372 protein-coding genes, 8 tRNA genes, 2 other RNA genes and 2 pseudogenes (1 of these 384 only partly in view) are annotated in these 461,373 nt (G+C 69.0%); 207 read left to right on the top strand and 177 right to left on the bottom strand.

The features are described from left to right. Window positions 1-222: hypothetical protein (locus tag QHF89_RS00005; RefSeq protein WP_284719860.1), on the bottom strand; the 222-nt coding region annotated here is incomplete at its 3' end. 170 nt (window positions 223-392) lie between these two features. Between QHF89_RS00005 and QHF89_RS00010 the strand changes: the two genes are divergently transcribed. Together QHF89_RS00010 and QHF89_RS00015 are read left to right on the top strand one after the other, a co-directional pair. Beyond that, window positions 393-1,154, top strand: coding sequence for a Bax inhibitor-1/YccA family protein (locus QHF89_RS00010; RefSeq protein ID WP_136933463.1), 762 nt, complete (start codon window positions 393-395; stop codon window positions 1,152-1,154). A 64-nt stretch (window positions 1,155-1,218) separates the two neighbouring features. Next, on the top strand, window positions 1,219-1,809 hold the full coding sequence (locus QHF89_RS00015) for a hypothetical protein (protein WP_136965064.1): 591 nt from the start codon (window positions 1,219-1,221) through the stop codon (window positions 1,807-1,809). Window positions 1,810-1,932: 123 nt separating this feature from the next. Here the strand turns inward: QHF89_RS00015 and QHF89_RS00020 are convergent, their stop codons facing one another. Both QHF89_RS00020 and QHF89_RS00025 read right to left on the bottom strand, forming a co-directional pair. Beyond that, window positions 1,933-3,960: an HD domain-containing phosphohydrolase gene (locus QHF89_RS00020; RefSeq protein WP_136965065.1), complete on the bottom strand. Its 2,028-nt coding sequence runs from the start codon at window positions 3,958-3,960 to the stop codon at window positions 1,933-1,935. After that, window positions 3,957-5,054, bottom strand: a complete 1,098-nt coding sequence (locus QHF89_RS00025) for a PhoH family protein (protein WP_136965066.1) — start codon at window positions 5,052-5,054, stop codon at window positions 3,957-3,959. Before QHF89_RS00025 ends, QHF89_RS00020 begins: the two co-directional genes overlap by 4 nt. Window positions 5,055-5,168: 114 nt before the next feature. On the opposite strand from QHF89_RS00025, the gene QHF89_RS00030 reads away from it, so the two are divergent. Together QHF89_RS00030 and QHF89_RS00035 are read left to right on the top strand one after the other, a co-directional pair. Next, window positions 5,169-7,037: a porin gene (locus QHF89_RS00030; protein WP_136965067.1), complete on the top strand. Its 1,869-nt coding sequence runs from the start codon at window positions 5,169-5,171 to the stop codon at window positions 7,035-7,037. A 64-nt stretch (window positions 7,038-7,101) separates the two neighbouring features. Next, a complete protein-coding gene (locus tag QHF89_RS00035; RefSeq protein ID WP_136965068.1) occupies window positions 7,102-8,382 on the top strand; it encodes a penicillin-binding transpeptidase domain-containing protein in 1,281 nt (426 codons plus the stop codon). On the opposite strand, the gene QHF89_RS00040 is transcribed toward QHF89_RS00035, so the two are convergent. Next, complete coding sequence (locus QHF89_RS00040; protein WP_373372393.1) at window positions 8,379-8,906, bottom strand: thymidine kinase; 528 nt, start codon at window positions 8,904-8,906, stop codon at window positions 8,379-8,381. The two genes, QHF89_RS00035 and QHF89_RS00040, sit on opposite strands and share 4 nt — an antisense overlap. A 341-nt stretch (window positions 8,907-9,247) precedes the next feature. On the opposite strand from QHF89_RS00040, the gene QHF89_RS00045 reads away from it, so the two are divergent. Continuing rightward, window positions 9,248-9,502, top strand: a complete 255-nt coding sequence (locus QHF89_RS00045; protein WP_136933470.1) for a hypothetical protein — start codon at window positions 9,248-9,250, stop codon at window positions 9,500-9,502. A 144-nt stretch (window positions 9,503-9,646) separates the two neighbouring features. Next, window positions 9,647-9,808 (top strand): hypothetical protein, encoded by a 162-nt coding sequence (locus QHF89_RS00050; RefSeq protein ID WP_170229603.1) that lies wholly within the window; start codon window positions 9,647-9,649, stop codon window positions 9,806-9,808. Between the two features lie 94 nt (window positions 9,809-9,902). Here QHF89_RS00050 and QHF89_RS00055 read toward each other — a convergent pair whose 3' ends face one another. The 4 genes from QHF89_RS00055 to QHF89_RS00070 are packed head-to-tail and all read right to left on the bottom strand — an operon-like array spanning window position 9,903 to window position 15,611. Then, window positions 9,903-10,364, bottom strand: coding sequence for a hypothetical protein (locus QHF89_RS00055; RefSeq protein WP_136965070.1), 462 nt, complete (start codon window positions 10,362-10,364; stop codon window positions 9,903-9,905). 53 nt (window positions 10,365-10,417) lie between these two features. Then, window positions 10,418-13,432 carry a BamA/TamA family outer membrane protein gene (locus tag QHF89_RS00060; RefSeq protein ID WP_136965071.1) on the bottom strand — a complete coding sequence of 1,005 codons (3,015 nt, stop codon included), beginning with the start codon at window positions 13,430-13,432 and terminating at the stop codon, window positions 10,418-10,420. Continuing rightward, complete coding sequence (locus QHF89_RS00065) at window positions 13,429-14,676, bottom strand: hypothetical protein (RefSeq protein WP_136965072.1); 1,248 nt, start codon at window positions 14,674-14,676, stop codon at window positions 13,429-13,431. The genes QHF89_RS00060 and QHF89_RS00065 overlap by 4 nt, the downstream gene beginning before the upstream one ends. 41 nt (window positions 14,677-14,717) lie before the next feature. Beyond that, complete coding sequence (locus tag QHF89_RS00070; protein ID WP_136965073.1) at window positions 14,718-15,611, bottom strand: methionyl-tRNA formyltransferase; 894 nt, start codon at window positions 15,609-15,611, stop codon at window positions 14,718-14,720. 62 nt (window positions 15,612-15,673) lie between these two features. Between QHF89_RS00070 and QHF89_RS00075 the strand changes: the two genes are divergently transcribed. From QHF89_RS00075 to QHF89_RS00105, 7 genes are all read left to right on the top strand, one after another. Next, window positions 15,674-16,462 (top strand): cell division ATP-binding protein FtsE, encoded by a 789-nt coding sequence (locus QHF89_RS00075; protein WP_136965074.1) that lies wholly within the window; start codon window positions 15,674-15,676, stop codon window positions 16,460-16,462. 15 nt (window positions 16,463-16,477) lie between these two features. Further along, a complete protein-coding gene (locus QHF89_RS00080) occupies window positions 16,478-17,368 on the top strand; it encodes a cell division protein FtsX (protein ID WP_136965075.1) in 891 nt (296 codons plus the stop codon). Between the two features lie 2 nt (window positions 17,369-17,370). Further along, a complete protein-coding gene (locus QHF89_RS00085; protein WP_136965076.1) occupies window positions 17,371-18,339 on the top strand; it encodes a murein hydrolase activator EnvC family protein in 969 nt (322 codons plus the stop codon). A 535-nt stretch (window positions 18,340-18,874) separates the two neighbouring features. After that, on the top strand, window positions 18,875-19,786 hold the full coding sequence (locus QHF89_RS00090) for an alpha/beta hydrolase (RefSeq protein ID WP_136965077.1): 912 nt from the start codon (window positions 18,875-18,877) through the stop codon (window positions 19,784-19,786). A 35-nt stretch (window positions 19,787-19,821) separates the two neighbouring features. Further along, the gene (locus QHF89_RS00095) at window positions 19,822-22,623 is read left to right on the top strand and encodes a PEP/pyruvate-binding domain-containing protein (RefSeq protein ID WP_136965078.1); all 2,802 of its coding nucleotides are present in this window, start codon (window positions 19,822-19,824) and stop codon (window positions 22,621-22,623) included. Beyond that, window positions 22,620-23,258: a hypothetical protein gene (locus tag QHF89_RS00100; RefSeq protein ID WP_136965079.1), complete on the top strand. Its 639-nt coding sequence runs from the start codon at window positions 22,620-22,622 to the stop codon at window positions 23,256-23,258. Before QHF89_RS00095 ends, QHF89_RS00100 begins: the two co-directional genes overlap by 4 nt. A 57-nt stretch (window positions 23,259-23,315) precedes the next feature. After that, entirely contained in the window at window positions 23,316-23,993 is a 678-nt protein-coding gene (locus QHF89_RS00105; protein WP_136933483.1) for a hypothetical protein, read from the top strand. Window positions 23,994-24,066: 73 nt separating this feature from the next. On the opposite strand, the gene QHF89_RS00110 is transcribed toward QHF89_RS00105, so the two are convergent. The 4 genes from QHF89_RS00110 to QHF89_RS00125 all read right to left on the bottom strand — a co-directional run bounded on the left by QHF89_RS00110 (window position 24,067) and on the right by QHF89_RS00125 (window position 30,643). Then, on the bottom strand, window positions 24,067-24,972 hold the full coding sequence (locus QHF89_RS00110) for a 3-hydroxyacyl-CoA dehydrogenase family protein (RefSeq protein WP_136965080.1): 906 nt from the start codon (window positions 24,970-24,972) through the stop codon (window positions 24,067-24,069). Beyond that, window positions 24,969-25,439, bottom strand: a complete 471-nt coding sequence (locus tag QHF89_RS00115; RefSeq protein WP_136965081.1) for a hypothetical protein — start codon at window positions 25,437-25,439, stop codon at window positions 24,969-24,971. Before QHF89_RS00115 ends, QHF89_RS00110 begins: the two co-directional genes overlap by 4 nt. Before the next feature lie 82 nt (window positions 25,440-25,521). Then, the gene (locus QHF89_RS00120) at window positions 25,522-30,081 is read right to left on the bottom strand and encodes a VIT domain-containing protein (RefSeq protein ID WP_136965082.1); all 4,560 of its coding nucleotides are present in this window, start codon (window positions 30,079-30,081) and stop codon (window positions 25,522-25,524) included. 4 nt (window positions 30,082-30,085) lie between these two features. Further along, window positions 30,086-30,643, bottom strand: coding sequence for an RNA polymerase sigma factor (locus QHF89_RS00125; protein ID WP_232379900.1), 558 nt, complete (start codon window positions 30,641-30,643; stop codon window positions 30,086-30,088). A gap of 283 nt (window positions 30,644-30,926) precedes the next feature. On the opposite strand from QHF89_RS00125, the gene QHF89_RS00130 reads away from it, so the two are divergent. Beyond that, on the top strand, window positions 30,927-32,231 hold the full coding sequence (locus QHF89_RS00130) for a S1C family serine protease (RefSeq protein ID WP_136965083.1): 1,305 nt from the start codon (window positions 30,927-30,929) through the stop codon (window positions 32,229-32,231). Window positions 32,232-32,397: 166 nt separating this feature from the next. Then, window positions 32,398-33,171, top strand: a complete 774-nt coding sequence (locus QHF89_RS00135) for a Stp1/IreP family PP2C-type Ser/Thr phosphatase (RefSeq protein WP_136933489.1) — start codon at window positions 32,398-32,400, stop codon at window positions 33,169-33,171. A gap of 80 nt (window positions 33,172-33,251) precedes the next feature. On the opposite strand, the gene QHF89_RS00140 is transcribed toward QHF89_RS00135, so the two are convergent. The 6 genes from QHF89_RS00140 to grxC form a co-directional block, all read right to left on the bottom strand. Continuing rightward, window positions 33,252-34,769 carry a serine/threonine-protein kinase gene (locus tag QHF89_RS00140; protein ID WP_136965084.1) on the bottom strand — a complete coding sequence of 506 codons (1,518 nt, stop codon included), beginning with the start codon at window positions 34,767-34,769 and terminating at the stop codon, window positions 33,252-33,254. 22 nt (window positions 34,770-34,791) lie between these two features. Further along, window positions 34,792-35,829 carry a hypothetical protein gene (locus QHF89_RS00145; protein WP_136965085.1) on the bottom strand — a complete coding sequence of 346 codons (1,038 nt, stop codon included), beginning with the start codon at window positions 35,827-35,829 and terminating at the stop codon, window positions 34,792-34,794. A gap of 168 nt (window positions 35,830-35,997) precedes the next feature. Continuing rightward, the gene (gene acs / locus QHF89_RS00150) at window positions 35,998-37,965 is read right to left on the bottom strand and encodes an acetate--CoA ligase (RefSeq protein WP_136965086.1); all 1,968 of its coding nucleotides are present in this window, start codon (window positions 37,963-37,965) and stop codon (window positions 35,998-36,000) included. A gap of 116 nt (window positions 37,966-38,081) precedes the next feature. Next, a complete protein-coding gene (locus QHF89_RS00155) occupies window positions 38,082-39,446 on the bottom strand; it encodes a hypothetical protein (protein ID WP_136933493.1) in 1,365 nt (454 codons plus the stop codon). Continuing rightward, the gene (locus tag QHF89_RS00160; RefSeq protein WP_136965087.1) at window positions 39,443-40,948 is read right to left on the bottom strand and encodes a protein kinase domain-containing protein; all 1,506 of its coding nucleotides are present in this window, start codon (window positions 40,946-40,948) and stop codon (window positions 39,443-39,445) included. The genes QHF89_RS00155 and QHF89_RS00160 overlap by 4 nt, the downstream gene beginning before the upstream one ends. 184 nt (window positions 40,949-41,132) lie before the next feature. Then, complete coding sequence (grxC, locus tag QHF89_RS00165) at window positions 41,133-41,435, bottom strand: glutaredoxin 3 (protein WP_232379901.1); 303 nt, start codon at window positions 41,433-41,435, stop codon at window positions 41,133-41,135. 513 nt (window positions 41,436-41,948) lie between these two features. On the opposite strand from grxC, the gene QHF89_RS00170 reads away from it, so the two are divergent. From QHF89_RS00170 to QHF89_RS00220, 11 genes are all read left to right on the top strand, one after another. Further along, window positions 41,949-44,582 (top strand): ATP-dependent Clp protease ATP-binding subunit, encoded by a 2,634-nt coding sequence (locus QHF89_RS00170; RefSeq protein WP_136965088.1) that lies wholly within the window; start codon window positions 41,949-41,951, stop codon window positions 44,580-44,582. A 188-nt stretch (window positions 44,583-44,770) separates the two neighbouring features. Further along, on the top strand, window positions 44,771-45,262 hold the full coding sequence (locus tag QHF89_RS00175; RefSeq protein WP_284719861.1) for a hypothetical protein: 492 nt from the start codon (window positions 44,771-44,773) through the stop codon (window positions 45,260-45,262). Window positions 45,263-45,266: 4 nt separating this feature from the next. Further along, window positions 45,267-46,118 (top strand): radical SAM protein, encoded by an 852-nt coding sequence (locus QHF89_RS00180; protein WP_136965090.1) that lies wholly within the window; start codon window positions 45,267-45,269, stop codon window positions 46,116-46,118. A gap of 6 nt (window positions 46,119-46,124) precedes the next feature. Continuing rightward, window positions 46,125-48,155, top strand: a complete 2,031-nt coding sequence (locus QHF89_RS00185; RefSeq protein WP_136965091.1) for a MopE-related protein — start codon at window positions 46,125-46,127, stop codon at window positions 48,153-48,155. 57 nt (window positions 48,156-48,212) lie between these two features. Further along, window positions 48,213-48,695 carry a His-Xaa-Ser system protein HxsD gene (hxsD, locus tag QHF89_RS00190; protein ID WP_170229606.1) on the top strand — a complete coding sequence of 161 codons (483 nt, stop codon included), beginning with the start codon at window positions 48,213-48,215 and terminating at the stop codon, window positions 48,693-48,695. Next, a complete protein-coding gene (locus QHF89_RS00195) occupies window positions 48,692-48,934 on the top strand; it encodes an HxsD-like protein (RefSeq protein WP_136965092.1) in 243 nt (80 codons plus the stop codon). Before hxsD ends, QHF89_RS00195 begins: the two co-directional genes overlap by 4 nt. Further along, complete coding sequence (hxsB, locus tag QHF89_RS00200; protein ID WP_136933505.1) at window positions 48,931-50,445, top strand: His-Xaa-Ser system radical SAM maturase HxsB; 1,515 nt, start codon at window positions 48,931-48,933, stop codon at window positions 50,443-50,445. Before QHF89_RS00195 ends, hxsB begins: the two co-directional genes overlap by 4 nt. A 51-nt stretch (window positions 50,446-50,496) precedes the next feature. Next, complete coding sequence (gene hxsA4 / locus QHF89_RS00205; RefSeq protein ID WP_136933506.1) at window positions 50,497-50,793, top strand: His-Xaa-Ser repeat protein HxsA4; 297 nt, start codon at window positions 50,497-50,499, stop codon at window positions 50,791-50,793. 258 nt (window positions 50,794-51,051) lie between these two features. Beyond that, window positions 51,052-51,360 (top strand): 50S ribosomal protein L21, encoded by a 309-nt coding sequence (gene rplU / locus QHF89_RS00210; protein WP_136933507.1) that lies wholly within the window; start codon window positions 51,052-51,054, stop codon window positions 51,358-51,360. 11 nt (window positions 51,361-51,371) lie between these two features. Then, on the top strand, window positions 51,372-51,626 hold the full coding sequence (gene rpmA, locus QHF89_RS00215) for a 50S ribosomal protein L27 (protein ID WP_136933508.1): 255 nt from the start codon (window positions 51,372-51,374) through the stop codon (window positions 51,624-51,626). 122 nt (window positions 51,627-51,748) lie between these two features. Further along, window positions 51,749-52,588, top strand: a complete 840-nt coding sequence (locus QHF89_RS00220; protein ID WP_136965093.1) for an HAD-IIB family hydrolase — start codon at window positions 51,749-51,751, stop codon at window positions 52,586-52,588. On the opposite strand, the gene QHF89_RS00225 is transcribed toward QHF89_RS00220, so the two are convergent. From QHF89_RS00225 to recD2, 3 genes are all read right to left on the bottom strand, one after another. After that, the gene (locus tag QHF89_RS00225) at window positions 52,580-53,023 is read right to left on the bottom strand and encodes a response regulator (protein ID WP_136933510.1); all 444 of its coding nucleotides are present in this window, start codon (window positions 53,021-53,023) and stop codon (window positions 52,580-52,582) included. The two genes, QHF89_RS00220 and QHF89_RS00225, sit on opposite strands and share 9 nt — an antisense overlap. A gap of 177 nt (window positions 53,024-53,200) precedes the next feature. After that, window positions 53,201-54,331, bottom strand: coding sequence for a tetratricopeptide repeat protein (locus tag QHF89_RS00230; protein WP_136933511.1), 1,131 nt, complete (start codon window positions 54,329-54,331; stop codon window positions 53,201-53,203). A gap of 188 nt (window positions 54,332-54,519) precedes the next feature. Then, window positions 54,520-56,844, bottom strand: coding sequence for an SF1B family DNA helicase RecD2 (gene recD2 / locus QHF89_RS00235; protein ID WP_136965094.1), 2,325 nt, complete (start codon window positions 56,842-56,844; stop codon window positions 54,520-54,522). 81 nt (window positions 56,845-56,925) lie between these two features. Between recD2 and QHF89_RS00240 the strand changes: the two genes are divergently transcribed. Both QHF89_RS00240 and QHF89_RS00245 read left to right on the top strand, forming a co-directional pair. Further along, window positions 56,926-59,634, top strand: a complete 2,709-nt coding sequence (locus QHF89_RS00240; RefSeq protein ID WP_136965095.1) for a M1 family aminopeptidase — start codon at window positions 56,926-56,928, stop codon at window positions 59,632-59,634. Next, window positions 59,615-60,421, top strand: a complete 807-nt coding sequence (locus QHF89_RS00245; protein WP_136965096.1) for an SDR family NAD(P)-dependent oxidoreductase — start codon at window positions 59,615-59,617, stop codon at window positions 60,419-60,421. Before QHF89_RS00240 ends, QHF89_RS00245 begins: the two co-directional genes overlap by 20 nt. A gap of 9 nt (window positions 60,422-60,430) precedes the next feature. On the opposite strand, the gene QHF89_RS00250 is transcribed toward QHF89_RS00245, so the two are convergent. The 3 genes from QHF89_RS00250 to QHF89_RS00260 all read right to left on the bottom strand — a co-directional run bounded on the left by QHF89_RS00250 (window position 60,431) and on the right by QHF89_RS00260 (window position 65,482). Then, window positions 60,431-62,143, bottom strand: coding sequence for a hypothetical protein (locus QHF89_RS00250; RefSeq protein WP_136965097.1), 1,713 nt, complete (start codon window positions 62,141-62,143; stop codon window positions 60,431-60,433). A gap of 13 nt (window positions 62,144-62,156) precedes the next feature. Then, the gene (locus QHF89_RS00255; RefSeq protein ID WP_136965098.1) at window positions 62,157-63,809 is read right to left on the bottom strand and encodes a hypothetical protein; all 1,653 of its coding nucleotides are present in this window, start codon (window positions 63,807-63,809) and stop codon (window positions 62,157-62,159) included. An 80-nt stretch (window positions 63,810-63,889) separates the two neighbouring features. After that, the gene (locus QHF89_RS00260) at window positions 63,890-65,482 is read right to left on the bottom strand and encodes a WD40 repeat domain-containing protein (RefSeq protein WP_136965099.1); all 1,593 of its coding nucleotides are present in this window, start codon (window positions 65,480-65,482) and stop codon (window positions 63,890-63,892) included. Between the two features lie 6 nt (window positions 65,483-65,488). Here QHF89_RS00260 and QHF89_RS00265 point away from each other — a divergent pair, with 6 nt between their 5' ends. Further along, the gene (locus QHF89_RS00265) at window positions 65,489-66,280 is read left to right on the top strand and encodes an enoyl-CoA hydratase-related protein (RefSeq protein WP_136933518.1); all 792 of its coding nucleotides are present in this window, start codon (window positions 65,489-65,491) and stop codon (window positions 66,278-66,280) included. Window positions 66,281-66,283: 3 nt separating this feature from the next. On the opposite strand, the gene QHF89_RS00270 is transcribed toward QHF89_RS00265, so the two are convergent. Beyond that, complete coding sequence (locus QHF89_RS00270) at window positions 66,284-67,381, bottom strand: FAD:protein FMN transferase (protein WP_136965100.1); 1,098 nt, start codon at window positions 67,379-67,381, stop codon at window positions 66,284-66,286. Further along, a complete protein-coding gene (locus QHF89_RS00275; RefSeq protein ID WP_136965101.1) occupies window positions 67,381-68,427 on the bottom strand; it encodes a methyltransferase domain-containing protein in 1,047 nt (348 codons plus the stop codon). The genes QHF89_RS00270 and QHF89_RS00275 overlap by 1 nt, the downstream gene beginning before the upstream one ends. 80 nt (window positions 68,428-68,507) lie before the next feature. Between QHF89_RS00275 and QHF89_RS00280 the strand changes: the two genes are divergently transcribed. Beyond that, on the top strand, window positions 68,508-69,701 hold the full coding sequence (locus tag QHF89_RS00280) for a M20 family metallopeptidase (protein WP_284719862.1): 1,194 nt from the start codon (window positions 68,508-68,510) through the stop codon (window positions 69,699-69,701). Window positions 69,702-69,703: 2 nt separating this feature from the next. Here the strand turns inward: QHF89_RS00280 and QHF89_RS00285 are convergent, their stop codons facing one another. After that, window positions 69,704-70,321, bottom strand: a complete 618-nt coding sequence (locus tag QHF89_RS00285; RefSeq protein WP_136965102.1) for a hypothetical protein — start codon at window positions 70,319-70,321, stop codon at window positions 69,704-69,706. 50 nt (window positions 70,322-70,371) lie between these two features. Then, on the bottom strand, window positions 70,372-70,719 hold the full coding sequence (locus tag QHF89_RS00290; RefSeq protein ID WP_136965103.1) for a hypothetical protein: 348 nt from the start codon (window positions 70,717-70,719) through the stop codon (window positions 70,372-70,374). Window positions 70,720-70,821: 102 nt separating this feature from the next. Between QHF89_RS00290 and QHF89_RS00295 the strand changes: the two genes are divergently transcribed. Both QHF89_RS00295 and QHF89_RS00300 read left to right on the top strand, forming a co-directional pair. Continuing rightward, window positions 70,822-72,291, top strand: a complete 1,470-nt coding sequence (locus QHF89_RS00295; protein WP_136965104.1) for a UDP-N-acetylmuramate--L-alanine ligase — start codon at window positions 70,822-70,824, stop codon at window positions 72,289-72,291. Next, window positions 72,288-73,130 carry an inositol monophosphatase family protein gene (locus tag QHF89_RS00300; RefSeq protein ID WP_136965105.1) on the top strand — a complete coding sequence of 281 codons (843 nt, stop codon included), beginning with the start codon at window positions 72,288-72,290 and terminating at the stop codon, window positions 73,128-73,130. Before QHF89_RS00295 ends, QHF89_RS00300 begins: the two co-directional genes overlap by 4 nt. A 21-nt stretch (window positions 73,131-73,151) precedes the next feature. Here QHF89_RS00300 and QHF89_RS00305 read toward each other — a convergent pair whose 3' ends face one another. Then, the gene (locus QHF89_RS00305; protein ID WP_284719863.1) at window positions 73,152-76,079 is read right to left on the bottom strand and encodes a Kelch repeat-containing protein; all 2,928 of its coding nucleotides are present in this window, start codon (window positions 76,077-76,079) and stop codon (window positions 73,152-73,154) included. Window positions 76,080-76,255: 176 nt separating this feature from the next. Between QHF89_RS00305 and ssrS the strand changes: the two genes are divergently transcribed. Beyond that, window positions 76,256-76,439: non-coding RNA, 6S RNA (ssrS, locus tag QHF89_RS00310), on the top strand. 290 nt (window positions 76,440-76,729) lie between these two features. On the opposite strand, the gene QHF89_RS00315 is transcribed toward ssrS, so the two are convergent. Then, entirely contained in the window at window positions 76,730-77,614 is an 885-nt protein-coding gene (locus QHF89_RS00315; protein ID WP_136965106.1) for a hypothetical protein, read from the bottom strand. A 161-nt stretch (window positions 77,615-77,775) separates the two neighbouring features. Between QHF89_RS00315 and QHF89_RS00320 the strand changes: the two genes are divergently transcribed. From QHF89_RS00320 to QHF89_RS00335, 4 genes are all read left to right on the top strand, one after another. Further along, window positions 77,776-79,020 (top strand): hypothetical protein, encoded by a 1,245-nt coding sequence (locus tag QHF89_RS00320; RefSeq protein ID WP_136965107.1) that lies wholly within the window; start codon window positions 77,776-77,778, stop codon window positions 79,018-79,020. 19 nt (window positions 79,021-79,039) lie between these two features. Continuing rightward, on the top strand, window positions 79,040-79,669 hold the full coding sequence (locus QHF89_RS00325) for a DUF4304 domain-containing protein (RefSeq protein WP_284719864.1): 630 nt from the start codon (window positions 79,040-79,042) through the stop codon (window positions 79,667-79,669). A 457-nt stretch (window positions 79,670-80,126) separates the two neighbouring features. Beyond that, entirely contained in the window at window positions 80,127-80,609 is a 483-nt protein-coding gene (locus QHF89_RS00330) for a hypothetical protein (protein WP_136965109.1), read from the top strand. Between the two features lie 55 nt (window positions 80,610-80,664). Beyond that, window positions 80,665-81,699: a hypothetical protein gene (locus QHF89_RS00335; protein WP_136965110.1), complete on the top strand. Its 1,035-nt coding sequence runs from the start codon at window positions 80,665-80,667 to the stop codon at window positions 81,697-81,699. A gap of 15 nt (window positions 81,700-81,714) precedes the next feature. On the opposite strand, the gene QHF89_RS00340 is transcribed toward QHF89_RS00335, so the two are convergent. Continuing rightward, the gene (locus QHF89_RS00340) at window positions 81,715-82,815 is read right to left on the bottom strand and encodes a hypothetical protein (RefSeq protein ID WP_136965111.1); all 1,101 of its coding nucleotides are present in this window, start codon (window positions 82,813-82,815) and stop codon (window positions 81,715-81,717) included. Window positions 82,816-82,940: 125 nt separating this feature from the next. Here QHF89_RS00340 and QHF89_RS00345 point away from each other — a divergent pair, with 125 nt between their 5' ends. The 8 genes from QHF89_RS00345 to QHF89_RS00380 all read left to right on the top strand — a co-directional run bounded on the left by QHF89_RS00345 (window position 82,941) and on the right by QHF89_RS00380 (window position 90,955). Continuing rightward, entirely contained in the window at window positions 82,941-83,390 is a 450-nt protein-coding gene (locus QHF89_RS00345; protein ID WP_136965112.1) for an STAS/SEC14 domain-containing protein, read from the top strand. Window positions 83,391-83,565: 175 nt separating this feature from the next. Then, window positions 83,566-84,333, top strand: a complete 768-nt coding sequence (locus QHF89_RS00350; RefSeq protein WP_136934055.1) for a cupredoxin domain-containing protein — start codon at window positions 83,566-83,568, stop codon at window positions 84,331-84,333. A gap of 16 nt (window positions 84,334-84,349) precedes the next feature. Beyond that, window positions 84,350-86,017 carry an MXAN_5187 family protein gene (locus QHF89_RS00355; protein ID WP_136965113.1) on the top strand — a complete coding sequence of 556 codons (1,668 nt, stop codon included), beginning with the start codon at window positions 84,350-84,352 and terminating at the stop codon, window positions 86,015-86,017. A 34-nt stretch (window positions 86,018-86,051) separates the two neighbouring features. Then, window positions 86,052-87,599 carry an OmpP1/FadL family transporter gene (locus tag QHF89_RS00360; RefSeq protein ID WP_136965114.1) on the top strand — a complete coding sequence of 516 codons (1,548 nt, stop codon included), beginning with the start codon at window positions 86,052-86,054 and terminating at the stop codon, window positions 87,597-87,599. A 97-nt stretch (window positions 87,600-87,696) separates the two neighbouring features. Further along, window positions 87,697-88,497, top strand: a complete 801-nt coding sequence (locus tag QHF89_RS00365) for a hypothetical protein (RefSeq protein ID WP_136965115.1) — start codon at window positions 87,697-87,699, stop codon at window positions 88,495-88,497. A gap of 98 nt (window positions 88,498-88,595) precedes the next feature. Then, the gene (gene trxB, locus QHF89_RS00370) at window positions 88,596-89,558 is read left to right on the top strand and encodes a thioredoxin-disulfide reductase (RefSeq protein ID WP_136934059.1); all 963 of its coding nucleotides are present in this window, start codon (window positions 88,596-88,598) and stop codon (window positions 89,556-89,558) included. Between the two features lie 12 nt (window positions 89,559-89,570). After that, complete coding sequence (locus tag QHF89_RS00375) at window positions 89,571-90,503, top strand: uracil-DNA glycosylase (RefSeq protein WP_136965116.1); 933 nt, start codon at window positions 89,571-89,573, stop codon at window positions 90,501-90,503. Further along, the gene (locus QHF89_RS00380) at window positions 90,443-90,955 is read left to right on the top strand and encodes a DUF2085 domain-containing protein (protein ID WP_136965117.1); all 513 of its coding nucleotides are present in this window, start codon (window positions 90,443-90,445) and stop codon (window positions 90,953-90,955) included. The genes QHF89_RS00375 and QHF89_RS00380 overlap by 61 nt, the downstream gene beginning before the upstream one ends. Here QHF89_RS00380 and QHF89_RS00385 read toward each other — a convergent pair. Next, window positions 90,939-91,715 (bottom strand): biopolymer transporter ExbD, encoded by a 777-nt coding sequence (locus QHF89_RS00385; RefSeq protein WP_136965118.1) that lies wholly within the window; start codon window positions 91,713-91,715, stop codon window positions 90,939-90,941. The genes QHF89_RS00380 and QHF89_RS00385 overlap by 17 nt on opposite strands. Window positions 91,716-91,839: 124 nt before the next feature. Between QHF89_RS00385 and QHF89_RS00390 the strand changes: the two genes are divergently transcribed. After that, window positions 91,840-93,381 carry an AMP-binding protein gene (locus tag QHF89_RS00390; protein ID WP_136965119.1) on the top strand — a complete coding sequence of 514 codons (1,542 nt, stop codon included), beginning with the start codon at window positions 91,840-91,842 and terminating at the stop codon, window positions 93,379-93,381. 102 nt (window positions 93,382-93,483) lie between these two features. Then, window positions 93,484-94,077: a hypothetical protein gene (locus QHF89_RS00395; RefSeq protein ID WP_284719865.1), complete on the top strand. Its 594-nt coding sequence runs from the start codon at window positions 93,484-93,486 to the stop codon at window positions 94,075-94,077. 25 nt (window positions 94,078-94,102) lie between these two features. Here the strand turns inward: QHF89_RS00395 and QHF89_RS00400 are convergent, their stop codons facing one another. Together QHF89_RS00400 and QHF89_RS00405 are read right to left on the bottom strand one after the other, a co-directional pair. Further along, window positions 94,103-95,182: an alpha/beta hydrolase family protein gene (locus tag QHF89_RS00400; RefSeq protein WP_136965120.1), complete on the bottom strand. Its 1,080-nt coding sequence runs from the start codon at window positions 95,180-95,182 to the stop codon at window positions 94,103-94,105. Window positions 95,183-95,202: 20 nt separating this feature from the next. Next, window positions 95,203-98,070, bottom strand: a complete 2,868-nt coding sequence (locus QHF89_RS00405; protein ID WP_136965121.1) for a penicillin acylase family protein — start codon at window positions 98,068-98,070, stop codon at window positions 95,203-95,205. Window positions 98,071-98,210: 140 nt separating this feature from the next. On the opposite strand from QHF89_RS00405, the gene QHF89_RS00410 reads away from it, so the two are divergent. Beyond that, entirely contained in the window at window positions 98,211-100,064 is a 1,854-nt protein-coding gene (locus QHF89_RS00410) for a hypothetical protein (RefSeq protein WP_284719866.1), read from the top strand. A gap of 253 nt (window positions 100,065-100,317) precedes the next feature. Here the strand turns inward: QHF89_RS00410 and QHF89_RS00415 are convergent, their stop codons facing one another. After that, on the bottom strand, window positions 100,318-101,055 hold the full coding sequence (locus tag QHF89_RS00415) for a hypothetical protein (protein WP_136965122.1): 738 nt from the start codon (window positions 101,053-101,055) through the stop codon (window positions 100,318-100,320). A gap of 131 nt (window positions 101,056-101,186) precedes the next feature. On the opposite strand from QHF89_RS00415, the gene QHF89_RS00420 reads away from it, so the two are divergent. Further along, the gene (locus QHF89_RS00420) at window positions 101,187-101,660 is read left to right on the top strand and encodes a hypothetical protein (RefSeq protein ID WP_136965123.1); all 474 of its coding nucleotides are present in this window, start codon (window positions 101,187-101,189) and stop codon (window positions 101,658-101,660) included. A 324-nt stretch (window positions 101,661-101,984) separates the two neighbouring features. On the opposite strand, the gene QHF89_RS00425 is transcribed toward QHF89_RS00420, so the two are convergent. Next, complete coding sequence (locus QHF89_RS00425) at window positions 101,985-103,094, bottom strand: sterol desaturase family protein (RefSeq protein ID WP_284719867.1); 1,110 nt, start codon at window positions 103,092-103,094, stop codon at window positions 101,985-101,987. Window positions 103,095-103,347: 253 nt separating this feature from the next. Between QHF89_RS00425 and QHF89_RS00430 the strand changes: the two genes are divergently transcribed. Continuing rightward, the gene (locus QHF89_RS00430; RefSeq protein WP_136965125.1) at window positions 103,348-103,701 is read left to right on the top strand and encodes a hypothetical protein; all 354 of its coding nucleotides are present in this window, start codon (window positions 103,348-103,350) and stop codon (window positions 103,699-103,701) included. Here the strand turns inward: QHF89_RS00430 and QHF89_RS00435 are convergent. Next, window positions 103,674-104,396 (bottom strand): 2OG-Fe(II) oxygenase, encoded by a 723-nt coding sequence (locus tag QHF89_RS00435; protein WP_136965126.1) that lies wholly within the window; start codon window positions 104,394-104,396, stop codon window positions 103,674-103,676. The two genes, QHF89_RS00430 and QHF89_RS00435, sit on opposite strands and share 28 nt — an antisense overlap. A 164-nt stretch (window positions 104,397-104,560) precedes the next feature. Here QHF89_RS00435 and QHF89_RS00440 point away from each other — a divergent pair. From QHF89_RS00440 to QHF89_RS00450, 3 genes and pseudogenes are all read left to right on the top strand, one after another. Continuing rightward, window positions 104,561-105,103: pseudogene (locus QHF89_RS00440) on the top strand (PCRF domain-containing protein); the annotation flags it as partial. Window positions 105,104-105,154: 51 nt separating this feature from the next. Further along, the gene (locus tag QHF89_RS00445) at window positions 105,155-105,550 is read left to right on the top strand and encodes a peptide chain release factor family protein (RefSeq protein WP_284719927.1); all 396 of its coding nucleotides are present in this window, start codon (window positions 105,155-105,157) and stop codon (window positions 105,548-105,550) included. 53 nt (window positions 105,551-105,603) lie between these two features. Then, complete coding sequence (locus QHF89_RS00450) at window positions 105,604-107,142, top strand: amino acid permease (protein ID WP_136965128.1); 1,539 nt, start codon at window positions 105,604-105,606, stop codon at window positions 107,140-107,142. Here the strand turns inward: QHF89_RS00450 and QHF89_RS00455 are convergent. Beyond that, the gene (locus QHF89_RS00455; protein ID WP_136965129.1) at window positions 107,122-108,132 is read right to left on the bottom strand and encodes a hypothetical protein; all 1,011 of its coding nucleotides are present in this window, start codon (window positions 108,130-108,132) and stop codon (window positions 107,122-107,124) included. The two genes, QHF89_RS00450 and QHF89_RS00455, sit on opposite strands and share 21 nt — an antisense overlap. Window positions 108,133-108,459: 327 nt before the next feature. On the opposite strand from QHF89_RS00455, the gene QHF89_RS00460 reads away from it, so the two are divergent. After that, window positions 108,460-108,843 carry a hypothetical protein gene (locus QHF89_RS00460; RefSeq protein WP_136965130.1) on the top strand — a complete coding sequence of 128 codons (384 nt, stop codon included), beginning with the start codon at window positions 108,460-108,462 and terminating at the stop codon, window positions 108,841-108,843. Between the two features lie 7 nt (window positions 108,844-108,850). On the opposite strand, the gene QHF89_RS00465 is transcribed toward QHF89_RS00460, so the two are convergent. Both QHF89_RS00465 and QHF89_RS00470 read right to left on the bottom strand, forming a co-directional pair. Next, window positions 108,851-110,275 carry a serine/threonine-protein kinase gene (locus tag QHF89_RS00465; RefSeq protein ID WP_136965131.1) on the bottom strand — a complete coding sequence of 475 codons (1,425 nt, stop codon included), beginning with the start codon at window positions 110,273-110,275 and terminating at the stop codon, window positions 108,851-108,853. A 42-nt stretch (window positions 110,276-110,317) separates the two neighbouring features. Next, entirely contained in the window at window positions 110,318-111,463 is a 1,146-nt protein-coding gene (locus QHF89_RS00470) for a pyridoxal phosphate-dependent aminotransferase (RefSeq protein WP_136965132.1), read from the bottom strand. On the opposite strand from QHF89_RS00470, the gene QHF89_RS00475 reads away from it, so the two are divergent. After that, window positions 111,462-112,976, top strand: a complete 1,515-nt coding sequence (locus QHF89_RS00475; protein ID WP_136965133.1) for an MATE family efflux transporter — start codon at window positions 111,462-111,464, stop codon at window positions 112,974-112,976. The two genes, QHF89_RS00470 and QHF89_RS00475, sit on opposite strands and share 2 nt — an antisense overlap. A gap of 5 nt (window positions 112,977-112,981) precedes the next feature. Here QHF89_RS00475 and QHF89_RS00480 read toward each other — a convergent pair whose 3' ends face one another. From QHF89_RS00480 to QHF89_RS00490, 3 genes are all read right to left on the bottom strand, one after another. After that, window positions 112,982-113,536, bottom strand: coding sequence for a hypothetical protein (locus QHF89_RS00480; RefSeq protein ID WP_136965134.1), 555 nt, complete (start codon window positions 113,534-113,536; stop codon window positions 112,982-112,984). 111 nt (window positions 113,537-113,647) lie between these two features. Next, a complete protein-coding gene (locus QHF89_RS00485; protein WP_136965135.1) occupies window positions 113,648-114,493 on the bottom strand; it encodes a LysR family transcriptional regulator in 846 nt (281 codons plus the stop codon). A 20-nt stretch (window positions 114,494-114,513) separates the two neighbouring features. Continuing rightward, window positions 114,514-115,923, bottom strand: coding sequence for a glycoside hydrolase 64/thaumatin family protein (locus QHF89_RS00490; RefSeq protein ID WP_136965136.1), 1,410 nt, complete (start codon window positions 115,921-115,923; stop codon window positions 114,514-114,516). 47 nt (window positions 115,924-115,970) lie between these two features. On the opposite strand from QHF89_RS00490, the gene QHF89_RS00495 reads away from it, so the two are divergent. Continuing rightward, a complete protein-coding gene (locus tag QHF89_RS00495; RefSeq protein ID WP_136965137.1) occupies window positions 115,971-117,596 on the top strand; it encodes a thiamine pyrophosphate-binding protein in 1,626 nt (541 codons plus the stop codon). A gap of 11 nt (window positions 117,597-117,607) precedes the next feature. After that, window positions 117,608-118,129: a M17 family peptidase N-terminal domain-containing protein gene (locus QHF89_RS00500; RefSeq protein WP_136934077.1), complete on the top strand. Its 522-nt coding sequence runs from the start codon at window positions 117,608-117,610 to the stop codon at window positions 118,127-118,129. Between the two features lie 3 nt (window positions 118,130-118,132). Here QHF89_RS00500 and QHF89_RS00505 read toward each other — a convergent pair whose 3' ends face one another. Beyond that, window positions 118,133-119,836: a bifunctional metallophosphatase/5'-nucleotidase gene (locus QHF89_RS00505; RefSeq protein WP_284719868.1), complete on the bottom strand. Its 1,704-nt coding sequence runs from the start codon at window positions 119,834-119,836 to the stop codon at window positions 118,133-118,135. Window positions 119,837-119,939: 103 nt separating this feature from the next. On the opposite strand from QHF89_RS00505, the gene QHF89_RS00510 reads away from it, so the two are divergent. Beyond that, window positions 119,940-122,195 (top strand): TonB-dependent receptor family protein, encoded by a 2,256-nt coding sequence (locus QHF89_RS00510; RefSeq protein ID WP_136965139.1) that lies wholly within the window; start codon window positions 119,940-119,942, stop codon window positions 122,193-122,195. Between the two features lie 54 nt (window positions 122,196-122,249). Here QHF89_RS00510 and QHF89_RS00515 read toward each other — a convergent pair whose 3' ends face one another. The 5 genes from QHF89_RS00515 to QHF89_RS00535 all read right to left on the bottom strand — a co-directional run bounded on the left by QHF89_RS00515 (window position 122,250) and on the right by QHF89_RS00535 (window position 130,444). Continuing rightward, window positions 122,250-123,566, bottom strand: a complete 1,317-nt coding sequence (locus QHF89_RS00515) for a hypothetical protein (RefSeq protein ID WP_284719869.1) — start codon at window positions 123,564-123,566, stop codon at window positions 122,250-122,252. A gap of 194 nt (window positions 123,567-123,760) precedes the next feature. Beyond that, window positions 123,761-126,076 (bottom strand): ATP-binding protein, encoded by a 2,316-nt coding sequence (locus QHF89_RS00520; protein WP_136934080.1) that lies wholly within the window; start codon window positions 126,074-126,076, stop codon window positions 123,761-123,763. 93 nt (window positions 126,077-126,169) lie between these two features. Next, window positions 126,170-127,078 carry a universal stress protein gene (locus tag QHF89_RS00525; RefSeq protein WP_136965140.1) on the bottom strand — a complete coding sequence of 303 codons (909 nt, stop codon included), beginning with the start codon at window positions 127,076-127,078 and terminating at the stop codon, window positions 126,170-126,172. Continuing rightward, a complete protein-coding gene (locus tag QHF89_RS00530; RefSeq protein WP_136965141.1) occupies window positions 127,075-129,918 on the bottom strand; it encodes a glycoside hydrolase family 65 protein in 2,844 nt (947 codons plus the stop codon). The genes QHF89_RS00525 and QHF89_RS00530 overlap by 4 nt, the downstream gene beginning before the upstream one ends. Window positions 129,919-130,048: 130 nt before the next feature. Beyond that, window positions 130,049-130,444, bottom strand: a complete 396-nt coding sequence (locus QHF89_RS00535) for a response regulator (protein ID WP_232379934.1) — start codon at window positions 130,442-130,444, stop codon at window positions 130,049-130,051. 257 nt (window positions 130,445-130,701) lie between these two features. Between QHF89_RS00535 and QHF89_RS00540 the strand changes: the two genes are divergently transcribed. After that, window positions 130,702-131,361, top strand: a complete 660-nt coding sequence (locus tag QHF89_RS00540) for a response regulator (RefSeq protein WP_136934084.1) — start codon at window positions 130,702-130,704, stop codon at window positions 131,359-131,361. A 70-nt stretch (window positions 131,362-131,431) separates the two neighbouring features. Here the strand turns inward: QHF89_RS00540 and QHF89_RS00545 are convergent, their stop codons facing one another. Then, window positions 131,432-131,920, bottom strand: coding sequence for a pentapeptide repeat-containing protein (locus tag QHF89_RS00545; protein ID WP_136965142.1), 489 nt, complete (start codon window positions 131,918-131,920; stop codon window positions 131,432-131,434). Window positions 131,921-131,982: 62 nt separating this feature from the next. On the opposite strand from QHF89_RS00545, the gene QHF89_RS00550 reads away from it, so the two are divergent. From QHF89_RS00550 to QHF89_RS00560, 3 genes are all read left to right on the top strand, one after another. Beyond that, a complete protein-coding gene (locus tag QHF89_RS00550) occupies window positions 131,983-132,819 on the top strand; it encodes an alpha/beta fold hydrolase (protein ID WP_136965143.1) in 837 nt (278 codons plus the stop codon). 42 nt (window positions 132,820-132,861) lie between these two features. After that, window positions 132,862-133,647: an exodeoxyribonuclease III gene (xth, locus tag QHF89_RS00555; RefSeq protein ID WP_136965144.1), complete on the top strand. Its 786-nt coding sequence runs from the start codon at window positions 132,862-132,864 to the stop codon at window positions 133,645-133,647. 119 nt (window positions 133,648-133,766) lie between these two features. Next, window positions 133,767-134,207: a hypothetical protein gene (locus QHF89_RS00560; protein WP_136934088.1), complete on the top strand. Its 441-nt coding sequence runs from the start codon at window positions 133,767-133,769 to the stop codon at window positions 134,205-134,207. 4 nt (window positions 134,208-134,211) lie between these two features. On the opposite strand, the gene QHF89_RS00565 is transcribed toward QHF89_RS00560, so the two are convergent. Beyond that, window positions 134,212-135,228 carry a penicillin-insensitive murein endopeptidase gene (locus QHF89_RS00565; RefSeq protein ID WP_136965145.1) on the bottom strand — a complete coding sequence of 339 codons (1,017 nt, stop codon included), beginning with the start codon at window positions 135,226-135,228 and terminating at the stop codon, window positions 134,212-134,214. A 199-nt stretch (window positions 135,229-135,427) separates the two neighbouring features. Between QHF89_RS00565 and QHF89_RS00570 the strand changes: the two genes are divergently transcribed. Beyond that, window positions 135,428-135,501: transfer RNA gene (locus tag QHF89_RS00570), tRNA-Arg, on the top strand. A 66-nt stretch (window positions 135,502-135,567) separates the two neighbouring features. Then, window positions 135,568-135,640, top strand: a tRNA-Lys gene (locus QHF89_RS00575). Window positions 135,641-135,726: 86 nt separating this feature from the next. On the opposite strand, the gene QHF89_RS00580 is transcribed toward QHF89_RS00575, so the two are convergent. The 3 genes from QHF89_RS00580 to abc-f form a co-directional block, all read right to left on the bottom strand. Then, complete coding sequence (locus QHF89_RS00580) at window positions 135,727-136,431, bottom strand: hypothetical protein (protein ID WP_284719870.1); 705 nt, start codon at window positions 136,429-136,431, stop codon at window positions 135,727-135,729. A 194-nt stretch (window positions 136,432-136,625) separates the two neighbouring features. Next, window positions 136,626-138,038, bottom strand: a complete 1,413-nt coding sequence (locus QHF89_RS00585) for a hypothetical protein (RefSeq protein ID WP_136965147.1) — start codon at window positions 138,036-138,038, stop codon at window positions 136,626-136,628. Window positions 138,039-138,098: 60 nt separating this feature from the next. Then, window positions 138,099-140,030, bottom strand: a complete 1,932-nt coding sequence (gene abc-f, locus QHF89_RS00590; protein WP_136965148.1) for a ribosomal protection-like ABC-F family protein — start codon at window positions 140,028-140,030, stop codon at window positions 138,099-138,101. A 42-nt stretch (window positions 140,031-140,072) separates the two neighbouring features. Here abc-f and QHF89_RS00595 point away from each other — a divergent pair, with 42 nt between their 5' ends. After that, window positions 140,073-140,681: a hypothetical protein gene (locus QHF89_RS00595; protein WP_136965149.1), complete on the top strand. Its 609-nt coding sequence runs from the start codon at window positions 140,073-140,075 to the stop codon at window positions 140,679-140,681. On the opposite strand, the gene QHF89_RS00600 is transcribed toward QHF89_RS00595, so the two are convergent. From QHF89_RS00600 to QHF89_RS00620, 5 genes are all read right to left on the bottom strand, one after another. Then, complete coding sequence (locus QHF89_RS00600) at window positions 140,678-142,057, bottom strand: amino acid permease (protein WP_136965150.1); 1,380 nt, start codon at window positions 142,055-142,057, stop codon at window positions 140,678-140,680. The two genes, QHF89_RS00595 and QHF89_RS00600, sit on opposite strands and share 4 nt — an antisense overlap. Before the next feature lie 231 nt (window positions 142,058-142,288). After that, on the bottom strand, window positions 142,289-142,894 hold the full coding sequence (locus tag QHF89_RS00605) for a hypothetical protein (RefSeq protein ID WP_136965151.1): 606 nt from the start codon (window positions 142,892-142,894) through the stop codon (window positions 142,289-142,291). Next, window positions 142,891-143,541 carry a hypothetical protein gene (locus tag QHF89_RS00610; protein ID WP_136965152.1) on the bottom strand — a complete coding sequence of 217 codons (651 nt, stop codon included), beginning with the start codon at window positions 143,539-143,541 and terminating at the stop codon, window positions 142,891-142,893. The genes QHF89_RS00605 and QHF89_RS00610 overlap by 4 nt, the downstream gene beginning before the upstream one ends. Window positions 143,542-143,591: 50 nt before the next feature. After that, complete coding sequence (locus tag QHF89_RS00615; protein WP_136965153.1) at window positions 143,592-144,692, bottom strand: hypothetical protein; 1,101 nt, start codon at window positions 144,690-144,692, stop codon at window positions 143,592-143,594. Beyond that, the gene (locus QHF89_RS00620) at window positions 144,689-145,432 is read right to left on the bottom strand and encodes a hypothetical protein (protein ID WP_136965154.1); all 744 of its coding nucleotides are present in this window, start codon (window positions 145,430-145,432) and stop codon (window positions 144,689-144,691) included. Before QHF89_RS00620 ends, QHF89_RS00615 begins: the two co-directional genes overlap by 4 nt. Before the next feature lie 230 nt (window positions 145,433-145,662). On the opposite strand from QHF89_RS00620, the gene QHF89_RS00625 reads away from it, so the two are divergent. The 3 genes from QHF89_RS00625 to QHF89_RS00635 are packed head-to-tail and all read left to right on the top strand — an operon-like array spanning window position 145,663 to window position 150,730. Continuing rightward, a complete protein-coding gene (locus QHF89_RS00625; RefSeq protein ID WP_136965155.1) occupies window positions 145,663-147,771 on the top strand; it encodes a hypothetical protein in 2,109 nt (702 codons plus the stop codon). A gap of 5 nt (window positions 147,772-147,776) precedes the next feature. Continuing rightward, window positions 147,777-149,621, top strand: a complete 1,845-nt coding sequence (locus QHF89_RS00630) for a HEAT repeat domain-containing protein (protein WP_136965156.1) — start codon at window positions 147,777-147,779, stop codon at window positions 149,619-149,621. Further along, complete coding sequence (locus QHF89_RS00635; protein WP_136965157.1) at window positions 149,618-150,730, top strand: hypothetical protein; 1,113 nt, start codon at window positions 149,618-149,620, stop codon at window positions 150,728-150,730. Before QHF89_RS00630 ends, QHF89_RS00635 begins: the two co-directional genes overlap by 4 nt. A gap of 84 nt (window positions 150,731-150,814) precedes the next feature. Here QHF89_RS00635 and QHF89_RS00640 read toward each other — a convergent pair whose 3' ends face one another. Continuing rightward, entirely contained in the window at window positions 150,815-151,447 is a 633-nt protein-coding gene (locus tag QHF89_RS00640; protein ID WP_136965158.1) for a hypothetical protein, read from the bottom strand. A gap of 357 nt (window positions 151,448-151,804) precedes the next feature. Between QHF89_RS00640 and QHF89_RS00645 the strand changes: the two genes are divergently transcribed. Beyond that, window positions 151,805-152,023: a hypothetical protein gene (locus QHF89_RS00645; RefSeq protein ID WP_284719871.1), complete on the top strand. Its 219-nt coding sequence runs from the start codon at window positions 151,805-151,807 to the stop codon at window positions 152,021-152,023. A gap of 470 nt (window positions 152,024-152,493) precedes the next feature. Here QHF89_RS00645 and QHF89_RS00650 read toward each other — a convergent pair whose 3' ends face one another. The 4 genes from QHF89_RS00650 to QHF89_RS00665 all read right to left on the bottom strand — a co-directional run bounded on the left by QHF89_RS00650 (window position 152,494) and on the right by QHF89_RS00665 (window position 158,358). Beyond that, window positions 152,494-153,354, bottom strand: coding sequence for a hypothetical protein (locus QHF89_RS00650; RefSeq protein ID WP_136965159.1), 861 nt, complete (start codon window positions 153,352-153,354; stop codon window positions 152,494-152,496). 62 nt (window positions 153,355-153,416) lie between these two features. Beyond that, on the bottom strand, window positions 153,417-154,787 hold the full coding sequence (locus QHF89_RS00655; RefSeq protein ID WP_136965160.1) for a hypothetical protein: 1,371 nt from the start codon (window positions 154,785-154,787) through the stop codon (window positions 153,417-153,419). Between the two features lie 257 nt (window positions 154,788-155,044). Further along, the gene (locus QHF89_RS00660) at window positions 155,045-157,696 is read right to left on the bottom strand and encodes a tetratricopeptide repeat protein (protein WP_136965161.1); all 2,652 of its coding nucleotides are present in this window, start codon (window positions 157,694-157,696) and stop codon (window positions 155,045-155,047) included. Further along, window positions 157,693-158,358, bottom strand: coding sequence for a hypothetical protein (locus QHF89_RS00665; RefSeq protein WP_136965162.1), 666 nt, complete (start codon window positions 158,356-158,358; stop codon window positions 157,693-157,695). Before QHF89_RS00665 ends, QHF89_RS00660 begins: the two co-directional genes overlap by 4 nt. Window positions 158,359-158,543: 185 nt before the next feature. On the opposite strand from QHF89_RS00665, the gene QHF89_RS00670 reads away from it, so the two are divergent. After that, window positions 158,544-159,116: a Uma2 family endonuclease gene (locus tag QHF89_RS00670; protein WP_136965163.1), complete on the top strand. Its 573-nt coding sequence runs from the start codon at window positions 158,544-158,546 to the stop codon at window positions 159,114-159,116. Window position 159,117: 1 nt separating this feature from the next. Further along, window positions 159,118-159,645: a Uma2 family endonuclease gene (locus tag QHF89_RS00675; protein WP_284719872.1), complete on the top strand. Its 528-nt coding sequence runs from the start codon at window positions 159,118-159,120 to the stop codon at window positions 159,643-159,645. A gap of 2 nt (window positions 159,646-159,647) precedes the next feature. Here the strand turns inward: QHF89_RS00675 and QHF89_RS00680 are convergent, their stop codons facing one another. Beyond that, window positions 159,648-160,421 (bottom strand): hypothetical protein, encoded by a 774-nt coding sequence (locus QHF89_RS00680; protein ID WP_136934108.1) that lies wholly within the window; start codon window positions 160,419-160,421, stop codon window positions 159,648-159,650. A 117-nt stretch (window positions 160,422-160,538) separates the two neighbouring features. Between QHF89_RS00680 and QHF89_RS00685 the strand changes: the two genes are divergently transcribed. The 6 genes from QHF89_RS00685 (at window position 160,539) to QHF89_RS00710 (ending at window position 169,839) form a co-directional block, all read left to right on the top strand. After that, entirely contained in the window at window positions 160,539-163,457 is a 2,919-nt protein-coding gene (locus QHF89_RS00685; RefSeq protein ID WP_136965165.1) for an aldo/keto reductase, read from the top strand. A 648-nt stretch (window positions 163,458-164,105) separates the two neighbouring features. Next, window positions 164,106-164,906, top strand: a complete 801-nt coding sequence (locus QHF89_RS00690) for an Rpn family recombination-promoting nuclease/putative transposase (protein ID WP_136965166.1) — start codon at window positions 164,106-164,108, stop codon at window positions 164,904-164,906. Between the two features lie 74 nt (window positions 164,907-164,980). Further along, a complete protein-coding gene (locus QHF89_RS00695; RefSeq protein ID WP_136965167.1) occupies window positions 164,981-166,405 on the top strand; it encodes a reverse transcriptase family protein in 1,425 nt (474 codons plus the stop codon). 17 nt (window positions 166,406-166,422) lie between these two features. Next, a complete protein-coding gene (locus tag QHF89_RS00700) occupies window positions 166,423-166,923 on the top strand; it encodes a hypothetical protein (protein ID WP_136965168.1) in 501 nt (166 codons plus the stop codon). Window positions 166,924-166,937: 14 nt separating this feature from the next. After that, the gene (locus QHF89_RS00705; protein ID WP_136965169.1) at window positions 166,938-168,152 is read left to right on the top strand and encodes an aminotransferase class V-fold PLP-dependent enzyme; all 1,215 of its coding nucleotides are present in this window, start codon (window positions 166,938-166,940) and stop codon (window positions 168,150-168,152) included. Between the two features lie 28 nt (window positions 168,153-168,180). Then, on the top strand, window positions 168,181-169,839 hold the full coding sequence (locus tag QHF89_RS00710; RefSeq protein ID WP_136965170.1) for an FAD-dependent oxidoreductase: 1,659 nt from the start codon (window positions 168,181-168,183) through the stop codon (window positions 169,837-169,839). Between the two features lie 7 nt (window positions 169,840-169,846). Here the strand turns inward: QHF89_RS00710 and QHF89_RS00715 are convergent, their stop codons facing one another. Further along, window positions 169,847-172,267: a hypothetical protein gene (locus tag QHF89_RS00715; RefSeq protein WP_136965171.1), complete on the bottom strand. Its 2,421-nt coding sequence runs from the start codon at window positions 172,265-172,267 to the stop codon at window positions 169,847-169,849. 213 nt (window positions 172,268-172,480) lie between these two features. On the opposite strand from QHF89_RS00715, the gene QHF89_RS00720 reads away from it, so the two are divergent. Then, window positions 172,481-173,509: an aldo/keto reductase gene (locus QHF89_RS00720; protein ID WP_136965172.1), complete on the top strand. Its 1,029-nt coding sequence runs from the start codon at window positions 172,481-172,483 to the stop codon at window positions 173,507-173,509. A gap of 34 nt (window positions 173,510-173,543) precedes the next feature. Here QHF89_RS00720 and QHF89_RS00725 read toward each other — a convergent pair whose 3' ends face one another. Genes QHF89_RS00725 through QHF89_RS00735 form a run of 3 tightly spaced genes read right to left on the bottom strand, consistent with a single transcriptional unit; the run spans window position 173,544 to window position 177,116 of the window. Then, window positions 173,544-174,470, bottom strand: a complete 927-nt coding sequence (locus tag QHF89_RS00725) for a formylglycine-generating enzyme family protein (RefSeq protein ID WP_136965173.1) — start codon at window positions 174,468-174,470, stop codon at window positions 173,544-173,546. A gap of 34 nt (window positions 174,471-174,504) precedes the next feature. After that, entirely contained in the window at window positions 174,505-175,014 is a 510-nt protein-coding gene (locus QHF89_RS00730) for a hypothetical protein (protein WP_136965174.1), read from the bottom strand. Next, window positions 175,011-177,116, bottom strand: a complete 2,106-nt coding sequence (locus QHF89_RS00735; protein WP_284719873.1) for a hypothetical protein — start codon at window positions 177,114-177,116, stop codon at window positions 175,011-175,013. Before QHF89_RS00735 ends, QHF89_RS00730 begins: the two co-directional genes overlap by 4 nt. A gap of 68 nt (window positions 177,117-177,184) precedes the next feature. Between QHF89_RS00735 and QHF89_RS00740 the strand changes: the two genes are divergently transcribed. From QHF89_RS00740 to QHF89_RS00755, 4 genes are all read left to right on the top strand, one after another. Further along, complete coding sequence (locus tag QHF89_RS00740; RefSeq protein ID WP_284719874.1) at window positions 177,185-178,294, top strand: DUF4215 domain-containing protein; 1,110 nt, start codon at window positions 177,185-177,187, stop codon at window positions 178,292-178,294. A gap of 147 nt (window positions 178,295-178,441) precedes the next feature. Then, on the top strand, window positions 178,442-179,707 hold the full coding sequence (locus QHF89_RS00745) for a plastocyanin/azurin family copper-binding protein (RefSeq protein WP_136965177.1): 1,266 nt from the start codon (window positions 178,442-178,444) through the stop codon (window positions 179,705-179,707). Between the two features lie 103 nt (window positions 179,708-179,810). Continuing rightward, window positions 179,811-181,436, top strand: a complete 1,626-nt coding sequence (locus QHF89_RS00750; protein ID WP_136965178.1) for a PAS domain-containing protein — start codon at window positions 179,811-179,813, stop codon at window positions 181,434-181,436. A gap of 1 nt (window position 181,437) precedes the next feature. Beyond that, entirely contained in the window at window positions 181,438-182,277 is an 840-nt protein-coding gene (locus QHF89_RS00755) for a hypothetical protein (RefSeq protein ID WP_136965179.1), read from the top strand. On the opposite strand, the gene QHF89_RS00760 is transcribed toward QHF89_RS00755, so the two are convergent. Together QHF89_RS00760 and QHF89_RS00765 are read right to left on the bottom strand one after the other, a co-directional pair. Next, window positions 182,278-183,840 (bottom strand): carotenoid oxygenase family protein, encoded by a 1,563-nt coding sequence (locus QHF89_RS00760; protein ID WP_136965180.1) that lies wholly within the window; start codon window positions 183,838-183,840, stop codon window positions 182,278-182,280. 20 nt (window positions 183,841-183,860) lie between these two features. Beyond that, entirely contained in the window at window positions 183,861-185,657 is a 1,797-nt protein-coding gene (locus tag QHF89_RS00765; RefSeq protein ID WP_284719875.1) for an NYN domain-containing protein, read from the bottom strand. Window positions 185,658-185,817: 160 nt separating this feature from the next. Between QHF89_RS00765 and QHF89_RS00770 the strand changes: the two genes are divergently transcribed. Further along, entirely contained in the window at window positions 185,818-188,220 is a 2,403-nt protein-coding gene (locus QHF89_RS00770; protein WP_284719876.1) for an FG-GAP repeat domain-containing protein, read from the top strand. Here QHF89_RS00770 and QHF89_RS00775 read toward each other — a convergent pair whose 3' ends face one another. Further along, complete coding sequence (locus tag QHF89_RS00775) at window positions 188,221-191,556, bottom strand: ATP-binding protein (RefSeq protein ID WP_284719877.1); 3,336 nt, start codon at window positions 191,554-191,556, stop codon at window positions 188,221-188,223. It abuts the gene before it with no gap. 317 nt (window positions 191,557-191,873) lie between these two features. Here QHF89_RS00775 and QHF89_RS00780 point away from each other — a divergent pair, with 317 nt between their 5' ends. After that, entirely contained in the window at window positions 191,874-192,749 is an 876-nt protein-coding gene (locus QHF89_RS00780; protein ID WP_136965184.1) for an SIMPL domain-containing protein, read from the top strand. A 2-nt stretch (window positions 192,750-192,751) separates the two neighbouring features. On the opposite strand, the gene QHF89_RS00785 is transcribed toward QHF89_RS00780, so the two are convergent. From QHF89_RS00785 to QHF89_RS00805, 5 genes are all read right to left on the bottom strand, one after another. After that, on the bottom strand, window positions 192,752-193,138 hold the full coding sequence (locus tag QHF89_RS00785; RefSeq protein WP_136965185.1) for a hypothetical protein: 387 nt from the start codon (window positions 193,136-193,138) through the stop codon (window positions 192,752-192,754). A gap of 4 nt (window positions 193,139-193,142) precedes the next feature. Continuing rightward, entirely contained in the window at window positions 193,143-194,132 is a 990-nt protein-coding gene (floA, locus tag QHF89_RS00790) for a flotillin-like protein FloA (RefSeq protein WP_284719878.1), read from the bottom strand. Then, window positions 194,129-195,469, bottom strand: coding sequence for an NfeD family protein (locus QHF89_RS00795; protein WP_284719879.1), 1,341 nt, complete (start codon window positions 195,467-195,469; stop codon window positions 194,129-194,131). The genes floA and QHF89_RS00795 overlap by 4 nt, the downstream gene beginning before the upstream one ends. A 98-nt stretch (window positions 195,470-195,567) precedes the next feature. Continuing rightward, entirely contained in the window at window positions 195,568-199,056 is a 3,489-nt protein-coding gene (locus tag QHF89_RS00800) for a WD40 repeat domain-containing serine/threonine protein kinase (protein WP_136965187.1), read from the bottom strand. A 97-nt stretch (window positions 199,057-199,153) separates the two neighbouring features. Further along, the gene (locus tag QHF89_RS00805) at window positions 199,154-199,939 is read right to left on the bottom strand and encodes a sterol desaturase family protein (RefSeq protein ID WP_136930491.1); all 786 of its coding nucleotides are present in this window, start codon (window positions 199,937-199,939) and stop codon (window positions 199,154-199,156) included. Window positions 199,940-200,100: 161 nt separating this feature from the next. Here QHF89_RS00805 and QHF89_RS00810 point away from each other — a divergent pair, with 161 nt between their 5' ends. Both QHF89_RS00810 and QHF89_RS00815 read left to right on the top strand, forming a co-directional pair. Further along, window positions 200,101-200,502: a DUF6184 family natural product biosynthesis lipoprotein gene (locus QHF89_RS00810; RefSeq protein ID WP_136930490.1), complete on the top strand. Its 402-nt coding sequence runs from the start codon at window positions 200,101-200,103 to the stop codon at window positions 200,500-200,502. A 172-nt stretch (window positions 200,503-200,674) separates the two neighbouring features. Continuing rightward, the gene (locus QHF89_RS00815) at window positions 200,675-201,430 is read left to right on the top strand and encodes a hypothetical protein (RefSeq protein ID WP_136965188.1); all 756 of its coding nucleotides are present in this window, start codon (window positions 200,675-200,677) and stop codon (window positions 201,428-201,430) included. On the opposite strand, the gene QHF89_RS00820 is transcribed toward QHF89_RS00815, so the two are convergent. After that, the gene (locus QHF89_RS00820) at window positions 201,427-204,159 is read right to left on the bottom strand and encodes a phosphoenolpyruvate carboxylase (protein WP_136965189.1); all 2,733 of its coding nucleotides are present in this window, start codon (window positions 204,157-204,159) and stop codon (window positions 201,427-201,429) included. The genes QHF89_RS00815 and QHF89_RS00820 overlap by 4 nt on opposite strands. A gap of 209 nt (window positions 204,160-204,368) precedes the next feature. On the opposite strand from QHF89_RS00820, the gene QHF89_RS00825 reads away from it, so the two are divergent. After that, window positions 204,369-204,989, top strand: coding sequence for a DUF4360 domain-containing protein (locus QHF89_RS00825; RefSeq protein ID WP_136965190.1), 621 nt, complete (start codon window positions 204,369-204,371; stop codon window positions 204,987-204,989). Between the two features lie 33 nt (window positions 204,990-205,022). On the opposite strand, the gene QHF89_RS00830 is transcribed toward QHF89_RS00825, so the two are convergent. From QHF89_RS00830 to ffs, 4 genes are all read right to left on the bottom strand, one after another. After that, complete coding sequence (locus QHF89_RS00830; RefSeq protein ID WP_136965191.1) at window positions 205,023-205,568, bottom strand: hypothetical protein; 546 nt, start codon at window positions 205,566-205,568, stop codon at window positions 205,023-205,025. Then, window positions 205,565-206,329: a TerC family protein gene (locus tag QHF89_RS00835; RefSeq protein ID WP_136930485.1), complete on the bottom strand. Its 765-nt coding sequence runs from the start codon at window positions 206,327-206,329 to the stop codon at window positions 205,565-205,567. The genes QHF89_RS00830 and QHF89_RS00835 overlap by 4 nt, the downstream gene beginning before the upstream one ends. A 64-nt stretch (window positions 206,330-206,393) precedes the next feature. Continuing rightward, the gene (locus QHF89_RS00840) at window positions 206,394-207,185 is read right to left on the bottom strand and encodes a hypothetical protein (RefSeq protein WP_136930484.1); all 792 of its coding nucleotides are present in this window, start codon (window positions 207,183-207,185) and stop codon (window positions 206,394-206,396) included. 65 nt (window positions 207,186-207,250) lie between these two features. Continuing rightward, an RNA gene (ffs, locus tag QHF89_RS00845) (signal recognition particle sRNA small type) lies at window positions 207,251-207,338 on the bottom strand. A gap of 174 nt (window positions 207,339-207,512) precedes the next feature. On the opposite strand from ffs, the gene purD reads away from it, so the two are divergent. From purD to QHF89_RS00865, 4 genes are read left to right on the top strand one after another with little or no spacing between them, the layout of a single operon-like run. Continuing rightward, the gene (gene purD / locus QHF89_RS00850; RefSeq protein ID WP_284719880.1) at window positions 207,513-208,856 is read left to right on the top strand and encodes a phosphoribosylamine--glycine ligase; all 1,344 of its coding nucleotides are present in this window, start codon (window positions 207,513-207,515) and stop codon (window positions 208,854-208,856) included. A gap of 27 nt (window positions 208,857-208,883) precedes the next feature. Continuing rightward, window positions 208,884-209,435, top strand: a complete 552-nt coding sequence (locus QHF89_RS00855; protein ID WP_211365395.1) for a hypothetical protein — start codon at window positions 208,884-208,886, stop codon at window positions 209,433-209,435. A gap of 31 nt (window positions 209,436-209,466) precedes the next feature. Continuing rightward, a complete protein-coding gene (locus QHF89_RS00860; RefSeq protein WP_136930482.1) occupies window positions 209,467-210,402 on the top strand; it encodes an FHA domain-containing protein in 936 nt (311 codons plus the stop codon). A 9-nt stretch (window positions 210,403-210,411) separates the two neighbouring features. Then, complete coding sequence (locus QHF89_RS00865; protein WP_136930481.1) at window positions 210,412-211,278, top strand: FHA domain-containing protein; 867 nt, start codon at window positions 210,412-210,414, stop codon at window positions 211,276-211,278. On the opposite strand, the gene QHF89_RS00870 is transcribed toward QHF89_RS00865, so the two are convergent. Together QHF89_RS00870 and QHF89_RS00875 are read right to left on the bottom strand one after the other, a co-directional pair. Next, on the bottom strand, window positions 211,163-211,831 hold the full coding sequence (locus QHF89_RS00870) for a DciA family protein (RefSeq protein WP_136930480.1): 669 nt from the start codon (window positions 211,829-211,831) through the stop codon (window positions 211,163-211,165). The two genes, QHF89_RS00865 and QHF89_RS00870, sit on opposite strands and share 116 nt — an antisense overlap. Window positions 211,832-211,878: 47 nt before the next feature. Continuing rightward, window positions 211,879-211,961, bottom strand: a tRNA-Leu gene (locus QHF89_RS00875). Between the two features lie 115 nt (window positions 211,962-212,076). On the opposite strand from QHF89_RS00875, the gene QHF89_RS00880 reads away from it, so the two are divergent. Further along, entirely contained in the window at window positions 212,077-213,378 is a 1,302-nt protein-coding gene (locus QHF89_RS00880; RefSeq protein WP_136965194.1) for a DUF362 domain-containing protein, read from the top strand. Between the two features lies 1 nt (window position 213,379). Here the strand turns inward: QHF89_RS00880 and QHF89_RS00885 are convergent, their stop codons facing one another. Next, window positions 213,380-215,383, bottom strand: a complete 2,004-nt coding sequence (locus QHF89_RS00885) for a protein kinase domain-containing protein (RefSeq protein WP_136965195.1) — start codon at window positions 215,381-215,383, stop codon at window positions 213,380-213,382. A 123-nt stretch (window positions 215,384-215,506) separates the two neighbouring features. Between QHF89_RS00885 and QHF89_RS00890 the strand changes: the two genes are divergently transcribed. Continuing rightward, a complete protein-coding gene (locus QHF89_RS00890; protein ID WP_136965196.1) occupies window positions 215,507-217,438 on the top strand; it encodes an ABC-F family ATP-binding cassette domain-containing protein in 1,932 nt (643 codons plus the stop codon). Between the two features lie 4 nt (window positions 217,439-217,442). Here the strand turns inward: QHF89_RS00890 and QHF89_RS00895 are convergent, their stop codons facing one another. From QHF89_RS00895 to QHF89_RS00905, 3 genes are read right to left on the bottom strand one after another with little or no spacing between them, the layout of a single operon-like run. Further along, window positions 217,443-218,978, bottom strand: a complete 1,536-nt coding sequence (locus tag QHF89_RS00895; RefSeq protein WP_284719881.1) for a hypothetical protein — start codon at window positions 218,976-218,978, stop codon at window positions 217,443-217,445. Window positions 218,979-219,016: 38 nt separating this feature from the next. Continuing rightward, window positions 219,017-220,270 (bottom strand): phospholipase D-like domain-containing protein, encoded by a 1,254-nt coding sequence (locus QHF89_RS00900; protein ID WP_136965198.1) that lies wholly within the window; start codon window positions 220,268-220,270, stop codon window positions 219,017-219,019. 60 nt (window positions 220,271-220,330) lie between these two features. Further along, window positions 220,331-222,109, bottom strand: coding sequence for a vWA domain-containing protein (locus QHF89_RS00905; RefSeq protein WP_136965199.1), 1,779 nt, complete (start codon window positions 222,107-222,109; stop codon window positions 220,331-220,333). A 276-nt stretch (window positions 222,110-222,385) separates the two neighbouring features. On the opposite strand from QHF89_RS00905, the gene QHF89_RS00910 reads away from it, so the two are divergent. Continuing rightward, window positions 222,386-223,699 (top strand): hypothetical protein, encoded by a 1,314-nt coding sequence (locus tag QHF89_RS00910; RefSeq protein ID WP_136965200.1) that lies wholly within the window; start codon window positions 222,386-222,388, stop codon window positions 223,697-223,699. 76 nt (window positions 223,700-223,775) lie between these two features. On the opposite strand, the gene QHF89_RS00915 is transcribed toward QHF89_RS00910, so the two are convergent. The 3 genes from QHF89_RS00915 to QHF89_RS00925 form a co-directional block, all read right to left on the bottom strand. Continuing rightward, window positions 223,776-225,407: a TROVE domain-containing protein gene (locus QHF89_RS00915; RefSeq protein ID WP_136965201.1), complete on the bottom strand. Its 1,632-nt coding sequence runs from the start codon at window positions 225,405-225,407 to the stop codon at window positions 223,776-223,778. A gap of 296 nt (window positions 225,408-225,703) precedes the next feature. Beyond that, window positions 225,704-227,227: a sensor histidine kinase gene (locus QHF89_RS00920; protein ID WP_136965202.1), complete on the bottom strand. Its 1,524-nt coding sequence runs from the start codon at window positions 227,225-227,227 to the stop codon at window positions 225,704-225,706. After that, window positions 227,224-227,895, bottom strand: coding sequence for a response regulator transcription factor (locus QHF89_RS00925; RefSeq protein ID WP_136965203.1), 672 nt, complete (start codon window positions 227,893-227,895; stop codon window positions 227,224-227,226). The genes QHF89_RS00920 and QHF89_RS00925 overlap by 4 nt, the downstream gene beginning before the upstream one ends. A 127-nt stretch (window positions 227,896-228,022) precedes the next feature. On the opposite strand from QHF89_RS00925, the gene QHF89_RS00930 reads away from it, so the two are divergent. The 3 genes from QHF89_RS00930 (at window position 228,023) to QHF89_RS00940 (ending at window position 230,312) form a co-directional block, all read left to right on the top strand. Then, window positions 228,023-228,958 (top strand): dioxygenase family protein, encoded by a 936-nt coding sequence (locus QHF89_RS00930; protein WP_136965204.1) that lies wholly within the window; start codon window positions 228,023-228,025, stop codon window positions 228,956-228,958. A gap of 142 nt (window positions 228,959-229,100) precedes the next feature. Then, the gene (locus QHF89_RS00935; protein ID WP_136930468.1) at window positions 229,101-229,712 is read left to right on the top strand and encodes an HdeD family acid-resistance protein; all 612 of its coding nucleotides are present in this window, start codon (window positions 229,101-229,103) and stop codon (window positions 229,710-229,712) included. An 87-nt stretch (window positions 229,713-229,799) separates the two neighbouring features. Beyond that, complete coding sequence (locus tag QHF89_RS00940; protein WP_136965205.1) at window positions 229,800-230,312, top strand: GNAT family N-acetyltransferase; 513 nt, start codon at window positions 229,800-229,802, stop codon at window positions 230,310-230,312. Between the two features lie 78 nt (window positions 230,313-230,390). Here QHF89_RS00940 and QHF89_RS00945 read toward each other — a convergent pair. The 7 genes from QHF89_RS00945 to QHF89_RS00975 form a co-directional block, all read right to left on the bottom strand. Further along, window positions 230,391-230,514, bottom strand: a tRNA-OTHER gene (locus tag QHF89_RS00945). Window positions 230,515-230,677: 163 nt separating this feature from the next. After that, window positions 230,678-230,802, bottom strand: a tRNA-OTHER gene (locus QHF89_RS00950). Between the two features lie 154 nt (window positions 230,803-230,956). Next, the gene (gene ureG / locus QHF89_RS00955) at window positions 230,957-231,682 is read right to left on the bottom strand and encodes an urease accessory protein UreG (protein WP_136965206.1); all 726 of its coding nucleotides are present in this window, start codon (window positions 231,680-231,682) and stop codon (window positions 230,957-230,959) included. Between the two features lie 15 nt (window positions 231,683-231,697). Continuing rightward, window positions 231,698-232,366 carry an urease accessory UreF family protein gene (locus QHF89_RS00960; RefSeq protein WP_136965207.1) on the bottom strand — a complete coding sequence of 223 codons (669 nt, stop codon included), beginning with the start codon at window positions 232,364-232,366 and terminating at the stop codon, window positions 231,698-231,700. A gap of 10 nt (window positions 232,367-232,376) precedes the next feature. Further along, window positions 232,377-234,092 (bottom strand): urease subunit alpha, encoded by a 1,716-nt coding sequence (gene ureC, locus QHF89_RS00965; protein WP_136965208.1) that lies wholly within the window; start codon window positions 234,090-234,092, stop codon window positions 232,377-232,379. Window positions 234,093-234,115: 23 nt separating this feature from the next. Continuing rightward, window positions 234,116-234,877, bottom strand: coding sequence for an urease subunit beta (locus QHF89_RS00970; protein ID WP_136965209.1), 762 nt, complete (start codon window positions 234,875-234,877; stop codon window positions 234,116-234,118). A gap of 76 nt (window positions 234,878-234,953) precedes the next feature. Beyond that, on the bottom strand, window positions 234,954-235,814 hold the full coding sequence (locus tag QHF89_RS00975) for an urease accessory protein UreD (RefSeq protein WP_136965210.1): 861 nt from the start codon (window positions 235,812-235,814) through the stop codon (window positions 234,954-234,956). Window positions 235,815-235,969: 155 nt separating this feature from the next. On the opposite strand from QHF89_RS00975, the gene QHF89_RS00980 reads away from it, so the two are divergent. Then, the gene (locus QHF89_RS00980) at window positions 235,970-236,518 is read left to right on the top strand and encodes a hypothetical protein (RefSeq protein ID WP_136965211.1); all 549 of its coding nucleotides are present in this window, start codon (window positions 235,970-235,972) and stop codon (window positions 236,516-236,518) included. Between the two features lie 52 nt (window positions 236,519-236,570). On the opposite strand, the gene QHF89_RS00985 is transcribed toward QHF89_RS00980, so the two are convergent. After that, entirely contained in the window at window positions 236,571-237,365 is a 795-nt protein-coding gene (locus tag QHF89_RS00985; RefSeq protein WP_136965212.1) for a sulfite exporter TauE/SafE family protein, read from the bottom strand. 18 nt (window positions 237,366-237,383) lie between these two features. Beyond that, entirely contained in the window at window positions 237,384-239,012 is a 1,629-nt protein-coding gene (gene rtcR, locus QHF89_RS00990; protein ID WP_136965213.1) for an RNA repair transcriptional activator RtcR, read from the bottom strand. A gap of 153 nt (window positions 239,013-239,165) precedes the next feature. On the opposite strand from rtcR, the gene QHF89_RS00995 reads away from it, so the two are divergent. From QHF89_RS00995 to QHF89_RS01025, 7 genes are all read left to right on the top strand, one after another. Then, window positions 239,166-240,395 (top strand): RtcB family protein, encoded by a 1,230-nt coding sequence (locus tag QHF89_RS00995; RefSeq protein ID WP_136965214.1) that lies wholly within the window; start codon window positions 239,166-239,168, stop codon window positions 240,393-240,395. A 4-nt stretch (window positions 240,396-240,399) separates the two neighbouring features. Beyond that, entirely contained in the window at window positions 240,400-241,428 is a 1,029-nt protein-coding gene (rtcA, locus tag QHF89_RS01000) for an RNA 3'-terminal phosphate cyclase (RefSeq protein ID WP_136965215.1), read from the top strand. Between the two features lie 93 nt (window positions 241,429-241,521). Further along, window positions 241,522-244,767 (top strand): PD-(D/E)XK nuclease family protein, encoded by a 3,246-nt coding sequence (locus tag QHF89_RS01005; RefSeq protein ID WP_136965216.1) that lies wholly within the window; start codon window positions 241,522-241,524, stop codon window positions 244,765-244,767. Then, window positions 244,764-248,231: a UvrD-helicase domain-containing protein gene (locus QHF89_RS01010; RefSeq protein ID WP_284719882.1), complete on the top strand. Its 3,468-nt coding sequence runs from the start codon at window positions 244,764-244,766 to the stop codon at window positions 248,229-248,231. The genes QHF89_RS01005 and QHF89_RS01010 overlap by 4 nt, the downstream gene beginning before the upstream one ends. 171 nt (window positions 248,232-248,402) lie before the next feature. After that, complete coding sequence (locus tag QHF89_RS01015) at window positions 248,403-248,678, top strand: hypothetical protein (RefSeq protein WP_136965217.1); 276 nt, start codon at window positions 248,403-248,405, stop codon at window positions 248,676-248,678. A gap of 105 nt (window positions 248,679-248,783) precedes the next feature. After that, on the top strand, window positions 248,784-249,362 hold the full coding sequence (locus QHF89_RS01020; protein ID WP_136965218.1) for an HD domain-containing protein: 579 nt from the start codon (window positions 248,784-248,786) through the stop codon (window positions 249,360-249,362). Window positions 249,363-249,522: 160 nt separating this feature from the next. Next, window positions 249,523-249,981, top strand: coding sequence for a hypothetical protein (locus tag QHF89_RS01025; protein ID WP_136965219.1), 459 nt, complete (start codon window positions 249,523-249,525; stop codon window positions 249,979-249,981). Window positions 249,982-250,046: 65 nt separating this feature from the next. Here the strand turns inward: QHF89_RS01025 and QHF89_RS01030 are convergent, their stop codons facing one another. Next, window positions 250,047-251,564, bottom strand: coding sequence for a D-Ala-D-Ala carboxypeptidase family metallohydrolase (locus tag QHF89_RS01030; protein ID WP_136965220.1), 1,518 nt, complete (start codon window positions 251,562-251,564; stop codon window positions 250,047-250,049). Between the two features lie 492 nt (window positions 251,565-252,056). Here QHF89_RS01030 and QHF89_RS01035 point away from each other — a divergent pair, with 492 nt between their 5' ends. From QHF89_RS01035 to QHF89_RS01050, 4 genes are read left to right on the top strand one after another with little or no spacing between them, the layout of a single operon-like run. Continuing rightward, entirely contained in the window at window positions 252,057-252,668 is a 612-nt protein-coding gene (locus tag QHF89_RS01035; RefSeq protein WP_136930452.1) for a hypothetical protein, read from the top strand. Then, window positions 252,665-253,081: a hypothetical protein gene (locus QHF89_RS01040; protein WP_136930451.1), complete on the top strand. Its 417-nt coding sequence runs from the start codon at window positions 252,665-252,667 to the stop codon at window positions 253,079-253,081. Before QHF89_RS01035 ends, QHF89_RS01040 begins: the two co-directional genes overlap by 4 nt. 7 nt (window positions 253,082-253,088) lie before the next feature. Continuing rightward, the gene (gene dtd / locus QHF89_RS01045; protein ID WP_136965221.1) at window positions 253,089-253,538 is read left to right on the top strand and encodes a D-aminoacyl-tRNA deacylase; all 450 of its coding nucleotides are present in this window, start codon (window positions 253,089-253,091) and stop codon (window positions 253,536-253,538) included. Window positions 253,539-253,582: 44 nt separating this feature from the next. Further along, entirely contained in the window at window positions 253,583-254,557 is a 975-nt protein-coding gene (locus QHF89_RS01050; RefSeq protein WP_136965222.1) for a ketopantoate reductase family protein, read from the top strand. Here the strand turns inward: QHF89_RS01050 and pdxA are convergent. The 3 genes from pdxA to QHF89_RS01065 form a co-directional block, all read right to left on the bottom strand. Continuing rightward, complete coding sequence (gene pdxA, locus QHF89_RS01055) at window positions 254,552-255,604, bottom strand: 4-hydroxythreonine-4-phosphate dehydrogenase PdxA (protein ID WP_284719884.1); 1,053 nt, start codon at window positions 255,602-255,604, stop codon at window positions 254,552-254,554. The two genes, QHF89_RS01050 and pdxA, sit on opposite strands and share 6 nt — an antisense overlap. Beyond that, window positions 255,601-256,341, bottom strand: a complete 741-nt coding sequence (locus QHF89_RS01060; RefSeq protein ID WP_284719885.1) for a winged helix-turn-helix transcriptional regulator — start codon at window positions 256,339-256,341, stop codon at window positions 255,601-255,603. Before QHF89_RS01060 ends, pdxA begins: the two co-directional genes overlap by 4 nt. A 61-nt stretch (window positions 256,342-256,402) precedes the next feature. Next, window positions 256,403-257,851 carry a TldD/PmbA family protein gene (locus QHF89_RS01065; protein WP_136965225.1) on the bottom strand — a complete coding sequence of 483 codons (1,449 nt, stop codon included), beginning with the start codon at window positions 257,849-257,851 and terminating at the stop codon, window positions 256,403-256,405. A gap of 137 nt (window positions 257,852-257,988) precedes the next feature. On the opposite strand from QHF89_RS01065, the gene QHF89_RS01070 reads away from it, so the two are divergent. The 3 genes from QHF89_RS01070 to QHF89_RS01080 all read left to right on the top strand — a co-directional run bounded on the left by QHF89_RS01070 (window position 257,989) and on the right by QHF89_RS01080 (window position 263,019). Beyond that, window positions 257,989-258,411, top strand: coding sequence for a CopD family protein (locus QHF89_RS01070; RefSeq protein WP_136930445.1), 423 nt, complete (start codon window positions 257,989-257,991; stop codon window positions 258,409-258,411). A gap of 176 nt (window positions 258,412-258,587) precedes the next feature. Continuing rightward, entirely contained in the window at window positions 258,588-261,014 is a 2,427-nt protein-coding gene (locus QHF89_RS01075) for a tetratricopeptide repeat protein (protein ID WP_136965226.1), read from the top strand. Window positions 261,015-261,054: 40 nt separating this feature from the next. Beyond that, window positions 261,055-263,019, top strand: coding sequence for an RCC1 domain-containing protein (locus QHF89_RS01080; protein WP_136965227.1), 1,965 nt, complete (start codon window positions 261,055-261,057; stop codon window positions 263,017-263,019). Window positions 263,020-263,076: 57 nt separating this feature from the next. On the opposite strand, the gene QHF89_RS01085 is transcribed toward QHF89_RS01080, so the two are convergent. The 4 genes from QHF89_RS01085 to QHF89_RS01100 are packed head-to-tail and all read right to left on the bottom strand — an operon-like array spanning window position 263,077 to window position 267,679. After that, on the bottom strand, window positions 263,077-264,459 hold the full coding sequence (locus tag QHF89_RS01085; RefSeq protein WP_136930441.1) for a hypothetical protein: 1,383 nt from the start codon (window positions 264,457-264,459) through the stop codon (window positions 263,077-263,079). An 11-nt stretch (window positions 264,460-264,470) separates the two neighbouring features. Beyond that, window positions 264,471-265,217 carry a hypothetical protein gene (locus QHF89_RS01090; protein ID WP_136965228.1) on the bottom strand — a complete coding sequence of 249 codons (747 nt, stop codon included), beginning with the start codon at window positions 265,215-265,217 and terminating at the stop codon, window positions 264,471-264,473. 28 nt (window positions 265,218-265,245) lie between these two features. Next, window positions 265,246-266,454, bottom strand: a complete 1,209-nt coding sequence (locus QHF89_RS01095; protein WP_136965229.1) for a DUF1549 domain-containing protein — start codon at window positions 266,452-266,454, stop codon at window positions 265,246-265,248. Window positions 266,455-266,476: 22 nt separating this feature from the next. Next, window positions 266,477-267,679, bottom strand: a complete 1,203-nt coding sequence (locus QHF89_RS01100; protein ID WP_136965230.1) for a hypothetical protein — start codon at window positions 267,677-267,679, stop codon at window positions 266,477-266,479. Window positions 267,680-267,952: 273 nt separating this feature from the next. On the opposite strand from QHF89_RS01100, the gene QHF89_RS01105 reads away from it, so the two are divergent. Then, window positions 267,953-268,699: a hypothetical protein gene (locus QHF89_RS01105; RefSeq protein WP_136965231.1), complete on the top strand. Its 747-nt coding sequence runs from the start codon at window positions 267,953-267,955 to the stop codon at window positions 268,697-268,699. Between the two features lie 21 nt (window positions 268,700-268,720). On the opposite strand, the gene QHF89_RS01110 is transcribed toward QHF89_RS01105, so the two are convergent. Further along, on the bottom strand, window positions 268,721-269,569 hold the full coding sequence (locus QHF89_RS01110; protein ID WP_284719886.1) for a uroporphyrinogen-III synthase: 849 nt from the start codon (window positions 269,567-269,569) through the stop codon (window positions 268,721-268,723). A gap of 92 nt (window positions 269,570-269,661) precedes the next feature. On the opposite strand from QHF89_RS01110, the gene QHF89_RS01115 reads away from it, so the two are divergent. Beyond that, window positions 269,662-269,937, top strand: a complete 276-nt coding sequence (locus tag QHF89_RS01115) for a hypothetical protein (RefSeq protein WP_136930436.1) — start codon at window positions 269,662-269,664, stop codon at window positions 269,935-269,937. Window positions 269,938-270,000: 63 nt separating this feature from the next. Here QHF89_RS01115 and QHF89_RS01120 read toward each other — a convergent pair whose 3' ends face one another. From QHF89_RS01120 to QHF89_RS01135, 4 genes are all read right to left on the bottom strand, one after another. Beyond that, window positions 270,001-270,489: a tellurite resistance TerB family protein gene (locus QHF89_RS01120; RefSeq protein WP_136930435.1), complete on the bottom strand. Its 489-nt coding sequence runs from the start codon at window positions 270,487-270,489 to the stop codon at window positions 270,001-270,003. 34 nt (window positions 270,490-270,523) lie between these two features. Next, window positions 270,524-273,673 (bottom strand): MXAN_5808 family serine peptidase, encoded by a 3,150-nt coding sequence (locus QHF89_RS01125; RefSeq protein ID WP_136965232.1) that lies wholly within the window; start codon window positions 273,671-273,673, stop codon window positions 270,524-270,526. Window positions 273,674-273,820: 147 nt separating this feature from the next. After that, window positions 273,821-274,024: a twin-arginine translocase TatA/TatE family subunit gene (gene tatA, locus QHF89_RS01130; RefSeq protein WP_136930433.1), complete on the bottom strand. Its 204-nt coding sequence runs from the start codon at window positions 274,022-274,024 to the stop codon at window positions 273,821-273,823. A gap of 144 nt (window positions 274,025-274,168) precedes the next feature. Continuing rightward, the gene (locus QHF89_RS01135; protein WP_136965233.1) at window positions 274,169-275,191 is read right to left on the bottom strand and encodes a hypothetical protein; all 1,023 of its coding nucleotides are present in this window, start codon (window positions 275,189-275,191) and stop codon (window positions 274,169-274,171) included. Window positions 275,192-275,263: 72 nt separating this feature from the next. Here QHF89_RS01135 and QHF89_RS01140 point away from each other — a divergent pair, with 72 nt between their 5' ends. After that, window positions 275,264-276,547, top strand: a complete 1,284-nt coding sequence (locus QHF89_RS01140; RefSeq protein ID WP_136965234.1) for an adenylosuccinate synthase — start codon at window positions 275,264-275,266, stop codon at window positions 276,545-276,547. A 3-nt stretch (window positions 276,548-276,550) separates the two neighbouring features. On the opposite strand, the gene QHF89_RS01145 is transcribed toward QHF89_RS01140, so the two are convergent. Together QHF89_RS01145 and QHF89_RS01150 are read right to left on the bottom strand one after the other, a co-directional pair. Next, window positions 276,551-277,600, bottom strand: a complete 1,050-nt coding sequence (locus tag QHF89_RS01145; RefSeq protein WP_136965235.1) for an NAD(P)-dependent alcohol dehydrogenase — start codon at window positions 277,598-277,600, stop codon at window positions 276,551-276,553. Between the two features lie 51 nt (window positions 277,601-277,651). Continuing rightward, a complete protein-coding gene (locus QHF89_RS01150; RefSeq protein ID WP_284719929.1) occupies window positions 277,652-281,362 on the bottom strand; it encodes a serine/threonine-protein kinase in 3,711 nt (1,236 codons plus the stop codon). A 169-nt stretch (window positions 281,363-281,531) separates the two neighbouring features. Between QHF89_RS01150 and QHF89_RS01155 the strand changes: the two genes are divergently transcribed. The 3 genes from QHF89_RS01155 to QHF89_RS01165 all read left to right on the top strand — a co-directional run bounded on the left by QHF89_RS01155 (window position 281,532) and on the right by QHF89_RS01165 (window position 284,765). Next, on the top strand, window positions 281,532-282,536 hold the full coding sequence (locus tag QHF89_RS01155; RefSeq protein ID WP_136930428.1) for a tetratricopeptide repeat protein: 1,005 nt from the start codon (window positions 281,532-281,534) through the stop codon (window positions 282,534-282,536). Continuing rightward, window positions 282,533-283,564: a tetratricopeptide repeat protein gene (locus QHF89_RS01160; RefSeq protein WP_136965237.1), complete on the top strand. Its 1,032-nt coding sequence runs from the start codon at window positions 282,533-282,535 to the stop codon at window positions 283,562-283,564. Before QHF89_RS01155 ends, QHF89_RS01160 begins: the two co-directional genes overlap by 4 nt. 73 nt (window positions 283,565-283,637) lie before the next feature. Beyond that, the gene (locus tag QHF89_RS01165; RefSeq protein ID WP_136930426.1) at window positions 283,638-284,765 is read left to right on the top strand and encodes a hypothetical protein; all 1,128 of its coding nucleotides are present in this window, start codon (window positions 283,638-283,640) and stop codon (window positions 284,763-284,765) included. Between the two features lie 4 nt (window positions 284,766-284,769). On the opposite strand, the gene QHF89_RS01170 is transcribed toward QHF89_RS01165, so the two are convergent. From QHF89_RS01170 to QHF89_RS01180, 3 genes are all read right to left on the bottom strand, one after another. Next, window positions 284,770-285,294 (bottom strand): OmpA family protein, encoded by a 525-nt coding sequence (locus tag QHF89_RS01170; RefSeq protein WP_136965238.1) that lies wholly within the window; start codon window positions 285,292-285,294, stop codon window positions 284,770-284,772. Window positions 285,295-285,369: 75 nt separating this feature from the next. Further along, entirely contained in the window at window positions 285,370-285,945 is a 576-nt protein-coding gene (locus tag QHF89_RS01175; protein ID WP_136965239.1) for a hypothetical protein, read from the bottom strand. A gap of 81 nt (window positions 285,946-286,026) precedes the next feature. Beyond that, entirely contained in the window at window positions 286,027-286,791 is a 765-nt protein-coding gene (locus QHF89_RS01180) for a hypothetical protein (RefSeq protein WP_136965240.1), read from the bottom strand. A gap of 532 nt (window positions 286,792-287,323) precedes the next feature. On the opposite strand from QHF89_RS01180, the pseudogene QHF89_RS50095 reads away from it, so the two are divergent. The 16 genes and pseudogenes from QHF89_RS50095 to QHF89_RS01255 all read left to right on the top strand — a co-directional run. Then, window positions 287,324-288,208, top strand: a pseudogene (locus tag QHF89_RS50095) (2-isopropylmalate synthase); the annotation flags it as partial. A 168-nt stretch (window positions 288,209-288,376) separates the two neighbouring features. After that, window positions 288,377-288,943, top strand: coding sequence for a (2Fe-2S)-binding protein (locus QHF89_RS50100; protein WP_136965490.1), 567 nt, complete (start codon window positions 288,377-288,379; stop codon window positions 288,941-288,943). A gap of 2 nt (window positions 288,944-288,945) precedes the next feature. Then, window positions 288,946-291,276: a xanthine dehydrogenase family protein molybdopterin-binding subunit gene (locus QHF89_RS01190; RefSeq protein ID WP_136965241.1), complete on the top strand. Its 2,331-nt coding sequence runs from the start codon at window positions 288,946-288,948 to the stop codon at window positions 291,274-291,276. Window positions 291,277-291,283: 7 nt separating this feature from the next. Beyond that, complete coding sequence (locus QHF89_RS01195; protein WP_136965242.1) at window positions 291,284-292,279, top strand: FAD binding domain-containing protein; 996 nt, start codon at window positions 291,284-291,286, stop codon at window positions 292,277-292,279. A gap of 114 nt (window positions 292,280-292,393) precedes the next feature. Next, complete coding sequence (locus QHF89_RS01200) at window positions 292,394-293,377, top strand: hypothetical protein (RefSeq protein WP_136930420.1); 984 nt, start codon at window positions 292,394-292,396, stop codon at window positions 293,375-293,377. Between the two features lie 205 nt (window positions 293,378-293,582). Further along, the gene (locus QHF89_RS01205; protein WP_136965243.1) at window positions 293,583-294,701 is read left to right on the top strand and encodes a tetratricopeptide repeat protein; all 1,119 of its coding nucleotides are present in this window, start codon (window positions 293,583-293,585) and stop codon (window positions 294,699-294,701) included. A 232-nt stretch (window positions 294,702-294,933) separates the two neighbouring features. Then, window positions 294,934-295,293 carry an NADH-quinone oxidoreductase subunit A gene (locus tag QHF89_RS01210; RefSeq protein ID WP_232379645.1) on the top strand — a complete coding sequence of 120 codons (360 nt, stop codon included), beginning with the start codon at window positions 294,934-294,936 and terminating at the stop codon, window positions 295,291-295,293. Further along, on the top strand, window positions 295,290-295,868 hold the full coding sequence (locus tag QHF89_RS01215; protein ID WP_136965491.1) for an NADH-quinone oxidoreductase subunit B: 579 nt from the start codon (window positions 295,290-295,292) through the stop codon (window positions 295,866-295,868). Before QHF89_RS01210 ends, QHF89_RS01215 begins: the two co-directional genes overlap by 4 nt. After that, window positions 295,865-296,446 (top strand): NADH-quinone oxidoreductase subunit C, encoded by a 582-nt coding sequence (locus tag QHF89_RS01220; protein WP_136965244.1) that lies wholly within the window; start codon window positions 295,865-295,867, stop codon window positions 296,444-296,446. The genes QHF89_RS01215 and QHF89_RS01220 overlap by 4 nt, the downstream gene beginning before the upstream one ends. Before the next feature lie 3 nt (window positions 296,447-296,449). Next, window positions 296,450-297,664: an NADH-quinone oxidoreductase subunit D gene (locus QHF89_RS01225; protein ID WP_136965245.1), complete on the top strand. Its 1,215-nt coding sequence runs from the start codon at window positions 296,450-296,452 to the stop codon at window positions 297,662-297,664. Between the two features lies 1 nt (window position 297,665). Next, window positions 297,666-299,291: an NADH-quinone oxidoreductase subunit G gene (locus tag QHF89_RS01230; RefSeq protein WP_136965246.1), complete on the top strand. Its 1,626-nt coding sequence runs from the start codon at window positions 297,666-297,668 to the stop codon at window positions 299,289-299,291. Then, a complete protein-coding gene (locus QHF89_RS01235; RefSeq protein WP_136965247.1) occupies window positions 299,288-301,057 on the top strand; it encodes a complex I subunit 1/NuoH family protein in 1,770 nt (589 codons plus the stop codon). Before QHF89_RS01230 ends, QHF89_RS01235 begins: the two co-directional genes overlap by 4 nt. A 12-nt stretch (window positions 301,058-301,069) precedes the next feature. Next, window positions 301,070-301,744, top strand: coding sequence for a NuoI/complex I 23 kDa subunit family protein (locus QHF89_RS01240; protein WP_136965248.1), 675 nt, complete (start codon window positions 301,070-301,072; stop codon window positions 301,742-301,744). 118 nt (window positions 301,745-301,862) lie between these two features. Further along, window positions 301,863-303,311 (top strand): Asp-tRNA(Asn)/Glu-tRNA(Gln) amidotransferase subunit GatB, encoded by a 1,449-nt coding sequence (gene gatB, locus QHF89_RS01245; RefSeq protein ID WP_136965249.1) that lies wholly within the window; start codon window positions 301,863-301,865, stop codon window positions 303,309-303,311. Then, complete coding sequence (locus QHF89_RS01250; protein ID WP_136930412.1) at window positions 303,308-304,123, top strand: lysophospholipid acyltransferase family protein; 816 nt, start codon at window positions 303,308-303,310, stop codon at window positions 304,121-304,123. The genes gatB and QHF89_RS01250 overlap by 4 nt, the downstream gene beginning before the upstream one ends. A 69-nt stretch (window positions 304,124-304,192) precedes the next feature. After that, window positions 304,193-307,474, top strand: coding sequence for a GAF domain-containing protein (locus QHF89_RS01255; protein ID WP_136965250.1), 3,282 nt, complete (start codon window positions 304,193-304,195; stop codon window positions 307,472-307,474). 118 nt (window positions 307,475-307,592) lie between these two features. Here the strand turns inward: QHF89_RS01255 and QHF89_RS01260 are convergent, their stop codons facing one another. Next, window positions 307,593-307,844, bottom strand: coding sequence for a hypothetical protein (locus tag QHF89_RS01260; RefSeq protein ID WP_136930410.1), 252 nt, complete (start codon window positions 307,842-307,844; stop codon window positions 307,593-307,595). 149 nt (window positions 307,845-307,993) lie between these two features. On the opposite strand from QHF89_RS01260, the gene QHF89_RS01265 reads away from it, so the two are divergent. From QHF89_RS01265 to QHF89_RS01280, 4 genes are all read left to right on the top strand, one after another. Further along, entirely contained in the window at window positions 307,994-308,602 is a 609-nt protein-coding gene (locus QHF89_RS01265) for a 2-hydroxychromene-2-carboxylate isomerase (RefSeq protein ID WP_136965251.1), read from the top strand. 62 nt (window positions 308,603-308,664) lie between these two features. Beyond that, window positions 308,665-309,003, top strand: a complete 339-nt coding sequence (locus tag QHF89_RS01270) for a hypothetical protein (protein WP_136965252.1) — start codon at window positions 308,665-308,667, stop codon at window positions 309,001-309,003. Between the two features lie 99 nt (window positions 309,004-309,102). Beyond that, window positions 309,103-310,221, top strand: coding sequence for a D-alanine--D-alanine ligase family protein (locus tag QHF89_RS01275; protein ID WP_136965253.1), 1,119 nt, complete (start codon window positions 309,103-309,105; stop codon window positions 310,219-310,221). 2 nt (window positions 310,222-310,223) lie between these two features. Further along, the gene (locus tag QHF89_RS01280) at window positions 310,224-311,258 is read left to right on the top strand and encodes a zinc-binding dehydrogenase (RefSeq protein WP_136965254.1); all 1,035 of its coding nucleotides are present in this window, start codon (window positions 310,224-310,226) and stop codon (window positions 311,256-311,258) included. Here the strand turns inward: QHF89_RS01280 and QHF89_RS01285 are convergent. Further along, window positions 311,255-312,211, bottom strand: a complete 957-nt coding sequence (locus QHF89_RS01285; RefSeq protein ID WP_232379643.1) for a GHMP family kinase ATP-binding protein — start codon at window positions 312,209-312,211, stop codon at window positions 311,255-311,257. The genes QHF89_RS01280 and QHF89_RS01285 overlap by 4 nt on opposite strands. Before the next feature lie 216 nt (window positions 312,212-312,427). Next, entirely contained in the window at window positions 312,428-312,829 is a 402-nt protein-coding gene (locus QHF89_RS01290) for a hypothetical protein (RefSeq protein ID WP_136930404.1), read from the bottom strand. A gap of 247 nt (window positions 312,830-313,076) precedes the next feature. Here QHF89_RS01290 and QHF89_RS01295 point away from each other — a divergent pair, with 247 nt between their 5' ends. From QHF89_RS01295 to QHF89_RS01310, 4 genes are all read left to right on the top strand, one after another. Beyond that, complete coding sequence (locus tag QHF89_RS01295) at window positions 313,077-314,705, top strand: SulP family inorganic anion transporter (RefSeq protein ID WP_284719889.1); 1,629 nt, start codon at window positions 313,077-313,079, stop codon at window positions 314,703-314,705. Between the two features lie 257 nt (window positions 314,706-314,962). After that, window positions 314,963-317,218, top strand: a complete 2,256-nt coding sequence (locus tag QHF89_RS01300) for an ATP-binding domain-containing protein (protein ID WP_136965255.1) — start codon at window positions 314,963-314,965, stop codon at window positions 317,216-317,218. Window positions 317,219-317,341: 123 nt separating this feature from the next. Further along, window positions 317,342-317,418: transfer RNA gene (locus QHF89_RS01305), tRNA-Met, on the top strand. 68 nt (window positions 317,419-317,486) lie between these two features. Continuing rightward, a tRNA-Met gene (locus QHF89_RS01310) sits at window positions 317,487-317,563 on the top strand. Window positions 317,564-317,650: 87 nt separating this feature from the next. Here the strand turns inward: QHF89_RS01310 and QHF89_RS01315 are convergent. Beyond that, window positions 317,651-318,523: a S66 peptidase family protein gene (locus QHF89_RS01315; RefSeq protein WP_136965256.1), complete on the bottom strand. Its 873-nt coding sequence runs from the start codon at window positions 318,521-318,523 to the stop codon at window positions 317,651-317,653. Window positions 318,524-318,566: 43 nt separating this feature from the next. Continuing rightward, window positions 318,567-319,016, bottom strand: a complete 450-nt coding sequence (locus QHF89_RS01320; protein WP_136965257.1) for a hypothetical protein — start codon at window positions 319,014-319,016, stop codon at window positions 318,567-318,569. Between the two features lie 60 nt (window positions 319,017-319,076). On the opposite strand from QHF89_RS01320, the gene QHF89_RS01325 reads away from it, so the two are divergent. Next, window positions 319,077-319,547, top strand: coding sequence for a hypothetical protein (locus QHF89_RS01325; RefSeq protein ID WP_136930399.1), 471 nt, complete (start codon window positions 319,077-319,079; stop codon window positions 319,545-319,547). Window positions 319,548-319,566: 19 nt separating this feature from the next. Here the strand turns inward: QHF89_RS01325 and QHF89_RS01330 are convergent, their stop codons facing one another. The 5 genes from QHF89_RS01330 to QHF89_RS01350 are packed head-to-tail and all read right to left on the bottom strand — an operon-like array spanning window position 319,567 to window position 326,828. Then, window positions 319,567-319,968: a DUF4150 domain-containing protein gene (locus tag QHF89_RS01330; protein ID WP_136930398.1), complete on the bottom strand. Its 402-nt coding sequence runs from the start codon at window positions 319,966-319,968 to the stop codon at window positions 319,567-319,569. A 17-nt stretch (window positions 319,969-319,985) separates the two neighbouring features. Further along, window positions 319,986-320,636: a DUF3540 domain-containing protein gene (locus QHF89_RS01335; RefSeq protein WP_136965258.1), complete on the bottom strand. Its 651-nt coding sequence runs from the start codon at window positions 320,634-320,636 to the stop codon at window positions 319,986-319,988. After that, a complete protein-coding gene (locus tag QHF89_RS01340) occupies window positions 320,629-321,711 on the bottom strand; it encodes a pentapeptide repeat-containing protein (protein WP_136965259.1) in 1,083 nt (360 codons plus the stop codon). The genes QHF89_RS01335 and QHF89_RS01340 overlap by 8 nt, the downstream gene beginning before the upstream one ends. Then, entirely contained in the window at window positions 321,692-324,346 is a 2,655-nt protein-coding gene (locus QHF89_RS01345) for a DUF2169 family type VI secretion system accessory protein (protein WP_136965260.1), read from the bottom strand. Before QHF89_RS01345 ends, QHF89_RS01340 begins: the two co-directional genes overlap by 20 nt. Window positions 324,347-324,371: 25 nt before the next feature. Continuing rightward, entirely contained in the window at window positions 324,372-326,828 is a 2,457-nt protein-coding gene (locus tag QHF89_RS01350) for a type VI secretion system Vgr family protein (protein WP_284719890.1), read from the bottom strand. A gap of 161 nt (window positions 326,829-326,989) precedes the next feature. Here QHF89_RS01350 and QHF89_RS01355 point away from each other — a divergent pair, with 161 nt between their 5' ends. The 3 genes from QHF89_RS01355 to QHF89_RS01365 all read left to right on the top strand — a co-directional run bounded on the left by QHF89_RS01355 (window position 326,990) and on the right by QHF89_RS01365 (window position 330,524). Beyond that, complete coding sequence (locus QHF89_RS01355) at window positions 326,990-328,306, top strand: amidohydrolase (RefSeq protein ID WP_136965261.1); 1,317 nt, start codon at window positions 326,990-326,992, stop codon at window positions 328,304-328,306. Window positions 328,307-328,363: 57 nt separating this feature from the next. Then, the gene (locus QHF89_RS01360) at window positions 328,364-328,741 is read left to right on the top strand and encodes a hypothetical protein (protein WP_136965262.1); all 378 of its coding nucleotides are present in this window, start codon (window positions 328,364-328,366) and stop codon (window positions 328,739-328,741) included. A 118-nt stretch (window positions 328,742-328,859) separates the two neighbouring features. Beyond that, complete coding sequence (locus QHF89_RS01365) at window positions 328,860-330,524, top strand: hypothetical protein (RefSeq protein ID WP_136965263.1); 1,665 nt, start codon at window positions 328,860-328,862, stop codon at window positions 330,522-330,524. A 12-nt stretch (window positions 330,525-330,536) separates the two neighbouring features. Here QHF89_RS01365 and QHF89_RS01370 read toward each other — a convergent pair whose 3' ends face one another. Then, window positions 330,537-332,039, bottom strand: a complete 1,503-nt coding sequence (locus QHF89_RS01370) for an anthranilate synthase component I family protein (protein ID WP_211365393.1) — start codon at window positions 332,037-332,039, stop codon at window positions 330,537-330,539. Between the two features lie 102 nt (window positions 332,040-332,141). Here QHF89_RS01370 and QHF89_RS01375 point away from each other — a divergent pair, with 102 nt between their 5' ends. Further along, window positions 332,142-332,828: a thioredoxin family protein gene (locus QHF89_RS01375; RefSeq protein WP_136965265.1), complete on the top strand. Its 687-nt coding sequence runs from the start codon at window positions 332,142-332,144 to the stop codon at window positions 332,826-332,828. Here QHF89_RS01375 and QHF89_RS01380 read toward each other — a convergent pair. Then, entirely contained in the window at window positions 332,825-333,433 is a 609-nt protein-coding gene (locus tag QHF89_RS01380) for a response regulator (RefSeq protein WP_136930390.1), read from the bottom strand. The two genes, QHF89_RS01375 and QHF89_RS01380, sit on opposite strands and share 4 nt — an antisense overlap. A gap of 399 nt (window positions 333,434-333,832) precedes the next feature. On the opposite strand from QHF89_RS01380, the gene QHF89_RS01385 reads away from it, so the two are divergent. Beyond that, window positions 333,833-333,906, top strand: a tRNA-Pro gene (locus tag QHF89_RS01385). Window positions 333,907-334,038: 132 nt separating this feature from the next. Further along, window positions 334,039-335,220 carry a 3-dehydroquinate synthase family protein gene (locus tag QHF89_RS01390; protein WP_136965266.1) on the top strand — a complete coding sequence of 394 codons (1,182 nt, stop codon included), beginning with the start codon at window positions 334,039-334,041 and terminating at the stop codon, window positions 335,218-335,220. Between the two features lie 22 nt (window positions 335,221-335,242). Here the strand turns inward: QHF89_RS01390 and QHF89_RS01395 are convergent, their stop codons facing one another. The 3 genes from QHF89_RS01395 to QHF89_RS01405 all read right to left on the bottom strand — a co-directional run bounded on the left by QHF89_RS01395 (window position 335,243) and on the right by QHF89_RS01405 (window position 338,378). Then, window positions 335,243-336,484 carry a DNA cytosine methyltransferase gene (locus tag QHF89_RS01395; RefSeq protein ID WP_136965267.1) on the bottom strand — a complete coding sequence of 414 codons (1,242 nt, stop codon included), beginning with the start codon at window positions 336,482-336,484 and terminating at the stop codon, window positions 335,243-335,245. Window positions 336,485-336,528: 44 nt separating this feature from the next. Next, entirely contained in the window at window positions 336,529-337,542 is a 1,014-nt protein-coding gene (locus QHF89_RS01400; protein WP_136965268.1) for a hypothetical protein, read from the bottom strand. A gap of 341 nt (window positions 337,543-337,883) precedes the next feature. Continuing rightward, the gene (locus QHF89_RS01405; RefSeq protein WP_136965269.1) at window positions 337,884-338,378 is read right to left on the bottom strand and encodes a hypothetical protein; all 495 of its coding nucleotides are present in this window, start codon (window positions 338,376-338,378) and stop codon (window positions 337,884-337,886) included. 497 nt (window positions 338,379-338,875) lie between these two features. Here QHF89_RS01405 and QHF89_RS01410 point away from each other — a divergent pair, with 497 nt between their 5' ends. After that, window positions 338,876-339,397: a hypothetical protein gene (locus QHF89_RS01410; protein ID WP_136965270.1), complete on the top strand. Its 522-nt coding sequence runs from the start codon at window positions 338,876-338,878 to the stop codon at window positions 339,395-339,397. Window positions 339,398-339,412: 15 nt separating this feature from the next. Here QHF89_RS01410 and QHF89_RS01415 read toward each other — a convergent pair whose 3' ends face one another. Together QHF89_RS01415 and QHF89_RS01420 are read right to left on the bottom strand one after the other, a co-directional pair. Then, entirely contained in the window at window positions 339,413-339,769 is a 357-nt protein-coding gene (locus QHF89_RS01415; protein WP_136965271.1) for a hypothetical protein, read from the bottom strand. A gap of 308 nt (window positions 339,770-340,077) precedes the next feature. Beyond that, window positions 340,078-340,557, bottom strand: coding sequence for a hypothetical protein (locus QHF89_RS01420; RefSeq protein ID WP_136965272.1), 480 nt, complete (start codon window positions 340,555-340,557; stop codon window positions 340,078-340,080). Between the two features lie 362 nt (window positions 340,558-340,919). On the opposite strand from QHF89_RS01420, the gene QHF89_RS01425 reads away from it, so the two are divergent. The 7 genes from QHF89_RS01425 (at window position 340,920) to QHF89_RS01455 (ending at window position 348,449) form a co-directional block, all read left to right on the top strand. Further along, entirely contained in the window at window positions 340,920-342,011 is a 1,092-nt protein-coding gene (locus tag QHF89_RS01425; RefSeq protein WP_136965273.1) for a hypothetical protein, read from the top strand. 12 nt (window positions 342,012-342,023) lie between these two features. After that, the gene (locus tag QHF89_RS01430; RefSeq protein WP_136965274.1) at window positions 342,024-343,148 is read left to right on the top strand and encodes a hypothetical protein; all 1,125 of its coding nucleotides are present in this window, start codon (window positions 342,024-342,026) and stop codon (window positions 343,146-343,148) included. Between the two features lie 11 nt (window positions 343,149-343,159). Then, window positions 343,160-344,194, top strand: a complete 1,035-nt coding sequence (locus QHF89_RS01435) for a sigma-70 family RNA polymerase sigma factor (protein WP_136965275.1) — start codon at window positions 343,160-343,162, stop codon at window positions 344,192-344,194. Between the two features lie 297 nt (window positions 344,195-344,491). Continuing rightward, on the top strand, window positions 344,492-344,818 hold the full coding sequence (locus QHF89_RS01440; RefSeq protein ID WP_136965276.1) for a hypothetical protein: 327 nt from the start codon (window positions 344,492-344,494) through the stop codon (window positions 344,816-344,818). A gap of 45 nt (window positions 344,819-344,863) precedes the next feature. Further along, window positions 344,864-345,172, top strand: coding sequence for a DUF6968 family protein (locus QHF89_RS01445; RefSeq protein WP_136965277.1), 309 nt, complete (start codon window positions 344,864-344,866; stop codon window positions 345,170-345,172). Window positions 345,173-345,303: 131 nt separating this feature from the next. Next, window positions 345,304-346,404: a hypothetical protein gene (locus QHF89_RS01450; protein ID WP_284719891.1), complete on the top strand. Its 1,101-nt coding sequence runs from the start codon at window positions 345,304-345,306 to the stop codon at window positions 346,402-346,404. Continuing rightward, window positions 346,404-348,449: a TonB-dependent receptor plug domain-containing protein gene (locus QHF89_RS01455; protein ID WP_284719892.1), complete on the top strand. Its 2,046-nt coding sequence runs from the start codon at window positions 346,404-346,406 to the stop codon at window positions 348,447-348,449. Before QHF89_RS01450 ends, QHF89_RS01455 begins: the two co-directional genes overlap by 1 nt. On the opposite strand, the gene QHF89_RS01460 is transcribed toward QHF89_RS01455, so the two are convergent. From QHF89_RS01460 to QHF89_RS01475, 4 genes are read right to left on the bottom strand one after another with little or no spacing between them, the layout of a single operon-like run. Continuing rightward, window positions 348,446-348,850 (bottom strand): GFA family protein, encoded by a 405-nt coding sequence (locus tag QHF89_RS01460; protein WP_136965280.1) that lies wholly within the window; start codon window positions 348,848-348,850, stop codon window positions 348,446-348,448. The two genes, QHF89_RS01455 and QHF89_RS01460, sit on opposite strands and share 4 nt — an antisense overlap. Next, the gene (locus QHF89_RS01465) at window positions 348,847-350,652 is read right to left on the bottom strand and encodes a fatty acyl-AMP ligase (RefSeq protein WP_136965281.1); all 1,806 of its coding nucleotides are present in this window, start codon (window positions 350,650-350,652) and stop codon (window positions 348,847-348,849) included. The genes QHF89_RS01460 and QHF89_RS01465 overlap by 4 nt, the downstream gene beginning before the upstream one ends. Then, window positions 350,649-350,915: an acyl carrier protein gene (locus QHF89_RS01470; protein WP_136965282.1), complete on the bottom strand. Its 267-nt coding sequence runs from the start codon at window positions 350,913-350,915 to the stop codon at window positions 350,649-350,651. Before QHF89_RS01470 ends, QHF89_RS01465 begins: the two co-directional genes overlap by 4 nt. Before the next feature lie 10 nt (window positions 350,916-350,925). Next, the gene (locus QHF89_RS01475) at window positions 350,926-351,828 is read right to left on the bottom strand and encodes an ABC transporter substrate-binding protein (RefSeq protein ID WP_136965283.1); all 903 of its coding nucleotides are present in this window, start codon (window positions 351,826-351,828) and stop codon (window positions 350,926-350,928) included. A gap of 100 nt (window positions 351,829-351,928) precedes the next feature. On the opposite strand from QHF89_RS01475, the gene QHF89_RS01480 reads away from it, so the two are divergent. Both QHF89_RS01480 and QHF89_RS01485 read left to right on the top strand, forming a co-directional pair. Next, the gene (locus tag QHF89_RS01480) at window positions 351,929-353,101 is read left to right on the top strand and encodes a peptide-N-glycosidase F-related protein (protein ID WP_136965284.1); all 1,173 of its coding nucleotides are present in this window, start codon (window positions 351,929-351,931) and stop codon (window positions 353,099-353,101) included. A 17-nt stretch (window positions 353,102-353,118) separates the two neighbouring features. Next, window positions 353,119-354,171, top strand: a complete 1,053-nt coding sequence (locus QHF89_RS01485) for a Ca2+-dependent phosphoinositide-specific phospholipase C (RefSeq protein ID WP_136965285.1) — start codon at window positions 353,119-353,121, stop codon at window positions 354,169-354,171. 6 nt (window positions 354,172-354,177) lie between these two features. Here the strand turns inward: QHF89_RS01485 and QHF89_RS01490 are convergent, their stop codons facing one another. Next, window positions 354,178-355,899 (bottom strand): rhomboid family intramembrane serine protease, encoded by a 1,722-nt coding sequence (locus QHF89_RS01490; protein ID WP_284719893.1) that lies wholly within the window; start codon window positions 355,897-355,899, stop codon window positions 354,178-354,180. Between the two features lie 127 nt (window positions 355,900-356,026). Between QHF89_RS01490 and QHF89_RS01495 the strand changes: the two genes are divergently transcribed. The 4 genes from QHF89_RS01495 to QHF89_RS01510 all read left to right on the top strand — a co-directional run bounded on the left by QHF89_RS01495 (window position 356,027) and on the right by QHF89_RS01510 (window position 361,944). After that, the gene (locus QHF89_RS01495) at window positions 356,027-357,475 is read left to right on the top strand and encodes an MFS transporter (protein ID WP_136965287.1); all 1,449 of its coding nucleotides are present in this window, start codon (window positions 356,027-356,029) and stop codon (window positions 357,473-357,475) included. Between the two features lie 155 nt (window positions 357,476-357,630). Beyond that, a complete protein-coding gene (locus QHF89_RS01500) occupies window positions 357,631-358,731 on the top strand; it encodes a hypothetical protein (protein ID WP_136965288.1) in 1,101 nt (366 codons plus the stop codon). 321 nt (window positions 358,732-359,052) lie between these two features. Then, window positions 359,053-360,477 (top strand): hypothetical protein, encoded by a 1,425-nt coding sequence (locus QHF89_RS01505; protein WP_136965289.1) that lies wholly within the window; start codon window positions 359,053-359,055, stop codon window positions 360,475-360,477. Window positions 360,478-360,528: 51 nt separating this feature from the next. After that, window positions 360,529-361,944 carry a serine/threonine-protein kinase gene (locus QHF89_RS01510; protein WP_136965290.1) on the top strand — a complete coding sequence of 472 codons (1,416 nt, stop codon included), beginning with the start codon at window positions 360,529-360,531 and terminating at the stop codon, window positions 361,942-361,944. Window positions 361,945-361,950: 6 nt separating this feature from the next. Here QHF89_RS01510 and QHF89_RS01515 read toward each other — a convergent pair whose 3' ends face one another. Next, entirely contained in the window at window positions 361,951-362,529 is a 579-nt protein-coding gene (locus QHF89_RS01515; RefSeq protein WP_136965291.1) for a hypothetical protein, read from the bottom strand. 90 nt (window positions 362,530-362,619) lie between these two features. Here QHF89_RS01515 and priA point away from each other — a divergent pair, with 90 nt between their 5' ends. Continuing rightward, complete coding sequence (gene priA, locus QHF89_RS01520; RefSeq protein ID WP_136965292.1) at window positions 362,620-364,890, top strand: replication restart helicase PriA; 2,271 nt, start codon at window positions 362,620-362,622, stop codon at window positions 364,888-364,890. On the opposite strand, the gene QHF89_RS01525 is transcribed toward priA, so the two are convergent. Further along, entirely contained in the window at window positions 364,891-367,110 is a 2,220-nt protein-coding gene (locus QHF89_RS01525) for an OmpA family protein (protein WP_284719894.1), read from the bottom strand. It lies immediately after the preceding gene. A gap of 88 nt (window positions 367,111-367,198) precedes the next feature. Between QHF89_RS01525 and QHF89_RS01530 the strand changes: the two genes are divergently transcribed. Beyond that, complete coding sequence (locus QHF89_RS01530; RefSeq protein ID WP_136965294.1) at window positions 367,199-368,416, top strand: PAS domain S-box protein; 1,218 nt, start codon at window positions 367,199-367,201, stop codon at window positions 368,414-368,416. 120 nt (window positions 368,417-368,536) lie between these two features. On the opposite strand, the gene QHF89_RS01535 is transcribed toward QHF89_RS01530, so the two are convergent. Genes QHF89_RS01535 through QHF89_RS01545 form a run of 3 tightly spaced genes read right to left on the bottom strand, consistent with a single transcriptional unit; the run spans window position 368,537 to window position 371,447 of the window. Then, the gene (locus QHF89_RS01535; RefSeq protein ID WP_136965295.1) at window positions 368,537-369,187 is read right to left on the bottom strand and encodes a LolA family protein; all 651 of its coding nucleotides are present in this window, start codon (window positions 369,185-369,187) and stop codon (window positions 368,537-368,539) included. Beyond that, window positions 369,187-370,653 carry a C45 family autoproteolytic acyltransferase/hydrolase gene (locus QHF89_RS01540; RefSeq protein ID WP_136965296.1) on the bottom strand — a complete coding sequence of 489 codons (1,467 nt, stop codon included), beginning with the start codon at window positions 370,651-370,653 and terminating at the stop codon, window positions 369,187-369,189. The genes QHF89_RS01535 and QHF89_RS01540 overlap by 1 nt, the downstream gene beginning before the upstream one ends. An 11-nt stretch (window positions 370,654-370,664) precedes the next feature. Further along, window positions 370,665-371,447, bottom strand: coding sequence for a glycosyltransferase family 2 protein (locus tag QHF89_RS01545; RefSeq protein WP_136965297.1), 783 nt, complete (start codon window positions 371,445-371,447; stop codon window positions 370,665-370,667). Window positions 371,448-371,543: 96 nt separating this feature from the next. Between QHF89_RS01545 and QHF89_RS01550 the strand changes: the two genes are divergently transcribed. Continuing rightward, window positions 371,544-372,149, top strand: a complete 606-nt coding sequence (locus QHF89_RS01550; protein WP_136965298.1) for a 5-formyltetrahydrofolate cyclo-ligase — start codon at window positions 371,544-371,546, stop codon at window positions 372,147-372,149. 155 nt (window positions 372,150-372,304) lie between these two features. Beyond that, entirely contained in the window at window positions 372,305-373,852 is a 1,548-nt protein-coding gene (locus QHF89_RS01555; RefSeq protein WP_284719895.1) for an FG-GAP repeat protein, read from the top strand. Here QHF89_RS01555 and QHF89_RS01560 read toward each other — a convergent pair. Next, window positions 373,797-374,126, bottom strand: coding sequence for a PilZ domain-containing protein (locus tag QHF89_RS01560; RefSeq protein WP_136927513.1), 330 nt, complete (start codon window positions 374,124-374,126; stop codon window positions 373,797-373,799). The two genes, QHF89_RS01555 and QHF89_RS01560, sit on opposite strands and share 56 nt — an antisense overlap. 258 nt (window positions 374,127-374,384) lie before the next feature. On the opposite strand from QHF89_RS01560, the gene QHF89_RS01565 reads away from it, so the two are divergent. After that, entirely contained in the window at window positions 374,385-374,561 is a 177-nt protein-coding gene (locus QHF89_RS01565) for a hypothetical protein (protein ID WP_170228834.1), read from the top strand. A gap of 10 nt (window positions 374,562-374,571) precedes the next feature. Here the strand turns inward: QHF89_RS01565 and QHF89_RS01570 are convergent, their stop codons facing one another. The 5 genes from QHF89_RS01570 to QHF89_RS01590 all read right to left on the bottom strand — a co-directional run bounded on the left by QHF89_RS01570 (window position 374,572) and on the right by QHF89_RS01590 (window position 379,877). Continuing rightward, complete coding sequence (locus tag QHF89_RS01570; protein WP_284719896.1) at window positions 374,572-375,645, bottom strand: hypothetical protein; 1,074 nt, start codon at window positions 375,643-375,645, stop codon at window positions 374,572-374,574. Further along, the gene (gene tyrS / locus QHF89_RS01575) at window positions 375,593-376,819 is read right to left on the bottom strand and encodes a tyrosine--tRNA ligase (protein WP_136965494.1); all 1,227 of its coding nucleotides are present in this window, start codon (window positions 376,817-376,819) and stop codon (window positions 375,593-375,595) included. Before tyrS ends, QHF89_RS01570 begins: the two co-directional genes overlap by 53 nt. A gap of 88 nt (window positions 376,820-376,907) precedes the next feature. Continuing rightward, window positions 376,908-377,258, bottom strand: a complete 351-nt coding sequence (locus QHF89_RS01580; RefSeq protein ID WP_136965301.1) for an HU family DNA-binding protein — start codon at window positions 377,256-377,258, stop codon at window positions 376,908-376,910. 129 nt (window positions 377,259-377,387) lie between these two features. Continuing rightward, window positions 377,388-379,508 (bottom strand): hypothetical protein, encoded by a 2,121-nt coding sequence (locus QHF89_RS01585; protein ID WP_284719898.1) that lies wholly within the window; start codon window positions 379,506-379,508, stop codon window positions 377,388-377,390. Between the two features lie 9 nt (window positions 379,509-379,517). Beyond that, window positions 379,518-379,877, bottom strand: coding sequence for a hypothetical protein (locus QHF89_RS01590; RefSeq protein WP_136965302.1), 360 nt, complete (start codon window positions 379,875-379,877; stop codon window positions 379,518-379,520). Between the two features lie 268 nt (window positions 379,878-380,145). Here QHF89_RS01590 and QHF89_RS01595 point away from each other — a divergent pair, with 268 nt between their 5' ends. Both QHF89_RS01595 and QHF89_RS01600 read left to right on the top strand, forming a co-directional pair. Continuing rightward, window positions 380,146-381,537, top strand: coding sequence for a hypothetical protein (locus QHF89_RS01595; protein ID WP_284719899.1), 1,392 nt, complete (start codon window positions 380,146-380,148; stop codon window positions 381,535-381,537). 1 nt (window position 381,538) lies between these two features. Further along, window positions 381,539-383,152 carry a tetratricopeptide repeat protein gene (locus QHF89_RS01600; RefSeq protein WP_284719900.1) on the top strand — a complete coding sequence of 538 codons (1,614 nt, stop codon included), beginning with the start codon at window positions 381,539-381,541 and terminating at the stop codon, window positions 383,150-383,152. On the opposite strand, the gene QHF89_RS01605 is transcribed toward QHF89_RS01600, so the two are convergent. Continuing rightward, entirely contained in the window at window positions 383,153-384,049 is an 897-nt protein-coding gene (locus QHF89_RS01605) for a formylglycine-generating enzyme family protein (RefSeq protein ID WP_284719901.1), read from the bottom strand. After that, complete coding sequence (locus QHF89_RS01610; protein WP_284719902.1) at window positions 384,049-386,250, bottom strand: hypothetical protein; 2,202 nt, start codon at window positions 386,248-386,250, stop codon at window positions 384,049-384,051. Before QHF89_RS01610 ends, QHF89_RS01605 begins: the two co-directional genes overlap by 1 nt. A 185-nt stretch (window positions 386,251-386,435) precedes the next feature. Here QHF89_RS01610 and QHF89_RS01615 point away from each other — a divergent pair, with 185 nt between their 5' ends. From QHF89_RS01615 to QHF89_RS01635, 5 genes are read left to right on the top strand one after another with little or no spacing between them, the layout of a single operon-like run. Beyond that, window positions 386,436-387,899 carry a GAF domain-containing protein gene (locus QHF89_RS01615; protein ID WP_136965305.1) on the top strand — a complete coding sequence of 488 codons (1,464 nt, stop codon included), beginning with the start codon at window positions 386,436-386,438 and terminating at the stop codon, window positions 387,897-387,899. A gap of 19 nt (window positions 387,900-387,918) precedes the next feature. Then, window positions 387,919-389,529 carry a sensor histidine kinase gene (locus QHF89_RS01620; protein ID WP_136965306.1) on the top strand — a complete coding sequence of 537 codons (1,611 nt, stop codon included), beginning with the start codon at window positions 387,919-387,921 and terminating at the stop codon, window positions 389,527-389,529. 33 nt (window positions 389,530-389,562) lie between these two features. Then, window positions 389,563-390,915, top strand: a complete 1,353-nt coding sequence (locus QHF89_RS01625) for a radical SAM/SPASM domain-containing protein (RefSeq protein WP_284719903.1) — start codon at window positions 389,563-389,565, stop codon at window positions 390,913-390,915. 31 nt (window positions 390,916-390,946) lie between these two features. Continuing rightward, complete coding sequence (locus tag QHF89_RS01630) at window positions 390,947-391,420, top strand: hypothetical protein (RefSeq protein WP_284719904.1); 474 nt, start codon at window positions 390,947-390,949, stop codon at window positions 391,418-391,420. A 4-nt stretch (window positions 391,421-391,424) separates the two neighbouring features. After that, a complete protein-coding gene (locus tag QHF89_RS01635) occupies window positions 391,425-392,918 on the top strand; it encodes an HTTM domain-containing protein (protein ID WP_136965308.1) in 1,494 nt (497 codons plus the stop codon). Between the two features lie 7 nt (window positions 392,919-392,925). Here QHF89_RS01635 and QHF89_RS01640 read toward each other — a convergent pair whose 3' ends face one another. Further along, complete coding sequence (locus QHF89_RS01640; RefSeq protein ID WP_136965309.1) at window positions 392,926-393,831, bottom strand: polyprenyl synthetase family protein; 906 nt, start codon at window positions 393,829-393,831, stop codon at window positions 392,926-392,928. 103 nt (window positions 393,832-393,934) lie between these two features. Between QHF89_RS01640 and crtD the strand changes: the two genes are divergently transcribed. The 4 genes from crtD to QHF89_RS01660 all read left to right on the top strand — a co-directional run bounded on the left by crtD (window position 393,935) and on the right by QHF89_RS01660 (window position 398,600). Next, the gene (gene crtD, locus QHF89_RS01645) at window positions 393,935-395,467 is read left to right on the top strand and encodes a 1-hydroxycarotenoid 3,4-desaturase CrtD (protein ID WP_136965310.1); all 1,533 of its coding nucleotides are present in this window, start codon (window positions 393,935-393,937) and stop codon (window positions 395,465-395,467) included. After that, the gene (locus QHF89_RS01650; protein ID WP_284719905.1) at window positions 395,392-396,345 is read left to right on the top strand and encodes a carotenoid 1,2-hydratase; all 954 of its coding nucleotides are present in this window, start codon (window positions 395,392-395,394) and stop codon (window positions 396,343-396,345) included. The genes crtD and QHF89_RS01650 overlap by 76 nt, the downstream gene beginning before the upstream one ends. Continuing rightward, the gene (locus QHF89_RS01655) at window positions 396,342-397,535 is read left to right on the top strand and encodes a glycosyltransferase (RefSeq protein WP_136965311.1); all 1,194 of its coding nucleotides are present in this window, start codon (window positions 396,342-396,344) and stop codon (window positions 397,533-397,535) included. The genes QHF89_RS01650 and QHF89_RS01655 overlap by 4 nt, the downstream gene beginning before the upstream one ends. A 180-nt stretch (window positions 397,536-397,715) precedes the next feature. Beyond that, the gene (locus QHF89_RS01660; protein WP_136965312.1) at window positions 397,716-398,600 is read left to right on the top strand and encodes an STAS domain-containing protein; all 885 of its coding nucleotides are present in this window, start codon (window positions 397,716-397,718) and stop codon (window positions 398,598-398,600) included. On the opposite strand, the gene QHF89_RS01665 is transcribed toward QHF89_RS01660, so the two are convergent. From QHF89_RS01665 to QHF89_RS01675, 3 genes are read right to left on the bottom strand one after another with little or no spacing between them, the layout of a single operon-like run. After that, window positions 398,554-399,360, bottom strand: a complete 807-nt coding sequence (locus QHF89_RS01665) for a lysophospholipid acyltransferase family protein (protein WP_136965313.1) — start codon at window positions 399,358-399,360, stop codon at window positions 398,554-398,556. The two genes, QHF89_RS01660 and QHF89_RS01665, sit on opposite strands and share 47 nt — an antisense overlap. Beyond that, window positions 399,357-400,349 carry a phytoene/squalene synthase family protein gene (locus tag QHF89_RS01670; protein ID WP_136965314.1) on the bottom strand — a complete coding sequence of 331 codons (993 nt, stop codon included), beginning with the start codon at window positions 400,347-400,349 and terminating at the stop codon, window positions 399,357-399,359. Before QHF89_RS01670 ends, QHF89_RS01665 begins: the two co-directional genes overlap by 4 nt. 7 nt (window positions 400,350-400,356) lie before the next feature. Beyond that, the gene (locus QHF89_RS01675) at window positions 400,357-401,856 is read right to left on the bottom strand and encodes a phytoene desaturase (RefSeq protein ID WP_136965315.1); all 1,500 of its coding nucleotides are present in this window, start codon (window positions 401,854-401,856) and stop codon (window positions 400,357-400,359) included. Between the two features lie 90 nt (window positions 401,857-401,946). Between QHF89_RS01675 and QHF89_RS01680 the strand changes: the two genes are divergently transcribed. Continuing rightward, complete coding sequence (locus QHF89_RS01680) at window positions 401,947-402,894, top strand: MerR family transcriptional regulator (protein WP_136965316.1); 948 nt, start codon at window positions 401,947-401,949, stop codon at window positions 402,892-402,894. 13 nt (window positions 402,895-402,907) lie between these two features. Here QHF89_RS01680 and QHF89_RS01685 read toward each other — a convergent pair whose 3' ends face one another. After that, on the bottom strand, window positions 402,908-403,456 hold the full coding sequence (locus QHF89_RS01685; RefSeq protein ID WP_136927494.1) for a YtfJ family protein: 549 nt from the start codon (window positions 403,454-403,456) through the stop codon (window positions 402,908-402,910). A gap of 374 nt (window positions 403,457-403,830) precedes the next feature. Between QHF89_RS01685 and QHF89_RS01690 the strand changes: the two genes are divergently transcribed. Genes QHF89_RS01690 through QHF89_RS01700 form a run of 3 tightly spaced genes read left to right on the top strand, consistent with a single transcriptional unit; the run spans window position 403,831 to window position 408,060 of the window. Then, the gene (locus tag QHF89_RS01690) at window positions 403,831-404,325 is read left to right on the top strand and encodes an Hsp20/alpha crystallin family protein (RefSeq protein ID WP_136965317.1); all 495 of its coding nucleotides are present in this window, start codon (window positions 403,831-403,833) and stop codon (window positions 404,323-404,325) included. A gap of 33 nt (window positions 404,326-404,358) precedes the next feature. After that, window positions 404,359-404,742 (top strand): Hsp20/alpha crystallin family protein, encoded by a 384-nt coding sequence (locus QHF89_RS01695; protein WP_136965318.1) that lies wholly within the window; start codon window positions 404,359-404,361, stop codon window positions 404,740-404,742. A 42-nt stretch (window positions 404,743-404,784) separates the two neighbouring features. Then, window positions 404,785-408,060, top strand: coding sequence for a VIT domain-containing protein (locus QHF89_RS01700; protein WP_136965319.1), 3,276 nt, complete (start codon window positions 404,785-404,787; stop codon window positions 408,058-408,060). A 24-nt stretch (window positions 408,061-408,084) separates the two neighbouring features. Here the strand turns inward: QHF89_RS01700 and QHF89_RS01705 are convergent, their stop codons facing one another. Beyond that, window positions 408,085-409,260 carry an LBF_2804 family protein gene (locus QHF89_RS01705; protein WP_136965320.1) on the bottom strand — a complete coding sequence of 392 codons (1,176 nt, stop codon included), beginning with the start codon at window positions 409,258-409,260 and terminating at the stop codon, window positions 408,085-408,087. A 108-nt stretch (window positions 409,261-409,368) separates the two neighbouring features. Here QHF89_RS01705 and QHF89_RS01710 point away from each other — a divergent pair, with 108 nt between their 5' ends. Both QHF89_RS01710 and QHF89_RS01715 read left to right on the top strand, forming a co-directional pair. Further along, window positions 409,369-410,196 carry a PPK2 family polyphosphate kinase gene (locus QHF89_RS01710; protein WP_136965321.1) on the top strand — a complete coding sequence of 276 codons (828 nt, stop codon included), beginning with the start codon at window positions 409,369-409,371 and terminating at the stop codon, window positions 410,194-410,196. 24 nt (window positions 410,197-410,220) lie between these two features. Then, entirely contained in the window at window positions 410,221-410,583 is a 363-nt protein-coding gene (locus QHF89_RS01715; protein ID WP_136965322.1) for a hypothetical protein, read from the top strand. Between the two features lie 15 nt (window positions 410,584-410,598). Here the strand turns inward: QHF89_RS01715 and QHF89_RS01720 are convergent, their stop codons facing one another. The 4 genes from QHF89_RS01720 to thrS are packed head-to-tail and all read right to left on the bottom strand — an operon-like array spanning window position 410,599 to window position 415,523. Beyond that, complete coding sequence (locus QHF89_RS01720) at window positions 410,599-410,973, bottom strand: zf-TFIIB domain-containing protein (RefSeq protein WP_136927488.1); 375 nt, start codon at window positions 410,971-410,973, stop codon at window positions 410,599-410,601. Beyond that, complete coding sequence (locus QHF89_RS01725) at window positions 410,970-412,328, bottom strand: WD40/YVTN/BNR-like repeat-containing protein (protein ID WP_136965323.1); 1,359 nt, start codon at window positions 412,326-412,328, stop codon at window positions 410,970-410,972. Before QHF89_RS01725 ends, QHF89_RS01720 begins: the two co-directional genes overlap by 4 nt. Further along, entirely contained in the window at window positions 412,325-413,677 is a 1,353-nt protein-coding gene (locus tag QHF89_RS01730) for a hypothetical protein (protein ID WP_136965324.1), read from the bottom strand. The genes QHF89_RS01725 and QHF89_RS01730 overlap by 4 nt, the downstream gene beginning before the upstream one ends. A 16-nt stretch (window positions 413,678-413,693) precedes the next feature. Beyond that, entirely contained in the window at window positions 413,694-415,523 is a 1,830-nt protein-coding gene (thrS, locus tag QHF89_RS01735) for a threonine--tRNA ligase (RefSeq protein ID WP_136965325.1), read from the bottom strand. Window positions 415,524-415,798: 275 nt separating this feature from the next. Between thrS and QHF89_RS01740 the strand changes: the two genes are divergently transcribed. Both QHF89_RS01740 and QHF89_RS01745 read left to right on the top strand, forming a co-directional pair. Continuing rightward, window positions 415,799-416,548, top strand: coding sequence for a YebC/PmpR family DNA-binding transcriptional regulator (locus tag QHF89_RS01740; protein ID WP_136965326.1), 750 nt, complete (start codon window positions 415,799-415,801; stop codon window positions 416,546-416,548). Window positions 416,549-416,735: 187 nt separating this feature from the next. Beyond that, window positions 416,736-417,578: a hypothetical protein gene (locus QHF89_RS01745; RefSeq protein ID WP_136965327.1), complete on the top strand. Its 843-nt coding sequence runs from the start codon at window positions 416,736-416,738 to the stop codon at window positions 417,576-417,578. Window positions 417,579-417,647: 69 nt separating this feature from the next. Here QHF89_RS01745 and QHF89_RS01750 read toward each other — a convergent pair whose 3' ends face one another. Both QHF89_RS01750 and coaBC read right to left on the bottom strand, forming a co-directional pair. Further along, window positions 417,648-418,415 carry a CPBP family intramembrane glutamic endopeptidase gene (locus QHF89_RS01750; protein ID WP_136965328.1) on the bottom strand — a complete coding sequence of 256 codons (768 nt, stop codon included), beginning with the start codon at window positions 418,413-418,415 and terminating at the stop codon, window positions 417,648-417,650. Further along, complete coding sequence (coaBC, locus tag QHF89_RS01755) at window positions 418,412-419,635, bottom strand: bifunctional phosphopantothenoylcysteine decarboxylase/phosphopantothenate--cysteine ligase CoaBC (protein WP_284719906.1); 1,224 nt, start codon at window positions 419,633-419,635, stop codon at window positions 418,412-418,414. Before coaBC ends, QHF89_RS01750 begins: the two co-directional genes overlap by 4 nt. 65 nt (window positions 419,636-419,700) lie before the next feature. Here coaBC and QHF89_RS01760 point away from each other — a divergent pair, with 65 nt between their 5' ends. The 4 genes from QHF89_RS01760 to QHF89_RS01775 all read left to right on the top strand — a co-directional run bounded on the left by QHF89_RS01760 (window position 419,701) and on the right by QHF89_RS01775 (window position 427,260). Beyond that, window positions 419,701-421,569, top strand: coding sequence for a MutS family DNA mismatch repair protein (locus QHF89_RS01760; RefSeq protein WP_136965329.1), 1,869 nt, complete (start codon window positions 419,701-419,703; stop codon window positions 421,567-421,569). Window positions 421,570-421,671: 102 nt separating this feature from the next. Beyond that, on the top strand, window positions 421,672-423,474 hold the full coding sequence (locus tag QHF89_RS01765; RefSeq protein ID WP_136965330.1) for a WD40 repeat domain-containing protein: 1,803 nt from the start codon (window positions 421,672-421,674) through the stop codon (window positions 423,472-423,474). A 68-nt stretch (window positions 423,475-423,542) separates the two neighbouring features. Beyond that, the gene (locus QHF89_RS01770) at window positions 423,543-425,654 is read left to right on the top strand and encodes a DUF4139 domain-containing protein (RefSeq protein ID WP_136965331.1); all 2,112 of its coding nucleotides are present in this window, start codon (window positions 423,543-423,545) and stop codon (window positions 425,652-425,654) included. Next, window positions 425,647-427,260 carry a DUF4139 domain-containing protein gene (locus QHF89_RS01775; RefSeq protein WP_284719907.1) on the top strand — a complete coding sequence of 538 codons (1,614 nt, stop codon included), beginning with the start codon at window positions 425,647-425,649 and terminating at the stop codon, window positions 427,258-427,260. The genes QHF89_RS01770 and QHF89_RS01775 overlap by 8 nt, the downstream gene beginning before the upstream one ends. A gap of 8 nt (window positions 427,261-427,268) precedes the next feature. Here the strand turns inward: QHF89_RS01775 and QHF89_RS01780 are convergent, their stop codons facing one another. Both QHF89_RS01780 and pfp read right to left on the bottom strand, forming a co-directional pair. Then, entirely contained in the window at window positions 427,269-427,733 is a 465-nt protein-coding gene (locus QHF89_RS01780) for a GNAT family N-acetyltransferase (protein WP_136965333.1), read from the bottom strand. 11 nt (window positions 427,734-427,744) lie between these two features. After that, on the bottom strand, window positions 427,745-429,067 hold the full coding sequence (pfp, locus tag QHF89_RS01785; RefSeq protein WP_136927476.1) for a diphosphate--fructose-6-phosphate 1-phosphotransferase: 1,323 nt from the start codon (window positions 429,065-429,067) through the stop codon (window positions 427,745-427,747). A 47-nt stretch (window positions 429,068-429,114) separates the two neighbouring features. Between pfp and QHF89_RS01790 the strand changes: the two genes are divergently transcribed. From QHF89_RS01790 to nadE, 9 genes are all read left to right on the top strand, one after another. Next, window positions 429,115-430,056, top strand: a complete 942-nt coding sequence (locus QHF89_RS01790; RefSeq protein ID WP_136965334.1) for a hypothetical protein — start codon at window positions 429,115-429,117, stop codon at window positions 430,054-430,056. Window positions 430,057-430,712: 656 nt separating this feature from the next. After that, the gene (locus QHF89_RS01795) at window positions 430,713-431,339 is read left to right on the top strand and encodes a hypothetical protein (RefSeq protein WP_136965335.1); all 627 of its coding nucleotides are present in this window, start codon (window positions 430,713-430,715) and stop codon (window positions 431,337-431,339) included. Between the two features lie 39 nt (window positions 431,340-431,378). Beyond that, complete coding sequence (locus QHF89_RS01800; RefSeq protein ID WP_136965336.1) at window positions 431,379-431,822, top strand: hypothetical protein; 444 nt, start codon at window positions 431,379-431,381, stop codon at window positions 431,820-431,822. 65 nt (window positions 431,823-431,887) lie between these two features. After that, window positions 431,888-432,565, top strand: coding sequence for a hypothetical protein (locus tag QHF89_RS01805; RefSeq protein WP_136965337.1), 678 nt, complete (start codon window positions 431,888-431,890; stop codon window positions 432,563-432,565). 10 nt (window positions 432,566-432,575) lie between these two features. Then, entirely contained in the window at window positions 432,576-432,866 is a 291-nt protein-coding gene (locus QHF89_RS01810) for a hypothetical protein (protein WP_136965338.1), read from the top strand. Window positions 432,867-433,297: 431 nt separating this feature from the next. Then, entirely contained in the window at window positions 433,298-434,380 is a 1,083-nt protein-coding gene (locus QHF89_RS01815; RefSeq protein WP_136965339.1) for a hypothetical protein, read from the top strand. Window positions 434,381-434,391: 11 nt separating this feature from the next. Further along, window positions 434,392-435,540, top strand: coding sequence for a hypothetical protein (locus tag QHF89_RS01820; protein WP_284719909.1), 1,149 nt, complete (start codon window positions 434,392-434,394; stop codon window positions 435,538-435,540). Window positions 435,541-435,584: 44 nt separating this feature from the next. After that, window positions 435,585-436,520, top strand: a complete 936-nt coding sequence (locus tag QHF89_RS01825; protein WP_284719910.1) for an RNA polymerase sigma factor — start codon at window positions 435,585-435,587, stop codon at window positions 436,518-436,520. Between the two features lie 334 nt (window positions 436,521-436,854). Beyond that, window positions 436,855-438,774, top strand: coding sequence for an NAD(+) synthase (gene nadE / locus QHF89_RS01830; RefSeq protein WP_136965341.1), 1,920 nt, complete (start codon window positions 436,855-436,857; stop codon window positions 438,772-438,774). Window positions 438,775-438,796: 22 nt separating this feature from the next. Here nadE and QHF89_RS01835 read toward each other — a convergent pair whose 3' ends face one another. Next, entirely contained in the window at window positions 438,797-439,306 is a 510-nt protein-coding gene (locus tag QHF89_RS01835) for a peptidylprolyl isomerase (protein ID WP_284719911.1), read from the bottom strand. A gap of 8 nt (window positions 439,307-439,314) precedes the next feature. Next, window positions 439,315-440,487, bottom strand: coding sequence for a metallophosphoesterase (locus QHF89_RS01840; RefSeq protein WP_136965343.1), 1,173 nt, complete (start codon window positions 440,485-440,487; stop codon window positions 439,315-439,317). Window positions 440,488-440,550: 63 nt separating this feature from the next. Here QHF89_RS01840 and QHF89_RS01845 point away from each other — a divergent pair, with 63 nt between their 5' ends. Continuing rightward, entirely contained in the window at window positions 440,551-441,822 is a 1,272-nt protein-coding gene (locus QHF89_RS01845; protein ID WP_136965344.1) for a hypothetical protein, read from the top strand. Window positions 441,823-441,827: 5 nt separating this feature from the next. Here the strand turns inward: QHF89_RS01845 and QHF89_RS01850 are convergent, their stop codons facing one another. Then, entirely contained in the window at window positions 441,828-442,295 is a 468-nt protein-coding gene (locus QHF89_RS01850; protein WP_284719912.1) for a hypothetical protein, read from the bottom strand. A 523-nt stretch (window positions 442,296-442,818) separates the two neighbouring features. Between QHF89_RS01850 and QHF89_RS01855 the strand changes: the two genes are divergently transcribed. The 3 genes from QHF89_RS01855 to QHF89_RS01865 all read left to right on the top strand — a co-directional run bounded on the left by QHF89_RS01855 (window position 442,819) and on the right by QHF89_RS01865 (window position 449,303). After that, entirely contained in the window at window positions 442,819-444,066 is a 1,248-nt protein-coding gene (locus tag QHF89_RS01855) for a vWA domain-containing protein (protein WP_136965346.1), read from the top strand. Between the two features lie 64 nt (window positions 444,067-444,130). Next, window positions 444,131-446,698, top strand: a complete 2,568-nt coding sequence (locus QHF89_RS01860; RefSeq protein ID WP_136965347.1) for an RCC1 domain-containing protein — start codon at window positions 444,131-444,133, stop codon at window positions 446,696-446,698. A 25-nt stretch (window positions 446,699-446,723) separates the two neighbouring features. Beyond that, window positions 446,724-449,303 (top strand): RCC1 domain-containing protein, encoded by a 2,580-nt coding sequence (locus QHF89_RS01865; RefSeq protein ID WP_284719913.1) that lies wholly within the window; start codon window positions 446,724-446,726, stop codon window positions 449,301-449,303. A gap of 64 nt (window positions 449,304-449,367) precedes the next feature. On the opposite strand, the gene QHF89_RS01870 is transcribed toward QHF89_RS01865, so the two are convergent. The 3 genes from QHF89_RS01870 to QHF89_RS01880 are packed head-to-tail and all read right to left on the bottom strand — an operon-like array spanning window position 449,368 to window position 453,213. After that, on the bottom strand, window positions 449,368-450,819 hold the full coding sequence (locus tag QHF89_RS01870) for a DUF1501 domain-containing protein (RefSeq protein WP_136965349.1): 1,452 nt from the start codon (window positions 450,817-450,819) through the stop codon (window positions 449,368-449,370). 13 nt (window positions 450,820-450,832) lie between these two features. After that, window positions 450,833-451,558 (bottom strand): hypothetical protein, encoded by a 726-nt coding sequence (locus tag QHF89_RS01875; protein WP_136965350.1) that lies wholly within the window; start codon window positions 451,556-451,558, stop codon window positions 450,833-450,835. Further along, a complete protein-coding gene (locus QHF89_RS01880; protein ID WP_136965351.1) occupies window positions 451,555-453,213 on the bottom strand; it encodes a hypothetical protein in 1,659 nt (552 codons plus the stop codon). The genes QHF89_RS01875 and QHF89_RS01880 overlap by 4 nt, the downstream gene beginning before the upstream one ends. 165 nt (window positions 453,214-453,378) lie before the next feature. Between QHF89_RS01880 and QHF89_RS01885 the strand changes: the two genes are divergently transcribed. Continuing rightward, window positions 453,379-454,683 (top strand): hypothetical protein, encoded by a 1,305-nt coding sequence (locus tag QHF89_RS01885; RefSeq protein ID WP_136965352.1) that lies wholly within the window; start codon window positions 453,379-453,381, stop codon window positions 454,681-454,683. A gap of 87 nt (window positions 454,684-454,770) precedes the next feature. Here QHF89_RS01885 and QHF89_RS01890 read toward each other — a convergent pair whose 3' ends face one another. Then, window positions 454,771-457,041, bottom strand: a complete 2,271-nt coding sequence (locus QHF89_RS01890) for an IPT/TIG domain-containing protein (RefSeq protein WP_284719914.1) — start codon at window positions 457,039-457,041, stop codon at window positions 454,771-454,773. A 64-nt stretch (window positions 457,042-457,105) separates the two neighbouring features. Between QHF89_RS01890 and QHF89_RS01895 the strand changes: the two genes are divergently transcribed. Further along, window positions 457,106-457,972: a hypothetical protein gene (locus QHF89_RS01895; protein WP_284719915.1), complete on the top strand. Its 867-nt coding sequence runs from the start codon at window positions 457,106-457,108 to the stop codon at window positions 457,970-457,972. Between the two features lie 105 nt (window positions 457,973-458,077). Further along, window positions 458,078-458,944, top strand: a complete 867-nt coding sequence (gene tesB / locus QHF89_RS01900; RefSeq protein WP_136965355.1) for an acyl-CoA thioesterase II — start codon at window positions 458,078-458,080, stop codon at window positions 458,942-458,944. 95 nt (window positions 458,945-459,039) lie between these two features. On the opposite strand, the gene QHF89_RS01905 is transcribed toward tesB, so the two are convergent. The 3 genes from QHF89_RS01905 to QHF89_RS01915 form a co-directional block, all read right to left on the bottom strand. Further along, entirely contained in the window at window positions 459,040-459,660 is a 621-nt protein-coding gene (locus QHF89_RS01905) for a hypothetical protein (RefSeq protein WP_136965356.1), read from the bottom strand. Between the two features lie 201 nt (window positions 459,661-459,861). Then, entirely contained in the window at window positions 459,862-461,124 is a 1,263-nt protein-coding gene (locus tag QHF89_RS01910) for an MFS transporter (RefSeq protein WP_136965357.1), read from the bottom strand. Further along, on the bottom strand, window positions 461,121-461,373 hold the final stretch of the coding sequence (locus QHF89_RS01915; protein WP_136965358.1) for a hypothetical protein. The gene runs 1,049 nt beyond the window's last position; the window shows 253 of its 1,302 coding nt (coding positions 1,050-1,302); the start codon falls outside the window, past its right edge; the stop codon is at window positions 461,121-461,123. The genes QHF89_RS01910 and QHF89_RS01915 overlap by 4 nt, the downstream gene beginning before the upstream one ends.

The following is a 461,373-nucleotide window of genomic DNA, read 5'->3' on the forward strand; positions in this document are numbered from 1 at the left end:
GCCGGCGCCGCCCATGCCGCCGTCGCCGCCCGCGCCGCCCGCGCCGCCCATGCCGCCCATTCCGCCGGCTGCGCCCGCGCCCCCGTCACCGCCGGTGCCGCCGGTGCCTCCGCTGCCGCCCTTGCCGTCGTCGCCGCAGCCGACGGCTGTCAGCGCGGTGGTGGCCGCGCCGACGAAGAAGAGAAATGCAAACCTGGTCCCGTTCGACTTCAAGAAATCCATGTCCACAACGTACGCGGATCGACCCGCGACGTCGATCCCTTCGCTGGAAATGGCCGGTGGACGGTCTCCGTGGAAGCGGCCATCGGGACGAAACATTGCGACATCGCGGTGGATGACTACGTTTCGTCGGACCGGTTCTTCACCCGCACATCATCCAGGGAGTGAACAGCATGAACTCGTGGGACTACAGGGAGCAACCGTGGGGCGCGCAAGGCCTCACCCGTGGCGCGAGCCGCGTGGCCTTCCTGAAACGCGTCTACGGCCTCTTCACGGCGAGCGTCGTGTTTTCCGCCGCCGGCGCGCTTTTGGCCCTCCGCGGGGGTCTTTCCGCTTCGCAGGCGTTCGTGAGCGTCGGCGGTTCACGCGTGGCCGTGCCGCCGCTCGTGGCGTTCTTCGGGGAGCACTACATCATCGGCATGCTCGTCATGCTCGGCGCCGTCTTCGGCGCTTCGATGGTGCGACACATGAAGGGCATCAACGTGGTCGCGCTTTTTGGTATGGCGACCGTGATCGGCGTGGTCCTCGCGCCGTCGCTCTTCTACGCGACGCTCGCCGCGGGGATCGGCAAGACGCTCTCTTCGTCCCCCATTCGCGACGCGTTTTTGCTCTCCGTGGGTGGTTTCGGCGGGCTCACGGCGTATGCGCTTACCACGAAGAAGGACTTTTCGTTCCTCGGCGGCGCGCTCACGATGGGCCTCTTTGTGGTCATCGGCGCGGGGCTTCTGAACATCTTCCTCGGCAGCGCGGTCTTTGGCCTCGCCATCGCGAGCGTGTCCGTGCTGCTCTTCGGCGCATACGTCCTCTACGATACGTCGCGCCTGCTCCAGGCCGGGGAAGACGACGCGGTGGGCGCCGCGATCCAGCTCTATTTGGACTTCCTGAACATCTTCCTCGCCCTCCTGCGCATCCTCTCGTCGCGCCGCGGAGATTGACGCGCGGCAGGAGACGCGCGAAGCACCTCGGCGCCCGCACCCCTCCGCGGGCGCCGAATCCCCGATGCGACACTGCGTTTCCACGGCCCTCTCCTTGATCGCCTGCCTTTCCCTCGTCGCTTGTGAAAAAAGCGGGAACGAGGGGGGATCGCCGCCTGCTTCCTCCATCGCCCCCGCGCCGGCCGTTCCGTCCGGAAAAACCGCCGAGGTCGCGCCGAGCGCCGCCGCGCCGAGCCCGAGCGCTTCGGCCGCCGCGCCCGCCGAGCCGCCTGGGCTCGTGGGGACGTGGGAAGGCCGCTACGACGCAAAAAAGGGCGAGGTGGAGATGCCGCCCAAAGTGAAGGACAAGGTCCGCACGAAGGACGACGGCAAGGCGGCGGTGGGTCCGGGGACGCTCTCCATCACCATCGGCCCGGACGGGGAGCTGAAAGGAAAAACCTCGGGCGCGCTCGGCGTCGCGGCGCTGAGCGGCAAAGTCGAGGGCGACGAGGTGCGCGCGACGTTCTTCCCGGACGACGCGGTTTCGAAAGAAGCGATGTTCGGCATCGTCCAGGGCAAGCGCAAAGATGACAAGATCATCGGGCGCATCCGCGTGGCGAGCGGGGACGCGTCGGTCGTGCGCGAGGCCGAAATCGAGCTGAAGAAGAAGGACTAGAGCGCCGAACGGTTCGGCGCTCTGCGAGATCGCAAAGCGAACTCGCCTCGGGGGGTGAATCGTCCGGGCTTTGCCCGGGCGAGAGGGGGACGCGAGGCGTCCCCCTCGGGACGACGGCCCGCGTTATCGCGAAGACGCCGCGAGGGCCGAGTGCGGCGCGCCGGGCTGTTCGAGCACGGTCCACACCTTTGCTTCGATGAAGACGCGCACGAGGTCGGCGTCGACGTGCTGGTCTTTGACCTCGAAGCCGAGGATGTCGAGCGCGCGGTCGACGGGCACGGCCTTCTTGTAGGGCCTGTCGCTCGCGGTGAGCGCGTCGAAGATGTCGCTGACGCTCATCATCTTGGATTGCAGCGGGATTTCCTCGGCGCGCAGCCGGTGCGGATACCCCGTGCCGTTGAGGCGCTCGTGATGCGAGCCGGCGATGACGGCGACGCGGCGGAACTGTTTGCCCCAGGGGATCTGCGAAAGGAACTGGTAGGTGTGGACCACGTGGTTGCGGATTTCTTCGATCTCCGCGGGCGTGAGTGATCCTCGCGCCACCGACAAACACGCGACCTCTTCGGCGCGCAGGAGCGGCACGACGTCGCCCGAGAAGTCGGTGAACGTCTCGCGCGCGATGGCCTCGATGCGCGCGAAATCGCCGCCTTTGAGGACCGAGGGTTCGTTCGCGGCGACGATGGCCGTATACGCGGCTTCGAGCTCGGCCTTGCGCGCCGATAACTCCTGATCGAGTGCGGCGAGCTCGTCGGCGCGCGCGCCGCGTTGCACGAGCCGGAGCTTGCGTTCGAGGATCTCCACCTCGTACGAGCGCGAGGCGATCTCGATGCGATGGCGGATGATGGCGAGCTCGTGGGGATAGAGCTTCTTCGCCTTCACGAGCACCTGCTCGCGGACGCCGATCTTGCCGAAATCGTGTAGCAGCGAGGCGTACTCGAGCTCGCGCAGATCGTCCTTCGTCCATGTGACGCCGCGATAGGGCCCGGCCTTGTCGCGCTCGAGCGCGCGCGCGAGCCCCACCGTGAGGAGCGCGACGCGGCGCGAGTGACCACTCGTCGTGGGATCCCGCTGCTCGATGGCCTCGACGCTGGCGCGCACGAACCCTTCGAGCATGTGGTGGATCTCGGTATAAAGCACCGCGTTTTCCAGCGCGATGCCGGCCTGCGATCCGAGCGTGCCGACGAGCTCTTCGCTGCGCGCGTCGAAGGGGACGACCTGGTCTTCGACGTCCTCCTCGGAAAGCAGCTTGCGGTCGGCCGCTCGTTTCTTGTTGATGAGCTGGATGACGCCGATGACCTCGCCTTTGCGCGAGAGCAGCGGCATGCACAGCATCGACTTCGTGCGATAGCCGATCTTCGCGTCGAACGATCGATCGAAGCCGTACGGCGATACCGCGGGCAGGTCGTAGACGTCGGCGATGTTGATCGGCCGTTTGTGGAGCGCGACGTACCCCGACATCGATCGGGGGCTCACGGGCAGGGTGAACTCGCGCGCGTCGAAGGGGACGGAGTCGTTTTGCGAGAGCTTGAAGCGCAGGGTGCGGCGCAGCGGATCCGGGTCGTCGCCTTCGACGACGTAGATGCTCCCGGCGTCGGCGCCCGTGATGAAGCGGCTCTTCTCCAAGATGAGCGAGAGCAGTTTGTCGAGCTCGCGCTCGGTGGTGATGGCCTTGGCAATCTCGATGAGCTCGCCGAGCTCGTAACGATAGCGGTTCAGCCATTTGCCGCGCGCCTCGGCGCGGGCCTTCGACTCGAGCAGCTCGCAGACGTTGTGGATGGCGACGTAGAGCTCGTCGGCGCTCGGATCGGGGCTACAGAGCGCGCCGAGGCCGCGGTTCAAAGCGCCCGCCACGTCGCTCACGGCGGGGCTGCCGACGAGGACGAGCATGGCCTCGCCCGAGGCGAGCTTGTGCGCGAAGGGGCGGAGCACCTCGCGGCCGCGGTCCCAGAGCGAGCCGGGCGCGAGCACCGCGAAGAGCCTGTCGCTCCGCACCGTGACGAGCAAAGGATGCGGCCGGACGACGGTGCGATCGGAGAGGCGCGCGTCCGACACGAGGCGCGCTTCGATGAGGTTCATCGTGGTCAGCGCGTCGCGGCCGTATCGCGCCGAGCTCCGGGCGGCGTCGTTCGCCCCGTCGAGGAAAAGGCTCACGAGGCCGCCCCTTTTTCGCGAGGTTCGTCCGCGGGATCGGGGTTCGTCGGGGTCGATTGCGCCGCAGTTGGTCCGTCGCGCCGATCCCGCTCGCGTTCTTTTTCTGCGCGCCGTGCCGCGACCTCCTGATCACGTTTCTCGTAGGCGACGATGATGCGCTGCACGAGCGGGTGGCGGACCACGTCGACCTCGGTGAAGTGACATATCGCGATGCCATCGATCCCCGTGAGCAGCTCCCGCGCTTCGGCGAGGCCGCTGCGGGCGCCGTGCGGCAGATCGACCTGCGTGACGTCGCCCGTGACGACCGCGCGCGACGAGTAGCCGAGGCGGGTCAGGAACATGCGCATCTGATCACTCGTCGCGTTCTGCGCTTCGTCGAGGATGACGAAGGAATCGTTCAGCGTGCGGCCACGCATGAACGCGAGCGGCGCGACCTCGATCTGCCCGCGCGAGACGAGTCCGGAGGCTTTGTCGGCATCCATCATGTCGTGCAAAGCATCATAGAGCGGACGGAGGTACGGGTTTACTTTCTCCGCGAGGTCACCCGGCAGAAACCCGAGCCGCTCGCCCGCTTCGACGGCGGGCCGCGTGAGGATGATGCGTTTCACCCGCCGTTCGAGGAGCGCGTGCACCGCCATGGCCATGGCGAGGTACGTCTTGCCCGTACCGGCCGGTCCTATGCCGAACGTCATGTCGTGCGTACGGATCGCCTGGATGTATCGCTTTTGCGCGATCGTCTTGGCGGTGACGGGCCTGCGCCGCGCGGTCACGAGCACGACGTCTTCGAAGAGCTCGCGCAGCGTGAGCGCGGGGTCGTCATGGAGGGCTTGCACGGCGCGCACGTAATCTTGCGCGTCGAGCACGGCGCCGCCGCGCAGGAGCTGGGCTGCCTCGGCGAGGAATCGCTCGGCGAGCGCGACTGCGTCGGCGTCGCCGGCGAGGCGAATGATGTTGCCCCGCATGCTCGCGTCGATGCCGAGGGTTCTCGCCACGGACTTCAAGTGTTCACTCGCAGGACCGGCGAGCGAGACGAGCGTGGCGTTGTCGAGCACCTCGACGTCTGCCGTGATCCGAATGGGCGTGCTGCTGCTCATGGTTGGAACCGTCGCTTCCTCCGTGCGACCCGGACCGCGCGTGGCTTGACCGTCCGCGCGTCGCATGCGAGCGTCGTGCCCGCCTGTCGGGCGCGAAGCCGGAAACATTCGCGAATGCTGCATAGGAAAAGCCGGGACACGAAGCGCCTCGAAGGAGGCCTCCGCGGGAGCATAGCCAAGGCGGTGCTCTCCGGCGCGCTCGCGTGTGTTTTTTCTGTCCCCGCGGCGCGCGCGCAAGTCCCGCCGGCGCCGCCTGGTCCCGGCCCCAAGCCAGCAGGGGAAGGAAAAACCCAGGCCGATCCGGCGGCGCCCAAGCCCACGGGGAGCGTGCCGCGGCCCTTCGTGCGGCCGAACGCGTTGATTCCAGCGCCGCAGCCTGCCGGCCCTCCGCCACCGCCGCCCGCCGGTAAAACACCACCTGCGATCACGCCGCCGCCCGCGCCCGTGCAGCCGTTTCCGATCGAGGTCGACGTGCCGACGCGCACGGAGCCGCGGATGGCGCTGGCCGGTTTTCAAGGCGGAATTTTCCTTCGGGATCCCTCGGACGACATCCGTGTGTATGTCCGGGGCCGCCTGCACCTCGATTTCCATTCCTTCCTCGGGGGTGGCGCAGCCGACTTGCCCGCCGCGGAGGGCGGCGCGCTGCTCGCGCCTCGTTTTTTTGCCCGTCGCGCGCGTATCGAGCTCGCCGCCGACCTCTTCCGTCGATGGTTTGCCCTGGTCGGGGTGGATTTCGGCGGGCAGCCCATAACGAACCCGATGGGCGACGCGCAGCCGCCCACGTTGCCGCCCGGACAAGCGTCGCTCCAGGCGTGGACGCGCTTCGCGCCGCCGCAGTCCGTCGGGCCGTCGGCGCAGCTCGCGAACGTGTACATCGACTACACGCTTCTCCGTCAGTTTCACGTGATGCTCGGGCAACACCAGGCGCCGTTTTCCCTGGAGAACCGCACGGGCAACGATCAGCACCCGTGGATGGAGCGCGTGCTGCCGATTCGAGCGTTCGTCCAGCCGAACGGCAAGGAAATCGGCATGACGATCTGGGGCGACATCAACGAGGCGCAAACCCTGAGCTACGAGCTCGGCCTCTTCGTCGGTGACGGACCGAATCGACCGCAGGTCGACAGCTACCCCGATTTCATCGGCCGCATCGTGGTGCGCCCGTTCGCCCGGGGCACGCCGGTCGGGAAGGAGGAGGCGCCTTCCGGTTTGTCGAAGTCGTTCTCGCGCGCGCACCTCGGCGTGAGCATGCAACGGGGCGCGCGCGACCCGGCGTTCGTCGCGTACGACTATCCGGCGATCACGACGGCGCAGGGGTTCGCATTGTGGGATCCGCGGTACGTCGACGCGCACGGCAGGCTCGTGCGGGTACTGCCGTCGGGCGCGCAAAACCGCATCGGCGGGGAGTTACGCGTGCCGATCGATCGGTACGAGCTGCGCGCCGAAGCGTACTGGGTCGACAACGGGACCCGCGAGGCGATCGACGGGCTCGCGTTCGAACACACCAAGCGGCTCGGAAATGTCGAGGGCGTGGGCTGGTACGTGCATGCCTCGGCGTGGCCGATCGGGGACGCGTTCGTGAACGGCGAGCCGGGTTTTTCCCGGCCACCCAGGCTCGATCTGTCCGGTGCGACGCCCAAAAAGAGCTACGACGATCGGCGCGGCCTCGAAGTGATGGCGATCGCGGCGGGTGTACAGGCGCGATACGACGGTGCTGTGCGCGGGGGCGACTACGATGCGGCGACGCCGGGCGCGCCGGGGCGGACGTCGAAGATCTCGGTCGTGCAGCTCGGCCTCGGCGCGACGTACTGGCACACGCGGTTCGTCCGGGTGTCGGTGAACTGGCTCGCCTACCACACGCCGGGGAGCGGCGCGGGGGAGAACCTCGCGCTCGTCCCGGGGAATTTGCTGCGGGACGCGGAGAATCCCGCGCGATCCGCGGCGTGGATGCACGAGCTCGGCGCGCGCGCGGCCGTGAACTTCTGACGCGGACGGGTCGCACAACAATTTTGGCCCAGCCCCACGCCGCGCGTTAAGGCCCGAGGAGCCAATGCGTCAGTGGATCGCCATCGGTGCCGCCGTGGGCCTCGTCGCCGTCACGCTTCCCATGCTGCGCAAGCATGACGTGGAGCTCGCGGGCCTCCTCGCAAAAAGCAAAATCGAATCGAACGGAGGGCCCGTCGTCACGCGGGAAGTGACGCCACCACCCCTGACGGACATCGACCTGACGCGGATCGACGATCGCGGAAACATCGCGATCGCCCCCGCCCATGGCAATCGCAGGGCCGAGCTCACGGTGGTGCCGAAGTACCAGCGCGCCGCGGTGGCGCTCTTGCGCGGCGGGCACGTGCCCGAGGGCGCCGTCGTGATGACCGACATCAAGACGGGTCGGGTGCTCGCGTGGGCGAGCTACGTGGATCAAGGCGCGATGCACGACGTCGCGGCGGAGGCTTCGGCGCCTTCGGCGAGCGTGTTCAAGATCGTGACCGCGACGGCGCTCGTGGAGCACGCCGGGCTCGGGCCGAACACGAAGCAGTGTTACTCGGGCGGCGAGCACGCGATCACCGCGAAGGACATGGTCGACAACAAGAAGCGCGACAAGTGGTGCGCCACGCTCGCGCAGGCGATGGGCCGCAGCTTGAACACGGTGTTCGCGCGGCTCGCGGCCAAGAACCTCGATCGCAACGAGCTCGAAGGGACGGCGCAAAAGCTCGGCTGGGGGCAGGACATCCCGTTCGACGTGAAGCTCGCGCAGAGCACGATCACGCTGCCCGAGGATGACCTCGGCTTCGCCCGCACGGCCGCGGGCTTCTGGAACACGACGCTCTCGCCGTTCCAGGGCGCGAACCTGGCGACGACGATCGCGAACGGCGGCGAGATGGTGCGCCTGTCGATCGTGGCGAACGTGAAGGACGAGGACGGCGAGATCTACAAGGGTCCCACGGTCCGCATGCCCCTCAAGCGCGTGATGAGCGAGCAGACGGCCCGCGCAATCACATCGATGATGGAAGAGACCGTCGACTCGGGGACGAGCTACAAGTCGTTCCACGATCGCGCCGGCAGGGCCTATCTGCCGGACATTCGCATCGCGGGGAAGACCGGCACGCTGACGAAGCCGACGCCCGAGGGCCCGTTCTACACGTGGTGGGTGGGCTTCGCGCCGAGCGACAAACCCGAGGTCGCGCTCTCGGTGCTCGTGGCGAACGGCGCGAAATGGCGCGTGAAGGCGACGCACGTGGCCTCCGACATGCTGCGCGTGTACTTCGCGGACAAGAATGCGCCGGGCGTGCGGAGCCCCTTCGATTCCGGGTCCGTGGCGCGGCGCGACTAAAACTCGGTGCGGGGGACGTCGCGGGCCTCGAAGCAGCCGCGGCAGCGCGCCTCGTAGCTCTCGGCGCCGCCGACGAGCACCGTCGTGGCCTTGGGGATGAGCCGCTGCGAGCGGCTCGCAGGGCCGCCGCAAACGGCGCAGACGGCGTGCACCTTCGTGACCTCCTCGGCGATGGCCATGAGCTCGGGCATCGGCGGGAAGGGGCGGCCGAGATAGTCCTGGTCGAGGCCGGCCGCGATGACGCGCAGGCCACGATTGGCGAGTTTGTCGCAGACCTCGATGATGCCCCGATCGAAGAACTGCGCCTCGTCGATGGCGACGACGTCGGTCTCGTCGAGGACGCGCTCCTCGATGCTCGCGCTCGTGCCGACGGCGACGGCCTCGACGCTCACGGCCTCGTGGCTGACGATGCGGTGCGCGTCGTAGCGATCGTCGATGCGAGGCTTGAACGCCTGCACGCGCTGGCGAGCGAGGATGGCGCGCTTGATGCGCCGGATGAGTTCCTCGGTTTTTCCACTGAACATCGAGCCCGTGATGACTTCGACGGACCCGGTCGGACGAGCAGGTACCCCGCGCACGGGCGGAGACAGACCGCGGACGGCGGAAAGAGGCAAGGGGAAACGGCAGGCACGGGGGAGACGTGCCGCCGGGCCCCGCGTATGACGCGCCTCGGAATGGCTAGGATCTCGGGGAATTTCGGAGGTTTGTGGGAGCCTGGTCGCTCGATGAAAACCCTCCCGAGGCGAAGCACGCGTCGCGTCGTTGGCGGATTTGCAAAGACGCGCGCTGGACGGACGCGCGGAAATCAGGCGACGCCTTTGTGCAGCTTGTGCCCGGCTCGCGAGTGCATGCTAGGATGGCTGCTGTGCAAGTTGTGCTCCGCAAGCTCGGCCGTGGCTCCCGCGCCGTCGTCGGTCGACTGGTACGTGCTCCGCGGAAAGGCTCCGTCGTCGTGATCGAGTTTTCCGACGGGATGCACGAATACGTGACGACGCCGGTCAAGCGGGTCCTCCGGCTCGCGGGGCGGGAAGTTTTCTACATCGAGACGGTGAACTCCCGGTATCGCCTCGAGGTCCGCGGCCGTGAGGTCGCCCTCGACGGAGCGGTCGGCGGGAGCTGACGAGCCCACCTCGATCGCTACCCAAATCCTTGCGGGCGGGCCCCTTCTTGGGCAGATTTGCCGCCCGTTTTTCAGACCGAACGACGGGGCCTCCGCAGCCGTGGCTGCGCAGAGGCCCAACGATCCCCCGAGGAGTCACACGCGATGGGTTACCGTGATCGCCGCAGCTCAATCAAGATGAGGCGCCGCAAGGCACAGGCGAAGAAGAAGGCGCGCGCCAAGGCCCCGAAGGTCGAGCAGACCACGCAGGAGACCGCAGCGCCGAAGAAGTCGCGCAAGGCCGCGGCGGCGCCTGCGGCGAGCTGAGCGGATCGACTCCCTCACTCTCTGACCGACTCTCTCACCCCCACCCCCTCTCCCCTGCGGGAGAGGGGAGGGTGAGGAGAGGACCTCAAAGGTTTTACAATCCGTCCTTTGCGCTGCCGGTCTCGCCTTCGGGCGTGTCCGTGTCCGCGGGACGATCGAGGAGCGCTGTGTCGCCCGAGGCGCACTCCTCCGTGGCGACGTGCCAGCCGCTCGCGTTGCGCCACCTCTGGACGAGCTCGGTCGTGCGCAGCTCGGCTTCGTCGGGGCGTTGCCACTCGACACGCACGTGCACCTCGGCTTCGTCGCGCGTCTTCATGCGGATATCCGCGAGCTCGAGATCGAGGACGCGCACGCGGTCGCGCCAGGACGCATGGCGCTTCGCCCACGCGTCGCGCGCCGAGGCCGCGACGTGCTCCCGCGCGAGATCCATGCGCCCGAAGCGCAGCGCGGTGTTGTGGTCGTACGCGGCGTCCATGAGTTTGTCCGTCGGCGTATTGGGCATGACGCAGCCGAGCGGGACGAGCGCGAGGAGGAGGAGGGCGAGGGGGCGGCGCACGTGCCGAAGAGACGCCTTGCGCGAGGATCGGGGCAAGTTCTTGGCCTTTCTCGTCAGAACGCGCTCGAAGCGACGAAGTACGCCTGGCCGCCCGGGATCGCCTTCCCGCTGAAGCCATAGGCGTAGCCGAGGCGGAGCTGCGTGTTGAGGTAGTAGCCGAGCGAGAGGCCGAGCCAGAGCTCGGCGCCGACCGAGGTGTGGAGCTTGGGCGCGTCGATGAGCGCGCCGTTCGAGAGGAACGAGACGTCGTCGCGCGTGAGCTTGTCGAACGCGCCGCCGTAGTCGACGAAGACGTTGCCGTCGAGGCGGCGGATGAAGAAGGGGAGCGTGGACAAACCCCAGTCGGGCTTGACGATCGGGAAGCGGTACTCGGCGTTCGAAAGGACGTACGCGCGGCCCGACGCGCTGCCAGGCGCATACCCGCGAAGGACGAAGGAGCCGTCGTAGATGCCCGTCGTGACGGTGTCGACGATGCTCACGTTGTCGAGGTCGTAGCCGCCGACGAAGAAGAAGCCGTCGCGCGGGTAGCTGCCCGCGGCGATGCCACCCGCGACGCGCAAGGCGAGCGTGTGGAGGCCACGCCAGGGCATGGGGATGTAGCCCGCGATGGAGGTCTCGGCGGTCTGCAGGGTGAAGTCGCTGCCCGTCATGGGGCCCGCGTACTCGACGGCGAGGCGCATGGAGTAGCCACGGATCGAGCCCGCGGAGTCGAGCGAGCCTTCGACGTTGGAGAAGGAGTACGCGGCGCGGACGGTGCCGATCGTGCCGCCGATGGGGAGGCGCGTGCGCGTGGCGTAGGGATCGGGCTGGGTTTGTCCTGGGAGATCGCCGCGGAAGCCGGTGAACGAGTAGGAGAAGCTCACGCTCTGATCGGTGAACTCGCCCGGCATCCGGTAGACCATGCTTGACGAGAGGCCGATGCCGCGCTCGTCGTAGGGGATGTCGCGGCCGTTGCTGCGGTAGCCCTGGTAGCGCGGGGAGACGGCGTAGAAGAAGCGGAGGCTGAGATCGACGGGGAGCCTGCGGTAAGAGTAGTCGAGGTTCACGCGCGGCGCGGGCGCGGCGAAGTCGGCGATCATCTCCGCCTGGAACTCGTGAAAGCCCGCGACGTCGGCGCCGAACGTGGAGAGCGTGAGCGCGTTTTGGCTGTAGTTGCCGGGGCCAAAGGCGACGCCGTAGTTGCGCGGCGCGAGCGTGGAGAGCGCCTGGTACGGGACCTTGCGCATGAGGACACGCTCGGGTTCGGGCGGCGGATCGGGGCGATCGGTCGGCGCAGGCGGCGCGTCGAGGAAGCGCGCCGGGTCGAGCGGCATCGCGTAGAGGTCGTAGCCCTTCGAGGTGTAGCCGACGTAGACGAGCGTCTTGCCGTCGGGGCTCACCGCGGGCTGAAGCGCGCCGATGCGCACGTTCGTGACTTGCTTGAGCGCGCGGCTCGCGACGTCGTAGGCGTAGATGTTAGGGACGCCGCTGCGATCCGAGGAGAAGTAGAGGGTCTTGCCGTCGCTCGACCAGGTGGGGTTCGCCTCGATCGCGCGGTCGTGCGTGATGTTCTGGAAGGAGCCGGTGGCGGCGTCGACGACGCGGATGTCGCGGTAGCCGCCCGTGGTCCACGCGCTGTAGGCGATGGAGCGGCCGTCGGGCGAGAAGCGCGGCGTGTAGGCCTGCTCGAAGCGCGCGCTCGGGACGAGGTCGCGGCGGTTCTGGATGCGGCCCTCGGGGTCGAGGTCGGCGATCTGGAGGAAGGTCGTGCCCTTCGTGTTGACGGTGAACGTGATGCGACGGCCGTCGGAGCTGATGTCGGGCGCGCCGGCGCGCAGGCCCGTGGTGAGGCGATGGCGCGCGGCTTCGTCGCCGCGTGGGGCCGTCTTGCCGTTCTCGACGCGGTAGAGGTCGTCGCGGCGGTAGACGATCTTGAAGGGGCTGTTGCTCTGGTGGAAGTGATCGCCGGCGGGCGAGAACGCCGAGGGCGAAGCGCCGCGGGTGCGCGCGACGAGCTTCGCGTCGTCCTCGAACGCGTCGTGGCGGGCGCTCAGCCGCGCGCGGTAGATGCCCTCGCGGACGTTGTAGTCGTCGCGGTAGTAGACGAGCTCGTCGGCGTCCGTGGCGCGGGCGTTTCGCGGGACGAACCGCGGGTAGAGGACATTTCGGCCGTGGCGCGTGAGGCGCACGCCTTCGCGCAGGCCTTTGGCCTCGATGGCGCGCACCTGCGCGGCGTACTTGAGGCGCAGGTGATCCTTGAAGCCTTCGAAAAGCTCCTCGTACGTCCGGCCGGTCGCGCGGCGCATCGAGCGGTTGATGCCCCAGGGGATGACGTTCTGGCCGTAGTCCGCGGCCACGGCCGTCATCGTGTGCCCGCCGTAGACGTCGGTGATCCAGCCGAGGAAACGCGAGCCGTAGAGGTACCAGATGTTGCCCTGCGGCCAGCGCATCGAGGTCGACGACATCTGATCGAGCCGGGCGATGTTGTCGTCGAGCACGTCGGCGCGCAGGAACATGTCGAAGAGCGCGGAGCGCAGGCGGCCCGCGCTCGACTCGCGCGACTCGTACACCGTGGCGAGGCCCTCGATGACCCACCGGGGCTGCACCTGGTTCGGCGCGTAGCTCTTGCCGAGGATCGCGTTGGCGATCGCAGGAATCCCCGAGATGTTGTCGAGGTGCAGGATGTGCGTGTGCTCGTGCGTGATGAGGTCGAGCAGCCAGTCGTCGTAGTCGCCGAGCGGCGAGAGATCCTCGGGCGCGGTCGCGTAGAGGCGGACCGTGTTGAAGGGCAGCGCCGTGGCCGAGCCGTTCGCCGAGTCGACGTCGTCGGTGATCACGACCTCGGTGATGCTGCGCGGGCGGTTGCCGAGCGCGACGGTGAGGCGCTCGTGGATGGCCTCCGAGAGGCGCGCCACGCGCTCGGCGAGCGGCGTGAGCGTGCTCGGGTGATGCACGCGGAAGTGCGCTGTCTCGATGGTTTGCCAGTCGAGATCCGGATCTCCGACGGCCTCCGCGGTGCGCGGCACGGCGAGGGCCAGGGAGAGCGCGGCGCCTACGAGGGCCGCGCGGCGCGAGGAAAAAGGCTTCACAGGTCGTCGTAGAACATGGGCTCGCGGTTCCGCGCGTAGCGGTAGACGAGCTGCCTGCCCTCGTTGCCGATCTGGGTGAATCGAGCGCCGAAGCCGGGCTCGGACGAGCCGCTCGACTCGCGCGTCCACTGCACGACGGCGCGCGCGTAGAACTCGTAGTCGCCGGGGAGCAGGACGCGGAGCTGCACCTCGGCGCCGAGCTTCGGGATGCGGTAGGTCGAGACGAAGATGCCGCCGTGCTCGATGACGTCGTTGCCGGAGAGGCCCTTGTAGAAGTTCGAGGAGCTGTGCGTGCCGAGCTCGACGTCGACGGTGCGCGTGCCGGGCGGAGGCGTGGGCTCCTTGGCCTTCACGGACGCGGGCGCAGGCGTGACCTTGGCGGGCGCGGGCGTGGGCTGCACCTTTGCAGGCGCGGGCGTGGGCGCGGGCTCCTTGGCCTTCACGGGCTGCGGCGCAGGCGTGGGCGCGGGTGCAGGCGCGACGGGCTGCGGCGCGGGCGTGGCCTTCACCTCGACGACGGGCTGCGGCGCGAGGATCGGCGCGGGCTTGATCTCGGCGACGGGCTGCGGCGCGGGCTCGGTGACGATCTGGAGGACCGGCGCGGGCTTGATGATTTCGACCGGCTGCGGCGCAGGCTCGACCGCAACAGGCTGCGGCGCCGGCTGCGGCGTGGGCTTCACTTCCGCGACCGGCTGCGGAGCTGGCTGCGGGGCGGGCTTCACTTCCGCGACCGGCTGCGGAGCCGGCTGCGGGGCGGGCTTCACCTCCGCGACCGGTTGCGGAGCCGGCTGCGGAGCTGGCTTCACCTCCGCGACAGGTTGCGGAGCCGGCTGCGGAGCTGGCTTCACCTCCGCGACAGGTTGCGGAGCCGGCTGCGGTGCGGGTTCAGGCGCCGGCTGCGCAGCGGGCGCGGGCGCGGGCGCGCCGGTTCCTTTGTACTTCGCGAGCGCGTTCACCTTCGCGAGCGACGCGGCGACCGCTTCGAGCACCGTGTCGACGGCGGGGTGATCCACGTCGAGCGCCTGCACGTCCGCGAGGACCTTGCGCACGTTCTTGAGGGCGACGTCGCGGCCGTCGAGCACGGCGCCGTGGCTGCGCTCGATCTTGTGCAAGATGCCCATCGTCTTCGCGATGGGCTCGGCGGCCTCGAGGAGTTCGTCGGGCGCGTCGTCGGCACTCTGCAGGGCACCGAGCGCTTCGGCGAGGGATGCGCGCGCGGTCTTTGCGAGCTGAGCGGGTTCCACGGTCCTCCTCCAAGAAAGCGCGCCTGTCGCGGAGCGCGGCGTCAGCCTAGCAAAGGCTCCGGCGCAAGAAAGAGCCGGGCGAGGGCTTCCGCCTCCACGGGCGCGCCTTCGATCTCACCCCGGACCAGGATCACCGCGCCATCCCCGGTGCGAATCACGGCGTGGCCCCCCTCGGCGTATCCCTCTCCAGGCTCGAGCGCGTCGGGAAACCGAGGCGCCTTGCGGGCCTCGAGCACGGTGACGAGCACGCCCGCGATCTCGGTGAAGGCCCCCGGCGTGGGCGCGAGCGCGCGGATGTGCCGGAGGACGCGGTCGGTGGGCCAGGACCAGCGGATCGCGTGCTCGTCCTCGCCGAGGGCAGGCGCGTGCGTGACGAGGTCTTCGTCTTGCGTGATCTCGGCGATCGTCTCGCCTCGAGAGAACCTCTGGCACGTGCGACGTAGCGCGCGGAGCGAAGGTCGATCGAGGGCGCGCGCGAGATCCCAGCCGGTCCAGCGCGGATCGATCACGAGCTCTTCCTGATCGAGGATCGCGCCCGTGTCGTACTCCTCGGCGATGCGATGCACGGACACACCCGTCACCGCGTCGCCGCTCAAGATCGCCCACGTCGTCGGATCCGGGCCGCGATGGCGAGGCAGGAGCGAGGGGTGGACGCCGATGCCGCCGAGCCGAGCGGCCTCGACGAGGCGCATGGGCAGGCGCGTGGTCCAGAACCAGCTCACGACGAGGTCGGGCGCGAGGCGCTCGACCCGGTCGGCGAGCGCGCGATCGGTCACCTTGGGCCGGACGAGGACGCGCTCGCCGAAGACACGCCGCGCGCGGCGTGCGCCGAGCGCGTCTTTGCGGCAGATGGCGCAGAGCTCGATCGAGTGCCCGTCCTTCGCGAGCAGGAGCGCGGCGAGCGGCAGGCCAAAAAACGCGATGCGGAGCGGCATGTCCTCTCTCCCTTACCCCAAAAATTTTCCCGCTCCGTAGGGCCCTGATAGCAATCGCGCCCATGGCGTCATCCCCGCGCCCTTCGTTTCACCCGGCCTTGCGGACCGGACATCGGTTCGACCCGGCTGCCGCGAGGCGACCGATCCTGGTGTTCGAGGACGTGCACAAGGCCTACCGGTCCGACCAGCCCGTCCTGCGGGGGATGTCGCTCACGATCGAGCGGGGAGAGTTCGTGTTCATCACGGGGCCCTCGGGCTCGGGCAAGAGCACGCTCCTGCGCCTCGTGCACCGCACCGAGCGCGTCGACGACGGGCGGATCCTCTTCCTCGGCCGCGACGTGGGTCGCCTCCGAGACGAGTCGATCCCGGCCTTGCGCCGCAACATCGGGTACGTGTTTCAGGACTTCAAGCTCGTGCCGAGCTGGACCGTGTTCGACAACGTCGCCGTGGCGCTCGAAGTCGTGGGCCTGCCGCCGCGGCTCGTGCGCAGCCGCGTGGGCGAGGCGCTCGAACGCGTGGGCCTCGCGGGGCGCGGCGACGAGGAGGCCAAGCGCCTCTCGGGCGGCGAGCAGCAACGCGTCGCGATCGCGCGGGCGATCGTGGGCGAGCCGGCGCTCATCCTCGCGGACGAGCCGACGGGCAACCTCGACCCGCAGCTCGCGATCGACATCCTCGGCCTCTTCGAGGACATCCACGAGACCGGGGCCACGGTGCTCTTTGCGACGCACGATCGGACGCTGCTCGATGTGCGTCCGCGGCGCGTGGTGGTGCTCGATGCCGGCAAGGCGACGGACGCGCCGAACGGGCTCGACGCGGCGGGGGCAGAAGCCCCGATGAACCTCGTGGCGTAGGGAGGGAGTGACCGCATGGCGAGCGAACGGTACGGCGTGCGAGTGCCCATGAAGGCCTGGAGACCCGGGCGAGGGGACATGCGCGTGCACGTGCAGTCGATCTTCTCCCTCGCGGTCGCGTTCGTGTGCCTGGCGGCCTCGCTGCTCGTGGTGACGAACCTTTCGGCGGTGCGGGATCGCTGGTCGCGGGCCGGGCGCGCGACGGTGTACCTGCGCGACGGCGTGGCTGATCCCGACGTGAACGAGCTCCTCCGCGCGCTCGAACGAACACCCGGGATCAAGCGCGTGCGGCACGTGACGAGCGTGGAGGCGCGGCGCGAGATCGTGGTCGACGAGTCCGACGCGGCGCTCGCGTCGCTGCCGCCGAGCGCGTTCCCGGCCTCGCTCGAGCTCGGCTTCACGGACGACATCGGCGAGACCGATCTCCAGTCGATCGCGCTCAAGCTGCGGGCGTTGCCGGCGGTGGAGTCGGTCGAGACGTACCAGCGCTGGACCGAACGCCTCTCGTCGCTTCTCGGCGGCGGCGTCTCGGCGAGCGCGGCGCTCGCGGTGGTCGTGATGTGCGCGGTCTTCAGCGTCATCAGCTCGACCATGCGCCTCTTGCTCAGCCGCCGGCGGACCGAGGTCGAGGTCTTGAAGCTCGTCGGCGCGACGAACGAGTTCGTGCGCCGTCCCTTCGTGATCGAGGGCGCGATGCAGGGCGCGGCGGGCGCGGCGGCGGCGATCGCGCTGCTCGGCGGGCTGTTCTTCCTGGTGCGCGGGCGCTTCGATCACGAGCTCGCGAACCTGCTCGGTCTCTCGCCCTCGTTCTTGCCCTGGACCGTGTCGCTCGGGCTCGTGCTCCTCGGCGGCGCGCTCGGCGCGACGACGGCGCTCGTGAGCCTGCGCCGGATGGCGGCGATTTGATCATGAAGCGTCGGACGTCGCTCCTGCCGCTCGTGCTGCTCGCGCTCGTCTCGGGCGCGGCGCAGGGCGGCACGCCCGTGGAGCCGCTGCCTGCCCAGGCGCCGAGCGCGCTCTCGTCCGTCGCCGATTTCGAGCGGCTGCTCAAGCACATCGACGACGAGCAACGTGCTGTCGAGACCGAGCTCGCGGGGATCGATCCGCGCCTCGAGACCGTGCGCAAGCGCATGCTGGCGCGCGGCCGGGCCTACTACCGCCACGTGCACGCGGGCCTCTTGCCGGTGGGCGAGGGCTTCGACGCGCTCGTCGATCATGCGGCGCGGGTCGAGCGGGTTCGCCGCGCCCTCGAACGCGACATCGCCGACGAGAAGGCGCTGCTCGAACGTCGGACCGAGCTCGAAGGCCGCATCCTCCGGCTCCGCGGCGAGCGCGCGCCGCTCGAAGTCCAGCGCGAGGCCATGATGCGGGCCAAGCGCGCGCTCGAAGCCGAAGACGAGCGAAGGGCGGCGTTCGCGCGCGCCTTCGAGTCGTCGTCACGCCCCGATTACGTGGCGATCTACGGCGCCGACAGCGGGCCTCGGGACGCGGATGCACGCCTCGGGTTCGAGGCGCAAAAGGGCCGCCTGCTCTTCCCGGTCGCGGGCCGCGCCGAGGTGCGGCGTTCGTCGAAGCACGGTGTGAGCGGCGTCGAACTCTTCACGCAGCCCGGCGCGGCCGTGCGCAGCGTCGCCGCGGGTCGTGTGGTGTTCGCGGATCGGTACGACAGCTACGCGCTCACCGTGATCATCGACCACGGGGATCGTTACTACAGCGTGTACGCGAGCCTCGGCGGGACCGAGCTGCGCGCCGGGGATCCCGTGGCCGCGGGTGCGCGCGTCGGGACGGCGCCGAGCGCGGGGCAGGGCGACACCGTGTACTTCGAGATCCGACGCGGCGCGAGCGCGCTCGATCCCGGCGACTGGCTCGGGCTCTAGGCCAGGGGATCGACGCGGCCGCACAGGTCCTGCGACCTGCTGCGGGGTGGGGCTCGGCGGTGCTCGCCGATGGGTCGACCTGCGCGCATGTGCGTTGCCTGGGTCCGGCGGAGGTGGTCGATCCTGCTTGAAGGGGTGGTGGGAGGGTATTGGAGGGGGATCGGACCTGCTCGAAGGGGGCGTGGGAGGGTGTTCGAGCAGGCTGGGACCTGCTCGAAGGGGTGGTGGGAGGGTGTTGGAGGAGGGTCGAGGCAGCCGGGGAGAGGCTCGGGGTGGGTGTTGGAGGGGGATGGGACCTGCTCGAAGGGGTGGTGGGAGGGTGTTGGAGGGTGATGGGACCAGCCCGAAGGGGTGGTGGGAGGGTGTTCGGGGAGGATGAGACCCTCTCGAAGGAGTCATGGGAGGGTGTTGGAGGGTGATGGGACCAGCCCGAAGGGGTGGTGGGAGGGTGTTCGGGGAGGATGAGACCCTCTCGAAGGAGTCATGGGAGGGTGTTCGCATACCCAGGACCGACACGAGCGCTCACGATGCCACCATGACTGCCGACCCTGGCACCCCCCCGAGCGCCTTCACCCGCCGCCGCGCCCTCCTCGGCCTCGCCGCGTTCTCGCTCGGCGCTTGTCGCAGCAAGCAGACGCCGCCGTCACCGGTGGACGGGCTCCGCTGGAAAGACCTCTCGTTTCCGACCGATGAGCAGCGCGCGCTCGTGCTCACGCCGCCGTCTGCAAGGCCGCTCCCCATCCTCGTCGCGCTGCATGGTCGTGGGGAATCCGGGCGCGGCCTCGAGGTCGGCGCGTTTGCGTGGCGCGACGACTACGGCCTCGATCGGCTCGATCGAAGGCTCTCCGCGCCGCCGCTCACGGGCGTCGATCTCGAAGGGTTCTTCCGATCCGAACGTCTCGCGCAGATGAACGACTCGCTCGCGAAGCACCCGTACGAAGGGCTCGTCGTCGCTTGTCCGTACACGCCCGTCGTCGCGGATCGATCCGAGAAAGGCGCCGCGCCCTTCGGCCGGTTCGTGACGGACGTGCTCCTGCCGCGCGTGCGCGCCGAAGCAAAAGCGTCCACGGATCGCGCGGCGACGGGCATTGATGGTGTGAGCATGGGCGGGCGGCTCGCGCTCTTCGTCGGGTTCGCGTTTCCGGAGATCTTCGGCGCGGTCGGCGCGCTTCAGCCCGCCTTGAAGCCGGACGAGGCTCCGGTCTTCGCCAAGCTCGCCCGCGCCGCGATGGATCGGCAGCCGTTCGCGCTCCGGCTCGTGTCGAGCGACGGGGATCCGTTCCTGCCAGCCGTACGAGCGCTCTCCGTGGCGCTCGCGGACGTCAAGGTCCCGCACCAGCTCGTCGTGACGCCGGGCCCCCATGACTACGCCTGGAATCGCGGGCCCGGCGGGGCCGAGATGCTGCTGTGGCACGAGCGTGTCCTGCGCGGATGGCCCGCCCCCTGAGCGCCGCCGCGCACAAAGCATGGTAAGGCGTCGGCGTGGTCGACCCTTCGGCGCGAGCAGGTAGAACGCCCGGCGGCACGGACACGCCGAACGGCTACGAGAACACCCTCCGTCCGCTCGCGCTCGCCTGGAGCCGCAGGCGCGGCGACGCCCGGCGCTTCGGCGGCAAGGCCACGAGCCTCGGGCGCCTCGTCCGCGAGGGTCTGCCCGTTCCGCGCGGCTGGGTCCTGCCGGCCGATCACTTCGACGCGCTCGCCGAGACCACGCTGCCGCGCGGCCACGACCTGCCCACGCTGATCAAGCTCGCCGGCAGCCGCACCGGGATCGATCGTGCCGCGCGCGCCCGCGATCGCATCCAGGCATCCGCGCTCGCCGCGCCGCTGCAAGCCGCGATCGAGGCGCTCTGGGCAGACGTCGGCGAGAGCGCGCCGTGGGGGCTCGCCGTGCGATCGAGCGCGACGTGCGAGGACGGCGACGAGACGAGTTTCGCCGGGCTCGCGACGACGGTGCTCGGCGTGCGTGGACCCGAGGGGCTCGCCGCGGCGATCAAGCAGGTGTGGGCGAGCGCGTTTTTGCCGCGCGCGATCGAGTACCTCGCGCACCACGGCGTGCGTGACGTGGCCATGGCCGTGCTCGTGCAGGTGATGGCGCGCGCCGAGGCCGCGGGCGTGCTGTTCACCGCGCCGCCGCCGGGGCTCGCGGGGGAGCACTGGGGCGAAGACGAGCGACTCGTCAACGTCACGCTCGGGCTCGGCGCGCCCGTCGTGGAGGGCGCGATGCCGACGGACGCGGTGCGCTTCTCGAAGGCGGGCGGCGTGGTCGCGACGATCGTCGCCGAGAAGCGGCGCGCGCTCGTCGTGGGCCCGCGTGGTATCGAGGAGGTCTCGATCCCCGAGGATCACGCGAGGAAGGCCGCGCTCTCGGCGGATGCGATCGGGCAGCTCGGCGATCTCGCGAGCCGGCTCGAACAAGGCGGCACAGGGCCCTTCGACGTGGAGTTCGCCGTCGAGCGGACGCCCGAGGGCAAGGATCAAGTGCTCCTCTTGCAGGCGCGCCCGATCGGCGGCGGGGGTTTTCCCGAGGGCGGCGATGCGCAGACGGTCTGGTCACGCGCGAACGTCGGCGAGGCCTTGCCCGGCGCGGCCACGCCGCTCACGTGGTCGATCGCGCGGAGCTTCAGCGAGAAGGGGTTTCGCGAGGCGTTCGCCGCGCTCGGTTGCCGCATCCCGCGCGGCGCGCATCTCGTCACCAACGTGCACGGGCGCTTCTACCTGAACCTCACGGCCTTCATGCAGATCGCCGCGCAGGTCCCGCTGCTCTCGCCCCGCGCGCTCCTGCAAGCCTCGGGAGGCGCGGGCGAGGCCGCGATCGCGCTCCTCGAACGACAGACCGAGGACGTCTCGAAGCGAGGTTTTCTCGCGCGCCTGCCGCTCGTGGGGCCGCGTGTGCTCGCGAGCCAGGCGCGGCTCGAGCGCGACGTCGCGAGTTACGAGATCGAAGCCGAGCGCGCGCGCCGCTCCCTCGCCGAGATGGACCTCGGCCTCCTGCCCGACGACGCGCTCGCGACCACGCTGCGCACGGCGAGCGCGCTGCTCGATCGCACCGGCACGTTGATGCTCTCGTGCGCGTCGGCCTCCCTCGCGAGCCACCTCGCGCTCGCGCGCCTCCTCGATCGCGTCGCCGCGCGCCGCTCCTCCGCGCGGGACGATGAAGACGACGCGCTCGCGACGGACCCGCTCATGCCCCGGTCCCTCTCGACCGGCACGTCCCTCGCGCACGCCCTCGTCGGCGGCGTTCGCGAGCTCGAAAGCGCGGGCCCCGGCGTCGCGCTCGCCCGCATCGCCATGCGCGCCCGCGAAGAACCCGAGGCCCGCGAGCGCCTCCTCGCCGGCAAGGTCCGCGCGCTGAACGATCTCCCCGATGGACCCACGCGTCGCGAGCTCGAAGCGTTCCTCGACACGTTCGGCGATCGCGCCGTCCGCGAGGCCGAGCTCGAAACGCCGCGCTGGCGCGAGGATCCCTCCGCGGTCCTCGCCATGCTCGTCGCCGCGCTCCGCGCGCCCGACAGCGACCCCGACCGCGCGCTCGCCCGTGCCCGTGCCCTCGCCGATCGCGAGATGGCGCAGCTCGAAACGCGCATCGGCCCGGCCATGCTCTACGCCGTCCGCGCCCTCGTCACGCGCACGCAGCGCTTCACCCGCCTCCGCGAGCGCATGCGCATGTGGGTCACGCGTGTGCTCGGCATGCTCCGCACCATCGCGCTCGACGTCGATCGACGCCTCCGCCGCATCGACCCCTCCTTGCCCACGGGCGCCGTCTTCTTCTGCACCTACGAAGAGCTCATCCTCGCGCTCCGCAGCGGTCGCGCCGAGATCGGCCACGTCGCGCGCCTGCGCCGCGCCGAGCACCTGCGCGACGCGCAGCGCCCCGATCCTCCGCCGACCTTCATCGGCCGCCCGCCGCCCGTCCAGCTCCCGCCGGCGTCGGGCCGTCGCCTCGTCGGCCTGCCTGCTTCGAGTGGCGTCGTCGAGGGCCGCGCGCGGGTCCTCGCGCCCGGCACCGGCGGCCTCGACGCCGTCAGCGTCGGCGAGATCCTCATCACGCGCACGACGGACGTCGGCCTCTCGCCGCTCTTCCTCGTCGCGGCCGCGGTTGTCACCGAGCTCGGCGGCCCGCTCTCGCATGCCGCGATCGTCGCGCGTGAGTACGGCGTCCCTGCCGTCGTCAACGTCCCGGGCGCGACCGTGGCGATTCGCACCGGCGATCGCGTCCGCGTCGATGGGGACCGCGGGACGATTGAAATCTTCGGCGACGATGTCAGGTCCAAGGACACGTGAAGCACCGCCGCCTCTTCCTCGCGCTCGGCCTCGGCGCTGCCCTCGGCGCTGCCGCTGCGCTCTCGCTCGCCGAGCCTTCCCGGGCGAAGGCGCCCGCCGCGCCCGCGCCTCCCAAGGGTGGTTTTGTCCCGGATCCGCCGGGCAACGCGTCGAAGAAGCAGTGGGTCTTCGATATCTCGATCCAGGGCGGCAAGGCCGCGCTCCCGCGCGTTTCGTCGGTCCTCGTGGACACGCCGACGCCCACGCTGCGCATGATGGGCCGGTTCGCGGTCGAGTTCTGGGTCGGCAAGGAGCTGCTCGATCGGATCCGCTTCGACGTGCCGATGCTCGATCGCGACCCGAACAATCGGCGCCGCGACCCGCTGCGGGGCCCGGATTTCACGAACGTCTCGACGCGCCTCAAGGTGCGCATGGCCGACAGCCCGCGGACGGCGTTCGTCGCGCTCGTCGACCGCGCCACGGGCGATGTGCAGCGCTTCGCGTGGCCGCCCGACGCCGAAGGCCGGCTCGCCCCGCTCGGCGCGCCGGCGGCGCCTGCGCAGGCCAAGGAGGCCCCGTCGGACGCGGGTTCGCCGGGGGATTCCGGCAGTTTTGGGGACGCGGGTCCGGGCGACGCGGCGGCGGACGGCCGGTAGGGTTTCTTTTCGGCAGAAGTTCCATGCCGTCCGGGGCTGAGGTAGGCTGCTCGGGCCATGGCAAGCCGTCTGCTCGTTGCCTCCCTCGTGATCTCTTCGTTCGCGCTCGCCGGAACGGCGCTCGGCCAGGGTGCGGCCCCTGCGAAGGCCGACGCGGCCAAGCCTGCTGCGGGCGCGGCAGCTCCCACGGCCCCCGCGGCGCCTGCGGGACCGCTCAAGGATCCCGAGAACAAGAAGGGCTTGAGCCCGTACATGGAGGCGATCAAGAAGGGCGAGGACGCGTTCGTCGCGCGTGACTTCCCGGCCGCGGTGACGACGTTCCAGGACGCGATCAAGATCGACTCGTCGAAGATGCTCGGCTTCTACCGGCTCGGCGAGGCACAGCTCGCCGCGGGCAAACCCGAGGAGGCCGAGGCCGTGTGGAACGTCGCGCTGAACAAGGATGGCCCGCCGGATCTCAAGTCCAAGGTGCTCTTCGTCCTGGCTGACCTGCGCGAGCGGCAGCGCAAGCTCGACGTGAGCAAGGAGGCGTGGGCGAAGTACGCCCAGTTCCTCAAGGATCAAGCCGACGCGAAGGGGTACGCGGGCACGCCCGAGGAGCGGCAGAAGGTCATCGACCGCCGCGTGAAGGACGAGAAGGACTACGCCGCCGTGAAGGAGCGCATCCAGAAGCGTCAGGCCGAGCGTGAAAAAGAGGCGGAAGAGAACGCCAAGAAGGACAAGCTCAACAAGTAACGAGCCGGCTCCGCCCAAACGAAAAGGCCCGCTGGCGTGACCGCCCGCGGGCCTTCGTGTTTGTCGGGTCGTCTCAGCGCTTGTGCGCGACGGGCACCGGGCCCGACTCGGTCCAGCGGTAAAACCCTTCGCCGCTCTTCTTGCCGAGCCTGCCCGCGCGCACCATCTGCCGCAGGATCGCGGGCGGCCGGAACTGCTCGCCGATCTCGCGGTGCAGGTGTTCGAGGATCATGAGCCGCACGTCGAGGCCCACGAGGTCGGTCAGCTTGAGCGGGCCCATCGGGTGCCGGTAGCCGAGTTCCATCGCCCGATCGATGTCCTCCGCCGAGGCCACGCCGCTCTCCAGCATGCGCATCGCCTCCGCGCCGATCACCACGCCGAGGCGGCTCGTCGCGAAGCCGGGCATGTCGTTCACGACGATCGGCGTCTTGCCGATGCGCTTGGCGATCGCGAGGCTCGTCGCCACGACGTCCTCGTCCGTGCCGAGCCCGCGCACCACCTCCAAGAGCTCCATCACGGGCGGCGGGTTGAAGAAGTGCAGGCCGATCGTGCGCGCCGCGGCGGCCGTGCGCGTGCCGATCTCCGTGATCGATAAGCTCGACGTGTTCGTCCCGAGGATCGCGCGCTCCGGCGCGAGCGCCTTCACCTCGCGGAGCAGCCCGACCTTGAGCTCCATTTGCTCGGGCGCGGACTCGATCACGAGGTCCACGTCGCTGCACGCCTGGGCGAGATCGGACGTGGGCACGAGCGCGCCGATGAGCTCGCTGCGCGCCTCGTTCAGCATCTTGCCCTTCTGCACGAGTCGATCCGTCGCCTGCTTGATCGACTCGATCGCGCGCCCGATCCGCGCCGCATCGACATCGTAGAGGTGCGTCACGTACCCGGCTTGCGCCATCACCTGCGCGATGCCCTGGCCCATCGTGCCCGCGCCGAGGACCACGACGCGACGCACGTCCGAGGCCTGCACGGACTCGCTCATCGCGGCACCGGTTGCGCCGGCTGCGGCTGCGGCGCGCCGCCCTGCTGCTGCTGCTTCGCGCGGAGCGCCTCGATCTGCTGCTGGATCTGCTTCGCCTGATCGGGCGAGAGCTGACGCAGGCCGCCCGAGCCAAGCGGCGCCGGCGCCGGACGCGTCAGCGGCACCGCCGGCGGCACGCGCCCGGGCAGAGCTTGCGGCTGCTGCGGTTGCGGCTGCGGCGCGGCTTGCGGCGCGGCCTGGGCGGGCGCCGTGTCGGCTTTCGGCTGGGCCTCGTCGCCGCTGCCCGCGAGCAGCCACGCGGTGCCCGCGAAGAAGAACAACAAGAGCCCCACGATCGGGATCCATGTGGGCGTGCGCGGCTCGTCCGCCGGCAGCTCCTGCACCGGATCGTTGTCGAAGTGATCGTGATCGTGGGAGGCGTGGTGGCCCGCGGCGTGAGCTCCGTGGGCGTCGTGCGCTGCGCTCATGGTGGGGGAGGGAATGCCCCACTTCCGGCCCGAAGTCCATGGGGAGCCCCCCGGACGATGCGCGCTCCGGGGGCTTTCCGTTTCACGGACCCCAGGGATTGAAGGGCCTGTCCGTGACCGGGACCAGGCGGGAGGTGAAGAACACCCGCATCGTCCCGACCTCCGCGCGCGGACCCGTGAGCACGAAGGGCACCTTCCGCGTCTCGCCCGCGAGCTTGAGCAAGAGCTCGCCCCGCACCGGGATGTTCTGGTCGGCGCCCGATGCGCGGGCGATCTCGACCACGTAGCTGCCCGAAGGCGTGTTCACGAGCCCGAGCGCCTCGGTCCGCGTGCTCGTCACGTCCCGCGCGCTGACGAGCGCCTTGCCGGCCGAGCCGAGCCACGAGGTGCGGCGGCCCTGCCCGTCGATGAGCCCGATGTCGAGGTCCACGCCGCCCGTCCACTCGGCCGTGACCTGGATGTCACCGCGCAGCGAGGACGCGGCCGGGGTCTCGGGCTGCGCGAGCAGCTTGTCGATCGAGTTGCGTACCGACTCGCTCGCGTCGAGCTTGAGCAGGCTTGCGAGCTCCGTCATGCCGAGCGTGTTCGCGCAGCGCACCGCGTCCGCGACGAGCTTCGCCTCGCCGGGCGCCATGTCCGCGAGCGCGATGCGGTGCTCGCAGGCGAGGGCGCGGTTGCCCGAGGCCTCGTGCATCTCGGCGAGCCGCGTCTGCGTGGCGCGATCACCCGGACGAACGTCCGCGAGGCCGCCGAGGATCCGGATCGCACGCTCCCTGTCGCCCTGCCGCGCCGCGAGATCCGCGCGCGCCGTGAGCGCATCCGGATCGAGCGCGTCGCGCCCGCTCCACTTCGCCGTGAGCTCCTGCGCCTCGCCGAGGCGCCCCGCCGTCGCGTAGAGCGCGAAGAGCTCCACGGTCTTGTCGCGGCTGTCGGGCGTGCTCGCGAAGGCGTTCTCGGCGGCGAGCAGCTTCGTGGCGTTCTGCGAGGCAAGCGTGTTCAGCGCCTCGAACGATCCTTTGCGTTCAAAGATCTTCCGCATCGGGACCAGGCGCTGCGAGGGCCGTCGCGTGCCGCTCCATCCGCTGCTGGCGCCGATGTCCTCGTCAGCGCTGCGGCCTCTCCATCCGCCTCCCGCGGTCTTGGACGCGGGCTTCGGCGCCGACGCCACCGTTCCGGTCGGCGCGGGCGGAGGCGAGGGCATGCTCGGCGCCGCAGCGCCCGGGGCGAGGTTGTCGTCGCCAAACGCGTCGAACGGGGCCTCCGCCGCGGGGGCCGACTCGGCTCGTTTGCCCTTCGCAGGGCCACGCGTGTCGAGGTCTGCCGAGGCCTCCGCCTCCGCCTCCTGCTTCGCCTCTTCGGCGGCCTTCTCCTCGCCCTCGGCGTCCGCGTTCGAGCTCTTCGCGAGCTCCTCGCCCGTGAACGTCGGCGCGACGCGCGTTCGTTCGAGGCCGAACGCGTTCATCATCGCCTCGCTCTCCAGCACGAGCAGCGAGGTGAAGCGGCTCGCGACCGCGAAGCGCTTCGACAGCTCGATCGCCGCGAGCTTGCTCGACGCGCCGCCCGTGTTCTCGAGCTCCGCGATCTTCGCGGCGGCGTAGAGCCGCGGCACGAACGCGTTGCCCGCGCTCGACGTCGCGAGGATCTTGATCGGGTACGTCTGCTCGAACCGCTCGCTCGCGACGCGGCCGCGCAGCCGGATCGCCCCTTCGATCGCGTCGCCGCTCGACATGCGCGCCACGACGAACGTCTCGCCGCCGGCGCGGATCGGATCGAGCCGCCCCGGCGTGACCTGCGTGAGCCCAGACGGAAGCTCGATCTCCGGATCCCGCAGCGTCACGCCGTACGCCGCGGAGAGCACCTCGAGCGCTGCGGACGAGACCTTTTGCCCGGGCACGTACGGCACGACGACGCCGCCGCCGCCGCGCGCGAGCGCCGCGAGCGAGGTCAGATCCGCGTCGGCGCCCATCGCCACGGACACGACGGATCCATCGTTGCCCGACAGCGAGCTGCGCACCGCGGCCTCGATGTGCGAAGGCCGCGTCGGGCCCACGGTCGGCGTACCGTCGCCGAGGTAGAGGATCCGAAGCTCCTTGCCGCCGAGTGATCCGGCCGCGCTCCGCGCCGCGCTCACGGCTGCCGCCATGTCGCTGCCGCCGTCCGGCTCGACGCTCCCGAGGAAGCGCTCCACCTCGCCCGCCGCCGCCGCGCCCGGCGCGCTCGGCGTGGGCAAACCGTTGCGGCCGTCCTGCGTCATCGGTCGGCATACGGTGTCGCACGCGAGCAGCACGAACGAGTCGCGCCGATCCATCTCGCGCACCATCGTCGAGGCGAGCCGCGTCGCCCGCGAGAAACGCTCGCCGATCATCGACCGGCTCGCGTCCACGACGATCGCGTGCACGCGCTCCTTCGCCTCCTGCCATCGCGGCAGCTTCGGCCGGAGCGCGATCGCCACGTACGGCGACGAATCAAACGCGATGGCGCGCGCCGCCGCGGCTGCGTCCTTCTCCTCGTTCGTCTTTGCCTTCGTCGCGGCCGGCCCGTCCTTCGGCTCCTCCGGCAGCGGCGCGCTCGTGGGCTCCATGCGGTACGCCCACGCCGTTGCCTCGCGCTCCCGATCGGGGAGCGCGTACTCGACCGTCAGATCCCCCGCCGGGACGAACCCCGTCGCGCTCAGCGTGCGCCGCTCGGCCGCGGCGTCGCCGCCCGAGGGCGAAAGCTCGTAGCCGCGCGTCTGCACGCCGAACTCCTTGTCGTGCCCGAGCACCTGCATGTCGAGGTCGAACGCGTCGATCTTCGTCGTCCCGCTCGGATCGTGCGCGAGCGGGTAGGTGAAGCGTCGGACGCCCGCGGCCTGGTCCACGGTCTGCGTGTACGTGAGCACCACGCGGCGGGATCCGCGCTTCGGGATCGGGAAAATTTTGAGTTCGAAGCGCCCGCCGCGCTGCCACTCGAGCAGCGCCGGATCCCGCCACGGCCCCGGCACCCAGATGATCTCTTCGCGCGGCTTCGGCGTCTTCGGCGCCGCGTTCTGGATGACGCCGCGCCAGATCGCCGCGCCCTTGTCGCGGTCGACGAACGCGCCCTCCATCATCTTGCCGTCCACCTCCAGCGCGAGTTTTTCGATCTGCGCGCCCGGCGGCAGCGGGAAGCGGAAGATGCCTTCGAGCTCCTCGTCCGTGTCGTTCGTGAACGTCTCGTCGACCTCGGTGCGCGCCACGACGTCCACGATGCGCACCTTCACCGAGTGCTTCGCGAGCCGCACCGCGTGGTCCTTCTCCTTGGTTTGTCCGGGCTTGCGTGCGCGAAGCTCGCCGAGCCCACGCAGCACCGGCGCGTCGAGCTCCTCCGGCGATCGATCGCTCCATTCGAGCGAGTCCGCGACGCTCGACGTGCTCGCCACGAGCGGCTCGCGACCCTTCTCGATCGTCGCCTCCTCGCCCGCGCGCACGGCGACCGGCTTGCCCGACGCCGCCGAACGCACGAGCACCACGCCCCGCGCCACCTCGACGCTCGCGCGGCCCTTGCTGGCCGTCATGACGAGCTTCGTGCCGACCACCTCGACCTCGCCGTCATCGACGCTGATCTTCGCCGAAGGCCCGTGCTTCAGGCTCGCCACGTCCGCGACGATGGTCCCTTCCACGAGCTTCGCCTGACGCACCTTGCCGCCCTCGAGCGAGATCGACGAACCTCGATCGATCGCGAGCTGCGAGCCGTCCGCGAGCGACACGTACGCCCGCGTGCGTGCGTCCGTGCGCAGCGTCGTGTCGTTCTTGAACGCCCATCCCGGCTTCACCGGCTTGCACGCGCCGCTCGCGTCGCACGCTTCGAGCCCGCCTTCCTTGTCGGCGGACGCGCGCGAGATCGAGTCGATCTTGCCCGACCACGCGGCCTCGAACTTCGGCTCCTCCGGCCCTTGCTTCTGTCCCTTCAAGTAGAACCCGACGGCGGCTGCCGCGGCCATCGCGCCGAGCAGCCCCGCGACGAACGTCGGGCGGCGAAAGAGCGAGACGACCTTGCCTCCCTCGCCCCCCTTCGTCGTCTGCGGCGGCGCCGTGCGCGCCGCTCCCGTCGTCGCGCTCTTCGCCTCGGGCGCGCGCGAACGGGGCGTCTCACGCTCCGTGATCGACTGCGTCGGCTCGACCGCCTTCACTTCGTCGTTCACCATCGGCGAAGGCTGCGTCGCATCGAGCCCACGCTCCGAACCTTTGGACACCAACGTGTTCGTCCGCGTCCGCGGGGGCTCGCTCTCCGTCGTCGCGCTCGCGACCTCGGTCTTCGCCGTCGCGATGTCCGTGATCTTCGGCTCGGAGACCCGATCCTCGGCGATCACGCTCTTCGCCGTGCGCGGCGCCGACACCGTGGCCTCGGCGCTCTTCGGCGCCACGCCGGCCGGCGGCTTCAAGTTCTCCACGTCGAGCCGCGCGAGCACCTTGTCCGCGAAGCCCGCGTCGACCCGGAAATCGCCGCCCGTGTGCCCCACGAACTCCGCTGCGCGCTCCGCGTCGTGCCGCAGGTCCCGGCACGTGTCGCAGTCGGCGATGTGATCGAAGAGCTCCTTCGGCGCCGAGCCGTCCAGCACCTCGGCGATTCGCTCCTCGACCTCGCGGCAGAGCCCACCCTCGTTCGTCTCGCTCGTGCTCATCGCTTCACTCCTCGCCGATCTCCGCTCGCATCTTCCCGAGCGCGCGGCTCACGCGTTTGCGCGCCGCCGCCTCGTCGATCCCGCACGCCTGGGCCACCTCTCGGAAGCTGAGCCCCGCGTCGTACCGAAGCACCAAGGCCTCCCGCTCACTCGGCTTGAGCTTCGAGAGCGCGTCGCGCGCGCGCGTCGCCCTCTCCTTCTCCAGCGCGAGCTCGCCCGCGTCCGCACGTCCCGACGACGTGTCGTGCACCAGCCGCAGCCGCGCCTTCTGCCGCGCTTGCGTCTCGGAGAACCGACCGCAGATGCGACGCGCGATCCCGAACAGGAACGCCCGCACGCTTCCTTCCGCTCGGTACGTCGGGAACGCGTCGTACGCGGCCAGCAAGGTCTCTTGCACGAGCTCCTCGCTGTCCGCTTGCGAGCCCGTGAAGGCCATGCAAAGCCGACCGATCGGCGTTGCGTAGACCCGGGCGCACCGCGCGAGCGCCTCGCGATGGTTGCCCGCCGCGAGGAGCTCCTCGATGTCGCGCGCCTCCTCGGCGTGCGATCGGCCTTCCTTCATTTCTGCACGTGCCAGACCCGGGGCCATGGTTGCCTCTTCGCCTGCCATGTTGCTCGGAGCTCCTCTTTTGTGACCGCGACCGAAGCGATTCCCGCGGACCCCCGGAAAGCGACGTCGCGCGGACCCGGAGCGCCCCGCCCCGCGCCGTGGTAGGATCGAACGAGATCGCCGGCCCCTCGCCGGCGGCCCGGCCGCCCACGGCGCGACCTTTGCAGCGCCCCCGTCCACGCTACATCATCGCGCGAGCGCCGATCTCGCCGACGAGCTTCGAGGAGCGCCTCCCATGACGAATTTCCCCGCCTCGCCCGCCAAGTCCTCCACGTTCGGTCACACCTCCGGCGTGAAGAATCGTCAACGCTGGTCGATCGCGGGGTGCCTCGCCGTCCTCGCGCTCATGGCCCCGACGGCGGTCTTCGCCCAGTCGGCGCCCGCGGTCGCCCCGGCCGATGTCGATGCCCCGCCGGTCGCTCGGCCTCAGCCGAACGCGCCGCCGCGCCGCGTCGCGCCGCCCCCGCAACTGCCCGCCGCGATCCCGCCCGCGCCCACGCCCGCCGCAGAACCCAACACGCCCGCAGATCCCAACGCCAAGAAGGAGCCCTCCGTCGAGGAGAAGGCGCTCCGCGGCGTCGTGGCGATCGAGCGCGCCGGCCAGCCCCTCTCGCTCGGCGTCGCACTCGCGGGCGATGGTCGGATCCTCGCGGCGCTCTCGCCGCTCGGCTCGGGCAACGATCTCGAAGCGCGCTTCGCCGACGGCGCCGTCGTCCGCGTCAAGCTCGGCCACCACGATCGCACGTGGGACCTCGCGCTGCTCGTCCCGCAGTCGGGGCGCTGGACCGAAGGGCTCGTCGCTTCCACGCGGGACCCGCTCCGCACCGACGCGACCATCCGCGGCTTCGCGATGGGGCCCAAGGGCAAACCCTCGGTCGCGCAGATGGTGATCCGCGGCCGGAAAAACCTCCTCGGCGCCGACGACGCCACGCTCGCGAACGCCTTCGAGCTCGGCTCGCGCATCTCGCCGCTCGACCTCGGCGCGCCGGTCATCGACGAGGACGGCCGCGTCGTCGCCCTCCTCGGCCGCGGCTGTTCCCCGAACGAAGGTCGCCCCTGCACCCCCGTCGCGTTCGGCATCCCGATGAACGCGATCCGCGGCTTCCTGCGCAGCGTCCCGCCGACCGCGGTCGCGCCTGCGGCTTGGCTCGGCATCCAGGGTTCGTCCGAGGTCGGCATGTTCGCCAAGGGCGTCCGTGTGCAGAGCATCCATCCGGACAGCCCCGCGGCCGAGGCCAAGCTCAAGGGCGGCGACGCGTCCGTGAGCGACATGATCGTCGCCGTCGACGGCGTGCCCGTGACGAGCCCCGAGCAGCTCGCGGAGGTCATCCGGACACACGCGGTCGGCGAGAAGGTGCCGCTTACGGTGTTTGGCCAGGGCAAGTATCGTCAGGTCACGGTCGTGCTCCGTCAGGCGCCCGATCCGCGCGCCGCACCGAAGGCGCCGCCGGCGCACCCGGCCGAGCTCCCGACGCTCGGCGATGCAGCGCCCCCCACGCAAGCCCGTCCCAGAGCGGACGGGCTCGACCGGAGGAGGTAAGGTCGATCCCATCTGATCCCCTTGGAAACGACGCCCGCGACGACCCCTCTCGCGGGATCTCGTTGACACCCCGCCGAACGATCCCGACCATGACGAGCGCGGCTCTCGGCTCCCCTCAAAGGAACGAGACAAGGCGAGCCGCTCCGTCCCCCACATTCGGTGAACCGTGGCTCAACAGCTCCGCATCGAGGTAGCCGGCGAGACGAACGTCGGCCGCAAGCGTAATCACAACGAAGACAACTTCGCGATCATGGCGGAGTACGGCCTCTTCATCGTGGCCGACGGCATGGGTGGTCATGCATCGGGCGAGGTCGCCTCGAAGATGGCCGTCGATGCGATGCAAGAGTTCTTCGCGCAGACGCAAGAGGATCCCGAGCGCACGTGGCCCTACAAGATGGACCGCACGAAGGGCTACGAGGAGAACCGCCTCATCACGGGCATCAAGCTCGCGAACCTGCGCATCTACGAGACCGCGCAACGCGAGTCGAAGAAGCGCGGCATGGGGACGACGTTCGTCGGCATCTTCACGGCCAACGACGGCGTGTACATCGCGCACGTCGGTGACAGCCGCGTCTACCGGCATCGCGACGGCAAGCTCGAGTGCCTCACCGAGGACCACTCGCTGCTCAACGACTACATCAAGATGAAGCGCCTCACGCCCGAGGAGATCGCGAACTTCCCGCACAAGAACGTCATCGTTCGCGCGCTCGGGATGAAGGAGACCGTCAAGGTCGACACGCGCTTCGAGGTGCCTGCCGTCAACGACACGTACCTGCTCTGCTCCGACGGCCTCTCCGGCCCCGTGAGTGACCCCGAGATCGCCGACATCCTCTCGCGCCACGGCGACATCAAGACCGCGACGGCGAAGCTCATCGAGCGCGCCAACGAGAACGGCGGACCGGACAACGTCACGTGCGTCCTCGTCCGCTGGACGCTCTGACCCACGTCCCACGCAAACGACGTCTCACGCGCCGCACCCACGGCGCGTGAGGGCGTTTGTGCGCGCGGCGCGCGCGAGGATCACTTGCCCGTTGAGAGCATGATCGCCGCGACGATGCCGAAGCCGATCAGCGCGAACAGCACGCCGCCGAGCAGGAAGGGCCAGACGCGGCGCGGCGCGGGCTGCGAAGCAAGGTCGGTCGCGACCGGCTGCAGCCCGGTCTGCTGCTGCCACGGAGCCTGCTGCACCGGCGCGCTCATCGACCGCTGCGCGTAGGACTGCGAGGCCTCTGGGTACGACGGGTTCGGCATCGGCGTCTGCACGGGCGAGCCGTAGCCCGGCGGCACACTCGGCGACGCGGACACGGGCGGCTGCACCGCGCCGTACGTCCCCGAGTTCGCCGCGCCCATGTAACTGTTGGAGCTCGAACCATACTGCGACGGGCTCGGCCGCGCCGCGCTCGAACCCGCCGGCTGCGGCAGCGGCGGCCACTGCGGGCCCCCTCCGTTCGGGTTCGGCATGAGCCGCGCGATGGGCATCGCGAGCGTCGCGGCCGCGTCGTCGGTCGTGTTCTCTGCCTCGATGGGCGGAGGCTCGGGGCGACGGATGTGCGGCTCGTGGCGCGTCACGTCGTACGGCATCGTCCCGCGGGGCCCGCCGCTCAGCGACGACGGCGTGTGGGAGGGCGCGGGCATCGTGTGCGCGGTCCCGAGCGCGGCGGGCTGCATGTACGAACCCGACGAACGCGGGCTCAGCTCGCGCCACGCGGCGAGCGCCTCCGTCGCGGTCTGGAACCTCTGGTCCGGGTCTCGCGCGAGCCCGCGCGCGACGAACGCCTCGAGCCGCGGATCGATGGGGCCGTCCATCGCGTCGCCGATTCGCCGCGGCGGCGCCTTGGCCTTCATCTCCACCATCACGAGCACGTTCTTCGCGAGGTAGGGGAGCTGCCCCGTCAGCGACTGGTAGATCATCGTCGTGCACGCGTAGATGTCCGCGCGCTCGTCGACCATCTTCGCCTTGCCGATCTGCTCGGGCGGCATGAACGAGAACGTCCCGAGGCTCTGCCCCATCTCCGTCAGCGTCTCGCCCTCCATCTCCTTCGGCAGCTTCGAGATGCCGAAGTCGAGGATCTTCACCCGCGTCGAACCATCGGGGCGGCGCTCCAGGTAGACGTTCGAGGGCTTGAGGTCGCGGTGGATGATCTTCACGCGGTGCGCGTCCGCGAGGCCCATCCAGACCTGCTCGATGATGGTGTAGAGCTCGTCGAAGTGAATCGGCCCGGTGCGCTTCAGCCGGTCGATGAGGCTCTCGCCTTCGAGCAGCTCGAAGACGAGCACGATGCCGAAGTTCGCGTCCTCCTCGACGTCGAGGACCTGCGTGACGTAGTCGCTGTTGATCGAGCCCGCCGCGCGCGCCTCGCGCCGGAAGCGCTCGACGGCCGAGTGCTTCGCCTTCGCGTCGGCGTGCAGCACCTTGATCGCCACCTGGCGCCCGGTGCGCGTGTTCTCCGCGGCGAACACCTCGCCCATGCCGCCGCGCCCGAGCGGGCGGATCACGCGGTAGCGACTCGCGATGAGGGTGCCGGTTTCGATCTCCAAACGCGCGCCTCGTCCCTTCGGACTAGAACGTTCCGACGGCCATCATGCCGCCGCCTTGCGGTGTCGCCCATGGAGCGAAGGCGAACGACTCCTTCGGCGGCTCGGCCGGCTTCTTCTCGGGCCGCAGGACGAAGAGGACCGTCGCCGCCACGGCGCCCGCCGCGGCCAGGCCGAAGCACACGTCCGCGACCGCGTTGAGCGTCACGACCTTCGAGCGCATGTCTTCGAGGACCTGCAGCTCCTCTTTGCTGTTCGCTTTCCCGTTCGACGCGTCGAAGTCGGCCCTCGCGCCCGTCGCGAGCGCGCCGCCGACGATCGCGCCGGCCACGCCCGCGGCGATCGCCGCGCCGCCGACGACGAACACCGTGATGGGCACCGGACGCGAGGGCTGCTCGGCGGGTTTGTCCTCGTTCCCGAGGAAGTCCTTCTCGGTAAAACCCTCGGCCGTCACGGGCTTGCCCTTGTCGAACTCGAACTCGCGATCGTATTTGCCGCCGTTCGTGATCTCGACCTTCCAGACCTGATCCGGCGCGCCTTCGACGCTCGCCTTGAACTCGTGCGTGCCGGGGTGGATGCCGATGCGCGTGCCCGTGAGCCCGATCGTGTAGCGGTTCGTGATCGGAAAGCCGCGCGCCGGCGTGCGCACGTCCGTGATGGTCACGCCCGGCCTGTCCGACTTCAGCGTCACCCACGCGACGACCGAGCGCAGCGCCTTGAGGTCGGTCTCCATCTGCTGTTTGTCCGCGGGGTCGAGCTGATCGCCCTTCGCTTCGAGGAATTTTTCGAGCAGGGAGATCGCCTCGCCGTCGCGCTCGAGCTCCATCGCGCAGAGGCCCATGCCCTTGACCGCGTTCATCGAGCCCGACAGGTCGAAGGCCTTCTTGAACTCGCGATACGCCTCCTCGCACTTGTGCCCGGAGGGATCGTTGTAGAAGGCGGCGCCCGCCTCCATGTGCTTCTTCGCTTCGACGAGGTTCGGATCCTCGGGCGCCGCAGGCTCGGCCGAAGGCTTTTTGCCGCCTTTGCCCTGCGCGAGGGCCGGGCATGCAGTGGCAAGCATGGCGAGAGCCGTGATCGCGGAGAACGTACGCGTCAGCGCGGACCGCATGCCCCAAAGGGTACCGCGGGTCGCGCAGGATCGGAAAGAGAACCGCAGGGATTCGGGGCGTGGCTCCGCTCGCGGAGCGCAGGCCCGCGCGTCGAACGACGCGGCGGGCAGGGGGGCGTCTTACTCCTCGTTGGAGCGGAGCTTGGCGAGAACGCTGAGGTCTTCGAGGGTCGAGGTGTCGCCGGTGGTCTCGCGCCCGCTGGCCACGTCCTTCAGGAGGCGCCGCATGATCTTGCCGCTCCTCGTCTTCGGCAGCGCGTCGGCGAAGCGGACCTGATCCGGCCGGGCGAACTTGCCGATCTCGTGGCCGACATGATTCGCGAGCTTGGTCGCGAGCTCCGGACTCGCGGAAAAGCCGGGGCGAAGCGAGACGAAGACCACGAGCGCCTGGCCCTTGAGGTCGTCCGGCCGGCCGACCGCGGCCGCCTCGGCCACGGCCGGATGCGAGACGAGCGTGCTCTCGATCTCCGCCGTGCCGATGCGATGTCCGGCGACGTTCAGGACATCGTCGATGCGGCCGACGACCCAGTAGTAGCCGTCCTCGTCACGTCGCGCGCCGTCGCCCGTGAAGTAGCAGCCCTCGATGTCGCTGAAGTACTGCTTGCGGAAGCGCTCGTCGTCGCCCCACACGGTGCGCAGCATCGAGGGCCACGGGCGCTTGAGGACGAGCATGCCGCCCGCGTTCGCGCCGACGCTCGTGCCTTCCTTGGTCACGACGTCCGGCACCACGCCGAACATCGGGAGACCCGTCGATCCGGGCTTCGCCGAGGCCGCGCCGGGCAGGGTCGTCATGAGGATCGAGCCCGTCTCGGTTTGCCACCACGTGTCGACGATGGGGCAACGCTCGCCGCCGATGTTCTTGTGGTACCAGATCCACGCCTCGGGGTTGATCGGCTCGCCGACGGAGCCGAGCAGGCGCAGGCTCGATAGATCGCTCTTCTTCGGCCAGTCGTCGCCCTGGCGCATGAAGGCGCGGATCGCGGTCGGCGCGGTGTAGAGGATGGTCACGCCGTGCCGCTCGATGAGGCGCCAGAAGCGGCCCCAGTCGGGGAAGTTCGGCGCGCCTTCGTAGAGCAGACACGTCGCGCCGTTCGAGAGTGGCCCGTAGACGATGTAGCTGTGCCCGGTCACCCAGCCGACGTCGGCCGTGCACCAGTAGACGTCGTCGTCGCGCAGGTCGAAGACGTACTTCGTGGTGACGTGCGTGCCGACGAGATACCCCGCGGTCGTGTGCAGCACGCCCTTCGGTTTGCCCGTCGATCCCGAGGTGTAGAGGATGAAGAGCGGGTGCTCGGCGTCGACGATCGTCGCCTCGCGGCGCGCGTGTCCGTTCGGATCGACGATGTCGTGCCACCACACGTCGCGCCCCTCGACCATCGTCACGGGACACTTCTCGGCGCCGAGGTGACGCAGGACGACGGTCTTCTGCACGCTCGCCGATTGCGGCTGCGCGAGCGCCTTGTCGACGGTCGACTTCAGCTCGAGCACGTTGCCGCGCCGGTAGCCGCCGTCCTGCGTGATGACGACCTTCGCCTGGCAGTCGTGCACGCGGTCGCGGATCGCGTCCGCCGCGAAGCCGCCGAAGATCACGGTGTGCACCGCGCCGAGCCGCGCACACGCGAGCATCGCCACCGCGACCTCGGGCACCATGCCCATGTAGATCGCCACGCGGTCGCCCTTCTCCACGCCGAGCTTCGCGAGCGCGTCGGCGAAGAGCACGGTCTCGCGGTAGAGCTGCGCGTACGTGAGCGTGCGCGTCTCGCCGTACTCGCCTTCCCAGATGATCGCTGCCTTGTTCCGCGTCGGCGTCGACATGTGCCGATCGAGACAGCTCTCCGAGACGTTGAGCGTCGCGCCCTGGAACCACTTCGCGTGCGGGAGGTTCCATTCGACCGTCTGCGTCCACGGCGTGCGGAAGACGAGATCCTTTGCCTCGCGACGCCAGAACGTGTCCGGATCGTCGAGGCTCTCGCGGTAGAGCGCGTCGTAGGCCTCACGCGAGGTGATGCGCGCGCGCGCGGCAAACTCGGCCGGCGGATCGAACCGGCGCGTCTCCTTGAGCAAGCTGGTGATGGCTTCGTTCGACATGGGCCCTCCCAAGGCGGACGCGGAGGATACCGCCGCGCACGCACGAACCAAGACAAGGATCGCGTCCTAGCTTTGCCCGGGTTCGATCGCTCGCGACGCAGCCGCGACGCACGGCGTCACCAACCGCCGAGGCCCACGCGCGCGCCGAGGCCCAGGGTCACGCGCGGGTCGGCGAGCTCGACCTCGGCCGTGTCGGTCCCGCCGAGCAGGAGCGTCTGCTGTGCGGCGAGGCCGACCAGGACGCCGCTCCAGTCGAGCTCGAAGCCCGTGTCGAGGTTGATGAAGGCGACGCCGCCGGGGCTCTCGCCGCTACCGAGCCAGTTGTACGCGAGGCCGCCGCCGATCGTGGCGACGAACCGCGCCTTGCGCCCGGGGCTCATGAGCCGCACGCCGCCGCCGAAGCGCGCCGAGTTCAGGCGGACCGTGCTGTCGCCGCTCTTCGTGGCGATGGGGTTGTTCGCGTAGTCGAAGATGAACTCGAGGCCGATCGGCGTGGAGATCCGGTAGCCGAGCCGCGCGCCGACCATGCCGCCCGCGCCCTCCTCGCCGAGCATCAGGAAGACGCCGCCCGTCGCGTTCGCGTACGCCCCGCGGAGGGGCGGCTCCGGCGGCTTCGCGATCTTGGGCGGCGGCGGAGGCGGGGTCGGGAGCGAGCGCGGCACGGCGATGGGCACGCCGCCGACGTCGGGACGAACCTCCTGCGCTTTGCCGGCCACGACGAGCACCTGGAACGCGTACTCGGGGCCGCCCTGCCGATACATCTGCACGAGGTGCGTCCCCGGCTCGACGAGGCCGGCCCACTGCCCGAGCGCGAGCGGCACTTGATCGATCGCGATGGCCATCTCGGGGTCGTCCGTCTTCACGACGACCCACCCCTTGTTCGGCACGAGCGCGAGCTTGACGACCTTGTCCTGGTCCTTGCTCGTGATCGTGATCGTCTCCTCGGCGTCCTCGTACCCCTCGGCGCGCGCGCCGATGCGGTGCCGACCCGGGCCGAGCGGCAGGGGTTTGTCCGCTGTGCCGGGGGGCTGCGGCTCGTCGTCGACGAGGAGCACGGCGTGGGACGGCGAGAGCTCGACCTTCACGTACCCGATGAGCGCGCGCATCTCGGCGATCGCGCTCTCGGCGGCGGCTTTGTCCTCGGGCTCCATCGTGTCCGCGTGCTTGCGGAGCGCGAGCTCGAGGGCGGCGATGGCCTTCGGGTATGCGAAGAGGCTCTTGTGCGCGAGCGCGATGTTGACGAGCGGGCTCGCGCGCGGGCGTTCGGCGTAAGCGGCCTCGAACTCCACGACGGCGGCGGCGAAGTTGCCGTCGCCGTAGAGCTTCACGCCGTTCGCCATGTGCTGCTTGTACGCGTCGGAGAGCGGCGCGTTTTCGGCCTTGGGCTCGCCGGCCGCGACGGCATCGGGCGCGATCGTGGCGAGCGCGATCGTGATGGCGAGGGCCGCGTGGGACCTGGATCGACCGAGGAGCGAGCTCATTCCACCTTCAGCTTGAGCTGCGGGGCGACGCCCTGGACCTTCGTCGTCGCCGTCTTCGCGCTCGTCAGCGGAGGCGTGGTCGCCGGCTGCTTGGCGTTCGCGGTCTTCGTGGTCTTTTTCGTCGAGGTCGGCGTCGTTCGAGGCGTCTGCGCGGACGCGCCCGCGGGTGTGTTCGTCGCGAGGGGCTCTGGCGTCGGCGCACCTGCGGGGTTCGTCTCGCTCGTCTGCGCGGGCTCGGGAGGCGTCTCCTGCGTGGGCGCGGGCGCCGTTTCGACGCGCGTCTCGATCGTCGCGTTCGTGGGAACGGTCGACGCGGGCGCGGGCGGCACCGGCGTGCTGCGGCTGTAGACGATCCCCGCGCCGATCAAAAGCGCCGCGGCGCCTGCGCCCAAGCCGATCCAGAGCGCGCGGGATCGCTCCTTCCCGCCGCTCGCGCCGCTGCTCGTCGACCAGCCCACGCGGGACGGTCCGCTCGTGCCGACCTCCTCCGCGGGCCGCGTCGAGGCCTCGTTCGTCTGCGCGACGCGCGGCGTGTTCCGCGCGAGGTCCGGCGACGAACGTGAGCTCGTGTCGCCGCCGACGCGAAGCGCGCGCGCCGGGAGCACGCCGCCGGACGCCGCGCCGATCGCTTCGAGCATCTCGCGGGCGTTCGCGAAGCGTTTGTCGCGGTTGCGCTTGAGCGCCTTCACGAGGAAACGCGCCACGCTCTCGGGCACCTCGGGGTTCCACGTGCGCACGTCGGGCGCGGCCTTCGTGCAGATGTTCACGATGACCTGCTCGTACGACTGCCCCTCGTGCGGCGGCCTCCCCGTGAGGCACTCGTAGAGGATCGCGCCCGTGGACCAGAGGTCCGTGCGCTCGTCGACGTCGGGCAACGCCTGCGATTGCTCGGGCGACATGTAGAACGGCGTGCCGAGCACGGTGCCTTGCCGCGTGATCGTTTTTTCGGGCACGCCGCCCGTGCGTCGCACCTTGGAGATGCCGAAGTCGAGGATCTTGACGAAGTCGGTCTCGTCGTCACGCTCGGCCAAGAAGACGTTGTCGGGCTTGAGATCGCGATGGACGATGCCCGCCTCGTGGGCGCGGCAGAGGCCGCGGAGGAGCTGCGCGATCACGCCGAGCGCGGCTTCGAGGTCGAGCCGTCCGAGGCGCTTGATCCGGTGGCCGAGGTCCTCGCCGCGGAGCAGCTCCATCACGATGAAGGGTTGACCGTCGTCGGTGACGCCCGAGTCGAAGATCGTGACGATGTGCGCGCTCTCGACTGCGCTCGCGGCCGCGGCCTCGCGCTGGAAACGCGCCACGGCGTCGGCGTTGCGGGCGAGCTCGGGGTCGACGAACTTCATCGCGACGCGCTTGCCGATGCTCGTGTTCAGCGCTTCGTACACCGCGCCCATGCCGCCCCGCGCGACGAGGCGGACGATCTTGTACTTGCCCACGTCACGACCGACGAGCGAGCCGTCGCTCGTCGGGGCGTCGGGCAGCGGAGCGTCGGCAGCGGGCATGCGGGTCATCGAGGCCGGGTCGACCTCGTCCCCCCATGGACGAGTGAACGAGAGAAAACCTTCGGCCGATCGGGCCGAGCTTATCACCGCTCCCCCGGGGCGTGCACGATCTCGACGAACGCGGGGGTATGGGGGCAGAGCTCGGCTCGTCCGAGCTCTGCCCCCATCGTCGACCGGCGCTTCTTCAACGAGGCAGCGGCGACAGGTCCGGCGGGGGGGTCTCGCCGAGCAACGCGTCGAGCTTTCCGTTTTGATCGAGCGCGGCCACGTCCGTAAATCCGCCCACGGGGCGGCTGTTGATGAACACCTGCGGCACCGTGCGCTGGCCCGTGGCCTCCGAGAGCCAGCGGCGCAGGTCGGGTCGTGTGTCGACGTCGATTTCCTCGAAGCGTACGTTCTTCCGGGAAAGCAAGGCTTTCGCGCGCTGGCAGTAGGGGCACCAAGGGGTCGTGTAGACGGCGACGTCGGCTGGCATGATGCTGGACATTTCGGTCCTCGGAGCGAAAGGCGCAAGGGCGGGGATGTGCGCGGGCTCGGCGGAGCGCCAAGCGAGGGTCGGACGAGGTCAGGTGGCGAAAGGCGAAGCGCCAAGCACGGGGGAGCAGAGCCAAGCGGGTGCTCGGCGAATCGCCACGGACCGTCCCTTCGCGCGAGGGTCGTGCTTGGCGAAGCGCCAAGGAGAGGTCGGGAGGGCCGGTCGCCGGGAGGGCGAAGCGCCAAGGAGAGGTCGGAACAGGTCGAACGGTGCTTGGCGCAGCGCCAAGGAGGCGTCAGAGAACTCCGGGGTGCGCTTGGCGCAGCGCCAAAGATGCGTCCGAGGACGCCCAGGTGCGCTTGGCGCAGCGCCAAGGAGGAGCGAGGGCTCCCGAGGGTTGCTTGGCGATGCGCCGAGCGCATCCGAGGGGCTCGGGGATGTCAGGACCGAGCGACGGCGACGTAACCGAGAAGCACGACGCGCCGTCCCTTGCGCGCGCGGTTCACCTGGTGAGAAAAAGGACCCATGGCCGACACCGAGGGCACAATCCACCTCGAACGCTTCACGAACGACGCGAGGCAGATCGTCGCGGGCGCGCAGGCGCTCGCCGATGACCGGAAGCACGCCGAGGTCTCGCCGCTGCACCTGCTCGTGCGTTTGCTCGAACGGGATCGCGGCGTCCTCGAGGTCTTCCGGCGCGCCGGCGCCGACCCGAACGAGACGATGAACCTCGCGGAGGCGGCCCTCCGGCGTCAGCCGAAATCGACGGGCGGCGTCTCGTACGTGGACGCCCGGCTGCTCGATCTGCTCGGGCGGGCCGAGCGCGAGGCGACGCGGGACAAGTCGCCGAACGTCGGCATCGAGCACCTCCTGCACGCGCTGGCGCAGGAGATCCGCGGGCCGGCGGGGGAGATCCTCTCGTCGTTCGGCATCAGCCCGGGCGCGTTCCGGCCGCACCTCGGCGCGCTCGCGGAGGGCGAAGCGAAGTCGCCGGCCCCGCGGGATTCGAGCGCGGCGGTCGTCACGAGCGCAGCGGGGAGCACCGACGCGAATGGCTACACGCGGGACCTCGTGGCCGACGCGCGCAAAGGCCTCTTCGATCCGGTGATCGGCCGTGACGGGGAGGCGCGGCGGCTGCTGCAGATCCTCGAGCGCCGCTTCAAGAACCATCCGCTCGTCGTGGGGGAGCCCGGCGTCGGCAAGTCGGCGTTGATCCGCGGGCTCGCCGATCGCATCGCGCGCGGCGACGTGCCGAGCAATCTCGCGGGCGCGCGCCTCTACGAGCTCGACACGGGCGCGCTCGTCGCGGGCGCGAAGCTGCGCGGCGAGATCGAGCAGCGCCTCAAGGCCCTCATCGACAAGCTCCGCAGCGTGCAGGACGCCGAGACCATCCTCGTCGTCGAGGACATCGACGCGCTCTTCGGCCAGGGCGTGCAGGGCTCAGGTGTCGGCGATCTCCTGAAGCCGCTGCTCGCGCGGAGCGAGATCCGGATCCTCGCGACCACCACGACCGAGGGCATCCGCAAGCTGAACGAGCGGGATGCTTCGATCCTGCGGCGCTTCGCGGTGGTGAACATGGAGCCGCCCTCGATCGAGCAGGCGACCGAGATCCTGCGCGGCGTCGCCACGAAGTACGAGGCGCACCACCGCGTGCGCATCGGCGAGAGCGCGATCCTCTCGGCCGTGAGCCTCGCCAAGCGTTACCTCTCCGATCGCGCGCTGCCGGACACGGCGGTGGATCTCCTCGACGAGACCAGCGCGCGCAAACGCGTCGAGGTCGACGGCGTGCCCGCGGAGGTCGACGCGCTGAGCCGCCGCGTCGACGCGCTCAAGGCGCAGATCGCGGCGCTCGCGGACGACGAAGATCGGCTGAGCGTGCAGACGCGGCAGCGGCTGGAGAAGGAGCTCGGCGAGGTCGAGCCGCGCGCGAAGGAGATGCGCACGAACATCGCGGCGCGGCGCGGCGTCGTCGCGGCCGTGCAGTCGATCCGCAAGGAGCTCGTGGCGGCGAACGAGGCCCTCGCGACGGCGCAACGCGAGAAGAACTACGCGCGGATCGGCGAGATCGAGCACGTGACCTTGCCCGAGATCCGTCGACGTCTGGAGACGGCCGAGGGGGCCGCGAAGCGCGAGGGCGCCGAGAGCGGCGCGAACATGGTCACGGAGAACGACGTGGCCGGCACGCTCGCCGAGTGGACGGGCATCCCGGTCGCGAAGATGCTCGAGGGCGAGTCGGAGAAGCTGCTCAAGATGGAAGAGCGGCTCGCGCGCCGCGTGGTCGGTCAGGACGAGGCCGTGCGCGCGATCGCCCGCGCCGTGCGCCGCGGCCGCGTGGGCCTGCGCGATCCGGGTAAGCCCATCGGCTCGTTCCTCTTCCTCGGGCCGAGCGGCGTCGGCAAGACCGAGCTCGCCAAGGCCCTCGCCGAGTTCTTGTTCGACGACGAGCAGGCGCTCACGCGGCTCGACATGAGCGAGTTCATGGAGCGGCACATGGCGCAGCGGCTCATCGGCGCGCCGCCCGGGTATGCCGACAGCGAGCAAGGTGGCTTCTTGACCGAGGCGGCGCGGCGCAGGCCCTACAGCGTCCTGCTCTTCGACGAGGTCGAGAAGGCGCACGCGGACGTGTTCAACCTGCTCCTCCAGATCCTCGACGACGGCCGCCTGACCGACGGTCGTGGCAGGACGGCGGATTTTTCGAACACGGTCGTGATCATGACCTCGAACATCGGTTCGAAGCGGATCCTGGAGACCGACGCGAAGCTCTTCGGCACCGAGGACGGGCGTGACGCGATTCGCGACGTGCTCTTCGAGGAGCTGAAGAACTTCTTCCGGCCGGAGTTCTTGAATCGAATCGACGACATCGTCGTGTTCAAGGCCCTGACGAAGCAGGATCTGCGCGGCGTCGTCGACATCCAGCTCCGGCGGCTCGAGCGGCTTCTGGCGGATCGAGAGATCAAGGTGCAGCTCGACGACGCGGCGAAGGACCTGCTCGTCGACATCGGCTACGAGCCCTCGCTCGGCGCGCGCCCGCTCAAGCGCGCCATCCTGAAAGAGCTGCAAAACCCGCTCGCCGAGGCGATCCTCGCGGGTGGCTACGGCCCCGGACAGGTCGTGCACGTCCGCGGCTCCGACGGTTCGTTCTCCTTCACCAAGGCCTGAGCGCGACGCGTCGACTGACGCGTTGCGTTGCGGGGACCCGTCTCGCTCGTTCGAGAGACGGCGGATCGGGACTCCGCGCAAACATTGACGCCGCCGTGACGAGCGGAGATCCTGCGAGTGTAGGAGGCTCCGGCATGCCTGGCAGGAACGTATCGCGGCGGTTGTTCGTGGGAGTGATGGGGGGCGGGGTGCTTGCCGCACCGGTGATCGCCTCCGCGCGCCCGGAGACCACGTCCGCTGCAAAGAATGCGGCGCACAGCGAGAAGCCGCTCGACGCGCCGACGCGCGAGAACGTCGCCAAGCTGCTGCATCCGCTCGCCGCGGGATCTCGCCTCGCGCGATGGACGATCGTCCAGATCGATCCGGTCGTGAACGGGTGTGTGAGCATCAAGGTTCGGACGGACGATGGGCACACGTTTGACCTCGAACTGCTCGCGCGCGACCGCACTGCGCTCGCGCAGCGGCCGCCCGCGGAGACGGAGCGGCACGCGATCTTCGTGGTGAACGGCGGCAACGGCTGGGCGACCACGCAGGAAGAGCTGGGGCTCGCGGCCATGACGCTCGCGCAGATCGTCGCGAAGAACGAGCGTGAGGTGCGCTTGTCCGGGCTGCTCACGCACGCCGAGCGCATCGAGAACCACGGCGACGCGCTCCTGGTTCCGGCGGAGGGACCGGGCTGAACGTATGGCGGCGGTCCTCTCCCTCGGCTCGACCTGCAACAATGCGTGCGTCTTTTGCGCGCAAGGGGAGCGGTCTGCCTCGCACGAACGCGAGGCCGAGGGGATGGATCTCGCAGCGCGCCTGCGCGTCGAGCCGGGCGACGTCGTGTTCGTGCAGGGCGGCGAGCCGACGCTCACGGACGATTTGCCCGCGGTGATTCGCGCCCTCGACGAGCGCGGCGCGCGCCGCATCGTGGTGCAGACGAACGGCCGTCGCCTCGCGTATCGCGCCTTCGCGCGCGCCCTGCGCGAGGCTTCGAGCAAGCTCTCGCTCGACGTCTCGCTCCACGGCTCGACCGAGCCGATGCACGACTACCACACGCAGACGCCGGGCAGCTTCAAGCAGACCGCGCTCGGCGTGCGGCATGCGCGCGCCGAGGGGATCGAGGTCGGGACGACGACGGTGATCACGCGGTCGAACTACCGTCACCTCGCGGAGATCGTGCAGCTCTCGCGCGCGCTCGGGGCCCGCGCGGTGCACCTCGCGAGGGTGTCTCGTTTCGGCCGCGCGGCGCGCGCGGCGGATCGGATCGTCGCGCCGGAGGAGCTCGTGCGTCCGCAGCTCACGCGTGCGCTCGCGGAGGCGTCGCGGCTCGGGATGGGCTGGCTCGCGGGCGAGAGGGCGAGCCATGCGGAGGTGCGCGATCTCTTCGCGGGCCTCGGCGAGGTGGAGATTCCGCCGGCGGAGGGGCTGGGTTCGTCGAGGACTTCGCCCGGCGCCGAGGTCGTGGCCTCGGACAAGAACTTCGTGGACACGTCTCGGCTCGTCCGAGCGAAACCACCGAGCGTCAACCGAAGCATTGCTTGGGAGCGGTGAGTGACAATGGCGAGCAACGTCAAAGCCAGTGACGAGCAGCGGGGCAAGCAGGTGCGACGGGTCGCCATTGCGGCGCTTCTGACGGTGATCGGCGGAGCCGCCGCATCGTCGTGCGCCGAGGGCGGGAGCGTGACCTCGGGCGGCAATCCTACGAGCTCGAGCTCGAGCGGCTCTGGTGGAAGGGGCGGCGAGGGCGGCACGGGCGGCGACGGAGGCACGGGCGGCGTTGGCGGCACGGGCGGCGTCGGCGGCACGGGCGGCGTCGGTGGTGTCGGTGGCGCGGGCGGCGTGGGCGGCGCGGGCGGCGCGGGCGGCCAGATGTGCGTGCCGCAGACCGAGGTCTGCGACGGCGTCGACAACAACTGCGACAACGTCATCGACGAGGGCTGCGACTGCGTGACCGGCGTGAAGGAGGCCTGTTACACGGGCCCCGACGGCACGAAGGGCGTCGGCGCGTGCAAGGAAGGCGAGAGGACGTGTGACGCGTCCGGCAAGTGGGGGCCGTGCGCGGGGGAGGTCGTCCCGGCCGCGGCCGAGGCTTGCAACGGCTTCGACGACGACTGCGACACCCAGGTCGACGAAGGGTGTGACTGCGTCACGGGCGCGACGAAGGGCTGCTACACGGGCCCGCCGGGCACGCAGAACACCGGCCTTTGCAAGCCGGGCTCGCAGACGTGTGATGCGAACGGGCAGTGGGGCCCGTGCCTGGGTGACACCACGCCGGCTCCCGAGCTCTGCAACGGCCTCGACGATAGCTGCGACGGCACGATCGACGAGGGCAACCCGGGCGGCGGCGACGCGTGCGTCGCGCCGGGCCTCGGCGAGTGCAAGAAGGGCACGTTGAACTGCGTCAACGGCGCGGTGAAGTGCTCGCCTGCGCCCGTGCAGCCCGAGACTTGCGACGGCCTCGACAACAACTGCGACGGCAACACCGACGAGGGCAACCCCGGCGGCGGGATGCAGTGCATGACGGGCTTCCTGGGCCTGTGCAGCACGGGTTTGACCAAGTGCGACGGCGCGAACGGCGTGACGTGCATGCCGAACGTCGTCCCCGGCCAGCTCTCCGAGGCGTGCAACAACCTCGACGACGACTGCGACGGCATGGTCGACGACGCCATCCCGCAGGTCGGCATGGCGTGTACGAAGTCGGGTCAGCTCGGCATCTGCCAGTTCGGCACCTTCGAGTGCCCCGCGGGTGCATCGCAGCTCCTCTGCAACGCGCCCTTGCCGGGCACGATCCAGGAGACGTGCAACGGCAAGGATGACGACTGCAACGGCACGATCGACGATCCGGCCCTCGTGAATGGGTTGCCCTGCAACACGTCGTTCCCCGGCGTTTGCGCGACGGGCACCACGGTCTGCGTGGGCGGCAGCGCGTCGTGCAACCCGCAGGTCACGCCTGGGGCGCAGACTGAAATTTGCGACTCCAAGGACAACAACTGCAACGGGCAGACGGACGAGATGCAGCCGAACCCGGCGTGCACCACGCAGAACCCGAACGCGCAGTTCGTCTCGGGCTGGTCGTGCACCGCGGGCCAGTGCCAGATCGTGCAGTGCAACGCCGGCTACGCGAACATCGACGGCGCGCCGGGCAACGGCTGCGAGTGCGCGACGGATCAGTACGCGAACCAGTGCGTGAGCGCAGGTGCGGTCAGCGTGCCGAAGGGCGGCACGGTGAACATGATCGGCAAGGTCGAGACGTCGAATGCCAGCGACTGGCTCACGTTCAACTTCGTCGCGCCGGCGGCGCTGGGCCAGGCGTACACGCCGAAGGTTCAGCTCGTGAACGACTCCGGTGGCCAGTACGGGATGGACGTGCTCCACGACTGCAACACCGTCGCGACCTGCAACGACGGCGGCACGGGGTCGGGGGCCACCGTGTGGGAGCTGAATTTTGGGTACAACATGAACGGCAACCCCACGGGTCCTTGGTCCGACAACAACCCGAAGATCGTGTCTGTCAAGGTTCGCGTGTATCGCAAGAACGGCACGCCGCCGACCTGCGATCAGTATACCGTGACCGCCACGAACCCGTGAGGCGCGGCGGGACGCACCTTACGGTACGTCATGGGGAGCGAAGGGCGAATGAGCGACATGTCGTTTCACTTGGGAGAGGGCTCGGTTCGGATCGAGTTCGACGAGGGCCTGTACCCCAAGGATGCGATTTACGGAGCGGCGTACGTCTTCATCGATCGCTGCTGGGTGCACCTCGATCGTGCGGGAGATCGTCGCATCCAGGTGACGCTCAAGGCGAAGAAGCCTGGCGCTGACACGCAGATCTACGCGGGCGAGTTCCAGAACGAGCTGCTCGGCCAGGCGTGGCGCCTTCGGATCGTCGAGGAGAACAAGAAGCTCGTCGAGTCGATCACGGCGCGCGCGCTCGGCGGCGCTGCGGGCCCGCCCGGGCTCGACGAGCTGCTCGCGATGGACATCGGCGAGGAGACGGCCTTCGAGGATCCGCTCGGCATCGCGATGAGCTGGGAGGAGAAGTACAAGAAGAAGGGCAAGGGCGAGGGCGCGAAGGCCGAGGCGGAAGACGCGTCGGAAGGCGCGTCGGGGGGCGAGAAGGCGTCGTGATCGAGCTCAGGTTTCATGAGGAGCTCTACGACGGCTTCGCGATCGACGAGGCCGTCAAGACGTACGCGGCGTACGCGACGGCGGATCTCTCGCGGGACGGCGGCGCGTACATCGTGAAGGTGACGGCGAAGCCCGAGGCCACGAGCGAAGGCATCGACGAGCGCGTGCTCTCCGCGGAGCTCGCGAACTACGCGCTCGGCCTCACGATCGAACGCGCGCGGGCAGGGGGTGCGGCGTGACGGGCCTCTCGACGCTCTTCACCGAGCTCGGCTCTGCGGCGAAGGCCCCGACGGGCCTCGTGCCGTTCCGGTTCCGCGAGGTGGGCGGAGATATTTTGCTCACCAATTTTCTCGGCGACTGGCTCTTCGTCACGCAGGACGAGTTCCGCGCGCTCACGCGTGGCGAGCTCGATTCCGCTTCGCCGCTCCACGACAAACTCGCGTCGCGGAACTTCCTCCGCGAGGGGCTCGATCAGGCGAAGGCGGCCGAGCGCATCGCGTACAAGAAGCGGTTCCTCAACTGGGGGCCGAACCTGCACATCGCGGTCGTCACGCTCCGCTGCAACGAGACGTGCGTCTACTGCCACGCGAGCCGCGCGAACATGGACGCGGTCCACACCGACATGACGCCGGAGATCGGCGAGAAGGTCGTGGACCTGATGCTCCAGTCGACGTCGCCCTCGGTGACGCTGGAGTTCCAGGGCGGTGAGCCGCTCGCGAACTTCCCGGTGATGAAGCACGTCATCGAGTACGCGCTCGCGCGGAACCGCGCCTACGGCAAGGGGCTCGAGTTCACGATGGTCTCGAACCTGGCCATGATGGACGAGGAGAAGCTCGCCTTCCTCGTCGATCGCAAGGTTCAGATCTGCACGAGCATCGACGGCCCGGAGCACCTGCACACGAAGCAGCGCATCCTCGCGGGCGGCAACGCGCATCGCGAGGCCGTGAAGTGGATCGAGCGCATCAACAAGGCCTACATCGACATCGGCCTCGACCCGACGCTCTACCATGTCGAAGCGCTGCTCACGACGACACGCGAAGCGCTCAAGTACCCGAAGGAGATCGTCGACACGTACGTCGGACTCGGCTGCCGCGCGATCTTCCTCCGCCCCGTCGATCCCTTCGGCTTCGCGGGCAGGACCGCGCAGATCGTCGAGTACGACCGCGCCGCGTACAACGACTTCTACCGCACCGCGGTCGAGCACATCCTCGATCTGAACCGGCGCGGCGAGCAGGTCCTCGAGCGCTACGGCTCGATCTTCCTCACGAAGATCCTCGGCGACGACGACCCGAACTTCCTCGACATCCGCTCGCCGAGCGGCTCGGGGATCGGCGCTCTCGCCTATAACTACGACGGCAAGATCTTCTCCAGCGACGAGGGCCGGATGATGTACGAGACCGGCGATCCTGCGTTCCAGATCGGCGACGTGTTCACCTCGACGTATCGCTCGCTCATGAAACACGAGACGGTGCGCGCGCTGGTGATGGCGTCGATCCGCGACGTGCAGCCCGACTGCGTGAACTGCACGTACACGCCCTACTGCGGGGTGCAGCCCGAGCATAGCTACCGGACGCAGGGCACGATCTTCGGTAGGATGCGCGAGAGCACCTTGTGCGCCGTCCACAAGGGCATCCAAGATTTTCTTTTCGACAAACTGCGCGAGAACGACCCGAAGACGGTCGAGATCCTCCAGCGCTGGACCACGGTCCGGGCGCGAACGCATTTCATCCACGCGTCGTCGGCATCTTGAGGGCAAACGATCGACGCGGGCGCAACGGGACTTGGGATCAGGGAGGCCACGATGGCGAACAACGGAACAGGTGGGCTGCCGAGCTTCTCCCGCAAGCCGGGTGGCATGCTCTCCAAGACGGAGAGCGAGGTCGGCGCGAAGGCGAGCGAAGAGGCGGATCGCGCCGGCGTGATCGGCGACGACGCGGGTGGCGTGATCCCGGCGCAGCATTGCTCGCACGGCAGCCACGGCTCGCACGGCAGCCACGGCTCGCACGGCAGCCACGGCTCGCACGGCAGCCACGGCTCGCACGGCAGCCACGGCTCGCACGGCAGCCACGGCTCGCACGGCAGCCACGGCAGCTGGTAGACCGTCTCCCGGCGCGCCCACAGCCCTAGCTACCCCTCGCCTGGCGGGCGAAACGGCCCTGTTCGTCCGCTCTAACCCCCCGATCTCACGCGGTTCCAGCCTGCTCGGATCGGCCTCTTGCGGAGGCTCTGGATCCAAAGGGACGGAGGCGCATTTGATCAGCTTGCGGAACGGACGCGCGTCCGTATACTTCCGCTCCCTTGTTTCCCGGCGGAGTACGTCGGTGAAGCAAATGTCGAGGGCGTCGAGGGCACGAACATGTACGCGGTCATCAAGACGGGCGGCAAGCAGTACAGGGTCAGCGAAGGCCAGGTGCTGCGCGTCGAGAAGCTGAGCGGCAACGCTGGCGACAAGGTTACGTTCAACGAAGTCCTGCTCGTCGGCGGCGAGGCCACCAAGATCGGCCAGCCGCTCGTTGCGGGTGCAAAGGTCGAGGCGCAGATCAATGCGCAGGATCGCGGCAAGAAGGTCGTGATCTTCAAGTTCCGGCGTCGGAAGAACTACCGCCGCAAGACGGGGCACCGGCAGCCGTACACCGAGCTCAAGATCACCGGCATCAGCGCCTAGGAGAAACCGGCATGGCTCATAAAAAAGGTGGCGGCTCGTCCCGCAACGGGCGCGATTCGAGCGCACAAAAGCGCGGCGTGAAGGTGTACGCGGGGACCGAGGTCTCGGCGGGTAGCATCCTCGTGCGGCAGGTGGGTTCGTCGATCCACGCCGGCAAGAACGTCGGCACGGGCAAGGACTTCACGCTCTTCGCCCTCGTGGAGGGCGTCGTGAAGTACGAGTGGAAGTCGAACACGAAGAAGCAGGTCTCGGTCTATCCGGCCTGATTCTGCGTCGTTCGTGATCGAGACGAATCGGGCGATGCGGCGGGGGAAACCCGTCGATCGCCCGTCGTCCATTTGAGGTCCAACCCATCACGCGCGCTCTGCGTCGAGGACGATCCGCGGCGATGACGTACAAGCTCCTGGCCCTCGATCTCGACGGCACCCTGCTCCGGCACGACGGTTCGCTCCACGAGCGCGATCGCTGGGCGATCGAGCGCCTGCAGAGCGGCGGCGTGGCCGTGACGATCTGCACGGGCCGGCTCTACTCGGGCTCGCGCGAGGCCGCCGTGGCGGCGCGGATCCAGGGGCCGATCGCCTGCGTGGACGGGAGCCACATCGTCGACGCGCGTGACGATCGCGAGCACTACCACGCTTCGCTCACGGGCGATCATGCCGCGCAGCTTCGACGCGTGCTCGAGCGGCATCGGACCGCGAGCTTCGTGTTCGCGCACGACAGCATCGTGCACGACGCTGCAGGCGCGCCGTGGAGCAGCTACGTGCGCACGTGGTCGCCGCGGGTGACGGTCGTCGAGCGCGTCACGTCGCACCCGTACTGGGAACACGAGCGAGGGCTGCTCGCGGTCGTGGCGATCGGCTCGAAGGACAGCGTGCACGCGGCCGCGGAGGAGCTCGAAGGCGAGCTCGGTGGAGCGGCGTTCGTCGTGCGGTTCGCGGTGACGCGCGCGGCCGACACACACGCGATGGTGGTGCGCGCGGCCGGGCCCACGAAGGGCACGGCGATCGCGTGGCTCGCGGACTACCACGGCTGCGCGGTGAACGAGGTCGTCGTGGTGGGCGATTGGCTCAACGACGTGCCGATGTTCCAGGTCGCGGGGCGATCGTTCGCGATGGGCAGCGCGCCGTCGTTCGTGAAAGAACACGCGACCGAAGAGCTCGCCGCGTGGAGCGCGGAGGACGCGGGCGTCGCCGAGGCGATCGAGCGGGCCTGGGGGACGTTAGGATGAGCTCTTCGACGAGGGCGCGCTGGAGGTAGGCGCGCGCGGCGTGCCCACGTGCGAAGGGGGCGCGAAGCCGAGGTAGAAGAGCCGTTCGACCTCGCCGATGAGATCGCGCATGCCGATGGGCTTGGCGAGGAACCCTTCGGCGCCGGCTTGCGCGGCCTCGGCGCGCGCGCCGCGTTTGCCCGAGATCACGAGGAAGCGGCAGTCGTAGCCGCGCGAGCGTGCGGCCTCGATGAAGTCGGTGCCGTTCATCTCGGGCATGCGCTGGTCGACCACGACGACGTCGACGCGGTCGAGCCGCTCGAGCGCCGCCCCGGGGGACATCGTCTCGCGCACCTCACACCCCTCGGCTTCCAGGCACATCCCCAGGAGCCTCAAGATGTCGGGGTCGTCATCGACCACGAGCACGACGGGGGGACGCGGTCGCCACGTGCGCATGATCCGGAGATTACCCGGGTTTCTGCGTGCTTCCAAATGTGAAAGACGGCCGGCACGAAAATGCCGGGAGGACGGATCACGCTCCGTCCGCGGCCGTCGATGCGAGGGTGTGGGGGGGTTTGCCCAGGGGCTCGACGCGTGATGCGGAGCCCCCGGGTGCGGGTGAGTGCCGCGCTCTTACTTGCGCTGCTGCTGAGCAGCGGCGAGCTGCTGCTGCTGCTGCTGGAGGAACTGCGCGACGACGCGCGAGCGCTCGATGGCGAACTGCTTGACTTCCTTGTTGGGCGAACCCGCGAGGGCGTTGAGCAGCTTCGTGACCTTTTCGATCTGGCGCGACTGGAAGAGGGCCTCGAAGTAGTTGTTCGCGATGCGAACGTCGCGGCTCATCTTCGCCTCGTGCGGCTGCAGGAGCCGGATGACGGCTTCGAGGTCGCCCTTCTGGCCGTAGAGCGCCGAGAGGCAGAGGAGCGCGAGCGGATCGTCGGGCGCGATCTCCACGCCCTTCTTGGCGTAGGTGACGGCGCGATCACGGGTCGCATCGTCGTTCGCGAAGAAGCCCTGGAGCGCGATGTACGGCGCGGCGCTCTTCTTGTCGGTGGCCATCTTCTCGATCTCGGCGATGGCCGTGTCCTCGTCGCCGTGCTGCTTGAGGTACTGGTAGAGGTAGGCCCACGCGTCGATGCAGCCGATGCTGATGCCGATCGCCTTGTCGACGAACTCGCGCTCCTTGTCGGCTTCCTTCTTGAGCTGGAAGACCTTGGCGAGGTGCAGCGAGGGGTAGGGGTTGTCCTTGAGGAGGTTTTGCGCACCCTTCAGCGTGCCCTCGGCCTTGTCGAGCTTCTCCTGCTGGAGCTGCGCGATGCCGAGCGCGAGCCAGTCGTCGCCCGTGCCGCCCTTCGCAACGACCTTCGAGAGCACCTGCTCGGCGCGCTGCAGGCGATTGTACTTGAGGAGCTCCTGGGCGTAGATGCGCGCGCGGTTGAGGTCGTCGGGCTGCTCCTGCCAGTGCTTCTCCAGGCCAGCGAGCAGGTCTTCGAGGCCGATCGCGATCGGGCGGCCCTGGTCGTCCTGCACCTGCACCGCGGGGCCGTTGAAGCCGAGCAGCTTCCACATCTGCTCGGGCGTCACGAGCGACGGGCCCTTGTCGAGCATGGCCTTGGTGTCGTCGTCGACCTTCGAGAGGGGAATCACGATGAGAGCGTTGCCAGGCACTCCGTTGGGGAATGCGCTGACGGGCGCCATGATGGCCGCGCCGCCCGTGATCTGAAGTCCCGCCGCCACTCCACCTTGCTGTCCGTTCTGCGCCATGGTCGCTCCACCCGGGAAACGCGAGGCGCGCCTTGCGCCCGCGGTCGCCGCTCGACGGCGCTTTTGTACGCGTCGAACGGGAAAGAAATGTCGTTGGTTACGAGGGGCGGGCAGGCTAGCAGGATGCCCCCATCAGAGCAACGGCCCCCGCGGATCCGAAGCTTTTCGCTCACGTCGATACCAACAAGTCAGCCGCGGCGGAGTCGATGCGCGAGGCCGGTCTGACGCTCCTCGCGCCGCGTCTCCGAGAGCGCGAGGTTGAGCGCTCGCCCGTCCGTGACGAGCACGACGAGCCGCTTTCCGCGCGTGACGGCCGTGTAGAGCAGGTTCCGCGAGAGCATCACGAAATGCTGCGAGAGCAGCGTGATCACGACGGCCGGATACTCGCTGCCCTGGCTCTTGTGGATGCTCGTCGCGTACGCGAGCACGAGCTCGTCGAGGTCGCTCTCTTCGTAGGCGACGTCCCGGCCGTCGAACGTGACCGTGAGTGTCCCGGCCTCGGCGTCGATCGCGCGGACGAGGCCGACGTCGCCGTTGTAGATCTCGCGGTCGTAGTCGTTCTTGAGCTGCATGACCTTGTCGCCGAGGCGGAAGACCTTGCCGCCACGCGTGACCGAGGGGCCGTCGGGGTTGAGCGACCGCTGGAGCGTCTCGTTCAGCGCGATCGTGCCGACGGGGCCCTTGTTCATCGGCGAAAGGACCTGCACGTCGCGGACCGGATGCAGGCCGAAGCCGCGCGGGATGCGCTCGGTGACGAGCTCGTGGATCGTGGCGGCGGCCTCCTCGGGATCCTTTCGCTGGAAGACAAAGAATTCGCCGCGCTTGTCGGTCGCGCCCTCGGGTTTTTCGCCGTCGTGGATGCGGTGCGCGTTCTGCACGATGAGGCTGCCCTCGGCCTGGCGGAAGATCTGCGAGAGGCGCACCGTGGGGATGGCGCCCGAGGCGATGACGTCGCGCAGGACCGCGCCCGGGCCGACGGACGGGAGCTGATCGACGTCGCCGACGAGCACGAGGCGCGCCTCATCGGAGGTGGCCTGCGTGAGCGCGTCGCAGAGCGGCAGATCGATCATCGAGGCCTCGTCCACGATGAGCACGTCGGCCTCGAGCGCGCGGCCCTTCTTGCGGAGGAACCCGCGCTCCTTCGGGTCGAACTCGAGCATGCGGTGGAGCGTGACGGCCTCGCGCCCGGTTGCCTCGCTCATGCGCTTGGCGGCGCGGCCCGTGGGCGCGGCAAGGCGCACGGTGTGGCCTGCGAGATCGAAGAGCGCGAGGATCGCACGGACGATCGTGGTTTTTCCGACGCCGGGTCCGCCCGTGATGACGAGGAGCTTGCTCCGCGCGGCTTGCTCGATCGCGTCGCGTTGCGCGGGCGCGAGGGCGACACGCGTGCGGGCCTCGAAGCTCTCGATCGCGGCCTGGGCGACGACCTCCGGAGGTTCGCCGCGGCGCCCCGCGAGGGGACGGCCAGGCGCGCGGAGGAGCGCGAGCAGGCGTTCGGCGAGGCGCGCCTCCGCTTCGTAGAGCGTTGATTCGTAGACGGCGACCTCGCCCGAGGGGAGGGTCTCGACCCGCGCGCGGCCCGACAACGCGAGCGCGTCGATGGCGCGATTCACGCCTTCCTCTTCGCGTTCGAGCATCAGCGCGGCGGCCGCGACGAGCGCGTTTCGTTCGGCGTACACGTGCCCCTTGCCCGCGAGGTCGCTCAGCATTTGCAGCACGCCGGCCTGCGCGCGCTCGGGCGCGTCCGGCGAAACGCCGACGGCGCGCGCGATCTGATCGGCGGTCTTGAAACCGACGCCCCAGACCTCGAGCGCGAGCCGGTAGGGCGCGCGCTTCACGATGTCGATCGCGGAGGCGCCGAAGCGCTTGTAGATGCGCGTCGCCAGCGCGGCCGAGGCGCCGTGCTGCTGGAGGAAGATCATGATGTCGCGGATGACGCGCTGCGACGCCCAGGCCTTGGCCACGGCCTCGGCGCGTCGTGATCCGAGCCCCGGCACCTCAGCGAGGCGCTCGGGCTCCTCGTCGAGCACGCGCAGCGCGTCTACGCCGAGCGTCTCGACGATCCGCTTGGCGAACACGGGACCGACGCCGGCGACCATGCCCGAGCCGAGGTATTTTTCGAGGCCCTGCAAGGTCGAGGGAGCGATCTCCAGCAGGGTTTCGACGCGGAGCTGGTCGCCGTGGCGGCCGTCGCGTTCGTAGCGGCCGGTCGCTCGGACGCGCGTGCCGGGGGCGACGGGCTGGAAGCGGCCGACCCAGGGCAGAGGGGCCTCGTGGCCGTCGATCGCGACCTTCACGACCCGGAAGCCCGTCTGGTCGTTCTCGTAGGTGACACGCACGACCTCGCCTTCGAGGGTGAGGGTGCCGTCCTTCGCGGGCGCTGCCTTTTGCGCCGTGAAAAGCGTGTGTTGCGCGGGACCCTGGGGCCCGGATCGCGGGCGTGACGCGGCCCCGGCCGGGCCTTTTCGACCCGTCCCCCCGGCAAGCAGAGGCGTGCGTCCGCGGCGGTTCATGGGCGCGGGGCGAGGCTAGCGCGGTTTTCCCGCGGCGAGGGGCTTTGCTCGGCGGGTTTGTTGGGTAAGACTCGCCGCCCGATGAGCCTCGAGCACCGCCTCCACGACCGCTGCGCGTGCGGATCTGCGCTTTCGTCCTACGCCCACTCGTCCGCCTCCGCTGCCTCCGGGCGCCCGTTCACGCTGGCAGGCGTGCAGCGCGTCTACGAGCGGCCTCGGCCGTTTCAGGTCACGCACATCGCGCTCGACCTTCGCCTCGACGTGCCGAAGAAGTCGGTCGCGGGCGAAGCGACGCTCGACGTGTCGCGTATCGACGCGCGCGCGAAGGAGCTTTTGCTCGACGCCGTGGGCTTCGACCTCGAAGCGGTCGAGCTCCGCGTGGGCGACGACGGCAAGTTCGCCGCGGCAGCACACGTGTACGACGGGCAGACGCTGCGCGTGTCGATCCCCGAGGGGGCCGCGCGCGCGGCGGTGCGGGTGTGCTACGCGGCGACGCCGCGGCGTGGGCTCTACTTCCTCGCGCCGGACGAGCACGTGCGGGACCGACCCGCGCAGGTCTGGTCGCAGTGCCAGGACGAGGACGCGCGGCACTTCTTCCCGTGCATCGACAAGCCGCACAACAAGCAGTCGACGTCGCTGCGCGTGACGGTGCCCGAGGGCTGGTTCGCGCTGTCGAACGGCGCGCGCGAGAGCGACGAGGACGAGGAGCAGGGCGGCGTCTACCGCTACCGCATGGACGACCCGCACCCGAGCTACCTGTTCACGCTCGTCGCGGGCGAGTTCGAGCGGATCGACGACGAGGCGGACGGCGTTCGCTTGCATTACTTTGTGCCCAAAGGAAAAACCGACGAGGGCAAGCGGACGTTCCGGCGGACGCCGGACATGGTGCGCCGCTTCGGCAGGCTCACGGGCGTCGCGTATCCCTGGAAGACGTACTCGCAGATCGTGGTGAGCGACTTCATCTTCGGCGGGATGGAGAACACGACGGCGACGACGATGTACGAGCACATCTTGCTCGACGAGCGCGCCTCGATCGACGTGACGGCCGACGACCTCATCGCGCACGAGCTCGCGCATCACTGGTTCGGTGACCTCGTGACGTGCCGCGACTGGTCGCACGCGTGGCTGAACGAGGGGTTCGCCACGTACATGGAGCACGTCGATCGCGAGGGTTACCTCGGCCGCGACGAGTACGAGCACGGCGTGCGCGGCGACGTGGCCGCGTACCTCGGCGAGGCGGGTGGGCGCTACCGCCGGCCGATCGTGTGCCAGGACTACGACGCGCCGATCGACATCTTCGATCGTCACCTCTACGAGAAGGGCGCGTGCGTCCTGCACATGCTGCGGCTCGAGCTCGGCGACGAGGCGTTCTGGCGCGGCATCAAGATCTACCTGGAGCGGCACGCGCGCGGGATCGTAGAGACGCGCGACCTCCTGCGGGCGCTCGAAGAAGCGAGCGGCAGGAGCCTGGAGCGCTTCTTCGAGCAGTGGGTGTTCCGCGCAGGGCACCCGGAGCTCGAGGTGAAGATCGATCACGACGGCGAGGCGCTGACCGTGTCGGTCAAGCAGGCGCAAGCCGCGAAAGAGGGCCGGGAGAAGGACAAGGAGGACGCCGGGACGCACGTCTTCGCGCTCGATCTGGAGCTCGACATCTCCATCGACGGCGAGGTGCGGCGCGAGGTGCGGCGCGTGGAGTCGGCGACCGCGACGTTCACGATCCACGTGCCGAAGCGGCCCGCGTTCATCGTGGTGGATCCGGAGCTCAGGATCGTGGGCGATGTGCGAGTCGAGTGCCCGGGTGACATGCTGCGCGCGCAGCTCGTCGGGGCGCCGACGGCGCGCGGCCGGCTGCTCGCGGCGAGCCTGATGGGCAAGCTCGACGATCCGGCGACGACGCGCGCGCTCGGCGCCTCCCTCGGGAAGGAGGACGAGTTCTGGGGCGTGCGAGCGGAGGCGGCCTCGGCGCTCGGCGACGTGCGCAGCGACGACGCGCTCACGCATCTTCTCGCCCACGCGCGGACGGGGCACGCGAAGGTGCGGCGCGCGGTGGCGGCGGCGCTCGGCAAGTTCCGCAAGACGCAAGCCGCCGACGCGCTGAAGAGCCTCGCGCTGCGGGACGCGAGTTACCTCGTGGAGGCGGAGGCCGCGCGCGCGCTCGGCGGGACCCGGCAGAGCGCGGCGTTCGACACGTTGATCGAGGTGCTCGATCGTCCCTCGTGGGCCGACGTGGTCCGCGCGGGCGCGCTCGACGGGCTCGCGGCCCTGCGTGACGAGCGCGCGCAGGCGCACGTGCTCACGCGCACGCGCTACGGGATCCCCACGCGTGGCCGGCGCGCCGCGATCATGGCGCTGCCGAAGCTCTCGACGGACCGCAAGGTGCGCGAGGCGCTGGAGGACCTGCTCGATCAGTCGGATCCGTACCTCAAGGTGGACGTGGTGCGCGCGCTGCTCGACATCGGCGACACGAAGTCGCGCGGGCCGCTCTCGCGGCAGCTCGAACGCGAGCTCGACGGGCGCGTGCGTCGCCGGATCCGCGAGGCCTTGCGGGACCTCGGCGGCGCGGGCAAGCGCGAAGCCGAGCGGCTGCGCGAGGATCTGGAGGCGCTGCGGAGCGAGCACGCCGAGCTGAAGGCGCGCCTCGGCAAGCTCGAAGCGCGGATCGCGCCGAAGGAAGCCGCGAGCAAGTCGAACGGCGTCCACCCGGGCCGCGACGCGGACAAACACGAGGCCGAGAAGGACGCGGGCGAGAAGGGCAAGAAGAGGAAAAAGGATGAACGAGCTTCGCGGTAAAACGGCGCTCGTCACCGGCGCCTCGGCTGGGATCGGCCGGGAGCTCGCGCGCGTGCTCGGTCGTGAGGTGGGAGCGCTCGTGCTCGTGGCGCGCCGTCGCGAGAGGCTCGACGATCTTGCGCGCGAGCTCGTGGCCGCGCGGCCGGGTCTCCGGGTGCTGGTGCGCGCGGTCGATCTGCTCGACCGGAAGGCGCTCGGCGCGATGCTCGACGACCTCGGGCAGGCGGGCGAGGTCATCGACGTGCTCGTGAACAACGCGGGCTTCGGCGACTACGGCCTGCTCGAGAACCGCGACTGGGAGAAGATCGAGCGGATGCTCGAGCTCAACGTCGTAAGCACGACGATGCTGCTCGCGCGGCTCGTGCCGCCGATGGTGGCGCGGGGGTCGGGCGCGATCCTGAACGTCGGTTCGATCGCGGGGATCCTGCCCTCGCCCGCGATGAGCACGTACGCGGCGAGCAAGGCGTACGTGAACCACCTGAGCGAAGGCCTGCGCGCGGAGCTCGCAGGGACGGGCGTGTCAGTGACGGTGGTTTGTCCGGGCCCGGTGCCTACGGAGTTCCAGGAGGTCGCGGGGAGCGACGCGCGGCCGGAGCTTCCGAAGGCGGTGTACGTGGATGCGGTCACGTGCGCGGAGGAGGCGGTCGCAGGGCTCAAGCGTGGTCAGGCGCGCGTGATCCCGGGCGTCGTGCCGCGGGCGATGGCGATGACGGTGGACGCGCTGCCGAAGGCGCTCGTGCGACCGTTCCTGTCGAAGATGGGGAAGAAGGCGCGCGGGGGCCGGTAGCCGCGTCGATCAGGGCAGGAAGCGCCCGAGGAACGCGTCGCCGTCCTTGCCGTCGAACGAGCCCACGAGCGCTTTGTTGATCAAGAACGGCGCGTGGTTCTGGCCACCGACGATCAGATCCCCCGCAGGCAGGAGCGCGAGCGCGAACACCGTGTTGGCGGCGTCGTTGTCTTTGGCCCCGCCGCTGAGAAGGACGCTCGACGCGACGTGGGCGCCGTCGCTGCTGAGCTTCGCGAAGAACAAATCGCCTGCATCTGCGGCCATGAGGGGGCCGCCGCCGAAGTCCATGCCGCCCTGGAACGTGCCTGCGAGCGCGAGCTGATCGGCGGTGCCCACGGCGAGGCTGGCCTGCGTCACGAACGCCGTAGCGTCGCCGATGGCTTTGGCCCAGACGACGCTGTCTCCGGTGCCCGCGATGCGCGTCACGTAGAGCGCGCGCGAGGCGACAGCGTCCGTCTTGATCGTCTGCCCGAAGAAGTTGAGCGCGCCCTCGAACGCGCCCGTGAGCAAGACGTCGCCGTTCGACGCGATCGCCACGTCGAACGCCTGCTGCGTGGCCGCGTCGCCCCAGGCGTTCGCCCAGATCGGGGCGAACGTCGGCGAGAGCTGCGCGGCGAAGACGTCGAGCCCGCCCTTGCTCGTGAGGGTGTTGCCGGCGATGAGCTCGAGCGTGGAGCTGAAGACGCCGGTGATGACCACCTCATCGTTGGTGTTGACGGCGATCGCGCGGAATTCGTCGGCGCCTTGACCGCCGATGCGCCGCGAGGCCGCATGGAAGCCGGTCTCGTCGAACTTGGCGAGGAAGATGTCGTTGCTGCCGGCCGACGCGAGCTGCGCTCCTCCGAGCGCGATGTTGCCCGCGAAGTTGCCCGCGACGATCACCTGGTTCGCCTTGGTCATCGCGATCGCGCGCACCTCTTGCAAGGCCGTGTCGCCGAAGAGCTTGCTCCACACCGGGCCGCCGTCGGCGTCGAACTTCGCGAGGAACGCGTCGCCCGATCCCGCGCTCGTCAGGACGCCGCTGCCGAAGTTCACCGCGCCGAGCACACGTCCGCCGACGTAGATCGCGCCGTCCTTGTCGATGGCGACGGCGTTCGCTTGTTGCAGGGCCGCGTCGCCGAAGCGCTTGGCCCAGACGACCTCGCCTTTCGGCGTGAGCTTCGCGAGGAGGATGTCGAGGCTGCCCGTGCTCGCGAGAGGGCCGTCGCCGAGATCGATCGTCCCGCCAAACGCGCCCGCGATCACGATGTTGCCGTCGGGGGCGATCGCGATATCCGTGATCATCTGCGCGGAGGCCTGCTCGCCGTACGTTCGCAGCCAGCCGATCCCGAGCGCCGGGCATTCGAGCGGATCGACGCCGTTGCACGCTTCGTCCTCGGGCGTCAGGCAGTCTTCGGGCTGCGGCAAGATCGCGCCGCCGCATTCGCCGAAGCCCGCGCCATTCGGCAGGCACACCTCGATGCCCGGCTTGCACGTGCCCACGTCCTCGGTGCCGGGCGGGCCGCTGTAACAAGAGCGCTGTTCGTCGGGCGTGCAGACCATGCCGCCGCCGCTGCCGCCCGCGCCGCCCGCACCACCTGTGCCGCTCGTGCCCGTCGGTTCGAATTCACGCTCCTCCGGCGAGCACGCCGCGAGCGCCATCACGCCGAGACACGCGACGATGGCGAGCCTCCGCGAAAGAGCCGAGTTTTGCCGGAGCTTGCGATTCATTGCTTCGAACATGAAAGGATTTCCTTCAGGGCAAGAGGCGCGCGAGGAACAGGAGCGGTTGCTGGGCGTCGCCCGACGTGAGCGGACCTCCGCCGAAATCGATCGGCCCGTAGCTCAGGCCTCCGAGGATCGGATCTCCGGTCGGCATCACGCCGAGCGCGAGCACGCCGGCCGGCACGTCGGTCGTGTAGGTGCGCGAGCTCCGGTGCGTTCCGTCGAACGCGAGCTGCGCGATGAAGGGGCTCACCGCCGCTTTCGTCATCAGCGGTCCGCCGCCGAAATCAATCTGCTCGCTGAACCAGCCCGCCGTCGCGATGCGCCCATTCGCGACGCCGAGCCACATGCCCCAGTCGGAGCCGGATGCCGGTCCGCCGAGGATCTTGCTCCACGCGAGCGCGCCGTCTGCCGCGAGCTTCACGAGGTACGCGTTCGTCGCCATGGGCGCGGCTTCGATCTTCGAGCCGTCGTCGAAGCTGATGACACCCGCCATGCGCCCCGAGAGGACGACCTCGTCGTCCGGCGTGACCGCGATGCCGAGCGCTTCCTGATCGGCAGGGTCGCCCCACTGCTTGGCCCAGACGGGGCTGCCGTTTCCCTGAAGCTTGAGCGTGAACACGTCGTCGCTGCCGGCGCTCGTGAACATGCCGGCGACGCCGAAATCGACCGCGCCGTCGAAGTGGCCCGTGACGAGGATGTTGTCCTTCGTGTCGAGCGTGAGCGCGATGATCTCTTCGAAGCCCGCGCCGCCGTACCGGCGTGACATCGAGTGGAAACCCGAGCCGTCGAGCCTGGCGACGAACAGGTCCGTGTCCATCCCCGCCGTGAGCGCCGAGCCGCCGAGGTTGATCGTGCCCTGGAACTCACCGCCGAGGACGACCTGCCCCGCCTGGGTGAGCGCGATGCTCTTCGCGCGTTGCAGGTTTGCGTCGCCGAAGAGCTTCGCCCACACGACGTCGCCGTTCGTGTCGAACTTCGCGACGAGCGCGTCGGAGCTGCCCGCGCTCGTGAGCGCCCCCTCTCCGAGGTCGATCGCGCCGGAGACCGTGGCCGCGAGGTAGATCATCCCCGAGGCGTCGATCACCACGCCGCCGGTCGTTTGCGACGACGCGTCGCCGAAGCGCTTGCTCCACTGGTGCTTGCCATCGGCGCTGAACTTCGCGAGCAGGATGTCGGTGCTGCCCGTGCTCGCGAGCGGACCACCGCCGAGATCGAGCGTGCCGCGAAGCTCGCCCGCGATCACGATGTCGAGCGTCTTCGGGTCGACGGCGATGCTGCGAATGTAGATGTCGTCGAGGATGGGGAAGCCCTTGCTCCACACGTGGTCGAGCGGCGGGCAATCGGCCGGCTCGTCGCCGTTGCACGCCTCGTCCTCGGGCGTGAGGCAGTTCTCGGCTTGGGGCAGGACGTCCCCGGAGCACTCGCCGAAGCCCGTGCCGTTCGGCAGACAGATCTGGACGCCCTTCTTGCAGGCGCCGATGTCCTCGGTGCCGGGCGGCCCGGTGTAGCAGGACCTCTCTTCGTCCGGCGCGCAGCCCATGCTGCCCCCCGCGCCGCCCGATCCACTCGCGCTCGTCGTGTCGCCGAAGTCGCGCGCCTCCGGCGTGCACGCTGCCGCCCCGAGGGCGATCATCGACGCGGCGCCGAGCACGGCGCCGAGGTGCCGACGAGACCAAGCCAAGCCCCTGTGGATCCTGCGCATCATCGATCCGAGCATGCCATGGAATGCAGCCTCTCGGATCAGCCGCGTGGGGCCGGTCTTCAGGGCGAGAGGCGCGCCAGAAAGCCACTCGCGTCGAGCGTGCTCGTGGTCGTGAACGCGCCGCCGCCGAAGTCGATCGAGCCCGCGTACACGCCGCCGACCACGAGATCACCCTGCGGGCCGAGGTCGAGGGCGAGCGCACCGTCGGCGCCCGCACCGCCGAACACGCGCGAGCCGAGGTGCACGCCGTTCATCGTGAACCGCGCGAGGAACACGTCGACGCTGCCCGCCGCGGAGAGAGGCACGCCGCCGAAGTCGACTTCGTCATCGAAAAAGCCCGCGGCGACGATGCTCTCGGTGTTCGGATCCACGCGAACGGAGACGCCCCACGAACCGGAGAACTCGCCGCCGAACATCTGGCTCCAGAAGGCGCTGCCGCTCGACGAGTACCGCGCGAGGAAGAGGCCGCGGTCGCCCTTCGCGTGGGTGACGGGGCCGTCGAGGTACAACGTGCCGGACGCGTCACCGGCGACGATCACGTCTCCGTTCGGCGCCGCCGCGATCGCAAGTCCGCGCTGGCTGCCGGCGTCGCCCGCGCGATGCGCCCAGAGGCCGGTGCCGTTCGCGGAGAGCTTGGCGAAGAAGATGTCGTGGCCGCCGATGCTCGTGAGCGGGTCGCCCGTGACGGGGCCGAAGTCGATCGTCGTGTCGAACGTGCCCGTCACGAGGAGCGAGCCCGTGGGATCGACCGCGAGCCCGCCGAGGTCGTCGAAGCTACTGCCACCGAAGCGACGCGAGAAGACGTGCGCGCCCGCGGTGTCGAGCTCGGCCACGTAGACGTCGTTCAATCCCGCGGAGACGAGGAGCGTGCCGCCAAAGTTGATCGTGCCGGCGAAGGTGCCGCCGAGGACGATCCGCCCGGACGGTGTGATCACGATGCGCGCGACGCGCTGGGCTTTCGCGTCGCCGAAGCGCTTGGCCCAGGCGAGGTTTCCTTCCGCGTCGAGCTTCGCGATGAATGCGTCGTCATCGCCCGCGCTCGTCAGGAGCTGACCGTCGCCGAAGTCCGCGGAGCCTTGGATCGCGCCGCCGACGTAGATCGATCCGGCGGCATCGATCGCGACCGCGGTGGCTTCCTGGTTCGCGGCGTCGCCGACGCGCTTGCTCCACCGGTGTTCGCCGAGCGGGCTGAAGCGCGCGACGAAGAGGTCGTTTTCCCCGGAGCTCACGAGGGGTCCTCCGCCGAGGTCGACGACGCCGCGGAACGAGCCGACGGCCACGACGTCGCCCGTCGCTGGATCGGTCGCGACGCCCTGGATCGATTGCACATCGGTCTCGCCGAAGCTCTTGCTCCACACGTGCTCGAACGCCGGCGTCGGGTCTGGTCCGCCACCTTCGCCGCCCGCGCCTCCCGCGCCGGCCATGCCGCCCGATCCGCCTGCGCCGCCCGCGCCGCCCGTGCCGCTCGTCACGCTGGGCCCAGCGTCGGGCGTGCACGCCGCCGCACACGCCAGCCACAGGCCGAGGAGCCCGATCCGCGCGCCGTTTCGCTTTTCAAGCCGCCCCGCACCCGTTTGCCTTTTCATGTCGTAACGCACGAGCATGGCACAACGACGAGCCTCTTTGCGCGCGCCGCCGCCTTCGCTACGCACGGGCGCATGTCCGATCAATCCTCCCCCGTGAAAGTCGAGCGTCGCGGCGCCGTCGGCGTGCTCGTGATCGACCGCGCCGATCGTCGCAACGCGCTCTCGCGCGAAACCCTTTATGCCCTCGGGCGCCTCGGCAAGGAGCTCGTCGCCGACCCCCAGGTGCGCGCCATCGTGCTCACCGGCGCGGGCGACAAGGCCTTTTGCGCGGGCGCCGATCTGAAGGAGCGCCAGGGCATGAGCTCCGACGACGTGCGCAAGCAGGTCGGCCTCTACCGCAGCGAGCTCGGGGTGCTCGACCGCAGCGAGAAGCCCGTGATCGCGGCGATCAACGGCGTCGCCTTCGGCGGCGGGCTCGAGCTCGCGCTCATCTGCGACCTGCGCGTCGCGGCGCCGCACGCCGAGCTCGCGTTGCCCGAGACCACACTCGGCATCATTCCAGGCGCAGGAGGCACGCAGCGGCTCCCGCGGGTCGTGGGCGAGGCGCGCGCCAAGGAGATGATCCTGCTCGGCCGGAAGCTCGGCGCGGCCGAGGCGCTCGCGTGGGGGCTCGTGAACCGCGTCTCGCCCGAGGGCACGAACGTCCTCGACGACACGCTCGCCTGGATCGAGCCCATCGCGTCCGGCGCGCCGATCGCGCAGAGCGCCGCGCTCCGGGCGATCGACACGTCCTACGAGGTGCCGCTCGATCTCGGCCTCGAGCTCGAACGCGTCTACTACGACGAGACGCTGCGCAGCGAGGATCGGCTCGAAGCGCTGCGCGCGTTCGCCGAGAAGCGCAAGCCCGCCTTCCGCGGCGTGTAGGGCCTACACGCCATCCGTTGGATCTCGAAGGATCTGGATCTTGCTCTCCAGCCGCTTCGAGACCCACACCTTGTTGTGCTCGTCCACGACGACCGCGCCGCAGTCGTCGAGCTCCTCGCAGATCGACAGGCCCTTGTCCGGGCCGAGGATGAAGATCGCGTCGTCGATCCCGTCGGCGGTGAAGGCGTCCTTGGCCCACACGGTCACGCTGCGGCTCTTCCGGGCAGGGTAACCCGTGCGCGGATCGATGATGTGATGCCAGCGCTTGCCGTCCTTCACGAAGGCGCGCTCGTAGTCGCCGGCCGTCGAGAAGGAGTGGTCGGTCACGTCGATCATCGCGAAGTAGTCGTTCGGCCCCTGCCCGCGTGGATCCCGCACGCCGACGCGGTAGGGCGAGCCGTCGGGCTTCTTGCCGCGCACGTACAGATCGCCGCCGGCCTGCACGTAGAACGACGCGAGCCCCTCGGCGGCGAGCACCTTCGCGGCGGCGTCGACGGCGTAGCCCTTGGCGATGCCGCCGAGGCTCACGCGCATGCCGGGCTTGCTCAGCATCACGCTGCGCGCGTCGTGGTCGAGCTTGATCTTGCGGTAATCGATGAGCGCCCGTGCCGCGTCGATGTCGGCCTTCGAGGGCACCTCCTCGACCTTGTTCTCGTCGAAGCGCCAGAGATCGCGCATCGCCTCGAACGAGATATCGAACACGCCCTCCGAGCGATCCGCGACCGAGATGCTCTTCTTGATCACCTCGAACGTCTCGGGCCCGACGGCGACGGCCTGCTTGCCCGCGGCCTGGTTGATGCGCGAGATCTCGCTGTCGTCGCGCCAGGTCGTCATGAGCCGTTCGAGCCTGCGGATCTCGGCGAGCGCCTTGTCGAGCTTCGGCCGGATCGCCGCTTCGTCGAGCTCGCGCGTGGTGAACGTCGTGATCACGACGTGCGTGCCCATCGCCTTGTCGTCGAGCGTGATCTTCTTCGGATCGAAGGGCGGCGGGCGCGGCGTCGTGGCCTCTGCGCGTGGCTCGGGCGTGGGCTCGGGCGGCGAGGACGTGTTGCACGCCGCGAGGGCGAGCGCGCCGAGGAGGAACATTTGGCTCGTTCGCATCACGGCTCCCGCGTGATCCGCACGTAGACGTGCGACGGCGGGGCGATGCCCGTCTCCACGCGCACCTTGGGCATCCCCGGCGCGAGCGCCGCGACGAGCGCGAGCTCTTCCTCGTAGAACATGCGTCGGATCGAGGTCACGGCGTCGTAGTAGAACGTGTACGTCCGACCGTACAGGGCTCCGACGAGCGCCACGAGCCCGAGCGTCGTGAAGCTCCGCTCCCCGTCGATGAAACACGCGCCGACGCGGGCGCGCCGCGCCGCCTCGCTCATCATCCGCGCGATCATCCCCGGCGGGAAATGGTGGATCGCCTGGGTGCAGGTGATCACGTCCACGCCTCGCTCCGAGAGGCCTCCGAGCGCGAGCGCGTCCTCGACCGAGAACCGCACCGAGAGCCCCCGCTCGGCTGCCTGCGCGCGCCCGAGCGCGAGGTACTCCTCCCGCAGATCACTCGCCTCGATCGCGGCCCGATCCCCGAACCGCTCGGCGAGGTGCAACGCGAGCCCGCCGTGCCCCGCCGCGACGTCGTGCACGATCGGCCGCTTCCCCTCACCGCTCGCGGCCTCCACGAGCGGATCGATCGCCGCCATCACCGTCTCGTAGATCCCCGTGCAGTGGTTGAACCGATCGAGCACGTCGAGCGCGTGTGTCCGCTCGTCTTCCGGGAGGCTCGGATCATCCATGAGCTCCGGCCTGTCGCGGTAGAGACGCGCGTCCACCGCGTGGAGCAGCTCCGTGAGCGGGGCGCGACCGCCTTCGTCGAGATCGCTCGGCCGCTCGGCGCGCATCGTCGTGACGGCCTCGGCGACGAGGGCGTCGAAGCGCTCGATCGCCGCGGCCTCGCCGCGGAGCACGGCGCCTTCGAGCGGGGCGATCGCGGGCCCGAATCGATCGATCATGCGGCGCATCGCCCTGCCGCGGTGCGGCGCGAGCGCGGCGCGGAGCGGTCCACGCACATCGTGACGGCTCATCCTGCGCATCACCGCTTCGAGGGCTGGATCGAACCTTCGGCGCAGGACCTCGGAGAGCATCGAGGCTCGGGGCATGGCGCGAGCTTAACGCATCCCGACGCGGCGTCGCGTCACGGGCGCCCCGCGCGAGAGGGCTGTATGATGCGCGATCAACCATGCCGACGATGTCCATCGATCGACCCGTCAGGGAAGCCATCCTCGCGGCTGCGCATGCCGTCACGCCGATCGTCCGCGACGTCGCCGCGCGGATCTTCGCGCACCCGGAGCTACGCTTCGAAGAGACGCGCGCTGCTGGCTGGATCTGCGAGGCCATCGAGGCCGAGGGTGTCCCCGTCGAACGCGGCACCGGCGGCCTCCCCACGGCCTTCCGCGCGCGCCTCGGCGACGGCGCGGGCCCGCGCGTGGCGATCCTCGCCGAGTACGACGCGCTCCCCGAGATGGGCCACGCGTGTGGCCACAACCTCATCGCCGGCGGCGCGCTTGGTGCGTTCCTCGCGATCGCGCGGGCGCGCCCCTCCTTTGCGGGCACGATCGAGATCATCGGCACGCCCGCCGAGGAAGGCGGCGGCGGCAAGATCCGCCTGCTCGAGGCCGGCGTCTTCGAGGGCGTCACGGCCGCGATGATGTTTCACCCGTACGATTGTGACATCCTCGCGCCCTCCTCCCTCGCGAGCCATTGGCTCTCGCTCCGCTTCAAGGGGGTGCCTTCGCATGCGGCGATGGCCCCGTGGGAGGGCAAGAGCGCGCTCGCGGCGGCGCTCGCGACGATGCACCTCGTCGATGCGCAACGCGTGCAACTGCGGGACGGCACGCGCGTGCACGGCGTCGTCGTCGAGGGCGGCCAGGCGGTCAACATCATCCCCGAGCGCGCCGTGGTGGACTTCGCGGTGCGCGCGTCGTCGTTCGCCGAGCTCTCGATCGTGCGCGCGCTCGTCGAGCGATGCGCGCGCGGCGCGGCGATCGCGTGTAGCGTCGAGGTGGAGATCGAGGTCCGCGGCGGTTACAAGGACCTGCGCCCGAACCTCCCGCTCGCGCGTCGCTTCGGCGAGCACCTCGCTGCGCTCGGCCGGCCTGCGCGGGAGGTCGATCCCGTGCGCAGCATGGGCTCGACGGACATGGGCGACATCTCCCACGTGATCCCTTCGATCCACCCGCTGATCGCGATCTGCGACGAGGGCGAGACCATGTGCCACGAGCACCCGTTCGCGCGACATGCGGACAGCGATCGAGGCGCGGAGGCGATGATGTTCGCGGCGCAGGCGATGGCGCTCACGGCGCTCGACGTCCTCGCGGACGCACCCTTGCGGGCGGGGATGACGTCGTATTTCGAGGGGAAAAACGGGCGGTAGAATCAGGCCGCGGGCGCGCGCTTGCTATCGACGCCGGCGGCTTGCAGGTCGTCGAGCATGCCCGTCGTCCCTTCGAGCGGGATCGCGCGGGCGAGGGCCACGCGCTCGAGCATCATCGCGAGTTCCAGCATGTTGCTCACGGGCGGCAGGAGCGCGCTCGTCCCGTCCCAGAGATCGAGCCCGATGTGGCCGCGCAGCACCGGCAGCTCCTGCCCCTTCTGCTCGGTCTTCGGGATGCGCACCTTGTCGATCTGCGACCAGCTCCAGCGCCGCACCCGCGGCACCCCGAACGAGAGCAGCTCGCGCAGCACGATCCCCTCCGGGTTCACCACCACGCCGCGCATCTGGTCGCGCAACACCCCGGCGATCGCGCTGCAAAACAGGATGATCGCGCACACGCTGGCGGGCATGATGCGGTGGCGGTCGTCCTCGACGACGTACTTGAAGAGCCAGGTGTTCGCCGGGGCGTGTTGCCCGTACACGATCGCGCCCGAGATCAGGAGCGCGACCGCGAGGTACACGAGCCAGGGAAGGCGCTCCTTCAGCGGCGGCCCGAACGACACCGTGCTGTCCGGGCGATACGTCATGTCGAAGCCGGGAGGACGAGAAGGTCGCGCCATGTGCAGCAGTCTACACGACCCGTGCGCGAACCTTGGCTCGGCCTAGCAGCTCATTGACACTCGGAGGCCTTCGTCGGATTCGACCGGAAATACTCGAGGCACCAGGGGCTCAGCGTTGCGGTGAAGTCCGCACACGGGATCTGATCCGGCGGCGTGCCCGAGCGATCCGTCGCCAGCGCTTCTTTGCAGGACGCGCAGCACTTCTGCTTCATATCGCCCTCGCCTGCGGGCTTCGCGTCTTCTTCGGGCTTCGGCGCCGTCTCCTCGCCGGCCATGTCCTGGCCGCCCGTGTCCTTGTCGACGTCCGGGACTTCCGCTTGCTTGGGCTTGCTACACGCCGCGACGAGCAGGGAGGACGCGAAGAACAAGCTGACGAGCGCGCTCGAAACCTTCTTCATGAACCCGGCTTTATCGGAAGCACGTCCGGGAATCAAACGTGGTGTTCGTCGCGACGCTTTGAGCGTGGCGCGCTCCTACCCTCCTATAGCAAACTCGCCGCCATGCACGTGCACCTCGTGGGCGTGGCAGGGACGGGGATGGGCGCGCTCGCTGGGCTTTTCAAGGCCAGCGGGCACGACGTCTCCGGCTCTGACGTCGCCTTCTATCCCCCCATGGGCCCCGCCCTCGAACGCTGGGGCATCCGGCTCATGGAGGGCTTCGACCCGAAGCACCTCGAACCCCGCCCTGATCTCGTCGTCATCGGGAACGTTTGCCGTCCAACGAACCCCGAGGCCCGCGCGGCGCTCGACAGCGGCCTTCCGACGAAGAGCATGCCGCACGCGCTCGCCGAGCTCCTGCTCGTGCACCGCTCGCCGCTCGTCGTCGGCGGCACGCATGGCAAGACCACGACGAGCGCGCTCTGCGCGTGGCTCCTCCACGAGGCCGGCCGTGACCCGGGCTTCCTCATCGGCGGCCTCCCGAAAAACTTCGACGCGAGCTTCCGCGTCCCCGGCGACGTCGCGCGCGGCGGCCGTCTGCCGCTCGTCACCGGCGAGGGCATGTCGCGTCGGAAAACGCCGTTCGTCGTCGAGGGCGACGAGTACGACACGGCCTTCTTCGAGAAGACGCCAAAGTTCTGGCACTACCGGCCCGAGGTCGCGATCCTCACGTCGATCGAGCACGACCACGTCGACATCTACCCCGACGAAGCTTCCTACCTCGCGGCCTTCCGCGGCTTCGTCGAGCGTGTCCCCGAGAGCGGCCTCATCGTCGCGGCCGCCGCCGATCGCCACGTCGTCGACGTCGTCCGCGCCTCGGCCCGCGCCGAGGTCGCGTGGTTCGCCCTCGAAGGCGACGACATGCACGGACAGCCGCCCCACTGGCTCGCCGCGCCCGCGGGCGTCGACGAGACCGGCCAGTCCTTCGACCTCTACGCCGGCGGCGTCTACGCAGGCCGCGTCGCGGTCACGATCCCCGGCCGCCACAACATCCGCAACGCGCTCGCCGCCGCCGCCGCCGTCGCGCAGGGCTTCGGCGTCCCGCTCTCCACCGTGATCTCGGCGCTCGCCACGTTTCAGGGCGTTCGCCGCCGGCAGGATCTTCTCTACGAAGTGCGCGGCGTTCGCGTCTACGACGACTTCGCCCACCACCCGACCGCCGTCGACGAGACCCTGCGCGCGCTCCGCGCTCGCCACACGAAAGGCTCGCTCTTCGCGGTCTTCGAGCCGCGCAGCGCGACGGCGTGCCGCGCCCTGCATCAGGCGCAGTACGGCAGCGCCTTCGACGCGGCCGACGTCATCGTCCTCGCCCCGCTCGGCCGAACCGAGATCCCCGAGGCCGAGCGGCTCGACCTGCGCGCGCTCGCGGCGGCGCTCGAAGCGCGGGGCAAGCGCGCGCTGACACCTGCGTCCGTCGACGAGATCGTCACGTTGCTCGCGCGGGATGCGCAGGCGGGCGACACCATCGCGCTGCTCTCGAACGGCGCGTTCGGCGGGATCTACGACAAGCTAAGGGGAGCGCTCGCGCCATGAAGAGCACGACGACGGGCGAGCGTGCGCAGTTTGCCGCCATCGCGCAGCTCGTGGCCGAGGAGGCGGGCGCGCTCGTGAGCGCCGGCTTCCGTTCGCGCCCGCCCGTCGAGTCGAAGGGCCCCTCCGACCTCGTCACCGAGTACGACCGCGCGAGCGAGGACATGATCGCCATGCGCCTCGGCTCGCTCGCCCCCGGCATCCCCGTCGTCGGCGAAGAGCGCGGCGACGGCTTCGCCCCGATGGCCTTGCGCAGCGGCCTCGTCTGGTACGTCGACCCGCTCGACGGCACGACGAACTTCGTACACGGCCACCCGTTCTGGAGCATCTCCGTCGGCCTCTTCGACGGTGACGAGCCGATCGCGGGCGCGGTCGTGGCGCCGGCGCTCGGCCTTCGCTGGAGCGGCTGGGTGGGCGAGCCCGTCAGCGTCTCGGGCCGCTCGGGCCGGCACGGCGAGGCGCGGCGCAACGGTCAACGATGCGGCGTGAGCCCGACGATGCGGCTCGAAGACGCGCTCGTCGCGACGGGCTTTCCGACGGTCCGCAACGTCGCGCCTGCGAACAACTTCCACTCGTTCATGAGCGTGAAGCACGTGGTGCAGGGGGTGCGGCGTTGCGGGAGCGCCGCGATCGACCTGTGCATGGTGGCCGACGGCACCTACGACGGGTACTGGGAGCGCAAGCTCAACATCTGGGACGTCGCGGCGGGATGCGCGGTGGTGCTGGCGGCGCGGGGAAGGATCACGTCGCTGGAGGGCAGGGTGCCGGACTATCACCAGGGGCACATCGCCGTGTCGAATGGCCACCTGCACGACGCGCTGGTCGAGGCGATCAACGCATAGGGAGGGGAGGCGCCGCGCGCTTCAGCGCTTGCGGCGTCGCGCGAAGAGGGCGCCCAGGGCCACGAGGGCTGCGAGCCCGCGTCCGGGGGTCTCGACGGGTCCACTGGCCACGTGGCAATCCGCGCCGCCGCCCAGCTCACCGCCGGAACCGCCCGAGCCCGTCGGTCCACCAGAGCCGCCGATACCGCCAGAGCCGCCGATACCGCCGGAACCGCCGATACCACCGGAACCACCGGAGCCGCCGAGACCACCAGAACCGCCAGCGCCGCCCACTCCACCGGAACCGCCGGCGCCGCCGATACCACCGGAACCGCCCATTCCACCGGAGCCGCCGGCGCCGCCGATACCGCCGGAACCGCCCATTCCACCGGAGCCGCCGGCCCCACCGATACCGCCGGAACCGCCCATTCCACCGGAACCGCCCGAGCCGCCGCTGCCGCCGGAACCGCCCATTCCACCGGAACCGCCGGCGCCGCCCATTCCCCCCGCGCCACCGCTGCCGTCCGGCGTCACGCCGCCTTCGAAAATCTCCGCGCTCTCGCGGGCCTGCGGGTCACCGTCGCTGGACGAGCAGCCTTCCTGCATCCCTCCGAAGACCAGCACACGATTGCCTTCGAGCCGCACGGCATAGGCATAGGTGCGCGTTTGGCTCATGCTGGGCACCGGCGTCCAGTCATTCCTGATCGGGTCATACACGGCGGCGCTGTTCAGGGCGCACTCGTTGCCGCCGGTCCGTTGCTTCCCGCCCGTGAGCAGCACGTTTCCGTTTCCGAGCAACATGGCCGCGTGACGCCCGCGCGACACGCCGAGGTGCCCGGTCACCGTCCAATCGTTCGTCGCCGGATCATACACCTGCGCATGCGGCATGTTCCGCGCGCCGGCGACCAGCACCCGGCCGTCGACGAGCAGCGTCGTCGTGAATTCGAAGGGCGGCGCCAGCAGCGTTTGCGTGGCCGTCCACGTATTCGTCGCCGGATCATATCGGTCCGCGCCTTGCCCGCTCACCACGAGCACGCTGCCGTCCGGCAGCCGCGTCGCCTGGTGCGACGGATGCGCGAACGAGAGCGTACCGGCCGGCGAAAACATCCCCGTCGCCGGATCATAAAGCTCCGCCGTCGCCGGGTTTCCATGGCCCGCCGTCACCAGCACCTTTCCTCCCGAAAGGACCACCGCCGAATGCCCCGAGCGCGACGCGCCGAGCGAGCCCGTCGCGCTCCACGAATGCGTCGCCGGATCATAAAGCTCCGCGGCCGTCGTCCCGCCGCCTACCGCGAGGATTCGCTCGTCGGGCAGCCGGGCCAGGACGAGGCCATTGTCGTGGTGCGCGGCCATGGCGCCGGTCATCGTCCACGTATTGGTCGCCGCATCGTAGACCTCCGCCGACGACGGAGAATCGCCGCCCACCACCAGGATCTCGCCGGTCGCGACCCGGACCGACTTCGCGCGGCGCCGCACATGCAGGAGCGGCGCGGCGTCGCTCCACGCGTTTGCCGCCGGATCGTAGATCTGCACCGAGAGGTTATCGTCCCAGTCGTTGTTGATTCCTCCTGCGATGAGCACGCGGCCATCGGCGAGCTCGGCCCACGTGCCCTCCTGATGCGCCACGGACATGCTCCCGGCCGGCGTCCATGCGGATTGGCAGCCGACCGGCGCATCGCCGACGCAGGCGCCCGCCTCGCATACCCCATTCGCCGTGCAACCGTCGGCGCTCCCGCAGGTGGCCCCGGAGAGCGGCGTGCAAACCCCGTTCGCGGACGCGCCCTGGCTCACCGAGCAAGCGTCACACGACCCGGCGTCGCACGCGGCATTGCAGCAGACGCCGTCGACGCAGAAGCCGCTCGTGCATTCGCCGTCGAAGAGGCAGGCGCCGCCGTTGTTCGTGAAGGGGAGCGATTCGACGTTCGCCGTGCCGCCGCCGGTGACGAGCACCCGCCCGTCGAGGAGCTGCGTGGCGTGGTGCCGGGTGCGGTTCGTGTTGAGGAATTTGCCGAGCGACCATGTCCCGGTCGCCGGATCGTAAAGCTCCGTGAGCGCGCCGCCCGTGATCAGCACCCGACCATCGGCGAGGCGCGTGGCCGCGTGCAGATAGTGGGTCGTGTTCATCGGCGTCGTCGTCGTCCAGCCCTGGGTCACCGGATCGTAGAGCAGCGCGCTGCGGTTCTCGGCGGTGAAGCCCTCGCCGCCGTAATCGGTGTAGCCGCCGGTGATGAGCGCCTTGCCGTTGTCGAGCGCCGTCGCGGTATAACCCTCGCGATTCTGGATCATGCCCGCGTGGAACCAGGAATCCGCGGCGGGGTCATAGACCTGCGTGAGGGCTCCGGACACGACGAGCACCTCGCCATTTTGCAGCAGCGTCGCCGTATGGTCTTCGATGTAGTCGGGCGGCGCCGTCACCTCGATCGTCGTGCTCGTGGCCGGATCGTAAATCTCCGCCTCGAAGGTCACTCCATCGCCGTCCACGACGCCGCCGAGGAAGTAGACCCGCCCGTCGGGGAGCAGCGTCGCGGTATGCCCATAGCGGGGCGTCAGCATCGGCGCGGCGACCGTCCACGTATCGGTGGCCGGATCGAATACCTCGATCACCTCCGACGGGCCGCCGGCCACGAGGACCTTTCCATTCGGCAGCAGCGTCGCGGTATGGGACGTGCGCGCCGTGCTCATGGACGCGACGAGCGTCCAGGTATTCGTGGCGGGATGGTAGACCTCGGCGCTGCTGTTCCCGCCGCCGGTCACGAGGAGCCTCCCGTCGGGCAAAGCTGTCGCGGTGTGCCGATTGCGCGCGGCGTTCATCGGCGGGGCCACGTCCCAGCGCGGCGCCGTGAGCGCCGATGCGGACGCATTCAGGGTGAGCGCCTTCGGGGCCTCCGCGCGGCTGCACGCGAGCGGCAATACGACGGGCGCAACACAGAACGCGAAAAGGAGTCGACCAAAGAGGGACGTAGTACGCATACGTTTCACAGTAGCGGCGCCGTCGCCGCGCGTGTCAACCAACGAGCACGTGGCGCGCGGCGGTTGTGTTGTGTGAGGGCGCACCGTACGTCACCGACGTTCCGGTCATTTCGCTTCGTCCCCACGCGTCTTCGGGCTGGAGCGTTGGCCGCGGGGGTGGTAGGGTATCGTCGTTCCCTCTGCTGTTGTCCGTGAGGTGATTGGCAATTGAATCCCGAGTAAGCATGAACCAGGGGCCCACAACGCTGTCGTGGTGAGCTAGGCCCGAGACGTCATCGGGAAGCCTAAAGCGGCACATCGGGTACCCACCTAGCCGCAAGCTAGGGGTTCAAGTCATCAACCCACGATTACGGCGGTAAGGAACGTTTCTTCGAGCCCGGTGAGAGCCGGGCTCTTTTCTTTTGTCGCGTGTCCGGGCGTCGGGGCGACGTGTCCGGCGTTCCGGGGGCCGTGTCCGCGACCGTCGGAGACGTTGTGGCGGCCGTGCGAGGGGGTTGTGGCGGCCGGCGAGGGGGTTGTGGCGGGGATGCGGGGGAGGGGGCGCCGGGCGGCGCGCGTGTTCGACGCAGGGAGGCGCGTGCCCGGGGTCGCGTGAGCGGTGGTGGCGCGGGGGAGGGGCGTTGTGGCGCGACGGAGACGGGTTGTGGCGGTCAGCCGCCGGCCGGGGCGTCGTCGGCGTCGCTCGTGCTGGCGTCGGCGTCCCCGCGGTTCTTGCGGGACGCGCGGCGGAACCAGCCCCGCAGCCCGATGATCGAGGGCGCGGGGATCGTGGGGTCCACCTCACGGGCCTGTTCGAGGGCGTCGACGAGCTGCTCGAAGAAGGTGATGGCGATGCCGTCCCAGAGGTCCACCTGCGATTGCGAGACGGGCGCGGTCGGCGCGACCGAGGCGGCGTCGCGGAGGGCCTGCGCTGCGGAGAGGGCGAGGTCGCGGAATCGCCCCACGGCATTCATATCCAATCGATTGCGCGCGCGGCGTTTGACGATGCCGGGGGACGGATCCGTCAGCAGGGCGTCCGCGACGTCGCAGAGCGCGACGAGGGCGTCGCTGATCGGGCTCTGGGTCCCCGGGGTCGCGTACGCTGCGTCGATCCGCGTGACCCAGCCGGGGATCCCGCCGGCGAGGTGGAGGAGCGTGCCACGCAGCCGATCACGCGCTTGCTTCGCCTCCGCGCCGAGCTCCTCGGCCTGCGTTTGCCGGATCTGCTTCTCCGCGGCGCCGAGGGACGCGCCTTTCTGATTGGCGTCGTAATGGGTCTCCGATTGCCGCGCGGCCCAGGCGGCGATGCGGAGCCAATCGGCGGAGACGAACCCGAGGAGGTCGAGCTGCTCGGCCCTGGCGGTGAGGAGCCAATCGGCGAGGAGGCCGTAATTCCGCGCGAGTTCCTTCGCCAGGCGAGGCGTGCCGATGCGCCGACCCTTCGCGATGAAGTCGTCATTGCGGAGCCCTTCGAGCTCCAGCCGCGCCTCGGATTCGGTGGCGTCGCCGAGGCGGGAGACGATGTCGGTAAGCGTGTAGATGGGTTCCGGGGGCATGGAGGGAAAGTTACAGTGGAAGCGAGGAAAAGGGAAAGGGGAAAGTGGCGGGGGCCCGCGTTGACGGTGGCTGACGAGCGGCGCACCGTCTGATCCTCACTCGGAGGGCGGCCCTCCAATGGGGGTGAAGGCCGGACCCTTCCGGGAGACAGGAGCGGTCCATGCGACGATCGTGTGTCTTGGTTCGTCATTGGCGAGGGTTCGTCCACGCGCTCGTGGTCCTGTGGTTCGTGTTGCTCTCGTCCGGATGCGCGTCCGCGCGTGATCCCACGATGGCGCGGATCTTCGAGGCGCCGAACGTCATCCACGTCTGCGTGCGTCCGCCGAATGTGCCGAAGGACCAACGAACCTGGGGGGTCACCTCTGATGGCGCCCCCTTCTTCGGGGTCCGGGAGGTGGACCTCGCGAGGCGCGCAGGCAGCCCCGTGTTCGTTTTTGATGATGGTTCGCCTCGCGAGTCCGCGAAGCTCCTGCCGATTCCATACAACAAGCTCGAATGCCCGGCGCGGATGCCGCGGCCGCAGACGCGCGTCGTCGCGGCGAAGGAGAAGGCCAAGGCCAAGGCGGCTGAAGAGAAGAAGGACGCGGCTAAGGAGGCCGAGGGGCGGAGGCCGCTGCCGCGACCGATCGCGAGGCCGCCGGAGCCAGAGCGGTGCACGGCGTATCGGGAGCCGGGTCAGACGAGGAGACGCAGTGGCTCGGGCGCGGGGGGCTGCACGAGGGTCCTCGTCCACCGGGCGCGCGCGGAGCAGGTTGTCGCGGAGAACCAACCCCGTCCGGTCGAGGCGCCCGCGCCCGTACCGAAGGACCCGAGCGAGGTGCAACCGGGTGAGGTATGGCAGTACGAGACCTGGAGCCAAACCTCGGAGGAGACAGCGCGGCTCGATCGAGCCTACGAGTGCGTCCAGGGAGTTTGCCATGCGAGGCACAAGAACTTCCAGCCGAAGGACCAGAAGAAGCCCGCCGGGAAACACAATGGGCAGTCCTTGTCAACAGGGAGTGGCTCGCCGCAGCCGGCGCCGAAGTCGACCGTCAAGACGAGGACCAAGCCGGTCGGGAAGCCGAACGGGGGTGCGGCAGGGCAGGGGGGCAACGGGAGCGCGGCGGACCCGCCAGCGCAGGCCAAACCGAAGCGGGGCGGCGAGACGCCGGCGACCAAGCGCGGGAGAGAGGCGCATGAGGAGTTCAAGAAGAAGGTCAAGGAGAAAGTGGACGAGGGATGGCGTCCCAACCCGAGTATCAAGAAGGATGGCAAGGAACTGAGGCCCGACGCGCTCACGCCCAATGGGAATCCGATCGAGCTCAAGCCGAACACGCCGACGGGAAAAGCAGCGGGCAAACGCCAGATGAAGAAGTACGAAGAGGCGTATGAGAGGAAGGGACGGGTGATCTATTATGAACCCTAAGCGAGTCCTGCGGGATCGAATGAGCCACATCTTCAGGATGTGGGTCACGCCCATGCTTCACGCGGCGGGCTTCAAGAAACGGGGGAGCGTGTACGTGCGGGAGCTGGGGAGCGTCCAGCACCTCTTCCAGCACGAGAGTGACGACCTCAACACGGCCGAGAAGTATGAATTCACCACGAATTGTGGGATTTTTATTCCGGGGGTCAAAACTCTCTACTGGGGTCCGGGCAGCGTCGAACCCAAGGCGCCTCAACCACCGGACGGAGTCCTGAACGTACGGCCCGGAATGCTGACGCCTACGGGTGACAGGTGGTGGGAGCTCAGGTCCTCCGATGGGCCCGAGAAGGACGACGAGGTAGGGCAGGCGCTGCGGGGGCTCGTGGAGACGGCGGCCCTGCCCTTCTTCGATCGGTTCCGGGACGAACGCGCGGTCGCGGAGTTCCTCTCGCAGCCCCGCAGGAAGGAGGACCGGTTCATCGATCCCCGTGAAGATACGTTCGACCTCTTCTATGCCGCGATCCTCTGGAAGCGGCTGGGGTGCAAGGGTAAGTGCCGCGAATGCATCGAGCGGGAGAAGTCGAAGACCAAGAGGCGCTTCGGCACCGGGCCCGAGAAGTTCCTGGCGCGCTTCTCGTGTGACGACGACTGACACGTTTGCTGCGAAGGGCCGGCCCACGGGTGCGCTCGTGGGCCGGCTCCTCTGCAATGGGACGAGCTCCGATACGAGGCGGCGATGAACCCTAAGCGAGTCCTGCGGGACCGAAGGAGCCACATCTTCAAGATGTGGCTCACGTCTACGGACGTGAGGCCCGGAATGCTGACGCCAGCGTGTCCGGCAAGCCGGAGAGCGAGATCCAAAGACACGGTCGGATGACCAGATGAGCAGGCGGTGACGCGGGAAAACCCCCTTGACTCGCGGACAAACCTCCGGCAGCGTCCGCGGAATGAGGCCCCTGCCGCTTGCCGTCGCGCTCTCGGTTCTCCTCGTGACCCGGTTCGTCCGCGGTGAAGAGCCCACGGCCAACCGCCTGATACCGGACGCTCCGACCATGCTCGCGGTCGGGGCCGGGCCGAGTCTTCTGTTCGGGGGGCACCTTCCGAACGTTGTGAGCGCTGGGGGCGGCGCCCGGATCGGAGCTCGCTACGAGGGCGGCGGGTTCTGGTTCTTCGGCTCCTACCATCGCACGGTTTCGCCTGCGACGTTGTACGGCCTGCCCATCGAGGGCGCGCACGTCGCCGTCGGGGGCGATCTGGTGCTCGCGGGATTTCCGCTGGGGGTCGTCGTGGGTTTTTCCCTCAGCGGCGCCGCGTTTTTCAACGATCGACCGGGGGCCCCGTGGAACCATGGCGGGAACAACTGGTTTCACGCGCGCCTCGGGCTCGATAAGGTGTTCCGCCTGGGGGGCCGCTTCTGGATCCGGACGGCCGTGACCGCGCAGATCCCGGACAGCGTGCACACCCTCATCGTGAATCAGCGCGAGGACCAGCGCTGGTCGTCAACGCCCATCTCGGGCGTCCTATCGGTCGAGGTGCTCGCCGATCTGACGACAATCAAAAAGATCGCCGACGACGGTTCCGTGCAGGAGTGACGGGGCCAGGGAGGTATTCGTGACCTATCATCGAACAGCAATCATCTGTGTTTTCATGGGTTTGGCCTGTAACGCGTGCTGGGACGCGGACGACGAGGACAACAAGTCGTACGTCTTCACCTGCGAGGATCCCGACTGGGACCACAAGGACAAGGACGGTAACCCCGATCCGTGCCACGAAAACGACGAGAAGAAGCCCATGGCCTGCGGCGCGGCGTGCGCCGACGTGGCCTTGGGCATCAAAGCCGTCCCGGTGGCGCTCTGGTTCGGCGAAGAGCGCACGGTGCCCGCTTGCCCAAAGGGGTTGCCCAAGGCGGACTTCAACGGCGGCGCGGGCATCGTGGCGCCGCACGCGTGCCCCGAATGCCGGTGCACCGACCCGGTCTGCTCCTTCGGGCCTGTCCATGCGCGGGGGGGCGACGCGTGCACGGGTCCGATCCTCGGCGCGGCGGATCCTCCCCCCGCATGGGACGGCGCTTGTCAAGCGTCTTCGATTCCTATCTCGAACGTCGGCTCCTATTCCTTCGAGCCGACCGAGGTCACCGGATGCGCCGTCGCGGAGGATCCGCTCCCCCCACCGCCGCATTTCGGCTCGTCGTCGATGTGGGAGACGACGGCGCGAGCATGTCGCCATGCGGACGATGCGATGTGTCCGCCTGGCGAGCCCTGCGGCATTCGCGAGGACGAGCTGCCGTCGCGGTTCCGCTCGTGCGTCCGCCTTGAGGGCGCGACGCCGGAGGGGGCGACGTGCCCTGCGGGATTCCCGGAGTCGTTCGTCTTTTATGCGGATGTCGACGAAGGGAGAGGATGCACGCCTTGTGAATGCGCGCCGGCAGGGGATGCGGTGTGTCTTTCGGTCGTGAACCTGCATCAGCAGGCTGACTGCGGGGATGTGACCATGATTGCCGCGCCCGTGGACGAGATGGGCTCGTGTGCGGATCCAGGCATGTCGACAAACATCCAGGGTGTCAGCGCGTCCTGGGCCCAGAACGAGCCCGGGACGTGCATTGCCTCGGGTGGCGCGGTGACCGGGGAGATCAAGGCGATCGATCCGGCGGTGTTTTGCTGCAAGCCGGTGGTGGCTGAGTAAGTCGAACGACCCCGATTACAGGTCGAAGTCGCGAATCGCGGGGCTGCACGTTCCTTTTTCAGCGTTGCAGCTATCGAAGCCCAGGCTCTTGCAGTCGATTTTCTCGACTCGCCCGGCGTTGCATACGACAAGGGAATCCCCCTCGCACGTCGCTACCCTGGGATCTCCGGGTTGACACTCCGACGCCAGTCCGCAATACGCAAATTGTTCCAGCGCGAGGTCCTTGGCCGGCTGACACGTGAAGCCTTCGCCGACCGTCGTGCAATCGCGCGGCAACTGGCTCCGGTCAAAGCACGTCATCACCGTGGCGGAATCGACGCAGCTCAGGCCGCTATGCCAGTCGAGCGCTCTGAATGCGACCTCGGTCGCGACGCTGCCACAGTTCCCCTCGAACGGAATTCCACAGCCCGCCATGTCGTACGGGCCATCCGTGGATGCGTAACACTGGAGCCCGTAGGCGGGACAGTCGAGTCCACGGGTGACTCGCTCGTACCGGCACTCGTAGGGCACGCCATCCTTGCAATTGGCGGCATAGGTCGAATCGCACGGCTCACCAGCGGAGTAGCACCACGGGCTTTCACCACGGCACTCCAGGCCGAGCCATTCGCAATCCAGCAAGTCGTCGAGTCCGGTGCCCTCGGAACAGCGGGTCGCGACGCCGTCGACGCATGCGAAATCGCTGCACGGGTGCCCCATCCTCTTCGCGACGCCGAGGCACTCCTCTACGGCCTTGCACCCGTTGCTCTTGTCCTTGAAGCATGAGACCCGCTCATCGAGCGCGCGCTTCAGAGGATCGTATTGCACGATATCATAGATCTCCATGATCCTCCGGTTGACTTCAGGAGGCGGATAAAGGCTGAGAAAGTAGCAGCTCTCTCTGAAAATCGCGGCCTTGACGACTGCGTCGGGATCCCTGGGACCCGGTGGATCGGGAGGCGCGTACCCTCCAGCTCCCACGATCACCTCGTCGACGCCATCTGTCCCCCCCGCTCCTCCTGCCCCGCTGCCGGACGCAGTCGCAGCGGATGAATCAGGGCCGCCGCACGCAGATGCGGTGATCGACTGGAGGGAAAAGAGAACGAGAATCGGTACCAAAGTCTCGCGCCATCGGGACATGAGATCCGTATCTATCACTTCCGGGGGGCCGACGTTTGGTTGTTCGGCCCATTCCCGCTGCCTGTCTCGGGGAGCCCTGCACGCCTGCGAACCACCTCGCCGTCACTCATGCTACAACCGGTGTAATGGCTAACGCTTACGGCTTATGGGAGCCAGGGCACTCCCTCGACGCCCCCATCGACCTCATTCCGGGTGTCGCTCGGTTCGAGCCACCCGACATCGTCTCGTTTCGCCTCGTCCGTGAGCTGACCGCCGACGAAATCAAGCGTGTCTTCGCGTTCACCCACGAGGCCGCAGCACGGACCGGCGGGCTCTTCTCCATGACGGACGCCTCCGTGCCCTTCACGCGTATCAGCGTCAGCGCCGGCCTCGAGTTCAACCGACAGTTCAACCCGCGCATGGTCCGCGCCGCCGCCGTCGTCGGCGCGAGCTACCGCATGCGCATGCTCTCCGAGACGCTCGTCCGCGCCGCGCGCCTCCTCAAGCTCGAAATCGCGGACGCCCCCGTGCGTTACTTCGACGACGACGTCGCCGCCCGCGCCTGGTTCGACACGCTCCGCCAAGGCGCCGCCTGACGGATCACTCCCCCGCCTCTGTCAAGCAAAACCCGTCGCGCGCCCGCCCACGTCCGCGCCTCCCGCCGTCCTCACGCCACCCTTCTGACGCTCGCGTGACAGGGCAAGCGTGCCGTCCTTTGTGGCGGCTTTTCTTTTCCGTTTGCCCTGCCATTCCGGTAGCTTCCCCCTTCCGATGGACACGTTCGACACGCTCGTTTCCAAGGCGAAGGCGAGCCACTCCGGCCGCCTGCGCGGCCTGCTCCGCCGAGGGGCCGTCGCGCTCGTGCTCTTGACCGTCCCAGGCGTTGCGTTTGCCGCCGTCACGGCCAAGGGCAAGCTGAGCGGAGCCGACAAGCTCCTGAACCCCGTGTGGAACGAGGCGAAGGACCCGAACGCTCGTCGCTACACCTTCCGCGAGCCCTCCCCGACGGTGCGGCCCGACGTGCGTACCCTCACGGGGCATCTGCCGAAAGAGCTCGCGATCGTCGCGCTCGGCGACAAGGGCACACCGCAGAAGGTGCCCGTCTCCGTCAGCATCGCCGGCGGCCGCACGAGCCCCGTCACGATCGTCGTGCCCGAGGGCCAGCAGATCAACTTCGAGAACAAAGACCCCTTCCCGCACAAGCTCTACGACACGGGAAACAAGGGCTTCGGCGCCGTCGAGACCGCGCCGAACAAGAGCCGCTCGTGGACCCCGCCCGGGCCCGGCAAGTACGAGATTCGTGATCAGTTCGCGCCGAGCGTCCGCTCGTGGGTCGTCGTCGAGCCGCGCGCGATCGCCTCGACCTACCCCGATCGCAAGGGCGACTTCGCGATCGATCTCGAGCCCGGCCCGCACAAGCTGCGCGCGTACTTCAACGGCGAGCCCGTGGGCCAGGAGCTCGACGTCGTGATCACGCCCTTCCCGACCGAGCAGCCCCTCAAGGCGCCCCTCGTCGTCGCTGTGACCCCGAGCAAGTGAAGGCGGAGACGAGCCGATGATCCTGTCCCGTTTCTGGTACCTCGCCCTCGCCATCCTGCTCGGCGTGTCGGCGTTCACGCTGATGCTCGCCGCGCAGATGTACAACCGCTCCGGCCTCCGCGCGATGAGCGACTCGCTCGCCGCCGATTCGAGCGCCGTCGGTTGGTACCTCAAAGACGACGCGCGCAACCGTTCGAGCGCGCTCATCCCGATCGCGCTCGCGCCCGAGCTCCGCGGGCAGCTCGCGAAGGCCACGCCCGAGGCCAAGCCGAGCCGCGAGATCCGCGACGAGGCCAAGAAGTCGCTGAAGAAGCTCGACGGCGACGTCCCCGCGGAGCTCAAGTTCGACGCGCTCTGGGCCGTCGACGGGAGCGGCCGCGTCATCGCCTCCGTCGGCATCGAGCACGCCGAGGACTGGGAGCTCGGCGGCTACCCCGTCGTCGCCGACGCGCTGCACGGCTGGATCCGTGACGATGCGTGGGTCTGGAAGGGCCGCATCTATCGCGTCGTCGCGCGCCCCGTCGAGGCCGAGGTCAACGGCGAGCCCGTCGGCGCGGTCATCGGCGTGAAGATCGTCGACGACAAGTTCGCGCAGGGCGTCTCGAAGCGCACGGGCTCCGCGGTCGGCTTCTACGCCGACGGCGCGCGCGTCGCGTCCTGGGCCCCCGAAGGGTTCGACAAGGCGAACCTCGATCAGATCACGCAGGATCTGAAGCAGCTCGAAGACAACAAGGACTACCAGGAGAAGGGCCGCAGCGAGCCGCGTGTCATCGCCTCGCACCTCGGCGTCGTCTACGCGCGTATGCCCGGCGAGGCCTGGGATCTCGGCGCGGGATATGCCGTCGGTCGCCTCGCGGTCGCCGTCGACTCGCCGCTCGACTTCCTCAACAAGGCCGACGACACCGACAAGAAGAACGTCCCGACGATCTTCGTCATCGCGGCGATCCTCGCGCTCGCGGGCGTCGGCGTCTTCTTCTCGGTCCTCGAGCACACGCAGCCGCTCGCGACCTTCGGCAAGGAGGCCATCCGCCTCGCGAAGGGCGAGGTCGACGTGCTCGCGCCGAGCAAGTTCCGCGGCGCGTACAAGAAGATCGCCTCCGACGTCAACGACGGCATCGACAAGATCGCGGCCAAGGGCGGAGCGCCGCGTCGCGCCGCCGATCTCGAACAGGTCCTCGGCCCGATCCCGGCCGCGCCCACGATGAGCGCGTTCGCCGTGCCCGGCCCCGGCGAGACCTCGTCGACCGCGATCCCGGTCCCGAACAGCTCTCCCTCCCCCGCGAAGCCGCTGCCCAAGGCGCTCCCGAAGCCGAAGCCGCGCCCGGGCTCGACGACGCAGGACCCGGTGGAGTCGATCCCCGAGCCGGAGCCCGAGGCCGCGCCCGCGCCGGCCGCGGCGCCGCCTCCGCTGCCGAAGGCGGCCGCAGCCGAGCCTGCGGCGCCTGCGGCGGAGGGGGACGAGGTCGACGAGCTGACCGAGTGGCAGAAGGTCTACGAAGAGTTCGTCGCCATGAAGCAGCAGTGCGGCGAGCAGACGGCGGGCATGACGTTCGAGAAGTTCAAGTCGACGCTGCAGCGCAACAAGGACGCGCTCGTGCAGCGTCACGGCGTGACGCGCGTGAAGTTCACGGTGTACGCGAAGGAAGGCAAGGCTGCGCTGAAGGCCTCGCCGGTCAACAAGTAAAACCAGCATCGAAATCGGCAGGAGCGGCAGAGCGATGGGCGCGAGGAATCTCGTCGTGGGGGCGTTCGTGGGGTCGGTCTTGCTGGGGGGCGCGGGCGTCGCGCGCGCCTCCTCGGGGCTCGATTCTCCGGACAATGGCGTCGTGCAGCTCGGCCGCGGCGCGACCTACGTCGCGCGGGCCGACGATCCGCTCGCTGCGTACTTCAACCCCGCGGGCCTCGCGTTCCAGAAGTCGGGCGTGCACGTCGGCGCGCACCTCATGTTCATGAACACCTGCTTCTCGCGCAGGGACGTGAACGGCCAGCCCGTCTCGCCGGGCGGCGGCATCCCGGGCCCCGGCGCGGCGGGCGGCCCCTCCGACCCGGTCTGCTCCGACACCTCGCCCTTCCCGAACCCGCAGATCGCCGCGAACTTCCGCATCACGCAGAAGCTCGCGATCGGCCTGTCCGTCATGGGCCCGCACGGCGTCGGCAAGATCGTCTGGCCCGAGTCGATCCCGTACACGAACCAGCTCGGCCTCTCGACCACGCAGCCCGCGCCGCAGCGCCACCTGCTCATCGAGAGCGACTCGCTCATCTTCAACCCGACGCTCAGCGTGAGCTACGCGATCAAGGATTGGCTCAGCGTCGGCGCGGGCTTCATCTGGGGCGTCGCCTCGATCGATTTCGTCAACTTCACCGAGGCGACCTCGCAGATCCCGAGGGACGACTTCGCCGGCAACCAGGAGGTGAAGTCGACGCTCTCGGCCTTCGACGGCTTCGTGCCCGGCGTCGTCGTGGGTGTCCTCGCCTCGCCGCACAAGCGCCTCGACCTCGGCGCGTGGTTCAAGTGGCAGGACGCGATCTCCACGCGCACCGGCGTGAAGCTCGAATCGCTCTACTGGCGCGCGGGCGGCCAGAAAAACGACAACCCCTGTCCGGCGGGCCCGGCGAACTGCAACATCACCGAGGACGAGGACGCGGGCACGCTCAAGTTCAGGATCCCGCTCGAAGCGCGCCTCGGCTTCCGCTACCACCACCCGCTGCGCGCGGGCTCGCTCGTGCCCAAGGTCGGCGCCAAGGTGCGCGACCCGCTCGCGGACGACCTCTTCGACATCGAGGTCGACTTCACCTACGCGCACAACAGCGTCGTCGACAACCTGGAGGTCCGCTTCGATCCGGGCATCCGCGTGAACGGCACGCCCGGCGAGATCCCCCAGAACGCCGACATCCCGCACAAGTGGAAGAACGTCTTCGGCGTGCGGTTCGGCGGCGACTTCGTGGTCATCCCGGGCTTCCTCGCGGTCCGGGCCGGCGGGTTTTTGGAAACGAACGGGCAGGACCCTGCCTACCTGAACCCGGATTTCCACCTCGGAGCCCGTGTCGGCGTGGGGGGCGGCGGCAGCGTGCGCCTCGGGCCCGTCGACGTGTCGCTCGCCTACCAGCACACCTTCTTCGAGCCGCTCGACAACGGCGGCCGGGGCGAGGTCTACGGCCTCTCCGGTGACGCGACGACGAATTATCGCAGCCCTCACAACGTCAATGGCGGGCGGCTCGAGTCGAGCCTGAACGAGGTCGCGCTCGGCGCCACGTACCGGTTCTGAACGTTCTGGGTACGGAGAACATTGACATTCGGCGTGCCAGCGCGCTTCATTGCCACGGTTATCGTCGCATGGGGACGAACTTGTCCGGGAGGAAGGGATGAACGCGCGTGCATCGTTGATGGTGGTTGGGCTGGGTTTGGCGGTTGTCGGCTGTGCCATTCCCAAGCCGCCGCCGACGGCCCCGGACGAATACGACTATAAGTTTGAGCACAAAAAGACGGGCGAACCCCTGAAGGTCGAGGGCGAAAGCTTCACGTACACGACCACGGAGCGCGTCGAGCTCGGCGAGCAGGAGGTCCGCGACGCGTCGGGTCGCCTCGTCGGATCGAGCCGCATTTACGGCAACCAGCAGGTCGCGCGCCGTGGCTACGCCTGGGGCGTCTACCAGGGCCGGCAGGAGATCGACGTGCTCAGCGCGCTGCACATCGCGCGCGACAAGGCGTTCGAGGATGCGTTCGAGGAGCGCATCGTGGAGATCCGCGACAACCACGCGGAGTCGATGGCCGTCTACGAGAAGGGCATCAAGGACAACGCCGGCAAGCGCTCCACGGGCATGATCGTGGCGGGTGTCGGCTACGGCATCATGGGTGGCTGGGCCATCGCCGCGGCGGTCACGAAGGATGATCCCATCATCCCGACGGCGGGCTCGACGGCCATCATCATCGGCGGCGTCATCGTCGGCGCGATCGGCACCTGGATCTACCAGAGCGCGCTGAACGGCATGCGCCGCGAGGCGGACAGGGCGACCCGGATGGCCACCGACAAGATCTCGGCCTCCGACTTCCCGAAGCTCACGAGCGAGTCGTACCTCCACGACGTCGCCCGCGAGTACAACGGCAGCCTCGCCCCCGAGCCGCCGCCGCCGCCGAAGGACACGAAGAAGAAGAAAAAGAAGTAGTCCTCGGCCCCGATCGGCCGCTCCTTCCCGCCTCCGTTCGTCCGGGTGGCGCGCGCGTATCGACGCGGCCGCGCGCCTTCGCTATGACCCGGGCCAGCATGACCGACACACCCGTCCGCAACGTCATCATCATCGGCTCGGGCCCTGCGGGCCTGACTGCGTCCATCTACGCCGCGCGCGCGAATCTGAAGCCGCTCTGCATCGAGGGGTTCAACGCGGGCGGGCTCATCCCCGGCGGTCAGCTCATGTTCACGACCGACGTCGAGAACTATCCGGGCTTTCCGCAGAAGGTCACGGGCCAGGAGCTGATGCAGCGCTTCCGCGATCAGGCGGAGCACCAGGGCACCGAGATCGTGACGGCGGACGTGACGAAGGTCGATCTCTCGGCGCGGCCGTTCAAGGTCTGGGTCGAGGAGACGCTCTACCTCGCCAAGACCGTGATCGTCGCGACGGGCGCGCGCGCGAACTACCTCGGCCTGCCGAGCGAAGAGGCGCTCAAGAACAAGGGCGTCAGCGCCTGCGCGGTCTGCGACGGCGCGCTCTACCGCGGCCGTGACGTCGCCGTCGTCGGCGGCGGCGACACTGCGATGGAGGAGGCGAGTTACCTCGCGGGCCTCTGCTCCTCGGTCACGCTCGTGCATCGCCGCGACGAGTTCCGCGCGAGCAAGGCGATGATCGAGCGCGTCGTTTCGAACCCCAAGATCAAGATCCTCTACAGCCACGTCGTCGACGAGGTGCTCGGCGTCGACAAGGACGAGGTCACGGGGATCGTCGCGAAGAACCTCAAGACGGGCGAAACGTCGTCCATTCCGGCCGCGGCGTTTTTCGTGGCGATCGGCCACACGCCGATGACCGAGCTCTTCGTCGGGCAGCTCGAGACGCACCCGAACGGCTACTTGAAGACCGTGCCCGGCTCGACGCGCACGAGCGTGCCCGGCGTGTTCGCCGCGGGCGACGTGCAGGACTGGACGTACCGGCAGGCGGTCACGGCCGCGGGGACCGGCTGCATGGCCGCGCTCGACGCCGAGCGGTTCTTGCAGCAAGAAGGTGGAAGTCACTGACGCAGGCCTTCGATGGACGAGCCCCACGCCGATCCGCGCGACGAGCTCTTCGAGATCGCGACCTCGGTGCGCGCGCTCGTCGAGTGGTACGACAGTACGGGCGCGTGGGGTTTGCCTCTCGCGCCTGCGCGTGACGTAGAACCTGCGTATCCCGCGGCCGAACCGCACGCCGCGCCGCCGCCGCCCAACCCGCGCGCGGCTGCGCCCGTCGCGGATCGTCGCCCCGTCCCCTCGGACTCGACCTTCGCGCAGCCCGCGCAGTTCACGCCGCCGCCCGAGCGCGCGCAGGTGCCGCAGTACGTGCCGCCTTCGCCGCCTGCCGAGAGGCCGCAGCGCCCTGCCGCAGCGCGCCCCGAGGCCCGCACGCCCGAGGCGCGTATCGAGCAGCTCCGCGTCCTCGCCTCCGAGGTCGCCTCCTGCACGCGTTGCCGCCTCGCCGAGCGGCGCACGCAGACCGTGTTCGCCCGCGGCAACCCGCTGTCCGAGCTTTGTTTCGTCGGCGAAGGACCGGGCGTGGAGGAAGACCTCGCGGGGGAGCCGTTCGTCGGTCCTGCGGGGCAGCTCCTCGACAAGATGATCGCCGCGATGGGGTATCGGCCGGGCGAGGTCTACATCTGCAACATCGTCAAGTGCAGGCCTCCGGAGAACCGCAAGCCGCAGCCCGACGAGATGGAGGCGTGCAAGGGCTACCTCGCCTCGCAGCTCGAGCTCGCGCGGCCGAGGTACATCGTCGCGCTCGGCGCGACGGCGATTCAGGGCCTGCTCGGCACGACCGAGGGCATCACGAAGCTGCGCGGCAAGTGGAAGATGTACCGCGGGACTCCCGTCATGCCGACGTTCCATCCGGCCTACCTGCTCCGGCAGCCGTCGGCGAAACGCGAAGTATGGACCGACCTGCAGGAAGTGATGGCGCGCCTCGGCAAGAAGCCGCCCGCGCGGGGCTGACGCTCGAGCGTGTCCTCCGCGGGCTGCTTTGCTTCGTCGGCGTCGCGCCGTTCCTCGCGCCCTTCGCGCGCCGCGTGACGAGCCCCGAGATGGGCGAGCTCCTCTACCTGCTCTTCGCGCCCGTGTGTCACCTCAAGCCCGAGCGCACGCTCGCGCTCGCCGGCGTGCTGATGCCGCTTTGCAGCCGTTGCGCCGGCATCTTCGCGGGGTTCGTGACGGCGGGGTTGTTCCCGCGGCCGCGATGGAGCGTGCGTGCGTGCCTCGGCTACGGGTTCATCGCGAGCGTGATCATGCTGGCCGACGTGATCACGCAGGACCTCCGCCTGCGCCCGCTCTTCCATCCGGCGCGGCTCGCGACGGGCGTCTTGTGGGGGCACGTGTTTGCCCTGGGGATCCTCGCGCTCGCGCGCGAGCACCTCGCGAGGCCTGCGCGCGTCACTTCTTCAGCGTGACGGCCCTGCCTGCGACGGGGGCTTCGCCGAGGAGCACGAGCGTCTCGATCTTCTTCTTGTCGCTCTTCTCATCGACGACCTTCAGCGTGCCCGCGAGGTTATAGGCCATCTCCCACGAGACCGTGTCGTCGGCCGAGAAGAAGGCGAACGACGAGTCGCAGATCGCGAGGTCCTTCTTGATCGCGTCGCCCGTGTTCGAGAGATCGGGCCCCGCGAACCCTTTCCGTTGCTTCTTGCCGAGCCCGCCTTTGAACGGCCACACCGCGGTCGAGAGGTCCTTCAGCACCATCACCGTCACCGAGCAGCCGGGCGGGTTCGACACCTTGTCCGGCGGCGTGACGAGCAGCTCCTTCGGCACGTCGTCGCGGCCGTCGGTCTTGATCAGGATCGTCGGCGCGCCCGCGCGGCCGAGCTCGGCCACGACCGCGGCGACGTCCGGCGTGCGCGCCTTCTTCTCGGCGATCAGCGTGACCTGCTGCCCGTTGATCGGGAGATCCTTCACCGCCGCCGTGAGCTTCTCCGGCCACTTCTCCTGCTTCATGTCGACGCGGATCTGGCCGATGTACGGGCCGAGCGAGTCGACGATCAGCGCGGGCATCGTCTTCGGCTTGGGCGGCGGCGCGGGTTCCGTCGGTGCTGCTGCGGCGGAGGCGGTCGCGCTCGGGGCGGCGCCCGTCTTGGACTTGTCGTCGCCGCAGGCGGTCAGCGTCGTCGCGACGAGGAGCGCGAGCGAGGCGAGGACAGGGACGCGGGAGTGCATGGCGGCGGAGTGTACCGAAGCCGAAGCCCCGGGAGAAAGGAAGCGGCGTCCTCGGGGCGACGGGGCGTGGTAGCTTCCGCGCGGACAAGCCGTTCGGCCCCTCGAATCGAGCCCCGAGTTCACGATGCCCTCTCCCTTCGTCACGCGCCTCGCAAGCTTCCAGCACGAAGAGCGGCTCGCCGTGGAGGACGACGCGCGGAGCCGCACCTTCGCCGAGCTGTGGGATCGCGCCCAGCGCGTCCGGCTCGCGCTCACGGAGGGCGCGCCTTCGCTCGAAGGCCGCGCCGTGGCCATCCTCGTCTCGCCCGGCGCGCTCTGGCTCGAAGCCTTCTTCGGCACGATCCTCGCGGGCGGCGTGGCCTTGCCGCTCTCGCCGCTTTATCCGCCTGCCGAGCTCGCCTGGTTCGGCGAGGACGCGCGCGCGGCCGCGGTGATCGTCTCCGAGGATCAGCACGAGCGTGGCGCCTTGCTCTGCGAAGGCCGCCGCGTCCTCTTCGCGGAGACGCTCGCTGACGGCCCGCGGCCCGAGGGCGACGCGGCCCCGCTCGAACCCGACGACGTCGCGCTCCTGCTCTACACGAGCGGCACCACGGGCAAACCCAAGGGCGCGATGATCACGCACGCGAACGTCGACGTGCAGGCCGCGATTTTGCGCGAGGTGTGGGCGTTCGGCGAGGGCGATCGGCTGCTCCACGCGCTGCCGCTGCATCACCTGCACGGCCTCGGGATCTCGCTGCTCACCACGCTGCTCGCGGGCGCTGCGGCGCGGCTGCTCCCGCGCTTCGAGGCGCGGCGCGTGTGGGAGACGTTTTGCGGGCCAAACCCGCCGACGGTCTGGATGGCCGTGCCCACGATGTACCAGAAGCTCTTCGAGGCGTTCGACGCGGCCGACGAGCCGACGCGGGCGCGGTGGGCGAGCGGCGCGCGTGGTTTGCGCCTTGCGACGAGCGGCTCGGCCGCGCTCCCCGTCACCCTCGCCGAGCGCTGGCGCGCCGTCACGGGCACGATCCCCCTCGAGCGTTTCGGCATGACCGAGATCGGGGTTGGCGCGACGAACCCCCTCGATCCTTCGGGCCGGCGCTCCGGCTCGGTGGGTTTGCCTCCGCGCTCGGTCGAGGCGCGGATCGTCGACGAGGCGGGCAATGACCTCGAACGGGGCCCCGGCGAGCTCTGGATTCGCGGGCCCAGCGTGTTCAAGGGGTACCTTGGCCGCGAGCAGGCCACGCAGGATGCGTTTGCCGAGGGCCGCTGGTTCCGTACCGGCGATGTGGCCGAGCGCGCCGAGGATGGCTACCTACGTTTGCTGGGACGAACCAGCGTCGACATCTTGAAGAGCGGCGGGTACAAGCTTTCGGCCCTGGAGATCGAGGAGGCGCTGCGGGAAAATGCGGCCGTCGCCGAGGTCGCGGTCGTGGGTTTGCCCGACGAGGCGTGGGGCGAGCGTGTCGTCGCGGTCGTCGTCGCCGCGCCGGGTCGTGCCGCGGAATGCGCGCCGGAGGTGCTGCGCGGCTGGGCGAAAGAGCGAATGGCGCTGTACAAGGTTCCGCGCGAGGTCATCGTGGTGATGTCGCTTCCGCGCAATGCACTTGGAAAGGTCGTCAAGCCCGAACTCGTGAAGGCAATTGTGAGGGGGACGGTCGCAAATATGTCGCGGACCGAATCGTAACGACGTTACGCATGGGAAGTTTTGACCTCGACGCCCCCTCGTGTCAGGGAGCGGCGTCGGTAGACATCCGTGGAATGACCACGGATTCAAAGGAGACTTCACATGCGAATGCTTTCGATTCTTGCCGTGGTTTCTATGAGCTTCTTGGGCCTCGCCGCGTGCGGCGACGATACGGGCGGCTCGGGCGGCAGCGGCGGCTCCGGCGCGACCGGCGGCATGGGCGGCGGCGGCATGGGCGGCATGGGCGGCACCGGCGGCATGGGCGGCGGCGGGCCCTCGGCTGGTTATTGCGGCAAGACGTGCGCGATGCCGGCGGATTGCTGTGCAATGGGCGTGCCGAACTGCCCCGGCGCGGACTACCCGAACAACTGGACGTGTGACGAGGGCGTGTGTGGCGCCCCGCAATGCAAGGCCGACGCTGATTGCACGTTCGGCGGCGCGCTGCCGAACAACAAGTGCCTGACCGAGAGCTCGATGAAGATCTGCGCTACGCCCTGCATGGCGGACGCGGATTGCACGATGCCGCTGAAGTGCACCGGCGAGGACGACAGCGGCGGGAAGTACTGCGCCGGCGCGGGCTGCGCGACCGACGCGGACTGCGGCGGCTACGGCAAGTGCAACACCACGAGCGGCGCGTGCGAGTGTACGGCCGACGCCGATTGCACGGGCGTTGGCACCGACAAGTGCGTGCTGTGAGCCCCGGTTGATGGGGAGAGACGCGTCACGCCGCGGCGTGGCGCGTCTCGATGATCCCGATCCGCGCGAGCATCCGCCGCACCGCGCGAAACGCGTCCGCCCGGCCGAACTGCAAGAGGTGCCCGCCGTGGAACGTCTCCAGCGGCGCGTGGAAATGCTCGGCCATGCGCCGCGCGTGATCGAGCGGCGTGATCTGATCGCCCGCCGCTCCCACGACGAGGAATCGCTCCGACGGGATCAACGCGGACCGACCGAGCGGGCTCACCACGCGTAACGTCGCTTCGATCGCCTGGTGCTGCGCCGCCTGCTGCTCCGGCGTGCCGACGAGCAGCCCCACCGCGCGCGCCACGTCGGCGATCGACGCACACGGCACGATCGGCACCGCAAACGCGAGCGTCGGGTCGATCGTGGCCCAGAGCCCCGTCGTGTAGCCGCCGAGGCTCATGCCCATCACGCCGACCGATGACGCGCCCCGGTCGCAGAGGAGCGCCGCGAGCGCGCGGAGATCCATGATCGCCTGGCGAAACCCCTCGATCGTGAAGCGCATGTCCGGCGAGGGAAAGAGCGCCGTCCCTTTCGGCGCGCGGCACGCGTGGAAGGGCAGGACCGCCATCGCCACGTCGAGCCCGAGCTCGAAGATCCAGGGCACGGGCCAGAGCCGCTCCTCGAGCGCGAACGCCCCGCACCGGTAGCCGTGCACGAGGATCACGACCGGGCGGGGCGTAGCGTGCAAAAACAGCCGCGCCGTCGCGGTGCGATTCAGCGTGTGGCAGAGGTAGTCCGTGCGCACGCTCGCTTCGAGCGGCTCGAACTCGCTCGGCCACGTTGCGTCGAGCACCATGCCGGGATCGGGCCCGCCGAGGAGGCGCACCCGGGCGAGCTCGACGTGGGGGATCGTTGGTTCCCCAAAGAACGAGCTCGGCGCCGTGAAGAACTCGGGCTTGTCGTAGATCGCGCGGATCGTGGAGAGCAGGTCGATGCGGGCCTCGGGGCCGAGGCCCGCGGGATCGAAGGAGCGGATCATGTCCCCCCGCACGAGCATCGCCGTGCCGACGGTCTTGTCGAACCCGGACGCAGCGCTCGTGAGGATGCGGCGCAGGACCAACCCGCCCTCCTTTGGGGAGGCTACTTCCGCGTCACGACCATTCGTGACTCGGCCGCAGCCACCACCTCGGGAAGCAAGAAGGGGACCCGCCGCGTCTGGTTCTTCCGCCAGAGCTCGGCTTGGTCGCGGAAATGCGGGCTCTGCGAGTCCCACACCACGCCCCCCGGCAGCGCGTTCCATGCACGCGGACCTTCCGGATCGAGGTCCACGACGAGTCGCTGCGTCGGGCCGAAATCGTAGTCGTAGCGCGGCGTCACGTCGAGCCGGGCGGTGAGGGAGAAGTCGGACGAGTCGACCGAGAAGTTGTCGCCGTGTCGCGGAAAACCGTCCGGAAAAACCGGGTCGCCGAGCGGCGGGATCGAGAGCTGGCCGAGGACCGGGAGGATCGCCTCGAAGCGGACGCGGTGCCGTGCGCCCCAGCGGTAGGCGCCGATGTCGGCGCCGACGTCCTCCACGAGCGTCCCGAGCGCGTCGAGGAGCGCGCGCACGATCCGTTCGTGCTTCGTCTCGATCGCCGGCGTCGCCATGTCGTCCCAGAGCGCGCTTTCCTTCGTGATCGGGTCGTACGTCGGGAGCGTCGCGGGTGTGTCGCGCGTGATCGCGAGGATCGCCTTGGCCTTCTGATCCCGCGGCACGAAGGGCCGGCCGGCATGCTCGAGCTCGTCCCCCAGGACGCGCTCGACGAGCCTGAGAAGCCACGCGTTGAACACGAGCGTCGCCTGCGCCGCGCGCGCCTCCATCGCCGTCTCGCCCTCCTCCGGGAGCGGCTTGTTCGTCTCCGGATCGATCCCGCTCGCGGCCTCGTAGCCGGCTTCCGTGCCCCACGCCGTGAGCAGCGCGTGCACCTTCTGGATCGCCGCCGGGTCGTAGCTGAGATCGGCCACCACGGCCGTGAGATCCGGGTGCGTTCCAGGCGTCTTGCGCTCCGCTTCGGCCCGCTCGATCGCCTCGATCAGCGCGGGCGTCAGGCGCGAGCCGAGCGCCGATTTCGCGTCTCCCTGGATCTTCGCGAGATCCTCGGGCGTCGCCTTGTCGAGCCCCGCGAGCCGCTCCTGGATGCGACCTTCGCGGAAGCCGATGTCCCAGGAGCACCCGAGGTACATCGGCGTCCCGTCGGGGAGCGTGCCGTTCGAGGGATCGCCGTCGAGCGAGTCGCCGATCGGATCGTTGTTCGCCGTCGCGAGGAAGCCCGCGGCGGGGTTTTTCTCCCAGGGAACGAGGTGATCCGGCAAGGCGCCCGTCCACTCGGCCGAGCCATCGCCCGGGAGCACGAGGCACGGGATCGTGCCCGAAAACGTCGCGGGGCTCCACGCGACGGCCGCCGGCGCGCGGGTCGGCAGCTTCGCGTGCGAGGTCCAGAGCACGTTGCCTTGCGTGTCCGCGATCATCCAGTTCTGCGCGCCGACCTGGAAACCGTCGAGCGCGAGCTTCGCCTCGTCGACATTCTTCGACCTCAACAGGTGGAGGATCGCCGCGAGCTCGTTCGTCGGTTCGTCGCCGGTCCAGCGCACGCTGACCGCGCCCTTCGCCGGGTCGAGCGGCGCCACCGTGTGATCCGGCAGGATCTCCGGCAGCATCGCCCCGTGGTGCGGCACGACCGGGACCTTGTAGGTGTACGGTGCGCCGGCCTGGATCTGGATCACCTCGTCGATCGTCTCGATCGCGACATTCTTCCCGCCGAACACGACCGACTTGCCATCCGGCGTGATCGTCTCGGCGTAGAGATCGGTCACGTCGTAGCCGGCGACCGTCGCGCCCCAGGCGATGTGCTCGTTGTGCCCCAGGATGATCCCCGGGATGCCGGGGAACGCGAGCCCCGAGACCTTCACCCGCGCCGCCGGATCCTTCGGCGTCACCTCCATCGCGACGGGCCAGAAGATCGAGGGCGCGGCGAGCGTCAGGTGCGGATCACTCGCGAGCAGCGCGTGCCCCGTGTCGCTCCTCCCCGCCGCGACGGCCCAGTTGTTCGAGCCGAATCCTTCGGGCGCGAACAGATCCTTCACCTTGCGCAGGGCCTCGCGGTACCGCTCCGTCCGCGCGCCGAGGTCGGGCAGGAGAGGGGAGGGCGCGGGGGTTTTCGCGCCGCCCTGGCCCATCGGATACCCCGTGGTCGTCGTCGCCGGCTCGTACGGCGCGAAGCGGTAAAGCTCCTTGAGGATGCCGCTCCGCACCGCGACCAGCGGATCGCCCGCATTGCTCGGGAACGCCTTCCCGAGCGTCTGGATCGAGATCGTGTCCGCGAGCTCGGCGTCGGCCGAGTGCGAGAGCAGGTACGACTGGAGCCGCGCGATCGCGAGCGCGTCCGGGCCCGTGAAGTCGGTGAACGCATCGACCGGGACGAGGAAGGCCGCCGCGGGCAGCGCCGCCTCGCGGTTCCGGAGCGCGCGGAAGTGCTGGGTCACGCCGTCGGCGAACGCGTCGACGAGGGCTTTTTCCTCGGCCCCGAGCGTCTCGTACTGCTTCTTCGCGACGCGGTGCAGGCCGAGGCTGCGGAACACGATGTCGTTGTCGATCACGCTCGCGTCCGCGTCGGCGAGGATCTCGGCGAGCCGGCCCTCGGACACGCGGCGGTAAAACTCGATCTGCAGGTGCCGGTCCTGCGCCACGAGGTAGCCCTGCACGCGCATCGCGTCCTCGAAGCTCGACGCGAAGATGTGCGGCCGCCCGTCCGTGTCACGCACGACGTCCACGGGCGAAGCGAGGTTCTCGATCTGGACGCGCTCGCTCACGGGCAGATCGGCGCGCTCGCCGATCGGCCCGAAGGGATCCCCCGCGGGCGGGGGGGGCGTCTGGGCGGGGTCGTCCGAGCAGCCGGCGGCGAGGGGCGCGAGGGTCAGGGCGACGAAGCTGAAGAACCGGGCGATCGGGAAGCGTCGAGGCTCATGCATGGGAAGGTCTCCTCTTTCCCGGACTAGCCTGCCGGGTCTTTGGCTCGCCGAAAATTCGTCCGTTTCTCGTCCTCTCTGGCAAGGGACCCTTCATGCGCTTGGTGCAGGCCCCCGCGCCTTCGGGCTCCCCCTCTCCGCCCGTGCGACCGTCGTTTGGCGCGTTTTTCGTCGCCGCTCCCCGCAAAGCCGAGCTCCTCTCGGAGCTGCGCGGCCGCGGCTACGTGGTCGCAAGCATCGTGCGCCCCCCGGCTCCCGGGCGGCTACGCCAGGCCGTCGAGGAGGCCGTCGAGAGCGCCCTCGCCATGCGCGGCGCCCCCCCGCCGTCCGTGAGCGCCGACGTCGACGGCGCCGCCTCCCTGCGCGATCAGGTCGTCCGCGCCCGTGGCCTCGGCTCCTTTGGCCTCGCCCTCGCCTTGCCGCCGCTCGCCACGCTCGCCGACACCTCGGGCGACGCCCCCGCGCTCGGGCCCTCCGACAGCGCCGTGCTCGCGGTCTTCAACGAAGCGGCCCAGGCCGGCCCCGTGGCGCTCGTCCTCGACGAGGGCGACCGTGGCCTCCGGATCCTCGCGCCCGTCCGCCTCGACGAGCTCGTCGCCGAAGCCGCCCCCACGCGCCGCGCCCTCCCCGAGCACTCGCGCGTCGTCGCCCGGCCGCCCCTCACGCCGCCTGCGCCCCCGCCCGAGGCCGAGCCGAGCGACGTGCGTCCCATCACGATGCATGACTCCGGCCCGCCCGAGGCCGACGCGGCGCCCGAGCGCGCGCCGATCGGCCGCCTGCGTGGCCTGAAGTCGGGCCCCCGACCGACGCCGACCCCGATGCCCACGGCGGACGGCGCGCCGCGCGCGTTCAAGTCGACCCCGCCGCCGCCCATGGATGCGGCGCCCGCGGAGCCCGCCGCCCCGGCGCCGCGCCGCACGCCCTCCTCGCCTGCGCTCGAGGCCACGCGTGACCGTGAGCCCCTGCGTGACCGTGAGCCCCTGCGCGACCGTGAGCCCACGCGCGACCGTGAGCCCACGCGCGACCGTGAGCCCGAGGCCGCCGCCGCGCCTGCTGCGAGGAACGCCCCTGCGGCCGACACGCTCCCGCCGCCGCCGCCCTTGCCCTCGGACCTTGCGCCGCCCTCGCCGCCGGTCGCTCCCTCGCCGGTCGAGCGTGTCCTCTCGGCGGCCGAGTGGCGCGCCTTCGCGATGGACCTCGACAACGCGCGGGGCCCCAAGCCCGCGGGCGTCATCGATCGGCTCTTCGCGACCCGCTACATGCCCCTCATCGGCGCGCTCTCGCGGGGCCACGCCGACGGCTCCGTCCAGCGCGTCGTCGACGGCTTCCGTACGGCCTTCGAACACAGCTACACGGAAGGGTTCGCCGCGATCCGCGCGACCGGCAAGCGACCGCTGATGGTCCTCGACGCGCCCGACGTGGCGGCGCGGATCGCGCGCCTCAACAACGCCCGCGCCGTGCGCCTGCTCCTCGTCGATTCGCTCCGCTTCGACCTCGGCGAGCGCGTCATGGCGCGCCTCAAGCCGACCTTGCAGGGCCGCGCCGTTTGCGTCGACCGCACCTTGCTCTGGAGCGCGCTCCCCACGACCACGCCGGCGCAGGTCGCGCTCCTCGGCCGTGGCCCCGAGGGCCTACGCGACCCCTTGCCCGAGCCGGGCCCCGAGCCCGACATCGTCCGCGGCCGCGCCCTCTCCACGATTCGCCGCGAGCGATACGGCACCAAAGAAGTCTTCAAGCTCGACCTCGTCGAGGCGCGCTTGCGTGGCGTCGGCCCCGGCTTCGACGAGCGGCTCGGCGGCATTGCGGACGAGGCGGCGCAGGTGATCTGCCGTTTCGTCGAGAGCTCGCCGCCGCGCACGTTGCTCTTCGTCTTCGGCGACCACGGCTTCCGGCTCTCGTGTGACGCGCGCGGCACGGCGCCCGCGACCCAGGGCGGCGCGAGCCCCGAGGAGGTGCTCGTGCCCGGGTATGCGTGGCTCGTGGGTGGGGTGCATTGAGCCGAGCGCGCGCCGCCGGGATGGCCTGACGACGATCGAAGGACCGAGCCCCCGCTCGACGGACCTCCCGCGCCTCGACAGGGGCTTTGGCCGTCAGCCCCTCGACGGGGTCTTCCTTGCTCGGGCCCATGGCCGGCAGCCGCCCGAGCCCTCCGGCGGCTCCAGGGACGCCGGGAACCACCCTTCCCACGTGCCCAAGCAACGCTCGGGGCCTTGGGAGGGCTGGTGACCGGCCCCTCTGTCGACGCTCGGGTTACGCGTCGCCCGCGTCTTCGTCCGTATCCTCGGCCTCGCGCGCCTCCGGCCCCTCGGCCGGGGGTTCGGTGACCTTCGTGCCGGCGGGCACCTGGAGGTCATAGAAATACAGGCGGAGCTTGTCGACGCGGCCGAGGTGGCGGAGGAGGCTCTCGCAGAGCGCCTTCGCGGCGACGTACCCATTGAGCCAGACTTGCCGCGTCGTCTCGACCTCCGGCGTCAGGGATTGCCTGTCGATGCGGGCGTCGTCGGCGAATGCGACGACGGGCGTGAGCGACTTCGTCATGGCATCGAATCGATCGTGCCAGTGCGCCGCGTCGCGCACGGCGCAGCTTGGCGCGGCGAGCTTCGTCGTGATGTGGGCGACGGCGAGGACCACATCGGCGGCGGCCTTTCCGATGCCTCCGGCGGTGCCGTCTTTCGTGAAAAACACCCTTCGGTCGACGGCGCCGTTGTCGTGCGCGCCGAGGTGGTTGCTGAATTTGCCGAGAAGGGCGCGGGCCTGCTTGAGGAGCGGCGCCTTGCTCCGGGCGCCTTGCCTGCGCGAGGCGTCCGTGCCGCGCGCGGCCTCCACGGCCCATTTCACGGCGGCGGTGTGGGCGTCGATCTGGTCGGCGGCGTAATGCAATGCAGGATCGTATTCGGGGATGAGGCCGACGAGCTTCTTGCGGATCTTGTTCGAGGCATAAGGCCCGTAAATCGTGACCTCGTCCTGATCGATGAACCTGTCAGGCATTCTCGACGTCCTTTGAAAGTGTACGGCCGATGCTAGCGGATGCGCCGGGGACGATCCATGCCACGAAGGTGGACTCGCGCCCGTGGGGCGGATCGTGTAGAGTGGCCGGGACGAGCCCGAGGGAGCCGCTGATGACCCGCCGAAAGAAGCTCTTCGCCGCAGCCATCGCTTTGCCGATCGCCGTCGCCGTAGGTGTGGGCTTGAAGGTCCGCCGCGCGTCGTCGGACACGCTGGGGGCGGATGCTTGCGACAAGGACCTCGCGGCGGTGTTCGAGGTATGCGAGGCGGGGGGGGCGATTTGCGAGAAGCCGCCCGCGGGGCAAGAGGAAGCTTGTCAGGCCGGCTGCGTGATGTCCCGGTGTCCGAACCACGTGGCGTGCACGGAGCTGGATCCCATCTGGTGCAAGCCGTGCGAGGATGAGAGAGGCGCGCTTTACTGGCGTACCCTCGACGAGGCGGACAGCCATTGCGGTGGTCCTCCGCCGTTCGGTTCGCTCGCAAGGCTGAAGGAGTACAGCGATTGCTACATTGCGGACGTGGAGCGGAGGTGCCCGGCGCTCAAAGACAAGCCAAAGTGGTACCTGCCCCCCGATCGCAGACAATAACCCGGCCCCGGCCCGCGTCTCGCGCCCCGTCCCCTCAAGCCACGTAACAACAAATCGTCCGCGGTCCGATCTTCGTGACCTCCCGAGGGCCTCGCCGCCCGCCGGCTGGCAGCTCCACGCCTGAATCACGGGCGAAAGCGCCGTCTTCGATGCGATCGCGTGCCCGGCGGCAATGGCTTCGACCTCGGCCAGGGGGACGAGCCCATTCTCGGCGAGGCCGTTGGCGACGGACAGGAGGGTTTCGCGCAGGTCACGCGCGAGCGATAGGGAAGGGGAGATGTGAACCGGTTTTGCCCGAGGAGACTGTGACGGGAAGGAAAAGGCTCAAACCAGGGTCATCACGACGAACGGCGTGGCGACGAGCCGAAGCGCCTCGACGGGTTTCGCCCATGCACGACCCTCGATGATGCCGCCGAGCGCGACGAGAGTGACGGCGACCCACGCGATGAACCCGAGTTGCATCCTCACCGGCCGGGAGTTTAGGTCGTTGTTGAGAAGGTGGCATATCATCAGCAGGATCGTGAGCCCCGTCATGGCCATCAAGTAAAGCGTCGCCTCGCGGCTGAGCTTCACGTCGTACTTGGGCCGATCGAGGCTGATCTGGGTGTCGGCCTTCGCCATGCTCTTCGGCCGCCAGCCGGGAGGCATGATCCAGACACCAAGCTCATGCAGGGAGTCCGATGTGCGCGACGCGCGTTCGATTGCATCGTCCAGCGGGGCCCACATGCAGTAGATGGGGTCGAACGATGCGACCTGCTCGACCGTGCCATACACCGGCTGCTCGTGCTCCTCCACGAACGTGCCGAACATGCGATCCCAGATGATCAGCATGCCCCCGAAGTTCTTGTCGAGGTAGCGGGGGTTGATGCCGTGGTGGACGCGGTGATGCGAAGGCGTGTTCAGCACCCATTCGAGCGGGCCGAGCTTGCCGACGAGCTCGGTGTGGAGGAAGAGCTGGTAGGCAGCGTTGATGGTAACTGCAATGGAGGCCATCCTGGGGGGAAACCCGATGAACGCGAGGGGCAGGTAGAATGCGCGCTCGAAGAACCCCTGCGTCGGGTGCTGACGGATCCCGAGGGCGAGGTTGTAGTCCTCACCCTGGTGGTGCAGCGCGTGCGAGGCCCAGGCGACATGCACGCGGTGCGAGAAACGATGAAACCAGTAGTAGCAAAAGTCGACACCGATGAGCAGCCCGATCCACCCGATCGGCGAGCTCTCCATGATCTCGAAGGCGGCAGAACGCTGGTAGATGAATTCGTAGGTGACCTGCAGGAAGCCAAAGAGGACAACAGCGGGGGCGAGCTGCGCCATGCCGAGCAGCAGGTTCGAAGTCGCGTCCGGCACACGATAAACCTGTCGCTCATGCGTGCGGCCCACGTGCCATTCGAGTCCCATGACGATGACGAAGAACAACAACAGGAGCGCTTGAAGCACGGTGGACGAACCTACCATATGTCGCCCGCAGTGCGCCTTTGTGTCTTCCACCCGATGGCATCATGCTGTAGTCAGGATGGCGCGCGTCGTGGACCCGACTCGGAAGCACCCAAAGAAGCAGCTCCTCGGGCCCATGGTTCGCGGTCTGGCCATCACCTCGGTGTTGCTCGCGCTCTTTGCTGCGTGTTTCGTGCGAGGTGGCAGGTTCGTGCCAGACCTCCCCAACCCCTCGCGGCTCGTGGATGGGAAGGCCGTGAACGAGACGCTCCGCGATGTTTGCGGGGTGTGGGCGCCCAGGAACAATCTCGTCCTTCGTATCTCGACGCTCGCTGGAAGCAGTCAGCCGGGGCCAGCAAGCCGTCCTGAGAACCCCAGGGCAGGCCTTGAGATCGGCCCGCTTTTCGATGATTACGTTTTTCCGGTCCTCAAGGTGCTCGCGGTGGGTCTCCTGGGGAGGGAACGACGTATCGGCTTATGGGGAGCGCTGATTCTTTCCATGTTCCTCACGCCGATCGGAGGACTCCTCGTCACGCTGCTCTCCGGGCCTCCGCCGTCTTCGCCCGACGCCGAAGCGCCGCGTCACCGCGAAGCGCGCGACGGCGCATAGATGAGATCGGAGCGCACCGCATACTTCACGCCGGCCGTGACCTCGGCGCCCTCGTGCAAGAGCAGGTGGTCGAATACGACGACGCTCCCCGGGGCTGGACGCACCGCGAATCGCGCGCGATTGTTGAATTTGCGCCCTCGCCCCTCCCCGCGGCGGCTCTTCTTGTCCTTCTCCTCGAAGAAGCGCGTCGAGCCGCCCTCGAAGCCTTCGTTCAAATAAATCATGAGCGACGCGCGCGTCTCCCCCCGCGGCACGGCCGTGCGTACGTCGACGTGCGGGGAGAAGCGCTGGCCGACCTCGTACCGATAGACCCGAAAGCGATCGTTCAGGCCCACGAGGGGCGAGGCCTCGTGCTCCGTATCCACGTGGCCACGAATGCGCGCCCAGAGCCCTTCGGCGAGCGGCGGCGCGTCGAGCACGACGCGCAGGTTGTTGCGGGCCGCGAGGTTCACCCGGTACGTGTCGTTGCCAATGGCGAGCCCCGCGTGCGTGAAGCCGATCGCCTCCGCCGTGGTGATCAATCGCTTGCATTCCTTCGGCGACATCACGCCGTGCAAGACATAGACCCCCTTCTCGACGTCCTCGCGGCGGACCGCGGCGGCGCGGTCTTCGTCGAGCAAGACCTCGTCGAGGCGATGCGGCACGGCGCGGAAGGTCTCCTCCCTGCGGAAAGAGATGTGGGTTCGGGATTTCATGGACATGTCCTCGGCAGCCTGGTCGCCTTTGACGAAGGGAGCGCCGTCATGTATACGATGATGCATGAATTCTCCCATCCTCGAACGCCTCGCCGAGCTTCGTCGACGCCTGACCCGGCTCCGCGACGGTCTTTGACCTTCCCCGGCAGGCGCGGCGCCTCGCCGAACTCGACTTCCTTCTCAGCGAAACCGACCTCTGGCGCGACCGCGAACGTGCGGAGCAGCTCCTTGCGGAGCGAGCACGTCTCGGCGCCCTGAACGATCGGATCTCCCACGCCGAGCGCGCGCTCGACGAGACGCATCCGTTTGTTCTGCTCGCCCTCCACGAAGGCGACGCGGACGCGCTCGCCGCAGCCGAAACCGATCTCGCGGTCATCGAGGTCGAGCTTCGCGAGGCGGAGCGATCGTGCGCGCCACCCGAACCGGAGGGGTGCATGGGCGCGATCGTGTCCATTCAACCGGGCGCGGGCGGCGTCGACGCCAAAGACTTCGCGGCCATGCTCTTGCGGATGTATCTCCGCTGGGCGGCGCGGCGGGGGCTCGTCGTCGAAGAGCTTCACCGGCAGGAAGGAGACGAAGCCGGGATCGACGGCGCCGCGCTCCGGATCCCGGGCGCCGGCGTATACAGCGCTCTCCGGGGCGAGACCGGCGTCCACCGGCTCGTGCGCGTGAGCCCCTTCGGCAGAGGGGATCGGCGACAAACCTCGTTCGTCGCGGTCGAGGTCCTGCTCGATATCGACGACGCGATTCCTGTCGAGATTCGCGACGATGATCTCGAGGTGACCACGATGTGCGCCGGCGGGCCCGGCGGACAGAACGTCAACAAGGTCGCGTCGGCGGTCCGGATGCGGCACGTTCCGACGGGGATCGTCATCGTCGCTCGGTCGGAGCGCAGCCAGCTTCAAAACCGCGCGAGCGCGCTCCGGCTCCTCCGGAGCAAGCTCGTCGAGCTCGAGCTCGAGCGACGCGAACAGGCTGCGGCCGAAAGGCGCGGCGCTCGGCCGGTCGCTCGATTCGGGCACCAGCGGCGCAGTTATGTCTTCGCGCCGCAGCGGCTCGTGCGGGACGAGATCACCGGGGGCGTGAGCCCCCATGTCGAGCGTGTCCTCGACGGAGACCTCGCCGTCCTTCTCGAATCCTCCCCGAAAAACTGATCCACGTCGCCGCGCGCTCGCCTACCCTGGAGGCTCTCCTCGGCGAGCCTCCCATGGAAGACCCTGCGCGCAGCGACGTTCCCACCGGACCCACCCCGCCTGCCGAATCCGAGGTCATCGCGGACGACGTCCGCCTGCTCCACCGGATGGGGTATGCCCAGGAGCTCCTCCGGCGGATGAGCGGATTCTCGAATTTCGCCGTCTCCTTCTCGATCATCTGCATCCTCGCCGGCGGCCTCACCTCCTATCACCTCGGCCTCTCCGCGGCGGGCGGCGCCTCCATTGGCCTCGGCTGGCCGCTCTCCTGCGCGCTCTCCTTTTGCTTCGCGCTCGCGATGGCGCAGCTCGCCTCGGCGTTTCCCACGGCGGGCGGCCTCTATCACTGGGCGTCCCTCCTCGGCGGAAAGGGCCTCGGCTGGGCGACGGCCTGGTTTAACCTCGTCGGCCTCGTCACGGTCCTCTCCGCGATCAACGTCGGCGCGTATCTCTTCATCGCAAGCTCCCTCGGCCCCGTCGTTGGTATCGACCCCGCGACACTCGGCCCGGGCCATCAGCTCGCCGCCGTCGTCGTCATCACCGCGACGCAGGCCCTCTTCAATCACCGCGGCATTCGTCTCACCACGCGCCTCACTGATTTCAGCGGGTATCTCATCTTCGTGGTCGCGACCGTCCTCACGGTCTCCATGCTCGTTTATGCGCCGCGCCTCGAAGCGTCGCGGCTCGTCACGTTCACGAATTTCAGCGGCGCGAGCGGCGGCGACGTCTGGCCTGCCACGAAGAGCATGGGATGGCTCTTTTTGCTCGGCCTGCTCATGCCGGCGTATACGGTCACCGGGTTCGACGCCTCCGCGCATACCGCGGAGGAGACCGTCGGCGCTGCGACGAACGTCCCCCGGGCCATTCTGCGCGCCGTGCTCCTGTCGGGCATTTTTGGCTACGTGATGGTGGCCTCGATCCTCCTCGCCATGCCGAGCGTGGAGGTCGCCGCCTCGAAAGGCCCGAGCGTGTTTTTCTGGGTGATGGGCGAGATCCTCCCGCGCCCTTTGCAGGTCGCCCTCTACGTCGGAATCGGCATCGCTCAGTATCTTTGCGGCCTCGCCACCGTCACAAGCGCCTCGCGCATGACGTATGCGTTTGCCCGCGACGGCGGCCTGCCCTTCTCCGCGGCCCTCCGCCGCGTGAGCGCGGACCACAGGACGCCGGCCCATGCGATCTGGGTCGTCGCGGCCGTGAGCACGGGGTTCACCGTCTACACGCCCGTGTATTCGACGATCACCGCGGTCTGCACGATTTTTCTCTACATCTCCTACGGCATGCCCATCGCGCTCGGCCTCTTCGCGTATGGCCGGACCTGGACCACGATGGGGCCTTTTTCGCTCGGCCCGTGGTATCGCCTCGTCGCGGGGATCTGCATGCTCTCCTGCGCGCTCGTCCTCGTCATCGGCGTCGCGCCCCCGAATGACAAGGCTTTGCCGATCACGCTCGGCGCGTTGCTCCTCACGATCGTCGTGTGGTTCGGCGGCCTGCGGCGGGTGTTCAAGGGGCCGCCCCCCGCGACCGTCGAACCTGCGTCAGCACCGGATCATCGATAACGCCATGAGCAGCCCGAGCACCAGCATCCCGCTCATGACGATCGGCCCGATGGCCTCCAGAAACGCATCCGCACGTTTGACGAAGCCCGGCAGCCTCGCCTTCTTCCGGGTCCGACGACCCGGGGGCAAAGACTCGAGCCCGAATCCATCGGCGACCTCCTCGGGCGACAAACGCTCGCAGAAGGCATGATAGATCTTGTAGAGCTGCCGGTTCTCGATCCGGACGAGGTTGTCCCGGAAATTGAAATATTCTGCATTCGAGGAGCGCCGCTCCTCCACGCAAGGGTCCGGGACCTGGACCGAATGCTCCAGGATGGCCGTGTAAGCGTAGGCGAGCTCGTACAACGCGCCATTGTACGAGACGTACTCCTTGACGAACTTCGTGCCGATACGCTCGAGCTGAACGTCCTCCGGCCGGAGAGGGGTCACGAGATACCACGCGCCCCCCATTTCGAGCAGCCGCGTGCAGGTGGCGCGTGGGCCCGTTTCGAGCATGTATTCGAAGAGATACTCCTCGCCCTCGCCCGTGTCGGACGCGAAGGTCACGAGGCCGGTCACGCGGACGTCTCGATCGCGGATCCGACCTTCCGCGCCGACCGGGAGGTAGGGATCCGTCGGTGCATTCGGCGTGAACACGGCTCGCGCCGGCGTGACGTGGCGACACTCCGTCACGGCGTCGCAATGACGGCACGTGAAGAAGCCCCGCGGCGAGAGTTCTTCCCAGCGCAAGGAACCGCCGCAGGATCCGCAGGTGAGCGCCGCGACCGGCACCTCGTCCTCGTCCTCCTCGAAACCGGAACGGTTCGCGGGAACCACGACCTCGATCCATCCGAGCTTGTACCGGACGTCGCCCCCTCGCCGGTCGATACGAAGGAGGGCGAGCCGGCAGCTCGTGCAGGTCTCGACATGCGGGCCCGGCGAGCGGAACGTCACCGGCGCGTCGCACGACGGGCATCGCGCGTGCCTCTCCGTGATCGGGCGCGACTCCATCCTGCCAGGATATCGGAAAGCGCCGTGAGAAACCAGACGTGTTATCCTCACGGAATCCCCATGTCCTCCCGTCGCCCCGTTTCGCCCCCAGGCGTGACCTGCCGTTTTTGCCAGGAGCGATTTTCGACCTGGCCCGGGAGCCATTGCACCCGCTGCGGGAGCCCTCTCCCTGGCCCCGATCTTCCCGCAGGATCCCCGCCGGAGGCGCCGCCGCGCCGCCTACCTCTGGGGTATCGCAGGCATGCGCTTTTTCATCATCACCCGGCCGTTCGGAGGGGCGTCCTGTATGCCGGGTTCGGCCTGTTTTTGTGGATTCCGGGGCTCTTCGTGCTCATCGCGCTTTCGCCTTACGTCGCCGGGATCTGGATCCTCGGCGCCGCGTGCCTGCTCGTCGGCGTGATTTGCGGTCTCCTCGGTTATGCGGAGTGCAGCGATGCGCTCACCCGCTGGCGCGAGCACCTCCACCTCCTCACGCACGGCGCCGCGGCCAAGGGGATGATCACGGCGGCGCACGTGGACACGTCGACCTTCGTGCGCGGCGGCCACCCCTATCGAATCGAATACGTCTTCATGGCGGAGGGACGCTCCGTCAAGGGATCGGTCGAGGGGTCGGATGCCACGAAGGAGACGTATGGCGTGGGAATGCCGGTCTGGGTGCTGTACGTGCCGGGCAACCTCGCGATGAGCTCGATATGGCCGCCCGTCCGGTAAACGTTCTTCAGAGCAAAAGGAAGATCACGAAAAACCCGATGAGGAAGACGATCGCCGCCCCCACCGCAGCCGCGAGGTAAAACCCCATCTTGCTGACGTCGTTCACGCGTTGCGCCGGCCGGTGGTGCAGCTCCGTCACCGTCATCTGCTGCTGCCGCGCGCCGACGATCGTTGGCGCCGTGGTGCCGGGCGGCGGCGCGGTCGGCTCGTCCTCGATGTGCGCGCCGGCCATGGGCATCGGCGGCGGCGTGAACACGCCGGACGGCTCGACGTAGACCTGCGTCGGCTCCGAATCGCGCGAGGACCGCGGCGGCGCGACGTACGCCGGTCTGGGCCGCCGCGCCGTCTCCTCGGTCCGAGGCGAAGACGAGGGCGGAGCCATGACCAGCGTGCCGAGCGGACCTCCCGACGACGACGCTGAAAAACTCCCCGACGCAGGCGAGGACCGAGGCGCGGGCGCGGGCGTGGACGGCGCCGATTCGGCCATGACCAGCGTGCCGAGCTGACCCCGCGGCATCGGCGGCTCGTCCAGCATCGGCGCCGCGCGCCCCCCGCCGTTCGTATTTTCGTCGTGAACCTTCGCAGCCGCGGGCGCTGCCGGTTTCCGCCCCTGCGCCGCGAACACTTCGAGCATGTGCGCGACGACCATCGCGCTGCCGATCCGTTTGTCGCGCTCGCGCTCCATGCACCGCGCCACGATCTCTTCGAGCGCCGGATCCACCGCGGGCGCGAGCTGCGAGACCCGCGGCGCCGGGCCGCTCGAGATCCGCGCCGTGATGTCCGCGCGCCCGCCCTCGAAAGGACGCTGCCCCGCGAGCATCTCGAACAGCACCACGCCGAGCGACCAGAGATCGGTCCGCACATCAAACGACTCGGGCGCGGCGAGCTGCTCCGGGCTCCGATACGACGGCGAACCCAGGCCGAGTGTATCCGCGACGACCGCCGGCACCGCGCGCGCGACCCACAGATCCAAGAGCTTCACGCCCGGATCGTCCGTGCCCGGTTCTCCCTGCAAAAACACGTTCGCCGGCCGCAGGTCCCCGTGGACGAGCCGTGCCCCGTGCGCGATCGACAGCGCCGTCGCGATGTCACGCCCGATCTGCGCGGCGAGCGGCGGCGGCAGCACGCGCTCGCGCGCGAGCCGGTCGGCGAGCGTCTCGCCCGCGAGCAGCTCCATCGCGACGAAGGGCTCGCCACTTCCCGTCTCGCCCACGTCGTGGATCGTGACCAGCGTGGGGTGCTTGGTGGCTTGCGCCGCGCGCGCCTCCTCGCCGAGCCGCTGCCCGACTTCCAGGTTCGGAATGCTGAGGAGCTTCAGCGCGACTTGCCGCGACGCTGTGTGGTCCTCCGCTTCCCAGACGGCGCCGAGCGCGCCCGTCCCGATCTGCCGTACGAGGCCGTATCTATCGCCGATGAGTTCGCCGCCGCTCATTGCCCTGTCCGACCCGAGATCATGCCCGCTTGCGGAAGTCTTTCAAAGCGATCGAATGCGCCGCGCCGCCTCTTCCAGCACGTCGTCTTCTTTCGCGAAGCAGAATCGAGAGAGCGTCTCGCCCACCGGATCCCCGTAAAACGAGGTGCCGGGCACGCTCGCGATGCGGATCCGCTCGAGCAGCAGCATCGCCGCGGCCTTCGCGGTGGGCGCGCCGAGCCTGCGGATGTCGGCGAGCACGTAATACGCGCCCCGCGGCACGTACGGCGTGAGCCCCGCGTCCGCGAGCGCGCTGCAGAGGATATCGCGCTTCTTCTGGTAGCTCTGCCCGATCGAGGCGAAGTATTCGTCCGGCATCCCGAGCCCCGCCACCATCGCGTGCTGCAGCGGCGTCGGCGCGCAGACGTAGAGCAGATCGTGCGCCACCGTGATCCGCCGCGCGGCGTCGGCCGGCGCCGTCAGATACCCGCACCGCCAGCCCGTCACCGCGAACGTCTTCGAAAACCCCGAGATCGACACCGTGCGGTCCCGCGCGTGTTTCCGCGTCGCGAGCGGCACGTGCTTCTGCCCGTCGAAGACGATGTGCTCGTAGATCTCGTCGGTGATCGCCACGAGGTCGTGCCCCTCGATCGCGTCCGCGAGCCAGTCGAGCTCCTCCTCGCTCCACACCTTGCCGCTCGGGTTCGACGGCGTGCACACGACCACCGCGCGCGTCCGCGGCCCGATCGCCCGTGCAAAAGCCTCCCGATCGATTTCCCACGACGGCGGCCGCGTCGGCACGAGCACGGGCACGAGCCCGAGCGCGAGGATCGTGTTCAAGTGGTAGCCGTAATAAGGCTCGAACAGGATCACCTCGTCGCCGGGATCGAGCAGCGCGAGGCACGCCGCCGCGAACGCGCCCGTCGCGCCCGACGTCACCACCACTTCACTCGCCGGATCCACGTCGCGCCCGTAACGCTTCTTCAGATCGGCCGCGATCGCTTGCCGCAGCGGCAGGATCCCCTCGGGAGCGGTGTAGATCGCCACGCTCGCGTCGATCGCGGCGTTCGCCGCGCGCGCCACGGGCGGCGGCGTGGGCAGATCGCACACGCCTTGCCCGAGGTTGATCCCGCCCACCGCCTCACACGCGCGGCTCATCGCGCGAATGTCGGAGATGACCAGCGAGCTCAGGCGTTGACCGATCCGCATGGCTGCACCCTACCTCAACACGGACCTGGAAGTCCCCTCCGCTGCACACGGCCGCGACCACGAAGCCCCCGTCCGCCCCTTGCCGGAAAGCCCGAGCCATGGCACCCCCGGCGCCGTGCGTCCGTCAGCTTCTGCAGAGGCTCGCCTCGTTCGTGAGGGTGATCGCGCCCTCCTGAACGAGGTGTGGTCGCTCGCCTGGCCGGCGATCACACACATGCTCTTGATCACGCTCGTCTTTCTGGTCGGGCGTCTCCTGCTCGGGCGGTACTCGCCCACGGCGCTCGCGGCGATCCAGATCGGCGGCGCCACGGTCTGGACGCTCAACTCCGTTTGCACGGCCTTCTCCGCGGGCACCCTCGCCGTCGTGGCCAGGCGCGTCGGCGCCGGTGACCGTCCCGGCGCGGCCCGCGCTGCTCGCGCCGCGCTTCTCTTTGCGGTCGGGCTCGGCGTCGTCGTCGCGTGTGCCCTCTTTTTCGCCGAAGGCCCCTTCATCCGAACCCTTTTTCCTCGCGCCGGAGCGGCCGTGCAGGCGCAGGCGGGCGCGTATCTCCGCATCGCGTGCTGGGCCATGCCGCTCACGTTCGTCGAGGCGATCGCGGCTGCGGCGCTGCAAGCTTCGGGGGACACGCGCACGCCGCTCGTCGTCGCGGGCGTCGGCAACGTCCTGAACCTCGCGCTGAATGCGCTGCTCATCTTCGGCCTCTTGGGCCTGCCCGAGCTCGGCATCCGCGGCGCCGCCGTGGCGAACGGGGCGACGATGGCCCTCGAAGGCGTCCTTCTCACCTTCGCGCTCTTCCGCCACACGAGCCCGCTGCCGCTGCACGAGGTGGCTCCGCGCCTCGGAGCGAAGCCCCCTCTCGTCGACGTCGACGCGCTCATGCGCGTGCTGCGCGTGTCGGGCGCGGCGTTCGGAGAAAAGGCCGCGTATCACCTCGGCTTCATGTTCTATGTCGCGGTCATCGCGCTCCTCGGCGAGGTCGCGCTCGCGGCGCATCAGGCGGCGGTCAGCATCGAGTCGATCTCGTGGCTCTCGGCGGACGGTTTTGGAATCGCGGCGGGCGCGATCGTGGGCCAGAAGCTCGGGGCGAAGCGGCCCGACGACGCCGCGCGCGCGGGCCGTGTCGCGGCGCTGCTCGCCGTCGCGTGCTTGAGCGTCGTGGGATTCTCGTTCCTCACGATGGCGCCCTTGCTCATCTCGGCGTTCACGCCGGATCGAACGATCGTGGAGACGGCCGTGCCGGCGATGCGCGTGGGCGCGTTCGCGCAGCCGTTCATGGGGTTCGCGATGGTCACGGCGATGGCGCTGCGCGGCGCGGGCGACACGCGCACGGTGCTCGGCACGATGATCCTCTGCGGCTTCCTCGTGCGGGCGAGCGTGACCTGGTTTTGCGCGATCAAGCTCGAGCTCGGGCTCGCCGGCGTGTGGATGGGCAGCACGGCGGACTGGATTTGTCGGGCCGTGCTGCTCGGCTGGGCGTATGCGCGGGGGCGGTGGAAGAAGGTCGAGGTCTAGCTGCGCTAGACGCCGCCGACGCAGGCGTTTTCCACGCAGCTCTGGTCGTTCGGGCAGTCGTTCGTCGACACGCATTGCACGCCGAGGCACGACGGCAGGTCCGAGCACGCGACGGTATCGCCGCATTGGGCGATGTCGGACTGCTCGTCCACCGTGAAGCCTTCACAATCGGTGCGGCACTGTGCGGCCTCGTCCGCGGCGAGGCCGCAGTCCAGGTAATAGTCGCAGGCCGCCTTGCACCCGGCGAGGCTGTCGGACATGCCCATGTCGGGCGTAGGCCGATCGATGCATTGCCGCGACGTGGTCGCGTCCGGATCGCACATCTGCGAGCTGGAGCAATTGGCGTCCGTGAGGCAGCCCGCCTTGCATGCGGAGAGCGAGGGATCTGCGCAGTGTTGACCGGGCGAGCAGGTGGCGTCGCCGCATTCGGTGGCGCCGGCGATGGGCATCTCGGCGGGGACGTAATCCTGGCGGATCTTGCACCCGAGGCCCGACGCGCCGAGCGCGAGGGCGAGGAGCAAGGCGGACGAGAGCGGTGCAAGTCGAAGCGATGCAAGCATAAGGACCCTCCTTCGGGGTGGCCCATGTTTGCGACGTGCTCGCTTTCGTGTCTCGTCGCATCGTTGCGAACAGGCTTCGCAGCGTTGCAAGGACCTCCCGGCGCCGCCGGTTCAGAGCGCCGCGCGAAACCGCCGCGCGAGCGCGTCCATGAGCACCCGCACGCGTGGGGTCTTGCGTAGGTCGGGGTGGGTGAGCAGCCACGCGGTCCGTTCGAGCGGCGCGACGCGCTCACGATAGGCGTGCATCTCCACGAGCTCGGGGTGGAGCGCGGCAATGGCGCGCGGAATGAGCCCGACGCCCACGCCGCCTGCGACGAGCGAGACGAGCGCGCTGAACTGGGCGCGCGTGGCGATGTGGGTGGCGTGCTCGCGCTCCCAGGCCGACTCGGGCGAGGAGCGCTCGCTCAGTGCGCGCACGACCCACTGCGGCTCGGGCTCGCGCCGGACGGCCGCCGTCGTCCCGAAGACGCCGTACGGGAGTTTGCCCAGCCGAACCCCCCAGCATCCGGGCGGCGGCCGCCGCATGATGCCGATCGCGACGTCGACCTCGCGGTCCCGCACGCTCGGCCCCGAATCGGCGAGGATGAGGCTCACGCGCAAGGGGTATTGCGCGGTGAGCTCGGCGATCGGCTCGACGAGGAAGGGCAGCAAGGCCTCCACGGTCGTCAGGCTGACCTCGCCGACGATCTCCGTGGCCTGTGCATGCACCTGCCCTGCGACGTCGGCGATGGCCTTGCGCATGCGGTGACCGACCTGCGCGAGCATGGCCCCGGTCTCGGTCAAACCGCCGGTGCCCGGGCCGCGCTCCAGGCACGGCGTGCCCACGGCGGCTTCAAGGATGGCAATGCGCCGGTACACGGTCGACACCGACACGCCGAGCTCGCGGGCGGCGCCGCCCACGCCGCCCGCGCGGGCGACGGCTTCCAGATAACGGACATCTTCCCAGAGAATCGACACGGGAGAACCTGCTCGTTGTCCTAGGGCGTGATCTTTGACGGAAAATCGACCGGATCGGGGCAAGCTTGAATGAGGAGCGACGCGCTCGTCGTGCACAGGAACGTCGACGAGTGGTCCTCGTAGCCGAACGTGTACACGTACGGACACGCGCCCTTCACGGCGGGGCTGTAATCGGTGCCCGCCTGCACCCCGAGCGCGGTGCAGCCCGCGCTGTCGTACCGGTAGGGAAAACCATTGTACGTGTGCACCGAGTCGGGGCAGCAATACTTGAGGCAGGCGTCGTCCCCGGCGCCCACCTTCTGCGTCGCCGTGCAGAGGTCACACCCGCCGAGGCACGTATTCGCCTTGCCCGGCTCCGCGTCCGTGCAGCCCGCGGGTCCACACGTGTACCTTCGATTCGCGTGCATCCCCTCGTCGTGGCCGAACCCGACCGCGAAATCGGGCGCGCCGTTCCACGTCCACTCGGGCCCGCCGATGTTGCCGGCGTTGAACACGGTGCCCGTGGGGATGCGGTTCGCCGAATCGCCGTCCGGACACGTCCCGCACGAGCCGGCGATCACCTTCTTCCCATTGCCATCGATCATCGTGGGGCACTCCTTGCACCCCGCGGGCGCCGGCGCGAACGCGTCCGAGCCGTCCGGGCATTGCGCGTTCACGTCGAACCGGCACCCCGTCCCGCGGCACCAGAAAATGTTGTTCGGATCCGGCGCGCCGCCCCCGCAGCTCTTCATGCCGACCGAGCTCGCCGTCGTCCACGCGTTGACGGCGCTGATGTCGTAGTAGAGCGAACCCTGGCCGGGGTTGTCATACGTGAACTCGAACGTGGCGTTCTTCGCGGCCTCGTTTCCGACCTCGCAGCCATTGCCGTACGGATTGCACCCCGTCGCGAGCCAGCCCGTCCCGCTCGGGAACGCGGCGTCGTTCGGCATCACGATCTCGTGCTGCTCGCCCGGCTCGAGTTCGAAGAACGGGTTGCACGCGCAGGCGCTGCCCTTGCAATACACGAGCCCCGGATCCTCGCCGTCGGCCATGTTCTTCGCGATCTCCGTGCATTGCCCCACGCCCTCGGGATCGCTGCATGCCGCGCCGTTCCACGCGCACGCCGTCGGCCGGGCCCACGTTGGTGTGGTCCGGCCATCCATCTTGAACCAGCGTGTCTCACTGCAATTGTTCACGAGCTTGATCCGGCGCACGCCGTCGTCCGCCGGACAGAATGCCGTCCCGGCCTCGTACGCGGGCCCGCGCGAGCCCGCGCCACCACCCCCGCCCGCGCCTGCGCTGCCGCCCGCGCCCGCGTCGCCGCCTGCGCCCGCGGATCCTCCGGATCCCGTCGCATTTGCGCCTGGATCGTCGCCCGAGCAGCCCCAGCAAACGAGCGCCACGGCTGCCGCGGTGCCCCACCCGATCCTCCACGCGACCCGGTTCGTCATGGCGGGAGCCTATCATCGCCCGGCCCTCCCGTGGTATACGCCCCGCCATGGTACAGGTCCACGGCGGCAGGCTCGTATCGAAGGCGCTCGCGCGGCACGGGGTCACCCACCTCTTCACGCTCTGCGGCGGGCACATCCAGGCCATTTACGATGGGTGTCTCGACGACGGCATCCGCGTCGTCGACGTCCGGCACGAGCAGACCGCGGGGCACGCGGCCGACGCCTGGGCGCGCGTCACGGGCAAGCCCGGCGTTTGCGCGGTCACGGCCGGCCCCGGCGTCACCGACACCGTCACGGCCGTCGCCAATGCCCAGCGCGCCGGCATCCCGATGATCGTGATCGGCGGCGCCGGCCCGCGCTTGCTCGCCGACATGGGCTCGCTCCAGGACATGAACCACGTCGAGCTCATGCGCCCCATCACGAAGTGGAGCGTCTCCGTTCCCTCCACCGACCGCCTCCAGGAGTACATCGACGCCGCCTTCCGCATCGCGCAAGGCAACGTCCCCGGCCCGGTCTTCCTGGAGATGCCGCTCGATCTCCTCATGAACTTCGGCGACGACGCGCCGCCCGCCACGGTTCCTTTCGACGAACCCCCGCGCCCCGCCGGCAATCCGCACGCGATCGCCCGCGCCGCGGCCATGTTGCGCGAGGCCGAGCGGCCCATGTTCATCGTCGGCACGCAGCTCCGCTGGTCGCCGTGCAAGGAGATTTTGCGCGCGTTCGCCGATGCGATCGACGCCCCGTATTTCCTGAACGGCATGGCGCGCGGCGGCCTGCCGCACGCGCACCCGAACTTCTTCGCCCGGTCGCGCCGTGTCGCGCTCGGACAAACCGATCTCTGCGTCGTCCTCGGCACGCCCTTCGATTTCCGCCTCGAATATGGCCGCGCCATCAATCCGGGTGCGCGTGTCATCCAGATTGACCTCGACGGCAACGAGATCGGTAGAAACCGCAAGGTCGACGTCGCCATTCACGGCGACAGCGGCCTCGTCCTGGAGCAGCTCCTCGCCGAGGTGAAGGAGAAGCGCGCGCCCGGCTGGATCGCGGCGATGCGCGCGGCCGAGGACAAGTCGCGGGCCAAGATGCAGCCCGAGATCGACGCCACGACCGACCCGCCGAACCCGCTGCGCGTCTGCGACGAGATCGGAAAACGCCTCGGCAAGGAGGACATCGTCATCGGCGACGGCGGCGATTTCGTGGCCACTGCGGCGAACGTGATCAAGCTCGAATGGCCGCAGCTCTGGATGGATCCGGGCCCGCTCGGCACGCTCGGCGTGGGCCCCGGGTATGCGATGGCCGCGAAGCTCGCCCGCCCCGGCGCGCGTGTCGTGCTCATTTACGGCGACGGCTCGTTCGGCTTCAACGCGGCCGAGTTCGAGGCGCTCGCGCGGCAAGGCATTCCGGTCATCAGCATCATCGGCAACGACGCCGCATGGATGCAGATTCGCCGCGGCCAGGTCGATCTCTACGGCGCGGATCGCTCGCCGGCCACGGCGCTCGAATACACGCGCTACGAAAAGGTCGTCGAGGCGCTCGGCGGCGTGGGGTATTGGGTCGAGCGCACCGAGGACCTCGGCCCGGCGCTCGACGCGGCCTTCGCCGCGGACAAACCGTCCTGCGTGAACGTCAAGATCGCCCGCAGCGAGTTCCGCAAGGGCGCGATCAGCGTGTAACGGGGCCGGAGGTGGAGCTCCGTTTCTGCAATCCCGAGCTCACGAGCCTGGACGATCTCGACACCGAGATCCTCGCGTGCAGCGTGTGGTCGGACGCGCGCCCGGTGCACGGCGCCTTTGGCCTTTGTGATTGGCGCCTCGCCGGGCATCTCTCCGGGCTGCTTCGGAGCGGCTTCTTGACGGGCAAGCTTGGCGAGGTGCTGATGGTCCCGGCGAAGCCGCGCCTCACGTTCGACAAGCTCCTGTTTTTCGGGGCGGGACCCCGCGAGGGGTTTGGCGAGGAGGCCTTCCGCCGCGTCGTGCAGCACATGCTCGACGTGATGGAGGGCCTCGCCGCGCGTGTCGCGGTCGTTGAATTGCCGGGCCGCCCGGATGGCCTGATCCCGGCCGAACGAGCGGCCGACATCCTGCTCGCGAGCGCCGGCCGCAAGCGCGAGCACGACGTCTGGACGCTCGTCGAGGGCGCCGACGGCAAACAACGCATCACGCAACATATGATCGAAGAGCGGCGGCGGGTGCGGCGGGTGCTCTGAACGTCAGAGCGCCCGACAAACCCCTTTCCGCTCCGTATTGCAGATGCGCCCGTCGACCTTCGGCGCGAGCGGTTTGCCCTGCTTTTTCAGCGCGGCGAGTGCATCCAGCACGACCTGCTTCAGATCCGGCCCCTTGGCCACGACCATGGCCGGATTCAGCATCGTGTATCCGTCCTGGTTTCCTTTTACGCTCGGTGTGACCAAATAAGCGGTCGTCACCGCGTAGATCACGTCCTTCGGCCCTATCGTGCGAGGTTTGTCACCGAGCAACGTCAATTTTGAGGCCGTCTTTTTGGCCGGATCGTGCTCGAAGGCGAATCCGGCGATTTGCAGGAAGTGCCCCTGGCCCGTCCAGTCCTCGATGCTGCGGTTCACCACCTTTTGCAAGGTGTCCCCGGTGATCTCCAGGAGCCGGAGCTCCGCGGGATACGCGAAGAGCTCCTCGATGCGCCTCCGCGTGATCGGCTCGCCTTTGGGCAGGTTCAGGCCCAGCCGGAGCGAACCGCTGTTCACGAAGGCGACCTCGGGGCGCTTCTTCGCGTCGGGGAAGGCGCCGAGCGCGAGATCGAGGATCCAGTCGCCGAAGTTCGTCTCGAAGCGACGAATCTCGAGCTCCTCGGCGGCGAGCTCTTCCCCGGCGGTGCCCAGCACCTCGCCGAGGCACCCCGCGCCTGCGGGCGGCGTCTGCTGCGCGCAGTATTCCTCCTCGTGTTTTCGTAACGTGGCATCGACCCACGCCTTCATCTCGGGATCCTCGGGCACGGCCGCGCCTTCGAGCGGGACCCATTCGTGGGAGATCCGAAGGTTGCCACTTGAACGATCGATCGTGAGCACGTTTGCGCTCACCGCGTCCGCGTCGGCCTTGTAGATTCCGCGATTCCCGACCATGGCTTTTTGCTGTTGATGTTCGTGCCCGCCGACGAGCACGTCCGGTCCCTCGGCGCCGAGCCGTTTGAGCAGCGCATGGTCTGTGGTCATCGACAGGTGCGTGAGCCCGACGACCACGTCTGCGCCCTCGTTTCGGAGCGCCGCCGTCTGTGCGCGCGCGGCCTCGATCGGGTCGTGGACGCTCGCGACGTACGGCGCGTTCGCTCCAATCGTCACGCCGAAGATCCCGACTTTCAGCGCTCCGCAGGGCACGATCGTCCGCGGCAGCACCTTGCCTTCAGGCCACGTCACCGCGGGCTTGTTCTGCTCGTTCACCTTGAAATGCACATTGCTCGACAGCCAACGGAACTCCGACTCCCCGAGCCGCGCCGTGAGGACGTTCGGATCCTCCTTGTCGAACTCGTGATTGCCGAGGACCACGAAGAGCCGCTCGTCGCGCCCCTCCCGGCCGTCGAGCCGGTTCATGGCGTCGATCATCTGCCGACCCTTGTACATGTTGCTCAAGAGGGACGGAAACAGGAGGTCGCCCGCGTGCAGCACCACGAGATCCGGGTGCTTTTTTTCGAGCTCCTTTCGGAGCGTGCGGACACGCGCCATGCCGCCTCGGTCGCGCGGTAACGATTCGATCCGGTAGGTATCGTTGATCGAGAGCACGGCGCAGCCGGCCTTGGCCGCCGTCGTCGTCGTCGTCGTCGCGGGTTCGTCGGGGTGCTTCGCGGGCGTCTCGGTCGCGGGCGCGCCGCAGCCCGACACGAGGGCGAGGCCGAGAAGCAGGGCAGGGACGTGTGTCCGGGCACGATCACGAATCCGAGCCTTCATCGTTCGGAGCGTACACGCCTCTCCGAGCCGAAATCCAGCACGACAACGCTGTTGACTTTCAATTTCAACAACAGTACAGGGCATTTTCTTCCACGAGAACCGCATGCGCCCTCGCACCCTGCTCGGCTCGTTTTTGCTGCTCGCCTGCGCGACCCCGGCCTTCGCCGACGAGGCCAAACCCGCGCCCCCCGCCCCCGACGCCCCGCCAAACGAGGCGCCCGCAAAGGCCGAAGCCGCGCCGGACGCGGCCCCCGCGCCGCCGAAAGAAGGCGAAACCGCGGCCGAGGGGCGGGCCAAACCACCGCCGCCCGAGGTGATCGAGGTGAGCGTGCTCGGCCGGAGCGACGACGCGCTCCAGAAGGTCCCGGGCTCGGGCACGTTGATCGGCGCGAAGGAGATCCGCCGCGCGATGCCCGCGGAGACGGGCGAGATCCTGCGGCGCGTGCCGGGGCTCGTCGTGCGCCCCGAGGAGGGCCTTGGGCTGCGCCTCAACGTCGGCATGCGTGGCCTCGATCCGACGCGCAGCCGTCAGGTGCTCATCCTCGAAGACGGCATGCCCGTCGCGATCAACCCGTACGGCGAGCCAGATCTCTACTACTCGACGCCGGTCGAACGCATCCGCGCGGTCGAGGTCGTGAAGGGGTCGGGCAGCATTTTATTCGGACCTCAAACCATTGGCGGGGTCGTCAACTTCCTCACGGCGCTGCCCCCGGACAAACCCGAGTGGTCGCTCGAAGCGCAGGCCGGGCAACGCAACTACTTCAAGCTCTCGGGTCTCTACGGCGGCACGGCCGGCGACGCGCGGTACGTGCTGCAATTGACGCGCAAGCAAGGCGACGGCTTCCGCGGGATCGAGTTCCACGCGACGGATTTCCTCGGCAAGATCGCGTTCCCGACCTCGCCGCGCGGCGAGGCCACGTTCAAGATCGCGGTGTACGACGAGTTCTCGCGCTCGACGTACGTGGGCCTGACGCGTCGGATGTTCGAGCTCGACCCGCGCATGCCGTCGATCGCGCCGCACGACGGGTTCAACGTGCGCCGCTACGACGCCTCGCTCACCCACGAGTACCGCATCAGCGAGGCGACGCGGCTGCGCACGTTCATTTACGGCTACATCACGGATCGCGTCTGGCGCCGGCAGAACTACGACCGCGAGGCCCGGCCGGACGTCACCTACGAGCGGGTCGTCGGTGATGCGTCGGTCTCGGGCGCCGCGATCTATTTCCGCAATACCTCGATGGTCCGGGATCGCGAATACGAGGTCCTCGGCATCGAGCCGCGCGTCGAGCACCGCTTCGAGACGGGCCGGGTGCGCCACACGATCACGGCCGGCATGCGCGGGCACATCGAGACCGCCGACCGAAAACAGTTCCAGGGCGACATCATCGACACGGGGGCCGGGAACGTCCAGGACCGGGAGCACCACCGCACATTCGCGTTCGCCGCGTACGCCCAGGACCGCCTCGCGTTCCGGGACGATCTGTTGGTCACGCCCGGCGTCCGCGTCGAATACGCGGCGAACCTGCGCAACGTGGATCGAACGTCGGAGAGCGGCACGGCGAAGGACGTGAACAACCGCGGCACGAGTGATTCGGTCGCGGTGATGCCCGGCATCGGAATGGTGTACGGCACGCCGAAGCTGAATTTCTTCGGCGGCGTGCACGTCGGGTATGCGCCGCCGCGCGTGTCGGCCGCGATCTCCCCCGGCGGCCAGGACACGCAGCTCGACGCCGAGGAGAGCACGAACTACGAAATCGGCATGCGCCTCGCGCGGCCGAAATGGATTCGCGCCGAGGTCACGGGGTTCGTCATGAGCTTCCGCAACCAGATCGTCACGGGCACGGAGGCGAGCGGGTCCCAGAGCGAGCTCGCGAATGGCGGACGAACGCTGCATCGAGGCGTCGAGGCCCAGGTCACGTTCGGCGTCGGCCAGGCGCTTCATCTGCCGCTGACGGTCGACGTGACGGGGCGATATACGTTTTCCGTGGCCACGTTCCGCGGAGGCCCCTTCGACGGCAATCGATTGCCATATGCGCCGCTCCACACGGCGAGCGCGACGCTCGACGTCGAGCACCGCATCGGGATCGGGGCGCAGGTCGCGTGGAGCTACCTGAGTGATCAATTCGCCGACGAATACAACACGGTGCTCGTGGACCCGACGGGCCGCCTGGGGCTCGTGCCGTCGTACCACCTCGTCGACGTGGCTTTGCGGTATCGCCACGCGAAGACGGGGCTCGGCGCGCTCCTCACGATGAAGAACGCGCTCGATCAGGTGTTCGTGGCGACGAGGTTGCCCGACGGCATTCAAACGGGAGGATTCCGTCAGATCAACGTCGGGCTGCGGTGGGATCACCGATAGCCCGCACCACCGGCCCCTCTCCCTCGCGGGAGAGGGGTGTGTCCGGTCAAACGCTCATTTGGGGACCGGCGGGATCGGCACCGTGCCGACGGTGGTGCCGGCCTCGGCGCTCCACTGCCAGTTGTCGATGACGGCCGTCGAGTCGAGGGAGCCGTCGCCCGAGTCGTAGGCGCCCCAGCGAATGCGAATGGTGCTTCCCGGCGTGACGGGCGCCTGCGTCTTCAGCCAGCTCGTCGCCGCGTGGTCCTCGAAGCCGGTGCCAAGGAGCTCCGCCGTGCCGAGCGGGCACGCGAACGTCTTGCCGCCCGCAGTGCAGGGCGGGCCGCCCGAGCAGCCGCACACGTTCATGAACGCGTTGTTCACGCTGATGGGATTGCCCTGCATGTCGAACGAGATCTGCCCGTCGGTCTGGCCTGCCGGGATCGGCGAGAGGATCGCGACGAAGAAGTCGTTGTACTGGCTGCAAATGAAGACCGGCCACTCGTACGTGTAGAAGTTGAAGTCGAACGAGAAGCCCTTCGCGTTCTGCGGCACGCGAATCTCGAGTTCGACCGCCGTGGCGTCCTTGGGAACACCCGTGACCTTGCCCGGGCACGCCGGCGACTCCTTCGGGAAGCCCTGGGGATGGCCGCTGTTGTAGCCTTTGCTGAATCCACTCGGGCTCTGGTAGCCCGGGTCCGTCGGCTGTCGCGCCGCGCCGCTCGAAACGCTGAAGATCTTGTTGCCCGCGCGCGGCGTGACGTTCGGGCCGAAGCCGCTGAGGATGCCGTGGCCGACGTGGTAGTTCGCGTTGCTCGTGGCCGGCGAGCCGTCGGCCATGACCCATTGCGCGCTGACGACGCCCCAATCGTTGCCGCCCGGCGTGGCGATCTTGCAGAGCTCCACCGCGCGCGCCGCGTCGAATGCATCCATGCTGTCGACCGCGAGGGCCCCGTCGCAGGTCTCGACCGGCTCGTCGGTCAGCATGTTGCAGTTCTCGTCCGACGGCTTGTATTCGGGGTTCATCACGTCGCCGATGACCTCGACCGAGTTCGGGCTGACGTTGGGGTCGCAATCGTTGCAGTCGCCCTGCGCCTCGCTGAACCCGTCGCCGTCGTCGTCCACGTTGACGTCGGTATCGCAGACGGGGGCGCCGCCTCCGCCGCCGCCCGAGCCGACGAACGTGCCGCCGACGCCGTCGGGGTTCGAGCCGGCGGTGCCGCCCTGCCCGATGCCGCCCATGCCGCCGTTCGCGCTTCCGCCCGTCCAGTCCTCGCCCCCGGAACCCCCGTCTCCAAAGACGTTTCGGCCGCCCGTGGCCGTGCACGCGACGCCCAGCACGGTGCTGCCTGCAAGGCCGACGAGCCCGATCCACTTCACCAAGTTCCGCATGGCCACTCCTTGAAAAGCTTATCCGCGTCGAGACCCCGGGCCCCGAGGAACAAGGGGGCCGCGCGGCCGCGAGCAGTCTACAGGCAAGGAGCGTCCGTCGTGCAGCAAGAAATCCGCGAAGAGACGCAAAGATCGAGGCCCGTCGTCCGGACGATCGCTGGACCTCCAACGGTCGGCTGTCTGCCCTCCCGCGGCTAACGTGTCCGCGCGGTCTCCATCATCGCACGCCAAAAGCGCTCGAGCCGGTGTTCGATCGCGCCGAACACCGTGCCCGCAGGGTAATGGCCGGTGTCGTCCGCAATACCGGCAGGCGAGCCTGTGAGCAGCTCGATACCTTCTTCCACCGCAGAAACCACGTGAACGTGGAATTGTTTACGCTCGATAGCTTCGACCACATCGCTGCGCAACATCAGCGCATGCTGATTCGTGGCCGGGATCAGGACGCCCTGGTTGCCCGTGAGGCCTTTGGCCGCACAAAGATCGTAAAATGCCTCGATTTTTTCATTGAGGCCGCCCACGGGCAGGACGCCGCCTTGCTGATCGACGCTGCCCGTCACCGCGAGGTCCTGCCGGAGTGCATACCCGGAGAGCGCCGAGAGCAGCGCGTAAAGTTCGCTCGACGAGGCGCTGTCGCCGTCGATCGCCTCGTACGTCTGCTCGAAGACGAGCGAGGCGCCGAACGAGAGGGGGCGGAGCTGCGCGAACCGGAGCGACAAGAAGCCCGACAAGACGAGCACGCCCTTCGCGTGGATCGGGCCGCTCATTTCGACCTCGCGCGCGATGTTCACGGGCCCCTCGGTGCCCGGATACACGACGGCCGTGACGCGGCACGGCCGGCCAAACGTGACCGGTCCGTCGCTCAAGACCGAGATCGCGTTGACCTGGCCGACGCGCCGGCCCGTCACCTCGATGCGGATCGTGCCGTCGGCGAGCAGCTCGTGGACCTGGTCGCGGAAATGATCGCTGCGCCTGCGCGCCGCCGCGAGCGCGCCGACGATCTCGGCGCCGTCGATGACGCGTTTGTCCTTCCGCGCCGCGCGGTAGCTCGCCTCCGTCGCGACCTCCGCGAGCAGGCCGAGCTGCGCCGTGACCTTGCGCTGGCTTTCGGCGAAGCGGCCGCCGTAGAAGAAGAGCTCGGCGACGGCGTCGGCCGTGAGCGGCAAGAGGCGCCGCTCACGCACGATGTCCGCGAGGAACGAGGGGTACGTCGCGAGCGCCGCCCCGAGCGGCATCGTGCCCTCGAAGCGCGCCTGCACCTTGAAGAGCTGGGAAAACTCGGGGTCGGCCTCGTGCAGGTCCTGGTAGAGGTCGGGGCTCGCGATGAGCACGACCTTCAGGTCGAGGTGCATCGGCGGGAACATGAGCTCCTCGCTCGTGCCGCGGTAATACGTGGGGTTGTGCTCGGGGACGATGAACTTGCTCGCGAGCAAGCACGCCTTGAGCTGCTCGTAGAGCGCCTCGTTCTTGAGCAGCGCGTTCGCCGGCAGGATCAAAAATCCCCCGTTCGCCAGGTGCAGCGCGCCCGCCACGGCGAACCCCGGCTCCGGCGGCGTGCCCGTGTCGGGCGGCGCGTAGCTCCGGCCGAAGAGCGCAGACAAGGTCGGGTAGGGGACCTCCACGACCGGCGCGCCCGACCCAGGCTTGTGCTCGGTGAGCAACGTCGGCACCACGATGCCCCGCACGAGCACCGGCTGTTCGTCGTTGCCGGGTTCGTCCACGAGCAGGCGCGTCTCGCGCGTGACGAGCGTCTCCACCTCGCCGAGGAACGCGAGCAGCTCCTCCCGGCCCTCGAAGCGGGCGCGCACCGGCGAGAAGCACGCCTTCACCGCGTCGCCGAGGAGCTGCTTCGTCGTCGCGCGGAGCTCCGAGTCGGCCTCGTCCTGCACCTCGGCGAGCCGCTCCTCGAAGGCCTCGATCGCCGTCGTGATCAGCCGGATCGACTCGCTCGGCGGGTTCTCGTCGACGAGCGGCGTCACCTGGAACTCGCGCCCCGCGCGCACCACGTCGAGCCCGAGCCCCTTCGCCTGCGTGCGGAGCTCCTCTTCGAGCCGCGACTCCTCCGCCTCCACGCGCCGCTGTCCCCGCGCCCGCGCTTGTTTCCACCGCTCGCCTTCCGTCGCGCCGTGGATCGACTCCAGGAGCTTTGCGTAAAGCTCCTCCATCGCCTCCGTGAACGGCCGACCCTCGCCCGCGGGGAGCGTCAGCACGGTCGGCTCGCTCGGGCGCCGCGGGTTCGGCAGGAGCAACATGTCGTCCGGGGTGGACAGCGTCGCCGCGAGTCGCCGCGCCACCTGACGCGCGCAGAAGGTCCGTCCGCAGCCGGGCGGACCCACGACGACCACATGAAACCGGGACTGTCGGATATCCAGCCCAAACGAAAGCGCCGCGAGCGCGCGCTCCTGCGCCGCGATGCCCGAGACGGGCTCCACCTCATCGGTCGTCTGGAAAGACAACTCCGCGGGATCAATACGTTTCAGGCACTCCGCTGCGGTCAGCTCACGTGCGGGCATATCTCCGGAAGATACCACCCGACCCCGTCCCCCGCCCGGCCCTCCTCGCGATGAGGCACCGACGTCCTCGGCGGCGGGACGCTCGACGTCCCGTCAGCCGCAACGCAGCACGAGCACGGGGCACGTCGCCTTACGCAGGACACGCTCGAAGACCGCCCCGTGCTCCTCGCTGCGGAGCCCATGCCACACGAGCACGGTGAGATCCGCGGCGAGGACGTCGGCGAAGCGGAGGATCTCGTCCGCGGGGTCGCCGGCGCCGAGGAAAAAGCGCGTCGGCACGTCCTCGGGGCAGTGGCCGATGGTCTTCGCGAAGCGGTGCACGAACTCGGCCGAGAACGCGGGCCACTCGTGATGCGGCTGGTCCACGTACTGCGGCGCGCCCATCGCGCCCGGCTCCACGTGGGGGCCGTGTTGCGCCTCGCCCACGAGCACGAGGTCGAGCGACGCGCCCGCCCGCCGCGCGAGGGCTCCCGCCGGCTCGAGCGCGCTCGCCGTGCTCGGCGTCCCGTCGAGGGGCACGAGGATCCGCGCGAGCGAGAGCCTCTCCTCCGGCCGCACCACGATCACCGGCGCGTGCGACCGCTCGATCGTGTGCGCCGCGAGGTCGCCGATCCCGAGCCCACCCTGTCGGCCGCGCTCGGCCCCCACGATCACGAACGCCGTCGGGTGGGCCTCCGTGAAGGCCACGATTCGCTCCACGGGCTCGCCCACCTCCACGTCGAGCACCACGCCGTCGAGCGCGTGCGTGGGCAGCCCGAGGAGCCTCGACAGCTCGCCCGGCGCGACCTTCGCGTCCGCCACGAAGATCCCGTGCAGCGGCTCGTGCAGCGTCCTCGCCACGAGCTGGCCCATCGCGATCGCCGCCGCAGCCGCGGCCGTGTCCGCGCCGTTCAGGGCCACGAGCACCCGTTGCCTCTTCGGCCGCGCCTCGCTGCGCGGCCCTTCCTCGGCGCCTCGATCGACGCCGTGGGACGTCCTCTCCGCGACATCCGCCGGCTTCATGGCTCGATCTCCTCCCACGCCAAATACCTATCGTCCTTGCGCCGCGCCACGTAGGCCCGTCCCGGCTCGGCGCGCGCCGTGTGCCTCGCGCCCGCCTCGCCGCTGACGGCGAGCCCGATCGGCGCGGACCCCTCGACCACGTGCACCTCGACTGCGCCCGGCAGCGCGTGCACCCGCAGCGAGCGGCCGCGGAGCTGCATCGGCAAGGACACGCGCCGCATGCCCGGCAGGAGCGTCGGCTCGACGATCAGCGTCTCCGGGTCCTCGGGCGTGGTCCGCAGGCCCGCCACGCCGAAGGCGACGGCTTGCCACAGGCTCCCGAGCCCCGCTGCGTGCACGCCGCCCGCGGCGTTGCCCATGTTGTTGCCGAGATCGATCGACGCCGTCTGTTCGAGGTACCGCGTGGCCGTCGCGAGCAGCCCGAGCCGCGCCGCCACGAGCGCGTGGATCCCCGGCGAGAGCGAGCTGCCGTGCGCGGTGCGGGGCTCGTAATAGAGAAAGTTCTTCCGCCGCGCATCGGGCGAGAACTCGTCCCACAAGAGCGCGAGGAGCTGCACGACGTCCGCTTGCTTCACGACCTGCGAGCTCCGCGTCCGCTCTCGCCCGAGCAGCACGTCGATCGGCACCGTGCGCGGCGAGTACGCGGCCACGTCCACGTACGCGAGATCGAAAAATCCCTTGTGCTGTTCGAGCAGCCCCGTGCGTGGATCCTCGCCGAGGTACATCCGCGCGGCGATCTCCTCCCAGCGCGAGATCTCCTCCGGCGTGACCCCGAGCGCCGCTGCCTTCGCGCGCCCCACGCCCCGCGCGATCGCCACGGCGTACCGCAGGTTCTGCCGCGCCATCCAGTTCGTGAAGGCGTTGTCGTCTACGCTCTCGTGGTACTCGTCGGGCCCGATCACCCGGTCGATGTGGAACTTGCCGTCGGCTTTGACGGCGCCGCGGCTCACCCAGAAGCGCGCCGTCTCCACGAGGATCTCCGCGCCCTCCTCGCGCAGGATCCGCTCGTCGCCCGTGCTCTGCGCGTAGGCCCAGATCGCGTAGGCCACGTCGGCGCTGATGTGGTGCTCCTCCAGCCCCGACAGGATCGGCACGATCTCGCCGATCGGGCTCCGCACGAACTCCGGCGTCGTCTCGTCCCCCGTGTCCGCCGACTCCCACGCGTACAGCGCGCCCTCGTAGCCGAGCTTCTTCGCCTTGCGCCGTGCTCCATCGAGCGTGAGGTGCCGGTAGAGCAGGAGCGTCCGCGCCGCCTCGGGCCACGTGTGCACGTAGAACGGCACCATGAAGATCTCCGTGTCCCAGAAGACGTGACCGCGGTACGCCTCGCCCGAGAGCGCGCGCGCGCCGATCGAGCAGCGCGGATCGTGCGGCTGCACCGTCGCGATCAGGTGGTAGAGCGCGAACCGGAGCGCCCGCTCGATCCACGGCATGCCGTCGATCTCCACGTCCGACTGCCTCCACCGCGTCTGCCACGCCGCCACGTGCTCCCCGAGCAGCGCGCCGAACGACGTCGCCGCCGCTTCCCGTTCGAGCAGCTCGACCCGCTGCACCGGCGCCGTTCCGTCACGGGACGTGAACAGACCGACGACACGATGGAGCACACTCGGCTCGCCGAGCCGGACGCGCAGCGTGCACCGCTCCATCGCCGACACGGGCCCGATCTCCCGCTCGCAGCGCATCTCCAGCGATCCCGGATCGGCCGCCGTCGTGTGCGATGCGAGCGCGAGCTCGAGCCCCCCGTGGGTCTCGCCCACGAGGATCGGCCCCACGAGCCCCTGACGCGGCACGAACCCGGCCCAGTGCGACGAGCCACTCCCGCTCTTCACGTCGCCCGACAGCACCGCGTCGACGACCACCGTGCCCGAGAAATTCTGCGGCGTGATCTCCACCGCCTCCAGCAGCAGGTGCCGGTTCGCGAGCGACGCGAGGTGCGCCGTCCGGATCCGCGTCGCGTGCCCGCCCGGCCCCGTCCCGAGCCCTTCGCGCAGCAGGAGCCCGCGCCGCAGGTCGAGCGTCCGGTGGTGCCGCTCCATCGCCGTCGTCTCCACCGCGAACGGCTCGCCCTCCACCGTGAACCTGAGCCGCCCCCAGTCCGGCGCGATCACGAGCTCCGGCACCGGCGACACGTCCGACGATGGCTCGAACGCGCCCGCGAGGAACGTCGCCGGCCGCGACACGCTGCTGCCCTCCGCGATCGACCCGCGCACCCCGAGGTAGCCGTTCGCGATCGTCAGCAGCGACTCGATCTCGTGCTCGCGCGCCACGTCGAAGCCGCTCTCCACCACGCCCCACGCGGGGTCTCGTGACGGCGCGAACGGCCCCATCTGCGCTTCCAGCGCGAGCTGCTGCTCCAGGATGTCCGCGAGCCCTGCGGGCCCGAACGCCTCGCCCACGACGAGCACGTCCTCGGGCTCGATCCCGAACGGCCGCGCGAGCTCGCCCATCATGAACGAAAGCACGTCCTCGTGGTCTGCCGTGGGGGCGATCTCGACGGGCCTGCCGCGGTGGTCGAACCCGAACACGCGCGCGCCGCCGTCCGCCGCGACGTATAGCCGTTTCCTTGGCTCTTCCGCGATCGACGCCTCGACCGCTGGCAAGAGCGCGCCGAGGCTCGCCTCCGTCACGATCGCCACCCGCGCGCCTCGTTCGAGCAGCGCTTCTACGAGGCCGAATGCCCGCGTCGACTCGGGCGCTTGTGCGGACGCGCCTCGCGGGTCCCAGGTCAGCACGAACAGCCGAAAGAGGTGATCGAGCTCGGGCAGGGCGGACGTCGTGACGAACCCGGACGAGCGACCGGGCGTAGGCTCTCGGATCTCGGCGGCAGCGGTGGACGTCATGGGCCTCGTCCATCGAGCGAGGACCGTGCCGTCTCCGCGCCCCCGGGCGTATCCCCGAATCCGTGCAGCTCCGTGGCATTTGCATCCCCTGCGCACGGAGCACGAAACGGGCGGGCGTGCGGGACGCCGTTCAGGCGGCCAGCCGCGAAAGCTCGTCGAGCAGTTTTTCGAGATCGAACGGCTTTCGGATCATCGCGCGCACCCGGCGAACGGGCACATCGAGCCGTGACTCGTTCATCGCGGAGAGTACCATCACGGGGACGTCGATTCCTGCGCGATCGAGCGCGGCGAGGAACGCGTCGCCTTTCATCTCGGGCATCAAGTAATCGAGGAGAATCACATCGGGCCGGGCGCCTGCTTCCAACCGCGCGAGCGCTGCGCTCGCCACGGTGTGGGCTTCTACGTCGTAGCCTTCTTCCCGCAGCAGATCGGAAAGCGCTTCGACCAGGGCATCATCGTCATCCACGATGAAAACCGAGGGCCCGGATTTTTTGTCGCAGGGGCTACCGGGCGGCGCGGCCGGCACGTTCGGGCTCGGGCTCATGGGCCCCTTCCATCGAGCAGGTTCCCCGCGTCGTCGAGCCTCCGGACCCCTTGCCGCCGCTGGCCGATCGATTCATACGTTGTGAACGGCTGGCTCGACTTTGTGGGCCCGTTTGTCCAGGTAGAAATCGAGTTGGGGTAGGGACTTTCCGTAGGGCGTGTTCCGCGTGCGCCCGACCACAGCCGCACTTGACGCGCGAGTCAGGCTGAGGCCCAATTCGATGAAGGGCGGTCCTTGTCATGTCGGACACGAATAACAGCATCCGCGTTTACCTCATCGATGATCATCCCGTGTTGCGGGAGGGTTTTGCCAAAGCGTTGGAGGCAGAGCCGGGGATGACCGTCGTCGGGCAAGCGGGCACGGCGGCCGATGCGCTTCGGGAAGTGCAGTCGATCAAGCCCGAGGTCGTGCTGGTCGACTTGAACATTCCCGATCGCGACGGCATCGAGCTCCTCGCGGCCCTTCGCGTCCAGGTGCCCTCTGCGAAGCTGCTCGTGCTGAGCTGCTACGACGACGAATTCCGCGTCGCCGAGGCGCTGCGCGCCGGGGCACAGGGCTACCTCGTCAAGACCAGCGAGCTTGCTGAAGTCATCGACGGCATTCGGCGCATCGCGAGCGGCGGCGCGCCGTTGAGCCAGCGCATCGCGGGCGCTGTCGTCCGCGCGATGCGCAAACCTGCGCCCGAGGGTACGGGCGGCCTGGACGCGCTCACGCCACGCGAGCGCCAGGTCTTGCGCCTCCTCGCGGCGGGCATCTCCACCCGCGAGACGGCCGCGCGGCTCACGATCAGCCCGAAGACCGTCGAGACCCACCGCGTGCGGATCTACGCGAAGCTCGGCTGCAAGAGCGCCGTCGAGCTCACGCGCATCGCAGTCCGCACCGGCCTCATCGAGGCCTGACGCCTCGCTCCGCGGGCCCGATCGCCGGGCCGATCCATCGGAAAAACCGAAGTTCCTTTCGACGCTCCGATCAGGTGTCGCCGTCGCGCAGCGCACCAGATCGTTTGTGCTGCAACAACAAATCGATCCGAACTCCATCGATCGTGAGGCCCTCGATCGCGCAGTTCGTGATCGTCACGCCCGCGAGGTTCACGTCGTCGAGCGATGACCCTTCCAACGAAGCGTTGTGAATCTTCGCCTGCGCGAACGTCACGTCGTCGAACGTCGCGGACTCGAACGACACGTTCTTCATGCTCGCCCGCGCAAAGCTCGCGTCATCGAGCCTCGTGTCCTCGAACGACGCGTTGTGGATCGTCGCCTTGGAAAAACTCACGTCGTCGAACGACGCGCCTTCGAACGTCGTGTCGTGCACCTTCGCGTCGGCCATCGTGACGTCGTCGAGTTCGATTTTTTCGAACGACGCGTGCGAAACCTTCGTCGGCAACGTCGGTGTGTTTCCGGACTTGGCTCCGGTCGTCCTCGCAGGGCCGGTGGGCTTCGATCGCGCCTTCTTCTTCATGCGTACATGCTACCCCTCTTCGCCGACTCGGGCTTCCCCCGTACGGTCACATCCAGGACGCCATGCACGAGCCTGCCACGCTTCCCCATCACGCCATCGTCACCGCGCCCGGAGCCTCGCCTTCGCGCTGCATGCTCGTGCTGCACGGGATCTTCGGCTCCGGCGGCAACTTCCGGACGTTCACGCGCGCGCTCGCGACGGCCTGCCCCGATTGGACCTTCGTGCTCGTCGACCTTCGCGCGCACGGCCTCTCCACCTCGCTCCCACCTCCCCACACGCTCGCGGCCGCGGCGGACGATCTCGTTCGGCTCGGCGCTGCGCTCCCGCTCGACGTGCGCGGCGTGATGGGCCACTCCTTCGGCGGAAAGGTCGCGCTCGCGTACGCCGAGCGCAGGCGCGGCGAGCTCGATCAGCTCTGGGTCCTCGACTCGACGCCGAGTGCGCGTCCTTCGGGCATGGACCGTGTCGGCGCGGCGAAGATCCTCGCCATGCTCGAATCCTTCCCCGCCGAGCTTCCGTCCCGCGAGCGATTCCTCGAGCTCGTCACCTCGCACGGCGTCTCGCGCGCCGAGGCCGACTGGCTCGCGATGAACGTCCGCCGCGAGGGCGACGCCTTCCGCTTCCGCCTCGACCTCGCCGCGATCCGCGACCTGCTCGCCGACTACTTCGCCCAGGACCTCTGGCCGGTCCTCGAGCGGCCCGACGGCCGTCGGCGCACCGGGTTCGTCATCGGCGGCCGTTCCGACACGGTCAGCGCCGACGATCGGACGCGCCTCGCCTCGCTCGCTGCCAAGGATCCGACGCTCAGCGTTCACATCCTCCCGGACGCCGCTCACTGGGTGCACGTCGACGACCCCGAGGGCCTCCTTCGCATCCTTGGCGCGGCCCTCGGCGGCTGAGGACTTTGCGCGAGGGTTTTTCCGGGCTACGGAGGGGAGGCCATGCGAATCGCCTCCTGGAACGTGAACTCGATCCGTGCCCGCCTCGAACATCTCCGCACCTTCCTCGGCAGTGCGAGCCCGGACGTCCTCTGCATGCAGGAGACCAAGGTCGAGGATGACAAATTCCCCGAGGAGGCCCTCGGCGACGCGGGCTATCGCGTCGTCCATTTCGGCCAGAAGACCTACAACGGCGTCGCCATCGCCGCGCGGTACGGCCTCGGCATCGAGGACGTGAAGAAGAACCTCGACGGCGACGAGGACGACGCCCCGCGCAGGTTCCTCGCCGCCACGATCGAGGGCGTCCGTATCGTCAACGTCTACGTGCCCAATGGCCAGGCCGTCGGCACCAAGCCTTTCGCCTACAAGCTCGCCTGGTTCGAGCGGCTCGGGCTCGACCTCGCCACGCACCACAAGCCCGACGAGCCCTTGCTCGTCTGCGGCGACTTCAACGTCGCGCCGACGGACCTCGACGTCTACGAGCCCAAGCGCTGGGAGGGGCAGGTCCTCTGCCACCCGGACGAGCGCGCCGCCCTCGGGCGCCTTCTCTCCTGGGGCCTCGTCGACGCCCTGCGCGAGCGCCGCCCCGAGGAGAAGCTCTACTCCTGGTGGGACTACCGCATGGGCGCTTACCGCAAGAACCATGGCTTGCGCATCGACCTTGCCCTCGTCACGCCGCCGCTCCTCGCGCGCACGAAGGACGTCTGGGTCGACCGCAGCGTCCGTGAGCTCGAGCGACCCAGCGACCACGCCCCCGTCCTGATCGACATCGGCGAAAGTCAAGCCTGACTTCGGACAATCCCCGTCCGATCGGACCAAAAACGACCGCCCTCAGATCGGACATACCCTGTCCGATCTGCCCCCATTTCGCCCCCGATCGAACCGTTCGATTTGCTAGTTTTCTCCGCGTGATGCGGCTCAACCTGGATGGTTATTCGCTCGACCTTCCCCCCGAATGGTCGGGTCTCGAAGACGTGACCTATTCCGATCCGAGCACCCTGCCTCCGGTCGCGCTCGCGGCTGAAGGAGGCACGGGCCGGCTCATGGTGGCCGAGATGCTCTTCGACGACGACGACGAGCAACCCGGCGGCGAGCCCGAAGAGCTCGAAGCCCTCGCGCGCGCCTGGGGCAAACGCCGCAGGCTCGAACCCCTGGAGATGGGCACCCACGAGCGGCCCGACGGCGTCGTCGCCACGGCCACCTACCTCGTGCGCGGCTGCTTCGTGCAGATCTGGTTCCTCTCGAACGGCGACCGCGTCGTGCAGGCGAGCTACGTCTGCCCCTGGGACGAACGTGACAACGAGGAGGCCGATCGCGAGGCGATCGTGCGCTCTCTCCGCTGGTCGTGAAGCGTTAGCGGCCGGGCGCGCCGCCCTCGTCCTTGTCGGCCTTCGTGGCCACGGGCGGGGGCGACGCCGCTTCCTTGGCTTCGTTGCCTTCCTTCGCTTTGCCTGCCTCTTCCTTCGACGCCGCTTCCTTCGACGCCGCTTCCCCCTTCGCGTCCTTGCTCGCCGCGCTCGCCGCGCTCACCGCGCTCGCCGCGTTTCCCCCGCCGCCACGCAGGTGCGACTCCTCCACGCACGTCGGCCGCATCTTCTCGGGACAGGCGATCCGCACGTGGAAGTGATCGTCGTGCACGTCCGCGTCTGCGGGGCTCATCAGCGCCGCTGCCGCCTTCGTGTAGAGATCCTTCGGCACGTTTTTCTTCGCCGCGTACTTGAGCAGCCGCGTGCGCAGGCCTGCTGACACGAACAGGTACCGCACGTCGGTCTTCGTATCGGTGAGCAGCGCCTCGACGAACGCCCAGTTGCGCTCGTCGTCGAAGCGCACGACCTCGCCGCCGCGGGCGCGCCCGTCGCTGCCGAACGCCACGAACCGGTGCGGGTTCACGTGTTTGCCCTTCTCGCTCACCATGTAGAAGCCGACGTCCGCGTCGCGCCCCGACTGATGCGAGTTGTGCCCGAAGAGCGCCCCGCCGCTCTTCGCCGACAGGTCACCCACGTACAGCACCGACCCCTTATGTTTCCCGCTCACCTTGGCGGCAGCGCGCCGGAGCACCCGCACGAGGTCGGGCAGCGCGTACGCGTGCCCGCCGCCGCGCACCTCGACCGACTTGCTCGACGCGAGCTTCTCGCCCCCGTACAGCCTGCCCTTGTTCGGCGCGCCCGCCGACAGCGCGCCTTTGGGCTTCCGTTCCTTCTCCGCGCCCTTCTTCGGCTCGCCCTTGTCCTTCTTGCCCTTGTCCTTGTCCTTCGAGGGCTCGGACTTCGCCGCCTTGGCGCCTGGCGCGGCCTCGGCGGCGCGCGGGCCTGTGGCGACGAGCGCGAGGCCGAGGAGGAGGGGCGCGGCGATCCGGGCGAGCAGGCGCATGATGCCGCGGACGTTAGCGCGCTCGTGGCGCGCGGGGGAGGGGATGCGAGCGACCGATCGTGGGGTTTTGCGCGACCGACCTCAGCCGCGTCGCGACCATGAGCTGGCCCACAAGAAAAAAGAATGCATTCAGGTGCTTGACATGGGCCATGGGGACGGGTAGAAGCCTCGTCGCGTCCCACCCGAGGGCGGCGCGGATGCGCCCGTAGCTCAGCTGGATAGAGCGTCGGACTTCGAATCCGAAAGTCGCCCGTTCGAATCGGGCCGGGCGTACCGGGTTCCGAGTCGACTCTACCCAGGGGAGCTCGGGAGGCCGTTGAAAATCGAAGCAGCAAAACCGGGCCATTAGCTCAATTGGTAGAGCAGTGGACTCTTAATCCATTGGCTGAAGGTTCAAGTCCTTCATGGCCCACCCGGTTCCAGAACGAAAAGGCCGGTACGCTCCCCGCGTGCCGGCCTTTCGGTTTTTGTCCTCCGAGGCCGCGCTTCCCCCCGACCTCACCGGTTCCTTCGTCGTCCCACCTTCTGCGCGCGCCGCCGCGCCTTCTTCTTGTTCCGCTCGACGCGGGCTGGCGCCGTCGGAAGTCGCGGAGCCGCCTCCCGTCGCGCGAACTCTTGGATCGCATGGAGCAGCGCTACCGGATCGAACAACGGCCCCTCGTCGTCGTCCTCCTCCCACGCATCGAACTCTTCACTCGACCGCAGCACGTGCGTGAGCGCGAGCGCCATTCCCTTGTCGAGCACCTCCACAAATTCCTTTGCGTGGGGCAGCCCGAGCTCGCGGTCTGCGAACGCGAAGAACGCCCGTAGGGTCGACACGAACATCGGCGCGAGGTCCGAAGGCAGCACCGACTCCATCGCGGGCACGCCGTCGAGCAGCGCTGCCACGAGGTCCTCCGGCACGAGCCTCGTCAGCACCACGTCCTGTTCGAGGCGCAGGATCCGCAGCACCGCCCTTGCACGGAGCCCCTTCGGATCCTTCACGCGAAGCGCTGCCGCCTCCGGCGACGCACCGAACCGCAAGCAGAGCGCGTCCTCGATCGTCTCCGCCTCCTCGTCGAGGATCCGCCCGTCCGCCGACACCATCCGCTCGTCCAGCGCGCGGCGCTCCGAGCCTTCCGGGAAGTCCTCCGCCCACCTGGCGTCGCGCGTGGCCTCGTACGTCGTGGGGTTCGTCCGGTCCGACCGTTCTGTGTGTTCCACGTAAAACCTCCACGCATGCTTTACGCGAACCCGAGGCAGTTTGTCTACGGAACCGTAGACAAACCGTCCTCGCGGCCGGCAGCGAGCCAGGGGGAGGGCGGTCGGGTGTGGGGGGAGGGAGGATCGGGACCGCGGGAAGGCGGCCCCGGAGCCGGAGGGCGCTCGTCAGGGACTGACGGAGAAGGATCCGTCGCTCAGAACCACTGGCCGACGAGCTTTTTCTTGCGCTCGAGGCTCTTCAGGTGGTGGAGCTCCAGCTCCCAGAGCTCCGTCTCCTTGATCAGCGCCTTCGTGTCCGTGGGCTTCTTCTTCTCGTGCTTCTTCACGAACGCGTAGCCCGTGAGCTTGTCGCCGACCTGGACCGTCACGCCTTCGGGCATCTCCCCGAGCGTGATCCGCATCGTCGACTCGCGGGTGTGCTTGCCGTGCTTGCAGATCTCCCGGTAGACGATCCGCCCATTCTGAATGCTGTGGATCCGGTTCGTCTCCACGCAATCGTAGGGGTACTCGGTCGTGTAGCTGTACACGATTTCGAGCTCGGTCTTGCCGTCCTTCTGTGCGACTTTCGTCACCTCGTACGTCTCAAAATGTCCGAGCTTCGGGTGCCCGGCCATCTCTTTTTCGCCATTCGCGACCTCCGAGATGTGCACCTTGTCGATCGCCTTCGGACGCACCTCGTCGGCGGACTTCTTCGACTCTTTTTCGCTGAGCTGGTCGATCTTCTTCAGCGTCTCCTCGGAGAAAAGCGGCTTCACGTACTTCGCGCCGCGCTCCGTGTACGAGTTGCCGAAGGCGGCGCTGTCGAGCTCCGGCGTCTTCGACGTCCCGTTCGAGGCCGCGAAGGCGCAATACATGTCCCGCTCCGTCGCGGCGTCGAGACGGGCGCGGACGTCGTCCCCCTGCATACGCGAGCTCTCGACCGCGTACAGGTAATCACGCTCCGTGGCGTCGTACGCCTTCTTGATCGCGACGCGCAGGTCCCTTTGAAACCCGACGCGCGTCGTCAAGATGTCGATGTACGAATTGCCGCTCGCCGCCTTCTCGGCCGTGTCCTTCAGGCCAAGCAGCGCGCTGATGCGCCCGTACGGGCTCGGGATCTTCGACGCGTCCGCGATCTCCGTCGCCCACTTCGCGTCGAGCGCCCGCGCCTCCTTGTCGATCGCGAGATAGTCCGCGTAGCACTTCGCGAGCCACGTCCTGCGCATGGCCGCCACGATCAGCGCCTGGTACGTCTCGTCCGCCGTGTTGGACTTCTCGTCCTCCGGCATCTTGTCCCAGCCCGTGAGCCACGTCGGGTCCGGGTTCTTCAGCGTCCGGCGCGGGTTGAACAGGTAGATGTACGTCGCCTTGTCCTGGTACTCCTTCACGCCCGCTTGCTTCTTGAAGTCGGGCACGCACATGTGGCCCTGGCAGGACGTGTAATCCCACGACTTGAACGTCGCGAGCACCGCCTTGCCCGCCTCGTCCTCGTCGTACGGCAGGATGCCGAAAGGCCCCACCGTATTCTCACCTCCGCCGCCGAGGCCCGGGATGTTCGTCTGAAGGTTGACGAGACCACAACCGGACGCGAGCAGCCCGGAGGCAACGATAAACGCGTATTTGCTCATTGTATCGGGTCGCCAGCTACCACGCGACCGCGGCGTTTGGCAACCCCATCGCGTAGCGGCTTACGCGCCCTCGGCGAGTTCCTTCTCGATGGCCTCCCATTCCCCCATCAAGGACTCGACCTTCGCGTCGAGCTCTTTTTGCAGCCGATCCAGCGCCGCCACGTCCTCTTTGCTCGTCCGTTCGAAAAACCCCGGTTCGCAGTAGCGCGACTCCAGTTCCCGTTTCTGCGCCTCGGCCGCCTCGATCGCCGCCACCACCTTGTCCCGCCTCCCCGGCAGCTCCTTCAATCGATTGCGCTTCTTCTTTTGCTCCTCCCACGCCGAGCCCGTCACCTGCGCGGCCGGCTCTTGCGCCTTCGCTGCGGTCTTCGCGGCCTTGTCCTTCTGGACCACGGCCTCCGCGTCGAGATGATCGTCCCCGCAGCGCGCGAGGTATTCCTCGAACGTCCCCTGGAAATCGTTCCGGCCGCTGGGCAGCACCTCCAGGATGCGCGTCGCGATCTTCGAGACGAACCAGCGATCGTGCGACACCAGGATCAGCGTCCCCTCGTAGGCCACGAGCGCCTCGGCGAGCGCCTCGATCGCCTCCACGTCGAGGTGGTTCGTCGGCTCGTCCAGCAAAAGCACGTTCGGCTCCTCCACGAGGATCCGGCAAAACATGAGCCGCGCCGCTTCTCCGCCGGACAGGAGCTCCACCTTCTTGTTCACATCGTCGCCCGAGAACAGCATCCGCCCGAGCCGCCCCCGCACCGCGCTCTCCGGCTCCGTCGGGCACGCCGCTTTCATGATCCCGAGCGGCGTCGCCTCCGGGTCGTCGAGGATCTCCCTGTGATCCTGGGCGAAATACCCCACCCGCGCCTCGTGCCCCCAGCGCACCGTGCCCGCGTCCTTTTCGAGCTGCTCCGCGAGGATCTTGAGCAGCGTCGACTTGCCGATCCCGTTCGGCCCGATCACCGCCACCCGCTCGCCCCGCCGCACGGCCAGCGACACCGCGGTGAGCACCTTCTTCTCCCCGTACGACTTGTGGATCCCCGCGACCTCCAGCACGTCCCGCCCGCTCGGCCGCGCGATCGACAACTTGAACACCGGCGTCCGCCGCGAGCTCTCCTCCAGCTCCGGCACCTCGATCTTCTCGATCTGCTTCAGCCGGCTCTGCGCCTGCTTCGCCTTCGTCGCCTTGTACCGGAACCGGTCCACGTACGACTGCTTGTGCGCGATCACCTCCTCGATCCGCTCGACCTCCGCTTGCTGCCGCTCCCGCTCTGCGCGCTTCTCCTTCACGAACGCCGTGTAATTGCCGTGGTAGAGCGTCACCGTGCCGTAATCGATGTCGAGGATGTGCGTCGCCACGTTGTCGAGGAAGCGCTGGTCGTGGGAGATCACGAGCACCGAGCCCTCGTGCGCTTGGAGGAATTTTTCGAGCCAGCGGATCGTCAGGATGTCGAGGTGGTTCGTCGGCTCGTCGAGCAGGAGCACGTCCGGCCCGCCCACGAGCACCTGCGCGAGCAGCACCCGCAGCTTGAAGCCCCCGGAGAGCGTCGCGAGCGGCCGCTCGTGCGCCTCCATCGGGATCCCGAGCCCCACGAGGATCGACGTCGCCCGCGCCTTCAGCGTGTAGCCGTCGTAGGCCCGGATCACGTCGGCCAGCTCCGCGAGCCGCTGCGCGTCGCCGGCCCCGTCCTCCACGATCCGCGTCTCCTCTTCGAGCGCGTCCCACACGATCCGGTCGCCCATCATCGCGAGGTCGAGGATCCGCGCCTCGTCCTCCAGGAACCGGTCCTGCCGCAGCACGCCCATCCGGGCGCCCTGGGGGATGTTGAAGCTCCCTTCGGTCGGCGCCTCGTCGCCGGCCAGGATCTCGAGCAGCGTCGTCTTACCCGACCCGTTCGCGCCGACGAGCCCGTAGCGGCTCTGGCGGTTGAGCTTCAGCGACACCTCCTCGAAGAGGGTCCGGTCGCCGTACGATTTGCCCAGGTTCGACGTGACGATCATCGCGGGGACGGTGGTATATCCTCCCGCAACTGAGGAGGCCACGTGCGCTTTCGAGAGCTCATCCAAGATTCCAGCGCCACCATCGACGCCATCGCCAGCTACCTCGACGGGCTCTCCGCCGAAGACAGGCTCCACGAGACCCGCACCCTCTCGCGTGACGAGCAACGCAAGCTCTACCAGAGGGCCGAGAAGGCGCCCCCCATCACGCTCGAGCACTTTGTCCCGGCGGACATCGCGAAGCTCGCGCCGGTCCACCACGACGGCCGCAACACGCTCCCCTTGCCGTCGAGCCTCAAGCTCTTCCAGAAGCGGTTTTGCCGACCCGAGGACGGCTCCGAGCGCCTCTTCGGGTACAACCAGTCGCCGTTCCTCGGCACCGTGGGCCCGGGTTTCTTCGTCGCCATCCCGACGAAAGGCCGCCCGGAGTGGGAGGCACGTGGCCAGATCGTGATCGATTACTTCCAGGTCCCCGACGGCCCCGTCGCGGCGGGCTGGCCCAAGGTCATCCCGAACTCCAAGGGCCTCCAGACCCTCGTCTACAACGGCACGCGCGACTACATGCGCAAGGTCTCGACGCACGTCTCGATCGGCGCCGCCTACAAGGGCGAAAAGGCCCTCGACCACTACTTCATTCTCTGCCGCGACCGCTAGTCCCGAGGGGGACGCCTCGCGTCCCCGTCTCGCGTTCGCCCGCTTTTGCCGTTGATGATGCGCTGTACGGCGTAGACGACGAGCGCCGCGAGCCCGAGCACGGCCGCGGCGCGCAACGCGGTCGTGTCTTGTCTCATGAGCAGGCCGGCGCAGGACGCTACGCCGAGAACGGGAATGGCCAGCGGAACGGGAAAGGCGGCGCGCGGGGCGGCGGGATTGCGTTTGATGCGGATCAACGCAATGTGCAGAAGAATGAACACCGCGAGCAGAAACGTAGAGGTGCCGGAAGCCAGGGTCTTGATATCGCGGAAACACAGCAGCAAGACGCAGATGACCGTGGCCGCGACCCCTACGCCGACGACAGGTGTGCGCCATACGGGATGCACGTACGAGAGGAGCGGCGGTAGAACACCCAGGCCTCGACGTGACATGCCATAGAGAAGACGCGACGTCATGAGCAGGTTGAGCAACGCGGTGTTGAACGCGGCGAACACCGGAATCACGGTGTAAATCCACAGCGGAAATCCGGGGGCGGCTTTGCGCACGACGTCGATCAGAGGCGACTGGGATTCGCTGAGGGCTGCCGGGGCCATCACCGACACGGCCACCAGCGCGACGAGGCAGTAGACGAGGATCGTGCCGACGACGGACAAGCAGATGCCGAGGGGGACATTGCGTTCTGGATGGACGACCTCCTCGCTGAGGTTGGCGAGATCCTCGAATCCGATGAAGGCGTAGAACGCCAAGGACGCCCCCGACACGGCGAGCAGCGCGGCGGGCGTGCCCTGGTACGGCTCTGCGGCCGATGCGAAGTCGAGGTAGTTCACGGACCCGATGAAACGTGCACCGAGCGCGATGATGAGGAGAAGCCCGGAGACTTCAATGACGGTGCAGACGGCATTGGCGGCGGATGACAGCACAATCCCGCGCATGGCGATGGCGCCGAGCAGGAACACGAATACAAACGGAACCAGATGGTCCCGTGCGATGGGCGGGGCGTCGGGGAACAAGGCCAACGCATAATTACCAATGATACGGGCGCCCGTCGCGGTTGAAAAGACCCCCGACATCCCCACGAAGAACGTCACGAAAAAAGTCACGAACGCATTGTCGTACACCATGTGGCAGAAGTGGGCGGCGCCGCCGGCCTTGGGATAACGCGATGCGAGCTCGGCATAGGTGAGACCGGTAAGGCTCGCGGTGAGCCCGGCGATGACGCACGACACCCACGCCGCGGTGCCGGTCATCCCGGCGATGCGGCCCATGAGCCCGTACACGCCCGTGCCGAGGATATCGCCGATGCCGAAGATCGTAATGGCGGTGAGCCCGAGCGCGCGCTCGAGTCCCTGCGGTTGCTGGCCGGGGGGCGTCGTCAGGGGCGCTCCTTTCGTGGTCCGGTGTGGACAACGCTGGTTCGGTGTTGCCCGTCCATTCTGAACCTCGCGCCCCCTCGTACGTCACCGCAGTGGCTCGACGAAAACGCGAATCGGTCGAGAAATGAGGATAGCACATCGCACGAGCGTCGGCGCGCGGACGCAGGGGGCGAGCAGGCGCTCGTCGTTGCTCGAAAAGACGTCGGGAGCGGAGCCCCCGCACCGGACCTCGGCCTATCGTTCCTCGACAGCCTGTCGATTCTCGTCAGAGACGGGCAACGCGGAGAGCTCCGTCCCTGACGCCGCCTCCAGCCTCACGAACGCCTCCCCGAGCCAATCGAGGAACGCCGCGTCCCACGCGGGCCCCTCCGGAAACGTCTCTGCGATGCGCGCCGAAAGCGCGGCGTCCCACCGCTCGTACACCGCCCGCAGCGCGCCGTGCGCCTGCCTGGCCAGCACCGCGCTCCGCTCGCCTTTCCGCTCGCCCCCCTCGATGAACGTGTCCTCGCAGAGAAAGTAATTGCAGGTCGCGGGCCGCATCGTCGGGGCGATCGTGCATCCGCCCGCCCCGTGGAACACGCATTTGCGCTCCATCGGCTCCGTGGGGGCCTCGCGCCGCTTCACCCGCCGGAGTTCGAGCCCGCCCTCCCGGGGGAGGAGGTCCTTTTTGGCGATACGCGTGAGCAAAAAATCCCGACCGTCGTGGGCGACGACGCGCCCCACGTCCGACCAATCCATATGGGGCGGCGCCTTGCAGCAGCCTGCCGGACCCTGCGGGCATTTCGCGCAGAGCGTCGAGCAGAGCTGGGTATGGGCGCCTTGGATGTCGAGCCGGATCATCGCGTCGCGGTGAGGCGGGACGAGAGCACCGAGCGGACCGAGCGGCCCACGGCGTCCGCGTCTTTCTTGAGCTCCTCGGGCATCCAGAAATGGAGCACGCGCCCGACGGCCTCCGTGCTCGAACGCAGGAACGCCATTCCGCCCGTCTCCGCGCGCTCGGCGCTCTGCGGGAAACACACCTTGCACAGGCACGGCAAGGGCCCGGCGGGATCGTGTTTCGTCACGTTCACGGCCGGGGCCACGCCCGCGCTCCAGGCGGCGCCGAGCAAGAGCGCGGCCGAGGGCGCGTCGAGCACGCGCGGCGTCTGGAGCGACATGCCGAGCGTGCCGGGGGACGCGGTGATGCCTTTTCCGTTCGCGAACCGGATGCGGGGCACGAGCGACGTCAGATCGCTGATCGGCACGCGGTTGCGCCCGCTGCGCCAGCCCTTGCCGGTGTTCTGCGGGTTTTCCAGCACGGCGACGAGCCAGAGCGTGTCGGCCGGCGGCCGCACGGTCACCATGAACAGCCGCCCGCCGCCGGCGAGCGGGGCGAGGCCCTTGCTCTGGCTGTGGTAGGTATCGACGGGCCACACCTTGCCTGGCTTGCGTCCGGCCGCTTCCTTCTCGAACACGGCCTTGCTGACGATGGCGAGCACGTCCGGCATGCGCGCGACTCTACCAGAACCGCCCCGGGAGGTCAGGGCCTCCGGCGTCCTCAGGTCGACGGTTCGCCGCCCCGTCGCATGGCCGTGAGCTTGTCCCGTATCTCGTGAAGCTCCTTGCGCTGGCGCTCGAGCTCCACGCTCGTTTCCCCCGGGGGCCGCAGGGGTTCCTTGCATGCTTGGAGCTTTCGCTCGATCTCGGCGATCCACGGGTCGACCACGGCGAGCCCCGCCTCGGGCTCGTTGCTCCTCAGGCAGGCCTTCACGTACATCTCTGGATACATCCAGCTCTTGTCTTGGCCGACGCGGACGAACGCGTCCCAGGCGTCTCGGCAGGCCTGGAAGGGCGCGCGGAGCGAGCAGGCTGCCATCAAGATCGACTCGGCGGTCCTTGCCCTCATATCGAGCACGCACGCCTCGAACACCTCGCCTTCGCCTGCACGTGCCTCGAACTCCGCCTCGACCCGTCGGTAGTCGGCCTCGACGTCGGCGAAGCTCCGATCGAATGATTTTCCGTAGGTCTTGAAGACGGCATGGCTCGCTTTCGAGAACGCGTCATAGAGCGCGTCGGCCTGCTCTTCTTCCGGGGTGATCGGGGCGGCTGCCTCGTCCTCGCGGCGGGTTTCTAGCCATGGGACGACCTCGCCGCGTTTTTGGGCAAGGAGCGCGTCCCGGAGGTTCCCCAGGTCCTCGAGCTCGTGTTCGTAAAAGCGCGCCGGGTACTCCGTCCCGCTCCCCTTCGTTCCCTCGAGCAGCCTCTCGAGCTTCGCGATCAGCGGATCGAGCACCGCGAGCCCCTCGTCTGGCCGCTCGTCGTACGCGCAGCAGTCTCCATAAGCCCGTGTCTTCCAGCACTCTGCTTCGATGCCCGAAAAGCCGAGACGAACCAGATCGTTCCACGCCTCGCGGCAGACCTCGAAGGGGGGGTGCTTGTAATAGGCGAGAGACACGATGGTCTCAGCGATGCGCCGCCTCGTCTCGAGCACATCAAGTCCATCGTCGCCGGCGCGCTCCACGAACTCGGCCTCGAGCTTTCGGAAGTCAAGGACGGCCTCAGCGAAGCGCCGGGTTCGTTCGAGCGACTTGACCAAGAGGCGCCCGCTCGCTTGAGCGAACGCAAGCTCGTCCCCCTCCATTTGTCTATCGGGTTTCATTCTTTGTACTCGCGGTACCCCGGAAATTCGCAGGATTCAAATCCCCAGCTCATGTCGACGCTGGGGGGCCACACATGATCCCGGCACTGCTTGAAACAGGCTTCGCACAGTGATGCTCCCTGGTTGCTCCCACGTTTGCCGCCCCAGCCGGTGTGCAGGCACGCAATCAAGTTCTCTTGACAGGTGACCCGCTTTTTCTTCCTCTTCGCAAACGCCTCCGCCGTCCCCGCCGCGACCGTCGCCGTGACCGTCACGCCGACGGCGATCGCAAAGGCCTCGATGATCACCTCGGTGAAGACGACCGTGACGACCACGACGACGGTCACGACCTCCCCGATCGGCCCCCGCTCCGGCATCACCTGCCCGTTCGCCGCCGCGGGCCTCCGCAACAGGCCCCTCGCGAGGACATCCTCGGGGAGCGTCATGCCTCGCAGGGCGATGCGCATGCAACCCCCGACGTCCGGATTGGGCTGGCCCGTCGTCTCCACCTCCACGACACGACCTTCCTGGTCGACCTTCACCGAGGCGTCGAGCGTGTAATATCCGGGCTCAATGGTGCCGCTGAGCTCATCCACGCATGCCCTGAGGCGCTCTGCGGTGGCTTCAGGGACGCGCGGCCGGTCGTCGGGCGCCGGAGGGCGGTAGATCCTCGCCGACGAGCAGCCAAGGGGCACGAGCGAGAACGTCAGGCAACCGAGGAGGCCCAGGGAGAGGACGGGGGGCCAGCGCGGACGTCTCATGTCCTGGAAGGCACCACGGCCACGTACTTCGGTCAAGCCGGGGAGATCAGCCCGTCTTCTGGACCATGCGGGGGGTGACTTCCGGCGCCTCGACGAGCGCGGATAAGGTCCGTCGCGCCGATTAAGGCCGAGTAAGGCGACGACACGCGCGCGCCACCCTAGCTTTCGGGTGTGTCGACGGCGGGCGCGTCGCTCGCCTCCCACCCGAACCCTGGCCCATCCGAGGTCCCATGCACTTTCGTCCTTCTTATCTCCTTGCCTTTTCCTTCCTTGCCGCCGGCTGCCAGGACGCCGCCGCCGTTTGTGAGGAAGGGAGCGCCGATCGCAATGGCCAGTGCGTCGCTGCCGCCGCCGTCCAGCGGGTGCGGCTGACGCACCTCGACGTCGCCTACGACCTGTCGAAGCCGGTGTACGTCAATAACCGGGTCCCCATCACCTTCGGCATCACCGCGAACAGCGACGACCCCGCGAATTCGGGCCCCCGGAACGTCGCCGTCACCTTCTCGTTCGTCGAGGCCAACCCCAGCGACCCGCAAAATCCCCTCGCGTGCAGCTCCAGCGCCATCAACGTCGAGGTCATCGGCGACGGGACCGAGCAAATCGTCGAGGCCTACATCTGGCCCACCACGCAGTGTGCCGCGCTCGCCGCGAAAAACGCCGAGGTGAACCTCCAGGTCGATTTCGATGGCGGCCCGGAGCTCGCGGCCGAGATCGGGTCGGACCTCGACGCCCCGAGCGTCGTGTTCTCCGAGGCGCGCCGAGGCGACGCGCTCAACCAGCATTGCCGCGCTTCGCTGAATGCGGCGGACCCCAAGCCCGGCTGCGTCCACCCGATCCGCCTCCAGCCGACCCCCACCGGCGCCGAAGGAACGCTCACCGACGTCCGCTATGCGCTCAGCTCGAGCTCCTCGGTGGCCGTCCTGTCGAGGCAACCCACCGAGGACATCGGCCCGGACGGCCCCCCCGACGTCGACCCCGCGATCATCGTCCAGTCGCGCTTCGTCATCAACGGCCGGGACCCGTACATCTCCGCCGTCGATCCTTCGCAGATCCCGCCATCGCTCCTCGAGGCCGTTCCCTCCATCGAGGAGGACCTGAAATTCGGGCTCGACGATGCGGCGCTGGCCGCCCTCAGCGCGCCGCCCGGCAAGGCGACCGTGTCCTACACCATCCAGTCGGCGGCCGACGGCATGACGAAACTGCCCCTCACCATCCGGGATCCCGCGAATCCGAAGAACAGGGTCCCCGAGGTCGTCGTCGATCGGATCGTGCCGGGCACGGCCAACGACGCCGTGCACGAGCTCTACCTCGAAGGGGCCGCCCTCGAAGCGGTGTCGCCCGGAGGCGCGTGGGCGAACCAGAGCAATTTCGTCATCCGCGGCTGCTTCACCGGGGAATTCGCCCAAGGGGGCAACGAAGGCGACGGCGACCTCGACGATTGCCGCGAGCTCGAGGTCGTGCTCGTGCGCGAGGCGTCGTCCTCGTCGGCGGCCTCCTCTCGGAGCTTCGACAAGGAGTTCGAGCGCAAGCTCGGCAATGATCGCATCGCGATCGAGAGCAGGATGTCGACCCAGAACCGCCTCGACCTGAGCGGCGCGTTCAGCCGGACCGAGGGGGAGGTCGCGCTGAAGGGCAAAATCGGCAAGAGCTTCGACCTGACGATGGCGCGCGCCTTCGCCGACGCGAACCTCGCCGTCGACCCCACGAAGACCTCGTACGAGGTGGGCGTCGACGCCTTCGGACAGCGCATCTTCGGCGTGTCGGAGCAAGCGGCGAGCATCGTCCAGACCGAGGACTTCAGCGCCGCGAAGTCCTTCACGATCGGCAGCCTCGGCTTCGGCTTCGGGCCCGTGACCGTCGGGTTCAAGATCGGCGTCGGCGGCTCCATCGGCATCGCGCTCGAAGACACGCTCGAAGCGCTCTCGGACTCTGCCGCTTGCCAGGACCTCTTGAAGTCGGCCGAGCCCATCACCGCCTGCGGCCGGATGACGCGCATCACCTCGCCGAACTTCGGGCTGACGGGCACCGTGGAGGGCGGCGTCGACCTGAAGATCGTGAAAGCGGCGGTGGTCGCCGATCTGCGCTTCATCACGACGAGCTTCCCGCTCGACACGACGCTCGGCTTCGGGCTCACCGGCAATGAGAAGCTGCTCGTCCGCGGCGACGTGACCTGGGACATGTCGTTCACGCCGCTCGAAGGCGACGTCTCCATCGTCGGGAAGGTCGGCTTCCGTCGCTTCGCCAAGAGCCTGAAGGTGCACCTCTTCAGCTTCTCCTCCCCCACCTTCGAGACGCGGCTCCTGAGCGCGTCGATGGGCACGCCCGAGGAGCTCCAGTGAGCGCCATGGCGAAGATCGAACGCAAAAAGACGGCGGCCGTCGCGGTGACGCTCGCCGCCGTCTCGATCCTCGGGATCACGTTCGGCCTGCGGCGACAGGCGGCTTCGGGCGCGCCTGCCAAGGAGACGGAGGCCACGCGCGTGGCTTCCGTCGCCCCGCAGTGTCGGTTTTCGCCCGGCGAGACGGCGGCGTTCACGCTCGCGTCCACGGTCCGCGACGTGCGCGGCGACGAAGAGGACCACCTCCGCGCGACGCTGAGCGTGGAGGCGGTCGAGCAGCTCTCGGCGACGCGGTATCGGCTCCGCGCCGCGCTCAGCGACGTCTCGCACTCCCAGGAGCTGACGCTGCCGGAGGAGCACGTGAAGGGATCCCTCACGGACCCCTTCTTCGTCGAGATGGACGCCTCGTGTCGTTTCGTCGGCTTCGGCTTCGCGCGGGACTGGGACGCGCGCCGCCGGCAGTTCGTGCAGTCGCTCCTCCGGACCCACGAGTTCGAGCTGCCCGTGGCGCTCGGGACGCGGCGCTGGAGCGCGTCCCAGTCGGATGGAATGGGCTCCTTCGAGGCGAACTACGAGGACGTGTCCGAGGCGCCGGGCGCGGCGCTGCGCATGAAGCGGCGCAAGGCCACGTACGACGGCAAAGCGCACGCCGACGCCCTGGGCTTGTCGGTCGTGGTGGTCGCCTCGGAGGCCACCGCGAGCTTCGACCTCGACGATCCGCAGTGGCTCGCGTCGACGTCCGGCCTCGAACGCGTCCAGATCCTCGTGCAGGGCCAGGTGCAGGCGGACCTGCTCCAGCGCTTCCGTATGAGGCGCGACGACGCGCGCTTCGTCGCGGTGCGCGCCCTCGCGCCGGGCGACGCCGACTTCCGCGACGCCTTCGCCCTCGATGTCGCACGCGGCCCGCACGTCGATGACCGGAGGGCGAAGCTGTCCTACGAGGAGGCGCTCCAGGCGTTCCTCGCGCACTTCCGCGGGCCCGGGGACCCGAGCTACGCGGCCGCGCGTGAGCTCGCGGCATGGCTCGCGGCGCACCCCGAGGGAGCGCAACGCCTGGTCGCCGCGCTGCGGGCGGGCGACATCCACGACGCGGCCCGGCCCGCGCTGTTCCTCGGGCTCGAACTCTCGGGCACCGAGGCTGCGCGGGGTGCCCTCTCGGACGTGCTCGTGGACAGGCGCCTGCGCGCCGTCGACCGCGCCCGGGCCGCGTCCGCCCTGTCCGGCCTTGGCGCGCCCACGCGGGATACGGCCGAGCTGCTCCTCGCGCAGGCGCAGGACGACCGCGACGACATGGTCGCGAACGTCAGCTTGCTCGGCCTCGGCGGCATGGCCCGGCGGAGCGGCGACGACGACGAGCTCAAGTCGTACGTCCACGCCTCGCTCGACCAGGAGCTCTCGGCCGCCGCGGACGAGGGCAAGGCCCGGCTCGTCCTCGACGCCATGGGCAACAGCGGCGATCCGGCCTTCGCCGACGAGCTCGACGCGCAGCTCGGCGCGGAGAGCGCAACGACGCGGCAGCACGCGGCCGAAGCGCTGGGGCGCCTGGATCCCGTCGAGGCCGGGCCGCGCCTCTTGGATCGTCTCCGCGAGGAGACGGATCCCGCCGTCCGCACCGCGATCGTGGGGGCCTTGCGCGGGTCGCCCACGGCCGACGCGGTCGCGCTGATGGCGGACAAGCTCGCGGCGAGCACGTCGATCCCGGAGCGGGCCGCGATCATCACGTGGCTCGGCGCCGCGTCTCGTACGCGGCCCGAAGCGCGCGGCCACCTGGTGGCGCAGTTCCACCGGGAGACGAGCGCTCGGCTGATGCAGCTCATCGGCACCTTCGTGCCCGCGGCGGCGCTGCGATGAGCCCGCGGGCAGCGTTCGCCGGTGTCGCGCTGGCGGCGCTGCTCGCCGGTTGCTCCTCGCACGCGCCGGAAGCTCCCGACGCCGTCGTGTCGGCCTGGGTCGAGGCCTTCACGACGCCGTTCCAGGGCGATGGCGAGACCGGCGACCTGGTGATCCCCGCGCAGGCGCCCTGCGCGGGGATCGCGCTTCGCGCCACCACGGACCCCGGCGTGTGCTTCCAGCTCAGCTCGGCCGTCGACGGCGAAGGCCGCGTGGGGGTCGACGGGCTCCGCGCGGGCGCATTCTGCCGCGATTGCGAGCTGCGGACGTCGGTCGCCGCCACCGCCGGCGTCTTCCTCCTTCCGGCCGAGGCGGGACGTTTCGAGCCGGAGACCGGCCTCTCGCTCCGCTTCGCGCGGGTCGACTGCGTGACCCTGACCCCGCTCGCGGCGCCGGACGACCGCCCGACGCTGCGGGTCGCGGCGCAGCGCATCGAGGCGATACCGGATCAGGCGACGATCGACCTGCGCTTCCTCGTCACGAAGAGCTCGATCCTGTTCGGCGACGAGGACCGCCAGGAGGCGCTGATCGCACACCTCGGGCAGGAGCTCGCCTCGGGCGGCCTCCTCCCGCGGCTCGTCGAGGTCCACGCGCTCGACGTGCTGCCCGCGGACGTCCGCTTTCACGCCGGGGACCCCGCGGCCCTCTCGGCGTTGATCGCAGACGCCCCGCCGAGGGCGGAGACGACCGTGGATGTCGTCTTCGGCGGGTGCCTTCTCTACGACGACCCGATCTTCGGCCCGCCCAGCGCCGTACACGGATACACGCCGAGGATTCCGGGCGGCGCCGGCCCCGCCGACGCCGTCTTCATGCCCGGCCTCGATTGTTTTGCGGGCGGGCCGGGCCCCCTCGACCTCCCCGCCCGTGCGCAGGCTCATTTCCTCGCGCACGAGCTCGGCCACTATCTCGGCCTCTATCACGCGGTCGAAGAGGACGGCCTCACGGACCAGCTCGAGGACACCGGACCGGACAACCTCATGCATTCCCATCCAGCGCAGGCGACGGCGGTCGGATTCAGCCCATCGCAAGGCCGCTCGATGCGGATGCATCCCGCCGCGCGCCCGCGCTGACGGGACCCGGGGCGCTGCCCCGGACCCCGCCCGGGGGCGGACAGCCCCCTGCTGGGGCCTGGGGCGAAGCCCCTCCGCCGGGCATTACGGCGTCGAGTCGACTGCGGCATCCTCTTTCGCGCTCCCGCGGAGCAGATGAATGCGCCTGTATTGCTTCGAGGTCGCTCCGAGCGCGTCCCGCACGACGCGTTTGTAGGCGAGCAACTTCTCGTACGCGAGGCTGCACGCCTCTTGCCGGTTCGCGCGGGCCTTGGCGAGCGCCATTTCGGCCGCGACCGCCTCGTCGTGCTCCTTCACCATCTCCTGCGTGAGCGCCCCGAAGGGCCCCGCGAGGAGCTCGTCTGCCCACACATTCCCTGCATATTGGCCGAGCGTGTCGAAGAGGCGCGTGGCGGCGTTGACCTTGTCGGTGTCCGTATTCTGGGCCTTCAGCGTATCCGGTAACACGGTGTGCGGCGCGAAGGCGAGGAGCACGGACCTGGCGACCTTGTAATGACCGTCGAGGGCATCGAGCGCCATGCCGGACTCGTCCCGCTTCCTGGCGCGCACGGACTCGGCCGCGAGCAGGTCGACGTGGGCCTTGCGAAATGCCTGCGCGGGCGATTGGAGGACGTTCTCGTACACGGTCACCACGCTGGGGTGCATCGCCGGTTCGGCGGCGATCTCGGCGGCGCGGGTGAGAAGGCGGTACAAGACCTCGTATTCGATGTGTTTCATGGGGATCCTCCGGGATGGGGACTTGGTTCTTTTCACGGCCAGCGCGGAGCGCGACGAGGAGACGCGCCTCCTCGTTCGCTTGCGCGAGCAGCGCCATCATCGGCGCGTGCGTCTTTCGACGAGGACGTCGCCTGGAACTTCTCTTCCCGCGGGATGGAAACGTGCCCGCCGGGTTCGCCGTCGATCCCCCGCGGTTTTCTTGCCGCCCGTGATTCGCCTGACCGTACCGACCGGGCTTGGGGGTCGACGGACCGGGCTTGGGGGTCGACGGACCGGGCTTGGGGGTCGATGGACCGGGCTTGGGGGTCGACGGACCGGCTGCCTGCGTCAGGTCCGGATTCCCAGGAGGCGGTAGGGGTGCGTGGCGAGGAGGACGCCGCCGTTCGGGAGGCGGCGGACGTGGAAGGGGGCGTGGTGCCGACGATTTTCCGCATCGCGCACGCGCTCTGCCTTTCGCCGCTCTACCTGTTGACCTTTCCGGAGGACGATGCGTGGGCACGCGTCGCCGAGCTGGTCCGCAGGATGCCCGCGCGCGAGGTGGCGAAGGTGCGCCGCGAGCTTGCCAAGCGGCGATGACGGCTCTGCCACGTCGACCGCGCTTGAAAGCTCCGACGACGGTATCTGATCATTTTATCTTACGAAATTGTGTGCATTCCGCGCTGCGCATCGCGCGCGCTCTTATCGCGGGAGAGGTTTCCCTTCAGGGCCTTGCCTTTGCCCGTCCCGTCACCCTTCCCGGTGCACCCCTGTTTCGTGTCCTGACAGCGCCCAGCGCTCACCACCGGCGACCCCGACCGAAATGCGTGCTCCGGCAGCGCCCCACCCCGATCCACCAGCGTACAGGATTCATCGACGCACTTCGGCGGATGCACCTCATCACGCGGGGGCAATACGCCCTCCTTGTGGAGGACCCCTTCCTTCGGCAAAACCATGTCCTTCGAGCGCGGGTCCTGGGGCGCCGATTCCTTGTCCGGCGGGCTCTCGCAGATCGATGGAGGGAGGTGGGTCGTAAGGGTGCGGGCGGGACGGGCCCGCAGGGCTCCGGCCTATTCGTCGACGATGTGGATCGGGAGCCAGTGGAAGCCGGTGACGCCTGCGTCGAGGAAGATGCGGCGGACCTTGGGTGTGACGAGGAACCTGGGATATGCGAACAGGGCATCGCCCACGTCGCCTTCGTAGTGAGTATCGCCGAACCATTCCCAGGTCACGTTGATATCGCGGATCTCTGTGAAATCTGCGGCGCGGTAGACGAGGCGGGTGGGGATCTCCGTGGGCGTGTCGAAGCCGCTCCTTCCGCAACAGCAGAGGTCGTCGGGTACGATCCCGGTTGAACGTGGAGACATCGGCGGCATCGTGTGCGTGGCGCAGAGCTGACGCCACGGAAGCTGCATGTGCCCCCGCTTCTCGAACGCCGTGAACACGCCGCGGAACGAGAGCCCCGTCGCGCCGCTCTCCGCGAGCACGGCAGCCAGGTTTTCGTCGACGAGTACGTCGTCATAGGGGGTCGTGGCCGCGCGCCGGCCTTCGAGTTTGTGGAGGTCTTCGACGTCGATGATCATCGCGGACGTCTGCCGCGCCCCGGCGCCGCAACGCTTGCACGCGTCGGACATGTCGTACGTCGTGCCCATTCGCGGCCCGCCGAAGACTCGGGCATTGATGTCGTACGACATGATGAGCAGCGGCGCCGCTTCGAGCTCCTCATCGGTGAAGCGGTCCCTGCGGATATCCCACCCGTCGGCGCCGTGCTCCTCAAGGAGCGCCAGGAGTTTGGGGAGCCGCTCATCCGTTTCGTCGAGCGTTACATAAATGTGCAATACATCCAGGACCGGAGCCTCGGCGATGTTCGCGACGTCCGGCCCGCAGCCGATGGCTTGAAGAATGGTACGTGGATCGCCCAATAGATCCATTCCGTCGAACCATACCGTAACCTCGGTTCTCACTCTGGTGCATCTCCCGCAATGGCAAAGTTTCAGGGGCTGAAGTATGGCCTGATCGCATCCAGCCAGTGCGGGTGCGCCTTGTATACCCTTTTATACACTTTCCAAAGACCCTGCGGTGTCAGATTCCCATTCTGCCTGACCATTTGCTTCCTGGCCTCGTCGAGCGCATCCGTGATCTTCTTGTGATGCTCCTTCGTCAAGATCACGGACGGGATGTTGTCAAGCTCTTTCGTGATTCGCAAGTCCCGCCCCATCGCCTTCTCCAGGATGTGATGCGCCTGGAAGTCCCCCTCCAGGCCCCGCGTGAACTCGCGCATCGTCTTGTAGGGACCTATCGCGCCGTTCTGCTCCAGGGCCTCCGCGATCGCCCTCCCGTATTGCTTCGCCAGGAGTTCGGCCGTCTCCTTCGAGACCTCCTCGGCCCCCTGCAGAAGGATCGACGCCTTCTTCGCGCAAGCCTCCTCCAGCTTCTTCGCGAACTTCTCCGCCTGGCCGATGAGCACACCGGAGGCGATCTGCGTGATCGCCGCCGCGGCCTGCACGACGGCGTTGTCGACCCCGTCCTCGTCATCGCCCCCGATGATACCGAACCGCTTGCCGTCCTTCCGCGCGAGGTCGTGGTTGAACTCGCCATTCAGCATCGCCGACGCTATCGCCAGCTCGCGGACGATTCGTTCGAGCGGGGTCAGGGCTTTGCCTTTGCCGGTCCCGTCCCCCTTTCCCTTGCAACCCTCCTTCGTCTGCTCGCACGGGACCACGCTCACCAGCGGTCGCCCGTGCCTATGCTGAAGCTCCGGCAATGCGCCTCCGCGATCCACGTGCGAGCACTCCGCGTCCACGCACTTCGGCGGATGCACCTCGTCCCGCTTCGGCAAGACGCTCTCCTGCCGTAAAACGCCCTCCCGCGGCAAGATGCTCTCTCGCGATACCTTCGGCGGCTCCTCCTTTCGCTCCGGAGCCCGACGCTCCTCGACACGCTCTTCGACGCTCTCCGCCGCGTCCGCTTTCTTCTCCTCTTTGGGCGTCTCCTTCGGCGGCGGCGCGGGTGGCGCAGCGGGCGCCGGTGCCTTCGCGGCGGGCGCCTCCGGCTTCTTCGGAGGCGGGGGCGTGCATCCCGGCGGACGGGCTTTTGATGGGATTCGCGCGAGGCTCTCCGGCCCGAGGTTCGGATTGTACCGGAGCACGACCCGGCGCTCGGCCTGTTTCCAGAATTCATGCGCATGCAGAATGACCAGCGCTCCGCCCGTCTTCTCCTCGATCACCGCGAACGTATTCACACCCGGCGGCAAGCCCGACGGCTTCCAGCAAACCTCCACAGGCGTCTGCGCGAAGGCCCCCGGCATCCGGCACAAGAGCACCATCACCGCAACCACACACCCGACGAACACACGACGAAGCATCGCCGGCCCCCTCGATGGATGGCGAGCGAGCGTACTTGTCGTCGGAGGGGAAGGTCAACCAGCCCAGCGCACGACGTCCGCCGCGCGGAGACGGGCTTGGGGGGTGAGGGGCGGCCATGGGCTATCGAGCGGCGCGAGCGCCCACGGCATTCAGAAGCTCGGCTTGAAGAGCCGCCCCAAGGACATCGCCTGGCTCCAGGCCGCGGACGCCGATGATCTCGTGGCGTCCGCAGCGTCGCTCTCGATCCGCCGACGCCTCACGGGTCGCTGCCCGGCGTCGCGCCGTCGAAGCGCTGCACTTCGAGGTGGGGATCCAGGGCGTAGCCGTCGTCCTGGCTCCGCAAGAAGTCTCGCAACCCGCGACGCCGCAGCTTGGAGACCGCCACATAGATGCGGTTGGCCGCGGCGTCGACTTGAATGCGCTCGCCCGGCCAGACCGCCCGCTGGATCTCCTCCAGGGAGAGCCCCACGCCGGGCCGCGCGCCGCGCTGCTCGACCAGCGCGAACAGGAGGCGGCGCAGGACGGGATGCTGGTGCAGATCTTCCCACTCTCCGCCGGGGGGCCGATAGCGGCCCGCGCTCGGCGCGATCACCAGCGCGTCGGCGGACAGCTCCTCGGCGGCCTCGGCGGCCTCGGCCGACAGGCGACCCAGCGCGGCGCTCAGGATCCGGAGGCCGATACGCACGTCGTCCGAGAGCTCGGCCGGCGACGGACCTCCCGTCGCCGAGGCGCGGTGCGCGCGCTCCATTCGCTGCCGCACGTGCTGGAGGAGCGCCCTTCCGCCCTGCGGATCTCGCGCCTCCAGCGCCTCGGCGGCGGACAGCTCCGCCGCACCCCAGGCCAGATCCACGAACGCGGCTGCGAGCGCGTCTCCACGGCTCGTGACCGCGAGCTCCGCCTCCGCGAGGAGCCCGCGGGACGCGGCGCTGTCCCCGAGCGCTGCGAGCACCATCGCCAGCCTGCCACGGGCCAGCGCTTCGGAGCGGACATCCCCGGTGGTGCGGAGCGCCAGAAGGGCGCGCTCATGATAACTCCGTGCGGACGCCAGTTGGCTGCGCTCGTGCTGGAGCGTACCCAGGTTGCCGAGGGCGATCGCCTCCAGGCGCCGATCCCCGGCCCGCTCCAGGAGGCGCAGGCCGACCTCGTAATGCGCGAGCGCGGTGCTCAGGTCGCCCTGCTCCTGCTCCAGCACACCCACGTTGACCTGCACGATGCCCTGGAGCCGCACCACGCCCGCGTCGCCGAGCACGCGGAGCGCGTCCTGATAGCGCTCCCTGGCGGCCTCGTACTGGCGGAGGTCATGCAGCAGCGCCCCGAGGTTGGCCAGCAGCCGGCCCTCCGCACGCCGGTCCCTCTGGCCGGCCAAGAGCGACATGGCGAGGTCATAACAGGCGCGCGCCTGGGAGAGCTCGCGCTGCTCGTGGTGGAGCACGCCCAGGTCCGTGACGATCGCAGCCTGGATGGCGGACAGGCCGGAGGCCTTCGCCAGCTTGATTCCTTGATCGAACCGGGCGCGCGCCTCGTCCGTGCGACCTCGCACCTGCGCGGCGCGGCCCCGGGCCGCGAGCAGCGGTGCGGAGAGCCCCGGGGGGATGTCGGGCGCGATGTGCAGCGTCCGTTCCAGCAGCTCGAGCAAGAGGTCCGCCGGCCCCCGGCGGGCCAGCGCCGGTTCGATCGCGAGCAGCGCCCGGCCGGCGCGTTCGGGCGCGAGGCCCGCGGTCGGCCGGCGCTCTCGGCTCGGCACCTGCTCCAGCCGGTCGAGCTCGCGTTTCAGCGCCGCCACCACGTTGTCTCGCAGCTCGGCCTCCAGGGGGTCGTCCGGGCTCTGCTCGTGCCTTTCGCTGGCCAGGCCGAGGAAGTGCTCCGTGTGGCGCGCCTCCGCGCGGAGCCCAGGGTCGACCTCCGCGGCGTGCTCGTCCGCAAGCTCGCGCACGCACTCGAAGAGGCCGAGCTTCCCCGAGCCGAGCACCCGGAGCAGCGATTTCTCCCGCAGAGAATCGATCCGGCCGAGCACGTCTTTGGCGCTCAGCACCGCCTCCGCCGAGGACAGCGAGAAGGCCCCTGGAAAAAGCGCGCACTCGACGAGCGCGCGCTGGTCCTCCTGCGTCAGGAGGTCCCAGGACCACTCCAGCGCCGCGCGCAGCGTGGCCTGGCGCGGCTCGGCGTCTCGAAAGCCGCCGGCGAGGACGTCGAGCCGCTTGCCCAGCCGGGAGATAAGCCCCTCCACGCCGAGCAGGGGCAGCCGCACGGCGGCCAGCTCGATGGCCAGCGGGATGCCTTCGAGCTTCTGGACCAGCTCCGCGATGCGGGGGGCGTTCTCGTCGGTCAGCTCGAAGGAGTCGTCCTCGGCCCGCGCCTTGAGCAGGAAGAGCTTCCCCGCTTCCGACGCGGCGAGCTCGGCGTCCCCGGGGAGGCTGAGCGGGCCGAGCTCCAGGATCCCCTCGCCGCGGAGCCGGAGTCGCTCGCGGGAGCACACGAGGAGCCGAACCTCCGGCGCCTCCACGAGCCAGCGACCTACGGTCTCGACGGCGAGCGGAGCGATCCGCTCGAAGTTGTCGAGCACCAGGAGGAGCGGCCCTCGCGCGGCCAGGGCGCGCCCGAGTCGCACGGAGGCCTGGTCGGATTCGCGCCCGTCGGGCAAGACGACATCGAGCGCCCTTGCGACCGTCTCGCACACCGTCCCCACGCTGCGCGCGCTGGAGAGATCGACGAACAAGGACTCGCCAGCCTCGCGGCACGCGTATTCGACCGCCAGGCGTGTCTTGCCGATGCCGGCCGGCCCCCACAACGTGACCAGGCGCTTCGAGCGAAACAGCGCGTGGACACGCTCGAGGTCGGCCTCACGCCCGACGAACGGGGTGAGCAGCTCCGGCCGGGGAATGTCGAAGCCGCGGACGGCTGTGCTCACGGGGCGGCACGACGATCGCTGATCCGGCGAACCTCGAAGTATTGTTCGCCGGTGGGTGTGTTCGCGACCACCGGCAGGAGCGTGTTGCCGAAGTCGACTGGCTCCACCGGGGTGACCTGCGCGAAGACCTCGGTCGCCTCACCGGGAGGGTCTCCGTACATCGACCCGGTCTGGCTACACCAGGTGCCGAAGATGTCCGGCTCTGCCCCGCCGTCGTCCAGCATCACCACGCCCCAGCGGCAACTGGCGTCGGTGGGCGATTCGAACAGGGCCGAGCGACTCCCGGCCCCGGCCCGCGCGACCAGGGTCGAGTGCACGGCCCCATCGAGCGCGGTGAGGGTGATGTCCGTCGCCTCTCCCTGCACCGTCAGGTCGAGCCGGAGGCCCTCGGCTTCGAGCGACGCGGAGCCCGACGAGAGCGAGCCGACGAACCAGCGGGAATGGGTCGCGAAGGTCGCGGCGCCCCCGCAGACGTAGGCCTCCACGTCGCCCCGATCCGACACGGCCAGGCCCACGACCGCGTCCGCGGTCTCCAGTCGGCCGGTGAATACGGAGAATTGCGCCGCGCCGGCCGCATCGGAATCATCCTCCCCGCTGCAGGCGACGAGGCACAAGGCCAGCGGGAGGAGGACCTTCCGATGAGTTCCCAAGGCAAGGATCACGGCCAAAAGTTATCACCATCGCGTTCGTGCTGCCAGCCAAGCGGCAAGCTGCGGACGGATTCCTGCGGGCTGGGAATGTTGCGGCTGGGCGCTTGGCCGTGGACTGCCCTCGCGGCCGGCGCGAAGGCGTTTTCCAGCGACCTTGACGGCTTGCGGCGCGGCGTGGGCTCGGGCAGGCTCATGGCATGGCCGATGCTGCGCGGAAACGTGCGACGTACGAGGACCTCCTGGCGCTCCCGCCGAACGTGAAGGGGGAGATCCTGGATGGGGTGCTGTACACGCAGCCCCAGCCGCTGCCTCGACACGTCCTCGGGACGGCGAGCATGCAAGAGCAGCTCGGCCCTCCGTTCCGTCGTGGCATCGGCGGCCCCGGTGGCTGGTGGATCCTCCCGGAGCCGCAGATCGACCTGCCCGACTCGCCCGCGGTCATCCCGGATCTGGCGGGCTGGCGCCGCGAACGGATGCCCGAGCTGCCGAGCAACGAGTCCATCAAGATCGTGCCCGACTGGGTCTGCGAGATCTTCTCCCCGAGCACGCGTGGCTATGACCAGCGCGTCAAGCAACCGTTTTACGCGAAACACGGCGTTCGATGGTTGTGGTTCATCGATCCCGAAGCGCGTGTGCTCCTGGCGTATCGCCTGGAAAACGGCCGCTGGGTGTACATCGGCACGTGGGGGAACGACGACCGCGCGCGGATCGAGCCGTTCGACGCGATCGAGCTCGATCTGTCCGATCTCTGGTTGCCCGTGAGTGGCTGACGTGGAAATCCCATCGCCGAACGAGCGACGCGAGGTCCTGGACGGCGTGGTCTATACCCAGCCGCATCCGTGGCCCGCCCACATGCGGACCGCGACGGTCCTCGGCGGGCACCTGAGCAGCCCCTTCGACAGCGGCTGGCGTGGCCCGGGCGGTTGGTGGATTCTCGTCAGCCCGGGCATCACGTTGCCCGATTCCCCGAACGTCGTGCCGGATCTCGCCGGATGGCGCCGCGAGCGATTGCCCCGTCTGCCGGACGACGTCACGATCTCGCCCGACTGGGTCTGCGAGATCCTCGCGCCGAACACCCGCAACTACGATCAGCGCATCAAGAAACCGTTTTACGCGAAACACGGCGTCACATGGCTCTGGCACGTCGACCCCGAGGCCCACGTGCTCACGGCCCATCGCCTTCGAAACGGTCGCTGGCACGAGCTCGGCACGTGGGGCGACGACGATTGCGTCCGCATCGAGCCCTTCGACGCGATCGAGCTCCCGCTCTCCGACCTCTGGCTCCCCGCGGACGCCTGACCTCACCCCTCCTTCGGCGCCGGCTCCGTCCCTTCGAGCTCCGCCCCCTCATCCTCCCCGCGCAGCTTCCGCTGCGTCGGCCGCACCTTCTCCGCGAGATCGCGATACCCGGCCAATCGGTACAGCCCCTCCAGCGTCGACGCCGTCCCCTGATACGCATCCGACCACGCCGCCGCCGCCCGATCCCGCGCTGCGAGCGCCGTCTCCAGCTCGCGCGCCTCGCGGTGGTCGTCCCCCACCGCCGCTTCGAGCTGGCCCGATTGCTTGTTCACCGATTGCAGCGCCACCGCCGTATCGAACGTCGAGCCGAGCGGCGAGACCACGACCGCCGGTTGCTCTCCGAGCAGACGCGCCACCGTCTTCGTGTACTGGAGCAGCTTGGCCGGCACGCGCGGTGATTCGGTCGAAAGGCCATACGTCGCGAGCGCCGCGGCCCCCATGTGGTCCTCGATCGTCCGGCGCAAGAGGCCGAGCAGCATCGCGAGCGCCGCTGCCGCCGCGTCGCGGGAGGCGCGCACGGGGATGTCGTCGGCCCGCTCGGCGGCAAGATCCTCCTCCGCTTTGCCGAGCTCCGCCGCGGCCCGCGAAAGGCCGTCCGCGAGCGCCTCGAAGATCGCAAAGTACGATGCCTTCGTCGCTTTCGTGAGGGGCCCTTGGACCTCCTGCGACCGCGCCGCGAGGATCTCTGCGACCGCGGCTCCGTGCGCGCGGGCCGAGGCGACGACCTTGTCGCTGACGCGGATCTGATTCTGCACCTGTTCGCTGACCTTCGACATGCGCACCTCCCTCCGAGTGGCCGCGAGGGTAATCGGGAGCGAACGAGCCCGGCAAGCCGGGAAGCGCCGCGCCGCTTGACATTCGCGCGGCTTTGCCGTCCCGCTCGGAGCCGACCCGTGGACCGCTCTTCCCTCGCAAACCTCTCCGCGCTCGTCCGCCTCCTCGACGAGGACGCCGAGGTCCGGCGCGACGCCGCCGCGACGATCGACCCCCGCCCGCTCCCCGCCCGCTTCGCCCTCCGCCAGGCCATGCTCGGCGACGAGGACGCCGACGTCCGCGCCGCGGCCGCGCAGAAGCTCGGCGAAGTGCGCAGCCGTCGCTTCGCGTCCGCCTTCGTCGAGGCGCTCGAAGACCCGATGCCCTCCGTGCGCGACCGCGCCTACCGCGCGCTCGCCCGGCTCGAATCCCCCGACGTCTTGCCCCACGCGGCCCGCGCCATCCGCAAGGAGCCCGTGTGGTGGGTGCGTCGATCCGCCGTGCGCGCCGCAGCCGCGGCCGGGGGCAAGGACGCGCTGCCGCTGCTCGTCGCGTCCCTCGCAGACCCCTTTTGGCGCGTCCGGCACGCCGCCGTGCAAGCGCTCGTGGTGCTCGGCGAGGACGATTCCGACGTGCGGGACGCCGTCGCCCACGCCGCCGCGAACGATCCGACCGGGACCGTCTCCTCCGCGGCGCATTACCTGGGCGCTGCGTGGTCCGGCGCCGCCGCGACGCCCGCCGCGACGGCATCGCTGCCCGTGCTCCTCTCCGAAGGCCTCGCCGACGAGGACCCCGCCGTCGTCACCGCGCGCCTGGAGAAAGTCGATCCCGCGGCCGTGCCCGCCGCCGCCCTCGTCGCCTGGCTCGGCGATCCCCACGCGGCCTTGCGCGCCCTCGCACGTCGCCGGCTGCGCGAACGAAACGATCCCGACGCCTTCCTCCTCGCCCTGCGATGGCTCGACGAGCCCCGCGTCCCCCACGCCGCCGCCGAGGTGCGCGCCGTGCTCGATCGGCTCGGCAGCAGGGAGGATCTCCCGCTCGCGCAGCGTGTCCTCGCGGCGGATCCGACGTCCCCCGGCGCGCTCGCCTGGGCCGCGGAGGTGCTCGCGGTGCGGGGCAGCGCCGAGGATCTGGAGCGGGTGCGCGGGCTGGCAAAGAGCGGCCCGCCGGCACTGCGCGCGGCCGCGGTGACGGGGCTCCTTCGGGATCAGCGTTCGCTCCCGATCGTGCTCGGCGCGCTCGACGATCCGGACGAGGACGTCCGCGCGGCCGCGCTCGCCGGCTGGGAACATCGCCCCGGATCGCCGCGGATCCTTGCGGCGTGGGCCGAGGCCCTGCTCGCGTCCGCCCCCCGCGCCGTCGCCGCCCGCGAACGCCGCGCCGTCGCCGAAGCCGCCGCCCTTCTCGGCGACGACCCCCTCCTCGCCCGCGCCGTGGCCGACGCCGACCCCGCGACCCGCGCGATCGCCCTCGCCGCCCGCGCCGCCTCGGGCGACCTCCCGCCGGCCGAAGGCGTCCGCGCCCTCGCCGACGAGGACCCCTGGATTCGCGCCGCCGTCCAGGACCCGGTCGCCGCGCTCTCCGCCGTCGTCAGCGACCCCGACCCCGGGGTCCGCCGCCAGGCGATGATGCTCGTCTTCCGCCACCACGAGGCCCTCGCGCCCGACGACGTCCGGGCCGCGGCCCTCGCCTCTGCCCTCGCGCCCGACCCGTTCCTCCGCGCCCGCGCCGCCGACCTCCTCGCCCCCGCGGACGACCCGCTCCACCCCGAAGCGCTCCGCGCCCTGCTCCGCCTCTCCCAGGACCGCACCCCGATGGTCCGCGCCGCCGCCGCGAGCGCCCTCGAAGGCGTCGTCGACCTGGAAGACCGGCTCCTCGGGCTCCTCGATCCGTCAAAACCCGAGCCCGACGAGGCCGTGCGCACCTCGGCCTATACCTGGCTGCTCCGTGACGGCGACGATCGGGCCCTCGCGCGGCTCGTCGCGGCGCTTTCGCCCGGCGCCGAGGGGGCGCTCGTGAAGGCGCACCTCGAAGCCCTGACGCTCGTGCTCCCGGACGAGGCGTTTGCCAAGCAGCCCTCCCTCGTCCAGCACCGCCCGGCCTCGCCCCCGGCTGCGGAGCCGCCGCGCAAACGCGCTCCGGCGGCCACGCGGCCCGAAGGCGTCCCCTTGCGCCCCCTCGGCACGACCGGGCTTTTTGTATCCCCGCTCGTGGTCTCGGGCGCGCACGGCCTCGTGGCGTCGAGCTTCGCCGATGCGCGTGATGCCGGGGTCAATGCCTTCTTCTGGGAGCCGCGTTATCACGAGCTCACACGTTTCCTGCGGTCGCGCCGGGCCGGACGGGATCGCCTCGTCCTCGTCGCCGGCACCTACCATTCGGGCCCCGACGCCCTCCGCGCCGACGTCGAGCGCACGCTCGCGCGCTTGCGTATCGACTGGATCGACGTCTTCCTCCTTTTTTGGGTCCGCTCCCCGGATCGCCTCGCCGATGACGATTACGACGCCCTCGCGCGCCTGCGCGACGAAGGCAAGCTGCGCGCATTCGGCTTCTCCACGCACGACCGCGCCGTCGCTGTCGGGGCGCTCCAGAAGCGCCCCTGGCCCGTCGTGATGACCCGCCATAGCGCCGCTCACCCCGGCGCCGAAACCCAGCTCCTCCCCGAGGCCCTCGCCCGCGGCACGGGCATCCTCACGTTCACGGCCACGTCCTATGGCCGCCTGCTCCGCCCCGCGGCTGGTGACGGCCCGGAGGCCCAGCTCCCGACCGCCCCCGATTGCTACCGATACTCGCTCACCCAGCCCGGCGTGAGCGCCACGCTCACGGCGCCGCGCAGCCACCGCGAGCTCGTCGAAAACCTCACCGTCCTCGCGCGCCCGACCTTGCCCGAGGACGCGCTCCCCGCGCTCCGCGCCCACGGCGAGCGCATCCGTGCCGAGACGCGACGTTTCGACGCCCTGGTCCGCCGCGCGCCGGGCGGCCCGCGCGACCGGCTGCGCGCTTTGCTCGAAGAAGACACCACGCGCCCTGACGAGGCCCTTCCGCCCGAGCCCAAGATGTGATGTCATCGCCTCGCTCACGGGAGGCGCGAGCAGCCAGCTATCACCCCGCGATGTCACGTCGCGGCTGCGAACGACTCCCCATGGAGAATGAAGCGTCACGGGGACCGCCCCGCAGGGCTTTTCGTCCCCGTACGCCTCTGCCGAGCAGGTGGCGACGCCTCCCGTGAGCATTGCTTTCCGACCTTCCCCGGGCCGGGAAAATGTGCTCCCATGGGGACGGCTCCCGGGGACACGAGCAGCCAGCTATCATCCCGCGATGTCACGTCGCGGCTGCGACCTGTACCCCATGAAAGAATGATGCGTCACGAGACCGCCCTGCGGGGCGATACAGCTTGCAGCTGTAGGTCTTGTCAACGCCTCTGCCGAGCAAGTGGCGTGGTCTCCGGGAGCCTTTTCTGACCCAGGTCAGCCGCCCGCCGTCTCTGCGAGGCTCTCCTTGGTTCGCCGCGCCTCGGCGCGCCGCTTGCCCCTTGTTGGGCGCGCGGGCAGGACAGGGGAGGGGGCGGCCTGCTGTTCTGGAGGCGGGGGTCGGTGTCTTCGAACGACGGTTCACCGAGTTTTCCGCGATACTACGAGTGTCCCATAAAAACGGGTCGCCATTTCCGGCTGGACGCTGGGGTTTTACCCGGTACGCTCGACCTTCGCCGCATGACCGACAACCCGCACGACGCGCTCTTCCAGTACGTCTTCTCGAATCCGGAGCACGCGGGCCCCGCGCTCCGCACGATGCTCCCGCCGGCGCTCGCCCGGAAGGTCGATTTCGCGACGCTCACGCTCTCGCCCGGCCATTTCGTGGACCCAGAGCTCGACGCGCATCGGAGCGATCTGCTGTTTTCTGCCAGGATCGCGAACCGCGATGCCTTCATCTACGTACTTTGGGAGCATCAAAGTTACGTGGACGCGTGGCTGCTCTTGCGGCTGCTCGAGTACATGGTGCAAATCTGGCAGTCGTACCGGGACGAGCACCCGCGCTCGAAGAAGCTGCCGGTGATCGTCCCGGTCGTCTTGCACCACAGCAAGACTGGATGGCGGGCCGCGCGGCGATTCGAGGAGATCGTCGATGTCGACGCGGCGGCTTCGGAGGTGCTCGCATACGTGCCACGGTTCGGGGTGCGAAAAGTTGGGGGCGACAGCGTGTTCGATCAGATCTTCTACGCAGGCGAGCGGCTCGAGCTGAAGGGGTTCGAACGGGGGATCGAGCAGAGCAAGCGCGAGGGTCGCCGCGACGTCCTCGTGCGCCAACTCGCGCTCCGCTTCGGCGAGCTCCCCGCCTCCGCCCTGGAGACCCTCGACGTGGCCTCGATCGAGGCGCTCGACCGCATGACGGACCGGATTCTCACCGCCGCCACGCTCGCCGAGGTCCTCGGCACCGAACCCCCCGCCGCGCCGAAGCCCGCTCGAAAGGCCCCTGCGCGCAGGGCCTCGCAACCTCGAAGCCGCAAACGCTGAGCGCGCTGCTCCTGACGCCGATCCCCCGTTCCCCCCTTAAAAATCTCCCCCCATCCCTGGTAGGATGCGCCGCCATGAGCCTTGTCGGCCTCCTCCTCGAGCTCAAGCCTCTGCTCGCCGATCCCGACGCGAACTTCGAGCGCGTCGCCGAGCTGCTCGAACGACACCAGAACCTCGCGGAATACGAGGTCGCGCGGTTTTACGCGGGTCGCGCCTTCGTCGAGCCCGTGGGCAAGCTCCTGCGCAGCGAGGATCCGCGCGAGCGGCTGCGGGGGGTCCGCATCGTCCCGCTCATCTTCGCCCGGGGAAACGCGGCGCAGCACCTCCGCCGCATGGTCAAGGATGCCGACAACACCGTCGCGGGGGCCGCGCGCGCTGCCGTCAAGACGCTCGGCCTCGCCGATGTCGCGCCGCCTGACCGGCGCGCCTCCGCGCCGCGGTTCGCGAGCCCCACCGCGCGCGGCGGCTGGAATCCCACGGGCTGGATCTTCGGGCTCTTTCGGTCCCAATATGTCTTCCGCCGCGGCGCGACGGCGACCCGGACCCCGCCGAAGTTCGATGTCCCCGAGCTCAAGAGCCGCGCGGACGTGGCCAAGCTCGTCGGCGTCAAGACCGGCGTCCTGCCCGCCCTCATGCGCCCGGGCACCGGCAAGGGGAGCGGATATGTCGAGTTCGAGATTCCCAAGCGCACCGGCGGCCTCCGGAAGATCTCCGCGCCCCGCGTCCGCCTGAAGGGCGTCCAGCGCGCCATCCTGCGCGAGATCCTCGAAAAGCTCCCCGTCCACCCCGCGGCCCACGGCTTCATCGAGGAGCGCTCCACGCTCACGAATGCAACCCCTCACGTCGGCGCCGCCGTCGTCGTGCGTATCGACATCGAGGACTTCTTCCCCACGGTCCATTACCGCCGCGTCCTCGGCTTCTTCTTGCGTCATTACGACGAGAAGGTCGCCACCACGCTCGCCGGCCTCACGACCCACCGCGCCAAGCTGCCGGACGGCACTGTGGTGTGGCCGGGCGCATTGCCGCAGGGCGCGCCCACCTCGCCGGCCCTCGCGAACCTCGTCTGCCGTCGCCTCGACGCGCGCCTCGACGCCCTCGCCCGGAAGACCGGCGCGACGTATACCCGGTACGCGGACGACCTCACGTTCTCCTTCCGCGACCCGCCCGCGCGCCTCGGGCGTTTCCTGTGGTGGGTCAATGCGATCCTCCAGCAGGAGGGCTTCGCCGAGAACGTCAAGAAGCGCCGCATCATGCGCAAGGGCAATCGCCAGCGCGTGACGGGCCTCGTCGTCGACCAGAAGCCGTCCATCCCGCGCGAGGAGCGAAGGCGCTTCAAGGCCATCCTGAGCAACTGCCGCCGGCACGGCGTGGCCTCGCAGGCCCGGGGCAAACCCGACTTTCCGGCGTGGCTGCGCGGATACGCGGCCTACGTGCGCATGGTTCACCCCGAGCTCGGCGCGAAATGGCAGCGCGAGGTCGAGGAGATTCTGTCGAAGTGAAGGGAGGGTAGGGGATCGTGTCGAGCACCGAAGAGCTGAATCCGTACGAGGCGCCCAAGGAGACAAAGACCACGAAGCGCCCCAAGAAAAAGAAATCCGAAGACGACCCGCCGCACGACCCGGCCATCGACGCGATCGTCTTTTCGCTCCAGAAGACGCGGCCCTGGATCACCCTGTTCGGCACGCTGAGCTACCTCGGCGCCGTCGGGCTCGTGGTCTTTGGTCTCTACGCGATGACCTCGTCCCCGATGTCGCGGGCGCTCGGCGAAGTCGGGGCCGTCGCCTTCCTCGTGTACCTCATCCTCGCGATCCTCTACGCCGTCATTGGCACGCGCCTTTTCCGGTATCGCGATAGCATCAATCAGGTCCTCGCGGCCGACGGGCGCCTTGATTTCATCGCGACCGCGATCGAGCGTCAGCGCGAGTTCTGGGCGTTCGTCGGGGTCATGACGGTCGTGCTCCTCGGCCTGTACGCTCTCATCATCCTCGGTGTGATCATGTTTGCGCTCGGTCGCTGATACGGCGCACCCCGATGTCCATCCACGTATACCCTCCCTCCCACGCCGCCCGTGTCCGGCCGCTCTGGGATCTCGACCCCGCGATCACCTTCCTCAACCACGGCTCCTTCGGCGCCTGCCCCTTGCGCGTCCGCGAGGCGCAGGATCGATTGCGCGCGCAGATGGAGCGCGAGCCCGTGCGTTTTTTCGTCCGCGAGCTCGAACCGCTCCTCGATGCGGCCCTTCAGGCCCTCGCGGACTTCGTCGGCGCGGGCGCCGCGGACCTCGCATTCGTCCCCAACGCGACGGCCGGCGTCAATACGGTCCTCCGCTCGCTCGACCTCCGCCCCGGCGACGAACTCGTCACGACGAACCACGAATACAACGCCTGCCGCAATGCCCTCGAACACGCGGCCGCCCGCGCCGGCGCCCGCGTCGTCGTCGCCGCCGTCCCTTTCCCCCTCGACTCCCCCGACGACGTCGTCCAGGCCGTCCTCGATGGCACGGGGCCGCGCACCCGCCTCGCCCTCGTCGATCACGTCACGAGCCAGACCGGCCTCGTCTTCCCCGTGGAGCGTATCGTCCCCGAGCTCGCCCGCCGCGGCGTCGATACGCTCGTCGACGGCGCGCACGCCCCCGGCATGGTCCCGCTCGACCTCCGCGCGCTCGGCGCCGCTTATTACACGGGCAATTGCCACAAATGGATGTGCGCCCCCAAGGGAGCGGCGTTCCTCCACGTGCGCCCCGACAAACAGGCGCACATTCGCCCGCTCTCGATCAGCCACGGCGCGAACAGCCCTCGGACGGACCTCTCGCGTTTCCGGCTCGAATTCGACTGGACCGGCACGCACGATCCCACGCCGTACCTCGCCCTCCCCGAGGCCATTCGTTTCCTCGCTTCGCTCCTGCCGGGCGGCGCGCCTGCGCTCGCCGAGCACAACCGGCGGACGGCCCTGGCCGCGCGGGAGCGCTTGTGCGAGGCCCTCGGCGCGCCGCCGCCCGCGCCCGCATCGATGATCGGCTCGCTCGCCACCGTCCGGCTCCCGGAGGCCGCGGGCGACCCGCCTGCGCCCCCGCTTTTCCTCGACCCTTTGCAGGAGGCGCTCTTTTCGCGCCACGGTATCGAGGTCCCCATCATCCCTTTTCCGCCCCCGCGGGGCCGCGTCCTCAGGATCTCGGCGCAAATCTACAACGACCCCGAAGAGTACGCGCGCCTCGTAGACGCGCTGCGGGCCGAAGGGGTATCTTGAGCGCCTCCCGAATCCTTAGGAGGTGCCCATGAAATTCAAGAACCCGAAGCCTCTCACGACGCTGACCCCTGGCATTCGTCGCCGTGACTTTCTCAATGGCCTGCTCGTCGGCGCCTCCGGGATCCTCCTCGGCGGCCTCGGCGCGGGGTGCAGCGACGAAGGGGGCACGGGCACCCCGCCCCCGAGCCCGCAGTACAAGGGCGACGTCTTCACGATTTGCCACGAGGTCCGCGACGGAAAGGCGTTCGAATTGCCTGCCGCCTCGGGCGATCCTTACGATTGCGTGATCATCGGCGGCGGCATCAGTGGCCTCGTCGCAGCGCGCAAATTGCAGAAGATCGGCGTCACGAACCTCCTGCTCCTCGAAAAAGAGGATCCCGTCGGCGGCGTCGCCAAAAAGGGCGGCGATCCGGAGCGCACCCACGGCCAGGCCGCCGCGTACACCGTCTTTCCCTACAACGACAACCTCAACGAGACGTACGAGGACCTCGGCATCATCACGGGCTACGACATGGACGGGGGGCCCATCGTCGACGAGAAATACATCGTCAAGGGCCCGGCGAACGGCGATTGGTTCAACGGCCAATGGTACGAGGACGCCTGGGAGGAGGGCATGGACGCCCTGCCTTATCCGCCGAACGTGATCGCCGACCTCAAGGCTTTCCGCCAGGACATGATCGACTGGTACGGCTACGAGGGCCAGGACCAGAAGTTCGGATTCGACACGCCGACGGACAACTCCACCACGGATCCCGAGGTCCGCGGCCTCGATAACCTCACGCTCTCCGAATACGTCGCCTCGAAGGGCTGGGCCCCGGAGGTCAGCGCGTTCTTCGATCCGTACGTCCGCTCCGCGCTCGGCACGACCCACGACAAGGTCTCCGCCTGGGCGGCGATCGGCTTTCTCGGCTCCGAATTCGGCCCCGTCCTCTCGCAGCCCGGCGGCAATGCGTACCTCGCGCTGATGCTCGCCGAGAAGATCGGCGCCGATCGCATCAAGACCGGCGCGTTCGTCCTCCGCGTGAAGAACGAGGGCGACGAGGTGCTGGTGTCCTACATGATCGACGGCGCGATCACGACGATCCGCGCCAAGACCGCGATTTACGCGGCGAACCGGTACATCGCCAAGCACGTCGTGCCCGAGCTCGGCGCGGCGGGGCGTGACGAGGCGAAAGAGTATCGGTACACGCCTTACATCGTCGCGGCCGTGTACGTGAACAAGACGCCGCCGAACCTCGGCTTCGACAACTGGGTCCACGGCGATTTTTTCTTCACGGACTTCATCGTGGCCGACTGGACAAGCCTCGCCGATCCCGCGGCGGCGCCGCTCGACCGGCCGAACGTGCTCTCCTGTTATTGCCCCCTCTTCGGGCCGACGGCGCGCGTCGAGCTGCAAACGAAGCCGTTCGAGGAGTACGAGGAGCGCATCCTCGCGGACCTGGAAAAGGTCGTGCCCGGCGTGCGCGCGAGTGTCACCGGCGTCGACCTCTATCGCTGGGGGCACGCCATGCTCGCGGCCGAAAAAGGCTTCGTCTTCGGCGCGGCGCGCCTCTCGTCCAAACAGCCGCTCGGCAAGATCAGCTTCGCCTGCCACGACTCCGACGGCCTCCCCGCGTTCGAGAATGCCGTCGGAGCCGCGTACACGGCGGTGGGCGAGGTGGCGGTCCACCTCGGCGTCATGGCCTGATCGCGGGTCAGGGCAAAAGCTTGGCGACGTAGGCGTCGTTCCCGCCCGCGCTCGTGACGGGGCCGCCGAGGTTCATCGTGCCCTGGAAGCGCCCCGCGACGAGCACATTGCCCGACCCGTCCACGGCCACGGTGCGGCCCCATTGTTCGAGCGTATCCCCCGCGCGGCGGCTCCACACGTGCGCGCCCAGGGCGTCGAGCTTCGTGACGAATGCATCGTTGCCGCCCAGGCTCGCGATCGGCGTGGCGCCGCCGAAGTTCACCGAGCCCGTCATCCGGCCCGCGAGCACGACGTTGGCTTGCGCGTCCGTCGCGACGGCGAAGCCGACCTGGTCGCCGGCGTCCCCGAAGTGCTTGGCCCACTGGTACACACCCGCGCCGGTGTACTTGGCGACGAAAATGTCGTTGCTACCCGCGGTCGCCACGTCTCCGCCGCCGTAATTGACCGTGCCGGCGGTCGCGCCGGTCACGATCACGTTGCCCGCGTTGTCCACGGTGACGCCGTTGCCGATCTGATTGCCGATCCCGCCGATGCCACGGACCCATTGAAGTTGCCCCGCAGCCGTGAGCTTGGCCAGCATCGCGTCCTGATTGCCCGCGCTGATGACGACGAATCCGCCAAAACTGACCATTCCCTCGAAGAAGCCCGTGAAATACACGGCGCCGCTCGCGTCCGTGGCGACGCCGCGCATCCCCTCGCTGTTCGCGTCGCCGTAGCTCCTGCTCCAGACGTGATTCCCCGCCGAATCGAGCTTCAGCACGAAGAGGTCGTCGAGCCCCACCGCCGTCAGCGTGCCGACGCCGAAATTGATCGTGTTGCGAAAATGGCCCGCCACGATCACGTTGCCCGCCGGATCCACGGCCACCGCCGAGCCTTCGTCGCCGCCCGCGGCCCCGTACGCCCGGCTCCACACGAATGCGCCCGCCGGATTGAGCTTCAGCACGAACACGTCGCTCGTTCCATTGACACTCACGTGCGGCCCCCCGCCGAAATCCACCGTCGACTGGAAGACCCCCGTCACGACGATGTTTCCCGCGCCATCGACGGCCACGCTGCGCGCCCCGTCGGTGCCGTTCGCGCCGAACCGACGGCTCCAGACGTGATTGCCCAGTGGGTCGTATTTGGCCACGAGGATGTCGTGCACCCCGTTGGGGGAGCTGAGCGGTCCTCCGCCGAGGTCGATCGTTCCGACGAACTGCCCCACGACGATCACGTTGCCCTGCGCATCCGTGGCGACGTCGAGGATGTCCTGATCGAGCGCATCGCCGAACGCCCGGATCCACTCGGTCGCGCCGCACATGTCGCCCACGGGCCCGGTGCAGCTCTCGTCCTCGGGCGTCATGCAATTCTCGGCCTGGGGCAGCACCTCGCCCATGCAGGGCCCGTACGCCGAGCCCTGCGCATTGCACGTCTGCGTGCCCGCCTTGCAGATCCCGACGCCCAACGTCCCGCCCGGTCCAGTATAACAAACCGTCGTGGAGCCCGGGTTGCAGACGCAGCCCGCGCCGCTCTCGTTGACGAGCCCGTCGCAGTCGTCGTCCTCCGGCGTCGCGCACGTCTCGATTGCGGGCAGGACCTGCCCGACGCAGGCCCCGTACGCCGTCCCGTCGGCATTACACGTCTGCGTGCCCCCTTTGCAGATCCCGACGCCCAGCGTCCCGCCCGGTCCGGTATAACAAACCGTCGTGGAGCCCGGGTTGCAGACGCAGCCGACGCCGCTCTCGTTGATGAGCCCGTCGCAATCCTCGTCCTCCGGAGAAAGGCACGTCTCGGTCGCCGGTAACACCTGCCCGACGCAGGCCCCGTACGCCGTGCCCTCGGCATTGCAGATCTGCGTCCCCGCCTTGCACACCCCCTTGTCGAGCGTGCCCTCCGGCCCGGTGTAACAAGGCGCCGTCGCGCCGGGCGCGCAGGCGCAGCCCTCCTCGTTCGAGAGCCCGTCGCAATCGTCGTCGCCCATCGTCTGGCATGACTCGGGCACGGGCACGACCTCGCCGATACACGGGCCATATCCGCTCCCGTCGCCGAGGCACGTCTTGAGCCCCGCTTTGCACAGGCCCACGATTTGCGTGCCCGGCGGGCCCGAATAACACGCATCGATCTCCCCGGGCGTACACACGCTCCCGCCCCCGGTGCCGCCTGCGCCGCCCATTCCTCCGACGCCACCTGCGCCGCCCATTCCCCCGGCGCCACCTGCGCCGCCCGTTCCGCCGACGCCGCCGGTGCCACCCGTGCCACCCGTGCCCCCCATTCCGGCCGTGCCGCCCGAGCCTCCAGGCCCGCCCCAGCCGCCTTCGCCGCCCTCGCCACCCTGGCCGCCGCTTGCGCTCGACGTTGGATTGCCGCCCACCGAGCAGCCCGAGGCGAGCGCGAGGGGGACGAGGAGAGAGACGAAGGGCAGCCGAGAACGGGAGAATCGACGTTTCATGGGCCCGGCAGGTAAGCCGCACGGAGGCCGCGCGTCAATGGCCGGGAGCTTACGAGCAGGAGGACGGGAACGACGCGCCGCGCGCCGCTTCGAACGCGGCGAGGAGCGGTCGCGTGGAGGTGGTGAGGCAGACGGTACCACGCGGCTCGCGGGGGTCGACAGCGGCACCCGCGCCGCTAGACTCGGACGCCCATAAACCACGCGAGAGGAACCATGGAATACCGCACCCTCGGAAATAGCGGCGTCAAGGTCTCCACCCTCTGCCTCGGCGCCATGACGTTCGGCGAGGCCGACGAGAAATCGTTCATGCACAAGGTGGGCTGTGACGAGCCCACGGCGCACGCGATCCTGAGCCGCGCGCTCGATCGCGGCGTGAACTTCATCGACACGGCCGACGTCTACGGGCAGGACGGCCTCTCCGAGCGTGTCATCGGGAACTGGCTCGTGCAGGGCAAGCACCGTGAGCGCACGGTCCTCGCCACGAAATTCCGCTTTCGTATGGGCGACGGCCCGAACGGCACGGGCGCCTCGCGTTATCGCATCATGCGCTGCGTCGAGGACAGCCTCCGGCGCCTGCGCACCGATCGAATCGACCTGTACCAGATCCACATGCAGGACAACGACACGCCCGAGGAGGAGACGCTCCGCGCGCTCGACGACATCGTGCGTCAAGGCAAAGTCCTCTACATCGGGGCCAGCAATTACGCGGCGTACCGGCTCACCGACAGCCTGTGGACGAGCCGCACCTCGCACGTGAGCTCGTTCGTCTCGCTGCAGATGCAATACAGCCTCGTCTCGCGCGAGCTCGAGCGCGAGCACGTGCCGCTTTGCAAGAAATTCGGCCTCGGCATCTTGCCGTGGTCGCCGCTCGCGGGCGGGTTCCTCACCGGCAAGTACCAGAAAAACCAGCCCTCGCCCGAGGGCACGCGGCTCGACAAGTGGAAGAGCCAGCTCGCCGGGTTCGATACCCCGCGCAATTGGCGGATCCTCGACGCCGTCACCGCCATTGCCAAGGAGCGCAATTCCACGAAGGCCGCCGTCTCGCTCGCGTGGCTCGTTCAAAAGCCCGCGGTCACGAGCGCGATCTTCGGCGCGCGCTCCCTCGAGCAGCTCGACGCGTGCCTCGCGGGCGCGGAGCTCGCCCTTTCGGCCGAGGAGATGAAGCGCCTCGACGAGGCCAGCGCATTCGATCCCGGCTATCCCTACGAGATGATCGGCCGCGTGCAGCAGGGCCGCTGGTAGCTCCGTTGGTCCCCGGCGGGCCCCGCGGCCGTTCCTATTTGCCGGACGTCGCCGTGGGGGCCGTCGCGCAGCGAATGCCCAAAAATCCGCACCGGTAGGTCACCTGGAACCGGCCTGGCCGCTCCGCGCGGAACATGTTCGGAATACCGTCGCGCCAGCTCGCGCCGCGTCCCACGCGGTCTTTCGTCTTCGCGTCTTGCGCGCTCGTCGTCCATTCGAATACATTGCCCGCCATTCCGAGCAGACCGTCCTTGCTCGCGCCGGTGGGGTGCGCCGCGACCGGACACGTGCCTTTCAAGAGGCCCTCTTTCCCGCCGGACCAGCAGAGCTGATCCTTCGGCGCATCGTTGCCCCAGGGATAGACGCGCCCCTCCTCGCCGCCGCGCGCCGCCCACTCCCACTCCTCGTCGGAGGGCAGGCGTTTTCCTTGCGCCGTGCAATAATCGATCGCCTGCTGGAAATCGACGCAGACCATCGGATGGTCTTCCTTGCCCGCCTTCTTGTACGTCGCTTCGGGCGCGCAGGTCGCGAATGCGTCGTTGCATTTCTTCGACGCGACGCACGCCTCGTAGTCCTTCGCCGTGGCCTCCGTCTTGTCGAAGCAGAAATCGGCGATCTTCGCCTCGTTCTTCAAGAAGCCCATCTTGTAGGAGCCGCCCTTGACGAACGCCATGCCCTCGGGACACGGGCTCGGCGGCGGCTTCGGGGGCTCGGGCGGCTTGGCTTCGGCCGTCTTCGGGGGCTCGGGCGTCGCCGCGGCGGTGGGGGCGGGCGCGGGGTCGCTCGTCGGCGGGGGGGCGGCGTTGGCCGTCGTCTCGGCGGGTTTTGCTTCCGTCGTGCCCGCGCCCGGCTCCTTCACGGCGCCGCCCCCCTCCTGCGCGCCGCCCCCGCAGCCGAACCCGGCCGCGAGGCCAAAGCCGAGGAAAGCCGTGCCGAACGTGAGCCAACGAAGAGCCTTCATGGAAACATGCCTCCGACGATGAAAAAAAGGTTTGTCAGCGCAGCACCAGGGTCGGCGCCGGCTCCCCTTCGATCCAGTGCTCTTGCAGGACGAGCCCCGGCGAGACCATGGAGCCGCCGTAGGTCTCGCCGAACGAAAACAGCTCGAAGATCCGTCGATCGCCCGGCTTGATCGGGAACATCACCTGGCCCGACGGGGGCGCGGGCAGGCCCTCCTTGGGCTCGGGCATCCAGAGGGAGACGCCGCGGTTCGTGCCGCCGACGAGCGAGGCCGCCGTGGTCTGTGCGTCGCAATGGACCTTGAGCCAGCCGCGCGCCCGCCACGCCCGGCAATGCTCGGCGCGCGGGCCCTTGCGGGTGATCCGCACGCGCGTCGCGCTCTGCCATTCGGCCGGCGTGGGCGGCTTCGGCGTGCCCTCCTCGATCGGGATCGGCTCGAAATCGATCGGCTTTTCCTCCTCGGCCGCCGGCGCCGGTGGATCGGCCTTGGCGGCCGGCAAGAGCACGAGGAAGGTGAGGGCGGCGAGAATCCGGGCGCGGCTCATAAGGTCTTCAGGAAGGCGATGAGGGCCTCGCGGTCCTCGGCCGGGAGATGGCTCGTGTTCCCCATTCGATCGCCGTTCAGCTCGACGAGCTTTTCGAGCGTCGAGACGCGGCCGTCGTGGAAATAAGGCGCCCTTCCGGCGACGAACCGGAGCGAGGGTGTCTTGAACTCCTGCTTCGTCTCCTCGTCGAATCCGCTCACGGGCGGCAGGCGCTTCAGCGGATACGGTGTGCGATCCGTGTAATGCGAATCCGGCACGTGGCAGTGGGCGCATTTCGTGCCCTTGTTCAGGAAGAGCTCGCGCCCGCGTTTCTCCTTGTCGGTGAGCTCGCGGTTCTCCCGCGGCGGCGGGACGAGGCCCTCGCGCACGAACGCGGCCACGAGCGAGGCACGCCCCACCGCGGCGCCGCCGATGTTCTGCGGCATGCCGCCCCAGCGATGCAAGCCCATGCCGGCCGTGATGCGCGCGCCGAGGTCCGCGCTCTCGCCGTGCCAGCCATAAGGCCCCGCCGCGCTCACGAGGCCCGCGAGCATGGGGGTTCGTCGTGGAAATCCTTTGGCCTTGGCGAGGTCGGGGATGTTTTCGTAGGCGCCCACGAAGTTCGTGTGCAGCCCGTCGATCGTGTCGAACGTGGCCTCGTGCCAGACGTGCCCGTCGTCGCGCCCGTCGGGGTGGCAACCCGCGCAGCCGAGGCCGCCGCTCAGAATGGGATCCGTCGCGTTGTAGAAGAGTCGCCGCCCTTTTTGCGCCTCGGCCGAGAGCGTGTCGTCGGCGAGGTGAACGAGAGTTTGTCGATCCCGCACGATGGGATCCACGGGCGCCCGGGCGGTGAGGTCGAGCGCGACCACGTCGTATGTCGCGCGGCAGAACACGTACGCCGTGTCCTCGTCGGCCGAGAGCGCGATTCCCGCGGGCGCGCCGCATTCCCCGGCCGCGCCGTATCCCGGGTCGTATTTCTGGCCCACCTGGAAGATACGCACGATCGCGAGCGTCGGATCGAGCGCGACCGCGTCGAGCTCGGCGACCACGTCGTCGCCCTCGCCCGCGACGAGCAACGTGTCGGATTTCGCGCGGTAGACCATGGCGCGCGGCTGCGTGAACGGGCCCTTGTCGCGGCCCGGGATCGACACCGGCGTGTCCGCGGTCATCGTCAGGTCCGCGACCCGGCTCTTTTGCGAAGGCAAGCCGCCCACGTGTGTCGCGGCGAGCTGCTCGGGCGCCGTGCGGCCATTCTTTCCGGGCAGGAGCACGACGTCCACCGTCGGCTGCCCGAACCACGAGCGCCGCGCGAGCGCACCGACTGCGTGCCGCGCCACGAAGAGCCGCGCCTCGTCGGGCGAGGTCACGAGCGAATACCCGAGCGACGCGTGGAGCTTTTTGCCCGACGGCGCGCGTACGGGCGAGGGCATCACGCCGATCGTCTTCACGACCGGCGCGCCGGATTCTTCGCCGATGTGCGTCACGTCCGCGCCCACGAGGTGGCTCACGAGGATCTCGCCGCTCCCGAGCACCACGATGCCGCGCGGCTCACGGGCAACGTCCGCCGACCACACGACCTTTCCGGCCGCGAGATCGATTTTTGAAACGATGTGCGTCCACGCGCTCGTCACGAACGCGTGGCGCGCGTCCGCCGTCGCCGCGAGGCCCCACGCATCCGCGGGCAGAGACACGCGGCCCGCCTCGGCGAGCGCGCCGGACGCGTCGGGCTTGAGCACGAGGAGCAAGCCCGGATCACGAATCGTCACGAGCACCGCGCCGTCGAGCGGCAGGACCGCGGCCGGCGCGCCGGGGAGCGGCACCTCCGTCGCGGCCACGCCCGGCGCGAGCGGGAGCGGGATTCGGCGAAGGACCTTGTGATCCTCGTCCGCCACGAAGAGCGCATCGCCTTGGCGGCTCCGCGCGATCACGCTGCCTTGTCGTTCGGCCGGCGAAAGGGGCTTTGACGGCGTAGGCGCGGCGCTCGAAACGGGCGGCGCGACGGCTTGCGAGGCCGAAGGCGCGGGCGCGGAGGCGTCCGGCGTGTCCTTGGGCGACGAACAAGCGAGGGGCGAGGCGATCGCGATCGCGAGGGCGAAACGAAGGCGAGGGTTGGGTCCACCCACGAGGAAAAGCTTTATCGGAGCGCCGCGCGCGCGGCAAGAGGCGGCGCGATCGTGGTAGGGTCGCTCGCATGCACGCACGGGGTTTCGTGGTCGTGACGCTCCTCGGCCTCGCCGCCGCGTGTGGCGCGCGCAGCACGCTTTTCGCCCCGGAGGCCGAGCGGCGTGATCCGTTTTGCGGCGACGGGCTCGTCGATCCCGGGGAAGCCTGCGACGACCACAACGAAGTCGCCATCGACGCCTGTGCTCCCGGCTGCTCCCTCGCGCGCTGCGGCGACGGCATCGTATGGGCCTTCGTCGAGGCCTGCGACGACGGCAACCTCGTCTCCGGCGACGGCTGCACGGCGACGTGCGCGTTGCCGAGCTGTGGCAATGGGTTCGTCGAGGCGGGGGAGGTCTGCGACGATGGCAATGGCATCGACACGGACGATTGCCCGTCGCGGTGTTTGCCGGCGACGTGCGGCGACGGCTTCGTGCAGGCGGGCGTGGAGGCCTGCGACGCGGGCGCGGCGAACGCCGACCGTCCGGCTTTTTTGCTCCTGCAAGGCGCGCTCGTGCGCCCCGTCCTGCCCGTCACGCGGCCCATGCCGCTCGTCTCGTTCTACGACTACGGCTCGGCGAGCGCACACACGGGGTTCGAGGAGCTCGGGGCGAGCAAGCTTTTTTTGTACCGTGACGTCACGCCAAACGGTCTGCTCGGGCTCGTCGCGGTCCACGGGGTGGACAAGAACGCCGGCGGACAGATCCAGCCTCCCGGGCGTGTCGAGATGTCGTTTTTCGGCTTGCCGACGGGCGCGTTCGTCGCGGCCTCGGACGACACGAAGGGCGAATTCTCGTTGCTCGATCCGACGACGGCGCGGGGGGACTGGCAGTTCGACGGCAACACGGACGGCGGCGCGCTCTCGGGCCTGCTCTCGCCGGGCGCGTGGGTGATCGACGTCGTGCCGAGCTTCGTCCAGGGCATCGAGCGCTGGGAATGGGAGGACGGCAGCGGCGACGCGATCGTGCTCGATCGAACGGCCACGGCCCGGATTGTGGCGCTCGACGTGCCCTCGGCGTGCCGGCTCGATTGTACGATTCCAGTGTGCGGCGACGGAATCCTCGACGCGGGGGAGGTGTGCGACGACGGGAATGTCGTGAGCTTCGATGGCTGCGCGGCGGATTGCAGATCGACCGATTGAACGACAATCCACTCCGCCGGTGAACCGTGGGAGCAGCAACGTTCTGTTGGCAAATCCTTGACAGGGTCTGGAAAATTTGTCAATTGCGCTTGCCGTTCGGGCCCGCAGCGTGGCCGTTCGGATGACTTCTACCCTTCGAGGCAACTCATGAAGATGCAGAACGCAAAGATCCTGACCGGCGCCGTGCTTGCCGCCGCGGGGCTCGTTTCTTTCGCTTCGGGCTGCGAGCTCATCGCGAGCGTGGATCGCTCGCAGATCGACTTGACGGGCTCCGGGGGCTCGGGCGGCGGGACCGGCGGCATGGGCGGCGTCGGCGGCGGGACCGGCGGCATGGGCGGCGTCGGCGGCGGGACCGGCGGCATGGGCGGCGTTGGGGGTATGGGCGGCGGCGGCATGGGCGGCGTCGGTGGCATGGGCGGGACCGGCGGCATGGGCGGGACCGGCGGCATGGGCGGCGTCGGTGGCATGGGCGGCGCTGGTGGAATGGGCGGCGCTGGTGGAATGGGCGGCGCTGGTGGAATGGGCGGCGCTGGTGGAATGGGTGGCGCCGGTGGAATGGGCGGCGCTGGTGGAATGGGCGGCGCTGGTGGAATGGGCGGCGCTGGTGGAATGGGCGGCGCTGGTGGAATGGGCGGCGCTGGTGGAATGGGCGGCGCTGGTGGAATGGGCGGCGCTGGGGGTGGCAGCAGTGTTTGCGTCACGCCGGCCGACTGTCCGACCCCGCAGAACGAGTGCGAGCAGGCGACGTGCACGAATGGCATGTGCGGCGTCGAGGCCACGATGGCCGGCACGCCGACCGCGGCGCAAACGGTGGGCGACTGCAAGTCGCAAGTTTGCGACGGCCTCGGCGCCACGACGTTCGAGAACGACGACACGGACCTCCCGGACGACGGGAAGTCCTGCACGACGGACGCCTGCAGCAATGGTTCGCCCGAGTATACTCCCTTGACGGAAGGGACCGCGTGCATGGAGTCCGGCGGCAAGGTCTGCAGCGCCGCGGGCTCGTGCGTCGCGTGCAACGTCGACGGCGATTGCACGAACGGCGATACGTGCGTCGGAAACCAGTGCGTGGCGAGCGTCGTCAATGGCTGCACGCTGGCAGGCGCGGATGACCTCACCGCCGAGACGGCGACAACGGTGACGTTCAGCGGCCTGTCCTACAACCCGAAGTGCATCAAGGTGAAGGCGGGGACGGTCGTGACATTCTCGGGCAACTTCTCCAGCCATCCGCTGCAGGGCGGGTACATGGACGTCGCCAACATGCCCACGCCCGCCGCGAGCGGCCCGTTCGTCCCGGTGACGAACACGGGCACCTCGAAGGACTTCACGCTCTCGACGCCGGGCACGTATCCGTTCTACTGCGTGCCGCACGCGTCGCTCGGCATGAACGGCGCGGTGTTCGTCGTTCCGTGACAGCGAGATGACGGTGAAGTGCGGGCGCCCTCGTCCGAGGCGTGCCCGCCTTCGCGCGCCGTCGCCCAACTAGCCGGGCCGTGTTATCGTCCCCGGCAAAGTCATGGCAACCCCCGACGGAGCGCCAGCCTCGTTCTCGATCCACCCGGATCTCCTGCTTTCGGTCCTCGACGACGCGACCGCGCTGGTTGACGGCCGTGGCCGTGTTCGGCTCACGAACCCGCGTATGGACCGTCTCTTCGCCTCCGAGGAAGGCACGCGTCTCCTGCCGTTTTTCGAGCGCCAAGGCGCGTTCCGGCTCTTGCCGACGAGCGTGCTCGAAGGCGCGGCGCTCGCGGCCGCACGGGGGATCGAGGATGTGCTCGCAGGGGCGCGCGAGCGGCTCGAGCTCGACCTCGGGGCCCCGGGCAGCTCGCTCCTCGCGATTGCATGTGCCGTCGACGGCGGCCGGGGCGCGCTCGTGCGGGTGCGCCTGCGTACGGCCGAAGAGGAGCACCGCGCGCGTTGTGCCGAGGTGGTCGAGGCCATGCAGCTCGGGCTCTACGTCTACCGGCTGGAAGATTCACAAGGCGGCGAGGCGGGGCTGCGCTGCGTGTACGGCAATCCCGCCGCCGAGCAGCTCACGCAGCGGCCCACGGCGAAGTTCGTGGGCAAGCTGCTCGACGAGGTCTCCAGCGTCCCGCGGCAAAGGGGGCTCATCGATCGGTACGTCGAGGTGGTCCACGAGCAAAAAACCGTGGATATCGATTACATGACGACGGACACGAAGACGGGCAAGGACGCCGCTTGGGCGATCAAGGCCTTCCCGCTCTCCGGGCAATGCATTGGCTCGATTTTCGAGAACGTCACGAAACAACAGGAGATCGAGCAATCGCTCCGGAGCACGTCGCAGTTCCTCGATTCGATCCTCGACAACATCCCGATGATGATCTTCATCAAGGACGCGAAGGATCTCCGGTACATCCATATCAACAAGTACATGGAGGAGCAGTTCACGTCGCCGATCGGGAGCTGGCTCGGTCATACCGATTACGATATTTTCCCGACGGAGACCGCCGACGAGTTCGTCGCCGCGGACCGGACTGTCTTCGGGGGCCGAACCATCGTGGACATCCCCGAGGAGAGCGTCCCGACCTATGGCACGGGCGTGCGCATCTGCCATACCCGCAAGATCCCGCTCTACGATGAAGCGGGGGAGCCGCTCTTCCTCATTGGAATGAGCGAGGACATCACGGATCGGAAATCGGCCGAGGACGCGAAGCGGCGCGAGTTCGTGCTCCTGGAGACGCAGACGAAGCTGATGGAGCTCGTCCGGCAGCTCTCGACGCCGCTTTTGCCGCTGGCGAAAGGCGTGCTCGTGGCGCCGCTCGTGGGGCAAATGGACGAGGCGCGGGGGCAGCATTTCATGGAGGCGCTGCTCGCGGGCATTCAGCATCACCAGGCGGAGACGGTGCTCATCGACATCACGGGCGTGCCCTCGATCGACGCGTCCGTGGCCGAGCAGCTCCTCCGGGCCACGCGCGCGGCGGGCCTGCTCGGCACGGAGACCGCGCTCGTGGGGGTGTCGCCGGACGTGGCCCGCACGATCGTGGATCTCGGGGTCGATTTCGGCGCGCTCGTGACGTACGCGGACCTCCGGGCGGGCATGCGGGGGGCGGAGGAGGCGAGGCGCCGCCGGATCGCCGCGAGAGCAGGCAAGGGGCAGGGTCGACCGAGCCCGAGGACGTGACATGCCGAGCCCGACCCCGCTCACAGCGATTCTCGCGTCGACGTTGCCCGGGCCGGGCGTTCCGGACGAGCTCCACGTCGATGCATTTCGCCGCGCGGCGGATGTCTTGCTCCATCACGCGACGCTTTTCATCGCCGGCTCGCCGCATCGGCTCACCGAGATCGAGTTTTATTGGCACGGACCCGGGCATGAGGACCCATTCGCGCATCGGGATCCGAGCCAGGTCGATTCCGGGATCTGGTATTTTCATCGGCAGGGCGGGACGTACAAAGGCGGGACGTACAAAGGCGTCGACATCGCGATGGGGCGACGGCCCGATACCTATGTCGGCATTCTGCTTCGCAGCTTCGTCGACCTGACGAGCGGCACGTGGATCGAAGGGTCGTGCAAGTGTGTCGATCACGTGCTCTCGCGGACCGGCAAGGAGAGCGTCGCGGCGCTCGCGGGCTCGTTTGATGGGTCGATCGATCCGCGCGAAGGCTCGCCCTTGTTTCTCGCCCACGAGGATCCGCCGGGCGGCGCGGCAGAGGTCTTCGATTCGCCGCGGGTGGGTTTGACCTTGAAGAAGGGCGCGACGCCCGAGCGGCGAGCTTTCCTAGGGCGGCCGTATCGATTCACGACCGAGCCTGCGCAGACGGAAAAGGGGCGGCCTCACTTCGTCATTCGGCTGCATCAGAAGGGTTGGTCGAACAAGGCGATTGCCAAGCGCCTTGGCGTTGGGGCCGTCTTCGTCGGGCGGTGCGTGGCGGCGTACGAGGCGGGGAAGGGGAGAGACCCGGAGGAATATCGGGGAGATCTCTCCGTGGGGCAGCTCTGCGAGTTATGGGGCGCGCTTGCCTGATCAGCCCGACGCGGGGACCCACGTGCCGTGAAAGCCGAACGGGACGCGCTGGCGGGCGCGGACCACGGCGACAGGCTCGGCGTCGATGTGCGTCGCGTCGAGGATCAGGAGATCACTCGTGCCCTCGTCGGCGTGGTAGACCGTGGTGATCAGATACCCGTCGCCCTCCGGCGCTCGTTCGTCGCGCGGGAGGAACAAGGCCTCGTTCGTGTAGGTCGAGCGGCCGAGGTTGCGATATCGAACCTCGCCGGTCTCGAAATCGACGCGGCCGATCGCATTCATGATGCCCCGGCCGCACGTCGGGGCGAGGCGCGCCGCGACCCAGCCGTAACGATGGCGGCGCGTCGCGAACCGCGGGTCGACGACGGGGAACTCGCAGGGCGCGTCGTCGAACACCGTCTCGCTGATCCGGCCGGTGTCGAGGTCGAGCCGGAGCCGCACGAGCAGGCCCGGCGGATATTCCTCGATGCGCGGGTTCAAGGTCTCGCCGCCCGGATCGAAGAGCGGCAAGCGCGGATAACGGACGATGTCGAGGACGACCGTATTGCCGTCGTCGAACGCATTCATCGGATGGAAGACGTAACAGGGCGGGATGTCGTACCAGCGCACGGGCGCCGTGGGGTCGTCCCGTAAAACCACGCCGATCCGCGCGCCGCGCGAGGGCTGCCAGCGGACCGTGTTCGGGCTCTTCATGTCGTCGACGCGGAACACGGCCGGCAAGTGATAAAAGACGGCGCGGGTCTCGGTGACGCTGAAATCGTGCATCATCGAGGGGAACGGCGCCTCGATGTCCCGCGAGAGGCGCGGCGAGCCGTCCTTGCCGAACACGTGATACGTGAGCCCGCCGCGGCCGCCCCAGTAGCCGAACGTGTAAATCGTCTCCGTGCCCGGCTCGATTTTGGGGTGCGCGACCATGCCGCCCTTGCCGGGTTGCACGACGCCGCCGAAATCGAAGCGGCCCGTCGTCGCCAGCGTGACCGGGTCGATCTCGTGCGCAGCCGAGCCCTCGACGAGCGTGAGCAGCCGGCCCGCCATGTTCTGGATGCTCGTGTTGCTGCGGTCGACGGCGCGCAAGATGCGTTCGAATTGCTCGTGGCTCGGCCCTTTTCCGAGGAGCGCCTGCGCCTGGAGGGTGATGAGCTCCTGCCCGGAGAAGCCGAGCGCGAGCCAGCCCTCGATCGTCGTGGAGAGGGCGAGGTCGCGGATCCCGCCGTACAGCGCGTGCCCCGCGCGCTCTTCGAGGGCGAGTTTTTCCGTGCGGACCCAGCGATTCTTGTGGGAGACGCGGCCGTCCTCGAGCGCGAAGGCGTCGATCATGCCGTCGCCGTCGAACCAATGGTAAAGATCCGAGTTCGGCGGCTCGAACCGGGGGCCGGGGCTCATGCGATAGAGCGTGCCGCGCAGCGCGCGCGGGACCTCGCCCTTCAGGACCTCGAGCGACGGCGCATCACTCTCCCGGCCCACGGGCGCGAAATTGCCTTCGAGGTAGGGGTTTGGCCGGAACGAACGGGGCCTCGGCCTCTTCTTGTCGAGCGCGAGGAGAAGGTCTTCGACGAGGCCCATGGCGACGATCCTTTCGAGGCTCAGACTTTGGCTTCTTGCGCCGTCCCGTTGACCTCACCCGCCTGCACGGGGGACGCGTCCTCGATGGCGCCGAGGAGCCACCGCTCGATCGCGGCGCGCTCGGTCGAGGAGAGGTTCAGCTCGGCGTCCTCGCACATCGCGAGCACGTTGCGCTGGAACGCCTCGGCGAGCAGGCGCGCGCCCCAGGGCTTCGGCGCCTCGTGCAGCGGCAGCCCACCGTACATGATGCCACGCAGGACGAACGTCACCGCCGATCGCGACACCGAATGGCCCTCCGTGAGGAGCGCGTCCCGAACCGATTTCGAGGTCGACGTGACCTGGAAGGCGTTGCGGCCGAGGATGTCCGCGATCGTCAGGAAGAGCAGGCCGAACTCCGGCGGCCGGAGGACGGGCACGCCCGTGATCTCGTGGACGCGCCGGAGCACGCCGAACTCGTCCCGCGAGGGCGGCGGCCAGTCTTCGCTCTCGGCCTCCGGAGGCTCGTGCCGGGTGGGATCGTAGAGGTGGCCCGGGCTCGCCGTGTGCACGACGAACCCGGGATCACTCGCGTGGAGGAGCAGATCCTTGAAGCTCCCGGTCCCGGCCCAGCGGCTGTCGACGACCACGTTGCCGAGCCGCCGGATGACCTCCTGCGAGGCCGACGCCATGGTGACGGGGCGCGGCGAGCTCGACACGTAATCGCGCAGGACGCGGACGATCTCGGCGCGCAGATCCGAGGGACGCGCGAGGGTGTCGGGCGAGGGTTCGATCGCGGTCGCGAGGTGGATGCTCGGGTTCGGCGCCGAGGGGATCGGCAGGCTCGGCGCCGGGCTCGACATCGGCATCGGTACCGGCGGCGGCGGCGGGACGAGCGCTTGCGTGGACAACGTGGGCGTGGGGAGCGAGAGCGCGGCCGCGGCCGAGGCGTCGCTCGTGACGCGCCAGCTCTCGGCCTCGTCCTCGATGATGCGCAGGCGGCCGTCGCGCCGGCAGAGCTCTTCCGTCAGGGCGCGCAGGCTCTTGAAGCCGAGCCAGTCGTTCGCGGAGGAGAACTCCTGGAAGCGACGATAGACGCGCGGCAGGTTCGCGGCGGGCAAGCTCCCGGCCGCGCGCGCGGCGCCCACGACCGCCGCGGCCATCTGCGCGAGCAGCTCCGCGCCCGCGTCGCCCGCGGGGAGCGAGGCCGGCGGAGGCGCGATGGAGGCCAAGGGGAACATCGAGAACCGCTCGCGCAGCGGCGAGGCCGCCGGCGGTTCGTAGCCCTCGCTCTCGCCCGGGACGCGCAGCGTGTCCTCGATGAAGCGGTCCTCGGTGATGAGCCGATCACACGCGGCCGTGTAGGCCGAGGCCGCGTACCCGACGGCCACGACCACGGTCCGCCGGTCGTGCGCGCGGAGCCGCAGCAAGACGGGCGTGAAGTCGGCGTCGCCCGACATGATCACGAACTTGTCGAAGCGCGTCGGGTGGCCGAGCGTGTCGAGGATGTCCATGACCATGCGGATGTCGGAGCTCGTCTTGCCCAGCGACGTGAGCGGCGGACAATCGACGACCTCGAACGCGGCGCGGGTGAAGTACGGCCGGTACTTGTGGAACGTCTTCGGGTTCAGGTAGCACTTGCGGACGAGGACGGAGAGGGGCGTCGGGCCCGACTCGGTGCTCTGCGCCTTGGCGATGAGGCCTCGCTCCATCCACGCGAGCCAGCGCGTCGGCTCGGTGGCGAAGACCTCTGCGGCTTCCGGATCGACCCGATGGAGCCCGAGGTAAATGTTGTCGAAATCGACGAAAAGCGCGGTCCTGATCCGCTCGGCTTGAGGCATGGAGTTCCCCCCGACGATCCGGGACGACGAGCCTAGGCTGGGGTGGTGAGGTTGGTCAAGCGAACCCCGATGCGGATCTCGGGCATCACCGGAGCCTGGAAGGAGGAGCGCCAGAGATTTGGCCTTCACGCCCGTGCGTCGCAGTGCCATTTCTCCCGGGATGCGACGACGGTTTGCCTTCCTGGTGCTTTCTTCATCGGCCGCGGCGCTGCTCGCGGCGCTGGGCCAAGGGTGCGGTGATGGCGGGTCGTCTTCGGGGGGCGCGGGCGCAGGGGGTTCGGGCAGCACGACCGGCACCGGCGGCATGGGCGGATCGTCGTCGTCGGGGACGGGCGGCGACGACACGCTCTTCGACGCGGGGAGCTGTCCGACCGGCGAGGCGTGTGACGGCGGCGTCTGCGCGGGCGGCGTGTGCTGCGCGGTGGACCTCGCGTGCGGCGAGGCGTGTTGCGGCGGCGGCCAGGTCTGCTCGTTCCAGAAGTGCGTGACGCCGGGGGCGAGCTGCGCCGAGTCGGGCGACTGCGCGGCGGGCGAGTATTGCGAGTTCTCGCTCGGCGATCCGCAGGGCACGGACGGCGGCGTGGACGCGGGGTGCATAGGCGGGGCGCAGGTGCCCTCGGGCAAATGCCTGCCGAAGCCGCCGACGTGCGCGCCCGGCATGCCCGCGCCGAACCCGGGCGATCCGCTCACGTGTCTCGAGTCCTGCCAATACAAGCCCGCGGCGTCCTCGTTTGCGCCCGAGCTCAAGTTCGCCTGGGGTGGGCAGCTCGTGGCGCCGTTCGCGACCGACGTGATGATGTCGCCGATCGTGATCGAGCTCGACGACGACGACTGCGACGGGAAGATCACGGCGAAGGACATCCCGGAGATCGTGTTCGCGACCTTCACGGGCGGCGCCTACCAGAGCTCCGGGATCCTGCACGCGATCAGCGTCGTGGGCGGGCAGGTCGTGGAGAAGTGGGCCGCGCCGGGCATTCACCCGACGAAGCAACTCGCGGCCGGCAACATCGACGGCGCGGCGGGGAACGAGGTCGTCGCGTGCGCCGAGGGCGCGGACGCAGGCGTGCGCGCGCTGAAGGGCGACGGGAGCCTGCTCTGGGCGACGCCGCCGATGCGCTGCTTCATGCCCACGGTCGCGGATCTCGACGGCGACGGGGCGGTGGAGGTCGTGGTCGAGGGCGGCATCCTCGACGGCGTGACGGGCGCGGTGAAGGCCTCGTTCTCGACGGTGCTTTCGAGCTCGTTCGTCGTCAGCGACGTGACCGGCGACGGCGTGCTCGACATCGTGACGGGCAGCCAGGTCTTCGACGCGGCCGGCATGCTCTTGCTCGACACGGCCACGGCGAACCAGAGCAACTTCTACGCGACGCAGGACTGGAAGAGCCCCTGGCCGGCGGTCGGTGATTTCGACGCCGACGGCAAGCCCGAGGTGGTCGTCGTGGACAACCTGAACCACGCGCTCGTCGTGTGGCGGTACGACGCGGCGGCGCCGGGCAAATTCGTGATCGTGCGTCCCGCGCTCGACATCAACGGTCCGCTCAGCCCCTCGCTTTGCCCTGCGGGGAGCTGGGGCAACACGCACGGCGGCGGCCCGCCCACGATCGCCGATTTCAATGGAGATGGGACGCCCGACGTGGCGATGGCCGGCGGCGTGGGGTATGCGGTGCTCGACGGCAAGAAGCTCGTCGACGCGGCCGTGCCGGGGAACGAGGCGTTCTTGTGGATCAAGCAGACGTCGGATTGCTCGAGCGCCTCGACGGGCAGCACCGTCTTCGATTTCGACGGCGACGGCAAGGCGGAGGTCGTGTATTCGGATCAGCAGCGGCTGCGCGTCTACGAGGGGCCGACGGGGAACGTCTTGTGGGAGCGGTGCAACACGACCGCGACCTTGATCGAAAACCCGGTCGTCGCGGACGTGGACAACGACGGGCACGCCGACATCGTGGCCGTGTCGAATGCCTATGGGCAGGCGAGCGCGAGCCTGCAATGCGACGACGGCGTGAGCATCGCGCAGTCGGGCGTGCGGATCTTCGGCGACACCTCGGGCAAGTGGGTGCGCACGCGGCGGGTGTGGAACGAGCACGCCTACCACATCACGAACGTCGAGGAAGACGGGACGATCCCGGCGAAGGAGCTTTCGAACTACCTCCAACCCGGCCTCAACAATTTCCGGCAAAACAAGCAGCCGGGCAGCGAGTTCGCCGCGCCGGACGCCGTCGTCTCGCTCGCGCCCGTTTGCTTTGGTCCTTACGGGCTCGTGGCCGTCGTGCGCAACGTGGGCGAGGCGTCCTTGCCCGCGGGCGTGGTCGTCGGGTTTTACAAGGGAAACCACCCCAATGGGGAGCTCCTCGGGCAGGGGACGACCTCGAAGGTGCTCTATCCGGCGGAGTCCGAGTCGGTCCTGCTCCCGCTCGCCGGGGCGCCCGGCGACGTCGTGAATGGGACCGCGCCGATTTACGCGGTCGTCGACGACACCAGCGTGCCGCACCCGGCCTGGACCGAGTGCCGCACCGACAACAACGTCTCGGCGTCGGCGAGCGGCGCCTGCAATTCACCGAAGTAATCATCCATCGGCGGCGGCCGCGACCGCGTCGAGCAGACCCAGGACCTCGTCGGGGTGGGCCGGCTTCACGAGGTGCCCCGTGAAGCCGGCTGCCGCGGCCAGCCGGCGGTCCGACTCCTGGCCATACCCGGTCAATGCGACGAGCTCGGCCGGGCCATGCCCCGAGGCGCGCAGGCGCCGGGCGACCTCGTATCCATCCATGCCGGGCAATCCGATGTCGAGGAACACGACCTCGGGGTGCTGCTCCTCCGCTTCCGCGAGCGCGCCAAGCCCGTCGTGGACGACCCGCACGTCGTGCCCGTGCTCGCGCACGAGCTCGGCGATCATCGCCGCGGCGTCGACGTTGTCATCCACCACGAGGACACGGAGCCGCCGGCCTGCAGGGGAAAGGTTTGTCGCGTCCGTTCTTGCCGGGGCCGCTCGCTCGGTCGTAATGCACGCCGGCTCTTCCGGCGCGAGGGGCAACCACACGAAGAACGTGCTTCCCTGGCCGAGACCCGGGCTCTGCGCCTCCACCGTCCCGCCGTGCATCTCGACCAGGTGCCGCACGATGGAGAGCCCGATCCCGAGCCCACCCTGGGCCCGATCGAGCGTACGCTCCGCTTGCTCGAAGATGTGCCACACCCGGTCGAGCATGTGCGGCGCGATCCCCACGCCGTCGTCGTGCACATAGAGCTCCACCTGCGCCCCGACCCGCGTGGCGTGCAGGGTGATGTGCCCGCCCGGATCGGTGTATTTCGCCGCGTTCGTGAGCAAATTGACGAGGATCTGCTCCAGGCGAACGGCATCCGCGAAGACGGTCACGGGCGCGGCTGGAAGCTCGACCGTGAGCGTGTGGTGCCGTCCCTCGATGAGCCCGCGCGTCGCGTCGACGGCGCGCGTGACCACGGTGGCGATGTCGAGCCGCTCCTTGCGCAGCTCGATCTTGCCTCGGGTCAGGCGCGAGACGTCGAGCAGGTCGTCGACGAGGCGCGCGAGGTTGTCGGTCTGGCGCTCCAGGATTTGAAGGTGCCGATCCGTCGCCGCGTTCGCCTGCCGCGCCCGGATGATGTGCAGCGCCATCCGCATCGGCGCGAGGGGGTTTCGGAGCTCGTGCGCGAGCATGGCCAGAAATTCGTCTTTGCGGCGGTCCGCCTCGGCTTGCATCTGTTCGGCCAGCTTGCGCTCGGTGATGTCCGTGCACGAGCCGATGTGGCCGAGGTAGCCCCGGTCCTCGCCGCGCCGCGGGACGCCGTAATCGAGGAACCACCGATACGAGCCGTCCACGATTCGCAGGCGATACTCGAAGTTGAAGGGCTCGTGGCGGGCCACGGCAGCCCGGAAGACCTGCCCGATGCGCGGGCGATCTTCGGGGTGAATCGGATCGAGCCAGCCCACGCCATGCGCGTCTTCCGGCGATTGCCCCGTGATCCGCTCCCAGGTCGCGTTGATGTAATGACACGATCCGGTCGCGTCGGTCAGCCAGATGATTACCGGCGCATTGTCGGCGAGCGTGCGGAAGCGTTTCTCGCTCTCGCGCAGGCGCTCGGTCTCCTGCGCCACCTGCCGGCGCAGCCGCGACAGCTCGATCCGCGCGTCGACCCGCGCCAGCAATTCCCGTGGCGAGAAGGGTTTGACCAGGTAATCGTCGGCGCCGAACTCGGCTCCTTCCACCCGCGCCGACTCGCTCGCGCGCGCCGAGAGCATCACCACGGGTACGGTCTGCGTGCGCGGATCGGCGCGTAACGCGCGGACCAGGGCGAAGCCGTCCATGCCCGGCATCATCACGTCCGTGAGGATCAGATCGGGCACACGGGCGCAGGCGCGGGCGAGCGCTTCGATCCCGTCGCCGACCACCTCGACGTCGTGGTGGTGTTCGAGCAGGCGGCTGATGTAGCGCTGCATGTCGGCGTTGTCCTCGGCGAGCAGGATGTGGGCGCGGATGCTCGCGGGCGGCGGGCGCGAGGGCGGCGGGCGCTCGGTCTCGACGCGCGCGGGCGCATCGATCCAGTGCGCCGCTTCCTCCACGAACGCGACGGCGTTCGTCGCCGAGAGCCCGAGCTCGCGCTCGACGCCAATGCGCTCGGCGGGCAGGTGCGCCGCGCCGACCGGAAGGCTGACCGTGAATGTGCTGCCCTGCCCGACCGTGCTCTTGACGGAGACCGTGCCTTTGTGAAACCCCACGAGCTCGCGGACGAGCGCGAGGCCGATGCCGGAGCCTTCGAAGGTGCGTCCGCGCGCGCGCTGCACACGATGAAACCGCTCGAAGAGCCGCGGCAGCTCCTCCTCGGCGATGCCCGTGCCGGTGTCGCGGACCGAGAGCTTCACGCAATCGCCCGCCCAGCGCAGCGAGACCTCGATCGCCCCCTCGAACGTGAATTTGAAGGCGTTCGAGATCAGGTTGAGGACGATCTTCTCCCACATCTCGCGGTCGACGTAGACCGGCTCCGGGAGCGGCGGGCAATCGACGTCGTACACGAGCCCCGCGCGCTCGACGACCGAGCGGAACGTATTCGCGAGCTCCGCGGTGAGGACCGCAAGATCGGTCGGCTCGTAGGCCACCTGCAGGCGCGCCGCCTCGATCCGGGAGAAATCGAGCAATGTATTGACGAGCTTGAGCAGGCGCCGCGCATTGCGCCGAACGACCTCGATTTCGCGTCGCTGCTCGTCGGGCAGCGAGCCGTGCCCGCCGTGGAGGAGCTCCTCTACCGGGCCGAGCATCAGCGTGAGCGGCGTGCGGAACTCGTGGCTCACGTTGGAGAAGAAGCGGGTCTTGAGCTCGTCCAATCGGTTGAGTTTTTCGTTCGCGACACGTAGCTGCTCGTTTGCCTGCTGGATCTCCTGCGCGCGGTGGTAGAGTTCCGACTCCATCCGGTCCGCGCGCGTCCGCTCCTCCTCCACGATCCGGCTCTGCTCGCCGCCGAGCTTCTTCAGGAGCATGAACTCGGTCACGTCCTCACCGCGGTGCACGACGTGCGTCACGTTTCCCTTCTCGTCGAAGACCGGGGTATTCGTCGGGCTGTAATACCGCTCCGTGAAGCCCCCGCCCTCCGACGCTGGCCGGCGTATGTCGTACTTCTGCACGGCCATCGTCTCGGGGACCCCCATCGCGAAGACGCGCTCGAGCGAGGCGCGGAGATTGCGTGAGCCCGTGGCGTTCGGATCGTCCGGGTTATCGGGAAAGACGTCGAACAGGTTGCGGCCGAGGATCGCCTCGCGCGAGACCAGCCTCGTGCGCAGGAAAGCGTCGCTCGCGGCGACGAGGGTGAAGCTCGGGTCGACCACGAGGTAACACTCGGGCGCGGACTCGAAGAGCGCACGAAAATCGGGCTCGCCCGTTCGGGAGCCCGTTTCCACGGAGGCCCTCCCGCCCCTCCCTTCGGCGCCCGCTCGCGGGGGCTGCCGTCGCTCCTGGTGCTTGGATCGCGCGAACATGGTGCAGTTTCGCGACGCTCGTGATTCGTCGCTCGGCGGCCCCGTGCGCGTCGGGTACGAACATTGCGAGCGGGGCGCGCGATTCAGCTCCGTTGCATGAACCCTTCCACTCGGATCGAGCGGTCTGTGGAACCCTGGGAGAACTCGACACCCGCTTGACCATCTGCCAGAGTCCCGGCGGCCGCCTGTAAGTTGGGCGGTCGTTCGACGTTATCTTCTTCGTGAGGAGGATCTTTCGTATGCGCTTCGGTTCCGTGCTCGCGTTCGTCTTGCTCGTCCCCGCCTCGTTCGGGCTCATCGGCTGTGGTGGTTCGCATCACGGCGGCTGGGGCGCGCGCGGCGCCTCTCAAGAGGCGGTCCGTCACATCACGGTCGTCGGTCATGGCGAGGCCATGGGCAAACCCGACATCGCGCGGACGAGCCTCGGCGTCGAAGCCTCGGCGCCGACGGTCGAAGAGGCGATGAACCAGACGAGCGCGCGGATGAAGGCGATCCTCGACGCACTGAAGAAGCTCGGTGTCGAGGACAAGGACGTCCAGACGGCGAATTTCTCGATCCAGGTCGAGCGGCCCTTCATCGACGGTCCGATGCCCGTGCCCATGCCCGAGCCGCTTCCCGCGCCCGCGCCGGTGAAGGGCGGGAAGGCCGCCGCGGCTTCGGCGCCGGCTTCGGCGCCCGTCGCGTTGCCGCCTCCGCCGGCCGTGAAATACCGCGTGAGCAATACCGTGGAAGTGACGATCCGCGACGTGTCGAAGGCGAGCCGCGTCGTGCAGGCGGCGGTCGACGCGGGGGCGAACAACGTGTGGAACGTGAGCTTCGGGATCGACGAGACGAAGGCGCTCGAAGCGACGGCGCGGGAGAAGGCGGTCGCGGACGCGAAGGCGCGGGCCGAGGTGCTGGCGAAGCTCTCGGGGGTCGAGCTCGGGCCGGTGATCAGCGTGAGCGAGGTCGTCGGGCGCGGTCCGATCGGCCCGATGCCGATGATGGCCACGGCCGAGGCGAAATGGGGCGGCGGCGGCCCGCCGCTCGCGATGGGCGAGGTGACGTATTCGACCTCGATCGAGGTCATCTTCGGCATCAAGAAGGCGCCCGAGCCGCCGCCCCCGGCCGAGTGATTTCAATCGGCGCCGCGCGGCGGACCGAGTAGGGCCCCGAGCAGAATCGCGCGACGCACGTCGCCAGGTTTTTCCAGAAGAACCGGTGACGTGCGCCGGCGGCGGGGCGGGGCGGGCGCCGCTTCGAGCGTGCTCGGGATCGCGGGGAGACCCTCTTCGAGGGAGACCGGGCGCGCGGGGATTTCTTCCAGCGATTGATATTCCACCGGCGAGCGACGGTCGGGGCGAGGGGGTGAGGGCGGCGCCCTTCCCAAGAGCGCTCGCCGGTGCGCTGCGAGTTCCCTCGCGGCGCGCTCCTGCGCTTTGCGGCTGACCCGCGCGAAGAGCGCCGGCAGCACCGGCATCATCAGAAACACGAGCACGACGAGCAGCGAGACGAGCCCCTCCACGGCCTCACCTTCGTCCTTGTCCGATCGCCGGCCTCACGTCGGAGGGCACGTCGTTCGCCACTGAATGCCGCATGGCCGTGTCCGCTTCGAGGTTCCGCATTCGATAATAATCGAAGATGCCGAGGTTGCCCGACCGGAACGCCTCGGCCATCGCGCGTGGCACGTCCGCCTCCGACTCCACGACCCGCGCGCGCATCTCCTGCTCCAGCGCCACGGCCATCGCGCGGCGCTCCTCTGCCTTCGCCTGCGCGATCTGTTTGTCCGCGTTCGCCTGGTCGATCTGGAGCTTCGCCCCGATGTTCGCGCCGACGTCGACGTCCGCGATGTCGATCGAGAGGATCTCGAACGCCGTGCCCGCGTCGAGCCCGCGCGCGAGGATGTTTTTCGAGATGTGATCGGGGTTCTCCAGCACCTCCTTGTGCGTCGCGGCCGAGCCGATCGTGCTCACCATTCCTTCGCCGACCCGCGCGATGACCGTCTCCTCGCCGGCGCCGCCGACGAGCCGGTCGAGGTTCGTCCGCACCGTCACGCGCGCGATCGCAATGAGCTGTATGCCGTCCTTCGCCACGGCGGCGATCCGCGGCGTCTCGATCACGCGGGGCAACACGGACATTTTGACCGCGTCGAGCACGTCCCGCCCGGCGAGGTCGATCGCCGCGGCGCGCTTGAGCGGGAGGTGGATGTTCGCCTTGTCGGCCGAGATCAGCGCATTGACCACGCGCGTCACATTGCCCCCCGCGAGGTAATGCGCTTCAAGGTCGTTCGTCGACACGTCGAGCCCGGCCTTCACCGCGCTGATCCGCCCATTCACGATGACGCCGGGCGGCACCCTCCGAAAGCGCATGCCCACGAGCGACGACAGCCCCACGTACGCCCCCGAGGCCCACGCCGCGATCCAGAGCGGCAGGGGGATCAGATACAGGACGACGAAGAGGCCCACGAGGACGAGGCCGACGATCCCGAGGATCCCGAGCTCCACGCCGAACATGGTCATTCACCTGTTTCTTTCTCGCCGGCGCGCCGCACGACCACGTAGCTCCGCTCCACGCGGAGCACTTCGAGCGGCGTGCCGGCCGGAATGTATTCGCCCTCGGAGAGCGCATCGACCCGCGCGCCCGTGATTTCCGCGACGCCTGAAGGCCGCAGCGGCGAGGCCGCCTTGCCGAGGTCGCCGGGCAAAATCGCGTCGAGGGGCGAGGCCGGGAAGGGGAGCGCGCGTTCGGGACGCCCCGTTTCGAGGACGAGCCTGCGGCCGAAAGGCAATCGAGGGAGAAACCGCAAAAGGAGGGCGGCCCCGCCGAGCATGACCGCGAGCGCGAGGGCGACCTCGGTCGCGGCTCGCACGGCGCCCTCCGCGGTCACGCCCGGCCCGACGAAGCTCATCCCGAGCCCCGCGAGGATGGCCGCGACGCCGAGGATGCCTGCCAGGCCAAACCCCGGGATCACGAAAATCTCCAGCAAAAGGAGCGCGATTCCACCGCCCACGAGCGCGAGCTCCTCCCAGCCCACGAGCGCGAGGATCGCGTGCGACCAGAAGAACAGCGCCAGGCAAACGAGCCCGACGATGCCTGGCGCGCCAAACCCGGGCGTGCGGATCTCCACGAAGAGCCCCATCAACCCGAACCCGAGCAGGAGCGAGCTGACCAAGGGCGACGTCGAGAATCGCACGAGGCTCTCCGCCCAGTTCGGCGCGAGCGTGCGAATCTCCGCGCCAGACAAACCTCGTCTCGCCAGGATCTCGTCGAGGGAATCTGCGCGGTACGAGGCGGCGCCGAGCGCGAGCGCCTCCTCGGTCGTCAGCGTGAGCAGCTTGCCTTTCGCCACGACGCCCGGGATCTCCACGTCGGAATCGACCATGGCCTCGAAGAGCGCAGGCGGCCGGCCGCGCGCCTCGGCCGTGGCGCGAAACTCTTTGCGTACGAACGACGTCGCCTTTTCCCCGGCGGGCTCCGTTTGCCCCTGGGGCCCGGCGACGACGGGCGCGGCGGCGCCGATCGTCGCGCCCTTGGCCATCGCGATGTCCTCGGCCGCGAGCGCGATGAGCGCGCCCGCGGAGATCGCACGCGGGTCGACGAACGCGACCGTGGGGACGCGCGCGTCGAGCAGCGCATCCCGAATGACGAGGGCCGCGTCGACGCGCCCGCCGAGGGTATCGATGGGCAAGACGAGCGCGGCAGCGCCGGCCTGATCGGCCTCGCGCACGGCGCGCTGCACGTAAGGCGCGAGGCCATTGTCGATTTCATCCCGAAGGGGCGCGACGTACACGATGGGCCGCGCCGTCGCCTGGCCGCGCGCGGACGCGCCGAACAGGAGGGCCCAAAGAGCGAGCACGAGGACGCCTACACGACGTCGAGACGAGGCGCGATTCGCCACACGAAAACCCCCACGATAAGGTTAGGGCTCCCGGAGCGAGGCGGAAGGGGGATCTCTCAGCGTGTGGGCTCGGGCGATGCCGGGCGATCGTCCAGGTGCACGACGTCCTTCGTGGCCGCGTCGAGCCAGGTCCGCAGGCCCGTCTCGTCCGCGGGGAGGTCGTCGCCCCAGAGCCGCACCGTCCGATCCTGGCCCGTCGAGACGAGCGCCCGGCTGTCGGGCGAAAAAGCGATCGACGCAACGCCGCCCGCGTGCCCGGCGAGCGGTCGATCTTCGTGGCTCTCCAGGTCCCAGATGCGGGCGCTGCCGTCGAGGCTCGCCGAGGCGATACGTTTTCCGTCGGAGGAGACGGAAATGCTCACGACGGTTTTTCCGTGCCCGCGCAGGATCTCGCGGGGTTTGCCCGTGGCCGTCTCCCAAAGCCGCACCGAGGGCTCCGAGCCGAGCGAGGCAAACGTGGCGCCGTCCGGGAAAAACACGATCTGCGTGACGCCATTGCCGCTCGCGTCGATGACCCGCCCCTGGCCGGTCGCGAGGTCCCAAAGCCCGATGGTATGGTCGGCGCTGCCCGAGGCGAGCGTTTTCCCATCCGGCGAAAATGCGACCGCGCGGACCGCGCGCTCGTAGGTGCCCAGCGTCTTTGCTTCTTTCGTCGCGAATCGATAAATGCGCACGGTCTTGTCGGCGCTGCCCGTGGCGAGGACCGCGCCGTCCGGCGAGAACGCGAGCGTCTCGACGGGTTTTTCGTGCTCGAAGAGGACCTCGGCTTGTCCGGACGAGACGTCCCAGAGCCGGATTTTCTTATCGGCGCCGCCGGAGGCGAGGTGTTTGCCGTCGGGCGCAATGGCGATCCGCGCGACGCGCCCCGCATGGCCGCGAAGCACCTTGGGGGGTTCGCCCGAGAGCGAGGCGATACGCACAGCGCCGTCCTCGCCGGACGAGGCGATCGCGGTTCCATTCGGAAATACCCGCAAATCGCTGACCTTGCTGCCATGCCGATCGACGATCTGCGGCGCGCCCGAGGCGAGGTCGAAGAGGCGCACCGTGCCGTCGTCCGCGGCCGAAACGACGCGTTTTCCGTCGGGGAGGAAGGCCGCGGTCGTGGCCGCGCCGTCGTGCTCGCCGACCACCCGATCGATCTGCGTGCCGAGCTCCCATACGCGCATCGTCTGGTCGAAGCCCGCGGCGGCGAGGCGCTTTCCATCCGGCGAGAACGTGACGCCGTGGAGCCCGAGCCAATCCTGGAAGCCGCCGAGCGTGCGGCGCTGGCCATTGCCGACATCCCACAAGACCACGTTGCGGTCCTGCCCCACCGCGGCGACGCGGCTGCCGTCGGGCGAGAGCGCGAGCGTCTTGATCTCGCCGCCGTACTGGCCGAGCAGCCGGGTGGCGCCGTTCGAGAGATCGGCATAACGAACCGCGCGGTCCTTCGAGCCGGAGACGAACGCGGTGCCATTCGGCAAGAACGCGAGCGCCGTGACCTCCTTCGTGTGGCCGGGGAACGTGCGGAGCGCCCCTTTCGAGGTGTTCCACAGCCGGATCGAGCCGTCGACGCCGCCCGTGACCACGAACATGCCGTCGCGCGAGACCGCGATGCTGGAGCAAACCGAGGTCTGGCCGGAGAAACTCTGGCTCTTGTCGGTCGCGACGTCCCAGACGACGAGTTTTCCCTTTTCGACGAGGACGAGCGTGCGGCCGTCCCCCGAAAAGACCGCGCCGCGGCTCAATTCGACGCCGGTGTTTTCGGCGACCCGTTTTCCCGTACCCGCCGCGACGTTCCAGAGGAAGACGCCGTCGCCGAAGCCCTGCGAGGTGAGCCATTGGCCGTTCGCCGAGAAGCGGATGCTCGTCACCCATTGCTCGTGGCCCGCGAGGACACGCGAGGTGCCCGACGCGAGGTCCCAGATCCGCACGGATTTGTCCTTGCCGCCCGTGGCGAGGAGCTTTCCGTCGGGCGAAAACGCCGCGGTCCAGACCTCGTCGCCGTGCCCCGCGAGGACCTTGTGCGTGCCGGTTTCGAGGTCCCACACCCACACGGTTCGATCGTCGCTCGCGGTCGCGACGGTGTTGCCGTCGGGCGCGAACGCGACCGCGTTGATGCCGCCGCCGTGCCCCCGGAAGACCTTTCCGATGCCACGCGCGAGCGCGTCGGCGGCGAGCGTGCGCGCGGCGGGGAAACGCGGGCTGTTCGGCGAGAGCGTCTTCAGCCAAGCGATGGCCTGGCTCGGGTCCCGCTCCATGAGGCCGCGGGCCTGCGAGATCGTGAGCTCGTCGGCGCGCTTCGTGGCCTCGGATTGCTTTTGCTGGGCTTCGAGGCGCTGCGCCTGGGCCTCGGCCTTTTGCCTTTGCGCCTCGACCTCGTTCGCCTGCGCCCGATTGCGCTCCTGGATGATGCGCGTGAGGCTCAAGATGCCGACGACCGAGAGGGCCAGGACGCCGACCAAGCCCACGAGGAGCGGCGTGCGGCGGCGCTTGATGAAGCGGCGGACGATCTCGCCGCGCGAATACGTGTGTGCCGCGACGAACTGGCCCATCTGGAAGCGGCGCAGGTCGTCCGCCAGCTCCTTCGCTGTCGGATATCGCTTCGACGCGTCGCGGGCCATCGCTTTCTCCACGATGGCGAGCAGGTCCTCGGGGATCCCTTTTTGCCGCTCGGCGAGCGGCACGGGCGGCGCTTCGAGGACCTTGAGGGCCACGTCGATCACGTCCCCGCCCGGGACGTCGTACGGGGCCACGCCGGAGAGCGCGCGATAGAGCAGCGCGCCGATCGCATACACGTCCGCGCGCTCGTCCACGGGTTTGGCCATGGCCTGCTCCGGGGGCATGTACGCGGGCGTGCCCATGATCGCGCCGACAGACGTCAAATGCGCGCTCCTGCTGACCGATTTTTCCTCGGACGCCAGCGGCCGGGGTTTGCCGGAGAGCGGCTCGGCGAGTTCGTCGTTCAGGTCCTTCGCGAGGCCCCAATCGATGACCACGGTCTCGCCGAACCGACCGACGAGGACGTTCGCCGGCTTGAGGTCGCGATGGACGATCCGCTGGCTATGCGCATACGCCATCGCGTCGGCGACGGCGAGCAGGTGCGGGAGCAAGGCGAGGCGCTCTTCGAGCGTGTGCGCCTCGTTCATCACGTCGCCGAGGGGTTTGCCCGTGATGAGCTTCATCGCGTAGAACGGCTCGCCTGTCGGCCAGCGGCCGGCCTCGTGCACAGGGACGATCGAGGGGTGCTGGAGGCGCGCCGTGATGATCGCCTCGTACACGAAGCGCTCGGCCTCGGCCGCGTCCGTGGAGAGCAGCTCCTTGATGGCGACCGTGCGGTCGAGCCGCGTATCACGCGCCTTCAGGATGCGGCCGATCCCGCCTTCCGCGAAGACGCCGCTGACGGCGTAGGCCGTGCGCTGGACGAGCGGGAGCGACGCGGGGGTGAGCGCGGGGCGCGCCGCGGGCGGCGGAGGCGGCGGCGCGTCACGGAAGGAGGCGATCTCCGCGTCCGAGATCTCGAGCTCGTCGATGGAGGGCCTGTCGAGGGGAGGGCTTGCCGGCACGCGGGCAGACTATCCGATTTGCGTTTGGCCGGCACAGGGGAGCGGAGCGGCGTGGTCGTGCTTTTTCGTCGCCGCCCGTCGATCCCGGACGTACGGGTCAGGACGGATCGGCGCGCTCCTTGAGGCTCCGGAGCGGTTGGCCGTCCATGACGCGCTGGAGGAGGACCGGCCAGTCCTTCCATTCCGTGCCGCAGAGCCGATCCATGATCGAGGACTGGAAGCTGTAATGGCCTGTCCAGCGGGCGTGATGGAGCGCGTGATAGACGAAGGGGTTCGCGCTGATGGAGCGCCACCGGATGCCCGTCACCGAGCGCGTGAGCTCCACGTTCGCGTGCCCGACGATGTTGCCGCCGATGTTGACCACGAGATAAGCGGCCCAGCCCCAGAAGCCGATCGGCGCGACGTACGACATCACGAGCGGCATCCCCGCATACCCGATCATCCAGGCGCACGACTCGACGAAGCTCATCGATTGCCCCGTGAGCGGCGTCGTCACGTGGGAGCGATGATGCCATCGGTGAAATCGCACGAGCGCGCGGTGGTGCATGGCCCGGTGCAGGAAGTAATAATACACCTGAAAGCCCGCGAGCATCACGAAGAACGTGAGGCCGTCCCGCAGGAGCGAGGTCTCGCCGAAGCGCACGAGGCCCGAGGAGAGCACGGCCGTAAACGTCGTCACGGCGACCGCGAGAAAGACGAGGTTGCCCACGAGCTCGAAGCGATACTGGCCCTGCGCGAGGGGCACGTCGAAAATGCGGCGGCGCGGGAGCAAGCGCTCGAGCGCGAACCCGATCGGGACGTTGAAGAGCGTCAAACCCAGGAAGAAGGCGAGCACGATCAAGGCCAGCTCGGGCAAGGAGGCCTGGATAAGGAGGTCGGGCATGTTCCACCCGTAGCGGCGAAAAGCTGCGCATTCAAGAGATCCCGCGGCTGGGCTCGCTCGATTCGTCCGCGCTCCCCGACGCCTCGCGCCGTCCGTCCGTTACATCCCGTGCCGTCCCGCGCGGTCCGCCCTTGGCGCCTCGATTGCACCGCGGACGCGGCATGAAGAAGCCCCGCACCCGGTACGCTCCCGCTCTTCTGTTCGTCGTCCTCGGCACCGGCGTCGCGCTCGGCGCCTGCAGCCGCGAGAACCGCGCCCTCGGCGAGTCGCCCCGCGGCGACGTCGCCCGCGCCCTGCAATCGCTGGCCGACGCGCGCTGCGACCGCGCCGTGCGCTGCAACCAGATCGGCGCCGGGCAGCGATGGTCGAGCCGCGACGCGTGTATCCAGTCCGTGCGCCAAGCCGAGCGCGAGGACATCAACCTGTACGAATGCACCGGTGGCATCGATCAGAAGGAACTCTCGGAGTGCCTGAACGAGATCAACACGGCCCAATGTGACTCCGCCTTCGACGCCCTCGCCCAGATGGCCGCCTGTCGCTCCAGCGACATGTGCCTCCACTGAGGACGTCGTCGCCGGGGTCCGCGCTCACGAGACCACCCCGGCGAAAAATTTACCGGGCGGGTTCAAAGTTCCATGGGGGATGTGCGTCCAATCTTTGCGCGCGACGTGATGGCCGCCCTCGGCGGTGCCCGTCGATGACGTGATCCTTTGCCCTATCGGGAGGCATTCCCCCATGTCCGCCACGCGAGACAACTCCGTCCTATTTTCGCTGAACCAGCTCCTTTCTCTGCACGAGCAGACCGTGCGCGAGGAAGAAGAGGCCGCGCAGGCGCGGATCGAGGCCGCACGAATCGCCCGAGAAGAGGCGGCCCGGCGCGAGGCCGAGGCTCTGCAGCAAAAGGCGCGGGCCGAGGCTGAGCGGATCGCCCGGGAAGAGGCTGCCCGGCGCGAGGAGGCGGCGCGGCTCGATGCGCTGCGGCTCGCGGAGGTGGAGCGCGCGCGGGCCGAGGTCGAGGCCCAGGCCCGCATGGAGATGATGCGCAAGGCAGACGAGCACGAGCGGGCGCTCGCAGCGCTGCGCGAGGATGAAAAGAAAAAGAAGCTGAAGCGCGCCCTGGTCTCGAGCGTGCTCGGCGCCGCGGCGCTGATCGGTAGCGGAATGGGCCTGTATTTCGGCAAGATCAAGCCGGACCAGGACGCGTCGCTGGCCAATCAGTCGGCCGAGGTCGAGGCGACGCGCGAGGAGGCGGCGCGGCTGCGCGCGAAGCTCGACGCGAATGGAAAGCGGCTCGACGAGACCGCGGCGCGCCTCGAAGAGGAGAAGCGCCGGGCGCGCGAGCTCGAAGAGGCGAAGAGCGCAGCAAACGAGGCCCCGGCGCGACCCGTGCAAAAGGGGCCGTTGCCCAAGCAGCACGAGGGCCCGAAGACGGGCGGCAAGTGCCTGCCCGGCGAGCCCGGCTGCGATCTCGACGGAAACCGCCTGTTCTAGCCGGTATTTCGCATTCCCGCGGCGATCCCGTTGATGGAGAGCAGGATCGCCCGGTCGCAGCACGCATCTCCCGCCCGCTTCCGCCGAAGCAACGCCACCTGCAAGAACGACATCGGGTCCACGTAGGGATTGCGGAGGTCGATCGACCTCTGGAGCGTGGGGTTTCCGTCGAGCAATCGCTTCACCCCGAAGAGGCGTTTGATCCACGCCACCGTGCGCGCGTGTTCGTCCTTGATGGGCGGCCAGACGGCCTTGCGGGTCGCAGGCGAGGCGAGGGCGGCATACCGGGCGGCGATCTCCATGTCGCTTTTCGCGAGCACCATTTGCACGTTGTCGAGCACGGTGCGGAAGAACGGCCACCGGTTCGTCATTTCGACGAGCAGCTCGGCGCCGCCCTCGCGCCGGGCGAACGCGTCGAGCGCGCTGCCGACGCCATACCAGCCGGGAAGGATGGCGCGGTTCTGCGTCCAGCCGAAGACCCAGGGGATCGCGCGGAGCGCTTCGAGGCCGCCGGCCTTGCGTTTGCTCGGGCGTGAGCCGATCGGCAATCGCGCGATTTCGTCGACCGGGGTCGCCGTGGTGAAGAAATCGACGAAGCGAGGGTTTTCCCAGACGAGCGCGCGATAGACGCGCCGCCCCTCCTCGGCGAGCTCCTCGAAGGCCTGCGCATAACGATGCTCGTCCTCCTCGGAGGGCCGCTCCTCGGCGCCGAGGGTATGCAAGAGGGCGCCGCCGACCATGAGCTCGAGCGTGCGCAGGGCGAGCTCGGGGCGCGCATATTTGTGGTCGAGCGCCTCGCCCTGTTCGGTCGCCTTGTACCGCCCGGCCACGCTTCCCGCGGGGAGCGCCAAAATGGCTTGTTGCGCCGGCCCTCCGCCGCGCGCGACGGATTCGCCGCGGCCGTGAAACACCCGGAGCGCGATGCCCGCCTCGCGCGAGACCTTCGTCAGCTCGGATTGCGCTTTGCGGAGCGCGAACGCCGCCGCCAAGAGCCCCACCTCCTTGCCGGAATCGCTGTAGCCGACCATGACCTCCTGCACGCCGCGCGCCATGAGGTGGCGCCGATACTCGGGGTGCGCGAGCAGCGTGCGCAGAATGGTCGGCGCGGAGACGAGCGCGTCGTGCGTCTCGAAGAGCGGGACGATGTCGATCGTGACGGCCTGTTTGTCGACGTCGTACAATCCCGCGGCCCGCGCCAGCGTGAGCGCCGCGAGGAGGTCCTCCGCGCGCTGCGTCATGGAGAGGATCAACGTACGCGCCGAGCGCTCGCCATACTGGCGCTGCGCCTCGGAGAGCTTGCGAAGCGCGGCGAGCAAGCGCGCGGCGCCGGGCGTCTCCTCGCCGCCGCCCGCGAGCCACGCCGCCGCGGCCGTCGCGTCCTCCGCGGGCGCGCGGAGCTCGAGCTCGGCGATCGACAGGCCGAGGACACGCACCCGCTCGGCGAGCGCGCGCGCCCGCATCTCCCCCGCGTTCGAAGCGTTCGCCTTGCGCAGCGTGTCGGCGACGAGCAGGAGGTCGCGATGAAGCTCGTCGCTCGTGCGGTACGCGACGCCGAGCTCGGCGTGACTGCCGATCGCGCTCGCGGGAGCCCGCGCCGGCGGCGGCACGCTGCCGACCCGCGGTGCGCGTTGCCGCGCCACCTGGCGCTCGGTCTCCACGGCTTCGAGCGCCGCCGCGAGCCGCGCCTCGACGAAGCGCAGCTTGCGCCGCCACGGCTCGCCCTCGGTCTGCGCGCTCTCCTGCGCGGCCACGCCCGGCATGGCCACCGCGTCGTCCGCGAGCGATGCGCTCAGTGCCTCGGGCACGCGCACGTGCCGCGCCGACTGCGAGAGCGATCCGCCGAGCTCGCGCACGGCCCCGAGCAAGCGACGCAGGCCGCGCGCGCGATACGCGCGGATCGCGTCCTCGACGACCTCGGGCGTGACGTTCGGGTTGCCGTCCATGTCGCCGCCGGGCCAGGCGTGGATCCGGAGCGGCATCGGCTGCGCGGCGAGCGGCTCGCCGTACGCACGTTCGAACGCGCGCCCGAGCTCCAGCGGCAGCTCGGGCAGGAGGTCCCAGAGGATCTCCTCGACGTACCAGAGGACGTTTTTGACCTCGTCGCCGACGGTCGGTTTTTCTCGACGCACCTCGTCGGTCTGCCAGAGGACGGTGATCTCTTCGCAGATCGCCGCGCGTGCTTCTTCTTCCTCGCGCGGGAGCAGCCGGCATCGGTCGCGCTCTTCGAGGCGCCGCGCGATGCGGTAGAGCTTTTCGAGCACCGTGCGCCGCGCTGCCTCCGTCGGATGCGCGGTGAGCGTGAGCGTGACTTCGAGCCGCGCGAGCGCCTCGCGCATGGCCTCGGCCGAGACGCCTGCCTTCTTCGCGGTGATCATCGCAGCCGCGAGTGAGCCCCGCTGCGGCGGTTCGCCCGGGTTGCTCGCGTGGGCGCGCGCGCGTCGGATGCGGTGGTGCTGCTCGGCAATGTTGACGAGGCGGAAGTACATCGCGAAGGCACGCAGCACGGGCTCAGCCTGTTCGATCGGGAGCGCTTCGAGCTGCCGCACGAGCTCCTTCTGCGCTTCGGCCCTGCCCGTGCGAGGCCCTCGACGTCTGCGGATCGAGAGCTTGCGGATCACCTCTTCCACGGAGAAGAGCGTCTCGCCCTCTTGCTCGACGAGCACTTCGCCGAGCAGGCGACCGAGGAAACGTACGTCGGAGCGGAGCGGAGCGTCGACCTCGCGGCTCATGGCGCGGAGTGTACGCCGAGCCGAAGACGAAGATGACGATGAACGGGCGAATCCGTTTTCCCCCGGGAATCCGTGGCGAACAGAGCGAACGAGTCCGGCGCGGATCGCCTTGCCGTCGAGCTTGATCGGCTCGAAGTGCTGGCGGCCGGCGCGCATGCGCGTGCGCCGCCCACGTCGATACCGGGGCGCGGGCCCCAGGGGAGGATTCCATGAAAAGGACGTTGGCTCGGGTGTTGTTCGGGCTCGGGCTCTCGGCGCTCGTCGCGCCCGCCGTCGCGAAGGCGGAGACGCCGCCCGAGGTCTCTCTCCGATCGGTCACGGCCCTCGGCACCGGATGCCCGTCAGGTTCGGTGCGGGCGATCGTCGCGAGCGACCGTCAGTACATCGCGCTCGTCGACGGCGCGCTCGCGGCCTCCGCGGGGCCCGGCGTGCCGCCCTCGGAGCAACGCGTGTTTTGCCAGGTGATCCTCGATCTCGATCACACACCCGGCTACTCGTACGCCGTGACGAACGCGTACGGATATCGCGGCTCCGCCGAGCTCGACGCGGGGGTCACCGCGACGGTCGGCGTCGAGCGGTACTTCACGGGAGAGCTCGGCGAGAACCCGGTGCACACGACGCTGCGCGGGCCGTTCGCGGAGCGCTTCGTGGTGCGCGAGCCGGCCGACGCCGTGGGTCCGTTCTCGCCGTGCGGGGCTTCGCGGCCGCTCAACATCCGCACCGCCGTGAACGTGAGCGTGCTCGGAAACCCCGCGGGCGCGGGCCGCATCCGGCTCACGCCGGCGTGGGGCATCGAGGTCCTCCGGCTGCACTGGAGACGCTGCGGCTAGCAGGCTGCTGCCGGCGCGCCACGCGCGCAGCGCCTACTTGGCCTTCGACTTGGCCTTGATGGGCAGCCGCGCCGTGGCGAGCGTCGCGCCGCCGTCGTCGAGCACGCGCACTTCGAGCTCGCCGGTGTCGCCGGTTTGCATCGTGTTGTAGCCCCACGTGCGGAACGACCACGAAGGTTCGACGGTGAGGTCGAGCGGCGTGCGGAGCTTGCCGTTCACGAGGAAGTCGACGTGCACCTTGCGCTTGTCCTGCGAGCGGTTGCGCAGCTTGAGGTGCGCGTAGACGCGCGTCCCCGGAGGCGCGACGTCGAGCGTGTCGACGGGGTCTTTTTTCTGCACGTCGGACGTGAGCGTGAGCTGAAGCAACTCGATCGAGGCACGCTCGCTGCTCGGCTCGGCAGGCGGCGACGACGGCGTGGACGACGACGCATGCCAAGGCGTCGTGCTCTGTGCGTCCGAGGCACCTGCGTCGACGGGCGGTCCTGCGTCGGGGTTTTGCGCGACGGCGGAGCCCTCGGGACAACCCGCGAGGGTGAGCATCAGAGCGGCGAGCGTGGGGAGATGAGAAGCGCGGGTCACTGCGCGCGATCCTCGTACGGGTTGTGCAGCTCCACGGGCGCCTGCTTGCGCACGCGCAGCTTCATGTTGATGAGCTCGACGCCGAGCGAGAAGGCCATGGCGAAGTAGACGTAGCCCTTGTTGATGTGCTGGCGCATGCCCTCGGCCACGAGCAGCACGCCGATGAGCAGGAGGAAGCTCAACGCGAGGATGCGCATGCTCGGGTGACGGTTGACGAAGCGGCCGATCGCCCCCGCGAAGAGGAGCATCACGAAGACGGCGATCACCACGGCTGTGGCCATGATGCTCAGGTGCTGCGCCATGCCGACCGCGGTGATGACCGAGTCGAGCGAGAAGACGATGTCGAGAAGGACGATCTGCGCGACCGCGAAGCCGAACGAGATGTGCTTGACGGGCTTGCCGTCCTTGTCGCCCTCGACCTCCAGGCGTTCGAACATCTCGTGCGTGCTCTTCGCGATCAGGAAGAGGCCGCCGCCGAGCAGGATGAGGTCGCGCGTGGAGAACGCGTGGCCGAGGAGCGAGAAGAGATCACTCGTCAAGCTCATCACCCACGTCAGCCCGAAGAGCAGGCCGAGGCGCATGAACAGCGCGAGCGCGAGGCCGAGCGAACGCGCCGCGGGCTGCTGCTTCGCCGGCAGTTTGTTCGTCGTGAGCGTGAGGAAGACGATGTTGTCGATCCCGAGCACGACCTCGAGACCCGTGAGCGTCGCGAGGCTCGCCCAACTGTCGGCATGCTTGAAGACTTCGAGGCCGCTGCTCATGAGGCGCTCGCTCTAGCACGACCGCCGTTCGGCTGCCGAACGACCTCGTGCACAGCTCGTTCGTTCACGAACAAGCCGAAGGCGCGAGCCGCGCGCGCTCCTCGATCTCCAAGTGGAAGGCGCGGAAGATCGATTCCTCCGGCCAGGGCGGCGCACCAGCGAGCAGGCGCGTGGCCTTGTCGTTGTCACCGCGGTCGATGGCGATGACGGCGGCCGCGTACCGCATGGCCCAGAAGACGAGCGGGCTGTTCTCGCTCGCCCGTTCGAGCAGCTCGTCGTCGCCGGGTTCGCTCTGGTGCGCGAAGGCGCGGGCGAGCGCGAACGCCGCGGAGCGCAAAGCGAGGACACGATCCCGCAACACGCTCGCGCCACGCGGCAGAGGCAAACGCACGAGGCGGCGGGCTTTTTCGAGCGCGGCGTCGCGGTCGCCCTCGAACGTGAGGAGGAGCGTGTCGAGGAAGAGGCGATGCTCGATCGCCGCTTCCCACACGGGCCCTCGCTCGGCGGCGGCGAGCGCGGCGCGCGCCTTGTCGATCCAGCCGCACGCGGCGAACGCCGTGGCCGCCATGAGCGGGCCCATCGTGGCCGGATAGGGGATCCGTTCGAGCGCGCCCGCCCAGCTCCGCAGGACCGCGATCACATCGCCCGAGCGCAGCACGCGCCGAAGCCGCCTGCGCGAGAGCCACCGGCCGAGCCACGCCGCCAGGACGATGCCGATCACGGCGCCGGCGACGAGCGGCTCGTGCAGGGCAAACCGCAGGCCCGCTGCGACGAGGGCGGCGGACGCGATGAACGCGACCCACCGGAACACCCGGCCCTCGCGCGGCTCGTCGTTGCCCGGGGACAGAAAATCCACGACGACCGTAGCGTACGGCCAGGCGTCGGGAGAGCAACCCTCGCGGGATGTCCGAGGACAAAAAGGGAAAAGGGCCCGCCACACCCGCTTCCTGCTACCGTTGCTCCCTTCCGGGCCTGGCGGGGTTCACAGTGCGCTGTCGGCGGACCCACAACGGGACGAATCCCGAACGGCCACAGTCGTACTTCATCGAAACGCGCCTGTCGAGCGCCCGGCCGAAAAAAGTTCGGGGTGCGTCTTGGACGCGGGCGCATGTCCCTGATCGCTTTGGCGCGCGGGGTCACTTTTCGTTCGCGCGAGGTCGGGGCGCGTGGTAGCCGGCGCACCGTGAATCAGCGGGCTTCCGGATCGGAGCGGTCGTCGGGGCGGCGGGTGCTCGTGCTCGGCTCGGGCGCACGAGAGCACGCCCTGGCCAGAGCGATTTCGCGGTCGAGCACGACGGCCGAGGTCGTCGTGGCGCCGGGCAATGCGGGCACCATGGACGAAGGCGGGGCGGACGCCGCGCCGATCCGTTCAATCGAGGGCGCGCGGCTCGACCCTGCGGATGTGGTCGCGCTCGCGCAGCGCGAAGCCGTGGACCTCGTGGTCGTGGGCCCCGAAGGGCCGCTCTGCGCGGGCGTCGCGGACGCGCTCGGCGCGGCGGGGATCCGGGTCTTCGGTCCGAGCGCGGAGGCTTCGCGGCTCGAAGGGTCGAAGGCGTTCATGAAGCAGTTCGCCGCGCGGCACCGGATCCCTACGGCGGACTTCGAGATCGTGACGGACATGGTCGCCGCCGAGGCGGAAATCCGGCGGCGCGGCGCGCCGGTGGTGGTGAAGGCCGACGGCCTCTGCGCGGGCAAGGGCGTCGTCGTGGCGCAGACCGAGGCGGAGGCGATCGAGGCGGCGCACGCGATGCTCGTCGAGCGTCGTTTCGGGGACGCGGGGCGCGTGGTCGTGATCGAAGAGGCCCTCGTCGGCGAGGAGGCGAGCGTCCTCGCGGTCACCGATGGCACGTCGCTGCTCGTGCTCCCCGTTGCGCGGGATCACAAGCGTGTCTTCGACGGCGACCGAGGCCCGAACACGGGCGGCATGGGCGTGTTCGCTCCGTCGCCGCACGTCGGCCCCGAGCTGCTCGCGCGGATCGAGCGGGAAATCTTGCGGCCGACGATCGACGGCATGCGTGCCGAGGGCCGGCCCTTCCGGGGCGTGCTCTTCGCGGGGCTCATGATCACCCCAGCGGGGGATCCGCTCTTGCTCGAACACAACGTCCGCTTCGGGGATCCCGAGTGCGAGGCGCTCGTCGCGCTGCTCGACGGCGACCTCGCCGCGATGTGCGCGTCGGTCGCGCACGGCAAGCTCGATCCGACGGCCGTGCGGGTCGCGCCGGGGCGGAGCGCAGTCGTCGTGGTGCTCGCGGCGGCCGGATATCCGGGAACGCCGCGCGCGGGGGACGTGATCCGCGGGCTCGACGAGGCGGCGAAGGTGCCTGGCGTGGTCGTGCATCACGCGGGCACGAAGCGATCGGCTGAGGGGATCGTCACGGCGGGGGGGCGCGTGCTTGCCGTCACGGCTGTGGGGGCTTCGATCCTGGAAGCCCGCGAGCGCGCGTACGAGGCGGCGCGGCGCATCTCCTTTGCGGGCGGGCACTTTCGGACCGACATCGGCGCCTCGGTGATCGCCGCTGCGCGGTAGCGCTCGACCGCGCGACGCGCCTTCGTCATGCTCCTCTCACCGGGCGCATGGTCCGGGACGAGCGGCACCGTGGACCCGATCATCGACCTCGCCGAAGGCACGGAAGAAAACACCCTCGCGATCCTGCTCGCCGACCGGATCCGGCAAAACGTCGCCCATTCCGCTCGAAAAATGCAGGACTTTCGGGCGCTTCGAGGCTCCGTGCTCGTCGTGGCGCAGGACACGACGCAGACGTTGACGATGCGCTTCGATCACGGGCGGCTGACGATCCACGACGGCACCGTGGGCATCCCCTCCGTGACCCTCTGTGGTGACGAAGCCGTCCTCCGGCGCCTCGCAAACGTCGGTCTTTCCCGCTGGTTGCGCTTGCCGAAGGTGTTCACGCGTACGCCGGAGGGCGGTGCGACCTTGTGGGACGTCGCGCGTGCGATGGCTGACGAGAAGCTCACGATGTACGGGCTCCTCTCGCATCCGCGGCTGCTCCTCTTCCTCCTCCGGGTTCTGTCCGAGGAAGGCCCGGGCCGGGCGTGGCCCGGGTTTCGGTGGGTCGGCCGGCCGGACCGAAAAGAGCCGCTTTGACGGCGTTCTACGCCATTGGTATGGCTCGAACATGGCGGTCCGACTGCGGTATCTGTCGCACGAGCTCGAAGTGCCGCTGGGCCAGTTCGTGATCGGCCGCAGCGCCGACTGCCAGCTCGCCCTCGATGATCCGCTGGTGTCACGCAGGCACGCGCTTCTCACGGTGCGCGGCGACAGCGTGACGATCGAGGACCTCGGCAGCCGCAACGGCGTGAGCCTGAACGGCACGAAGATCGAAGGACCGCAGAAGCTCGCGCACGGGGATCACATCACCATCGGCGGTCAGGAGATGGTGCTCGAGAACATCCCCGAGGAGGGCCTCTCGAGCGTGCCCGAGTCGATCGCGTTCGGCCATCCGCGCAGCGCCGCGCGCTCGGCCCGCATGCCCACCGTGGCGGGCCACGAGGGCTTCGAGACGCGCGAGGACTTCTGGAGCGACTACACGACGCCCGGCGTCGCGTCGCAGCAGAACACGTCCCCGACGCCGAGCGTGAACAGCGCGAACATCGTGGCGGCCGCGAACGTGCAGCCCGATCGGCACGTCAACGCGCTCTCGCTCATCGGGAGCGTCGCGGACAAAGCGCTCGCGATGGGCCGCGCCGAGGAGGCGGAGCGCATCCTCCTGCGCTCGCTGAACGACGTGCTGCAGAAGGCGCGCGACGGGAAAGAGCCTCCGCTCGACCTCGCGTCGACGGCCGCCATCTATGCGGCGAAGCTCGCATCGGCGACGGGCAGGGGCCTCTGGATCGACTACATCTTCGAGCTCTACACGCGCATCGATCAGCTCGTACCGGGTACGGTCGTCGACGAGCTCTACTCCGCGGTGCGCAAGGTCAAGACGCTCGACATGGGCAAGATGCGGGCGTACACCGAGTCGTTGCGGAGCCGGTCTTCGAGCTTCGGTCCCAGCGAGCGGTTCGTGCAGCAACGAATCGAGGGCCTCGAGCGCCTCGGTGGGCTCAAGTGAGGTTCGGACATGCCGTTCAGGATCCGTTACCTCGCGCATGACCTCGAGCTCCCGTTCGGGGAGTTCGTCGTCGGGCGCGGGCCCGAGTGCCAGCTCGCGGTCGATGATCCGCTCGTGTCGCGCAAGCACGCCGCGCTCGTCGTGGGCTCGAACGGCGTCGTCGCGAAGGACCTCGGCAGCCGCAACGGCGTGCTCGTCAACGGCGTGCGCATCGAGGGGCCGCGCGAGCTCGTGCCGGGCGACAAGATCCGCATCGGCAACCAGGAGATCATCATCTACAAGACCGACGAGCCGCGCTCGAGCCCGCTCGCGGACGAGGAGCACCGCCGCGCGATGCAGACGATCGGCGGCATGCAGGTCGCCGAGATCCATGCCTCCATCGAGGCTGCGGCGATCGACTCGAAGGGCGACGTCGACATCCGGCTCGGCGGTCGATCGGAGACGTCGCGACGTTTCCAGTCGGTGCGCCTGCTCTGCGGCGTCGCGGACAAGGCGCTCGCGATGGGCCGCGCCGACGAGGCCGAGCGCATCCTCGCCTCGCTCCTGCAGGGCATCTTGAAGCGCGCCAAGACGGGCCAGCGTCCGAAGGGCGGCGTCGCCGAGTACGCCGCGCTCTACGCCGCGCGCCTCGCCGCGGCGACGACGAAGGGCTCGTGGATCGACTACGTCTTCGATCTCTACACGACGATCAGCGCGCCGCTGCCTGGCTCCGTGATCGACGAGCTCTACACGATCGTGCGCAAGGCCAAGGGCTACGACATCAAGATGATCCGCGCGTACGTCGCGGAGCTGCAGAAGATTGCGCCCCAGCTCGGTCCTGCGGAGCGCTTCCTGGTGCAGCGGGTCGAGGGCCTCGAGCGGCTCGCGTCGTCGTAGCCGTCTCCGCTTCGGGCGCGCGCGCGGCACGCTCGTCCTTCTCGACACGCGCTTCGGGCGCTGCGGTCCTCTTGCGGCTCGTGCGCATGCGTTGCCAGCCGAGGTTCTTCGCCGCTGCGCGTCGAATCGCCTCGCGCAACGCTTCATCCGCCACGTGTTCGATCTCCGCGGCGAGCACCTCGGGCAGCTTCACGGCCGGCGGCGCCGTGCGCACGTCGTTCCGCGTCGTCGCGCGTTCGGGTGGGTCCACGGGGCCCACGCGGAAGCGCAGCGACTCGACCGCGACGCCGCGCGCCTTGAGCTGCTCCAGGATCGGCTCGCACAGCATCGAGAGCTCCTGCGCCCACGTCGCGCTCGCCGCGCGCACGTGCAGCACGCCGCGCTCCAGCTTGACCGGCCGCGCGCGCGCCGCGATGCGCGAGCCGACAGCAGCCTCCCAGTCTCGTGCGCGCACCGGAGAACGCGACGCGTCCGACGGCGGCGTGATCCCGCGCTCGCGGGCGAGCACCGCGAAGAGCGGCTCTATCCCCGAACGCCCTCTTCCCCGCTTCAACGTTGCCTCTTCGCGCTGGCCTGCCTGCTACGCAGCGACGAACTCGGTACCGAAGGTGGGACTCGAACCCACAAGCCCGTGAGGACAGTGGATTTTGAATCCACCGCGTTTGCCATTCCGCCACTTCGGCTCGTCTTGGACCCGGACTCTACCCACCCTGGCGGCGATCTGCAACGCCCGAGGCGGCATCGATGGCCACGCGTCCCTCCATGCTATAGGCATCCTCGATCGTTGCCGAGGTCTCGATGAGCAAGTCGAAAGTCGCGATCCTGCGGACATCCCCCGGGACCGTTCTCGAGGACTACCACCGCTTGATGAACCTGGCGGGCTACCAGGACGTCGTCGCCAAGGACGCGGACACGGCCCTCAAGGTCAACATCTCCTGGCATTTCTTCTTTCCGGGCTCGTCCACCGTGCCCTGGCAGCTCGAGGGCGTCATCCGCGCGATGCAGCGGGATGGCTACACGAAGGACCTGATCCACGCCTGCCACAACCGCACCGTCGTGATCGACGCGCACCTCGGCGAGCGTGAGAACAAGCAGATCGACGTCGTCCAGGCCCACGGCCTGCGCAACGTCCACCTCTACGAGGGCGAAGCGTGGATCGACGTGCGCGACGCCGTCGGGGATCTGACGAAGAAGTTCCTCTGCTTGAACGAGGTCTACCCGAAGGGCTTCAGCATCCCGAAGCGCTTCCTCGGGGAGAACATCATCCACCTGCCCACGGTGAAGACGCACATCTTCACGACGACGACGGGCGCGATGAAGAACGCGTTCGGCGGCCTCTTGAACGAGCACCGCCACTGGACGCACCCGGTCATCCACGAGACGCTCGTCGATCTTCTGATGATCCAGAAGAAGATCCACCGTGGCGTCTTCGCCGTGATGGATGGGACTTTCGCCGGCGACGGCCCGGGGCCGCGCTGCATGATCCCGCACGTAAAGAACGTGATCCTCGCGTCGGCCGATCAGGTCGCGATCGACGCGGTCGCGGGCAAGCTCATGGGCTTCGACCCGCTGCGTGACCTCAAGTTCGTCCGCCTCGCGCACGACCTCGGCCTCGGCTGCGGCGACGTGCGCGACATCGAGATCGTCGGCGACGTCGATGCTTTGAACGACAAGTGGGACTTCCAGGGGCCGTTCAAGGAGATGACCTTCGCCTCGCGCAACCAGCACCGGATCTACTGGGGCCCGCTGAAGAAGCCGGTCGAGTGGTCGCTGAAGACGTGGCTCGCGCCGTGGGCGTACGTCGCGTCCGTCGCGTACCACGACGCGTTCTGGTACCCGATGTACGCGCAGAAGAACGTGCAGCGCGTCCTCGCGAGCGAGTGGGGCCGCCTCTTCGCGAACTGGGGCCGCGTGCAGCCCGACGCCGAGGGCCGCGGTTATCCCGACGTCGGCGAGGTCAGCCCCGAGCTCATTCGCATCGGCCTTAAGCACTTCCTCGAAGCTTTCCGCCTCATCGGCATGGCCGTCGCCGAGTCGCCCGAGCTCAAGCACCGCCGCATGCGCCAGGAGCGCGAGGCGGCGCGCATCGCGCATCCCTGAATCAGATCAGCGGCGACCCGCCCCCGGTCGCCGCATTCCCTCCCGGCGGCCCGCCGGTCAGGTCGATCGTCTCGGCCATCGAATTCGGCCCGCCCCTGCCGCCAATCGTATCCCCACCCGCGCGACGCACGAGCTCGAACGCTTCGAGGGGCTCGCTCGTCGCCGGGTGGACGGGCACGCAATCGAACGAATCTTTCGCCACGTCGAACGCGCCTCGATTCATGAGGATCTGGTTCTTCGTGGCCGCGGCCTGGAGCATCGCCGCCGCGCGCGGCACCTCGCCGACGATCGTGTAATCGAGCCGGCCGAACGCCTTCGATCCGATCTCGCCGGACAACATGTCCCCCGTCGCCACGCCGATCGACACCCCGAGCGCGAACGGCGAATCCTGCCCGGCGCGTAATGCCAGCGTGCGGAGCTGCATTCGCACGTCGAGGCTCGCTTCGAGCGCGCGCGTCACGTGATGATCGCCCCGGAACGTCGCCATCACGGCGTCGCCGAGGAACTTGTCGACCACGCCGCCGCGGTTCGTCACGGCTGGCACGATCACCTCGAAATTCGCGTTCAGCGTACGCACGCGCTCATTGGGCTCTTGCGACTTCGAGCTCGCGTGGAAGCCCGCGACGTCGATGAACACCACCGTGCCTTGCCAGGTATCGATCGCGCCGAACGACGATGCCGACCGGAGCCTGTCGACCAGGCTCGGGCTCACGAACATGCGCAGCACGCTGTTTTCTTCGCTCGAACGGGCGTTCGTGCGGAGCTCCGTCACGTGCTTCAGCGTCTTTTCGATCGTGACCTCGAGATCCTTGAAATCGATCGGTTTGACCAGGAAATCGAACGCGCCGCGGTTCATCGCGGTGCGGATGTTGCTCATGTCGCCGTAGGCCGAGACGATGATCGTCCGCACGAGCGGGTTCACGTCGCCCACGCGCGAGAGGAACGTGAGCCCATCCATGCCGGGCATGTTGATGTCGGTCAGGACGACGTCGATATCCCCGTGCTTGCGCAGCTCCTCGAGCGCGCTCTCGCCGTTCGTCGCGAAGACGAAAGTATACACCTCTTTCTTGATCTGCTGGCGAAATCGCTGCTTGATGAGGTGCGGGACGTCGGGCTCGTCGTCGACGACGAGGATCTTCGCCGTCCCTGGCTGGTTGTGCTCGGCGAGCGCCGCGAATGCGCTGGCGAACTCTCGCGCCGAGCGAAAGCGCTTGTCCGGGTCCTTCGCCAGCGCGCGCTCGAAGAAACGATCCACCTCCGGCGTAAGCTCCTTCAAATAGGTCGAAGGCGGCGGGAACGGATCGGTGCAAATGCGCACCATCAGCATCCCCAGCCATTGCCCGGGGAACGGGTGCTGCCCCGTCAGGGCGCGGTAGGCGAGCACCGCGAGTGACCAGAGATCGCTCCGCAGATCCACGGCGCCGCAGCGGATCTGCTCGGGGCTCATGTAGAGCGGCGTCCCGACGATGCTGCCTGCGTGGGTGAGCTGAAGCTCGTCCTCCGTCGCGTCCTCTTCGCTCGTCAGCATCGAGACGACGCCGAAATCGAGGATCTTGACCGTCTCGTTGGCCTCGCCGCGCGACATGAACACGTTCGCCGGCTTGAAATCGCGGTGCACGATGCCCTTCGCGTGCGCGGCCGCGAGCCCGATCGCCGCTTGCGTCACGATTGGCACGAGCGCGCTGAGCGGCAGACGCTCGATCCGTTCGAGCCGGCTCTCGAAGTCCTCGCCCTCCAGGAGCTCCATCACGATGTACGGCGAACCCTCGTCAATGCCGTAATCGTAAATCTGCACCACGTGCTGATTCCGGAGCTGCGCAATCGCCTTCGCTTCCCGGTCGAAGCGGGTCCGCGCGGTGGTCGAGGCCACGTGGTCCGGGGACATGAGCTTGAGGGCCACCCGCCGACGCAGATGGAGATCGAGCCCCTCCCAGATGTAGCCCATGGCCCCACGCCCGATCTGCCGCACGAGCTCGTATTTCCCGGCGATGAGGCGGTGGGACATGAGGATTTTCCCGACTCTAGCCGATGGTCCCTCGCGCCGTCAACGCGCCGTTCGTGGCTCCGTGACGGAAGGTCTGTCGTTCCTCCCGCACCAGAGGTTCGCCGCAGTGCTACGCTCGGCTCCGTGCCCGTCCTCGTCGCGCAGGAGTTAACGAAGTCGTTTGGTGAGAGGCGCATCCTCGATGGCGTCTCGCTTTCCATCCACAGCGGAGAACACGTCGGGCTCGTGGGAGCCAATGGGAGCGGCAAGAGCACGCTCGCGCGTATCCTCGCGGGCCTCGACAAGCCCGACACGGGCACGGTCGCGCAGCGGCGCGGCGCCGACGTCGCGTATCTCGCGCAGGAGCCCGCGCTCGATCCGGTGAAAACAGGCCGTGAGCTGGTCGTCGAGGGCCTCGGCCCGTGGGCCGCGGCGAAGGCGCGATACGACGCGATCTCGGCGCGTCTCGGCCACGGCGACGGGGATCAGGATGCCCTCCTCGCCGAGCAGGCGGAGGTGGCTGCGCAGATCGAGCGGCTCGGCGGCTGGGATCAGCTCCACAAGGTCGACGAGATCCTCGGCCACGTCGGCGTCACGCGCCCCGACGCGCCCACGGCTGAGCTCTCGGGCGGGGACAAACGGCGCGTCGCGCTCGCCTGTCTGCTCATCGCGCCGCCTGCGCTGCTCGTGCTCGACGAACCTTCGAACCACCTCGACACCGAGACGATCGACTGGCTCGAAGGCTGGCTCGTCGAGGAGTACAAGGGCGCGCTGCTCATCGTCACGCACGATCGGTATTTGCTCGACCGCGTCGTCGATCGGACGATCGAGCTCCACCGCGGCAAGGTGTATTCGTACGAGGGCGGCTACGAGGACTACCTCGAAGCGAAGGCGGAGCGGCTCGCGATCGAGGCGCGCACCGAGCAGAACCGGCAGAATCTGCTCCGGACCGAGCTCGAATGGCTCCGGCGCCAGCCGAAGGCGCGCACGACCAAGCAAAAGGCGCGCATCCAGCGGGCCGAGGCCGCGAAGGCGGCCACCCCCGCGCGCGCCGAGCAGACGACGAAGCTCCTGGCGGAGTCGAGTTTTACAGGGAAAACCGTCCTCGAGCTCCGCAAGCTCTCCCTGGAGATGGCGGGACGCACGCTCGTGAAGGACTTCGACTTCGTGCTCGCGGCCGGCGAGCGCGTGGGGATCGTGGGCCGGAACGGCACGGGGAAGACCACGCTCCTCCGGTCGATCCTGGGCGACGTCGCGCCTGCGCGCGGCGAGGTGGTGGTCGGGAAAAACACCCGGGTCGGGTATTTCGATCAGCACCGGAGCGGGCTCGACGAGGACAAATCGATCTACGACAACGTCGCCGCGGCGGGGAACAAGATCGAGCTCGGCGGCCAGCCGATCGAGGTCCGCTCGTTCCTCGAACGGTTCCTCTTCGACGGCCACGCGCAGCGGCAGCCCGTGAAATCGCTCTCCGGCGGCGAACGGGCGCGCGTCGTCCTGGCGAAGATGCTCTCGCAGAGCCATAGCCTGCTCATCCTGGACGAACCCACGAACGACCTCGATTTGCCCACGCTCTCCGCGCTGGAGGAGATGCTCACCGAATACGGCGGCAGCGCGCTCGTCGTGACGCACGACCGGTGGTTCCTCGATCGGGTCGCGACCTCGCTCCTCGTGTTCGAGGGCGACGGCCTCGTCGTGCGGTATGCCGGTGGGCACCAGGACTATCTCGTCCAAAAAGCGGCCGCGGAGGCGGCGAAGGAAGAGGCAACGAAGGCCGCTGCGGCCGCCGCGAAAGTGACCAGCAAGGACAAACCCGCCGCGGCGAAGCCGACCACGCCGAAATCGAAGGGGCTCACGTGGTCCGAGCAGCGCGAGCTCGAAGGGATCATGGGCCGGATCGAGGACGCGGAGGGCGAGGTCGCGTCCCTCGAAAAGGAGCTCGCAGATCCGGCGCTGTATTCGTCACGCGGGGCGGAGGTCCCGGTGCTCGGGCGGCGCCTCGACGAGGCCAAGGCCCGCGCCGCGACGTTGATTGCGCGGTGGGAAGAGCTGGAGCAAAAACAAGCCGGCGCTTAGCGGCTCACTCCTTCACGATATTGCACGTGAGCTCCTCGGAGACGAGCTCGGTGCCGCCCGTGCCCTCGCGCAGCGAGACCACGAGGATCTTGCCGTCGGGCAGCGGGAGCAGGCGCACCTCCGAGGCCAGGCTCTTGTCGTCGAGCACCGAGAAGCGCTTGCCGATCGCCTGGAACTTCTCGTCGACCGGCACGAGCTCGAGGTCGCCGCTGCCGCGCTTGCCCTCAATGAACGCGAGCCAGCGCCGCCCCTGCGTGTCGCGCAGGAAGGTCGGATCCGTCTCGGAATGGTCGTGGTGGTCCGCCTCGTCGTCGTGCCCGTGCGCGTGGTCGTGGCCCGCGTCGCCCATGTGCGTGTCGATCGCGACGAGCTTCTTCGGCAGCTCGTGGCTCTTCGGCACCCGCAGCGCGCGCAGCGCGAATTGCCCCTTTTCCTTGGCCACGGACGTGACGATCACGAGATCCTCGCCGTCCTTCGTGGCGTGCGGGATCGTCGGGAAGCCCGGATAACTCGCGAGCTTGCTCTTCAGGCGCTTGTTTTTCCCGAGGATCCCCACGCGGAGCGTCGAGCTGAATCGTGTCGCGAGCAGGAGCGAGCCGTCGTCGAACGCGTGCGAGATCGGCACCTCGAACGAGGCGAGCGCGGGCGGATCTCCCTTGAGCACGATCTCGTGCAGGTGGACCTCGTTGTCCTTGTTGCCCGTGTCCACCATCAGCGTGCTCTTCCATTCGAGCGCGCCTTCGGCCTTCTCGTCCGCTTCGAGTTCGGAGCCCACGATCCACGCATGGCCGCCGCCGTCCGAGAACGTGCGGCAATCACGCAGCTCGTGATACCCTTTCTCGTCCTCGGCCTCGTCGACCTTGGCCTTCGCGTCGTCCTCGGCGTGGCCCCGCTCGTACTCGTGACCCTTCAGGAGCTTCGCCCGCTCCTCGCCGGTCGGTTTTTCCGGACGATCGAGCCAGGGCGTCCCGTCGAAATGGTTCCAGGCGTCGCTCGTATCGGCCGGGCCGCAGGCGACGCGGCGCTTCTTGTCCTTGTATTCGTCGTGGTAATCGACGAACGCGTAGACCTTCTCGCCGTCGACCTTCGACGGCGTCACGCGCATGACCTTGCGCGTCCCTTCCTCGGCCTTCGGCGGCTTCGCGAGGTGCGAGCCTTTGCCCACGGCGACCTTCACGAGCCGGCCCTCGCCCGACTTCTCGACGACGAGCACGTAGGGATCGTAGCCCATCGCCAGGCCCACGCCGTGCCGGCCTTCGCCGAGCTCCACGACCGAAAGGCCCGTCAGCTTGTTTGCGCCCGAGCCCCACACCTTCTTTTCGCCAGCCTTGCACGCGGGCGGCCCCTCCGGGGGTTTGATCGGTGCGGCCGTGCTGGGCGCGGCAGCGACGGCGGGCGTGATGGATCCAGCCGAGGATGTCCCCGAGGCCGTGACAGCGGCCGAGGGGATGGGCGAGGGCGTGATGTCGCTCGACCCGCGGTCACACGCGGCGACGAGGAGGAGCGGAAGGAGCGGGGCGACGCGGCGGAAGTCGTGCACGCGGCGATGAGAAAACGAAATGCCCCTGCCCGTCAATCTCATTCGATGCGCGGCGGCTCGTACTTGCGGTCGGGATCGAGCACCTCGGCGTACGTGCCGCCGAACCCGTCCTCGAAGATGCGCGCGAGCTGCCCGGCGATCGCCTTGCCGTCGATGAACAGCCCGACGTTTCGGCTCAACGTGAAATAGTCGCCCTCCCAGTTGCTCGTGCCGATCCAGGCGCTCTTGCCGTCGACGACCATGTATTTCGCGTGGGCCACGCGGGCGAACGGGATGAAGCCGGACGAGCTCTGCGGGATCACGAGGAACCGGATGGAGATCCCGGGCACGCGCGAAAGCTCGCGCAGCCCTTCGAGCGACGCCTCGCGTTTGCTCCAATCCGCGACGAGCAAACGCACGCGCACGCCGCGTTTTGCCGCTCTTCGGAGCGCGTCGTCGAGGTCCGGCCACGGCGTGCCGTTTCGCATCTTCGTGCGGTACGTCAGGACTTGCACGTCGAGCGTGCGCTCGGCGCCGTCGATCCGCGCGAGCAGCTCGGGAAGCTCCCACGGCACGCCCGCGGGCAGGAGATCCTTGGGGCTCGCCGTGGGCAGGATTCGCACCTCCTCGGCGCCGAACGTGAGGCGCGCGGGAATCGCGAGCGGCTTCGTCTCCGGCGACTCGGCAGCGACCTGCCCGCCGGCGATCCACCAATCCTGCGCGAACACCCGCGCGTACGCCGCGACGACTTCGGGCACGCGCACGCGCGCGCCGATTTCCTGGATGTGTTCGAGCGAGCGGTAATCCATGTTCTGGCTGCCGACGTATGCGTCCCCGTCGTCGACCACCATGTATTTGGCGTGCTGCACGCCGTCGCGCGCCCGGAGGTCCACCTTGCGGACGAGGACCCCGTGCGAGGCCAGCCGATCGACGGATTCGGGGTATCGCAGGTAAAACTTGATGTCGGCGAGGAGCCGCACGCGCACGCCGCGCGCCGCGGCCTCCTCGATCGCCACGAGCACCGGTTCGAGTTTTCCGCCGGGCGCATTGCTGATGTAAAAATGCTCGATGTCGATCGACCGCTTCGCGCCCTGGATCATCGCGAGCCACACCTCGGCGGCGTTTTGCACGTCGGGATGATCGAGCGTGGTCTCGACCGGCGGCGTTTCGACGATCTCGAGGGGCATCACCGCGGCGGACGGCTCCCCGGGCGTGGGCGCGGGCGCGGGCGCGGGGGTTTGCGGGGCCGGTTCGTGGGAACAGCCGGCGAGGGCGAGGAGCGAGGCGGCGAGGGGGAGGGCGAGGCGCGACATCGGAGAGCCGCGCCAGAATAGGAGGATCGAGGGCGTTCGTCGAGGTCCCGGCGTGCTTTTTCAGCGCGCCACGGCCGGCCCCTGATTGCCCGTCGCGAGCTTCTCCGCGCGGTGCACGAGGCTCACGAACTCCTGCTGATCGGATTGCGTTGTCGCGGCCTGATCGGCGAGCCGGGCGATGTCCTTCATCGACCAATCGCGCGCGTGCGGGCTCTGCCGCAGCACCTCGGCGAACGCAGCGACCGTCGCGGCGAACCGGAAATCGCGCCCCGCCGCATCGAACGAGGCCGCGATCGCCCCCGGATCCATCTTGAACTCGCTCTCCGTCGCCGTATCGCCCGCGAGCGGCTGCTTGTGGCGGAGGCGGAGCACGATCGGCGAGGACTTCGTGTCCTTGAGGACCACGTCGTAGATCGCCGTCACCGCGTGGCCGTTGCCGATCTCGCCCGCGTCGACCTTGTCATTGCGGAAATCCTTGTCCGCGATGTCCCGGTTCTCGTAGCCGATGAGCCGGTATTCCTTCACCACCTTCGGGTCGAACTCCACCTGAATCTTCACGTCGCGCGCGATGACCTCCAGCATGCCGGAGAGCTGGTCCTGGAACACGCGCTTCGCCTGGACCTCGCTGTCGATGTACGCGTAGTTGCCGTCGCCCTTGTCGGCGAGGCGCTCCATCATCGTGTCCTTGTAATTGCCGGTCCCGAAGCCCACCGTGCTCAGCGTGATGCCCTTCTCCTTGTAACGGCCGATCATATCGAGGATCTGCTCGTGCGACGTCGGCCCCACGTTCGCGTCGCCGTCCGAGAGCACGATGACGCGATTGACGTGGCCCTTCACCAGCGTCCGCTCGGCGAGCTTGTACGCGAGCTCGATTCCGCTCGCCATCGCGGTCGATCCCGAGGCCGAGAGGTCGTCGATCGCGCGGAAGATCTTGTCCTTCTCCTCGATTCCGGTCGGCGCGAGCACCTCGCGCACGTTGCCGGCGTAGGTGCAGAGTGCCACGGTGTCACCCTTCTTCAGCGAACTCGTCAGGAGCTTCAGGCTGCGCTTGGCGAGCGGGATCTTGTCGGCCGCTTCCATGGAGCCGCTCGTGTCGACGAGGTACACGAGGTGCACGGGCTTGCGCGCGCTCTCCGGCACGCGCTTGCCTTGCACGGCGACGCGCACGAGGTGATGGCCCTTCGTGAACGGCGACGGCGCAGCGGCGAAATGCACCGCAAACGGCCCGCTCTTCGGCGCCTCGTAGCTGTAATCGAAGTAGTTCAAAAACTCCTCGGCGCGGATGGAGGCGAACGGAGGGAGCGTGCCCTCCATGATCTTCCGGCGCGCGATCGAATACGACGCGGTGTCGACATCAATGGCGAACGTCGAGAGCCGATCCTTCTGCGGATCGACGACCGGGTTCACGCCGTAATCCTTGTAATCCTCGGTGCCTTTCGGCTCGGGCGGCGCGACGGCGATCGGGGCGGGCTGCGGCGCCGGCTTTTGCGTGGCGACGGCGACCTTGCGCTCGGCCTCGGCCTTCTTCATGGGCTGCGTGGGCACGATCGGGGGCGGCGCGGGCGGGGGCGGCGCCATCATCGTGGGCGAAGGATTCACGGGCTGCTGCGCCATCGGTGCGGCCGCCCCGGCTGCCACGGGCGCGGCCTCGTCCGCGGCCGGCGCGTCCGTCTCGGCGGCCGTGTATTGCTGCGGGTAGGAGGACGCATCGCTGACCGCCGTCGCGGTCCTCGGCTCGGCGGCGCCTCCCGACGAGGAGGGTGCGGCGCCGCAACCGGCGAGGGTCTGGGCGAGCGTGACGAGGGCGACGAGGGCGACGACGGGGCGAGAGCGCAACATGGCAGAAGTCCTCCGGGTGGCGTTTCGCCCGAGGAAACGGCGGCGCCCGGCGAACCTTACAGCCGCTCGTCGCGATCGTGCGGGAGGGTGTCCGTGGCGCCGGGGCGGCGGATCCGGGCCCCGCGGGGAGTGTGAACGAAACGACGGTGCCGCCCCTGCGCAAATCGAGCAGCCGTGGCGCAACCGAGGCCTCGATGGCCTGCGCGCGCCGACGAATGCACGTTGGCCTTCCCCTTGCAATGCGGCGGGACGAACCCTTTCGCGGAGTCAAAACGCGTGCGATCCTCGCTTGCTTTCCTTTTTCTTGTCTCGTTCCTTCCTGCCTGCTCGGGCGGCCCTGGGCCCAGCGAGCCTCCTTCGGGGGATGGTCCCGACAAACCCGACGAGGCCGTCGCCCTCGTCTGTGACCTCATGCGCGCCGCGTGCGAGCGGCAGGTCGCGTGCGGGCATCCCTTCATCAACAACACGCCGGGCGACGTGGACGCTTGCCTCGAAGCGCAACGCTGCGAAACGGTCTCCGACGTGCTCACGTCGCCCGACGTCGTGGTCGACCCTGCCGCTGTCGCGAACTGCGTCGCGGCGATCGAGGTTGCGAGCTGCGGGGCGCTCGCCGCGCAGGGCCTCGGTATCGATCCCTCTTGCGCGCATTACGTCGTCGGCACGCGCGCCGAGGGCGAGAGCTGCCGCGGCGGCACCGTCTCCGATTGCGCGGCGGGCCTCTCCTGCGCGTTCGAGGGCGACACGTGCCCTGGCACCTGCACGCGCGCGCCCGAGCGTTGCAGCGAAGGCTCGTGCGGCGCGAACGCGTTCTGCGCCTCCGACGGCACCTGCAAAGACCGCGCGTCCATCGGCGAAGCGTGTGACGAGACGCTCCTCGATTTCGAAAACCTCCGCGACGACCCTTGCGTGGCCGGCGCCCATTGCGAGGCCTTCGTCTGCGTGGCCAACCTCGACGCGGGCGCGGCGTGCGCCGGGGCGAACCTCCACGCCTGCGGCGAAGGCGCGGCCTGCCTCTGCGCAGACCCTGCGAATTGCGCGAGCGATGCCGATTATGCTTGCCGCCCCGCGCGCGCCGAGGGCGAGCCGTGCAACATGGCGCTCGATTGCAACGAGGGCCTTTACTGCAACTTCGGCGACGAAGGCCGCTGCGCGAAGCGCGGCGGACCCGGCGCGGCGTGCGGGGATTCGTACGGCGCTTGCCAGCACCCGCTCACGTGCGTCGATGGAGCATGTGCCGGCGAGGAGCCGCTCATCGCCGACCTCCCACTGCTCGAAGAGGGCCAGAGCTGCGTCGAGAGCGGCGCTTGCCCGCTCGGCATGGCCTGCACCTGCGACAACGAGGGTTGCACCGAAAAACGCTGCCTGCCCGCGCCGGGCCTCGGCGCGAGCTGCCAGGAGCAAATGCTCGCGAACATCACGCCGTTCGCCTGCGCCGAGGGCCTTTGCGACCTCCTCGCCGGGTATACCTGCGTGTTGCCTGCGGCCGCCGGCGAGCCTTGCCCCGTCGACGGCCTGACCCTCGCCTGCGCCTCGCTCGTCTGCATCGGCGGCAAATGCGCCTCCGCGGAGCAGACGCGCTGCGAGGAATGACGCGCGCTGCGATTGTCGCGGAACACGTTCCGGCAAGCCGGGGGGGCGAGGCTTGCGACGCGCCTCGCCCCCTCGATCATGCCGCCTTCCCGGAGGAAGCCTTCTCCATCTCCGCGGCGAAACGGAGCAGGCCCTCGCCCCAGCCGCCGAGGATGTACGTACGGTCGTAGAACTCCGGCACGAGCGTGTCCTTGTAGCCGGCGATCTGCACCAAGAACACCTTCACGTTCGGGTTCACGCGCTTGCGATACGTCGACACGAGCTTCGCCACGTCGATGTATTGCCCGCCCGAACCCCAGCCGTACTCGCGATACTGCGCCTTGTTCGTACCGTACAGGCCGCCGTGGCCCGCCTGCATGTCGCTCATCACGAAGATCGAGTCCCAGTGCTCCTTCATCCGGATCGCCCGGTCGAAGAAGAGCCAGATTCCATTCTCCGTCGACGGACCGATGTGCTTCGCGAGCGCCTCGGCGCGCTTCAATTGATCGAAAATCGACGCACCCTTTCGGATCGCGAACGTCTCCAGTTCGTCCCCGAACACGCCGAGGTGACCCTCGTCCGCGCGCATCCCCGCGAGCACGCCCGTCAGGTTGCCGATCGTCGAGACCTTCATCGTGCCCATCGCGCTCGTCGCCGTCCCCTGCGCCGAGCCACTGTTGTCCGCGAGCACCATCACGCGCCCGCGGAAATACGGCAGCTCGCCGAGCGACGTGACGAGGCACGTCTCGATCGCGTCGAGCAGCGCCCCCGGCGCCTTCTCCTCCACGGCCTTGTAGGCCGAGAAGTAACGGAAGGGCAATTGCTTGCCGTCCTTCGCGCCCGCGAGCAACGACGGGACGATCTCGTCCGCCTTGATACCCGCCTCCAGCATGTTGCGGAGGTTGCGCAGCATCGCCATGTGGCCCATGACCGCCATGGCCTTCTTCCACGACGTCCGGTTCGAGCCGCGCGCGCTCACGATTGCCTCCCACGTGCGCCCCGTGTTCTTCGCCTCGCCCTTCACGAGCTTGTGCACCGCCTCGCTCTTCGGGTGCACGAGGTTCACGACGTCCACGGTCTTCGCCGCGTGATCCTCGAGCCGGTACTTTGCGAGTCCGTACGTATCGAAGCGCGTGATCGCGTCACGCCACGCCTTCTTCAGCGCATTCGGGATCGGCTTGCCATAACGAAACATCTGATACGCCAGGCCCACCGCCGGCTCGTCCGCGCGCTTCACGATTCGCGGCGCATACTTGCGCACGAGGCCCGTCCCCTTCACGGCGCGATGATTCGCCGCGCGCACGAGGATGACCTGCGGCGTCGTGCGGATGTGCTCGTCGTTCCGCAGCCGCGCCGCCTCTTCCAGCGTCGCCTCCGCGTCGTGGTCGAGCGCCTCGTCGATCGCGCTCTCGATGAGCTCCGCGGGCGACATCTTGCGCCACGCCTGCGGATCGACCGCGTCGAGCGTCGCGCGGAGGTAATCGACCTCCTTGTTCGAGAGCCGGCACGGGCTCGCGGCCTTCACGGGCCGCGCGTCCTTCTCGTCACGGTGGTAATACATGGGCTCGCCGAAGAAGCACGTCGACGCCGCGAGGCGGAGGCGCAAAATCGGCGACGAGAGGTCGTACGAGACGCCGCCCATGAAATTCAGGTGTCCCGAGGTCGGGGGCATCTGAGTTGCCGCCTTCGCGCGAGCCTTCTCCTTCTTGATGAAGCTGAAAAACGCCATGACGAACCTACCGGTTCCCCGCGCAGCACGCGCTGCGCGGATCAAAAAACACCCGAGGAGCCCGGGAGAACCATCGGCAGCGGGGTTTTTTCGTTGAGATCGAAGGAACCGCTGCCTTCACTGCCCGGGGCTCGGGGGAGCGGCCCTCGCGAGGAGGGTGCTCGGCGAGGAGGCATTGCAGCGGGCGTGCCAGCGCCCCTGGGGCCTCAAAACGCGGTCGTTTTCGCGGATGGTTCGAGGATCCGGCCGCGCGGGGACGGAACCGACGCGTGTGGCGTAGACGGTTGGATAAAGCCTTATCCCGGGGGAGCGCCGAGCTTTCCTTCGAGCTCGACCTCGAGGCCGCCGTACTCCGACGGCCGGAGCGTCAGGCGGTAGCCGTGCAGCTCGGCGGCGCGGTGCGTGATGTGCAGCCCGAGCCCCTGTCCGTCCGGCGCACGTGAGCGCGCCTCATTGCCGCGAAAGCCGCGCTCCGCGAGCCGCGAAAGCTCGGCCTCCGGGATGCCCGGGCCGTCGTCGACCACGCGGAGACGGAAAACAGCCTCGTTCGCGACGCGCTCCAGGATGACCGCGACGTGACCGCCGGATCGATTGTAACGAACGGCGTTGTACGTGACGTTGCTGATCGCCTGTTCGAGGAGCGTCACGTCGGCCGAGACGGTCACGGGCTCCCCGGGCACGGCCGTCTCGATCGACACCCCGAGCTGCTTCGCGATGGGCTTGTGCCGCCCGACCACCCTCTTCACGAGCGTTTCGAGATCCACCTCGCTCCGCTGGAGGTTTACGTCGGCCGCTTCGAGCCGAGCCGTCGCCGCGAGGTTGTGCACGAGCGACGCCATGTAATGGGCCTCGTCCATCGCCGAGACGAGCGCGCCGACGTCGACGGATTTCCCCGCTGCCGCGTCCTCGCGCAGCGTCGCGAGGTGGCCTTGCAGCACCGTGAGCGGGATCATCACGTCGTGCGTCGTGTTCGCCAGGAAATGGCGGAGCGCCTGCTCGCGCTGGTCCTTTTCTTCGAGCTGCGATCGGATCTCGCGCCCCGCGGCATTGAAGGCGCGCGCGAGCACGCCGATCTCGTCGTCGCCCTCGATCAGGACGGCGTCCGCGTAGGTGGCCGAGGCCGAGCGCTGCACGGCCTCGGTGAGCTTGCGAATACGCCGTACCACGGGGCCCAGGGCGAGGAGCATCGCCGCGAAGACGGCGACCGTGGGCAGCAGCCATATGTTGGATTCGGGCAGCACCGCGCCCCACGTCGGATCCGTCGTCCCGCGGGCGAGCACGTACGCGCACGGGCCCGTGCCCCAGGGCATTCGCGCCAGGATCTCGACCGACGAGGTCGGCAAGACGTGCGACGTAATGGCGACGTCTTGCTCCTCCATGGCGCGGGCGAGCGCCTCGGGGACGGCGGGCGCATCGGGATTTTCCGAATGGAACGTTTCGTCGTACGCGTGCACGACCGCGGGCCTCGCCGCGCGGGGCCGCGGGGGCCTCGGCAGCGGCTCTCCATGCGGTGGCCCTCCGTGCGGCGGCCCTCCGTGCGGCGGCTCCCCGCGCGGCGGCTCCCCGCGCGGCGGCTCTTCAGGCGGAGGACGATGGCTATGTGGAGGCCCCAGCGCTCGGCTCGGCCGCAGCTCGCCGCCGAACGACGAAGGCGCCGCCTCGCACGCCTCCCGCGCCACGGGCATTTGCCCAAAAACGAATTCCGTGAGGTTCTGCTCCGCGGCCCGATGCCTCGCCGACGCGTCGTACCAGAACAGCGCGAATGTCATCGGGAGCATCACCGCAATGGTGGCGACCGCGAGTCGCGCGCGGAGCTTCATTCCTCGCGCCCATCGCCCAGCCGATACCCGATTCCCCACACGGTCTCGACGAACGCGCCGCGCCCGAGCTTTTTGCGCAACCTCGATACGTGCACGTCGAGCGTCCGCTCGGTCCCGTCGCGCTCCGGATCGAGCACGCGCTCGGCGAGCGAGCTCCGCGTCATGGCCTCGCCCGGCCGCTCGGCGAGCGCCGCGAGGAACTCGAACTCGAGCCGCGTGACCTCGACGCGCTCGCCGCGCACGGAGACCTCGCGCCGCCCGCGATCGATCCGCAGCGCGCCGACCTCGACGACGTCCCCGCGCCCGAGCGTGGGCCTGCGGAGGCGCGCGCGTACGCGCTCGACGAGCTCCTCGGGCCAGAAGGGTTTCGTCATGTAGTCGTCGGCGCCGAGCCGCAGCGCGCGGACCTTGTCCGCCGTGTCGTTGCGCGCGCTGAGCACGAGCACCGGCACCTCGGAGAACACGCGCAGATCCTTGAGGATGTCCATTCCGTACGTACCGGGCAGCATCAGATCGAGCACGACGAGCTCGACGTCGGGCAAGGTCTCTCGGGACAAACGCTGCCCTTCCTTCCACCAGGTGGGCTCGTAGCCGGCGTCGCGAAGGCGCTTGACGATCTGCGCGCCGAGCTCCTGATCATCCTCGATGACGAGCACCTTTTTTCCCATGGTCCCTTTTCTGGAGCGGCGACGCGCGCGGCGCGAGCCCCATCGTAGCCGAGGACGGAACGCATGTCCCGGCACGTAAGGAAGTCGTAAGATTTCCGATCTACATACGAGTCCAGGAGGAACGCGCATGCCTCGCCACTCGAAAAAGGACCGCTCCCAGGAAACCATCACGCGCCGATCCGTTCTCCGCGGCATTGGCACGGCCCTTTGCGCCGCGCCGCTCGCGGCATTCATCGGTTGCGGAGGAACCAACGAAAACACTGGGTCCGGCGGCGCAGGCGGCAGCGGCGGTTCGGGCGGAAGCGGCGGCAGCGGCGGCACCGGCGGCGCCGGAAACGGCGAATGGGCCACGGGCGGCACGGCCTCGATGTCCGGCGATTACGCGGACCCGTTCACCGACGACCCGGGCGCGACGTGCGCGCTCGTTTGCGCCATGACGCTCGGCCCGTGTTATGCCAAGACGATCGTCCGGAAAGACATCAGCGAGGGATCATCCGGCCTGCCGATGCGCCTCGCGCTGCGCGTCGTCGACGAGACGTGCAAGCCGATCGAGGGCGCAGAAGTCGACGTCTGGCACACAGCCGCCTCGGGCCTCTATTCGGGCGACGACTCCGTGGAGATGTGCACGGGCAACGACGCCGAGGCGCTCGCGGCCCGGTGGTTCCGCGGCGTGCAGACCACCGACGCGAACGGGCGCGTCGATTTCGATTCGTGTTTCCCGGGCTGGTATTCGAGCCGGACGATCCACATCCACTTCACGGTGCGCGTCGGCGGGGACGAATACGTCACGTCCCAGCTCTTCTTCCCGGACGAGTTGAGCGACGACATCATCGCGACGCAGCCCATTTACAAGGACCGCGGCGAGCGCGACACGACGAACGAAAATGACACGGTGATCTCGGCCGACGCCGCCTCCGATTACACGCTGCAGGCGAAGAAGATGTCGGACGGCGCGCTGCTCGCGTGGAAGACGCTCGTCATTCGCTCCTCGCTCGCGGATACGTTGTGCCAGGCGCCGGGTGGAATGGGCGGCCCGGGCGGCGGACCGCCTCCGATGCCGTGACCGGCGCGCGTTCCTGAACTCGCTCGGTCGACGAGCGGCCTGCCCGCCATTCCCATCGCTCGGGCCGCCTCACGCGCGGCGCCCTGCTTGACACCCACCGAGAGGGGCACCCTGTTCCGTGCAGGAAAAGGAGGGTACCCTCATGATGCAGCCTCCGGAAGCGCCGATCGACACGACCCGCATAACGGTGGTCGGGCAGATCGAGGACGTCGTACGGAAAAACCGCGGCTGGTTTTACGGGCTCGGCGCCGCTTTCATGGTGCTCGGCGTTCTCTTGCTCCTCATGCCCCTGATCGCCTCCCTGGTCACGGCCCTCGTGATCGGTTTCGTCATGGTGATCGCCGGCATCTTCCAGGCGTTTCACGCGGTCAAGGCCCGTGGCTGGAGAGGCGGAGCCTGGTCGCTCGTGGGCGCGGTGCTGCTCGTGATCGCCGGCGCGCTCGTGGCCGCCTTTCCCGTCACGGGCACGCTGACGCTGACGCTGACGCTGTCGGCATTTTTCATCGCGAGCGGCCTGGTGAAGCTCATTCGGGCCGTTCAGAACCGCCACATCGCCGCCTGGGGCTGGCTCTTTTTCGACGGCATCGTCTCTCTGGCGCTCGGCGTGCTCATCTTTGCCGGCTGGCCGAGCACGGCCGCCTGGGCGCTCGGCTTGCTCGTCGGAATCGATTTGCTCCTCGGCGGGACGTCGATGATCCTGATCGGGCTCGGCGCGGGAAGCATGCGCGGACCGATCCTCACGACGCGGCCGTAACGGCGTCGGGGCACAAAGCCTCACTCGACACATCCCCGCGGCTCGCTTGGCTTGCCGAACCCATCCCACGACGTAGTATCGTGCGGCATGGTTCCGCCTGCGGCCGAAGTGACCATTCGCCCCCTACGAATCGAGAACGAGGCCGAGCGCGCGCTCGTGCTCGCGCTCTTCGAGCGCTCGACGAGTGTCGGCTTTCCTGCCTGGTTCACGCTCCAAGAGCTCATCGCCCGCCAGCGCGAGAGCGCGGCGGCGCTGCTCGAACGGCAGGCCTTGCCCGAGCCGCCGTCGAAGACGCCGATGGGCGAGGTCGTGCTGATCGCGGAGGCGGCTGGGGCGTTGATCGGCTTCGTATGGGTGAGGACGGCGGTGGACCATTTCACCCAGCAGCCGGTGGGCCACGTCGAAGACCTCGCGACGGTGCCAGGGCATGAGGGCAAGGGCGTGGGGAGCGCGCTCCTGGCTGCCACGGATGCATGGGCGCGGGACCGCGGGCTGTCGGCGTTGACGCTCCACGTGTGGCCCGCGAACACGCGCGCCCGTGCGCTCTATGCACGGCAGGGCTTCGGTGAGGAGATGATTCGAATGCGGAAGACGCTCTGAGGCGTCCTCCATTCGAAACGGCAAAGCCCGATCCCCATGGCGGGGATCGGGCAGAAAGCTCCTTCCGAGCCTTCCAAGCGCCAGGAGCGGGACTCGAACCCGCGACCTCGCCGTTGACAGCGGAGTAACCCTGATCATCACTGCCGTCGCCGGAGAATAGCGACCAAGGTGATTACGCGCTCTACCACTGAGCTATCCTGGCTTCTATCGTCTCGTATCCGTCCATCTCGCGTTGGAAAACGCTCGCTCCTCGGGAGAAAACTGGCCGCGGGGTCTTTTTCGTACCTAAAACGAAGGAACCGCGTGCCTCACTGCCCGGGAGCTTGCGCGCAAAGGGAACGAGGGGGAACCCGAACCCTTCGCGGTACCAGGAGCGGGATTCGAACCCGCGACCACGTCCTTTAATGGAAGTAACCCTGGCCATCACTGCCGTTGCCGGAGAAAACCGGCCAAGGTTTTTTTACGTGCTCTACCTCTGAGCTATCCTGGCGTCTTCGTGTTCCACCTTGAAGCAGGCGGCGTGCCAAGCCGGCCAGGACCCCGCCACAGCCCGTTTGGGGGCGGATTTGGTGGCCTGTTTCGCAAAGAACGGGGAGGCGCCTGGAAGAGCAACTAGCCCACGGGATAAAGACTATCCCATCGGATCAATGATCGATGCCACGCGCATGCTGGTACGCGTGGACGATGTGGTTCACGATCGCTTCGACCCCGACGTCCTTCGTCGCTTGCGCGAAGACCAGGGGACCGCCGCCACGAATCGCCTTGGCATCCCGCTCCATCACGCCAAGGTCGGCGCCCACCGTGCCCGCGAGGTCCGTCTTGTTGATGACCAGGAGGTCCGATTGGGTGATCCCGGGCCCGCCCTTGCGCGGGACCTTGTCGCCGCCGGCGACGTCGATCACGTAGATGATGTAATCCGCGAGCTCCCGGCTGAAGTTCGCCGCGAGGTTGTCACCGCCGGACTCGATGAGGAGCATCTCCGGCCGGTGCTGCGCCGAGAGCTCTTCGAGCGCGAGCAGGTTCGCGGTGATGTCCTCGCGGATCGCCGCGTGCGGGCAGCCGCCCGTCTCCACGGCGCGAATGCGATCCGAGGGCAGGGCCTTGTTCCGGATGAGAAACTCGCCGTCCTCGCGGGTAAAGATGTCATTCGTGACGACCGCCAGGCTCATGCGTTCCCGCAGGCTCCGGCAGAGCGCGAGCACGAGCGCTGTTTTGCCGCTGCCCACCGGCCCGCCGATGCCGACCGTGAAGGCGCGCTCGTCGAAGGCGCGCGCGAGCGGCCGAGCACGCTCCTCGAAGCGCCCCGGGTGCTCCATCTGCTCGTGCGTGTGCCCGTGATCGTGCCCATGTTCGTGAGAATGGCCGTGCATGCTTCTCTCCGGAATTCAGCTCGAAAACAGACGCGAATAAAGCCGGTCCTGGTGGCCCTGGAAAAGATCGACGAGCGGCGCAGTCGTCGCGAGGTCCTCCTCCCCGCGCATTTCGTGCCGGGCGAGGACCGCGAGGACCGCGCCCGTGAGTTGGTATTGCAGCGCCTGCGCCTCCAGCGGCCCGAGGAGGCTCAAGCGCACGGCGCTGGAGACGAGGCCGCGGAGGTGCAAGAACAGAAAGAGCCGCTGCGCCTCGCCGCGCGCGAGCCCGAGCCGCGCGGCGATGGCGCCGAAGAGCGGCGCGAAATGCCCGCGGAACGATTCGTCCTCGCGCGAGCGCGCGCGAAGCTCGCGCAGGGACGCGATTCCGAACGAATGCGAGGCCGCTGCGAGCCACGCCCGTCCTTGCGCGCGGCTTGCCCGGTTCGCTACGTGGTTCGTCAGGAACGCATCCTGACGTCGATCGAGCGCGGGGAACCTCTCGGGGGCGGTGTGGGCGGCCGTGACCATCGGCAGGGCGCCGGCGCCAGCTTGCTCCAGGTTGTGCAGGAGGAATCGTTCGAGGCTCGAAGGCCCCGTGATTTCCCCGAGCTGCGCCGCCGCTTCGAGCCCGCCGGAATGCGCGAATCCCCCCGTCGGAAAGGCCGAATCGGCGAGCTGGAGCAGGAGGAGCGAGAGGGCCATGGCGGGGCGATCAGAACAAGAAAAACCTTTGCGCGAGGGGTAAGACCTTCGCGGGCTCGCACGTGAGGCGCACGCCGTCCGCCGTCACCGCGTACGTCTCCGGATCCACGGTGATGCGAGGCAAGGTGTCGTTCAGCCGCATGTCCTTTTTCCCGAGCGCGCGGCACCCGCGCACGGCCTCGATCCGTTTGCCGAGGCCATACGAGGCCGCCACGCCGGATGCGATCGACGCGCCGCTCACGAACGCGATCGAGGCTCGTCCCGGCGCGCGGCCGAAGCTCGCGAACATCGGACGCATGCGGACCGGCTGCGGCGTCGGGATCGATGCATTTGGATCGCCCATCTGCGCCCATGCGATGACGCCGCCCTTGATCACGATCTCGGGTTTGGCCCCGAAAAATGCCGGGCGCCACAGGACGAGGTCTGCGAACTTGCCGACCTCGACCGAGCCAATGAGGTGCGAGGCGCCGTGCGCGACGGCCGGGTTGATGGTGTATTTCGCGATGTAACGGCGCACGCGGAGGTTGTCGTGGTCGCCGCGCTCGTCCGCGAGCCGCCCGCGCTGCTTGCGCATCTTGTCGGCCGTTTGCCAGGTGCGTGTGACGGTCTCGCCGACCCGGCCCATCGCCTGCGAATCCGAGGAGACGATCGAGATCGCGCCCATATCGTGCAGGATGTCTTCCGCCGCGATCGTCTCGCCACGAATGCGCGACTCCGCGAATGCGACGTCCTCGGGGATGCTCCGGTCGAGGTGGTGACAGACCATGAGCATGTCGAGGTGCTCGTCGAGCGTGTTCACCGTGAAGGGGCGCGTGGGGTTCGTCGACGAGGGGAGCACGTTGGGTTCGCCGCAAACACGGAGAATGTCGGGCGCGTGGCCGCCGCCCGCGCCCTCGCTGTGGTACGCGTGGATCGAGCGGCCCTTGAACGATGCAATCGAGTGCTCGACGGCCGCGCTCTCGTTCAGGGTGTCGGTGTGAATCGTCACCTGTACGTCGTATTGCTCGGCCACGGAGAGGCAGCAATCGATGGCCGCGGGCGTCGTGCCCCAGTCCTCGTGCAGCTTGAGCCCGATCGCACCGGCCTGGATTTGCTCGTGCAGGCCTTCGGGTTTGGACGAATTGCCTTTCCCGGTGAAGCCAAAGTTGAGCGGCAGCCCGTCGGTCGATTCCAGCATCATGCGGAGGTGGTAGGCGCCCGGGGTGCACGTCGTCGCGTTCGTCCCCGTCGCCGGGCCGGTGCCGCCGCCGATCATCGTGGTGATCCCCGAGGCGATCGCCTCGTCGCATTGCTGCGGGCAGATGAAATGGATGTGCGTGTCGACCCCGCCCGCCGTCACGATCAACCCCTCGCCCGCGATGGCCTCGGTCGTCGGGCCAACCACCATTCCTGGCGTGACGCCGGCCATGACGTCGGGGTTGCCCGCTTTTCCGATCCCCGTGATGAGGCCGTCCTTGATGCCGATGTCGGCCTTGTAGATGCCGGTCCAGTCGACGACGACGACGTTCGTGATCACGCAATCGAGGGCATCCCGCTGGGCCGCGCCCGCGCGCTGGCCCATTCCATCCCGGAGAACCTTGCCCCCGCCGAACTTGCACTCGTCGCCGTACACCGTGAAATCTTTTTCGATCTCGATGATCAGATCGGTGTCGCCGAGCCGGACCCGGTCTCGGGTGGTCGGGCCGAAGATCTCGGCATAGGTGCGTCGGTCGATGATGCGGGACATGGCGTCCTCCGATCGAAATCGAGTCAGGGTTCGGTTTCGTGGGCGAAGCCGAGCGCGCGGACGCGCTCCATCGCGCGGGCGAGGCCCTCGGGGCCGACGGGGCCGTCGGCGAGGGCATTGCCGCCGCGGATGATCCGCTCGCCGGCGATCTCCACGAGCGAGACCGTCTTCGTCTCGCCAGGCTCGAAGCGGACGGCCGTGCCCGCCGGAATGTCGAGCCGCCGGCCATAGGCTTTCTCGCGGTCGAAGCGCAGGTACGGGTTCGCCTCGATGAAATGGTAGTGGCTGCCCACCTGGATCGGGCGGTCGGCCAGGTTCGTGACACGGAGCGAGATCGAGGCGCGTCCCTCGTTCAGCACGAGCGTCCCCTCCGCGGGCAGAATTTCCCCCGGCGTGGGCCCGCTCGGCGCTTCGGCGAAGAACGAACGATCGGGTATGGGGAGGAAGCTCCCGTAAAGGGCGAGGCCGAGATCACCGTGCTCGGCCGCAATGGGGTGGTGGACCGTGACGAGCTTCGTTCCATCGGGGAACGTGCCCTCGACCTGCACTTCGGTCACGAGCTCCGGTACGCCCTCCAGGACCTGATTGCGTCCGAGCAGCTTGCGTCCGAGGTCCATGAGCTCCTCGACGCGCCGCCCATCCCGAATGAATTCGAGGAGCTGCGTGGCGATGAGCGCGACGCTCTCCGGCACGTTGAGCCGCACCCCGCGGGCGAGGCGCTTCTGCGCCAGAAAGCCAGCATTGTGAAGGAGCAGCTTATCCAGCTCGCGAGGAGAGAGATGCATGGCCTCACCGGGAGCCCCCCGCCCAGCTCTCGATTACACCACATCGACGCGCCGCGTCAAGACCGTTTTTCGGGCGCTACCATTTTCTTGCCCAGGGGTCGTCGCCGAGGAGCGGGGCGAGGAAGGCAAGGGAGGTGCGGAGAAAGGCCGCGACGGCTTCCGGCTCCTCGCCCGCCACGCGCAGCACGGCGCCTCCGGGGAGGGGGCTGGCGGTCGCGAGCAGCGGGTTTCGTGCGTGATCCGGCGAGCGGAGGGGCTGGCGCGCGAGGGATTCGACGAGGGCGGCCGCGGCCGTCTCGATCCGAGGGCCGACGAGGACGGCCGTCGCGAACGCATCGAACCGCCCCATACGTTCGGCAATGGTGGATTCGGCGGTATTTTCGAGCGTGAGCGCATCGAGCACGAGGAGGCGGTTCTCCTGGACGACCTCGGTGACGGTCCGGTACGAGGTGAAGGCATACCGCTCCCCGCGCGCCGCGCGGCCCGAGACGAGGCCATCGACGAGGACGAGGGAGGCGCCGGGCGCGAGCTCGACGCGCTGGCGCTGCTGATAGACGGCGCCGGCAAAAGGACAAACTGGATCCGGGAGCAGCGCAAAAAGGGCGCCCTCGCCGACCGTCGCCGACAAGGTTTGGCAGGCCAACTTCCCGTGTTCGCTCTTGTAGACCTTCGTGGACGCCTGCGTGGCGCAGAGCGCCGACGCGCCGTGGCCGACGCGGACCTCGAGATCGATGGAGTCGCCCGCGAGCAAGCCGCCGCCGAAGGTCGCCGCATACACCCACGCGGATGCGCCGCGCGGGCGCGGGACGAGGAGCTTGAGCGGCGCGGACGCGCGCGCGGTGAGGACCGTGGACGCGGAGGCGACACGCTCGACGACGATCGATCCGGCACCGGGCACGGTGGCAGAGGCAGGCAGGATGGATTCGGGCCGGTGCATGGAGAGGACAACGATTGCACAGCGAGAGGGGCCGGGCGTCAAGGCGGATTGCGGGCGCGCAAGGAGCAAGACGATTGCCGCACCTCGTCATCTTCCGGCGACGGGATTGACGTCCTGGGCGTGACCTGTACCATCGGCGCTCGGAGGCGATTCTGATGCAGGCGAGGCGGCTTCTGCTCAAGGACGGAGTACAAACGGAGACGGTCCGGCAGTTCGCCGCGGGAAACTGGTTCCTGTGGAACCGGATCGAGCCGCTCGACCATCAGCCGCTCGTCTACGAGTGGGCCACACCCGCGAGCGACTGCCGCATCCGATACGTGGACGATCATCGGCTCGGGCTCAAGTGGTTCGACGTGGAAGGGCCGCGGAGCGAGCACACGATCGAGGTCATCCGGCGGAGCCTCCCGGTGTACGAGCGCGCCGAGATCCTCACGCTTTGCAGCGAAGCGCGGACCGAGGCCGAGGGAATCTGGGCGGCGTACAAACTCGCGGTGACGGCGGGGCCCACGTTCGACGCGGAGCTCTTCGGCTGCTTCGGGGATCTCGCGAATCACCGCGACGCAGGCGTGCGGCGAGCAGCGATTTACGCGATGGAGCAGGCGCGTTGGCGCGAATTCGCAGGGATCGCCGAGCCGATGGCGGAGGACGATCCGAACGAAGACGTGCGAGTGCGGGCCGCGGCGCTCGTGCGAGCCTTGCAATGAAGTGCAATGCGCCCGGGCAGGTGGTCATCGGAGGCCCGCCGAGGCGCCCTGATCAACGGAAGAAGGCGGCCCGGAAAAACCAGGCCGTCATGGCAAAGCCCAGCACCACGATCGCTCGGCGTAGTTTGTTGGGGTCGATGCGTTGCGAGAGGCGCGCCGAGAAATAGCCACCTACGATGGCGCCGGCCATGACGGAGAATCCGGGGACGAGCCAGAGCAGGCCCTCGCGGAGGAAAAACATCGAGGCGACGAGGTTGATCGCCACGCCGAGCCAGGCCTTCATGGCATTGAGCTCGTGCAGTGTCCCCTCGATGAAGAGGCCAAAGACGGCGAGCATGACGATGCCCATCCCGGCCCCGAAGTATCCGCCGTAGACGCTGACCAGGAATTGCAAGAAGATCCCGAGCGCCACGGGGACGCGCGCCTTTTGGCCGAGGGCGGCCTTGCGGATCCGCGCCTGGAAGGCGAGGAGGAGCGTGGCGAGGAGGACGAGGAGCGGGACGACGAAATCGAAGAGGCGCTCGGGCGTGTGCGTGAGCAGCCACGCGCCGAGGAGCGCGCCGGTGATCGTCGGGAGCGTGAGGTATCGCAAATGGGGCTTCGTGCGCGCGAGCTGGTCGCGAAAGCCATACGCGCTCGCGAGCGAGCCGGGCCAGAGGGCGACCGCGTTCGTGGCATTCGCGGCGAGCGGAGGGACGCCGAATGCGACGAGGAGCGGGAAGGAGAGGAGGGATCCGCCGCCGGCGACAGCGTTGATCGACGAGGCCACGAAGCCCACGGCGAAGAGGGCCACGAGGGCGAGCGGGTTCTGACTGGAAAAACCGAGGTCCTGGGAGACGAGCGGCATGGGGGGCCTCGGTCCGAATCAGGTGGAGCGTCCGCTCGCGGTTTGCCAGTCGAGGCCGAAGCGGGCGAGGTATTTGCGTAATCGATCGGCGTCGTTGACCGTGGTGCGCTCCTTGCGCGATTCGGCGAAGAGCGTGCGGCCGGCCTCGCTGAGGGTGCGCGAGGCGCGGCAGACCCGCAAGACCTCTTCGAGCTGGGCGCGGTCGAATCGATCGAGCTTTGTGGAGGCCTCGGCGCCGAGGACCTCGGCGAGGATTTCGCCGCCGCCGGCGGAACTGCCATGTTGCAGGTGAATGCGTCCGCTCGCCCAGGCGAGTTCCAATCGTTCGATCTCCTCGGCGACATTTTCCTTCGTGATGCGGCCGCCGTGCGCGAGCGTGGCCATGCGGGTGACGCAGGCGTTGAGGTCGCGAAAATTGCCGCTCCAGAGGGCGCGCGGGGAGGCGGCAAAATCGAGGAACGCCTCGCGCGCGGCGCGGTTCATGGTGACGTTGACGCCGAGGAGGCGCGAGGCAAGCTCGAGTTCGTAATCGAGGTTCGGCTCGATGTCCTCGGGGCGCTCGCGCAGGGCCGGGAGGCGGAAGGTCCAGAGGTTGATACGGGCGTATAGGTCCTCGCGAAAATCGCCGCGCGCCGCCCGTGCCCCGAGGTCGCGGTTCGTGCCGGCGATGAGGAGGAAATCACTCTTGACCTCCTGGTCCGCGCCGACCGGATAAAACGCCTTTTGCTCGATCGCGCGGAGGAGCATGGCTTGCTCGTCGAGGCCGAGCTCGCCGATCTCGTCGAGGAAGAGGAGTCCGCCATCGGCCTTGCGCAAGAGGCCCGGGCGATCGGCGACGGCGCCGGTGTACGCGCCCTTTTTATGGCCGAAGAGCGTGGCCATGGCCGCGTCGCCGCGGAGCGTGGCGCAGTTGACCGGGACAAACTCGCCCTGGATCTGGCGTCGCGCTTTCTTGAGTTCGTAAATGCGTGCGGCGAGCTGGCTCTTGCCGGCGCCCGTGGGGCCCATGAGGAGCATCGGGGCGCGCGAGGCTTTGGCGACCTCCTCGACGCGCTCGATCAGGCGATTGAACGAGGCATTCTTGGTGTCGATGCCCGCCTTGAGGAAGCTTTGGCCCTCGTGGCGCTCGCGGGAGAAGCGCGAAGCAATGCGGTCATAGCGGGAGAGGTCGAGGTCGACGATCGTGTACGCGCCCGGTCCGCCGCGGGTCTCCTTGCGGGGCGGCGAGGTCTGGATGACGCGGCCGGGGAAATAGCGGGCCTCGGTCAGGAGGAAGAGGCAGATCTGCGCGACGTGGGTGCCCGTCGTGAGGTGGATAAGATAATCCTCGCGCTCGGGTTTCCACGGATAGGCGCGCGCGATGTCGTGGAGGCCGGCATAAACCTCCTCGAAATCCCAGGCGTCCTTCCAGGTGACCGCGATTCGCTCGACGATCGTGTCGGGCGAGGCGTGGCGGACGTCCTCTTCGATCTGCGTGGCGAGATCGCCGAATCTGGGCTCCGCGAGCAAGACGAGGCGGCTCACGAGCAGGTCCTCGTGCTGGCAAAGCGAGACCGTGGGCCGCCACTTCTCCCAGCGCGCCGGGCCTTTGCCCGCGTCGAGCGAGGTGCCGAGGATGCCGAACACGACGAGGGGTCGAGAGGACATGGTAAGATCGACGACGGAATAGCACGTTCTTCGTCCCCTGTATCGGACTTTATCCAGGTGTCTATGCGCGGACGCGAAAAAGGCCCCGGGAGCCAGGCACGCGGCGTGCTCTTCCGGTCCGCGTCCACCCGTGACGTGAAAGGCTAGGCGACCATGAAGGAGACGACGACCCACCTGACGTTCGAGACCGACGGCGTGCCCATCAAGGCCTGGACGCGCGGCGTGCCGTTCGAGAGCGAGGCGGAGACGCAGGTGCGGCGCCTGGCGAGCCTGCCGTTCCTCCACAAGTGGGTCGCCGTGATGCCCGACGTGCACGCCGGGAAGGGAGCGACGGTCGGGAGCGTGATCGCGACGCGCGGCGCGATCATCCCCGCGGCGGTGGGCGTGGACATCGGCTGCGGGATGATCGCCGTCGAGACGTCGCTGACGGCGTCGCAGTTGCCTGACGATCTGAAGGGGATCCGCAGCGTGATCGAGGCGGCCGTGCCGCACGGTCGGACGAACAACGGCGGGCCCGGCGACCGCGGCGCGTGGGGCGAGGCGCCCGCGCGCGTGCAGAAGGCGTGGGCCGAGCTCGCGCCGGGCTACGAGGCGATCGTGAAGGAGAACCCGTCGATCGGGCGCGGGACGTCGTTCGGGCACCTCGGGACGCTCGGGACGGGGAACCATTTCATCGAGGTCTGCCTCGATGAGCGCGACCACGTGTGGTTCATGCTGCACTCGGGTTCGCGCGGCGTGGGAAACCGCATCGGGAGCCACTTCATCGACCTCGCGAAGAAGGACATGAAGCGGTGGTTCATCAACTTGCCGGACGCGGACCTCGCCTACATCCCGGATGGGAGCGAGACGTTTGGCGCGTACTGGCGCGCGCTCGCCTGGGCGCAGGAGTTCGCGCGGACGAACCGCGCGCTGATGATGGAGGCGACGATCATGGCGGTGCGAACGTCGGGGCTTCTGCCGCCGTTCGAGCTGATGAACGAGGCGGTGAACTGCCACCACAACTACGTGTCGAAGGAGCACCACTACGGCAAGGACGTGTGGGTGACGCGCAAGGGCGCGGTGCGCGCGGGCGAGGGCGAGCTCGGGATCATCCCCGGCAGCATGGGCGCGAAGAGCTTTATCGTGCGCGGGCTTGGGAACCAGGAGTCGTTCTGCTCGTGCAGCCACGGCGCGGGTCGGAAGATGTCGCGCTCGGCGGCGAAGCGGGCGTTCTCGCTCGAGGACCACGCGCGCATGACGGCCGGGATCGAGTGCCGCAAGGACGAGGACGTGATCGACGAGACGCCCGGCGCGTACAAGTCGATCGACGATGTGATGCAAGCGCAGCGCGACCTCGTCGAGGTCGTGCGCACGCTGCGGCAAGTGGTGTGCGTGAAGGGGTGAGGCGATGCTGACGCTGGATGGAGCAACGGGCGAGGGCGGAGGGCAGATCCTGCGCTCCTCCCTGGCCTTGTCGATGGTGACGGGTCAGGCGTTCCGGGTGCACTCGATCCGCGCGAGGCGGTCGAAGCCGGGGCTCATGCGTCAGCACCTCGCGGCCGTGCGCGCGGCCGCGGAGGTGAGCGGCGCGGCGCTCGAAGGCGACGTGATCGGTTCGCGCGAACTCGTGTTCAGGCCGGGCGCCGTGAAGCACGGGTCGTATCGGTTCGCGATCGGGAGCGCGGGGAGCGCGACGCTCGTGCTGCAGACGGTGCTGCCGGCGCTGCTCGCGACGACCGGCAGCTCGTCGCTCGTGTTCGAGGGCGGGACGCACAACCCGATGGCGCCGCCCTACGATTTCGTGGAGCGCGCGTTCTTGCCGATCGTGCGTCGCATGGGCGCGAGCATCTCGGCGCGGATCGTGTCGTACGGGTTTTACCCGGCCGGCGGGGGCCGCGTGGAGGTGACCGTGGAGGGCTGCCCGCGGCTCGCGGCTCTCGCGCTGCTCGATCGAGGCGAGGTGCGAAGGACGCAGCTCCGCGCGCTCGTGTCGCAGATCTCAGGCACGGTCGGGCTGCGCGAGGTCGATACGTTCCTCGCGGAGGTGCCGTGGGATCGCGCGTGCGCGCGGCCCGAGGTCGTGAAGAACAGCCCAGGACCGGGCAACGCGCTCGTGGCCGACGTGGAGAGCGAGCACGTGACGGAGATCTTCACGTCGTTCGGCGAGCGCGGAGTGCGCGCGGAGGCCGTGGCAGAGAAGCTCGCGAAGGAGGTGAAGCGATATCTCGCCGCAGGCGTGCCCGTCGGCGAGCACCTCGCCGATCAACTGCTCTTGCCGATGGCGCTCGGCGAGGGCGGGGCCTTTCGCACGTTCGCGCCGTCGGGGCACACGCGGACGCAAGTCGAGGTGATCCGGACCTTCCTGGGAACGGAGGTGCGGATGGACGAGCGTGGCGCGGAGGAATGCGTGATCGAGGTCAAAGGAATGCGGCGGTAGGAGCGAGCGGGCAGGCGCTCGGGCTCGACATGCAAGGGAACGCTCGACAACGCGGCCGACCCCGGGCATGACGGGCACGTGCTGCGTCTGCTCGTGTCCCCCCGAAGCGAGGAGCGGCTCCGGGCCGCGGAGGTTTTCCTCGGGGAGGGGAACGCCGACGCGGTCGCGCTCCTGGTGGGGCCGTCCCGCGGGGCAGCGCTCGATCTCGCGGCGCGGGTGGGTTCGTCGCGAGGCGCGATCTTCGGGCTGCATCGGCTGACGCTCGGGCAACTCGCGGCGCGCCTCGCAGCGCCGGAGCTTGCGCGGCGGAGGCTCGCGCCGGCCACGCCGCTCGGCGTGGAGGCGGTGGTGGCGCGCGCCGTGGCGAGCGCGCTCGAAGCGGGCGCGCTGGGATATTTCGCGCCGGTCGCGCGGACGCCGAGCTTCGCGAGCACGCTCGCGGCGACGCTCAGCGAGCTGCGGGTGGAGGGCGTCGGGCCCGCAGAGATCCGAGGGGACGATCCGAGGAGCCGGGATCTGCGGGAGCTCGCGCGTCGCTACGACGAGCAGCGAGAGCGAGCGCGGATCGCCGATCGCGCGGAGGTGCTCGCGGCGGCGACGGTGGCCCTGCGCGAGGCGAGCGAGATACGAAGGGCGCGGCTCGTGCTCCTCGACGTGCCGATCGCGTCGCGGCTCGAAGAGCGGTTCGTCGCGGAGCTCGTCGCCGCGGCGGAGGTCACGTTCGCGACGGCGCCGACGGGGGATGATCGCGCGGTGGAGGCGCTCGCAGCGCTCGCTTCGGAGGTCGTGACGGATCGGAGCGAGCGGTCGCATTCGTCGCTCTCGCGGCTGCATCAATACCTGTTCGCCGCCGCGGAGCTGCCGGCCGCGGAGGCGGGCGAGGACGTGTCGTTTTTCTCGGCGCCGGGCGAGGGGCGCGAGTGCGTGGAGATCACGCGTCGGATCCTCGCGGAGGCGCGGCGCGGGGTGCCGTTCGACGACATCGCGGTGTTCCTGCGCGCGCCCGACACGTACGCGGCGCTGCTCGAGAGCGCGCTGCGCCGCGCGAAGATTCCCGCGCATTTTGCGATCGGCGCCGCGCGGCCGGATCCCTCGGGGCGCGCGTTCCTCGCGCTGCTCGCCTGTCGCGCCGAAGATCTCTCACCACGGCGGTTCGCCGAGTACCTGTCGCTCGCGCCGATGCCGAAGGAGAACGTCGCGGCAGAGGCAGCGCCGCGGCCGTTGATGCCGCGGGCCGATCTTTTCGGCGCGCTGCTCGAAGGCGAGCCGACGGCGAAACGGATGCGTCGCGAGCAGGCGAGCGAGGGCGCGCGTGTGCCTGTGCGGTCCGCGCCGATCGGGTGGGAGCGTCTGCTCACGAAGGCCTCGATCGTCGGGCGCAAGGAGCGCTGGGCCGAGCGGCTCGCGGCCCTCGGAAAGGCCTTCGAACGGGAGCTTGCGTTGCTCCGGCGGCGGGATCCGAGCTCGCCGCGGATCGAGACGGTGGAGCGCGAGATCGAGGCGCTCTCCGAGCTCACGCGGTTCGCGCTTCCGCTCGTCGATACGCTCGCATCGTTGCCCGAGCACGGGAGCTGGGGCGTGTGGATCGAGGAGCTCGGCAAGCTCGCGCGGATGGCGCTGGAAGAGCCGGAGGACGTGCTCTCCGCGCTGTTCGAGCTCGCGCCGATGGCGGAGCTGCCGGCGGTGTCGTTCGACGAAGTTCGGCGCGTGCTCGAAGGCCGGCTCGGGTCCCGCGTGACGCCGCCGTCGGGGAGACGATACGGCGCGGTGTTCGTGGGGACGCCGGAGCTCGCGCGAGGTCGATCGTTCGCGGTGGTGTTCGTCCCCGGGCTTGCCGAGCGGCTGTTCCCGGAGGCGCCGCGCGAGGATCCGATCCTGCTCGACGGAGACCGGCGCGCGATCTCGAAGGCGTTGCGGACGCAGGCAGATCGGAGCCGCAATGAGCGGTTGCTTCTGCGTTTGTCCGTGGGGGCTGCGCGAGAGCGGGTGCATCTCTCGTATCCGCGCGTCGAGGTGGCGGCGGGACGGCCGCGGGTGCCTTCGTTTTACGGGCTCGACGTGCGACGCGCGACGACGGGGACGTTGCCCGATCACGACGCGCTGGAGCGAGACGCGGCGAGCGCGTCGGGCGCGCGGCTCGCGTGGCCCGCGCCCGCCGAGCCCGAGGACGCGATCGACGACGCCGAGCATGACCTCGCGATGCTGGGGCGGCTCTTGCACGGAGGCGAGGAGGCCGAGGCGGCAGGGCGCGCGCAGTACTTGCTGGATTTGAATCCGCACCTCGCGCGATCGTTGCGTACACGGTCGGCGCGCTGGGACAAACCCGTGACGCATCATGACGGCATCGTGCGCAAGACCGCGGCGACGGCGGCGGTGCTCGCGGCGAGCCGGCTGCGCGTGCGGCCGTATGCAGTGACGGCGCTCGAGAAGTTCGCGGCGTGCCCGTATCGATTCTTGCTGGCGGCGATCCACCGGCTGCCGGCGCGCGAGCGGCGCGGTTCGCCCGATAGGCTCGATCCGATCTCGCGCGGCGTGCTCTTCCACCGCGTGCAAGCCGAGACGCTCGCAAAGCTGGAGCGAGAAGGGGCGCTGCCGTTCGGCCCGGATGGTTTGTCGCGGGCCGAGGCCGTGCTCGATGAGCGGCTCGACGCGGCGGCGCGCGAGCACGAGGAGCGTACGCTGCCGCCGGTGGAGAGCGTGTTCCGCGACGAGATCGAGCGCGCGCGGGTGGAGCTTCATGCGTGGCTCGCGCGCGTGGCCGAGCAGAGCTGGCTCGTCTGGCCGGTGCGGTACGACCTCGCGTTCGGGCTGCCGCCGCACGAGCACGAGGATCCACGCAGCGTGGTCGAGGCCGCGTTGATCGAGGGGCAGTACCTGCTGCACGGCGCGATCGACGTGGTCGAGCGGCATGCGGCGACAGGGCATGCGCGTGTGACCGACGTGAAGACGGGGGCGAACTTCGCGCGGCCGGGGCTCGTGATCGACGGCGGCGAAGTGCTGCAGCCGGTGCTCTACGGTCTCGCGTACGAGGCGGTGTGGAAGGAGCCGGTGGCGGACGCGAGTTTGTCGTTCTGTACGGCGCGCGGTGGGTATGTCGAGCACGTGATCGAGCTCGACGAGTCGGCGCGCGCGAAGGCCGTCCGCGTGCTCTCCCTCGTCGACGAGGCAATCGACAAGGGGTTTTTCCCGCCCGCACCGAGGCCGGGCGCGTGTGAGACGTGCGGCTACAGGCTCGTATGTGGGCCCCACGAGGAGAGGCGCGCGGCGCGCAAGGACGAGGACTCGCTCGACGGCGGCGCGTTGTTCACGCGACTTCGTCTGCTCCGAGGTGAGCCGTGACCGAAGGCACGCTCGCGTTCGAGGCGCTGCAAGGCGAGGGGCTCGCCGACGCGGAGGCGCGTGCGCTCATCCGCGGCGCGCTCGGGAGCACGATGATCGTCGAGGCCGCGGCCGGCACGGGCAAGACGACCGAGCTCGTGCTCCGCATGGTCGCCGTGCTCGCGGAGGGGCGCGCGGAGATCGAGGAGATCGTCGCGGTCACGTTCACGGAAAAAGCAGCCGGCGAGCTCAAGCTCCGGCTGCGCAGCGGGATCGAGCGCGCGCGGAGGCTCGCCCCGGACGAGGCGCAACGCGCGAACTTGGAGCGATCGCTCGCGCATCTGGAAGAAGCGCGGATCAGCACGATCCACGGGTTTTGCGCGGATCTCCTGCGCGAGCGCCCCGTGGAGGCGGGCGTCGATCCGGCGTTCCGCGTGGTGACCGAGGCCGAGGCGGATCGGCGGTACGGCGAGGCGTTCCATCGGTGGCTCGAACAGATCCTCGGTCGTCCGCCCGAAGGTGTTCGACGGCTCCTGCGGCGGCGCGAGCACGGCCCCGGGCCGATCGAGAGGCTGCGCCGCGCCGGACAAGAGCTCATCGCCTGGCGACATTTCACCGCGCGCTGGCAGCGGCCTCCGTTCGAGCGGGACCACGCCGTCGACGCGATCCTCGCGGAGATGTCGGCCTTCGCCGAGGCGAGCGAGGGCGCGCTCCACGGAAACGATCCGCTGCACCGCGACACCGAGCCGGCACGCGCGCTCGTCATGCGCCTGCGCGCCGAGGGCGAGCACCGCTGGGATCGCGACGAGATCGAGGCCGAGCTTTGCGCCCTCGCGCGGCAACGCGACTTCATGCGACCGCGGCGCGGCGCGGGATCCCGCTACGGAGCGCACACGACGCGGGCCGATTTGCTCGCGGCGCACGCGGCGCTCGTGGCCTCGCTCGAACGGTTCCAGCGCGCGGCCGACGGGGATCTCGCGGCGCTCTTGCAGGAAGAGCTCGGCGCGCTCGTCGCGACGTACCAGGCGCGCAAGGCCGAGGTGGGCGCGCTCGACTTCGAGGATCTGCTCGTCTGCACGCGCGACCTCGTGCGTGATCAGGGCGAGGTGCGCCGCGCGTTCCAGGAGCGGTATCGCTGCATCTTCGTCGACGAGTTCCAGGACACGGACCCGCTCCAGGCCGAGATCCTCATGCTGCTCGCGGCCGACGATCCGAGCGTCCGCGCCTATCGCGACGTGCGGCCCGTGCCCGGAAAGCTCTTCCTCGTCGGGGATCCGAAGCAGGCGATCTACCGGTTTCGTCGGGCCGATCTTTCCGTGTACGAGGAGGTCAAGGAGCTGCTCGTCCGGCGCGGCGCGCTCTTCGTGGAGCTCAGCACGAGCTTCCGATCAGTCCCCGGGATCCAAAAGCTCGTGAACGTCGCCTTCGCGCCCGTGATGGTGGGCGATCGCGAGGCGCTCTCCGCGCGGTACGTGCCGCTCCGGCCCGCGCGCAAGGCGATCGCAGAGCAGCCGTCGATCGTGTGCGTGCCCGTTCCCGAGCCGTACGGCAAGCAGCGGCTCACCTCGGCCGCCGTCGAGGAGAGTGTGCCGGCTGCGGTGGGCGCGTACCTCGATTGGCTCCTGCACGAGAGCAACTGGAAGGTGACCGAGCGCGATCAGCCCGGCGAGTTCGTCCCCGTGGCGCCGAGGCACGTTTGTCTGGTTTTCCGCCGCTTCGAGAGCCACGGCGAGGACGTCACACGCGCCTACGTCGAGGCCCTCGAAGCGCGCGGCATCCCGCACGTGCTCGTCGGCGGAAAGTCGTTTTACGCCCGCGAGGAGGTCGAGACCATGCTCGCGGCGCTGCGCGCGATCGAGCGCCCCGAGGACGAGCTCGCCGTCTTCGCGACGCTGCGCGGTTCGCTCTTCGCCGTCGGCGACGAGGCGCTGCTCGAATACCGGTTCACCTACGGAAAGTTGCACCCCCAACGAATCCCCGAGGCCCCGCTGCCCCCGCACCTCGCGCCGATCGCCGCCGCGCTCTCGCTCCTCGCGCGGCTCTCCGAAGGGCGAAACGCGCGGCCGATCGAGACCACGGTCACCGAGCTCTGCGACGCGACACGCGCCTGCGTGGGGTTTGCCCTGCGTCCCTCGGGCGAACGCGCGCTCGCCAACGTGCTGCACGTCGCCGAGCTCGGGCGCGCTTACGAGGCCTCCGGTGGCACGTCGTTCCGCGCGTTCGTCGAGCAACTCGAAGAGGACGCCGAGCGCGGCCGCGCGCCCGAGGCGCCAATCCTCGAAGAGGGCGGCGACGGCGTGCGGATCATGACGGCACATCGAGCCAAGGGCCTCGAATTCCCCGTCGTGGTGCTCGCCGACGTGACCGCGCGCCTCGGCGCACAAGCGGTGAGCCGCTACGTCGACGCCTCGCGTTCGCTCTGCGCGCTCCGCCTCGGCAGCATCGCGCCCTGGGACCTCGTGGAGCACGAGGCGCTCGAAATGCGGCGCGACGAGGCCGAAGGCACGCGGCTCGTGTATGTGGCCGCGACGCGCGCGCGGGACCTCGTCATCGTGCCGGCCGTGGGCGACGCCCCGCAGTTCCCCGAGCAATCGTGGATCGGCCCGATCCACGCGGCGATCGCGCCTCCCTCCGGCGCGATGCCGTCCGTCGACGCGGCGCCCGGCTGCCCGCCGTTCGGCGACGATACGGTCCTGTCACGGCCGTCGGGGATTTCACGCGGGTCGGCGACGGTTTGTCCGGGCGGATATCGTTTGTCCGGCGGTCATGACGTCGTGTGGTGGGACGTGACGCGCCTCGACCTCGCGCGTGAGCCTGCGTTCGGCGTGCGCCGCGAGGACATGCTGCGCAAGGACGCGCCCGTCGGCCGCGTGGAAGAGGATCTGGAGACGTACCGACGCTGGGTCCGGGAGCGCGCGGCCGATCGCGAGCGCGGCGCGCGTCCGCTGTACAAGGTGCAGACGGTCACGGAGCGGGCCGAGACGTCGAACGAAGCGCCTGCGCTCGACGTGCCGATCTTCGATGTCGGCCGGGAAGCGGGCCGGCCCGGGGGGGCTCGCTTCGGCGAGCTCGTGCATGCGGTGCTCGCGCAGGTCCCGCTCTCAGCCGACCGGGATGTCGTGGAGGAGGCGGCGGCGCTCGCGGCGCGGCTCTTCGGCGCGACGGAGATCGAGGAGGCGGCGGCGGTGCGCGCGGTCGTCCTCGCGCTCGCTCATCCGGTGATCGAGAGGGCGCGCGCGGCCGAGGCGCGCGGCGAATGCCGACGGGAGACGCCGCTCAGCCTGATGGCCGAGGATGGTACGCTGATCGAGGGCATCGTCGACCTCGCGTTTCGCGAGCCGAACGGATGGACCGTGGTGGATTTCAAGACCGACCGCGCGATCGACCGCGCGGGGCCCGTGTATCGGCGGCAGGTTTCGCTTTATGCGACGGCGATCGGGCGGGCGACGGGGGAGCCCTGCGTGGCTTTGCTCTTGCGGGTTTGAACCCTCTTGCGCGCGTGGAAGCCTCGCAGACGGTGATTCAACCAGACAAACCCCACGTGCGTTCGGGCTTTTTGTGACGCGTTTGCAATGGGATGTGATGGAACTTCGTCCGAGGTGTATCTGTGAGCAGGGCTTGACGGCTCACTTACGCGCTGGTGGAGTGGTTCGATCATGCGTGACGATACGCCGAACCCCTACGAGCCCCCGAAAGAGGCGCCTCCGCAGAGATTCGAGAACGCGTGGAGCCAGAACGCAGAACTCAGCGGGGCGGATTGGGCCCTCATCGTCCTTTGCTCATGTCCCGCGGCCATCGTCGGGCTCGTCCGGGTCATCAAAGGCGAGCCCAGTGGCGCGAAAATGCTTGGGTTTTCCATTCTGTCCATGTTCGTGTGGGGGATTCTGCGCGGGTGCGTCACCGCGGCGCAGCAGACCCCGCACATGTACTGAGGTCGAGGCGGTCCGAAGCAGGCGCGCCGGCTTGACTGCGGCGTGAAGTGTCGCGGCGCGCGCTCGGCGCTCGCCGCGGCGCCTCGGGGACACTAGATTCCAGGCATGACGCCCCTCCTCAAGCGCGCGCTCGATCAGGCGGCGGTTTGGCATCGAGGACAGAAACGCAAGTACCCCGGCGTCGACGTGCCGTACGTGAGCCACCTGGCTGGCGTCGCCGTCCTCCTCGCCAAGCATGGCTTCGACGACGAAGTCATCGCAGCAGGCGCGCTGCACGACGCCATCGAGGACACCGGCGCGACAGCCGAGGACATCGCGCGTCTGTTCGGGCGCCGCGTCGCCGAGCTCGTGCTCGCCGTGACCGAGCCCGCGAAGACCTTCGCCTGGGAGGAGCGCAAACAGCGCTACCTCGAGCAATTCATGAACAACCCCTGGGACGCCCAGGCCATCACCATTGCGGACAAGATCGACAACTTCCAATCGATCGTCGTCTGCGCGGCGACCCACGGCGACCCCTGGCCCATGTTCCGCCGCGGCCGAGATACGCAGATCGCCGGCTTCCGCGCGCTGCGCGAGCGCATCGTGCGCTTGCCGCCGCACCCGTTGATCGACGAGTTCGAGCGCGCCTTCGCCGACGTCCTCGCCGCTCCGGCCGGCGCCGCCCTCGAACATCGCTCGGCCTGAACGCCCAGGGTCTGTGATATGTGCGGATCCGCCCGAGCCGCGGATGCGTTGCGGGTGCATCTCACGAGAGGAGGAGAGCGATGAAGAAGACCCTCAGGTTTCCCCTGGCGGTGGGCCCAACTGCGCCGTCGACGGCGAGACACCCTGACCGTCTCCTCGCATGAAACATCGAATGTCGTGGGTGGGGCTCGTGGTGCTTGGGGTTTTGGCGTCCGCCTGCCGCTCGGAACCGCCTCCGCCTGTGATCGAGTATGGAGAGCCGGTCGGGCTTCGGATGGCGACGAAGCGCGGGGTCCCGGACTATGAAATCGCCGTCGCCATCTCCAAAGGGACCGACATCGCGCCGCTCGTCCCGGCGCTCGGCGCGGCCTTGCACGCGGCGGTCGAGCTTTGCCCAGAGATCGTGCAGGCCGGGCAACGCGGCGAGATCGTGAGCGTCTCGTTCCGCGTCGAGCAGGGGGCGATCGGTAAGGTCGCGACGAAGGGCGTGGAGGCGACGTGCGTCGGAGGCGCGCTCGGTGGAAAACCCATCGCCGCGCCGGACAAACTCGCCGTGCTGGCGCAGATTCGGTTCCCGTCCGAGGCGCCCGTTCCGACGGCTCCGACGGGCACACCTTGAAGCGCGGGCGCCGGGGTGGGCGTCGCGCTTGCGCGGTCGCTTCTTGGGACGGCTGCGGCGGGGTGTTATCGCGTCGTCGGTGACGGAGCCGCGGGGGGCGGGGTCGGCTGCGTCTTCTTCGGGGGAGGCACAGGATCCTTCGGGTCGGCTTCCTTCGGCTCCTCGTCCTTTTCCGCCGGCGGCTGCGCCGTCGGATTCGTAGGGGCCTGCGCCGCGGGGGGATCCTTCGGGGCCTGCGCCGCGGGTTGCGGCTCCTTCGCCGCGGGTTGCGGCTCCTTCGCCGCGGGTTGCGGCTCCTTCGCCGCGGGCTGCTCCTTGCCCTGCTGCTCCATCGCCTCGTCCACCGCGGCGACGGGCGACGTTGCCGGCGCATCCGCGGGCTCTGGCGGCGGCGGCCACTGGCTCACGTAGCGCGGCGCTTCTCCCGGCCCCGACGCGTCGATCCAGGTCACCGAGCCCGTCCCCGGCGTGCGCACGTCCACGTGGACGAACGAGCTGTTCGGGTAGTAGCCGCAGCCCGTGTCCGCGATCGTCTTGCAGAACGCGACGACCTCCTCGTTCGATACGCCCGCGACGCGCAGGTCGAGCGCGCGCGCGCTCTGGTGCAAGCTGCCCCGGCTCTTCGGGCGGTAGCCGCTCACGAGCGAGATCCCCTTGCCCGGGAAATGCTTCGCGATCGCCTCGACCCGCGACAGGAGCCCTGGATCGAGCAGCCGCACGTTCGGCGCGATCTCGTGGGACGCGACCGCCGGCTCTGGCGCCTTCTCCTTGCCTCCCTTGCCCTTGGCCGCGGCTGGTTTTTCCTGCTTCGCCGCGCGCGGGTCGGGCTTTTTCGCCTTCGGAAGCTCTGGCCGCGGCGTGCCCCAGGGCCGCGCGAGCACGCTGAGCTTCTCGCGCGCGTCGTCGAGCACCTTGCCCTTGCAGTCGACGAGCGAGAACGTCTCGCCTTCGAGGCCGTTCCGATCGATCGACACCGCCGGCGCGAAGCAGGGTGGGCGGTCCGTCTCGGCTTCGGCTTTTTTCGTGCCTTTGCGCTTCTTGCTCGGCGTCCGCGTCGATGCCTTTTTCGTGCGCGAAACGCCCGCCGCGCCCTCGGACTTCTTCGCGCTCGTGGTCTTCGTGCTGGCCGTCGTGGTCGCGCCCTCGGACTTCTTCGCGCTCGCGGCCTTCGTGCTGGCCGTCGTGGTCGCGCCCTCGGACTTCTTCGCGCTCGCGGCCTTCGTGCCGGCGGTCGTGGTCGCGCCCTTCTCGTGCGTGGCGGGCTTCGTGGCCGCCTCGGGCTTGGCCTTCGTCGACGCCGCCTTGTTCGCGACCTCGGCCGTCTTCGGCTCGGCCTGCACCATGCGCTTCGGCGGGGCCTTGCGTCGGTTCTTGCGTTTCTTCGGCGCAGCGGCGGTTTTTTGGGGCTCCTCGGGCGCCTTCTCCGTCTTCGCGGGCGCCTGCGCCTTCGCGGGCTCCGCCGCCTTCGGCGCCGCCTCTTCCGCGAACGCCTCGCCGAAGGCGAAGGGCGCCGCGAGCGTCAACACCGCCGCGAGCGTGGACGCAACCCTACGCCTGATCCGACCGTAACGACCGCTGACCATGTGTCGTGCTCTCCACCGACGCCCATCCGTCCATGCGCGGGACGCTGGGTACGCCGGTGTCTCGCGTTGTGTCATGGGGTAGGTGCGCGGGCCTAATTTTCTGAGGCTTCCACGGGTGCCTGTGGTAGAGGTGGGGCACCCATCGCGGCGCCACGCGCGCCTCGATGGCGCGGACGTCGCCCTCGTTCATGGCACGTCCCGTCGCTCGGACGGCGGCGGGCAGAGTCCAATCGAGGCGCCCGCGCAGTTGGCCCGCACCGGGGGAAAGGTCGGCTCGAAGCAGACGAGCGTTCTTGGAGAACCAGAGAAGGGCAACGCCGCACGGCGGGCCCGCGCGTGAGCGAGCGACTGCCAGCGAAGCACGAGCACGCCACGAGGCGCGGACGTCGAGCATGAACGTTGCCTCCGGGCTCACGAGTCCCGGGACCAAGAACCGCGAGCCCTGCGAAGCTCTCCCCCTCCGGCGGCAGCAAGGACGAATTTATGCGGCGGATGCGGAAAGACGAGACCAAAGTCTGGCACAACCCCGAGCTCGCGCCGTTTGCGCGGGCGCCGAAGGCCGGCAGCACGAGCCGGAGCGGCACGACCCCCCAGGACAGCCGCGTCGCGAAGGAGCATCGCGCCGCGCTCGAGGCGCTCTTCGCGCCGCGCCGGGAGCCGGAGCCAGAAGGCAGCGGAAAGAACGGCAAGAACGGCCGCGACTCGACGCCGAAGCCGGGCCGCATCGTGCTCGCGCCGCCTCCGCAGAGTGATCCGCGCGCCACGGAGCGCCAGCGGCTCCTGTCGAAGCTCCTCGTCGCCGAGGGGCGCCCGCACATCACGAAGGCCGCGAACGAGTTCCTCGGCGCCGGCTTCACCTTCCCCGACGACCAGGACGTGCACCTGAAGCTCCTCGAGCACAGCGACGAGTCGCGCGTGCGTGAGGCGCTCTCCTCGCTCTCCTCGCTCCTCGTCGGCGAGCTGCCGAAGCGCCGCGCCGTGCTCGAGTCGCGCCTGCGCCGCATCGAGGAGTTCGCCGAGGACGAGTCCACCCGCGATGCCGCCGCCCAGCTCCGCAGGCAAGTGAGCGGCAGGCCCGATACGCAGAACCAGTCCGCCCAATGAACAAAGCCGAGTTCGAGGCCGAGCTGCGCAAGCTCTTCCAGGCCCACGAGTCCCGCACCGAAAACGAGCGCTGCGTGCAGTGCGTGAGCTGCGAGCGCTGCGTCGACTGCACGTTCTGCAAGAGCTCGAAGGCGCTCGCGCGTTGCCACTACTGCGTCGACTCGCAGCGCTGCTCGGACAGCACGCACTGCCGCAGCTCGCGCGACCTCGTGCGCTGCAACCACTGCGTCGCGTGCGAGCGCTGCACGCAGTGCTCGTACGTGGTTCGCTCCGTCGACTGCACCGAGTGCACGTACTGCTTCGGTTGCGTCGGGCTCGTTCGCAAGGACTTCCACATCCTGAACAAGCCCTACGACCGCAGCACGTACTTCGCGATCACGAGCCGCCTTACGCGCGAGCTCGGCCTCGGCTGATCGTTCGATGCGCGCCGTCGTGCAGCGCGCCCTATCCGCCCGCGTCGAAGTGAACGGCGAGGTCACGGGCCGCATCGGCCAGGGCCTCGTCGCGTTCGTCGGCGCCGAGAAGGGCGACGCGCAGGCCGACCTCGACTACGTCGCGAGCAAGGTCCTCGGCCTCCGCGTCTTTCCCGACGAGAACGGCAAGATGACCCGCGCGCTCGCCGACGTCGGCGGGGGCTTGCTCGTCATCAGCCAGTTCACCGTCTTCGGCGACGTGCGCCGCGGCCTGCGCCCGAGCTTCGACGGCGCAATGGAGCCCGTCGGCGCCGAGGCGCTCTACGATCGTTTCGTCGAGGTCGCTCGCAAGAGCGGCGTCCCCGTCGAGACCGGTCGCTTCCGCGCGGACATGCGTGTCTTCGTCGAGAACGACGGACCGGTCACGATCCTCGTCGATTCGCGCCGCTTGTTCTGACCGTCTTCCCACGCGCCACGCGCGGCGGTACGTAACGGCTCACCATGCACGTGATCGTGTTCGGAGCGGGCGCGCTCGGGCGCATTTATGGCGTACGCCTCGCCGCGGCGGGCGTTCAGGTCTCGTTCGTCGTTCGGCCCTCGCGCCTTGCCGAGACGTACTCGTTCGTCGTCGAGCAGGTGAACGGGGAGAAGCGCCGCGACGTCATCGAGCAGCCGCGCCGCATCGAGCAGATCCCCGCCGACGCGACGCTCCTCCTCCTCGCGGTTCGGTTCGACCAGCTCGACCACCTTTGCCAGAACCAGGACGACGTGCTCGCCGAGGCCCTCCGCGCGGGCCCTGCCGTGCCGCTCGTCGTGCTCACGCCCGTCCTGCCGCCGCAGCTCGCCGCGCTGGAGAAGGCGATCGGGCGGCGCGCCGTCAGCGCCATGCCCGGCGTCGCGGGGTATGTGGACGACGTCGATGATCGTGGCGTCGTTCGGTACTGGTCGACCGGCATCGCCTCGACGCTCCTCGACGACGACGCCTCGGGCCCCGCGCACTCGACGTCCCGCGATGCGCTCGAGGTCCTCGCGCGTCGCCTCACGAACGGTGGTTTGCCCACGCGCTTCGAGCGCGACGTCGCCTCGCTCAATGCGGCCAGCACCGTCTCATTTTTCCCGCTCATCGCGTCGATCGACGCGGGCCGCGGCATCGACGGCGTGCTCCAGGACAAGGACCTCTTCGAGACCGCGGTCGCGGCCGCCAAGGAGTGCGAGGGCCTCGCGAAAAAGCTCGGCAAGGTCGCGCCGTGGGCGCACGTGCTCACGCGGTTCGTCGGGCCGTACACCATCAAGCCCGGCGTGGCCCTCGCGCGCCGCCTCGCGCCCGAGACCGTGCGCTTCGTCGAGCGCCACTTCGGCCCGAAGCTCCACGCGCAGCACCTCGCCATGGGCGAGAGCATCCGCGAGCTCGGCCGCGAGCAGGGCCTCGACATGCCCCAGCTCGATCACCTCATGCAGCGGCTCCGCGCGTCATGACGCGCCCGCGATGAGCGACGCGCGCCCGCGCACCTTCGCGAGCGTGAGCGCGAGCGCGAGGGCGCTCTCCATCCCGCGTGGATCGGCCTTGCCCGTGCCCGCGATGTCGTACCCCGTCCCGTGATCGACGCTCGTGCGGATCACGGGCAGGCCGAGCGTCACGTTCACCGCTTCGCCAAACCCCACGAGCTTGCAGGGGATCGTCGCCTGGTCGTGGTACATCGCGACGACCCCGTCGAAGGCCCCTGCCGCTTGCTTGCGGAACGCAGTCTCGGCGCCGAGCGGGCCCGAGAGCTGCGCGAAAAACCCATCCGCGGCGAGCCGCTCGTTCGCGCGCTCGATCCCCGGCTTGATGCTCGTCTCCTCCTCGATCCCGAGCATCCCGCCCTCGCCCGCGTGTGGGTTCAGCGCCGCGACGGCCACGCGCGGCGCCTCCATGCCGAGCGATCGGAGCAGCCGCACGAGCCAGTAACAGCTCGTCGCCACCGCGTCGGGCGTCACGGCCGCCGGGACCTCCGCGAGCGGAAGGTGCGTCGTGACGAGCGCCGTCGTGATGTTTGCCGCGCGAAACGCCATCACCACCTCGCGCGCCCCGAGCCGCGCCGCGAGATGCTCCGTATGTCCCGAAAAACCTTTTGCGCCCGGAGCACCACTCGTCGCGATCGCGAGCTTCGACACCGGACCGGTCACGAGCGCGGCGGCGGTGCCGTCTTGCACGAGCGCGAGCGCCTCGTTTACCCACGCGAGCTGCGCGGCGCCGGCCTTGCGATCCGGGGCGCCGGGCTGCGCGGGCGCGGCGAGCTGCGTGCTCGGCCCCCACACGCCGATTTCGCCGAGCGCGAGGGCCTCGATCTCCTGCGCGCTCGCCACGACGCGTAACCTCGACGCCGCGATCTTCCCGTCGTGCGCCGCGCGCCGCAACGTCTCCGTATCCCCGACGAGCACGCACCGCGCCTCGGCGTCGGCGTTTGCCGCCGCGTGCACCGCGACCTCGGGACCGATTCCGCTCGGACAACCCACGCTTACGGCGATCGTCTGGCGCTTCATGCGAGCATCGCCCTCCGCGGCTCGACCGTGGTCCGGCTCGGCGTGTCCGGCGCTTCGAGCTTGTAGCCCGCGCCTCGCAGCGTCACGAGCGGCAGCGCGCCGCCGAGCTTCGAGCGCAGCCGCCGCACGTGGATGTCCACCGTGCGGGGCCCGCCTTCGTACCGCGGCCCCCATACCTTCACGAGCAGCTCCTCGCGCGACACGACCTTGCCGCGCTTCTCGCAGAGATACGAGAGCAACGCGAACTCTTTCGCCGTGAGCGGCACGCTGCGGCCATCGATGCACGCCTCGTGCGCCGATCGATCGACGACGAGCGCGCCCACCTTCACGCGCTCCTCCGTGGCAAACTCGCTCTTTTGCCACTCCCCCTTGCGGATACGCGCGTAAAGCTCCGCAGGCACGTACGGCGAAAGGACGAAATCGTCGAAGCCGCTCGCGGGATCCATCCGCGCGACCTGCGCCACCGACACGGCCGCGATCGCCGGGACGCCCGTGAGCCGCGCCTCCCGCCGCAACGCGCGGAGCGCCGCCACCGCGAGATCCGGCCGCTCCGGCGTCTCCACGAGGATCGCCCGCGCCTCGTCGTCCTCGCGCTGGAAACACCGCGAGGGCTCGTCCCACAGATCGAGCGTGCGCACCGTGGCGCCGAGGCCTCGCAGCACGCTCGCCGCGCACTCTTCGCGTTCGAGCTCGGGGCCGTGCCCGACGATGACGATGAACGACGAGCGGCGCGACATCGGGCGTCGCTATAAAGCTCATGCTGCGGCGCGGCAAGCGTGCGCCTGCCGCGCTGAAACTTCAGCCGATCTTGGTGCCGCCCACGGTGATCTTGTCGATCTTGATCGTCGGGCATCCGACGCCGACGGGCACGCTCTGGCCGTCCTTGCCGCAGGTCCAGATGCCGTCGGAGATCGCGAGGTCCGTGCCGAGCATCGTGACCTTGCCGAGCACGTCGGGGCCGTTGCCGATGAGGTTCACGCCCTTCAAGGGCCGCGTGATCTTGCCGTCTTCGATCAGGTAGCTCTCGGTCAACGAGAACACGAAGTCGCCGTTCGAGATGTCGACCTGGCCGCCGCCGAACTTCTTCGCGAAGACGCCGCGTTTGACGCTGCGAACGATCTCCTCCGGATCGTGTGGGCCCGCGAGCAGGATGGTGTTCGTCATGCGCGGCAAGGGCGCGGCGCCGAAGCTCTCGCGCCGGCCGTTGCCCGTCGGCGCGAGCTTGTAGTGCTTGGCCGAGAGCCGGTCGTGCATGTACCCGGCGAGCGTGCCGTTCTCGATGAGCACGCTCCTGCCCGGCTCGTTGCCCTCGTCGTCGACGTTGATCGCGCCGCGCGACGAGAGCAGCGTCGCGTCGTCGACGACGGTGCAGAGCGGGCTCGCGACCGGCTCGCCGACCTTGCCGGCGTAGTTCGACGTGCCCTTCCTGTTGAAGTCGGCTTCGAGCCCGTGGCCCACGGCCTCGTGCAGGAGGATGCCGCTGTCGCCGGGGCCGAGCACCACGTTCATCTCGCCCGCCGGCGCTTCCTCGGCGTCGAGCATCGTCGTCGCTTGCCGCGCGGCTTCTCGGGCGTGCATCTCCGGCGAGAGATCGGCGAAGTAAGCTGCGAGCGTGGTTCGTCCGCCGCCGCTGCTCGATCCTTCCTGCCGTTTGCCGTCGCGCTCCGCGATCGCGCGCACGCTGAAGCGGAAGAGCGGCTGCACGTCGTGCGCCATCACGCCGTCGCTCGTCGCCAGCAGGATCTCGCGGATCTCCTCGGAGAAACTCGCCTCGGCCTTCACGATGTGCGGACCTTCGGCGAGGGCCGCGGCGCTCGCTCGTTCGAGCAGCGCGCGTTTTTCCATGCCGGGCACGTCGAGCGAGACGAGCGGCACGTCGTAGCGGTTCGGCAGCGGCCGGAACCTCGGCAGCACGTGCGTCGTGCCGCCGGAGCTCGTGGCGATCTGCGCCGCGGTCTCGGCCGCGCGCTTCATCGACTCCCACGAGAGGTCCTCGGTGTAGGCGTAGCCCGTCGCGTCGCCGCGCTGCACGCGTACGCCGACGCCCATCGACACGCCGCGCGAGGCGGCCTTGAGGATGCCTTCGTCGAAGGAGAAGCCGCCGCCGGCGCGGTATTCGAAGAACAGATCGGCGTACTCGCCGCCTTTGGAGAGGGCGACGGCGAGGAGGCGTCCGCACAGGTCGGCGTCGATCTCGGTGTCTCCGCCCGGCGCGAACGGGGCACGATAGGCAGCGCTTCTGGTCATGGGCCTCCGAATGTAGAGCGCGGCCCTGGATCGGTCGAGCCGAAGCCTCGGAAATCCGGCCTTCGCGTGTGGTTTCTCGCGACCTCGGGCGCAGAAAAGTCGACGTCGCTCGGGCGAAGAGGTAACGCGTTTTTACGATGAACGGACCCCAGATCGCCCTCGTGTGGCTCCACGTGTCGGGCAACCTCGTCTGGATCGGCTCGATCCTCGCGGTCGCGTTCGCTCTCACGGCGGGCGGGACCGACCCGAAGGTTCGTGGCGCGCTGGGAGAGCGGATCTACCGGCTGCTCAGCGTGCCTGCGTTCGTGCTTTCGTTCGTGGCCGGCGTGGCGCGCCTGTTGATGGACACGCGCTACTACCTCGTCGAGCACCACTGGATGCACGGCAAGCTGCTCTTCGCGCTCGTGATCATCGGGATCCACCACGTGATCGGCGGCCGGGCGAAGAAGCTCGCGCGGGGAACTGTGCAGGACGCCGGGCCGACTGCTATGATGGCCATGATCCTCGCGGTGTCGGCGGTCATCGCCGCCTTCTTCGCGATTTTCAAGCTGCCGAACTGAAAAAGCCGGGATCGCGGCTCGCCTGAGATCGCCCGGTTTTCGTTTCGATACTCCGTTCCGACGCGACCGTGCTTGTGCGGGTCGTCGTTCCGTTAGATGATGAATCGTGGATGAGGCGGCGCGAAGCGTCGCGTCGCGTCGTCCCCGGTCGCTCTCTCGAGGAGAATCCCATCGCCGTGGCGGTCGATCGCGACAAGGTGCTCCGAGCAGCGCAGAAGTTCGTCGAAGGAAAGCGCTGGGACAAAGCGATTGCCGAGTTCCAGAGGCTCATCGCCGAAGATCCGAAGGACGTCCGGGTCCTGCTCAAGATCGGCGACTGCCACCTCAAGATCGAGCAGTACGCCGAGGCCATCGAGACGTACGAGGTCGTGGCGCGGCTCTACATCGAGCAGAAGCCGCCCGAGCCGCTCAAGGCGATCCGCGTCTACCGTCAGATCCTGGAGATCATCGACAAGCGCGCGCCGAAGCTCCTCGAACGGTTTGGCTGGGTCTTGCCGCGCCTCGCGGAGCTCTACACGCAGCTCGGCCTGACGAGCGACGCGGCCGCGACGTACGACGACATCGCGAACCGGCTGCACAAGGCGAACAAGGATCGCGAGGCGATCGAGCCGCTGAAGAAGGTCGTCGATCTCGACCCGCAAAACCCCGTGCCGCGCCTGCGCCTCGCCGAGGCGTACAGCCGCATCAAGGACACGCCGGCGGCGATCGGGCAGCTCGGACAAGCGGCGGAGGTCCTCGTCAAGATCGGCCGGCGCGACGACGCGATGAAGGTCCTCGACCGGCTGCTCGCGATCAAGCCCGACGGCAAGTACGCCAAGGTCGCGGCGAGGATGTACCTGGAGCGCGCGCAGCAAACCGACGCGATGACCGCGCTCGCGAAGCTCCAGATCTCCTTCAAGGAGAACCCGAAGGACCTCGAGACGCTCGGCCTCTTGGCGAAGGCGTTCGACAAACTCGGGCAGGGGCCGAAGGCGACCGAGGTCTTGAAGGAGGCCGCGCGCCTCGCGAAGGAAGCCAAGAAAAACGACGAGTTCAACGAGCTCGTCGACGCGCTCCTCGCGCGCGCGCCGAACGACGACGCGGTCCGGCAGCTCGCGGCGCAGCGGCCCGCGCCGCCGCGCAAGCAGGTCGAGGACGACTCGGTCATCGTCGTGGGCGACGACTACGTCGACGTCGACGATCTGCCGCCCGACTCGGAGCCGCCGATCCCGCTCCAGCCCTCGCACCACGACGACGAGGCGCTCCGCGCGCGGCAGTACATGCAGCGGGCGGAGGCGTACCGCAGCCAGTACGACTACCCCTCGGCGATCGCGATCCTGCTCGACGCCGTCGCCATGGTGCCCACCTCGCACGAGCTGCGATCGCGGCTCGTCGACGTGCTCAAGGAGGCGGGCGACGAGGAAGGCGCGATCCGCCAGATGCTGATCTTCGCGCAGCGCCTGAGCGTCGAAGGCGACGTGAAGAGGGCGGCGGAGCTGCTCGACGAGATCCTGCTCATGGATGCGTCGCAGCCCGAGGCGATCCAGATGCTGCGCGCGCTCGGCTACCAGGTCGATGCGCCGCAGCCGCAGCAGGTCTACCCGCAGCAAGCGTATCCGTACGCGCAGCCGCAGGGGCAACTCGGCGCGCTCGATGATCCGTTCGCGGGCGTCCAGGCGCAGCAGCATCAGGCCTACGCGCAGCAGCCGCAGTACCCGGCGCAGCCGTACGCGCCGCCGCAGCATCCGCCTGCGCCGACGCGGAGCCAGACGGGGCACACGCTCGACGAGGACGTCCTCGAGCAGATCGATTTCTACGCCAACCAAGGCATGCTCGACGACGCGCGCGCCATGCTCGACGAGCAGCTCGCGCTCCTGCCGAACCACCCGCTCCTGCTTTACAAGCGCGCCGAGCTCGAGCAGATGGGCCGGCCTTCGTACGTGCCGGATCTGCCGGGCGGCGGCAGCGGGATCATCACGAAGAAGAGCGAGTACCCGGCCGACAACGACTTCAAAGAGATCCAGGACATGATCAATGACCTGGAGTTCGCGCCCGAGGCCGCAGCGGCGCCGCCCGAGTTCCCCGGCGTCAACGTCGAGAAGATTTTCGACGAGTTCAAGCAGGGCGTTCAGGCGCAGATCTCGGACGCGGATTCGGCCACGCATTACGATCTCGGCGTCGCCTATCGCGAGATGGGCATGTACATGGACGCAATCCATGAATTCGAGGTCGCGGCGCGGGACCCGTCCCGCGAATGCGTGTGCCGTTCGGTCATCGGGATGATCCACCTGCAGCTCGGCAACGTCGACGCGGCGATCGACGCGTTCCTGCGCGGGCTCGAGGCGCGGCAGAAGACGCGGGAGCAGGAGCTCGCGCTCGCGTACGAGCTCGCGGACGCGTATGAGGCCCGGAAAAACCCGGAGCAGGCGCTCTATTACTTCAAGCGTGTCGGGCAGATCGACCCGAACTATCGAGAGCCGCGCGGCGGTGTGCAGGATCGTATTCGCCGGCTGGAGCCGAACCCGGTCCCGGCCAAGCAGGCGAAGGCGGCTGGCGCGGAGCTTCTCGGCGACGATTTCGATCTCGCGTTCGACGACCTCGTGAGCAAGGGCAAGCTCTCGTAATTCACAGCCAGCCTCATCTTCCGCGGTGTATCGTCGTCGCATGACGCGATACGGCCCTCCTTTTGCTGCGCTGCTCGTCCTGGCCGCCGCGGGCTGCGGACAACCGAGCCCAAAGCCCGCGCGCGAGGCGGAGAAGGTCGACGCGCCTGCCGCCGCCCCGACGGCGGCCCCGCGCCTGCGCGCGCTCGTGGCCGGCGAGAGGCATTTCTGCGCGCTGCGCGGCGACGGTCGGGTCCTCTGCTGGGGCCATAACGAGGATTTTCAGGCGGGCAACGTCGACGATCAGGCGATCGCCGCGCCGCGGCTGATCGAGGGGATCACGGGCGCGACCCGCATTGCCGCGGGCGGCCGCGCCACGTGCGCCATCGTCGGCGACGGGTCCCTCACTTGCTGGGGCGAAGGGCGCTGGCGGGCGCCGCGCGTGGTGCCGCTGCCTGGCAAAGCGCGTGATGTGGCGCTGGGAGGCGACACGATCGTTGTCGAGGTCGAGGCAGGTCCGGGAAACAGCACGTTGTTCGGCGGCACGCTGCGCCGCATCGAGCAGCTCGTCCCGTTCCGCGATGGCCATCGGCCTCGCGCCATCAAGAGCATTTTCGTTTGTGGGCAAACCCTCCCGGCCCCGGGCGTACCGGTTTGTCGGAGCAGTATCGAGACGATCCCCGCGCCCGCAGGCGCGACCGCGATCGACGAAGACGGCTGCTTCCTCGGCCCGAAAGGGCGCGCGTGCCCCATCGAAGAAAAGCTCTACCTCGACGATTTCAGCGATGCGCCCCCGGCGTGGCGACGGCATTTCGAGGCCCGGCCGCCACTCTTCGCCGTGGCGCATCATATGGGCAGCGAAGTCGGCTGTGGAGGTTTTCCCGACGGCCGGATCGAATGCCATGGAATCGGCGATCGAGGGCAATTCGGCGACGGTCGGTTCGGCGAGCCCAGCGCGGCCGCGCCCGTGGCCGGCCTCGCCGACGTGGCGCAGGTCCGGCTGAGCGCCGACGTGGACAAGGACCATCCCATCGCCTGCGCGCGGACCCGCGGCGGCGCGGTCTCTTGCTGGGTCGTCGGCGAAACGGCGCCCATTGCGTTGCCGATCCAGGACGCCCTCGACATCAGCGTGAACCTCGTGCGCGTGGTCGCGCTCCGGCGCGACGGGAGCGTCGTCGAGATTCCGCTCGACCTCCACGAGGGAAACAGGCTCGTCGCGGGCGCGCCGAATCCGCTCAAGGGCCCGCTCGGGAAACGTCGGTATGCGTCCCTCGTCGATTCCCCGGTCCCCGGCGCGATCACGCCGGAGGGCCAGCTCGTCCAGACCCGCTGCCCGATTCGAGGTGATGCGTGCGTGTCCGCGTACGACGTGAAATCGATCCGGGCGCGCGCGGCAGGCTGGAACATGGACCGCTATTATGCGTGCGTCCTCGACGACAAGGGCGCCGTGCAATGCCGGGTGAATGACAGCGACGTGGGGATCCTCGGCGACGGTCGGGTGGCGGTAAAGGGCGCGTTCGACGCGAAGACGAAGCGGTTCGTGATGGCCGAGGGCACGGCCGTGTTGCCGGGGCCCGCGGCGCAGGTCGCGGCAGCGGTGGCGCACGTCTGCGCGCGCTTGCAGACAGGCGAATTGCGCTGCTGGGGCGAGGATCTGTATGGCGCTCTCGGCAATGGCGGCCCGCGCCTGCCCCAGGGCGCGGCCGAAAACGAGCCCGCGCGCGTGAGCGCGACGCCCGTGGCGCCGGTCGGCCTCGGGAAGGTCCTCGACGTCGCCGCGAGCCCGAGCGCGACCTGCGCGGTGGACGAAGCGAATTCCGTGTGGTGCTGGGGGCAAACGAGCGTGATCCCCGCGTCGGCGACCGGTCAGACGCCCGTGCGCCTTGACCTGCCGAAGGCCACGAGCGTGGCCATGTCCCACGTAGCGATTTGTATCCTCACGCAGAATGGCGAGGTCGTCTGTCAGCGCGGGCGCGCGCCGGGCAGCCCGAAAGATCGAAAATCGTCGTTTCGACTTCCGGAATGAGCTGCGCGATCGAGGCGAGGGGGCTTTCGGGTTGTCCCGAAAACCCCCCACCGGTCTTCAGACCGGGTTCTCGTTCACGATGCCCTTGATGCTCGGACCGGTGTAGAAGTCCTGCACCCGGCGCATGTCGCCCTTGGCCACCGCGAAGGCCACGGCCGCGCCCGCCGCCGCGCTCGTCGCATTGCTCTGCTGGCCCGGCACGTTCTCGCCCGTCGTGGGATCGAAGCCGTCCGTGCTGCCGTCGGCCCGCACGCCGCCGAACCAGCCCGTCTTCGTGAAGCCATTGCCCATGACGTAGAGCCAGTTCGAGTTGTTCGGCGTCCCGTCGGGCCAGCCGCCGCGGTCGCGCGGGTTTTTCGGCGTATCGCCGTGCACCGTCATGACGATGTTGTCGGCGAGGTTGCGCGCCGTGCAGACCGGGTCGGGGATGGCGGCGAGGTCGTTCATGAACTCGTCGAACATCTTGCCGAGCTGCGCGACCGTGTTGCGCAGGTTGTTCATGTCATTGAACGCCCCGTGCGGGTCGTCGCGCATGGCCGGCATCATCACGCTTTGCGTCAGGCCGAGCTTGAAGGCGCGCGCCGTCGTGATGAAGGCGCGGCCAATCTCGGCGAGGCGGTTCGGCGTGCCCTGTCCGATGTTGTAGCGGGTGAGGTCGTCGGCCGACGGCGCGAGCTGCGCGGAGAGGTTTTTCCCGAGGAAGTTCGCGCTCGTCTTGCCCACGCGGAGCTGCCTCGACCACGTCGGGCGGCCGGCGGCCGCATTGAGGCCGACGAACGCCTTGTAATAGGCCTCGAAGAGCGCCGCGTCCTCCTCGACGGCGAGCGTCACGCGCGACGCCGCGCTGTCGAAGAGATCGACCATGCCGCCCGCATTGTTCACCGTGGCGACCTGCGGCGCGCCCGGGGCGGCGCCGAAGTTCAGCGGGTTGATCGCGATGACCGGCAAGAGCGACGGGGTTTGTCGCTGAATGGCGGCGGCCGTGGCGAGCATGCTGACGCCATTGCCGAGCGTCGCGGCGGAGCCGGGCGTCGGCGTGTGCGTCTGGTTCGTCCCGGCCATGAACGCCGAGATGCGCTTGCGCTTGTCGAGGTTCCTCCAGGGGGATTGGGGCGCGTAGACGAACGGTTTGTCCGTGTCCTTCGCGTCTTCCGTCTGGCCGAACGCGTGGAAGGCGAAGTTGTCGTTGTTCGCCTTGGCGATTTGCGTGTGGGGCCAGAGGAGCTGGAACCACGCGAATCCGCCGTCGCCCGCCACGAGGTGGACCGAGCGGTTCGTCGCGGCGCACGCGTCGTCGGCCATGGCCGTGCCGGCCGAGTCCGCGATGACGTCGAGCACCTTCGCGCGATCGAGCGCGAGGACGGCGCCCATTGCGGTGGTCCAGCGCAGGAAGTTGCGCCGGGCATTGCCTTGGAGGCTCTTGAGCTTGTCGTCGACCATGGTCTCCTCCGTCACTCGCACGAATGGGCTGCGGCCATCATCGTACCGACCGCAATTCGCTTGCCTTTTTCCACATCGGAGGCGCTCGTCACGACCTTGTTGCAGATCGCGACGTGCGAGTCGGTCGCGGGGCGACCCGTGATGCAGGCGATGGCGTCCCGATTGCACTGGTTGTTCGCGTCGAACATCTCGGTCCCGACGCCGCCGACCTTGCATTGGTCGACGTTCGGCAGGTTCGCGATGATCTCGGGCGCCGCTTGCACGAAGATGTCGAAGAGCTTCGCCGCGCCGGCCGCGCTCCACACGACCGCCTCGCCGACGCGGGCGTCGTAGGTCGCCGCGCCGAGCGCGCCGCCGCCGCCCTTGAAGAGCTGGCCCGCGGTGGGCACCTGCGCCGTCGCGTCGATGTTCACGCCGAGCGAGACGAGCATATTCTGGAGCGCCGCGTTTTGCAGCTTCTGGCACGAATGAAGGCGCGTGCGCACCTCCGGCGGGCCCTCTTCCTGGCGCTGCGCGAGGACCTCGAACGGATCCTTGAAGACGCCCTCGCCGAGGTCGCCCATGTGGCTGTGCGTGTTGTCCTCGTCGCCCGCGAAGACGCCCGGCTGGTTTTCGAAGTCCGTGGTCGGATCGTCGATGACGGGGGACGGCCGCGAGAGGTTTCCGGACGGCGGCTCCTGCACGCAGGCCGTCGCGAAGAGGCCGGCGGCGAGAGCAATCGGCGCGCCGCGGAGGAACATCGAGATGATGCGATTCATGGTCTCTCTCCTTTCTTTCCGCATGCGCCTAGAACTTGGTGAAGTCCTCGCTGAGCAGGATCGTGCGCAGCGTCTTCTTCAGGTTCATGCCATTCGCGAGGAACTCCTCGACGTAGGGCTTGAGGACCGCGGGCGGCACCGTCGCGAGGTCCGAGACGATGTCTTCCTTCGACATCGCGAAGTTGTACATGCGCGCGACCGCGCAATCGTGGACGTCCGTGTCCGCGGCCATGGCCTGGCCGAGCGCGGGCAGGTCCGCGACAGGTTCGCCGAAGCGCCAGGCCGTGCTCTCGCCATTGCGGAGCCAATGGGAGATGACCGTCTTCTGCGGATCGGGCACGGTCGGGGTCTCGACCTGGCTGTCGTTCATCCATTGCCCGTTCATGTTGAAGTTCGCGAAGAGCGGCGCGACGCGGTTCAGCGTCACGTGGCAGTTCGCGCAGACGACCGACGACGTGTCCTGGAAATTGATCGGGGCCGTCCCCACCGATTCAAAGGGCCAGGGGCCGGTGTAATCGGCGCCGTTGACCTGCCTCGGCTCCGCCGCGTATTCGGCCGGGAACTTCGTGCAAACGAAGACCTCCTGCACCCAGCGCACGCGTCGGAACGCCATGTTGCCGTAGAACTGCATCATGACGCCGGGGTTCGTGAGCACGCCGGCGTGCGTGGGGACGCCGTTGTCGCAATTGCCGTCGTTGAACGTGTTCGTCCCGCCGTCGTACGTCGGGCAGGTGTTCGTGCTGGCCGTGAAGAGGTCGGTGTACGGCTTCTCCTCGATCATCACGCGCGTCGCGAACACGGGCGCGGTGTCGCGGCTCGGTTTGTTGTCCTGGGCGCCGCCGCCCTGGCGCATCGTATCGCGCCACCATTTGATCATGCGCGAGGTGAAACGCTGATCGGCGAGCAGCGCGTCGATCTCGGCCTCGTACGCGGCGCGCTGATCGGTCGCGGTCTCGACGTTCTTGATCTGCTGGAGCGTCGGGAGGTTTCGCACGAGCTTGAGCGACGCCGTGCGCAGGGCCTCCGTGTAGCTCGTGACCCGATCGTCGAGCACGGTCTTGTCCGGGATCGGGGGCGCCTCGGGGTCGCCGCTCGTCGTCGGGTTCCCGCTGGTGGTGTTGTCGGGGTCGCCGGTCGAATTGTCTCCCGACGGCGGCTCGAGGCCACTAGGCCCCGAGCTCGAGCACGCGCCCGCCGTGAGCGCGGCGAGCAAGGTGAGCATTCTGGTCCGCTTCATGGCCGCCTACCTTTCGTCCTCATCATTTCTCCGCTGCGATCCAGATGGATACGTTGTCGCGGAAGGTGTTGAACGCGCCGCCCTGCCCGCCGAATTTGAACGGATGCGCGGCATTCCCGCCGGGATTCGTGGTGATGAAGAGCTGACTCGCGGGCGGGTCGTTCGGGTTGACGCGATTCCTGATCTGCCCGCACGCCTTCGCCGCGTCGCTCTGGAGCGCCGTCATGTCGACCGCCGCGACGGCCTGACCATTGCCACCGCCGTGGCAATTCAGGCAGGTCATGAGCTGCTGCCGTGCATTGGCCTCGAACGAGGGGACGTCCTTGCATCCGCCCGTGGGCCCGCCGTCCCCCGCGTCGGGCGACGCCGGCTCGTATTTCTCGATGAGCTCGAACGCGAGCGAGAGCTTCGCGTCCGTCGACCAGTTCACGAGGATCAGCGTGCCGGGGCCGAGCGGGCCGGATTCGCCGATCTGGTAAATCGTGTCCACGTTCGAGAAGCTGTCGACCGGATCCGGATTCGGGTCCTTGCCGAGCGGGTGCACGACCCAGAGCGGGTGGACGATCTTCAAGCCCGTCTTCGAGGTCGGGTGCAGCTCGATGTTCGTGAGCTCGAGCGTCGTCTCGGCGAGCACGTCGGCCTGGAACGTGACGGCCATGCCCTCGAATTCAGGCCCGAGCGCGCCGAGGTAAATCGCATTGAAGCCCATGATGGGCACGAACGGATCGATGTGCGGGCCGGCCTGCGGCGGCGGCTCCGAGAAGTTCTTCGCCTCCTGCGCGAGCCATGCCTTGACCTTCGGCAAGAGCGTCTCTTTCAGCGCCGGCGAATCGAGGTTGGTCCCGCTATGCCCCTTGCCCGTCAATGCGTACGTGAGCAAGAGGCTATGCGTGGGGTCCGTCGAGACAATCCCGGGCCAGCTCGCGAACGATTGATAACGATCCGGCCCTGCGAGGAAGGGCGTGTCGGCGAGCCCCGCGACGTCGTGGCAAAGGCCACACGCGCTCATCAGGTCGGCCTGCATGGACTCGAAAAGGTCCCGCCCGCTGACGACGGGGAGCCCGCCGCCGTCGCTGGGGCCACCATCCTCTGCGCCGCCGCCCGTCGGTCCAGGCGCGAGGCCCGAGGGCGCCTCGACGCAGCCTGCGGAGACCGCGGAGGCCGCGACCGCGAGCGCCCCAAGTCCGATGGCAATCGCTCGAAAGTATTGCTGTTTTGGTTTCATCGTCGCAAGGATGCCCATGGGTCGAGAATGGCCGAGTCGCCGAGCGGCGAGAAGCCCCAAACGCTCTTGCACGCCCTGCGCCATCCGCTCTGCCTGTGCGTTTGCACCCGAGCCGTACGAACGAGGCCCGGAAGACGCCCTCGCGGTGAGGGGGTGGATGACAGATGCCCCAGGGTGGATCTGCGTTGAACCAGGTTGAGGGGACCAACCGGCGGCGATCTTCGGATCGCACAAAACTGGTCCCGATCGGCCCGGCGGATGTACCCGATGCGCATGAATCGGATCCTGCTCCCCGCCCTCGTATCGCTCCTCGCCATGGGCTGCGGCAAAGCCGCGGTCCGCACGCAAGCGCTCGCCCCGGAAAAGCCCGCGCCCGTCGTCACCGAGCAAAAAGAAACGGTCGCGAAGGCCGAGCCCGAGGCCGCCGAGGAGGAGCAGGCGCCTGTGGAGGGTCGTCGCGAGGTCGGCGATTACGTGGTCTATCGATTCTCGGGCAGCTTCCAGAAGGCGCCCGTGACGCTCACCGAGCGCGTCGTGGGCCGCGACAAGAATTCGCTCCTGATCGACTTCATCCTCGAAGAAGGCAAGGAGAAGAGCGAGCTCCGCGTGCGTCTGAGCGATACGGCCGAGACGCGCGGCGAGGTGCTCTCGGTCCAGCGCATCGAAAAAGGCAAGCTCGTCGCGGCCGGCGTCGACGAATACGAGGCGCTGATGGGCAAGACGATGGTCGTCGCCGACGAGAACGAGGAAGCCCTCGGCTCGGAGCACGTGGTCGCCGTGATGGGCAACGACATGCTGCCCGCGAAGCGCACGAGCTTCCGCGTGAAGATCGGCGAAAAGAAGGCGACGCTCACCACGGTCGTGAGTGACAAATTCCCCTGGGGCGACCTCTCCGGCGAGATCGCGGCCGAGGACGGCTCGGTCATTTATCGCGCCGAGGTCTTGAACGTCGGCCACGTGGTCGAATCCAAGACGGGCAAGGAGCCCCAGGTCGCCCGCAGCGATTACGAAGACGAATGATTCGAGGGGCCGCGCCCGGCGTTACGGGCGGCCCTTTCGCGCGAGGATCTCGTCGGCGCGATTCGCCGCCTCTTTGACGAGGTGGCCCATTTTGGAATGCTCCGGCTCGACGTCAGGGCTGAGCCCCTCCTGCCGGAGCGCCTCCGAGCAGACAGGGCCGATCGATCCAAGAAGGCCGCGCCCGAGCGCCTCCCGAACAGGGCCGTCGATCCCCTCCTCGGCCGCGACGAGCAGCGCATGCTCGACCTGCGCGCGGCTCGTGAAGAGGGCAATCGAGATTTCGCCGGTCGCGAGCCTCCGAAGTGCGCTGCGGAGCGGCGCCGTGTCCTCGGGCAAGGCGTAACGATAGACGGAAACGGGCAGGACCTCGGCGCCACGCGCGGCGAGGCCCTCGTGGAGCGCAGCGTTCGGAACGCCATACTCCTGGACCGCGACGCGCTTCCCCACGAGCAGGCCTCGTGTGTCGAGTGCGGAGAGGACCTCCCGATGGCTGTTCGGCGCGGCGACCGTGACGAAACCGGGGACGCCGAGCTCCCGAAGCGCGACGGCAGGCTTCGGCCCCCGCGCGACGACGGTCACACGGGCGAGCGCAGCGGCGAACGCAACGCGATCGAGCACGGGCGCAACGGCCTCGGCGAGGCCGCGGGTGCCGACGCCGGTCATGAGGACGAGGACGTCGATCGTGCCTGCGGCGAGGGCCTCGGCGAACGCGAGGGCGCCCTCCGGCGCGTCGAGACCGACCTCCCGGAGCGCAGGCGCACGGACGGGCTCACCGCCGTGGCGCTCGACGAGCGAGGCCATCTCGGGCGCACGCCGGCTCTCGAAGGAGACGACCAGACGGCCGCCGAAGGACGCGGGACCAGGAGACACGTGCGCCATCGTGCGCGCACAGGTCCCGCGCCGCCAGCGCTTCGTGGAACGCCGAGTCTGCGCTAGACTGGGATCGAGCAAGGAAGGTGCGCATGGACGAGAGCGCAGACGGGCTGCACGGAGCCGGCGGCGACGAGGAAGGTGCCGGGGAAGCGCTCGACACGAGGAAGGCGGAGGGGCCCGATCCGGTGATCGGCGCAGGCCTCGCGCTGTTCGGCATCTTCGTGATGGGCCTCGGGGGAGCGCGCGACCTGCACTATGTGTTCAACGCAGGGATGTTCCTCGCGGTCGGCGGGGCCGTGACGTTCGTCCTGTTCGTCGCCCTCACGGCGATGAAGCAGCGCGCGGCGCGCAGCGCGAAGAGCTAGCGGAACGACGCCTTCACGCCGAACCCCTCTCCCTCGCGGGAGAGGGGAGACGCGCGCGAAGCATCAGCCGACTTCTTCCTCGACGGCGGCGAGCTCGCTCTCGGGCACGCCGAGATCCGCGGCGACGTGGTGCAGCTCCGCGCGCTCGGCGGGCGAGAGCCTTCCATCCGCCACCGCGACCTTGGCGAGGAGCCGGATCACCTCGACGCGCTCGCGGCCGTCGCAGAGAGTCTTGAGCTCACGCACGCAGAGCGCGAGCTCTTCGTCGCGCAGCGCCGGAAGCTTGCCCTTGAGGGCGTGCGTGACGGCCTCGATCGCCTCGGGGGACAAGCCCTCGATGTGCGCGAGCAGGCCGCGGAGCGTTTGTTCTTCCCCCTCGGTGAGGCGGCCGTCCACGCCCGCGACCTTGCCGAGCAGGACGACCACCGCAGCGATGTAACGAAGAACGACGCTCTCGTCGTCAGGTAGGGCGCGGCGCAGCTCCGCGAGGAGCGCATCCACATTTGGATACGTGTCCCCTCGCTTGAGGCCGAGCCAGGCTAGAAGTCCCACGACAGACCAACGTACTCGGGGTGATTCTCGGGGGTCAATCCTCGGGGAGCGCCGCTTCGCCGAGCCACTCGGCGACCGGATCGTCCGTCTTCGGCGTCTTCAGGATCGTGCCGTCGGTACCATCCTTGCGCACGACGAGCGTGCGGCGCGTCATCGTGTCCGAGTTCTCACGCGCGACGACCGTGATGACGTTCACGCCCGGCCGGAGCGGCGCATCGAACTCGAACGTCGCCTTCTTGGGGTCGGCGCCGTCGCGGTTCGACTTGTAGTAGAGCTTGCGCGAACCAACGAAGACATAGAGGTCGAGCAAGCGCTCGCCGTCGGAGGCGGCGCCCGTGATCTTCACCTTCTCGTCGCGCGTGGCCATGGCCGAGGCGCTCACGTCGAGCGTCGGCGGCGCTTTCGAGTAGACGTCCTCGAAGGACGGCGTGACGGACGCGGAGCCGCTGCCCTGCGCCGTTTCCGCGGCGAGCACGAAGGCGAAGCGGCTCGAACCGAGGTCGACCTTGTAGAAGTCGCTCGCCTTGCCGGTGATCGCCACGGTCTCGCCGGGCCGCAGCTTGCCGAAGACGAGCCCGTTCGCGTCCGCCGTTGCGTACAGCGTCGCGCCCTGCAGGCCGGCCTTCGCCGTGCCCGTGGCCTTCGCGATCGTGATCGGGCTGCCGACGGGGATCTTCACCTTCTCCGTGGCGACCTCGCGCAGGTCGCGATCGCCGACGGACAGGCTCAGCGTGGCCTCGGTGTCTTGCAGCTCGGGCTGCACGTCGAACGTGAAGACCACCTTGCGCACGTCGCCGGGGTTCATGTTCGAGATGTCGAACCGGCCGGCGCGCAGGAGCAGGCCCTCGCCCGAGAGGTTCGCGATGTTCGCCTGCGTCTCGAACGAGCGGCCCTTGCCGACGTTCTTCACGGTCAGGTACATCGACACGCCCTCGCCGCGCTGGATGCGGCCGTCGCCGTTGCCGCTGCGGTCGTCGACGATCTGGTAGGCGTACTGGAAGAGCGGGCGCTCGAGGGCGCGGATCGTCGGGCGGAACTCGGCCGGCGTGGGCTCGAAGCCACCCGCGGCCTCGAACTTCACCTTCACGCCGTCGGCGCGGCTCAGCGCGTCCATCGGGATCTTGCAGATGCGCTTCTGGTTCGCGAGGCGCGGCTTCGTCGTGCCGACCTTGCGGCCTTCGACCTCGCACCAGCCGAGTGGCGCCTTCGAGGTCTTGCTCTGGCCGGGCGCGATCTTGCCGAAGACGAGCTCCTTGCCGTCGAGGTAACCGCTGTCGCTCTCGGTGGAGGCGCGCAGGCGATAGATCGGCTGCTTGCCGTTGTTCTTCACCGTGACCGAGAGGTTCATGGGCTCGCCCGCCGTCACCTCGTTGTTCGCGCGGTCGGTCTCGACCTTCACTTCGAGGTCGCTCTTCGCCGGGCCCTGCGCGCCCTCGGGTGCGTCGGACCAGTCGTAGCCGAGCTTCGACAGCTCCGCGGCGACCTTGTCGAGCTCGTCCTTGCGCGCCTTCTCGATGTAGTCGCGCGAGGCGTCGATCTGCGTGTTGCGCGCGGCGCCGGGGGGCATGCGCTGCGCGAGGTCACGCGCGAAGCGGATCGGGAAGTCCACGCGGAAGTCGTCGTCGGTCTCGCCGCCACGCTCGCGCATATCTTCGCGCTCGGTGCTCGTGAGCTGGTAGCGCACGACCTCGCGCGGCTTCGACCCGGGCTGGGCCTTGCCGTTCGTCAGGTGCGCCGAGAGATCACGCTCGCGCAGGCCGTCCTTCTGGATCGTGAGATCCATCTCGAGCTCGTCGACCGTCATCGGATCGAGCTCGATGTCGGGCGTAACGCCGACGCCCTGGATCGAGACGTCGCCGGGCGTGAGGTACTGCGCGATCGTGAGCTTGAGCGCGGCCTTCTCCGGCGTGACGTCGGGGAAGACGAGCTGCACGCTGCCCTTGCCGAACGTCGTCGAGCCGACGATGACCGCGCGATCGTGGTTCTTCAGCGCGCCCGCGACGATCTCGCTCGCGCTGGCGGAGTTGCCGTTGACGAGGACGACGATCGGGTACGTAGGCTCGGTGCCGGGGCTCTTGGCCTTCTTCTCGTCGCGGCCCTCGGAGGCGCCCACGGTGGAGACGATGACGCCGTCGGCGAGGAACTTGTCGGCGACGCGCGTGGCTTGATCGAGCAGGCCGCCGGGGTTGCCGCGCAGGTCGAGCACGAGGCCCTTCAGCGAGCCCTTGGTTCGCAGATCGTCGAGCGCGAGGTCGAGCTCCGTCGACGTCGTCGCCTGGAAGTTCTTGATGCGCACGTAGCCGATGCCCGAGGCCTCGAGCGGGCGCGACTCGATGGAGCGGACCTTGATGACCTCACGCACGAGATCGTAGGGCTTCGGCGTCTGCCAGCCTTGCTCGCCGTCACGCGTGACCCACACCGTGACCTTCGTCCCGGGGTCGCCGCGCAGGCGGCGCACGGCGTCGTCGAGCGGCATGTTGAGCGTCGACTCGTTGTTGATCTTGACGATCCGATCGTGACGCTTGATGCCCGCGCGCCCCGCCGGCGTGTCCGGCATCGGGTTGATCACGGTGAGGACCTGATCGCGGATCGAGATCACGATGCCGAGGCCGCCGAAATGGCCCGACGTGGAGAGGTTCATCTCCTTGTAGGCCTCGGGGCTCAAAAAGACCGAGTGCGGGTCGAGCGTGTGGAGCATGCCGTTGCACGCCGCGTACTCGACCTCGCGCAGATCGACCTCGGTGCCGCGCAGGTTTTTCTGGAGGAACGCGAAGACCTCGCGGAGGCGCGCCGATACGTCCCAGGGGCCCTGCACGTTGTCGATGCGGAACTTCTTCTCCGCCGTCTCGACGCGGACGGTCACCTCGTTCGGATCGTCGTTCACGACGATCACCTGGGCGACGTCACGCTGGACATAGTTCAAAGCCGAAAGAAGCATCTCTTTCGGCTTGACCCGTCCGGGCTCGACGTACTTGTCGCGGATGAGCTTGAGCGTCTCGTTGACGGCTTCGAGCCGCGTCAAATCGTAGGGCGCTTTCGTCGTGGGGCTGCCGCCCGTCACGGCGAGGGCGGGTTCGAATCCGCGCCACAGACCGCCCGCCCCGAACTGCACCGCGAAAAACGCAGCGATGGCGAACGTGGCAAACGCGATGCCGATCTTCCCGAGACGCTCGAGGATCTTCATACGATTCCCCGAGTATAGGCCTCGGGGCGTCCGCGTCGACCACGCGCTACGCGGCCGCCTCGGCCAACGCTCGGGGGCTCCGCTCGGACCAGCCGAGCGCCGCCCCCGAACCCCCCGCCTGGAAAGAAAGAGCGCGGGCCGACGCGCCTACGACGTCGACTTCTCGCCGCCCTCTTCGTCCTTCTTCGGGAGCTGCTTCGGCGGGGGTTGGTCCTCGTCCTTGAGGCCCTTCTTGAAGTTTCGGATGCCCTCGCCGAGGCCCTTGCCGATGTCGGAGATGCGCCCGGCGCCGAACAAGAGCAGAGCGACGCCCAGGATGAGAAGGAGTTCGGTGATGCTCAGTCGGCCCATGGTCGTGCTCCTGCCCGGGGAAGCGTCGAGCTTCCCGCGTCCACTCCACCCGTACCATCCTCGGGCGCCTCCGGCAATGGACGCCAAGGCCACAGGATCGCGGGTGAAGGGGACGCGGGTCGCTGGATCCGCCGTCTTCTTTCGTCATGCGCCCGGGGCGCGGCGTGATGCGAGAATTCGCGCGAACCGGGCCGCCAGGAGCGGACCGAGCAGGCCGAGCGCAGGGACGAGGCCATAAGCGAGGAGCGAGCTCTTTTCGCGTTCGAGCGCCGAAAGGACGAGGAGCGCGAGCGCCGGGCCGGAGAGGCCGACGAAAAGGGCGAGCGCGCGGCCGCGGATCGAGGAGACGAGCACGGCGAGGCTCGTGAGCAGGGCGCTCGCCGCCGACGTCGCGCCGAGGAGCGCGGCCCGCACGGGGGCGCGGAGGTTCGAGGGGCGGCCGAGGGGCAGGAGGCCGCGGACCGAGGCGCGGGCGACACGGACGGTCATGGGGCCGGTCGTCTCGTTCGAGGGCAAAGCAAGGACGAGGTCGTCGGCCACGAGGGAAGCCGTATCGGCGGAGAGCTCGATCGAGCGCGCCGCGAGCGCGGAGCCGCCGAGGAGGGAAGGGCTCATGACGAGGCGCGGGGGCTCGCCGGGCAAGCAGATCCAGGTGGCCTCGGCCATCGGGACCGTCGCGGCGTGCGGGACTTGGGGATCCCGCGCGGCTCGATCGACGCAGGCGGCGCGGCCGTCCGCGAGGAGGCGCGAGGCGAGCCGGCCGGGCGCTTCGGCTTCGAGGCCCCACGCGAGCGAGGCGAGGGCGGACAGGACGAACACGAGGAGCCAAACGGGAAGGGCCGAAGCGACGAGCGATCGCGGCGAAGCGCCCAGGGCGAAGACGGCGCGCGCCTCGCCGCGATCGACGAGCCGAGCCGCCGCGAGCGCTGCGCCGAGGGGAGGGGCGAGCACGAGGGCGACTTCGAGCGAGATGGCGAGCGCGGCGCGGGCAAACGGCAAGCCGAGCCGCGCGGGCACGCTCGGCGCGAGGAGGAGCGGCATCGAACGGACGAGGCCTGCGGCGACCGAGACCGAGGTGACGAGCGCGGCCACGAGCGCGACGTCCCGGCAGGTGGGGAGCGCGAGGAGGCGGAGCCCGGGCGGGATCGGGACGATCGAGCGGCTCATGGGTGGGACGGCTGCGGGGAGTGTACTAACGTTCCGGCTCGTGACGGACCGAGCAGCACGCAAGGAGGCCGGATGTCCGCGGTCGTGATCGTCGGCGCCCAGTGGGGGGACGAAGGAAAAGGCAAGATCGTCGACCTGTACACGGAGAGCGCGGACGTGGTCGTGCGCTTCGCCGGAGGGCCAAACGCCGGGCACACGCTCGTCGTGGGCGACGACAAGATCGTCGTGCGGCTCGTGCCGAGCGGGATTCTCCGGGCGCAGGCGCGATGCATCATGGCGCAGGGCATGGTGGTCGATCCGGCCGTGCTCGTGTCGGAGCTCGACGTACTCGAAGCGAAGGGCCACGCGACGCGCGGGCGGCTCTTCGTCTCGGACCTCGCGCACCTCATCCTGCCCTACCACCGGCTCGTCGACGGCCTGCGCGAGGCAGCCGCGACGGACGGGCAGAAGATCGGGACGACGAAGCGCGGCATCGGGCCGTGTTACGAGGACAAAGCGGCGCGGCGCGGGATCCGCGTCGGGGATCTCGCGGATCTCGACGGGCTCGCGCAGAAGCTCGCGCGGGCGGCGAGCACGTGGGGCCCGGTGGTGCGCGAGCTTGGCGGCGAGATGCCGGACGTGTCCGCGATGATGACGGAGCTTCGCGCGCTCGCGCCGCGGATCGTCCCGCTCCTCGCGGACACGGCGGTGCTCGCGAACGAGGCGATCCAGAAGGGCGAACGCGTGATGTTCGAGGGCGCGCAGGGGACGCTGCTCGACCTGGATCACGGGACGTACCCGTTCGTGACGTCGTCGTCGGCGGTGGCGGGCGGCGCGTGTGTGGGCGCGGGCGTGGGGCCGACGCGGATCAAGCGGGTCCTCGGGATCACGAAGGGCTACGCGACGCGCGTGGGCGAGGGGCCCTTCCCGACGGAGCTCTCGGACGATGTCGGCGAGCGGCTGCGGGTCGCGGGAGGCGAGTTCGGCTCGGTGACGGGTCGGCCGCGGCGAACGGGTTGGCTCGACCTGCCGGCGCTTCGGTATGCGGCGCGGGTGAACGGGCTCGACGGGCTCGCGGTGACGAAGCTCGACGTGCTCTCGGGGCTCGACTCGATCGAGGTGTGCGTCGCGTACGACACGCCGGAGGGGCGCACGAAGGAGCTGCCGATCCGGCACGTCGGAGCGGCGAAGCCCGTGTACGAAAAGCGGCCGGGCTGGCGCGAGCCGCTCTCCCACGCGCGGACGATGAAAGAGCTGCCCCAGGCCGCGCAGGACTACGTGCGCTACCTCGAAGCCGAGATCGGCGTGCCGGTGTTCTTGGTGTCGGTGGGGCCGCGGCGGGACGAGACGATCGTCCTCAGGGACGCATTTGCTTGAAGGTCAAACGGACAGGCTCTTCATGTCGATGACGAAGCGATAACGAACGTCGCCTTTGACGGTCCGGTCGTACGCTTCGTTGACCTGCTGCATCGGGATCACCTCGACGTCGGAGGTGATCCCCTTCTCGCCGCAATAATCGAGCATCTCCTGCGTCTCCTTGATGCCGCCGATCAAGGAACCCGCGAGCGTCTTGCGCCCCATGACGAGGCCAAACGCCCCGATGGGGAGCGGCTTCTCCGGCGCGCCCACGAGCACGATCGTGCCGTCGCGACGGAGCAGGCCGAGGAGCGCATTGATGTCGTGCGTCGCCGAGACGGTGTCGAGGATGAAGTCGAACGACCCCGCCTGCTTTGCGAGCGCGCTCGGATCGCTGCTCACGAGGAAATGGTTCGCGCCGAGCCGACGCGCATCGGCTTCCTTCCGCGCCGACGTGCTGATCACCGTGACCTCGGCGCCGAACGACGCGGCGAACTTCACGCCCATGTGCCCGAGTCCGCCGAGCCCGACGACGCCGACCCGCTGCCCCGCGCTCACCTTCCAGTGCCGCAGCGGCGAATAGGTCGTGATGCCCGCGCAGAGCAGAGGCGCCGCGGCCGCGGGATCGAGGCCCTCCGGGACGCGGAGCACGTAGTTCTCGTCCGTCACGATGGTGCTCGCGTACCCGCCGAACGTCGGCGTTTTGCCGTCGCGCTCGACGCCGTTGTACGTGAGGACCATCCCGCCCTCGCAGAACTGCTCGACGCCTTCTTTGCAGCTCCCACATTCGCGGCACGAATCGACGAAGCAGCCGACGCCGACCAGATCTCCCTGGCGGAACTTCGTGACGCCCTTGCCGGTCCCGGTCACGCGGCCGACGATCTCGTGGCCCGGCACCATGGGAAACGTCGAATTGCCCCACTCGCCTCGGACCTGATGAATGTCGGAATGGCAGACCCCGCAGTAGAGGATCTGGATGACGACGTCGTGGTCGCTGGGGTCACGCCGATCGAACGTGAACGGCGCGAGGCCAGACTGTGCATTTTGCGCGGCGTAGCCCTGAGCTTTGATCATCCGTCCTGCGTACACGGAAAGCAAAGGCGCGGCAACGTCGGGCCAGGACCGTTACGTCCCCGCTTCCTCCTCGAAAAGCGCCGGGACGAACCCCTCCACCGTCGCCAGCGCTTCGAGGAGCCCCGTGCGCGGCACCGTGCTTTGGAGCCCCACCGATTGCGGCGCCGGCGCGAGCACCGTCCGGCTCGGCATCACCTGCGCCGTCGGCGCCACGGCCGCCGCCGCTGTATTCTGTGGTCCGCGCGTCGTCAGGAGGCGCGACGGCGAGACCGCCTGCGTGGGCAAGCTCCATTGACCCGAGGTCCGGCTGCGGGCCTGTTTGCTCCGCCAGTAGTCGCGCGCGCGCATGCCCGCGGCGCGCGCGTCGAGGTCCGGGATCCGCGGCCAGAAGCCGCCGTTCGCCGTGCCGAGCGAATGCGCGAGCGCCTCGTGCCGGGCTCGTACGCTCGCCGCATCCTCGCCGAGGCGGACCTCGGCGAGCGACTCGGCGAACCGCTCGAGCGCGCCGAGCAGAAGCGCGCGCTGGCCCGACACGATGATGCGCGAGGTGGCCTCCTCCCCGATCCGACGCACCTCGCGCGGATCGCCGCGCCGGAGCGCGGTGACGTGCATGCGGCCGAGGAGACCGAGGCAAACGGCCTGCTCGTCGCCGTTCGGGCCCGAGCCCTGCTCGATGGCGCGTTCGTACGAGAGAAGCGCGTCGGCGAGGTGGCCCTCGACGAGGTGCACGTCGCCGAGGAACGCTTGCCCGAGGGCGCGGCCGAGGCTCGTGCCCACGATCCGCGCGAGGTTCAGCGCGTTCGTGACGAGCATGCGGGCGCGGTGCAGGTGGCCGACGTGGAACTGGTGGCGGCCCGCGTAGAGCGTGCCCGTGCAGAGGTAATGGCCGCCGAGCTTGTGCTCCTCGGCGTACGCGAGGAGCTGCGCCGTGGAGCTCACGCCGAGGTCCCAATCATACCGCGCCTCGGCGAGGAGCGCGCACGCGTGCCACGCGCCGAGCAGCCGCGCGGGATCGGCGAGCTGCTCGGCGAGGTGGGCGGCGGCCTGGATCTCGCGCTCGGCGCCGTCGAGATCCCCGGTCCGGCCGAGCGCCACGCCGTAGAGGCCCTGCGCGTGGCAGAGCTCGACGAGGTCGCCTTCGCGCTCGGCGAGCGAAGAGCCCACGGCGAGGGAGCGCGCGGCCTGCTCGACGAAGCCACGCGCGAGATCCACGCGCCCAAGGACGTTCGTCGCGGCGCACCTGTGCCGTTCGAGCGCGGGCTCCTTCCCCGCCGTCGCGATCGATTGCTCGGCGTGCTTGCGCGCCTCGGCGAGTTCGCCGCGCACCTCGTGCACGCGGGCGAGCGCGGCGCCGAGCATGGCGGAGGCCGCGGGCGTGTCCGCGGTGCACCGCTCCACGAGCTTGTGCAGCTCGTCCGTGCCGCCGAGCAGGCAGCGCTGGCGTACGAGCTCGGCCGTGGCGACGAGCTGGATGCGGCGCTGCTCCGGGGAGGCGGGGAGCGTGGCGACGAGCTCGATCGCGCGGTGGAGCTTCGGGCCGGCGCCGGGATCGTTCGCGGGGCTCTCGAGGGCTGCCGTGAGGTACGCGTCCGCGGCGCTCCGTGTTTCACCGGCGCGTTCGAGGTGGCGCGCGAGCGTGCCGGGATCGGCGCCGCGTCGTTCGAGCTGGCGAGCGATGCGCAGGTGGTGCTGGCGCAGATCCGCGCGCACCGCGCGTCGTTCGAGTTGTTCGAGCACGACGTCGTGCACGAACGAGGTGGACGTCGGTTCGTCGAGCACGAGGCATCGCGTCTCGGCCTCTTCGAGGGCGCGATCGATGCGGTCGAGCGTGAAGATCCCGAGCGCGCGAAGGTCCGAGCGCAGGAAGCTGCGGCCGAGGAGCGCGGCCACGCCGAGCACCTCGCGTGATTCGGGCATGAGGCTGTCGACGCCGCGGCGGAGCGCTTCGGTGATCGAGGCTGGGGCGCGGTAGTCGGCGAGGTTGCGCGAGCCGAGGCACAAGGTGCCGAAGGCGGTTCGACCGACGAACCCCTCGACTTCGAGGTTGCGGATCACCTGGAGTCCGAAGAGCGGGTTTCCTGCGGCGAGCAGCGGCACGTGCCGCTCGAGCTCGCGCAGGATCGACTCGTCTCCGCCGCGGGCGAACTCGGCGAGCAGCCGCGCGTTCTCCTCGCGATCGAGCGGGCCGAGATCCATGAGCTCCACGCCGCGCCACGCCGCGCGTAGGGGAGGCCGCGTCGTGCCCAGCAAAAAGACCTTCGCGCCGCCGAGGGACCCCGAGAGGAATTCCAGCACCGCGAGCGTCGCCTCGTCGCCCCAGTGCAGGTCCTCGATGGCCACGAGCACGGGCAGGTCCGCGGCGATGCGCGTGACGAGCCTGCGTACGAGCTCGGCCACGCGCCGCGCCGACGAGGGCCGGAGCAGCGTTCTTCGTACGTCGGCGTCGCCGAGGCCCCGGCCGAGCTCGGGCACGAGCGCCGTGAGCAGCTCCGCGTCCTCGTCGTTGGTCGCGTCGATCGCGGCCTGCACGAGCGCGCCCGTGATGCTCTTGCGCCGCGTGGCCGCGGCGATCCGGCTCAGCGCCTCGCGCAGCGGCGAGTACGGCATGAGCGCGCTGAGCTCGCGGCAACGCGCGTAAATCACCACCGCCGCACCGTCCTGCTCCACGACGTTGAGCAGCTCCGAGACGAGCCGGCTCTTGCCGATCCCGGCGTCCCCCACGATCACCACGGGCGCTGCGGCGCGCGACGTCGTGCCGAGCACGCGCGAGGCGAGCAGCGACAGCTCGCTCTCGCGGCCCACGAAGGCCGCCTCCTCGGTGTTGTGCCGCGGCGGCATCGACGTGCGCACGCTCTGCGGCGCCCGCGTGCTCTGCGGCCCGCGCTCGGCGTCCGGCTCCTCGCCGCGGAGCGTGTCGTAGTAGATCTCCTTCAGCCGCGCGCAGAGCTGCGCCGCGCTCCCCGGCCGTTGCGCTGGATCCTGGGCGAGCAGCTCGTCGACGAGCGCCGCGATCGCCGGCGGTGCGCCTGGGGACGCCTCCCGCAGCGGCACCATCTCGCCGACGGTCCGGTTCATCATGATCGTCCGCTGCCCGCGCCCCTCGAAGGGCAGCTTCCCCGAGACGAGCTCGTACAGGATCGTCCCGAGCGCGTAGAGATCCATGCGCGGATCGGGCCGCGCGCGGCCGCTGCGCAGGCACTCGGGCGCCATGTAGCCCACGGTCCCCGCGGTCACGCGCGTGTCGTCCGGCTGCCAGCTCGACGTCAGCGTGGCGAGCCCGAAATCGAGCACTTTTACGCGTGGCTCGTGCGGATCGACGATCACGATGTTGCTCGGCTTGAGGTCGAGGTGCAGCACGCCGCGCGCGTGGCAGTGCGCGAGCGCCTCGGCCACCTTGCGCATGAGCCGCACCGCCTCGAGCGTGTCGAGCGCGCCGACGCGCTCGAGGTACGCGTCGAGCGTCTCACCCGCTGCGAGCTCCATCGCGAGGTAAAACCCCACGCCCTCGACGAACCCGTAGCCGTAGAGCTGGATCAACGAGGGATGATCGAGCTTGAGCAGCGCCTCGATCTCGTTCTGCTGGCTGATGAGCCGCTCGGCCGTGAGCTCGGCCGTGGTCGTCTTGAAGACCTTCAGCGCGGCGGGCACGCCCGCGTCGCTCCGCGCCCGGAACACCGCGCCGAACCCACCTTCGCCGAGGAGATCCTCGATGGTGTAGTCCTCGACCCGCGTCCCTCGCTCGAGCCAGCGGTCGCCCTCCATCACGTCGAAACCCTTCGAGGTCGTTCTTTCCGCTTCTACAGACTGCCGGAGGCGAAGCCCGAAAGATACGGCCAACGCGCGACGAATGCGTGCGCTCTCTCCGTCCAAGTTCGCTCTCGCGAGCGACCTCGTGATGCGCGTCACGCGATGGACCGGTATACTGCGGCGCGTGATCCCGAGCGTCTTCCTCGCCTCGATCGTCCTCGCGTCCCCGACGCCTCCATCGAGCGGACAAGGCGCGAGCCTCGTCGCTGCAGCCGCTGCGTCGGGGCGTCCGCGCGAGTGCGCTTCGACCGTCCGGCGTGGATTGTCCCGACGTCCCACGGTGTGGGAGCTCGCGCGCGCGCCGGAGCTCGGACGGTATTGTGATCTCGTCGCGCGCGCCAAGGCGCTGCTCGTCTCGGATCCGGCCGCCGCGAAGAGCGCCGCCGAGGGCGCCGAGAAGGTGCTGCCCGGCCACGCCGCCCCGCGCGTGCTCCTCGCCCGCGCGGCCCTCGCGCTCGGCAAGATCGACGATGCCGCGCGCGAGTTCGAGGCGGCGCGTACCAAGGACCCGCGCAGCGTCGAGGACCCGCCCACGATGCACGACCTCGCCGAGGTCCTCCGCCGCACGGGCAAACTCGACGACGCGCTCGCCGTCTACCGCGCGCTCGTGCCGCGCATCGACCTGCTCGGCTCGTCCGATCGCCGCGTCGCCGTGCTCCTCGAAGCCGCGCACGTCTCCATGGCCGTCGCGGCGGCCCGCGCGCCCGGCGGCGCGGCTGCGCCTGCCGAAGCATCTTCCACCGAGCCGAAGCGCGCGCCGCTCGACGAGGCCGCGGCGTACCTGCGCGAGGCGCGGCAACGTCCGCCGAGCGCGCTCTCGGGCGACGTGCTCCTCTCGCTCGTGCTCGTCCTCGATCGCAACGGGGATCGCGTGCAGGCCGACGCGGCGCTCGCCGACGCGCGTGCCTCCGGCGTGCGCCTGCGCGCGGGCGGACCGAGTTACCTCGCGGCGGTCGAGGACAAGGCTTGCCTCGAAGCGCTCGCGGCCGAGGGCGCGGCGGCCGTGAAGTCCTGGGAGACGTACCTCGCGGGCCCCGGCGGCAAGACCCCGTGGGCGGCCTCCGCGCGGGCGCGGCTCGAAGCCGCGAAGAAGGCGCCGCGCCCTGCGGGCGGGAAGGGGGGACCGTGAAACGAAGGGGGCTTCGCGCCGCGTTTGTCGCGCTCGCGCTCGCCGTCGCGTTCGTGATGCCCGCTCCACGCGAGGCGCTCGCTGCGCCCTCCGTGTGGACGCAGGCGCGTGATCCCGCGGCTGCGTCGCGCGTCACGCTGCTCGAAGAGGCCGATCAGTTCCTCCTCAAGCACGACCTCGCGCAGAGCGAGTCCCTGTTCGACGCGACCGGCGTCGACCTCCTGCGCATGCGGGACGTCTACCTGCTCGAAGCGCTCAAGCGGCTCGAACAAGCGGGCGGCGCGGAGAGCCCCGATCCACGCGTGCGCTTGCGCCTCGGCCACGTGCTGCGCCGGCTCGGACAGGATCGCAAGCCGCCGAACCCGGGCCGCATCGAGGAGGCGATCCGCGTGCTCCTCACCGTCGCGCACGGCAGCGCGCCGCCTGCGATCACGACCTCCGCGTGGAACGAGCTCGCGATCGCCTACGCCGTCCTCGGCAAGCGGGATCAAGAGGTCCACGCGTACGGCGAGGCGCTCGCGCACGAGCCGCTCGGCCATCACCGCGCCGTCCTCTTCGCCAACCGCGCCGAGTCGTACATGGGCATGGGCCGGCTCGACGACGCCATCCAGGGCTACCGCCAGGCGCTCCGCTCGCTCCTGCCGATCGAGATGTTCCAGTACGGCGTCACGGCCCTCTGGGGCCTCGCCGTTGCCACCGATCGCGACGGCGACCTCGACGGCGCGCTCGCCTCGATCGCGCTCGCCCGCGCCTACGATCGTGACGATCGGAAGATCCACGAGCCGAGCTGGTTCTTCTCGCCGCCGCACGACGAGGCCTGGTACGACGCGCTCGGCGCCTGGAGTGCGGCGCGCTCCACCGACCTCGGCGCCGTGCGCGCCGAGGCGTACACGCGTGCCATCGAGGGCTGGGAGGCGTACCTCGAACGTGCGCCGGACGACGACCGCTGGGCGCCGCTCGGCCGCGTGCGCCTCGAGGCTTGCAAGAAGGAGCGGGATCGGGTCCTTTCGGCGGCGCGACGACGCTGAGATCGTACGGTCCCCCTTTACGGTGACCCAAGGACACTCCACGCTCCACTGTCACCACGGCGGAGGGCGTTCGTTGAAGCGGGATTCGCTCTTCGAGGAGTCGGTAGTCTGGTCGGGGCGCCCCAAGGCCGTCACGTGCCCGGTGCTCTACCAGATCGCGGCGGGGATCGCGGGCGTCGTCTCGGCGATCACCACCGCGTCCGCCGTCGTCGTCGCCACGGCGCTCGGATCGAGCCCCGGCGCGCTCCTCGCGTTCGCCGCGTGGATGGCCGTGCTTGCGGTCGCGTTCGCGCTCGGCCCCAAGTGGTGGCGCAGCGAGCTCGAGTTCGTCGTCACCGAGCGCCACATCATCCTGGAGCGCGGCCGGCTCCGGCGCATGATGGATCGATCGGCGATCAGCTTCGCCCGCATCCACTGGGACCCCAAGCGGCCTGGCATCGGCGACCTCGAGCTCGTGCGCGCCGTGCCCACGGGCGCCTTGCGCCGTCGCCTCGCGATCGTCTTCACCGGCCTCATCGCGCCCGACCGCGTCTGGGCCATCGTCCGCGGCGTCACGCCTTCCACGCCGGCGGGCGACGGCCAGCGCCTCCTCGCACAGCGCCTCGACGATGGCGAGCGTGTCCTCTGGTCGGGCCATCCGCCCGACGGCCTTCGCAAGTGGCTCCCGTCGAGCGGACGCGCGGCGCTCGGCCTCGCCCTCGGCATTGGCCTCTTCGTCGCCGCGATCGTCTCATCGACCCACGCCGTGCACGCGACCCGCACCGTCGTGCGTGGCGGCCTCTCGCCCGAATCGCTCTCCTTCTTCGCGCTCGTCACCTCGCTCGCGTTGACGATCCTCCTGCTCGTCTCGGCGGGCGCGCTCGTCGTGTACGCCTCGATCGTCCGGCCTGCTCGGCTCGAAACGCGAACGCGTTACTGGGTGACGAACCGGCGGGTCCTCATCCAGCGTGGCGACGAGGAGCTGCACCTCGAACGCACGCGTATCGTCGACGTCATCGACAGCCCCGCGGCGGGCGGGCTCAACGATCTGTTCCTGGTGCTCGATGGCCCGCGCGCGCGTGCCTTTGCGTCGAGCGGCGCGTTCGGCGAGCGTGAGGCCGAGGGCCTCCAGCCGGTGCTTCGTCGCATCACGGATCCGGAGGCCGTGCGTCGGATCATCCTGCGGGCCCCGAGCGAGCCCGCGCTCCCGTCGGTGGCGTGACGGCTCAGTCCTTCACGACGAGGAACTCGACGCGCCGGTTCTTGTCGTGGCACGCGTCGGAGTCCTCCGAGCAGAGCGGCTTGCTCTGGCCGTAGCCCTTCGAGTCGATCTTCACGTTCGGCAGGCCGTGGCTGTTGAGGTACTGCGCGACGGCCTTGGCGCGCCGCTCGGACAGATCCTGGTTGTGCTCGGCCGAGCCACGCACGTCGGTGTGCCCCTCGATGCGCAGGTGCACGAGCTCCGGGTGCGCTTTGAGCAGGGCCACGAGGTCGCCGAGGACCTTCTGCGACTGCGCCTCGTTGATGTGATCGCTGTCCGTGTCGAACAGGATCTGGTGATCGATCTCCAGGTGATCACCCTTGAGGTGCGCCTCGCCCACGTCGGAGGCGGCAGCGGTTGCTGCGGTATCCGACGGCGGCGGTGTCGCGTCGCCGCCGGTCTTCAGCTCGACCTGGGCGCTGCCTCCGCCACCGCATGCGACGAGAAAGAGAAACGAAGCAACCATCGCGGACGTCATCGTTCGGCTCACGGCATCATCCTCCCTGCGCGTGGATCCTTTGAGGTCCCAAGATGTCGGCACGGGAGCACGAGCCGGGGGAGGGTGTCAATCGCCGCGTTTTCTGGCGGATAACCTGGGCAGGGACGAAGCGAGCCCGAGGAGCGAGTGCGCGCAGTGCACGGCGTCGTCTGTCGCGGGCGCATGGGCGCGCAGCTCCAGCGCGCTGGCGCTCATCAGGACGAGCCAAATTCCTTTGGGGAACGAATCGACCCATTCGGCGAGGGCCTCGTTATCGAACGCGGAGCCCGCTTCGTTCTCGATCACGAGCTCGACGCCGCCGGGCGTGACCAGCGTCGGCGCCTCGCCGGGGAGGCCGTCGCGCCATTCGAAGACGGTCCGCACGGGCGTCCGCACGTTCACGCCTGCGGGCAAGCCTTTGGGGCCTTTGCCTTCGAGCGTCATCCAGTCGATGAGCTTTTCTTTTTCGAACAACCCCGCGACGAGCGCGGGCGAGCCCATACACAAGGTGACGTCGTCGGGCGTGGCGGGGGAATACAGCCGGAACGTGGTGGGGATCTCGGCGTCCTGCTCGGAGACGAACCCGAGGGCGTCCGCGACGGCGTTCGCGCGTTCGGTGCTTCGTTCCAGCGCGCGACGCTCCGCGCGCGGGCGCGGGATCATCCCGCTCGCCGTGACGAGCAGCAGCCCGAGGATCAGGGCGGCGAGGACGCCGAGGAGCAGGGGGAGGACGATAGGGAAGGATTACGCCGAAATCGCGGCGGCGTCATCTCGAAGCGGCGGCGTGCGCGAGGCGGGCGCGTCTTCCGGGGCCTCGTCGTCCGTCACGTCGACGTCTTTTCCGCTCGGCGTCGTGCGCAGGAAGCCGAGCTGCCGGAGCAGGCTGCGCTGGGTGATGGCTCGTCGCGCGATGGCGCTCCATTCGAGGTACCAGGCCCAGAGCGCCGCCTCGGCCTTCTCGAAGCTTTCGTCCTCGGCGGCGATCTTTGCGAGGTCGGGGATCGGCCCGTCGACGTTGCGGAATTTTTCGAGCAGCGCCTTGGCCTCGTCGATCACCTGCTCCGTGAGCCCACGCTGGGCGAGGAGACTCCGCGCATCTTTCCCCGCCTGACCGAATCCGCCGTCCCATTCGGGACGGTCGATGATGTCGAGTCGTTCGACGAAGGTGCCGACGGAGACGATGACGGCCATGCCGTCGGTTTGGGAGAGGTTTCGGAAGACCTGCGCGTGAACCTCCGGCGCGTGCCGCTTCAGGGTGGCATCACCGATGACGAACCATTGATTTTCCCATGCGTCGAGGGCGCGCAGGGCATCGGGGTCCGTATTGGGCGGGGCCTCGACGAAATCGAGCTTCGTGCGCGTCACGTTTTTGAGCAGCGTCCATCCCTCGTCGAGGTCGGCGCCCGTGAAGCCGTGCCGGGCGAGGGCGGCGGCGATCCGCGGGTTGCGAAGGGCGATGAGGAGCTTGAGGACGCGTTCAGCCTTCTGACCAATCGTGAGCCTTGCCATATGGAACCTCCCTGGGGGGTCTGGGTAATGGGTGGTTCCCGATCGGGACGTATGTGACGGTCCCCGAAGCGACGGAATCCTGCTTGCGTCCGCCGAGTCCCCTGCTCTGGGAAGCGGGTCCCCGTGGGGAATCGGTCGGCGGAGGTGGGGATCGAGGAGGCGGGAGCGGGGGAGTGTAGGGACGGATACGGGGATCGAGTGTTCGGAGCAGGGGATCGAGCTGCGGGAGCAGGGGATCGAGTCGTCGGAGCAGGGGAGTGTGAGATTCGATACGGGGATCGGGTGTTCGGAGCGGGGGCGAAAGGACGACCGGCGAATCCACGTGCGGGTCGACTCGGTAGAAAAGGCGTCCTCGAAAAGGAACTTCACGAAGAGGGGATGATTGAATCGGCGTGGCAAAGAAACGACGCGCAGCCAGCGTCCTCCGCCGCACCGCGCCATCATTTTCTCCCCGTACGTCCGCGCGATCCCGCGTCCCGGCCGAACCTCGTTCCGTGGTACTCATCACCTCGGAAGCATCCCGGGGGTTCTCATGTACGACTGGAACGAAAGCGTCCCGTTCGTCGATGCATCGGGCCGCGCGATTTCCCTCTCCGGTGGGCCTGTGCGGCGCGACTTCGCCCGCAGGGTGCGGCCCATCAAGGTCGTCGACGAGACCCTCCGGGATGGATTGCAGAGCGCGGCCGGCCACCAGCCCGACGCCGCGCAGAAGATCGATCTGCTCTACGCCATGGCCGCGATCGGCGTTGATGTCGTCAGCGTCGGCCTCCCCGCCGCCGGCCTCGCCAATGCCGAGGATTGTTTCCTCCTCTGCCGCGAGATCGTCCGTTCCAAGCTCGGCCTCGTCCCCACCGCCGCCGCGCGCACCGTCGTCGCTGACGTCCACGGGATCGCCCGCGCCGCCGATCGCGCCGGGATCCCCATCGAGGTCTACGCCTTCATCGGCAGCTCCCCCATTCGCCTCGCCGTCGAAGGGTGGGACACGGACTTCCTCGTCGGCGCCATCACCGCCGCCGCGCGGGAGGCCAAGGCCGCGGGCTTGCCGTTCTGTCTCGTCACCGAGGACACCACCCGCTCGAACCCCGATGTCCTCCGCAACCTCTACAGCGCCGCCATCGACGCCGGCGCGAGCCGCATCTGCCTGTGCGACACCACCGGCCACGTCACGCCGTACGGCATCGAGGCGCTCGTCGAGTTTGCGCGCCACACCCTTGACGAGCTTGGCGCGCGGCACGTCGAGCTCGACTGGCACGGGCACAACGACCGCGGCATCGGCTTGCCGAACGCGTTATGGGCCGCCGCCCGGGGCGTCGATCGCGTGCACGGCACGGGCCTCGGCGTCGGCGAGCGGGTCGGCAACACGAGCCTCGAATTGCTCGTCGAGAACCTCGGCCTCCTCGGCGCGCGCCCCCGTGTCCCCGAGGCGCGCCTCGTCGAGTACTGCGAGCTCGCTTCCCGCGCGCTCCGATATCCCATCCCCGCGGGGCATCCGATCGCCGGCGCGAACATGCGCGGCGCGCGTTTCGAGGTACGCCCCTACCACGCGACGCCCGAAGATGCGTCTGCATCTGAGCCCTTGGAGCCCATGGAAAAACTCGTACCGATGTGCATGAAGATCGGCGGCAGCGCCGTCGCGCTCGCGGTCCCTGCGCGCAGGACGCTCCTCGAAGCGCTGCGGTACGACCTCGACCTCGTCGGCACGAAGCAGGGCTGCGACAAGGGGGATTGTGGCGCGTGTACGGTCGTCGTGGACGGCGTCGCGACCCTCTCTTGCCTCACGCTCGCGCTCGATGCGGACGGCAAGGAGGTCCGCACGGTCGAGACGCTCGAAGGCGCGCCGCACATCGACGCGCTCCTCGACGGCTTCGACAGGCTCGGCGGCGGGCAGTGCGGGTTCTGCACGCCCGGCATGCTCATGACCGCGACCGCGCTGCTCGACCGGAACGCGCGGCCCACGCGCGACGAGATCAAGTGCGCGATCGCGGGCAACCTCTGCCGCTGTACGGGGTACGGGAAGATCGTCGACGCGATCGAGCTCGCGGCGAAGATCCGCCGCGGCGAGGCGGAGGCGGGCGTGGGACTGCCAGGGATCGAGAACACGCCTCCGCCTTTGCCTTCGAACAAGAGCTCGCGCGAGGGGAGGCAGGGCTAGCCATGACGGACACGCGAAAGCCGAGTGAGCTTCGAGGTCTCGTCGGCAGCCGCACGCGCACGCTGCTCGCGCCGCGCGTGACCGGGCAGGTCCGCTACACCGACGACATCCACCTGCCGCGCATGCTCTGGGGTCGGATCGTCCGCTCGCCACATCCCCATGCGCGCATCGTGCGCATCGACGCGACACGCGCGCTCGCAAAGCCCGGCGTGCTCGCGGTCATCACGGGCAAGGACATGCCCGAGCGCTTCGGCATCATCCCCTGGACGCCGGACGAGTACCCGCTCGCCCTCGACCACGCGCGCTTCGTCGGGGACGCCGTCGCCGCCGTCGCCGCGACCGACGAGCGCATCGCGCACGAGGCGGCGGAGCTCGTGGACGTCGCGTACGAGGTGCTGCCGGCCGCGACGGATCTGCAAACCGCGATCGACAAACCCGAGGTCGGGCTCGGCAAGGGCGGCAAGGACAACGTCTCGAAGGAGGTCGACCTCTCGTTCGGGGACGTCGACGCCGCGCTCGCGGAGAGCGAGGTCGTCATCGCGGGCGACTACTATTACGAGGGTAGCGCGCACGTCCCGATCGAGACCCACTGCGCCATCGCGAACCTCGACAAGAACGGCCTGCTCACGGTCTGGTCCACGACGCAGGTCCCGCACTACCTGCACCGCGAGCTCTCGCGCGTCCTGCGCGTCTCGCCCACGCGCATCCGCGTGATCCAGCCGCCCGTCGGCGGCGCCTTCGGCGGCAAGAGCGAACCCTTCTCGCTCGAGTTCTGCGCCGCCAAGCTCGCGATGGTCACGGGCCGCCCCGTGAAGTTCCTCTACACGCGCGAGGAGGAGTTTTACGCGCATCGCGGGCGGCACCCGATGCAGATCCACATGAAGGTCGGCGCGAGGCGCGACGGCAAGCTCACCGGCGTCGACGCGCGCACGTTCATCGACGGCGGCGCGTACTCCTCGTTTGGCCTCGTCACGACCTACTACTCGGGCCAGCTCCTCACGCTGCCCGCGTTCGCCGACACCTACCGCTTCCGCTCGACGCGCCTCTTCACGAACAAGCCTCCCTGCGGCCCGAAGCGTGGCCACGGCAGCGTGCAGCCGCGCTTCGCCTTCGAGGTCTCGCTCGACAAGATCGCCCGCGCGCTCGCGATCGATCCGATCGAGCTCCGCCGGAAGAACCTCGTCCCGCCGAACACGACCACGCTGAACGGCCTGCGCGTCACCTCGAACGGCATCGAGCAATGCCTCGACGCCGTGGAGAGGGCGAGCGGCTGGAAAGACCGCTTTGGCAAGCTGCCCAAGGGGCGCGGGCTCGGCGTGGCCACGAGCGCGTACATCAGCGGGACGAACTACGCGATCTACCCGAACGCGATGCCGCAGAGCGCCGTGCAGCTCAAGGTCGATCGCTCGGGCGTGGTGACGGTCTTTTCAGGTCAAAGCGAGATCGGCCAGGGCTGCGACCTCATGCTTGCCGTCCTCGTCGCCGACGAGCTCGGCCTGGATCTCGGGTCGGTGCGCGTCATCTCGGGCGATACGGACCTCACGCCCGTCGACCTCGGCGCCTACTCCTCGCGCGGCACGTTCATGAACGGCAACGCGTGCCTGATGGCGGCGCGCGAGATCAAGAGCAAGCTCGTCGCCGCCGTCGCCGAGAAGCTCGACGTCGATCCGCGGAACGTGCTCGTCACGCGCGGCGCGCTCGTCGTCGTGCACGACCCGGCCCGCGGCGTCTCCGTCACCGAGGCCATCCAGCTCGCCGAGGCGAAGTTCGGCACGCTCGGCGCCGTCGGCCACTACAACACGCCGAAGCTCGGCGGCGAGTACCGCGGCGGCACCATCGGCGCCTCGCCCGCGTACTCGTTCACCGCGCACGTCGCCGAGGTCTCGGTCGACGCGCGCTCGGGGTTCGTCCGCGTCGAGAAGATCTGGGTCGCGCACGACTGCGGCAAGGCCCTCTGTCCCACGATCGTCGAGGGGCAAATGGAAGGATCGGCGTACATGGGCGCGGCCGAGGCGCTGCTCGAAGAGCACGTCATCGGACCCGACGGCCTGCACAAGGGGCCGAACCTGCTCGACTACCGCATCCCGACGAGCCTCGACGTCCCCGACCTGCACGCGCTCATCGTCGAGTCCGAGGATCAGGAGGGCCCGCTCGGCGCCAAGGAGTCGGGCGAAGGCCCGCTGCATCCGTCGATCCCGGCCATCGCGAACGCCATCTTCGACGCCGTCGGCGTACGCGTCGACAGGCTCCCTTTCTCGCCCGCGCGAGTCCTTTCGGCCCTTCGAAAGAAGCAAGCCGACGAGCAAGCCACCGCGACTGCTGCGGCGGAGTGAGGTCCTGGTGTTACCGCTGCCCGTCTTCGATCATCACAGGCCACGCACCCTCTCGGCGGCGCTCGATCTGCTCGCGCGCCTCGGCGACAAGGCCGTCGTCCTCGCGGGCGGCACCGACGTGCTGCCCAACATGAAGCACGGGCTCGTCGAGCCCGACCACGTCGTCTCCATCGCCGGCATCGACGAGCTGCGCGGCATCTCGCTCGACCGCGAGGGCGACGACGACAAGCTCGTCCTCGGCGCCGGCGCGCGCCTCGCCGAGATCGAGAGCTCGATCCTCGTGCGCCGCATCGCGCCCGCGCTCGCCGAGGCCGCGGGCCAGGTCGGCGGACCGCACCACCGCGCCATGGGCACGCTCGGCGGCAACATCTGCCTCGACACGCGCTGCCGCTACTACAACCAGACCTACTTCTGGCGCAAATCGCTGGGCTTCTGCCTCAAGAAGGACGGCACCGTCTGCCACGTCGTGCGCGGCGGATCGCGCTGCGTCGCCGCCGCCTCGAACGACACCGCGCCCGCGCTCATCGCGCTCGACGCCGACCTCCACCTCCTCGGCCCGCGCGGCGCGCGCATCGTCGCCGCCCACGATTTCTACGTGGCCGACGGCATCAAGAACACCGTGCTCGAACCCGGCGAGCTCGTCGTGCGTGTCTCGATCACGCGCCGCCCCGGTCGCCGTTCGAGCTTCGAAAAACTCCGGCGCCGGAACGCGATCGACTTCCCGCTGCTCTCGATCGCCGTCCGGCTCGACGTCTCGGGCGTGGAGACCGCGCGAGTCGACGCCGCGGACGTCGTCGTCTCGGCGCTCGGCGCTCGCCCGCGCCGCGTCCGCGCCGCTTCGAACGTCCGTCCTGGGACGCCCTTCGACGTCGCCGCGCGCGAGCTCGCCGAGGGCGCCTATGCCGAGTGCAAACCCCTCCCGAACGTCGACGACGACACCGAGTGGCGCCGCGAGATGGTCCCCGCCCTCGTCGAGCGCGCCGTCACCCGCCTCGAAGGCTGAAGGCCGAGATCCCAGGCTCTTTGCGATCTCCACCGCCTAGCAGGGCGTGATCCCCGCGCGCCCCCCGAATTCCTCCCTTGCGGCGCCGACGCGCGCGGACCAAGGTCCCTGTAGGTGCGCTTTCTCCCGTTCGTCCTCGTCGCCACCGGGCTGCACTTCTTCATCCCGGTCGTCGCTCGGGTCGCGCCGCGGCCGAATGGCCCGCTCCTCGCGATCTCGAGCGGCATGGCGCGGCGCATGGAGATCGACATCGAGGACGTTCCGATCGAGCCGATGCGCCCGGACGAACCTCGTTTCGAGCGTCCGCAGGACCCCGCCGTCGCGATGAACGATACGCGTCCGCGCGTGACGGACGCGGTCGATCCGCGCGTCGTGGAGCCGAACACGCAGCCGAACACCGTCGAGCCGCAGCAGGTCGAGCCCGTGCCCACGGCGATGCCTTCGGCCGCGCCGCCCGACGAGTACGGCGCGCCGCCGCCCGCGGTGCCCGGCGGGGGCCCTGGGATCCCGGGCCTCGGCGGGCCCGTGTGGGCGATGCCCGGCGTCATCCCCGAGACGGGCAAGCCGAAGCCCGCGCCCACCACGGTCGGCCCTCCGCCCGAGGTCGATCGCAAGATCGCGGGCCGCGTGATCTCCGACGTGATGCGCGAGAAGGATCGACAGCTCGGCCTGGATCTGCCGGGCGCGGGCACGATCGCGAGTGTCGTCTCCGACGTCGTGCGCGGCTCGGGCACGCCCGACGTCTCGCGCGCCACGCTCGAAGTGCGCATCGCACCCGGCGGTCGAGTGGCGAGCGTGCGTGTCGTGCGTTCGTCGGCGGGCAACGCGGGCGACTGGAGCGCAGTTGCGGGCGCCGTGAGCGGGCGGCTCGCGAGCCGACAGTTCACGTTGCCGGAGTCGTATGCGGCGGGCGCGATCGTGATGGTCGAGGTCGTCTCGCAGCTCCAGATGCCGGACGGCAGCACAGGCGGCACGAACATCGGCAAGGGCGGTTCGAGCGACAGCCTCGGCGGCAGCGTGAGCTTCGACGTGGCGAACATCGGCGCGCGCCCCAAGCGCCACGTGCGCGCCTCCGCCAGCGCGCGCCCGGCGACCTGAAGACGCAAGCGCGCAAAATTCGCGGGCGACACGCCGATTGGTGGGCTCGCCCCCCGGATTGCGTGCTCGTTGTGGCAAGAGCCACAAAATTCTTCGCAGAAGGGGGCTTTTCGGCGACCCATGGGACGGGCAAGACTGCTCGCGGCGACGACCACGGGCGGTGACATCCCGCGCGGCTCGTGCGACTCTCCCCAATCTCCCGCTCATGGCGAAGGAACGAGTTTTCTCTCTCGATGCGGTCCGCACCGACGGCTGGTTCGAGCGCATCGGCGATGGGATCGGCAGCTTTCAGGCTCTCTGCGACATCGTCGGCGAGACGTTTTTCGCCTTCTCGATGATCACAGGAGCGCGCATCACCGCGCTCACGGTCGACCGCCGCAACCCCGACAACACCCTCGTGGACTTCGTCATCGCGCCTCCGGGCGACGAGGAAGAAGACAGCGAGGTCCAGCGGTTGACGCTGGCCGACTTCCGGCATCGGCTCGTCGGCGCGCTCCTCACCGAGGACGCGACGCCCGGCCCGCCGGAGCGCGACACGGACATCGAGGCGCTGCAGCTCCACATCGGCGTCCGCTACCTCCTGCTCGCGCCGCTCTTCGGCTACAGCCTGCGCAAGCTCTACGTCGACGGTCGCACGTCGAGGTTGCTCGTGCTGCGCGACGGCCTCGAGCAAACGTACGAGCTCAGCGAGTTCCGCGCGCGCATCCGAGCGCACGTGCGCGAGGAGCTCGAGCGCGCCTCGGCGGGCTCACGCTCGGCGATCGATCTGACGCGCGTGGCGGAGGCCGAGGCAGCGAGCCAGCGCAACGATTGGTCGCGCGTGGTGCAGCTCCTCGGCGCGTGGCCGGCGCCGCTCGCGATCTTCCTCCGCACGCCCGAGGGGCAGATGCTCACGACCGACGCGCGCGCGCTCATCGCCAAGGGGCTCGGCCTCCTCGGCACGGCGTGCGTCAAGCTCGGCGAAGAGCATCAAGGCGAGGAGGTCATGCGCCTCGCGGTGCAATACGCGCAGGATGGCGCAGCGGCGGCGGACATCTTCCGCCGGCTCGGGGAGGCGCAGCTCGAGAACGGGCGTGCAGGGGAGGCCATCGGCGGGCTCCGGCGCGCGGCGAGCCTCGGCGCGCCGCCCAAGCTCATCTGGCCGCTCCTGGCGAAGGCGTACGTGAAGCGGCAGCGCTACGTGGCCGCGTTCGCGTGTGTGCGGGAGGCCCGCGCGGCGGGCGTGCCCGACGCCGAGCTCATCGAGGAGATCCGCGAGATCGAGACCCGGCTCGGCACGGCGCTGACGGCGTTCCGTGGGCTCGTGTTGAGCTCCCGGAGTTGACCGGGCTCCTGGAGCCCCTATACACCCTGGCCGCCCAATTGACACCCCAGAACGCCAAAGCTACATAGCCGCGGCGATTGTGCCGAGATCGCACGGATTTCGCGTGATCTCGGAGCCTGCCAGCGCCCGCTCGTGATCGCGAGCGATCGCGAGAGAGGTCCGCACCTTCTCGGTCGGCACCAGAACCGGGTACACCACGTACCCGGAGCACCCGGAGCACCCGGAGCAAACGATGTTGTCCACCTACGTCCCCCTGTTCCTGCTCTTCATCGTGGCGGCGGTCCTAGCGGGCGCCTTGTTCACGATCAGCACCGTGCTCGGACCGAAGAACCCGACGCCGGAGAAGATGATCCCGTACGAGTGCGGGAGCGAAACGACGGGCGGCCGCTTCGTCAAGCCGAGCGTCAAGTTCTACCTCACGGCGATCCTCTTCGTGGTCTTCGACATCGAAGCGGTGCTCATCTACCCGTGGACGGTGGAGTTCAAGAATCTCGGCTGGATCGGCCTCGCGACCATGGGGTCGTTCATCCTCATGCTCGTGGTGGCGCTGCTCTACATCTGGAAGAAGGGAGCCCTCGAATGGGAGAAATGACCACTGGCGGCGCTGGCACGACGATCCAGGTCCTCGAGGGATCGGAGACCGGGTTCGCGACGACGCGCTTCGATGCGCTCTTGAACTGGGCGAGGAAGTACTCGCTGTTCCAGTACCCGTTCATCACGGCGTGCTGCGCGATGGAGTTCATGGCCATGGCGAGCCCGCGCTTCGACATGGCGCGCTTCGGCGCCGAAGCGCCGCGCTTCTCGCCGCGCCAGGCGGACCTGCTCTGGGTCGTGGGCACGATCAGCCAGCGCCAGGCGCCCGCGCTCAAGCGTATCTACGAGCAGATGGCGGACCCGAAGTACGTCTTCGCGTTCGGCACGTGCGCGTCGTGCGGCGGCTTCTACGACAACTACACGACGCTCGCGGGCATCGACAAAGTCGTTCCTGTCGACGTCTACGTCCCCGGCTGCCCTCCGCGCCCGGAGGCCGTGATCGATGGCCTTCTGCTGCTGCAGGACAAGATCGCGCGTGGCGACCGTACGCCCGCGATCGTCAAGCCTCGCCGCGACCCCATCGTGCAAGCGGGCAACCTCGTCAGGCTCGGCAAGAAGAGCACCGCAACATGAGCAAGCGCGTCCTCGAAATCCTGAAGAGCAAGTTCGGCGACGACATCTACGAGACCCACTCGCAGTTCGGCGACGACACGGCCGTGGTGAACCCCGAGAAATGGCGCGAGATCGCGCGGTTTCTCCGGGACGATCCCCAGTGCGCGATGAACATGTTCGTCGACCTCACCGCCGTCGACTACCTCGGCCGGCAGACGCCGCGCTTCGAGGTCGTGCTGCATCTGCGCTCGATGGAGCGAAACCATCGCATCCGGCTGAAGGCGCGCATCGGCGACGAGGACGCGAACGGCGCGGACATCGACTCGCTCGTGCCCGTCTGGAAAGGCGCGAACTGGTTCGAGCGCGAGTGCTTCGACATGTTCGGCGTGAACTTCAAGGGCCACCCCGATCTGCGGCGGATCCTGATGTACCCCGAGTTTGTCGGGTACCCGCTTCGCAAGGATTATCCGGCGGACAAGACCCAGCCGCTCGTCGAGCTGCGCAACGTCCCCGACAAGCTGCCCCCCTTCGGCATCGACGAGGGCATGCCGTTCGGGCGACAGACCCACGACTACCCGCGGGGCGAGGAGACGAACTGAGCCATGGAACCCTTGGATCGTGATCTCGAGGAGGGCCTCCTCGAGCTGCCCAGCGAGCCGATGATGCTCAACATGGGCCCGTCCCACCCGGCGATGCACGGGACGGTGCGCATCGTGCTCGAGCTCTCGGGCGAGATGATCCAGAAGGCCGACGTGCAGATCGGCTACCTGCACCGCGGCTTCGAGAAGATGTGCGAGCGGGGCACCTGGACGCAGATCTTCCCGTACGTCGACCGCTGCAACTACGTCTCGCCGATGCTGAACAACGTGGGCTTCGCGCTCGCGGTGGAGAAGATGCTCGGCGTGACGGTGCCCGAGCGCTGCCAGTACTACCGCGTGGCGCTCGGCGAGCTCGCGCGCATCTGCGACCACATGATCTGCTCGGGCGCGATGTGCATGGAGCTCGGCGCGTTCACGCCGTTCCTCTACTTCGCCCGCGCCCGCGAGATCATCTGGGACATCTTCGAGGAGGAGACGGGCGCGCGCGTCACGCACAGCTTCGGTCGCGTGGGCGGCATGGCGAGCCCGCCGACGAAGCACTTCAAGGACATGATCCGCGCGGGCGTGCCGCGCGTGCTCCAGCTCATCAACGAGGGCGAGAAGATGCTGCTCAAGAACCGCATCTTCCTCGACCGCCTCGAAGGCGTCGGCGTGATGTCGAAGGAGGACGCGCTCGCGCTCGGGTGGACGGGCGTCGTTCTGCGCGCCTCGGGCGTGCCGTACGACGTGCGCCGCGCGCACCCGTACATGGTCTACGACCGGATGGAGTTCGACGTGCCGGTGGGCACGACGGGCGACAACTACGACCGGTTCATGTGTCGCCAGGAGGAGATCCGGCAGACGTGGCGGATCATCGAGCAGGCGCTCGATCAAATGCCGGACGAGGGCCCGATCAACATCGAGGATCCGCGGATCATCCTGCCCCCGAAGCAGGACGTCTACACGACCATCGAGGCCACCATCCAGCACTTCAAGATCGTGATGGAGGGCATCAAGATCCCGGCGGGCGAGTGTTACTCGTACACCGAGGCGGGCAACGGCGAGCTCGGCTTCTACCTGGTCTCCGACGGCAGCGGCACGCCCTACCGCGTGCGGATCCGGCCCCCCTGCTTCGCCACCACGCAGGGCCTCGAGCAGCTCATCACGGGCCTGATGATCCCGGACGTCGTCCCGACGTTCGGTTCCCTCAACATGATCGGCGGGGAGTGCGATCACTGAGATGGCTACGATCAAGATCGACGGGCGCGAGATCCCCTTCGAGCAAGGGGAAACCATCATCAAAGCGGCGCACCGCGCCGGCATCGACATCCCCCACTACTGCTGGCATCCGGGCCTCTCCGTCGCGGCGAACTGCCGCATGTGCCTCGTCGAGGTCGCGCCGCCTCCCGGCCGCCCCGCGATGCAGCTCGACATTCTGCGCTGGGATCCGGAGAAGAAGGACTACGTCCCTGCCCGCAAGCCGAAGCTCGTCCCTGCCTGCCAGCAGGCCTGCGCGCCCGGCATGGAGGTCCTCTCCGAGGGCAGCGATCACGTCGAGGAGGCGCGCGGCGCGGTGCAGGAGCTGTTGCTCCTGAACCACCCGGTCGACTGCCCGATCTGCGATCAGGCAGGCGAGTGCCGGCTCCAGGACTACTGGCTGGAGCACCAGGGCACGGGCAAGCGCATGCAGCAGGAGGTCGTGCACAAGCCGAAGGCCGTCGATTTCGGGCCGACCATCGTCTACGACGCCGAGCGCTGCATCATCTGCACGCGTTGCGTCCGCTTCACGGCCGAGGTCGCGAAGGATCCGGTCCTCAGCGTGCGCGAGCGCGGCAACCTCAACGAGATTGTCGTCTCGCCGGGCCGCGAGCTCGACCACGACTACACGCTCATGACGGAGCACGTCTGCCCCGTCGGTGCGCTGACCTCGAAGGACTTCCGCTTCAAGGCGCGCGTGTGGTTCCTCCGCAGCGCGCGCACAGTCTGCCAGGGCTGCGCGACGGGCTGCAACGCGTACCTCGACTACGATCCGCGGTCGAACGTGCCGCATCGGCACCGCCCGCGCGACAACGAAGAGGTCAACAAGTACTGGATGTGCGACGAGGGCATGCTCTCGTACCGGCGCGCGGTCGAAGGCCGCCTCGGCACGGCGCTCGTCGGCGGCGAGGACGCGAGCCTCGAAGAGGCGCTCGCGGCGGCGAAGGATCAGCTCGCAGGCATCAAGGATGATCCGAGCCGGGTCGCCATCGTGCTCAGCGCGCAGCATTCGAACGAGGACAACTTCGCGCTCCTCAAGCTCGCGCGCACGTTCATCGGCGCGAAGGACCTCTACGTGTCGGGTCGTCCGCTCGGTCGCGGCGACAAGATCCTCATGAGCGAGGACAAGAACCCGAACACGCTCGGCGTCATGCAGCTCGCGGGCGCGCCGGCGCCGAAGCCGATCGCGGCGCTCTTCGACGCGATCAAGGCGGGCAAGTACTCGTTCGTGATCGCGCTCGGCGCCGAGATCGAGGTCGACGCGAAGGACGCCGAGAGCGCGCTGTCGAAGCTCAAGGGCGTGGTGACGATCGCCGCGCACGACGGGCCGCTCGCGCGCGCCGCGCACGTCGCGCTGCCCGCGACCGCGTGGGCCGAGGCGGACGGCACGTACGTCAACCGCCAGGGCCTCGCCCAGAAGAGCGAGCGCGCGCTCAAGCCGCGCGGCGACGCGCGTCCGGGCTGGGAGCTCGTGGCGAAGCTCGGCAAGGAGCTCGGCTACGCGATGACCGAAAAGACGCTCGCGGACGTGCGTCGGGCGATGACGCCCGAGGCGCCTCTCGCGAGCCGTGACGCGGATCGGGCCGCGAAGCCCGAGGTGAGCGCATGAGCCTCGTCGAGATCGTCCTGGCAGTCGTCAAGATCCTCATCCTGGCCCTGTTCTTCTTGAACATGGCGGCGCTCAGCACGTGGGCCGACCGCCGGCAGGGCGCGATGGTGCAGGACCGCGTCGGCCCGAACCGCGCGGTTGTGTACCTGCCGAACATGGTGGCGCGGGTCATCGTGCTCCTGCCGCCCGCGCTCTTCGGCGTGCTCGCGATCTTCTCCTCGCTCGGTCAGCTCGCGGGACGCGCGGCGGCCGAGCGGTTCACGATGAACGTGCAGCTCACGATCCTCGTGGCCTGGTTCAGCCTGCTCGTGCTCTGCGCGAAGGTGCGGAGCGGCGGCGCGATCAACCGCGCCGAGCAGATGTTCGAGGACACGGACCCGCGCTCGATCTTCTTCGCGGGCCTCGGCGTGCACGCGATCGGCCTCGTGGCCGGGCGCCTCGTGCCGCCGGCGGCGATCCCGCTTGCGGCGCAGGTCTCGGGCTTCGTGCTCGGCGGCGTCTTCCTGCTCGTCGGCCTCTACGCCACCTCGCGCGTGCCCGACGGCAAGATCCCGCTGCGCCTCGCGGGCACGCTCCACGCGCTCGCCGACTCGGTCAAGATGATCTGGAAGGAGGACTTCATCCCGAAGAACGCGGATCGCCTCCTCCACGGCCTCGCGCCGGTCCTCGCGGTCTTCTCGGCGCTCGCGGTCATGGCCGTCATTCCCTTCGGCAACGACCTCTGCTTCGCCGACGGCAACAAGAACGGCACGCTCGACTTCTCGGACCTCGGACACCTCCTCGCCACGGTCCCCGCGAGCGGCGCGTGCAACGGCTTCCGCGTGAAGCTGCAGATCATCGATCTGAACGTCGGCATCCTCTACGTCTTCGGCATCGCGGGCACGGGCATCATCGGCGCAGCGATCGCGGGCTGGGCGAGCGACAACAAGTTCGCGCTCCTCGGCGGCCTGCGCGCGTCGAGCCAGATGGTCTCGTACGAGGTCGCGATGGGCCTCTCGCTCGTCGGCCTCTTCCTCATCTACGGCAGCGTCCGGATGAGCGACATGGCCGTGTGGCAGGGCCAGAACGCGTGGGGCGTCTTCGTGCAGCCGCTCGGGTTCGTCCTGTTCCTGACGGCGCTCTGCGCGGAGACGAAGCGCGTGCCCTTCGATCAGCCCGAGGGCGAGAGTGAGATCGTCGCCGGCTACTTCCTCGAGTACTCGGGGTTCAAGTGGGGCATGTTCATGACAGGCGAGTACATCGAGCTCGTCTTCTCGAGCGCGCTGCTCGTCGCGCTCTTCTTCGGCGGCTACTCGCTGCCCTTCCTGCACCCGGACGGCCTCAACATCGCGTTCGGCGACACGGTGCTCTTCCAGTACAAGATGACGCACCTCGCGGTGAGCCTCATCTCGGCGATCGCGTTCTTCGGCAAGACCGTGTTCGTCACCTGGGTGCAGATCTTCTTCCGCTGGACGCTGCCGCGCTTCCGTTACGACCAGCTCATGAAGCTCGGCTGGACCAAGCTCCTGCCGCTCGCCATCGCGAACATGATGGTGACGGGCGTGGTCGTGCTCGCGCTCCGCAACGCGGGTCCGGCGGCGGATTCGTGGCTCAAGCTCCTCGCGGACATCACGCAGGGCGTCGTCGCCGTGGCCACGCTCGCTGGTTTCGTCGCGGTCGTGGTCGGGTTGCTCGAGCCGGTCGAGCGCAAGAAGTTCCTCGCCTCGTCGGCGGCGCGTTTCGCGGCGGCGATGGGCGGGGTCAAGCCGGAGCCTCAGCAGGCCTGAGAGGATCGAACGATGGCGAAGCGCACTCCGTCGAACCCGTGGACCAAGCCTGCCGGCGCGCCCGTGCAGGGCAAGGCTATCCCGCGGCCGCGCCGCACGGCCGAGGTCCAGTCCTACCTGCCCGAGCTCTTCCGGGGCATGGCGATCACGATGCGTCACTTCTTCAAGAACACGAAGGAGATGATGCTCGGCCAGAAGCCCGACCCGGTGCTCGAGGCCCTCAACGAGGGCGTCACGACGATCTGCTACCCCGAGGAGAAGCGCCCCTACCCGGAGCGCTTCCGCGGTCTGCATCGCCTCACGCTCCGTGACGACGGCTCGCCGCGCTGCGTGGCGTGCCTGTGCTGCTCCACCGCTTGCCCCGCGCAGTGCATCCACATCGAGGCGGGCGAGTACACCGAGGGCGACAAGCGGCGCGGTTACGAGCGGTTCCCGAAGACGTTTGTCATCGACGAGCTGCGCTGCATCTTCTGCGGGTTCTGCGTCGAGGCTTGTCCCTGCGACGCGATCCGCATGGACACGGGCATCCACGCGACGCCGTACGACTCGCGTGAGCAGTTCATCTACAGGAAGGACCTGCTCATGGAGTTCACCGGCCGGGACGGTTCGCGCAAGTCGGCGAACCCGCGCCACGAGCCGGGCGATCCGACGCATCCCGGTCTGTCGCGCGAGCAGATGGATCACTGATCCGATTCGCTGACGGACAGAAGCCCCCTCTTCTTCGCGTGGCCCGCGAGGAGAGGGGGTTTTTGCTTCCTGCGGGAAAACAGGGGCGTTCGCGTTTCGGCTTGCCATAATCCGCCCGATGAGCGCCTACGGTGAGTACGAGCCGGTGATCGGGCTCGAGGTGCACGCGCAGTTGCTCACGCGGACGAAGGCGTTCTGCGGCTGTGCCACGAGCTTCGGCGACCCGCCGAACACGCACACCTGCCCCGTCTGCCTCGGCTTGCCCGGCGCGCTGCCTGTGCTCAACGCGGAGGCCGTGGCGCTCGCCGTGCGCGCCTCGCTCGCCCTCGGTTGCTCGTTGCAGACGCGGAGCGTGTTTGCCCGGAAGAACTACTTTTATCCGGACCTGCCGAAGGGCTACCAGATCAGCCAGTACGACCTGCCGCTCGCGCTCTCGGGCGTGCTCGACGTCGAGGTGGAGGGCACGCCGCGCCGCGTGGGGATCCATCGGGTCCACATGGAGGAGGACGCGGGCAAGAACCTGCACGGCGTCGGCGACGAGTCCGTCGTCGACCTGAACCGCGCGGGCACGCCGCTCATCGAGATCGTGAGCGAGCCCGATCTGCGCGCGGGCGCCGAGGCGGCCGAGTATCTCCGGCGGCTCCGCGAGGTCTTGATGTTCACGGGCGTGAACGACGGCAACCTCGAACAGGGCAGCTTCCGGTGCGACGCGAACGTGTCGATCCGCAAGGTGGGCGAGACGCGGCTCGGCACGCGCGTCGAGCTCAAGAACATCAACTCGTTCAAGTTCGTGGCCGACGCGATCGACGTGGAGATCCGCCGGCAGATCAACCTCGTCGAGCGTGGCGAGCGGGTCCGGCAGCAGACACGCGGCTACAGCGCGGAGAAGCGCGAGAGTTACCTCCTGCGCGACAAGGAGAGCGAGTCCGACTACCGCTACTTCCCCGAGCCAGACCTGCCTCCGCTCGTGCTTGCGGAGGCGTACATCGAGTCGATCCGCAGCGCGCTGCCGGAGCTGCCCGTCGCGAAGCGCGCGCGATGGGCCCTCGAGCTCGGGCTCACGGCGTACGCGACGGGCGTGCTCGGCGGGCATCCCGCGATCGCGCGTTTCTTCGACGAGGCGCGCGCGCTTTATCCGGACGCGGTGAAGCTCGCGAACTTCGTGCAGAGCGAGGTCCTGCGCGACGTGACGACGACGGGCCTCTCGGCGAGCTTCCCGGTGACGCCCGCGCAGGTGGCGGAGATCCTGCGGCTCGTCGACGCCGGCACGATCAGCGGCAAGCAGGCGAAGGAGCTGTATGCGGCGGTCGCGGGCACGGACCACGCGCCTGCGGACGTCGTACGGGAGCGAGGCATGGCCGTGCTCGGTGATGCGTCGGCGATCGAGTCCATCGCGCGCGGCGTGATGGAGGCGAACCCGAAGCAGGTCGCCGCGTACCGCGCCGGCAAGACGGCGCTCCTCGGATTTTTCGTCGGACAGATCATGAAGCAGACGAAGGGCAGCGCAGATCCGGCGACGGTGAACGCGGTGCTCGTGCGTCTCCTCGGCGAAGGGAGCGGGGCATGAGCGATCAGTCCCTCGTGGAGAAGGGGCGATTCGTCGGGCGCACGGCGGCGTTCGTGGGCCTCACGTTCAGCATGTACGGGATGCTCGAGCTCGACACGGCGATCTCGCCCGCGTCCGAGCGTGAAGCTGTCCTCCACGCGTGGATCCGTCGGTACGGCGAGGCCCTGCTCAAATTGTATGGGGTCCAAATGATCGCGCGGGGTCCTCACGTGGAGCGCGGCGACGTCTACCCGGGTCGTGGCGCCGGGGAGCGCGGGCGTGTGTTCGTGATGAACCACCGCTCCGGTTTGGACATCCCGATCTGCCTGGCGTACATCGAGGCCACGATCCTGAGCCGCGCCGACCTCTCGGGCTGGCCCGTCATCGGCGTGGCCGCGCGGCGCGTGGGTACGCTCTTCGTCGATCGCACGAACAAGCAGAGCGGCGCGGCCGCGATCAACGCCATGACCGCCTCGATCGAGCGAGGCCGCGCCGTGCTCGTGTACCCCGAGGGCACGACGTACGAGGGCGACGAAGTGCGACCGTTCAAGCCCGGCGCCTTCCTCGCCGCGCAACGCACGGAGGCGGAGATCGTCCCGGTGGGCCTCGCCTACGAAGGCGCGGCGGCGTCGTTCGGCTCCGAGAGCTTCGCCGATCACATGGTCCGCGTGAGCGGTGCGCCGAGGACACGCGCGGCGATCGTCGTGGGGGAGCCGATCGTCGATGTCGGCGGCGACGTTGGCGTCCTTCGCGAGCGAGTGCGCGCCGAGGTTCAATCGCTCGTCTACGCAGCGCGCCGCGCGCTCGACGTGGACGGAGAAGGCTCCTCCTGACAAGAGAGCAAGGGCCCCGCACAGTGGCGAGCGTGCACACCGATCGCTAGGCTGAGCGATCGGGGCACGATGGCGGGGGATGCATCGAAGACGGAGCGCGTCCGGGATCTTGCGCAGACCGGGGTGACGCACATCAACGACGCTCGGACGAGGCGCCGCGCCGCGTTCGTGGAGCGAGCGGCCGACGAGCTTCTGCGCGCGTCGACGCTCGAAGAGGTGCTCACGCGGGTCGTATGGCTCGCGGTGCCAAACCTCGCGGATTACTGCACGCTCGATCTCCTCGAGCGCGGCGAGCTGCGCCGCGTCGCCGTGGCGCACGTGGACATCCGCGACGAACAGCGGCTCTGGGACGTGTGCAGCCCGGATGGCGACGCCGAGGCCCACGAACGCGCCGCGCGCGCGGCCCTCGAAGCCGGCGAGCCGCAGACGCGGCGTGGATCGATGCGCGTCACGAAGCTCGCCCCCCAGGGCGCGGCGACGCCTGCGCGGTCGCAAGCGACGCGTGCTCTGCGCGAGGTCGTCTACCCTTTGCGCGTCGCGAACCGCACGCACGGTGTCCTTTCGGTCGGCGTGGGGCCGTTCCGCGAGGTGATGCCGCGTGAGGAGCGCAGCCTGATCGAGGCGCTCGTTCGCATCGGCGCCTCGGCCATCGACACGGCGCTCGCGCGCTCTTCGCGCGAGCGGGCCTTCGAGGCGGCCGAGCGAGGGCTCTCGCAGATGAAGCGCCTCTCCGAGGTCACGGCGGCGCTCTCGCGCGCAGTCTCACCGAACGAGGTCGCGCGGCGCGTGGTGGAGGACGGAGCGCGTGTGCTCGGGGCTCGCGCGTGCGTGATCGCGCGCCTCTCGCCTTGCGGCGCCGAGCTCGAGATCGTTCATGCGGCGGGTTTTCCCGAGGTGATCCCTGCGCACAGCCCGCGCATCTCCATGGCCACGGAGGCGCCCGTCGCCGAGGCCGTGCGCATCAAGCAGCCGATCTGGCTCCGATCGCGCGCCGATCTCGCGGCACGTTACCCTGGCCTCCCGCTCGGCGATCTCGTGCAGGGCAGCCACGCGTGGGCCGCGGTGCCGCTCTTCGTCGACGGCCAGGTCGTCGGCAGCCTCGCGCTCTCGTTCCAGGAGCCGCGCTCCTTCGACGACGACGAGCGCTGGCTCGTCCTCTCGCTCGCCCAGCATTGCGCCGACGCGCTCGATCGCGCCTCGCTCTCCGCCGGCGCTGCCGAGGAGGCGGTCCACCTCTCGCACGAGATCTTGAAGCAGATGCCCGAGGCGATCCTCGTTACCGACCTCGGCGGCACGATCCTGCGCTGGATGGGCAAGGCCACGCAGATCTTCGGCTTCACCGAGACCGAAGCCATCGGCCGCCCGGTCACGATCCTCGCGCACCCCGACACGGTCGAGCGCCTCGGCCCGCACATCCTGCGCGGCGTCCGCGATCAGGGCGCGTTCCTCGGCGAGCTCATTTGTGTTCGAAAGGATGGAACGACGGTCCCGATCGAGACCACGGCCAAGCCCGTCTTCGACAAGGAGGGCCGCGCGCGGTTCCTCGTCGGCGTTTGTCGCGACATCAGCGAGCGCAAGCGCGCCGAGGAGGAGAGGACGCGCCTCATCCGCGAGCAGATCGCGCGTGCGGAGGCCGAGGACGCGGCCCGGCGCTCGTCGTTCCTCGCCGAGGCGAGCGCGCTGCTCTCCGCGTCGCTCGACTACGAAGCCACGCTCGAAAAGATCGTGCGGCTCGTGGTGCCCACGATGGCGACGTACGCGATGCTCGACATCGCCTCCGAGGATGGCACCACGGTCACCGTCGCCGTCGCCCACGAGGATCCGGCCCTGGAGCGCGACGTCCAGGATCTCCGCGGCGGTGATGCGCCTGATGGCTGGCGCGAAGGCCCTGTCGCGCGTGTGCTTGGCGGCCGCACCTCGGAGATGTACACGGACCTCGGCCTCGTGTCCCTCGAACGCATCGTGGGTTCGTCCGAGCAGGCCGCGCGGTTCGCGAAGCTCCGGGCGCGCTCGGCCATCGTCGTCCCGTTGACCGTGGGCGACACGGCGTCTGCCACGCTCTCGCTCTTCCGCGTCGGGGAGCGGTACTCGACGAAGGATCTTCCGTTCGCCGAGGAGCTCGCGCATCGCGCCGCGATGGCCCTGGAGAACGCGCGCCTCTACCAGAACGCGCAGGAAGCCACGCGCTTGCGTGACGAGTTCCTCGGCACCGTCTCGCACGAGCTGCGCACGCCGCTCAATGCGGTCCTCGGCTGGACGCGCATGCTCCGCACCGCGTCCTTGAACGGCACCTCCCAGGAGCGCGCGCTCGCGACGATCGAGCGCAACGCCATGCTGCAAGCTCGCCTCGTCGAGGACCTGCTCGACGCCTCGCGCATCGTCATGGGCAAGCTACGCCTGGAGCTGCGTACGCTCGACCTCGTCGGCCCGATCAACGCCGCGATCGAGGCCGTTCGTCCCGCGGCGACGGCGAAGTCTGTCCGCCTCGAAAGCAGCCTGGAGCGCGGCGCTTGCCTCGTGGAAGGTGACCCCAGCCGCGTGCAGCAGATCGTCTGGAACCTCCTGACGAACGCGATCAAGTTCACTCCGCACGGCGGCCGTGTCGAGCTTTCGCTTGGTCGAGCGGGCCAGCATGCGCGCATCACGGTCCGCGACACGGGCGAGGGGATCCGGCCGGAGTTCCTCCCGTACGTCTTTGATCGTTTCCGTCAGGGCGACAGCACCACGACGCGCAAGCATGGCGGCCTCGGCCTTGGACTCGCGATCGTCCGGCACCTCGTCGAGCTGCACGGCGGCGCGGTGCGCGCCGACAGCGCGGGCGAGGGCAAGGGCGCGATCTTCTCGGTCCTGCTCCCGCTCAGCCCGAACCCGGATCTGCTCGCGAGCCTCGACCGCTTGACGCCGCAGCCGGCCGGCCTCGAAGAGCTCCCGTCGCTCGAAGGGCTACGCCTCTTGCTCGTCGACGACGAGCAGGACAGCCGCGAGATGCTCGCCGCGATGCTCCAGCAGTGCGGCGCCGTCGTGCGGTGTGTGCCCTCTGCGGCCGCGGCGTTGTCCGCGCTCGACGAGTTCCGCCCCGACGTCCTCGTCTCCGACATCGGCATGCCCGGCGAGGACGGTTATGCGCTCATCCGGCAGATCCGCGCGCTCAAGCCTGCGCGCTGGGGCGCGCTCCCCGCGGTCGCGCTCACGGCGTACGCGAGCGCCGAGGACCGCGTTCGTGTGCTCGCAGCGGGCTTCCAGATGCACGTCCCGAAGCCTGTGGACGCGGCCGAGCTTGCTGCGACGGTGGCGAGTTTGTCCCCGCGCACCACGTCACGCGACTCTGCGCCGCCCTCGATGACGACGTGAGCGATGGGCCTCTGCGCGGGCGGGCGTAGATGGGCCCGCGCGGAGGCGCTTGCGTGACGATGCGAGGGGATGTCGGGGGAGAGGGGCGGGGGTGGGGCGTCGTCCGGAAGGTCGCGGCTCAGAGCGCTTCGACGGACTTCAGCAGCTCGTTCACGAACTGCACGCGCGGGCGGATCAGCTTGTCGCGCATCCCCGTCTGCCGGACCTTGATCAGGCCGTACTGGTTGCCGATGTCGTTGCCGAGCAACGCATCGTCCGTGAACGTGTAGCCGTAGTCCTGGGACTTTTCCTTCTTGGGCTCCGCGTACGCCGCGCTCGTAAAGAGGGTCGCGCCGAGGGTCGCAAGGGTCAGGATCATCATCTTTCGCATCGTCGTGCCTCCGTTCGCTCCTTCCGACACGGCGCCCTCGCGCGGCTTTGGGCCCGGATCGCGGACGGAACAATTTTCGGTTGAGCCCCGCGTGAAGCTCGGTCGAAGCTCGTATCCCTGAGGCCACGCGCCTCGCGCCCCGAGCCCCCATGAAGCGCGTCGAGTTCTTTTTCGATTTTTCGAGCCCCTTCGCGTACCTCGCCTCCACGCAGATCGAGGCCCTCACGGCGCGGAAGGGCGCCTCGCTCGTGTATCGGCCCTTCCTGCTCGGCGCGCTCTTCAAGGCGATCGGTACACCCAACGTCCCGCTCTTCGCGATGCCCGCGCCGAAGCGAAGGCTCGTGACGGCCGACCTTCATCGCTGGGCGGATCACTGGGGCGTGCCGTTCCGGTTCGCCTCGCGGTTCCCCATGAATACGGTCAAGCCCCTGCGGATGGTGCTCGCGACGCCGGAGGATCACGTCGCCGCCTTCGTGAACGCCGTGTACCGCGCATATTGGGTCGAGGATCGCGACATCTCCGCGGACGAGGTCCTCGCCGACATCGCGGCCTCCGTGGGGCTCGACGGCGCGGCCCTCGTCGCAGCGACGACGGACGAGCGGATGAAACAGGGCCTCAAGGACGTTACAGAGCAGGCCGAGCGGATCGGCGTCTGCGGGGCGCCGAGTTTCCTCGTCGGCGACCTCTTGTTTTGGGGTCAGGACCGGCTGCTCTTCGTGGAGAAGGCGCTCGATGGTTGGCGTCCCAAAGACCCGTGAAGGCCGCGGCTGCCCGGTGGAAAGTCGAGTCTCGATCGTGGGAATCCTGTAAGATGGTGGCCATGCGTGCGCGGTTTCTGTCTTCCCTCCTGACCCTCGCTGCCGCGTCGGCGGGCCTCGTGGCCACGTCAAGTGTCGCCCGCGCAGACACGAACGACGCGCCTTCGGCCGGCGAGCCGCGCGAGATCGGCGTGGGGATGTACTTCGTCGCCACGGAAGACGTGAACCTGCGCGACGCCGCGCTCAGCAAAGGCGCGCGCATCCACGTCACGCGTGTCGGCCTGCAGAAGGGCCGCGTGGCCACGGTGGACGTGGAGCTCGCGGATGGCTACGTCCTCAAGCGCGTCGCGGTCGACGCGATCCGCAAGGCGTTCGTCCTCGCCGACGAGTCCCGGGACTAGCGAGCTCGACCGCGGATCGCCCGCTGGATCCTGCGTGGATCGGGGCTCCTCGGCCGGATGTTTCACCGGGCCCGGGCACCCTGCTAGGGTGCGGCCTTCATGAGCGCCCCGCGCAAGCTCCGTGTCGCCGTGCTCTTCGGCGGTCGCTCTGCCGAGCACGAGATCTCCCTCCTTTCGGCCCGCAACGTCGTCGAGGCCCTCGACCGGGATCGCTTCGAGCCCGTCCTCATCGGCATCGACAAGACGGGCCGATGGCTCTTGCAGGAAGAAGCGCTCCTCCTCGGCGCCTCGCGCGATCCGCGCCTCGCGCGCCTCAACCAGTCGGCCCCGGACGTCGCGCTCCTCGCGCACCCGAGCCCGACCGGCGACGCCGCGCTCACGGTCGGCGGCGCGGCGCAGGCGATCGACGTGGTCTTCCCCGTGCTGCACGGCCCCATGGGCGAGGATGGCTCCGTGCAGGGCTTGCTCGAGCTCGCGGGCGTGCCGTACGTCGGCTCCGGCGTGCTCGGCTCGGCCGTGGGCATGGACAAGGACGTGATGAAGCGCCTGCTCGCGCAGGACGAGCTGCCTCTCGTCCCCTACGAGACCGTGCGCCGCCTCGCGTGGGAGCGTGAGCCGAGCGAAGTCCTCGCGCGCTGCGAAAGGCTCGCGCTCCCGCTCTTCGTCAAACCCGCGAACCTCGGCTCGTCGGTCGGCGTGACGAAGGTGAAGACGTATGAAGCGCTCGCCGACGCGATCAGCCTCGCGTTCGAGTACGACACCAAGATCGTCGTGGAGCAAGGCGTCGAAGGCGCGCGCGAGATCGAGTGCGCCGTCCTCGGCGACGAGGAGCCCATCGTGAGCATCCCGGGCGAGATCGTGGTCGATCACCCGGACGGGTTTTACTCGTACGCCGCCAAGTACATCGACGAGCGCGGCGTCACCACGCGCGTCCCGGCCGACCTCACCGACGCCGAGACGCGCGCCGTGCAGCTCCTCGCGCTGCGCACCTTCCGGGTCCTCGAAGCCTCCGGGCTCGCGCGGATCGACCTCTTCATGTCGAAGAGCGGCGAAGTCTACGTGAACGAGATCAACACGCTGCCCGGCTTCACCTCGATCTCGATGTACCCGAAGCTGTGGGAGGCGAGCGGCATCCCGCCGCGTGAGCTCGTCGCGCGCCTCATCGACCTCGCGCTCGGGCGGGCGGAGCGGCGTCGCAAGCTGAAGACGTCGACCTGACCATGCGCGCCGTCGTTCTTCGCGAGGTCGGCGGACCGGACAAACTCGTCCTGTCCCCGAACACCCCGAACCCCGTCCCCGCGGCCGACGAGGTCCTCGTCCGCGTCCGCGCCTCGGCCGTGTGCGGCCGTGATCTCATCGATCGTCGCGGCGGCTTCCCGCTCATGAAGCTGCCGACCATCCTCGGCCACGAGTTCGCCGGCGAGATCGAGGCCGTGGGCGACGAAGCGGCGCGCGCCGGGTTTGCCCCGGGAGATCGTGTGGCCAACCTGCACCGGCCCGCCTGCGGCGAATGCCCGCGTTGCGTGGGCGGTGAGGAGTTGCTCTGCGAGCGCGCCCATCAGAGCTTCGGCCACACCGTCGACGGCGCGTACGCCGAGCTCGTCGTCGCGCACCACCGCGCCCTCGTCAAAATCCCTGCGCCCGTGCCGTTCGAGGACGCCTCGACCCTCATGTGCACCGCGGGTGTCGCCTACCAGGCTCTCGCCTCACGCGCGCGCCTCGTCGCGGGCGAGACCGTCGTCATCACGGGCGCGAGCGGCGGCGTGGGCACCGCGGCGATCCAGGTCGCGCGCCACCTCGGCGCCCGCGTCGTCGCCGTGACCGGCAGCCCCGCCAAGGCCGCCGCCCTGGCCGAGCTTGGCGCGCACGAGGTCCTCGTGAGCCCCGACGGCAGGTTCGAGGACGACGTCAAGACACGCCTCGGCGGCCCCGTCGACGTCGCGCTCGAGCTGACCGGCAGCGCCACGTTCGGCTCCGCCTTGAAGTCGCTCCGCCGCGGAGGCCGCTTGGTCGTCGTCGGCAACATCGACCAGGCCAAGGTCTCCATCAAGCTCGGCGCCTTGATCCTTTGGAGTCATACGATCGCTGGGTCGGCCTCCTGCACGCGGCAGGACCTCGAACGCGTGCTCGACCTCGCAGCCTCGGGCGCGCTCCGCGCCGTGATCGATCGAAAGCTCCCGCTCCGGTACGCCGCCGAGGCGCACGCCCTGCTCGAAGCGCGCGCCGTCTTCGGCCGCGTCGTCCTGATCCCCTAGGCCGGCTCGATCCGCACGCCGGGCGCCGAGAGCGCGGGCTTTCGCACGGTCGCAGGGCCCAGCGCGCGCAGAATCTCCCCGTGACGCGCCTCGGGCGCCCACACGAGCACGTGCCCGCCTCCGCCTGCGCCGCACGCGCGGATCACCTCCACGCCGAGCCCTGCGAGCCGATGGCCGAGCTCCGTCGCCAGCGCGCTCGCCGAGGGCGCGCGCCGCACCTTGGCCATCGCGCTCCGGCGCATCCCCGCGAGCGCTCGTCCGAGGGATCCCTCGCGCAGCGCCGCGGCCACCTGCGTCGCGGACTCCACGAGATCCGCCACGTTCGCGAGCGCCGCCGCCGCGTCGACCTGCTCCAGCACCTCGCCCGAGACGCGACGCACGCGCGTGTCGACGAGCAAAAGCCCCGCTTCGAGCTCCGCCGCGAGCGCCTCCTCCGGCGTGACCCGCTCGATCCGCGTGCACCCCGCCTCGCCGAACGTCAGATCGAGCATCCCTCCGCATGCCGCGAAGGTCGCGTCCTGCGCGCCGCACACGATCGAGAGCCCTTCTCGCTCCATCGTCGTCGCCTCGCGCGCGAGCTCCTCCACGGCCGTCACTTCCCCCACGCTCCACCGCAACGCCGACAGCGCGGCCACCGCCGTCGACGCGCTCCCGCCGAGCCCTGCGCCGGGCGCGACATCGGTGTCGATCCGGAGCTTCACGCCGTCCGTCACGCCCGTCCGCGCGAGCGCCGCTTCCAGCAGGCGAAACGCGAGCTCACTCGACGGCGGCTCGTGGCTGCGTCGTGTCGTCGTCTCCTCCGCCACGGGCACTTCGAGCCGCACCCAACCTCGGTCAAACGGCTCCACGAGCGCGCGCACCCGCAGGCCGATCGCGCTGCCCACGACGCGCCCCGGCAGACCCTCCACGAAGGGCGGCAGGTCGCTGCCGCCTCCGGCGAACGAAACACGCATCGGTGCGCTCGCGACGGCGTGCCTTTGCGGGCTGCGTGCGGAGCGGGCGTAGGGCATGGGGACGGCGCAGGTCGTCATGGGGTGCGCGCGGAGGTGCCGCCCCTCAGCGCCCAGCGCCGGCTCGGACGTCCGCGCCGCGCGGTGCAGCACGGACCGCGCCAGGAGGCTTCGGGGACGCGTGCGCACCGGGGTGACACGGCGAGCCCTCGTGCTCGGCTAGTTCAGGACCAGCGGCGTGGACGGCTCGGCCGCCTTCGCTCGCTCTTTGGCCTCGTCGAGGATCCGATCGATCAGCCGGAGCCCTGCGAGGAGCACCTTGCCCTCCTCCTGCTCACCGCCGTCTTGGGCAGCCGACGCGAACACGCGGAGCGACTGCGCATCCTTGCGGATCGTCGAGAGATCCGCGGCGCGCGCGGCCGACGCGATCTGGTCGGCCAGCTCGATCACCGTGTTCGCGTCTCCGAACTCGAAGCCCGTCTTTGCGGCGCGACTGAGCACGCCCGTGAGCTCCACCCGGTACGTCGCGAGCACGAGGAGGAAGAGCGCCTCCCGTTGCCGGAACGAGCGCAGGATCAAGTGGTGGAGGGGAAGCGCGTCATCCGGAAAGGAGCGTTCCATGCATGAAAACCCATAAGCCCAGTGCGCCCCGGTCTCAAGACCGCCGTGGACCCCGGGCATCCCGCGTACTTTGGAACACGGAACCGCCCGCGATTCGCGCCTGCCCGCGTTCTGTGCGATCCTTCGAATTCGGATCAATTTGAGCGCGTGGGACTTCGGCGTTTGCCGGGGTTTGCCGCGTACGCTACTCCCCTGTCGGCCCTTCGGCGGCGGGGAAAACCAAGCCGGATACGGAGCAGAGCAAGCGATGGCCAACGCGAAGACGAGCGGCGCCGGGATGACCCGGCCAAACCTCAGCCCGCTCGCGAACCTCAAATACGACTTGCCCGCGGGCCTCGTCGTGTTCCTCGTAGCGCTGCCGTTGTGCCTCGGCGTCGCGCTCGCCTCGAACGCCCCGCTCTTCGCGGGTCTCACGGCGGGCGTGATCGGCGGGCTCTTGATCCCGCTCATGAGCCGCTCGTCGCTCAGCGTGTGCGGGCCGGCCGCGGGCCTCACGGCGATCGTCCTCGCCGGTATCGACAAGCTCGGCACCTTCGAGAACTTCCTCGTCGCCGTGGTCCTCGGCGGGGTCTTGCAGATCGTCCTCGGCGTCGCGCGCCTCGGCACGGCCGTCTACCTCATCCCCTCGTCCGTCATCAAAGGGATGCTCGCTGCGATCGGCCTGATCCTGATCCTCAAGCAGTTCCCGCACGCCGTCGGGTACGACCTCGATCAGGAGGGCTCCGAGCAGTTCGTGGTCTCCGCGGAGGAGAACACGTTCACGATGATCCTCCACGCCTTCGGCCGTCTCGAGCGTGGCGCGCTCGTGATCAGCGCGGTCTCGATGGGCATCCTCGTCTTGTGGGAGAAGACCGAGCGGCTGCGCAAGCTCTCGTGGCTCCCGGGCGCGCTCGTCGTCGTCCTCGTCGGCACCGGGCTCAACATCCTGTTCCGCAAGGCTGGCTTGCCCATCGCGCTCGAACAGACGCACCTCGTCACGTTGCCCGCCTATGACGGCGTGAGCGGCGCGCTCGGCCAGCTCCGCACGCCCACCTTCGCCGCGTTCACGAACCCGCAGGTCTACGTCGTCGCGTTGACGATCGGCATCGTCGCGAGCCTCGAAACGCTGCTCAGCATCGAGGCCGTCGACAAGCTCGATCCCTGGAAACGCAACACCCCGCTCGACCGTGAACTCATCGCGCAGGGCATCGGCAACGCGGCGAGCGGCCTGCTCGGCGGTTTGCCCGTGACGAGCGTGATCGTCCGCTCCAGCGCCAACATCAACGCCGGCGGACGGACGCGGGCGGCGACGGCCTTCCACGGGCTCTTCTTGCTGCTCGCCGTCCTCTTCATTGGCCGGTTCCTGAACATGATCCCGCTCGCGTGCCTCGCGTCGATCCTGCTCATGACCGGCTACAAGCTGGCCAAGCCCGAGCTCTTCAAGAAGATGTACAAGCTCGGCTGGGATCAGCTCATCCCGTTCGTCTTCACCATCTCCGCCATCCTCCTCACGGACCTCCTGCGCGGCATCCTCGCGGGCATCGTCGTCGGCGTCGGCTTCGTGCTGCGCAGCCACATGCGCGCGGCCTTCACCGTCGCGAAGGAGGGCAAGAAGCGCGTGATCACGTTCAAGAAGGACGTCTCTTTCCTGAACAAGGCGACGTTCATCGGCGTGCTCAAGCGCATCCCCGACGGCTCGTCCGTCATCATCGACGGCACCCGCGCCGAGTTCATCGATCAGGACATCATCGAGGTGATCGAGGACTTCCAGCTCTCTGCGGCGCTCCGCGGCATCCACGTCGAGGTGCGCGACGTCCGCACGAAAGAGAACGCGCGCCGGGCCACGATGGCCTCGGTCTCCGAGCCGAGCCAGGCGCACGCCGAAGCGCGCACCTGACGCGCGCCGCTCCTTCCGCTGCCCGCCCGGACGGCCGAACCGGTCCACCCGAGCGACGCGCTCTCCCCCCGACAAACTCTTGCGCGGCCCGAAAGGATGGGTCAAAACGCGCGGTCGCCTCGCGGCCGAGGGACGTTTTCCGCGACATCCGCGAGGTCTGCCGTCCGTCCACCGGTCCTCCGGGCCGCGACGGATGGAAATGGAAATCGAGGGGCAAACTCCCTCCCAACCCCGCTCCGCGCGCTACGTAATCCACCGTGACCGCCAAGCAGACGACCGCGCAGCCGCTTCGCCCCGAGCCGAGCTCGGGCAACTCCCACAGCAGCCCGCAGCCGGACGGCGCGGACGAGCTCGCGATCGTTCGCGAAGAGCAAGCGCTCCTCGATCGCGTGCGCGACCACCTCGCGACGGTGAAGCCCTCGCGCCCGCCGCCCACGGAGGACTACGAGTCGCAGATGATCTCGCTGCGTGATCAGATCGCGGCGAGCCGCCTCGAAGATGTCCCTGCGCTCGTGCAGCAGATGGAGCGCATCGCGGGCGTCGCCGCGCGCCGCGCCGAGGTCGTCACCGAGCCCGTCGACCCGCGCTCGCCCTACTTCGGCCACCTTCGCCTCCGCGAGCGCGACAAGCAGGACCGCGACGTCCTCATCGGCCGCACGACGCACGTCGACGCCAAGGCCGGCGTGCGGATCGTCGATTGGCGCCACGCGCCCGTGAGCCAGCTTTATTACCGCTACGAGGAAGGCGCGGAGTACGAGGAGACCTTCGGCGACCGCGAGGTCGAGGGCAAGGTCCTCGCCCGGCGCACCGTCACCATCGAGGACGGCGAGCTCTATCGCATCGCCTCACCGCAAGGCGTCTTCGTGCGTGTCGAGGGCGGGTATCGCCGCCTCGATAGCCGCGCCGTCGTGCTCGCGGGGGGCCAGGGCAAGGCCGTTCGCCCCGAGGACATGCGCGGCGCGCTCGGCACGGGCGCGAGCTTCGCGGCGAAGGAGGATCGGCACCTGCCCGAGATCGCCGCGCTCCTCGACCCGCGCCAGTTCGAGCTGATCTCGCGGCCCGACGCGGGCATCGTGGTCATCCAGGGCGGCGCGGGCAGCGGCAAGACGACCATCGGCGTCCACCGCATGGCCTTCCTCGCCTTCAACAACCGCTCCCGCTTCTCGGCCGACAAGATGCTTGTCATCGTCGGCAGCCCTGCGCTCCGGGCGTACATCAGCGAGGTCTTGCCTGCGCTCGGCATCGGCGAGGTCCAGGTCGAGACCTTCGCCGAGTGGGCGCGCGCTGCGCGCACGCGCGCCTTCCCGTGGCTCGAAGTGCCGGTCGAGGAGAACACGCCGAGCGCGGTCACGCGGTACAAGACGCACCCGGCGCTCCTGCGCCTGCTCGAAGAGCGCGCCGCTGCGTACGGGCAGGACCTCACGACCCGCAAGGACTCGCGCGGCATCCTCTGGTTCTGGGCCGATCTTCTCACCGACAAGGAGAGCATCGAGAAGGCGTTCATCGCGGCGAACGATCCCGAGTTCGGCCTCGACAAGGTCCGCCAGGCGTGGCGCTGGTGCGCCGAGCGTTGCCCCGCGGTCCTCGATCGCGACCCCGGCGATCGCGCCGAGCGCAAGGCTGCGCTCGCCGACGAGCCCATCGCCGACGAGCCCGAGGAAGAGCGCCTCGGCGCCGACGACAGGCCCATCGAAGAGGACGAGCGCGCGCTGCTCGATCCCGAGGACGACGCGCTCCTCTTGCGCGCCTACCAGGTCATCAAGGGCGACCTCAAGAAGGGCAAACAGCCCTACGTCTTCGAGCACCTCTTCGTCGACGAGGCGCAGGACCTCGCGCCCTTGGATCTCGCGGTCCTGCTCGGCGTCGTCTCCAAGCAGAAGTCGGTGACGCTCGCGGGTGACACCGCGCAGCGCCTCTTCATGGACTCGGGCTTCCGCGACTGGAGCCGCGTCCTCGAAGACCTCGGCCTCGACTCGGTCAACATCGAGCCTCTGCGCATCGCGTATCGCTCGACGCGTGAGGTCCTCGCGGTCGCGCGTGACATCCTCGGCCCGCTCGCCGATCCCACGCCGCCCCTCGCGCCGCGCACGGGTGCGCCTGTCGAGCACCACCATTTCCCGAGCCAAGGCGCGGCCGTCGCGTTCCTCGCGGACTCGATTCGCCCGCTCTTCACGCGCGAGCCGCGCGCCACGCTGGCGATCCTCGCGCGCCACCCCGAGCAGGCGGACGCGTACTACGAGGCGCTCAAGATGGCCGAGATCCCGAGCCTTCGCCGTGTGCGCGCGTTCGACTTCCTCTTTCGGCCGGGTGTCGACGTCACCGAGATCCGGCAGGTGAAAGGCCTCGAGTACGACTATGTCGTGCTCGTCGACGTGAACCACTCGACGTACCCGGCGGATGACGAGTCGCGACACCTCCTGCACATCGGGGCGACGCGCGCGGCGCATCAGCTCTGGGTGGTCTCGACGGCCAAGCCGAGCCCGCTCGTGCCGGCGTGGCTGCTCAATGCCTGACGGGGACCCCGGAAAAACGGCCTTCCCGCGCGAAGCGTGATCGAACGGTCACGAGGGGCTTGACTCCTGCACGGACAGGAGTAGGTTCCGACCCGTCGTCGCCGCTTCGTTTGGCGAACATGACGCGCGGTGGAGCAGCCTGGTAGCTCGTCGGGCTCATAACCCGAAGGTCGTAGGTTCAAATCCTACCCGCGCAACCAGCGGAGCGTGGGGACAGCCGTAGTCGCTGTCCTCCACGCTCAGTTGTTTTGTAGAGGAAACACAATGACGCGCGGTGGAGCAGCCTGGTAGCTCGTCGGGCTCATAACCCGAAGGTCGTAGGTTCAAATCCTGCCCGCGCAACCAAGTCCGAAAACCGGAAAGCAAGGGGCCGACTCGAATGGGTCGGCCCTTTTGCTTTTGTGGCTTCGGATCTCACAGTCGGCCCGGGGTTCAGACCGGTCGCGCTTGCGACAGCCCGCCCGGCCCGAGCGTCCCTTCCGCGCCGACGCAAAACGCCAGATTGCGTTTGTCATGGCCGAGCGTCAGCCGGGACCATACGGGCAGCCCCAGCGGCTCCAGCGCCTCGCGCAGCACGTCCGTGAGCTCGTAACGCGCGCCCTCCGGCGGGTCGCATTTCACGAAATCGCCGAGCGCGATCCCCACCGCCCCGTCGAGCGCCCCGCTCAGGCGGAGCTGCATGATCAGCCGATCGATCCGGTAGGGCACCTCCGTCACCTCTTCCAGCACCACGATCGCCCCCCGCGCGCCGAGCGCCCACGGCGTCCCGGCGAGGCTCGCGAGCACGCACAGGTTTCCCCCGACGACCCGCCCGCGCACCTCTTCCTTCGGCCCCGCGAAATGCTGCGCCGCAATGGGCGCGACCTCATTGCCTTCCAGCATGGCCCGGATTCGCTCGCGTGTCGCGTCGTCCACCTTCGTCGCGATCGTCTCCAGCATCGGCCCGTGCACGAGGTGCCCCCCGCGCGACTTCACGAGCGCCGCAAAAAGCGCTGTCGCGTCCGAGCAGCCGATCACCGGCCGCCCGTCGAGCCCCTCGGGCAGGCTCGGCAGGCAATGCACGCACCCGTAGCCGCCTCGCGCGAGCCACACCGCGTCGATTCCCTCGGCCGTCAGCGCCCACAAGAGATCCTGCGTCCGCACCTCGGCCGTGCCCGCGGTGAAATGGTGTTGTTTTTCCAGATTCGGAGCGAGAAGGACCTCGTAGCCCCAGCTCTTCACGAGCGACGCGCCGGCTGCGACGCCGGCGAGCTGCGGGATGCCTGCGGGGGCGACGACGGCGACGGTCGCGTTTCGTTTCAGCACGAGCGCATCATGCGCCGGCTCGATTGTGCGGCCAAGCCAAATGCTAAATCGAGCGGCACGCGAAGATGTGCTCGACCGCGTCGACGAGCATCTGCTCCACGTACTCGTGCGTGATCTCCTTCGGCGCCGCGAAACGCAGCAGATCCATCGGCGGCGGCGCGACCACGAGGTACGCGAGCACCTCCGGGAAGTCGCGCCAGTGGATCACGCAGAAGCCCACGAGATTCGTCCCGCGCGTCTTCGGCACGCCCGAGAGACCGAGGCATAACTCCATGCTCGGCTTTTCGGCGGCCTCGTCGACGGCGATCCACGGTGAATGCCCGGCGCGCTCGAGCTCCCTTTGCACATCCAGCATCGCCGGCCGGATCACGCGCTCGCGCGCCTCGTCGAATTCGCGAAGGAATCGGGCTCCGTCCGCCTCGGACTTTTCTTTCTGCCGCGTCGCATAACGCGCCGCCATGCGCTCGATCCGGAAGCGGTTCTGCTCCTTCATCGCTCGCCGACTATACACGTGGCTAGCGGCGCCGGCCATGGTCCTGATACAGTCTCGCCCGTGGACCTTCCCACTCCGCCGAATCCTGGCAGGACGACGCAGCTCGTCCTCGGCGCTGTTTTCACGGGCCTCGGCGTGCTCCTCCTCCTCGCCGGCCTCGCGCAGCTCCTCTTCTTCTGGAACGGCACGCCGCGGGGCCTCACGATCGAGCCCATCGTCCTGCCCATGGGCCTCATCCTCACGGTCGTCGGCGCGCGTTTCCTCGTCCGCGAGCTCGGCGCCCGCTGGCTCGCCAAGAACGGCCTCGACGCGCAGGCCGAGGTCCTCCGCGTCGATCACACGGGCGAAGTCGTCGATCGCCAGCAGGTCGTCTGCAAGGTCGGCCTGCGCGTGCACCTGCCCGGCCAGCCGCCGTACGACGTCTCCATTCGGTGGCTCATGGGCCCGTACGACGGCCTGCGCCTCATCCCTGGCAAATATGTGAACGTGAAGGTGAGCCCGAAGGATCGGATGCACGTCGCGCCCGCGTGAGCGCAGCACTCCGCGTCTTTCAGGGCCCGAGGCTCAGCACCGTCGGCTGGCTCGGCACGATCCGCATGCCGGGGCAATTCGTGCTGTTTTGGATCGACATGCTCGTCATCTTCGTGACGGGCATTCCGCCGACGAGCACGGTGAACGACCCGGTCACGTGACGCACCGGCCCCATCACCATCCCCGACGCCACGCCCGTCGCGATTCCTGGGTTATCGCCCACGCTCATCGTGATCGGCGTCGCCATGTTGTGCGTCGGTGTGCACATCGTGAGCACGTTCCACACCGGCGGACAGGCCATCGGCCCGAATCCCATGTTCGGATAAGGAATCGGCACCGGGGCCGGCGCGGGCGGCACGGGCGTGAGGCACACGTCCGGGAAGCCCATGTTCATGCCCATCATCTGCGTATTGACGAACATTGGACGAGCCCTCCTTTTCAGCCGAGATGCACCTGATCGGCGTTCACCTTCACGAGGTCCGTCGCCGTCACGAGCGTGTTTTCGCCCCGGAGGTGCGCATTGCCCTGCGCTGCCCAGTCGATGTGCTGCGCGCGCACCTGATCGATCTCCTCGACCGTCCGGTACGAGCGCTTCACCCGCTGGCTGAATCGATCGAGCGTCGCGTCGAACGTCGACGCCAGCATCTTCACCTTGCCGAGCTCCGCCTTCACCGCGGCGCCCACCACGTCGATCCACTCCGCCGACAAACGCGCCCGCAGCGCCTTCACGGTCACCTCGGAGCCCGTCACGTTCACGGGCGCCGCGGCCACCACGTCGACGCCCTCCTGCGCCGCGATTTCCACCTTCCCGCTCGGCGTGCGCAGTTCGAGATCCCCCTCCACGGCGATCGTCGTCTTCTGCGATTCTTTCCGCTCCAGCACTGCCAGCACGAACGAATCGCCCTCCTCCTCGGTCGCCACGAGGACGCGGTCCCCCGGGGCCGGCGCGACGAGACAACTCGCGGCGCGTTTCGCTTTCACCTCGGCGAGCGCCGTGCGCACAGAAAACCCTTCCGGACCCGCTGAAACGACCTCGCCGAACTCCTGCCACACGGTCTTCGCCGCGAGCTTCCGCGCCGCGTTATGCATCGCCGTCTCCTTTCCAGATCCGCTGGTGCTTGTCTCGCCAAACTTCCGCTTCTGCCAGGTCGGCGTCGTCGCCGAGCGCGCCCGCCCGTCCCAGCGGATACCGCGCGCCCCCGTCCTTCACCCGGTGGAGCCTCGTCCTGTACATCTTCGCGCCCGAGAAATCCGCCCCCTCGATCGACGCGTGCGAAAAATCCGCATACGTGAGATCGCAATTCTTGAAGCTCGCGCCCGGGGCCTTTGCCTCGTGCCAGATCGACATCTCCAGGATCGCGTCATCAAAAGGCACGGCCGGCGCGATCACCTTCGGAAAGAGCGCCTCTTTCAGGTTCGCCCCGCGCGCGTCGACCCCTTCGAGCCGCGCCTCGAAAAAGATCGCATTCTTCGCGTCCGCCCGCGTGAGCTTCGCGCCCTTCAGGTTCGCGCCCTTGAAATTGACCTGCGTGATCTTCGCCTTCTCGAAATTGCACCCTTCGAGGTTCGCGTCATTGAGCTGCGTCAGGTGGAGATCCACGCCCGCGAACGAGTGCCCGGCGAGCTTCGCCTCGGTCAGCACCGTCATTTCGAGCTTCGCGCCGGAGAGCGTCACGCCCACGAGGTCCGCGCGGAAGAGGGCCGTGCGCTTGAGATTCGCGCCCGCGAGGCTCGCGCCCTTGAAGCTCGATTCGAGCAGCGACGCGCGCTCCAGGTTCGCCCCCGCGAGCGTCGCCTCGTCGAAGCAGCTCTTCGAGAAATTCGCGAGCAAGAGCGACGCCGACCCGAGCTCGGCCGCCGTGAAATCACACCCGTTCGCCGTCACGTTGACGAACTCGGCCCCGCCAAGTTTTGCCATGACGAACCGCGTGTTCATCACGGTCGCGTGCCTCCACGTCGCCCCTTCGAGCACCGCGTTCGCGAAATCGCATTGCGTGAACGTCGCCTCGCGCAGGTTCGCGCCCGCGAGGTTCGCGCCGCGGAACGACGTATTCGCGAAGACCGCGCCGCGCAGGTCCGCGCCCGCGAGGTCCTTGCCGCCGAGGTCCGCGCCGTCGAAGAGCTCGCCGCTGCGGACGAGGTTCTCAAGCGTTGCCTTGTCCATCGTCCCCTCGGCTTTGCAGATATCGGAAGTACTTCAGATTCGCGCCCTTGAAGCTCGTCTTCGTATCGCCCACCATCCGCGCCCCGTCGGCCCGGAACAGGTTCGCCTCCTCGAAATTCGCGCCCGCCACCGTGGCCCGCGCGAGCATCGCCGAGAGCAGATCGGCCCCGCGCAGATCCGCATTCGTGAGGTTCGCGCGCTCGAAGCGCGATTCGGGCGCCCGCACGCCCATGAGCTTCGCGCCCGTGAGGTCCGTCTCCGAGAAATCTGCCGTATGCAGGGTCGCGGCCACGAACGTGCTCCCGGCGAGACGCGCGCCCCGTAGATTTGCTCGGGTCATGTCCGCGTCACGGAAATCGGCGTTCGTGAACCGCGTGCCCTTCTCGACCCGCACGACCCGGAGGTTCGTGAGGCTCGCGCGCCGGAAGACCGCCCCGTCCCCCTCCACGTCGAGGAACACCGATTGATCGAGCTTCGCCACCGTGAAGTTCGTCTTCGTGCAATCGACTTCGAGGAAGTTGCATTTCTCCAGCACCGAGCCGGAGAGGTCCGCCCCGGCGAGCGAGACCTTCGAGAACATGAGCTCCTCGGCCTTGCAGCCGGCGAGCTTCGTCCCTTCGAGCTTCGCCTCCGTGAAATCGGTCCGGTCGAGCGTCGCCTTTTCGAGGTTCGCCCGCGTGAGGTTCGCCCGAAAAAAGATGACGCGCGTGACGTTCGTGTTCTCCGAGAAATCGGCCTCCGTGAGGTCCGCGCAACCGAGGTTCGCCTCTTCGAGCCGCGCCCCGCAGAAGATCGCGCCCTTCGCCCGCGCATGCGCGAGGACGGCGCGATGGAGATTCGCCTCGTCGAACCTGCACCCTTCAACGTTCGCTGATTCGAAAAACGACTCCGAGAGATCGGCCTTTCGGAAATCGATGCCCGAGAGGTCCACGCCCGAAAAATCCCGTCCCGCGAGGCTCTCGCCATTCCGCAGCGCTTGCTCCACCTCGGCGCGGACCTTCCGCCCGTCCTCCTCGTCGAGCGGCGGCATGGCCTCCGTCCGGTGCACCGATTGCCGGTAGGCTTCCTTCACTTTCTGCTCGGCGAAGACGAGCTTCTCCTCGATGGAAGGATCGTGGAGCTTCTGAAAGACTTCCTCCGGCATGGGCACGCCCGTCGCCTCGCTGAGGGTCGCGAGCCCGCGCAGCGTTTCGAGCTCCTTTTGCGCGCTGAACTTGGGCGGCCCGAGCGAGCGCCGCTTCTGCCGTTCGAGGACCTCGTCCGGATCGAGCTTCGCGTCCTTGCACGATTGCCGGAACTGCTCCATCGCCTGCTTCTTGAGCGCCTCGCCCTCTTTCTTGGCAGCCTCGACCTTCTCGTCGACGGACTCCATGAAGGCGAGCACGTCGCCCTTGGGCATTTCCTCGCGCGGCGGCAGCTTTTCGGGCAACCTCGGCCCCGGATCGAGGCCCGCGGCGCGGATCTGCTCGTGGGCGCGCTGCAATTCGAGCTCCGCGCGCCGCCGCATGTTCTCTTCGAGCGAGCCCTCGCGTTCGAGCAGGACCTTTGTATCGTCGCTCCCGCTCGGCTTGAGCACGCCCACGCCCTCGGGCAAGAGATCGCTGTCCTTGAGCGCGTGGAGCGGCCCGCGCTCCTTGTCGAGCCGCCGCCGCCGCACCTCCTCGTAATGCGACCGCGGCTTCGCCTCGCCCAACCGTTCGAGGCCCACCATGACCTCGTTCACTTCGAGCTCGTCGTCCGTCGCGACCTGGAAAATGCCACGATAGATCAGCGCGACGCGCTCGACGTGCGGGAAGATCCACACCGTATCGCAGTGCATCGGCACCTCGACGGGCGAAGGCGCGCTGCGCGTCCCGAGGAACGCCCGCGGCAAGAAGCCCGGGAGGGCCGCCTCGATCTTCGGTTTGTTGGGGTGCATGTTCTCCACGACGAACGCCTCGTCGCCGCGGAAATACCCGGGCATCCACTGGTCCTCGGGCGCCACGTTGAAGAAGAGCGGATCGAAATCCTCGGGCAGCTCCGGATACCGCGTCTTCAGCCATTTCTGGCCATAACTGCCGACGCGCTTCGAGCGCGGCTCCCACGTCAGGTCGAGCGGGCCGAAGCCCGCGGGGGGCGGCTCGTCGCCCGGCGATTTGACGAGCCGGTTCGGCCATTCCACGTTCGGCAAGGGATGCACCTTCTTGCCGGCCGCCGTGATCGGCTTCTTGCCCTTGCCCACGGAGTTCCTCGGGTCGCCCTCGCCGCCGAGCGCGTTCTCCCACGAGATCCGCATTCTCGTGTACGGCACGGGCTCGGACGGGCCTGTCGCGCCCCAGGTCCGGTCGCCGACGACGTAGAGCTTCTTGTCGATCCGGCCGAGGGCGAGCCGCACCTGCCGCGCAATCGCGGGCTCGGGGCCCGTGGCAAAACCCTCGCAAAGCACCTCGCCGCGCACCTTCGGCAATCCCTGGTCGAAGACGCTCGTGCCCTCGTCGGTGAACGTCGTGACGAGGTTTCCATCGTTGACGAGCAGGCCCGCGCCCTCGCCGCCGAATTGCAGCATGAAGGTCACGGACAGGCAGCCGCGCCCAGGCAATCCGATCGCCTGGACCCGGACGGACGGGATCAATCCTGCGGGTTTGATCGTGCGCACGTGAATCTCGTCTCGGCGAGCGCGCTCAGTTGATGAGCTGGATCGCGGCGCGCGACATGAACGCCGCGCCCGTGAACACGAGTGTCGGCGTCTGGACCATGAAGACGCCGGCCGACATGAACGCGAACCCCGCCGTGGCCTCGGAGACCTTCATCGGCGTCGCGCGAAGATCGATCACGCTGGAGAACTCGGCCTTGATGCCCGTGGCGAACGTGAAATCGGCCGAGCATTTCACGTCGATGAACACGCCGACCTTCAGGTTGAACTCGGCGGCGAGCGTGAAGTTCGCGTTCGCGTTCGCGTTGAACGTGATCCCCGTGCCGTACGTGATCTCCCGCTTGTCGCTGCCGACGATCTTGAAACTCGTGCCGAGGATGTTCGTCGTCTTGTCGCCGCTGACGGAGCCCGTGTATTTGCCCTCGGTCGTGACGTTGATGTTGCCCTTGGCGAAAATGTCGACGTCGCCGTCCGAGCTCTTCAGCGTCGCTTTCCCCGTGCTCACGTACGACTGCGTGCCCGCGGTCGCCTTCATGTCGATGTTCTGGTTCGTCGTCGCCTTGAAATTGCCCCCGGTCACGCCGACGTTGAAATCGCTGTTGCCGGGCGCGGCGAGCCCCGTGCCGGCGCCGACGTTGAACGAGACGCCGCCGTCCACCGCGACGCCCATGCCGCCCCCGATGCCGATCTTCTGCCCGCCGGCCGTGATCGAGAGGTCCTGCCCCTTCGCGACCGTGATGACCTGACGATCGTTGTAGTTCTCGGTGACGAGCTTCGTGACCGTCTCGGTCTTTACGTCCTCGAACGTCTCGGTGACGGAGCCCTTGACCTTTTCGGTCTTGTTGCCGACCGGTCCGCCGTCGTGATAGCCGACCTCGATGTTCCAGTCGCCGCCCGCGTCGAGCAGGGTCGCGGCGTCGGTGTGGATGATCATCGTGTGGCCGTCGTTGGGCGACCCCATGCGCACGTACGAGTTCGTGTGCGGCGTCGACATCGTGATGCGCTGCTGTCCGGACTTGTCCTCGAGCTCGAGCCGGTTCCGCCCGCCCGTTTGAATCACGTTTTTCGTGTGATTGCCGCTCGTGACCGGGCTCGGCGTGTGCGCGTTCGGCACGACGCCCGAGATGACGGGGCGATCCGGGTCGCCGCCGAGGAAGCTGAAGACGACCTCGGTGTTCCTGCGCAGCGGGAAATGGAACCCCTCCACGCCGCCGCCGTGCGGCTGCATCATGCGAACGAACGTGCTCGCCTTGCCGTCCTTCAGGTTCGTCTCGTCGAACTTGAACTTGACCGAATAACGCCCCTGATCGTCGATCTGCGCGTACTCGCTGTCGGCCGGCCCGTCCACCGTGCCATTCTCGTACCCGTAGATCCGCGGCCATTGCGTGCGCGCCTCCGGCCGGAACTGCGTGCCCTCCGGGATCGCCTCGACCTCGACGAAATACACCTCGTCGTGATCCAGATCGAGCAGTTGCTGGAACGCCGACCCGCTCGCCGCCTGGTTGCCGTGGTGGCGCGCCTCGACCGCGAGGTAACGGGCGTTGAGCGCCGCGCGCGGGTGCTCCTCGATCTCGAAGACGTGCCCGGCGCGCAGGTGCGAGCGCGTGCCGCGGGCCTGGTAGACGACCTCGCGCGCGAGCATCTCCTCGGCCCGGAGCTTCGCCAATCGCTCGCCCGCCGCGGCCGAGAAGAAGCGCTCGCCATACAGGCTCACCTCGCCCGCGCCGTTCGACGCGACCGGCGCCGAGCCGGCGATCGTCAGGTTCGGCCGGGCATAATCATAATCCTTGAGCTTGACCAGCGACGGCAGCGTCCGGTGGCGGCTCGTGAACGCGCGGAACGAGGCCCCGGCGCTCCGGTCCTGCCCCGTCTGCGGGAAATACCGCACGGGCTTGCCGATGATGTCGTCCTCGTACGACGCCCCGTCGCTGATGACGAGCTTCTCGCCGTCCTCGTTGTGGATGAAGTAGTAAAAAATGCCCTCGCGCTCCATCCAGCGCGAGATGAAATCGAGGTCGCTCTCCCGGTACTGGCAGATGTGCTCTTCCGTCTCGTACGAGCCGAGCCGCAGCTCGTAATCGTCGCCGGAGAGGCCATTGTCTTCGAGGATCGACTCGATCACCTCGGGCAGCTTCTTCTTCGTATAGATACGGCTGTGCTTGGACAGGCTGAGCAGCCATAACCGCGGGACGAGCACCGCGCGGACGAGCGAGCGGCCCTCGACCGCGTGCAAGAGCTCCACGCTCGCGAGGATCCCTGCGAACACGAAGGGCGGCAGCTTGTCGTCCGCCCGATCGATCACGAGCTGCGCCTTGGCCCCGATCGCGTCGCCGAGATCCAGCCCGTCGCCCTCTTCCCCTTCGAGCGAGAGGAAAATTTCGAACTCGTACGTCCGTGAGATCGCCTCGACGCCGCGGAATGCGACCACGCGCGTCGTGTCTGGCAGCACGCTCGACGAGATGGTGATGAGGTCGGTCAAAGCCATGGCCCGCGCTCTCCCGGGGATCCCCCCAAAGTCCTCGAAGCGGCATCGAGCGTACCATTGTCCGTCCCATCCCGGGAAGCGCGCCGCGGGCTTTGGGACCAAAAAGAGTCGTTGTAGGATGCGCCACGGCGCGAGCGCGCCCGGAGCCCGGAGGACGAGCCGTGAAGACCCTGATCAAGGACGTGGACATCGTGACCCTCGACGAAAAAGGCACGGTGATCCGGGGCGGCGCCATCGCCATCGACGGCGCGTTTCTCGTGGCCGTCGGCAAAACGCCTGAAGATTTCGCGCCCGACACGACGATCGATGGCACGAACCACGTCGCCGTACCCGGATTTTTCAACGCCCACTGCCACGCGTCGATGTCGCTCGTGCGTGGCTACGCAGAGGACCTGCCACTCGATCGATGGTTCAACGAGCGCGTCTGGGTCGCCGAGTCCGCGCTCGGCCCCGACGAAGTGCGCGTCGGAGCGCAGCTCGCCGCGTGCGAGATGATCCGCTCGGGCACGGTCGCCTTCAATGATCACTACTTCTACATGGACCACGTCGCCGAGGTCGTGGAGGCGTCGGGGCTGCGCGCGTCGCTCACGTGGTGCCAGTTCGGGACGGGCAAGGAGGTCGGCGTGGACCTCGAAGGCGCGCTCGCCTTTGCCGAGCGATGGAACGGCAAAGCAGAGGGCCGCATCCGCGCGATGCTCGGGCCCCACTCGCCCTACGTCTGCCCGCCCGCGTTCCTGCGCGAGATCGCGGCGCTCGCGAAGGAAAAAGGCCTCGGCCTGCACATTCACCTCGCCGAGAGCGAGGAGCAGGTGAGCCGCTCGCTCGCCACGCACGGCGTCACGCCCACGCGGCTGCTCGAAGACACGGGCGTGCTCGACGTGCCCACGATCGCGGCGCACGCGCTCTACCTGAGCGACGACGACGTCGCCATCCTCGCGCGGCGCGGCGCCACCGTCGCGTATTGCCCGATCACGTACATGAAACTCGCGATGGGCCCGGGCGACGTGCCGCGCCTGCTCCGCGCGGGCGTCTCCGTCGCGCTCGGGACCGATGGGCCCGCGTCGAACAACGACATGGACATGAAGGAAGCCGTCCGGTTTCTCACGCTGCTCCAGAAGCTCGCGTGCCGCGACGCGGAGGCCCTCGCGGGCGACGCCTCGTTGCGCGTGGCCACGCAGGCCGGCGCCCGCGCGATGGGTTTTCCCGAGGCGGGCGCGCTCGAAGCCGGACGCGCGGCCGATCTCGTGCTCTTCGATTTCGACAAACCACACCTCGTGCCGCGCCACGACCTCGTGGCGAACCTCGTCCACGCGGCGAAAGGCAGCGACGTGAGCCACGTCTTCGTCGCAGGCAAACTCGTTTACGCGGACGGGACGATCCTGACGCTCGATGAAGAGAAGATCCGCGCCGAGGCCGAGCGCGCGGCATTTCGCATGGTTTCCCGTGATTTGACGGTTCTCCGCGCCTACACCTCCTGAGGGAGGAAGGCCGGAGCGGAATTTCGTGTTGCGCGTCTTTTGCATCGACGCGCCATCATGGAAGAAGTCAAGACGAGGCCAGCGGGCGTCATCGCGGTGGCCGTGCTGATGGCGCTCAGCGGTGTGCTCACGGTTCTCTCCAGCATCCCGGCCGTCACGGGGACGGCGCTGCCGCCTTGGGCGATCGCGCTCGATGTCGCGGTCGGGCTCGCCATGTTCGCCGTCGCGTGGGGGCTCTTCATGCTGCGGGCCTGGGCGTGGGTCGTGACGCTCGGCGTCCAGGCGGTCAACGCCCTCTTCGCGATCATCGCCGTCGCGTCGGCGCCGGCCGCCTGGCCGATCTGGCTCGCCATTGCGATTGCAGCGGTGGTGATCTTTTATTTGACGCGCCGGAACGTCCGATGGGCCTTCGGGGTGGGCGCACACCCCGCCTGATCTCCCCTCCGGACTTTCCGAAAATGACTGTCGACCCACCACGACAGGTGTACGCTCGGCTCTTCTGCGAATCGACCATCGACGTGATTGTCGATGGGGCGCCCGCAGGGAGGTCCGAATGCGCGCTTTTCATTCCCCCGCTTCCATTCCTGTTCTCCTGCTCGCCACCGCTTGTGGCTTCGCCGGTTGCGGCGCGGAGCCCGGAGATCCGACCCCGCAGACGAATCCCCTCGTCCCGGGCCCGCCGCCCGCGATCGTCGGCCCGCCCGAGGACGAAGTCTGCGACGGCATGGACAACGACCACGACGGCGAGGTCGATGAGGACGATCCGTCGTACGGCCTCGCTTGTGACACCGGCCAGCCCGGCATTTGCGCCGCCGGCACGCTCACCTGCGGCTACTATGCCGAGCTCGAATGCGTGCCCGATCAGGTGCCGCAGGTCGAGGATTGCAGCACGCCCGAGGACGAGGATTGTGACGGCTTCGGCGGCTGCCCCGGCGGCATGCACGTCTGGAGCCGCGGGCTCCTCGGCGTAGGAGGGCAGACCTACGGGGCCGTCGCGACCGACGGCTCGAACAACATTTTCGTCGGCCTCGGCGCGAACGGCAGCGTCGATTTCGGCAGCGGCCCGATCCCCATCACGGGCGGGATGGCCGTGGTCAAATACGACGCGGCGGGCTCGCACGCCTGGATGAAGCCCCTCTGCCCGAACCTCGCCGGCACCAGCGGCGGGACCGTATACTCCGTCGCGACGGACGCGGCGGGCAACGTGCTCGCCGCCGGCATCTTCAGCGGCACCTGTGATTTCGGCACCGGACCCATGACGGTCACGGGGCTCGGCTCCTTCGTCGTGAAGCTCGACGCCGCGGGCAATACGCTCTGGGCGCGGCCCTTCACAGGGGGCACGCACGGCGGCAGCGTCGCCGTGGATGCGACGGGCAATGTCTACTACGCGAGCTACAGCAACGCGCCCTTCGACTTCGGCGCGGGCGCGCTCACCGGCGCCGATGACGACATTGTCCTCGGGAAATTCGACGCGTCGGGCAACCTCGTCTGGGGCAAGCGGTTCGTCGCGACGAAATCGCAGAGATCCCCGGTGATCGACGTCGACGCCGCGGGCCATGTCATCCTCGGCTTCACCTACAACAGCTCGGCCAATGTGGGCACGGGTGCCTTCCCTGCTTCGGGCGCCGAGATCCTCCTCGCGCAGATCGACCCAACAGGCAATGCGGTATGGGCGAAGAGCCTCGGCGGCCCGTACGACCAGCTCCTGTCCTCGATCCGCGTCGCTCCGAGCGGCGACCTCGTCCTCGGCGGCTACTTCTACTACCGCGCGAACTTCGGCGGGCCGACGCTCACCGGCATCGACAACCTCGACGGGTTCGTCGCCAAATTCAGCCCGACGGGCAACCACGTCTGGACCAAAGGCCTCGTCGGTCCGAACTATCAGGAGCAGGTGCTGCTCGACGTCGACGCCTCCGGCAACATCAGCGTCGCCGGCAACTACCAGGGCAGCGTCGATCTCGGCCTCGGCTACGTCCCCGGCTCCTCCACGACGACGTACGACGTCTTCGCCGCGAAGCTCGATCCTTCGGGCGCGACGCTCTGGGCCGGGCATTTCGGCGACAGCGGCGATCAGCGGCTCGGCGGCCTCGCCGTCGACACCGCCGGGAACACGATCCTCGCGGGCGCGCTCTACGGCGGTTCGATCGACTTCGGCGGCGGGCCGCTGAATGCGTACCTCACGAACGGCGACGGCTTCCTCGCGAAGCTCTCGCCCTGATCGGAGGCGGGCTCAGCTCGCCGCGCCCGGCTCGCCCGATCCCGCCCCACCTTCCTCGTTTGCCTTGGCTGCGGCCTCCGCCTCGGCCTTCTTCCGCTCCGCCTCCTCGCGCCGCTTCTGCATCGCCGCGGCTTCCGCCTCGCGCCGCTCGACCGCGTCCTGCGCGCTCCGGATCGCCGCCAGCGCCGCGCGCGCCTTGATCCGCGTCTCCTCGGCCTCGCGCAGCGGATCGCTGTCGGCCACGATCCCCGCGCCCGCCGTCACCTCGAAATCCGCGCCGCGCGCGATCACCGTGCGGATCGGGATCGCGAAGTCGACCGTTCCATCCGGCAATACGTACCCGATCGCGCCGCCGTACACGCCGCGCGGGCCCGGTTCGAGCTGCCGGATGATCTGCATCGCCCGCACCTTCGGCGCGCCCGAGAGCGTGCCTGCCGGCATCGCCGCGCGCACCGCGTCGATCGGCGATTTGTCCTCCGCGAGCGTCCCTTCCACCTCGCTCACGAGGTGCATCACGTGCGAGAAGCGCTGCACCTTCATCTCGCTCGTCACCGTCACCGACCCCGGCGCGGCCACACGACCCACGTCGTTCCGCGCGAGATCCACGAGCATCACGTGCTCGGCGCGCTCCTTCGGATCGGCCACGAGCTCGCGCTCGAGCGCCTCGTCCTCCTCCTGCGTCGCCCCGCGCTTGCGCGTCCCCGCGATCGGCCGAAGCGTCACCTTTCCGCCCGACACGCGCACCATCGTCTCCGGCGACGCGCCTGCGATCGCCATCCCCTCGGCGAACGGCGTCTCCGCGAAGTCCAGGAAGAACAGGTACGGCGAGGGCGAGAGCACCCGCAGCGCGCGGTACACGTCGAACGCATCCGCGTTCCGCATCGGCGCACGGAACGTACGCGCGAGGACGATCTGCAAGCAATCGCCCGCCTCGATGTACTGCTTCGCCTTCGCGACCTTCGCCGCGTAGGTGTCGTCGTCGATGTTCGGCTCGGCGAACAGCGCTTCCAGCGTCGGGTCCGGCGAGGGCAGCGGATCGAGCTCGGGCCCGTGCGTCATTTCCCACGCGCACCGATCGATCGCGCCCTTCGATCGCCCTGCGATCGTGAGCATCTGCGTGAGGTTGTCGAACACGACCACCGTGCAGTCGCGCATGAGCCGCCCGCTCATGCCCTCGTTTGGCCACGGCTTGATGCCGTTCGCCACGTTCGCCGCGTCGTAGACCAGGTAGCCGACGAGCGCCTGCGAGAAGCGCGCGGCGAGGCCCTCGGCGTTCTCCAGCTCGGACGCGTCGCTGGCGAGCAGCTCGAGCGCGTTCGCGCCGGGCGGATAGGCGTGCTCGGTGCGCGCGCGGTAGCCGAGGATCGAGTAGCGCCCCCAGCGCTCGCCGGGCAGCACGGATTCGAGCAGGAATGACGAACGACCGGCGGATTGCGCCCGGAGCGCGTTGTACGCGCGGACAGGCGTGACGTGATCGGCGGCGAGGGTGCGGGTCAGGATCTGGCTCTGGCTCACGCGCGAGAGCCTACACCGAGCGAGCATGCCTTGCCGCGTGGATTCAGGCCTACGCCGTGGCCTTGCTCGGGTGTGACCGGGGCGGCATCGTGAGATCTTCCGATGCGCACCTCGCTGAAACACCTGTTCACGTCGTCCGTGTTCGTCCTGCTCACGGCGTGCGGCGGCGCGCGCTCCTATCCGAAGGACGCGCGCACCGTCGTCGTCTCGCTCGACAAGATCGACTGCAGCGACTGCGGCGACGGGATCGTCGCGGACTTGCGCGAGCGCCCGGGCGTCTACGACGCTCGGTTCGATCGCCGCAACGCGGAGGTCGTGGTCGTGGCTTCGCCCGGCTTCGACGTCTTCACCGCGGTGCGCAAGCTCGCCGCCGAGGACGGGTTCGAGGCGATCCTCGGGGCGGGCAAGGGCCGCTACCTCGATCATGTCCCGTTCCCCGAGGGCGCGGACGTGCACACGGTCGTGGAGGGCGGAAGGGACGTCCCGGACCTCGCGCCGCACCTCGCGAGCGGCAAGGTCACGGTCGTCGACTTCTCGGCCACGTGGTGCGGCCCGTGCCGCAAGGTGGACGAGCACATGGTGAAGGTGCTCGGCGCGCGCAAAGACGTCGCGTATCGACGGCTCGACGTGGGGGACTGGGACACGCCGCTCGCGAAGCGCTACCTCGCGAACGTGCCCCAGCTTCCGTACGTCGTCGTGTACGACAAGCGCGGCGCTGCGGTCGACCGCATCGCTGGCGTGGACATCGCGCGGATCGACCGCGCGATCGAGAAGGGCTCTTTGCCCTAGTACTGGCCGAAGAGGTCCTGGATGCGGGACTCCAGGGCGACCGCGATCTTGTAGAGCGACGAGATCGACGCGCTCGACTCGGCGCGCTCGATCTGCGAGAGCAGCGACACGCTGAGGCCCGTGCGGCGAGCCATCTGCTTCAGCGTCAGATCCTTCTCCTTGCGGAGGTTGCGGATCGTGTCGCCGATGACGCGGTGCAGTTGCTCTTCGGGGGTGCGCGCCAGGCCCTTCTTGCGCATGACGCGGGCGAGCACCTCGCGGAACTCGTCCACGTTGAAGGGCTTCTTGATGTAGTCGACGGCGTCGAGCTTCATCGATTGCACGGCGCTCTCCAGGTTCGGGAAGCCCGTGAAGATGACGACCGCGATGTCGGTGTCGACCTTGCGGATGCGCTTGAGCACCTCGATGCCGTCGAGCTTGGGCATCATCAGATCGAGGATGATGAGGTGATACCCGCCGGTGCGGACCTCCTCCTCCACGGCCGAGGGATCCACCAGCGTCTTGACTTGGTACCCATCCCGTTCGAGCAGCGTCTGCATGTAGTCGCAGATGGCTCGGTCATCGTCCACGATCAGGATGCGAACTGCCGGAAGCTCGATTGCCACCTTGTCCTCCTATTCGCGGCCACATCGACCGGGGGTTTGGGGGCACAGCCCCCAAACGTTAAAAAAGCTCACGTCGACGCCCGAGGGGTTCCCCCGGACCGCCGGGCTTCTCCCTCGAACCCCCCCCTGGAGTCGCCGCAGGTTCGGCCTGGGGGGAGCTCTGAGCGCCCCCAGGTCTCGTCTCGATTCCAGTAGCACTTTAACACGAGCCCGTCCGCTCTGGGATCGACTTTTTTACTTGCGTTTCAAGATTTTTACAGTCAGGCGACGTCCCCGGCGGACGTGAGGGCGCCCAGGGCGATGGCGCCTCGGATGAAATCTCTGCTCGTCAGGACTTGACAGAAGCGTCCGCTGCGAGCATGGTCCGCCCCCACGTCGGTGGCGAAAGCCCGCGGCGTACGGGGCGTAGCGCAGCCTGGTAGCGCACTCGGTTCGGGACCGAGGAGTCGGAGGTTCAAATCCTCTCGCCCCGACAAGACAGACACGAGACCCGAAAGCAGTCCCCGGTAGGCGCCGCCTCCCGGGGATTGTTCGTTTGTGCTCACGATCGCGTTCGACCGGTCGGTACGCCGCATGCAGGCGTGCTCACCTCTGGAGAGCGCGTTGTGATTGTCCACGTCAGAGCCTCGGCATCGCCGTTCGAGTACCCGGTCTGCTTCACGAGCGACGTGTTCTCGCCGATGAACCGTGACTTGCGTCACCTCATCGTCCAGCGCGAGCCCGACGTCCGTCACCGCATCGCGGCCATCGTCGACCGGGGTGCGCTCGCTGCCCAGCCCGAGCTGAATTTGCACATCGAGCGGTATGCCCGGTGTCACACCGACGCGCTGGATCTCGTGGCTCCGCCGATCGTTCAGGGCGGGGGCGAGCGCGTGAAGGACGACGCGGCGCTTCCGTCGCGCCTGCAGGCGTACTTCCACGCCCTGGAGCTCGACCGACGCTCGATCTTGCTCGTCGTGGGCGGCGCGTCGCTGCTCGACCTCGTGGGCTTCGCCGCGTCGACGATGCAGAGCGCGCCGCGGGTCGTCCGCGTGCCCACGACGACGCTCGCGCAGGCCGGCCCCGCGGTCTTGCCGAAGAGCGCGATCAACGCGTTCGGCACGAAGGACTTCTTGTGCACGTTCCGCGCGCCCTGCGCGGTCGTGTGCGACCGGCGCTTCGTCGAGACGCAGAAGACGCGCGAAAAGGTCTTCGGCCTCGTCCAGGCCGTACGCGCTGCGCTCCTGTGGGACGAGGGGCTCGTCGACTGGATCGTCTCGCACGCGCACCGGCTCGTCTCGGGGGAGCGCGACGCCGTCGCGGAGCTCCTGCAGCAGAGCGCCACCTTGCACGCGAACCTCGCGGCCACGGTGCCGAACGAGGACATCTACGGCCCCGAGGGGCCGCTCGCGTTCGGCGCGTGGGCGGCCGACCGGATCGAGCTCCACACGGAGCGCCGCATCCGCCAGGGCGAAGCGCTCGCGGTGGGCATCGCGCTCGACACGACGCTCGGCGCGCTGCACGGGACGAACACGGAGGCGGAGCGCGAGTCGATCCACCGCCTGCTCGAGCGGCTCGGGCTGCGCCTGTGGCACGACGCGCTCGGCAACGTCGATTCGGAGGGGCGGCTCTTGCTGCTCGACGGGTTGTCGGAGCGATCCTTTGGCCGGCCGCCGCATGTGCCGCTTCTGAACGGCATTGGCCATGGCGTGATTGCGCACGAGCTACGCGAGGACCTCCTGCGCGAGGCCATCACGCGGCTCGCGTATCGGGACGCGCATCGGGCGCACGCGTTTGCATTGGCGTGAGGTGACAAGGAGGGCGGCGGCGCTATTGCGCCTCTTCCGCCCATGCGACGGCTCTGTGGCCTTTTCCCGTGCCCGGATGCGCGTGGTGGACGCCGCGTAGGGAGCGGTACTCCTGCGGGACCGGACGCACGGGTTCGGGCGGTGGGACGGGCGTTCGGATCGGCGGCATCAGGTGGAGCGGCTCGCGACTTCGGGCATCGCCGAGGAGTTGTGTCCGCACAGCGCGACCAAGGATCTCGGCCAGAAGCGACGGGACCGCGTTTCCAACCTGCCGTTGAATGGCGCGGTCGTTCCCCTGGATGTGTACGTCATCCGGGAATGTCTGCAGGCGGCAAAGTTCGCGCATGGAGAGACGTCGGTTTGCCCAGTGGAATGGACCTGTGCCAGGCCCCGGCTGCGCCTGGATCGTCCATGAGGGCCGGTCCTTCGCGAGCTTCAGGAGAAAAGACCAGAAGCGACGGCGCCAACCGAAGAGTGGCATTCCGCCGCCGCGGTCCGTGTGCCAGAGGTAGTTTTCTCCCTCGGGAATCGAAGGAAGCAGGCGCGCCCACTTCCCCCTCATCTCCAGCTCCTCGCTAGGGTCCACCCGCAAATCCCCGAGCGCATCCCATGCAGTCCGATAGGGCGGCAGAGCAAGGAGGGATGTCTGCTGTGCCGTTTCGTTCTTCGGGGCGTGGGTCGGAGATGGGAAAGAGAAAGGTTGTCCTTCGCGCGAGGCTATCAGAAACAGACGGTAGCGGAGCTGCGGGACCCCGAAATCAGCGGCGCACAGAACGCGGAAGGAGGGGATATAGTGGACCTTCTGTCGCCGGTTGATCTGCTCGATCATGTCGAGCACGAGCGTGAGGCCCTCGTTCTTCTCCGTGTACGCAAGGCCCTCGACGTTCTCCAGCACGAACGCGCGGGGAAGGGCCTCCTCGACGACACGCATGTAGGCGCCAAGCGTTCCTGCGCGTGGATCCTCAAGTCGCTTGGTGTCGCCACGCGCCCAGTATCCGGACTTCGAGAACGGTTGACATGGAGGACCCCCGATCACCAGGTCCAGCTTGCCCCGCTTCGTGCGAGCTGCGGCGAGCATGTCGCCGGTGGGCACATCGAAGATGCTCTTCTCGATGACCGGGAAGGTGCGGTTCGCGCGGAGCGTGTCGCAACAGTCGTGATCCATCTCGACGGCAACGCCCGTGCGAAACCCCGCCTCCTCGAACCCGTAGTCGAGTCCGCCAGCACCGGAGTAGAGGCTGATGAGAACCGGTTTGCGGTCCATCGGGCAGGTCGAGTACCACGCGGGTCGTCCGGCGGGTAGTCCTGTTAGCCTGCGAGATGAAGAACCTGGTGTACGTCGGCCGACCAGCGGTCGTCGATCCGTACGTTGCTCGCGAGTTTGCCCACGCAAGTTGCGTGCGGATCGAGCGTCTTGGGGAGCGCGAACTTGAATGTCCACTCCTCCGTCACCGCATGGAGGCATGCCGCGACGATGTCGAAGTCGTGCGGCGAGTAGTATCGCGAGCATGGATCGGCCTTCGCGGCACGGGTGCGCTGAAAGTCAAGGCGAGCCAGCCCGTCCCGAGAGCGCTGTCGTAGAACGTTTTTGCATTGGATGCCGATAGGACGGCCGCCGTCGAGTCGGATGGACACGTCGACCTCACCGTCCCCCGGCACGCGATGTACGTCCGTTGCGCCTGGGAGCCTGGCAAGAACGCGGACCAGGTGCTCCTCCGCAACGGAGCCCCGCACGGCTTTTTTAACGTAGGGCGTGGACGCGATCAGGTCGAGCACCTCGGACTCGGTCATGGCGAACTCGTGAGAGAGCGTGTGTAGGCGTTCAGCCGACGGGACCGCAGACCGCGTGGCCTGACCGCCGCCTCGCGTATTGCGCGGAACGAGCAGGCGGTCACTTCTATCTGCGAGGAGGTGACGATGGCCTTGGTCTTCGCCGAGCGCCTCGCGCTCGAACAGGATGTACCGGAGGAATGCGGTAGGCTGGCCACCGGCGAGTATCTCGACGGGATCGTCTGCTCCCTGTCGTTCACGCTCCCACGCATGCCAACCGAAGCGCTCGATCGCTGTTGCGTGGGCTTCCTTGAACTCTACCGAGATGAAGAACTTGGTGGGGCTGTGCAGCACGGGATCTGCGCCCACGAAGAACCCTCGCTCGGGGTTGATACCTACGAACAGCGTCGTGTAGAGGCCGAAGGGATCCTGCCAGAGCGGATGGAGTTCACCGTCCTTCGAGCCGTACTTTACCTGGAAACGATGCTCGTCGTCGGGCCGATTTTTCGTGAGCCTGGTGTTCGCAAGGAACGCGTAAGCGATGATGCCCATGCGCTCACCCGTTGGAAGCTCGAATGAGATTCGGAAAGGTGCAGACCGCGGCCCGCTCGTGTGGATGATACGACATCCGCACTGAGCGAGCGCATCCACCATCCATCGGAGCAGGGGTTCTCGGTCTTTGGCCCGCACCTGGTACGTGCGCGGCAGATCGGGGGGAGTCTGCATGGGGCAAAGATAAGCTCTTGTCTCGCCGTCTGGGAACCCTCGAGCCTGCGTTCCCTGATCGTTCGTGGCGACCCGGCAGTTACGTTCGCGCTGGCTTGGTAGGGGAGGGTCGGGTGGGGCGGCGGCGCGTGGAGGGGAACGCGCCGCCGCCCCCCTTCTTGCATCGTTCAGCCGGTGGTGGGCGTGGCCTTGGCCGCCTCGGCGTTCTTGCGACGCGTCTTCGCGGCCTTCTCGGCGATCTGCGCGTTGTACTTGATCGTCTTCTCGAATGCGTTGAGCAGCGCTTTGTCTTCGCCGCGGCGCGCCCTCGACTTCACGGTGTCGACGATCGAGGCGATGTCGTTTTCGCGCTCGTGCACCTTCTTCGCCCGTGACTCCCGGACGACCTCGAGGGCCTTGGCGAGCACGACCTCGTGGATGGCGAGCTTGTCGATCGAGCCATTGGAATCGAGCAGGCGCTGATAGACCTTCGGCAGGATGCCGGCTTCGTCACCGAGCGCCGGCACGCTGGCGGCGAGCTCTGCGAAGACCTCGGTGAGGCCATCTTGCTCGCTGCGGAGGTGGCTCATCGCGCCTGGAGGGAGGTCGACGAGGTCGGCCTCGCAATCCTTGAGGGAGAACTCGAACGGACCGGGATACGGCTTTGCAGCTACATGGGACATCGCGATACCTCTTTTGCAAGGGTTGCGGGAGAACGGGGAACGTAACCAGGGGGATTGCGTCGTCGAGGGGCGGGCGTGATTCAGCACGAATTCGACGACGGGATCGTCGGGGGAGGTCGACGAAGTCGTCGGGCTGGGTCGACGATGTCGTCGGGGGAGGTCGACGATCGCGTGGGGGTTGTCGGTGAGGTCGTCGAGGGAGGTCGACGATTGCGTGGGTGGCGTCGACGAGGTCGAGGGGGCGGGCGGCGATTGCGTTGGGGGGGAGGGGACGAGGATGCTGGGCGGGTCGACGATTGCGTCGGGGGAGGGGGAGGAGGGGGTTGGGCAGGGCGATGCGAACGTCGGGGGGAGCGGCGAATGCGCCGCGCGTGGGTGTCGATTGGGCGTGGCGGGTCGAAGAGGTCGTCGGCGCTCAGGGACACGCGACGGGCCGCTCGCGTTCGCGGACCCGGTGGTGTAGGGTCCACTCCGCGCGCGACGGGAGGGAGCATCACATGAAACGTCATGGAGCCGCGCTCATCGTCATCGCCGCCGTCGCCATCTTGAATCTCGGCTTGGGGCCGCGCGCGGACGACAGGCGTCCGCCAAGCGCAGAGTCTTGCAAGACGGAACTCGGGTTCATCTTCGATTGGTGCGAGAGCCGAGCCCACTGGCCGTGCGGCATCTCTGTCGAAGATGAGGACAGGGCCGCCTGCCAGGCAGGCTGTGTGATGTACCTCTGCCCAGAGCAAATCACCTGCACCGAGCTCGATCCGATATGGTGCGGAACCCCCTGCGAGGATCCGAGCGGCGCCACCTTCTGGCGCAACAGCAACATCTCCGCGGATCGCTGCGATCACCTGATGGGTGATCAGGACGGCAACGGCGAATGGGATTCGCACGAGTTCCGGGCCTGGCGCGATTGCAGGGATGCGGTCATGACGGAGCGATGCCCCGCGTACCCTGCATGGCGCGAGCAGCAGATACAAAAAGCATTCGACGACCTTCTTCAGGAGGAGGCCGGCTCGGCCAAGTAACGCGCCGCTGGTCGCTCACTTCGCGCCCAGCGCGCGACGCGTGGGTGATGCAGGCCGCGCGGGGAGGTCATAGGACCGCGGATCGAAGGCAGCGCGGACCCGCTCGTCCCAGTCCGTATCGACGAGCGCGGGGCAGAGGTGCTCCACCTTGGCCCAATCACATGCCGCGAACGCTTCCAGGTCGAAGGGTTCATCAAGGTTGGCGAGCGTTCTGGAATCGCAGCGCATGGTGGCCATGTCGAGCGTGTACCAGAACGCCGCCCCATGCATGTCGTCGCAGGGCGCGCACCCGACCGGACCCTCGTCCACGCATGCGGCCTCGTCCAGGGACGAGAGGCCATCCCCTTCCCAAAGCTCCTCCCTCGGAACCACCGTCTTCCTCCCAGACGCCCCCATCCCCGGCGTGAGCATGAGAGCGACAGCGACAGCGACGGCCAACCTGTGGAGGCGCTTCATGACGTGCTCCCCTCTTCCTCAGGACACCGACCCCTCCACCACCCGTCGGGCGGACGGGACGAACGTTTGTCCTCGCGCTCGAACTCGAACGAAAACGTTTGTCGCGGTGCTTGACAACGGAGTTTGCCCGCGATAGGACCACCCTCGGAAGCTGGCGCGGAGCCGCTGTTGCACCACTCCCACATTCGCGACACGGCTCCGCGTCGGTTCCCTTGAACTGCCGGTCACTCCTTTCGCTCCCGCATCCGCGCGAACCAATCCGTACCCCTGATCTCCGGGCATTGCCGCCCGACCGCCTCTTTCAAGCACGCATCCCAGACCTCCGGGTCGACCTCGGCGTATCCCACGCCGAGCTCCCCATCGCACCAGGCCGCGGTGCTGAAGAGGTTGCTCCAGAAGAGAGCGCCCCGCATATCGGTGCACGACGCACACCACACGGGATCCCCGCCCGTGCACCTCGTCTGCTCCGGGCAGACGCCCGCCACGCAGCCGGCCTGACACGCCTCCTCGAACGCTTTGGACACGTGCTCGCAGGGGCCATTCGTCCGGCCTCGCTCGCACATCTCGAAGACGACGCGGAGGTCGGTCTCGCAGGTGGTTGCTTGGAGCATCTCCGACTCCGCCCGGCGGGTCATCAGCCCCACGGTGACGACGATGGCGATGGCGATGGCGACGAGGGCGGCCAATGCTCGACGGCGCTTCATGACGTGCTCCCCTCTTCTCGTACGCCGAACCCTACACCACCCGCGCGTGGGCAAGACGAAAATGTTTGTCCTCGGGCTTGACCGTCGCGTTTGTCCGCGGTAGGGGGGCGAGGCCGGCGCGGGGTCGTGTTGGCGGGTGGCCAGGTGGCAGGGCCTCGCGCCGGCTCTTTTTTGTGGGACCCGACGGAAACGTTTGTCCCCGGGCTTGACAACCAAGTTTGTCCGCGGTAAGACGCGTCTCGGAAGCTGGCGCGGAGCCGTTGTCGTTCGAGCCCAGACGGGCGGCACGGCTCCGCGTCGGTTCCCGTTGGACGAACCCCCCTTGCGGATCACCCTTCTTTCCGGGTATCTTGGGGTTCGTCATGATCAACCGGGTTGCCGTCGCCGTTGCATGCGCCGCCCTGACGCTCTCGGGCAACGTCGCCGCCGAGGCGCCGCCGCAGATTGCGTTCGGGCTGGAGTACCAGGTCCACCTCCCGGGGCGCGGTTGTCCGAACGCGGACGAGTTTGCCCTGATCCTCGCGGGCGAGTTCGGATATCTGCTCGTTCGAGCGGACGCGGCGGCCACGCTGCGGGTGGAGACCCGGACGAACGGCAAGGGGATCGAGGCCGAGCTTTCCGCGCCAAACCCGACGGGGGAGGGGGAGTGGCGGCGGGTCGTCACGAGCCCGGACTGCCGGGAGCTCCTTTATGATGCGGCGACCCTGATCCGGATCCGGTTTGGCCCGGGCGGTTGGCAGGGGGAGGAGCCGCCGCCGTGGCTCCTTTCGCCGCCCCGGTTCGAGGTGGAGCGCCCCGAGCTGCGGATGGAGATGCCGGCGGCGTTCCTGGATGCGATGGCGGGGGAGCCGTCGGAGGCGCCGCTGACGCCGTGGGAGGGGACGGCGCCGAGGTGGGTGCAGCGGGCGCCGGCCGAGGAAACGGACAAGCTGCCTTTTCAGATCGAGATGGCCCTGGGTGCCACGGTCATGCCCTACGGAATGCCGCAGGTCGCCATCGGAGGTGGGGGCCTGCTGGGCATTCGGTGGAAGAACCTCGCGTTTGGCATGGATCTTCGGGGCGTGATCACCCCGGTCGCCGGGGTCGGGGATCCAGAGCTGAAGGATGCCCGCGCGTCGCTCTTCACCGTGGGCTTCCTCCCCTGCGTCGGCGTCCGATTCCTCGACGTCTGCGGCGCGATCAACGCCTCGATCATCGGTCTCGATGCGCCGCCGCCCATCGTGGTCAGCGCATCGGACGGCTTCTCGATGGGATTTGGCGGGCGGGTTGTGGGTAGGTACCCGCTCTCGTCGCGCTTTACGCTGTTCGGCTACGGGGATGTGAGCGGGCAGCTAAGGGCCATCACGATCCGGGGCCCGCTCGACGGCGGCTCCACGGACATCGTGACCCACTGGCGATCGCCATACATGCGCGTCGCGCTGGGGCTCGGCGTTGCAGTTTCTTTTATCGAATGAGGAGTATCAGAGATGCACAAGGATCGGCATGTGCTGGTCAAGCTGGGTGCGGTTCTCGTGTTTGCCGCCTGCGTGGTGGCGAGCGCTTGTGGGCAAGGGGAAGGTGTCATCGAGGTCATCGTCCCCCCCGACGGCGAGGGGGGTGAAGGGGGTAGCACCCCCGACGCCGGCACCGATGGCGGCGAGAAAGAGGACGCAGGCCCGAGTAGCAGCAACTGCGATTTTACCTGTGACGGCGACTGCGTGCCCTTCCACCCCGGCGACAGCTCCTACCCCGTCCTCGTCTGGATCGGCCCGAACGACGGCACCGCGCCGGATTGCCCCGACAACGCGCCCGTCGAGCAATTCGTCTGGTACACGGACCTCGTCATTCCACCCAAACACTGCGGCCCGTGCTCCTGCGGTCCCTCGGACGGCACCTGTTCCCTCCCCGAGACGATCACCGCCCACGCCGCTCCCTGCACGCCGCCCGAAGGCACCGCCGCGACGCCGAATGATCCCCCCGCGGCGTGGGATGGCACCTGCGCCGCGGACCATGCCATCGCCGCGGACCTCTCTTGCGGCGCGGGAACACCCTGCGTGCAATCCGTGACGATCGGGCCGCTCGGCAAAGAAGACATCGGCTGCGCCGCCCTCGACAAGACGGGCGCGACCACGATGGCCCCGCCCAAACCCTCTTGGAGCCGCATGGCGCGCGTGTGCGAGGGCAGCGCGTATGGCAAATGCGCGCCTGACGAGCATTGCGCCCCCAAGCCATCCGCCGACTTTCGGCAGTGCGTGTATCTGACGGGCCTGCACGCTTGCCCAGCCGAAGGGTACGTGGAGCAGTTCGTCCTTTACGAAGAATTCAAGGACGAACGCACCTGCACGGCCTGCACCTGTGGCGCGCCCGAGGGCAGCTCGTGTTCCTCGGAGATCTCCCTCTTCGCCGATGCGGCCTGCACCACGTCTCCTTGGATTGCCAGCGCAGGGTCGGATGGTCCGACCTGCCACGACGTCGCTTCCAAGGGCCGCGCGCTCGGCGCGAAGACGGCCGCTCCGCCCGTGTATCACGCCGGGTCCTGCGCTCCTGCGGGCGGTGACGTCGAGGGAGATGTCGCGCTCGCAGGGCCCCGCACCCTTTGTTGTCTGGTTTGAGCGAGGTCGCCATGGACGAACGCGAATTCACGAGAGCTCTGGAGTCGCAACGGATCAAGCTGCAAGCTTGGCTCTCACGCCGGTTCCCCGCTGCCGATGTGCCCGACCTCGTGCAGGAGACGCTCCTCTCTTGCTGGAAGAAGCGCGAGGAATATGACCCTGCCAAGGAAATCGGGGGCTGGGTGCATTACCAGATGCGCACGGTGGCCTACGCCTACCAGAAGCGCGCCAGGGTACGCGAGCAGTTCGCGCAGCTCCCCCACGAGGACGATGCCGCCCCGTCGACCCCGGAGCGCGAAGCCTCGATACAAGAGACGGATTCGCTCCTCTACCAGATCCTCGATTCTCTGCCCACGCAGGAGCGGGAGATGGTCGCGGCGCGGTTCTTCGACGAGCTTTCGATTCGCGAAATCGCCACCTCGTTCGGCCGAACGGCGGACGCCGTCGACGCGGCCTTGCGGCGGGTCAACAAGAAGATGCGCGAGGCGCTCCAGCGCGTCGGCGTCGAGGACGCGCGGCGGGGCGTGGTGCTGCCGTTCCTCATGGAGAGGTCTGGTGGCGCGGAGGTCGAGGACGACACGCAAGGCGCGCGGCCGACGCCCGTCTCGACCTCCCTCCCGGTCCCCGTTCCGCCTGCAAGGCCCACCACGGACACATGGGGGCCATGGGCGCGCCGTTTCGCGGTCGCGGCCGGCGTCGTCGCTCTTCTCCTTTTTCTGCTCTCGCGGAGGGACGCGCCCTGGGCGAACCACCTCGCGCTCGTGGTGCCCGACCTCCGGCCCGGTGGCGTGGTGCCGGTCGTGACCGAGCTCATGCAGCCGCGTCCGACGGTCGAGCCGCCGCCCTTCTGCCCCCCGTCCCCGCCGCCGCCGCGCGCGCTCCCGTGCCCGGCGGACGACACGTACAAGAACGCAGGGCCGCGCTCGCTCGGGCGCGCCGCCGCGATCGCCCACGACCGCGGCGACAAGAAGAGCGTTGCCGAGGCGTGCCGCATGGCCGGTCCCGGCAACGTCTTCTGTCGCGAGCTCCAGAGCCTCCACCCGTAGGGCGCGCAGGCGCCGCGGGCCTCGATCCGAAAAAACACCGTGACCCGTCACGACGCGCGACGGATTTGCGCGCCTCGGGTGCAGTACGTAGCGAGCGGCGTGCGCGCGGACCGTTTCGGGCTGCAGCGCGCTTTGCTGTTGTTCGGAGAAACCACGCCTGGACGGCGGCGCCGGGTTGGCTTGCTCTTTTCTGGGCGAGCACGCCGTCCGACGCCGTCGTCCAGGCGTGGTCATTCGTCAGGTCCCATGAAAACGCGACCCCTTCCAGAACCCGACCCGCGCCTCCCGACGGAAATCATGCTCGCGAGCGACGGCGGGCTCTTCATTGCCCTTCCCGAGGAAAAACCAGCCTCGTACGTCGGGCGCGAGATCTTCGTCGGCTACGCGCTTCGTCCGCGTGAATTGGCCGCTCGCGGCAGGGCGGCGCTGCTCCTGTGGGGCACCGAGGTGCTTCTCGGGATTGGCAGCGACGGCCGCATTTACGTGACCGAGGAGGTGATGCCCGGGAAGGGTGGACGCAAGGTGTTTCGAGGATTCCGGGCGACCGACGAGGAGCGAGCGCATATCGTCGCGGAGCTGCATCGAATGGTATTCAATCTGGTCGGCGGCGTCCCGAGGGCGTGATCCGGCGTACGCCAAGTGCATCGTCGACTGCGAGCAGGAAAAACGATGCTAGTCATCGCTGAACGTGAATACGAATTCGTGTTCGACGACGCCCGGCCATCGGAAAAGGTATGGCTCCGCGTCGGGGCGCCCGAAGAAAAGGACGCCTCGAAATGGGTCCTCCCCTTCGAGATCATCGGTCCCGGGCAGCGTCGCATGGAGCACGCTTTTTCCGCCGTGGATGCCGTGCAATCGCTACAATGGGGCCTCCAGATGATCGCCCTGGAGCTCCGGTCCCTGCAAAGCAGCGCGAGGGGCAAGCTCCACTTCCTCGACGAGGAGAGCCTCGGGTTCGACCCTCTGAACATCCCGTGACCGCTCCCGTGGACAGGAGCCTCCGTCCCCGCCGCCCCCCGCCCCCCCGGGGCTCTGCCTTCCGTCCGGGCGTCCAAGATCCTGCGACCGCGTTGCGCGTCGCCCCCTCACGTGATGCAATCCGCCCCGCCATGAGCGACGTCGAAAGTCGGCTGAGCAGCGCCATCTCCGCGGTCCGCTCCTACCTGGAGGCCAAGCTCCTCGGGGAGGCCGTCGTTGCCTCCGAGAAGGCGATGGAGATCGCGCACGAACTCGGCCGAGAGCATCCGCGGTACGTCGAGGCCGCGCGCATCGCCGCCCTCGCCTACGCGCTCGACAACAACGCCGGCATGTCGGCGCGCTACCAGCGCCTCGCCATCGCCAGCGCCGAGCGGCAGCCGACGTATCCGAAGGATCGGCTCGGGTCGCTGCACTTCGATCTCGCACGCGCCGAGCTCGATCGCGGCCGGCAAGAGGAGGCCTCCGCCGAGCTCGAAGCCGCCATCCCCCTGCTCTGCGAGAACCGTACGGATCGCGACGCCGAGGCGCGGCAGGCCATGTTTCTGCGCGTCGCGCTGTGCATGGTCGCGGGGGATCCGAAGGAGGAGATGGACGCGCTCGTGGGGCGCCTCGGCACGTGGCTCGAGCCCGTCTTCGAAGATCCCGAGGCGACGGCCGACACGAAGGCGCTCGCCGAGCACGACATGGTCACGGCGCTCTGCTCCTCGGCGCGACTCAAGATCGCGCAGCGGCGCTGGGACCGGACCGAGGCGGCGTTGCTCGAAGCGTTCGAGCGCGCCGAGCGGCACATGCTCACGGCGGATCGACCGAACCCGCACCTGCTCGGCCTCGTGAGCGAGGTCTACAAGGAGATGCGCCGCGCCTCGAAGGACGAGAGCGCGGCGATCCGCACGCGCGCCGAGTCGCTGCTCGGGCCCGCGGCCGAGCGGGCCGAGCGGCTCTTCTGGGCGCAGCTCCGCGTCGTCGTGGTGGACGCGCAGAAGAGCCTCGGCTGGTCGGAGAAGCAGATCGCGCGGCTGCTCGAACCCGCGCTGCACGAGGGGGACCTCGCGGCGGATCTGAACCGCCATCCGCTGCTGCATGGGCTCACGGAGGTGCTCGGTCGGCATGCGGCGAAGGGCACGCATCTGCGGGAGCAGGGGCCCGACGAGCTGCGCCACGTGATGCGCGGAGACAAGACGCTGGCCGCGGCGATCGACGTGATGGAGGCGGCCGGCCTTTCGGATGTTTGATGGGTGAAGCTCTCCGGCGCGCCGGGCTCGGCCTCGCGCTCGCCACGTCTCTCGCCGCCGCGCCTGCGCGCGCGGAAGCACCCCCGTCCGCGGAGCCTGCGCCGCCGGAAGCGCCCGCGCTCGTGCCCGCGGAGCCCGCGCCTGCGGAGCCTTCGCCCGAGCCGCCCCCGGAGCCGCCTCCGCCGCAGCCGATCGAGGTGACCGTCGAGGGCGACAAGGCGCCGGCTGGGTCGGTCTCGCTCAAGCGCCGGGACATCCGGGAGATGCCGGGCGTGCTCGGCGATCCGTACCGCGCGATCGAGGTGCAGCCGGGCGTGACGCCGACGGCGAGCGGATTGCCCTATTATTACATTCGCGGCGCGCCGCCCGGCAACATCGGGTTTTTCTACGACGGCGTGCGCGTGCCTCTGCTCTTTCACGTGGGCGCGGGGCCGAGCGTGATTCCAGCGCCGCTCGTCTCACGCGTGACGCTGCACATGGGCCCGTATCCGGCCGACATCGGCCGTCTCGCGGGCGCGGCGGTCGAGGCCGAGGCGGCGCCGTTTCCGAATGAATGGAAGGGCGAGGGCGCATTCCGGTTCGTGGACGTGGGCGGCGTGGTCGAGGGGCCGATCGGCGACAAGACCACGGTCCTCGTCGGCGGGCATTATGCGTTTGGCGGGCATATTCTTGCCGCGCTGATCGACAACGTCGAGTTCGGGTACGGCGATTACCAGGCCCGCGTGAGCCGCCGCGTCGGGGAGCGAGGCCGGCTCACGGCGCTCGCGTTCGGGGCGTGGGATTATCTGGCGACGACGACGACGGGCGACGCGAGCGGGGAGAAAGACGTCCTGCTCGACGCGGATTTCCATCGGCTGGATTTCCGGTACGATCATGAATTCGATTCGGGGGCGAAGCTGCGCGCGGCGGTGATGCTCGGCCTCGATCGGTCGAGGCAGGTCGGCGCGGAGAGCGCGACCAACTGGAAGATCGGGGCGCGCCTGCGCGGCTCGAAGCCGATCGGCGGGGGAAAGGCGCTCCTCCGTGGCGGGCTCGATCTGATGGTCGATCGGTACGACATCGTGCACAAGGAGCCGTGCGACATCGCCCTCGAAGAATGCGCCTCGGGGCCGCTCGGCGAGCTCGACGAGGCGTTCCGCGCGCTTTTTCCGAGCCGCTGGGACACGGCCGTCGGCGCGTGGGCGGACGCGCTCGTGGTCCTCTCGGATCGGGCGACGATCACGCCCGGCCTGCGCGTCGACCATTACACGTCGATGGGGAACACGGCGCTCGCGATCGACCCGAAGATCACGGGCCGGTTCGGGGTTTCCGAGCGCGTGCGGATCGTCCTCTCGTTTGGCGTGGCCTCGCAGCTCCCCGGCTTCGCGCCCTTGCCGGCGCTGCAGATCGGGGCCATCACGGGTGGCCTCCAGCGGGCCTTGCAATCGAGCTTCGGCGCCGAGGTCAAGCTCTCGCCCATTCCGGTCGAAATCAGCGGGTCGCTCTTCCGTCAGGTGACGTTCAACCTGACGGACCCGATCGGCTCCGATCGTGGCACGAACCTCGGCACCGCCCGCTTCCTCTCGCGCAGCACGGGCGACGCGTATGGGCTCGAGCTCTCCGCGCGCGGCGCATTACGCAAGGATCTGCTCTTCCTCGCCTCGTACACGCTTTCCCGGTCGACCCGCACGTCGAAGAGTGGCCTCACGACGCCCTCGGCGGTCGATCGGACACACGTCGCGCACGTGGCCTTGATGTACGACCTCGGCAAGGGCTGGAAGGCGGGCGTGCGGCACGTGTTTTACAGCGGGTTTCCCGCGCAGGAGGCGGGCAGCGGGGCCGTCATGGAGAATCCGCCGCGGGTCCGGCCTTTTTATCGGCTCGATGTGCGGGTGTCGCGGCGGTGGAAGGTCGGCGAGACGGGGTTCGTCTCGCTCGTGCTCGACATGCAGAATGCGACGTTGAGCAAAGAGGTCTTCGACGTGACGTGCGCCCGCGGGATCTGTCAGCCGCGGCTGCTCGGGCCGATCACGATTCCGCAGCTCTCGGTGGAGGCGGGGTTCTAAAGGTATTTCGTGACGGCGGGCGGGTTCCACCAGTTGTTGTTTCGCCCGTCGTAATACTGGATCGGGGCCGCGGCGAGCTCCTCCGGGTCGACGTCGTCGAGGCAGGCCACGTTGATCGCGTAGAACGCGCCGCCGAGCTGCTCCATCGATCCGGGCCCGAACGGCGCCACGCCGCACGTCTTGCAGAAGCGGTGGTGCATGCTCTTCGAGCCGAACTGATAATCGGCGAGCGACGATTCGTCCGTGAGCAGCCGGAACGCGTCGGGCTTCGCCATCGTGCCCCACCACCGGATCTTCGCGCAATACGTGCAATTGCACCGACCCGTGCCCGCCGAGAGGTCGATGTCCGCCTCGAAGCGGACCGCGCCGCAGTGGCAGCTCCCCTTGTAGGTCTTCTTCATTCGTCGCTCTTCCCGAAGAGCCGGTGCCGGAAGTATCCGATCTGGCTCTTCGCGATCTCTTTCACGAGGTCGAGTTTGTCCACCTCGCGCGCGCTCGTCCTTCCGAGGAGCTCTCCGGATTCGTACAGCTCGCGGGTCCTCGCGCGCTGGAGCTTGCCGCTCGACGTCTTCGGCAAGACGCCCGGCGCGAGCGGCACGACGTCGTCGACGGTCAGGCCCACGGTCTGCTGCACGGCCTTGCGCACGTCGGCTTCGAGCCGCTTCTTCGTGGCCTCGTCCTTCTCGCCCGTCTCGAACGCGATGACCACGCGCTCGCGATCGGAGGGGCCCTTCATCGTGCCGAACGCAATGACGTTGCCCTTGCGCACGCCCTCGACCTGGCTCGCCTCCCACTCGATGTCCTGCGGGTAGTAGTTGCGGCCGTTGACGATCACGACCTCCTTCGAGCGCCCGCAGATGTAGACCTTCCCCTCCGCGATGTACCCGAGGTCGCCCGTGCGCAAGAAACCACCCGCGAACGAGCGCTTCGTGACCTCCGGATCGTTCCAGTAGCCTTGCATCACGCTCGGCCCGCGGATGCGCAGCTCGCCGACCTCGCGCTCGGGCAAGGGGCGCGCGCTCTCCGTGTCGTCGGGCGCGAACGTCTTGATTTCGTGCTCCTCGAAGGCCGCGCCGCACTCGACGATGCCCGAGGCGCGCGGCGAGCCTTCCGCCGCGGGTTCGGCGTGGCCCTTCGCCCAGAGCGTCTCGCCGTCGACGACGTCGGCCCGCACGCCTGTCCAGATCTTGCTGAACGAGACCGCGAGCGTCGACTCGGCCATGCCGTAGCAGCACACGAACGCGCGCTCGTCGAAGCCGATGCGGGAAAACTTCTCCGCGAAGGCGCGGAGGTTGTCGGCGCGGATGGGCTCGGCGCCGCACCCCGCGATGCGCCAGCTCGACAAATCGAGCCCCTCCATCTCGCTCTCCTTGATGCGCTTCACCGCGAGCGCGTAGGCGAAATTGGGGCCGAACGAGATCGAGCCCTTGTACTTCGAGATCGACTCGAGCCAGCGCGCCGGGCGCTTCAGGAAGAGCAGCGGCGGCAGGAAGGTGATCTGGTTGCGGTGGTAGATCGGCGCGATCACGAAGCCGATGAGCCCCATGTCGTGGTAGAGCGGCAGCCACGAAACGCCGTGATCGACGCCGTCTTTGATGCTCAGGCCCACGGGCATGATCGCGTGCACGTTCGCGGCGAGGTTTCGGTGCGTGAGCGTCACGCCCTTCGGCCGCGCGGTCGAACCGCTCGTGAACTGCAGGAAGCAGACGTCGTCGAGGTCGATCTTCTCGGGCCGTAGTTTGTCGCTCGCCGTGCGCACGCCCTCGACCGCCACGACCTTTTCGAGCCCGGGTGCCTGGGCCTGGATCGTGCCGAGGATCTTCTTGATCTCGCTGCTCGTGAGCAGCACACGCGCGCCGCTCTTCGCCACGATGTGCAGCGTGTTTTCGAGGTAACCCGAGAGCTTGCCGAGGCCCGTGGGCGGGTAGATCGGCACCGGGATGATGCCCGCCCGCACGGCGCCGAGGAACGCGAACACGAAATCAGCGTTGTCGGGGAGGATCAGCGCGATGCGATCGCCTTTGCGCAGGCCCATCGCCTGCATCGCGCCGCCGAAACGAGCGCTCATCCGTTCCACGTCGACGTACGAGTGGAAGGGCGCGACGTCGGGCGACTCTTCGAGGAAACGGTACCCCGTGCTGCTGCCGCTCGCCGCCGCGTCCTCGATGGCCTGCGCGACGGTGCGGGGCGGAGGCGCGCTCATCCTTGGAGCCTTCCGTCGCCCTCGAGGCGCGTGAGGACCGCGGTCGCGACGTCGCCGATCGTGTTGATCTCGCGAAGCGCCTCGTCGGGGATCGTGAGCTTGAAGGTGTCTTCGAGGTCCGCGAGCACCTCCATGACGCCAAGCGAATCGATGCCGAGGTCGGCGACGATGTGGCTCGTCTCGCTCACCTCGACCTCGGTCTGCTTGTGCTGACGGAACACCTTGAGCAGCTCTTCGTGGACGGTTTCCCGATTCCAAGTCATGGGGCGCTTCCTACTCCAATTCGTCGCTGTTCACCAGACGCCTGAGCCGATCGAAGCCCTCGACGCTGCGCGCGCCGTACCACATGAGGTCCTTGCCGTTGCAGAGGAGCACGCGGCCCGTCTTCGCGGCGGGGATGTCGAGCTTGCGGAAGACGTCGGCGTCGGCCTCCGTGAACGCATGCGGCTCGTCGGGCAAGAGGACCACCTCGGGCTGCCGCGCGACGACCTCGTCCAGCGTGACCCGTGGATATCGCGTGTCCCGGCTGCCCACGCGTTCGGGCGGGAGCGGCGCGGCTTTGCCGAGATCCGCCGCGAGCGGGTAGCGGCGCCGCCGGTCCGAGAAGATATTTTGCGCACCAACGAGATCCATCATGTCGGAGATGAACGTCTCCTCGTGCACGGTCATGAGCGGATCCATCCAGATGGGGACGAACGCGCGGACGGGGACGCGCTCGCCGCGGTGCTTCTCGGCTTCGCGGTGCGCGTGGTAGGCCGATGCGAGGAGCGCGCGGGCCGTGTCGTCGCGTTCGAGGCCGAGCGCGAGGGCGAGGCGAGCGAGGTGCGCGATTCCGTCGGCGACGCGCCTCGGGAACGAGACGAAGACGGCGACGCCGGCCGCATCGAGGCGCTCGATCTGCGAGCGGGTGTTCTCTTCCTGGTTCGCGATCACGAGGTCGGGTTCGAGCGCGAGGAGCTTGTCGACGTCGACGTCTTTCGTGCCGCCGACGTCCTCGATCGTCTCGACTTCGCCCTCGGGCGCGATGCAAAAGCGGGTTCTCCCGACCAGGCGGTCTTTGGCGCCGAGCCGGATGACCGAGTAGGTATCGCTCGGGACGAGCGAGACGACGCGCCTCGGCGGTGCTGTGAAAATATGACGGCGTTGTCTGTCGTCCTGGACCTTGATGATTTTCATCGGCCCGGCTCTTTAGCGCCGGCAGCGCAGATGGGGGAGGGGGGATTGTGTCTGGCGGCCGGGTTCGACCTTGCGGTACGCTCGCCCGTGGAGGTGTTTGATGAGGAACGTGCCGTCCGTGCGCGTGGGCTGGGCTGCTTTGCTTGGCGCGCTTTTGCTTGTGGGGTGCGGGGATGGCTCGGGCAGCCAGGGCGGCGCTGGCGGGCAAGGCGCGAGCGGCGGCTCGGGCGGCAGCGGCGGCGGCGGCGGCCAGGGCGGCGGCGGAGGCCCCTCCTACGCGGATCCGTACACGATCGCCGCATTCGACGACACGCGCATCACGAGCGACGGAAACCAGCCGAATTTCCAGACGGTGTTCACGGACATCGATTTCAAGGACGGCCCGTTCGCGAGCGCGAAGCTCGTCGTCGACCTCGCGAGCACCTGTTATCCGTTCGACAAGTGGGTCGACAACCCGCCGCCCGCCGGGCAGAACTGGCCGGCCGATTGCGACGCGTTCGATCGCAATTTCGACATCTCGCTCGATGATCCGATGGATCCGGCGACGGAGCCGCCGGGGCTCGAGCTGATGCACGCGATCACGCCGTTCGGCGGGCCGCTGCACCTCGAAATCGACGTCACGGACGTGGCGAACGGCCTGCCGGGCGCGCACCGGATGCGCGCGCACATCACGACCTATTCGGACGGCGCGGGCATGGTCTCGGGGTCGAACGGCGGCTGGAACGTGACGGCGAAGCTCGAAATGGTGCCGGGCGCGCCGCCGCGGAACGTGCTCGCGGTCAAATCGCTCTATTACGGCTCGCAGACGACGGTGGAGGGGCCGGGCGCGCTCAATTTCGAGGCGCCCGAGGGCGCAGTGGCGGGCAAGATGGAGTTCCGCACGAGCGGGCACGGAGGCGGCAGCGCCGGGTCGGGTTGCATCGGGCCCGCCGAGGAGTTCTGCAATCGCACGCATACGGTCTCGATCGACGGCGCGGTGATCGACACGTGGAAGCCCTGGCGGACGGACTGCAAGGAGCTCTGTACGGAGACAACGCACACCTGGCCGAGCGGAAACAGTTTTACGTATTGCCTTGAAAACCCCTGCGGCGCCATTTCGAGCGTGAAGGCCCCGCGGGCGAACTGGTGCCCGGGGAGCATGACGGCGCCGAAGGTGTGGGAGACACCCGAGCTCGGAAAACCCGGGTCGCATTCGTTCCAGTGGGTGATCAACACGGTCGCGTCGGGCGGGAACTGGGCCGCGAGCGCTACCTATTTCGCCTACGGACCTTGAGCCAAAAGGTGTCTCCGATGTCTCTCCGCTTTCGGGCGGCGCTGGGCCTCGTCCTCGCCGCCGCGCTCGTCGGGTGCGGCGGCGGGGGGGATCCCGCGGAGGTCAAACCCCCGGATCCGCCGCCGAAGTTCGATTATCCGCTCGACGACGTGCTCAGGCTGCATCACCTGCAGACGAAATCGACGCACAACAGCTACCACATCGAGACCGAAGGCAACACCGTCGGCGAGTGGCGCTACACGCACGCGCCGCTCGACGTGCAGCTCGGCGCGCAGGGCGTACGGCACGTCGAGCTGGATCTGCGGTACAACTTCGATCTCGAAGCGTTCGAGGTGTATCACCTGCCGGTCCTCGACGAGCAGACGACGTGCAGGAAGCTCACGGATTGCCTGCGGGTCTTGAAAGACTGGTCCGACGCGCATCGGGCGCACCACCCGATCGTCGTGCAATTCGAGATCAAGGACGCCGTGCCGGCCGACGAGGCCGGGGCGGAGACGTATTTCGCCGCCTTGCACGAGGAGATCCTCCGCGTTTGGCCGGACGATCGGATCCTCGTGCCGGACGAGGTCCAGGGCGACGCGGCCACGCTGCGGGAAGCGGTCCTCTCCAAGGGCTGGCCGACGCTCGGAGAGGTCCGCGGGCACGTGCTCTTCACGCTGGACGACGCAGGTGATGCGCGGCGAGCGTACACGAAAAACCATACGAGCCTCGCGGGCCGGATCCTCTTCGCGAACGCCTCCCCCGCGGATCCGTGGGCGGCGATCGCGATCCTCAACAACCCCCTCGGCGAGGCGTCCGCCATCGCCGAGGCGCTCGCCGCGAACATGCTCGTGCGCACGCGCGCCGACGGGGACCCAGGCGCGGTGATCGAGACGGGCAGCACGGTCGAGCGAGAAGCCGCGATCGCGAGCGGCGCGCAGTTCATCTCGACGGACTTCCCCGCGAAGGTCCCGGCGGCCGAGTACTGGGTCGAGATCCCAGACGGCGCGCCGTCGCGATGCAACCCGGTGACGGCGCCGAGCGAGTGCAGCGCCGAGGCGATCGAGGATCCGAAATTCGTGGGACCCTGAAGCCCCTCAGCGCTCCTCGAACGACGCCACGACCTTCTCCTCGATCGCCTTCCACCCCTCGGGCCGCCGGCCTTTGCGCGCGTACCCGCGCACGATGAGCTCGCGTGAGCCCACGACGACGAAGTACGTGCGCAGCATGAACGACTCGTCGCCGATCGGCATCTCGTGCTCGACGAGCACGGCCTTCCGCGCGCCCACGGTCTCGATCCGCGCCTTGTCGAGGCGCACCGCCTTGTCGGGCGCGGTCTTGTCCGCCGCGACGCGCATCTCCTCGACGAACGCGTCGAGCTGCTCGGCGAGCGGCGCCGGCTCCAGGTCCACCGCGATGATTTCAACGAGCACGGGAGACGCGTCGATGTCGCCGAACGTGAGCACCTGAAGGCCGTCGCGGTCTTCCTTCCCGGCCATCTTCGCGAGCGGCGCGGGCATCTCCACGGACAAACCCAGGCCCGGCAGCGTCGTGCGGGTCATCGCGGGCGGCTTGTTCATCGCCCACGGTCCGCCGAGCGCCACGCCCGCGCCGATCGAGGCGAGCATCGCCGCGCCCACGATCATCGAGGCGAGCGAGAGCAACGGGCGCGGGCGGGGCTCCACGTCGCCTTCGTCGATGCGCTCCTCGACGGGCTTGAGCCCGCGGCCGAGCAGCAGCGCCGTGACCAGAAAGCCCACGATGCCGCCTCCGAAATGCGCGAGGTAATCCACGCCGGGGAAGAAGCTGATGAGGATGTTCGGCACGAGCGGCCGCCACGCGCCTTGCTTGAGCCGCGTGATGAAGAGCGGCGGCAAGACGCCGCGCGGGAAGAGGACGATCGCGAGCACCGCCGTCATGAGGCCCCAGATCGCGCCCGACGCGCCGACGCTCCACTGCCCGCTGCCGAGCAGCGTCGTGGCGAGCGCGCCGCCGAGGCCGGAGAGGCCGTAGAGCACGAGGAAACGCCGCGAACCGAGGATCGGCTCGAGCATCACACCGAGGCTCCAGAGCGCGACCATGTTCATCAAGAAATGCATCGGGCTCGCGTGGAGGAACGCCGAGGCGAAGATGCGCCACACGTCGCCGCTCTTCACCGCGTGCCCGCTCGTCGCGCCGAGCGCCACGAGCGCTTGCGTCGTCCCCATGCTCTGCCGCCAGAGCAACGTGAGCATGCCGAGCACCGCGCAGACCGCGATGATCCCGACCGTCACGGGGGTTCCGGCGCGCAGCCGCGAGACCGCGCGCCGATCGCGTTGCGCCAGGATCCGCCCCTTCACGAGCGCCTCTTCGAGCCGCTCGGGCGTCGGCGGCTCGGTCGCGCGGATCTGTTCGCTCGCGCGTTCGAGCAGCGCGAGCTTGGGTCCGGCCACGTGCGCGTACCGGCTCGCGTCGTCCACGTGGTGAAAGCCGAGCTTCGTCGCCGCCGCCTCGCTCGATGACGCGCGACGCAGCGCGTTCACGATCTCGGGACCCCCGCCGACCGCGGCGACGTGCATCGGCACCGGCGCTTGTTGCGTGGAGGCCACGATCTGCGCGAGCAGCTTCGGCAGCCGGTCCATCGCGTCACGATCCCGCGTGGGCAGGAGGAGGATCTGCGGCGGCGCGCTCGTCGTCACCACGTGGGACACGACGGGGCCGTGCTGGATGAGGCAGCTCTCCGGATCATCCGCGAAGATCGCGCCGAGGAGCCTGTCCCTGCGCACGACGCTCGGGTCTGTCGCGAGCTCCACCTCCTCGATCCTCTCCTCGGGCATCATGCGCCGCTCCTCGCCTCGCGTCGTTTCGTGGTGTCGGGGACGGCGCAGAGTTGCAGGCGTTTCGCGGAGCCGCAACGTGGCTTTACGCGTGCGGTCTTGGGGAAGGCTCGGGTAGGATGCGTGCGTCATGCCCGACTGGCTCAAGAACCTCCTGCCGATCGTGCTCTTGCTCGCGGCGATCGCCGTGGTCGTCAGCCGCTTGCCGAAGATCGACGTCGGCCACTCCGAGGCCTTCAAACGAAGGCGTTTCTTGAACTGGTTCCCCCTCGGGCTCACGTACGCGCTGCTCTACTTCGGTCGCTACAATCTCTCGGCGAACGCGTCGCTCCTGGAGAAGATCGGGCTCCTGACGAAGCAGGAGTACGGCGACATCGACGGCGTAGGCTCCATCCTTTACGGCGTGGCCTTCCTTCTCAACGGCCCGCTCACGGATCGATGGGGCGGCCGCGCGACGATCCTCATCGCGGCTGGCGGCTCAGCGCTCATGAACGCGCTGCTCGGCGTGGTCACGATGCGGGCGCAGGCGGGCCAGATGGAGCATGGGTCCGTCGTCACCGCGATGACCGTGCTCTTCGCGGCGAACATGTATTTCCAGAGCTTCGGCGCTGTCTCGATCGTCAAGGTCAATGCGCCCTGGTTCCACGTCCGCGAGCGCGGCGTGCTCGGCGGCGTCTTCGGCATCCTGATCTCGCTCGGCCTCTACTTCGCCTACGACTGGAGCCGCTTCATCGCGAAGGGCATGGGCATGACCGCGGCGTTCATGATCCCGGCGGGCCTGCTCGTCGGATTCTTGATCCTCGACGCCTTCATGATCCGCGATACGCCCGGACAAGCAGGTTTTGCCGATTTCGATACGGCCGACGCGTCGAGCGGCGACACGGGCGAGCAGGTCGGGCTCGCCGAGGTCGCGCGGAAGATGTTTTCCCAGAAGGTCATCTGGATCATCATCGCGATCGAGTTTTGCAGCGGCTTCCTCCGCAACGCCGTCATGAAATGGTACCTCGTCTTCGCCGACAAGACGGGATTCAAGGACGGGTTCGTCTCGGAGAACTGGGGCGTCTTGCTCTGCGTGGCCGGGATCCTCGGCGGCATCTTCGCGGGCCTCATCTCCGACCACGTCTTCGACTCGCGGCGCGGCCCGGTCGCGTCGGTCCTTTATGCGGGCCTGCTCGGGGGCACGGCCGTCACGCTCGTCGTGCTCGGCAGCCCCATCACGGGCTGGGCCGTGGTTTTCATGTCGCTCTGCGTGATCGGCGTGCACGGCATGCTCTCCGGCACCGCGAGCATGGACTTCGGCGGCAAGAAGAACGCGGGCGTGGCGACGGGCATCATCGACGGATTCGTGTATCTCGGCACGGGCTTCCAGTCGCTCCTTTATGCCCGCATCCTGCCTTCGGGCGACGCCGCGAAGGATCCGGCGAACTGGAAGCCATGGCCGATCGCCATGCTCCCGGTCGCCGTCGTGGGCTTCCTTCTCGCCACGCGCGTGTGGAACGCCAAGCCCAAGGCCGCCGCCGGGGCGCCTGGCGCCGCCTCGAAAAAAGCCGAGTCCAAGCCGGAGACCGCGGCGGCTTGAGCGGATCGTGAGCGGTCGGGCCTCCGTGGGGCCGTCGCTACGGCCGGTGGACGGGTAGACACGGCCCCCGGGGACGGGATCCCGCGAGCACCGCAATTTCGCCGAAAACGAAGCCCGGCACGGATCCTGATAGTACCGTGCGCGGAGGCTTCGTCATGCGTCTCGGTTCCGCTCTCGCTGCTCTTCTGATCGTCGTGTCCGCCGTCGGTTGCTCGAAGCGCGAGGCCCTCGTCAAAATCCCCAGCGTCGAGCCCTCCGCCGTCGTCTCGCCCGCGCCCGCGCCCTCGGCGCCTGGTACCGAAAAAGCGCCCGGAATGCCGGGCGACATCGATCCCAGCCTCTTTGCACACGTTCTCGTCGAGCACGGGAAGACGTATGTCGTCCTCGACGCCAGCCCGGACGTCGATCGCTGGGCTCAGGGCGCGCCGACCCTCGTCTCCGACGAATCCCCCGTCGTCACGCGCCGCGAAATCGTGCCCACCACGCTCCCGGCGTCGCTCGTCCGGCGCATGGGGACACCGGTCCGCCTCTATGGCCCTCCGGGCGCCGTGTGCGAGGGCAAGCTCGGCCCGATCAGCCTGATCAGCCGGGTGGAGCCGGAGTACAACGTGCGTCAGCAATGGAAGGGCGAGGATTACGACGGGACGCCGATCCCGCCCGCGAATGCCGAGCAGATCGCCGAGGAGGCGTGGAGCATGGCCGAGGGCGGCCGTTCGCTCGTCGCGGAGCTCGGCGACGTGCAGGGCGATTGCAAGGACGCGATGTTCGCCCGGGATCGGGATCTCCCCCTGGCGCGCCCGTTCACGGTGAAGGACGCGCCGACCGCGCTCGCGACGCGCGCCGCGGCCGAGATGCGAAACCTCGCGGGGTATGCCGAGATCGACGAGGCGTACCAGGGCTCGGGCATCCAGACGCCCGACGTCCCCTGGGAGCAGCACAACGGCGCGACCCCCACCGTAAGGGTGTTTTCGGGCGAGGGCGCGACGTACGTGTGGCTCGACGCCGACGCCGGCGAGGTTTGCAGCGAGTTCCGCGGGAAACTCACGGCGCTCTGGAAGCTCGAAGGCGGGTCCACCAAGGACGCCCGATTCGTGAAGCTATACGAGGGCGCGGACGACTTCCTCCCGAGCACCCTCGTCCACCTCGATCGCGACGGATCGCCCTCGTTGCTCGGCTACCAATCGGTCCTTCGCAAGGGCCCGAGCGGCTTCGCGGTCCGCAGCGTCTCGGTCCCCTACTTCCTCTGCCCCTGCTGACGTCCGGCGAGCCTGCCCACGCCGCGCCTCCGCCCGTCCTTCTCGCCCCCCGCCCGCCCTCCCCTGGCTCGTCAGCATCGCGACGGCCCCCCTCGTCAAGACCGTAACGATCCCCCGCCCCCGCTCCCGACCCCGGCGCCGTTTTCGCGGCAAAACACGTGGATCGCGGCTCCTTCGAGCTAGGTACGGTTCCTGCCTTGGTTCTGTCGGTCCTCCTCCCCCTGTCATTGACGCCGGGGGCCAGGTGTGAGACGCAACCGAGTCCCTCGGGGCGTCGGCACCGGCGGCGAGGGCGCTCGGTAGATCGTGGAGAAGCACGGCATGAAGCATCGTCTCGGGATCGTCTTTGCCCTCGGCGTGGGGCTCTTCGGGCAGGCCTCGGCGCTGGCGCAGCCGGCACCGGCCGCGGGCGCGGATCAGGCCGACGCGCCCGCGCCGCCTCCCTCCCCGAACCCGGACGCGCCGCCGCCGCCTCCGCCTCCGGGGGAGCCGACCGGGACGCCCGAGCCGCCGCCGCCCGTCGCGCTCCCGCCTTATCTCACTGGCAACACCACGACCCCGCTCAACCCGCCGCCGCCTCCGCCGCCGGCCCCGGGTCAGGCGACGACGCTCACGCCGCCCGGGCCCGGCGCGGATGCGGGCGTGACGCCCAAGACGGCCCCGGCGCGCGTGCGGTGGCGCGGCACGAACTTCAACTTTGGTACGAACGCGACGACGACGGCGCTCGGGCTCGGTCGCGACAACATCGGCAGCGAGGGCGAGCAGGTCTCGATGGGCTTCGGCCTCGTGCTGAACTACTTCGTCCTCGAGCCGAAGCTCGCCGACGGCACGCCGCGCGGGTATTCGTTCCGCGTGCAGACGGCGCCCGGCTTCGACGTCGAGCTGACGAACAGCGATTTCACCTCGACGAAGCGCGAGCCGCTCTTCCGCGACCTGCCTATTCAGGGCATTTTCTCGAAGCCGCTCTGGAAGAGCGCGAACGAGGAATGGGGGCTCAGCATGGCGGCGAACGGCACCGTCCTTTTGCCGACGTCGAAGCTCTCGTACGATCGTGGGGTCTACGTGACGACCTCGCCGCGCGTGTCGCTCTTCGGGCAGATCCCGCTGCGGGGCAAGGACGCGGAGTTCTTGAAGAACTTCCTCGTCGGTGCGAGCGTGCGCTGGGATCACCAGTTCACGCGGGCGACGGTCCCGACGAACCCGGACATCCAGCGGCCGCGGCAGACGCTCCAGGGGACCGTGTCGATGTCGGACCAGCTCACGGGTGGCTCGATCGACACGAACAGCTTGCGCACCGGCGCGTTCCTCTTCTTCGATGAGAAGCTCTTCGACCACACGCTCTGGATTTTCGTGAGCGGCGGTCTCCAGTATTCGTTCCTCAACCAGCCCCAGGTGAGCGAGTGCGTGTCGATCTCGACGGGGTGCGTCGACCCGACCCGCGTCGAGAGCCCCACGACGACGCGGTACACGACGAGCTTCGGCGTTGGCGTGAGCTATTTCCCCGCCGCGGAGTGGGGTTTTTCGATCGATTACGGCAACGCCAGTACGCAGATTGGCCTCAACGGCAAGCGGCGCAATCCCTTGTATGGCCCCGACGCCACGCTCAGCGCGAGCCTCATTCTCTCGCTCGACGCCATTTACGAGCGCTTGACGGGTCCGGCGCGCGACGAGCCGTTCATCGTCTTCGGCAGCAACAAGAACACCCGCGGCGTGCCGCAGTCGGCCCGGCGCGAAGTCCTGTTCTAGTCCAGCGGTTTCTTGGCCCGTCCCCCGGCCCTCTGGCATGGGGGACGTGTCGTGACCGCCGCGCTCGCTGCCCAACCGACCCCTACGCCCCCGCCCTCCGCCGTTCCGTCCTCGCGCCGGAAGCAGCGCGCGAGCCGGCGGCTGCCCTGCAAGCTCGGCCCGTACACGCTCTTCGAGCGGATCGGCTACGGCGGCATGGCGAACGTGTATCTCGCCCGCCAGAAGATCGAGCGCGGCGGGCATCGCCTCTGCGTCATCAAGGAGGTCCTGCCCGAGCTCGCGCACGACGCGCGCATGGCGGAGATGCTCGCCGAGGAGGCCCGGATCACGAGCCTGCTCCGCCACAAAAACGTCGTCGAGGTCCACGAAATCGGGCGTGACGGCGAGAGCGTCTACCTCGCGATGGAGTACGTGGAGGGGTTCGATCTGCGCGAGCTCTTGCGTCGCGCCGCCGCGGCGCAGGTGCCCTTTCCGGTCGCATATTCGCTGATGCTCGTGGGCGACGTCCTGCGCGGCCTTGATTCCGCGCATCGATGGAAGGACGAGGCCGGCGCGCCGCTCGGGATCGTGCATCGCGATGTTTCGCCGGCGAACGTGCTCGTGAGCTTCGAGGGAGAGGTCAAGCTCTGCGATTTCGGGATCGCGCAGGCGGGCACGGTGAGCGGCGTGGACACGGCGTTCCAGGGCAAAGCCGGCTACATGAGCCCGGAGCAGGCGCGGGGCGAGGCGCTCACCGCGACCTCGGATGTCTTCGCGGTCGGCATCATTCTATGGGAGCTGCTCGCGGGGAGGCGTCTTTACAAGGCGCAGCCCGGGGAGACATTGCTTCAAGCTTCGCGCCGGGCGGAGATCCCGGAGCTGCCAAGCCGGGGTTTGCCTGAGGAGGACGAGCTCTTCGGCATCGTGCGGCGCGCGCTCGCGACGGAGACGGACGAGCGATATCCGACGGCCGCGGCGATGCTGCGCGACCTCGAAGCCTACGCCGCGAAGACGCGGATGCTGGCGAGCTCGATCCAGTTCGGCGCGTGGCTCACGCAGCATTTCGGCAAGGAAGTGATCTCCGAGCGGCGGGGGCGGCAGCGCGCGATCGAGGCGATCGAGCGCGGCCCGGTCGCGGTGATCACGCCGATCGGCAAGCGCGCGCGGCCGGCGAACGGCAATGCGGTCGAGAAAAACGCGAACCACACGCCGACGCCGCCCACGCAGCGCGTGGTGCCGCGAAAGGAATCGGTCGTGGAGGCCCCGCCGAGCGGCGTGCGGCAAACGCGGTCGCTCGATCCGGCGGAGCGGGAGAAGCGGCTCGCGAAGAAGCGGCGCAAGGCGCTGAAAGCGCAGGGGCAGAGCAGCGCGCCGGTGAAGGTCGCGCCGCGCGAGGCGTCGGAGGGCGGGTATGCCGGGGCGATTCTGCTGCTCGCGGCGGCGATGGTGGCGGGGCTCGTGATGCTCCAGCTCACGGCGGGCGGCTGACGCGGATCACTCGTCGTCGGGGAACAGGTCGCGGGCCCAGTCGCCGAGGGGATCGGGCCGGCCGAGCACACCGCGCGTGCCCAAGTGGACGTCTTTGTCGCTGAGCTCGCGCGGGACGGCGATGCAATGGCCGGCGCGGGCGTGCACCGCCGCGACCCGGCTGCTATCGCAGGAATAGACGCGCTCCTGGCATTGGCCACAGAAGCGTACCGACGCGTCCTCCGTCGGTTCGAGCGTTTCCCAGCGCGCAGGGCATACGAAGCTGAACCGGACGCGCGGTCGTTCGGCGCGGGCGTCGCCGCAGTTCAAAATCATGTCCCGGCAAAGGAGATTCCGCCAGTCGGGCGTCACCTTGCCCGACAGCTCGGCGAACCGCGCGCGGATGGCCGGATCCTCCGCGGCGCTTTCATGGAGCGCGACTTCGAGCCGCAACCACTCGGCGCGCTCCGGATCGATCTCTTCGAGCCGCGCTGCATACGCGAGGCGCATTCTGTCCGTGAGCGTGCCGTTCAGCGCGAATTTGAGCAGGTGTAGCTCCCTCGGATCGTTGAGATAATCGAAGAGGCTGGGCTTCTCCTGCGTCATGTCCCGAGGTTATCACGATCCGCGCGTGGACGGGCCCGCTCGTCCTCCTGGGTGCACGACCCCCGAAAACCTGATACCTCTCCGGCATCCATGCCCCTCCTCTGCGAGGTCGCCGTCCCCGTCCCGCTCGCTCGGGCCTTCTCCTACGAGGTCCCGCCTGCGCTCGCCGCCTCGGTTCGTCCGGGCGCGCGGGTGCTCGTCGAGTTCGGTCGAAAGAAGGTCCTCGGCGTGGTCCTCGCGACGTCCGAGGGCGCGGCGCCCGAGGGCGTGCGGCTCAAGCCCATCACGGCGGTCGTCGATCCCGAGCCGGTCCTGCCGCCGGAGCTGCTCTCGTTTTTGCGCGAGCTCTCGTCGTATTATTTCGCGCCGATCGGCGAGGTGCTCCGGCTCGCGCTGCCGGCCGTCGAGCGCGAGGACGTGCGCGCGCTCGAAGCGCAGGGCGAGCTGCCGGGCACGCTCTCGCGCGTGAAGCAGGTGGGCGGGCGCAAGATTGCGTATGCGCGGCCGACGGATGTGGTGGAGGAGCCGGGGGGGTTGCGCGGGCAGGCCGCGTCGGTGCTGGCGCTGTTGCGGTCGAACGGGGAGATGCCGATCGCGCGGCTCGAAGAGAAATTCGGCAATGCGCGGGCTGCGGTGAAGAAGCTCGCCTCGCTCGGGCTCGTGGTGACCGAGGAGCGGGAGCCGCCGCGGGATGCGTTTTTCGTGAGGCCCGAGCCACGCGACGAGCCGCCGGAGCTGAACGAGGCGCAAAGCGCAGCCGAGGCGCGCATCGAGGCGGCCCTCGAGGAAGCGAAGTCGTCGGCGTTTTTGCTTTTCGGCGTCACGGGGTCCGGGAAAACCGAGGTCTATCTGCGGGCGATCGCGGGCTGCCTCGCGCGGGGGCGGGGCGCGATCGTGATGGTGCCCGAAATCGCGCTCACCCCGCAGCTCGTGGCGCGGTTCCGGGCGCGGTTCGGCGATGATCTCGCCGTCTTGCACAGCGGTTTGTCGGAGGCGGACCGGCACGCGATGTGGAAACGCGTGCGGACGGGGGCGGTGCGCGTGGCGATCGGGGCGCGCTCCGCGATCTTCGCGCCCGTCGCGAACCTCGGGCTCATCCTCGTGGACGAGGAGCACGACGGCTCGTTCAAGCAGGAGGAGGGCGTGCGGTATCACGCCCGCGACATGGCCTTGCTGCGGGCGCACCGCGCCGCGGCCGTCGCCGTGCTCGGATCGGCGACGCCCTCGCTCGAATCGGTTCACCTCGTGCGCCAGGGCAAGCTCGCCGAATTGCGCCTGCCCGATCGCGCGCACCGGGAGGCGACGTTGCCCGAGGTGACGACCGTCGATCTGCGGCGGATCGGGCCGGGGGCGACGGGGAACAAGCTCATTTCGTTGCCGCTCCACCGCGCCATCGAAAAGACGCTCGCGGCGGGGGAGCAGGTGATCCTGTTCCTCAATCGCCGCGGGTTCGCGCCGAGCGTCGTGTGCGAATCGTGCGGGCACGTGGCGACGTGCCTCGCTTGCTCGGTGGCGCTCACGTTCCACCGGGCGCGGGGCGGGCGCATGCGGTGCCATTATTGCGACTGGGAAGGGCCGATGCCCGCGGCGTGCTCGGAATGCAGGGCGCCCTCGCTCGCGCTCGAAGGGCTCGGGACCGAGCGGCTGGAGGAGACGATCGCGGAGGCGTTCCCCACGGCGCGCGTCGCGCGGCTCGACCGGGACGTGGCCGACGGCGCAAAGGCGGAGGCGATCCTCGCGAAAATGCGGGCCGGCGAGATCGACGTGCTCGTGGGCACGCAAATGGTCACGAAGGGGCACGACCTCGGCAACGTGACGCTCGTCGGCGTGCTCAATGCGGACGCGGCGCTCTCGCTCCCGGATTTTCGGGCATCGGAGCGAGGGTTTCAGCTCCTCGTGCAGGTCGCGGGGCGCGCGGGGAGGCGGGATCGTCCAGGCCGGGTGATCATCCAGACGCGAAACCCCGAGCAGCCTGCGGTGCAATTCGCGAAGCGGCACGACGTGAACGCGTTCCTGGAGCACGAGCTCGCCGATCGGGCGGAGGTCGGGTATCCGCCCTTCTCGCGTTTGTCGCTCTTCCGGGTCGACGCGCTCGACGAGGAGGCGGCGCGGCGCGCGGCGGGCGTGATCGCGGCGCACGCGAAGACCTCACCGGAAGGACAATCGCGCGTGGTCGAGGTCCTCGGCCCCGCGGCGGCGCCGCTCGCGCGCCTGCGAGGCCGGTATCGATTCCGTGTTCTTTTGCGCTCCAAGGATCGCCGCGCGCTCCGGGCCGCGACCGCGGTGGCGGCGGCGGCGATCCCGGAGCTCGATCGGCGCGTCCGGGTCGTGGTGGACGTCGATCCCGTGGCGATGCTCTGATCAGGGGTTTCCGCCGGCCGCCTTCGCGTCCTCCTCGATGACGAGGTCGCGCACGGCGTCGTCGAGCTCGGCGCGGGCGATGGCCGCGTCGTCGCTGCGCTGGGTGATCTTCACGGCGAGCTCGTCGCCGGTCTTCGTCACGCTTTCGAGCCGCTCGAGCAGCATCTTGCGGAGCTTGTCGGCCTGGGGTGTCTTTTCGATCGCCTTCACGTTCTCGCGGAGCTCCACGGCGCGATCGGTCGCCTCCTGCCGCTTTTCGCGCAATCGACCGAGCTCGTCGCTCGCGGCGCCGAGGGCGCGGCGGAGCTCGACGATGCGGGCCATTCGTTTCTGCGTGCCCTCGGGGAGCGCCGAGCCTTTCAGGTAGAGCGCGAGCCGCTCGCCGTCGGCCGTGAGGACGAGCCATTGCCGCTCGACGGGGCGCGCCTCCTCGATGGCGATTTTCGTAGGCTTGTGCGGCGTGAGCGCGACGCGGATGAGGTAAGCGTCGGGTGTCTTTTCGGTGCCCTCGGGCAGGACGACCGGCTCGTAGCCGAATGTCCTCGGGTGCCGGAGCACGAGCGTGTTCGGCACGTTGTGGCCGGGTTCGACGTCGTAGGTGGTCACGAGCCGCTGCCGGTCCGTGACACGCAGGACGCCGCGCGCGAGGGCCACGATGCGCACGGGCTCGTCGAGCGAGATCCGGGCTTGCGAGACGCGCGTCGAATCGTCGATGGCGTAGGGAATGGTTGAGCGTTCGCCCGGGAGCAGGCGCGTGATCACGCCCTCGCCGACGAACGTGCCGCCCGAAAAAATCGAGACCGAGCCGGGTTGCAGGCCGATGTCGCTCTTGTTTTCGATCTCGGCCGCGCGGAAAGGATGCGTCGAGCTTTGCGGCGCCGCGGGGTCGGGGCGATAGAGGAGGACGTCGTCGCCGTTCATCGGACGATTGATGAGCGTGATCAGCGCCGACGACTTTTTCGCGAGGGTGACGGGATTCGCGATCTCGTACCGATAACTCCCGCTCGAAGCGTCGATGCGACCCGCGCCCTCGGGCACCCGCGCGAGCGCCTCCGTCGTGATGGGCGAGGTCGTCCTCGTGGGAGCGTTGTTCTCTTCGCGCCGGACGTGCTGGGTGATGTTGAACGCGACGCGCCGGTTTTTCGCGCGCCCCGGCTCCGTCGTATTGGCGTCGAGGGGCCGGTCCGCGGCGTAGGAGCGTAACGAGAGCCGGACGGAGGGGACGCCTCGCTTGACGAGCGCGGCCCGTACGGCCGAGGCGCGGCGCGTGGAGAGATCGGTCGCGTTCGGCTCGTCGGTCGAGGTGTGCCCCTCGATTTCGATGAGCGTGATCCACGGGTTTTCCAGGAGCACTTTGGCGACCTCGTCGAGGAGGGGCTGCGCCGTGGGCTTCAAGGTGTCCGAGCTCCGGTCGAAATGGAGTTGCTGGAGGATGTAGATTTCGCTGGCGGTGATGCGCACGTGCGAGGGGCAGCCGGCGTGCGCGGGATCGGTCTGCACGGTGCCGCGCTCGTTGGGACAAACGTCCTCGCCATCGGGGACGCCGTCCGCGTCCGTGTCGCGGGCGGCGACGTTCTCGGCGAGGACGGGGCCCACGGCGCCGCTCTGCGGGCCGTAAATGCCCTTGAGCTCGGGACGCTCGATCATCGTGGGCGAGCGGAGATCGGAGCTGTACGAGAGCGGCGCGCCCGTGGCGAGCGTGACGCGCACGTCGTTCCAGTCCTCGTCGCCGACGTTGTCGATGAGCGCCCAGGCTTGCAGGAGCGCGCGGCGGTCCTTTTGCTCCTTCGTCGGGAGAATGATGCGATACGTGGCTTTCCAGGCGGCCGTGGGGACGGCGTACGCAATGGAGACGGGGCGCGACGGGCGCGGGGAGAAGACGAGCTCGAGCTCGGTCGCCTCCTCGGGCGAGGCGCCGCGGCCCGATCGCGGCAAATGCGCGCTGACGGTCGAGGGCGTCTCGTTCGGGCCGAGCCCCTCCTCGACGACGACCACGCTCTTCAGGACGTCGTCGACTTCCCGCTCACGGAACCGGAGCGCGAGTTTGTCCGAGGACATCTCTCCGGTGCGCTCGAAGTAGCCGAGGCCATTCTGGTAGAGGACGACATGGCGTAAGCGCAGGCCCTTCGAGGGGCCGTGGGCGAGCGGCGTGGTGCAGGCCGAGAGAAGGAGAAGAGGGGCGAACAGGAGCGCCCGTAATGACAGCGAGGGAGCGCGCATGGGCAGGAAGCCTACTACGAATTCGAAGTCTTTCGGGATCAAAAGACGGTTTTCAAACGGAGCGGCCCGCCCTATAACCGCCCGGCTCATGCAGGATCCGCTGCCTCCCGCCGTGCTCGTCTCCCTGCGCTCCCGGCGTGAAGCTCTGCTGGAAGAGGCGCGCCGGGACCTCGAAGGCGCTGCTCAGCGAGGAGAGACGAACGCCCCCGGTTCGAGCCTCGTGGTGATCGTGGACGGAATGCTCCGCGCGTTTGAAGGCGGCGACCCGGAGGCCCTCGCCGCGTCGTTACGTGGATCTTTGGAAAGCATGGGGACCCCGCTCGATGGCGCGCTCTCTGCGCTCGGCGTGGTTCGACGCGCTTTCGTTCGTCACGTCGTCGCGTCGAGCGAGCCCGAGATCGCCGGCGCCGCGGCCGATTGCGTGGAGGAGGTCGCGGAGCGCGTGGCCGCGTCCCTCGCGAAGCAATCGGTCGAGGTCCTCGCGGAGACCCGCCGCACGCTCGCGCACGTGGAGTCGCATCACGAATGGCTCTTCAGCCATTTGCCGGCCATCATGCATTCGATCGATGCGCAAGGACGGCTCAGCGCCGTCAACGATCGATGGATCGAGGCGCTTGGGTACACGCGCGACGAGGTGATCGGGAAGCGCTCGACGGAGTTCTTGACGCCGGAGTCGGCTCGGTATGCGCGTGAAGTCGTCCTGCCCGCCTTTTTCAAGACGGGCCGATGCGACAACGTGCTGTATCAGTTCATCCGCAAGGATGGGTCGTTGCTCGACGTGATGCTGTCGGCGATCGTCGATCGGGACGAAGCAGGAAATGTGGTCCGGTCGCAGGCGGTGCTGACGGACGTGACCGAGCGGCTGGCGGCGGAGCGGGCGGCGCAGGCGGCAGTCGCGCAGGAGGAGACGATTCGCGCGCAGCGGGAGATGCTCCGGGAAATCTCCACGCCGCTCGTGCCGCTCGGCAATGGGGTCTTGCTGATGCCGCTCGTGGGGAACGTGGACCACGCGCGGGCCGAGCAAATGATGGCGGCGCTGCTCGACGGCGTGGTGACGCACGCGGCCGAGGTCGCCATTCTCGACGTGACGGGCGTGCCGTCGGTGGACGCGGCCGTCGCGGAGGCGCTCGTGGGCGTGACGAAGGCGGTGGGGCTGCTCGGCGCGCGGGTCGTGCTCACGGGCCTCGGGCCCTCCGCGGCCCGCACGCTGGTGGAGCTCCATTGGGAGCTCGGCAGCATCACGACAAAAGCGACATTGCGGGATGGACTCGCGGCGGCGCGGAAATTCGCGCGAGCAGGGTGCTGATAAACTTGCTGCGCGCCCTGGATCGTCGGTCGTCGTCCTCGGAATACTGGAGTATTCCTGCGTCCTCCTCCCTAGCTCCAGGGCGCTCGCTGCGTTTCTCAGCACCCTGCTGGGGGTTCGTCAGGGCTTCGGCGGCGTCATCTTCGCCGGGTCGACGGTGACGTCGCGCTTCAGCTTGCCGAAGCGAATGACGCTCTGGTCGCCGGTCTGCTCCTCGATCGTGACCTCGCTGATCGTCCACAGCTCGATGCCGAGGCGCATTTCGAGGCGCTTGACGTGTTTTTTCACGTCCTCGGCGCGGGGGACGGCGCGGAGGGTGATTCCGTCTTTTTTGCTGGGGATGCTGAGGTCGTAACGGCCGCGGAGTTTTTCCAGGTCGCCGCCCATCAAAATCAAGAGATCACCGAGCACCGCGCCGAACCTGCCCGCCGCGGCCTTGCCGACGCTCGCCGCGCCGCGCGGGGTCGCAAAGGAAAACCCCTCGGGGCCGACCCAGTACGTGACCGCGTCCGGGGGCAAGAGCTCCCAGCGCAATCGGTCGGGGCGAACCAGGGTCATCTCGCCGGCGCTCTTCACGGCCGTCGCGAGCAGGCCAATCGTGCGTTCTTGCTCGAAGGGACCGACGAGCGTCTTGAGATCCGCGCGCGCCTTCGTGATCCGGCCGAGGGCCTCGGAGACCTCGTCGGCATGGGCCACGGCGGGAAACGACGCGGCGGCGAGGAGCGCGCCCGAAGTGGCGAGGGCATTTCGCAAGAAATCACGTCGATCCATCAGAGCTCTCCATGATGCGGCTTGCCCGCCTTTTCCCAGGCTTCGTAGGCCGGGGACCGATACAGCGGGTCCTCGGGGGCGGTGACGAGCGGCTCGTCGTCCTTTGGTTCGTAGCCCGATTCGAGGAGCCGGGCGACGTCGAACCGCACGAAACGGCCGAGCAGGTGCGGGCCTTCGCTGACCCAGAGGACACGCGCCGTGGTGTCCATGACGACGGCGTGCGTGGCGATGAGCGCGTCGAGGGAGCGGCGATGGCCGATCGGGAGGTCCACCCCGCCGAGGCCTTTTTTGTCGCGCAGAACGCCCATCACGTGTTCGACGGACGCGGCCGGCGGGAGATTCTGAAGGAGCTCGTCGAGGCGCTCGCGGCGCGGGCGCGTGGACGTCGTGGTCTCGACGCGCTTGTTCGCAGGATCGTTCACGAGCGGGCCTTCGAGGTGGTTCGTGAGCGGGACCTTTCCGCGTCCACGACGGACGTGGATCGGCTCGCCCGGGGCACGCTCGACGATCGCGACATCGCCCTTGGCGTCGGTGAGCATGATCAGGTGCGAGACCATGGGCGACCGATCGCGGAGCAGGTCGATGGCCTCGGCGGTGGTGTGGGCGCGGCCGAGGAGGTCGCGCGTGGTGTGGACGACGGGCTCGCCGACGTTGCGAGGCTCGCGGGCGCGGGCGCCGTGGACGACGAGCGCGAGGCCCTCGGCGTTCATGCCGCTGACGGCGCCGATGAGGCCGGGCCAGGCGACGGAGGCGTACGGAATGCGGCCTTGCTCGCGGACGAGGAAGACGGCCTTGCCCGTGTCGAAGATGCTGCCGGCCTCGAAATCGAAATTGCGGGCGAGGACGGTGTGGCCGTCCTCGAAGGCGCCGTCGCCGAGGGCAAAGCTCGTGCAACCGATGAGCGGCGAATGCTCGAAGGAGAGGGCGATGTCGTAGAGGGAATGCAAAAAGACGAAGCGATGGTAGGTCGAGAGGAAGCCGTCGTACGGGTCGGGCGAGAAGCCGCGGGCCTGGGCGGCGATCTCGCGCCGGCGTTCGTCCTGCATTCCCTGGTCGACGTGGCGGAATTCGAGGCGGCTCAGGTCGACGAGCAGCCAGCGCAAGGGCGGGACGGGGACGTAATGGCTGAACTGGTCGTACAGCGTGCCCTCGTTCTCGACCATTTCGCGGTAGAGGAGACGCGAATGCTGGTGGCCGATCTCCTCGGGCGTGCCGGCGAGGCGGACTTCGAGGATCGCGCCGCGCTTTCGGGCATACGCAGGGCCGAGGACCCGCAGGCCGGGGCGCGCCTCCACGGCCTCGCCGGTCGTCTGGGCAAGGGCGGGGGGCTCGATCCGCGTGCCGGCGAGGATGGAGACGTGGGCGAGGCCCGGGACGACGACGAGGAGGACGAACGCCCAGAGGAGGCGCCGTTTCCAGCGCGCGCGCGGCCGCGGGGCGGGGGTCTTCGGGCCTTCTTCCGTCACGGCGCCTCGGATCAGAGCTCCCGGGCGCTCTCGCGCGGGGTGTCCCGCGAGGGCCGCGAAGGTTTGGCCGAGGGCACGGACGGGGTCACCGGGGGAATGGTGGCGGGGGCGAGCCTCGATTCGGCGAGGGTGCTGACGACGCGGAAGACGATACGCGCCGGGTCCCGCACGCTGTGGAAATGGGTGATGCGCTCGTGCTCCGGCGGATACACGACGTCCATGGGGACCTCGACGATCCGCACGCCCGCGGCAATGGCGCGGAGGATGATCTCGGCCTCGAACGCATACCCGTCGTCCAGCGCGCCGAGCGAGAGCGTGGTCTGGAGGGGATACCGGCGCAGGCCACATTGCGTGTCGGCGAGCGGGCGGCCGCTGAAGAGCGAGAGGAAAAAGTTCGAGATGCGGTTCGACATCTGGTTCGCGCGCGGCGCGCCGGCGCGGACGAGGTCACGCACGCCGAGCACGAGGGCGCGCGGGTCGGGGTCGACGAAGGCGATGCGGTGCGCCTCGGCCGGCGGATGCTGGGCGTCGGCGTCGAGCGTGACGGCGACGTCGAAGCCGCGCCGCAAGGCGTGCATCATGCCGGTGCGGAGGGCCGCGCCCTTGCCGCGATTGTTGGGGTGCGCGAGGACGGTGGCGCCGGCCGCGCGGGCGAGGTCGGCGGTGCCGTCGGTGGAGCCGTCGTCGACGACGAAGACCGCGGAGGGCTCGGGCCAGAGGGCGCGCGTGGCGCCGACGACCTCGGCGACGGTGCGGGCGGCCTGATAAGCGGGGATGATCGCGCAAGGACGCATCGGTTCGAGAACCGTTACCACGGCGAGCGCGTGTCGGGGAGCGCCGCGCAGGACACCGGCGTGCGCGCGGCGGACGTTCGGGGTAGGGTGGCGGCGATGGAAGACTTCGATCCCGAGGCGCTGCGGGAGCTGCGTTACCGCGCGAAGGGCGTGCTGCGGCAGCGGATGCGTGCGCTCCGGAACTCGATCCCGCGCGAGTCGTTGGCCGAGCGGTCGAGCAAAATTCGGGCGGGGCTGCTCGGGCGGCCGGAGGTCGCCGCGGCGCGGACCATCGCGCTTTTCTGGCCGATCGTGAAGCGCGGCGAGGTGGACCTCAGGCCGCTCGTCGCGGAGCTCGAGGGGCGGGGCGTGCGCGTGGCATTCCCCTCGATCCACCCGGAGACGCGGGTGATGACGTTCCGGGTCCCGGCCGACCCTGCGGCCATGGAGGAGCACGGGCTCGGCTTTCAGGAGCCGCTGCTCACGGATCCGGAGGCGCTGGAGGTCGACGTGGTGGTGGTGCCGGCGCTCGGGGTGGACGGGGAGGGGAATCGGATCGGGTATGGGGCGGGGTATTACGATCGAACCCTTCCACGGTTCTGCCCGCCGGGGGTCGCGATTGGCGTGGTGTACGATTTTCAGGTGTTATCGGAGGTGCCGGCGACGGAGGGGGACGTGCCGCTGCCGGTCGTGGTGACGGACGAGCGTGTGATCGAGGTCTGAGGCGCGGACGTCTCCGGCGGAAGGGGGGCGCGCGCCACGATCTTCGGTGAATCCGGCGAGTCGGGTGGTCACGCGCGCTGCGTGGTGTAAACCTAGCGCGTTTTGATTTCCAGGAATCACGCGCGGAGCGCCCGCGCGCGATGCGGGGGGAACACATGCGCATCAATTCTTCCGTGCTGTGCGGCGGGATCGTCCCGCTTTTGTGGCTCTGCGCCGGATGCGGGTCCGACGGGGCCGAGCGCACCGGAGTGTCGGTCGATTCGTTGGAATGGAAAGAGGGCGCCAAGCTCGTGGCGCCCGAAGGGACGAAAGAGGCGAACTTCGGCGTGTCGATCGCCATCGACGGAGATATCGCGATCGTCGGGGCGCACGCCGACGATGGGATCGCCGAGAACGCCGGCACCGCGCAGGTCTTCGTGCAAAAAGACGGCGTTTGGGTCCCGGAGCAGAAGCTCGTCGCCTCCGATGCAGAGGCGACGGATGGATTCGGCTACGCCGTGGCGATTTCGGGCGATATCGCGATCGTCGGCGCGCCCAACGAGACCGACCAGGCCGAAAACGCGGGCGCGGCGTACATCTTCGTGCGAGAAGGCGGCGTCTGGAAGGAGCAGCAGAAGCTCGTCTCACCCACCCCGGAGCTCATTGGCTCGTTCGGCACGTCGGTGGCGATTTCGGGCAACCTCGCGCTTGTCGGGGCGAGCCGCGAGGACGGGCTCGGCTTCGATTCCGGCGCGGCGTACATCTTCGTTCGGGACGCGTCCGGGAAGATGTGGGGCCTGCAAAAGAAGCTCTTGCCGGCGGACGGGACGCCGAGCCATTTCGGCTCGTCGGTCGCGCTCTCGGAGAACGCCGCGGTCGTCGGGGCGCCGCGGGACAACGCCGGGATGCCGGTCTCCGTCGGCGCGGCGTACGTGTTCGATCGATCGGAGGGCGCCTGGCCGCTCGAACAGAGGCTCGTGGCGGACGACGCGGCCGAGCAAGACTATTTCGGGCTCTCCGTGGCGATTTCGGGCGATACGGTGCTCGTGGGCGCGGCGGGGGACGACGACGTCGCCGAGGACGGCGGCGCGGCGTATGTCTTTTCGCGGGTGGACAAGGTGTGGGGCGCGCAGCAAAAGCTCGTCCCCTCCGAGGCGGAGAAATTCGGCAGGTTCGGAATGACGACGTCGGTCTCGGGCGACGTGGCGCTCGTGGGGACTTATCTCAGCGGGCCAAACGTCACGGGCGCTGGGTCGGCCTACGTCTTCGTGCGCGAGAGCGATGCATGGGCCCAGGATCGCCGGCTCCTCGCGGCGGACGGGGCCGACGGCGATTTCTTCGGCCTCGCGGTCGCGGTCTCCGAAGGCACGGCGGTCATCGGCGCGCCGGGCGACGATAACGGCAACGGTGAGAATGCCGGCTCGGTGTACACGTTCACAGCGCTGGTCGCCTCCGGGACGAACGGCGCCGGTGGATTCGACGGCGTCGGCGGTGCGGGCGGCGCGGGCGCAGATCCGAACCAGGCGACCATCGGCGACGACGGCGCGATGATGACGGGCGGATGCGGCGCGTGCACCGCCGTGGGCGGGGGCGAGGAGACGCGCGGGCTGATGGCGGCGATGGTGGCGCTCGGAATGGCGTTTTCCGTCGGGCGGCGGCGCTCGCGCCTCAATGCAAGGGGTCGCCGAGGATCTTCTTCCGATCGAGCTGCTCGGCGAGGGTGAGCCGGTCGGCGTCGTTCATCGATACGAACCGAATCGCCTGCAGCCGGTCCTTCGCCCATATCGGGCGGCCGCGCAGGCGAATCGGTCGGCCTGCGCCGACGTCCAGCTCGAACGCGGTGATCATGCTGAGCTCCCGATCTACGAGGGTCCGCGGCGTTTCGAAGACGAGCCCGCTCACCGAGAGGTCGACGGCGCGGCACGTGTGGCGATGCCCATCCACGATGGCAACCAAGGGATAGTCGCAGAGCGCGCGAGGGCCGATCCGTCTTTCCATGAAGGTCCATCTGCCGCGGTACGTGGAAAAGATGGACCGGGCCAACTTTTTGCCGTCGGCCGAGCGCGGGCTAGAGCGCCGACCCGTTCGGCGCTCTGCGAGATCGCGAAGCGAGCTCGCCTCGTGGGGGTGAATCGACCGGGCTTTGCCCGGGCGAGAGGGGGACGCGAGGCGTCCCCCTCGGGACAAAAGAGCTAGAACATCGAGCGGTTGTCAAACCGATCGATGTTCTAGGATCGGCGTCGAGGAGGATCCGGAATGCCCACATGCCGGGAGTGCGAGAACGAGGTCGACGAGCTGAAGACGGTGAAGGTCGGGACCAAGAAGAAGAAGATGTGCGAGGACTGCGCCGATCGCGTTGCCCAGGAAGGCGCGATCGCCGAGGAGAGCGAGGCCGTCGTGCAAGGGATGATGGGCTTCAAGGGGCGGCGGTAAGCGCCGCGCCTCATCGCATGATTTGATCGATCTCGTTCGAGGTCGCGTCCGCGAGCCCCTTCGCGAGCTTCTTCGGATCGAGCTCGACCGCGATCGCGACGGCGTCGGGCGCGTGCGTCGGCAGCGGCGCCGTCACGGGGGCGTCGAGGCCGAGCAGGTGGCCAAACGAGCCCTGCGCGAGGTCCTTCCACGACGCCGCGAGCTCCTCGGAGGCCGCCTCGCCGGTGCGGGAGAAGTCTCCGGCCACGGCGATGGAGAGCAAGATGCCCTCACGTGCGCTCGGCCTCGCCGCCGCGCCGATCGCCGTGGCGGCGGCGAGTAGGCCCCGCGCGCCCCGCGCGAGCTCGCCCTCGAACGGACCGAGCGCGAACGCGCGGGCAGGCGCCGGGCCGAGGCGCTCGGCGAGCGCGCGCAAGGACGGGTCGGCGAAGGCGCGTGTGGCGCGGGAGAGGGCGCCGCGCGCGAAGAGGGCGGCGATGCGGCAAGGGCCGCGCGGGATCGAGCCCGCTTGCTGGAAGCAGACGACGTCGGAGCCGATCGCGGCGAAGGCGTGCGCGCCTCGGCCGATCTTGCCGGAGACGCGGACGAGGTCGTGGCGGTCGACGGCGCGCGTCGTGTCGGTGCTCAGGCGGTCGCGGAAGGCGCGCTCGACGGCGCGCGGGTCGCTCGTGTGGCGGAGGAGCTCGACGGTCGCGTCGCCCTCGTTCGTCGTGTAGGACGCGACGACGGCCTCGGGCGTCCGGCGGAGATCCACGGCGGTGCCTTTCGCGAAGCGGTCGAAGCGCGCCTCGGAGATGACGGCGCCGACGAAGGGGACGAGCCACGGGATCGAGGTGATCTCGTGGGGATGCACGAGCACGACCCAGCGCAGGCCCGCGAGGGGCAAGAGCCCGTCGAGCGAGGGGACGGCGAGCGGCGGCTCGGGCGTGGCGGGCTTCGTGACGGGCGCGGGCGCGCCGCAGCCGGCGGCGGCGGAGGCGAGCGCGGCGAGCGTGGCGGCGAGGAAGGCGCGCCGGCCCGGATCCGTGGCGTCAGCCGACGACGAGGTGCGCGAACTTGCGGTTCTTCGATCCGACGCGGACAAGATACCTCCGGCCCCGCTCGAGCTTCTGTTGCTCGTCGCGCACGACCTCGCCGTCGAGGTGGACGGCGCCGCTCTTCACGAGCCGGAGCCCCTCGTTCGTCGACTTCACGAGGCCAGCCAGCGACAAGGCCTTGGCGATCCAGAGCGACTCGGCCTCGGCGGCCACCTTGATCTCTTCGATGTCGTCGGGCACGCCGCCTGCGGCCACGCTGCGGCGCCGTTCGAGCGCGGCGTCGGCGGCCGCGGCGTCGTGGAAGCGCGTCACGATCTCCTTCGCGAAGATCTCCTTCACCTCGACGATGTTGCGCCCTGCGCGCGTTTCCTCGCGCAGCGCGGCGATCTCCTCGTTCGATTTCGACGAGAGCAGCTCCATGTAGCGCCAGATCACCTGGTCATCGACGAGCATGAGCTTTTGCAGCATCTCGAAGGGCGGCTCGCTCACGCCGACGTAGTTGTTCGCGCTCTTCGACATCTTCAGGCCGACGACCTTGCCGCTCTCGACGCGCGCGTTCGTGCCTTCGAGGATCGGCGTGGTCATCACGATCTGCGCGCGCTTGCCATAACGCGGCATAAGGTCGCGGCCGACGAGCAGGTTGAAGAGCTGGTCGGTGCCGCCGAGCTCGACGTCGTTCTCCAGCACGACGGAGTCGTAGGCCTGGAGCAGCGGGTAGAGGAACTCGTGGATGTGGATCGGCACGTTCCCGTCGAAGCGCTTCGAGAAATCGTCGCGCTCGAGCATACGCGCGACGGTGTACTTCGCGCCGAGCTCGACGATCTCGAAGGGCGAGAGCTTGCCGAGCCACTCGGAGTTGTAGCGGACCTCGGTCTTGTCCTTGTCGAGGATCTTGAAGGCTTGCGCCTGGTAGGTCTCGGCGGCGGCGCGCACTTCTTCGCGCGTCAGGCGTGGGCGGGACTCGCTCTTGCCCGTGGGATCACCGACCATCGCGGTGAAGTCGCCGACGAGGAAGATGACCTGGTGCCCGAGCTCCTGGAACTGCCGCATCTTCTGCATGAGCACGGTGTGCCCGAGGTGCAGGTCGGGACGCGTGGGATCGAAGCCGGCCTTGATGCGCAGGGGCCGGCCTTCCTTCAGGCGCTCTTCGAGTTCGGCGCGGACGTGGAAGTCCACGACGCCCCGGCACAACTCCTCCAGTTGACGCTCGGCGGAAAGCATGGGGCGAACTTTGCCGGACGGCGCGCCGGGCGCAAGCGTCACGCGGCCGAAGAGGCTCTTCGCGAGGCGCTTCACCCGGGCGGGGCGATCATTCGTCCTCGTCGATGTCGTCGTCGTCGTCGTCGTCCTCGTCGTCCTTGCCGCCGGTGATCGCGAAGGCGCGGCTCTGGTTGACGAGTTCCTTCAGCTCTTTGCCGACCTTGAAGAAGGGCAGGCGCTTGGCGGGCACTGGGACGGGCTGGCCCGTGCGCGGGTTTCGGCCGCTGTAGGGTTTGTACGGGCGGACGGTGAAGCTTCCGAAGCCACGGATCTCGATGCCTTCGCCGCGCTGGAGCGCCTCGGTCATCGCATCGAAGATGCAGTTGACCACAAGCTCCGCGCGCGCCTTGGTGAGCTCGCCACGGCCCGCGATCGCGTCGATGAGCTCGCTCTTCGTCATGGAACACCCCTCGGCGGCCGTCACGCCGCCCCCCGTCCCTACGCCCCCCCAACCTCGTGTGACGCCTGGACGGATACGACTTACGATTCCAGGAACTTAGGACACCCCTCGCATTCTGGACGCCCAGCGTCAACGACTTTCGTCCTCCAAGAAATCCAACCTGTCCAGCGCAACCCGCGAACCCGCGGGCTGCGGGCCGAGGCGGACGGTGAGCGCGATGGAGCGAGCGGCGCGCGGGATCGGGAAGGCCGGGAGCGTGACGCAGGGCGAATGCGGGGCCGCGGCGGGGGCGAATTCGTGGGTGTGCAAAGGGTCTCCGTCGACGACGAGCGAGACGGTGACGGAGGCGGCGCCGAGGACGGCGAGGCGCGGCGCGACGCGGCGGCCGGCGAGGAAGGGGGCGGGGAGGGCGAGGGAGACAGCGCCGCTCTTCGCGGGATCGGCGGGCGTGACGGAGAGCCAGCGGCGCGCGGAGGCGCAGGCGTCGGTGGCCCAGGCGGGCAAGGCCCAGGCGTCCTGTTGCGCGAGCGCGGGCCAGAGGTTCTCTCCTTCGAGGGCGAGGGGTGCTTGGAGATCCAACGAGTACGGGACGAGGTGCGGCGGCGCGGGGGGCGCCTCGCCGTCGGGCGGGATCGGGAAGAGGTAGCGATACGCGGGGGGCCGTCCGTGCGCCTCCCAGGCGAAGCGGTCGAGGGCGTCGCCGCGGTACCGGGCGATCGGTCGTCCGTTCGAGGTCCAAGGATCGTAGGCGAGGTTGAAGCCGTGATCGGTGTCGACGAACACGAGCGCACGTGCGGGGAGGCTCGCGAGGCGGGCCGGCTCGAACATCGGGAGGCCGGCTTCACGATCGCGCAGCAAGGCGTGATCGAAGCCGGCGCGGAAGGCGAAGCCGAGCGGGACGAGCGCGACGAGGGCGGCGATGCGGCGTGACGCGCCGCGGAGGTCTTGGGCGCGCGCGGTGAGTTGGGCGGCGGCGAGCGCGGCGAGGATGTGTTCGAGCGGCAGGACGTCGGCGTAGAAGCGCGCGCCGCCGCCGGGGTAATTGCCGTCGAAGTAGAAGGGGACGTACGCGGCGATCTGGAGGGCGACGGCGATCGGGAGCAGGCGCGCGCGGGGGAGGCGCGCGGCGAGGATCCCGCCGAGGAGGACGAGGAGCGTGAAGGGCTCGGCGTTGCCGGCGTCGACGAGGTGTTGCTTGAGGCGGCGGAGCGTGGTCGCGGCGGCGGCGTAAGCGCCGTAGCCGTGCGGGAGGTTGTGCTGGACGAAGTCGCCGTGCTCGCCGAGGCAACCGATCGAGGCGCCGAAGCCGTACCGAAAGCAGCCGGGCGGGCCGTCGTAGAGGGCGTAATAGAGGCGCTGCGACGAGGTGAAGAGCTCGCCGGTGGCCGCATGTTGGTGGGCGAGGAGCAAGCCGAGGCCAGGGAGCGCGCCGAGGGCGAGGAGCGCGAGGGCGGTGAGGCGCGCGCTGCGGGGCGCGCGTGCCGAGGCAAAGCGTGTCGTGACGACGAGGAAGGCGAGCGCGAGGAGGAGGGCGAGCGCGGAGGGAGGGCGCGTTGCGGCGAGCCAGCCTGCGAACAAGCCTGCGCCGAGCGAGGGGAGAAGGGCGCGCTCTCCAGCTTCGAGCGCACGCACGGCCGAGAGCGCGAGGGCGAGCGCGCCCGTGAAGCAGAGCGCGGCGAGGCCGTGCGACATGGTGTCGGCGGTGTGGTAGCGGAGCGCGGCGCAGAGGACGGAGAAGAGGGTCGCGAGGCGCGGGATCGAGACGCGATCGGCGGCGGGCGTGTTTGCGGGGAGGGCCCGCTCGGCGAGGGCGTAGGTGGCGATCGTGAGGGCCGCGGCGAGGAGCGGGCCGATCACGAGGGGCGCGTGGGCGAGGAAGCCGAGCGCGAGGAGCGCGGGGTACCCGGGCGGAAAGAGGACGGCGGCGGTGGGCCCGTCGGGGCCGTCCGTGCGCACGAGGAAGCGGCCGAGCGTGGAGGCGACGGGCTCGTCGAGCGGGAAGGCGAGGTGGCCGGCCGCGAGGGCGCGCGCTTCGAGGAAGTAACTGGTGGCGTCGATGATGCGAGGTCCGCCGCGGAGGTAGAGCGCGACGTACGCGGCGGAGAGGGCGGCGGCGGAGAGGGCGGCGAGGGCGAGGAAGAGGCGGGATTTGGTTGCAGGTCGAACGATGCGCGGGGCGAACGCGAGGGCGATCAGCGCGGCGAGGAGGGCGGCGAGCTGAGCGGGGTCACGGGGGAGGCCGAAGCGCACGGGGGGATGTCAAGGAGGAAGCGTGGGAGGTGTCCGGGAGCGGGTGGAGGGAGAGGGTACATCGGAAGCGGAAAGGGGGCCCTTGCGGAACGCCACGCCGCCCTTGCGGAACAGCACCCCGCCCTTGCGGAACAGCACCCCGTCCTTGCGGAACGCCACGCCGCCCTTGCGGAACGCCACCCCGCCCTTGCGGAACAGCACCCCGTCCTTGCGGAACGCCACGCCGCCCTTGCGGAACGCCACCCCGTCCTTGCGGAACGCCACGCCGCCCTTGCGGAACAGCACCCCGCCCTTGCGGAACAGCACCCCGTCCTTGCGGAACGCCACGCCGCCCTTGTGGAACGCCACGCCGCCCTTGCGGAACAGCATCCCGCCCTTCCGGAAAACGATCCCGCCCTCGCGGGGACGCGCCAAAGGCAGGCTCGGGCGTGTCGGGTAGCGCTTGGCGATGCGCCAAAGGCAGGCGCGGGCGCACCGACGGTTGGGTCGATCGTCGTCGCGGTGGTTATGGCCCGACTGGCTCTGCCGTTGTGGTCGAGCGTGCTCGCGCGGGGCGATCGTGCGGGCGGGGCTTCCGGGTTTCTCTTTGTCCGGCTGGTTGGCCGGGTGCTAGGCTCGCGGCGCGATGGTTGCGGCGTTGACCCGTGAAGAGGACGAGTTCCTTGGGGAGTTTTTTCGTGCCGTTGTGGACGACGAGCCACTTCTGCCGAACGACTCCCGCTATGTCCCCTTGTACGAGGGGGACGGCCTGCAGGAGGACGACCCGGTCGCGCTGCTGGCGACCGCCATTCGATACGCGAAACAGAGCGTCCAGCTCCTCGCCGGTTTTCGAGGCATCGGGAAGAGCACGGAACTCAGGCGGCTTCGGCAGACGCTGGAGACCATCGGGTACAAGATCATTCTCATCGACATCGAGGATTATGTGAATGCCTCGACCCCGGTCGACGTGAGCGATTTCTTGATGGCCGTGGCGGGCGCGTTCGGCGAGGCCGTGGTGGACGAGGCGTTGCTCGGGGAGAACGTCTTGAAGGAGAGCTACTGGGAGCGCGCGGTGGCGTTCATGCAGACGCGCGTGGAGCTCAAGGAGCTGTCCGGCGAATTCGGTGGGAGGGTGGGTGCCGGGACCGACGTCGAGGCGGCGAAGGTGAACGCGGAATTGGCCGCCAAGGTCGGCTTCAAGGCGAACCTGAAGGAAGACCCCACGTTCAAGAGTCGCCTCCAGGAAAAGATGGCCGGTCACCTGGGCGCGCTCACGGCCGACGTGCGCAAGTTCTTCGAGGACTGTCGCAAGGAATTCGTTACGAAGTATGGCCCCGACGTCAAGATTGTCGTGCTCGTGGATTCGGTGGAGCACATCCGCGGGACGTCGGTCAACGCGGGCGATGTGCAGGCCTCCATCGAGACGCTGTTCGCCACGCATCACGACAAGCTGAAGATCCCTGGCTATCACGTCGTGTATACGATCCCGCCGTTCTTGAAGGTGCGATATCCGAACCTCGGGAGTCTTTATGGCGTTGGCGCCGTGCAGATGTTCCCGGCGGTCAAGGTCAAGGACAAGCGCGACGGCGTGGTCACGATGGGGCTGGAGAGGCTGCGGACGGTTATCGAGAAGCGACAGCCGGCGGGGCGTCGCCTGCTCACGCCGGAGGAGGTCACTCGGATCATCGTCGAATCCGGCGGGCACCTGCGGGACTTGTTGCGGATCGTTGCGGAGGTGATCCGCAGGACGAGGACGTTGCCCGCGAGTTCGGCGGTGGTGACCAGCGCGCTCGATCAGCTCCGTACGGAGTCTTTGCCCATCGCGGAGGATGACGCCGTCTGGCTGGCGAAGGTCGCGAGGACGGGCGGAGCTGCGCTGGAGAGCCGAGAGGAGCTCGTGCATCTGGCGCGGTTCTTCGATACCAACATGGTGCTCTGTTATCGCAATGGGCCCGAGTGGTACGACGTGCATCCGCTCATCAAGAAGCACGTGATGGACCTCGCGAAGCAGGTGGAGGAGCGCGACAAGGCGCGGTCCTCGCAGGGTTGAGATGGAGCGCGAGCCCGCGGACGCCGTTCGCCTGAGCCCTCACGACGAGGAGGAGTGGGAGCGGCTCTCGGGGCAGTTCCATTTTGCAGCGGGGCACTGGCTCGGGTTCTTGTTTTCGCCCTCCTCGTACGAGGCGCGGATCGTTCGGCGGCGCGTCGCGCAGGTGGTGGAGGAGCGGGGCGGGGCGCTGGACGTGTTCGTACCGGATTCGCCGGAGGCCCTGCGCGGGGTTCTTCCGTGGTTGCTTTCGCCCGAACGCAAGGAGGCGGCTTGCGTGTGGGTGGAGGGGTTTTTCGTGGATCTCACGGGGAAGGACGCGGCGCCGTGGGTGGCGGCGTGGGACGAGGTGATGCTGCGCGCGAACGAGCGGCGGGAGGCGTTGCGGCGACATTTGAGGGGCGGGCTGGTGTTTGCGGCGCCAGTAGGTATCAAGCCTCGATTTCGGGAGGCGGCGCCCGATGTTTGGTCGAGTCGGGCGATTGTGGTCGAGCTGGCGGGTGGGATGTATTTGCACGATGCGATGGCGGACATAGCGATCGTGCCGCCGATGCCGGAGCCGCCGGTGGAGAGGGACGAAGGGGAGGCTGCGCCCGATCCGGACTTCTGGATCGCGGAGGCCGAGCGTCGTCCCCCGGGAACGGCGGATCGGGCGAGCGCCTTGGTGGAAGCTGCACATGGACTTCAGAACGCGCGGCGCAGCGACGATGCGCTCGTCGCACTGTCCGAGGCGGTCGAGACATACCGACATCTGTCGCAAGCGCGGCCTGATGTGTTCCTCCCCGATCTCGCCAAGAATCTAGCCAGACAGAGCGTGCTGAACGTTTCGCTCGGACAGCGAGATGCGGCACGTCCTTCGCTGCAGGAGGCGGTGGGGATTTTCAGCGCGCTAACGGAGAGCGACCCGAAGACGTTTTCGCCGCTCCTCACGAGAACCCGTTTTGTCCTGGGTCTTTTGGAGTTCGAGCAATACCTCACCAGAGGCGACGTTCATGGGGCGCTAAAGCTGGCAATGTGGTTGCGGGACCTTGCCGCAGATGGCGACAATGCCTTTCTATCGGCGCTGGCTTGGTACACGCTGGGGCGCGCATGGAATAGTATCGAACGCCCGGCGGAAGCACTCGATCCGTTGCGCGAAGCCCGGCAGCGGTCTGCAACGCTAGCGGAGACTGGAGACAGGAATGCGGCGGCCCTGGAGACTGCCGCCATCATTCAGCAAGGGTTCGCGCTGCTGGACCTTCGACAGACCCAAGATGCCGAAAGAGCATACGAGGAGGCGTTTCGACGCAACGAGGAACGCGGCGTCGCCGCCGATATAGCCCTTCAATTCCTGCACGGCATGTTGCGTTTCGTCCAGGAGCGTTTCGAGGACGCGTTTGAGGTTTGGCAAAGCGCATTGCTCGACCCCAGGGTACAGGGCACCCCTCTCCTCCAGGTCATGGTGTGGCGTATGCTCGGTATGGTATACGCTCGCATGCATCGATTCGAAGACGCCGAGCGCGCGATTCAGCGGGCTCTGGAACTGGCGAGGTCCTTGGGCAACAACGTGGAAGTGAATCGCATCCTAGCCCTGCTTGTCCAGATCACCCAGATGCGTAGCAACTCCGCTCCCAGGTGATCACCCCGCCCCCACCACACACCGAAACCCATACCAAGGGTGCCGCTCGCTCGCGACGGGATGGTTGTCCGCCGGGGACTGGTTCCCCATGAGCCCATGGTCGTGCCAGGTGCCTCCCGTCACGCGGAACATCTTCTCCCGCGGACACGGCTGCTCACCCGCCGTCGAAATGCACGTGATCGGCTTCGGGTCGAACACGAACTCGGCCACATTCCCCGCCGTATCGTAAAGCCCGAAGGGACTCCGATCCCCCGTGTAACTCGCCACCGGACAGGTCCCGAGATCCGCGGCGGCCGGCGGCGCGCTGCTCGTGATCGGTCCCACCACGCCGCCCTGCGTCCCGCCCATCGCGCCGCGTTGCCAGCAATGCTCGATCTTCTCCGGCTCGTCGCGGCCCCACGGATAGGTGCGGTGCCGCTCGCCGAGCCGCTCCGCTTCGCTCATGCGCCCATCCCCGAGCGCGGCCCAGTACGCCTCGTAAATCGTCGGCAGGCGCCGGCCGCCGTTCCACTGGCAGTACGCCTCCGCTTCGGCCGGGCTCACGCAGTTGATCGGGTGATCGCCGCGACCAGGCTTGCCCCAGTTGCACATCGGCTCGTTGAACTTTTCGACGCGGCCTTCGCCCACGGGCGCGACACACGCCTTCGCGCCGACACACGCGGCATAGCCGGAGACCGTCACCTCGGTCGCCTCGATCTGGAACGGCTGCACCGTGACGACCGTGCGGTTCACCGCCATCGATTCGCGGAACGAGAAGGTCGCCCCGGGGATCGAGACCAGGCGCGCGCCCCGCGGCGAGACCGCCAGGCGCCTCGCGTTCTCCGCGTCCGTTCGACCGCAGCCGGTCACGGCGACGACGAGCAAGAGGCCAAGCGGGAGCCTCGTCGGGGAGCGCATCAGCGTCCCGCCGACGGCGCTCCGCCGTCCTCCAGGATCCACGCGTGGTACGTGATCCACTCGCCCTCGACGGGCGTGATCGCGAGTTCAAAGCGCGGCGCGAGGTCGGCCGGCAGATCGACGCTCGGCTCGGTCCACGTGGGCCCGGGGCGCGCTTCGAGCTTGCCGAGGAGGCGGCCGTCGGCGCGGACTTCGGCCGCGACCTGCCGGCCCGCGACGGTGCGCACGACGAGACGGCCGCCGCGCCTCGGCGCGTTCATCAGGGCGCGCTCGGGCTCGCCGTGCGGGACGATGCGGCCGGCGTCGAAGAGATCGCGGAGCCTTTGGCCGGGCTCGGGCAGGACGCGGTGCACGACGAAGCCCATGCCCGGGCGCGGGAAGTTGTAGCCGTGGGCCTTTTCGTTGACGAGATCCCCGACGTCGAGCTCGTCGATCACGCGCTCGCCTTCCCGCTGCGTGCGGGGCCAGCCGTTCCTGTCGAGCGCGCTCCAGTCGGCTTTGTAGATGACCTTCTCCGCGCCGCCGCAGATCACGTTGCCGACGACGGGCACGCCCACGAGGCGACGGCCGAAGAGGCCCGGGAGGTCGCCCCACCACGACGGGTAGATGGCCATGTGGTCGGGCCGATCCTCGGGCGGGATACGTTCGAGCAGCTCGATCGTGGCGCCGAGGCCGTTCACGCCGGCACGCGCGAAAGGAAGGTCGTGGTAGCCGCCGAGGCCGATGATGTCGAGGCCGGGCAGGTCCGACGCATACATGAGCGCGCCCGCGTCGCCGACGAGCACGCGCTTCGCCTTGCGCTCGGCGAGCACCTTGCCCGCGACCACGTGCTGGTCGCGGATGTTGCGGCTCGCGCGGCCGAAGAACCAGATCTGATCACGCATGTTCGGCGCCTGGTGGACGCCGTAGAGGACGACCACGCCGCACGCGATCGCGATCCGCAACGCGAAGAGGCCCCGCGCGCGGCGGGTCGCTTCGAACGCGGGCGTGAGGAGCACGCCGAGGCCCATCGCGGCGAGGATGAAGAGCCACGCGACGGCGCTCATCGTGTAGCGCTCGTTTTGCCAGCGGACCTGGCCGTTCAGCGAGACGAGCAGGAGCCAGCCCACGACCTGCGCCCAGAGCATGGCCGCGATCCCGCGGGTCTTTTTCGAGAAGAACGGGATCAGCGCGACGAGCGGGACGACCCAGCCCCAAGGGAGGTTCTGGCCGGGGATCCAGTCGGCGAAGTGGTGCTGCGTGTTGCGCAGGACGACGTACTTCAGGTGCGAGAGGTACTCGTCGAGCTTCTGCTCGCCGTTCATGTAGGGGTGGTTCAGCGCGAGCTTGACGATCGCGCCGGCCGCCGCCCATTCGCCGGTGAAGAGGCGGTTCGCCACGGCCTGCGCCACGGCCACGATCGCGCCGGGGATCGAGGCGCGGAGCAAGGTCGCGAATGCGGCGCGGAGGCCGAGGGGCTTTCGCACGAGGAGCGCGGCGTAGAACGCGAAGATCGCGATGCACACGACGGACTCGGGCCGCGTCGCGTAGAGCAGCGCGCCCGCGAGGCCCGCGAGGAAGCCGTCGCGGCGCACGGCGCGGGGATCGTCGAGCGTCTTGCCGATCGAGAGGATCGGCAGGAGCATGAGCGCCCAGACGCCGAGGTGGAACGCGTTCTCCATGCCGCTGAAGAGCGACCAGTCGAGGGCGCCGAGCGAGAGCACGGCCGGCGGCACGAGGTACTTCGTGGTGCGCCCGAGCGGCTCACACGCGCGTCCGGCGACGACGAGGAAGAACGTGGTCGAGATACACGCGATGAGCGCCGCCCACGCCATGAGGTCGAGGCTGCGGAAGCCGAGGAGGTAGCCGAGCGAGAGCGTGAACGGGTAGAGCAGGCTCGTGTTGCCGCTGGAGAAGCCGTTGCCCTCGGACCACTGGAAGGGAAAGCCGCGGGCCGCGGCGCGCGCGTAGTCGAAGTGGATGAAGACGTCGTCGAGCGGCGCCGACCAGCCGCCCCGCGTCTGCACGTGCATGTACCCGTAGAACACTGTGGCCGCGTAGAGGACGCAGGCCCAGGCGTAGACGGGGTAGAGCACGCGGTCGATCGCGGGCCAGCTCTCGACGACACGCGCGAAAAAGCCCGGGTCGTAGGTGTCGCCGCGTTGCCGGGCCCCGTGGGGGGCCGCCGCTTCCGCTTCGTCTTTGTCCAGTGTGGCGGGCACGGGGGACTCTTATTACACGATCCCCGGTTCGGCCCGCGCGCCGACCTCGTCGTGACGCACGGGGCCCGGCCGAACCCGGGGACCATGAATTCCAAGGGCGCGCGCGTTGACCGGCCCTTGCCGCACCTGTAGAAAAGAACCGCGTTCGAGCGTCGCGGAAGGCGCCGACGCCGAATGGACGACCGATGCGCTGGTTCGTGGAAATCTCGTCGGCCGGGCCCTCCGCCGAACCTCCGGCAAAGCTCACCGTGGAGGCCCCGCAGTGGCAGCCCGCGCTCCAGAAGGCCCGCGCGATGCGCGGGGACGACGGGTCGTTCGGCAACTTCTCGATCGAGCTTCTCGACGACGGCTACAAGGCCGTCGATCCGGTAAAGAAGCTCCGCTACGTGGTGCGCAAAGCGCCCGATACGGCCGAGCTCTCCCCCGGCGGGCAAGCCGCCGCCGAGCCGCCGAAGGGCCGGCCGGCCGTCACCGCCCCCCCGCGCGTCGCAACCCCGCCCCGCGCGACGCCCGCGCCCGCGGCCACGCCGCTGCCGAACCCCCGCGTGCTTTCGAGCCGCGAGGTAGCCGCCACGGAGAGCTCGCCGCTGACGTACCGCGAGCACGTGTACGTCGTGCCCGAGGGGACGGCGGTCGAGGTGGCGCGGCGGGTCGTGCTGGATCGGTTCGAGGCCGTGAAGAAGGCGCTCGACGGCGAGCGCGGCGTGCTCGTGAACCTCGCGGTGTTCGATCACGCCTACGAGGGGAAACCCGCGCGCGCGCCGCTCGTCACGCTGATGTGGAAGGACTGGCGCGGCGAGCCGGAGGTGCGTCCGCCGGCGCCGCAGCCGAGCAAGTCCGTGGCCGCCGCCGCGCCGCGTCCCGCTTCGACGCCGCCGCCCGCGCAACGCGCCGTCTCGACGCCGCCGCCTGCGCAGCGCGCCGTCTCGACGCCGCCTGCGCGTTCGCCTTCGTCGCCGCCGCCTGCGCAGCGGTCCGTCTCGACGCCGCCTGCGCGTTCGCCCTCGGCGCCGCCTCCGCGCGCGGCGGCCGGGTCGAGCCCCGCGATCAAGGCCGCGGCCACGACGACCACGAAGTCCACGCCGCCGAAGGCGCGTGTTCGCTCCGCCGAAGAGCTGATGAAAGAGCTCGAGGGCGCCTCGACGGATCTGCACTTCCTGAGCGACGCGCTCGAAGGCGCCGACTTCGTGATCTCGATCCTCCGGGAGCAGCTCCCGAGCGAGCTCATCCTCGTCTGGTTCCACGACGCCGAGAAACGCGAGCTCGTCCTCGTGCGCCAGCAAGGCGGCAAGCACGACAGGCTCCTCGCCCGCATGCCCGATCGCACGGGCCTCGCGCAGGCGGCCATCGCCAACAAGAAGGCCCTCGTCATCACCGACGCGCAGCGCGATCCACGCGCCGTGGACGCGCGCTGGAAGGCCTTCGGCATCGATCCGAAGAGCATCGCCTGCGCGCCCGCGCTCGGCGGCGGCAAGACGCTCGGCCTCATCGAGATCGTGAACCCCACGGGCGGCGGTCGATACGCCGCGGCCGAGGGCAACGCGCTCACCTACGTCGGCAAGGAGCTCGCGGAGTTCCTCACCATCCAGGGCGTCGTGCTCGATCCGGAGAAGATCCGGGCCACGGCGAACAAGGCGGCGGCGCGCTAGGCGCGCGGCGAGACCGTCCATGCAGCGTCGTCGGCTGCGCGAGCGGCTGCTCTACTTCGCGATCGTCCCCTCGATCGTCTTCGCCGTCCTCGTGCTCGGCGGCATCGCGCTGCGCACCACGCTCCAGATCGAGAAGGCGCGCCAGCAGACCGTCTTCGACGCCACGCTCACGCTCGCCGACGAGCGCGTCGACCGGCTCGACAAGCTCATCATCGCGCAGGACAACGTCGTCGCGGCGCACGTCGACATCGCGAACCTCAACACGATCGCGCGCCGCTGGTTGCCCACGGCCTCCCGCGAGACGCCGACGGTGCGCGCGATCCTGGTGCTCGATCTGAGCCACGAGTCGCGCGACGTGCTCGCGTTCGCCTCGCGCGCGCCGGGCCGCGAGGATGACGCGTTTCGCAGGCTCCTCCTCGGCCGGCTCTTCTCCAGCCTGAACTTCGACGGCGACACGGAGGAGCTGCGCCACCTGCACCAGATCATCGATCAGCAGAGCATCCTGATCAGCTACTGGCAGCGCACCTACGCGGGCCGGCGTTACCTCGTCGTCGCCTGGCACGACGTGCCGCGCCTCGTGCACGACGTCTTCCCGCGGCTCTACCGCGACATCGATCGCGGCAACAGCCGCATGAACGTCATCGACGAGGAGGGCCGCATCGTCTTCGGCCCGCCCATCAAAGGCGGCGAGTTCACCGTCGGTCGCCCCTTCCCGACGACGCTCTACAACTGGCGCCTCCAGATCGCGCTGACCAGCGCCGACGACCTCGGCGACAAGGTCGAGCGGCAGCGCCTGGTGGAGCTCGGTATGGTCGGCTTCGCGGCGATCGTGGTGCTCGTCGGTGTGACGATCATCATCTTTGCGTCGATGAAGGAGCGCAGGCTCGCCGCGCTGAAGAGCGACTTCGTGGCGAACGTCTCGCACGAGCTCAAGACGCCGCTCGCGCTCGTCCGCATGTTCGGCGAGATCCTCCTCGCCGATCGCGTGGCCAGCGAGGACAAGCGCCGGCAGTACCTCCAGATCATCGTGAGCGAGAGCGAGCGGCTCACGGCGCTGATCGAGAACGTCCTCGATTTCGCCAAGGTCGAGCGCGGAAAGGCCGCGTACGAGTTCGCGCCCGGCAAGCTGGAGGACGTCGTCAGCCGCGCCGTCGACGTCTATCGCTACCGCGCCGAGCGGGACGGCATCGTCGTGCACCTCGTGAGCGCCGAGGGCATGCCCGAGGCGATGCTCGACGCCCGCGCCATGGAGCTTGCGATCATCAACCTGCTCGACAACGCCTTCAAGTACGCGAAGGACGGCGGCCGGGTCGACGTCGAGGTCGCCTCGGAGGACGACGCGGTCGTCGTGCGCGTGAGTGATCGGGGCCCCGGGATCGATCCCGACGAGCAGGAGCGCATCTTCGAGCGTTTCGTGCGTGGGCGGCGGGCGGGCGAGCAGCGCATCCGCGGCAGCGGCATCGGGCTCGCGCTCGTCAAGCACATCGCCGAGAGTCACGGCGGCAGCATCGAGGTGAAGAGCCCCATCCTGGAAGACGGCCGCGGCAGCGTGTTCGTGCTGCGAATTCCGGCGTCCCGTGGGCATGCGCCTCGGAAGTTGCCAATCGCGGGGGCTTCCTCCGTGGCGTAGACTCTTCGTGTGTCTTCGGCTTCTGATCCTTCCTTGAACCCTCTCCGGGAAGCCGACGGCTTCGAGCCGCCGGTGCCCACACCTCTCCTCACGCCGCGAACGGTCCTCGTCCGCAATCGCTCGCTCCCCGTGGCGCCGCTGGCCGATCCGCCGCGGCGTCATCTGCCGCTCGCGGGTCCTTCACGTGGCGTCGACCAGGCGTGGCGGCCGATTTACGTGATCTGGGAGATCACGCTGCGCTGCGATCTCGCCTGTCATCATTGCGGATCACGCGCGGGACGAGCGCGACCCGAGGAGCTCTCCACCGAGGAGGCGCTCGACCTCGTGCGGCAGATGCGGGACCTCGAGGTCACCGAAATCACGCTGATCGGCGGCGAGGCATACCTGCGTGACGACTGGGACGTCATCGCGAGGGCGATCGTCGACGCTGGGATGATCTGCACGATCACCACGGGAGGTCGAGGTTTCTCCGCCGAACGCGCGCGGCGCGCGAAGGCCGCGGGCGTGCGTAGCGTCTCGGTGTCGATCGACGGGCTCGCCGCGACCCACGACATGTTGCGCGGCGTGAAGGGCAGCCACGCGAGCGCGATGGAGGCGCTCCGGAACACGAAGGAGGCGGGGCTCGTCGTCAACGCCAACACGCAGATCGGCCGCCTCAACCTCGCCGAGGTTCCTGCGGTGTTCGAGGGGTTGATCGCGGCGGGCGTCGACACGTGGCAGGTGCAGATCACGGTCGCCATGGGGCGCGCCGCCGACCAGCCCGAGGTGTTGCTCGAACCGTGGCAGATGCTGGAGGTGATGCCGATGCTCGCGGCCTTGAAAGAGCGCGGTGATCGGCACGGGCTGCGCATCTGGCCCGCCAACAACATCGGCTACTTCGGCCCGTACGAGCATGTGCTGCGGGGCTCGTTCCCCATGGGATACAACGGCTCGTGTGGCGCGGGCCGCACGTTGCTCGGCGTCGAGGCCAACGGCGATCTCAAGGGTTGCCCGTCTTTGCCGTCGCAAGCGTACGTGGGCGGCAACATCCGGGAGCGATCGTTGCGAGAGGTCTGGGAGCAGACCGATGCGCTGCGCTTCACGCGTGATCGCACCGTGGACGAGTTGTGGGGCCATTGCCGCGATTGCTACTACGCCGACGCCTGCAAGGCCGGGTGTAGCTGGACGGCGCACGTGCTCTTCGGGCGACGCGGCAACAACCCGTTTTGCCATCACCGCTCCCTCGAGCTTTTGCGCGAGGGGCGACGCGAGCGGCTCGTGCCTGCGGAGGCGGCGTCGGGTAAACCCTTCGATCACGGGCGTTTCGAGCTGATCGAGGAGGACTGGCCCGCGCACGAGCTCGACGACGCGCGGCGACGCTACGGCCTCGCCCCGGTTGTGCCTTGACACGAACCACGAGTCCGGAGACCTGTAAGGAATGAAAGCTTCCTTCGCGCCTTGCCCTTCTTGCAACCGTCACATCCGCATATCCGAGGCCACGTGCCCGTTCTGCGGACAAACCGTCCCCGAGGACATGGCGTCGCGCGCGCGCACGCTCCCCACGGGGCGCCTGACCCGCGCGATGATCTTCGCGTTCGGCAGCACGCTCGCCGCGGCCGCGTGTGGCAGCGACGACAAAGACGGCGGCACGAGTGACGTGGGCAGCTACGGTGGCGCGTACGGCGGCGGCCCCGGTTGGGGTGGCGGCGGCATGGGCGGCTCTCCCAGCGTGGGGGGCTCGTACGGCGGCGGCCCGGGTTGGACGACCGGTCCCGGCGTGGGCGGCGGCGGCATGGGCGGCGTGGGCGGCGGCGGCATGGGCGGCGTGGGCGGCGTCGGCGGGGAAGGCGGCACCGGCGGCACCGGCGGCGAAGGTGGATCCGGCGGCGACGGCGGCTCCGGCAGCAAGTGATTCGATGACCGAACCCGGATCCCTCCGGGCGTCGTACCTCTCGATCGATCGGCGCCTGCTGGGTCTGTTTCGGATCTACCTCGGCGTGGTCCTGCTCGGGGATCTCGGCCGCAGGTTGCCCGAGCTCGCGCTTTTCTACAGCGACGAAGGCGTCTTGCCTTCCCACCTGTCGCTGTTCGCGCCGCTCGCATCCCCGAACTTCTCGCTGCTGCACGCCTTCACCTCGCCGGGCGAGGTGTCCTTCGCATTCGTCCTGTTCGCGTGTGTCTACCTCGCGCTCGTCGCGGGCTTTCACACGAAGCTCGCGCAGATCCTCGCGCTCCTCGTCTGGACGAGCCTCGGCGCGCGCAACCTGTTCCTGGAGAACTCGGGCAACGCGGCGATGGCGGCGCTGCTCGTGTGGACGACGTTTCTCCCGCTCGGCGATCGGTACTCCGTCGACGCCTGGCGAAAGGCGCGGCGCGGCGAGCCCGAAGGCGAAACGGCCTTCACCTCGCTCGCCGTGCTCGCCCTCGCGCTCCAGATCGCCGCGATTTACCTGCTCAACGCCGTCCAGAAGAGCGGAGCGACGTGGCGCGCGGGCGAGGCGGTGCACGATGTCCTCTGGCAACACCGGCTCACCACGTCGGCTGCGGGCGTGCTTCGGCTTCACGAACCCGCGTGGCTGTCGCCGGCTCTGTCGTGGTTCACGCTCGTGATCGAGTGGAGCGCGCCGTTGCTCGTGTTATCGCCGCTGCGGACAGGCGCCACGCGGACGCTCCACTTCGTGCTCACGACGGCGCTGCACCTCGGCATCGCGTTGCTCTTTTCGGTGGGCGTCTTTTCCTGGGCGATGATCGGCTTCAACCTGCTGCTCTTGCCGCCGGCGGCCGTCGACGTGCTGCTCCGGCGCGCCCCCTTTTTCGCGAGGCTCGCCCGAACGAGCGTGGCGCCGAGCCTCCCGCCGCCGATTCGTTCGCCCTTTTTCGAGCACGTTCATCGCTGGGGACGCGCGCTTCGCGAGATGGCCGTGCTGCTCGTGCTGGTCACGATCGGCGCGCAGATCACCCAGGACAATGCCGTCGTGCCGACGTGGCTGCGCGTGTCTCCGCCTTTTCCCACGCCGGTCCGTTACCTGCGCCTGATCCAAGGATGGAACCAATTCGCCCCCGAGGCGCCGCGCCACGACGGGACCTTCGTCGTGGATGCGCGCACCGAATCCGGTCGGCACATCGACCCGCTTACCGGCGCGCCCCCCGATTTCGACGTGCTCTTGCGCGGCCCGGGCGCGATGAGCCAGCTCCGGTGCGAATACTTTTATCACGTGCGGCGCGAGCCCTTCGCGCGCTACCGCGACGCGCTCGCGCGGTGGCTCCTCGACTGGCACCGTCGCGAAGGGCTCGCCGCCTCCGAGCGGATCGTCGCGCTCGACGTCTGGTGGGTCTCCGCCGATGCCCCACCTCCCGGCGAAACGACGCCTCGCAATCTACGGAAGACGCAGATTCTCCATCACCCTTGAGGCCGCTTCAAACCTCGGGTTGTTCGGCCTGCGCGCCTTGCGACACGGCCACGTGGGCACGGCGGCGGATGCGCTCGACCACCTGCGTGGCCCAGCGCGCGAGATCCTCGCGGCCGGGGCAGTCCGGGATCGACAGGATCGCGGCGTCGACGAGCTGTTCGAAGAGGTGCGTCGAGGCGCCGAGCCCGAGGTCGGACGCCGCGTTCGGCCGCCCGAGCGCCGCGTCGCGGCCCACGGGTTTGCCTGCGCTCGCCGCGTTGCTGAGCACGTCGAGCATGTCGTCGGCGATCTGGTAGGCCTCGCCGATCCGCTGCCCGAACCCGCGCCACGCCTCCGCCTCCTCCGCATCGGCGCCGGCCGCGACCGCGCCACCCACGGCGGCAGCCTCGAAGAGCGCGCCCGTCTTGGCCCTTCGATAGAGCGTCGCCGGGATGCTCGGCTCGCTCTCCCAGCCCTGGCCCGCGATGATCCCGTACGGCATGCCCACGCCGCGGCCGACCGTGGTCACGAGTTTGCCGAGCCGCAGCGGCGCCGCGACCGACGCGCGGGCCAGGACCTCGAACGCGAGCGTGAGGAGCTGGTCGCCGGCGAGCACGGCGAGCGGCTCTCCGAAGGCACGGTGTGTCGAAGGTTGCCCGCGTCGGGTCAGGGCGGCGTCGAAGCAGGGCAGGTCGTCGTGGACCAGCGACGCGCAATGCATGAGCTCGACGGCCGCGGCGACCCCGTCGGCGAGCCCCGGCACGTCTTCCCCGCAGGCCATGGCGACGCGCAGGCAGAGCTGCGGCCGGATGCGAGCGCCGGCCGGAAACACGGAGTGATAGACGGCGGCCGCGAGGCGGGGCGGGGCGCCCGGGGCGCACATCGGATCGAGGGCTGCGCGCAGAGCGCGCTCGACGCGACTGGAGACGTCCATGCGAGGGGTATCGTCCATGGATGTGGAACCCTTGTCAAGGGTTTGGTGGTCCATGATGAACAAACTCTAGACAGATGTCCAAGGTTGTTGTAGGAACGGGCTCATGGCGAACAGGACGAGCCGTGCGGTGGTGATCGGCGCCGGCGTGGGCGGCCTGGTGTCGGCGCTGGAGCTGGCTCGTCGGGGGATCGAAGTCGTGGTCCTCGAACGTGCGCCCAGGGTCGGCGGCAAGATGCGGCAGGTCGACGTGGGCGGACGGGCGATCGATGCCGGTCCTACGGTCATGACCATGCGCTGGGTCCTCGAAGAGGTGTTTTCTTCGGCGGGAGCCTCGCTCGACGCCGAGCTCACCCTTCGGCGGGCGGAGGTCCTGGCGCGACACGCCTGGGGAGAGGGGCCCACGCTCGATTTGTACGCCGATCTCGACCGCTCCGTCGAGGCCGTATCGACGTTCGCCGGCCGCGCCGAGGGCGAGGGATACCGGCGGTTCTGCGCGTATACCCAGCGCATTTACGAGACCGTGCAGAAGCCGTTTCTGTGTTCGGAGCGCCCGAGCCTCAGCTCGGCGATGGTCGCGGTCGGCTCGCTCGGCCTCCAGGGAATGCTCTCCATCGACGGACACCGGACCCTCTGGAAGGCCCTCGGCGAGTTTTTCCAAGACGCACGTTTGCGCCAGCTCTTCGGCCGATACGCCACGTATTGCGGCTCCTCGCCGTTCCTCGCGCCGGCGACGCTCAACGTGATCGCCCACGTCGAGCGCGACGGCGTCTACCTCGTCGAGGGCGGCATGTACCGCGTCGCCGAGGCGCTCGCGCGGGTGGCCGAGCGCCTCGGGGTCACGATTCGCTGCGGCGAGCACGTCACGGAGCTCGTCGTGGAAGGCAACCGGGCCGCGGGCGTGCGCCTCGCCTCGGGCGAGCGGCTGCAGGCAGACCTCGTCGTCCACAATGGCGACCCCGCGGCGCTCTTCCAGGGAATGCTCGGCGCGTCCGGGAGGCGCGCAATCCCGGCCCCCGCGGAGCGCTCGCTCTCGGCCGTCACCTGGGCGTTCGTGGCCGAGGCGCGGGGCGGTTATCCGCTCACGCGCCACAACGTCTTTTTCTCGAAGGATTATCACGAGGAGTTCCGCGACCTCTTCGATCGTGGCGTCTTGCCCCGAGAGCCCACGGTGTACGTCTGCGCCCAGGATCGCGACGACGGGGATCAAGCGCCTCCGGGCCCCGAGCGGTTCCTCTGCCTCGTCAATGCGCCGGCCCGCGGGGATCAGCGCGCCCTTACCACTTCGGAGATCAAGCCATGCGAAACAGCAGCGTTCTCGCTCCTCGAACGGGCGGGTCTCGTCTTACCGCCGTTTGCCGCGCCGCCCGTCGTGACGACACCGAGCGAGTTCGATCGCATGTTCCCAGCGACGGGGGGGGCCCTGTACGGCCCGGCGTCGCACGGGTGGAAGTCCCCGTTCGTCCGGGCGGCGTCGCGCACGAAGATCCCGGGGCTCTACCTGACGGGTGGAGCCGCGCATCCGGGGGCGGGCGTGCCGATGGCGGCGCTGAGCGGGCGTCTGTGCGCGAAAGCCGTGATCGAGGACCTCGGTTCGACGAGCCGGTCCCGCGAAACGGTTATGCGTGGTGGTATCTAGACGCGCTCAGCGACGACGGCCGCAGCGGCATCACCATCATCGGCCTCGTCGGGAGCGTCTTTTCGCCGTTTTATGCGGCCGCACGCAAGCGCGGCCCTGCCGACCCGCTCGCCCATTGCTCGATGAACGTCGCGCTGTATGGGCCCGCGCGTGATGCGTGGTCGTTCACCGAGCGCGGCGGGACCGACGTGCGCCGGTATGGCACGGCGCTCGTCATCGGCACGAGCTCGATGGAGTGGCAGGACGATACGCTCGTCGTCCGGTTCGAGGAGGAGACCGCGCCGCTGCCGGGCCGCGTCTCGGGCACGGTGCGGATCCATCCGCTCGCGATCGCCCACGAGTCGTTCGTCCTCGACACGCACGGCCGTCACCGCTGGGCGCCGATCGCGCCGATCGCCCGCGCCGAAGTCGACATTCGTCGCCCCGAGGGCACGCGCTGGACGGGCATGGCGTACGTCGACTCGAATTTCGGCAGCGAGCCACTCGAAGACAGCTTCACCGGCTGGAACTGGAGCCGCGCCACCACGCAGCGCCGCACGGTCGTGACGTACGACTCGGTTCGTCGTGATGGAACCCGTGATCTCATCCAGCACAGCTTCGGCGCCGACGGACGGTCCGAGCCGCTCGAACCGCTCGCCCTCGCGCGCGCGCCGCGCACGCTGTGGGGCATGGAGCGCCCCGTGCGGGTCGATCCGGGCACGTCCCCGCGGGTCGTGCGCACGCTCGAAGACACGCCGTTTTACGCGCGCTCGCAGCTCTCCGGCCGTTACCTCGGCGAACACGCGCACGGCGTGCACGAGGCGCTCTCGCTCGATCGGTTCCGCACCCGGGTGGTGCAGTTCATGCTGCCGTATCGGATGCGACGCGTCTCGCCATGACGACGGACGTCCCGAGTCTCCTCGGTTTCCTGCTCTTCGGGTGGTCCTTCGCGGTCGCCTCGACCTCGCTCGAAGCCGTCCGGCGCGCGACCTTCGCCCCGCGCGCCGCCCTCCGGAGAGGCGCGGAGGCGGACGTCCGGAAGGAAAACCCCACGGTCCTCGTCGTGCGCCCTTGCGCGGGCAGCGAACCCTCGCTCGAGCGTACGCTCGCCTCGCTCGCCCGCGCGAAGCGCTCCTTCGACGTCCGGTGCCGCTTCGCCATCGAGGAGGCCTCCGACCTCGCCTTGCCCGCGGCGCGCATGGCGGCCGAGGCGCTCGCGCGCGCTGGGATCGAGGCCGAGATCGTCTTCACCGGTGGCGGCGGACCGAACCGCAAGGCCGCGCAGCTCGCGGCCGTAGCCGAGGGCGCCGACGTTCTGATCGTCACCGACAGCGACGTCGATCTCGATGGGGTCGACCTCGATGCCCTCGTCGCGCCGCTCGTCGGGCCATCGCCTGCGTGGGTCGCGTGGGCGCCGCCGGCCGAGCATGCGCATCCGCGGACGCTCGGTGATCACGCCTCCGCGGCTGTCCTCGGCGCCTCGCTCCACGCCTTCCCGCTCCTCGCGCGCCTCGATCCGCGTGGCCTCGTCGGCAAGCTCTTCGCCATCCGCGCGAGCGCGCTCGCCGCGATCGGCGGCTTTGGCTCGCTCGTCCACTACCTCGGCGAGGACATGGAGATCGCGCGGCGCGTCCGCGCGAAGGGTGGCTCGGTCGTGGCCGTGCCGATCGTGGCGCGCTCGCTCGCCGAGGGACGATCGTGGGAGGCCGTGATCGCCCGCTTCTCTCGGTGGCTCACGGTGATCCGCGTGCAGCGCCCGCTCCTCTTGTGGAGCTACCCCGCGCTCTTCTTCGCCACCTGGCCCATCGTCCTGCTCGCGGTCGCGTTTGCCTTCGTCGTCCCGCAGGTCGCGCTCGGCGCCGCGCTGCTCGCGCTGCTCGCGCGCCTCGTCATCGCGCTCGCCGCCGCGCGCGCTGCGGGGCGCCCGGTGGGCCTCGCCTCTGCGTTGCGGGATGCCGTCCTCGCCGACGTCGTGCTCGCCTTCGCGTTCACGCGTGCCCTACGATCGCGTACGGTCCTGTGGCGGGATCGTGTCCTCGTCGTCGACCGTGCCGGCCTTTTGCGTCAGCCCTCCGCCCTGAAACCGTGAGGTCGGCCCTCCTGGGGATCTTGGTATCGACGACGACCCGAGAGGATCGTCCAAAAGTTGGCGCATTTCCCGCGTAGGTTGCGTCGTCGAGCGCTGCCCCGACGAGGAAGGTTCGTGGTATCGATCGAGCGTCGGTCGGGGGGTTGGTGGTCGTTGCGCCTTCAAATCGTTTGAGGACCCATGAACCAGCCTGCCCAGCACGCGCGCCGCGAGGACTCCATTGGTCGTGACGTCGACCCGAGCACCCTGAGCGACGACACGATCCGGCGCACCGTCATCCTCCTGCAGCAGACGCAGGCGCTCGCGAAGGTCGGCGGCTGGGAGCTCGATTGCCGCTCGAACCAGCTCTTCTGGACCGAGGAGACCTACCGCATCCACGAGACGCCGCCCGGCTTCGCGCCGGAGCTCGAGAGTGCGATCAACTTCTACGCGCCTGAGTGGGTCCCGGCGATCTCGAAGGCGGTCGAGCGGTGCGTGGGGGAGGGCGAGCCATTCGACCTCGAACTCGAGCTGCTCACCTACCACAAGCGCAGGCTCTGGGTGCGCGCGGCCGGCCACGCGCAGGTGGAGGACGGCGAGGTCGTGCGGATCTTCGGCGCCTTCCAGGACATCCACGACAAGAAGCGGCGCGAGCTCGAGCTCCAGGAAAAACTCGCGATCATCGAGCAGCAGCGCTCGACGATCCACTCCATGTCCGCGCCGATCATCCAGGTCTGGGACGGCGTGCTCGCGCTCCCCGTCGTGGGTCAGCTCGACGAGGCGCGCGCCGCGGACATCACCGAGCGCCTCCTCCAGACCGTGGTCTCGCTCGGCGCGGCGCAGGTGATCCTCGACCTCACCGGCGTCGAGACCGTCGACGACGCGACCGCCGATCACCTCCTGCGCATCATCCGCGCGACGTCGCTCCTTGGGGCGCAAAGCATCATCACGGGCGTTCGCCCCGCCGTGGCGCAGACGCTCGTCGCGCTCGGGGCCGACCTCACGAAGACGACCGTGCGGAGCAACCTGCGCGAGGCGATCAAGGCCGCGATGAGGTCGCCTTCCGACGCGCGTCCCCGGCGCTGAGCGGCGGCGCGGCCTTCGGCGCCCGCATCACCCACGGCCGCGTCATCGCGGCGAGCATCACTTCGAGCACGCCGCCCACGCGCGAGGGCGCCGCGCGAAACACCACCTCGAAGCCCGCCGCGCCCTCGCCACGAAGAGCGCGCTCGATCCGGAGAAGCTCCGCCTCCACGGCCTCTTCCTGCGCCGCGCGGCCCTTCGCCGTGTCCCGCTCGGCCGGCAGGGGCTCGCCGAACGAGAGCCACAACGTCGGCCGCTCCGTCCCGCCAAACTCGTACCGGAGCCCCACCGGCAGCGTGCGCGCCTTGCGCGAGACCCGCGCGATCTCCGCCGATCCCGGCCGAAACCCGAGCGGCCGCTCCGTGACCGGCCGCTCCTGCCCTTGCGGATACACCCACACGAGCTTGCCCGGCGTATCGAGCAGACGCGCCGCGTGGCGCATCCCGAGCGCGCCGTCCGCGGGTTTGTCGAGGTCCACGCCAAACGCGCCGACGAGCGAGAAAAAAGGCAGGCGCCGGAGGTTTTTCGCGTCCATCATCGCGTAGCCGTCCGTGCCGAGCAGGTGCGTCGAGACGTGCATCGCGACGAGCGGATCCCACCACGACGTGTGGTTCGAGACGACGAGCAGCGGCGCCTCCTTCGCGAGCGCCCGCGCCCGATCGAGCCCCTGCGCGCGCACCTCGCCGAACGTCGCCTGGATCCGCGAGCGCGCGTGGCCCGAGAACCACGTGTTGAACCAGGACACCTTGCGTGCAGGGATCATCGCCCCCTGCGGTTCGAGCGCGCGCACGCGTCGACGAGGAACTGCACCTCGGGCAGCGCCGGCGGCCCGACCTGCGCATCGCGGGCGACGTGCGGGAGCGGCACCCGCGGCGTGGGCGCGGCGAGCGCGCGCAGGAGCAGCCAGAGCTTGCGGCCGAGCGGCACGTACGCGCGGCTCGTCACGGAGTCGAAGCCCGCGCCAAAGACCACGCGCCCGATGTCGGCGTAGATCAAGCTCGCCGCGCGGATCGAGGCCCGGCAGTCGCGCGGCAGCATCGGGATCCCGAGGTCCGCGCGCGCGTAGAGCCCCGACGCGTGGCGCAAGAGCCGCTCCACCACGCCGCCGAGCGCCGCCGTGAACACGGGCCGCGCGACCCATGGTTCCACGTCGATCCCGGCCTCCTCCAGCCATGCGAGGGGCAGGTACACGCGCCCGTTTCGCGCGTCCTCGCCCACGTCGCGCGCGATGTTCGTGAGCTGCATGGCGACGCCGAGGTCACACGCGCGCGCGAGCGCCTTCGGGTCCCGCACGCCCATGAGCACGCTCATGATCACGCCGACCGTCGAGGCCACACGCGCGCAGTACGCGTGCAAATCGGAGAGCGTCTCGTACCGCCGCCCCGCGGCGTCCCAGGCAAACCCCTCGATGAGCGCTTCCATCACGGCGCGCGGCAGGTCGTGCGCGCGCGCCACGTCCGAAAACGCCCGATCGACCGGCGAATCGTGGGGGTTTCCCTCATAGGCCGCGGCGAGCCGCGCTTGCAGCGCCTCCACCGCGCCGGGCTCGCTCGCCTGATCGACCACGTCGTCGGCCACGCGGCAGAACGCGTAGACCGGCAGCATCGGCACGCGCACCCGCTTCGGCAGGAGAAGCGACGCGGCGAAGAAGCTCTTCGATCCTTTTCGCAAGAGCTCCCGACACGCGGCGAGATCGTCGGCCGTGGCCGTGCGCTCGGCAGGCAACGGGAGGAGCGGCGCGCCGAGGGTCATGGAGGGTTCAATGGAGCGAGGACGCATCGGGCACCAGCCTGTCGAGCACCCGCGCCGACGAGAGCACGCCTGGCAGACCCGCGCCTGGATGGGTCCCTGCGCCCACGATGTAGAGCCGCTCCACGTCCTCGCTCTCGTTGTGCGGCCGGAAGAACGCGCTTTGCGTGAGCACCGGCTCCATTCCGAAGGCCGCGCCGCGGAACGAGAGCAGCCGGTCCTGGAACTCCTGCGGATGTGTCACCCGCGAGGCCACGATCTCCTTTTCGAGCCCGGGCATCAGCGTCGTCGCGAGGTACCGCTCGACCTTCTTCCGATAGGGCTCCGCTTCTTTCTCCCAGTTCGTCCCGCTCGCCAGGTTCGGCACGGGCGAGAGCACGTAAAACGTGTCGCAGCCCTCGGGCGCGAGCGACGGATCCGTCGCCGTCGGCCGGTGCAGATAAAGGCTGAAATCATCCGCCAGCACGTGCCGCTGGAAGATGTCGTCCAGGAGCCCCTCGTAGCGCGGACCGAGGCAGATCGTGTGATGCGCGACGTGCTCGTAGGTTCGCTTCGTCCCGAAGTACCAGACGAAGAGCCCCATCGAATATCGTTGCTTCTCCAAACGTTCGTTCGTCCAGCGTTTGCGGACGTTGTCGTCGATGAGGTGGCGATAGGTCCAGGCCGAATCCGCGTTCGAAACCACCACCTCGGCCTCGATGCGCTCGCCGCTCGCGAGCTCCACGCCGCGCGCCCTTCGCCCGTCGAGCAGGATGCGTCGCACCTCCGCGTTGCAGCGGACCTCGCCGCCCTGGCCCTCGATGAGGCGCACGAGCCCTTTCACGAGCGCGCCCGTCCCGCCCATCGGGAAATGCACGCCCCACTTGCGCTCGAGGAATGCGATCAGCGTGTAGATCGAGGTCGTCGAGAACGGGTTTCCCCCGACGAGCAGCGGGTGGAAGCTCATCACCTGCCGCAGCCGGTCGTCCTTCACGTGCTTGGCGACGAGGTTGTAGACCGAGCGATAACTCTCGAGCTTCACCATGTCGGGGACGATCTTCGCCATGTCCCACCACGAGCCGAACGGCACGTGCGCGAGCTCCTCGAAGCCCACGCGGAAGATCTCCTCGCTCGTGCGGAGGAACCGCTCGTAGCCCTCCACGTCCCCCGGCGCGAGCGCGGCGACCTCCTTGCGCATCGCCGCAGCGTCCCCCGTGTAGTCGAACAAGGCGCCGTCGTGGAACCGGATGCGGTAGAAGGGGGTGACCGGCCGCATGTCGATGTCGTCGCTCATGCGCCGGCCCGCGAGCGTCCATAACTCTTCGAGCAAAAAGGGCGCCGTGATGACCGTCGGCCCCGCGTCGAAGGTAAAGCCGTTGATCCGGTGGACATAGGCTCGTCCGCCCGGAGCATCGAGCTTCTCCAGCACCGTCACCCGGTAGCCACGCGCGCCCAGGCGGACCGCTGCGGCCAGACCGCCAAAACCGCTGCCGATGACGACCGCGTGAGGCTTGGGGGTTGAACCTTGCATGCGGACAATATAAGGTCTGTATCAAGTTTGACAAAGGTTTCTCTTGGTCGGTCCTGACGATCGGTCGGGGCGACCGTGGAGAGCGATCCGTTGAGCCTCTACCGAATCCGCACCGTCTCGGAACTGACAGGCGTGAGCTCTGCGACGCTGCGCGCCTGGGAGCGTCGTTACGGCGTCCCTGCGCCGTCGCGAACGCCCTCCGCCTACCGGCTTTACAGCGAGGAGGACGTCGCGCTCATCGTCAAGATGCGCGACCTCGTGAAGGCGGGCATGGCGCCGGCCGAATCCGCGCGCCTCCTGCTCAGCGAGCCCGCGATCGTCGCCGCGCCCAGTGCGCCTCCGCCCGGCGCCGCGCCCCTCGATACCGACCCGTTCACCGCCGCGAAGGATCGGATCGTCGAGGCCACGCGCCGCTTCGACCCCGACGCGCTCGAAGAAGAAGTCTCGAAGACGCTCACCCTCGGCCCCGCCGTGGCGATCTTCGAACGGACGATCGGCCCTGCGCTCCGCGAGATCGGCGACCTCTGGCACGCGGGCATGATCACCGTCGCGCAGGAGCACTTTGCCTCCAACGTGCTCGGCGGCACCCTCATCCACCTCTTGCGCCTCGCGCAGCCGGCGGACGCCACGCGCCGCGTCGCGCTCGCTTGTTTCGCCGACGAAGACCACGTCCTCGGCCTCTACGGCGTCGGCTTGCGCTTTACTTCGTGGGGGTTCCGCACGCTCATGCTCGGGGCGCGCACGCCGCCGGCGGCGATCTCGCGTGTCGTCGATTCGCTCGCGCCCGACCTCGTGGGCCTCAGCGTCACCATCGCCCCGCCCGCGCCGCGCGCGCGCGAGCTCGTCGACGCCTATGCCGATGCTTGCCGCGGCGCTGCGTGGCTCATCGGCGGCGACGGCTCGGAGGCCATGCGCGCGTGGATCGAGGATCGCGGCGGCATTTACGTCGGCCGCGACCTCGCGGGCGCGCGGCAGACGATCGAGCGTGTCCTGGCGGCGCAGAAGCGGAGGCGCCCGTCGCGGGGCAGCAAGGATTGACGCGTCGAGCGCGTCAGCCTTCGACCTGCGCGCCGAGCAGCTCGATGAGCTTTTTCCGATCGGCTGTGCCGAGCGCGCCCGATCCGGCGAACAGCACGCGCCCGTCTTTGCCGACGAGGATCACGTTGCTCACGCCCTTGCGAATGCCGTAGGCCTTTCCGAACGAGCCGTCCCAGTCGCAGTAAATCGTGGTCTTCTGCTTTTTCGACTCCTCGCGGATCGCGTCCTTCACGAAGCCTTTCGCGGGCCACCAGTCGTAGCCGCTCACGTCCGCGACCGCGGCGAGCGCGATCTGTTGCTTGTACTTGTCGCCCTGGGCGAGCTTCGACAGGTCGTCCTTGAGCGGCTGGTTTTGCGCTGCGGAGTCCTTGTCTTCGTATACGATGAGGATCGGCTTGCCCTTGAGAGAGCTCATCTGCAGCGCGCGTCCGTCGGCGTCCTCCACCCGCGCATTCGGGGCTTCGGCGCCTTCCTTGGGCAGCGCGAGGGAGACCCCGGGCACGAGCGCGGCCACGAGCGCGGCCGCCGAGACGAACTTCGAAGCTTTTCCCTTGGAGCTCATCGCCGAATCCTCCGCGTAACACGCGTCCCGTTGAAGCTGTACACTCTTTGTACAAGGTTCGACGCCGATGTCAATCTTTGTTTCGTGTTCATACGGTCGCGCCGCGGGGGACGGGGCGGGGGCGGGCCCGTGGCGGGTGGGGTGGGGGTGGGTTGCGGGGGCGGCTCTTGACAGCGGCCGACCCATGTAGAGATTGCAGGTCGTCGGAGCCCGGGTGGCGGAAGAGAATCGAGAACGGTTCTCCGCGCTTGGGGATGCGTGCACGAGACGGGACCGAGCGCGCGTTCGCGGTCGGGGCATGGTTTGCCCTGCCGGCGGCGCCTCGGGGCCCGTGGGGGCAGAGCCACGCCCTGCGAGGGCATACGGAGGCGACCATGTTGATGCGATTCGGTGACGTGAACAGGACCTTTGCTGCGATGGATGAGCTGCGCCGGAGAATGGACCGGCTCTTCGACGAGTACGAGCCGCGCGGGGGCGCCTGGCCGCGATCGACCTTCTTCTTCGAGCCCTTCGAGGCCGGGCTTTCGTCGCGCACGGTCGCGACGTGGCCGCGCCTCTCGGTGTACGACAAGGGCGAAGCGCTGGTGATCGCGGCGGATGTTCCCGGAATGAAAGAATCGGACATCAAGCTGGAGATCGATCAGGACGTGCTCACGCTCTCGGGCGAGCGCAAGGCCGACATCCCGGAGGGTTATGCGCTCCACAAGAGGGAGCGCGCCCCGGTGAAGTTCTCGCGCAGCGTGTCCTTGCCTTGCAAGGTCGACACGGAGAAGGCGAGCGCGGTGCTGAAGGACGGCGTCCTCACGCTCACGCTGGCGAAGTCGCCCGAGGCGCAGCCCCGGAAGATCTCTGTGAAATCGGCGTCGTGAAATCGATTCTGGAAGGAAAAGGAGAGAGCAGCCATGAACGCGCAGACCAGCCGTGACGAGCGGGACCATCAGACCGAGGCGCCGGAGACGCGGCGCGGCGTGGCGCCCGCGGTCGATATCTTCGAGAACAAGACCGAGCTCTTGATCGTCGCCGACCTGCCCGGCGTCGGCCCCGGCGACATCGCGGTCCGCCTCGACAAGAACGAGCTCACGATTGCGGGCAAGCGAGCGAGCGCGCCGGAGGGCAACGCCCTCGCCGTCGAGGGCCGCCCGGGGGATTTTTCGAGGACCTTCCTGGTCCCGCAAGGCATCGTGGCCGACGGGATCACGGCCGAGGTGGCCCAAGGCGTCCTCAAGGTCCGCCTGCCGAAGGTGTCTTCCCAGAAGCCTCGGCAAATTGCGGTCAAGGCGAGCTGATCACCTTTCGCGGCGCCCGGCGGTCGGCGTACTCTCGACCGTATGCGCCTGCGCCGCCGCCTCTCCCGCCTCGCCCTCCTTGTCCTCGCTCAGGCCCTCGCGAGCTGCGGCCCGGGACCCACGGTCGTCACGGGCCCGCAGTCCGCGGAGTTCGGCGGCGCGGGCGACAAGAATGGGGGCCCCGCGGGCGACCTCCCGATCGTCCCCGTGCGCTGGGAGGAGCAGCCGACGCAGACCCTGGAGATCGCCGGGGGCGATCGCAGCGGGGCGCCCGTCTCGCTCACCTCGCCCGACGGCGTCGGCCTCGTGATCACCGCGCTCGAGGTCGCGGCGGCCGTCGAGGATCCGCTCGCCTTCACCGAGCTCCATTTCACCTTCAAGAACCCCGAGGATCGCACCATCGAGGGCCGCTTCGAGCTCGTCCTGCCGCCCGGGGCCACGATCAGCCGGTTCGCCATGAAAAACGCGGACGGCTGGAAAGAGGGCGAGGTCGTCGAGCTCCAGGCGGCGCGGGTCGCGTACGAGGATTTCCTCCACCGCAGGGCCGACCCGGCGCTGCTCGAAAAGCAGGCCGGAAATCGCTTCCAGGCTCGGGTTTTCCCCATTCCTGCCTCGGGCGAAAAAGAGCTCATCGTCTCCTATTCGCAGTCGCTCGCCTCGCGCGGCGATCCTTACCGCGCCTATCTTCGGGGCTTGCCGCGCATCAGCAAATTCGACATGCGCGTCATCGAGCGCCGCCGCGGGGACAAGGGCGAGCCCGTGCGCCGCATGCACGCCTTCAAGCAGGCCGATTTCGCGCCGGACCGTGATTTCGTGCTCCCGCTCGGCGCGGGCGGAGCGTCGGCCGTCGGCCTGCGCCATGAGGAGCTTGCGGTCGCGCGGGTCACGCCCCTCGCGGAGAATCGCCCCGAGCCGGTCCGGGATCTGCTCGTCCTGCTCGACACGAGCGCCTCGCGCGCGCTCGACCTCTCCACCCAGGCCGAGCGGCTCGCGGCCTTGCTCGCGGCGCTGCCGGACGAGGCGGGCAGTGACATGCCGATCGCCGTCGCGTGCTTCGATCAGGGGCTCGAACCCGTGTACATGGGGCCCAAAAAGGGGTTTGGCCGCAAGGAGATCGAGACGATCCTGCAGCGCAAGGCGCTCGGCGCCTCCGACCTCGGGCTCGCGCTGGAGAGCGCGGCGGGGTATGCAAAAAAGCAGGGCGGCCGCTTCACGCGCGCCTTGCTCCTCACGGACGGCATTCCCACGGCCGGGCCCACGACGCCCGGCGAGATCACGGCCGAGCTCGGCAAACTCCGGGACGCAGGCATTCGCAGGCTCGACGCCATCGTGGCCGGCGGCATTCGCGACGAGGCGCTCCTGCGCCGGCTCACGACGGGCTCATTCCCGCAGGACGGCGTGGTCCTCGACGCGGCGGAGAGCCCGCGCGCGCTCGCCGATCGCCTCGGCCGCGCCACCGTCTCGGGCCTCAAGGTGCGCGTCCCCGGCGCGAAATGGGTGTACCCGGAAAAACTCGACGCCGTGCAGCCCGGCGACGAGGCGCTCGTGTATGCGGAGATCCCGCCGAGCGCGCCCTTCGAGGTCGAGGTGCAGGGGCCTTCCGGCACGGCGCGGACGAAGGTCGCGACGGAGTTTGCCGAGCGCCCGCTGCTCGAACGCGCGGCGACGCAGGCAAGAATCGAGCGCCTCTCCCTCGAAAGGGAGACGGCCCCGGACGAGGGCCGGCGCGCGGCGATCGGGCGCGAGATTGTCTCGCTCTCGACGCGCTTCCGGGTGCTCTCCGACCTCACGGCGCTGCTCGTCCTGGAGACCGAGAACGATTACGCTCGGTTCGGCATCGACCGGACCGCGCTCGCGGACATCCTCGTGGTCGGCCGTTCGGGCGTCGAGCTGCAAAGCCGCAAAGGTGGCCCCGTGGCCGTCGCCGCGGGCTCGGACGAGCCCCCGAAGGTCGCCCAGGAAAAAAACGAGAGCGAAAACAAAGAAAGCAAAAAGAAGGATACCGGCGCCCCGGCCGCGCAAGCCGCGGCGGCCCCGGCGGCCGAGGCAGCGGCGCCGCCTCCTCCTCCGCAATCGGAGACCCTTTCCCGGGAAGAGCTCGCGCGCGAGGCCAAAACCGAGCCCGCCGATGCCGAGCCGCCCCCGTCCCCGCGCCCCGCGAGCACGCCTCGCGCAGCCGCAAAGGCAGCACCGGCCGCGACCGCGGCCTCGGGCGCATCACGCCCCCGCAGCAGCGAGGCCGAGTCGATCCTCAATCCTTTCGACGACGCGCCGAGCACTTCCTGGCGACCGCCGCCGAACCGTAGGCCGCCGCCGCCGCCGCCCCGGCCGCCGAGCGAATTCGAGGACGACGAGGACGAGGGTGACTCCGGCGTCCTGCCCTACGAGGGCAAATTCGCCGACGTCATGAGCCTGATCCAGGCGAAGAAACACGCCGAAGCGCTCTCCCTGGCCTCCGCGTGGCGCACGGCCGAGCCGGGCGACGCGCTCGCGCTCGTCGCGCTTGGCGAATCGTTCGAAGGGCTCGGCGACCTCCCCCAGGCCGCGCGCGCCTACGGCTCGATCATCGACCTCTTCCCGTCCCGCGCCGACCTCCGCAGGTTTGCCGGCGCGCGGCTCGAGCGCATTGGCAATCGCGCCGACGGCGTCTCTTTCCTCGTCGTCGATACCTACGAAAAGGCCGTCGCGTCGCGCCCCGATCATCCCTCTGGGCACCGGCTCCTCGCGTATGCGCTCGCCCGCGCCGGAAAGTTCGCCGAGGCGTTCGAGGTCATCACCGCGGCGTTCGCGCGTCGTTATCCGAGCGGCCGTTTCGCCGGCGTGCGCCGCGTCCTCGCCGACGACGTCGGCATCCTCGCCGCAGCGCTCCTCCGCGCCAAACCCGAGCGCCGCGCCGAGGTGGAGAAGACGTTGCGCGAGATCGGCGTCCCCCTCGCCAAGCGCCCCTCGCTCCGGTTTGTCCTCACGTGGGAGACGGACGCGAACGACGTCGATTTCCATATTCGCGACAGTCGCCGCGGACACGCCTATTACAGCCACCGAAAGCTCCGCTCAGGCGGCGAGCTCTTCGCCGACGTCACCACGGGGTATGGCCCCGAGTGTTTCGCCATCGAAGGCCGCGCCGCGGCCTACCCGTATCGCCTTCAGGCCCATTATTACTCGAAGGGCCCGATGGGCTACGGCATGGGAAAACTCCAGATCGTCGAGCACGACGGAAATGGAGAGATCCGGCTTGAAGAGCGGCCGTTCGTGGTCATGACCGACCGCGCGTTCGTGGATCTCGGGGTCGTCACCGGCAAGCTGCCGGCGCCGCGCTGAATTCGCTGACGCTCGCGTGACCGTTCAGACGAGCGTGCGAATCAGCTCGTCGAGCGAACCGGTGCCGGCCACGAATGCGCGCCGCAGCCGCTCCGCCGGCCGCACGTCCGGGGTCCGCCCGCAGGCGGCTTGCGCCTCGTGGAGCAGCCGCGTCTCGGCGCTCGTGAAGCGGCCGTCGATGATCGCCGCCGAGAGCAGGACCTGCAGCGCCATTCGTTGCTCCGCGGACGGCAGGCGCGCAAGGATGTCGAGGAACACCCGCGAATCGTCGATCCCGTCCGGCAACGGATCGTCCACGCGCCGCAGGACCTCGACGAGCACCGCGTGCAGATTGGGGTGCAAGTCCTCCGTGCGCACGATCGAGCTCGCCACGGCGCGCACGAGCGCGAGGCGCCCCTCGGCCGAAAGCGTGATTCCCTGATCGAAGATCGCGCCCACGAGCTCACGCGCGGCCGAGGGGCCCATCACCCGGATCTTCGCCTCGCGCAGCACGACCCAGCAAACGATCCCGTTCCACGCGGCCGTGCCGGGCACCGCGACGAAAGGCAGCCACGTGCGCACGAGCGCGCGGCCGGCCAGGCGACGGACGAGCACCTTCACCGCGAAATTGGTGACGCTCACCTTCACCTTGTAGAGCAGCGACGCGATCGCCAATTTGAATTTCGATGCCTCGCGCCGCGGATCGACCCCGAACACGCGCTCCGTCGGGTTCGGCAATTCGAGCGCGGCGCGCGCGAGCGCCGCCGCCACGGCCGCCCCATCGCCGCTCGTCTCGGTCGCGAAAGGATCGAGCCCCGCGGCGCGGGAGAGCTGATGCACGGCGCGGAGCGAATCCCAATAAAGATACAAGATCTCCGCCACCGCCGCGACGATCGTCACGCCGCCGACGAGCGCCCAGTATCGCGCGGCCACATCGAAACTCGCGTGATCGGCCCCGAAGAGCCGATCCGCGAGCACCTCCGCGCCGGCCGCGAGCGCCGCGCTCACCGCGCCCGCGACGCTCGCGCGGATCACGGCGCCGCGCACCACGACCGAGAGGTGGCGTCGCTCCTCGGCGTTCAGCACGCTCACCGCGTCGGCCGAAGCGACGCGCGGCAAGGACGCCGAGAGCCGGCGAAAATAACGCACCCCGAGGCGTTCGAGCAGCGGAGCTTTCGTCTCTACTTGTGCCGCCGGATCCGTCCCGCTCGCGCTGACCATGCGAGTTCCGACGATACACGAATAAAGCTTGACGTGCGGCGAATCTTTGCGTTTGCTCGGCTCGCGGGGCGGGCCTCGTGGCCAAGGGACCTCGAAAGGAGAGTGCGCGTGGGCGTCGTCACGTTCGACAAGACCGGGGAGAAAGTGAATCTCGGCGCGATCAGCGAGTCGCCGCCCGGCGGGTTGACGCGCGAGGCGGCGGCGCGGGAGCTCGAGGAGCTCGGCGAGGAGCTGTTCGAGCTCCAGGATCTCCTGTGGGGCGCGCGCACGCATTCGGTGCTCGTCGTTCTTCAGGGCCGCGACACCGCGGGCAAGGACGGCGCGATCAAGCACGTCGTGGGCCTGCTCAATCCGCGCGGCGTGCACGTCACCTCGTTCGGCGTGCCCACCGAGGAGGAGCGCGAGCACGATTTCCTCTGGCGCATTCACCGCCACACGCCCCGCAAGGGCGAGTTCTCGATCTTCAACCGCTCCCATTACGAAGACGTGCTCGTCGTGCGCGTCCACGACCTCGTCCCTCGCGACATCTGGGGCGAGCGATTCGGCCACATCCGCGATTTCGAGGAGCTGCTCTGCGAGCACGGCACGATCGTGCTGAAGTTTTTCCTGCACATCAGCAAGGACGAGCAGAAGAAGCGCCTCGTCGAGCGAGAGCAGGACCCGCGCACCGCCTGGAAGCTGAACCCCGGCGACTGGAAAGAGCGCGAGAAATGGGGCGAGTACACCGATGCCTACGAGGACGCCATCTCGCGCACCTCGACGAAGCGCGCCCCGTGGACGATCGTGCCCGCGGACTCGAAATGGTACCGCAACCTGGTCATCGCCCGCGAGCTCGCGCAGACGCTCCGACCCTACAAAAAGGTCTGGCAGGAGAAGCTCGACGCGGTCGGCCGGGAGCGCAAGGCCGAGCTCGACGCCTATCGGACCCGTCGATAGATCCGGACCCCGGGGCGCCTTGCCATGCGAAGGATGATTCTCGGCGCGGCGATCGGTTTATCCCTCGCGGGCGCGGCCTGCAAGAACGCGGAGGAACCTCCGGTCGAGGTCGAATCCGCCGAGAATGCCACGGCGAGCGCCGCGCCCCTCGCTCGGCCCGAGCCGCCGCGGCCGGAGAACCGGGCGCGTGAGGCCCCGCCGCCTCCGAGCCCCTTCCTCGTCGGGGCCCCGCCGGTCGACCCGCCACCCTTGCCCGAGCTGTCGCCACGCGTGGACGCCGCGCCCGCGGATATCGGCGCCGCGGACGCGGGTCGAGCCGTCGTTCGCCCACCGCCGCCGCCCCCTCCGCCCTCCGACGATCCCGACGGCTGGCGGCGCAACCGCTGAGGCGCCCGCAGCGGCTCAAGCCCGCGGCTTCGCGAACAGATCCTTGATGAAATCGAGCACCGTGAGGTTCTTGTAATCGCGGAACTCGCCCGCATCGAAATATGCGCCGCCGCAGGTCGAGCACGTCTCGTACCAGAGGTGCGTCTGCGCCGGGTCCACCATTCGCACGAGCGGGTTTCCGTCGCGTGGACAGCGCACGTACGGGATCGTGTTGTTTTTCCGCCCGGTCTTCGGATCTCCCGAGTCGATGATCTCCGAGCCACGCATCGATTTGAGCCGCTCGTTCTCGCGGCTGTCGAACCAGAGACCTTTGCAGCCCGTGCAGCGATCGACCTCGACGTCCTCGAACACCACGATCTCCATCACCGCTTTGCATTTGGGACAGTTCACGGTCGCCTTCCTCTCGGCTCGCCCGAGCGAAATCCTTTGGGGTGCGCGCGACGCGCCCCGATGAGCCCGAAGGCGGCGAGGGCCGCCCAAAAAGCGCCCGCCTCGCCGCCCGGGACCCCCCGCGCGAGGCCACAGGCACAATCGCCCGGCGGCTCCTTTCCCGGGATTTCCCCGGGCGGCACGCCAGCGTCCACCGGCCCTGCGCCGCCTGCGCCGCCTGCGCCGTCACAGGACACCGGATTCAGCATCGTCTGCAACATCGGCCAGCGCGGCTCACAAGACGAGCGCGTCGTGCTGCCTGCGGGGCAGGGGAGCGGCCCGCAGAGATCGGCGAGGCGCGAGGCCACGCCGAACGTCGAGCCCGCGGTCACGGACAAACCCACGGAGAAGCCGTCGAGCGCCTCCTCGGTGCATGCGTACACACCCGGCTCCGCCCAGCGCAAACACCGCGCGTGCAATCGAGACACCTGCTCGAAAGCCCATTCCGGCGCCGGCGAGCGCCAGATGCCGTCCTTTTCGCCGCCCACGACGAGCGCGCTGCCGTCGGGCGACAGGGAAAACCCCAAGAGCGCTCCTTCCCCGACGAAAAGCTCCTCCCACGTCTTCGCGCCGTCCGCCGAATGGAGCAACCTCCCCGGGGCGCCGTCGAGCCGCACGTACACCCGGTCCGCGTCCGCCGGATCCACCGCGCCGATGAAGGGGCCGCGCGTGTCGTCGCTCCCGGGCACCGGCGTGATTTCGTGGGTCTTTCCGCCGTCCGTGGACCGAAGCACGACGCCCATCGGCATCGATCCGCCGAGCACGCCGCTCACGTAGACGATCGAAGGCTCCGGCGTGAGATCGACCGTCAATCCGCGCAGATTGTCCGGGAAACCGGCCTCCGCGTCCGTGAACGACGCGCCGCCGTCCTCGGTCCAGAAGAGCCGCGTATCAAAGCTCGCGCCGAGCGGCGTGGACGTGAGCACCACGGCGCGGGCTGGGTTTTTCTTGTCCACCGCGAGATCGATGACGAGCTTTCCTTCGAGCGCGCCTACCCGCGAAAATCCGCAGCCGTCGGGCGTCGAGACCGTGAGCCCATCGGGCAACCCCACGAGCAGCGCGCCGCCCGCGGTGATGCCGATCGGCGGGTCCCAGATCCCCGCGAACGACATCGCCTCCTCGCACACCCACGACCAGCGCGCGCCCCCGTCCGTGCTCACGACGAGCCCGTACGTCGCCCGCAAGACCACGTGCGCCGGATCCATCGGATCGACCTCGACGTGCCCGGCCGAAGGAAATCGACCATTCGCGAGCGCCGGGCCCGCAGGCAAGGCGAGCGTCGCGGCGAGGACGGCGAGGCCTCCGAGGCGCCTCATGGCAAACAATGCCCCTGGAAGCAATTCAAATTCGGGACGCAGTCGATGCTCGTGTTGCAATGGCCGCCCTCGGGGCACTTCTTGGGGCACGGGCCGCCGCAATCCGGGTCCGTCTCGCCGGCGTTCTGGTAGCCGTCGGCGCAGGTCGGCGTGCACGTGAGCTTCACGGGATCACACTCGCCGCCTTTGCAATCCGCGTGGACGAGGCACGGGTAGAACGGCGGGCATTTCACGTCGCACGAGCCGCCGCAGTCGTAGCTCGTCTCGTCGCCGTTGTGCTCGCCGTCGAAGCAGGAGGGCGTCGAGCAGACGGCGCTGCCCGCCGGGCCCTCGCAGATCTTGCTCGCGCAATCGAGCCCGTTCGTGCACGGCGCGCCCGGGGCGCATCCGGTCGGACAAACCACGCCGCAATCGATCCCCGCCTCGTTCCCATTCTGCACGCCGTCCGCACACGAGGGGCCCGCGCACACCCCGGCCACGCACGACGCGGTGTCGCAATCGATCCCGCCCTCGCAAGCGCCGCCCACGCCGCATTTCACGCAGTCCGACCCGCCGCAATCGACGTCCGTCTCGGACCCGTTCTTCACGCCGTCCGAGCAGGTCGGGATCGCCGCGCAGACGCCGGCCTCGCAGAACCCCGAAACGCAATCCGCGTCGATCTCGCAGGTCACGCCGAGCGGACACGCGGGGCACGTCGGCCCGCCGCAATCCGCGCCCGTCTCCTCGCCGTTCGTCGCTCCGTCTTTGCACGTCGGCGCGCACGTGCCCGCCTCGCAGAGCCCGCCCACGCAATCGTCATGTGCGACGCACCCTGCGCCCGGCCCGCAATTCGCGACGCACGACCCGCCGCAATCGATGTCCGTCTCGTCGCCGTTCTCGATCGTGTCGCTGCACGTCGCCGGGATGCACGTTCGATCGGGCCCACACTTGCCGCTCGCGCAGTGCACGCCGGCCGTGCACTCCACGCAATGACCCTTGCCGTCACACGCAGCCCCGCCCTCGTCGCAGGGCGCCCCGATCGGCTGGTTGTCGAAGCCGCAGCGACCATCCTCGAAGCATCGCGGCTCGCCACACGCGGAGGCGAGCCCCGGACAATCGGCGTCGCTCGTGCACGAAAACGCGCCGCCCGCGCCGCCTTGCCCGCCCGCGCCGCCCGCGCCGGTCGACGCGGACGAGCTTCCGGACGCGGACGAGCTTCCGGACGACGAAGCGGACGACGCGTGATCTTTGGGGATTCGACGTTCGTCGACGTCGGTGAGGAGGACACACCCGGGGACGGGCGCGAGCAGGACGAACGCGAGGAAGGGCGCCTCTCGAACGAACGAAACGAGGCGCGCCGGGGGGATCATCGAGTCCCCCCGGAAATTACCACGACTTCACGTGCCGCCGCTCTTTGATCTCCTGCGACAGCATCTCGACGAAGCCCGCGAGCGGCATCGCCTTCTGCTCCTTGATGCCGTACCTGCGCACGGTCACCGTCTGCTCCGTCTCTTCCTTGCCGCCGACGACGAGCAGGATCGGCACCTTCCGCGTCGCGCCCTCCTGGATCTTCTTGCCCATCGTGGCCGAGCTCGTGTCGAGCTCCACGCGCACGAGGTCCTCGCGGAGGAGCGCCTCGATCTTCTTGCCGTACGCGAGGAACTTGTCGCTCACGGGGATGACCACGACCTGCACCGGCGCGAGCCACGTCGGGAACGCGCCGCCGAAGTGCTCGATGAGGAACGCGATGAAGCGCTCGTGCGTGCCCATCGGCGCGCGGTGGATGCAGTACGGCGTCTTCTCCTTGCCGTCCTTGTCCGTGTACGCGAGCCCGAAGCGCGCCGGGACCGCGAAATCGAGCTGGTTCGTGGAGAGCGTGAACTCGCGGCCCGTCACCGTGATGAACTGGAAATCCACCTTTGGCCCGTAAAACGCCGCCTCGCCGGGCGAGAGCTTGTAGTTCGCCCCCATCTCCTCCAGCGCCTCGGTCACGAGCCGCTCCGAGAGCGCCCAGTTCTCCGGATCGTCGACGTACTTCGCTCCGCGCTTCGGATCCGCCGGGTCCCAGAGCGACAGACGCATGAAGTAGTTCGTCAATCCGAACAGCGCGTAGTACCGCTCGTGGAGCTTCATGACGGCCTGGAACTCCTCCTTGAGCTGCTCGGGCGTCACGTAGATGTGCGCGTCGTTCATCGCCATGCCGCGCACGCGGGTGAGGCCCTGGAGCGCGCCCGCGCGCTCGAAGCGGTAGACCGAGCCGTACTCGGTGTAGCGCAGCGGCAGATCGCGGTACGAGTGCTTCTCCGAGGCGAACACCATGTGGTGGTGCGGGCAGTTCATCGGCTTGAGGTAGTACGACTCCTCGGGCCCGCCCGCGCCGCGCCCCTCCTCTTCGAGGACCATCGGCGGGTACATGCCGTCCTCGTAGAGCGGGATGTGCCCCGAGGTCTCGTAGAGGCCGCGCTTCGTGATGTGCGGCGTCGCGACCTTCTTGTAGCCCGCGCGGAACTCCATCTCGTGCGCGAGCTTCTCGAGCTCGTGCCGGATCGCCGCGCCGTTCGGCAGCCAGAGCGGCAGGCCCTTGCCGATCTCGTCGCGGATCGCGTAGATGCGAAGCTCTTGCCCGAGCTTGCGGTGGTCCCGCTGCTTGGCCTGCTCCACGGCCGCGACGTACTCGTCGAGCTCCGCCTTCGTGTTGAACGCGTAGCCGTAGATCCGCGTCATCATCGCGTTGCGCTCGTCGCCGCGCCAGTACGCGCCCGCCAGCGCGTGCAGCTTGAAGGCGTCCGCCGGGATGTCGCTCGTGCTCGAAACGTGCGGCCCTTCGCACATGTCGACGAAGCCACCGTTTGTGTAGAAACTAATTTCGCGGTGGCCCTTCTTGTCCGCGAGCTCCCGCGCGTACGCGGCCTTGAAGGGCTCGCCCATCTGGCCCTCGATGCGCGTGAGGGCCGCGTCGAGGGGCAGGTCCTCGTGCGAGAAGGTCTGCGCCGCCGCGATGATGTCGCGCATCTTCGCCTCGATGGCGGGCAGCTCCGTGTCGCTCAACGTCTTCGGCAGGATGAAGTCGTAGTAGAAGCCGTCGTCGATGGCCGGGCCGAACCCGAGCTTCGTCCCCGGGTAGAGCGTCTGGACCGCCTGCGCCATGACGTGAGCGAGCGAGTGGCGGATGCGAAACAGCTTCTCGTCCTGGGGTTTCTCTTCGATGACGGGCATGACTCGGATCTCTCGGTTGGGCTCGGCCCTGTCCACCGGCCGAGCCCTCTCGGTCGAGGCCCCGGCCAGCACAAAGCTCTTGGTTTGGGGCGCAGAACGTGCGCCACCGCGGCCCCGAAAGCAAGCGAGGTCCGCCCGCGCTGGCCGCCTCCGGGTCGGAAAAACGCCCGGGGGAGCGCAGGCCGAGGTTGCCTCCGAGGGGCCACCTCGCTACCTTCCGCGCGCTTTGCGGCGCGGTGCGCCCGGGGCGCACACTTTCGAGGAGTAGTGAAGGCATGAGCGGCCACTCCAAATGGGCCACGATCAAGCGCAAGAAGGGCGCGCTCGACGCGAAGCGCGGCAAGCTCTTCACGAAGCTGATCAAGGAGATCACCGTCGCGTCGCGCATGGGCGGGGGCAACGTCGACGGCAACCCGCGCCTGCGGAAGGCGGTCACGGATGCGCGCAGCCAGGCGATGCCCGCCGACACGATCAAGCGGGCGATCCAGCGCGGCACCGGCGAGATCGAGGGCGTGAACTACGAGGAGATCGTCTACGAGGGCACGGGCCCCGGCGGCACGCTCTTCATCGTCGACGTGATGACGGACAACAAGAACCGCACCGTCGCCGAGGTCCGCAAGATCTTCGAGAAGCACAACGGCCAGATGAGCTCGGGCGGCTCGGCGGCGTGGGCCTTCGATCGCAAGGGCCTCATCACGCTCGCGAAGGAAGCGGCGACCGAGGACCAGCTCATGGAGATCGCCGTGGGCGCGGGCGCCGACGACTACACCGACCAGGGCGAGGAGTGGCAGGTGACGTGCAGCGTCGAGCTCACGGACCCCGTCGTGAAGGCGCTCGAGGACGCGAAGATCGCGGTGAAGTCGAGCGGCCCTGCGTACGTCCCGAAGAACAAGAAGCAGGTCGAGGGGCGTGACGCCGAGCTCTGCTTGAACCTCTTCGACACGCTCGACGATCACGACGACACGCAGAACGTCTACGCTGACTTCGACGTCTCCGAAGAAGAGCTCGCCCGCATCGCGGGTTAAGGCACACAGAAGGAGGGGATCTTCCGCGTCGGAAGGCCCCTTCTGCGTGTGGAGCAACATTCGGACTCGGACGAGCGCTGCAACGAGCCTGGGGAAGGACCGTCTTACGAGGCCGCCCACGTGATCGCGTGGGCCTCGATCAAGACGGTCCCTGATACCCTCTGCCTTCGCATCGGAAGGAGACCCCATGGCTGACTTTGGCAAGCTCGTGCTTTCGGTCCTCGCGTTCCCGGCGTTGCTCCTCGCCTCGTCCCAGGCGCTCGCCATCACGACCCCTCCCGAGTGCGGGAAATTCGATTTCAACAAGAACGGCCTCGGCTGCGAGATCCGCGTCGAGGGCGGCTGCGAAGCCGACTGCACGTCGATCCGGTTTACCGCCGGCTGCGAGGGTGGATGCACCGTGTCGGCGTCGGCGTCGTGCACCAACAACTGCGGCGAGAGCTGCATCGCGGAGTGCGACCCCTCGAAGCTCGATTGCATCCAGGGCTGCCACGACGAATGCGAGCAGCCGTTCATCGCGGATTGCCAGGCGAACTACCCGCAGCGTGATTGCGTGACGGACGCGAAGGCGAGCTGCACCAGCCGCTGCCGCAGCCAGTGCCAGGTGCAGCCGAGCAACTGCATCGAGCACTGCGACACGTGCTGCACGGGCGCGTGCACGGCGAACATCAACATGGACTGCGACCTCACCTGCTACGCGAAGCTCGAAGGCGGCTGCAGGGTGCAGTGCCAGGAGCCCACGGGCGCGCTCTTCTGCAACGATCAGTACGTGTTCGCCTCCGACGTGAAGGGCTGCATCAGCGCCCTCCTCGAGCAGGGCCTCCAGGTCGACGTTTCGGCCCAGGCGCAGGGCGAGTGCACGATCACGCTCGGCGGCGCGGATTGCGCGGGCTCGGGCGAGGCCAGCGGGCTCGGCTGCTCGGCGTCGCCGGGACAAGCCGAGTCGCCCTTCGCCATGACGGGCATCGCGCTCGGCCTCGCGGCGATGGGCATCTCGGCCTCGCGGCGTCGCAATCGCAAGAACGGCTGATCCGCTCGCGCGATCGAGGCGGAGTCGAGGCGCTCGCGGGCTGTCCGCGGGCGCTTCGCCATTTCGGGCTCAAGGGCTCCAGATCGGGAACTCGAACACGCCCCACGTGAAGAGCGCGTGCGCGAAGAGGGCCGGCGGCAAGCGATCCATCCGCATCGCGAGCCGCCCCCACACGAGCGAATAGGCGACGCCGGCCGCGACGAGCAGCGGGTTCGGCCCCACGCGCGTATCGCCGAGCAGGAACATCGTCGGCAGGTGCGCCACGCCAAACAGCGCCGCCTGCAGGAGCCACGCGCGCAGCCACCCGAACGGCGCGAGCAGCACGCGCTGCACGAGGCCCCGCCAGACGAGCTCCTCCAGCGCCGCCACCACGAAGACCACGCCCCCGAGCAGGTGACGCCCCTCCGCCGACGGATCCCCGAGCGTGGCGTAGACGTGCATGATCCACGCGGCCCGCGGCGACGGCGGCGACGTCACGAGCAGGTGCACGCCCGTCGCCACGCCGTACAGCACCGCTGCCACGATCGCGCCCACGGTCAGATCCCCGCCGCGCGGCCGGAGCTGCTCGTCGAGCTCGCCCCGCGCGCGCAGGCGCCACACCGTGAACGCCGCGAGCGCCGCGTACACGATCACGAGTGAGCCGAGCATCCACGGCGTGCCCGCGTGCTCGTCCGAGAACGCAAACCCCACGGCGAGCCCGCTCGCCACGGTCACGCCGCCCGCGATGAGGAGAGCCTCGCGCTTCGACGTGGGCTCGGCTTCGACGTCTTCGCTTGTGTCGACGTCCTCGTCCGGGGTTTCGTCGTCCGGGGTTTCGTCGTCCGAGGCCTCGCTCACCGGCACCTCTGCGCCACGCGATCGAGGATGTGATCCGCGAGATCACGCTTCGACAGGACCCCGAACGCCTCTGCGCCGTGCGAGGTCACGATCGTCGCCCGGTTGTCCTCGCGGCCGAACGAGTCCTGCGCGTGGTTCGCCACCACCATGTCCACGCGCTTCGCCTGGAGTTTTCCGCGCGCGTACCCCACGATCCCCGCGTCGTCGGCCGTCTCCACGGCGAAGCCCACGAGCACCGGCCGCGCCCCCGTCCGCGCCGCGCCCACCTCGGCGAGCAGATCCGGATTCGGGACGAGCTTGATCTCGAGCGGCTCCGCCGAGCGCTTCCGCTTCGTCGTGCTTTGCTCGGCGGGCCGGTAGTCGGCGACCGCGGCCGACATGATCAGCGCGTCCGCGCGCCCGAGATCGGCGCCCATCACCTCCCAGAGCGCCTCCTTCATCGCGAGCGCACTCCGCACGTCGACCCGCGTCACGCCCCGCGGCGTCGCGAGCGCCACCGGCCCCGAAACGAGCGTCACCGACGCGCCTCGCGACGCCGCGCGCTCCGCGATCGCGAAGCCCATCTTCCCCGTCGATCGGTTGCCGAGGAAGCGCACCGGATCGAGGTCCTCGACCGTCGGCCCCGCCGTCACCACGATCCGGATCCCCACGAGATCCCGCGTCTCCACGGCCGCGAGCGCCGCGTGCGTGATCTCCTCGGGATCGGCCATTCGCCCCATGCCTCGTTCGCCCGAGGCCACCTCGCCCTCGATCGGACCGATCAGCGACACGCGCCCATCGGCCGCGAGCGTCGCCACGTTCCGCATCGTCGCCGGGTGCGCCCACATGCGCGGGTGCATCGCGGGCGCCGCGAGCACGGGCCCGCGCGCGCAGAGCACGAGCGCGGTCAGCAGATCATCCGCGCGGCCCGCGGCGAGCCGCGCCAGGAGATCCGCCGTCGCCGGCACGATCAACACGAGATCCGCGGCGCGCCCGAGCTCGACGTGTTTCTCTCCGGGGTAGCCCGGATCGAACATCTCCTCGTGCACCGGCTCGCCCGTGATGCCGGCGAGCGTTTGAGGTCCCACGAATTCGCGCGCCGAACGGGTCATCATCGGGACGACCCGCGCTCCGGCCTTCTTCAGCAGCCGCGCCACCTCCACGGCCTTGTAGGCGGCGATGCTGCCGCTCACGGCGAGCACGATCGTCGGGGGGACGGACGAGGGGAGAGCGGCGATCACGGGGCCGGAAAGGTTGCACGAAATGGGGCGAGCGTACATGCCCCCCGCCGCGGTAGGCTCCGGCCGTGTCCGACGCGCCTGAAACCTCTTCGACATCCGCCGATCCTCACGCCGCGCAGCGCGCGCGCCGGGACACGCTCGCGGCCGAGGCGGACGAGCTCGCGCGCCGCTCCGCGCGCCTCTCGGGCCTCCGCGGGCTCCTCTTCCTCGTGGCCCTCGGCTCGCTCGGATACGGATTTTTCCGTTCGCTCCCGACGCTCGGCTGGGTGCTCGTCGCGCTCGGCTGGGTCGTGTTCATCGCCGTCGTGGCCGTGCACGGCGCGCTCGTCACGCGTGAGTCCGAGGTGCAGACGCGGCTCGGGATCGTGGATCGCTCGCTCGCTCGCCTCGCCGGCAAATTGCCCGACGCGCTCCCGCACGGGCCCGCGGCCGAGCCGCGCCATCCGTATGCGGTCGACCTCGACGTCTTCGGATCCGCCTCGATCTTCCGCCTCCTCGACGAGACGCGCACCACGCCCGGCACCACGACCCTCGCGCGCTGGCTCGGCGAGCGCGCCTCGCCCGCCGAGATCGCGGCCCGACAGGAGGCCGTGCGCGAGCTCGCGGGCATGCCTGCGTTCCGGGAAGACCTCGCCACGATCGGCGCCTCCGCGGGCACGCGCGGCCGCCCCACCGAGCCTCTCGTCACATGGGCCGAGGCCGAGCCCGTGCTCCGTGGCGGTTTTGCGCGGACGCTCGTGCGCGCGGCGTTCGTCCTCGTGCCGCTCACCGTGGGCCTCTTTGCGCTCTCGCAGGGGCTCGGGAGCGCGCTCCCGCCGCTGCTCCGCCGGGCGTACCTCGTCCCGTTCGTCCTCCAGGTCGTCGTCCTTTTCCTCATCAGCGCGAAGATCCAGCCCGTGCTCGCGCAGGCCGCGTCGAAGGAGGCACCGTTTGGCCGATACCGCGACCTCTTCGCGCGCATCGAGGCCGAGCCGCTGCGCGCGCCGCGCCTCGTCGAGCTCCGCGCGGCGCTGCTCGGCGGCGACGACGGCGCCTCGGCGTGCCGCGAGCTCGCCACGTTCGAGCGTGTCCTCGGTTTCGTCGAGCTCCGCCACTCGGGGCTCGTGCACATGCTCGCGAACGTCTTCTTGCTTTGGGACGTCTTCTGCATCGCCGCGCTCGAGCGTTTCCGCCTGCGCGCGGGGCGCCACGTGCGCGGCTGGTTCAAGTCCCTCGGCGAGATCGAGGCGCTCGCGAGCCTCGGCGCGCTTGCGTACGAGCATCCGACGTTCACGTTTCCCGTCGTCGAGGAGGGCCCGCCGTGCTTCGTGGCCGAGCGGCTCGGCCATCCGCTGATCCCGACGCGCTCGCGCCGGGAGAATGACCTTTCGATCGACGGGCCGGGGCGCGGGATGCTCGTCACGGGCTCGAACATGAGCGGCAAGAGCACGTGGCTCCGCTCGATGGGCCTCGCGGCCGTGCTCGCGCAGGCGGGGGCGCCCGTGTGCGCGAAGAAGCTCCGCATGACGCCGCTCTCGGTGCGCACGAGCATGCGGATCAGCGACTCGCTCGAGGAGGGCGTCTCGCATTTTTATGCCGAGCTCGAGAAGCTCAAGTCCGTGGTCGACGCGGCGGATTGCGACGAGCCTGTCTTTTTCCTCCTCGACGAGGTCCTCCACGGAACGAACTCGCGCGAGCGCCACATCGGCGCGCGCGCCGTCGTCGTCCACCTCCTCGACAAGGGCGCGATCGGCGCCGTCACCTCGCACGACCTCGCGCTCGCGGACCTCGAAGAGCAGACGGGCGGCCGCGTCGTGAACGTGCATTTCGAGGAGCACGTCGAGGAGGGGAAGATGACGTTCGATTACGTGCTCCGGCCCGGCGTCGTCTCCACCACGAACGCGCTCCGGCTCATGCGGCTCGTGGGGATCAACGTCGCGCTCCCCGAGGCGTGACGAGATTCGCCGCGATGTTGATCTGCGGGCCCCACGTTCCGTAGAATCGACGTTCGCTTTTCCTCGCTCGGTCTCTGGGGCCTCGCCCCGAGGAGCCTCGCCATGGTCCGACGAAGACGAACCTACCTGCGCCTCGCCGCCGTGGGGCTCGTCTCGCTCTTCGCTTCCGCGCTCCCTTCGGCCTGCGCGCTCGACGTGTACGGCTCGTTCGATCCTGACGCGCCCTGCACCGTCGGCGTCTCGGCGCCCTGCTACTCGGGCCCGCTCGGCACGGCCGGCGTCGGGGCCTGCAAGTCCGGCACGCACGTTTGTCGTATCGATCGCACGTTCGGCGCGTGCTTGGGCGAGGTCGTCCCCCAAAAGGAAGATTGCTTCGCGCCCGGGGACGAGGATTGCGACGGCAAAGCCCTCGGGGACGACGAGTGCCTCTGCGCGCCCGGCGACACGCTTCCGTGCGAGACGGGGCAGCCCGGTGTATGTGCGGGCGGCGTCCGCACGTGCACGCCCGACGGCCTCTCCTTTGGGCCCTGCCTCCCCGCCATTACACCTCTCCCCGAGGATTGCGCGACCGAGGCCGACGACGATTGCGATGGCATCGCGCCCGGATGCACGGGGACCACCGATCTCGGCCTCTCTCGTGGCGGCCCGCTCTCGGACGTGGCGTTCGGCGTCGCGACGAATGGACTCGTCCACGCGACGGCCGGCGTGGTCGACGGCAACGTGACATTCCGGACCGTGAGTGCCGGCTCGTTTTATGTGGATCGGCGCCTTCCGAACCTCACCTCGATGTGGAGCCTGGAGGTCCCTGCCATGGATGGCAAGGCGCTGGCGCGTGGCGTCGCGGTCGCGGCCGGGTCCGGGGACATCCTCGCCGCGGGGGAATTCCAGGGCTCGATGAATTTCGGCAATGGCAAGATCCTCACGAGCGCGGCGAGCGACGTCGATTCCTTCGTCGTCGCGGTGAACGCGGGCGGCGCCGTGCGGTGGGCGCGGGCGTTCGGCGACGACCAGGTCCAGAGCGTGAACGCCGTTGCGGCCGGGCCGGATGGGTGGATCGCGGTCGCGGGCGAGGCGTCGGGCGTCGTCAATTTCGGCGGCGGCGACCACACGGCGAGCGGCGCCGACGGATTCGTGGCCATCCTCGACGCGGACGGCAACCACATCTGGAGCCGCGTGTTCGGCGACGCCGCCCCGCAGGCGGCCTACGGCGTGGCGTTCACGGCCAGCGCCGATGTCGTCGTGGCGGGTGAATTCGACGGCTCGCTCGATCTCGGCAGCGGCGTCCTGCAATCGGCGGGTGGCGGCGACGCCTTCGTGGCGCGGCTCTCGGGCATCAATACGAACTCGAAATGGAGCGTCAAGATCGGCGACGACGCGTCCCAGCAGCGCGCCTACGCGGTCGCGGTCGGCCCCTCGGACGAAATCGCGGTGACGGGGATGTTCGCCGGATCGATCACGGTCGCTGGCACGACGCTCACCAGCATGACGTCGGTGGACGCATTCCTCCTCGTCTTCGAGCCCGACGGCGCGCTCCGTTTCGGAAAAAAGCTCGGCGACACGACCGGCGGTGATCAGATCGGCACGGCCGTCGCGTTCGACGCGGCGGGCAACGTCGTCGTGACCGGCAGCTTCGACGGCGCCATCGATTTTGGCGCCGGCGCGGTCCCCTCGGCGGGGGCCTCCGACGTGTTCGTCGCGAAATACGGGAGCGTCGACGGCGCGCTCCTCTGGGCGAGGACGGACGGCGACGACCAGGCGCAACATGCCTTTGGCGTCGCGGCCTTGCCGGAGTCGAGGACGCTCCTCGCGGGCGGGTTTGCCGGGACGATCGAATTCGACGCCCCGGTCGCGCCGCTCGTGAGCCAGGGCGAGCACGACGTGTTCGTGACGCGCCTCGCGCCCTGAGCCCGGGATTTCGACGCGGAGAATTTGCGGGCAATCGTTCATCGATTTCGCGTATCCTCTCCTCGCCCATGACCTCGCTCGCCCTCGGCAGCCACATCCGCCGCGTCGTGGTCCACGCGCGCGGCGCCCTTGTCACCCGGGTCGTCACGCTCCCGACCGCGCTCCCGAGCGAGCCGTGCGAGCTCGTCGTCCCCGGCGTGACGCCGCTCTCCGAGCCGTCGAGCTTTCGCGCGCTCGCCACGGGCGCACGCGAGGTCGTCTCCGTCGGCGCGCGGTTCGTCGTCCCCGAAGGGCCTGCCAAGACGGGCTCGGCGCGCGAACGCCTGCGCGCCCTCGAAGCCGAGCGCGACGCGCTGAACGACACGCGCACGCACGTCACGGGCCGCCGCAACTTGCTCGCCGGGTTGTCTTTCGACCTCGGCATGGATCGACGCCTCCGGCAGACGAATCCCCGGACGCGGATCGAGGACGCCCTCGCGACCTCGCGCCTCGCCCAGGAGGAGCTCGCCGTGCTCGACGCGCGCCTCGCGGAGACCGAGGCCTCGCTCGAACGCGTCCAGCGCGCAATCGACGCCGCGCGCCTTGCCGAATCGCAGGCGAGCGCCGAGGAGCGCGCGGGCTCGTCCCGACCGACCCTCGCTTGCCACGTGCGCCTCGGCGCGGGGCAAGGCGCGATCGAGGCGCTCGAAATCGAGTATGTCGTCCTCGCCGCGCGCTGGTGGCCGACGTACAAGGCGTGGCTCACGAAGAATGCGACGCGCGTGCGGCTCGAGCTCGACGCGCTCGTCGTGCAGGACTCGGGCGAGGACTGGAAGGACGTCGAGCTCTCCCTCTCGACGGCCGACCTCGTGCACGACGCGCGTTTGCCCGAGCTTCAATCGCTCCGGTTCGGCCGGGCGCAGCCCCCGGCGAAGCGTGGGTATCGCCCGCCGCCGCCGGGGCTCGACGCGATGTTCGAATCGTACGACGCGGCCATGGCGAAGCTGCCGCGCGCCGTGGAGAACATCCCTGCACCGCCTCCTCCGCCGCGTCCTGCGCGCCCCGGTGTGGCGGCGCCTCCCCGGGCCGGCGTGGTGCCGCAGCCGCAATCCGCCGCCGCGCCGTCTCCGCCGGGGGGGTTTGGTCCGCCGATGGATATGCCTGCGCCCGCGGCGGCCATGCCAAGGGCCGCCATGCCCATGCCCGCGCGGTCGGCGCCTGCGCCGGCCAAAAAGGCGGCGGCGGCGAGGGAGGAGGGAGAGGTCTTGTATTCTCTCGCGGCGACGCTCGGCGGGTATGGCGGCTCCGGGGATTCCCTCGAAGAAACGAGAGGCGGCGCCTACGACGAAAGCGCGCCGCTGCCGCCCCCCGAGCCCGACGATAGCTGGCTCGAATTCGACGCCCTCGTGCTCGCCCCCGTTGACGACAAACCGCGCCGCGGCCGCCTCGGCCGCATCCCCGACGACGCCTCCCGCCGCGAGGCGAGCTCCGCGCGCGAGCGCATCGAGCACCTGCCGAGCCCCGCGCGCACGCAGGATCCCCTCGTCTCCCGCGGACGCTTCGATCACCGCTACGACGCCGAAGGCCGCGGCGACGTCCCCTCGAACGGCCGCCCGCACCGCGTGCACGTCAAGGTCGGCGAGGGCCCGGCGAGCCCGCGCTTCCGCGCCGTCCCGCGCGAATCGACCGAGGTCTACCGCGAGGCCCGCATCGAAAATCCCCTCGGCGCGCCGCTCTGCGCTGGCCCCGTCGACGTCTTCCTCGAAGGCGCGCTCGTCACGACTGCGGAGATCGCGGCCGTCGATCGCGGCGGCTACGTGCAGGTCGGCCTCGGCGTCGAGGAGCGCGTGCGCATCGCGCGAAACGCCCGCATCGAGGAGAGCTCGGCCGGCTTGCTCGGCGGATCCACCGTCGTCGATCACCACGTCACGGTGGACCTCACCTCGTCGCTCGGCGTGCCCATCCACGTCGAGGTCCTCGAGCGGATCCCCGTCACCGACGACAAGGACGTCACGGTGAAGCTCACCTCCGCCGAGCCCGAGCCCGAGGTCTACGAGCAAGCGGACATCGGCGCGCCCGTGCGCGGCGGCCGTCGCTTCCGGGTCGAGGTGCCCGCGGGCGGCAAGTCGAAGATCACCTACGCCTATCGCATCAAGTTGCCTGCCAAGAGCGAGATCGTCGGAGGAAACCGCCGTGAGTGAGCCCGTGGTGGAGCAGGTTCGTTCGGACGAGCCTTCGCAGGATCGCGCTCATCCGAGCCGTCCCGCGCGCGTCACGCTCTTCGAGGACCGCGCCGAGGTCGTGCGCCGCGCCTCCTTCCATGCCTCGAAAGGCGCGCGCTGGGAGGCCCTCGCCGGCGTCTCGCTCCTCGTCGACGACGGCACGGTGCAAGCGAAGGTCACGAAAGGCGAGGCGCGTGTGCTCTCGGCCCGCGTGCTCCGGCGCGCGCACGAGGAGCGGGCGCTCGGGCGTGAGGAGATCGAGGTGCTCGAACGCGAGGCGCGCGCGGCGCGGGATCGCGTGGCCGCGGCCGACCGCGCGATCGAGCGCTCGCAGCGCGGTTTGCAGCACCATTACGAGCTCGCCACGCAATGGGTGAAGAGCGCCTCGCTCGGCCCGCGCAAGGCGTCGGATCCGGACGTCGCGGGCGCGTACCGCGACGGATGGCGCGCGATCGACGGCGCGGCGAAGGCATCCCTCGACGAGGTCGCCCGCCTCCGCGAAGAGCGCGCCCAGGCCGAGCTCGATCGTCGCCGCGCCGAGACGCGCCTCGCCGAAGGACGCGCGGAAAAACCCCGGTACGACGCCGTGATCGAGGTCGAGATCGACGCGGCCGAGGCCGGCGAGGTCGAGGTCGAGGTCACCTACCGCCTGCCCTGCGCGCTCTGGCGCCCCGAGCACCTCGCGCGCCTCGCCTCGGACGGGCCCGAGGCGACCGCGGGTACGGTCGAGATCGTCACGTACGCGACCGCGTGGCAACGCACGGGCGAGCAATGGGACGACGTCGATCTGCGCTTCTCCACGGCCCGGCCCACGCGCGCGGCCTCGCCGCCGCTGCTCGCCGACGACGTGCTCGCGAGCCGCAAGAAGGCCGACGAAGAGCGCCGCAACATCGTCGTCGCCGCGCGCGAGCAATCGATCCAGCTCGCGGGCCTCGATCGCGGCGATCGCGCTGCCTCCGAGATGCCCGGCGTCGACGACGGCGGCGAGCCGATCACCTACACCGGCAAGGAGCGCGCCTCGTTCCCCTCGAATGGCCGCCCTTGCCGCGTGGAGATCGGCCGCGTGACCGTGAAGGCCGAGCTTGCCCGTGGGGTCGTCGCCGTTCGTTCGCCCGCCGCGCACCTTCGCGCCACGGCCACGCTCGAAGGCGCGGGGCCGCTGCTCGCGGGCCCGGTGCGCCTCGCGCGTGGGGCGAGCCTCGTCGGCCGCGCGCGCCTCGATTTCGTGGGCAAGGGCGAGCCTTTTGAGCTCGGCTTTGGCCCGGACGACGCGATCCGCGTGCGCCGCAGCGAGGACGAGAAGCGCGACACGCAAGCGATCACCGGCGCGCAACGTATCGAACGCAAGGTCACGTTGTACCTCTCGAACCTGTCGAACAAGGCGCGGAAGGTCGTCGTCACCGAGCGGATCCCGGTCAGCGAGATCGAGGACGTCGAGATCCACCTCGGCGAGGCGGGCGGCTTCTCCCTGGACAAGGACGGCTTCCTGCGCGCGACGATCGACGTCGGCGCGCACGCGACGCGCACGCTCGTGTACACGTTCGAGCTGCGCGCCGGCGCGCGCGTCATGTTGCCCGCGTTCTGACGTCGCGCTCAGCCGAGCACGAAATCAATCTCGTATACGTCGTAATGCGCGGCGTGCATCCCCATCGCCGCGTACGTCGCTTGCGCGCGATGATTCTCCTTGTCCACGTAGAGCCGCACGCCGCAGACGCCCTTGTCAGCCCGCGCCTTGCCGAGCACGTGATCGTGCAGCGCCCGGTAGACCCCCGTGCGCCGCGCGCCCTCGGCGACGAAGACCGACTGGATCCACCAGAACATCCCGTTTCGCCAATCGCTCCACTCGAACGTGACGAGGAGCTGCCCGACCGTCACGCCCTCGCGCTCGGCCACGAGGTAAAACCCCTTCGCCGCATCCTCGATCACCGCGCGCGTGCCCTGGATTGTCGTCTCCCGATCGAGGGTCTTTCCTTCGGTCTCGAGCGCCATTGCGCGGTGGTTTTGCGCGAGCGCCTCCACGTCCCCTGCGTGCGCGAGTCGAATCGACACGGGCTCCATCGGCGCTTGCCTCACTTCCCCGGCGGCGCGATCGAAGGCTTTTGCCGTTCGTCGGGGTAAAACGTGCGGGGGATCGGCTCGTGCTCCACGAGGTAACCGAACTCCTTCTGAAAATCCTCGATCGAGATGTCGAGCACGTTCGCGAACCGGGCGAGCTGGCTCGAATCGTCGAAGTCGTCCTTGCGCAGCCGCAGCATGTATCTCCGCGCGATCATGTAGCGGTCGCTCGCGATGTCCACCATCCGCACGCGCATGCGTCCCGTCCGCGGGTCCATGATCGTGTCGAACGGCACGGCCTGGAACGAGCCCTGCACCATCGCCACGAGCGCGCCCGTGCCGCCCTCCGCGAGGTACTTCGCCGCGCAATACCCGAGGTCCCGCGCATACTCCATGTCGTATGGGATCGGATCGGCGCAGCGCAGCTCGTAGCCGATGTTCTTCGGGATGATCGTCGCTTTGACCCCGAACTGACGCAGCCGCTTCTGCACCTCGGCCTTCAGGATGTCGGCGAACGCGATCTCCGCGATCCGTACGTGCCCGTGCGCGTCGCGCTCCACGCCCGCGAGCCCTTCGAGGTCGTGCTCCTCCATGCGCTCGACGAGCCCCTCGGCGATCATGGCCACGCCGTCCGCACGCCCTGTCGCGAGGCGCTTCACGATCGCGGCCGCGAGCAGGTCCACCACGGTCTTCAGCCGGACGTGCCCCTCTTGCGGGAACTCCTCGGGGATCAGCGTGAGCGTCGCGCCCGCGGCCTTGCCGATGCCGAGCGCGAGGTGCCCGGCCTTGCGACCCATCGCGACCACGAAGTACCAGCGGTGCGTGGTCTTCGCGTCGACCATCAGGTTTTCGACGAGCTCGACGCCGATGTGGCGCGCCGTCTGGAAGCCGAACGTGTCGGCTTGCCCCGGCAGATCGAGGTCGTTGTCGATCGTCTTCGGCACGTGCACCACGCGCAGCCGCCCCTTCGACTGGAGCGCGATCTGCGACGCCGAGAACGCCGTGTCGTCGCCGCCGATCGTGATGAGCTTGTCCACTTCGAGCCGCAACAAGGACAGGACCGTCTCTTCGAGCAGCTCCTTCGACTTCGTGGGGTTCGCGCGTGCGATCCCGAGGTACGAGCCGCCGCGGAAATGGATGCGGCTCACGTCGTCGATGGACAGCGGGCGGGCGTGCTCCAGATCGCCCTTCATGATCCACTGGAACCCGTCCTGGATCCCGATCACGTCGTAGCCGGAGAGGACCGCGCGGATCGTGGCCGCGCCGATGACCGCGTTGATGCCCGGCGCGGGCCCGCCGCCGACGAGGATACCGACCTTCTTCGGACCGAGGCTCATGACTTCGGCCCCTAGCATCCCCGGAGGGCTTTCGCTAATCTGGACGGGTGACGAGGCGCTTTGGTTCGGTCGTCCTCTTGTTCGCGCTCGTCGCGTCGCCGCTCGCGACAGCCGGCTGCGCGTCGCAAGATCAGACGCCCGAGGCGGCCACGCCGCCCGCGCCCAGGCCGAAAAACGCCGCGGAGATCGCGCGCGTGATCGTGGGCGCCCGCGTCGGCGTGATGGTCTGGCCCGAGCGGCTGAAAGGCCACCCGCTCGAGATGCGCTTGCGCGTGATGAACCCGCTCCGGAGCATGCTCGAAGGCACGGGCATCGACGCGATCAACGACGTCGCCGCGGCCTACGTCGCCTCCACCGGCGTCACGCAGAGTGATCTCGTGGTGGCCATCGTGCAGCACAAGCTCGACGAGCAGCGTGCGCGCCAGGGTCTCAACATGATGATCGCTCGCAGCCAGCCGCGCGGCGAGTGGCTCACGACTACGAGCGTGCCCTCGGCGCGCGTGACGGTGCGCGGCCAAACCCGCGTCGTCGCGCTCGTCGAAGAGGGCTTCCTCGCGGTCTTGCCGGAGTCGCTCGCCCTGCAGGCGGCGCGTTTCGAGGGCACGGGCGGTTTTCCGGATCCCCTCGGGCCCGAGGCCGTCGTCGCCACCGCCACGGACCCTTCGCGGAGCCTCGCGGGCTCGCACGCGCCGCCCGTGCCGTCGACGATCCGTTCGGCCGAAGCGCGCTTGCGCCTCGCCGCGGACGGCGGCGTCGACGTGTCGAGCACGGGCGAGAGCGCCGACCCGGTGCAGGCGGGCGCGGACGCGGCGGCGCTCACGGCCTCGATCGATCGGGCGACCTCGCTGAACCTCGGCATCGTGAAGGTTCGTCTCTTCGCGCCCGTCGTGTTCCGCGCCGAGGGCGCGCAGGTGAAGAGCGACCTGCACCTCACGCAGGCCGAGATCGATCGGCTGCTGACGCTCGCGGATACGTTGATGCCGCGCTAGGCGAGGACAGCCGCGGCGACGACGGCATGCGCTCGGCGGATGCCGGCATGCTCCCAGGGGGATGACGGCATGTGCTCGGCGGATGCCGGCATGCTCCTGGCGGATGACGGCATGCTCCTGGCGGATGTCGGCATGCGCTCGGCGGACGACGGCATGCGCTCGGCGGATGTCGGCATGCTCCTGGCGGATGACGGCATGCTCCTGGCGGATGTCGGCATGCGCTCGGCGGACGACGGCATGCTCCCAGGCGGATGCCGGCATGCTCCCAGGGGGATGCCGGCATGCTCCCGGCGGATGGCGGCATGCGCTCGGCGGATGTCGGCATCGCTCGGCGGACGACGGCATGCTCCCAGGGGGATGCCGGCATGCTCCTGGCGGATGTCGGCATGCTCCCAGGCGGACGACGGCATGCGCTCGGCGGATGTCGGCATGCGCTCGGCGGACGACGGCATGCTCCCAGGCGGATGCCGGCATGCTCCCAGGCGGATGTCGGCATGTGGGCGCGGGAAACGCCGGGAAAATGCCGGGCGAACGGTTGACGGAGGCGTTTCGGCACTCGTAGCCTTCCCCACCTGCGTCGAGGCCGAGGAGGCGGGGTCATGAGGGGGCAGCGGTTCGCAGGGGCGACCTTGGTCGCGATGTACATGGCGGTGGCCATGGTGCCGATCGGATGCGGGGCGAGCGACGAGTACGCCGCCGCGCCCAGGCAGGGCGGCGGGCTCGCGCTCCCTCCGATGACGGTCCGGGCGCTTCAAGCGTGCGTCGAAGAGGGGGGCCAGCGGCTTCGGCACAACGCGTACGAGATCGAGTTCGCGGTCGAGATGACGGGCGACCACGTCACGGAGGTGAGGCCCAAGGGCCCGCGGCTCGACGATACCGGCGTCCAGCAGTGCATGAGGGAAGCGCTGCGGAGGATGGTGGACGCGGGGTTCTCGCCGGACCCTGACGAGCTGGTCTCGCGCGGTGGCCTCTTGCCTACACGAGGCCTGCTGGCGAACACGTGGGCGCTGCCTCAGGTGATACGGTTGATCCCGGTGGTCGTCGGGTCGGGCGGGACGATGATCGTGGTCGCAGTCGCGGTTCTCGTCGTGGTCGCGGCCGTGTCGTTGAAGGATAAAACCGACGAGGAAGCTGAGAGGGAACGGTGCAAGAAGGTGAAGGCACAATGCATCGACGACTGCACCGACGACTTCATGCCGTCTGGAGAGCCGGACGGGATGCCATACCATGATTGCCTGCGGAAATGTCTGGAGGCGAAGGACTGTTGGAAGATGTTCCGGTAACCCTGCCCAGGTCATTGGCACGAGACAGAGGGAGAACCAATGGACAAGGAGATTGCCGAGCACCTGCTTGCGATATCGACGGATTGCACGCGCGATGCAAACGAGTCGATGAAGCGAATCATGGGAACATGCGACGAGGAGACGTTCAAGATGTATCGTCGCCTCGGCGCGAGGATCATGGGCCACCTTTTTACCGAAATCATTGCGCCGATCCAGAGCGAGCACCCCGAGCTCGCGCCGCCGGATTTCAAGCCGATGGAGCTTGTCGAGCGACCGCGGATGAGGCTCACGAAGGAGAGCCAGGACGATTTGCTCGCGTCGCTGAACCGACTCTACGAACAGATCGAGACGATGGCAGGCTTCGTGCGCGAGAATTGCGACAAGGCAGAGGCTGCGGCGTACCGTAGCAGGACCCATGAAGTGCTCGCTCATGTCGCCGAGGCAATGGCGTGCGTATTGTCTGCACACGTCGACGAGAAGTGATGGCAATGCACGGAGCCTTGCGGGGAACCCCCCATGACGTGTGTCGAGGGCGAGGAGGTGGACGCATGGGGAAGCGGCGGCTCGCAGGGGCGACCTTGGTCGCGACGTGCATGGCGGTGGCCATGGTGCCGATCGGATGCGGGGCGAGCGACGAGCACGCCGCCGCGCCCAGGCAGGGCAGCGGGCTCGCGCTCCCTCCGAGGACGGTCCAGGCGCTTCAAGCTTGCGTCAAAGAGGGGGGCCAGCGGCTTCGGCACAACGCGTACGAGATCGAGTTCGCGGTCGAGATGACGGGCGACCACGTCACGGAGGTGAGGCCCAAGGGCCCGCGGCTCGACGATACCGGCGTCCAGCAGTGCATGAGGGAAGCGCTGCGGAGGATGGTGGACGCGGGGTTCTCGCCGGACCCTGACGAGCTGGTCTCGCGCGGCGGCCTCTTGCCTACACGAGGCACGCTGGCGAACACGTGGGCGCTGCCTCAGGTGATACGGTTGATCCCGGTGGTCGTCGGGTCGGGCGGGACGATAATCGTGGTGGCGGTCGCGGTCCTCGTCGTGGTCGCGGTTGTGTCGTTGAAGGATGACACGCGGCCAAAGGATGATGACGATGATAAGCGGTGCCACGAGGTAAAGGAGAAATGTATCGCGCACTGCTCGGGGTCGCCAGGCTTGCCGGCCCCAGGTGGCGGTCGGTTCAGGCGATGCATGCGAGAGTGCATGGAGGCAGAAGGGTGTTCATTTTAGGAGTAAGGCTATGAAATTAGACACGGTGGAAGCTGCACGAGTCGTACGCGATGCCAGCATCGAGGCAATGGATGCTCTAAATTCGGTCGTGGTCGAGGTCGCCCCCCTATTGTCGGAGGCCAGCAGCAAGGCCCTACGATTGGCAGTCGCAAGGAGCATGACGGCGATACTCGACAATCTCGTGAACCCTGTGCTGGAAGAATATCCAGGACTCGAAGCAGATGAGGATACCTGGGGGGATATTGCAGCCAATAGGGCCAGAGAGCGGCTGGCCGCTGTCACCAATTCGTCGAACGAATGATCTGTCCAAACGTCACGAACAAGACCAATGGCGACGAAGACGAACGACAAGTCGTTCGGCGCGCTGCCGGCTATGCCGTTGAAGGGTCCGACGTTCACGGAGCGAGCCGCAGAGCTGAAGCCGGCGTCTCCTCCGAGCGAAACCGGGAACCCCCCATGACGTTTCCCATGGGCGGGCCCGGGCCACGGGTGGACCACCCCCCCCCGCGACGCTCGCCTGGCTCTTCCGCTTCGCCGGCAAGTGATCCCCTACCGCCCGTTCGTCCCGGAACCGTCCGAAAAGTTTGTCGCGGCGCTTGACAACTCGGTTTGTCACGGGTAGGGTTGTCCGCGGAGGCTGACGCTGGGCGTGCGCTCCTGACCCGAGTAGCACCAAGACGCTCGCGTCAGCCTCGTCTTTTCCGGCGCAGGTTGCAGTATGCTATCCCCATCATGCCGCGCGCCGCAGCACTCGTCCCGCTCCTTTGCCTTTCCCTCCTCCTCATCCTCGCGCCTGCGAGAGCGCTCGCAGGCGATGAGCCGAACCGCGTGGCGTTCCGGTTCGACTATACCCCGCCCCGCACGATCCGCGGCTGCATGGGCCGCGATGACTTCATCATGTGGCTCGCGTCGGGGTTCGGTTTTCCGGTTGTCCGGGACGACGCGCGCGCCCTCGTGCGCGTCGAGCTGAAGCGCAAAGGCCGCGAGATCGAGGCGCACGTCTCTGCTTTGGACGAGCACGGCGCCGAGCGTTGGAACGCCGTCATCCCGACGCCGCTCGATTGCCGCGAGCTCGTGCAGGACGCGGCCTACGCGATCGCGCTGAACCTCGGGCGGTGGGAGCTGCAGAAGCAGCCGGCGCCGGAGTGGCTGCTTTTGCGCCCGCAGATCGAGGTCGGGCTCTCGGCCCCGTCCCCCTCGCTGCGATCCTTCATCGCCTACGACGATGACGGCCCGCTTCGTCGACGCACGCCGGATCCGTTCTATGAGGTGACGACGGTCCCCGCCCCTCCGACAAACCCGACGGAGAGTCAAGGGCCAAAGTGGGAACTTGGCGCGGCGGGACTGTTCGCGCCGTACGGTTTGCCCAGGATCGGGTTTGGCGGGTCCGCCGCGGTGTCGGTGACCTGGTCCCGCTTCTCCCTTGGGGGTGAGGTTCGCGTCCTTGCGTCCCTCGTGCAGGAGAACATCGACCCCGAGCAAACCCTTCTGCTCTCCGGGTTGGTCGTTCCGTGCCTGGAGACGTCCTGGAGCTTCGCGGCGTGCGCGCCCATCAGCGTCGGTCGCGCCGCGTACCTGGGCGAGGGCGCAACATATGTAGAGAGTGATGCCCTGGCGGTGTCGCTCGGGCCGCGGTTCGCATACAACTTCAAGGTCACCGAGCGGCTCCGGCTCCGGCCCTTTGTGGAGGCCCTGTTCGCCGTGGGTGGCAATCCGCTCACGGTGAAGCTGCAGAACGGCGATACGCGCGTACACCAGCCGCTCGCTCCGGTCTTCGTTCATGCAGGAATTGTTGTTCTCATTGATGTGCAATAGGAGAGTCGAACATGCGCGTGACCAACGTCGCGTATTTCATCACGCTCGCTGCCGCCGCTCTGCTTGGCGCGTGTTACACGGACGGCGTCACCTGGGAGGTCCCTTGGTGTACCGATAACGAAGGCCGCCACATCCCTTGTGCCGACGCGGACGCCGGCCCGGGCGATGCGGGGACCTCCCAGGAAGGAGACGGCGCCACGCAGCCCGACGACGGAGAAGAAGAGGAGGCCGGCGCGGACGACGCAGGTCCACCATGCGAGGGCGAATGCGTCCCGCTCCGCCCGACGGATTACTCATTCACCGATCCGCACCATGTGTGGTTCGGCCCCGCGCAAAACCCTGCTGCTTGCGCGAGCGGCATGCTGCCGCAGTTCGTCCGATATGCGGGCCTCGTCGTTCCACCGCTCGCGTGCCCCGACTGCACGTGCGGCGCATCGACGGGCGCCTGCGCGCCGCCAAGCACGTTCGTCGCGCAGGCGGCCATCTGCGATCTCGCGGCGGGTTCCGTCGAGACCTCCTTCGCCCCGCCCGACGCGTGGGACGGCGCCTGCACGGCGGAGAACGCCGTCCCGGCGGACCTCGACTGCGAGGGCGCGCCGTGCATCCAGTCCATTGCGATCGGACCCGTCCAGAAGCTCGGCGAGAGCTGCGCACCGACGCCCCCGTCGACCTTGCCGATCCCCGCCACCTCTTGGGAGGAGGTCGCCATCGCATGCGAAGGGCTCACCGGCATGGCCTGGGCCGGGTGCGAGATGGACGAGATGTGCGTCCCGAAGGCCGCGCCCGGCTTCCATTATTGCGTCGCCGCCGAGGGCGACGTCGTCTGCCCGACCACGGGTTATTCGGAGCGCCACCTCTTCTACCGAAACAAGGTGGACACGAGGACGTGCGCAGCTTGCTCCTGCGGGCCCGTCGAGGGCAGCTCGTGCACGGCAACGGCGACCGTATTCAAGGACGACGCGTGCGGCGTGTTCCTCCTCGGCACGTCGATCTCCTCGGAAGAAGGGGCATGTGTCGACATGAGCCCCGAGGACCGAGCCCTCGGGAGCAAGCGCGTGACCGACTTCATGTACGACCCTGGCGCGTGTGCTGCGAGCGGGGGCGGTCCGGAGGGGACGGCCACGCCGACGGGTCCCGTCACCTTTTGTTGCGAGCCCTGACGATTCTCGGGAGGGATCTGCTCGACGCGGATCCTACCAGTGGCATGAGCCACCCGAATGACGTGCGCGTCGCCATTCTCGCGCTCCGTCCTCGCCTGGTCCGCTGGTTTCTCCGGTGGGAACATCAACCGGCGGACGCCGATGATCTTGCGCAGAGGGTGCTCGACATCGGTCTCGCACACGCCGACCGCTACGACCCCGAGCGGGGGAAGCTCTCGACGTGGCTCTATCGAATCGCGAAAAACGAGTCCTTTCGACGCAAGAAAGGCGTCGCCGAGGAGGGCAACACCTCCTGGGGCGACCCCGACGACGCGCTGCGGGTGGCGTCGGCCGCGTCCTCGCCCGCAGCGCTCCTCGCCCGAAAGGAGATGGTTCAGCTCATCGACCGGCGCCTGCGCAGCATGGACCCGCGCTTGCGCGATGTGCTGTACGCGCATGTCTTCGACGAGCTCTCCGAAGGGGAGATCGCCGAAGCTCTCGGCATTCCCGAAGGCACCGCGCGCTCACGCCTCTCGCGGGCCTGTGCCCAGGCGCGAGAGCTCCTTCGTGGGTACGAGAGCGAGCTGCGCCCGTTCATGGCGGCGATCCTGGCGGGCTCCGCAGCGCGTCCCGCGACGTGGGGACGCCGCACAGCGGAGGTGCTCGTCTGCACCGCCGGCCTTGCCGGCGTCGCCTACGGCCTCATGAAGCCGCCCCAAGTCCTGGAGACCGCCCGGTCTTCCTCGCCCGCCGTGCAGGTGAACGTGAACGCCGGAGCCGTCGCAGAAGACCCGCCACCCGCGCCCGCGCCCGCGCCGCTCTGCTCGTGCGTGGATGCCTTGAACACGAGCCGGCCACGCGCGCTGGTTGCAGAGATCGAGCACGCCGCTGCGCACGGAGACCAAGAGGCCGCTCGTGCCGCCCTCGTGCGTTACTTCCGGATGTACCCGCGCGACCCCCTGCATGCGCGCGCGCTTTTTGGGCACCTGCTCCAGCCGTAGAACACCCTCGCAGAAAAGCGATCGAACGCGGGAGGGTTCGTGGCCCAGCAGGAACTATCAGGGATGAGGCGGCGATGCGCGTCGCCCTCCCGCCCGAGCCGAACGCTCTGCTCCCGGCCTCATGAAACGAAATGGGCGCCATACGCGGGCTCGGGCGGGACTTTTTTCGACGAACGACCGGCAGAAGTGGGCGATGGAGGCGGCGCATGTCTGGGCAAGCACCTCGCGCCTCCATCGTCCTCTCCTGCCGGCCGATCCTCGCCGTCGTGGCAGCCACGAACGCCCCGCGCGCCGGGCTGACGCTCGCGCCATCCCACTGCTACGCTCGGCCCCCATGAGGCTCGTGAAGATCGGGGTTGCCAGCGTGAACGCGACGATCGGCGCCGTTCGCTCGAACGTGGATCGGTGCATCCGCCTCGCGACGGCGATGGCCGAGGACGACGTCACGCTCGCGGTGTTCCCGGAGCAGGTCGTCGGCGGGTACGCGGCGGAGGACCTCGTGCAGTGGCAGGCGTTTGTGGAGAGCCAGCGGCGCGAGCTCGAGCGCTTCGCCGTGGAGACCGCGCGGCTGCGCACGGTGTTCGTCCTCGGCCTGACCGTCGGCGTCGACGGCGACCTCTTCAACGTCGGCGCGCTCGTGCACGGCGGGAAGATCCTCGCGTTCGTGCCGAAGGAAAAACTCCCGACGTACAACGTCTTCTACGAGGCGCGCGTCTTCTCGCGCGGCGTGCCCGGCTTGAACCTCGATGCGCGCGGCGTGTTCTGCGGCGATCGGATCTTCCAGTTCGATTTCGGCCTCCTCGCGATCGAGGTCTGCGAGGACATCTGGTCGCCGGACGGCCCGATGCGGCGGCGTTGTTATTCGGGCGCGGAGATCGTCTGCAACCTCTCGGCCTCGCCGTTCCGCGCGGGCGTCGTGGGCACGCGGCGGGAGATGATCGCGACGCGGGCCGCGGACAACCAGTGCACGATCGCGTACGCGAACCTCGTCGGCGCCAACGACGGCCTCGTCTTCGACGGCGGCGGGTTCGTCAACCAGAACGGCCGGCCCATGCTGGAGGCGACGCGCTTCCGCGAGGGATACGCCGCGACGGTCGTCGACCTCGATCGCACGATCCGCAGCCGCCGCGAGGCGAGCACCTGGAGAAGCGACCTCGAAGCCTTCCGGCGCGAGCAGACGCCCGTGCCCGTGACCGCTCTTCACGAGAAGACGGCCGATCGCTCGAAGCTGCGTTACCCCGCGCCGCCGCCCGGGACCTCGTTCTTCTTGCCCTCGGCGAACCTGCCGGTGAAGACGCCGCGCGAGGAGCTGCTCGACGATTTCTACGACGCGCTCGCGCTCGGCGTCGCCGACTACTATCGCAAGATCGGCGCGTTCCGCCGCATCGGCCTCGCGCTCTCGGGCGGGCGTGACTCGCTGCTCACCTTGCTCGTCGCGCATCGCGCCGCCGAGCTGCTCCACCCCGACCTCGAAGGTGCGGCGCTTCGCGAGGCGGCGGGCTCCATGATCAGCGCGTTCTACATGCCGTCACGGTATTCGAGCGACGCCACGCAGAACGCGGCTGCGCGCATCTGCGCCGATCTCAGCGTCTCGTTCATGATCGTGCCGATCGAGGACGCGTTCGTGCGCGAGCTCGACGCGACGCGCACCCTGCTCGGACCGGGCGGCCCCGAGCCGACCGAGCTCACGAAGCAGAACGTGCAGGCGCGGATTCGTGGCCAGCGCATGTGGAACTGGTCGAACACGAGCGGCGCGCTCTTCCTGCAGACGGGGAACATGAGCGAGAAGGCGCTCGGATACACGACCGTCGGTGGGGATCTGGAGGGCGCCTTCAGCGTGATCGCGAACCTGCCGAAGACCGTCGTCATCGCGCTGCTCGAACGCCTGGAGAAGCGGTTTGGTTATCCGGGCATCCGCGCGACGCTGGACACGACGGCGGGCCCCGAGCTCGCGGCGAACCAGTCGGGCGAGGCCGAGCTCATGCCGTTCGAGGTGCTCGACGCGTGCCTCTACCTCTACGGCGCGGAAAAACTCGCGCCGAACGAGGTCGCGCTCGCGCTGAGGAGCGTGTTCCCGGATCGGGATCCGGTGCAGCTCGCCCTGTGGGCGGAGAAGTTCGCGCGCCTGTTCACGCAGTCGATCTTCAAGTGGGTGCAATCGCCGCTGGCGATTCACCTCGGCTCGCTCGACCTCGACCGCGAGCGCGCGTTGCAATTGCCCGTCGTGCAACGGACGGAGTGGAAGGGCGGGTGAGCGGAGCGGCGTCGCGCGGGTTTTACTGGTTGCGCTTGATCACGTGAAACCCGAACGGCGTCTCCACCACGCCGCTCGTCTCGTCCACCTTCAGCGCGAACGCCGCATCGCTGAAGGGTTTGACCATTCCCTCCGGCTTGAACTTCCCGAGGCTGCCGAGCCTCTCCACCGTCGCCGCGTCGTCCGAATACTCCTTCACGAGCGCCGTGAAATCGTCGCCGGCCTTCGCCTTGGCGGCGACCTCCTCCGCCCGTTTTTTCGCGTCCGCCTTCGAGCGCGTCACCGTCTTCGGCGCGTTCTTCGCGCCCTTGTACGCGACGAGCACGTGCTGGGCCGCGATCGACTCCGGGGGTTTTTCCGGCGCGGCCGCGGCCTTCTCGGGCGTGGGCGCGGGCGCCGCCGTCGGCGTGGGGGTGGGCGTGGGCGCGGCCGCGGGGGCCGCGGACGTGGCGGGCGCGGGGGCCGGCGGCGGATCCTGGCAGGCGAGGAGCAGCGCGGGAACGAGCAGGAGCAGAGAGCGCGGGGAGAGCATGGGGATCCTCATTTCGTCATCGTCTTCGAGAAGACCACGGCCCCGCTTCTGTCGATGAACTCGAACGAGAGCTTCGGCCCGTCGAACTCCATGTACGCGAACCCTTCGACGGCGTCCGAGAAGTAGAGCTGCTTCTCGTCCTTCGGGACGAACTCGAACGTGTCGCGGGTCTTCGCGCCTGCGCCGCTCACCACGAAATGCGTGCCGGGGCAGTCGCCGTCGCGGCCCTTGTCGATGAACTCCAGGTTGTGGTCGTGCCCGGTCATGAACATGTCCGCGCCGCAATAGATGGCCTTCTGGAACGCGAACATCCCCGCGATGCCGAGCAGGTTGTTGTCCCAGAAATGCTCGCCCGAGGTGAACCGCGGGTGGTGGCCGAAGACGATCTTCCACGTCGCCTTCGAGCTTTTCACCTTCGCGCTCATCTGGTCCTTCTGCGTCCCGTTCAGGAAATCGACCGTGTCGAGCGCGAAGAGATGCACGTGGCCGATCGTCACGTCGTACCACGCCGCGGGCATGTGCCATTTGTCGCTCGGCCGCATCCCGGGGCCGCTCCCGAGCGGCAACGACGCGTAGTCGATCTGCGCTTGTTTGTTCCCGCTCGACGTGGGGCCGTGGTCGTGGTTGCCGAGCACCACGTAGAACGGCACGCCATGGAGGTTCGGCCGGTCGTAAGGCGCCTCGAACTTCTCGCCCCATTGCGGGTCGTCCACGCTCGCCACGCCGTTGTCGTAGAAGTTGTCGCCGTTCACGAGCACGGCGTCGCAGCCGCCCACCTTCTCGCATTTCTCGTTCATTCGATCGGCGACGGCGTGCTGGGCCTCGTTGCCCTCGCCCGTGTCGCCGATCGCGAGCAGACGGACCACCTTCGCCCCCGGGCCTCCGCCCGCGCCGCCATTGCCCGTGCTCGACGTCGATGAGCTGCCCGTCCCGCCTGCACCGCCCGCCCCGCCTGCACCGCCCGTGGCCCCGGCGCCGCCGCTCCCGGCGCCCCCATTCCCCGCGCCGCCTGCGCCCGCCGCGCCCGCGCCGGTGGTCGCCGTGCCGCCGGTGGTCGTGGACGTGTTCACCGCGTCTCCCGAGCTACAGCTCACGATCGCGAGGGGCGCGAGACAGCCGAGGACGAGAGACGAGGCGACGAGGCGCCACGTCCGCGAAAGAGAGCGTCCGACGTCAGCCATGGAGGGCAATGTACACAATTCGTTCGCGGATGTCGTTATGATAGGCTCCGCCCCTCCGCCGTCATGAACGCAGAGCCCCTCGTCGTCGCGAGCTCCTCCATCGAACACCGCCGCCCCCGGCTCGGCGGGTGGCTCATGCGCGTGGGATTCGGCGGCTTCGTCGGCTTCCCCGTGCTGATCGTGACGATCCTGGCGATCGTGGGGCCGTCGAAGGCCGATGCGTCGGTGCCCCTCTCGGTGCTGAGCTTCTTCCTCGCCGCCCTCGGGCTTCTCGTCGCGCCGTTCGTGTCGATCGTCGGCGCCGTCCTCACGGCGTTATCGCTCCCGCTGCGGAGCGCCGGCATGCTCCGGGCCGATGGCCAGGGCCTCGTGGTCGTGCAGGGAGGAAAGGAGCGCCATTTCGCGCGTTCGGCCATCGAGGGCGGGCTCGTCCTCCCGGGCACGCTCCTCGATGGGAAGCGCCCGCGGGTCGAGCTTTACCTTCGCCGAGGCGGCGTGCTCACGGCCGAGGTCCCCGACGGCATTGCGGCGCATCGGATCCTCGACCGGCTCGGCATCGACGTGGCGCGTCGGCGCGTGGCCGTCCTGAGCGGCTCGGCGTACCGGCCGCTCGCCGCGGGGTGCCTGAGCCTCCCGATCGTCTGCTTCCTTTTGGCGATCCCGCTCGGCTATTTCATCACGGAATACCCCTCCGCCGCTTGGCCCGTGCTCGTCTTCGCATGGGCCGTCATGCTCACGATGTTTTTCATCGTGCGGCTCACGCGGCCGCGCGAGATCATCGTCGGCAGCGATGGGCTGCGCATCCTCCGGGGCGGCCTCGACGATCGATGGATCCCGCATTCGCGGGTCTGCACGATCGAGGAGACGCCACGCGCGTTGTTCGTCGTCGTCGGCGAGGCTGGAAGGCCGGGTCGGCGGATCGAGGTCGCGACGGGCGACCCGAGCTTCATCCTGGCGGTGGCCGGCCGGCTGCGGCTCGCGATTGCGCTCGGGTCGAACGGCGCGGGCGGTCCGCCGGTCGGGGCGGAGCTTGATCCGGCGGGCAAGTCGTTCACGGAATGGAAGGACAAACTCCAGTCCCTCCTGCTCCACGCGGGATACCGAAAATCCGCCATGACGTACGAGGAGCTCGTCGCCGTGGTCGACGATCCGGACCTGCCGCCGGGGCAGCGGCTCGGGGCGGCCCTGGCGCTCGGCCTCGCCAAGCACCCCGACGGGCGCGAGCGCATTCGCGTGGCCGCGGAGGCGTGCGCGGACGACGCGATGAAACACGCGCTCGAAGAAGCGGCCGAGGGCGAGCTCGACGAGCGAGCGCTGCGGCGCGTCCTCGATTGAAAGGGTCAGTTCACGTCGCGGTCCTGGAGCAGGATCGTCTCCGGGTCGCGCCGGTAGACGAGCTCGCCGTCGTCCGTGACGTCGAGCTTCGCGAGGTCGTCCCGCACGAGGCGGTCGAGCGCGCGCTCGGCTTCCCGCGTGTTCGGCATGCCGAGCTTGGCCGCGACCTCGCGGGCCGTCGCGCCGCCGCCGCGCAGGGCGTCGAGCAGCGCCGCGCGGCTCACGGCGTCCACGCGCCGCGAGGACTCGACCTCCTCGATCATGCCGAGCCCACGCCACACGAAGGTGACGCCCAAAAGGACCGGGAGCATGCCATAAAGGACAAACCCGAGCGCGAGCGTCAGGATCGAGGGGGAACGCAGGGCGGAGAGCCAACCGACCGCCCCGAACGCGCTCGACAGCGCGCCCACCGTGACGAGGGTATTCCCGACCAGGCTCCTGCGTCCGCTCGTGGGCGTGCTCTGTGTACCCATGATCGCCTCGCCGGTCGCCGTGGGGCAACGGGCACGCCATTCGAGGCGAGCAGGCAGAGGATGGGTGGACATCGCCCGGGGAACCTGGAAAGTGCTGATATCGAGGCGTTGGTTCCGGGATTGCGCCGCGTCGCGGGTGAACCTGGAAAGACCGGGGCCAAAAGCTTTCTGGAGCGGGCGGCCGCGGCTGGCAGGCGGGGGGCCCTTGGGCGTGCGCTCGCTCGCCGGGCCGGGGACGAGGTTCACCATGATCGAGGGGGAGGTACCGTCGCCGCGGGGCGAGGGCCAAGTCTTTCACGCGCCTCGCCGGCGGGGCTACGCGCCGCGCCAACGGGGCGACGCACCGCGGCGGCGGGGCTGCGTGCTCACCCTCCGTGGCGGCGAGGGTGCTCGTCACGGACATTTGCGACGACATTGGCGGATGCGTGGCCGAAGCGCGTCGTTTTTGTGACATCGCCCCGCTCACCGGGCTTGACGTGACGCCCGCTCGGCTGCTCCGATCCGCGGTTCGGAGGGCAAAAGCATGCGAAACGGGTTCTTTTCTTCGGGTGTTTCGAGGGTCGTTTGCGCGGCGGCGCTGTCCGGCGCGTGGATCGCAGCTTGTTCGGCGACGGGGAACGACACCGAATTCGCCAATTCGGGCAGCGACAATGACTCCGGCTCGGGAAACGTCGGGGGCCAAGGCGGCGACGGCGGAGGCTTCATCCCGGCCGGCGCCGGCGGCAATGGAGGCTCGGGCGGCGGCGATAGCTGCGCGGCCACGAAAAACAAGGCCCAGCAGGTGCCGCTCGACATGTACATCATGTTCGACCAGTCCTCTTCGATGAAGGACAACTCGAAGTGGGCCTCGACGACGGCGGCCCTCAAGGCGTTCCTCGAGCAGCCTGCCGCCGCGGGGATCGGCGTTGGTATCCAGTATTTTCCGCAGTCGAGCGGGGTCGTCTGTCCCGTGATCCCATTCTGCAATGTGGACGCCGATTGCGGGCCGGCCGCCTGCGGCCCCTGCGCCCCGCCCACGCCCGGCTTCCCCATCAAGACCTGCTCGACCGCCGGCGGCGATTCGTGCAAGCCCTCCGACTACGCCGTGCCCGACGTGCCGATCGCCCCCCTGCCGGCGGTCGGGACGACGATCATCAACTCGATCAACTCCCATTCCCCGTCCGGGAGCAGCACGCCGACCGGGCCGGCGCTCCAGGGCGCCATCGATTACGCCAAGCAATGGGCGACCTTGAACCCCACGCACACGACGGTCGTCGTGCTCGCGACGGACGGGGAGCCGACCGGCTGCTCGGGCGGCATCACCTCCGTCAACGCCGCGGCGGCTGCGTATAACGGCGTGCCCAGCATCAAGACCTTCGTCATCGGCGTCGGCAACATCGCGAGCCTGAACAGCGTCGCTGCGGCCGGCGGGACGAGCTCGGCGTTCATCGTCGACGGGAGCCAGAATGCGAACGAGGAGTTCCTCAAGGCGATGAACGAGATCCGCGGCGCCGCGCTCTCGTGCTCGTACCTCATCCCGCAGCCGCCGCCCGGCGACGACATCGATTACAACGCGATCAACGTCGAGTACACGCCGGAGTCGGGGATCTCGGTCGTCATCCCGCAGGTGAAATCGGCGGCCGACTGCCCCGCGGCGGGCCTCGCCTGGTACTACGATGTCCCCGGGGCGCCGAAGCAGATCGTGTTCTGCGACGCGACGTGCTCGCAGGTCGCGAAGGACACGAAGGCCGAGATCGACGTCCTTGTCGGCTGCGCGACCATCGTGAAGTGAGATTCTCGGGAATCCGAGGTTGACAGTCGTCCAGCTTGCTTCGTAGCATCCGAAAATACCCGAGATGCATCGAAGCGCGCGTTCTTTCTTTCCTTTCCTCTGGGCAACGATCGTCCTCGCCGGGTGCTCCGGCGGGGGCGGGGAAGGCACGCCTTCGGACGTCGGCGGTACCGGCGCGGGCGGCACCGGCGGCGCGGGCGGTTCGTCGTCGTCCACGGGCGGCGAGGGAGGCGCCGGAGGGCAAGGCGGCGCGACGTGCGGGCCCTGCGGCGACCATGCGAGCTGCGACGCGAGCGGCGCGTGCGTTTGCGACGCCGGATTCGTGAACGACGACGGCGATTGCACGGACGTCGACGAGTGCACCGAGCAGCTCGACGATTGCCATCCGACCGCCGCTTGCGCGAATACGGTCGGCTCGTTCACGTGCGCATGCCCGCCGGGCACCGTGGGGGATCCGAAGACCGGCTGCGCGGAGCGGTTCGTCGAGATCACCGCGGCGGCGTATCACACCTGCACGCGCCGCATGGACAACGCGATCTTCTGCTTCGGCGCCGGCGGCGGCGGTCGGCTCGGCAATGGCCTCGGCGCGAACCAGTCCGCGCCCGTGCGGGCCGGCGCGGCAGACAACTGGATTCGTGTCGTCGCGGGCTCGGCCCATACCTGCGGGATCAAAAAGACCGGCACGCTGTGGTGCTGGGGCACGAACAATTTCGGCCAGCTCGGGCTCGGGTATATCGACAACCAGACGCTCCCGGCGTTTCTCTCCCTCGAACGCACGTTCTCCAGCGTCGCCGCGGGCGACAACCATAGCTGCGCCGTGGAGAGCGACGGCGGGCTCTTTTGCTTCGGGCGCAACCAGGCAGGGCAGCTCGGGATCGGCAACCTCGACAACAAGCTCGAGCTCTCGCCCGTGAGCGTCGACCCACTCGCGGCGACGCCGGACAAGGACTGGAAGGAGGTCTTTGCCGGCCGCGACACGACGTGCGCGACGAAGCAGGACGGGCGGCTTTATTGCTGGGGGCAAAACAACGAGCTTCAGGTCTCGAAGGTCGGCGGCGGCTCCGTGAGCGCGCCGTTCCTCGTGGAGACCGCGCCGATGGCGGCGGATGCCGATTGGGCGACGGCCGCCATCGGCTTCACCACGTGCGCCGTGAAGAAGGACGGGCGGCTTTATTGCTGGGGCCGCGGGAACGAGGGCCAGCTCGGGACTGCGCTCGGGCCGGCGACGGCGGCGCCCGTGGCGATCGGCGCGGGCAAGGTCTGGAAGCGCGTGCGCGCCAATGCGTTCCACCTCTGCGCGCTCGACGATCAGAACGCCCTCCACTGCTGGGGCCGCAACCAGGCCGCGCAGATCTCGGGCGAGGCGCCGGGCTGGGTGACCGCGCCGATCGACGTCGCGCCGGGGACGAAATGGCTCGATTTCGCGGTCGGCGTCGTGCACAGCGGCGGCGTCACCACGGAGGGCCGCGTGGTCACCTGGGGATCGCGCATCTATGGCCAGCTCGGCGACGGCGCGATGAGCCTGTGGACCGCGACCGCCAACATCGGCGCGGACACGACGTGGTCGAATGTCGCCGCGTACGGCGAATCGGGCTGCGCCGTGAACGGCGTGGGCGAGCTTCAATGCTGGGGCAACAACGAGAGCGGTCAGCTCGGCTTCGGCGACAACAAGACCCGCTCCGCCCCGGCGAAGGTCGAGTTCGAGGCTGCCGCAATGGCTGCCCCTGGCCGCCAGCACATGTGCATCCTCACAGCCACGGGCAAACTCGCCTGCTCGGGCCGCAATGCGCAGGGCCAGCTCGGCCGGGGGACGAACACCCCGGCGACGTCGTTTGCCGAGATCCTGAAGACGGGCAAGCCTTACGAAGCGCTCCAATGGAAGGAGCTCGTTGCGGGCGAGGAGCACAACTGCGCCATCGCGACGAACGGGACGCTCTGGTGCTGGGGGCGCAGCAACGAAGGGCAGGTCGGCATGAAAAACCCGGCCCTCGGCAACCTCATCCAGCTCGAGATCGTCACCGGCGAGGCGCCGCCCACCGATTGGGTGAGCGTGGCGGCCGGTCAATACCACACGTGCGCCGCGCGGGCCACGGGGTCGCTCTATTGCTGGGGCCGGAATGTGGAGGGGCAGGTCGGCAATGGAATGCCGGCGGCCGGCAAGACCGCGCCGTATTTGCTGGGCGACGACTGGAAGGGGCCCGTGGCGGCCGGCGTCAACCACACCTGCGCGATCAAGAAGGACGGCACGCTCTGGTGCTGGGGCCGGAACGCGAACAACCAGCTCGGGGACAACACCGCCGTCGATCGGCCATCCCCCGTGCAGATCGGCGTGGCCACGGATTGGGCCTTCGTCGTCGCGGGCAACGCGTCGACGTGCGCCGGCAAGGTGGGCGGTGGGGTGCAATGCTGGGGCGCGAACAACGTCGGCCAGCTCGGGCTCGGGGACACGGGCCAGCGCAAGGTGCCGACGGCGCTCTCGGGGGCGTTCGTCGTGACGACCCTCGGCTTCGGCCATGCCTGCGGCGTCACGCAGGCGGGCAACCTCGCGTGCTGGGGATCCGGGGAGATCGGTCAAAATGCGCGCGGCGACGGGCTCGCGTTCACGCCCGTCCCCATCGCGGCGTCCTATTGAATTCATCTGAAGGAGATCGGTGTTGATGTTGCGAGGCGCAAGGGCTCGGGCGTGGTTTGTCCTCGTGTCGCTCGCCGCCGCCGCGTGCGGAGGCGGGGGCGCAGGCGCAGGCGGTAGTGGCGGCAGCGGCGGCGCAGGCGGAAGTGGTGGCGCAGGCGGCGCCGGGAGCGGCGGCAGCGGCGGCGCGGGTGGTGATCCGTTCGCCGTCGACGAGTGTGCGCTCGGCCTCGACGATTGCGCGCCCGACGCCGAATGCGTCGACACGCCGGGGTTTTACACCTGCACGTGCAAGCCCGGGTACGAGGGCGACGGCAAGACGTGCGCGGACGTCGACGAATGCGCGACGCTCCTCCACGACTGCGACACGAACGCGACCTGCACGAACATGCTGGGCGGGTTCCAGTGCGCCTGCCCCGCGGGTTTCTCCGGCGACGGCAAGACCTGCGACGCGAAGTATTCGTCCGTCTCCGCGGGCCAATACCACGCTTGCGCCATCCGCACCGACAAGACCCTGCATTGCTGGGGCCTCAACACGAGCGGGCAGGTCGGCACCGGCACGTCGGACCAGGTCTTTTTGCGCCCCGTGCCCGCCTCCGGCGCGACGAACTGGGTCTCCGTGAGCGCGGGCGGCACGTTCACCTGCGCGCTCGACGAGACCAAGCGCATCTCGTGTTTTGGCTCGGGGAGCGTCGGCCAGATCGGCGACGGCCTCGGCGTCGCGCAATCCACGCCGGCCATCGGCGCGGGCGGCTACGAAGACTGGGTATCCCTCAGCGCCGGCTCGACCCACGCTTGTGGGATCCGGACGGGCGGCGCGCTGTATTGCTGGGGCCAGAACAACCGCGGCCAGATCGGCGACAACACCACGAACAACGCGCTCTCCCCCGTGCTCGTCGACGCGGGCCCGTGGTCGATGGTCTCGGCGGGGACGGAGTTCACCTGCGGCGTCAAAACGAACGGGACGCTTCATTGCTGGGGCTTCAACAATGCGCGCCAGCTCGGCGACAACACGAACGCCGGGCAGCGCCTCGTGCCCACGCAGGAGTTCACCGCCGCCACCACCTGGGCGAGCGTCTCGACGGGCAACGCGTTTACCTGCGCCGCGAAGACCGACGGCACGCGCCATTGCTGGGGCGCGAACTCCGTCGGTCAGGTCGGCGACGGTTTGCTCGCGACGGTCCTCACGCCCAAAGCCGCCGACATGGCCACGGATTGGTCCGCGAACCTGGACGTCGGCGACCTCGCCGGCTGCGGCCAGAAGACGAGCGGCGAGCTCCATTGCTGGGGAGATGGCAGCGTCGGACAAACCGGCCAGCCGGACAACGAGGCGCCGCTCCTGGCCCCCTTGCCCGTCGCCAACATCAGCGACTGGGTCTCCTTCTCCAGTGGTCTGCGCTTCGCCTGCGGCGTCCGGCAAACCGGCGACCTCCTCTGCTGGGGCTCGGCGAGCCGCGGCGCCCTCGGTCTGGGTTTCTCCGCGGACCGGACCGAGGTCACGCCCATCTCCGCGGATACGGACTGGGAGCGGGTCGACACGCAGCTCGACAATGGTTGCGGCATTCGCACCGGCGGAAAGCTCTTCTGCTGGGGCCGCAACGTCTACGGCCACCTCGGCGACGGCACGACGCGCACGCGCGTCACGCCCGTGGAGATCGGCGCGGGCAAGGTCTGGAAGCGGATCACGCTCGGCCGCACACACTCCTGCGGCATCGCGAGCGACGGCGGCAGCGGTCCGGATGTCCCGTATTGCTGGGGCCTCGACGGAAATGGGGAACTCGGCAATGGGCCGGTCGTGACGAGCCAGCTCCTCCCCACGGCCGTGAATCCCACCGCCGGCAACGAATCGCCCTGGGTCGAAATCGCCGCGGGATACAACCACACCTGCGCCGTGCGTCAGGACAAGACCCTCTGGTGCTGGGGCCGCAATGCGAGCGGCCAGCTCGGCGACGCCTCCACGGCGACCCGGACCGATCCGAAGCAGATCGCCCCGGCCGAGCCCGCCGATTGGCTCGACGTCGCGGCGAGCGGCGATTTCACCTGCGGCCTCCGCGAGGGCGGCAATGTCTCTTGCTGGGGCCTGAACAACCTCGGCCACCTCGGGCAGGGCGACGTCGTCTCCCCCGTGAACGTGCCGAAGCCCGTCCCCGGGACCTATGCGGCGATCGACGCGGGCGCGAATCACACCTGCGGCGTGCGCCTCGACGGCACCCTCTGGTGCTGGGGCCGCAACAACAACGGCGAGCTCGGCCTCGGCAATGCCGTCACGCCGATGATGACGCCCATGCAGGTCGGCAATGCGACCGACTGGGCGCGGCCGTTCCTCGGGCAAGGGTTGTCCACCTGCGCCACGAAGAAAAACGGCGACCTTCATTGCTGGGGCGTCGGCTCCTTCGGCCAGCTCGCCCTCGGCAACCTATCGAGCTTCAACGCGCCGCAGAAGATACCGAGCGTCGGCCCGTGGAAGGTCCTCTCCCTCGGCAACGAGCACACCTGCGGCATCGCGCAGGACGGCGTGCTCTCCTGCTGGGGCGCGGCGTATTACGGGCAGCTCGGCAGTGGCCTGCCGTTCCTCTCGACGCCGACGCCCGTGCTCGATCCCATCTGAAAGGAAAAAGGGCCTCGCCCGGGCGAATCCCCCGCGCGAGGCCCTTCTCCGTCATCGAGCCCTTTCAGGCGTTCTTCAGCATCGCCTTGATGAGCTTGGGATCCTGGTTCGAGATGTGATCGTAGGGCAAACCCGCGGCCGTGAGGATGGTCGCGTGCACGTCCGACGGTTTCACGATCGTGCCCATTTCGTCGTCCGGCGCGCCGGTGTCGAGGTTGATCGGGCGCACGTCGTAGTTCGTGTCCCGCGTCGCGCCGATCGCCATGTTGCCTCGGATGCCCTTGCCCGCGACGAGGCACGACGACGCGAGGTGGTGATCACGGCCGCCTTGCTGGTTGATCCGGGGCGTGCGCGCGAACTCCGAGAAGCAGAGCAGCGTCGTCCGATCCCAGTAGGGCTTGCCATTGCTATCGAGCGTCTTCTTCAGGTACGTGATGAGATCACTCACCGCGTCGAAGCCCGCTCGCTGCCGCGCCGGGTGGTTCGAGGGCCAATCGTCGTCGAAATGGGCGTCCGTGACGTTGACGAGCCGCAGGAGGACGACCTGCGAGATGCCATTCACGAGCGCCTGCGCCGCCAGCGCGGCCTGGCCCTTCGGTTGCCCCGCGAGCGTCGCCCCCGGGTTCGCCGGGTTCACGCCGAACGTCTCGTAGAGCTTCGCGAGCTGGCTCGTGGCGGGCGGGTTCGGCTTGAAATCGAAATGCTTCCAGAGCCCGCCGTTCGCCAGCGTCTGCGCCGAGCGCCACGCCGACAGGTGCGTCGAGATTTGCTTGCCCCGGGCGTCGAGCTGCTGGTGCAGGCAAGAGTCGTCGTGGTGGAACTTCGCCGCGGCCTGCTCCACCTTGCCGTCGAGCGAGAGCGACGCATTGAGCGGCCGCAGCACCTGCAGCATCTCGTTGTAGCTCGGCACCGAGAGCCCACTCGCGAGCGGCGAGAGCCCCTCGTTGTACGTCTCCGCGCCGCCCGCGACGAGGTTCGGAATCTCGTGATGGTCGAGCAGGCCCGAGGCCGCCGCCCACCACGTCTCCAGGGAGCTGCCGCTCGCGGCGAGGCCCCGCGGGAACTTGCCCGTGAGGAAATACCGCCGCCCGACCTCGTGCGTCAGCGTGCCCATGCTCATGCCACGCACGACGCAAAGATCTTTATAGTGCGTGTTCGCGAGCTTCGACATCGTGGGCCCGTAGGCGACGCTCGAACCCACGGGCTTCACGAGGCCCGTGCCGCCCGTCTCGTCCTCGATGACCTTTTTCGTGGGCCCGTCGGTCACCATGTCGAAGCCCGTGTAAATGCCTCCCGCGGGCTCGCCGAAATCGTGGTGGTTGCGCGGGTCGAGGCTATACAGCGTGTCCCAGCCGCCCGAGAACTCGCACATCACGAGGAGCGGAGCGGTGTCCGGATCGACGTTGTCCGCGCGCGCGTGGCGCAGGCCGAGCAGACCGTCGAGGAGGAGCGCGCCGCTCGCGGCGCCGAGCGCGCCGAGGAGCGTGCGTCGTGAAAACTGGCCTTTTTGGCTCATGGCGTGTTCCTCCTCAATCGTTGTGGAAAAGGGGAGACTCGAAGAGCGTGACGCACACGCCCCGCCATCCCTCGGCTGCGGCCGTGATTTCGCTGCCGTTCGGCGACGCGACGCTCGAAACGCCCGCGTCGTAGACGGCGCGCAGGTTCGTGACCATCGCGTCGTCCGCGGCCACGCGCAGGCCGAGGAAGCGGAGGACCACGTATTGCAGGTTCTCCGTCACCTCGGCGTCCGTCGCGGTCCCGTCCACGGGCGCCTTCGGGAAGAGCGCGCGGGAAGCGCCTGCGCGCTTCATGTCGTTCTTCGCCATTTGCATGCAGATGTCGCGCGCCGCGTCCCCTACGAACTTGAGGTAGAGCGCGTTCGAGACCGTGCTCTCCTCGGTCGAGGTCTGATAATCGGGCCGGCCGAGCGCCCTGCCGAATGCAAGGTCGCTGAACCCGTCACGGTTGTTGACGCGCCAGAAGATCGGAGCGCCGTACACGTCGTTTCCGGCGACCTTCGTCATGGCGGCCTGGAGCGTGTCGATGCGCAGGCGCCGCACCCCGGCCGCGGGGCCCGGGAGATCGCCGCCGCCGAGGTCTTCGGGGGCCTTTTCGGTCTCGCCGTTTGCGGTGACCGAGGGCGCTTCCCAGGGATCCGCGGGGCCTTTCGTGCCGGCGTCCGGCGCTTCTTTCGTGCACGCGGCCGCGGTGAGCGCGGCGAGCGCGACGAGGTACGTGAGGCGAGACGCGCTCATGGCATCCTCCGGTAGGCGGGCAGCTTGACGAGGTCCCGGACCGCCTGACGAATGTCGTCGTGGACCCGGAAGTCCGCGGCGATCTTGGCGAGCGCGTCGCCCTCGTAATCACCCGTCGTCGGGTCGAGGTTCGGCTCGCGTTTCATGAGGTACGAGAAGAGGTGCTCGATGGCCACCTCGTGGAAGCGCCCGCTCTCGATGTCGGCCTTCACGAGATCGGCCGGGCCCGCCTCGAAATGCGGCCCGATCTCCGGATGCTCGTCGTCGGCGTACTGGAGCGCCTTCAGCGTGTACGGCCTCAGATCGGGGTCCGTCTCGTCCGGGATCGCCACGTAATGACGGTCGCACCACCCCGCGTTCTGCGGCGCGATGCCCTGGGCGCAGGCCTTGCGGGTCGGGTATTCGCGGGCGAAATCACGCAAGGACATGCTGCCGGCCTCCGTGAATTGCCCGAAGTACGCGGCGATCGGCTCCAGCGTCAAGTGGCAGTTCCGGCAGACGCAGCGGCGCGTGAGGTCGTCACTTTCCTTCGCGCAGTTCGTGTCCTTCGTGCTCGGCGGCTGGAAGTATTGCCCGAGGAACGCGATCCGGTAGCGATTCGCCCGGCCGCGGTTCGTCTGAAAGCGCAGGAGGAACGCGGGCAGGGTCAAGAGGCCCGCGTGCGGCGCCTCGCGTTCCACGGCGACCCAGGTATCCACGTCCGTGAACGCGAGGTCGGGCAGCGGGCCGTCCGACGCCTGGTGCTCGTTCTGGGTACGCGAGAGCGTCTGCCGCTGCGCGTGATACTTGAAGTAGAACGCGAGCGGACCATTGTAATGAACGCGCTTCGTCGTGAGCAGCCCCGAATACGGCTGCGTCCCGTTCGTGTGCTCGTCGACGAGCCGGAGCAACTGCTCGCGCAGCGCGGCGTGCACGAGCGGCTGCACGACGCCGGCCGGCATGCAATAGCTGAGCTCCGGGCCGCAGCCGCAGGACTTCGCCTTGTTCGTGGCGAGCAGGTGATCACACGAATGCGTCCCCGCGTCCGGATCCCCGGGCGGCAGGGTGTACGTCGCCGTCGTCTGGGCGTCGAACGCGCAGACCTTCACCTTTTTCGCCGGGTCGGCCTCCCAGAATGGATGCACCTCGACCCAGCCCTCGGCGGACCACGCGCCCGCGGCGTCGTTGCCCATGGGCTCGACGATCGGCATTCCGGTCACGGGATCGTACCCAAGCGCGTCCTGGGGTTTGTTCTGGCAGGTATGCGTGCCGTCGCCGCCGCGGAAGAGCGCGGACTTGCCCTGGCCGGGGACGTAGTAGACCGGGCTCCCGTCGAAGTTGACGGTGCTCAGCGAGAAACCCACGTCGGCGAGGGCCGGGGCCGGGTTCGTCCAGAGCAGGCTCTCGTGATAACGACGGATCTGCACGCGGAAGGCGTCGCTCGCGAGGTACTCGTCGAGGAGCGCGTCGGGCAGCTCCGAGAGCTTCGCGACCGCGTCGTATTCAGCGACGTCGGGCACGGTCCCGCGCAGATCAATCGAGAGGCGTCGGAGCTGCCGTTCGATGGGGAGCTCCCGGTGCAAAAAACATTGCTCACCCTCGTCGGCGAGCGCCACGGAAGGCGCGGCCGCGAGGAGGGCAAAGCATAGCGCTTGCCAGCGTCGTTTGCTTTTCATGGGGGGTACGGCTCGGGGTCTGAGGGGGGCACCGCGGGCGCAGCGGGCCAGGGTCTAGTGGAACCGAGCCATAACGCTTCGTCAACCATCTCTTGGGCGTGGGGACGAAATTTGTTATCCTGCCAGGCCGTGCTCGACTCCCTCCATCTACAGTCCCAGCGAAGAATGCTGCGCAGACACCTCCTGCATCTCGTCGCGATGCTCTCCGTGATCACAACGGCGGCTTGCGGCGAGGCGCCTCCCACGAATGCCGGCCCGAGCGGCGGCGGGAGCGGCGGCCCGCCCGAGCTTGCCGTCGTCTACGGCGCGCCCACGACCTCGAACAACGAACCCGAGAGCGCCACATTTACGATCGAGGGATACTCGACCGCGATGGGCAGCCAGGGCGCGCTCGTCACCGTGGGCACGACGACGGGCGTTTACGAGCTCGCGGCGTCGGGCCCGACGCTCCTGCCCATCGTCGGCGACGCGCCCGATTTGCCGAGCGAGACCGGCGCCGTGCGCGCGATGGCCGGGTATGAAAACGGCGTGCTCGTCGCGGCCGAGGCCGGCGTGTTTTTCACGCCGGGCGGCGTGCTCCAGCGATCGCTCGGCGCCGCGGAGCTCGCGCCGCTCGGCATTCAGGCGATGCGCGCGCGCGTGGCCGACGACGACGGTGACGGCACGGCCGAGACGCACCTCGCGATTCGCACGGAACAAGGCGCTTACGAACTCGGCGGCGGCGCGCTCGTGGCGTGGACCGTCGAGGGCGAGGCGGGCCGGCCCACGGCCGTCCTCGCGCAGAAGGAGCGTGTGTATCTGGCGTATGGCGAACGCGTGTACGAGATTGACAAGGCGAGCGGCAAGGCGTATCCGCTCGTCTTCGACGTAGGGTTCGTCCAGGCCATGGCGTGCGGCAGCCTCGCGTGCGAGGACGGCTCGCTCGTCTATTTCGCCTCCGACGCGGGGCTCGTCGAGCGCTCGCCGAGCGGCGAGTATTCGCTGTATCCGCTCGCCGCCGAGGGCGGGTCTGCGACGGGGATCGACGCGTTCGCGCTCGACGCGAGCAAGCAGCGCTTGTACGCGCTCGCGGGCGATTGGGTCCTCCGCGTGCGCGCGGGCGAGGTGCCGGAGATCGTGGCGACGCTCGGGCCGGCCGAGGCGCCGCGCTCGCTCGCCGTCGACAAGATCGGTGACGTGTGGACGGGCGAGGGGAAGACGACGCAGAAGCTCGCGCTCGGCACGCCGCTCTCCTTTCTCACGGACGTCAAGCCCATCATGCGCGAGTATTGCGCCGATTGTCACGCGTCGGGGACGCGCGGCGCGCCGAAGATCGATTTCGAGAACTACGACGTCGTGCTCGGCCTCGTCGACCGCGTGATCGCGCGCGTGGCCGACGAACGATCGATGCCGCCGCCGAACTACGAGAAGAAGCTCCCGGCGGACAAGATCGGGATCGTGAAGGAGTGGGCGGTCACGAAGGCGCCTTGAGGCGCCTCACGGGCCATTCGCCCCGCAGAAAAGCTTTCCTCCGGGGCACGTGATCGGCTGCGTGCGCAGGCCCGCGAGGCGGAGACGTCAGGAACGATAACGCGCGTCGTACAAGAACGCGCGCTTCGTGATGGCCTCTTTGCCGTCGGGATTGCGCACGACGACGTCGACCATCTCGCCGTTCTTGCCCGGCGGCGTCTTGACTTCGAGCGTCGAGGCCGAGACGAATTTGACGCGCTGGGCAGGCTTGCCGCCGAAGAGCACGGCCGACTCGGCGACGAAGTTTTTCCCTTCGATGCTGACCTCGGTGCCGCCCTCGACCGAGCCTTTGTTCGGCGCGACGGAGTCGATCGCGGGGGCGGGCGAGGGGTCGTAGCGGAATGCATTCTTTACGACCGTGTTGCCCGCGTCGCCGCGGCCGACCTCGATGTCGACGAACCCCGACATGCGCGACGGCGGCGTCACGGCTTCGATCATCGTGGCTGAGCGGACGACGGCGCGCTTCGGCGCTTGCCCGCCGATTCGCACGAACACGTGCTCATCGAAAAAGTCGCCTTCGAGGACGATGCGCGTCCCGCCGACCATGGGGCCATTGCGCGGCGTGACGCCGTCGACGCGCGGCGCCGGGCGCGACTCGTACGTGAAGGCATCCTCGCGGCGCACGACGATGCCGAACCTATCGACGAGCTCGATCGCGACGAGGCCCGGCTGCGTCCTTTGCGGCAGCTCCACCTCGATCTCGTGCCGCGAGCGCGTCCGCGAAATGGCCCGCACCTCGCCGATGCGCACCACCGTATCCGCCTCGAAATTGTCGCCGGCGAGCCGGATCGTTTGCCCACCCGCGCAATAGCCGCGGTCGGGGCGCACCTCGACGAGCAGCGGCGGCGTGGGCTCGGCCTCGTACGTGAAGGCGCCTTCGAGCTTGGTGATTTGCCCGTCGGGATTCTCGATTTCGAGGTCCACCAGGCCCGGCTCGTTCGCCCGCGGCGTCACGAGCTCCAGCGACTCGGCGCTGCGGAACGTGACGGTGGCCGGCTTGCCGCCGAGCCGCGCCACGCATTGCGGGTGGAAATCGACGCCGGTCACGGCGACGCGCTTCGAGCCGCCGACGAGGCCCGACGCGGGCGAGACCTCGCGCGCGTACGGCGTCGCGAGCCGATAGGTGAAGAGCTCGGCCGCGAGCGCGGAGAGGCCGTCGGGGTTCGTCACGCGCAGCTCGCCGTGGAAGAGCTGCTCCTGCGGCGGCGTCACGAACCGGATGCGCGAGGGGCTCTCGAAGACGACCTCGGGCGCGCGGTTTCCGAAGAACGTGACGCGGCAGCCCTCCTCGAAGTTGCGGCCTTCGACCACGACCTCGGTGTCGCCGCGCGGCGAGCCTTCGAGCGGGGAGAACCGCTCGATCGACGGTCCGTCATCATAGACGATCTGAATGACGGAGCGCTGCCCGTCGGGGTTCTCGATCACGATCTCGACGGACCCCGGCGCGTGCGGCGGCGCCTCGATCTCCAGCGTGAAATCGTCGAGCCGTTTCGGGTTCGTACAATCGTCGCCGTCGACGAGCACGCGGCAGCCGTCGGCGAAGTTCGCGCCGTAAAGCGAGATCTTCGTGCCGCCTTGGGTCGAGATCTTCGCCGGCCGCGCCGCCGTGACCACCGGCCCCGGCGCGCCCATCATCGGCGGAGGCGGAGGCGGCTCGGTCCCGCGCTTCGCCTCGGCCGCGGCGCCTTCGCCTTCGGCTTTCGTCGCGCTCTCGGTCGCTGCCGCGGCCTCCTTATCGAGGTCGAGCGCCGAATGCATCTCCAGGCGCACCGGCGGCTTGTCCACGAGGGCAGGCGGCTCGACGATCGCGGGTTTGTCGACAATCACGGGCGGCTCCACGGGCGCCGGTTTGTCGACCAACGCCGGCAGATCGGGCGGCAGCGGCACCGGCGCGGGCGGGAGCGGGGGCGCGTCGAGGGCGGGTTTGTCCACCAGCGGCGGCGGCGCGACGCTCACGGGTTTGGCGCGGGGCTCCCACAGCTCGACGTCCCGGCCGTCCGGATCCTTGAGCGACGCGAAGACGCCCGAGGGCCTTTCGAGGATCGGCCCCACGTCGATGCCGTCCTCGCGCAGGCTCGACGCGACGGCCTGGAGGTTCGGCACGCGCAGCGAAAGCGCGCATTCCCTGCGGCCTCGCGAGAGGGGTTCGAGCGCGAGATCAATGACGAGCGACGTCCCGCCCGTGCTCATCGACTCGTAGCGCCGTGTCCCCTCCACCCGATCAAACGAGAGCCCCGCGGCGCGCGCATAAAACGCGCTCACGGCTTCGGGGTCCGCTGCGTAGAGGACGATCTTGCCGAGCCCGAACGTTGCCATCATCACACCCGAATGCCCTTCCGCCGTGCATGGTAACAGAGCCGCGGGGGCATGGGAGGCTCTTCCCTTGACGGCGCGCGACAAGGCTGGCCTCCTCCGGGACATGTCATCGCTCGAATCGTATTTCCCGACACTCGACACGGCGCGTGCGCGGCTACCGCTGCCGGCAGGGGAGCCGGTCTTGGTGGAGCGGCTCGCGATGCTGGTCGTGCACGCGGCGTTGATCCGGCGCACGAGCTGGGCGGAGGACGCGGAGGGCGCGCCTACGACGCTCGAGCGCGGCGAGCCCTCGGTGCCGGACGATCTCGAGGTGCGCCACCATGTACGGCTCGAAGCGGACCTCGGCGGCGGCCCGTGCACGGCGTGCGCGGCGACGCCGGGCAAACGGCCCTGCCGTGTCTGCGAGGGCAGGGGTACGATCTTCCTGTCGCCCTGCTCGTGCGCCAATGGATACATCCCGTGCCCGACGTGCGGCGGCACGGCGAAGTCGAACCGGGTGCGGCTCCGCTATTACACGGACGCGCCGGCCTTCTTGAGCGAGGCCTACATGCCCACGTACATCACGGCGGTGCCGGCGCTCTTCGGGCTGGAGAGTCGCCTGGAGCAAGACATCCAGTTCCAGCAGGCGTTACCCGAAGAGCTGCGTTGCCACGACCTCACGAGCCGTGTCGTCGGTTCGGCGTATCGCGGCGGCGAGCGTCTCGTTCGGCCCGACTTCCACGGCCATGATTTCGCAGACACGATCGACAAAGGGCTCGCGGGCCTCGCGGCGATCGGTGCCGGCGCGAGCGTGGTGCGCCACGTGGTCCGGGCCTATGCGTGGCCGTTCTTGCGGGTCCAGTGGGGGACGGGGCAGGACGTGGCGATTTACGTGGACCGGATCGGGAGCCTCAAGGTGTTCGCGGGGGCCAGCGTGCTCCCGTCGCGCGATTGACGGGTTCCCGTTCCACCCCGGAGACGCTCCCCGAAACTTTTCACGCTCCCTGGAGCCTCGCTCTCTTGCCGGCCGGGCCGGGCGTCCACTATGACGCACAGCACCATGACCCGCGTGCTGACGGAGCTGATCGAGCTGCTCTCGCTGGAGAGGATTGAAACCAACCTGTTCCGGGGCCAGAGCCAGGACCTCGGCTGGGGCCAGGTTTTTGGCGGTCAGGTGCTCGGCCAGGCGCTCTCGGCCGCTGCGCAGACCGTGCCCCCCGAGCGCCAGGTCCATTCGCTCCACGCGTATTTCCTCCGCCCTGGCGACGCGCGCAAGCCGATCGTCTACGACGTCGATCGCATCCGCGACGGACAGAGCTTCACGACCCGCCGCGTGGTGGCCATCCAGAATGGCCAGCCCATCTTCAACATGTCCGCCTCTTTCCAGGTCGAAGAGGAGGGATTGGACCACGCGGACAGCATGGAGAACGTCCCCGGCCCGGACGGGCTTTCGAGCCAGCGCGAGATCTGGAGCCGCCTGGCGCACAAGATCCCCGAGCCTTTCCGCACCCGCGCCGTCGCCGAGCAGCCGATCGAGATTCGCCACGTGAGCCCGATCGACCCCTTTCATCCGGAGAAAAAAGAGGCCCACGAGGCCATCTGGATCCGCGCGGCCGGCGCCCTGCCCGACGATCCGGCGCTGCACCGGTACTTGCTCGCGTACGCGTCGGACCACGCCTTCGTCACCACCGCGCTGCGCCCGCATGGCGTCACGTGGTTCGATTTCTCGATGCAGGTCGCCAGCATCGATCACGTGATGTGGTTCCACCGGCCTTTCCGCATGGATGACTGGCTCTTGCACGTGATCCACAGCCCGTCGGCGTCAGGGGCGCGTGGGCTCGTGCGGGGCAGCGTGTTCTCGCGGGATGGGCGGCTCGTGGCGTCTACCGCGCAGGAAGGGCTGTTGCGTCGGAGGAAGCGGGGGTAGAGAGGCCGCTCGTCGTGGATCGAATCGAGCGCATGAAGTTGTGTGGCGAGGCCAGCGTCATCCCGACCCGCGGTTGGCGGGTGTCGTGTCGAGCCTTAAAGCTTGCAGGTTCGGTTCATTGTTATACTGACGCCGTTCCAGCAAGTTCCTCCAGGGCTCCCAGAGACGGAGCACCCGCTGTAGGGAAAGCTCCAGCCGCTCGCGGAGCTCGCGGGGGACACGACTTGCCAGATCCCTCCGAATTGCTGCCCTGGGGAGTAGGCATTGCTGTTGCTGAGGAATACCCAGGATGAACACGTCTTTCCATTCGTGGAGAGGTTCCAGACGTAGGTGCCGACGGAGCTGCTCGTCGCGCCGTCGTAGATGCTGAACGCGATGTCGTTGCTGAAGCTCCCGCTGGACTTGCATACACGAGCCTCGAGCCCCGTGCCGCTCTGGCGCACCTCGACTCGGATACCGGTGCTGATGCTGCCGTTGTACTGGGTGCCGCTGTAGTCGGTCTCGCTGGCCGGCGTGGGGGTCCAATAGGTGGTCGTGGTGCACGTCAAGGCGTCGGACGCCTCGCTCGTATCGTCCGTCTCTTGCCACTCCACGTCATCCGGCAGCGCCTCTTGCGTCAGCGGCTCGCCTTCAGGGTCCGCATAGCAGCCGGGGAGCATCGCGTTCGCTCCGATGAGGATGACGACCACCATCGCGCTGGTTTTGCCCAAAGACATGAATCCCTCCTTGCTTGCTGTCGATTGTCCCCATGCGAGCGCGTGCGCATCAGGAACCCTTCGGGACCGCGCACGACGCGCTCACAGGTGGGACCCTAGCAGCAGCGCATCGTTCACAGCGTTTCACAACGTCTACTCGACGGACGCGCGGAGAGGGGAGGTGCGCTCGTGCAAGGAAGTGCCTCGCTCGAGAGGGGACGTTCACGTCGCTCGACGCGACATCTCGCCTGCGCTTCTTGCGACGTCCCCGAAGAGCGACGGCGGAAGGAGCGGGACGACGAGGAACGTGGACGCGGATGCGGCCGCGCATAGAACGATCATTTGGGGCAGCGAAAGATGAAAGGACTCGGCGATGTGGGCGCCGAGCACATCGGACAGACGATAGGCAACACCTCCCACGCCAACGACGCATGCGACGCCGAGCATCTCGTGTCCACGTGGAGCGCCCCGGACCGCGAGCTCTTGCAACGCGACGAGGCAAAACATTCCCATGAGGCCATTGGCAATCTCCGCGAGGAAGGACAAGGCGTACGACGCGTTTGGGAGGTAGACGAGCAGGCTCGCCGCAAAGGCGAGGATCCCCAGCGATAGACGCGTCCGGGGAGCCATGCGAGCAGCCACCAGGGGATAACATAATACCGAAATAAGGCACGCCGCTTCGTTCGTCGCTTTCAGTGTGCCTATCTGGGCCGGGGAAAACCCGAGCACGCCACCCCGGTGAAGCACGAGAAGCGTGTCGAATGCAGGGGCGATCGAAAACAACCCGGTCATCAACACGGCAGCGCCGAGCTTGCCTGCGTCATCACGAAATGCCGGACGCGGCTCGTCGGGACTGTCGTCCAGATGAATGGAGCGGCCGAACGTGGTCGCGGGCAAGAGGCGCGAACCCGCAGCCAAGCCGAGCATGAGCGCGATTCCTACAGCACATGTTCGATGCAGAGAATCCGACGCGAGAACCCCGCTGATGAGCGATCCGAGCATGATGGCAACCGTGATGCCGAATTTTCGAATGGCGCTGATGTGCGCGACCGTGTTCGAGCGGCGGCCCTCGACGGCCAGAGCGCCATCCAAGATGATCGCAATGCATACGTTTGCCGCACTTGCGAGCAACAGCATCGACAGGAGGAACGTTTTGGACGTCGCGACCGTGAGCGCAACCGCCCAGGCGGCGGCACCGAGCAGGCCCGCGTACAGGATACAATCGCGTGGCGAGACATCTCGCCACGACATCCGCTCCATCAAGAGGGCGAGGAAAGGTTTGGCACAAAGCGCCACTGCTGCTGTCGCGAGGAAACCGGAGAGTTCCACGGCATTGAAATGCAGTCTCGTTTTGAGGTACTCCAGGATGGCCAAGCTGCCGAACGCGTCGTGGCTCGCGAGCCTCGTAGCGAAGATACCGACGCCGAGCAGTCCGAGGTTGATGCCGATCGGGGGTCGGCGTACGTCATGGTTCTTTGCGTTCATGGTTTCCTGTTCGGGCGGCGCGGGTCTGTTGACAGGAGCCGGTCAACGCGCCGCACCGAATCCTGATCACCACAACTCACATAGAGTGATCTCGCGGTCTTCAAGTCGCGTATCGGGTCGCCCTCGATCGCAGGAGATGCGCTGTCGATCAACGCTCGAACCTCGAAGAAGCACGCGTGATCATAGGTGTTCTCGATGGACTGCAGCGCATGCTCGGCCTCGGCCAGATATCGCCGGGCGCGCTGGGTG

The organism is Polyangium sorediatum (assembly GCF_029946465.1).
GTDB classification, from domain to species: domain Bacteria; phylum Myxococcota_A; class Polyangia; order Polyangiales; family Polyangiaceae; genus Polyangium; species Polyangium fumosum.

Bases quoted from the DNA above. Each gene is read 5' to 3' on its own strand.
- QHF89_RS01050 (WP_136965222.1), top strand. From the start codon at position 253,583: ATGCACGTGATCGTGTTCGGAGCGGGCGCGCTCGGGCGCATTTATGGC.
- QHF89_RS00885 (WP_136965195.1), bottom strand. From the start codon at position 215,383: ATGTCCCACCGCCTCATCGCCGGGAAATACGAGCTCGTGCGGCAGATC.
- QHF89_RS01695 (WP_136965318.1), top strand. From the start codon at position 404,359: ATGAACGCGCAGACCAGCCGTGACGAGCGGGACCATCAGACCGAGGCG.
- pdxA (WP_284719884.1), bottom strand. From the start codon at position 255,604: ATGAAGCGCCAGACGATCGCCGTAAGCGTGGGTTGTCCGAGCGGAATC.
- ureG (WP_136965206.1), bottom strand. From the start codon at position 231,682: ATGCACGGCCATTCTCACGAACATGGGCACGATCACGGGCACACGCAC.
- QHF89_RS01875 (WP_136965350.1), bottom strand. From the start codon at position 451,558: ATGAGCGCGTCTCGCCTCACGTACCTCGTCGCGCTCGCCGCGCTCACC.
- QHF89_RS00345 (WP_136965112.1), top strand. From the start codon at position 82,941: ATGGCTAACGCTTACGGCTTATGGGAGCCAGGGCACTCCCTCGACGCC.
- QHF89_RS00415 (WP_136965122.1), bottom strand. From the start codon at position 101,055: ATGCCTGACAGGTTCATCGATCAGGACGAGGTCACGATTTACGGGCCT.
- QHF89_RS00995 (WP_136965214.1), top strand. From the start codon at position 239,166: ATGAAGGAGACGACGACCCACCTGACGTTCGAGACCGACGGCGTGCCC.
- QHF89_RS00265 (WP_136933518.1), top strand. From the start codon at position 65,489: ATGTCCGATCAATCCTCCCCCGTGAAAGTCGAGCGTCGCGGCGCCGTC.
- QHF89_RS01855 (WP_136965346.1), top strand. From the start codon at position 442,819: ATGCGAAACGGGTTCTTTTCTTCGGGTGTTTCGAGGGTCGTTTGCGCG.
- QHF89_RS01675 (WP_136965315.1), bottom strand. From the start codon at position 401,856: ATGCAAGGTTCAACCCCCAAGCCTCACGCGGTCGTCATCGGCAGCGGT.
- QHF89_RS01220 (WP_136965244.1), top strand. From the start codon at position 295,865: ATGAGCAAGCGCGTCCTCGAAATCCTGAAGAGCAAGTTCGGCGACGAC.
- QHF89_RS01280 (WP_136965254.1), top strand. From the start codon at position 310,224: ATGCGCGCCGTCGTTCTTCGCGAGGTCGGCGGACCGGACAAACTCGTC.
- pfp (WP_136927476.1), bottom strand. From the start codon at position 429,067: ATGAGCCTCGGTCCGAAGAAGGTCGGTATCCTCGTCGGCGGCGGGCCC.
- QHF89_RS00035 (WP_136965068.1), top strand. From the start codon at position 7,102: ATGCGTCAGTGGATCGCCATCGGTGCCGCCGTGGGCCTCGTCGCCGTC.
- QHF89_RS01870 (WP_136965349.1), bottom strand. From the start codon at position 450,819: ATGAGCCAAAAAGGCCAGTTTTCACGACGCACGCTCCTCGGCGCGCTC.
- QHF89_RS01740 (WP_136965326.1), top strand. From the start codon at position 415,799: ATGAGCGGCCACTCCAAATGGGCCACGATCAAGCGCAAGAAGGGCGCG.
- QHF89_RS01630 (WP_284719904.1), top strand. From the start codon at position 390,947: ATGAAAGCTTCCTTCGCGCCTTGCCCTTCTTGCAACCGTCACATCCGC.
- QHF89_RS00520 (WP_136934080.1), bottom strand. From the start codon at position 126,076: ATGCCCGCACGTGAGCTGACCGCAGCGGAGTGCCTGAAACGTATTGAT.
- QHF89_RS01095 (WP_136965229.1), bottom strand. From the start codon at position 266,454: ATGAAGCGGACCAGAATGCTCACCTTGCTCGCCGCGCTCACGGCGGGC.
- QHF89_RS01890 (WP_284719914.1), bottom strand. From the start codon at position 457,041: ATGATGGCAACGTTCGGGCTCGGCAAGATCGTCCTCTACGCAGCGGAC.
- QHF89_RS00610 (WP_136965152.1), bottom strand. From the start codon at position 143,541: ATGCCGGACGTGCTCGCCATCGTCAGCAAGGCCGTGTTCGAGAAGGAA.
- QHF89_RS01560 (WP_136927513.1), bottom strand. From the start codon at position 374,126: ATGGAAAGACGGATCGGCCCTCGCGCGCTCTGCGACTATCCCTTGGTT.
- QHF89_RS01030 (WP_136965220.1), bottom strand. From the start codon at position 251,564: ATGGTCAGCGGTCGTTACGGTCGGATCAGGCGTAGGGTTGCGTCCACG.
- QHF89_RS01410 (WP_136965270.1), top strand. From the start codon at position 338,876: ATGAAACGTCATGGAGCCGCGCTCATCGTCATCGCCGCCGTCGCCATC.
- QHF89_RS01465 (WP_136965281.1), bottom strand. From the start codon at position 350,652: ATGAGCGCGCCTCCGCCCCGCACCGTCGCGCAGGCCATCGAGGACGCG.
- QHF89_RS01350 (WP_284719890.1), bottom strand. From the start codon at position 326,828: ATGGCTTTGACCGACCTCATCACCATCTCGTCGAGCGTGCTGCCAGAC.
- QHF89_RS00860 (WP_136930482.1), top strand. From the start codon at position 209,467: ATGGCGGTCCGACTGCGGTATCTGTCGCACGAGCTCGAAGTGCCGCTG.
- QHF89_RS01670 (WP_136965314.1), bottom strand. From the start codon at position 400,349: ATGACCCTCGGCGCGCCGCTCCTCCCGTTGCCTGCCGAGCGCACGGCC.
- QHF89_RS00145 (WP_136965085.1), bottom strand. From the start codon at position 35,829: ATGCTTGCCACTGCATGCCCGGCCCTCGCGCAGGGCAAAGGCGGCAAA.
- QHF89_RS01555 (WP_284719895.1), top strand. From the start codon at position 372,305: ATGCGCATCAATTCTTCCGTGCTGTGCGGCGGGATCGTCCCGCTTTTG.
- QHF89_RS01125 (WP_136965232.1), bottom strand. From the start codon at position 273,673: ATGAAGATCCTCGAGCGTCTCGGGAAGATCGGCATCGCGTTTGCCACG.
- QHF89_RS00470 (WP_136965132.1), bottom strand. From the start codon at position 111,463: ATGCGGATCGGTCAACGCCTGAGCTCGCTGGTCATCTCCGACATTCGC.
- tesB (WP_136965355.1), top strand. From the start codon at position 458,078: ATGACCCGCGTGCTGACGGAGCTGATCGAGCTGCTCTCGCTGGAGAGG.
- QHF89_RS00720 (WP_136965172.1), top strand. From the start codon at position 172,481: ATGGAATACCGCACCCTCGGAAATAGCGGCGTCAAGGTCTCCACCCTC.
- QHF89_RS01375 (WP_136965265.1), top strand. From the start codon at position 332,142: ATGCGCACCTCGCTGAAACACCTGTTCACGTCGTCCGTGTTCGTCCTG.
- grxC (WP_232379901.1), bottom strand. From the start codon at position 41,435: ATGTCCAGCATCATGCCAGCCGACGTCGCCGTCTACACGACCCCTTGG.
- QHF89_RS01635 (WP_136965308.1), top strand. From the start codon at position 391,425: ATGACCGAACCCGGATCCCTCCGGGCGTCGTACCTCTCGATCGATCGG.
- QHF89_RS00080 (WP_136965075.1), top strand. From the start codon at position 16,478: ATGGCGAGCGAACGGTACGGCGTGCGAGTGCCCATGAAGGCCTGGAGA.
- rtcR (WP_136965213.1), bottom strand. From the start codon at position 239,012: ATGTCCTCTCGACCCCTCGTCGTGTTCGGCATCCTCGGCACCTCGCTC.
- QHF89_RS01810 (WP_136965338.1), top strand. From the start codon at position 432,576: ATGAAATTAGACACGGTGGAAGCTGCACGAGTCGTACGCGATGCCAGC.
- QHF89_RS01090 (WP_136965228.1), bottom strand. From the start codon at position 265,217: ATGAATCGCATCATCTCGATGTTCCTCCGCGGCGCGCCGATTGCTCTC.
- QHF89_RS00120 (WP_136965082.1), bottom strand. From the start codon at position 30,081: ATGAGCACGAGCGAGACGAACGAGGGTGGGCTCTGCCGCGAGGTCGAG.
- QHF89_RS01230 (WP_136965246.1), top strand. From the start codon at position 297,666: ATGGCTACGATCAAGATCGACGGGCGCGAGATCCCCTTCGAGCAAGGG.
- dtd (WP_136965221.1), top strand. From the start codon at position 253,089: ATGCGCGCCGTCGTGCAGCGCGCCCTATCCGCCCGCGTCGAAGTGAAC.
- QHF89_RS01040 (WP_136930451.1), top strand. From the start codon at position 252,665: ATGAACAAAGCCGAGTTCGAGGCCGAGCTGCGCAAGCTCTTCCAGGCC.
- QHF89_RS01605 (WP_284719901.1), bottom strand. From the start codon at position 384,049: ATGCGCTCCCCGACGAGGCTCCCGCTTGGCCTCTTGCTCGTCGTCGCC.
- QHF89_RS00245 (WP_136965096.1), top strand. From the start codon at position 59,615: ATGAACGAGCTTCGCGGTAAAACGGCGCTCGTCACCGGCGCCTCGGCT.
- QHF89_RS01070 (WP_136930445.1), top strand. From the start codon at position 257,989: ATGAACGGACCCCAGATCGCCCTCGTGTGGCTCCACGTGTCGGGCAAC.
- QHF89_RS01025 (WP_136965219.1), top strand. From the start codon at position 249,523: ATGAAACATCGAATGTCGTGGGTGGGGCTCGTGGTGCTTGGGGTTTTG.
- QHF89_RS00565 (WP_136965145.1), bottom strand. From the start codon at position 135,228: ATGCGCCTGCTCGCCCGGATCGCCGCGCCCCTCCTCCTCGGCCTCGCG.
- QHF89_RS00115 (WP_136965081.1), bottom strand. From the start codon at position 25,439: ATGAGCGCAGCGCACGACGCCCACGGAGCTCACGCCGCGGGCCACCAC.
- QHF89_RS00320 (WP_136965107.1), top strand. From the start codon at position 77,776: ATGCGACGATCGTGTGTCTTGGTTCGTCATTGGCGAGGGTTCGTCCAC.
- QHF89_RS00755 (WP_136965179.1), top strand. From the start codon at position 181,438: ATGCCGAGCCCGACCCCGCTCACAGCGATTCTCGCGTCGACGTTGCCC.
- QHF89_RS01290 (WP_136930404.1), bottom strand. From the start codon at position 312,829: ATGGAACGCTCCTTTCCGGATGACGCGCTTCCCCTCCACCACTTGATC.
- QHF89_RS01780 (WP_136965333.1), bottom strand. From the start codon at position 427,733: ATGGAGCCCGTGTCGATTCGACTCGCGCACGCAGGGGACGTGGAGGCG.
- QHF89_RS00940 (WP_136965205.1), top strand. From the start codon at position 229,800: ATGGTTCCGCCTGCGGCCGAAGTGACCATTCGCCCCCTACGAATCGAG.
- QHF89_RS00125 (WP_232379900.1), bottom strand. From the start codon at position 30,643: ATGAAGGAAGGCCGATCGCACGCCGAGGAGGCGCGCGACATCGAGGAG.
- QHF89_RS00680 (WP_136934108.1), bottom strand. From the start codon at position 160,421: ATGTCGAAGGTCAGCGAACAGGTGCAGAATCAGATCCGCGTCAGCGAC.
- QHF89_RS00975 (WP_136965210.1), bottom strand. From the start codon at position 235,814: ATGCACCGGCCCGAATCCATCCTGCCTGCCTCTGCCACCGTGCCCGGT.
- QHF89_RS01550 (WP_136965298.1), top strand. From the start codon at position 371,544: ATGGAAGACTTCGATCCCGAGGCGCTGCGGGAGCTGCGTTACCGCGCG.
- QHF89_RS00185 (WP_136965091.1), top strand. From the start codon at position 46,125: ATGGCGAGCAACGTCAAAGCCAGTGACGAGCAGCGGGGCAAGCAGGTG.
- QHF89_RS00110 (WP_136965080.1), bottom strand. From the start codon at position 24,972: ATGAGCGAGTCCGTGCAGGCCTCGGACGTGCGTCGCGTCGTGGTCCTC.
- QHF89_RS00285 (WP_136965102.1), bottom strand. From the start codon at position 70,321: ATGGCGCGACCTTCTCGTCCTCCCGGCTTCGACATGACGTATCGCCCG.
- QHF89_RS00655 (WP_136965160.1), bottom strand. From the start codon at position 154,787: ATGCTTCGTCGTGTGTTCGTCGGGTGTGTGGTTGCGGTGATGGTGCTC.
- QHF89_RS01700 (WP_136965319.1), top strand. From the start codon at position 404,785: ATGCGCCTGCGCCGCCGCCTCTCCCGCCTCGCCCTCCTTGTCCTCGCT.
- recD2 (WP_136965094.1), bottom strand. From the start codon at position 56,844: ATGAACCGCCGCGGACGCACGCCTCTGCTTGCCGGGGGGACGGGTCGA.
- QHF89_RS01745 (WP_136965327.1), top strand. From the start codon at position 416,736: ATGGCTGACTTTGGCAAGCTCGTGCTTTCGGTCCTCGCGTTCCCGGCG.
- QHF89_RS01365 (WP_136965263.1), top strand. From the start codon at position 328,860: ATGCGCGCTTTTCATTCCCCCGCTTCCATTCCTGTTCTCCTGCTCGCC.
- QHF89_RS00670 (WP_136965163.1), top strand. From the start codon at position 158,544: ATGGCCGATGCTGCGCGGAAACGTGCGACGTACGAGGACCTCCTGGCG.
- QHF89_RS01430 (WP_136965274.1), top strand. From the start codon at position 342,024: ATGCACAAGGATCGGCATGTGCTGGTCAAGCTGGGTGCGGTTCTCGTG.
- QHF89_RS00220 (WP_136965093.1), top strand. From the start codon at position 51,749: ATGACGTACAAGCTCCTGGCCCTCGATCTCGACGGCACCCTGCTCCGG.
- QHF89_RS00530 (WP_136965141.1), bottom strand. From the start codon at position 129,918: ATGACGTCCACCGCTGCCGCCGAGATCCGAGAGCCTACGCCCGGTCGC.
- QHF89_RS01660 (WP_136965312.1), top strand. From the start codon at position 397,716: ATGAACCAGCCTGCCCAGCACGCGCGCCGCGAGGACTCCATTGGTCGT.
- QHF89_RS00335 (WP_136965110.1), top strand. From the start codon at position 80,665: ATGGGTTTGGCCTGTAACGCGTGCTGGGACGCGGACGACGAGGACAAC.
- QHF89_RS00325 (WP_284719864.1), top strand. From the start codon at position 79,040: ATGAGCCACATCTTCAGGATGTGGGTCACGCCCATGCTTCACGCGGCG.
- QHF89_RS01905 (WP_136965356.1), bottom strand. From the start codon at position 459,660: ATGTCTTTGGGCAAAACCAGCGCGATGGTGGTCGTCATCCTCATCGGA.
- QHF89_RS01865 (WP_284719913.1), top strand. From the start codon at position 446,724: ATGTTGCGAGGCGCAAGGGCTCGGGCGTGGTTTGTCCTCGTGTCGCTC.
- priA (WP_136965292.1), top strand. From the start codon at position 362,620: ATGCCCCTCCTCTGCGAGGTCGCCGTCCCCGTCCCGCTCGCTCGGGCC.
- QHF89_RS01020 (WP_136965218.1), top strand. From the start codon at position 248,784: ATGACGCCCCTCCTCAAGCGCGCGCTCGATCAGGCGGCGGTTTGGCAT.
- QHF89_RS00495 (WP_136965137.1), top strand. From the start codon at position 115,971: ATGGTACAGGTCCACGGCGGCAGGCTCGTATCGAAGGCGCTCGCGCGG.
- QHF89_RS01860 (WP_136965347.1), top strand. From the start codon at position 444,131: ATGCATCGAAGCGCGCGTTCTTTCTTTCCTTTCCTCTGGGCAACGATC.
- QHF89_RS00985 (WP_136965212.1), bottom strand. From the start codon at position 237,365: ATGCCGCTCGTCTCCCAGGACCTCGGTTTTTCCAGTCAGAACCCGCTC.
- QHF89_RS00810 (WP_136930490.1), top strand. From the start codon at position 200,101: ATGAAGAAGCCCCGCACCCGGTACGCTCCCGCTCTTCTGTTCGTCGTC.
- QHF89_RS00935 (WP_136930468.1), top strand. From the start codon at position 229,101: ATGATGCAGCCTCCGGAAGCGCCGATCGACACGACCCGCATAACGGTG.
- QHF89_RS01725 (WP_136965323.1), bottom strand. From the start codon at position 412,328: ATGAGGCGCCTCGGAGGCCTCGCCGTCCTCGCCGCGACGCTCGCCTTG.
- QHF89_RS00920 (WP_136965202.1), bottom strand. From the start codon at position 227,227: ATGAAGCTCCGCGCGCGACTCGCGGTCGCCACCATTGCGGTGATGCTC.
- QHF89_RS01225 (WP_136965245.1), top strand. From the start codon at position 296,450: ATGGAACCCTTGGATCGTGATCTCGAGGAGGGCCTCCTCGAGCTGCCC.
- QHF89_RS00250 (WP_136965097.1), bottom strand. From the start codon at position 62,143: ATGTTCGAAGCAATGAATCGCAAGCTCCGGCAAAACTCGGCTCTTTCG.
- QHF89_RS01180 (WP_136965240.1), bottom strand. From the start codon at position 286,791: ATGGCAAGGCTCACGATTGGTCAGAAGGCTGAACGCGTCCTCAAGCTC.
- QHF89_RS00760 (WP_136965180.1), bottom strand. From the start codon at position 183,840: ATGGGCCTCGTCGAAGACCTTCTCCTCGCGCTCGACAAGAAGAGGCCG.
- QHF89_RS00180 (WP_136965090.1), top strand. From the start codon at position 45,267: ATGGCGGCGGTCCTCTCCCTCGGCTCGACCTGCAACAATGCGTGCGTC.
- QHF89_RS01235 (WP_136965247.1), top strand. From the start codon at position 299,288: ATGAGCCTCGTCGAGATCGTCCTGGCAGTCGTCAAGATCCTCATCCTG.
- hxsD (WP_170229606.1), top strand. From the start codon at position 48,213: ATGTCGTTTCACTTGGGAGAGGGCTCGGTTCGGATCGAGTTCGACGAG.
- QHF89_RS01175 (WP_136965239.1), bottom strand. From the start codon at position 285,945: ATGATCCCGCGCCCGCGCGCGGAGCGTCGCGCGCTGGAACGAAGCACC.
- QHF89_RS01420 (WP_136965272.1), bottom strand. From the start codon at position 340,557: ATGAAGCGCCGTCGAGCATTGGCCGCCCTCGTCGCCATCGCCATCGCC.
- QHF89_RS00960 (WP_136965207.1), bottom strand. From the start codon at position 232,366: ATGGCCCTCTCGCTCCTCCTGCTCCAGCTCGCCGATTCGGCCTTTCCG.
- QHF89_RS00435 (WP_136965126.1), bottom strand. From the start codon at position 104,396: ATGAAATCCCGAACCCACATCTCTTTCCGCAGGGAGGAGACCTTCCGC.
- QHF89_RS01910 (WP_136965357.1), bottom strand. From the start codon at position 461,124: ATGAACGCAAAGAACCATGACGTACGCCGACCCCCGATCGGCATCAAC.
- QHF89_RS00925 (WP_136965203.1), bottom strand. From the start codon at position 227,895: ATGGGAAAAAAGGTGCTCGTCATCGAGGATGATCAGGAGCTCGGCGCG.
- QHF89_RS01500 (WP_136965288.1), top strand. From the start codon at position 357,631: ATGCGTCTCGGTTCCGCTCTCGCTGCTCTTCTGATCGTCGTGTCCGCC.
- QHF89_RS01705 (WP_136965320.1), bottom strand. From the start codon at position 409,260: ATGGTCAGCGCGAGCGGGACGGATCCGGCGGCACAAGTAGAGACGAAA.
- QHF89_RS01815 (WP_136965339.1), top strand. From the start codon at position 433,298: ATGCCGCGCGCCGCAGCACTCGTCCCGCTCCTTTGCCTTTCCCTCCTC.
- QHF89_RS00815 (WP_136965188.1), top strand. From the start codon at position 200,675: ATGTCCGCCACGCGAGACAACTCCGTCCTATTTTCGCTGAACCAGCTC.
- QHF89_RS01455 (WP_284719892.1), top strand. From the start codon at position 346,404: ATGGGTGAAGCTCTCCGGCGCGCCGGGCTCGGCCTCGCGCTCGCCACG.
- QHF89_RS01295 (WP_284719889.1), top strand. From the start codon at position 313,077: ATGGCCAACGCGAAGACGAGCGGCGCCGGGATGACCCGGCCAAACCTC.
- QHF89_RS01665 (WP_136965313.1), bottom strand. From the start codon at position 399,360: ATGATCCCTGCACGCAAGGTGTCCTGGTTCAACACGTGGTTCTCGGGC.
- QHF89_RS00715 (WP_136965171.1), bottom strand. From the start codon at position 172,267: ATGAAACGTCGATTCTCCCGTTCTCGGCTGCCCTTCGTCTCTCTCCTC.
- QHF89_RS01460 (WP_136965280.1), bottom strand. From the start codon at position 348,850: ATGAAGAAGACCTACAAGGGGAGCTGCCACTGCGGCGCGGTCCGCTTC.
- QHF89_RS01395 (WP_136965267.1), bottom strand. From the start codon at position 336,484: ATGGACCGCAAACCGGTTCTCATCAGCCTCTACTCCGGTGCTGGCGGA.
- QHF89_RS00730 (WP_136965174.1), bottom strand. From the start codon at position 175,014: ATGAGCCGCGCCCGGATTCTCGCCGCCCTCACCTTCCTCGTGCTCTTG.
- QHF89_RS01190 (WP_136965241.1), top strand. From the start codon at position 288,946: ATGACGGACACGCGAAAGCCGAGTGAGCTTCGAGGTCTCGTCGGCAGC.
- QHF89_RS00395 (WP_284719865.1), top strand. From the start codon at position 93,484: ATGCGAATGCTTTCGATTCTTGCCGTGGTTTCTATGAGCTTCTTGGGC.
- QHF89_RS01215 (WP_136965491.1), top strand. From the start codon at position 295,290: ATGACCACTGGCGGCGCTGGCACGACGATCCAGGTCCTCGAGGGATCG.
- QHF89_RS00465 (WP_136965131.1), bottom strand. From the start codon at position 110,275: ATGAGCGGCGGCGAACTCATCGGCGATAGATACGGCCTCGTACGGCAG.
- QHF89_RS01450 (WP_284719891.1), top strand. From the start codon at position 345,304: ATGAGCGACGTCGAAAGTCGGCTGAGCAGCGCCATCTCCGCGGTCCGC.
- QHF89_RS01015 (WP_136965217.1), top strand. From the start codon at position 248,403: ATGCGTGACGATACGCCGAACCCCTACGAGCCCCCGAAAGAGGCGCCT.
- QHF89_RS01105 (WP_136965231.1), top strand. From the start codon at position 267,953: ATGAATCGGATCCTGCTCCCCGCCCTCGTATCGCTCCTCGCCATGGGC.
- QHF89_RS01210 (WP_232379645.1), top strand. From the start codon at position 294,934: ATGTTGTCCACCTACGTCCCCCTGTTCCTGCTCTTCATCGTGGCGGCG.
- QHF89_RS01770 (WP_136965331.1), top strand. From the start codon at position 423,543: ATGACCTCGCTCGCCCTCGGCAGCCACATCCGCCGCGTCGTGGTCCAC.
- QHF89_RS01545 (WP_136965297.1), bottom strand. From the start codon at position 371,447: ATGCGTCCTTGCGCGATCATCCCCGCTTATCAGGCCGCCCGCACCGTC.
- QHF89_RS01485 (WP_136965285.1), top strand. From the start codon at position 353,119: ATGTCTCTCCGCTTTCGGGCGGCGCTGGGCCTCGTCCTCGCCGCCGCG.
- QHF89_RS00340 (WP_136965111.1), bottom strand. From the start codon at position 82,815: ATGTCCCGATGGCGCGAGACTTTGGTACCGATTCTCGTTCTCTTTTCC.
- QHF89_RS00105 (WP_136933483.1), top strand. From the start codon at position 23,316: ATGGCAAGCCGTCTGCTCGTTGCCTCCCTCGTGATCTCTTCGTTCGCG.
- QHF89_RS00390 (WP_136965119.1), top strand. From the start codon at position 91,840: ATGCCCTCTCCCTTCGTCACGCGCCTCGCAAGCTTCCAGCACGAAGAG.
- QHF89_RS01615 (WP_136965305.1), top strand. From the start codon at position 386,436: ATGCGCTGGTTCGTGGAAATCTCGTCGGCCGGGCCCTCCGCCGAACCT.
- rtcA (WP_136965215.1), top strand. From the start codon at position 240,400: ATGCTGACGCTGGATGGAGCAACGGGCGAGGGCGGAGGGCAGATCCTG.
- QHF89_RS00050 (WP_170229603.1), top strand. From the start codon at position 9,647: ATGGGTTACCGTGATCGCCGCAGCTCAATCAAGATGAGGCGCCGCAAG.
- QHF89_RS01475 (WP_136965283.1), bottom strand. From the start codon at position 351,828: ATGAAAATCATCAAGGTCCAGGACGACAGACAACGCCGTCATATTTTC.
- QHF89_RS00010 (WP_136933463.1), top strand. From the start codon at position 393: ATGAACTCGTGGGACTACAGGGAGCAACCGTGGGGCGCGCAAGGCCTC.
- acs (WP_136965086.1), bottom strand. From the start codon at position 37,965: ATGTCGAACGAAGCCATCACCAGCTTGCTCAAGGAGACGCGCCGGTTC.
- QHF89_RS01140 (WP_136965234.1), top strand. From the start codon at position 275,264: ATGTCCGCGGTCGTGATCGTCGGCGCCCAGTGGGGGGACGAAGGAAAA.
- QHF89_RS01250 (WP_136930412.1), top strand. From the start codon at position 303,308: ATGAGCGATCAGTCCCTCGTGGAGAAGGGGCGATTCGTCGGGCGCACG.
- QHF89_RS00740 (WP_284719874.1), top strand. From the start codon at position 177,185: ATGCACGCACGGGGTTTCGTGGTCGTGACGCTCCTCGGCCTCGCCGCC.
- QHF89_RS00030 (WP_136965067.1), top strand. From the start codon at position 5,169: ATGCTGCATAGGAAAAGCCGGGACACGAAGCGCCTCGAAGGAGGCCTC.
- QHF89_RS00170 (WP_136965088.1), top strand. From the start codon at position 41,949: ATGGCCGACACCGAGGGCACAATCCACCTCGAACGCTTCACGAACGAC.
- abc-f (WP_136965148.1), bottom strand. From the start codon at position 140,030: ATGATCGTCACGTCGAACCTGGGCAAATCGTACGGCGACCGGACCCTC.
- QHF89_RS00155 (WP_136933493.1), bottom strand. From the start codon at position 39,446: ATGAGCTCGCTCCTCGGTCGATCCAGGTCCCACGCGGCCCTCGCCATC.
- QHF89_RS01730 (WP_136965324.1), bottom strand. From the start codon at position 413,677: ATGATCCCCCCGGCGCGCCTCGTTTCGTTCGTTCGAGAGGCGCCCTTC.
- QHF89_RS00545 (WP_136965142.1), bottom strand. From the start codon at position 131,920: ATGAAGAAGAAGGCGCGATCGAAGCCCACCGGCCCTGCGAGGACGACC.
- QHF89_RS00710 (WP_136965170.1), top strand. From the start codon at position 168,181: ATGAAATTCAAGAACCCGAAGCCTCTCACGACGCTGACCCCTGGCATT.
- QHF89_RS00835 (WP_136930485.1), bottom strand. From the start codon at position 206,329: ATGAGCAGCGGCCTCGAAGTCTTCAAGCATGCCGACAGTTGGGCGAGC.
- QHF89_RS00900 (WP_136965198.1), bottom strand. From the start codon at position 220,270: ATGTCGCGCCTCGCCCTCCCCCTCGCCGCCTCGCTCCTCGCCCTCGCC.
- QHF89_RS01440 (WP_136965276.1), top strand. From the start codon at position 344,492: ATGCTCGCGAGCGACGGCGGGCTCTTCATTGCCCTTCCCGAGGAAAAA.
- QHF89_RS01535 (WP_136965295.1), bottom strand. From the start codon at position 369,187: ATGGATCGACGTGATTTCTTGCGAAATGCCCTCGCCACTTCGGGCGCG.
- QHF89_RS00620 (WP_136965154.1), bottom strand. From the start codon at position 145,432: ATGAGACGTCCGCGCTGGCCCCCCGTCCTCTCCCTGGGCCTCCTCGGT.
- QHF89_RS00385 (WP_136965118.1), bottom strand. From the start codon at position 91,715: ATGCACTCCCGCGTCCCTGTCCTCGCCTCGCTCGCGCTCCTCGTCGCG.
- QHF89_RS00650 (WP_136965159.1), bottom strand. From the start codon at position 153,354: ATGGATCTATTGGGCGATCCACGTACCATTCTTCAAGCCATCGGCTGC.
- QHF89_RS00605 (WP_136965151.1), bottom strand. From the start codon at position 142,894: ATGATCCGGCTCGACATCCAAGGCGCCCATACCCAGCTCTGCTCGACG.
- QHF89_RS01640 (WP_136965309.1), bottom strand. From the start codon at position 393,831: ATGGACGTCTCCAGTCGCGTCGAGCGCGCTCTGCGCGCAGCCCTCGAT.
- QHF89_RS01495 (WP_136965287.1), top strand. From the start codon at position 356,027: ATGCCCGACTGGCTCAAGAACCTCCTGCCGATCGTGCTCTTGCTCGCG.
- QHF89_RS01845 (WP_136965344.1), top strand. From the start codon at position 440,551: ATGAACGCAGAGCCCCTCGTCGTCGCGAGCTCCTCCATCGAACACCGC.
- QHF89_RS01400 (WP_136965268.1), bottom strand. From the start codon at position 337,542: ATGGGCATCATCGCTTACGCGTTCCTTGCGAACACCAGGCTCACGAAA.
- QHF89_RS01805 (WP_136965337.1), top strand. From the start codon at position 431,888: ATGGGGAAGCGGCGGCTCGCAGGGGCGACCTTGGTCGCGACGTGCATG.
- QHF89_RS01135 (WP_136965233.1), bottom strand. From the start codon at position 275,191: ATGAGCCGCTCGATCGTCCCGATCCCGCCCGGGCTCCGCCTCCTCGCG.
- QHF89_RS00075 (WP_136965074.1), top strand. From the start codon at position 15,674: ATGGCGTCATCCCCGCGCCCTTCGTTTCACCCGGCCTTGCGGACCGGA.
- QHF89_RS01690 (WP_136965317.1), top strand. From the start codon at position 403,831: ATGTTGATGCGATTCGGTGACGTGAACAGGACCTTTGCTGCGATGGAT.
- QHF89_RS01445 (WP_136965277.1), top strand. From the start codon at position 344,864: ATGCTAGTCATCGCTGAACGTGAATACGAATTCGTGTTCGACGACGCC.
- QHF89_RS00270 (WP_136965100.1), bottom strand. From the start codon at position 67,381: ATGCGAACGAGCCAAATGTTCCTCCTCGGCGCGCTCGCCCTCGCGGCG.
- QHF89_RS00230 (WP_136933511.1), bottom strand. From the start codon at position 54,331: ATGGCGCAGAACGGACAGCAAGGTGGAGTGGCGGCGGGACTTCAGATC.
- QHF89_RS00765 (WP_284719875.1), bottom strand. From the start codon at position 185,657: ATGCCTCAAGCCGAGCGGATCAGGACCGCGCTTTTCGTCGATTTCGAC.
- QHF89_RS00240 (WP_136965095.1), top strand. From the start codon at position 56,926: ATGAGCCTCGAGCACCGCCTCCACGACCGCTGCGCGTGCGGATCTGCG.
- QHF89_RS00085 (WP_136965076.1), top strand. From the start codon at position 17,371: ATGAAGCGTCGGACGTCGCTCCTGCCGCTCGTGCTGCTCGCGCTCGTC.
- xth (WP_136965144.1), top strand. From the start codon at position 132,862: ATGCGAATCGCCTCCTGGAACGTGAACTCGATCCGTGCCCGCCTCGAA.
- QHF89_RS00040 (WP_373372393.1), bottom strand. From the start codon at position 8,906: ATGTTCAGTGGAAAAACCGAGGAACTCATCCGGCGCATCAAGCGCGCC.
- QHF89_RS00780 (WP_136965184.1), top strand. From the start codon at position 191,874: ATGCGCTTCGGTTCCGTGCTCGCGTTCGTCTTGCTCGTCCCCGCCTCG.
- QHF89_RS00375 (WP_136965116.1), top strand. From the start codon at position 89,571: ATGGACGAGCCCCACGCCGATCCGCGCGACGAGCTCTTCGAGATCGCG.
- QHF89_RS01530 (WP_136965294.1), top strand. From the start codon at position 367,199: ATGCAGGATCCGCTGCCTCCCGCCGTGCTCGTCTCCCTGCGCTCCCGG.
- QHF89_RS00820 (WP_136965189.1), bottom strand. From the start codon at position 204,159: ATGAGCCGCGAGGTCGACGCTCCGCTCCGCTCCGACGTACGTTTCCTC.
- QHF89_RS00865 (WP_136930481.1), top strand. From the start codon at position 210,412: ATGCCGTTCAGGATCCGTTACCTCGCGCATGACCTCGAGCTCCCGTTC.
- gatB (WP_136965249.1), top strand. From the start codon at position 301,863: ATGAGCGCCTACGGTGAGTACGAGCCGGTGATCGGGCTCGAGGTGCAC.
- QHF89_RS00355 (WP_136965113.1), top strand. From the start codon at position 84,350: ATGATCCTGTCCCGTTTCTGGTACCTCGCCCTCGCCATCCTGCTCGGC.
- QHF89_RS00515 (WP_284719869.1), bottom strand. From the start codon at position 123,566: ATGCGGAACTTGGTGAAGTGGATCGGGCTCGTCGGCCTTGCAGGCAGC.
- QHF89_RS00625 (WP_136965155.1), top strand. From the start codon at position 145,663: ATGCACTTTCGTCCTTCTTATCTCCTTGCCTTTTCCTTCCTTGCCGCC.
- QHF89_RS00290 (WP_136965103.1), bottom strand. From the start codon at position 70,719: ATGAAGAAGGTTTCGAGCGCGCTCGTCAGCTTGTTCTTCGCGTCCTCC.
- QHF89_RS00130 (WP_136965083.1), top strand. From the start codon at position 30,927: ATGACGAATTTCCCCGCCTCGCCCGCCAAGTCCTCCACGTTCGGTCAC.
- QHF89_RS01825 (WP_284719910.1), top strand. From the start codon at position 435,585: ATGAGCCACCCGAATGACGTGCGCGTCGCCATTCTCGCGCTCCGTCCT.
- QHF89_RS00315 (WP_136965106.1), bottom strand. From the start codon at position 77,614: ATGCCCCCGGAACCCATCTACACGCTTACCGACATCGTCTCCCGCCTC.
- QHF89_RS00380 (WP_136965117.1), top strand. From the start codon at position 90,443: ATGGACCGACCTGCAGGAAGTGATGGCGCGCCTCGGCAAGAAGCCGCC.
- QHF89_RS00280 (WP_284719862.1), top strand. From the start codon at position 68,508: ATGCCGACGATGTCCATCGATCGACCCGTCAGGGAAGCCATCCTCGCG.
- thrS (WP_136965325.1), bottom strand. From the start codon at position 415,523: ATGCCCGTCATCGAAGAGAAACCCCAGGACGAGAAGCTGTTTCGCATC.
- QHF89_RS01335 (WP_136965258.1), bottom strand. From the start codon at position 320,636: ATGCATAACGCGGCGCGGAAGCTCGCGGCGAAGACCGTGTGGCAGGAG.
- QHF89_RS01150 (WP_284719929.1), bottom strand. From the start codon at position 281,362: ATGGAGGGCGACCGCTGGCTCGAGCGAGGGACGCGGGTCGAGGACTAC.
- QHF89_RS00695 (WP_136965167.1), top strand. From the start codon at position 164,981: ATGAGCCTTGTCGGCCTCCTCCTCGAGCTCAAGCCTCTGCTCGCCGAT.
- QHF89_RS01100 (WP_136965230.1), bottom strand. From the start codon at position 267,679: ATGAAACCAAAACAGCAATACTTTCGAGCGATTGCCATCGGACTTGGG.
- QHF89_RS01525 (WP_284719894.1), bottom strand. From the start codon at position 367,110: ATGCGCGCTCCCTCGCTGTCATTACGGGCGCTCCTGTTCGCCCCTCTT.
- QHF89_RS00420 (WP_136965123.1), top strand. From the start codon at position 101,187: ATGACCCGCCGAAAGAAGCTCTTCGCCGCAGCCATCGCTTTGCCGATC.
- QHF89_RS01065 (WP_136965225.1), bottom strand. From the start codon at position 257,851: ATGACCAGAAGCGCTGCCTATCGTGCCCCGTTCGCGCCGGGCGGAGAC.
- crtD (WP_136965310.1), top strand. From the start codon at position 393,935: ATGGCGAACAGGACGAGCCGTGCGGTGGTGATCGGCGCCGGCGTGGGC.
- QHF89_RS00855 (WP_211365395.1), top strand. From the start codon at position 208,884: ATGCTCCTCTCACCGGGCGCATGGTCCGGGACGAGCGGCACCGTGGAC.
- trxB (WP_136934059.1), top strand. From the start codon at position 88,596: ATGACCGACACACCCGTCCGCAACGTCATCATCATCGGCTCGGGCCCT.
- QHF89_RS01620 (WP_136965306.1), top strand. From the start codon at position 387,919: ATGCAGCGTCGTCGGCTGCGCGAGCGGCTGCTCTACTTCGCGATCGTC.
- QHF89_RS00635 (WP_136965157.1), top strand. From the start codon at position 149,618: ATGAGCCCGCGGGCAGCGTTCGCCGGTGTCGCGCTGGCGGCGCTGCTC.
- QHF89_RS01880 (WP_136965351.1), bottom strand. From the start codon at position 453,213: ATGAAAAGCAAACGACGCTGGCAAGCGCTATGCTTTGCCCTCCTCGCG.
- QHF89_RS01840 (WP_136965343.1), bottom strand. From the start codon at position 440,487: ATGGCTGACGTCGGACGCTCTCTTTCGCGGACGTGGCGCCTCGTCGCC.
- QHF89_RS00405 (WP_136965121.1), bottom strand. From the start codon at position 98,070: ATGCATGAGCCTCGACGCTTCCCGATCGCCCGGTTCTTCAGCTTCGTC.
- QHF89_RS01715 (WP_136965322.1), top strand. From the start codon at position 410,221: ATGCGAAGGATGATTCTCGGCGCGGCGATCGGTTTATCCCTCGCGGGC.
- QHF89_RS00615 (WP_136965153.1), bottom strand. From the start codon at position 144,692: ATGAAACCCGATAGACAAATGGAGGGGGACGAGCTTGCGTTCGCTCAA.
- QHF89_RS00360 (WP_136965114.1), top strand. From the start codon at position 86,052: ATGGGCGCGAGGAATCTCGTCGTGGGGGCGTTCGTGGGGTCGGTCTTG.
- QHF89_RS01685 (WP_136927494.1), bottom strand. From the start codon at position 403,456: ATGAGCTCCAAGGGAAAAGCTTCGAAGTTCGTCTCGGCGGCCGCGCTC.
- QHF89_RS01765 (WP_136965330.1), top strand. From the start codon at position 421,672: ATGGTCCGACGAAGACGAACCTACCTGCGCCTCGCCGCCGTGGGGCTC.
- QHF89_RS00690 (WP_136965166.1), top strand. From the start codon at position 164,106: ATGACCGACAACCCGCACGACGCGCTCTTCCAGTACGTCTTCTCGAAT.
- QHF89_RS01205 (WP_136965243.1), top strand. From the start codon at position 293,583: ATGGCGAAGGAACGAGTTTTCTCTCTCGATGCGGTCCGCACCGACGGC.
- QHF89_RS00980 (WP_136965211.1), top strand. From the start codon at position 235,970: ATGCAGGCGAGGCGGCTTCTGCTCAAGGACGGAGTACAAACGGAGACG.
- QHF89_RS01340 (WP_136965259.1), bottom strand. From the start codon at position 321,711: ATGGACAAGGCAACGCTTGAGAACCTCGTCCGCAGCGGCGAGCTCTTC.
- QHF89_RS01820 (WP_284719909.1), top strand. From the start codon at position 434,392: ATGCGCGTGACCAACGTCGCGTATTTCATCACGCTCGCTGCCGCCGCT.
- QHF89_RS01565 (WP_170228834.1), top strand. From the start codon at position 374,385: ATGCCCACATGCCGGGAGTGCGAGAACGAGGTCGACGAGCTGAAGACG.
- QHF89_RS00450 (WP_136965128.1), top strand. From the start codon at position 105,604: ATGGAAGACCCTGCGCGCAGCGACGTTCCCACCGGACCCACCCCGCCT.
- QHF89_RS01255 (WP_136965250.1), top strand. From the start codon at position 304,193: ATGGCGGGGGATGCATCGAAGACGGAGCGCGTCCGGGATCTTGCGCAG.
- QHF89_RS01270 (WP_136965252.1), top strand. From the start codon at position 308,665: ATGCGTGCGCGGTTTCTGTCTTCCCTCCTGACCCTCGCTGCCGCGTCG.
- QHF89_RS01080 (WP_136965227.1), top strand. From the start codon at position 261,055: ATGACGCGATACGGCCCTCCTTTTGCTGCGCTGCTCGTCCTGGCCGCC.
- QHF89_RS00480 (WP_136965134.1), bottom strand. From the start codon at position 113,536: ATGCTTGCATCGCTTCGACTTGCACCGCTCTCGTCCGCCTTGCTCCTC.
- QHF89_RS00550 (WP_136965143.1), top strand. From the start codon at position 131,983: ATGCACGAGCCTGCCACGCTTCCCCATCACGCCATCGTCACCGCGCCC.
- QHF89_RS50100 (WP_136965490.1), top strand. From the start codon at position 288,377: ATGGAAAAACTCGTACCGATGTGCATGAAGATCGGCGGCAGCGCCGTC.
- QHF89_RS01480 (WP_136965284.1), top strand. From the start codon at position 351,929: ATGAGGAACGTGCCGTCCGTGCGCGTGGGCTGGGCTGCTTTGCTTGGC.
- QHF89_RS01240 (WP_136965248.1), top strand. From the start codon at position 301,070: ATGGCGAAGCGCACTCCGTCGAACCCGTGGACCAAGCCTGCCGGCGCG.
- QHF89_RS00510 (WP_136965139.1), top strand. From the start codon at position 119,940: ATGCGCCCTCGCACCCTGCTCGGCTCGTTTTTGCTGCTCGCCTGCGCG.
- QHF89_RS01600 (WP_284719900.1), top strand. From the start codon at position 381,539: ATGGAGCGCGAGCCCGCGGACGCCGTTCGCCTGAGCCCTCACGACGAG.
- QHF89_RS00930 (WP_136965204.1), top strand. From the start codon at position 228,023: ATGCCTCGCCACTCGAAAAAGGACCGCTCCCAGGAAACCATCACGCGC.
- ureC (WP_136965208.1), bottom strand. From the start codon at position 234,092: ATGTCCCGCATCATCGACCGACGCACCTATGCCGAGATCTTCGGCCCG.
- QHF89_RS00490 (WP_136965136.1), bottom strand. From the start codon at position 115,923: ATGACGAACCGGGTCGCGTGGAGGATCGGGTGGGGCACCGCGGCAGCC.
- QHF89_RS01320 (WP_136965257.1), bottom strand. From the start codon at position 319,016: ATGAAGGAGCAGAACCGCTTCCGGATCGAGCGCATGGCGGCGCGTTAT.
- QHF89_RS00640 (WP_136965158.1), bottom strand. From the start codon at position 151,447: ATGAAACACATCGAATACGAGGTCTTGTACCGCCTTCTCACCCGCGCC.
- QHF89_RS00725 (WP_136965173.1), bottom strand. From the start codon at position 174,470: ATGAAGGCTCTTCGTTGGCTCACGTTCGGCACGGCTTTCCTCGGCTTT.
- QHF89_RS01275 (WP_136965253.1), top strand. From the start codon at position 309,103: ATGAGCGCCCCGCGCAAGCTCCGTGTCGCCGTGCTCTTCGGCGGTCGC.
- QHF89_RS01265 (WP_136965251.1), top strand. From the start codon at position 307,994: ATGAAGCGCGTCGAGTTCTTTTTCGATTTTTCGAGCCCCTTCGCGTAC.
- QHF89_RS01515 (WP_136965291.1), bottom strand. From the start codon at position 362,529: ATGACGCAGGAGAAGCCCAGCCTCTTCGATTATCTCAACGATCCGAGG.
- QHF89_RS00090 (WP_136965077.1), top strand. From the start codon at position 18,875: ATGACTGCCGACCCTGGCACCCCCCCGAGCGCCTTCACCCGCCGCCGC.
- QHF89_RS01425 (WP_136965273.1), top strand. From the start codon at position 340,920: ATGATCAACCGGGTTGCCGTCGCCGTTGCATGCGCCGCCCTGACGCTC.
- QHF89_RS01795 (WP_136965335.1), top strand. From the start codon at position 430,713: ATGGTGCCGATCGGATGCGGGGCGAGCGACGAGTACGCCGCCGCGCCC.
- floA (WP_284719878.1), bottom strand. From the start codon at position 194,132: ATGACCATGTTCGGCGTGGAGCTCGGGATCCTCGGGATCGTCGGCCTC.
- QHF89_RS01800 (WP_136965336.1), top strand. From the start codon at position 431,379: ATGGACAAGGAGATTGCCGAGCACCTGCTTGCGATATCGACGGATTGC.
- QHF89_RS00805 (WP_136930491.1), bottom strand. From the start codon at position 199,939: ATGCCCGACCTCCTTATCCAGGCCTCCTTGCCCGAGCTGGCCTTGATC.
- QHF89_RS01035 (WP_136930452.1), top strand. From the start codon at position 252,057: ATGCGGAAAGACGAGACCAAAGTCTGGCACAACCCCGAGCTCGCGCCG.
- QHF89_RS01405 (WP_136965269.1), bottom strand. From the start codon at position 338,378: ATGTCCCATGTAGCTGCAAAGCCGTATCCCGGTCCGTTCGAGTTCTCC.
- QHF89_RS00305 (WP_284719863.1), bottom strand. From the start codon at position 76,079: ATGCGTACTACGTCCCTCTTTGGTCGACTCCTTTTCGCGTTCTGTGTT.
- QHF89_RS00160 (WP_136965087.1), bottom strand. From the start codon at position 40,948: ATGCCCGCTGCCGACGCTCCGCTGCCCGACGCCCCGACGAGCGACGGC.
- QHF89_RS01835 (WP_284719911.1), bottom strand. From the start codon at position 439,306: ATGCTCTCCCCGCGCTCTCTGCTCCTGCTCGTTCCCGCGCTGCTCCTC.
- QHF89_RS00880 (WP_136965194.1), top strand. From the start codon at position 212,077: ATGAGCAAGTCGAAAGTCGCGATCCTGCGGACATCCCCCGGGACCGTT.
- QHF89_RS00295 (WP_136965104.1), top strand. From the start codon at position 70,822: ATGCACGTGCACCTCGTGGGCGTGGCAGGGACGGGGATGGGCGCGCTC.
- QHF89_RS00525 (WP_136965140.1), bottom strand. From the start codon at position 127,078: ATGAAGCCGGCGGATGTCGCGGAGAGGACGTCCCACGGCGTCGATCGA.
- QHF89_RS01145 (WP_136965235.1), bottom strand. From the start codon at position 277,600: ATGATCAAAGCTCAGGGCTACGCCGCGCAAAATGCACAGTCTGGCCTC.
- QHF89_RS00770 (WP_284719876.1), top strand. From the start codon at position 185,818: ATGCGACGACGGTTTGCCTTCCTGGTGCTTTCTTCATCGGCCGCGGCG.
- QHF89_RS00705 (WP_136965169.1), top strand. From the start codon at position 166,938: ATGTCCATCCACGTATACCCTCCCTCCCACGCCGCCCGTGTCCGGCCG.
- QHF89_RS00015 (WP_136965064.1), top strand. From the start codon at position 1,219: ATGCGACACTGCGTTTCCACGGCCCTCTCCTTGATCGCCTGCCTTTCC.
- QHF89_RS01655 (WP_136965311.1), top strand. From the start codon at position 396,342: ATGACGACGGACGTCCCGAGTCTCCTCGGTTTCCTGCTCTTCGGGTGG.
- QHF89_RS00505 (WP_284719868.1), bottom strand. From the start codon at position 119,836: ATGAAGGCTCGGATTCGTGATCGTGCCCGGACACACGTCCCTGCCCTG.
- QHF89_RS00455 (WP_136965129.1), bottom strand. From the start codon at position 108,132: ATGGAGTCGCGCCCGATCACGGAGAGGCACGCGCGATGCCCGTCGTGC.
- QHF89_RS00630 (WP_136965156.1), top strand. From the start codon at position 147,777: ATGGCGAAGATCGAACGCAAAAAGACGGCGGCCGTCGCGGTGACGCTC.
- QHF89_RS01490 (WP_284719893.1), bottom strand. From the start codon at position 355,899: ATGATGCCCGAGGAGAGGATCGAGGAGGTGGAGCTCGCGACAGACCCG.
- QHF89_RS00905 (WP_136965199.1), bottom strand. From the start codon at position 222,109: ATGTTGCGCTCTCGCCCCGTCGTCGCCCTCGTCGCCCTCGTCACGCTC.
- QHF89_RS01435 (WP_136965275.1), top strand. From the start codon at position 343,160: ATGGACGAACGCGAATTCACGAGAGCTCTGGAGTCGCAACGGATCAAG.
- nadE (WP_136965341.1), top strand. From the start codon at position 436,855: ATGAGGCTCGTGAAGATCGGGGTTGCCAGCGTGAACGCGACGATCGGC.
- QHF89_RS00585 (WP_136965147.1), bottom strand. From the start codon at position 138,038: ATGAGCAAATACGCGTTTATCGTTGCCTCCGGGCTGCTCGCGTCCGGT.
- tyrS (WP_136965494.1), bottom strand. From the start codon at position 376,819: ATGCTTTCCGCCGAGCGTCAACTGGAGGAGTTGTGCCGGGGCGTCGTG.
- rplU (WP_136933507.1), top strand. From the start codon at position 51,052: ATGTACGCGGTCATCAAGACGGGCGGCAAGCAGTACAGGGTCAGCGAA.
- rpmA (WP_136933508.1), top strand. From the start codon at position 51,372: ATGGCTCATAAAAAAGGTGGCGGCTCGTCCCGCAACGGGCGCGATTCG.
- QHF89_RS01360 (WP_136965262.1), top strand. From the start codon at position 328,364: ATGGAAGAAGTCAAGACGAGGCCAGCGGGCGTCATCGCGGTGGCCGTG.
- QHF89_RS00350 (WP_136934055.1), top strand. From the start codon at position 83,566: ATGGACACGTTCGACACGCTCGTTTCCAAGGCGAAGGCGAGCCACTCC.
- QHF89_RS01060 (WP_284719885.1), bottom strand. From the start codon at position 256,341: ATGTCGCGCCGCTCGTCGTTCATCGTCATCGTCGGGCACGGCCCCGAG.
- QHF89_RS00750 (WP_136965178.1), top strand. From the start codon at position 179,811: ATGGCAACCCCCGACGGAGCGCCAGCCTCGTTCTCGATCCACCCGGAT.
- QHF89_RS00745 (WP_136965177.1), top strand. From the start codon at position 178,442: ATGAAGATGCAGAACGCAAAGATCCTGACCGGCGCCGTGCTTGCCGCC.
- QHF89_RS00825 (WP_136965190.1), top strand. From the start codon at position 204,369: ATGAAAAGGACGTTGGCTCGGGTGTTGTTCGGGCTCGGGCTCTCGGCG.
- QHF89_RS01470 (WP_136965282.1), bottom strand. From the start codon at position 350,915: ATGACTTGGAATCGGGAAACCGTCCACGAAGAGCTGCTCAAGGTGTTC.
- QHF89_RS00225 (WP_136933510.1), bottom strand. From the start codon at position 53,023: ATGCGCACGTGGCGACCGCGTCCCCCCGTCGTGCTCGTGGTCGATGAC.
- QHF89_RS01580 (WP_136965301.1), bottom strand. From the start codon at position 377,258: ATGACGAAGAGCGAGCTCATCGACGCGATCGCGGGCCGTGGCGAGCTC.
- QHF89_RS01505 (WP_136965289.1), top strand. From the start codon at position 359,053: ATGAAGCATCGTCTCGGGATCGTCTTTGCCCTCGGCGTGGGGCTCTTC.
- QHF89_RS01085 (WP_136930441.1), bottom strand. From the start codon at position 264,459: ATGGTCGACGACAAGCTCAAGAGCCTCCAAGGCAATGCCCGGCGCAAC.
- QHF89_RS00540 (WP_136934084.1), top strand. From the start codon at position 130,702: ATGTCGGACACGAATAACAGCATCCGCGTTTACCTCATCGATGATCAT.
- QHF89_RS01260 (WP_136930410.1), bottom strand. From the start codon at position 307,844: ATGCGAAAGATGATGATCCTGACCCTTGCGACCCTCGGCGCGACCCTC.
- QHF89_RS01850 (WP_284719912.1), bottom strand. From the start codon at position 442,295: ATGGGTACACAGAGCACGCCCACGAGCGGACGCAGGAGCCTGGTCGGG.
- QHF89_RS01590 (WP_136965302.1), bottom strand. From the start codon at position 379,877: ATGCTGTTCCGCAAGGGCGGCGTGGCGTTCCACAAGGGCGGCGTGGCG.
- hxsA4 (WP_136933506.1), top strand. From the start codon at position 50,497: ATGGCGAACAACGGAACAGGTGGGCTGCCGAGCTTCTCCCGCAAGCCG.
- tatA (WP_136930433.1), bottom strand. From the start codon at position 274,024: ATGGGCCGACTGAGCATCACCGAACTCCTTCTCATCCTGGGCGTCGCT.
- QHF89_RS01115 (WP_136930436.1), top strand. From the start codon at position 269,662: ATGGACGAGAGCGCAGACGGGCTGCACGGAGCCGGCGGCGACGAGGAA.
- QHF89_RS00300 (WP_136965105.1), top strand. From the start codon at position 72,288: ATGAAGAGCACGACGACGGGCGAGCGTGCGCAGTTTGCCGCCATCGCG.
- QHF89_RS00070 (WP_136965073.1), bottom strand. From the start codon at position 15,611: ATGCCGCTCCGCATCGCGTTTTTTGGCCTGCCGCTCGCCGCGCTCCTG.
- QHF89_RS00970 (WP_136965209.1), bottom strand. From the start codon at position 234,877: ATGCATCTCTCTCCTCGCGAGCTGGATAAGCTGCTCCTTCACAATGCT.
- QHF89_RS01285 (WP_232379643.1), bottom strand. From the start codon at position 312,211: ATGCGTGTTTCGTTCGCCGGAGGCGGCAGCGACCTGCCGCCCTTCGTG.
- QHF89_RS01330 (WP_136930398.1), bottom strand. From the start codon at position 319,968: ATGTTCGTCAATACGCAGATGATGGGCATGAACATGGGCTTCCCGGAC.
- QHF89_RS00915 (WP_136965201.1), bottom strand. From the start codon at position 225,407: ATGGCGTTTTTCAGCTTCATCAAGAAGGAGAAGGCTCGCGCGAAGGCG.
- QHF89_RS01885 (WP_136965352.1), top strand. From the start codon at position 453,379: ATGCTGCGCAGACACCTCCTGCATCTCGTCGCGATGCTCTCCGTGATC.
- QHF89_RS00275 (WP_136965101.1), bottom strand. From the start codon at position 68,427: ATGCCCCGAGCCTCGATGCTCTCCGAGGTCCTGCGCCGAAGGTTCGAT.
- QHF89_RS00365 (WP_136965115.1), top strand. From the start codon at position 87,697: ATGAACGCGCGTGCATCGTTGATGGTGGTTGGGCTGGGTTTGGCGGTT.
- QHF89_RS00025 (WP_136965066.1), bottom strand. From the start codon at position 5,054: ATGAGCAGCAGCACGCCCATTCGGATCACGGCAGACGTCGAGGTGCTC.
- QHF89_RS00475 (WP_136965133.1), top strand. From the start codon at position 111,462: ATGGCTGCACCCTACCTCAACACGGACCTGGAAGTCCCCTCCGCTGCA.